The sequence below is a fragment of the Pseudarthrobacter sp. TE9888 genome (assembly GCF_056279345.1).
Genome location: NZ_JBWBRD010000002.1, coordinates 1,800,413 through 2,250,079, shown reverse-complemented (window position 1 = coordinate 2,250,079; position 449,667 = coordinate 1,800,413). Strand labels below are relative to the sequence as shown.

Genomic DNA, 449,667 nt, shown 5'->3' with positions numbered 1-449,667 from the left:
CAGCGTGCGGCACTTCATGTTCCGCCTGGTGTGCCCGGTGGTGGGCGGCGTGGGGCTGTTCGTCGTCTTCGTCCAGACCGCCATGGACAGCCTGGCACCTGAGTTTGGCAGCGGTTCAGAGGTGTTTGGCATAGGCCTGGTATTCATCCTGGGCGTCGGCATCCTGGCCCTGGGCGCCGTCGTCATGCTGGTCATGTCCCGTACGCACCCGGGCTTCTTCCGCGGCGAAACCCTCAAGCAGGACACCCCCGCACTGGTGGTTCCGGAATAACTTCCAACCCAAAAGGTGCCGCGCCCCACCGGGGCCCGGCACCTTTTTTGGTGTGACGACGACGGCTGGTCACCAGTAGTGCGCCACGTCGATGACCAGGCGCGAACCGGCGCCCGGACCGTCAAGGGTGAACACCCGGAACGGGAGGCGGGCACGGACGCCCAGGCCGATGGTGGTCTGGCCCTCGAAGCTTCCGGCCCAGACAACCTGGCGGAAGGTCTGGTATCCCGAAACGTTGGAAAGCCCGGCCTTGTCGGCGGGGGTGTAGGTGGGCTGGCCGTTGTCGTCGTAGGCCGGCGCTTTGACGACCACCTGCAACCGGGCGCCGCCCCGGGTGGGCACGATTGCGCCCGAGCCGTCCTGGATAATTTGCGGGACGTAGCGCACGGTGTAGCCGGGAGCCGGCACGCCGCCCAGGTCAACCACCAGCCGGTCAAAGCAATAGTGCTGGCCGGTCCGGACGTTCGTCACGGGCACGCGGCCCATGTCGCCGCCCGACTTCATCAGCGAACCCCAGGTGAGTCCGCAGTAGGGCGCCGCGGCGGCGGGGCCCTCCGCAACGATTCCCAGCCCGACAGCCAGCAGGATGGCCGCGAGCCAGATGGAGAACTTTTTCATTGTGGTGCCATCCAAAATAAGGGCTGTTGGATGCTTCCAGCGTAGGAGGGTTGGCGGGCTGAAACGAGGTCCATTTTGATAACGACGGCGTGCGGGGACAAAGCAGCGCCGGCCACCTCAGGGAGGTGGCCGGCGCCGGGAAAGACAGGAAAACTCTAGCCTTCGCACTCGCGGCAGTACTTCAGGCCATCCTTTTCACGGGCGACCTGCGACCGGTGGCGGACCAGGAAGCACGATGAGCAGGTGAACTCGTCAGACTGCTCGGGAACCACGATGACCGTCAGTTCCTCATTGGACAGATCGGCGCCGGGCAGGTCGATACCTTCAGCGGTGTCGTTCTCGTCGACATCGATAACCGCGGTCTGCGCGTTGCCGCTCCGTGATGCCTGAAGGGCCTCGAGGGAGTCGGCCGGCGACTCTTCTTCCTGCTTGCGTGGAGCATCGTAATCGGTAGCCATAGCATGTTCACTTTCGTTGCTGCGCAGCGCCATTTCAGGCACCTCAGTGAAGCAGTTTAGGGCATGATCCCGCTACCGGCGCAATAGTGTGCTCAACCAGACATTCCACCGGTTTCGGGCACCGTTCCCGCATGCCCGGCCCTGGCGTGGGCCGCCCCGATGGACACCCCGCTCAATGCCGGCAGCCATCCCCACCGGGTGGCATCGGCCATGGCGCCGGCGGCACTCGATGCGGAGTCGAACGTGACGGAATCCAGCAGCCAGTTGCGGAGCCGTGTGAGCAAGGTAGCGGTCATGCCTGAAAACTACGCAGTTATTGTTGTGGCCACGTTTCGCGCGGGTCTCCCGCTGATTAATTCGGCGCCCGCCACGTCACGGGACAGGCGGCGCCGTACTGCTGCGCACGATGAGCTCGGGCTCCACCACCAGGGTCCGCGGCCCGTCCCGACCGTCGAACGCGGTGAGCATCATGTCCATGCACCGCCGGCCCAGTTCTTCAAAGTCCTGCCGGACCACCGTCAATGGCGGACTGAAGTAGCCCGCCTCCGGCTGGTCGTCGAAACCCACCACCGAGAGGTCCTGCGGCACCCTGACGCCCGCCTCGTTCAGGGCACGCAGGACGCCAAGGGCCATCTGGTCGTTGCCGACGAAAAGGGCCGTGGCCCGGCGGCCGGCAGCCAGCCGCCGGCCGATCCCGTAGCCGCTGTTCGCGCTCCAGTCACCCTCGGTGATCAGGTCCGCCTCGAGCCCGGCGGATTCCAGGGCATGCCGCCAACCCTCGGCGCGGGCTACGGCGTCGATCCAGTCCTGCGGACCCGCAACGTGTCCAATCCGTACGTGCCCCTGGCTGATGAGATGTTCCACCGCCAGTTCGGCGCCGCGCCGCTGGTCCACCTTGACGCCGCCCACGCTGTCGTTCCCCTCCGGTCCCACGGCCACCACCGGCACTCCGATCGGCAGTTCCGCCAAGGCAGCCAGCGTTTCCAGGTGCGGAACGATTACCACGATCCCGTCCACCGACTGGTCCAGGAAGTGCCGGACGGCGTCCAGGATCGCGTCCCGGGTGACCTCGCGCAGCGCCGCGACGCTGACGAAGTAGCCCGCATCCCGCGCAGCCCGTTCCACGCCCAGCAGGGTGTTGGCCGGGCCGTATTGCGAAAGCTCGCTGCCCAGGACGCCGATGATCTGCGAGCGCCGGGTGACCAGGCTCCGGGCGGCAGAGTTGCGGCGGTAGCCGAGGTCGGCAATCGCCGCTTCCACCTTCCGCCGGGTGCCGGGACTTACGTTGGGGTGGTTGTTGACCACCCGTGAAACGGTCTGGTGCGATACCCCGGCACGTTCCGCCACGTCCTCAAGCCTGGGCAGCCGCGGCGGGACGCTGGCCGTCACGGGGTTCCCGTCCCTGGCCGCCGCCGGGACCTTTGCCACCTGATCAGATCCCGCCGGCGAGTTTGTAGTAGGCGGCGTTCCAGTTCAGGTCCTTTTTGAACTGGCGGATAGTGGTGTCCTGGTCGATGGTGAGCAGTTCGGTCTTGGCTATTTCGGCGAAGTCCTCGAAGACGTCCATGCCCACCTGGGTGGAGAGCACGGTGTGGTGGGCTGCCCCGGCGGTGAGCCACGCCGCGGCCGAGGTGGCGAAGTCCGGCTGGGGCTCCCAGAGTGCGCGGGCCACGGGGAGGTTGGGCAGCGGCTGGTCGAGCGGGACCACGTTGACGGCGTTGGCCACCAGGCGGAACCGGTCCCGCATGTCGGACAGGGCGACGACGACGCCCGGGGACGCGTCGGCGTCGAACACCAGCCGGACGGGGTCTTCCTTGCCGCCGATGCCCAGCGGGTGGATTTCCAGCCGCGGCTTTGCTGCCGTCAGGGAAGGGCAGACTTCGAGCATGTGGGCGCCGAGGATCTTTTCGGACCCGGGTTCCAGGTGGTAGGTGTAGTCCTCCATGAGGGAGGCGCCGCCGGGCAGGCCGGCGCCCATCACCTTGGCGGCCCGGACCAGGATGGCGGTCTTCCAGTCGCCTTCGGCGCCGAACCCGTAACCGGCGGCCATGAGCCGCTGCACGGCGAGTCCGGGCAGCTGGCGGAGGGCGCCGAGGTCCTCGAAGGACGTGGTGAACGCCGCGGAGCCGTTGCCTTCAAGGAAGGACCGCAGGCCCAGTTCGATCCGGGCGCCGTAGCGCAGCGAGTCGTGCCGGGCCGCGCCTGCGCGGAGCTCCGGCACGACGTCGTAAAGGTCCTCGTACTCGGCCACCAGGGCGTCGACGTCGGACTCTGCAGCGCCACGGACGGCGTCGGCGAGCTCGTTGACGGACCAGGTGTTGACCGCGACGCCGAAGCGCAGCTCGGCCTCGGTCTTGTCGCCTTCAGTGACGGCGACGTTGCGCATGTTGTCGCCAAAGCGGGTGAGCCTCAGGGTGCGGACGGCTGCCCAGCCCGCGGCAGCACGCTGCCACGATCCCACCTGGCGGGCCACTTCGGGGTTGGAGACGTGGCCGACGACGGTCTTCCGGGCGATGCCCAGGCGGGACTGGATGTAGCCGAACTCGCGGTCGCCGTGGGCGGCCTGGTTCAGGTTCATGAAGTCGAAGTCGATGTCCGCCCAGGGCAGGTCCCGGTTGGCTTGGGTGTGCAGGTGCAGCAGGGGCTTCCGCAGCAGGTCCAGGCCCTGGATCCACATCTTGGCCGGGCTGAAGGTGTGCATCCAGGCCGTCACGCCGATGACCGAGTCATCCGAGTTAGCCTCCAGTGCGGTGCGGCGGATGGCATCGGAATCGGTCAGGACCGGCTTCCACACGATGCGCACGGGCACCGCGGAGGAGGCATTGAGCTGGTTGGCGATCTCCTGCGACTGGGCCGCCACCTGCTTGAGGACCTCCTCGCCGTAGAGGTGCTGGCTGCCGGTCAGGAACCAGACTTCGTAGCCGTCGAGGGAAGTGGTCGCAGCGGTGCTCATGAATTCTCCTGGAAAGATTTTCTGGCCGGTTGGTGGCCGGTGCTTGTTATTGGCCGTAGACGTTCTGGTAGCGGGCGTAGAGGGAGTCGATGTGGGCCTGGTCAATGGGCAGCGGCTCGCCCAGTTGCCGGGAAATGTGCACGGTGCGCGCCACTTCCTCGCACATGACGGCGGCCTTGACGGCGGAGCGGGCATCCTTGCCGATGGTGAACGGGCCGTGATTCTGCATCAGGACCGCCGGGGACGTGGAATTCTTCAGCGTCTCCACGATTCCGTGCCCAATCGAGTCGTCGCCGATCAGCGCGAACGGGCCCACCGGGATCGAGCCGCCGAACTCGTCCCCCATCATGGTGAGCACGCAGGGGATGGCCTCGCCCCGGGCAGCCCAGGCGGTGGCGTACGTGGAATGCGTGTGCACCACCCCGCCCACCTCCGGCATGTGCCGGTACACGTAGGCGTGCGCGGCGGTGTCCGACGACGGCGACAGCGCGGGATTGCCCCAGTCCACCGTGCCGCTGCCGCCCACGTTGGTGCCCCTGACCGGGGTGCCGTACAAGTCGGTCACGATCATCTGCTCCGGGGTGAGCTCCTGGTACGAGACACCGGACGGCTTGATCACCATGAGGTCGGTGCCCGGCACCCGCGCCGAAACGTTGCCCGCCGTCCACACCACCAGGCCGTACCGGGTCAGCTCGGCGTGCAGGGCGCACACCTCCGCCCGGATCCGGGCGATGGTTTCCAGAAGGCCGGTTCCGGCACCTGTCCCGGCGGTCATGCGGACACCCCCACGGGTGATTCGGATACGGAGCCTGTTGCAGGCTGGGCCGCCTGGGCGGCTTTGCGCTGGATGGCCTTGAGCCGGTGCATGACGTCGTTGCCGCCCCTGCCGAAGTAGTCGTGGAGGGCCTTGTATTCCTGGAACAGTTGTTCGTAGGCGGCCGCGTTTTCCGGGATTGGGGTGTAGACCTCGCCGGGCTCGGCGCCCATGGCCGCGGCGGCTTCACGGATGTCCGCGTATTCTCCCGCTGCGACGGCGGCATGGATGGCTGAGCCCAGTGCCGGTCCCTGTTCCGAGCCGATGGTGGACAGCTGGAGCCCGGTGGCATCAGCGTAGATCTGCATCAGGAGCCGGTTCTTCAACAGGCCACCGGCCACGATGAATTCCTTGACCGGGACTCCAGCGTCACGGAAGGCGTCCACGATAGTGCGGGTTCCAAAGGCTGTGGCTTCCAGGAGGGCGCGGTAGGTGTCCTCGGGCCTGGTGGCCAGGGTTTGGCCCACCACCATGCCCGAAAGCTCGTGGTCAACCAGGACCGAGCGGTTGCCCGAATGCCAGTCGAGTGCGATCAGTCCGTGCTCCCCGATGGCCTGGCGGGAGGCCAGTTCGGTCAGGTACTCGTGGATCCCCAGTCCGGAGTCCTTGGCAGCCTGGTGGTATTCGGGCGGGACGCCGTACTTGGTGAACCAGCCGAAAATGTCGCCGACGCCTGACTGTCCGGCCTCGTAGCCCCACAGGCCCGGCACGATTCCACCATCAACGGCACCGCACATACCCGGCACCTCGCGCAGCTCACTGCCGTTCATGACGTGGCAGGTGGAGGTGCCCATGATCGCCACCAGCTGGCCGGGTTCGACGGCCTTCGCGGCCGGGGCGGTGACGTGCGCGTCAACGTTTCCCACTGCCACCGCGATGCCCTCCGGCAGCCCGGTCCAGGCAGCGGCCTCCGCCGTCAGGGTGCCGGCGGCATCGCCCAGCCGGCCGATAGTGTGCTCCAGCTTGGAGCTGACAAAGTCTTTGAAGTCGGGGTTCAGGGCAGCAAGGAAGTCCTCGGACGGATACCGGCCATCCTGGTAAATCCCCTTGTAGCCGGCCGTGCAGGCATTGCGGACGTAGCGGCCGCAAAGCTGCCAGACGATCCAGTCGGCCGCCTCCACCCAGTGGTCCATGGCGGCGTAGGCTTCCGGATCCTCTTCCAGCAGCTGCAGTCCCTTCGCGAACTCCCATTCGGAGGAGATCAGCCCCCCGTAGCGGGGAAGCCAGTCTTCGCCACGTTCGGCGGCAAGCCGGTTGATCCGGTCGGCCTGGCCTTGCGCCGCATGGTGCCGCCAGAGCTTTACGTAGGCGTGCGGGCGGTTGGCGAAGGCGGGCAGTTCGTTCAGGGGGGTTCCGTCGGCCTTGACCGGCACCATGGTGCAGGCGGTGAAGTCGGTGGCAATGCCGACGACGGCGGCAGGGTCGATCCCCGCGTCGGCCACGGCGGCAGGGACAGCGGTACGCAGGACGTCCCGGTAGTCGTTGGGCACCTGGAGTGCCCATTCCCCGGGAAGCCGGGCGCCGTCGTCGCCCGCTGTATCCCGGGGCAGCACATCCGTGACCACGGCGTGGGGATACTCGTGGACGGCGCTGCCCAGCTCCTTGCCGTCGCGGACGCGCACCACCACGGCGCGGCCTGAAAGGGTTCCGTAATCCACGCCGATGACGCAGTGGTCATGGAGGGACTCGGAGCTGGGAGTGGTCAGCGCATCTGGCATGGGGGTTGCCTCCGTCCGGGAGGCATGGGCCTCATTACCGGGTTTGTAGGGGTCAGGGTACAGCTAAGTGCTGCAGTCAGTGTGAACGCTAACAACCGAGAAGTCAATGAAGCCGAAAACTTTTCGCAATTCCCGCCTGGACCTCTTGTTAGCGTTCACAAATCAGTCTATATTGAACCGACACATCAACAATGTGGCCAGGACCAGGGAGCACGGGTGCTGCCCGGTCCAACAACACTTCGTGGCAGTGCTGCCGCGGAAGGAGAAAATGGTGAGAATCAAAAAACTGATGGGCGCGGTGGCGCTTGTCCTCGCCCTGACGGTGGGTGCCACCGGTTGCGGCGCCCGCGGCGGAGCCAGCGAACCCAGCGGCGCGGCTGCAAAGCCCAGTGATTCACTGGTAGGCATCTCGATGCCCACTCAGACGTCCGAACGGTGGATCGCCGATGGCGCCAACGTTGAAAAGTCCCTGAAGGACCTCGGCTACAAGACGGACCTCCAGTTCGCCAATGACGACATCCCCACCCAGGTGTCGCAGATCGAAAACATGCTGACCAAGGGCGCCAAGGCCCTGATCATCGCCGCCATTGACGGCACCACCCTGACCGACGTCCTGGCCAAGGCCAAGGAGCAGAACGTCAAGGTCATCGCGTACGACCGCCTCATCAACGGCACGCCCAACGTCGACTACTACACCACGTTCGACAACTACACGGTGGGCGTCCAGCAGGCCACCTCGCTGTTGACCGGCCTGGGCCTCGTTGATGCCAGCGGCAAGAAGGTGGACGGCAAAGGCCCCTTCAACATCGAGCTTTTCGCGGGCAGCCCCGACGACAACAACGCCAACTTCTTCTGGACCGGCGCCATGGACACCCTCAAGCCGTACATGGATGCCGGCACCTTGAAGGTCCCCAGCGGACAGACCAAGTTTGAGCAGGCAGCGATCCTCCGCTGGCAGGCACCCGTGGCCCAGAAGCGCATGGAGGACATCCTCACCTCCGCGTACAGCTCCGGCACCAAGCTGAACGGCGTCCTGTCCCCGTATGACGGCCTGTCCATCGGCATCATCTCGGCCCTCACCAGCACCGGCGGCTACGCCAAGGGAAGCCTCCCCGTGGTGACCGGCCAGGACGCCGAAAAGGGTTCCGTGAAGTCCATCGTCGCCGGCGAGCAGTACTCCACCATCTTCAAGGACACCCGCCAGCTCGGCGCGCAGGCCGTGAAGATGGTGGACGCCGTCCTCAAGGGCCAGGAACCGGAAACCAATGACACCAAGACCTACAACAACAAGGTCAAGGTGGTCCCGGCCTTCCTGCTGAAGTCCGTCATTATCACCAAGGACAACTACAAGAAGGAACTGATCGACTCGGGTTACTACAAGGACTCCGACGTCAAGTAGTCAGCGCCAGGGGGCTGTGGCCGGACCCCCATCCGGCCACAGCGCCGTCCGCAGCCTCCTGCAGCAGCAGGAAGGCCCAGCTTTCGACCAGTCAGTGGGAATTGACGATGAACATACCCATTCTTCAAATGCGAGGAATCACCAAGACGTTCCCGGGCGTAAAAGCGCTGCAGGACGTCACCCTGGATGTGAACCGTGGCGAGGTCCACGCCATCTGCGGTGAAAACGGGGCCGGCAAATCAACGCTCATGAAAGTGTTGTCCGGCGTCTATGCACACAACACCTTCGACGGGGAGATCCTCTTCGAGAACGAACCCTGCAACTTCTCCAGCATCTCGGACAGCGAAAAGCGGGGAATTGTCATCATCCACCAGGAACTGGCCCTGAGCCCGTTCCTCTCCATCGCCGAGAACATCTACCTGGGCAATGAACAGGCCACCAATGGATGGGTGGACTGGCGCAAGACCAACCTCGAGGCAGCCAAGCTGCTGGCCCGCGTTGGCTTGGACGAGAATCCGGTCACCCCCGTGCAGCACATCAGTGTCGGAAAGCAGCAACTGGTGGAAATCGCCAAGGCCCTCTCCAAGGAGGTGAAGCTGCTGATCCTTGACGAACCCACGGCCGCCCTCAACGACGAGGATTCCGGCCATCTGCTGGACCTGATCCTCCACCTGAAGGGACAGGGCGTCACCAGCATCATCATCAGCCACAAACTTAATGAAATCCGGAAGGTGGCGGACGCCGTCACCATCATCCGGGACGGCAGGACCATCGAGACCCTGCGTCTCGACGAAGGCCAGATCACGCAGGAACGGATTATCCGCGGCATGGTGGGCCGTGACCTGGAGAGCCTGTATCCGGAACGCGAGCCCAACATCGGCGAGGAGGTCCTGCGGATTGAGGACTGGTCCGTACGCCACCCCCAGGACCACAGCCGCATGGTGGTCAATAACGCCAACCTGCACGTCAGGAAGGGTGAGGTGGTAGGCCTGGCTGGCCTCATGGGCGCCGGGCGCACCGAACTTGCCATGAGCGTCTTTGGCCGCACCTACGGCACCGCCACCTCGGGCAAGGTGTACAAATACGGCGAAGAAATCAACACCGCCACGGTGTCCGACGCTATCCGTCACGGCATCGCCTACGCCACCGAGGACCGGAAGCACTACGGCCTGAACCTCATTGAGGACATCAAGCGGAATATCTCGCTGGCGGCACTGCGCAAGCTCGTCAAGACCGGCTTCGTGGACAAGAACCAGGAGACTGTGGTGGCCAACGGCTACCGCAAGAGCATGAACATCAAGGCACCCTCCGTGGCCGCCATTACCGGCAAGCTGTCGGGTGGAAACCAGCAGAAGGTGGTGCTGAGCAAATGGATGTTCTCCGACCCCGATGTGCTCATCCTCGATGAACCCACCCGCGGGATCGACGTCGGCGCCAAATACGAGATCTACACGATCATCGCCAAACTCGCCGGCGAAGGAAAGGCAGTCATTGTGATTTCCTCGGAACTTCCCGAACTCCTTGGCATCTGCGACCGCATCTACACCCTCGCAGCCGGCCACATCACCGGCGAGGTGCCCATCGCCGAAGCCACCCAGGAAACCCTGATGCACTACATGACCAAAGAGAAGGAATAGCGAAATGTCCGCCCTACGAGAATCGCTCGGATTCCTCACAAGCCGCCTCCGCCAGGTTGGCATCTTCGTTGCCCTGATCCTGATCGTCCTGCTGTTCCAGGGGCTCACCGGCGGGATCCTGCTGGAACCACAGAACGTCACCAACCTGGTGGTCCAGAACAGCTACATCCTCATCCTGGCCATCGGCATGGTGATGGTGATCATCGCCGGGCACATCGACCTGTCCGTCGGCTCGGTGGCCGGGTTCATCGGTGCCGTCGCCGGCGTCATGATCGTGCACTGGGGCTGGCCGTGGTGGGCCGCTATCCCCGCATGCCTCCTGGTCGGTGCCTTAGTCGGTGCCTGGCAGGGCTACTGGATCGCCTACGTGGGAATTCCGGCCTTCATCGTGACGCTCGCCGGCATGCTGATCTTCCGCGGGCTGACGCTCATCACGCTCAAGAACCAGCAGATCACCCCGTTCCCCGCCGAACTGCGGGCCCTGGGCGGCGGCTTCCTTCCGGACATTTCCGGCGGCACTTCCGTGCTGGAATGGCTCACCGTCATCCTGGGCGTCGGCGCCACGGCGGCCCTGCTGATCCAGGCCTTCAAGGAACGCAGGATCCGCCGGAAGTTCGACCTCGAAAGCGAACCCATGGTCTGGTTCGTCATCAAGACCACCTTCACCGCGCTGCTCATGCTGGTCATCACGTTCCTGCTGGCGTCCTACCGGGGCACTCCGATCGTGCTGGTGGTCCTTGCCGGCCTGGTGATCGCGTACACCGCACTCATGAACAACAGCGTCTTCGGCCGCCACACGTACGCCATCGGCGGCAACCTCCACGCGGCTGAACTGTCAGGCATCAAGACCAAGGCCGTTACGTTCCGCCTCTTCGTGAACATGGGCGTGCTGGCAGCACTGGCCGGCCTGGTCTTCACGGCCCGCCTCAACTCGGCACAGCCCGCCGGCGGAACCGGCTTCGAACTCGACTCCATCGCCGCGGCGTTCATTGGCGGCGCCGCCGTCACCGGCGGCATCGGAACGGTGGCCGGAGCCATGATCGGTGGCCTCATCATGGGCGTCCTCAACAACGGCATGTCCATCCTGGGACTGGGCACCGACTACCAGCAGCTCATCAAGGGCCTGGTGCTCCTTATCGCCGTTGGCTTCGACATCTTCAACAAGAACCGCAGCGGTGGCGGCGGCACCATTGGAAAGCGCTTCAAGCTCAAGACCAGCCCCCCGCCGGCCCAGGAAAAGCCGGCGCCGGCCGCCAGCGAAACGGTGGATGCAGGAATAAAGTAAGACGCCCCACCTGCACAAACGAAGGCCCTCGTCGACCTGGACCACAGCCAGGGCAACGGGGGCCTTCCCTGTGTGCCTCCCGCGGCACTTTCCCGGCAACTGCTCAGGGCGCAGCCAGGCCGGTGGCAACATCAGCCGGCGAGCGCCGTCGCCGGCTCAACACAATGAAGGGTGCCGCCAGCAGCTGCACCGCACCGCCCAGGGCAAGGGACGCCGGGTAGCCGTAAAGGTCCGCGGTCCTGCCCAGCACAGGCTGCACCACCACTCCCCCGCTGGAACCCATGAGCGAAGCGAAGCTCAGGACCGTGGCCCGCTGCTTAGAGGCAATCATGTCGTTCAGGTACGCCTGGCGGACAGGGGTGCCGGCGGAGGCAACCACGGCCCACAGCGACAGCAGGACCAGGGCCAGCCAGAAGGAGTGGGTGGCCAGGAGCACCACCAGGACCACTGAGCTGGCGATCGTGGAGCCGATCAAAACCGTGGTGCGGCGGCCCACCAGTTTCCGGACCAGCGGCGCCAGCCAACCGCCAACGATGTCCGCGCCGGCAACGATCGCAGCTGCCAGTCCTGCGATGGCATAGGCCTTGGGGTCCCCGAACAGCTGCAGCAGGTACGGCTGGAGGGCGTAGAAGACGTAGAACCCCACGCCCTCGGTGAACGGGGCCGCCAGCATCATGAACCGCACCGGAGGGTTCTTCAGTCCGCCCTCCAACGAGGCCCGCAGGACCGCGCGCGTGGCCTGCACCGGGTGGGCCGACCGCTCAGGGGTGAACCCCACGTCGTGCATGAGGAGGAACGCAACGGCGAACATCGCCACCAGCACTCCCACCCGCAGCAGGAAAGGGACTCCAAGGTTCGTGGCCTGGGCAATGACACCGCCTGCCACGGATCCGGCCAGCATGGCAACGCCGGACACCATCTGGCCCCGCCCCAGGACAGCTTCCAGGCCGCCGTCGTAGCCGGAGAAGTGGAGCGCATCCACCAGCCAGGCTTCCACGGCTCCGGAGAAGAACGTGAAGCCAAGGCCAAGCAGCGCTGACACGGCCGCCCACCACCAGAACGGGGCAGAGAGCTGCCAGAGCAGGTAGTACAGGTACGTGGACGCCGCGAGGGTCACGGTGCCCAGCAGGAAGGATGCGCGGCGTCCCCAGCTGTCCGCCACCACCCCGGTGGGCACCTCGAAGAGAACCATCCCTGCGGTGAAGAAGGCATTCGCGGCGAAGGCTTCGAGGTTGGTGAGCCCGGCGTCCAGCAGGAAGAGCGTGTTGATTCCCCAGATGAAGGACGCCGCAAGGGTGTTTCCCAATGTCAGCGTCAGGTAGACGTTCTGGATCTTTCGTGCTGCGGCATTCATGGCGGCCGTTCCTTCGGGCTGTGCCGGGCCGGATCAGGACGGGCTGAAATTTGGGGGGACGGGATCGTGGCGCAGGTACTGCCGCCGGAACCGGCCGGTGCCTGCCGTCAGGGCCCGCAGTTCCACCGCGTAGCGCAGGAGTTCCTGGTCGGGGACCTCAGCGCTGATCTCCGTCAGTCCTTCGCCTGATGAGGTGGTGCCCGTGAGGCGGCCCCGCCGGCCGGACAAGTCGCTCATCACGGTGCCCACGTGTTCGTCGGCAACGGTGATGGTCACGGAGGACACCGGTTCGAGCAGCTGGACCTTCCCGGCGGCTGCGGCTTCGCGCAGCGCCAGGGCCCCTGCCGCCTGGAACGCCGCATCGGAGGAGTCCACGCTGTGGGCTTTGCCGCCGGTCAGGGTCACGCGCAGGTCCACCACGGGAAAACCTGCAGACACCCCCCGCTCCATCTGCGCCCGGACCCCTTTTTCGATAGACGGAATGAACGTTCCCGGGATGACGCCACCCACGGTCTTGTCCACGAACTCAAACCCGCCACCGCGTTCCAGCGGTTCCACGTCGATGTCGCACACGGCGTACTGGCCATGGCCGCCGGACTGCTTGACGTGGCGTCCGTGGCCGGAGGTGGGGGCAGCGAAGGTTTCCCGCAGCGGTGTCACCACCTCAACGGTATGCAGTTTCACCCCCTGCTCGCGGAGCCGGTCCAGGACCACCTCGGCGTGCGCCTCCCCCATGCACCACAGCACCAGCTGGTGGGTCTCCGCGTTCCGGTCAACCCGCAGGGTGGGATCCCCGGCGGCGATCCGGCCCAGGCTGCGGGCCAGCGCATCCTCGTCGCTGCGGGAATCCGCTTCCACGGCCACCGGCAGCAGCGGTTCGGGCATCTCCCAGGTGGCCAGCAGCAGCGGGCTTTCCCGGGCAGAAATGGTGTCCCCGGTTTCAGCGCTGCCCAGCTTCGCCAGGGCGCACATGTCACCTGCCACGGAGAAGGGAACAGGCCGCAGGCTGGCACCCAGCGGGGAGTAGATGTGGGTGACCCGTTCATCGGTGTCGTGGTCCTGGTGCCCGCGGTCAGCCAGGCCGTGTCCGCCCACGTGGACAGGAGTGTCTTCCCGCAGCGTCCCGGAGAAAACCCGCACCAGGCAGATGCGGCCCAGGAAGGGATCGTTTGAGGTCCGCACTACTTCAGCGGCGAGCGGCCCATCGGGATCGCAGGACAGTCTTCCACCCGGTTCCCCCGCGAGGTCGGTCGTGTCCGGCAGTTTGCCTTCCAATGGTGCCGGGAAGGCGCGCACCAGGACGTCGAGCAGTTCCGCCGTGCCGAGTCCTGTGACGGCGGACGTTGGCAGGACGGGAAAGAAGGAGCCTCGGGCGACGGCGGTTTCCAGGTCGTCCGCCAGCACCCCTGTATCGATGTCCTCCCCTTCCAGGTAGCGGTCCATCAGCGTTTCGTCTTCGCTCTCGGCGATGATGCCCTCGATCAGGGCGCCCCTTGCGGTCCCGGCGGCGGCGAGTTCCTCCGGGGCGGCTGGACGGACCTCCGGTGCGGGATCTCCGGAGGAGTAGTCAGTCACCTCCTGGGACAGCAGGCCGAGGAGCCCGGCTGCCCCGCCTTCGGCCGGCACCGGGACGTACAGCGGGAGCACGCCGTCGCCGAACGCTTTCTGGCAGGCGGCAAGGGCGCCGTCGTAATCCGCCCGCGGGTGGTCCACCCTGGTGATGACGACGGCGCGTGGCAGGCCCATGTGCGCGCACTCGCCCCACAGCGCCGTGGTGGTGGCATCAATGCCGTCCACGGCCGAGACCACGAACAGGGCGGCGTCCGAAGCCCTCAGTCCTGCCCGGAGTTCCCCGATGAAATCGGGGTAGCCGGGGGTGTCCAGGAGGTTCACTTTGACGTCGCCAACCAGCAACGGAACCAAAGACAGCGTGACCGAGCGTTGCTGGTGCACTGCGGCCGGATCCGAGTCGCTGACCGTGGAGCCGTCAGCGATGGAGCCCTTGCGGGTAATCACCCCGTTGGCTGCGAGCAGCGCCTCGATCAGCAAGGTCTTCCCGGCGCCGGAGTGCCCCACCAGGGCCACGTTCCGGATCCGGGCCGGGTCCTCCGCCGCGATCCCGGTGGCCTGGTCGGCCCGCTTTGCATCCGGCCCGTTCCTGCCGCCTGCACCCCGCGCCGACTCCTTGGTGCTCTTCACCGACATTGGAACCTCCTGGCATCGTTGCCGGCCGGACCGGACGTGTCATCTGATTCGACACCTTGGGACGGCGGGACGGCAAGAGCCCAGGCTATTTGCTGCGGGCTTTGCGGGTGGCTGCGTCGTTGGCCTTCTGGAGGGCGTGGACCAGTTGGTCCTTGTCCATCTTCGAGCGGCCCTTGACGTCCATTTCCCTGGCCAGCTTGTAGAGGTGTTCCTTGGACGCATTGGCGTCGACGCCGCCGGCAGTGGGCTCGGAGGACCGGATACCCTGCTCCGCGTGCTTGTCAGACGGGCCGCGCTTCTCCTTGGGCTCCCAATGGTCGCCCACCTTCTCGTAGCTGTGCTTCAGTGAGGCGTAGGCTGCGCGGGCGGCACGCTCTTCGTCGTTGTCGTAGGACTCAAGCGCAGAGTCATAGGTCTTCGCGAACGTGTCCTGGGCTTTTTGCCCGGAGCGCCGCAGCGTCGACGGCAGTTCGTCCTTGCGGGCATGGTCATTCTTGCCGGTCTTGGGCATGGCACCCATCCTCCTTTAGTCAGCAGGCTGATTATTCGGATGGATCCAGCTTAGACCCGGAGGTGGCGTGGAGCCCCCTGTCGGATTCGAACCGACGACCCCCGCTTTACAAGAGCGGTGCTCTGGCCAACTGAGCTAAGGAGGCGTGCCCCGGAAGGGCGTGCGCCCGCAGGCGCTAGATAAGGTTAGCCCAACTCCCGCCGGGGGTAAAAACGCCCGCGGAACCGGCGGCGGACGCGCAAGGGCCCGCCCCGGAGCAGATCCGGAGCGGGCCCTTGCCCGGGCTGTTTCGCGTTAGCCCTTGGCCGTGATGGCTGCCTGCAGGAAGTCCGGGAACGGCGTCTGGGCGCTGTCGCCCTTGCCCCACTGCTTTCCGTCCACGAACACGGTGGGCGTACCGGTCACGCCGATCGCCGCCGCTTCCTTGGTGGTGAACTTCACGAACGGGCGGTACGTCTTGTCATCCACGCAGGAGTCGATGTTCACGCCCAGGTCGGAGGCCATCTTCTTCAGGTCGTTGTCCGACAGGCCTGCGCTGCCCTCCGCAGGCTGCTTGGCAAACAGCGCGTTGAAGAAGTCGGAGTACTTCTCCGGGGACTCGTTGGCCACGCAGGCCGCAGCGTTGGCGGCCCGGGACGAGTAGTTGGTGGTGGACCGGCTGTCCAGGAACCCGAGTGCGCGGTATTCAACGGTGATCTTGCCGTCATTGCGCAGCGAGGTCAGCTGGTCGTTGTACTGGGCCTCGAAGTTCTTGCAGACCGGGCAGATGAAGTCGATGTAGAGGACAACCTTCACCGGCTTGCCGGCCTCAGCTTCGGCGCCCGGGGCCACTACCTCCGCCGGTGGGGTCTTGGGGGCATCCCCCAGGGAGGCCGCGTCGACGGTAGCCGGTTCCGTCTTGGCCACGTCGGTGTTGGCCAGCAGGGTCACGCCGCCGTGGGCGTTGGCGTTGGCGGGGACCGGCCCCTGGTCGGCTACCGGCGCGTTCTGCTTGAGGCTGTTGGTGACCACCAGGGCCACCACCACCAGGATGGCCACAACCGCCGCCACGATGCCCCAGCCAATGAGGAGCTTGTTGCGCTTGTCCTTCTTTACCTGCGCTTCGCGGATCAGGCGCGCCTTTTCCCGCGCCTCCGCGGTTCGCTCAGCCTTGGACTTACGTACTTCGTTTGCGGGGCTCATGAGTTCCTTGGGTCGGTCGACGTAGGGGGACCACTTGGTGGCACCCCTAACATTTTAGGGGAGAAAGCTGAGAGCTTGCGGTTTCAACCATTCTTCCGGGTTGACCAACGGACGAATAGCCCCGATGATTCCGTCCGGCTAGGGTGGCTTAGAGGCACAAGCAACCCCAGGGGGCCGCAATGCAAACACCCGTCCAGGAAAAACCAGCCGGAACAGCTACGGCCGGCAGTTCCGGTTCCGGCCACGCCGGCCATACCAAATACGACTTCATGGTGGTCTCCAACAGGCTGCCCGTGGACCGGGTGGCCCCGGGGGATGACAGCGACGACGGCTCAGGCTGGCGCCGGTCTCCCGGAGGCCTGGTGACCGCCCTCGCCCCGATGATGACCAAGACGGACGGCGCCTGGGTCGGCTGGCACGGAGCCCCCGACGAAACGGTCGAGCCCTTCAGCCACGGCGGCATGGACCTTGTTCCAGTACAGCTCAGCACCGATGACGTGGAGCTGTACTACGAAGGGTTCTCCAACGCCAGCCTTTGGCCGCTGTACCACGACGTCATCGCCCCGCCGGAGTTCCACCGCACCTGGTGGGACGCCTACCGCCGGGTTAACCGCAGGTTCGCCGACGCCGTCGTGCGCCATGCGGACCAGGGCGCCACCGTGTGGGTGCAGGACTACCAGCTCCAGCTGGTGCCGCGGTTGCTCCGTGAAGCACGGCCGGACCTGCGGATCGGCTTCTTCAACCACATCCCGTTCCCGCCGCCGGAGATCTTCGCCCAGCTTCCCTGGCGCCAGGCCATCATCGACGGGTTGCTGGGCGCGGACCTGGTGGGCTTCCAGCGGCCCAGCGACGCGGGAAACTTCATGCGCTCCGCCCGCCGCTTCCTCGGCGCCAGCGTCAAGCAGCAGCAGGTGCACGTCAAGGACCACAACGGCCAGTTGACCCACATCGCCCGGGCCCAGGCCTTCCCCATCTCCATCGACGTCAAGCAGATCACCGAGCTCGCCGCCCGGCCGGACATCATCGAACGCGCCCGCCAGATCCGCCAGGACCTTGGCAACCCCAAGACCATCCTGCTCGGAGTGGACAGGCTGGATTACACCAAGGGCATCCGCCACCGGTTGAAGGCCTTCGAGGAGCTCCTGGCGGACGGCCGGCTCACGGTGGGCGATGCAACCCTCATCCAGGTCGCCTCCCCCAGCCGGGAGCGGGTGGAGCAGTACCGGCTCCTGCGCGAGGAAGTGGAAGGCACCGTTGGACACATCAACGGCACCTACGACACCCTCGAAAACACCGCCGTCCGCTATCTGCACCACAGCTACCCCGTGGAGGAGATGGTGGCGTTGTACCTGGCCGCGGACGTCATGCTGGTCACCGCCCTGCGGGACGGAATGAACCTCGTGGCCAAGGAATATGTCACCGCGCGAAACAACAACGACGGCGCCCTGGTCCTGAGCGAGTTCGCCGGGGCGGCCGACCAGCTGAAGCAGGCACTGCTGATCAACCCGCACGACATCGCCGGCCTCAAGAACACCATCATGGCCGCCGTGGAGCTCACCCCGAGGGAAGCCTCACGCCGCATGCGGGCCATGCGCAAACAAATCCTGGACCACGACGTGGACCACTGGTCAGCAGACTTCCTGCGCGCCCTGAACGAGAAAGTGGTCCGCGATGACTCCTGAGCGTCCCGGCAAGGCGCCTTTGGCGCTCACCCCCGAACTCCGCGAAGCCCTGCGACGGATCGCCGCCACGGAGCACCTGCTCGTGGCCATGGATTTCGACGGCACCATGGCACCCATCGTGGATCGGGCGCAGGACGCACGACCGCTTCCCCGGTCAGCCGCCGCGTTCGCGGGCCTCGCCGTGCTTCCACGGACGACGACGGCCCTCATCTCCGGGCGCGCCCTTGCCAGCCTGCGGAAGGTCGCCTCCCCGCCGGTGGACACCCTGCTGATCGGCAGCCACGGCGCCGAAGCGTGGCTGGGGCCGGGCTCCACCGAGCTGGCCCTGGAGGAAGACCAGAAGGCGCTCCTGGAAGAGATCCGGGCCGAACTGGCCGGCATCGTCGCCGAGGCACCCGGCACCTCCCTGGAGGACAAGCCGGCTGGCGTCGTCCTGCATACCCGGCAGGCGGAGGACGATGTCGCCGAGGACGCCGTGGCGGCAGCACGGTCGGTGCTCCAGGACCGCAAAGGTGTCTTCCTGAAGGAAGGCAAACGCGTCCTGGAGACTTCTGTGGTCCATGCCTCCAAGGGCGAGGGAGTCACCTTCCTGCGGCAGGCCAGCGGCGCCACCGCAGTGCTGTTCGCCGGTGACGACGTCACGGACGAGGACGCCTTTGGCCGGCTTGAGCCAGGAGACGTGGGGGTCAAGGTAGGCCTTGATTTCACGCAGGCCCAGTACCGGGTTGAGGCACCCGTCCACATTGCGGAACTGCTGGAGGCACTCCTCCAGGAGCGGAGCATTGCTGTGGCCGAAGAGGATTCGCAGGCCGCGTCCGGTTAAGGGGTGGCAGGCGGCGGATGTGACGTTTGTAACATTTTCGCCAGGAAGCGCAACGTCTGGCATACTTTGTGTGTGATGTGGCGCACAACCAGCGTGCGGCGTCATTTTGTGCTCCGGGCTTAGGCTCGGAGCACTGTGCAGGAACAAAACTGAATAAACATGAACCATTCACAACGGATCGTCCGGCACGTACCTGCCGGTGAAGGGATTGATAACTGTGGCTACAGTTACTTTTGACAACGCTACGCGCCTGTACCCGGGCACAGATAAGCCCGCCGTCGATAAGCTCAACATCGACATCGCCGATGGCGAATTCCTGGTCCTCGTGGGACCCTCCGGTTGCGGTAAGTCCACCTCCCTGCGCATGCTGGCGGGCCTCGAGGACGTCAACGCCGGCCGGATCCTGATCGGTGACCGCGACGTCACCGACGTTCCGCCGAAGGACCGCGACATCGCGATGGTTTTCCAGAACTACGCGCTGTACCCGCACATGACTGTGGCCGACAACATGGGCTTCGCCCTGAAGATCGCCGGCGTCTCCAAGGAAGAGCGCGCCGAGCGTGTCCGTGAAGCCGCCAAACTGCTTGACCTTGAGCAGTACCTGGACCGCAAGCCGAAGGCACTCTCCGGCGGCCAGCGCCAGCGTGTTGCCATGGGCCGCGCAATCGTCCGTAACCCGCAGGTCTTCCTCATGGATGAGCCGCTGTCCAACCTGGACGCCAAGCTCCGCGTGCAGACCCGTACGCAGATCGCGTCACTGACCCGCCGCCTCGGCGTCACCACCGTCTACGTGACGCACGACCAGGTTGAGGCCATGACCATGGGCGACCGCGTCGCCGTGCTGAAGGACGGCCTGCTGCAGCAGGTTGACACCCCGCGCAACCTCTACGACCGCCCGAAGAACGTCTTCGTGGCCGGCTTCATCGGCTCCCCCGCCATGAACCTGCTCGAGCTTCCCGTGGTCGACGGCGGTGTCCAGTTCGGCGGCACCGTCTACCCCGTGCCGCGCGACGTCCTCGAAGAGGCACACGGCTCCACGGTCACGCTGGGAAGCCGTCCGGAAGACCTGGAAACCGCGCCGCAGGGCGAAGGCCTGAAGGTGGAGGTGGACGTGGTCGAAGAACTCGGCGCCGACGCCTACGTCTACGGCCACACCAACCTTGACGGCAAGGACCACGACATCGTGGCCCGCGTCGACGGCCGCCGTCCTCCGATGAAGGGCGAGGTCATCTACGTCCGTCCGCAGTCGGGCCACGTGCACCTGTTCGACACCAAGACCGGCCTGCGCCTCGGCGACTAACGCCATTGCAGGTTGGGCCGGCCGAAACGCCGGACCCAACCACCCGCATGACCGACGGCGGCCCTCCTCACTGGCGGGCCGCCGTCGGCCTTTAACAACGCCTGCGCGAAATTTAGCCGCCCTGCCCCAAGTACGGAAGAATTGACCCATGACCGAGGAATACAGCGCCCAGTGGCACGACGAACCCACCGACTACGCGCAGATCGGTAAACTGCCGCGGTTCGTGGCGGCCAGTGCCGATGACAACAAAGCGGCCTCGGTAGCGTCGTCCCTGAACATCACCGCCGCGGCAGCGGATCCGGAACTGCTGGACCTGCCCTGGCATATCGCCCTCGAGGAGTGGCCAGCGCAGTACCTGGCGGCCCTCCCCCGCGGCATCTCGCGTCACATTGTGCGCTTTGCCCACCTGGGCGGCTCTGTCATCGCCATCAAGGAAACCTCCGAGCACGTGGCCCGCCACGAGTACCACATGCTCCGCAAGCTGGCCCGTTTCGATGTGCCCTGTGTGGAACCGGTCGCGGTGATCACCGGGCGGACCACCCCCGACGGGCGCCCGCTCAACCCCGTCCTCGTGACCCGGCACCTGAAGTTCTCCATGCCGTACCGCGCGCTGTTCTCCCAGATGCTGCGCAAGGACACCCTGACGCGCCTCATCGATGCCCAGGCGCTGCTGCTGGTGAGGCTGCACTTGATCGGCTTCTACTGGGGTGACGTGTCGCTGTCCAATACCCTCTTCCGCCGCGACGCCGGAGCCTTTGCCGCCTACCTGGTGGACGCCGAAACGGGCGAGCTGTACCCGGACCTGTCCACCGGCCAGCGCGAATACGACCTGGAAATCGCCAGGGTCAACATCGCCGGCGAACTGATGGACCTGCTGGACGGCGGCCTCATCGAGGAGAAGGTGGACCCCGTCGCCACCAGCGAGCTGATCATGGACAGCTACCGGCGGCTGTGGGCTGAACTGACGGAGAAGGAATCCTTTGAGCTGGGCGAACGCTGGCGGGTGGGCGCCCGCATCCGGCGCCTGAACGAACTCGGCTTCGACGTGGAGGAATATGCCATCAAGACCACCCAGAACGGCTCCACCATCCAGCTGCAGCCCAAGGTGGTGGACGCGGGGCACCACCAGCGGCGGCTGCTCCGGCTGACCGGCCTGGATGCGCAGGAGAACCAGGCCCGCCGCCTCCTCAATGACATGGACTCGTTCCGGGCGGACAACAACCCTGAGATGGACGAGGAATACAGCGCGCACCTTTGGGTCAGCCAGATCTTCGAGCCGATCGTGCGTTCCATCCCCCGGGACCTGTCCGGCAAGCTCGAGCACGCCGAGGTGGTCCACGAGGTCCTGGAGCACCGGTGGTACATGTCCGAGAAGCAGGAACGCCACATCCCGCTGGCAGAGGCCGTGCAGTCCTACATCGACTCGATCCTGCGGCACCGGCGCGACGAGGCAGCGATCATGCTCAACCCGGACACCGAATTGCTGAAGATCCTTGAGGTGGAGAACGAGGAGTCGCGCTATGGTGCCGATGAATCCGATGACGAATACCCGGATTCGGACGACTGACTCCTAGATGGCCTTTCCGGGGTTGAGGACTCCGGCAGGATCGAACAGGTCCTTGATCCTGCGCTGGAGTTCCCGGACCGGCTCCGGTTGCTCCTGGCCCAGCCAGCGCAGCTTGTACTGGCCTACGCCGTGCTCTCCCGTGATGGTTCCGCCCATGGCCAGGGCCACGGTGATGGACTCGTCCAGGGCCACCTGGAGCCGCTCCATGGCGCCGGCTTCCACGTCCTGGCCCTGCCTGTCGATCCAGAACGTGGGGTGCAGGTTGCCGTCCCCGGCGTGTGCCACCACCTTAAGGTGCACCTGCTGGGCGGCGGCCATGGCCTCGAGCTCCGCAACGTAGTCCACCAGGCGGGAGCGGGGAACAGCGACGTCCTCGCCCACCCGGTACTCGTCGTCCACCTCCGTGCCGCGACTGTGCCGCCGCAGCTCCACCAGCCGCTCCGCTTCGGCGCTGGCCTCCGTGGTGACCGTGGCCCCGCCGTCGCGCAGGACCTGCCGCACCACCTCCGCTTCGGCGGCAGCCCCAAACCCGTCGGTCTGGACCAGCAGCAGCGATTTCCCGCGGGCAGCGAGGTCGGACCCGTGGATGTCGTCGAGCTGGGCCAGCGTACCGCCGTCGAGCAGCTCCATGATGGCGGGCTGGACGCGGGCCCTTCCCACCGCCAAGACGCCGGCAGCGGCAAGCCTGAAGTCCGGGTAGAAGGCCGCGACGGTGTGCACTTCCCGGGGCAGGTACTTCAGCCGCACCGTGATTCCGACGACGATCCCCAGTGTGCCTTCGGATCCCACGAAGAGTCCGGTGAGGTCGTAGCCGGCCACGCCTTTGAAGGTCTGGTGGCCGGTGTGGATGAGAGAGCCGTCCGCCAGGACGACGTCCAGCGCCAGGACAGAGTCCCTGGTGACCCCGTACTTGGCACACCGCAGGCCGCCGGCATTGGTGGCCACATTGCCGCCGATTGTGGAGCTCCGGAAACTGGCAGGGTCCGGCGCGTACATGAGGCCGTGCTCCACGGCGGCCTCGTTGAGCACGGCGTTCACGACGCCGGGCTCCACCACAGCTGTTTCGTCGTCCGGGTTCAGGGCGAGGATCCGGTCCATCCGCTCCAGGGAGAGGACAATGCAGTTGGCGGTGGCGTGGGCACCGCCGGAGACGCCCGTGCCGGCTCCCCGGGGCACGATCGCCACGCCACTGTCCGCGCAGGCCTTCACTACCGCCTGCACGTCGGCCACCGATTCGGGGAACACCACGGCCAGCGGAAGCTGGAAGTCGATCACTGGCGCCTGGTCCACCGCGTACCGGCGGAGCGGGACCTCGCCCGTGACCACCTGGCCAGGTGCCAGGATGGCTTCCAGCTCGTCAACGATGCTTCCCACAAAGCCTCCATCCGTCGTCGGACATACCTTCCCAGTCTAGGTGCGCAGCAGGCGGAACCCGGGAGTTCTCTTCTCTGTAATCGCTTCCAGTTCCACCCCTGCCGCTGGGCCGCATCCCGGAATTAAGGTTCGGAAACATTTATGGAAGCGTTTTCATTAAATTGGCGCTTCGCCGTTATGCTGGCTTGCATGTCTGTCGAAACTGTGACCCAGGACACTTCCACCTCAGCGGGTCCCCTGACGCTCATCCACCCTGCTGACACCATCCCTGGCTGGTGGCGCTCCGCGGTGATCTACCAGGTGTATCCCCGGTCATTCCGTGACCTTAACGGCGACGGCATTGGCGATCTCGCGGGGATCACCGAAGAACTGCCGCAGCTGGCAGACCTGGGCGTCGACGCCGTGTGGCTGTCTCCCTTTTTCAAGTCCCCGCAGCGGGATGCCGGCTACGACGTCAGCGACTACTGCGACGTGGATCCCATCTTCGGCACGCTCGGCGACTTCGACGTCATGATGGCCGAATCCCACCGCCTGGGCCTGCGGGTGATCGTGGACCTGGTCCCCAACCACTGCTCCGCCCAGCATCCCGCGTTCCAGGCGGCCCTTGCAGCGCCTGCCGGAAGCCCGGAGCGGAACATGTTCATCTTCCGTGACGGGACCGGTTCCGACGGGCAGGAACCGCCGAACAACTGGCAGTCCCACTTCGGCGGACCTGCATGGACGCAGGTGGAAGGGCAGAGTGGCCAGCCTGGTCAGTGGTACCTGCACCTCTTCGACTCCTCGCAGCCGGATTTCAACTGGGACAACCCGGCCGTCCACGCAGAGTTCGAGCGGGTGCTCCGGTTCTGGCTGGACCGCGGCGTTTCCGGCTTCCGGGTGGACGTGGCCCACGCTCTGGTCAAGGCTCCGGGACTGCCGGGCTGGGGCGGACGCGCGGACGGCGGCAGCAGCGACGGCTATCCAGGCCACGAGGCGCCCATGTTCGGCCAACCCGGCGTCCATGACATCTACCGGAAGTGGCGGTTGCTCCTGGACGAATACGGACCCGACCGCATTCTCTGTGCCGAGGCCAGCGTGGACCTCCACCGGCTTGCCCAGTGGGTCCGGCCGGATGAAATGCACCAGGCCTTCAATTTCCCCTATCTCCACGCAGGCCTGGACGTTTACCGGCTCCGCTCGGTCATCTCCGACTCATTGACCGTCCTTGACGGCGTGGGCGCCCCCAGCACCTGGGTACTTTCGAACCATGACGTGGTCCGCCACGCGAGCCGGTTTGGCTACAACGGGCTGGGTCCGCGGGACGGGGACGGCATAGGCCCGGCAGACCACCAGCCGGACCATGACCTTGGCCGCCGCCGCGCGGCCGCTGCCTCGATGTTCATGCTGGGGCTGCCCGGTGCAGCCTATCTTTACCAGGGCGAGGAACTGGGGCTGCCTGACGGAATCGAGATTCCGGACCATCTCCGCCAAGACCCCACGTTCGCCCGCACCGGCGGGCAGCGGCTTGGCCGCGACGGCTGCCGGGTTCCCCTGCCGTGGCGCGGCGAGGACCCGCACCTGGGATTCGGCTCGGGAAGCGATCCCTGGCTGCCCATCCCTGCCTCCTTCAAAGCACTGGCGAGGGACCTGCAGGCGGAATCGCCGGCGTCGCACCTCTCCCTGTACCGCGACGCACTGGCCTGCCGGCGTGGACTGGACCTGGGCCGCGGGTCGTTGTCATGGGCAGAGGACCGGTGCACCGGTTCCTCCCTGGGCTACGTGAACGGCACTACGCTGGTGCTTATGAACCTGAACCACGAGCCGCTGGAAATGCCGGCAGGCAACGTCCTCATTCGCAGCCTGCCCGCGGGCGCGGGCCACGCCCTTGCCTCCGGTGAGACCGCGTGGATTCAGCTTGGACCGGACGCCGCAGCAGCTTTCTGACGATGGCAGGCATCAAAGAAGTTGCCAGCCGGGCAGGCCTGTCCGTTGCCACGGTCTCGCGGGCATTGAGCGGCAAGTCCAACGTCTCTTCCAGGAGCCGCCGGCTGGCCCAGGAAGCCGCCCGGGAGCTCGGATTCGTCCCCTCCTACCATGCGTCGAGCCTCGCGTCCGGGCGGAACCACAACATCGGCCTGGTGGTGCCCAACGTCCAGCGCTGGTACTTCTCATCGGTACTGGAAGGGGTCTCCGAAACCCTGCTCGATGCCGGCTACGACCTGACGCTGTACAACGTGGGCGAGCAGCCGGAGAGGCGCAACAGCATCCTGACGGACTTCCTGCTGCGGAAGCGCCTGGACGCGGTAATCGCCGTGGCACTGGTGCTCAGCGAGGAGGAAATCGGCCAACTGCTGGCCGTGCACCGTCCGATTGTGGGCATCGGTGGTGCCCTGCGCGGAGCATCCACCATCCGGATTGATGACAAGGGCCTGGCCATGATGGCCACCCGCCACCTGATTGGCCTGGGGCATACCCGGGTTGCGCACATCACCGGGGACGCCGGGCTGACCAGGGACTTCAGGCTGCCCCAGCTTCGGCAGGAGGGCTTCACCGCGGCCCTGGCAGGAGCGGGACTGGAATTCCGGCAGGAGTGGCATGCAACTGCCGACTTCACCATCCAGGGCGCCTACGCAGCAGGCCGCCGGCTCCTGGGGACGTCCGCCGAGCGTCCTACTGCCGTTTTTGCAGCGTCCGACGAAATGGCGGTGGGCATCATGCTCGCCGCGCGCGACTTTGGGCTTCGGGTCCCGGAAGATCTCTCCGTAGTGGGCATTGACGGGCACGAGCTGGCCGAAACGTTCGGCCTGACCACCGTCAGCCAGGATCCCCGCGGACAGGGAAGGCTTGCGGCAGCCACGGCCTTGGCGCTGCTGGAAGGGGCCGGCGGGGATTCCGACGGCGGCCCGGCAGCTACGGCAGCCCAGGACCAGGAATACCCCACGGAATTCGTGATCCGCCACAGCACCGCGGTACCGCCGGACCTTGCGGGACGGCAGGCCTAGGGCTGGTCTTCGGGCGCAGCGCCATCTTCTGATGCGGCGGCACCCATGAACCGTGCGAACCTCTCCAGGATCAGCGGCCAGGCGTCCACGTATTCCCCACGGACGGCAGCAGGGTCCTCGGCGCCTTCCCACCCTTCATGGAATACCCGGACCTCCGTTCCCGAGTCGACGGCCCGGAACACCACCAGCAGCTCGGTGGACCACAGCGCCGTGGTCCCGGGGTGCCAGGTGGCGTGGAAGGACAGCGGCGGCTGCCAGTCGTCCAGCGTTCCCCAGATGCTGGTACGGCCATCGTCAGCCGTCTCCAGGATGAGGTTCTCCTCGAATTCAACATAGGAACCTGCCCCGTAGACACCGTGCTTTTCCAGAGGCCACCACAAGTGCGCGTGGTCGGTGAAGCCGGCGAATGCGCGGGCCACAGGACCCGGGACCAGGACGGTGTTCACTACTGGCTCCAAGGGATCCGAAGCCTGCCGGCTCTCGTCTTGGGAGGGGTCCTGGGCGTGGCTGAAGATACTGCTCATGAGGGTCAATCCTACCCGCGGGTGCTTGGCGGTCCTTCGGTGTGGGGGAGGCTTTAAATGTCGAGGGGCCCTGACGTTCCTTGTCAGGGCCCTTCTGTAATGATGTTCCGGCGGTGACCTACTCTCCCACACCCTCCCGGGTGCAGTACCATCGGCGCTGTGGGTCTTAGCTTCCGGGTTCGGAATGGGACCGGGCGTTTCCCCCACGCTATGACCGCCGTAACCCTTGTACCCGAACCCCGCAGGGTTGGGAAATCTTGTGGTTACAACGTCCCTGCCTGTGGGCAGGGGGTGGTGTTGTATTTAGTTGTTGGTTCCTGCCGTGCCCCGTGTGTTGACGGGGTTGTTGGTTGGGAACCACATAGTGGACGCAAGCAGAATGTTTTTCTGTGTGGTGTAAGTTGTTGGCCTATTAGTACCGGTCAGCTTCACGAGTCGTTAGTCCTCGCTTCCACATCCGGCCTATCAACCCAGTGGTCTGGCTGGGGGCCTCTCACACATAAATGTGTATGGAAATCTCATCTTGAAGCGAGCTTCCCGCTTAGATGCTTTCAGCGGTTATCCCATCCGAACGTAGCTAATCAGCGGTGCACTTGGCAGTACAACTGACACACCAGAGGTTCGTCCGTCCCGGTCCTCTCGTACTAAGGACAGCCCTTCTCAAATTTCCTGCGCGCGCAGCGGATAGGGACCGAACTGTCTCACGACGTTCTAAACCCAGCTCGCGTACCGCTTTAATGGGCGAACAGCCCAACCCTTGGGACCTACTCCAGCCCCAGGATGCGACGAGCCGACATCGAGGTGCCAAACCATGCCGTCGATATGGACTCTTGGGCAAGATCAGCCTGTTATCCCCGAGGTACCTTTTATCCGTTGAGCGACGGCCATTCCACAATGTACCGCCGGATCACTAGTCCCGACTTTCGTCCCTGCTCGAGATGTCTCTCTCACAGTCAAGCTCCCTTGTGCACTTACACTCGACACCTGATTGCCAACCAGGCTGAGGGAACCTTTGGGCGCCTCCGTTACTTTTTAGGAGGCAACCGCCCCAGTTAAACTACCCATCAGGCACTGTCCCTGACCCGGATTACGGGCCGAAGTTAGATGTCCAAAGTGACCAGAGTGGTATTTCAACGATGACTCCACCCGAACTGGCGTCCGGGCTTCAACGTCTCCCACCTATCCTACACAAGCCACTCCGAACACCAATACCAAACTATAGTAAAGGTCTCGGGGTCTTTCCGTCCTGCTGCGCGTAACGAGCATCTTTACTCGTACTGCAATTTCGCCGAGTTTATGGTTGAGACAGCGGGGAAGTCGTTACTCCATTCGTGCAGGTCGGAACTTACCCGACAAGGAATTTCGCTACCTTAGGATGGTTATAGTTACCACCGCCGTTTACTGGGGCTTAAATTCTCAGCTTCGCCGTGAGGCTAACCGGTCCTCTTAACCTTCCAGCACCGGGCAGGAGTCAGTCCGTATACATCGTCTTGCGACTTCGCACGGACCTGTGTTTTTAGTAAACAGTCGCTTCCCCCTGGTCTCTGCGGCCCCGATCCCCTCCCGGACGCGTAGTCCGTTCAAGGTTGGGGCCCCCCTTCTCCCGAAGTTACGGGGGCATTTTGCCGAGTTCCTTAACCATAATTCTCTCGATCGCCTTAGTATTCTCTACCTGATCACCTGTGTCGGTTTGGGGTACGGGCGGCTAAAACCTCGCGTCGATGCTTTTCTCGGCAGCATAGGATCACCAAATCCCCCCAAACGGGGGTCCCATCAGATCTCAGGCACCATGAGTGGCGGATTTGCCTACCACTCGCCCTACATCCTTAGACCGGGACAACCATCGCCCGGCTCGGCTACCTTCCTGCGTCACACCTGTTAATACGCTTGCCTCCCAGGATCAGGTCCCGCGCTCCACCAAAACCCTTCACCCACAAGGGGTGTCGGGCAGGTCTCGGGCGGTTAGTATCCCCTGTTCAACATGGACGGTTTTTCGCCGGTACGGGAATATCAACCCGTTGTCCATCGACTACGCCTGTCGGCCTCGCCTTAGGTCCCGACTTACCCAGGGCAGATTAGCTTGACCCTGGAACCCTTGATCATTCGGCGGACGGGTTTCTCACCCGTCTTTCGCTACTCATGCCTGCATTCTCACTCGTGTAGGCTCCACCACTGGTTTACACCGCAGCTTCACTGCCCACACGACGCTCCCCTACCCATCCACACTCCTGAACCACGAAGGCTAGGAACATATGTGAATGCCACAACTTCGGCGGTGTACTTGAGCCCCGCTACATTGTCGGCGCGGAATCACTTGACCAGTGAGCTATTACGCACTCTTTTAAGGGTGGCTGCTTCTAAGCCAACCTCCTGGTTGTCTGGGCAACTCCACATCCTTTCCCACTTAGCACACGCTTAGGGGCCTTAGTTGGTGGTCTGGGCTGTTTCCCTCTCGACTATGAAGCTTATCCCCCACAGTCTCACTGCTGCGCTCTCACTTACCGGCATTCGGAGTTTGGCTGACGTCAGTAACCTTGTAGGGCCCATTAGCCATCCAGTAGCTCTACCTCCAGCAAGAAACACGCAACGCTGCACCTAAATGCATTTCGGGGAGAACCAGCTATCACGAAGTTTGATTGGCCTTTCACCCCTACCCACAGCTCATCCCCTCCATTTTCAACTGAAGTGGGTTCGGTCCTCCACGACGTCTTACCGTCGCTTCAACCTGGCCATGGGTAGATCACTTCGCTTCGGGTCTAGATCACGCCACTCACACGCCCTATTCAGACTCGCTTTCGCTACGGCTGCCCCACACGGGTTAACCTCGCGACGTAACACTAACTCGCAGGCTCATTCTTCAAAAGGCACGCCGTCACCAGAATCAGACTGGCTCCGACGGATTGTAAGCACACGGTTTCAGGTACTGTTTCACTCCCCTCCCGGGGTACTTTTCACCTTTCCCTCACGGTACTGGTCCGCTATCGGTCATTAGGGAGTATTTAGGCTTATCAGGTGGTCCTGACAGATTCGCACGGGATTTCTCGGGCCCCGTACTACTTGGGATACTCTCACAGGCGGTACAAACACATTACGGTTACGGGACTAACACCCTCTCTGGCCGGCCTTTCAAAACCGTTCACCTATGCGCGCACATCACACCCCACCAGCCCGGCAGAACTGGTATGGAAAGTCCCACAACCCCGACCATGCAACGCCCGCCGGCTATCACACATGGAACGGTTTAGCCTGATCCGCGTTCGCTCGCCACTACTAACGGAATCACTATTGTTTTCTCTTCCTGCGGGTACTGAGATGTTTCACTTCCCCGCGTTCCCCCCACGCACCCTATGTGTTCAGGTACGGGTCACCAAGTCACTCGCGCGCTTGGCGGGGTTTCCCCATTCGGACACCCTGGGATCACAGTCCGGTTATCGACTCCCCCAGGCTTATCGCAGATTCCTACGTCCTTCTTCGGCTCCTAATGCCAAGGCATCCACCGTGTGCTCTTAAAAACTTGACCACAAAGATCAAAAACAAAAAACACTCGAGAGAACCACAGAAACTGCCCCGCACACCCAAAAGGCACACGAACCAGATCCAGGTTCATATTCTTGGAAATTGCTTCTTATACAAGATGCTCGCGTCCACTATGTAGTTCTCAAACAACAACCCCACACCACACACCCCACACACAAAACGCGCGCAGACCGTCATGACAGGGAAACCAGAAACAAACAAACCCGGGACCTAAACCCCGGCCCTGTTGCCTCAGGACCCAACAGTGTGCCAAACACTACCCGGAACACCAGACCACACAACGTTCCTGAACCCCCGAAGGAATCCGTACTGATCAATGATCCGTGCCACCAGGCACCTATTTGTTGATATTCCACCCATGAGCACCCGCCGCAGGACAATCGCCTGCGCAACGGGCTTGCTTCCTGACAACACCACCACACAAACCATGCGGCTTGGCGGGGTTGTTGTAGGTGCTCCTTAGAAAGGAGGTGATCCAGCCGCACCTTCCGGTACGGCTACCTTGTTACGACTTAGTCCCAATCGCCAGTCCCACCTTCGACAGCTCCCTCCCACAAGGGGTTAGGCCACCGGCTTCGGGTGTTACCAACTTTCGTGACTTGACGGGCGGTGTGTACAAGGCCCGGGAACGTATTCACCGCAGCGTTGCTGATCTGCGATTACTAGCGACTCCGACTTCATGGGGTCGAGTTGCAGACCCCAATCCGAACTGAGACCGGCTTTTTGGGATTAGCTCCACCTCACAGTATCGCAACCCTTTGTACCGGCCATTGTAGCATGCGTGAAGCCCAAGACATAAGGGGCATGATGATTTGACGTCGTCCCCACCTTCCTCCGAGTTGACCCCGGCAGTCTCCTATGAGTCCCCACCATCACGTGCTGGCAACATAGAACGAGGGTTGCGCTCGTTGCGGGACTTAACCCAACATCTCACGACACGAGCTGACGACAACCATGCACCACCTGTAAACCGACCACAAGTGGGGGACCTGTTTCCAGATCTTTCCGGTTCATGTCAAGCCTTGGTAAGGTTCTTCGCGTTGCATCGAATTAATCCGCATGCTCCGCCGCTTGTGCGGGCCCCCGTCAATTCCTTTGAGTTTTAGCCTTGCGGCCGTACTCCCCAGGCGGGGCACTTAATGCGTTAGCTACGGCGCGGAAAACGTGGAATGTCCCCCACACCTAGTGCCCAACGTTTACGGCATGGACTACCAGGGTATCTAATCCTGTTCGCTCCCCATGCTTTCGCTCCTCAGCGTCAGTTAATGCCCAGAGACCTGCCTTCGCCATCGGTGTTCCTCCTGATATCTGCGCATTTCACCGCTACACCAGGAATTCCAGTCTCCCCTACATCACTCTAGTCTGCCCGTACCCACCGCAGATCCGGAGTTGAGCCCCGGACTTTCACGGCAGACGCGACAAACCGCCTACGAGCTCTTTACGCCCAATAATTCCGGATAACGCTTGCGCCCTACGTATTACCGCGGCTGCTGGCACGTAGTTAGCCGGCGCTTCTTCTGCAGGTACCGTCACCTTGCGGCTTCTTCCCTACTGAAAGAGGTTTACAACCCGAAGGCCGTCATCCCTCACGCGGCGTCGCTGCATCAGGCTTGCGCCCATTGTGCAATATTCCCCACTGCTGCCTCCCGTAGGAGTCTGGGCCGTGTCTCAGTCCCAGTGTGGCCGGTCACCCTCTCAGGCCGGCTACCCGTCGTCGCCTTGGTAGGCCATTACCCCACCAACAAGCTGATAGGCCGCGAGTCCATCCAAAACCACAAAAGCTTTCCACCAACCACCATGCGATGGAAGGTCATATCCGGTATTAGACCCAGTTTCCCAGGCTTATCCCAGAGTCAAGGGCAGGTTACTCACGTGTTACTCACCCGTTCGCCACTAATCCACCCACAAGTGGGCATCATCGTTCGACTTGCATGTGTTAAGCACGCCGCCAGCGTTCATCCTGAGCCAGGATCAAACTCTCCGTTGAAGTAAAACAGACACAACCAAAACCACCGGAAATAACGGCGACAAAGGCTGCACAAAATTTGAAACCAGCTAAAAACACCAAACCACACCACAGGGGCGGCACGATTCGGCACAATCAACCAATTACATACATAATCGGTATCAACAAACTTGGCACACTATTGAGTTCTCAAACAACAGACACACCCGGCACCACCCAAACACTCACGTTCAGGATCGCTCCGGAGCAACTTTTCAAACTTACCCGCTGACGTTCCGCGTGTCAAACCGGCGTCCGCGACCATCCAAAGCGTATGCTTGGGGGATCGGTTTTCCGTCTGACTCCGTGGAGCAGCGCGGAAATAAACTGTACCACCACTCTTCCCGGTTCGCCAGTCGGCCCCACTTGGGGTCGCCACAGGCAGCCGAAAGGCCCGGAATCACACGGATTCCGGGCCTTTCGCAGTTCACCGGCCGGACGGGTCAGCCAGCCGTTGATGTTCCCGGCTTGAAGTACGCCGCACCTAGCGGGGGAAGCGTAACGGTCAGGGTGGCCGGCTGGCCATCCTGTCCGTCATCCGTTGCCTTGAGCTCCCCCTCGTTCAGCACGCCGGATCCGCCATAGGTGCTGTGGTCCGTGTTGAGCACCTCTGTCCAGGCCCCGGCCGTCGGAACCCCGAGGGTGTAGCCGACATGCGGTGCGCCGGAGAAGTTGATGGCACAGACCAGCGGGTTACCGTCGGCGTCCCACCTGATGAAGGACAGGACGTTGCGGTCCGAATCTCCCCCGTTGATCCACTGGAAGCCGGCCGGAACGTTGTCTTGGGTGTACAGGGCGGGGGTGGATGCGTAGAGCTCATTGAGGTCCTTGGTCAGCAGCTGCAGACCCCGGTGGGCCGGGATGTCTGCAAGCCACCAGTCAAGGCCGTGCTGCTCGGACCACTCCGCTTCCTGGCCGAACTCGGTGCCCATGAAGATGAGCTGCTTACCCGGATGCGCCCACTGGTAAGCAAAGAAGGCGCGGAGGTTCGCCAGCTGTTGCCAGCGGTCACCGGGCATCTTGCGGAGCATGGAGCCCTTGCCGTGGACAACCTCGTCATGGCTGATGGGCAGCAGGAAGTTCTCCGTGAACGCGTACACCAGGGAGAACGTCACCGTCCCGTGGTGCCACCTGCGGTTGTAGGGGTCCTCGGAGATGTACTTGAGTGAATCGTGCATCCAGCCCATATTCCACTTCAGGCCGAAGCCCAGGCCGCCGTGGCTGGTCGGGGCGGTGACCCCGGGGAAGGCCGTGGATTCCTCGGCGATCATGACGGCGCCCGGGTGGGTCTTGTAGACCGTGGCGTTGACTTCCTGCAGGAAGGAGATGGCCTCAAGGTTCTCCCTGCCGCCGAAGCGGTTGGGCCGCCACTGGCCCTCCTGGCGTGAGTAGTCGAGGTAGAGCATGGAAGCTACCGCGTCCACGCGCAGGCCGTCGATGTGGAACTCCTCCAGCCAGTAGAGCGCGTTGGCCACCAGGAAGTTGCGGACCTCGGTGCGGCCGAAGTCAAAGATCAAGGTGCCCCAGTCCGGGTGTTCGCCAAGCGCCGGGTCGGAGTGCTCGTAGAGGGCCTCGCCGTCGAACTTTGCCAGCGCCCAGGCGTCCTTCGGGAAGTGCGCGGGAACCCAGTCCAGCAGGACGCCGATCCCGGCCTGGTGGAGGGCGTCCACCAGGTAGCGGAACTCATCGGGGTGTCCGAACCGGGAGGTGGGCGCGAAGTAGGACGTGACCTGGTAACCCCAGGAACCGCCGAACGGGTGCTCTGCGACCGGCATGAACTCCACATGCGTGAAACCGAGCCACTTGACGTACTCCACCAGTTCCTGGGCGAGTTCGCGGTAGCCAAGGCCCAGGCGCCAGGACCCGAGGTGGACCTCGTAGACGCTCATGGCGGAGTTGTGGGGGTCACGCTTGGCCCGTGCCTCCATCCATTCGTCGTCCTTGAAGGCGTAGGACGGTTCCACCACCCTGGAGGCGGTCAGGGGCGGGACCTCGGTGCCGAAGGCGAGCGGATCGGCCTTTTCAACCCAGTAGCCGCCCCGCGTCAGGATTTCGTACTTGTAGCAGGCCCCCGCCGCGACGCCGGGGATGAACACTTCCCAGACGCCGGAGGAACCCAGGGAGCGCATCGAGTGCTCGCGTCCGTCCCAGGCGTTGAAGTCGCCCTTGACGCGGACGGCCTGCGCGTTGGGGGCCCATACGGCGAAGGAGACACCGTTGACATCCCCCAGCCCGGACTTGTAGTGCCGGACATGGGCGCCAAGCACCTGCCACAGTTTTTCGTGCCGGCCTTCGCCGATGAGGTGCAGGTCCACTTCGCCCACCGTGGGCAGGTAGCGGTAGGACTCATCGACGGTCACGGGGTCCTTGCCCGGGTAGGTGACCGAGAGCCGGTAGTCGGGAACATGCCCCTGTTCCAGTGGTTCCAGGACCGCAACCCATACACCGTGGGCCTCGTGTTCCATGGGAATTTCGCCGGCCCGCGTGACCACGGTGACTGCCTCGGCCAGGTGCTTCACGGTCCGGATGGTGACATGCCCAAAGTCGTCCAGGTGCGCGCCCAGGACGGAGTGGGGGGCGTGGTGTTCGCCGTTCGCGATCCTGCCCAGGGTGCCTTCATCCACGGGCAGGGGCACCCCCGGGCGGTCAGTTCGTGCTGAGCCTGTCATTTCGTTACCTTCCGATGCTGCGCCGGCGGAGTCGCCGGCACCGTTACTGCCCAGGATCCGCCTGGAGGCGTTTACTGGAATCGCCACCCAGTCGGGCCTGTTACGCATTTCATAAACAACTTCGTACAGTGCCTTGTCCAGCCACAATGCCACAAACAGCGGTGAGGTCCGGTCCACCGTTCCGGGAATGATGGCGGCGTACCCGGCGAGGAAGGCGTCGGCGCAGTCGTCAACCCAGCTGTCCGGCACCTGTGCACCTTCCTGCTCGCGTTGGGCTGCCCCCGCGGCGTAGTCGAACGACCGCAGCATCCCTACGACGTCGCGCAGCGGCACATCCGGAACGTTGCGCTCGGCGATGGGCCGGAGGGGTTCGCCTTCGAAGTCAAGGATTGCCCAGCGGGACCCGTCCCCCGACTGGCCGGTGACCTGCAGGATCTGGCCCAGGTGGAGGTCGCCGTGGATGCGCTGCAGTGGCCCGGTGGGGGTCTTGTCCAGGTTCGCCAGCAGGGCGTCCAGGGCATCGTCGTAAGGTCCGACGGCGGCACGCGCTTCGGCCCAGGCGGTCCGGACACGCTGTGCAACAGCTGGTCCTGCCCCCTTTCCGGCCCCCGGCCCGGTTGACTGCCCCAGGGCCTCTGCCAGGCGCTTGTGCACGGTGGCCGTTGCCGCGCCAAGGGCCTTGGCCTCCGCGGTGAAATCAGTGCCGGAGCGGGCAGCGTCGACGGCCAGCCGCCAGGCATCACGGCCCCCGGCGAGGAATTCGTGGGCCACCGCGAGCTCGCCCTGGACGTACCGGGTTCCCTGGCCGGTGCCGTTGGAGGCGTGGTTGCCGTTCGCCAGCCACTCCCCCCTGACCCAGCCAAGGGTGGCAGGGACTTCGGAGGTCCCGGCCTTGGTCAGGGCGGCGCCCACTTCGATTTCCGGGTTGGTCCCATCCGAAAGGACCCGGAAGAATTTCACCATCGCCGCCGACTCGCCGTCGTCCACAATGACGGAACTGTTGGACTGCTCGCCGGAGAGAACCTTCACGACGCCCTTCGCCGTGGGCAGGCGGTAGGAACCTTGCACGCGGAAACCGGTCGCGGTGCCGCTGTCCGCTTTCCCTTCCTGCCGGATGAGCTCCAGCCAGGCCCCCACGAAGTCGGGGTCGTGGACGGCGTCGTAGACCCACGGGCGGGTGGGATCCATTCCGGCTGCTTCACCTACCAGTGCCCGCTCCATGCCTCCGGCCGGTGCCGGCCGGAAGCTCAGGGGAACCTGCACCACGGAGGTGCGCTGGCCGCCGTCGGGCGCCTGGGTGGTGACGTTGAGGAGGAACACGGCCAGGGCCGCGTGCCCGCTGGCGTCCGCCAGGCCCAGGCTGCCCGCTTGGGAGATGGCGAAATCGGGGGTTTTGACGGGGAACCAACGCTGCTGCGGCAGCCATTCCTTGAGCAGCGCGGTGAGGGCGGGAGTGAGGATTGGCTGGTTCATCTCAGTTCTCTATCGACAGGATGGGCATGGCCTGGGTGTAGGGCGACGAGGGACTTGACCCCGCCGACCGCATCCGGAGCCAGAAGAAATCGTGGCTTCCGATGGTCAGGGTGAGGGTGCCGTCGTCGCCGATACCGGGAAAGACCTGGCCGCCAAACACATCGCGGAGGCCCCTGCCGGCGTACTCGGGAATCCGCAGCGTGGCAGCGACCGGGTGCTGGGACAGGTTGAAGGCGCACAGGATGGTCTCGGCGTCGGCCCCTGCGGGGTTGTTGTCCGGGAGCTCGCGCAGGTAGGCCAGGACGGCGTCGTGGTCTGCTTCCACGTGCTTGAAGCCGCCCAGCCCGAACGCCGGGTGGTTCTTGCGGACGCTCAGGATCTGCCGGGTCCAGCGCAGCAGGGAGCCGGAGTGCGCCGCCTCAGCCTCCACGTTGGCCATGGCGTAGTTGTACACCAGGGACTGGATGGGCGGGAGGTACAGCTTGCCGGGGTCCGCATGGGAGAAGCCTGCGTTCCGGTCGGGGTTCCACTGCATGGGCGTACGGACTGCGTCGCGGTCCTCGAGCCAGATGTTGTCCCCCATGCCGATCTCGTCGCCGTAGTAGAGGAAAGGGCTGCCCGGCAGCGAGAGCAGGAGCGCGTTGATCAGCTCGATCTCGGCCCGGGAGTTGTCGAGCAGGGGCGCCAGCCGGCGGCGGATGCCGATGTTGGCCCGCATGCGCGGGTCCGGCGCGTACCAGCCCAGCATGGCGGCGCGCTCGTCGGCGGTGACCATCTCCAGGGTCAGTTCATCGTGGTTGCGGAGGAAGGTGCCCCACTGTGCGCCCTCGGGAATGTCCGGGGTGTCGCGCATGGTCTCGATGATGGGTGCGGCCTTTTGGTCGCGCAGCGCGTAGTAGAGGCGGGGCATGATGGGAAAGTGGAACGCCATGTGGCATTCGGGTTCCTCAACGGTGCCGAAGTACTCCACCACTTCAGTGGGCGGCTGGTTCGCTTCGGCGATGATCACACGCCCGGGGTAGCTTTCATCCACCATTTCCCGGAGGCGGCGGAGGAACTCGTGGGTGGCCGGCAGGTTTTCGCAGTTGGTCCCCTCCTCCTCGAAAAGGTACGGGATGGCATCCGCCCGGAAACCGTCGATTCCCTGGTCCAGCCAGAACCGGACCACATCGAAGACGGCGTCGATCACCTTGGGGTTTTCGAAGTTCAGGTCCGGCTGGTGGCTGAAGAACCGGTGCCAGAAGAACTGGCGGCGGATGGGATCGAACGTCCAGTTCGATTCCTCCGTGTCGACGAAGATGATGCGGGCATCCTGGTATTTTTCGTCGGTGTCGCTCCAGACGTAGAAGTCCCCGAACGGTCCATCCGGGTCCTTCCGGGACTCCTGGAACCAGGGGTGCTGGTCGGAGGTGTGGTTCAGTGGAAGGTCGATGATCACCCGGACGCCGCGGGCATGTGCTTCCGCCACCAGCCTTTTGAAGTCGCTGATGGTGCCGAACTCGTCCAGGACCGAGTTGTAGTCGGAGATGTCATAACCGCCGTCACGCAGCGGAGACTGGAAAAACGGGGGCAGCCAGAGGCAGTCAACGCCGAGCCACTGCAGGTAGTCCAGCCGGTCGATGAGTCCGGAGAAATCCCCGGACCCATCGCCGTTGGCATCCGAAAAGGCCCTGACGAGCACTTCATAGAACACTGCCTTGCGGTACCACAGAGGGTCATGCTGGAGGCCAGGCGCATTTAGCTCGAAGGTGCTCTTAGGGGTGAAGTGGCCGGAACCTTGCGGATTGAAGGTCACTGATGCGTTCTCCTCACGCTCAGGATGTGGGCGGGCTCCACGTGCGGATCAAGCCGCACATAGTTGAACTCGCCCCACTCCCAGCTTTGGCCGGAGAGGAGGTCGTCCACGTAGAAGCCGCCGCCGGGCGTGATGTCCTGCGGGTCCAGTTCCAGGGCTGCCAGGTCCAGGGCCACGCTGCATTCCTTGGTCACATGCGGGTCCACGTTGACCACCACGATGATGGTGTCCTTGGATCCGTCGGGAAGGGTCTTGTGCTTGGAGTAGACCACCGTTGAGTCGTCGGTGCTGTCGTGGACCGTCAGGTTCTGCAGGTCCAGCAGCGCGAGGTGGTCCCGCCGGATGTGGTTCAGCCGCGTGATGTACGGCGCCAGCGAGCGTCCGGACTCTGCGGCCGCGTCCCAGTCGCGTGCCTTGTACTCGAACTTCTCGTTGTCGATGTATTCCTCGGCACCGGGCCGGGCCACGTGCTCGTACAGTTCGTAGCCGGCGTACACACCCCAGAGCGGGCTGCCCGTGGAGGCCAGCACCGCCCTGATGCGGAACGCGGCCGGGCCGCCATACTGCAGGTATTCCGTGAGGATGTCCGGGGTGTTGACGAAGAAATTCGGGCGGAAGAACGCCGGGGACTCGTGGCTTACTTCCTCGAAGTAGGTCTCGATTTCCTTCTTGGTGTTCCGCCACGTGAAGTAGGTGTACGACTGCTGGAAGCCTGCCCTGCCCAGCGCGTGCATCATCGCGGGGCGGGTAAAGGCCTCGGCAAGGAACACGACGCCTGGCACCGCTTTGTCCACTTCAGCAATGAGCCATTCCCAGAACCACACTGGCTTGGTGTGCGGGTTGTCGACGCGGAATATCTTGACGCCGTGGCTGACCCACAGCAGCACAATCCGCAGGATTTCGCGGGAAAGGCCTTCGGGATCGTTATCGAAATTGAGCGGGTAAATGTCTTGGTACTTCTTGGGCGGGTTTTCCGCGTAGGCAATGCTGCCGTCGACCCTGGTGGTGAACCATTCCGGGTGGGACTGCACCCAGGGGTGGTCCGGGGCAGCCTGGAGCGCCAGGTCCAGTGCCACTTCCAGTCCCAGCTCGTTGGCACGTGCCACGAAGGCATCGAAGTCCTCGAAGGATCCGAGGTCGGGGTGGATGGCGTCGTGGCCGCCTTCCTTGGCTCCGATGGCCCACGGTGAACCGGGATCGTGGGGGCCGGCAACAAGCGTGTTGTTGGGCCCCTTCCGGAACTGCACGCCGATGGGGTGGATCGGCGGCATGTAGAGGACGTCGAACCCCATGGCGGCGACGGCGTCCAGCCGCTGGGCCGCGGTCCGGAAGTTGCCTGAGGTCCAGGCGCCGGTGTTGTGGTCCTTGACGGCGCCTTCGGACCGGGGGAAGAACTCGTACCAGGCGCCCCGCCCGGCCCGGTCCCGCTCCACCAGCAGGGGGTACTTCTCGGAGACGGTGACGAGTTCCCGGATGGGCTGGCGGGCAACGATGTCAGCGATTTCCTGGCTGAACCCGGCACCAAGCCGTTCCTCCGTGCTGCGGGACTGGTCACCCAGGACCTCCGAGGCGTGCCGCAGGGCAGCCCGGTCCACGTCGTCCCGGAAGTCCTCCGCGGACGCTTCGCCCAGCAGTTTGGCACCTTCGGCGAGCATGAGGTCGACGTCGATTCCGGCGTCGATCTTCACCTCGGCGTTATGGTGCCAGGTGCCGTAGCGGTCGTGCCAGGCTTCGATGGCAAAGGACCAGTTCCCCGCTTCCGACGGCGTGAGCACGCCTTCCCAGCGGTCAGTACCCATGCCCCGTTCCCCACGGGGCGGGGCAAGGCGCACGCGCTGGCGCTCGGCACCGGAAGGGTCAAGGAGCACGGCACTGACGCCGAGCTGGTCATGCCCTTCGCGGAAGCAGGTGGCGCCCACCACGATGGCTTCGCCGGGCAGGGCCTTGGCCGGGAATTTGCCGCCCTCGACGACGGGTTGTACTGCGGTAATCGGAAAACGCCCGAACCGCAGGTCCTCGGTGATACTGCGCTGGGGCATTTTGGTGGATGCTGCACTGGTTCCTGAGTTAGTCGTCACAGGCTCGACGTTAGCGAGAAATGCCCGGGATTGCTAAGCCTGCTCACTAAAAACGGTGTGCCGCGGCCGAATTTCTTCATGCCCCTGTCATTTACCCAAAAGAAACCCAAAGCTGGTTCCAGCCGCGCATGTTGTCGGTTAGTGTGACGCAGGTGAAGGCAATCCGCAGGTTTACGGTCCGTACAGTCCTCCCCGAACCCATTCGGCCCCTGGCCAGGCTGGCCAGCAATTTGCGGTGGTCCTGGCACCGCCCCACCCGGGAACTTTTCGCAGGGCTGAACCCGCGCCTCTGGGAGGAGAGCGGGCAGGACCCCATCGGCTTCCTGGGCATGGTCAGCCGCGAGGAATTCCAGCAGCTCGCCGCAAACCAGTCCGTGGTGGAGAGGGTTCGCGCCGCCGAGCAGGACCTTGACCGGTACCTCCAGGAACCGCGCTGGTACCAGGGCCTGGGCCCGGATGCACCCGCCTCCATCGCCTACTTCTCTCCCGAGTTCGGCATCACCGAGGTCCTCCCCCAATACTCGGGCGGCCTGGGTATCCTCGCCGGCGACCACCTGAAGGCAGCCTCGGACCTCGGCGTCCCCCTAATCGGGGTGGGCCTGCTGTACCAGGCGGGCTACTTCAAGCAGTCACTGTCCCGCGATGCATGGCAGCAGGAAACCTACCCTGTCCTGGATCCGGACGGCCTGCCGCTGACGCTGCTCCGGGAACCGTCTCCCGACGGCAACGGCAAGGCCCTGGAGGTGTCCCTGCCCCTTCCCAACGGGCGCCGGCTCCTGGCACATATCTGGCGGGCCGACGTCGGCCGTGTTCCCCTGCTCCTCCTGGACTCCAACGTTCCGGGCAATGACGACGCCGCCCGCAGCATCACCGACCGGTTGTACGGCGGCGGCGGCGACCACCGGCTGCAGCAGGAGCTCCTGCTGGGAATGGGCGGGGTCAAGGCCCTGCGCGCCTTCCAGAAGCTGACGGGCAGCGCCGCGCCGGAGGTGTTCCACACCAACGAAGGGCACGCGGGGTTCCTGGGGATCGAACGCATCCAGGAACTGATGTCCGGGGAAGAGGCCCTGACTTTCGACGAAGCCCTCGCCGCGGGCCGCGCCTCCACCGTGTTTACCACCCACACCCCGGTCCCGGCCGGCATCGACAGGTTCGAGATCAACCAGATCAGCCATTTCTTCCAGGCCGGACTGGCTCCGGACGTGCCCGTGGACCGCGTCCTGGAATTGGGACGGGAGAACTACGCGGACGGTAACCCTGCCGTCTTCAACATGGCGGTCATGGGCCTGCGCCTGGCCCAGCGCGCCAACGGCGTAGCCAAGCTCCACGGCGAGGTGTCCCGTGGCATGTTCTCCGCCCTCTGGCCGGGATTCGACCACTCCGAGGTGCCCATCACCTCGGTCACCAACGGCGTGCACGTGCCCACCTGGGTGGACAGCCGCATCTCCAAGCTCGCCCGCGACCAGTTTGGCAGCGAGGCCGAAGCGCTGGGCAAGTGGGACCTGGCCTACAACGTCAGCGATGCCGACGTCTGGGCGCTGCGACGCGAGATGCGCGCTGCCCTGGTGGAGGACGTCCGCCGCAGGCTGCGGGCGGCCTGGAAGAAGCGCGGCGCGGCCGACGCAGAGCTGGGCTGGACGGACAACGTCCTGGACCCGGACATCCTCACCATCGGCTTCGCCCGCCGCGTGCCCACCTACAAGCGGCTGACCCTGATGCTGCGCGAACCGGCGCGGTTGAAGGCGCTGCTCCTGCACAAGGACCACCCGATCCAGCTGGTGATCGCCGGCAAGTCGCATCCTGCCGATGACGCCGGGAAGAAAATGATCCAGGACCTGGTGCGGTTCACGGACGACCCCGAGGTCCGACACCGCATCGCGTTCCTGCCCAACTACGACATCGCCATGGCCAGGACCCTGTTTCCGGGCTGCGACGTCTGGCTGAACAACCCGCTGCGTCCGCTGGAGGCCTGCGGCACGTCGGGCATGAAGGCGGCCCTGAACGGCTCGCTGAACCTTTCCGTCCTGGACGGCTGGTGGGATGAGATGTACGACGGCGAGAACGGCTGGGCGATTCCCACGGCCAACAACGACGCTTCCCCCGAGGAGCGGGACGACATCGAAGCGGCGGCGCTGTACGAGCTGCTGGAAACACAGGTGGCACCACGCTTCTACGGCAGCACGGTGTCCGAGGCTGCAGGCGCTGCCGGCCCCTCGACGACACCGAGGGAGAAGGTGCCTACCCACTGGGTGTCCATGATCAAGCACACGCTCTCGCACCTGGGTCCGGCGGTCTCCGCTGAGCGCATGCTCCGCGACTACGTGAACATCCTCTACCGCCCGGCAGCGGAAGCGGGCCGCAGCGCCACCGCCAACTCGTACGCCCAGGCCCGTGCGTTGGCTTCATGGTCGGCCAAGGTGCGCGGCGCCTGGCCGCAGGTCCATGTTGAGCATGTGGATTCGGTCGGCGTCTCCGAGGACCCGCAGATCGGCGACACGCTCCAGGTCAACGCCTACGTGGCCCTGAACGCCCTCACGCCGGAGGACGTCTGCGTCGAGGTGGCCTATGGCCGGGCTGAGGAGAACGACACCCTGGCCGACATCACCATGATGGAGCTCCAGGTGAAGGAGGACCTGGGCAACGGGCGCCACCTGTTCAGCAGCTCCCTGGTGATCGACCGCTCCGGGCCGTTCGGTTACACGGTCCGCGTCCTGCCCCGGCATGACGCCCTGGCCTCGAAGGCCGAACTCGGGCTGATCGTGAACGCTTAGCCCATTGCGGACAAGGACCGGCAGGCCTGCTTCCCGGCAGGCCTGCCGGTCCGTTTAAGCAAGCACCGCAGTCACTTAAAGAAGCACCGCGGTGACGGCCAGGTCCTTGCCCGCGTACCGTTCTGCGTCCTGCAGGATCTCGCAGATGATCCCGAAAGACCGGTCAGCGCGGAACGGCGCCGCCACCTGCCACAGCAGCGTGACGGGAGGGTTGCCGTTCCCGCTGATGCTGTCCGCGAAGTCATGGAGCGAGTCGTTCAGCGCGTCGAGGTTCACGCCGTAATGCTCGGGAAAGTCCAGCACCTCGCCAAAAGTCTCCAGGACGGTGCGTTTACTGTCCGCCGGAGGGACCACCACGCTGCGGCGCCCGGCGTCGGCCACCTGTTCCTGCAGCTCTTCGAGGGTCCAGGTGTCGCCGGAGAAGATTCTCATGGTTTTGCTAGCTGCCTTCCGCTATGTACTTGAACGTTGCGTAGTGGTCCCCGGTGTAATACTTCTCGCCGTCGTTGCCGGCCACGATGCGCCGGGCACCCCGGTCCGGTTCACCGGGCGTGGGAACGGTGTACTCGCGGTAATACCCGCGGTCCCGGGTGGGGAGGACCCGTTCGAAGTTGCCGAACACCTGGTCATCCTGGCCGTACTGGAACGGGCCGCCCGCCCGGATCAGCGCCAGCACCCGGCGGCCCTCCACGGGCAGCGCGGATTCCCGGATCTCCGGCAGGCTCGATGGGTTGGCTCCGCGGTGGGGCCCCGGCTGCTTCGCCGCCGGGGATGTGACCGTCCCGCGCTGGGTGCCCGCAGCGCTGGAGGCGGCACCCGGCGTCGTGCCGTCCGTCTGTTGGCCCAGCAGCCCGGCGCCGCCGAACGCCACCACGGCCAGCACCACCAGGGTGGTAAGGATCAGCGGGAGGATGGAGCGGTTGCGCATGCGGGTCTGCCTGACGGGTGGATGGAGAGTCTACGTGCGGTAGATGCTGATGGAGTTGGCCTCAGCAAGGTCGATCTCCCCCGCTGCCACCTGGATGCCCTGCCGCTCCTTGTGGCGGGGCGAGGTGGTGAGCCGCAGCTCGAACAGGCTCGGAGCCGGCTTCCCGGCATCCGGCAGGGTGACCTCGACGTCATGGGCACCCCCGTTGACCACCACCAGCCCGGCAAGGTCGCCGCCGTCGTCGCGGAGCAGGAGTTGCAGGACGCGGTGCTGCGGATCATTCCAGCGCTCGGCGGACATCGGCTGGCCGTGCTGGTCGAACCAGTAGAGGTATGACTGTTCGTCGCGGACCGGGAAGTCGTGGGGCTGGGCGGCCAGGAACTCCTTGCGCAGCCGGATGTACCGTTTGGTGCTCCGCAGCATCTCGTGTGCCTCCGGCGTCAGCGTCCAGTCGAGCCAGGTAATGGCGTTGTCCTGGCAGTAGGCGTTGTTGTTGCCGTGCTGGGTCCGCGCCAGCTCGTCCCCGGCAGTGATCATCGGGACGCCGAGCGAGACCATCAGCGACACCATCAGGTTGCGCCGCGACTGGGCGCGCTGAGCCAGGATTGCGCTGTTCTCGGTGGGGCCCTCAACGCCGTGGTTGTAGCTGCGGTTGTCCCCGTGGCCGTCCCTGTTTTCTTCGCCGTTGGCCTCGTTGTGCTTCCGGTCGAAGGACACGAGGTCCTTCATGGTGAAGCCGTCATGGGCGGTGACGAAGTTGACCGACGCCAGGCGCGAACGGCCCGAGGCCTGGAAAAGGCCCGCGGAACCGGACAGGGCATCGGCGAGCTTTGCCATCGTGCCGCCGTGCCCGCCGGAATCGATGGCTGCCCGGTCGGCCAGCCAAAACGTCCGGACGGCGTCGCGGAAGTGGTCGTTCCAGTCCACCCACCCGCGCGGGAACCGGCCGGTCTGCCAGCCGCCGTAGCCAATATCCCAGGGCTCGGCGATCAGCTTGACTTCGGCCAGGACGGGATCGGCGGCGACGGCCGTGAGGAAGGGGTGGTGGGGGTCGAATTCGTTGGCGGCGTTGCGGCAGAGCGTCACGGCGAGGTCGAACCGGAAGCCGTCGATGTGGAATTCGTCCACCCAGTAGCGGAGGGAGTCGGTCACCAGCTGGACCACGTGCTGGTCCCCGAAATTGAGCGTGTTGCCGCAGCCGGTGGTGTCGATGTACTTGCCGCTGCCGTCCACGCGGTAGTACGTGTCTTCACCGAGGCCGCGGAAGCTTAGGACAGGGCCGTCCGCCGTACCTTCGGCCGTGTGGTTGTAAACGACATCGAGGATGACTTCCAGCCCGGCGGCGTGAAGTGCCTTCACCATGGCCTTGAACTCGTCCTGGACCGCCTGCGGACCCTCTTCCTGGGCCGCGCGGGTGGCGTAGCCGGGGTGCGGGGCGAAGAAGGCGGCGGTGTTGTACCCCCAGTAGTTGCTGAGGCCCAGGTCCTGCAGGTGTGGCTCATCGATGTGGAAATGGACGGGCAGGAGCTGGACGGACGTAATGCCCAGGCCGGTGAGGTGCTCTATGACGGCGGGGTGGGCCAGGCCCGCATAGGTGCCCCTCAGAGCCTCGGGCACGTCGGGATGGAGCATGCTCTGGCCGCGGACATGCGCCTCATAGACAATGGTGTTGCGCCAGGGAAGGCGCAGCCGTTCGTCAGCTTCCCAGTCGAAGTCGACGGCGGTGCGGACGCTGGTGAGGAAGCCGTCCCCCTGGTCCACTCCCCGGCCGTACGGGTCCAGCAGCAGGGGCTGGCGGGCGGAGCCATTGCTTGCCGGAAGCACCGGGGGCAGAGGCTGGCCGTCCGACGTCGGGCGGAAGCCGTAGCGCGATCCGTACGGCAGGTCTTCCACGATGCCGTGGTGGACTCCCTTGGTCACGTTGGGCAGGGTCTGGGTACGCCACCGGCCGCCGGGAGGGCAGTAGGCGATGTCCACGCTGCCGACGCCGGGGGCGAAGCAGGCAACGTTGGCACGTCCGCCGGTGTGGTGGCGGGTACCGCCGGAGTCAGCGCGCGGGACGCTGACACCGAGGGGAACAGCCGAGGAGGCGTCCATGGTGGAAGCGGTGTCGAAAAGCGGCATGACCATCACCTAAATAATAGCGGCCAGCGGCACTTGACCTGCCCGTACGCCCCTGCGGCGCCGGGAATCCGCACGCAGGTTACGGGCGGCGAAGTTATCCTGCGGAGCGCTGGCGGGAGACCTCGTACAGCGAGATGCCCACGGCCATCGAGGCGTTCAGGGACTCCATGGCGGAATCGATGGGGATGGAGACGATCTGGTCGCAGTTTTCCCGGACCAGCCGGCTCAAACCCTTCCCTTCGGAGCCCACCACGATGCACACCGGTTCGGTGGCCAGTGTGAGGTCAGGCAGCGAAACATCGCCGTCGCCGTCGAGCCCCAGGACATAGATGCCCATGTTCTTGAACTGCTTCAGCGCGTTGTTCAGGTTGGAGGCGCGGGCCACGGGCACACGGACGGCGGCACCGGCGCTGGTCTTCCATGCCGAGGCGGTCACACCCACGGAACGGCGCTCGGGCACGATGACGCCGTGGCCGCTGAAGGCGGAGACGGAGCGGATGATTGCACCCAGGTTCCGGGGGTCGGTAATGCCGTCAAGGGCAACGAAGAGCGGCGCGTTGGAGATGTGCCCCTTCTTCCACTTGTCCACGGTTTCCTCGGCGAGCTCATAGGCGTCCTGGTACTCGTAGGGCGGGATCTGCAGGACCAGGCCCTGGTGGACGGCGTCGTCCGTCATCCGGTCAAGTTCAGGCTTGCCCGTTTCCAGCAGCGGGATGCCGCGTTCGGCGGCGAGCTTCAGGGATTCCTTGACCCGGTCATCCATTTCGATGCGGATGGCAACGTGGAGGGCCTTCGCCGGGATGCCGGCGCGGAGCGCCTCGACCACGGAGTTGCGCCCGGTAACGACTTCCTCGGTGGCGCGACCCTTGGGGCCGGATTTGGCGGCACCGGCGCTGCGGGCACCGGTCCCCCGCTTGGCTGCGGAGCGTTCAGAGAGCTGCTTGGCCTTGTGCGCTTTGTGGTACACACGGTCCTCGGCCTTGGGCGTGGGTCCCTTGCCCTCGAGGGCCTTGCGGCCATGGCCACCGGTTCCGACGGTTGGGCCCTTCTTCGCTTTAACCGATCGGCGACCATTGTTGGCCATGTTGTTCCACCCTTGATTGTGCTGACTGAATCTGCATACCAGTCTACTGACCCGAAAAAAATCGGGGATAGCGGCCTGTTCAGTCCCGCTTGAGGCTCCAGGTGGCACCGTCCGGGCCGTCCTCCACCAGGACGCCTGCCTGGTTGAGGGTGTCCCGGATGGCGTCCGACTTCGCCCAGTCCTTGTCGGCGCGGGCAGCCGCCCGGGCCGAGAGCTGCGCCTCGACCAGGACGTCGAGCGCTTCGGCCTCACGCGTGCTGGCTTTTTCGGAGCCTGCGACGGCGTTGAGCCCCAGGACGCCGGTCATCAGGACCACGGCGTGCATGGCACTCCGGGCGCCGTCGTCGTCCCCGTCGGCGAGGGCCGTGTTACCCGCCCGAACCGTCTCATGCAGTGCCGCCAGAGCGCGCGGGACGTTAAGGTCGTCGTCCATGGCCTCCTGGAATGCCTGGACATTTGCGGATGAGGAACCGTGGCTGCCGTCGATGGGGCCCGCGTCCCCGCCGAAGCGTGCCGCGGCCTTGGCCAGGAATCCGTCGATGCGTTCCACGGCCGCCGCTGCCTCCTGCAGGGACGTGGGACGGTAGTCAAGGATGGACCGGTAGTGCGCCTGGCCGAGGTAGTAGCGGACCACCCGCGGTGGGGCGAGTTCGAGCATTTCGGCCGGGCTGATGGTGTTGCCGATGGACTTGGACATCTTTTCGCCCTGGTACGTCACCATGCCGTTGTGCATCCAGAAGTTGGCGAAGGGATGTCCGGCTGCCTGCGACTGGGCCATCTCGTTTTCGTGATGCGGGAATCGGAGGTCCAGGCCCCCGCCGTGGATGTCGAAGGCTGCACCGAGGTACTTGGTCACCATGGCGGAGCACTCGAGGTGCCAGCCCGGCCGCCCGGCACCCCAGGGCGAGGACCAGCTGGCGGTGGCCGGCTCCCCTTCCTTGGAACCCTTCCACAGCGCAAAGTCGCGGGGGTCCTTCTTGCCGCGGGGATCGGCGTCGGGCGCTGCCTGCATATCATCTGATGTTCTGCCGGGTCAGGGCGCCGTACTTGTCCCAGGAGCGGACGTCGAAGTACACGTCCCCTGAGTCGTCCAGCGCCGGGTAGGCGTGGCCGCGGTCGATGAGCTGCTGGATCAGGGCATGCATTTCGGGGATGTGTCCGGTGGCGCGGGGCTCGTACGTGGGGCGGGAGACGCCCAGGGCGTCATAGGCCTTCAGGAATTCCTGCTCGTAGCGGTAGGCCAGGGCCCACCATTCCTCGCGGGCAACCTCGCCCGGCTCGGGGCTGAAGTCCGGCGCAAAGGAGGCTTCGGACTTGGCGAGAATCTTGTCGTCGATGTCCGTCACGTTGCGGACAACCGTGACGCGCAGGCCCCGGTACTGCAGCCAGCGGGTGAGCTGGTCGAAAGCGATGGCGGAACGGATATGGCCTACGTGCGGCATCCCCTGGACGGTCGCACCGCAGTAGTAGAGGCTGACCTTGCCCTCGACGAGGGGGACGAAATTCCGGACGTCAGCGGAGGCGGTGTCATAGAAGCGCAGGGTCACCGCTCCAGACTAGCTGATGGGTGCAGGGGGCTGCGGGTACACCAAGGCGGTGGCCACGGCGGAGATTCCCTCGCCGCGCCCGGTGAATCCCAGGCCGTCACTGGTGGTTGCCGTGACGCCAACGTGTGCCCCTGCCGCCTCGCTCAGGACCCTTTGCGATTCTTCCCGACGCGGGCCGAATTTGGGCCGGTTGGCAACAAACTGCACGGCGACGTTGCCGATTTCGAATCCGGCGGCCCGGACGATCCGTGCGGCCTCGGCGAGGAGGGTGGCACCGGACGCACCGGCAAATTCGGGGCGGTCCGTCCCGAAGTGGGTGCCAAGGTCGCCGATGCCGGCAGCCGAAAACAGGGCGTCCGCTGCTGCGTGCGCCACAGCGTCGCCGTCCGAATGCCCGGCGAGGCCGCGTTCGCCTGGCCAGAGCAGGCCACCGAGCCACAGCGGGCGCGGAGAATCCTCGGGGGCATAGGCGTGGACGTCGATGCCCACGCCGGTGCGGGGCAGGACGGGGTCCGGGCTCATCCCTCCACCCACCGGGCACCGAGCGGACCCTCAAGGAGCCCTTCGGCGAAGATGAGGTCAAGGGGTGTGGTGATCTTTAGGGACTGCGTTGACCCGCGGACGGCGTGCACCGCGGTGCCCAGCATTTCCACGAGCATGGCGTCGTCAGTGACGGCCGCTGCCTGCTGCTGGTCCAGTTCCTGTGCTGCCTGGTGCGCCCGCAGCAGCGTGCCGAGGGTGAAGCCTTGCGGGGTCTGCACAGCCCGCAGTTCCTCGCGGCGGGCAGTCCCCGTGACAACTTCGGGGGCAACCGCAGCGTCACTGCCGGTGGTAGCCGCCACTGTCTTGACCGTGTCCACGACCGGGAGCACCGGAATAACCGCCGCGGCGCCGGCGACCAGGGAATCGCAGACCCGGTGGAAAACGGATTCGGGCGTCAGGGCACGGGCGGCGTCGTGGACGAGGACGGCCTCGATGCCTTCCATCAGCGCTGCGATTCCGGCGCGGACGGACTCGGCCCTGGTGGATCCGCCGTCAACGACAGTCAGGAGGGGTCCGCCGTCGGCAAGTTCCTCCCGGAAGTCATCGCACAGCCGGCGCAGGCCTTCGTCGCCGGGAGGCAAGGCCACGCATACCTGGCTGGCCACGCCGGAAGCAACAATGCCCCGCAGGGCATGCATCAGGATCGGCTCTCCGCCAAGCGGCACTGCTGCCTTGGGCATGCCGTAGCCAAGGCGTTGCCCGGAACCTGCGGCAACCACGATGACTGCTGTGACCGGGCGCATGGGTGATTCACTCATGCGGACTAGCCTACGACGCCGCACCATCGCTTGGGTGCCCGGGACACCACCGGGGGTGGGCCCAAAAAAAGCCCCGGCGGCACGTGCGTGCAGCCGGGGCTAAATTCTTAGGAAGCCAGGACCTCGTCGAGAACGCTTGCTGCCTTCTCCTCGTCGGTCTTTTCAGCCAGCGCCAATTCTGAAATCAGAATCTGGCGGGCCTTGGCCAGCATTCGCTTCTCGCCTGCGGAAAGGCCCCGGTCGTGATCCCGGCGCCACAGGTCGCGAACAACCTCTGCCACCTTGATGACGTCACCGGAAGCAAGCTTCTCCAGATTTGCCTTGTACCTGCGTGACCAGTTGGTGGGCTCCTCGGTGAACTCGGCACGAAGCACATCGAACACGTGCTCCAGGCCTTCCTTGCCCACTACGTCCCGGACCCCAACAAGGTCAACGTTCTCTGCTGGAACTTCAATGGTCAGATCACCCTGAGCCACCTTGAGCTTGAGATACATCTTCTCTTCGCCCTTGATGGTGCGCATCTTGATTTCTTCAATCTTCGCAGCACCGTGGTGAGGGTAAACTACTGTCTCGCCGACCTCAAATACCATGTGGACATTTCCCCTTTCCCGCAGACCAGTTTATCACGATTCAGGCATATGACCGGCCGGAGAAAGGGCTCCCAACCGCGAAAATACGCGGGAAAAGGGCCCAATCGACCCCCTCCACCCTCTTGACGGATGCGCGGATTAGTGCATGTGGTGAGCGCTCCCACGGGGGATGTGACACCGCCGAATCCTCGTTTGCCCCTCTTTGCGGATAGGCTATGGCTGAAAAAGACTTCAAATTTCTTGAGGAGTACGTGACGTGCGTTCCACTGCGATGAACCGGGCCCAGCGCGGCAAACTGGCACTGACGGCTGCTGCCCTTGGCGCCAGCCTGCTGACCGCAGGCTGCGGCTACATCACGCCCCAGCAGACCAGCCATCAGTACTCAGCCTCGGACGGCATCCGCGCTGACCTCGGTCCGCTGCAGCTTCGGAACATCCTTATCGTTTCCACCGGCGAAGACGAGCCCGGCCGCCTGATCGGTGCCGTTTACAACTCCTCCTCCAAGGATGTGAAGCTCACCGTCAACGGCGCAAAAGGCTCCCAGACCGAGATTCCGGTAAAGGCCAACTCCTCCACCATGCTGACCGACAAAACGGACGCGGCCATCCTGAGCACCACCGGCGGCAAGCCGGGCTCCCTGGTGGACGTCAAGATCAGCGAGAACGGTACCAACGTCACCAGCACGGTCAAGGTTCCCGTCCTGGACGCCACCCTGCAGGAGTACAAGGACTACGTCCCCACTCCCAGCCCTTCGGCGACGTCCACGCCGTCGTCCTCTTCGCCGGCCAGTGCGGGCGCAACCTCCTCCGCCTCCGCGACCTCCAGCGCCACGGCAACGGCGACTGCCACCAGCCGCTAAGGCGGACGCTGGAAGAAACAGACACAAAAAGGGAGGAGCCCGGGGCTCCTCCCTTTTTTGCGGTATTTTCCGGCCTACGGCTCGAACTTGTATCCGAGGCCGCGGACGGTCACCAGGTAGCGCGGTGCGGAAGGATCCGGTTCGATCTTTCCGCGGAGGCGCTTCACGTGGACGTCCAGGGTCTTGGTGTCGCCAACGTAGTCGGAGCCCCACACCCGGTCGATCAACTGGCCACGGGTGAGCACCCGGCCGGAGTTGCGGAGGAGCATCTCGAGCAGTTCGAACTCCTTCAAGGGAAGCAGGACCTGTTCGCCGTCCACGCTCACAACATGCCGTTCGATGTCCATCCGGACAGGCCCGGCCTGGACGGTGGCGGAAATCAGTTCCTCCGGCTCGCCCTGGCGGCGCAGGACGGCCCGGACACGGGCCACCAGCTCCCGGGAGGAGTAAGGCTTGGTGACGTAGTCGTCCGCGCCGAGCTCCAGGCCCACCACTTTGTCGATTTCCGAGTCCTTGGCGGTCAGCATGATCACGGGAACGGTGGAGCGCTGGCGGAGCTGGCGGCACACCTCCGTACCGGAAAGCCCGGGGAGCTGCAGGTCCAGCAGCACCAAGTCGGCGCCGTTGCGGTCGAATTCGGTGATGGCGTCCAGCCCGTTGTCCACCACCTCAACCTCGAATCCTTCTTTGCCCAGCAAATAGGACAAGGGATCGCTGAACGACTCCTCGTCCTCAACAATCAAAATCCTGCTCAAGCGCTAGCTCCTCGTTCTGTTGCGCCGGCGGCGCGTGGTACTTGGGTAAGAGTGGGCTGTTCCGGCGTCCCCTGGGCGGGCGGCAGAGCCGGCTCCACGGAACTGGACGGCCCGGCGTCGCCGTCCTGCCCTTCCATTTCGGGCAGCCGAAGGGTGAAAGTCGACCCCTGGCCTGGCTGTGACCACAGCGTCACTTCGCCGCCGTGGTTCGACGCCACGTGCTTGACGATGCTCAGGCCAAGGCCGGTGCCGCCCGTCTGGCGGGAACGGGCGGCGTCAACCCGGTAGAAGCGCTCGAAGACGCGCTCCTGGTCCTCCGGCGACAACCCGTCCCCCTGGTCTGTGACGGAAATCGATACCAGGCCGTCCCTGGAGCGGACACCGATGCCAACGCGGGTGTTGGGCGGGGAATAGCGGATGGCATTGTCGATGAGGTTCCGCAGCGCCGTGACCAGGAGGTCCTGGTCCCCGAACACCTTCCCCTCTGTCCGGCCGCCCACCACGATGCTGATGTTCTTGCTTTCGGCAGGAAGCTGCGACCGGTCCACGGCCTCTGCGATCACCGCGTTGATGTCAACGGGACCGCCCTGCTGCGTCACGCTGGCGCCCTGGAGCCGGGAAAGTTCAATGATGTCCTGGACCAGTGCGGCCAGGCGGGCGGACTCCTTATGCATGCGCTTGGCGAAGCGGCGCACCGCTTCCTCGTCATCGGCAGAGGATTCCAGCGCTTCCGCCAGCAGGGAGATGGCACCCACCGGGGTCTTCAGTTCGTGCGAGACGTTGGCCACGAAGTCGTTGCGGATCTCTTCGGTCCGCGTGATCTCGGTCCGGTCATCGGCAAGGAGCAGGATGTATTCCTCACCCAGCATGGCTGCCCGCACCTGGACGATGATGGTTCCCTGCCCCAGCGGCCCGCGCGGAAGCTCGAGCTGCTTTTCCAGGATGACGCCGTCCCGCCGGACCCCTGCGGTCATGTCCAGGAGTTCCTTGTGCACCACGGTGTGCCCGCGGACCAGGCCGTACGCGTAGGCCGCGGGGCTGGCGCGGACCACGCCGTCGAGGTCGTCCAGCACCACGAAGGCCCGTCCGACGACGGCGAGCACCTCCGCTGCTCCGGACGGCAGGGCAATCTCCCCGGCGTCGACGTCCAGCAGTTCGCGCTGCTTCTCGCTGACCCGGTAGGCAAGCACGCCGAACGTGCCAAGCGCCAGGCCGATAAGGCCGGCAACCAGGCCAATGAGCATAGGATCCACAGCTCCACTTTATGCTCATGGATGGCGCCTCCCACCGACTCCGGGCACTTAGGGGGAACGGTTCAACTAACGTTCATCTGTGTGGGCATAATCGTTTACCGGGCGATGACAAAGTTAGTGGTTAGAGCGCCCATTGGCGACACGATTCCTGCTGCCCTGGAACGGCCGGCGGGAGTTCCAAGGAAAGGACGCCCACGTGCGTAAGGTTTTTCAGGAAGAGCTCACCCAGGTTGGTGACCAGCTGGTGGAGATCTCCCGCCTGGTCAGCGAAGCGATGGACAAGGCCACTACCTCATTCCAGGTGGCGGACGTGGACCTCGCCCAGGACGTCATCGCTGCAGATGCACGCATTGACTTCCTGCAGAACAGCCTGGATGAGCGGGCCATCGACATCCTGGCGCTGCAGGGTCCTGTCGCCAGCGACCTGCGCATGATCGTAGGTTCCCTCCGGATGAGCGCATCCCTGGAGCGGATGGGTGACCTGGCCCGGCATATCGCACAGCTGGCCCGCCTCCGCTACCCCTCCACGGTGATTCCCGCGTCCATGACGGAGACCTTCAACCGGATGGCCGAACTGGACCAGGAGATCGCCGACAAGCTGACGGTCCTGCTGGAGAGCCGCGACCTCGAGGTGGCCAGGGACATCCTCAAGGCGAACACTGCCATTAACGACCTGCACCTGAGCGTCTTCAAGGCCATCGCTGCTCCCGAGTGGACCGAGTCCCCCGCCACCACGGTGGACGTTGCACTCGCCAGCCGCTACTTCGAACGCTTCGCGGACCACGGCGTCTCCGTAGCCCAGAAAGTCACCTACCTCGTGACCGGAGCGTGGCAGCCGAACGCCACCGAGCACAGCTAGACACTGCTGATAACGACGGCGGGCTGGTCACCTGAGGTGACCAGCCCGCCGTCGTCGTTTCACCTTTGACGCAGCGCGTTCTTCGGCCGGAGTGCGTCTAAGGGAGGAACGACCGAGCACCCGGCGAAGAACCGCGAAGTCTTACTTCTTGCCCTGGTTGGCTACTGCCAGGATGGCCTGCTCGGCCGCCTCGGGGTCGAGGTAGGTGCCGCCGGGCTTGACCGGCTGGAAATCCTCGTCAAGGTCGTACACCAGCGGGATGCCCGTGGGGATGTTCAGGCCGGCAATGGCTTCATCGCTGATGCCGTCCAGGTGCTTGACCAGCGCGCGGAGCGAGTTGCCGTGGGCGGTGACCAGGACGGTCTTGCCGGCCTTGAGGTCTTCCTTGATGTCCGATTCCCAGTAGGGCAGGAGCCGGACCAGGACGTCTTTCAGGCACTCGGTGCGCGGGAGGGCGTCGCCCAGGTCCGCATACCGGGGGTCGTGTGCTTGGCTGAATTCGCTGTCGTCATCCAGGGGCGGCGGCGGGGTGTCGTAGGAGCGGCGCCATTCCATGAACTGCGCTTCGCCGTATTCGGCCAGCGTCTGGGCCTTGTCCTTGCCCTGGAGCGCACCGTAGTGGCGTTCGTTCAGGCGCCAGTCGCGCTTGACCGGAATCCAGCCGCGGTCCGCCTTGTCCAGTGCAATGTTTGCGGTGTTGATGGCCCGCTTCAGCAGGGAGGTGTAGAGAACATCCGGAAGGATGTTGTTTTCCACCAGCAGTTCGCCGCCACGCGCTGCTTCCGCGCGGCCCTGGTCGTTCAGGTCAACGTCCACCCAGCCGGTGAACAGGTTCTTGGCGTTCCATTCGCTGTGGCCGTGGCGCAGCAGGATCAGCTTGTAAGTCATGATTTTCATCCTAGCCGAGCCGTGTTGCCGCCCGCCCAGCGTTACACGCAGCCCGCGGGCCCGGGGATGGGCGGGACACCGGCGCCGGGCGATAGGGTTGGGCGGTGGTTCAAAAGGCTGAGCGGGTGAACGCCCCGCAACTCTCCGGACGGAGGCCCGCCGCCAGGCAGGGCCGGCCGGTGGGCAATGTGACCCGCGGGACCACCAACCCCAACCGGATGCGCCGGGTGGACCGTTGGCTGGCGGGACCGCAGGCCTGGCGCCTCAGGTCCGCGGCGGACCCGCTGGTGGTTGACCTGGGCTACGGCGCAACGCCCGCCACCGCCGTCGAACTCTATGAAAGGCTCGCAGCCGTCAGACCCGACGTGCGGGTCTGCGGGATCGAAATTGAGCCCGAGCGGGTCCGGGCAGCGCTTCCGCTGCAGCGTCCCCGGCTGACCTTCCAGGTGGGCGGCTTTGAACTGCCCGTTCCCGGGCGTCCTGTCCTGGTCCGGGCCTTTAATGTCCTGCGGCAGTACGAGGAAGCCGATGTGCAGGGCATCTGGCGGCTGGTGCAGGACCGGCTGTCACCCGGGGGCTTGTTCGTTGACGGCACGTGCGACGAAATCGGGCGACGGGTCACATGGGTGGCACTCGACCGGCACCGCCCGGTGTCCCTGAGCATCTCGGTGCGTTTCGGCAGTTTAGACCTGCCTTCCGAAGTGGCCGAGCGGCTTCCCAAAGCCCTGATCCACCGGAACGTTCCCGGTGAACCTGTGCATGCCTTCATGCAGGCGATGGACAGGGCATGGCTTGAGAGCGCGCCGCTTGCCTCATTTGGCAACAGGCAGCGCTGGGTGGGCATGTGCCGCAGCCTGCGCGACGCCGGGTGGCCGGTCCACGACGGCCCCGCCAGATGGCGGCTTGGCGAGCTCACGGTGGACTGGGAGGCAGTGGCCCCGCTGGGTTAGGGAATCACCAGGGGCCGTACGGGCCCATGTTGCGGCTGCCGCCGCGGCCTGCATCCTTCACTGCGGGGCGGACATCTGCCAGGTAGACGGAGGCGGCGACCACCGCGGCCAGGCCGAACAGGCCCAGGGTGCTGAAGATGCCTCCGCCGGACCCGAACAACGAAATCACGCCGACCAGGGCCGAGCCGCCCGTCAAGGCCAGCCAAAAGGTCTTGGTCCGTTTGCCGGTGGCTTCGAAGGCGTTGGGCCGGTGCCGGGCACAGTCCACGAACGCCCACAGCTCAAGACCCAAAGCCACCAGACCAAGGATGAAGAACACTGCCTGCTCTACGTAACTGATGATTAGTCGACCGTCCACAGACCCAGCCTAGCCGCCCAGCGAGTCCAGCGCCTGCTCCAGGTCGGCCCAGAGGTCCTCGACGCCCTCCACCCCGACGCTCAGCCGTACCAGGTTCTCCGGGACGCTGGCGGGTTCGGCTGAGTGCCGGCGCCTGCGTTCAATGAGGGACTCGACGCCGCCCAGGGACGTGGCGGGCAACCAGAGGTTCAGGGCCCGCACCAGTTTGTCCGCGGCGTCGGCGCCGCTGAGGCCGGCTGCGGGGGCCACCTGGATGCAGATAATGGACCCAAACCCCTTCATCTGCTCTTTGGCGCGGACGTGGCCTGGATCGGAATCGAGCCCGGGGAACCGGATGGATTCAATGGCCGGATGCGCGGCGAGGCGTTCCGCCAGGACCACCGCGGACTCCTGGGACCGCTCCACCCGAAGGGCGAGGGTCCGCAGGCCGCGCAGTGCAAGCCATGCTTCAAAGGGACCGGCGATGGCGCCGTGGATGATGCGGTGGTGCAGCAGGTCGGACCGGATCTCAGGGTTGGAGGTGACCAGCGCGCCGAGGACGACGTCGGAATGCCCGGCCAGGTACTTGGTCACCGAGTGGAGGACGACGTCGGATCCGAGCAACAGGGGCTGCTGCACCAAGGGCGTGGAGAAGGTGTTGTCCGTGACGACGATGGCGCCGGCGGCATGCGCGGCCTCTGCGACGGCGGCCATGTCCGCTATTCCGAGCATGGGGTTGGTGGGGCTTTCCAACCACAACATGGCGGCGGCCTTGCCCGAGGGGCCTTTGGGCGCGAGTGCGTCCTTGACCGCATCGGTGTCGGCGATGTCCACGGTCCGGAGCTCAATGAAGCCCTTTTGGGCGAGTTCCGAGGCCATCACCAGGGAGCCGGAGTAGCTGTGGTTGGGCATGACCAGCACACCGCCGGCGGGGATAAGGGACAATGCGGAGCTGACCGCTGCCAGTCCCGATGCATAGAGCAGGCCAGGCAGCGTGGATGCCTCAAGCTGGCCAAGCGCTTCCTCGAAGGGATCCCAGGTGGGGTTGGAGTAGCGGCCGTAACCCCGGTCGCCATCACCGAGCGGGCCGGTCCCGAAGTAAGTGGAGGAAAGGGTAATGGGAGGATTGACCGGCTGGTCCCTTTCGCGCGGCGGACGCCCCGCCGCAACCACCACGGTCTGGGGCGAAAGGGATGCGGCCTGGTGTTCGGAAAGACTCATGGGCAAAAGCGTACTGTTCCTGCCATTTGGGCCGGAAAGGGGTGTCGCTTTGTGGACGCTGGTCCTTCCACCCGTCCTGCACAGGGTGTATGTGGAGGCCTAAAATGTCCCCGCGCCTCGGTAGGCTTGAGAAGTGAACAAACAGAGGGCCGGCGTATTCATCGCATTCGAAGGTGGCGATGGTGCCGGCAAGTCCACCCAGGCGGCCCGGCTGGCGGCGGCACTGGAATCCCGGGGCTACACCGTACTGCGTACCCGTGAGCCCGGCGGCACCCCGGTCGGCGAAAAGCTGCGGTCGTTGGTGCTGGACCACGGCAATGGTGAGATCGACGCCCATACAGAGGCCCTGATCTTTGCGGCTTCCCGTGCCGCCCACGCCACCCAGGTGATCCGCCCGGCCCTTGCCCGCGGCGGGATTGTGCTGACCGACCGCTACATCGACTCCTCCGTGGCCTATCAGGGGGCAGGCCGAAACCTGGGCCAGGACGCCGTGCGTACCCTCAACGAGTGGGCCACCTCGGGACTCCAGCCGGACCTGACAGTCCTGCTGGACGTCGACCCGGAACTGGGGCGCCACCGCCGGACTGCGGGCCAGGCAGCCGAGGACCGGCTGGAATCCGAAGCCGACGAGTTCCACACCCGCATCCGGGACGCGTTCCTCGACCTGGCAGCCGTCCGGCCCGCGTCCTACCTGATCCTCCCCGCCCAGCTCCCGGCTGACGAGTTGGCCGGGCGGATCCTCGCCCGGGTCGACACCCTGCTGGATGCAGCAGCGGGGCTGGCGGCGCAGGAGGAAGTACCGGTGCCTGCGCCTGCCCCGGGAGCAGCCTCCGACGGTGGTGGCTTGTGACCGTTTGGGATGACCTCCAGGGCCAGCCCGCCGTCGTCGAACAACTGCGCCAGGCCGCCGGCGGCGAGGGCCTGACCCACGCCTGGCTGTTCACCGGGCCGCCGGGGTCCGGCCGTTCCAACGCCGCCAAGGCGTTCGCTGCCGCGTTGAACTGCGACCAGGAGGACGTGGGCCTTCGAGGATGCGGACAGTGCCAGGCGTGCCACACGATTCTGGGCGAAACCCATTCCGATGTGACCTTTGTGCGCACCGAAAAAGTCACCATCACCATTGACGAGGCCCGTGAGCTCGTGGCGACGGCGGGCAACCGGCCGTCGTCGGGCCGCTGGCGGATCATCGTGGTGGAGGATGCAGACCGCATGGCCGAACGGACCACCAACGTGCTGCTCAAGGCCATCGAGGAGCCGACGCCGCGCACCGTGTGGATGCTGTGCGCACCCTCGCCTGCCGACGTCCTGGTCACTATCCGCTCGCGTTGCCGCAGCGTGGCCCTCCGCTTGCCGCCGGCCTCGGACGTCGCAGCGCTGCTGGTCCGGCGCGACGGCGTAGACCCGGCCCTCGCGGAACAGGCCGCCCGTACGGCGCAAAGCCACGTGGGCATCGCCCGCCGGCTGGCCAGGGATCCGGCCGCAAGGGAACGCCGCCTGGAAACCGTCCGTTTCCCGCTGGGACTGCGCGGGGTAACGGCCGCCGTCATGATGGCGGACAAGCTGGTCAAGATTGCCACGGCAGAGGCGAACAGCTCCAATGAGGAGCGTGACGCCGCGGAGAAGGCCAGCCTCCTTGCTACGCTTGGAGCACCGGAGTCCGGCACCCTGCCGCCGGCAATGCGCAGCCAGGTGAAGCAACTCGAAGACGACCAGAAACGCCGCGCCAAGAGGTCCATCACCGACTCCCTGGACCGGACGCTTACCGATCTGCTGTCCTTCTACCGGGATGTGCTGGTCATCCAGCTGGGGAACGCCGTGGAACTGGTCAACGTTGAGCTGAGGGGTGAGCTGGAGGAGTTCGCAGCCCACACCACCCCGGAAGCCACACTGGCCCGCATGGACGCCATCAACAAAGCCCGCGAACGCATCACCACCACCAATGTGGCCCCGCTGCTGACCATAGAGTCCATGGCGGCCAGCCTGATCCAGCCTTCCAAGGAGACCCGATGACTGCCCGCCCCCTGCCCGCACGCCACAGGTCCCTGGCGGTCGCCGTCCGCGCTGCGGGTGCCATGGCCCTGGCCATGGTCCTGGCCTCGTGCAGCCTCCTCAACGGCGGCGACAGGAACCCGCCGGAGGCGGCCACCGCCAAGGCTGATCCGTCCATCGTGGCGTCCGCGCCCGCCGGGCTCGAGAAGTTCTACTCGCAGGAAGTCGTTTGGCAGCCGTGCGAAGGTGAATTCCAGTGCGCCAAAGTGACCGTGCCCGTGGATTACGCCAATCCTGGCGGCGACACGATCCAGTTGGCCGCTTTGCGGGCGCCGAGCACGGGCAAGAAGACCGGCAGCCTGCTGGTCAACCCGGGCGGCCCGGGCGCGTCCGGCTACGACTTCGTCAAAGACGCCGCCGGAACCCACTTTTCGGCTGCAGTCCGCAACGCCTACGACCTCGTCGGTTTCGATCCGCGCGGCGTGAAGCGCTCCGCCCCGGTCACCTGCATGTCGGACGCCGAACGCGACGCCTCCCGGGCCAAGATCTACGCCTTTGAGACCGATTCCGGACTCCAGGCGGCCCTGGCGGACAACAAGGCCATCGCCGCGCAGTGTGCCGCGCAGACGGGCCCGGTCATGGCCCATATCGACACCGTCAGCGCCGCCAAGGACATGGACGTCCTGCGGGCCATCGTGAACGACACCAAGCTGAACTATCTGGGGTACTCCTACGGCACCTTCCTGGGATCCACCTACGCCTCGCTGTTCCCGGACAATGTGGGCCGCATGGTCCTCGATGGAGCCCTTGACCCCTCCATCAGCAACGAAGACCTCACCAGCGGCCAGGCCAAGGCTTTCGAAAAGGCGCTCCACACCTACGTGGCGAGCTGCCAGAAGCAAGGAAAGTGCCCGCTCAGCGGCGACGCCGACTCCGGCGTGCAGCAGATCCGGGACCTGATCAACTCCATCCAGCAGACACCCCGCACAGCAAAGGACGGGCGGCTGGTCAATGCAACCACCTTTGTCAGCGGCCTGATCACCCCGCTGTACAACGACCAAAGCTGGCCCGCCCTCACCCAGGCCCTTGAGGCGGCCATGTCCGGCGATGTAAGCCTCATGCTCCGGCTTGCCGACCTCGGCGCCGACCGTGCCTCAGACGGTTCGTACACGTCCAATTCCACCTTCGCCTTCAACGCCATCAACTGCCTCGACTACCCCATGGTTTCGGATGCCGCGGGCATGCGCGCGGAAGAGAAGCGCCTCGAACAGGATTCCCCCACCCTGGGCTACTTCTTCGCCTACGGCGGGACCACCTGCGCTGACTGGCCCTACAAGAATGTCCGTACGCCTGCGCCGGTGGAATACAGCGGCGCCTCCCCCATCGTGGTCATCGGAACCACCGGCGATCCCGCCACCCCCGTTGACTGGGCCGCGTCATTGCGCAAGCAGTTGGGGAACGCCTCGCTGCTGACCTGGCGCGGTGAAGGCCACACCGCCTACGGCCGGGCCAACAGCTGCCTTGAGGACTCGGTGGACAACTACCTGGTGGGCGGCAAGCTGCCCGCCGACAACACGGTCTGCTGACTGCTCCCGCAGCTTCCGTCCGCCCCATTTTGACCGGGGCGCGGGGACTCTACTACAGTTGACTCTTGCATGAAGCGCCCGGTTCCGCCGGGGATTTTCATGCGGTGCTTCCTTAGCTCAGTCGGTAGAGCGTTTCACTCGTAATGAAAAGGTCATCAGTTCGATTCTGATAGGAAGCTCGGGATAAACCCCGGACAGCCCCTTGTTTTAGGGGTTTCCGGGGTTTTTCGCTGGTTAAGCGGCAATTTCGGCCGATCAGGTCTTTGCAATCCCGTTGAGTTGCGCGCGGATGAATGCCTGGTCCTCGCGGGACACGGCCGCTTCGCCGTGCGGCCCCGTGGGAAGGCTCTCACCGCTTTGCTTGGCGATCACCGCGGTGATGGTCCGGGGAAGTATCTGGCACCCGGGGTTGTCGATGAGCCACTTCCGCGTGGCGTGGTCCAGGTGGCCCCAACGGTCTTTGAGGTTCATTGCTGACTGCTGCCTCCATACTCGCGTGACAAACTGCCTCTGCCGCGGGCGGTACGCCCACGCCAAACCTCCATTAGACGCCGGCCGTGATGGACGGGGCAGGGGCCAAAGTCCCCCTCCCCGGGCCCATTATGACGGCCGCCGCTCCGACGCCGGGCGGAGTTCAGGAAACAGCAAGCCAGGCAAGGTATCCTCCCGGTATGACCCCCCGCTCCCAGGCTGCTGTTGCGCGCGCCGCGGCCTTCGATGCTGCCATTCCCGCAGGGTGCAGCCAGCACGCACCTGCCACTTCCGCATGTCCAAGCCGGTGGGACCGGACGCGGCCCGCAGGACACTTACGGAACAGGAACTAGCAGTGGAGCCACATGTCCCGCGGCACCTCAGCCAGGACGGAAAGGGTCCCGGCCGCAGGGCCGTTTTGCTGGCCGCGGTGCTGACAATGTCCGCCGCGGTGCCCGACCTGCAGCCGAACCGGAAACAGGACGCGACCTCCTCTGACCTGCCCGCCGCCGACGGCCCCGGGGACGTCAACTCGACGGTCCTGCACTCCGGTCCGGACGGCGACGAACCCGCACCCACCCCGCCGGCCGCGCCCGTGCTGTCACGCAACCAGGTTGTCGACACCTACGGAAAGCACCAGGCCCGGTACTGGGGCCTGGAGGCTCCCGGCGTCCTGACCCGGATGCCTCCAGGACAGGGCATCGCACTGACCTTGGACTTTTGCGGCGGCCCCGGCGGCAGCGGCTGCGACCAGGCCCTTCTTGACACGCTGCGGCAGCGCCACATCCCGGCCACGCTCTTCCTGAACTCGCGGTGGATCGCAGCCAACCCCGCCACCACCCGGCAGCTGGCAGCAGACCCGCTCTTCGAGATCGCCAACCACGGAACGTCCCACAAGCCGCTGTCCACCACTGGCAACACGGCCTACGGCATTCCCGGCACCAGGAACGCGGGGGAAGTCTATGACGAGGTCATGCCGAACGACGAGGCCCTGGCAAACATCACCGGCAAGCGTCCCAAGTACTTCCGCCCCGGCACCGCCTACCTGGACGACGTCGCCACGGACATCCTGGGTGCGTTGGGCGTGAAGCCGGTGGGCTTCAGCATCAATGGCGACGGCGGCGCGACCTTTCCCGCCGCAGTCGTAGCCAAAGAGGTGGCAAGGGCGCGGGCGGGGGACGTAGTCATCTGCCACGGCAACCACCCCAATGGGGGTACAGCGGAAGGCGTCAGGCAGGCCTTGGACAAGCTGCTCTCGGCAGGGATGTCCTTCGCCCACCTGCCGTAGGCCGTACGCCGCGTCGAAGCCGGGAGCAAGCCCCGTTACATTTATTGGGTCCCCGAGGGTCGGGGATTTGGTCGCTGGATCCGGTATGACTTTCTTGCCCTGTCTTTGATGATCCGGGGGGTGTTGTCGCCGGGTTCGGAGGCACGCGTTGACTGCTGATAGGGACACGGCCGGCTCCTTCCGATGGGGCCAGGTCTCTTTGTAACGTGGGTGCCAGCATCGGGTGTCGTGACTGCGGCCATAAGTGGTGCAAAGGAGCGCCGGATGGACGAACGATACGAGATTTTCTGCGGGCTTGATGTGGGCAAATCCGAGCACCACGCCGCGGCATTGAACGCAGCTGGCGAACGGGTCTTCGACAGGCCCCTGCCTCAGGATGAGGCGCGGCTGCGCGAGCTGTTCACCGGGCTACAGCAGCACGGCCGCGTGCTCGTGATCGTCGACCAGCCCAACACCATCGGCGCTCTTCCGATAGCCGTGGCCAGAGACTGCGGCTGCACTGTTGCTTACCTGCCCGGCCTGGCGATGCGTAAAGCCGCTGACCTGTATCCGGGAAAGTCCAAGACGGATGCACGTGATGCGTTCATCATCGCCGAGACTGCACGTGCGATGCCGCACACGCTGCGGGCCGTTGACCGCGACAGCGAGGTGCTCGCGGCCCTAAAGGTGCTCTCCGGATTCGACGCGGACCTGACCCATGAGTGCACCAGGGCGATCAACCGGCTGCGGTCGCTGTTGCTGCAGATTTTCCCCGCCCTGGAGCGAGTCTTCCCGGGGACAGTGCTGACCCGGTCCCTGGTCCTGGAGCTGTTCATCAAATATGCCGGACCGACCGGCCTGCGGGCCGCGGGGCGATCCAACGTGTTGCGCTGGGCCAGGAACCACAGCCGCAAGGACCCGGTGAACCTGGTTGACGCCGTCTTCACGGCACTGGGCGAGCAGACGGTCACCGTGATCGGCACCGAAGCCGTCGAATTGGTCATCCCCCGCGTCGCCGCCCAGATCAAGGAACTCAAACACCAGCGAGCCATCGTGGCCGAAGAAGTCGACAAGCTCCTCGATGACTTCCCTCTTTCCCAGGTCTTGATGTCCATGCCGGGAGTCGGCATCAAGACCGCAGCGACGATACTCCTGACCATCGGCGATGCCGGCACCTTCACCTCTCCCGGGCACCTCGCCGCCTACGCAGGCATCGCCCCTGTCACACGACGCTCCGGCACCTCGATACGCGGTGAATTCCCCGCACGATCAGGGAACAAACAACTCAAGAACGCCCTCTTCAGATCCGCCTGGATCGCCAGCTGCCACCACCCCGCATCGAAGGCCTACTACCAAAAGAAACGGGCACAGGGGAAGAAGCACAACGCCGCCGTCATCTGCCTGGCCCGCCGGCGCTGCGACGTCATCTACGCAATGCTCAAACACGGCACCTTCTACGAGGAAAAACCCGCCCTGGCCGCTTGACCAAAAGCATAGGGACACCCCCCTCTGGCAGTGCTGGCAGCCCACGTGCCGATCGGATACGTTGACAGGGAAGCCCTGCCCAGCCGCACCGGACGCTGCCACACCGGTGCTGAACGTTAGGAAGTCGCCATGCCGGAACACCACGACCTGCCCGCCATCGGATGGGTTCCTGCGTGGGCGGACCTGCAGGAACGCAGTGCAGGCCAGGTTGAAGGAGGGTTCGTCCTGGGGGCGGGCGCCGGGCAGGATCCGCAAGGCCAGGAGTACGTGGCCGGCTGGCCGGGACCCGGCGCCGGGGAGCTTGCAGGCAAGGCCGCGGCCGGGGACGGAGTGCGCCTCACGCTGCTTTCCGCCGACGCCGCTGCTGTAAAGGGCCAGGTTCCAGGGGGCCTTGCCCCTGTGGCCGAACGGGTACTGCTCATGGCGCCGACGGCCGAGTTGAACGGGACGGTGGAGCTGCCTGAGAACTCCCAGGTCGCTTTGGCACCCATGGATACCTTTGACGCCGTCGAAATAACCGTATTCGACCACCCTGTCGCCAAGGGACGCATCCAGGTCCGGGACGATTTCGCGGCGGTGGCCGTCACCGAACTGCCGCAGGGGCCGGAGAAGGAGACCTTCGAACAGGGCCTGTTCGCCGCTATGGCGGAGGAGGCGTTCCTGCACGGCGCCGAGTACCTGCACATGGTGGTGGAGCCGGAGGCAGCCGCCCGTTACGAATCGGCCGGCTGGACCGCCGCGGGCCGGCTGGTCAGTTTCGAAAGGGCCTGACGACGGCGGCAGGCCCTAGTCCGGCCTGCCCACCACCACCTGGGAAGGGCTGTGGGTCACGTACCCGTTGGCCCAGGAAAACAGCGCCCTGACTTTCTGCTGGAAGCCGGGCAACAGGGCCAGGTGCACCGCCAACCACGACACGAAAGCCAGCGGCCCCTGCAACTGCAGCCGCTTGCGGCCCAGCTCGGCCACCGCCGCGCCGCGGCCAACCATGGCCATGTACCCCTTGTCCCAGTAGCGGAAAGGCTCGCGCACGCCGCCGGTAAGGTCCGCGTAGATATTGCGCGCAGCCCACTTGCCCGATTGCTGGGCCACCGACCCCAGCTGCGGCAGCTTGTTCCCGCCGGCGTCGGTGATGTTGGCGGAGTCACCCAGTACGTAAACGCCCTCAGCGCCCGGCGCGGTCAGATCGGGCCGGACGTCAACCCTGCCGCCCCTCCCCTGCTCCAGGCCGGACTCGGTAATGATTTTCCCGGCCTGCAGCCCACCGGCCCAGACCACGATCCGGGCAGGGATGACGGTCCCGCCCTTGAGGGTCACGCCGTCCGGCCGGACTTCGGCCACGGGCTGGCCCATATGCAGCTGCACGCCGAGCTCCGTCAGGCGGTCCCGCGCGTACGCCTGCGACTTCTCCGAAAACGCGGCGAGGACGTTTGGAACCATATCCACGAGGTGGACGTGGCACCGATCTGCCAGCTCCGGCGAGAAGTACTTCGGCACCAGGTACTTGACGTTTTCAGCGAGCGCGCCGGCCGTCTCGACGCCAGTGGGGCCGCCGCCCACCACTATGACGTCAGCACCTGCTCCCGGCTCACGGTCGGCCTGGTCCAGGACGGCGGTGATGGCCGCGCTGAGCCTGGTGGCATCCGCCACGGAGTACAGCGGGTAGGCATGCTCATCCGCGCCGGGGGTGTTGAAGAAGTTCGGCACTGCCCCGGTGGCGATCACCAGGGCCTGGGCCCGGTATGTGGACCCGTCGGCCGTGGTAACGGTCCTGTTCGGCGCGTCGATGGCAGTGACCGTCGCCGTCAGGACCCGGACGCTGTTGATTCCGCGGAACTCGGCCCTCAGCGGCCGCGTCACCGTCGACACGCCGATCTGCGATGCAGCCACCTGGTAGAGGAGCGGCTGGAACTGTTGGTAGCTGTTGGCGTCAAGCAACAGCACGCGGACACCTTTGCGGCCCAACTCCTCAGCCGCAGCCTTCCCGGCAAATCCGCCGCCCACCACGATGACCTGATATAAATCGTCCATTCGTGCAACTTACCCCTCCCGGCGGACGAGTAACAGGGTGCCTTCCCGCAACTGCCGTTGCGCCGCGCCATCCTGCGCCGGATCTGCCGCGGCATTCAGGACACCTAAGATGGCGGCATGGAAGACGAAGCCTTGGCGGACATTGCCAACCGGCTGTACGCGGGACCGCTGGAGGACTTCGTTGCAGCCCGCGCCGCCGCGGCCAAGGAGGCTTCGGGCCTGGACAAGGGCCTGGCGGCAGCCGTCCGGGGCCTGCCGAAACCTTCCGTCGCTGCGTGGGCGCTCAATATGCTTGCCCGCCACCGGCCGGAGGTGCCTGCCCGGCTGGGCGAGCTGGGGGCGCGGATGCGGGCAGCCCAGGACTCGCTGGACGCCGCCGCCCTCCGCGAGCTGGGCCGTGAGCGGCGCACCCTGCTCGCCGACGCCGTCGAAACTGCGCGGTCAACTGCCCGGGAACAGGGCCGCTCCATCAGCGATGCCATGGCATCGGACGTCGAGGAGACCCTCCGGGCGCTGACGGCTGACGCGGGGGCAGCCAACGCCGTGGCCAGCGGGCGCCTGCTCAAAGTCCTCTCCGCGGACGGCGTTAACGACGTGGACCTCGACGGCGCGGTGGCCCTCCCCGGTTTGCTCCCACCCACGCCGCCTGCGCGGTCCACCGGGACTCCCCCGGCCGCACCACGGACACCGGCACCAACGGCCCCGAAGGCCGCCGGGGCCAAGCCACCGGCTCCAAAGACGCGCACGACGGCGTCTGGCGGTTCCCCGCAAGCGCCCGGCAGGCCCCGGCTTGAGGCTGTCCGGCAGGCTCCCCGGCCGGCCTCGCCACCGGCGCTGGAACGGGCCAAGAGCGCCCTCGCGGAGGCGCGGGACGCTGAGCAGGCAGCTGCCCGGCTGGCCGGTGAGCTCCAGGAGCAGGAAGAAACGGCACGCGCGGAAATAGCGGACCTTCAGCAGGAAACGGCTGACCTCAGGCGCCGGCTCAAGGCTGCCGAGGAAAGCCTGGACCGCGCCCGTAAAAACCTTGCGGCCACCGCAGCGGAAGCGAAACAGGCCGCACGGGCCGCAGACAAGGCCAGCCGGACGTCCATGCTGGCGCAGGAACGGGTCCTCCGGCTGGGCAATCGCTGACTGCTTCACAGCCAGCCCTCGCTCCGTCGCCAAGTACTATTTCTGCATGGGGGCCAAACCCAAACGGCCCGGGCTTCGGACCGCCGGGCGGCTGCCGGCGTCCCTGCGCCGAACGTCACTTGTCTTCCAGCAACCCGTGGCCCTCGCACCGACTCTCCCGCCGGCGCCGCACCGACACCTACCGAGAAGAGCAGATCATCACTACCATCACCGTCCTCGTCGCCGGAGCCACCGGTGACCTCGGCCAACGCATCGTACGCGAACTCCTCCGCCGCAACACCGCGGTCCGGGTCCTGACACGCCCCGGGAGCGGAACGGCCCATGGCCTCTACGGCGGGGAGGATCGTGTGGACATCCACGAGGCCGCCTACACGGACCGGGCCGGTCTCGCCTCGGCATTGTCCGGCGTGGATACCGTCATTTCCGCCGTCAGCGGTGCGCGTCCGGTCATCGTCGACGCGCAGCGGGCGCTCCTCGCGGCCGCCGTCGACGCAGGTGTGGCACGGTTCATCCCGTCGGACTACTCCGCGGATTACCGCCGGGTCACCCCCGGCAGCAACCGCAACTTCGAGCTCCGCCGCGAGTTCGCCGCCGAACTCGACGCCGCACCCATACGCGTAACTTCAGTGCTGAACGGGGCCTTTGCCGACATGCTCACCGGGCAAGCGCCCATGATCCTCTTTAAGCGCCGCCGGGTCCTGTTCTGGTCCTCACCGGACCAGGTGCTCGACTTCACCACCAAGGACGACGTCGCACACGTCGTCGCACATGCCGCCCTGGATGAGGACGCGCCCCGCGTGGTCGAGATAGCCGGCGACCGCGTTACGGCGCGCAGCATAGCCCGGACAATGACCGAACTCACAGCGACGCCTTTCTCCCTGCAATGGGCCGGCACCACCGGTATGTTGGCTGCCATGAGCAGGATTGGGCGGCAACTGTCGAAGGACAATGACAAGGCCTTCCCCGCATGGCAGGGCATGCAGTACTTCGTCAGCATGTTCAGCGGCGAGGCGGAACTTCAGCATGTCAACAACGACCGCTATGGCCCGCACGGGTGGACCTCGGTCCGCGATGTCCTCGAAGCGCACCTGAAGGAGACAACCGGCGACGGGAGACAACGGGCGATCGCTCTTGCCGGGCACTGATGGCCAACAGTTCCCGGTTCGTCCGCCTCGCGTCGTTATCAACACGCTGAGTCGGTTCCCTGGAATGTCAGACCCTGGTTGCAGACTGGATTTATGGAAAACCAAGCAGTGCAGGAATTTCACGTTACGTACTTCGACGCCGACTCCGGCCGGGCCCGTTCCGAGGTCTTTGACACCTTGGAAGACGCCGAACGCTTCGCCTGCCGGCACTGCCACGATGAGGACAGCTGGGCAGTGGTGGACGCCGTGGCCGTGGAACGCGTCCGGATCGCCGCCTGACCGGTCCGCGAATGGCTCCATCCGGGCATTGGCCGGGTTAACGGCGTCAGCCCGTGCGGCGCGGCGGTTGCCGGCAGCACGGGCTGACGCTGGGTTGGCGGACGGCCACCGGGACGTCGTGCCGGGAACCGCTGCCTTAGGGACTACGCGAAGTCGGAAACCGCCGGGTCGGCTCCGATTCGGCCTTCGCCGCCTGCGGTCCGGTCCAGGTTGTTGATGGCTTCAATGTCCTCGGCGTCCAAAGAGACCTCCAAAGCTGCGAAGTTCTCCTTGATGCGCGACTCGGTCACGGACTTGGGGATCACCACGTTGCCGATCGCGAGGTGCCAGGCGATGACCACCTGGGCAGGGGTTGCCTGGTGCTTGGCAGCGATGGACGCGATGGCCTGGTCCTTGAGCAGCTCGCCGCCCTGCCCCAGCGGGGACCATGCCTGGGTCAGGATGCCCTTGGAAGCACCAAACTCACGCAGTTCGCGCTGGCTGAAGTACGGGTGCAGCTCAACCTGGTGGATGGCCGGAACCACGCCGGTTTCATCGATAATGCGCTGGAGGCCCTCGACCGTGAAGTTCGAGACGCCGATGGACTTGACCCGTCCGCGCTTCTGCAGCTCGATCAGGGCTTTCCAGGTGTCAACGTACTTGTCCTGCTTGGGCTGCATCCAGTGGATGAGGTAGAGATCCAGCGTTTCCAGGCCAAGCCGGTCCATGGATTCCTCGAAAGCAGCGAGCGTCGACTCGTAGCCCTGGTCCGCGTTCCACAGCTTGGTGGTGATGAAGATTTCTTCCGGAGACAGGCCGGAGCTGGCGATGGCACGGCCCACGCCGGCCTCGTTTCCGTAGATCTTTGCGGTGTCAATGTGGCGGAAGCCGGCTTCGAACGCCTGGCGCACAACCTTTTCAGCCACGTCGTCCTCAACCTGCCACACACCGTAGCCGAGCTGGGGGATCGTGTTGCCGTCGTTGAAAGTCAAGGTAGGTGAAAGAGTCATGGCTTTATCCTGCCAAAACCCGGGAGCCCAACGCTGCGAAATCCGGCTCTGTCAGCCAGACGCTTAACTGGAAAGTAGGCTTCCAAATCGGGAATATTCCTGCGCACCCCGCCCGGGCTATTCTCCGTGAAGCTGCCTCTCGGCGTCGTCCACCTGCTGGAAGACTGCCTCGGCGCGGCGGTGGACGGACGCGGCGCCCACCGGCACCGGCCCCACGGCGAGCCGCAGCATTGCTGCCGCCTCCGCCGTGGTTGCCAGGGAATTTCCTGCCTTTGAAAGGGACCTGTGGACATTGGACAGTGCGGCGGGAATATCCAGGCCGTCGCTGGGAGCACGCCGCTGCGCTTCCATGCAGACTGCCCGGACGCGCGGCAGCAGCGCAGCGAGCTGGTTGGCAATCTCCACCAGCTCGCCGTACAGCTGGTCGTCCTCCACGCCCTCGAGCACTTGGTGGAAGCGGTCCAGTCCCCGGTGGAAGCGGTCGTGCGCGCGGCGCCACAAACCCTTGCCCAGTTCCAGGTCGTCCTTGCGCCCCTGCCTGGCGGCGCTGAAAAAGCCCAAGCGGATCCTAAAGGTACTGGCCCGGGCCGTGGTCCGGGTCCTCGTGCTGGCCGGGCCGCGGCGTCTGTCCGGGCTGCCCCGGCCGGGCGCCGGCCGGGGCTCGCTGGGGCTCGCCGTTTTCCCCGATCACGACGCCGGGCGCAATCATGGTGCCCGGTGGCAGTTGGCGCAACTGCAGCTGTGCGGCTGCGTGTTCCCGGGCCGCGTTCTGGGCGGCGATGGCCGTCTGGATCCCGTGGAACAGGCCCTCCAGCCACCCCACCAGCTGGGCCTGGGCAATCCGGAGCTCCGCGTCGGATGGTGTGGCATCACCGGAGAACGGCAGGTTGATCCTGTCCAGTTCTGCCACCAGCTCGGGCGCGAGGCCGTCTTCCAACTCCTTGATGGAGCGGGCATGAATGGCAGCCAGCCTGCCGCGCGCGGCGTCGTCCAGCGGGGCAGACTTCACCTCTTCAAGCAGCTGACGGATCATGGTGCCGATCCGCATCACCTTGGCAGGCTCGTCCACCAGATCCTGCAAGCTGCTCCCCCTGGGCCTTCCGTCCGTACCGGAGGGAACCTGAACAGGGTCCTCGGTGTCGTCCACGGGAGTACCCTCTACCGGAAGGTCCTCAGCTGCCTGAGTGTCATTAGGATCGCTCATGGGTTCATACTCTCACGGCCCGTCCGCCCACGGTCCACCTGTGAAGGCCTGCGGCGCCCTTGTCCGCTGCGGGCTCAATCAGCAGCACCGACCCTGCGGGTTGCTGTCCTGGCGGTCGGTGCGGTCCCGCCAAAACTCGCGTTCGGTCAGGGGTGGTTCTGCGTGCCCGGCCGCCCGGTGGTGTTCGAGGTACTTGGCGTAGGCATCCGCGCCCATGACGCCGCCCAGGTAGCGGGCAAACCCGCGGAACCCGTTGGCGACCATGGCAATACCGGCGCTCATCAGTGACCGGTCCGTTCGAGCCGGGCCCCGGCGGGCACCTTCTCCCATTCGGCAGCCAGTTCACGTTCGGCAGTTGTTGGTACCAGCCCGGCCGGGGCGAAGACGCGCGACGGAACAGCCGGGTCCTCGTTGTCGGTGATGGCCGCTCCTGCCGACCGGTCCCGGAACGCCTTGGCGGTGGCGATCAGCGCCGTGGCGATCACGATGATGCTGAGCACCACGAAGATCACGGACAGCCAGCCCTGGATCATCGTGTTGCGGACCACCGCTTCCATGGCCGCCGTCGTCTTGGCGGTGCCGAAGGAGGTCTTGCCGTCGGCCAGTGCCTTGCTGAAGGCTGCGTTGTTGGCGAAGTAGCCCACCGCAGGGGTGGAGGAGAAGATCTTCTGGTAGCTCGCGGCGATGGTCACCACGGCGGCGAAGGCCAGCGGCAGGGCCACGATCCACAGGTACTTGAAAGTTCCGCGCTTGGCGACGATGGCCAGGACCACGGCCAGCGCGATGGCGGCGAGCAACTGGTTGGCGATGCCGAACAGCGGGAACAGGGTGTTGATGCCGCCCAGCGGATCGGTGACGCCCATCAGCAGCACCGCGCCCCAGGCGGCCACCATGATGGCGGTGCAGAGCCAGGCACCGGGCCGCCAGGAGGCTTCCTTAAACTTGGGGACAAAGTTGCCGATGGAGTCCTGCAGCATGAAGCGGGCAACGCGGGTGCCGGCGTCGACGGCGGTGAGGATGAAGAGCGCCTCGAACATGATGGCGAAGTGGTACCAGAAGCCCATGAGGGCGGTGCCGCCGACGAACTGGTGCATGATGTGCGCCAGGCCCACGGCCAGCGTGGGGGCGCCGCCGGTCCGGGACACGATGCTTTGCTCGCCCACGTTCCGGGCCGTCTCGGACAGGAGGTCCGGGCTGATGTTCACGCCGGCCAGGCCCAGGCTGTTGACCCAGGTGGCTGCCGTTTCCACGGTTCCGCCGGTGAGGGCTGCGGGGGCGTTCATGGCGAAGTACAAGCCGCGGTCAATCGAGATGGCTGCCACCAGGGCCATGATGGCCACGAAGGATTCCATCAGCATGCCGCCGTAGCCGATGTAGCGGGTCTGCCGTTCCTTCTCCACCAGTTTGGGGGTGGTGCCGGACGAGATGAGGGCGTGGAAGCCGGACAGTGCGCCGCAGGCGATGGTGACGAACAGGAAAGGGAACAGGGCCCCGGAGAACACGGGCCCGTTTTCCCGGCTGGCGAATTCGCTGAACGCGGGAACGGTGACTTCGGGCCGGACCACGATGATGGCCAGGGCCAGCATCACGATCACGCCGATCTTCATGAAGGTGGAGAGGTAGTCGCGCGGGGCGAGCAGCAGCCACACCGGCAGGATGGCGGCGATGAAGCCGTAGACGATCAGGCCCCAGGCGATGGTCACCTTGTCCAGGTGGAACACGGCTGCGCCCCATTCGGTCTGCGCCACCAGGCCGCCGCCGATGATGGCGGCCATCAGCAGGACGAAGCCGATGATGGAGACTTCCATGACCTTGCCGGGCCGCAGGTAGCGGAGGTAGACGCCCATGAAGAGCGCGATTGGGATGGTCATGCCCACGGAGAACACGCCCCACGGGCTTTCACCCAGGGCGTTGACGACGACGAGGGCCAGGATGGCCACGATGATCACCATGATGAGCAAGGTGGCAACGAGGGCTGCCGTGCCGCCAATGACGCCGAGTTCCTCGCGGGCCATCTGGCCCAGGGAGCGGCCGCCGCGGCGCATGGAGAAGAACATCACCAGGTAGTCCTGGACGGCGCCGGCGAGGACCACGCCGACGATGATCCAGATGGTGCCGGGAAGGTAGCCCATCTGGGCGGCGATGACCGGGCCCACCAGCGGGCCGGCCCCTGCGATGGCGGCGAAGTGGTGGCCGAAGAGCACGTTCCGGTCAGTGCGGACATAGTCCTTGCCGTCGGCCTTGTACTCGGCCGGGGTGGCGCGCCGGTCGTCAGGCTTGGTGATGTAGCGTTCGATCACCTTGGAGTAGAAGCGGTACCCGATCAGGTAGGTGCACACGGAGGCAAAGACGAACCAGATGGCGTTGACGGTCTCGCCGCGCACGATGGCCAGCATGAACCAGGCAACGCCGCCCAGCAGGGCAATCGCCGCCCAGAGCGCGATCTTCGCCGGGGTCCATTTCCGGTCCTCGGCTTCGAGCCGTGCCTCGTCGACGGCGGGCGGGGGAAGATTTGGGTCTGTGGCCAGTCCGCCCTCCGCCCGGGATCCGCTGTTCCGTTGGTCAGGCACTCCGGCCATGTCTCCTCCTTGAGAGTTATCCCACTTTTCCTACTGGGCACCCTACCAACGCGGGTGGCCGCTTCAGCGGCCGACGGCGGTGCGGCGCCTGGCTGTGCGGTGAGCGGCGGCGCCGCGGCGACGAACGAGGCGCGACCGCCCCCGGTCAGGCCAGGCTGCGCCGGGACAAGGGCAGGCCGGACGGGGTAAAGGTCCAGGCAAGCACCGCGCCCGTCACCGGTACCGCCATCACGAGGGCCAGCAAGTGCAGCCAGGGAATGTCCACTGCCGTCCGCATGTCCGTCGACAGGACAAGCAGGAGCGCAGGTACCAACCCTGCCAGCACTCCCAGCAGGGCGCCCACGCCACTGGTGAAAAGGGCCTGGGATCCTGCCAGGGCCTTACGCAGCCGCGGTGAGGCTCCCACCCCGGCAAGGGTGGCATGGTCCGTACGGGCATCGACCAGGGAGAGGCCGGTGGTGATGCCCGCTGCGCTGAACGTGATGAGGGCCGCCGCGGCCACAATGGACCATGTCATCCACTGGCTGCCCTGGGAAATGCCCGGCTCGGCCCGGAAGGCCATGCCGGGTTGCCGGTAGACGGCCGCGACGGCAGCGGAGGCTGCATCCGCCTCGGCCTCCGACGGATACTTCGCCAGCTGAATAAGCAGCCCGGCGGGTTCAGCGCGGAGCTCCAGGCGTGCTGCGGTTTCCGGTGAGACAACGCCGAAGCATGGGACCGGGACCACCGGCTCAAGCACCGCTGCGGCGAGGGAAGTGCTCCTCACCGCTGAGGGCACCGTGCCCGGCCCTGACGGCGACGGCCCTTGGGTCCGCACATCCTGCGCCTGCAGCAGGACAGATCCGTCACGGACGAAGACGGGGTTGGTCACCACCATCCCCCCGGCCTCCAGCACCGCCAGGGACTCCGCAGAGGGGTCGCGGCCCAACACTGCCCGGATGTCGTCCGCGCCGCCCACCAGGATGGCCCGGCCGGAGGGCTGTTCATTGACCATGGACCCGCGGCACCGCCAGTCCCCCGGGTCCACTACCCGTCCCAAGGGTGTCGTCGGGCACGTATTGGCCTGCGGCCTGGCAAGCGAAAACAACAGGCAATTCGAGGTGTCCGTCAGCGCCGGCAGGCCAGGATCGGCGGGGCCCTCCGGGCAGTTCCGCAGGCTTGCGGGGGCGGTGATGACCCGGGTTGATTGAACCGTCCCCAGGGCATTATCCACCGCTGCGGAGAGCACGCCGGCGTCAATGTGCACGGGCGGCCGCATGCTGCCATCGGCGGCGAGTGGCTGGTCCACCGTGAGCGGCAGGTACGCCTGGTTTTCCAGGGCGCCCCAGTAATGCGAGTCCCGCAGCCCGGCCTGCTGGCTGGCTGACAGCACCAGGGCAGCGCTTGCCAGGGTGGCGGCGGCGAGTACGGCCGCCACGGCGGGGACGCTCCGGCCACGGTTCCTTGCCGAATCACGCGCCGCCATCCGGAGGGAGAGGGATAGCCAGCGCGTCCGGGACGTCAGCCGGACGATCAGCCATCCGGTCAGCATTACCAGGCCCGCAACTGCGGCCACCGCCCCGGCGATCAGCATGGTGGCCACCACGGGCAGTTGCTCCGCCCGCTGGTCGGGATCGTTCGTGGAATTGCTGAGCAGCCAGCCGCCCACCAGCAGCCCTGAGGCAAGTGCCAGCGCGACGACGCCGGCCACCGTGGTGCGGCGCCCCGTGGGTGCTGGCGCCCGCCCGGATTTGAGCGCACCCAGCACGGCCTGCCGTGACACCTGCCGCGCCGGGACCAATGCGGCCAGCAGGCAGGCGCCCAATCCCATGGCCATGGCCACGGCTGTCAGGAGGAGGTCCGGGTGCAGGCCGGCCAGCCGGGCGGAGCCGGTGGAACGGACCACGTGGACGACGACGGCAGCGGCCCCCAGCCCCACTGCGGCGCCGGCGGCCACGGCCAGGCTGCCAAGCCACAGTCCACCGGCAGTGACGACGGCTCCGACGGTGACAGTGTCCGCTCCGGAGGAGGCCAGCAGTGCCAGCTCACGTACCTGGCGCTTGGCACCGACGGCGAAAGCGGCACCGGCCAGCAGGCCTACCTCGAGCAGTGCGAGCGCACCGACCAGGCCGAAAGTGGCATAGACGGTCACCAGCACAGGTCTGTTGTCGTGCAGCTGGGAGCCGGGAACCGTGCGCTGGCCGGCGGGCGGCGGGTCCAGCACCACACTGCGGGAGAGCACGCCCACGCCTTCGCTGTTGGCCTCCCTGATCTGTTGCCAGGTGACCGGCTCGGGGCCCACCAGGTAATAGGACACGGACTGGCGGGTCGAAGGGCCGGGCGCCAGGTCCGCGGGCGCCTGGCCGGCCTTAAGGTACAGGATGCTGTTGCTGTCCGCGGCGGAAGCGTCGCGGATGGTACCCACCGGGACAAAGGTTCCTGCCGACGTCGTAAATTCCTGGCCGAAGGCGAGGTGGAACCGCGTCATCAGCCCGGGCGAGGCGAGCACCTCCGTCCCGCCGCGCGGTGGGCGGCCGGCCAGCAGGCTGTACTTGCCGTCAAAGGCCGGATTGAGCGCGTCCACCTCGCGGCCCGGCAAGGAAACCAGGGCCGCGCCCACGCCGGCGGTCAGCGTGAGTGTCCGCTGCGGAAGGACCTCGTAGCCCGCAGGGATGGCGTCGGCGGGGTTTGTCCGCTGGAAGTCCGGGTCGTAGCGGCCGGAGCTGGAAGCGACGACACCGTCATTGAGTGGGTCCTGCAGGGAGTCAGCGCTGGGAACCGTCAGGACGCTGAACCTCGCCTGGGTGTTGCCCAGTTCGTACCGGACAATCTCCCCGGGCGTGCGCTGGGAGCTCTGGTAGAGGGTGGCGGCGCCGGTCATGCCCGCCACCGGCAGCATGATCAGCAGGACGATCAGGAGCGAGCGCCCCTTATGGCGGACGATATCGCGGCGGGCCAGGCGCAAGGCGACCCGGCGGCCGCTCCGGCGGCCCTGCGGCGCGGGAGCGAGGTCAAGCGGCATCAGAGTCCGGCCTGCGTCAGGAGCATCGTGGGGTCGTGCATGGCTGCCGCCTGGTCAATGATGCGTCCATCGCGCAGGAAGACCACCCGGTCCGCCCAGGCAGCGTGCCTGGCCTCGTGGGTGACGAGCATGACGGCGGCTCCGGCGTCGGCCCTGGCGCGCAGCACCTCCATGACCCCCTGGCCCGTTGTCGAATCCAGCGCACCGGTGGGTTCGTCGGCCAGGATCAGCCGGCGCTTGCCCACGATGGCGCGGGCGATGGCGACCCGTTGCTGCTGGCCGCCGGACATCTGGTCCATGAACCGGTCCGCAAGCTCCGGGATGCCCACCTGCCGGAGCGCGTCGGCGGCCTGCCGGTGCGCCTTCCGGGCCGATGTTCCGTCCAGTTCCAGGGGCAGCGCCACGTTTTCGGCGGCCGTCAGCGTGGGGACCAGGTTGAAGTCCTGGAACACGTAGCCAACGGCCCGGCGGCGCAGGCGGGCCAGTTCGTTCAGGCCCAGGCCGGCCAGGGGCGTGGATTCAACAAAGACAGCGCCCGACGTCGGCCGGTCCAGTCCGCCGGCAACGGCGAGGAGGGAGGACTTTCCTGAGCCCGACGGACCCATCACTGCGACGAACTCCCCCGCGCAGATGGTGAGGTCAACGCCGCGGAGGGCTGCCACGGCCGTCGCGCCTTCCCCAAAGGTCCGGCCAACCTGGGCAAGTTCCAGGACCTGCTGCGGCCCCTGCACGCTCACCGGCGGCTGTCCGCGCTGAGCGGGGCGTCTTCCGTGACCCCGTTGGACGTTTTCCGGGCTGACCCCGCGGCTGCGGCCTGCGCCTGCTGGACCATCCTTGCCTCACAGAGGTCCAGCCAGCGGACTTCCGCTTCGGTCTGGAAGATCAGCGAGTCCAGGACCAGGAGCCAGGCGGTATCCGTGGCCCGCTGGTTCGCGGCCGTGTCACGCCGGGCTTTGGTGTAGTCCTGCAGGGCCCTGATGGACGCCACGCGCTGGGCCTGGATGATGGCCTGCACATCAACCCCGGGCAGGGTGACGGCGAGCGCCAGCTTGATGGCGAGCTCATTGCGGGGCGGATTGTTCCGTTCCACGGGGGCGGCGAACCAGCTCTGCACCTCCGCTTTGCCGGCGGCGGTGATGCTGTACACCACGTGGCCCTCGCCGTCGTCGCCCTCCTTGGCCACCAGGGCATCGCGTTCCAGCCGGTCCAGGGTGGTGTACACCTGCCCGATGTTCAGGGGCCACGTGGCTCCGGTGCGGTTCTCGAACTCGACCCGAAGCTGGTAGCCGTAACGCGGCTGGTCCTGCAGCAGGGCGAGGAGGCTGTGGCGTATCGACATGGTGCTCCCCGGGCTTAGTCATTGCCGGTATGCACAGGCCCCCAAGACCCGTGCATACCGCGTATGCCAACCCTAATCCGGATTACCCCTGCACGCAATACCGGGTATGTATGCCCTAGAGAACCAGGAGGACCTTGCCCACATGGTCACCGCTGTCGAAGTAGCGGTGGGCGGCAGCCACCTGGTCCAGGGGGAACGTCTTGGCAACCAGCGGGCGGATCCTGCCGTCGGCCACCAGCGGCCACACGGCGTCGCGGACGGCGGTCATGATGGCACCCTTTTCCGCCACTGGCCTGGGTCGAAGCGCGGTGGCCACCACGGCCGCCCGCTTCTTCAACAGCAGGCCCAGGTCCAACTCGCCCTTGGTGCCACCCTGGAGGCCGATCACCACCAGGCGCCCATAGTCGGCCAGGGCATCCACGTTCTGCGGGAGGTATTTGGCTCCCACCACGTCAAGGATGACGTCCGCCCCCTTGCCGCCGTTCTGCCGCCGAAGGCTCTCCGGAAAGTCTTCCTCTTTGTAGTTGATGGCAATGTCCGCACCGAGGAAGGCTTTGGCGGTGCTGACCTTCTCATCGCTTCCGGCCGTGGTGGCCACCCTGGCACCGAACGCCTTGGCCAGCTGGATGGCCATGGTGCCGATCCCGCCCGTGGCCCCGTGGATCAGGACCGTCTCGCCCGGCTGCAGCTGCGCCGTCATGATGAGGTTGGAGTAGACCGTTGCCGCCACCTCCGGCAGCGACGCGGCGGTGACCAGGTCCACGCCTTCGGGGACGCGCAGCACCTGCTCGGCCGGTACTGCCACCTGCTGCGCGTAGCCACCGCCCGCCAGCAGGGCCACTACCTTGTCCCCCAGCGAAAACGGCTTGCTGACGCCCGGCCCGAAGCCGGCAATCCGGCCTGACACTTCCAGTCCCGGAACCTCGGAGGCGCCGGGCGGCGGCGGGTAGAACCCCCGGCGCTGCTGGACATCGGCCCGGTTCAGGCCCGCAGCCACCACGTCGATCAGCACTTCGCCCTGGCCGGGAACCGGGGCATCCACGTCCCGCACTTCCAGCACTTCCGGGCCGCCCGGTTCAGATATATAGACGGCTTTCATGGACCTCTCCCGTTCGTGACTTCAATCCTGGCTGCATCCAGTGTGCACCGGGGGCTTCCCCGGGCCTGTTTTGTTGCAGGCAAGTGCCTATGAAACACTACTAGCTGAGGAAGGTTGTCCGAGCGGCCGAAGGAGCTGGTCTTGAAAACCAGTGTGCGGTAACCCCGTACCAAGAGTTCGAATCTCTTACCTTCCGCAAGGGAACCCCTGGCAGCCGGCACCACCGGCCGCCAGGGGTTTTTTGTTTTAACCAGCCGCCGCCCGACGTGTTGCATGCACGTAAATTCTTTGGATTAAACCCCTGCCGGACCCGGATTCGAAAGCTACCGGCCGGTATCGTCTGTGATTGCCGGCACACGTCCGTGTTCCGGCAGCATCATCACTCCCGTCGACAGCACCTCGGCCCGGGCAGGGAAAGCCCGGCGCCGCCAGTGTGGGCCGCTCCGCTGGGGAACGTCCCGCCGAATGCACGCTGCAGCCACTTTGCGTTCATTCAGTGCTGTTGTCATATGCCTGACACCACTTGACCAGGAGCAGGATCCGGACCCACGCCCGGATCCTGCCCCTGGCGCACTCCACCGGGCCACCCACCCGGGACACCTCAATGAAAGTAAGAGCGGATGCATCTGAATACATGGAAGTTAACGCTGGGCACAGCGTTGTCCGCGGGGCTCATCGCAGCCCCGCTGGCAGCTGTCCCGGCGGCCGCGGAGGTCTCAGCCGCGGCCGGCACCTCCCCCGTTGTGATCAACGAGGCCTACCTGAGCGGCGGCAGCAGCGGGGCCGCCTTCAAGAACAAATTCGTGGAGCTCTACAACACCTCCGACACCCCCGTATCCCTGGACGGCTGGTCCATCCAGTACCGCTCAGCCACCGGCACGGGTGCACCCTCCGGCGTGGCGCCGCTGTCCGGTTCCATCCCGGCCAAGGGCTACTACCTGGTGCAGGGCAGCAGCAACGGAACCAATGGCGCCGACCTCCCCGCGCCTGACCTGGCCACCACCCTGAACCCGAGCGGCACAACGGGAACCATCGTGCTCGCCAAGCAGCCCACCGCCGTCGCACTTCCCACCGGTTCTGCAGTGGAAACCGCCGGCGTGGCGGACCTCCTGGGCTACGGCACGTCCAACACCTTTGAAACCCAGGCTGCCGCGGCACCCGCCGGGAACACCGATGTGAAGAGCCTCAACCGGGCCGCCGGGGCGGACAGCAACAACAACGCCGCAGACTTCACACTCCTTGGCACCGTCACGCCAACAGCGTCGGGCGGCGCAGCTCCGGCTCCCGACCCCACACCATCGCCGGATCCCGTCGCCCGGACCATCGCTGAGATCCAGGGCACCGGGACGGCAAGCCCGCTGGCCGGGGCCACCGTCACCACCAAGGGCAAAGTCACCGCAGCCTTCCCCACCGGCGGCCTCAACGGGTACTACCTCCAGACCCCCGGCACGGGCGGTGACCTGACGGCCACCAACCACGCCGCATCCGACGGCATCTTCGTCTACTCCCCGGCCACTGTCGGGTCGGTGCAGGCCGGCGACTACGTGCAGGTCACCGGCGCCGTGGCCGAGTACTACGGCATGACCCAACTCAACGTCACCGCGGCGGACGGCCTCACCAAGCTCACCGAGGCCGCCCCCGAGGTCAAACCCACCACCTTCACCCTCCCCGCCACGGAAACGTTCCGCGAAGCGCTGGAAGGAATGCTGCTGGCACCCCAGGGCCCCCTGACGGTGAGCGACAACTACAGCCTGAACCAGTACGGTGAGATCGGCCTCGCCGGCGGCACCACTCCGCTGGTCCAGCCCACCGCCGTCGCGCCCTACGGCTCCGCCGAGTACTCCGCCGTCGTGGCTGACAACGCAGCCCGCGGCATCAAGCTCGACGACGGGTCCAGCACCAACTTCCTGAAAGACGCCGCCACCAAGGCCGAGGTCCTGCCGTACCTGACCACCACGGACCCCGTCCGCGTGGGATCCCCGGTCACCTTCAACACCAACGTGGTGCTGGGCTACGCCAACAACTCCTGGAAGCTCCAGCCACTGACCCACCTGACCGGGGCCAACAAGGCCACGGTCCAGCCTGCCGGGTTTGGCGCCACCCGCACAGAGGCTCCGGCAGCCGTGGGCGGCAACGTCAAGATCGCCTCGTTCAACGTCCTGAACTACTTCCCCACCACCGGCGACACCCTCTCCGGATGCGCGTTCTACGAGGACCGGGACGGCAACCCGATCACGGTCCGCGGCGGGTGCGATGCCCGCGGCGCCGCCAACGCCGAGAACTTCAAGCGCCAGCAGGACAAGATCGTCTCCGCCATCACCAAGACCGGCGCCGACGTCGTGACCCTCATGGAAATCGAGAACTCCGCCCAGTTCGGCAAGAACCGCGACGACGCCCTGGCCAGGCTGGTCGAGGCACTGAACATCCCCACACCCGGCGTCTGGGACTACGTCCGCACCCCCGCGAACGCACCCCCGCTGGCCGACGAGGACATGATCCGCACAGCCTTCATCTACAAGAAGGCCGCCGCAGAACCGGTGGGCGAATCCATCATCCACAACGACACCGTCGCCTTCGCCAACGCCCGTAAGCCGCTGGCGCAGGTGTTCAAGCCCGTGGGCGGCTCCGAGGACAAGAAGTTCATCGCCATTGCCAACCACTTCAAATCCAAGGGCTCGGCCGCAACTCCGGACGATACCGACAAGGGCCAGGGCAACTCCAACCTCGCCCGCACCGCGCAGGCAAAGTCCCTCCTGGAGTTCGCCACCTCCCTCCAGCAGGACAAGGGCACCGACAAGGTCTTCCTCATCGGCGACTTCAACTCCTACGGCAAGGAAGACCCCATCAACGTCCTCACCGGCGCGGGGTATGTCAACCAGGACGACAAAGCGAAGAACGCCGACGGCTCCGCGAAGCACTCCTACCTCTATGGCGGCCTGGTGGGCTCCCTTGACCACATCCTGGCCTCCCCCGCCGCCAACGGCGTGGTCACGGGCGCGGACATCTGGAACATCAACTCCGTCGAATCCGTGGCGCTGGAATACAGCCGCTATAACAACAACGTCACCGACTATTACGCCCCCAACCAGTTCCGCGCCAGCGACCACGACCCGGTGGTGGTGGGCCTGGACCTCCCGGCGGCACCAGCCAGCGTTGACCTCAACCTCCTGAACATCAACGATTTCCACGGCAGGATTGATACCAACACCGTCCAGGTGGCCGGCACCATCGAGAAGCTGCGCGCCGCAGCCGCCCCGGGGGCCACGGCATTCCTGTCAGCGGGTGACAACATCGGCGCCTCGCTGTTCGCCTCGGCCGTTGCCAAGGACCAGCCGACCATCGACGTGCTCAACGCGCTGGAACTGAAGGCAGCCGCGGTGGGCAACCACGAGTTCGACGGCGGCTGGGCTGACCTGCGCGACCGCGTCATCGCCGGCGGCACCAATGCGAAGTTCCCCTACCTGGGCGCCAACGTCTACAGGAAGGGCACCACTGAACCCGCACTTCCGGAATACACGGTGCTGGACCTGAACGGCATCAAGGTGGCAGTGATCGGCACCGTCACCCAGGAGGTCCCGTCCCTGGTGACACCGGCAGGCATCGCCGACCTCGACTTCGGGGACCCGGTGGACGCCATTAACCGGGTGGCCGCGAAGATCACCGCGGACAAGGCCGCCGACGTCATCATCGTGGAAGACCACGACGGCGCCGGCTCGGGCGTGGTGGAAGGTGCCACGCTGGAGCAGGAAGTGGCAGCCGGCGGGCCTTTCGCCAGGTTGGTCACCGAGACGTCCGCCGACGTCGATGCCATCTTCACCGGCCACACCCACAAGGAATACGCCTGGGACGCACCCGTTCCCGGCGTGGCAGGCAAGACCCGGCCCATCGTGCAGACCGGCAACTACGGTGAGAACGTGGGCCAGATCCAGCTGACCGTGGACACCACCACCAGGCAGGTGACCGCTTACAAGGCCGGGAACGTCAAGCGCACCACTGACGCCGCCGCCGGCCTGGTGGCCGCCTACCCGCGCGTGGCCGCCGTCGACGCCATCGTCAAGAAAGCCCTGGCGGACGCCGCCGAGGTGGGGAACCAGCCCGTCGGTTCGGTAACCAAGGACATCACCACTGCGTTCACCACGGATGCCACCGGCGGCGCCAAGCGGGATGACCGCGGCAGCGAATCCACCCTTGGCAACCTGGTGGCCGATTCCCTTCTTGATTCGCTGAAGTCCGCCGACCTCGGCGGTGCGGAGATCGGCGTCGTCAACGCTGGCGGCCTGCGCAACGAGCTGTACTACGCCCCGGACGGCACCATCACCTACGCCGAGGCGAATGCGGTGCTGCCGTTCGTGAACAACCTGTGGACCACGTCCCTGACGGGGGCGCAGGTCAAGACCCTGCTGGAGCAGCAGTGGCAGACCAACCCGGACGGCACTGTTCCCAGCCGTGCCTACCTGCAGCTGGGCCTGTCCAAGAACGTGAACTACACCTACGACGCCGCCCGTGCCGCGGGCGACCGGATCACCGCGGTGCGGGTCAACGGTGAACTGCTGGACCCGGCCAAGTCCTACCGGGTGGGCACGTTCAGCTTCCTGGCCACCGGCGGGGACAACTTCCGGGTCTTCACCGAGGGCACCAATACCCGGGATTCCGGGCTGGTGGACCGGGACGCGTGGATTGGGTACCTGCAGAAGAGCAGTCCGGTGTCGCCCGACTTTGCCCGCCGCTCCGTGGCAGTCGCCAACACCACCGCCGACGGAGTCAAGCCGGGAGAGTCCATCACTTTGACGGTCTCCAAACTTGACCTGACCTCCCTGGGCAGCCCGGTGAACACGGCCATGGCAGCTTCGTTCACCGACGCCGCCGGCACGGTCACCACACTGGGCACCGTACCGGTGGCCGCCGGGACGGCCTCTGTGGACCTGGCCGTCCCGGCCGGTGCGGCCGAGGGCGCGGCAACACTGGTGCTCACCGCCGTCGAGTCCGGCACCGTGGTGAAGGTGGCCGTCCTGGTGGGAGCCGATACGCCGGCACAGCCGGCCTGTGTTCCGCCGGTCAAGCCCAGCCGTCCCGCTGACGTCAGGGGCCAGGCGAACTACGGCCAGGCCATGGCAGCGTACCGGGCCTGCCTGCGGGGCTAAAACCCCGGATGCGCCATCACCTGTGGTCCCTGTTCCGCCGGTTCAGCGACCATAAGTGATGGCGCATCGCCATTTAAGGCCTGGGGTTACGCCCTGCGGAGGATGGCGGCGGCAATCTCGTCCGCGTCGCGGAGCGTGCGCTGGCCGCTGCGGTACGCTGGCCCGCCGGGCTGGACAGCCTCTGCGGCGATGGCGGTGCCCCACTGGGCCGAGGACAACTGCAGCCCCAGCACGAAGAGGCCGTCGGTGACCGACCCGTTGGCCGCCACCGGGCGGTACGGATGCGGCTCCACGTCCAGGCCGGTGGACTCGATGGGGGCACCCTCGGCAGTCATCATGAGCTTGGGCCGCACCAGCCCGTCGGCCAGCAGCTGGGCCAGGAGCGGTGAATCGTTGGCCGAGACCCGGTTGCCGGGGGCCAGCGCTTCCACCATGGTCCGGGCCGTGGCCGGCGCCCCCGCCACCCACGGCGAAGAAGCGGTGAACAGCGCCGATTTCCGGTCCACGCCGAATTTCGGGTCCGGCCCCACGAAGCTGACCACCCCGGACCGTGCCAGGGCCGCGAGCTGCTCGGACCGCAGTGCGGGCGGTCCGCTCGCCAGGCCCTCCACAAACGATTCAAACCAACCCCGCAGGCCGGCGACCCACGACGCATCGGTGATGCCGCCGTCGGCCACCGCCGTCTTGAGGACGGCGCGCCCGTGGTGCAGCGCGCCGATGGCCATCTTGACCGGATCGTCCTCGCCCAGGGCGGACCGGCGCGCATCGTCAAGCAGGAACTCCACGACGGCGGCGTCATGCGCGCTGCGGGACTCGAAGGAACGCCCTGCCAGCGGAGCGGCGAGCCCCGGCAGGTCGAGGCGGTGGCGGGGACCTACGTGGACCGCCAGGACGCTCTCAACACTGTCCTCCCAGTTCGCGGCGCTGTGCGCGTGCGGCTGCAGCGCTTCCTCCAGGGCCGCGAGGAAGGCGGGCGGATCGGGCACCGCGCCGGGCTGCGAGCGCACCAGCGTTGAGTAGTAGGCCCACAGGGCGTCCCGGTGCAGGAGCGGCCACAGGTCATGGTCGAACGACGGGCGGATCCCGGCCTTCTCCAGCCGCCCGATGGCGGCCTCGGTGAGGTACCGGAGCGTGATGGAGGAGGCGTAGTAGCCGTCCAGCGCCGCCTTGGCACGGTACGGGGTTCCGCGCCGCGAGGCCGCAATGATCCGGGGTTCCTGGCCGGACGGTTCATACACCAGGCCGGTGCCGTTGGGCACGAACTTGCCGCCGCGTCCCTCGGTGAGCTGGCCCATGGTGTCGAAGAAGTTCAGGCCCATGCCGCGGACCAGGACCGGTTCCCCGGCAGGGATCCGGGACCAGTCCACGTCCGCGGGAACGGCCGGGGGAAAGTACTGCAGGCCCAGTTGCCCGGCGGCGGCCTGGAGCTCGCGCTGTTCCGGGTTCAGCCGGGAGGGGATGTGCCCCAGTGCCAGCACCACGGAATTGGCGCGGATGGCGGCACCGTTGGCGAGGCCGACGTCGAACGTTCCGTCCCCCGCGGGACGCACCGATGTTGCCGCCGTTTCGTGGAATTCCACCGTGACGCCGTCGGATGCCTTGCCGAGCAGCTCTTCCACGGTGCAGCGCAGGTAGCGGCCGTAGATGGCACGGCTGGGAAAATCATTCGATCCCAGCACTGCCAGCTCCGCCCGTTCCTCAGCGGTAAGGGACGGCAGGGGGGCCAGCTGCTGGATGGCCCGCCACTGGTCGAAGGTGGTGCCGGCAACAGGGGCGGGAAGGGCGGGATCCTCGGGGACCAAGGTGGGATAGAACGACTGGGTATTCATGAGGAACAGCCGCGATTGACCCGGCTGCCACACATGTCCCGGGCCCGCCGGGTAGGGATCCACGACGTCGATGTGCAGGTGCGCTTTCGGGTTGCCTGCGGTGGCGGTGTGGGCGAGCAGCCGCTCCAGCACGCTGGTGCCGCGGGGGCCGCCACCGATGATGACGGCCCGGTTGCTCTGCGATATTTCCACGCCATCCAGCGTACGGGCTGGAAGCGGAGCGTGCGCCGGACGCTTGACTTGCCAGCCATGGGGGATGTTGTTTGGATGGGGCGCATGACCACCACAGCAGCTGATCAAGCGTCCGTTCCCGGCCCCGGCCGGGACACCACCGGCACCAACTCCCTCGAAACCGCGCCGGAACCCGTCGACGAGAATGTGTGGCTGGAGGACATCTACGGCGAGGAGCAGCTGGCCTGGGTCAAGGAGCAAAACTCCCGAACCGAGGACCTGCTGGAGGGCGACGGCTACCCGGAACTGGAGGCCGGCATCCTGGAGGTCCTGGACTCCACGGACCGGATCGCCATGGTGGGCAAGCGCGGAGACTGGTACTACAACTTCTGGCGCGACCAGGAGAACCCCAAAGGCCTGTGGCGGCGGACCACCTGGGAGAGCTACTGCACCGACTCCCCGGAGTGGGATGTCCTGCTGGATGTTGACGAGCTGTCCCGTGCCGAAGGCGAAGAGTGGGTGTTCCACGGCGCCACGTTCCTGCGGCCCGCGGCCGGGGAGCCCTACCGCCTGGCGCTGCTTGCCCTCTCCCCCGATGGTGGCGACGCCAACCGGTACCGCGAGTTCGACGTCGAGGCGCGCGGCTTCGTGGACCCCGCCCGTGGCGGATTTGACCTCCCGACGGCGAAAGGCAACGTGTCCTGGCTCGACGCCGGCACCCTGCTGGTTGCCTCCACCGCTGACGGGCTGCCCAAGACAGCATCCTCCTACGCCCGGACGGCAGTGACGCTCAAGCGCGGGGAGTCCCTGGCAGCGGCCCCACGCCTCTTCGAGGTGCCCGAAGACCACATGATGGCCATGGCCGCCCATGACTCCACGCCCGGCTTCGAGCGGACCTTCGCCGTGGACTACATCGACTTCTTCAACCGCACCAACTTCGTGCAGCGGGACGGAAGCTGGGTGCAGATCGACGTGCCCACCGACGTCAACGTCAGCGCCCACCGGGACTGGCTGCTCTTCCGCCCGCAGCAGGACTGGGCCATGGACGGCACCACCTACCCTTCCGGCGCGCTGCTCGCCGCCAACTTCGAGGACTACCTCGCCGGCCGCCGGGACCTCACCGTCCTGTTCACCCCCGATGCCCACACCTCCCTGCAGTCCTGGAGCTGGACCGGGAACTTCCTCCTGCTCAACCTGCTCAAGGACGTCTCCTCCGAAATCCGGGTGCTGGACCCGTCCAGGCCCTCCGGGAACCGGGACGGCGGGTGGGCGGCCACCCTCCTGGACGCCTGCCCGCCGCTGCATGACGTTAACGCCTACGCCGTGGACGACGAGGACGAGGCACCAGCCGACGGCGGGGCCGGTGATGACTTCTGGCTCATCGCTACCGGCTTCACCACTCCCACCACCCTGATGCGCGGCACCCTGGAGCGCGGCAACGCGGAATCCGGGAGCGCCGGGACGTCCGGCGTGGTGAGCCGGCACGCTGTGGTCAAGACCTCGCCGTCGTTCTTTGCCGACGGTGACTATGAGGTGGAGCAGCATTTCGCCGTGTCCGACGACGGCACCCGCGTTCCGTACTTCCAGGTGGCGCCGCGCGGGCTGGCTTTGGACGGGCAGAACCCCACCCAGTTGTCCGGCTACGGCGGGTTTGAGGTTTCGCGGACGCCCGCCTACAGCGGCACCGTGGGCAGGGCATGGCTGGAGCGGCGCACCACGCTCTCGGACGGAGGCGACGGGAAGGCCCCCCACTCGCGGGGCGGAGTGTACGTGGTGGCGAACATCCGCGGCGGCGGCGAGTACGGCCCGGCCTGGCACCGGGCCGCGCTGAAGGAAAACCGGCACCGCGCCTACGAGGACTTCGCAGCCGTGGCCCGCGACCTGATCTCGCGCGGGGTCACCTCGCCGCGGCGGCTGGGCTGCGTGGGCGGCTCCAACGGCGGCCTCCTGGTGGGGAACATGCTCACCCGGTACCCGGAACTGTTCCGGGCCGTCTCCTGCGGGGTGCCCCTGCTGGACATGCGCCGCTACACCAAGCTCTCCGCCGGGCACTCGTGGATTGCCGAGTACGGGGACCCGGACGTTCCCGAACAGTGGGAGTACATCAGGACCTTCTCGCCCTACCACCTGCTCAGGGACGCGGTGGAGTATCCGGAGACGTTCATCTGGACGGCAACCTCGGATGACCGGGTCGGCCCCGTCCAGGCGAGGAAGATGGCAGCCCGGATGCTGGCCATGGGCATCCCCAACGTGTGGTTCCACGAAGCCCTGGAAGGTGGCCACGCCGGCGCCTCCGACAACCGGCAGGCCGCTGCACTGCAGGCGCGCAGCCAGCACTTCCTGTGGAAAGCGCTGGCGGGCTGACCGCCATGGCACCCGGGTTGGCCGTGCGGCGGGCCGCTGCCGCGGACATCGAGCAACTGGCCCGGGTGCACGTCCGCTGCTGGCAGGAGACCTACCGGGGCATGCTGTCCGATGCCTTCATCGCTGCCGTGGACCCGGCCGGCCGGCAGCGGCTCTGGCAGCATTTGCTGGACCGCCCGGACCCGGCCGAGGCGTGGGTGGCGTGCGACGGAGGCACGGTGGTGGGGTTTGCCGGTTCCCGACGGCTGCCTGCCCCCGGTTCCCCGGAAGGGCACCCGCCGCCGGCCTCCGGAGACCTGGAGCTGTGGGGGCTGTACCTGCTGGCCTCGCACCAGGGCCGCGGGCTGGGCGCCCTTTTGCTGGAGGCGGCCATCGGTTCCCGGGCGGCGAGCCTCTGGGTCGCGGCCGGCAACAGCCGGGCCATCGGGTTCTACCGCCATTTCGGCTTCGAACCCGACGGTGCCAGGGACGTCCTGACGGACTGGGAGGACCTGCCCGAGATCCGGATGGTCCGCCCGTCACAGCACTGACCGCCGCCCGGCCCCTTCCCTCTTCCCCGGGCTGGAGCCCGTCGCGGCACCGTTTTGCACTGCATGGCCGGATCTGCGTATCCTTGGTGGGCTAGTAATAGCAACTGGAGACGTGCCAGAGCGGCCGAATGGACTTCACTGCTAATGAAGGGTCGGGGTTAAACTCGACCGGGGGTTCAAATCCCCCCGTCTCCGCGTTTGGCCCCGGTCCTTGGACCGGGGCCTTTTGCGTTGCCGGTGGCTTCTGGAACGCGCTGTCCGGCCAACGGACACCGCAGGCGCCCAGCGCCGCCGCGGTGGGAGGATTGGCCCATGGCGGCACCCAGCAACCCAGACCACCAGGACGGCGCCCGGACGGGATGGAATCCGCGCCTCGCCCTCCTGGTAGCGGCAGCGTTCTTCATGGAATTCCTGGACGGCACGGTGCTCACCACTGCCATTCCCAGTATTTCAGCTGACTTTGCCGTCCCCGCCGCCGACGTCAACATCACCATGACCGCCTACCTGCTGACGGTGGCCATCGGCATTCCCCTCAGCGGCTGGCTCGCGGAACGCTTTGGGGCCCGGCGGATCTTCTGTACAGCCATCGCGGTGTTCACGCTCTCGTCCCTGGCCTGTGCACTCAGCCAGGACCTGGCCACACTGACCCTGAGCCGCATTGCCCAGGGTGCCGGGGGCGCCATGATGGTCCCGGTTGGAACGCTGGTGGTGCTGCGTGGCACACCGAAGTCGGAGCTGCTGCGCGCCACCGCTTTCCTGGTTTGGCCCGGGCTCCTGGCTCCGGTCCTCGCGCCGCTGGTGGGCGGCGCGCTCACCACCTACCTGTCGTGGCACTGGATTTTCCTGGTGAACCTGCCGCTTGGCATGGCCGCCTTCGCGGCATCGCTTCGGCTGGTTCCGACGGCGCCGGGCGATCCGGGCCGGCGGCTGGACTGGCCGGGAATGCTCCTGACAACGATTGGCGTCGGTGCCCTGGTGACCGGCCTGGAGCTCGCCAGCAGCCACCCGGGACTTCCTTGGGCCGGAATCAGTGCCGCGGCTGGAGCCGCGGCACTGATTGGGGCCGTCCTGTGGATGCGCAGGGCTCCCCATCCGCTCTTCAACCTGCAGGTCTTCCGCACCCGGACGTTCCGGGCGATGGCCACGGGAGGCTTCGTCTACCGGGTCACCATCAGCTCGGTGCCGTTCCTGCTGCCGCTGATGTTCCAGGCCGGCTTCGGCTGGTCGCCGCTGCACGCCGGCGCCCTCGTCGCAGCGGTCTTCGTCGGGAATATCGGGATCAAGCCGGCCACCACTCCGTTGATCCGGAAGTTCGGCTTCAAGGCGATGCTGGTGTTCGCCTCCTTGGCCTCAGCCGTGACCTTCGCCCTCTGCGCCCTGATGACGCCGGAGACGCCCGTGGCTTTGATGGCCGCCCTGCTGGTGTGCAGCGGCGCCTTCCGCTCCATCGGGTTTTCGGCCTACGCCTCGGTCCAGTACGCGGACATTCCCCCGGCCCAGCTGACTTCCGCCAACACCGTTTCCGCCACGCTGGTGCAGCTTGGCACGGGTTCCGGCATTGCGATCGCAGCCCTGCTGATCCGGACCTTTGACGGACTGGGCGCCGCGGCCCAGGATCCGGCCGGCCCTTTCCGCGGCGCGTTCCTGGCGATGGCAGTCCTGATGCTGGCAAGCACCGTGGACAGCATCCTGCTCCCCCGGCACGCCGGGGCAGCGGTCAGCCGGCCTGGGCCAGGACCAGGGGCAGCACCGCTCCCGCCCCGGCCAGCCGAAGGGCGCGCCCCGCGACGGTTAGGGTCCACCGGCTGTCCGTGAGGTCGTCGATCAGCATTACCGGCTGGCCTTGGACGGCCTGCAGGGCGGCTTCGAGTTCGGGGCCCACCACCAACCGGTCCCATACGCCGGCCAGCCGGTAGGCGCTGTTGCCGCCGCGGCCGCCGGTGGGACCGCCGTGCGCCAGCTGCAGCTCGCCGAGGTAGGGGATGCGCCCGATCTCGGAGATGCCCCGTGCCAGCGAGCCCACGAGCTGCGGCTTGCCGCGGGATGGGACGTTCACAATCGCGGCCGGCCTGCCCACCCCGCTCCATCCGGGGTTCCGGCCATCGCCGGTCCCCCACTCGCGCAGTACCTGTACGCAGGCCTGGAGCATGCCCGGGTCCACCGGCCGGTCCTCCGCGCCGGCGGCGAACAGCTCCCGCAGTGCCCCGCCCCAGCCGAGGTCCGTCAGGCGGGCCAGGACGCGCCCCTCCGTGAGGCCCTCGCCCGGTTTGAGTTTCCCCTTCACGGGTACCCCAAGACGGTCCATGCCGCTTGGCCACTGAAGACGAGGCTCCAGGACACCGCCCGCCCTGGTCAGTGTCTGGCTGGCTGCCGCTGTGGCGTCGGCGGCCACATCCGCGGGGAACCACTGGCCGGCGCAGTTGTCACACCGGCCGCAGGGGCGGGCTGTCTCGTCATCCAGGACGGACGTGATGTACTCCATCCGGCACCCGGCGGTGTCCTGGTAGATAACCATGGAGTCCTGTTCGTCCACCCGTGCCTCCGCAATCCGGCTGTAGCGCTCGGCGTCATAGACCCAGGGCTGGCCCGTGGAGCGCCAGCCGCCGCCGACCCGTTCCACCGCCCCGTCCACGGACAGGACCTTCAGCAGCAGCTCAAGCGGAGTGCGGCGAAGGTCCACCCTGGCCTCCAGGGCAACCGTTGACAGCGCGGCCCCTGCCTCGGCCAGGGCGGTCAGCACGGCCGCTGCCTTCTCCTCCGACGGCATGGACGCGGTGGCGAAGTACTGCCAGATTTCCCGGTCCTCGGAGCCGGGCAGCAGCAGGACGTCGGCGTTCGCCGCGCCGCGGCCGGCGCGGCCCACCTGCTGGTAGTACGCCACCGGCGACGACGGCGCGCCGAGGTGGACGACGAAGCCAAGATCGGGCTTGTCGAAGCCCATTCCGAGCGCGGAGGTGGCCACCAGCGCCTTGACCTGGTTGTCCTTCAGGAGCTGCTCTGCCCGCTCCCGGTCCGCCGGATCGGTCCGCCCGGTATAGGCCAGCACGTTGTGTCCCGCCTCGGACAGGAGCCGGGCGGTGTCCTCGGCCGCGGAAACGGTCAGGGTGTAGATGATGCCGCTGCCGGGAAGGTTTGCCAGGTGGGTCAGCAGCCATCCCAGCCGCTCCTTGGAATTGGGCAGCGACAGGACGCCCAGCCGCAGCGAGTCCCTGCCGAGGGAGCCTCGGATGGTCAGCACGCCCGCACCGAGTTGCTCCTCGATGTCATGCACCACCCGTGAGTTGGCCGTGGCCGTGGTGGCCAGGACCGGAACCGTGTCCGGGAGGCGGTTGATGAGGTCGGCGATCCGGCGGTAGTCGGGGCGGAAATCGTGGCCCCAGTCGGAAATGCAGTGGGCTTCGTCGATGACCAGCAGCCCGGTCCGGCGGAGGAGTTCGGGCAGCTGGGTCTCCCTGAACGCGGGGTTGGTAAGCCGCTCCGGCGAAACCAGGAGGACATCCACTTCGTCGGCAGCGAGCTGACCGCGCACAGCGTCCCACTCCAGCTGGTTGGCGGAGTTGATGGCGACGGCGCGGACCCCGGCACGGGCTGCGGCCGCCACCTGGTCGCGCATCAGGGCCAGCAGGGGCGAGACGATGAGCGTGGGCCCGGCTCCCCGGCGGCGCAGCAGCAGCGAGGCCACGAAGTACACGGCAGACTTCCCCCAGCCGGTGCGCTGGACCACCAGGGCCCGCCGCCCGCCGTCGACCAAGGCCTCGATGGCTTCGAACTGCCCGTCGTGGAAGACCGCGTCCGGGTGCCCGACCAGACCGCGGAGGACCTCCAGCGCTTCGGCGTGCGTGGCGGTCCCCGGCGTACCGGGGCCGGCCGTATCTTCAACTGCGGTAGCGGAAACTGGGGAAGCGAACTGGTTATTGGCCATTGATTCAGTATCCCAGCACCCTCCGACAGCCCCCTAAACCCTCCCGCCGCTATGTGGAAAGCGCCACAACGCACATTGAAAGGCCGGCCCTGTGACGCAAGTTCTCCCGGAACCCGCCGGCCCCCTGCGCCGCACACGTAAGATAAAGCCCGTGACTAGCGAACAGACAACGACATTTGATCTCTCGGCATCCTTCAAGGCCTACGACGTCCGTGGGATCGTCGGCGAGTCGATCACCGCCGAAATCGTCGAAGCCGTGGGGGCCGCGTTCGTGGATGTCCTGCAGCTGGAGGGCCAGACCATCGTGGTGGGCGGGGACATGCGCCCGTCGTCCCCGGAGTTCACCAAGGCGTTCGCCAACGGAGCGGCTGCCCGCGGCGCCAACGTGGAGCTGCTGGACCTGATCTCCACCGATGAGCTGTACTTCGCCTGCGGTTTCCTTGACCGCGCCGGCGCCACCTTCACCGCCAGCCACAACCCCGCCGAATACAACGGCATCAAGATGGCCAAGGCAGGCGCCGTGCCCATCTCCTCCGAGACCGGGCTGAAGGACATCCAGGCCCTGGCGGAGCAGTACCTCAACTCCAGGTCCATTCCCGCTGCCGGCACCAAGGGCCTGATCAGCGTCCGCGACGTCCTGAAGGACTACTCCGAGTACCTCCGCAAGCTCGTTGACCTCTCGGGTTCGCGCCCGCTTAAGGTGGTGGTGGACGCCGGCAACGGCATGGCCGGCCTGACCACCCCTGCCGTGCTGGGTGACGCGCTGCTGCCCAAACTGCCGTTCGACATCGTTCCGCTGTACTTCGAACTGGACGGTTCGTTCCCCAACCACCCGGCAAACCCGCTGGAGCCGGAAAACCTCCGCGACCTGCAGGCCGCAGTGATCGAGCACGGCGCGGACATCGGGCTGGCCTTCGACGGCGATGCCGACCGCTGCTTCGTCATCGACGAAAAGGGCGAGGCCGTGTCGCCGTCGGCCATTACCGGGATGGTGGCGCGCCGCGAGATTGCGCGCGCCAAGGCCCAGGGCGAGGAAAAGCCCACCATCATCCACAACCTGCTCACCTCCCGCGCCGTCGCCGAACTGGTGGAGCACGACGGCGGCCGCGCTGTCCGCACGCGCGTGGGCCACTCCTTCATCAAGGCAGTCATGGCCAAGGAAGGCGCCGTGTTCGGCGGCGAACACTCCGCGCACTTCTACTTCCGCGACTTCTGGAACGCTGACACCGGCATGCTGGCCGCCATGCACGTCCTGGCGGCCCTGGGTGAACAGGACGGCCCGCTCTCCGACCTGGCCCGCGAATACGAGCCCTATGTCAGCTCGGGCGAGATCAACTCGGAGGTGGCGGACAAGCCCGCAGCCGTGGAGCGCGTGCGGCAGGCGTTCGCGGACGAGGACCTCACCATCGACAACCTGGACGGCAGCACCTTCACGGCCAATGACGGCAGCTACTGGTTCAACCTTCGCCCGTCCAACACCGAACCGTTCCTGCGGCTCAACGCCGAGGCCACGGACCGGGCCACCATGGAACGCGTCCGCGACCGCGTCCTGGCCCTGGTGCGGGCCTAGCGCCGGATGACGCACCAAACCGGGCCGGCAGCGGAGGGGCACAGCGGGCAGGAGAGCTGGCGTGATTCCGTCTCCGAAGCCACGGCAACAGACCTCGAGAACCTCCTGGGCACGGGCGTCAGCGCGGCCCAGGAGCAGCTCCAGCGCAACGGCGGTTTCCTGCCCTTCGCACTGACCGTCCAGAACGACGGCGAGGTGCGGCTGGTTGCCGTGTCCCCGGCGGATGGAGGAGAGGACAGTGACGGGGAGTTCGACGCCGACGCCATGATCCGCGACCTGCAGGCCCTCCTCCGCCAGAACCGCGACGATTTCCGCGCCGCCGCGGTGGTCTGCGACATCATGCTGGTGGAGGAGGACACGGACGCCATCCACGTGGCCGCCGAGCACCGGGACGGTTCCCTCTTCGCAGCCGTGCTGCCCTACGCCGCCAACGCAACCACCCAGACCTGGGAATTCAGCGAGCTCGGCGCGGATGCCAGCGAGCCCACGATCTGGGTGGACTAGACCGGACCCGCAGCAATGAAGATCAATGCCTTCGCCGACGTCAGCCTGCGCGCCCTCATGGTGCTCGCAGCCGTTCCCGACGGCACGCTGCTCACCACCCAGAGCATCGCCGACTCGGTGGGGACGCCCTACAACCACGTCAGCAAGGCCATGGCCAGGCTGCGGAGCATGGGCCTGATCGAAGTGGTCCGGGGCCGGTCCGGCGGATCACGGCTCAGCCATGCCGGCCGCATCGCCACCGTGGGGCAGATCCTGCGGCAGCTTGATACCCGCACCGATCCCGCGGACTGCGTGTCCCCGGGCGGGAACTGCCCCCTGATCAATGAATGCAGGCTTCGCGGCGCCCTGGCCCGTGCCCGGGAAGCTTTTTACGCCGAGCTTGATTCGGTGGTGATCGGGGAACTCCCCCAGGCCCGGCAAATGGCTCCGGTTTTCCAGATGATTGGCCTCCGGCCCGGGCTTTAGGCAGCGCCTATCCGGACGCCGGCTATCAGTTTGATTTCAAACTTCTACAAGGTGTAGAACTGAGGCAGAAATACTCGCATTTCAAATATGAGTTTTCATCCGGCCGGACGAAGGCCCCGGCCATAACCTCAGGAGTACAGATGCTCTCGGACAAGTCCCGCCCCGTCATTGAGGCCACCCTGCCGCTGGTCGGCTCCCGGATCGGATCCATCACCCCCAACTTCTATGCCCGACTTTTCGCGGCGCACCCCGAACTGATGGATGGCTTGTTCAGCCGCTCCAACCAGCGCTCCGGCAACCAGCAGCAGGCCCTCGCCGGCAGCATCGCCGCCTTCGCCACCCACCTGGTGAACAACCCCGGCACCCTGCCGGAAACCGTCCTCTCCCGCATCGCCCACCGGCACGCTTCCCTCGGCATCACCGAGCCGCAGTACAAAGTGGTCTACGAACACCTCTTCGCGGCCATCGCCGAGGACCTCGCCGAGGTCATCACCCCTGAGATCGCCGAAGCCTGGACCGAGGTGTACTGGCTCATGGCAGACGCCCTGATCAAGCTTGAGAAGGGGCTCTACGCCGCCCAGGCCAATGACAAAATGTGGACGCCCTGGCGGGTTGCGGCCAAGACGCCGGCGGGAACCGGGTCCATGACCTTCACCCTGGAGCCCGCGGACGACACCCCCGTCACCCCTGCCCTTCCGGGCCAGTACGTCAGCGTCAAGGTGGCCGTTGCGGACGGCCTGCGCCAGGTGCGCCAGTACTCCCTCTCCGGCGACGCGGGCACCAGCCGTACCTTTACCACCAAGCTGGACGACGGCGGCGAGGTCTCCCCCGTGCTGCACAACACCGTGCAGGTGGGCGACGTCGTCGAAATTTCCAACCCTTACGGCGAGATCACCCTCAAGGAGGGCGATGGCCCCGTGGTGCTCGCGTCCGCAGGCATCGGTTGCACCCCCACCGCCTCCATCCTGCGCTCCCTTGCCGAGTCCGGCTCCGACCGCCAGGTCCTGGTGCTCCATGCCGAAAGCACCCTGGACAGCTGGGCCCTGCGCAGCCAGATGACGGACGACGTCGAACGCCTGGACGGCGCCGAACTGCAGCTCTGGCTGGAGAAGCCGGTCAGCGGCGCCAAGGAAGGCTTCATGTCCCTGCGCGAGGTGGACCTCCCCGCCGATGCTTCGCTGTACCTCTGCGGCCCGCTGCCGTTCATGAAGAACATCCGGAACGAGGCTATCAACGCCGGCATCCCCGCGACCCGGATCCACTACGAGGTCTTCGGACCGGACATCTGGCTCGCCAGCTGATTTCCGGCGCCCTTCGGGAACGACGACGGCCCCGCACCTTTCGGAAAAGGTGCGGGGCCGTCGTCGTATGGAAGGTGGGGCGGCTGCTAGTGCTTGGCCATCCGGGCCTTCAGGGAATCGAGCTCGGCGCGCAGGGCATCCGGCAGGGAGTCGCCGAACTTGGCGTACCACTCCTCGATGGAGGCGAGCTCCGCATCCCACTCTTCGCGGTCGACGCGGACAGCGTCTTCAACGTGGGCGTGGGTCAGGTCCAGGCCGGTGACATCCAGTGCGTGCCCGGCGGGGACGTATCCGATGGGGGTCTCGACGGCGTCGGCCTTGCCCTCGATGCGCTCGATGGCCCACTTGAGGACGCGGGCGTTGTCGCCGAAGCCGGGCCAGGCGAAGCCGCCGTCAGCGGTGCGGCGGAACCAGTTCACCAGGAAGATGTGGGGCAGGCGTTCCGGGTTGGCCTTGCCGGAGACGCTGATCCAGTGCTTCAGGTAGTCGCCGGCGTCGTAGCCGATGAACGGCAGCATGGCCATGGGATCGCGGCGGAGCACGCCCACCTGGCCGGCGGCCGCGGCCGTGGTCTCGGAGGAAAGGGTGGAGCCCATGAAGATGCCGTTGGTCCAGCTGCGGGCCTGGGTGACCAGCGGAACGGTGGTCTTGCGGCGTCCGCCGAAGAGGATGGCTGAGAGCTCCACGCCTTCGGGGCTGTAGTACTCCTCAGCCAGCATGTCCACCTGCGAGATCGGGGTGCAGAACCGGGAGTTCGGGTGCGCAGCGGGCTTGTCCGAGTCCGGCGTCCAGGAGTTGCCTTCCCAGTCGGTCAGGTGCGCCGGAACCTCGTCCGTCATGCCCTCCCACCAGACGCCGCCGTCGTCGGTCAATGCCACGTTGGTGAAGATGCTGTGGCCCTTGGCGATGGCGCGCATGGCGTTGGGGTTGGTGCCCCAGCCAGTGCCGGGGGCGACGCCGAAGAGGCCTGCTTCCGGGTTGGTGGCGCGGAGTTCGCCTTCCTTGCCGATCCGCATCCAGGTGATGTCATCGCCCAGGGTCTCCACTTTCCAGCCTTCGATGGTGGGATCCAGCAGCGCAAGGTTGGTCTTGCCGCAGGCGGAGGGGAAGGCGGCGGAAACGTAGTAGTTCTTCTTTTCCGGCGAGGTCAGCTTGAGGATGAGCATGTGCTCGGCCAGCCAGCCCTCGTCGCGGGCCATCACCGAGGCGATGCGCAGCGCGTAGCACTTCTTGCCCAGCAGGGCGTTGCCGCCGTAGCCGGAGCCGAAGGACCAGATGGAGCGCTCTTCGGGGAAGTGGACGATCCACTTGTCCGGGTTGCAGGGCCACGGGACGTCGTCCTGGCCGGGCTCCAGGGGGGCGCCGAGTGAGTGCAGCGCAGGCACGAAGAAGGCGTTGGTCTCGGTGATCTTGTCCAGCACCGCGGTACCGATGTTGGCCATGATGCGCATGGAGGCAACAACGTAGGCGCTGTCGGTGATTTCGACGCCGAACTTGGGGTCCTCGGCGTCGAGGTGGCCCATGACGAACGGGATGACGTACATGGTGCGTCCGCGCATGGAGCCGGCGAACAGGCCGCGCAGCTTGTCCTTCATCTCCCGCGGTTCCATCCAGTTGTTGGTGAAGCCGGCGTCGCGCTTGTTCTCGGAGCAGATGAAGGTCTGCTCCTCGACGCGGGCAACATCAGCGGGATCCGAGAACGCCGCGAAGGAGTTCGGGAACAGGTCTGGGTTGAGCCTGGTCAGGGTGCCGGCAGCAACGAGCTCGTCCGTGAGGCGGGTGTTTTCCTCTTCGGAGCCGTCGACCCAGTAGATGCGGTCCGGCTGCGTAAGCTCAGCAACCTCTTCGACCCATGCCAGCAGGCCGGCATGTGTGGTGGGTGCTTTCTCAAGCAGCGGCTTCTGCGCCAGATCGCCCATTGCAGTTCCCTTCCTCGGGTTCATCGGTGTGTCCTAAATGCTATGGTCCGGACCAGTGGAGTTTTTGGGGAGCTTGACTGACATCTCCGGTCACCAAATCTGAATTCCGCGGGAAATCAAGGAATTATTGCCGCAGAAACGCCAATTAAGTGATGAAGGTCACCTAGACCGGTCTAGTCGCACAGATTACAGGCGCTTCGATTTGGCATCGGGCTTCGCCTCGCGTAAAGTAATTCGAGGTTCGGGGAGAGCGGTTCTCCTCCCGGGACACGGAATGCGCCCATAGCTCAGCTGGATAGAGCGTCTGTCTACGGAACAGAAGGTCAGGGGTTCGAATCCCTTTGGGCGCACCAACAAGGTCCGCACCGGTTCGCCGGTGCGGACTTTTTTTGTGCTGCCAGGACACCTGTCCCCGGCTAGGCTTTGGTCATGGATCCCGAGGCCGCTGGGCGCGAATTTGATGTTGTTGTTATCGGCGCTGGCGCCGTAGGGGAAAACGTGGCCGACCGCGTGGTCCGGGGCGGCCTGACGGCCGTGCTCGTCGAGGCGGAACTGGTGGGCGGGGAATGCTCTTACTGGGCGTGCATGCCATCGAAGGCACTCCTTCGGCCCGGTACAGCGCTCCATGGGGCGCAGACCACCCCCGGGGCCAAGGAGGCGGTCACCCGCACCCTGGACGCCGCCGCCGTCCTGGAGCGCCGCAACTACTTCACCTCCAACTGGCAGGATGACAGCCAGGTTTCCTGGGTTAAGGACACGGGCATCGAATTGGTGCGCGGCCATGCCTGGCTGACCGGGCCCAAGGCCGTCGAGGTGGCCGGCCTGGACGGCACGCAGCACTTGCTGCGTGCGCGGCATGCCGTGGTTCTTGCCACGGGCTCCACTCCCAATACGCCGCCCATCGAGGGCCTGGAGGACGTCCAGGTATGGGGAACGCGTGAAGCAACGTCGGCCAGCGAGGTCCCGGAGCGGCTGACGGTATTGGGCGGCGGAGTTGCCGGCGCCGAACTGGCCCAGGCTTTCGCCCGCCTTGGTTCAAGCGTCACCCTGGTGGCCCGCAGCGGATTGCTGGGCACTTTCCCGGACGAAGCCTCGGCGCTGGTCGCTGCGGGACTGAGGGCGGACGGCGTCGAACTCCGGCTGCACACCGCCACGGACCGGATCAGCGCCAACGACGACGGCACCCTCACCGTAAACCTTGGGGACGGAACCACTGTCACCTCGGAGAAGGTCCTGGTCTCCACCGGCCGCCACCCGGCACTGGAGGGCCTGGGCCTGGAAAGCGTCGGTTTCGAGGCTGATGAATCCGGCCACCTGTCCCTGTCCACCGATGCCTCGGGCCTGGTCCGGGAGACGCCCGGGAATGAACAGTGGCTCTACGCAGTGGGGGACGCCGCCGGCAAGAACCTCTTCACCCACCAGGGCAAGTACGAGGCGCGCGCCACCGGCGACGCCATTGCCGCGCGGGCAAAGGGCGCGCTGGACGGAACGCCCGGCGACTGGACGCGCTACGCCCAGACGGCCAACCAGCACGCGGTGCCCAGCGTCGTCTTCACGGACCCCGAGCTGGCCAGCGTGGGACGCACGCTGAAGGCGGCCAGGAAGGACGGATACAACGCCTCGTCCGTGGAGCTGCCCATTGAGGTTGCCGGCTCCTCCCTGCACTCGGAGAACTACGAAGGGTGGGCACAGCTGGTGGTCGACGAGGACCGCAAGGTCCTGCTTGGCGCAACGTTCGCCGGCCCCGACGTAGCCGAGCTGCTGCACGCGGCAACCGTCGCCGTGGTGGGCGAGGTGCCGCTGGACCGGCTCTGGCATGCAGTCCCCTCCTACCCCACCATCAGCGAGGTATGGCTCCGACTTTTGGAGAAGTACGGCCTCTAAGTTCTATTTGAACTGACCAGTCAGTTCGGTTAGCCTTGATACAGACTTCTTCTGCGAAAGGCGATCGTTGCTCTCTGCACATCAGCTCCAGGCCAAAGGGCGCCGGGATCCGCTGCTTCCCCCCACATCGGTGACGGTGGCGCGTGGCGAACTGCTGCTCGTCGCCGGGGACCGGCAGGACCAGCGCACGGCGTTGTCCCTCCTGCTCAGCGGCCGGATGAAGGCAACGGACGGGCAGCTCAGCTGGGACGGCAATGCCCGGACCAAGCACCTCCGGCTGTCCGCGGCCCTGGTGGACTCCCCCGGCGTCAACGAACCCGAGGAACACCTCAGCGTGCGGGACCTGGTGACCGAGGACCTCGCCCTGGTGCCCCGCCGGTACCGCGGTGCGTTGCTCAGCGGGCCGTGGCTCAAGGTCAACCGCTTCGAGGACATCGCCGGCCTGTGGACGGAGCAGCTGGACCCGGAGCGCCGGCTTGAACTGCTCAGCGCACTGGCCCTGGCCAACCCCCGCACGGACCTGCTGGTGGTTGACTCACCGGACCGTCACAGCGCCGACGACCTCACGTGGCTGCCACGCCTCCGGGAGCTGGCGTACGACGCCGGCCGGCCACTCGCCGTCGTAGCGGCAGTCAGTGCCGTCCCCTCCTCATGGGATGGACCGGTGGCCGCCATCGGCAACGCGGCCCCCGAACCCGAACCGGGGACCGCCGCCGGCAAGCACTCCGCCGAGGCCGGGGCCGGGGCCGCCGCCGAAGACCAGGAAACCGAACCCGAAACCGAGGTTGCCAAGTGACTGTCCTGCGGCTGGCCCGCTCCGAACTGAAGCGCATGACCGGCGGGCTGCTGCCCAAGCTGACCATCCTGGCGCTGACCATGGTCCCGCTGCTCTACGGCGCGGTCTACCTGTACGCGAACTGGGACCCCTACGGCCACCTGAACAACCTGGATGCCGCCCTGGTGGTGGAGGACTCCGGCGCCACCAATGCCGACGGCACGCGGCTCGAAGCCGGGACCAAGGTGGCGGACAGCCTGGTGGAGGGCAACGTCTTCCACTGGGTCCCGGTGGAAAGCTCCGCGGAAGCCGATGCCGGCGTCAGCAGCGGCCAGTACGCGTTCGCGCTGAAGATCCCCAAGGACTTCTCCGCCAACCTGGTCTCCCCCGGCAGCTTCGACTCGGCCAGCCAGGCCATGCTGAACGTGACCACGAACGATGCCAACAACTACCTCCTGAGCACCATCGTGGACAAGCTGACCACTGCCGTGCACACCACGGTGGCCAAGGAAGTGGGCGAGGAAACCGCCAACCAGCTGCTCACCGGCTTCGGCACCATCCACTCCAAGATGGTCCAGGCGGCGGACGGGGCGTCAAAGCTCGCCGACGGCGTGGCTACGCTCAGGGACGGTACGGTCACCCTCCACGAGGGGACCTCAGCCCTGAGCAGCGGCGCGGACCAGCTGTACACCGGCCAGCTGAAGCTGCGCGACGGCGCCAACCAGCTGACCGACGGCGCCGGGCGGCTCAGCAGCGGCCTGTCGGTCCTCAAGGACAAGACCGCCACGCTGCCCACCGATACCCAGACCCTCGCTTCCGGAGCCGCCCAGGTTGCCGCCGGAAACGCCCAGCTCAACGCCAAGGTCCAGGACATGGCCGCCCAGCTGGAGGCGGCGGACCAGGGCCTGCGCAACCGCGTAGTCGAATCCAACGGCAGGCTGGTCGCGTCGGGCGTCCTGACCCAGGAGCAGGCGGACAAAGTTCTGGCGGATTTCGACGCCGCCAGCACCTCCAGCCCGGTGGCGGCCGCCAAGGGCAAGGTCCAGGCCGATGCGGCCCAGGTCCAGCAGCTGGCCGACGGCTCCGCAGCGGTCAGCGTCGGCGCCGCCCAGCTGGCGGCCGGGATGCCGGCACTCAAGGACGCCATCTCGCAGGCCTCGGCAGGGGCTGACCAGCTGCACACGGGTGCCGCAGCGCTGGCAGCCGGTGAGCAGTCCGCCGTCGACGGGACTGCCGGCCTTGCCGACGGAGCCCGGAAGGTCGACGCCGGGGCCGCCCAGCTGGCGGACGGCGCCGGCCAGGCCGCCACCGGTTCCCGTACCCTTTCCGACGAGATCGGCAAGGGGGCAGGGCAGGTCCCCAACCCTGACGACGCGCAGAAGAGCAACCTGTCCCAGGTGATGTCAGATCCTGTGGCCGTCAGCAACGTCTCGCAGGCCAAGGCCGGATCCTACGGAGCCGGGCTGGCGCCGTTCTTCCTCACGCTGGCCATGTGGATCGGAATCTTCATGCTGGTCCAGGCCATGCGCCCCATCACGCAGCGGGCGCTGGCATCGAATGCGCCGTCGTGGAAGATCGCCCTGGGCGGCTGGCTGCCCTTCTTCGTGGTCTCGGTGGTGCAGGCATCGCTGTTGACCCTGGTGGCGGACGTCGCGCTGGGGCTCAATCCCTCCCATCCGGTCCTGATGTGGCTGCTGATGCTGGCCGCTGCCATGGCATTCAGCGCGCTCATCCAGGGCATCGTGGCGCTGCTGGGCTCCCCCGGCAAGCTGGTGGTGCTCATCCTGCTGGTCCTGCAGCTGGTGTCTTCCGGCGGCACGTTCCCGTGGCAGACCACGCCGGAGCCGCTGCATGTGGTGCACCAGGTGCTGCCCATGGGGTATGTGGTGACCGGAATGCGGCATTTGATCTACGGCGGGGACCTGTCCATGATTGCTCCCACTTTCGTGGGACTGCTGGGCTACACTTTGCTGGGCGCGGCCTTGTCCACCCTTGCGGTGCGGAAGAACAAGTACTGGACGCTCAAGACCCTGAAGCCGGAGATCGCGGTATGACCACTGAACTGACGCCCGCCGGCAAGGGGCTGCGGCCCGCCCGGACCAACGCCACCCGCCAGAAGCTCTTCGACGCCTCCATGGAACTGATCGGCGAGCGCGGGGCGGCCAGCGTCACCGTGGATGAAATCGCGGCAGCGGCCGGGGTTTCCAAGGGCACCGTCTACTACAACTTCGGCAGCAAGTCAGAACTGATCGCGCAGCTCCTGCGGCACGGCGTGGACATCCTCAAGGCGCGGCTGCTTGAGGCCGCCGACGCCGGAACCACGGGGCGGGACCCGCTGCTGGCCATGGAGGCGATGATCGGCCAGGCCATGGACTTCATGGCGGAGTACCCCTCCTTCGCGCGCCTCTGGGTCAGCGAAAACTGGCGGATACCCAGCGAATGGCAGGGCACGTTCTCCGTGCTGCGCGGAGAGCTCCTGGACGTCATCGGCCAGGCTGTGGAAAAGGTGGCCGAGGCGTACCCCGTGGACGATTCCGTGTCCAGGGGCAGCCTGGAAACGGCCATCTTTGGCGCATGCTTCGTGGTGGGCCTTGACCGGCAGACGTACAACCCCGAGCGCACCCGTGACCAAAGCGTTGCAGCAATCATGGCGATCATGCGCGGCTACGTCCTGAAGGGGCCAGCTCCTCGGGGATGATGGAGCACATGCGCCATACGGGGAAGAGCGGAAAGTTCGCGGTGATCTGCGGCATCGTTGCTGCGGGGCTGCTGGTGCTCACGGCGATGACCCTCGCCGAGCCGGTGTTCGTTGCGTTCGCGGGTGTCCTGGGGCTGGCGTACCTGGCAGCAGTCGCCGAGGTCCTGGTCCGGCGGCGGCACGCGGCGCTGCTGGCCGCCGGCGCCGGTACCGCCCTGGCCCTCGGCTTTTCCCTGGCGTTCCTCAGCACCTGGGAGCTGGCGTTCGACGGCCAGCCCTCCTTTTTGGGCACCCCGCTGCCCACGGATGATCCCGACAACTACTTCTTTGGGGCCGCCTGCGCCTTGGTGGCCACCTTCGGAGTCCTCTTCCTGGGCGCATTGTGGCCGGGAAGGCGGCGTACGGCGACGGTCCGCAGGCCGGCATCACGACCGGCTGCACAGCGTCCTTCCTCCCGGCGCGGCCCCTCACAGCGGACCGGCGTGACGACGGCGCGCAGCCCCCGGGCTGCAGCATCCCGGACGGGCGGCCCAGGAGCCGGCGCCCAGGGATCACCCGCTCAGCGGACGTCAGCACCCCGGTCCCCCGCCCGCGGGGTGTCCACTCCGGCCAAGCGTCCGCCGTCGTCCGCTCCCCCCGCGGTGAGGCCGGCGCCCAGGTCCGGCAGCGGCTCCGTCCCCCGCCGCTGACGCTGCCTGGCTGGACCGGTGAGCACCGCCGTCGCCACGCCGCCCAGGAGGAGCATTCCGCCTGCCAGTTCCGTCGGCGAGGGAACCTCCGCGAGGACCAGCCACGCAGCGCTCATGCCCACCACCGGGACGAGCAGGGTGAACGGAACAACCGCCGACGATGGGTGGGCGGCCAGGAGCCGGTTCCAGATTCCATAGCCCACCAGCGAGGCGAAAACAGCGGTGTACAGGGCACTGAGCATGGTGGGCGCCTGAAGGTTGGCCAGAGACTGCCAGACGGTGCCGGGGCCGTCCACCAGCACTGAAAGCGCTGCCAGCGGAAGCGGCACCACGGCGCCTGACCACACCACCAGCCCAAGGCCTGAGGCTGCTTTGGCTTTCCGGGCGATGACGTTCCCGGCCGCCCAGGAGAGCGCGGCCGCCAGGACAATGACCAGCGGGAGCAGCGGTGCCACGGCACTGCGTCCCGCGGCCACGACGGCGAGCCCGGCCACGCCGAGCGCCACCCCCGCCAACTGGCGCCCGCTGGGCAGCTCTCCCAGGAAGGCCGCAGCGAGCAGGACGGTCAGCAGCACCTGCGCCTGCAGGACCAGCGATGCCAGGCCCGCGGGCATGCCCAGCGCCATGGCAAGGTAGAGAAGGCCGAACTGGCCCGCGCTCATGAAAAGCCCGACCCCGATGATGGCTTTCCAGGAGACCTCCGGCTTCCGTACAAAGAAGATCCACGGGACAACCACCAGGACGAAGCGCAGGGCCACGAACAGCAGCGGCGGGAACTCCTGGCCACCCGCGTGCAGCCCGATGTCGATGGCCACGAAGTTCAGGCCCCACAGCAGGGCAACGACGACGGCAAGGAGGGAATCGCGCAGGTTCACCCTCCCACTCTGGCAGAGGCCCGGATGAAGCACCAGCGCCTGATTCAGCACGTAATCATGTACCTTTGCTTCATGATCGACATCGGGTCCCTGCGCGCCCTCGCCGCCATCGAGCAGCACGGCACCGTTATTGCCGCCGCGGAGGCGATGGGCTTCAGCCCGTCGGCCGTATCCCAGCAGGTGAAGAAACTGGAGAAGGAGGGCGGGTTCGCCGTCCTGGAACGCCGCGGCCGCGGGGTCCTGCTGACTGAGCGCGGGCTGGCCCTGGCCGCCTATGGCCGGCGCATCCTGGCCGAGCTCGAGGAACTTGAGTCAACACTGCTGGCGGATCCGGCCAGGCCCAGCGGCAGCCTCCGCGTCGTTTCCTTTTCCACTGCCGTCAGGGGGCTGGTGGGCCCGCTGCTGGCGCGGACCGGGCAGTCGGAGGCTGGGCTCGAGATTTCCGTGCTGGCGGAGGATCCGCGCGAAGCCGTGGCGCGGGTTGCCAACGGCGAGGCGGACCTGGGCCTGGTGCACAACTGGAACTCGGTACCGCTGGTGATCCCGGAGCACCTGGCGCTTGAATGGCTCTGCGAGGACGTGGCGGATGTCCTGGTGCACCGCAGCCACCCGCTCGCGAAACAATCCGTGGTGGAACCTGCGGAGCTGGTGGACGAGCGCTGGATCAGCACACCGGACGGGGCCATCTGCAATGAGGCCCTCCTGCGGATCTTTGCCGACCTGGGGCGTGTCCCGGACATTGGGATCTACGACCCCGATTTCGCCACGCATATCGCTTTGGTGGAGCAGGGAGTGGCTGTTGCCCTGGTACCCCGCCTTGGCCGGCCGGCGCTCCCCCCGGATGTGGTGGCTGTCCAGGTGGTGAACCCGGTCCAGGCCCGCCAGGTGGGGCTTGTCCACCGCAGGACCATGACGGCCAGCCCGGGCATCAGGCACGTCGCGGCACTGCTGCGCGAGATTGCCGGCAGCGGAGTTGCCGCTAATGGGCCCGGGGAACCTTGAACCTGGTAATCCGGGCGTCCTGGCCATCCAGTTCCGCCCAGGGCTTCTCTGTCTCCAGGACGGTGAGCGCATTGGTGGGGAACCGGGTGGCGGCGTCCATGTAGGCATCATGGTCGGAATCCCGTGAGGCCAGGTGCATGGCCAGGTCCTGCACACCGGGCAGGTGCGCAATGAGCATCAGCGTGGTCACGGTGTCCGGAACATGGTTGACCACCGCCAGCATCCGCAGGGCCGATGCCGCGTACAGGCCGTCTTCGAGTTTTGGCGTGGGCGCCTTGTCGCCGAGTTCGGCGCAGACCCAGGTGCACGTTTGCCGGGTACGCAGGGCACTCGAGCACAAAATGAAGTCCGGCACGATGTTGTGCTTGAGCAGCCAGCGCCCGGCCAGCGGCGCCTCCCGGTGTCCGCGCTCCTCCAAAGGCCGCTCGTGGTCGGCCACTCCGCCGGGCCAGTCAGCCTTGGCATGGCGCATGATCACAAGGCGTCGAACATGGTGCGAACTCATGGCCCAAGCCTAGCGCCAGCCAAAAGCACGCGAAGCAGGACCCGGCAGCGAAAACACCGTCACGGAGAGCACGCTTTCAGCCTCGCCCGGGAACATCCATGGCCGGGGCTTAGGCTTCACCACTCAAGCAGAGCTCAAAAGCATGCCCACAGTGACGCCCGGACCAAGCAGCCGCGGAGGCACGAGCGCAGGCGCCGAGGGATATGCCGCCTTTAGGGCGAAGGTGAAGAGTTAGATCGAGTACTCCGGAGCGGCCCAGACAACAACCTCCGGGTGCTCGTAGAACCGGTAGCCCTGGCCGCGGACGGTGCGGACCGTGTTGGCAAGGCGGCCAAGCTTGGAGCGGAGGCGGCGGATGTGGACGTCGATGGTGCGCTCGTTGGGCACTTCTTCGGCGTTGCGCCACAGCCCCTCGAGGAGCTCGTCCCGGCCCACGGTGCGGGTGCCGTTTTCGACGAGGTAGTTGAGGAGCTCAAACTCCTTGAACGTCAGGTTCAGGGATTCGCCGTCCAGGTGCACTTCGCGGCGGGCGAGGTCGATAAGCACGCCGGAGGGACGCGGTTCCTGCGCCTGGGCGGGGCGGGGGGTTTCGGTGCGCTGGCGGGAGTTGACCGTCGGGTCGCCAAAGGTTGAACGGACGACGTCGAGCGCGGAACCGGGGGTGCCGGCGGGGGCCACCGCCACGGCTGCGTAGCTCTCAGCGCCGGAGACCAGGGACTGGGCGTAGGCGCGGATTTCCTGGGCAAGCTTGGCGATGGAGGTGCCGGCTGCTGCCGCGGTTTCCTCGTCGATACCCATGTACAGGACGAACCCGCGGGCCACGTTGTCGTTGGCTACCGGACGGACCTGGTTTGCGCCGGGCACCACAGGGGTGGGGGCGGTAATGGGAGCGGACTCGGCCGGGTGCACAGCGCGGAGCTGGCCGTAGGAGTTCGGGTTGTATCCCTGCGGGGCGAAGCCCTGGGCCGGGAAGCTGCTTCCGGAAGTGGATGGAGCAAGCGAGGGGCGCGGGCCGAAGCCGGGACGGAGGCCGGCGGCCTGGCCTGCCTTGGCGGCGTTACGGACAGAGATGTGGACGTATCCGGATGCAACTGACATGAATGCTTACCTCAATGTGAAATGGCCGTCTCCGCGGCTCGAATGCTGGCTTCCCCGTCACGCGGACCGGGGAGGGGCGCCCGACGCTGGGCTTGGGGGCGAATGCCTAAGAACTTCGGTGGGTGGGAAGGTCAGGCGTGCATTCGACAACAGCGCATGTCGGCAGCAGCGGATGTGCTGGGCCAATATTCTGCGGCTGCAGGTGCTGTTGAGTTCTTGTTCACATTGGAAGTGTGCCGCGTAACAATGCCAACTTGCAAGTAACAATGGACCGGATAGTCCGCATTGTGAGACGAAACGCGAAATTGTGCTGCATGTCACTATTTCGGAAGGGGGGAGGAATTTGAACGGTTATCCCGGCAACACCCACCCTTCCCAGTTTTTCCAGAATAAAATTCGGCTAACTTTAGTTTTACCGAATACGTCCGAAATTCAACCGTTTGACGTGGAATCGCCTTAAGCATGTCCAGCCAGCGTCCCGCCTTCGTCCGGTTTTCTGCCCGCGAACGGGTGCGCGGCTCCGAAGGCAGGACGGTACGCCGGTGTTTAATGCCGCCGTCAGTTGCTGCTCGTTCCGGAATTGGGGGTCGCAGCGGTGGTGGACGTGACCAGCTGGATGGTCTCTGCCGTGTACGTGTCCGACTCCTTGAGGGCCGTCACGCGCACGCTGGCCCCTGCGGTCACACTGGAGAGGCCGAGCGTACTGCCGGTGGAACTGCCACCCCGCTGCCGCATTCCCTGGGTCACCTGGACGTCGGAGCCCACGGTGTAGGTACGGGAAAACCCGTCCTCGCTCTTCACGGTCATGGACGTTCCCGAAATCTCGGTCACTGTGCCGGCCTGGCCAGCCATGGTGACGTAGCTGGAGCCTTCAAGGACGACATATTCGGAATGGACGGCCGCGTTGAGCCCGGCGGATCCCATGCCCAGCCCGCCCGGTCCACCGTCCATTCCCATGCCACCGGCCATGCCGCTGCCGCCAACGCCGGTTTGCCCATTCGGACCTGTCATGCCGCCCTGGCTGCCCGGACCGAACTGCCCCGCGGCGCCCATTCCCTGGGCGTTGTTCGCCGCAGCCGTTCCGTTCCCGGCAGCATAGGCGCCGGCACCGGCTGCGGCGGCCACAACCACGGCGATGCCGCCCACGAGGGCACCCTTCTTCGCAGTCCAGTTCCCCTTGCCGGCCCGGCCCGGCGTTCCGGGTGCGTACTGCTGCGGTGCGCCCCACCCCGTGCCGGGGCCGGGCACCTGGCCCGCTGCCGCCGTCGTACCCCAGCCGGGCGAAGCCGCACCTGGGGCGGGGGCGCCCCAACCGTGGGCAGGCTGGCCCTGCGGGGCCCTGTCCCACTGCGACTGGTCCCTGTCCGCCGGTTCCTGCGCGGCATATTGGCCCGGGGTTGCCCATTCACGGGCCCCGCCCCCGCGGCCGGCGCCATCCGCCGAGCCTTCCCACACGGGCGCCGGCTTGTCCTTCTGCTCCCGGCCGTCACCGGCGGGGCGGCCCTGGCCGTTTCCGCCAGTTGCACCCGGGTAGGCGTTGTCCTGCTGATCCATGGCTTCCTCCAGGAGCTCGTAGCTGTTGGTGATGCTGTTGTCCCAACAGGCTCTGCCGCTTAGCTGTGCGGGGGCTGTGCTGCGAGCCACGCCTGCCTGTGACCTGGCCGGGCCGCGCGGGAAGGCGCCACCCCACCCGGGCCACAGGTGGCTAGGCTGGAGCTCACAGCCGGAACACAGCATTGGCAAAGCATCGGCAAACCGACAGATCGGAGAGTTGTCCCATGGCATCCCCGCACCCCATGACCAACAACCTTCCCCAGCTCACCCATCCGGACGGTTCCCCCATCCGCGCCCTGGTGGTCGATGACGAGCCCAGCCTGTCGGAACTGATGAGCATGGGCCTGCGCATGGCCGGCTGGTCGGTGGCCGTGGCCGGTGACGGACCCACGGCCGTCAAGCTAGCCAAGGACTTCCACCCGGACGTGCTGGTGCTTGATGTGATGCTGCCGGGGTTCGACGGCGTGGAGCTGCTGGGCAGGATCCGCGCCTTCGCGCCGGAGGTGCCGGCGCTGTTCCTGACGGCCAAGGACGATGTCCAGGACCGCATCGTGGGGCTGGCCGCCGGCGGGGACGACTACGTCACCAAACCCTTCAGCATGGAAGAGGTCCTGCTCCGCCTGCACCGGCTGGTACAGCGTTCCGGGGTGGCCGCGATGGACACCGCCGAGCTGGTGGTGGGCGATCTTGTCCTCAACGTGGACACCCGGGAAGTAACCCGCGCCGGGGACGATATCCAGTTGACGGCAACCCAGTTCGAGCTCCTCCGCTACCTGATGGAAAACCCGAAGCGCGTGGTCAGCAAAGCCCAGATCCTGGACCATGTGTGGGATTACGATTTCGGCGGCCAGGCCAACATTGTGGAACTGTACATCTCCTACCTGCGCAAGAAGATCGAAGCGAGCCACCCGCCGATGATCCACACCGTGCGCGGCGCGGGCTATGTCATCAAGCCCGCAGACTAGCCGAAGGAAACGCGTGTCTCTTTCCGGTGTCCCCCGGCCCGCCGGCCGGTCCTGGTTCAATCCCGCCACCTGGCACCTCCGTACCCGGCTGATCCTGCTGTCCATGGCCCTCCTGGTGGCCATCTCCGGCGCCATCGGGGTGGTCAGCTACGCCTCGATGGATGTCGTCCTCACCAACCAGCTCGATGCGCAGCTGATGCTGGCCTCCCGCGGGCGTCCACCGGAAGGCAACCCTTCCGGCCGCCCCGACCCCCTGGACGCGCGCGGGCAGAGCGTAGGCACGCTCAACGCCCGGGTGGTGAACGGGCAGATCAGCCGGGAAGCGGGCTTCCTCTCCTCGGATGCCACCCGCACCGCGCTGAACTCCCGTGACGTGGCCACACTGCAGGCCCTCCCCCACAACGGCGTGCCGGTCAACCGCGAGCTCTCCAACGGCGACTACCGTCTCATGGCCACCGCAACCCCTTACGGCGATGTAGTGATCACCGGCCTGCCGCTGGCAACGAAACAGAGCACCGAGGCGTCACTGGTCCTGACAATGGTGCTGGTTTCGCTCGGCGGCCTGGTCCTGATCGGCCTGGCCGGCACGGCGTTGATCCGGCGGACCATGCGGCCGCTGGAGCAGCTCTCCGACGTCGCCACCAAGGTTTCCAAGCTGCCGCTCGACGCCGGTGAGGTAGCCCTGGCGGTGCGCGTGCCGGCCTCCGCGGCGCACCCCACCACCGAGGTGGGCAGCGTGGGCCATGCCCTTAACCTGATGCTGGACAACGTCTCCAGTGCGCTGGAAGCCCGGCAGCGCAGCGAGATGAAGGTGCGCCAGTTCGTGGCCGACGCCTCCCACGAACTTCGCACTCCGCTGACTGCCATCCGCGGCTACACCGAACTGATGCGCATGACCGAGCCCCTGACCGAGGACGGCCAGAAGTCGCTGGGACGGGTGCAAAGCCAGTCGGAGCGCATGACCGCGCTGGTGGAGGACCTGCTGCTGCTGGCCCGGCTGGATGAGGGCAAGGCCACCGAAGCCACGGACGTGGACCTGACCCAGCTGGTGGTCGAAACCGTCAGCGACGAAAAGGTCATGGCCCCGGACCACACCTGGAAGCTGCAGTTGCCCGACGAACCCGTCACTGTCCGCGGGGACACCACGCAGCTCCACCAGGTGCTGGCGAACCTGCTCTCCAACGCCCGGAAGCACACGCCGGCCGGGACCACCGTGACCACCGGCGTGATGCGCTCGGCCGACGGAAGCGTGGTGGTCACGGTCACCGATGACGGGCCCGGCATACCGGCCGAGTTCCAGGGCAGCATCTTCTCGCGCTTCACCCGTGCGGACGCCGCCCGGTCCGGCTCCGAAGGTTCCTCCGGCCTGGGCCTGTCCATTGTCGAATCCATCGTCATGGCCCACGGCGGCACCGTGGAACTGGTATCCCGGCCGGGCAGGACCGAGTTCGCGGTCCGCCTTCCGGCCACCGGCTCCGCCGCATCCTGACCGGCTTCCGCCCTGCCCTGACTTACACAGGCACGTCACAGGTTGCGCCTAAAGCCCACAAATACGGCGGAGCCACTGTTGATGCATGACGCTCACCGACTCCGCTTCAGGAACCCTGCAGGACGCCGCGGTGGCGCCGCCGGGCCTTCCTTCCCGGGGACGTGCCGTACGGCGCGCCCCCGTGGACACGCGCACCGCCGTCCCCGTCCTTGATGTAACCGTCCCCGTCTTCAACGAGGAGCGCGACCTCGAGGAATGCCTCCGCCGGCTCCACGGGCACCTGCTGGATACCTTCCCGCATACTTTCCGGATCACCGTGGCGGACAACGCCAGCACGGACGGGACCCTGAAGATCGCCGAACGGCTGGCCCGTGAGTTCCCGGAGGTGGCGGTGGTCCACCTTGATGAGAAGGGCCGCGGGAATGCGCTGCGGAAAGTGTGGCTGGCTTCCCCGTCTCCGGTCCTGGCCTACATGGACGTGGACCTTTCCACCGACCTGGCGGCGCTGCCCCCGTTGCTGGCACCCCTGATTTCCGGGCACTCGGATTTGGCAATCGGCACCCGCCTGACCCGCAACTCCCGGGTTGTCCGCGGACCCAAGCGTGAGTTCATTTCGCGCAGCTACAACCTGATGCTCCATTCCCTGATGGCCGCCCGGTTCAGTGATGCCCAGTGCGGGTTCAAGGCCATCCGGGCCGATGTCGCCCAGCAGATCCTCCCCTACACGGTGGACAACTCCTGGTTCTTCGACACCGAGCTGCTGGTCCTGGCCGAACGCTGCGGCCTCCGCGTCCATGAAGTCCCCGTGGACTGGATCGACGATCCCGATTCCAGCGTTGACGTGGTCCGCACGGCGCTGGCCGACGTCCGTGGGATGGCACGGCTCACCCGCGACCTGGTCTACGGCCGGATCCCGATCCCGGAACTGCGCGCAGCCCTGGCGCGGGGGCCGCTCCCTGCGTCGTCGCGGGCCGACGAACAGACCCGCCGCGGCAGCCTCTTCGGCCAGCTGGTCCGGTTCGCAGCCATCGGCGCCGCCTCAACGCTTGCCTACCTGCTGATCTTCCTGTTTTGCCGCGGCTTCATGGATCCGCAGCTGGCAAACTTCCTGGCCCTGCTGGTCACCGCCGTGGCCAACACCGGAGCCAACCGGCGCTTCACGTTCGGCATCCAGGGCGGCAACCCGGTCCGGCACCATTTCGAGGGGCTGATCGTGTTCGGCATCGGCCTGGTGCTGACCTCGGGGGCACTTGCCCTGGTGCACCGGACGACGACGCCTGACCGGTGGGCGGAAGTCCTCACCGTCGTGGCGGCGAACCTTGCGGCCACGGCAGTGCGGTTCCTGCTGTTCCGGCTCTGGGTGTTCCGGGAACGGACTCCGCGGGCGAAAACGGGCGACCCGGGCGGTACCACCGTTCCGGCACAAGAGCCCGGCGAAAACACCGAAGCCGGCACCGAAGCCACCCCCTCCACAGAAACGGCAGCATCATGACCTCCACCATTTCTCCTGCCGGCCAGGCTGCCGGCATGCAAGCACCTTCTGCCGGCCCGGACCTGCAGCCGGCAGCCGGCGGGACCGCGCCCCGCTGGAAGTGCTACGCGTTCGGAAACCAACCGCGCTGGGTACGGCCTTCCGCCGCAGGGCTCCTGCTGGCCACCGCCGTCCTGTACTTGTGGAACCTGGCAGCAACCGGCTACGGCAACTCGTTTTACGCCGCAGCCATCCAGGCCGGCACCAAGGACTGGACCGCCTTCCTCTTCGGCTCGCTCGACGCCGGCAATGCCATCACCGTTGACAAACCACCCGCAGCGCTGTGGATCCCGGCGCTGGCAGGCCGGATCTTCGGCTTCTCCTCCCTGAGCATGCTGGTGCCCGAAGCGCTCATGGGCGTGGCCGCCGTCGGCTTCCTCTACCTGGCGGTCAAGAGGGTTTCCGGGCCGGCGGCAGGCCTGCTGGCAGGTGGTGCCCTGGCCCTGACGCCCGTTGCTGCGCTGATGTTCAAATTCAACAACCCGGACGCCATGCTCACCCTGTGCCTGGTGCTCGCGGCGTACTTCACCACCCGCGCCATCGAGCGCTCGGGCTGGAAGTGGCTGGTGGCGGCGGGCGCCGTGATTGGCCTGGCGTTCCTCACCAAAATGCTGCAGGGGTTCCTGGTGGTACCGGCGCTGGCGCTGGCCTACCTGTGGGCGGCGCCGGCCCCGGTGGGACGCCGGGTGGTGCACCTGCTGGGCGCACTCGGCGGCATCGTTGTGGTGGCTGGCAGCTACGTTGCCTTGTTCCAGCTGACGCCCGCCTCTGCCCGGCCTTACATGGCCGGCTCCACCACCAACAGCTTCCTGGAACTGACCTTCGGCTACAACGGGCTGGCCCGCATCACTGGTTCGGGTGAAGGGATGCCCGGCGGCGGCGCAGGAGGAGCGGCCGGCGGACCAGGGGGCTTCGGCGGAGCGAACGGCGGATTCGGCGGAGCCGCCGGCCTGCTCCGGATGTTCGGGACCAGCTTTGGCGGCGAAGTGTCGTGGCTGTTGCCCGCGGCCCTGGTCCTGCTGGTGGCCGGCCTGTGGTTCACGCGGCGTGAAGCGCGCACCTCTCGTAGCCGGGCAGCACTGATCATGTGGGGCGGCTGGCTGCTGGTCACCGCCGGAGTCTTCAGCTTCATGAGCGGCATCGTCCACCCCTACTACTCCGTGGCGCTCGCCCCGGCGATCGCCGCCCTGGTTGGCATAGGTGCCGTGGAACTTTGGCGGGGCCGCGCCTACTGGCCGGCCCGGACGGTGCTGGCCGTGACGGTCCTGGGCACGTCCCTCTGGTCCGCCGTACTCCTGGGCCGGGACGCCGCGTGGCTCCCCTGGCTGCGCATCGCCGTGATCGTCCTCGGTGTCCTGGCAGCTGCCGGGATCCTGCTCCGCCTCGACGCACTGGGGGCCGGCGGACGGTTCCGGCGTGCAGGGGCGGCCGCCGTCGTCGCCGTATCCCTGCTCGCCGGCGGCCTCGGCACAACTGCCTGGACCCTGGCCACCGCGGCTTCCGCACACTCGGGCTCCATTCCGACGTCGGGGCCCGCAGGTTCGTCGGCAGGCAGCTTTGGGAACCGGGCCGCGGGCTTCCGCGGCGACCGCACCGACCGCACGGACGCGAACGCCGGAACTGACGGGGCCGCCTCCGGCGGTGACGGGTTCGACCCGGCGAACGGCTTTGACCCCGCGGATGGAATTGGTGGTTCAGCCGGTGGCCCCGGCGGTGAAGGTACCGCCGACGCCGCCGTGACCACGCTGCTCTCCTCCACCACCACGAAATGGTCCGCCATCGTCTCGGGCGCCAGCCAGGCAGCCGGCCTGGAATTGGCAACGAACACCAACGTCATCGCGCTGGGCGGCTGGAACGGCGGGGATCCGTACCCCACGCTCGCCGAGTTCCAGGACATGGTGTCCAAGGGCGAGATCGGATACTACATCCAGGGCGGCGGCATGGGCGGAGGCGGCATGGGCGGCCGCGGGGGCAACTCCGAGGTGGCCGCCTGGGTAGAGGCGAACTTCCAGGCACAGACCGTGGGCAACTCCACTGTCTACCGCCTGGCGGAGTAGCACGCCATGGCCAGCCACTACGGGACCCCGCCGTACCCACGAACCGCGGCCGGCGTTGAGCGGCCCTCCGGGGCACGCGCAGCCGAAGACCGCGCAACCGAAGCACGCGCAGCCGAAGACCGGAAGGCCGGAGCCCGGACTTCCGGGGACGGCGGAACACAGTCCGGCCGGCTTCCACGGGATCCCTTGGCCCTCCGCCGGCACCTGGAACTGGCGGCGGTACTGGCAGGAACGGCCGTGCTGTACCTCTGGAACCTCGGCGCATCAGGCTGGGCCAACGCGTTCTATTCCGCCGCGGCCCAGGCGGGATCGCAGGACTGGACCGCGTGGTTCTTCGGTTCCTCGGACGCCGCCAACTCAATCACGGTGGACAAGCCGCCGGCCTCGTTGTGGATCATGGGGCTGTCCGTCCGGATCTTCGGTTTAAGCCCGTGGAGCATCCTGGTCCCGCAAGCGCTGATGGGGGTCGGGGCCGCCTGGCTGCTCCACCTTGCTGTGCGCCGGGCAGCGGCGCACGCCACGGGTAACGCCGCCCTCGCCCACAGGGCCGGGTTGCTGGGCGCTGCCGTCCTCGCCCTCACGCCGGTTGCCACGCTGATGTTCCGGTTCAACAACCCGGACGCCCTGCTGGTGCTGCTCATGACTGCCGCCGCGTACGGGGTCCTCCGTGCAATCCAGGAGGGCCGGTTGCGCTGGCTCCTGCTGGCCGGCGTGTTCCTGGGCTTCGGCTTCCTGGCCAAGCAACTGCAGGTCCTGCTGGTGGTTCCCGGGTTCGCCGTGGCCTACCTGGTCGCGGCGCCGGGCAGGCTGGGCCGGCGCCTCCTGGGGCTGGCGGCGGCGGGGGCAGCGATGGTGGTTTCCGCGGGCTGGTGGCTCGCGGCCGTGGAGCTGACGCCTGCCGGCATGCGGCCCTACATTGGCGGGTCGCAGGACAACTCCATCCTGGAGCTCACCCTTGGCTACAACGGGCTGGGGCGGCTGACGGGCGACGAGACGGGCAGTGTGGGCGGCGGCAACGGGTGGGGCGTCCCCGGCCTGTTCCGGATGTTCAACAGCGAGTTCGGGGGCCAGATAGCGTGGCTGCTTCCCTCCGCCCTGATCCTTGCGGCGGGCCTGCTGTGGGTGTGCCGGCGGGCACCGCGGACGGATCCGGTGCGTGCGTCGGTGGTGGCCTGGGGCTCGTGGGTCCTGGTGACGGGCCTGGTGTTCAGCTTCATGGCCGGCATCATCCACCCCTACTACGCGGTGGCGCTGGCGCCGGGAATTGCGGGGCTTACCGGCCTGGGCGCTGTCCTCCTGTGGCAGCACAGGCAGCAGCCGGCTGCTGCAATCCTGCTCGCGGCGGCGGTGGCAGCGGCCGCCCTGACGGCGTTTTCGCTGCTGGGCACCACATCGGCCTACGGTCCGTGGCTGCGCTGGCTGGTGCTGGCAGCAGGCCTGGCCGCGGCGGCCGGAGTGGGCCTCAACCGGTTCCTGGGCCGCCGCTCCCTGCTGCGGACGACGGCGGCGCTGGCCGTTGCTGCGTCGCTCGCCGGGCCGCTGGCCTACTCCGTCTCCACGGCGTCGGCGGCGCACAGCGGGGCAATCGTCAGCGCAGGACCCACGACAGGGTTCGGTGCGGGGCCGGGCGGCGCACCCGGTGGCGCCGGGGGCAACCGGAACGGATTCGGCCCCAGTGGCACCGGGAGCACGGGCAACGCGGCCCAAGGCACACCGGGACAAGGCACTCGAGGACAAGGCTTCCGGCAGCAAGGCACCCAAGGCGGCACGGGGTTTGCCGGGAACCGCAGCGGAGGCATGGGCGGGCTCCTGGGTGCCCCCACGCCGTCGGCCGACCTGGTCACCGCGCTCCAGGCCGGGGCGTCAAGCTACACCTGGGCCGCGGCCGTGGTGGGTTCCAACAACGCCGCCGGTTACCAACTGGCGACCGAACTTCCGGTCATGGCGGTGGGCGGCTTCAACGGCACCGACCCCTCCCCCACGCTGGCGCAGTTCCAGGAGCTGGTGTCCCAGGGAAGGATCCATTTCTTCATCGCGGGCGGAACCATGCGTTCCTCCAGCGGCTCGGATGAGGCAACCCGGATTACTGAGTGGGTGGCAGCCAATTTCCAGGCGCAGAGCATCGGCGGCACCACGGTGTACGCCCTGTCTGGCCAGTAGCGAAGCAGTCCGGCCCGGGCCGGAAGTCCCTGCGGGCCGGACTGCCTCAGGCCATCACTCCTCCGTTCGCGCTGCCGCAAACCGACGCGCTGGATCCGTGACTTCCGTTACCTAAACGTGACTTCCGCTTAATCTTCCTGTACCGTCGATTGGGTGCGGTCCCCGTTCGGACCGCATATCCCGGGTTGACGCCAAGCTCTGCCGCTTCCCCGGATTCCGATTGAGCAACGGCAGAGGCGGGGGACCCACCGTCCCGGGCAATAACTGCCCTTGGGGTTAAGCCAGTACGTGATTTTCATTCCGTACGGCCGGATGCCCTCATCCGAACCCGACAGCTAACTCCGCAGGTGTGAGAGGCGATCAATCATGTCCAAAAACACGGCAGAATCATGCCTGCACGCTAAACACAGGGCCAAGCAGCAGGCCAAGAAGACCACCCTCGGCCAGCGCGCCGCAGTTCTTGCGGCATCGTGCGCGGTGCTGGTGGGGGTAGGCGCGGCCGGACAGGCCACCAGCAGCATGGCCCCGGCGTCGTCCACCCAGTCAAACACGGCAGCAGCTGACGCCCAAATGAGCATCGAGAAGAGCGAAATCCGCTCCAACCCGGTGGAGAGCCCCGCTCCCGCAGCCATCAGCGTAGCGCCGCAGGCGGCTGAACCGGCTCCGGCAGCAGCGCCAGCGGCTCCCGCACCGGCAGCCCCTGCGCCTGCTCCCGCACCGGCGCCCGCCCCTGCCCCCGCACCTGAGCCTGCACCTGCCGTCGCGGTCAACGATCCTGCTGGCGCCCAGGCCTACGCGGCCGGCCAACTGGCCACATTCGGCTGGGGACCGGACCAGATGCAGTGCCTGCAGACCCTGTGGACCAAGGAATCCGACTGGACCACCACGGCCACCAATCCCAGCAGCGGGGCGTACGGAATCGTCCAGTCCCTTCCGGCCGAGAAGATGGCCAGCTCGGGCGCGGACTACCTCACCAACTACCGCACCCAGATCAACTGGGGCCTGGATTACATCAAGAAGAGCTACCAGTCCCCCTGCGGCGCACTGAGCTTCCACCTGGCGCACAACTGGTACTAGGCACCACTCCCCTGCCGCAACGCGACGAAGCGGCACCTTCAGCTGAGCCTTTCCAGCCTTGACGGCCGCCCGACGACGCGTCCCGGCCCCCGCCGTCGTACGCCTTGGAGTGGGGCCCGGCAGGGAATACCGCCTAGACTGCGGGCCGCATCCCGAGGGATGCGGCCCGCAGTGGTTTAAGGTGCAGGGCTCTGCGCCGTGCCTGCCCCGGGGTTACGCCACGGGACGTACTGGACAGACCACCTGTTGCCGTCCGGATCGGCGAAATACACGAAGTGGCCCCAGTCCTGGACGTCCACGTCACTGACATCCACGCCGTTGTTCTTCAGAAAGTCGTGAGCCGCGGTGATGTCGCTGACCACCAGCTGCAGGTTTGCTCCGGTGCCGGGAGGTGCGTCCGTCAATCCCTCGCCAATGCAGATGGAGCAGGCCGAACCGGGCGGCGTCAGCTGCACGAAGCGGATGTCGTCCGAGGGCCGCTCGTCGTAGTCGGCGTTGAAGCCCACCTTGTTGACGTAGAAATCCTTGGCGCGGTCAACGTCGGAGACGGGGACAAAGGCAAGTTCAAGTTTCCAGTCCATCCGCACAGGCTAGCGGCGGCACACCGGCCCGGAAAGGCCCAGCGCAAATGGGGCCGTCGAAAATGGCCCTTATCCCGACAGGTCGCGTCCTGAAAGGCGGGAGGCTACCCGGCGATGCCGTAGAGGCGGTCGCCGGCGTCGCCCAGTCCGGGAACGATGTAGGACTTCTCGTTGAGCTTCTCATCGATGGAGGCCAGGACGATGTGCACGTTGGCTTCGCCGAGTTCCTCCTCCAGCTTGGCCAGGCCCTCCGGAGCCGCGAGCAGGCAGATGCAAGTGACGTCCGAAGCGCCCCGCTTGAACAGGAACTTGATGGCCTCGCGCAGCGTGCCACCGGTGGCCAGCATGGGGTCCAGGACAAACACCTGCCGGCCGGTCAGGTCCTCGGGGAGGCGCTCGGCGTAGGTGATGATGTCCAGCGTTTCCTCATCCCGGGCCATGCCCAGGAAGCCCACCTCGGCGGTGGGGACCAGCTTGGTCATGCCCTCCAGCATGCCAAGGCCTGCCCGGAGGATGGGGACCACCAGCGGGGTGGGCTTGGTGAACGCCGTGCCGATGGTGGTGCTGACGGGTGTCTCGATGGTGACGGGCTCGGTGCGGACCTCCCGCGTGGCTTCGTAGGCCAGCAGGGTCACCAGCTCTTCCGTCAGCTGGCGGAAGACCGGCGACGGCGTGTTCTTGTCCCGCAGGACGGTGAGCTTGTGGGCGACCAAGGGGTGGTCAACAACGAGAGTACGCATCCCCCAAAACTATCATCCGGCGGTGTCCTTGTTATGGCCGCCGTGGGCGTGCTCACTGCCGCCGTCGCCCCTATGGTGCACTTCCTCGGCCACCACGTCGCGGACGATTGGACGGTCGAACGACGGCGCCGCACCGGCATGCTCCCGCCTGCGGACCAAGTGGAACAACCTGTGCGCCAGAATGACCACGCCCACCCAGGTCAGGCCGAGCAGCCACCCGGCCATGACATCGGTCAGCCAGTGGTGGCCGAGGAAGACGCGGCTCAGCCCCATGGCGATGATGAAAAGCGTGCCGGCCGTGATGGCCGAGACGCGGACCACCATGGCCTGGAACTGGAGGCAGATCAGGTACACCACCAGGCTGATCACCACGGTGGTGTTCAGGGTGTGGCCACTGGGGAAAGACGGTGAATCCTCGTAAGGGGGTACCGCATCCGCGTGGTCCGGGCGCGTGCGGCCCACCAGCTTCTTGCCGAACGTCGTGGCCATGATGGAGACGGCCGCTGCTCCGCCAATCAGGATGAGGGGCCGCCAGTTCCGGCTGAGGAAGGTCAGCCAGGCGGTGAGGATGCTGGCGAGGATGGGCATTCCGATTCCGCCGCCGATATTGGTGAAGCCGGTAACGAAAGCGTCGAGTCCGGGGCTGCGCAGGCTCTCTGAGAGGGCCAGGGCTGGCTTGTCCAGGTTGGCCAGGCCAGCGGAATCCACCACGTTGTCGTACACCTCGGCGCCCAGCAAGGCCAGGGATACGATGATCGCACCGCCCACGAGGAAGGTGAGGACCAGAGCCGCATACGGCTTGAACCAGAGACCTAGGCGATCCCGAAGAGTGTCCATGGTGCCTCCCGGCGTCGGTCAGTAACCTGAGTATCCTCGAAACTATCATTGAGCCATGCCGTTGCCCGATAAAGAACATCATGCCTGGATGGGCCTTGCGTTGACGGAAGCGCGCCGGGCACTCGCCACGGAGGATGTTCCCATTGGCGCCGTGGTGCTGGGGCCCGACGGCGGGGTGCTGGGTTCGGGCCGGAACCAGCGGGAGGAACTGGGCGACCCCACGGCCCACGCCGAGGTGGTGGCCATCCGGGAAGCCGCGGCCCGGCTGCAGGAACGGGCACGGCTCGGCGGCAGCAGCGGCGACGGCTGGCGGTTGTCCGATTGCACGCTGGTGGTCACGCTGGAACCCTGCGCCATGTGCGCCGGCGCGATCGTCCTGGCCCGGATCCCGCGGGTGGTGTTCGGGGCCTGGGACGAAAAAGCCGGCGCTGCCGGTTCGGTGTTCGACATCCTCCGCGAACGCCGGCTCAACCACTGGGTTGAGGTGTACCCGGGAGTGCGCGAGGAAGAGTGCGCCTTATTGTTGCGGGAGTTTTTCGCGGGACACCGTAGCAACAGCGAACAGCACTAGTCCCGAAATCGGCTAGGTCTCCAGACCCGCTGTCAGTCGCGACCCGCCAGCAGGACCAGCACCTCCCTGGCGGTACTGCTCCAGCCCGGAAGCCTCGTCCGCGCTTCCAGCGCTGTTGCGCGCCAGCTTTCGCTCTTGTCCGGGTCCTGAAGCCAGTGGCGCAGGACTTCGGCCAGCAGGCCCGGGCTCTCGTGCCCGCCTTCCGGGAGTGGCAGCACTGCCCCGGGAAGGCGGGGGCCGCCGTCGGCCGCTGATAATCCTGCCAGCCCCAGCGCCTCCACTGCCCCTGTCCCTTCCCGGACAATCACGGGGATGCCGTGGGCCAAGGACTCGGTGACCACCATTCCGAATGCCTCCGCCCGGGACAGCAAGAGGGTGAGGTCGGTCTGCGCCCATTCAGCTTCCAGCGTTTCACCGGCCAGCTCGCCGGTGAGCCGGACCCGTTCCTGCAGCCCGTTCTCCGTGATGGCAGCCCGGACTTCGCGTGCATAGTTGGGGTCTGCCTGGTCCGAGCCCACCAGGGAGGCAGTCCAGGGCAGATCCTGGATTTGGGCGAGTGCTTGCACGGCCAGCAGCTGGTCCTTGTTGGGCAGCAAGGCGGCCACCACCGCCAAGTGCGGGGGCGTGGAACCGCCGGCCTGGGCTGCGGGGTCCACTCCGGGCAGTGCAACATGCCCCTGCCCGTACCCTCTCTGCGCAAGTACAGTTGCCGCCCAGGTGCTGGTGCAGATCACCCCCGTTGCTGCCAGGAGAGCCCTGGCTTCATGGTCCAGCGCCAAGGCACCGGAACCTTCCGGTACCGGCATATGCACCAGGACCCATGTGTCCTGCCCTGCCCGGGCCGCGGCTTCCAGTTCAGCGGGCGCACCAACGGCCACCAGCCCGTCGACGAGCACCACTGCAGGACGGACGTTTTCCCCGAGAAGGTCCCCGAGCCGGCGTCGCTCGGTTGTGCCGGCAAGCGGCCAGTCCCCCTCAACGCTGATGACGTCCACCGACGCGCCGCGCCCCCGCAACCCAGCAACCAGGTGTGCGTTATAGACGTTGCCGCCCGAGCTGTGGCGGATATTGCCGGGCACGAGCAGGCGGATGTGGCGCATTGTCAGGCAGTGAGGTCCAGGGAATAGGAGGCCCACGCATCCGGGTTCTCGCGCAGGGTGACATCGAGGCCGGCAAGCTCGCGGCCGTCGTCGCTGTCCTTGATCCGGGTGGCAACTTTTTTTGCGATGTACTCGGCCAGCGCCTCCGTGGTGCTGAGCTGGCCTTCGAAGTCCGGATGCTCGTCCAGGTTTTTGTAGTTCAGGCCGGCAAGCACTTCCTCGATGATGGTTCCGGCGGCGCCGATATCGAGGACGATTGCGTCATCGTTCAGTGCGCGGCGGCGGAAGGTCACCTCGGCAACGAAGGTTGCCCCGTGGAGTCCCTGGGCAGGTCCGAAGGCTTTTCGGGGGAGGCTGTGGGCGATCATGAAATGGCGGCGGACAGTAAGGCTGAACATGGGTTACCTCAAGTTTTCGGAATCGTGGGCGGCGGGGCTGGGTGCTTGCTTTGGGGCCGGGTATTCGACGACGTGGCACAGGGCTTCCAGGGTGCCGTCCGCCAGGCTTTGGACGACGCCGGGCAGGTCTTCGAACCGGGAGGAACCGGTCAGGAAGGCGTCGAAGACGGGGTCTTTGAGCAGCGAAACTGCCAGGTCCAGGCGGTCGGCATTGGTGCGGCGGTGGCGCCGGGCCCGGGCCACGGTACCAACCTGGCTGGCCCGGATGGACAGTCGCCGGGCATGGAAGTCCTCCCCCAGCGGCACAGTGACTTCCCGGTTGGCGTACCAGGACATTTCGATCACGTCGCCCTCATCGCCGGCCAACTGCAGGCTGCGTTCCAGGCCCTCCTGGGAGGCCGAGCAGTGGAACACGATGTCGGAGTCGGCCAGGGCGTCGTCGGGGTGTGCGAAGTCCACCCCCAGGGCGTCCGCGAGCTGCTTCCTTCCCGCGTCCAGGTCCACAAGCTGCAGCCGTTGCAGCGGGAAGGTGCGCAGGAGCGTGGCGACCATGCCGCCCACCAGCCCGGCACCGACGACGGCGATCCTGTCCCCCAGCCTTGGCCCGGCTTCCCACAGGGCATTGACCGCCGTTTCCACTGTCCCGGTGAGGACCGCGCGCCGGGAGGGAACGTCGTCGGGAATCCTGGTCAGGGATTCCACCGGGACCACGTAGAGGTCCTGGTGCGGGTTGAGGCAGAACACGCGCTGGCCCTTCCACCCCTCTGGCCCTTCCTCCACGATTCCGACCGACAAGTAACCGAATTTCACTGGCCCGGGAAACTGGCCTTCCTGGTGCGGGGCCCGCATTTCCTCCGCTACCCGCGGTGGCACCGCCCCGGCATGGACCACCATTTCGGTGCCCTTGCTGATGCCGGAGTAGAGGGTACGGACCAGCGCTTCACCGGGTCCCGGGGCGGGTACGTCCTCGCCCCTGAGCTCGCCATGTTCCTTCGCGGTGGTCCAGTATGCGGTTGCGTGGATCGGAGTCTGTGAATTTGTCATCTTGCTGACGAATCTAACCGGACGCGCGGCGACAGGAAAGTCCGACGGCGCGTGGCGGGGTCTACCGCTTCACGAGACAAGGTGTTGGAGGAGCACTTCCTCGAGGAGGCTGCGCTGTTTGGCAAGGCTCAGTTCTTTAGGACCATCTCTTTGCTTGGCATGATTTGCCCACCCGGCAGGAACCTTTCATCTTGCAGAAATCCGTCCGGCCAGCGTGGTGGTTCCCAGTCCTGGTGTTCGCTCGGGTAGTGGCGGCCCGATGGTGAGGTCCAGCCTGGTGGCTCGTTCTTGGTGGCCGGGGTGGGTTTCCAGCCGGTGGTGTGGCGGAGTTTGTGGTGTTTGGGGCAGGGCTGTCCCAGGTTGCTGATCCCGGTGGTGCCACCCTTGGCCCAGGCGAGGATGTGGTCCGCATCGTTATCCAGGGAGTTATTGCTGCACCCAGGGAACGGACACTTCCCATCCCGCATCCTCAACCAGGACCGCATCGCCCCCGTCACCCGGTAACTCGTCCGGCCGATCTCCAACGGCGCCCCGTCCCGAGGATCCACCAGCACCCGGTAGAACGACCCCGCCCCCTTTGCGACCAGCTCCCTGGCCATCGACGGCGGGACAGGCCCATACCCATCCAGTAACGCCGGCTCATCGGTCAGGCCCAGCAAGGCGAACACCGGCACCGTCACCAACACCTGCGCACGGATCGACGGTGGCAAACCCCTGTGGCCCAAACCGTCGCCACCGGCAGCTTCGGAAGCACTGCCCGAGACCGCGGTGTCACCGCCAGCCATGCCGCTGCCAAGGATCGCACCGGCGAAGGTGTCGGCCCGGAGCTGGGTCAGGGTCCTGCCCTCGCCGGGTCCCTGCATGCCCCTGGCGGCCACGGTGAGCCGGTTCCACCCGGCCAACGCCTGGTCCGCGGGAAGGTACGCGGACAGCCACGCCATCCCGTCCTGGTCCGGCCGGAACTCCACCCGCCGATCAGCCACCCCCTTGGCATGGCGTTTCTCGATGAACCCGGCCTGGTGGCGTTCCCGCCACGTCCTGGCCTTGACCCTGAACCGGTGCGCCGGCAACTGCCCGACCGGACACCCCCGCGCCCGGTCCGGGGCCTCCGGATCCAAAAAATGGGCCTCCAACGATGCCACCCCATCAACATCAAGACACGCCGTCTCGTCCGCCATCACCACCGCGTGCTGCCAAGAGATCACCCCGGCCTGCAAAGCCTCCAACGTCCGCGGCAACGTCGCCGTGACCGCGTGCGAGGTGACCAGGAACGATGAGGCCGCCCGAGGACCCAAGGCCAGCACACACCCGATCTCCGCCGCGACCGCCATCTCCTGCGCACGCACCGGCACACCCGACCCCGCAACAGCAGCGGCGCTCTCCGCGTATTTGACCGCCGCCCTCGCCTTCACCGCAGCGATCCCGGCCTCGGCCTCCCGGGACCCGGCCAGAATCTCCAGGCAACCATCCGCCAACCCAGCCAACGGATCAGCCGCAGAAAAAGCCTCCGCACCGGCACCGTCCACCTCAGCATCCAGCACGGCAAGGGCAGCACGGATCTCCCCGAACGCCTTCACCACCGCTGCCATCCCCATAACCCCATCTTGGCAAAGGGGTACGACAATCAACCCCGGCAGCACCAGCACGGCCTTGGTGGCGCCGTTTTGGGGATGCAGCCCTTGCTCCGGTACCCTATTGAGGTTGGTGACGTGTCCGAGCGGCCGAAGGTGCAACACTCGAAATGTTGTTTGGTGTAAAAGCCAACGTGGGTTCAAATCCCACCGTCACCGCCAGATAGAAAGGCCCCGCTTCCCTTGCAAGGGAAGCGGGGCCTTTCTTCATTTCAGTGAAAAGTTGCTCAGGGTGACCCCACGAAGAGCGCTACCGCCCGGTCCGGGCCGGATGAGTCAGCGGGTCGGATCGATCATCGTCATGCCCGCAAGGTTGGCAGTATCCAGCCGGGGCAGCGTTTCGGCAGCCTCCTCCAGCCCGATGACGCGTTCGATCAACTTCTGCGGTTCAAGTGCCCCAGACTCGATGAGCGCGAGCATGCCGGGGTAGTCCGCTGCGGCCATTCCGTGGCTTCCAAAGACGTCCAGTTCCCAGGCGATCACGCGGGCCATGGGCACGCGGGGGTGGCCTTCCACCGGCGGCAGGAGCCCGATTTGGACGTGCCGGCCCCGGCGGCGCAGGCTCAGGAGCGCATCCGCGCAGGTCTGCTCACTGCCGACGGCGTCGATGGCGACATGGCTTCCTCCGGTCAGCGCGTGCACCTGCGCCGGAATGTCTGACCCGTCAGCAGCCACAACGTGGTCCGCGCCGAGGGACGCCGCAACCTCGAGGGCAGCCTGGTTCCGGTCGACGGCAATGACCTTGGCTCCGAGCGCCTTGGCGATCATGACGGTGCTGAGCCCGACGCCGCCTGCCCCAATGACGGTGACCCATTCATCGGCATTGAGGGCGGCCCGTCCGGTCAGAGCCCGGTAAGCGGTGGCAAACCGGCAGCCCAGGCTGGCGGCCGCTTCGAAGCTGACGCCGTCGGGAACGGCCACGAGGTTGGTGTCAGCAGCGTGGATTACTACCTGCTCGGCGAAGGAACCCCAGTGCGTGAAGCCGGGCTGTTGCTGCTGAGGGCAAACCTGGGCATTGCCGGCCAGGCACCACTCGCAGGCGCCACATCCTTCCACGAAGGGGGCGGTGACGCGGTCGCCGGCCCTCCACTTCGTAACGCCCGGACCGACACTGACCACTACACCGGCGAACTCGTGGCCCGGGACGTGCGGCAGCGCTATATCGTCGTGACCGGCCCAGGCATGCCAGTCGCTGCGGCACAGTCCGGTGGCGACCACACGGATGACAACGCCGCCCGCCGGCACCTGCGGCTCCCCAACCTCACGGACGGCCAGCGGCCCTGCTATTTGGTCCAAGACAATTGCGCGCACATGGCCTCCACTCATCGACGTCGCCCGTTCACATCCGTTCGCGGGTCTGGCCGACATCTTCGCACGTGGCGTCGCCGCGATAAAAAGCCGCCCAGGTGCTGCCCAGCGGACGGGCGGAGCCTGAGGTCAGAGATTTCGTGGCAGTCAGAGAAGCCGCTGGTACATGCGGTGGTCCTGCCACCGGCCAGCTATCCGCAGGTATGCGCGCGCCGTACCGTAGGCCTCAAAGCCGTTCTTTTCCAGCACCCGTTGCGAGGCAGCGTTGTGCACCAGAGTGGCTGCTTCGAGTCGGTGGAGCCCGAGGCCATTTTTCGCAATGTCCACGGCCGAGGCCACTGCCGCCGTCATGAGTCCCCTGCCCTGGAAAGCCTGGGAGATCCAATAGCCGACGTGGGCGTTCTGGAAGGCACCCCGGACGATCGAGCTCAGCGTCAGGAGGCCCTGGATGCCTTCATCACTGCACAACACCATGGACAGTGCCGCCCCTGCTTCCAGATCGGCTTGCCTTCTCCTGATCACCTCGCGCTGGCCTTCTACCGTGTAGAACTCCTCCGCCCTGACCGGCTCCCAGGGTGCAAGGTGGGACCGGTTCGCTTGGAAGGCGGCAGCGAGCGGGCCCGCGTCCCCAACCCGGACGGGACGAAGGAGGATGCCATCAGCGAGTTCGAGGGAAAAGTCCACTGGTCAAAACTACACAGCAGCGATGCGGACAGCACCCACGTCAGGTATCACCGCCGGTGGACCGATTGTCACAGCCATCAGGCAGAATAAGGCTCAACTAGTCAGGTGTCTGGAAAGCAAGCGCTAAACGAGAATCCAGGACGGGAATGAACGAATACTTTGCTGCCTCTTGCGATAGGGGCGTGCTGCAGTTGGAGTGGAACCCCGACGTCCATATAACGTACGACCTTGCGGTGCGGGCTGCCCGGGTCCTGGAAGGGATCAGCGCCGGCCTGATGCTGCCCCTTCTGGTGGATCTCGCGGGAGTTGCCGGGCTGACGCCGGAGGCCAGGGCCGGCATGAACGCCTACCGCGGGTTTTCCGCCGTCGCCCTGGTCGGGGACGGACCCATGGGCAAAGTGGTGGCCGCATTTTCCCAGCGGTCGTTGACTCCCACGGCGTACTTCACGGACCGGAGCGAGGCCATGCATTGGCTGTCGGAGCAGGCCGCCCCAACCGGGATGCCGGGTAGGGCCGCCCAAGCGGAGCATTGAGGGCCGCTGCGGTCAGAGCAGTGCCGACGGCGGCGGCTTCCTTCGCGCGTGGCCTTCGGCGCGCTTCTTAATACCAAGCAGCATGGCGCGGTCCATGACAAGGTAGCCAGGCCGAAGCAGGAAATCCGTCACGCGAAGACTGAGTGGCCGTCCAGGTCCCGTCAGCGTCCGGAGCAGCAGCCTGGTCCCCGCGTCGCCGGCATCGCGGAGCACGAACTGCCACGTCCCCGTGACAGTCCCGGGTGGCGCGCCGGGGCTTGAATCGAGAACCAGGTGGCTCCCGCTTTGAATCTCCACTACACGCGGCCCGCGCTGGCCGCCCGGGTAACCAACAGGTGTGAAGGCGATGATGTCGTCCACCTTCAGGTCCTGCCACTCTGGATGCACTCGGTCCGCATTGCTGACGTTCAGGCGGAGCAACCCGTTTTCCACCCAGGTGTAGGAGTAGAGGCCCGCACGGTCCACCCCCATCTGCACCAGCCATGGCCAGACTTCGTCCGGACGGGCGGAGACAGTTACCGCCATGGTCTGCACCTCATCCGGACGGGGTATCAGCTCGTCGCCTGGAAGGGCCATGGAACGCTCCGGCTCCGTTGTCCCCCATGACCCCAGTGCACGGGGCAGGAGACCATGGGTGAACGCACCGGTGGCGGCGGCTGCTAGGACGCCGCCAAACCGGCGGAACTTGCGCCTCGACGGATGCCCGGAGCCAGGACCAGCCAGTGCAACGAAATGCGACGTCGCGCGGTCCATGGCACTCCTCCTGCTGGCTCTGGGGATGCCTCGAGGCTACGAACAAACGCCCCGAGGCCCAGAGTCCAAAGCCCCCTACAGCCGGGTATCGAACGACCCGCAGAACACGTTCTCGTTGAACGTGCCCTGGAACTCGGACTTCCCCTGGATCTTTTCCACGGCAGCCCGGATCGCTTCCCGGGTGCCCGCGTGGGCGTGGATGGCTGTTTTGACCATGGGCACGTCGATCAAATGGTTCGGCTGGTTGAGGGACACGAACACGGTGGGCACTTCCGTGACGTACCAGGGAATTTCCGCTGCCATGGGCGATGACCACTTGATCCGGATGGCAGCCTCCTGCGCGAAACCCTTCACGTTGGCGAAGACAAACGCAGCGTCGTACTTCTCCGCGTAGTCCCCCGTGGCTTCCTCCGAAATGATGGACATGAAGTTCACGCCCGCCTCCCCGGCAGCCTCACGCTGTTCAGCGGTGCGGAAAAGGTGCACCTCGAATCCGGCAGCTTCGAGTTCCTCCTTGACCACCTCAAGGTAGGCCAGCGGGTCGGCGCGGGTGAAGTCGGCGCCGCCGGAAATTCCGTACAGGCGGATCCGGGGATGGGCCTGCGGAGTGATGGGCAGGTTGCCGGCCGTGTCCTTGACCAGCGTCACCGTCTTCTCCGCAATCTCGGCGGCCACCGAACGGTGCGCAGCAGATCCAATGACGGCAAGCGCCTCGGCGGGGGGCACCAACTGGTCCGCGGCCTTAAGGTGCAGGCCCAGCGACGCCTTCAGCCCGAGGATCCGCCGCAGCGCATCGTGGAGCCGCTGCTCGGTGATGATCCCGGACTTGTACCCGTCCAGCATGTACTGGAAGTCCTCTGCCGGGTTCCGGAAGAACAGGAACATGTCGCATCCGGCTGCGATGGTGGCCGGCACAAGGTCCTTGCGTTTCTTCGCCTGCGTCAGGCCCACCATCTGGGAGGCGTCCGTCAGCACCAGTCCGTTGAAGCCGAGTTCCCCGCGCAGCAGGTCCTGCAGCAGCTCAGGCGACAGTGTGGCCGGGAGGATCTCCGCGTCGGCCAGTTCCGGCCGGAAATGCCGGGAAACCTCCGGCGCCCCGATGTGGCCCACCATGATGGACTGAACGCCGTGGGCAATCATTTCCCTGTATACGTGCCCGTAGGTCCGGTCCCATTCCTCATAGGGGAGGGTGTTGTAGGAGGTGACCACATGCTGGTCGCGCTCGTCGATACCGTCGCCCGGGAAGTGCTTCATGGCGCAGGCCGTGGGCGATTCGCTGATGCCGTCGAAGTATTCCTTGGCGCGTTCCACCACGATTTCCGGGGTGTTGCCGAAAGAACGCGTGGAGATGACGGTGTTCCGCCAGTTGTAGTGGATATCCACGATCGGTGCGAAGGCCCAGTTGCAGCCCAACGCCGCAGTTTCCACCCCGGCCACCTGCCCCATTTGCCGGGCTATGTTCTTGTCCGGGTGCGAGCCGGCCTGGAGGTGCGTGGACACGAACGTGCCGTCGTCACAGCTGCCCGCGCCGCCCATTTCAGGGTTGGACGCGATCAGCAGCGGAATCCGGGTCCTGGACTGCGCGTAGCGGATGTGTTCCTGCACGGCCGCTGAAGGGCCCGGGCGGTACCGCATGCCACCCACGTGGTAGGTGTCCAGTACGCCGTCGAGGTACTCAGGTGAGTAATCGTTGTTGTGGTTGATGAACAGCTGCCCGATCTTTTCCTCAAGCGTCATGGCACCCAGGGTGCCCTCCACCCAGGCGACAGCGTCGGCGTCGAGATTGAACGGAGCGGCGGCAAGGTCGACGTCGAACTGCCGGGGAGCAGCGCCCTGCGCTGCCTTGGGTGAAGGTACGACGGCGGCGATCCCCTTGAGTGCGTGGGCCACCACCTCCGGGACGGGCGCGGCGATGTCCACTACGACCCCGCGTTCATCATCTTGCAGCGGTTCCAGAGTGGCCAGCTGTGAGTCCAGCAGTGTTCCGGGCATGAAGTGCCCCGACCTTCCCTCGAGACGCTGGGCCAGGACCTCCTTGCTGCCGTTCAAGTGCAGGAAGATGGTGTCCGGGGCCTGTTCCCTGATGGCGTCGCGGTAGCTGCGGCGAAGGGCGGAGCAGGCCAGGACCAGTCCACCGTCGCCTGCCTTGGCCAGCTCGGCGCCCACGGTTGCTAGCCAGGGCCAGCGGTCCTCGTCGGTCAGCGGGGTTCCGGCCGCCATCTTGGCGACGTTTTCCACGGGGTGGAGTGAATCGCCGTCGAGGAACGGGACGCCCAGAGCGCGGGCCACGAGGTCACCAATGGTGGTCTTCCCGCAGCCGGAGACGCCCATGACGATGATGCGGTGCTTTGTCATTACTTATTCCTTACCGGTTTTCCAGTCGTGGCTTGTTCTACCAGTCGTGGACGGTGCCGTCGACGAGGCGGTTGTAGGGCAGGTAGGCCTGCTGGTAGGGGTAGGCTGCGGCGGCTTCTTCGTTAAATTCGACGCCGATGCCGGGCTTGTCGCCGGGGTGCAGGTAGCCATCCACGAAGGTCATGGACTGCTCGAAGACCTCGTTGGTCTTGTCCGAGTGCTGCATGTATTCCTGGATCCCGTAGTTGTGGATCGCCAGGCCCACGTGCAGCTGCGCCGCGAACCCGACCGGGGAAATGTCCGTGGGCCCGTGGAAGCCGGACTTGATCTGGTACTGCGCGGCGAAGTCCATGACCTTCTTCAGCGGCGATATTCCGCCGAAGTGGGTGGAGGCGGCCCGGACGTAGTCGATGAGCTGTTCCTTGATCAGGGTCTGGTAGTCCCAAACGGTATTGAAGATTTCCCCGATTGCCAGCGGCGTGGTGGTGTGCTGCCGGACCAGGCGCAGGCCCTCCTGGTTCTCGGCCGGGGTGCAGTCCTCGAGCCAGAACAGATCATACGGTTCCAGCGCCTTGCCCAGCTTCGCGGCCTGGATCGGGGTCATCCGGTGGTGCCCGTCGTGCAGCAGCGGCAGCTCCGGGCCGAACTCGTTCCGCACGGCTTCGAAGACGGTGGGCAGGTGCCGCAGGTAGGCGCGGGTGTCCCAGTCCTCTTCCTGCGGGAACGCACCGCGGCCGGCCGGTTCGTAGTCATACCGCTCCCCCGACGCCTGCGCCTGCGCGGCAACACCATAAACGGCCTTGATTCCGGGGATAGCGGTCTGGATGCGGATCGACTTGTAGCCCAGCTCCAGGTGTTCCCGGACCGAGTCGAACAGCGACTCGATATCGGACCCCGAGGCGTGCCCGTACGCCCGGAGCCCGTTCCGGGACGCACCACCGAGGAGCTGGTAGACCGGCATCCCGGCGAGCTTGCCCTTGATATCCCACAACGCCATGTCCACCGCAGCGATGGCAGCCATGGTCACGGGGCCGCGCCGCCAGTACGAAGACCGGTACAGGAACTGCCAGGTGTCCTCGATCCGGTGCGGGTCCTTGCCGATCAGCAGCTGTGCGACGTGCTCCTTCAGATACGCGGCGACCGCGAGCTCGCGGCCGTTCAGCGTGGCATCGCCAATACCTGTCACCCCATCCTCGGTGGTGATCCGGAGGGTCACAAAGTTCCGGGAAGGGCTGGTAACGAACACATCGGCGGCAATGATTTTCACGGCTGGTCCTTTCGAAGACGGGCGGGTCGCGGGGGTGTGGAGGTAGCGGGTAAGGGGTGGTGCTTAGCAGGACTCGGTACGGACGGTCTCGGTGCTGCCGGCAGAGGCTGCAACAGCCCGGCGGGCCTTGATCTCCGCAACGATTTCCGCGTGTGCCGTATCGGTGAGCTTGTAGAAGCGCATGATGGCCATGCCCAGGACGCAGAGAACCAGCGGCACCAGTCCGGCCGCAAGCTGCAGCCCCTGGATGGTTGCCTCACTCTGTCCTGTATCGGAGCGGACGTATCCTGCGCTGGCGATGGCGTACGCCATCACTGCACCGCCCAGCGCCTGTCCCATCTTGCGGGTGAATGAAAAGAGGGAGTAGATGATGCCTTCGGTCCGGACACCGGTGCGTGCTTCGCCGTATTCCACGGTGTCCGCTTCCAGGGCCCACACCACGATGTTCATCATTTGCACGCCCAGGAGGCTGACGACGAGGCCGGTGAAGGCCAGGTAGGTCAGTGAATGGGGGGTGAGCATGATGACCAGGGAGCCGACGACCACCAGGCAGCCGGCTGCCAGGTACAGGGCCTTCTTGCCCCAGCGGCGGACCATGGCCGGCGTGAGGACGATGACAATGACGGCAAGGACCACGTTGATGATGGCCATGGGCTGGGCGAGGCTGACATTCTGCAGTACATCACGCAGGTAGTAAACCTGGATGGTGGACAGGCCCGTGCTGGCGGTGAGCATCAGGAGTGAGGACATGCAGAGCATCAGCAGCGGGCGGTTCCCCTTGAGGGTGGCCAGGGACTGCTTGAAGGTCACCTTGGGGACGTCGCGGTGGACCACTTCCTTGGTGGTGAACACCGTCATCAGGTAGAGCGCCATGCCGGCCACCACGAAACTGATGGTCAGTGTAGTGAACAGTGGCTGCAACTGGGCAGCACCCTGCTTGGTGAGGGGCGTGATGAAGAAGAGAAGGCCCGAACCGACAATGAGCGAACCGCAGGAGCGGGCAGCACCCAGCTTGGCGCGCTCGGCCGGCTGCTGCGTCATGGCACCAGCCAGGGAGCCGTAAGGGATGTTGACCATGGAATAGGCCAGGCCCAGGCCTGCGTAGGTGAGGTACGCGTAGGCAAGCTTTCCGTCATGGCTCCAGTCAGCGGGCACCGAGAAGGTCAGGGCACTCATGATCAGCAGGGGAAGGCCGCCGAAGAGGATGAAGGGGCGGAACTTGCCCAGCTTTTTGTGGAACGTGCGGTCTACGATCCGGCCGGCGAAGATGTCCGCAAAGGCATCGAAGAAACGCACCAGGAGGAAGAGTGTCCCGGCCGCAGCGGCTGAAATACCTGCCACGTCCGTGTAGTAAAGCAGGAGGTACGTGGTGGAAAGGGTGAACGCAAGATTGTTTGCCAGATCCCCGGCGCCATAGCCAAGGATGCTGAGTTTGGACAGCTTGTTCATTCTGGGCTCCTTTACCCGAAGCCGGCGCACAAAGGCCGGCAGAACTTCAGTAAGTCTGGTTGTAATCCTAATCACTTGGCAATGTTTTGGCAAGCGGTTGCCAAAATTCTGCAAGACAGAAAAATGTGTTCAAAGCCTTAAATGGAAACTGCCCGGCCAACATTGCTGTCTGGTCCGGGCAGTGCGGGCGGCCAGGCCGCCGGCGAGAGCCGCAGCTAAGCGTCCGCCGTGGCAAAACGTCCGGTAAGGCCCGCAATAAGCTCCACCACTTGGTCGTCGTTGGCGGCCTGGCCACCCAACAGCGCCAGCACGGCACGCACACGTTCCCTGCCGCCCAGGGTGTCCGCGGCAGCAATGTCCGCAGCCAACGGGTCCTGCAGCGTGCCGCCGTCGCGCACCACCTTGCGGCTGAAGTCCATCCAGGCCGCGATCATGAGTGCCGACGCTTCGCCGGAGCGGCCCTGCTGCCGTTCGGCGAGCAGCACCGGGACCGCGCGCATCCGCAGCTTGGTACTGCCGTCCATGGCAATTTGGGCGAGATGGTGTGCAATGCGCGCATTCCGGAACCGGTCCAGCAACTGCTCCCGGTAGGCAGGAATTTGCAGGTCGGCTCCGCGCGCGGCCGGTCCGGTGAGGTTGGCTTCGGCCTCGTCCCAGAAACGTTCGACGGCGGCCAGGCACACCGGGTCGGCCAGCGCCCCGGCAACCGTCGAGTGGCCCCGCAACTGGCCGGCGTAGGCCAGCAGGGAATGGGCGCCGTTCAGAAGCCAAAGTTTCCGGTTCTCATACGGTTCGATGTCGTCCACGAAGACGGCGCCGGCATCCTCCCAGCGCGGGCGTCCGGCCGGGAAGCCTCCGCTGAGGACCCAGTTGCGGAAGGGCTCCGCCACCACCGGGGAGTTGTCGACGTAGCCGCAGGCATTCCGCACTTCGGCAATGTCGGCCTCGGTGGTCCGCGGCGTAATGCGGTCCACCGACGTGCTGACAAAGCTGATGGTGCCGGCCACCCACGCCGCGAGCCCGGGATCCCAGGCCTCCGCCATACCCACCACCGCGTTGCGCGCCACCGTGCCGTTGTTGGAAAGGTTGTCACAGCAGACGACGGCAAGCGGACCGGCACCGGCGGCACGGCGGGCCTCCAGGGCCCGGACCAGGCGCCCCACCGGGGTGGCCGGCCTTCCGGCGGCACCCGTCCGGAGTTCCTCGAGGTCGGCGACCACGTAAGGGGCCGACTGGTCAAGGGTGCCGTCCGGCCCGAGCCCGTAAGCTGCCTCGGTGATAGTCAGCGTGACGACGGCCGTGGTGGTGGCGGCCACCAGCGCATCCAGGCGTTCGAGGTCGGCGCCGTCCACGGCTTCGACGATGCTGCCAACCACCTCGAAGCTGTCGCCGGAGTCTCCGCGCTCCACGACTGTGTATAGGCCGTCCTGTGCGGAGAGTGCCGTGGCAGCGTCTGGACGCCGCCCGGTAAAGGCCGCAATCCCCCAATCGGCCGCATCATCGGCGTGCTGGGTGTACCAGGCCTGGTGCGAGCGGTGGAAGGCACCGAGCCCCAGGTGGACGATCCGCACGGGCGGCTTCGGCGCCGGGTGCAGGGTGCGCGTCAGCTGCGGGAGGGCTCCGGCCGCACTGCCAGCCGATGAAGTGCCGGCGTCAGTTTGTATGGTCACAGCTTGAAGACCCTCCTGGGTGAAGCGTCGACAAGGTCGACAATGAGCTCGTGGGCACGGTCCTCGCTGACCCGGTGCTCGGCGACCAGACGTGCCAGGAAGGAGGCCTCGATCCGGCGGGAAGCATCGTGCCGGGCAGGGATGGAGCAGAACGCGCGGGTGTCGTCAATAAAGCCTGACGAGCGGGAGAATCCGGCCGTCTCGGTGACGGCGGAGCGGAAGCGCAGCATGGCGTCGGGCGCGTCGAGGAACCACCACGGGGCACCGAGGTAGACGGACGGATAGAACCCGGCCAGCGGTGCGAGTTCACGCGAAAAGACTGTCTCGTCCATGGTGAACAGGACCAGGTGGAAGTCCTTGGCCGTGCCGAAGTCCTGCAGCAGCGGGCGGATGCCTTCGGTGTAGTCCACCGCGAAGGGGATGTCGTGCCCGCTGTCCGCACCGTAGGTGTTGAACGTGCCTTCGTGGTGGTTCCGGAAGGATCCTGGATGGATGGTCATCACCAACCCGTCCTCCACGGACATCCGGGCCATCTGGTACATCATGTGGGCTTCGAAGTCTTCACGGTCCTGCGCCGTGGCGTTGCCTGCACGGGCGACGTCAAACAGCCGGGCGGCCTCGGAATCGCTGAGTTTGAGGGTTCGCGGTGTCCGGACGCCGTGGTCGGCGGAAACGGCACCGTTCTCCACGAAGTAGCGGCGGCGGTTCTCCAATGCGGTGATGTACCCGGCGTAGCCGGAGCCGCCGTCGCCCGCTGCGGCGATGAGGCGCTCCACATTGTCCCGCCACTGCGGGTGGGCGATGTTCAAGTACTGGTCCGGCCGGAACGTGGGCAGGACACGGCCATGGAAGGTCGGATCGGCGGCGATTGCCTGGTGGCTCGAAAGGCTGTCCAGCGGATCATCGGTGGTGGCCAGGACCTCAATGTTGAAATCCTTGAAGAGCTCGCGCGGCCGGAAGCCAGGTTCCTGCAGTCGGGCGGAGATGGCGTCGTAGCTGGCATCGGGATTGTCCGCGCTCGGCTCCTCCTGCAGGCCGAACACGCTCTGGAACTGAGTGCGGAGCCAGTAGCCGGAGGCAGTGCCCTCGAACAGCGGCCATGCCTTGCAGAATTCACGCCAGACGGTGCGGGCATCCGGGACTGCGGCCGGGTCGCCCTGCGCGCCCGTCTGCGGCCGCAGCAGGTCGTGGTCCACCCCGCTGGCGTGGATCAGGCGGGTGACGTAATGGTCGGGGCTGACCAGCAGCGCTGCCGGGTCAGGAAAGGCGGTGTTGTGCTCGATGACGGCGGCGTCAACGTGGCCATGGGGGGAAATGATTGGTAGGTCCTGCACCCGCGCCAGCAGGTCGCGGGCGATGCTCCGCGTTCCGGGGTCAGCGGGCAGGAGCCGGTCGGGGTGGGAGGCAATCGACTGTGACATAGATCAATCGTCCTTGCTCCACAGTAATTTTGTCAACCGGTTGCCAAAAATTGCCAACCGGGTTTCCGGCGGACGTCAGCCGGCCAGGAGCCTGCCGCTGGACCCCCGGAGGACAAGCTCCGTTTCCACCTGCAGTGCAGGGGCAACCTCCTCAGCGCCGTGCAGCGCATCGAGGAGCAGCGTTGCCGCTTCTGCCCCGCAGTCCGCCATGGGGGAACGGATGGTGGTGAGGGCAGGAGTGGTGAAGTCCGCGCCGAAGATGTCGTCGAACCCCACGATGCTGATCTGGTCCGGAACCTGCATTCCGGCAGCCTGGAGTTCCTGCATCAGGCCGATGGCCAAGAGGTCGTTATAGGTCATCACCGCCGTGGCACCGCTGGCCACGACGTCGCGCGCAACCTGCCTGCCGCCGTCGACCGTTGGTTTGGAGGACGGGAGCTGGACGCACTCCAGGTGGGACCATTCGCTGGCAGCCTTGACGCCCTCCCAGCGGCGCGTGGTCATCCAGGACTGGGGCGGCCCGGCAACGTAGGCGAGCTTGCGGTGACCATTGGCCGCGAGGTTCCGCACGGCCTCGCCAATGCCCTTGTTCACGTCCGGGACCACGGACGGCACGCCGTCCACCTGACGGTTGATGACCACCACCGGCTTTTCTTTCGCGAGTTCACGGATGCGCGCGTCTTCCATGCGCGGGCTCGCCAGGATAAGCCCGTCCACGGTGGCCAGCATACGCTTGGCCGCCTTCAGTTCCGTATCCGGGGACTCCGCGGATTCCGCGAGCATCAGTGTGTAGTCACGCGCCGTGGCCGTGGACTCGGCGCCACGGATGATTCCAAAGAACGTGGGGTTGGTGATGTCCGCGACGATCACCGCAAGGGTATTGGTCCGCCCGGTGGGAAGCGCACGCGCAAAGGGATTGACCCGGTACTCGAGCTGGGCGGCGGCGTCCTCGATCAGTTTTTGGGTCTTGGCGCTGACGCGGCCGGGTTTGCTGAGTGCCCGGGAGACCGTGGAAGGATTCACGCCGGCGAGTTTGGCAATGTCGTAGATAGTGGCGCTGGGCTTTCCGCCGCGGACCGCCTTCCGGGCACCGGAGGATGGATCTGCTGGGTCCTGCGTCCTGGGTTCGCTCACTGCCCCATCCTAGCGAGGGAAGGACCGGATGCGGCCAGCGGTTGCCATGGTGTTTGACGCCCGGCAACCCCTGGCCGTTGAGGCCGGTCAGCTCCGCTCGGGGAACTGTCCTTCGGCGGCAATCCGCTTGTTCAGCTCCGCGAGGAACATGTCCTCGTCGAAGTCCAGGCCCACTTCGGTGCCGGTCCAGCTGGAGAGGTGGATGGCATTGGCCAGGCGGACCCCGTTGATGCCGTCCGAACCCGGCGCGAGGAGCGGGGTGCCGTCCAGGATGTTGGCGGCAAAGTTCTCCAGGACGCCTGCGTGCTGGCCGCCCCAGACCGACTCGAACTCGATGACCTCAGTGGTGTAGTACTCCTCGGGGTTCAGCTGGCCCATGAAGAGCTTGCGGACATCGTCCATGCCCATGCCGTCGCTGAGCTCACGTTCGGGCTTGGCCAACCGGGTGACGGTGGCTGTCTTGGAGCCTTCGACCACGATTTTGCCCTGGTCGCCCAGGATCTCGAAGCGGTCGGTGCCGGTGAGGTCGTGGGTGGCTGTGACGAAGACACCCGTGGCGCCGTCGCCGTAGTCCACCACGGCGGTGACTTCATCCTCGACGGCGATGTCCCGGCGGAAGCCGTACGCCACCTTCGCGTAGACGGACTTGGGCACGCCGCAGATCCACTGCCAGAGGTCCAGCTGGTGGGGCGCCTGGTTGACCAGGACACCGCCGCCTTCCCCGCCCCACGTGGCGCGCCATTCACTGGAGTTGTAGTAGCCCTGCGGACGCCACCAGGTGGTGATAATCCAGTTGGTGCGGCGGATGGCGCCGATCTCGCCGTTGTCCACAATTTCCTTGATCCTGCGGTACAGCGGGTTGTTGCGCTGGTTGAACATAATGGCGAAGGAAAGTTCCGGCTTGGACGCCGCGAACCCGTTCAGTTCCTTGACCTGCTTGGTGTAGACGCCTGCCGGCTTTTCCACCAGGGCGTGCACGTTCCGTTGGAGGGCAGCGATGCCCATTTCGGGGTGCAGGTAGTGCGGGACGCACGTGACGACGGCGTCCACGTCGCCGCTTTCCAATAGGGCGATGTAGTCGTCGTGGAAGGGGACGTGCGGGTAGGTTGCCGCGGCGAGTTCCTTCTTGGCGGGGTCGGTGTCGCAGATGGCCCCGATCTCCATGTTCGGCACCAGTCCGTCGGTGATGAACTTGGCGTAGGCACCGCCCTGCTGGCCCAGGCCGATGATGCCCAGGCGTACTTTCTTACTCACTGTGTTTTCCTTCTTCTTTGGTTGAGCTTCTCTGTCCGGTGGTGGAGCTTGCCGAAACCTAGAAAAGGTCCGAGTGTCCCATGGCGACGAGGTTGTCGTAGGAGGTCTGCAGCGCATCCCACACGGTGCGTCCGTAGAGCTCGTCCTGTTCCACCAGAAGGTACTGGGCACCGGCAGCCTGGGCGGCGGGAACGATGGATGGGAAGTCCAGGTTGCCTTCGCCCACTTCGGCGAACTGGACCACGTTCCTGAACTCGGCCATGAAGCCTTGGATGTCGCCGCTTTCGAGCAGCCCGAAGGAGGATTCCGGCATTGCTCCGATGCGGTAGTCCTTCAGGTGCACCATGGCGGTGCGGCCGGCGTACTTTTCCAGCGTCCGTACGGGGTCCAGCCCACCGCGCTGCACCCAGTGGACGTCGATTTCCATACCCATGGCCGGGGAGTTGTCCGCGATGATGTCCAGCATGTACTTGCCGTCGAACTTCGCGAACTCCACGTGGTGGTTGTGGTAGTACAGGCTGATTCCGTGCTCCTGAAGGCGTTCGGCGTAGCCGTTGGCTTCCTTGGCGAATTCGACCACGGCGTCGAGTGATTTCATGGCCGGGAACGGCAGCATGCCGATCCGCAGCAGGGACGAGTCCAGCCGCTTGGCGTCGTCCACTATCTTGTCGAAGTCATCGCGCAGGGAGTCCCCGGGCCGCCCCTTCGGCTTTTCAACCATGACGGACAAGGCGGCGATATCCATGCCCAGTTCGCTGCGTGACCTGTCCAGTTCGGCCACGTTGTCAGGTGTCATGGGGATCTGCGAGATTTCCACCGCGTTGTATCCGATCGCGCTGACCTTGCGCAGGGTCTCAAATGCTCCGGTGTCAGCGAAGCTGTCCTTGAGCATCATGGCTTGTACGCCGATTTTGGCCACGTCATTCCTCCGTTTTTCGTTTGGTAAGCCTGCAACCCCTCCCGCCTAGGCGAGGGCGGCCGCCTGTTCGTTCTGCTGCCGCTGCTGTCCGAGCAGGCGGTGGCGGTCTGCGCGCCGCTTCTCCTGTCGGTCGGGGTCCGGCACGGGCGAGGCAAGGAGCAGCCGCTGGGTGTAAGGGTGCTCGGGATTACGGGTGACCACGCCGGCCGGGCCCTGTTCGACAATTTCCCCCCTGTACATGACCGCCACGCGGTGGCTGATGTGCCGGACCACGTCCAGGTCATGCGAGACGAAGAGGTAAGAGACCCCGGTATCGCGCTGTATCTGCAGGAAAAGGTCGAGCACCACGGCCTGCGTGGACAGGTCAAGGGCGCTGACGGGTTCATCGCAGACGATCAGTTTGGGCGAGAGGGCCAGGGCGCGGGCGATGGCCACGCGCTGCCGCTGGCCGCCGCTGAACTCGCGCGGCAGCCGGCTGATGGCGTCCGCCGGAAGCCCCACCTGGTCCAGCAGTTCCCGGACCCTCGTCCTGGCGTCCGCGGCGGACTTTCCCTGGACGGTCAGGGGCTCGGCGAGGATGTCGCCGATCTCCAGTGCCGGGTTCAGTGACGTGTAGGGATCCTGGAAAACCACCTGGAGGTCGCGGCTGAGCTTCCGACGCCCGGAGCGGGTGGCGTGGCGGATGTCATTTCCCTCGAACAGGATCTTGCCTGCCGTGACGGGGGCCAGGCCCAGGATGGCGCGGCCCAGCGTGGTCTTGCCTGAACCGGATTCCCCCACCAGGCCAAGGGTCTCACCCTGGCCAATGCTGATATTGATGTCCGTCAGGGCGCGGAAGGTCCGGGCCCGGAAGCCCTTGCCCCGGTATTCCACGTTGAGGTTTTCCACCCGCAACAGGTCGTTGAAATCGGTGCCGGTCATTTGACGGCCTCCTTGGCGTGCGAGGGCACGAGCATGGTCATGGGTTCCTTGCCTTCGAGCATGGAGGAGAGCAGCATCCGGGTGTAAGGATCCTTGGGTTCGCGAAGGATGGTGCGGACCGCCCCTTCCTCCACGAGCCGGCCGTTCTGCATGACCACCACGCGGTCGCAAAGGTCGGCGACGACGCCGAAGTTGTGGGTCACCAGGATGACGCCGACGTTGAGCCTGCGCTGCAGGTCGCGGATCAGGTCCAGGACATCGGCCTGCACGGTGACGTCCAGGGCGGTGGTGGGCTCGTCCGCGATGATCAGGTCCGGTTCGCAGCTGATGGCGCCGGCGATGAGGACGCGCTGGGCCATGCCGCCGGAAACTTCGTGGGGGTAGGCCCGGAACGTGCGGTCCGGGTTGGCGATGCCCACGTCGGAGAGCAGCTTCATGGCGCGTCTGGTCGCGTCCGCCTTGGAGATGCCCAGCACCCGCACCATTGGGGTCACCAACTGGTAGCCGATGGTGAACGCCGGGTCCAGGTTGGACATGGGCTCCTGCGGAATGTAGGAGATGCGCTTTCCGCGCAGCTTGCCGAGCCGTTCCTGGCTGACCTTTTCGTCGCCTGGGGCCACCGTGTAGTTGCCGTCAAACTGGATGGAACCGGCCACGATCCGTGCCGTGGCCGGCAGCAGTCCCAGGATGGAGAAGGCGGTTTGCGATTTGCCCGAGCCGGACTCTCCCACGATGCCCAGGATTTCGCCGCGGTCCACGTGGAAGGAGACGTCGTCCACTACTTTCTTGATGGATCCATCGGCCTGCGGGTAGCCAACGCCAAGGTTGGTGACCTTGACCAGGTGGTGTTCGGTTCCGCTTTCGACGGCGGCCACGGCGTTCCGTGGCTGGCGCACCTTGGCGGGGGCCGGCGTCGTGCCCGCGGGCGTGGACGCCGCGGCCGCACGTTTGCGTTGACGGATCTTGTCGCCGTCTTCAAGGGCATCACGGATGGCGTTGCCGAGCAGGACCAGCGCGCCCACGGCCAGGCCGATGGCGAGTGCCGGCCAGAGCAGGAGCGTGGGGGTCAGGTAGACGTTCTTGAATCCTTCGCTGAGCATGACGCCCCAGGTGGCCACCGTCGGATCGCCGAGGCCCAGGAACTCCAGGCCGGACTGGACGCCGATGGCCACGCCGCACACCATTGCGGTCTGGATGATGATCGGCGCCCGAACCACGGAGAAGATGTGGCGGCTGATGATGCTGCCATCGCTGAGGCCCGCCACCCGGGCGGCATCCACGTAAAGCTCGTTGCGGACGGACTGCACGGACGTCCGGGTCAGGCGGAAGTAGCCGGGGCTGAGGAGGATGCCAAAGGCCACCATGGAGATCCACACGGATGGACCGAAGGCGGCCCGGACCGTCAGGAGGACGATTATGCCGGGAAGGCTCATGAGGATGTTGACGAACCACCCTGCGACTCCGTCGAACTTCCCGCCGTAATATCCGGCGATCAGGCCGCTGGGAAGGCCGATGCCGATGGCGACGGCGGCGCACAGAAGCGCCGAAAGCAGAGTGGTCCGTGCCCCGAACAGGAGCCTGCTCCACACATCGCGGCCCACGCTGTCCGTGCCCAGCAGGTGGTGGCCGTCCGGCGCAGCCAGAGTGGCGGCGATGTCTGCGAAGTTTTCGTCGAACGGCGCCACGATGTCCGCCAGGACTGCCATGGCAACCAGGACGGCCAGGATGACCAGGGCTGCCAGGCCCATCGGGTTCCGCAGGACCTTGTGCACCGCATGGGAACGGACAACGACGCCGGTCTGGCCGGTGAGCTCGACAGGCTGGCTCATGAAACACGCACCTTGGGGTTCAGCCAGCCGTTGATGAGGTCCACCAGCAGGTTGACGATGATGACGATGATGACGGTGTAGAGGACCACGCCCATGACTAGGGGGATATCACCCATGGTGGTCGACTGCACGGCGAGGTTGCCCATGCCGGGCAGCGCGAAGATCTGTTCGATGATGACTACGCCGCCAAGCATGCCGATGAACTGCAGGCTCAGGACAGTCAGCCCCGTGGGGGCGGCGCTGCGCAGGACGTGTTTGAAGAGGATCTCGCGTTCTGGGATGCCCCTGCTGCGGAGGGTGCGGACGTAGTCCTTCTCAAGCTGTTTGATGACGGCACTGCGGACCTGCTGCGCCCCGCCTGTGACGCCGTTGATGACCAATGCCACCGCCGGAAGGGTCAGGGATGCGGCCCACGCCGATGCGCCGGCGTCCGGGGCGATGCTGGAGGTGGCAGGGAAGAACTTGAGCTGGATCGCGAACAAGGTCACCAGGATGATCGCCAGGACGAAGCCGGGGATGGCGTCGCCCACGATGGCCGCAGTCTGGACGGCCCGGTCAATCCATCCGCGCTTGACGGCCGCGGCCATGCCCAGCACGGTCGCCAGAGCCGCGATGACGAGGATCGCCACCACCACAAGGGTCAGGGTGATGGGGAGCCTGTTGGCGATTGCGGTGGCAACGGGTTCGCCCGTGAACCAAGACCGCCCAAAGTCACGGGAAATGGCGTGACCGCCCCAGCCGAAAAAGCGTACAAGCAGCGGCTGGTCCAGGCCAAGCTCCGCTTCCTTGGCGGCCACTTGTTCCTGGCTGGCGTACTCCCCCAGGATGTTGCGGGCGATATTACTGCTGGAAAAATACAGCAGTAAGTAGGTCAGGAAGGAAATGGCGCACAGGACCGCAAGGCCGGCGCCGATCTTCCGGATGATGAACTGAACCATGAAGCGCTCCGTTGGGCGTTGGTTGTGTAGAGGCAGGATGGCGTGCGGGGCCGGGAGTGCCGGCCCCGCACCGTTGGACTACTTCGCCGGAGCGTAGTTGTAGATGGACGGGACAGCCTGCTGCAGCTGCGGCTGAACCGCGATCTTCTTGTTGGAGTAGTACATCTGGTTCAGGCGGAACATCGGTGCGAACCAGGCGTTTTCGGTGACGTAGGTGTTGACCTTCTTGGCCAGCTCAGAGCTGTTCTTGCCACCCAGGTGCACTTCCTCCACCAGCGCCGCGATCTCCGGGTTGGTGGTCTTGAACGGGTTGTACAGCGCTGAGGTGGAGATCATCTGGTTGATGGCCACCCATGGCTCCCCCTGGTACAGCTGGAAGGTGGCTGCGGCGTATTTGCCTGCCGCCATGTCGCCTACGTAGTTAGCCTGCGGGATCGACTCGAGCTGGAGCTTGATGCCCACGTCGGCGAGCTGCTGGGAGTAGACGGCGTTGAGCGCCTCGAAACCTGCCATGGTGGGGATCTTTATGGTGAAGCCATTCGGGTAGCCGGCCTCCGCCAGGAGCTGCTTAGCCTTGGCCGGGTCGTAGGAGTACCTGTTGTCCAGGTCCTGCACGAAAGCTCCGCTGTCAGGACCGAAGACCTGGCTGGTGGGTGTTCCCTGGCCCAGGAACTGCTGGTCCAGGATGGTCTTCTTGTCGAAGGCGTAGTTGATGGCCTGGCGGACCTTGACGTTGGCGAGCTCCGGGTTGATCTTGCCGTCGCGGTCGTACAGGAGGATGCCGTGCCAGTCCACCTCGCTCTTGGTCAGCACCAAGCCGGCGCCTTCGGCCTGCTTGCCGGTCTTGGGGTCGAGCAGGGCAGCATCGATCTGGCCGGATACCAGGGCGTTGGTGCGGGCAGTGATGTCCGGGAGGTTCTTGATGGTGATCTTTTCGAACTTCTGCAGGTCCTTGTTCCAGTAGTCAGGGTTCTTCTTGTAGACGTACTGGGAACCTTTAACGCTGCTGGCGGAGTCAAGGATGTAGGGGCCGCTGCCCACCGGGTCCGTCTTGATGCCAGGCGTTCCAATGGCTTTGGGGCTGGCGATGAAGCCGGCAGCCTGGGTGAGGTAGTACTCGAAGGCGGGATCAGGGGTGCTGAGTGTGATGGCCACAGTACTGGGGTCCACCACGGCCACGGAAGCCATGGACGCCACCTGGTAGGCGTCCCGGCCCTTCGCCTGCTGGAAGTGGTCCAGGTTCGCCTTGACGGCGGCGGCGTCAACCGGGGTACCGTCGGTGAATTTCGCGTCGGTGCGGAGCTTCAGCGTCAGGACGGTGTTGTCTGCGTTCCACGACGTGCTGGCGGCAAGCATTGGGCTGACCTTGCCATCCGGTTCGCGGACCAGCAGCGTGTCATACACGGCCTGGTAGTAGGGCATGGTGTGGCCGATGTGCGCGTCCACCGGGTCGAATGAGGGCAGGTCCCCGAGTTCGGCGATGGTCAGCGACGTGGCGGCAGCGCCACCGTTTCCGGAGGCGGCGGAACCGCCGCCACCGCAGCCGGACAGCGCCAGTGATGCGCTGAGGATAATGGCGGCTCCTGCCGCCTTGGGACCGAACTTCATCGTTGGCTCCTTGAATGAGGGGAGTGGTGCTGTGGGATGGAACCTGTGGCGTGGGCCACATTGGCTTGTGGCACCCAGCGTACGCAGGGTTGCCAAAGTTGGCAACCGGTTGTCAGAAATGTTGCAATTTGGTCAGTCTTTTGCCGTCAGCCCACGGCTTTGACAGCCTGGGGATAGCTCTGCCGGTAGATTTCCTTGATGATGCCGAGCGACTTGGCGGCCTCGGCAGGGCTGATCCAGAAGGGTTCGGCCTCGTCCAGCCGGCCATAGAAATCAGCAATCAACAATTCGTGGGAGACGCCCCAGTAGTCGCGGCCCCCGGAGGCGCTCCGCCGCTCGGGGACCATTTCCACGGTCCCGTCGGCGTAAGTGACCGTCAGGTCACCCCTAAGGCTCAGGACCGCCTTTTCCGTGACCACCTCGAGGGTCACCGGGGCGTTGTAGGCATTGGCCAAGGTGGCGTAGAACGTGCTGCGGGCGCCAGTGGCGTGCTCCGCCACGAACTCGGCAGTGTCCTCCACCTCGATGGTCCCACCCAGGAAGCGCGTGGACGCATTCCCGCTGACCGCGGTGACCTCCCCCACCAGCCACTGCAGGAGGTCAACGGTGTGGATTGCCTGGTTCATCAGGAGCCCCCCGCCACCGCCTTCCCAGGTGCCGCGCCATGGCCTGCTCCGGTAGTAGTCTGCGGTGCGCTGCCACATGACGGTTGCCGAGGCACCCGTGACCGCCCCCAGCTCCCCCGATGCGAGGAGCTTATGCATTGCCTGCGAGGTGGCGTTGTAGCGGTTCTGGAAACAGACGGCGATCTTTGCCGTGCCGGCTTCCGCGGCGGCAACCAGCCTGCGCCCTTCGGCAAGGGTGCGGGCCAGCGGCTTCTCCACGATGACGTTGACGCCGCGCTCCAGGCAATCCGACGCTATGGATGCATGCTCGCTGTGCGGCGTGCAGATGTGGACCACGTCCGGCCGGACTTCTTCGATCAGGCTGAGGTGGTCTGCGAACCCCGGGACACCAAAGGTGCCCACGGCCGCCGCAAGCCGCTGGGGGTCCGCGTCGCACACTCCGGCCAGCGCAGCGCCGTCGAGCTTTGCGATCGCCTCGAAATGGACGGAGGACACGTCGCCACAGCCGATGACAGCTGCCTTCAGCGTCACGGGAAGACCACTCCGTGCTTTGCTGCCAATGCGGCGAACGCACGGGCCGCGATGCCAAATGCGACGGGCCCGGAGAAACCGCCCAGCTCGTGGGCGCTGGCGAGGTGCGGTTCGAGGGATGCGAATCCCTTGAACCCGTCCGCCTTCAGCGCTGCAACGGTTGCGTCCAGTTCGCCATCGCCATGGCCGGAAGGGACCACTTCACCAGTGCTGGACAAGGCGTCCTTGACCTGGAAGTACTCGAGGTAGGGCCGCAGCATGGCATAGCCCTCCGTGAACGGCTTGACCCCCACCTGCACGAAGTTTGCGTTGTCCCAGGCCACGCGCAGCGCCGGGGAGTCCACAGTCTGCACGAGGTCCAGGACGCGCTCGGGAGTGTCGCCGTAGATGCCCTTTTCGTTTTCATGGAGGAGGACGACGCCGGCGGCCTCGGCTTCGGCGGCAAGCGCGGCCATGCGGGCCATGACGTCGTCGCGTATATCGTCGGCCGTTTGGCCGTCGGCACGGTAGAAGGAGAAGATGCGGACATATTTGGTGTCCAGGCCCTTGGCCACGGAGATGATTTGCCGCAGCCGTTCCACCTCATGGCCCACCGGCAGGCTGATGTCCACCTTGCCGATGGGGCTGGCTACAGCCGATACCTTCAGGCCCTTGCTGTCCAGGATGCCTTTGAGGTCCCGCACCTGGTCTTCGGAAAGCTCCGAGACGTTGACTCCCCAGGCGCTCCGCACCTCGATATGGCTGGCGCCCAAGGCAAGCAGCACGGCCGCCTGCACGGCCGGATCGGGATCTATTTCGTCACCGAATCCGGACAGGGTCCAGGTTGCTGGTTCACTCACGGTTCTCCTCCAATGCTGGGCATGCCTGGTCCATCCCTGCTGGGGGCTGGGCATGCAGTGGCTGGTGTCACATGTCCCTGAGCCACACTAGCGGCGCTGCAACCATCTGACAACCGGTTGCCATTTGGGGCTTTCCATGACATCCTTGGGCTTTCAGCGCCGCGTGTCCGGAGTCACATCCGACCATGCCAGTACGTTCAGAGAGGAACGCCATGGCACTGCCGCCAGCCTCTGTGGGCCGCCCGGCCACAATCCACGACATTGCTGCCCTGTGCGGCGTGGCCCCCTCAACCGTCTCCAGGGCCCTGTCCACACCGGACCGGGTGAATATCCGCACCCGCGAGCGGATCCAGAGCGCCGCCGCCGAGCTCAACTACGTCCCCAACAGCCAAGCCAAGGCGCTGAGCTCGGGCCGGACAGCGGCGGTGGGCGTCCTTGTTCCGGACATCACCAATCCGTTCTACTTCGACCTCATCCGCGGAACGCAGCTCCAGCTCAAGGCCGCGGGTTACACCCAGCTCCTGGTGGACACGGAGGAATCCGACGAAGTGGAAGCCAGCGCCATCCAGCAGTTGCGGAAGAGCGCAGACGGGCTGATCGTGGGAGCCTCCCGCCTTGGGGACGATGCACTCCTGGCGACTTCCGCGGCCATGCCGGTGGTGGCGATAAACCGCGACATGCCGGGGGTGCCCGCCGTGATTATCGATACTCCCGGCGCAATGGGTCAGGCGTTGGACCATCTGGTCTCGCTGGGCCACACAAGGGTTGCCTATGTCTCCGGGCCGGTCTCCTCGCAGTCGAATGCCCGCCGGTGGGACGCACTGTCCGTGGCCGGGAAAGACCGTGGCGTCCAGGTGGTGAAGCTGGGCCCATTTGCGCCCAAGACCCAGTCCGGTGCCGCCGCCGCGGATACGGCCGTGCACAGCGGGGCCACGGCCTGCATTGTGTTCAACGACCTGATTGCCATCGGGATGCTGCAGCGGCTCCGGGAGCGCGGGGTCCGGGTACCGGAGGACATGAGCATCGTGGGCTGCGATGACATCTTCGGCGCCGACTTCTGCAATCCTCCCCTGACCACCATGTCTTCCCCCATTGAGCAGGCCGGACGGACCGCCGTCACCATGCTCCTGGCCCAACTGGATCCGTTGCGTGCTGCCGGCACCCGAAGCCGGTCCGTGATGCCTACCCACTTGACGGTCCGCAGCTCCACCGCCCAAGCCCCGGCTTCATCGGTTGCTCCGTAGCTGTCGTTTTCCGGCGGCAAAAGGACAAGTACGGAGCAGTCGACGGGGCTGCCAAGATTGGGCTCCTACAGGTGTACGGCCGGAGCGTCGGAGGTGGCTGCGCCGCTGAAGGCCTTCCTGCTGATGCTGATGAGCAGGAGGGCAATTGGCGTGATCAGCACTGCCACACCCGCAGCCCACCAGAACACAGCAGCGTAGCCGACGGACAGGGCCTCCAGCGACAGGCCACCCGCGGCGGTGGACGCTGCAGCCGCAACCGTGCTGAACAAGGCGATCCCGAGGGAGCCGCCAACCTGCTGTGATGCGTTGACCAGGGCACTGGCCACCCCGGCGTCGTCCTTGGCCACGCCGAGGAGCGCGAGGTTCTGCATGGGCACGAAGACCATGCCCAGCCCGATGCCCAGCAGGATCAATGCCGGCAGCATATTCACCACATAGTTGCCGTCCGCCCGCACCTGGGTTAGCCACAGCATCGCCGCGGCCATGAAAAGCGGTCCGACGGCGGTGGGGACTTTTGCACCCAAGACCGGAAGGTTCCGGGCTACAATGGCCGCCGTGGCAATCAGCACCACGGTCATGGGCAGCGACGCAACCCCGGCGATGAACGGTGCGAAGCCAAGCACGATCTGGATGTAGAAGTTAACGAAAAGGATGCCGCCGATCAGCACGGCTCCGGCCAGGAAGGACGCCAGGAAGGCTGCTGCACGGTTGCGGTCCGTCGCAACGCGAAGGGGAAGCAGGGGGTGCTTGACGCGCCCTTCGACGACGACGAACATCACCATCAGCACGGCGCCTGCCAGGATGAATCCCCAAGCCTCAGGGGCCGCCCAGCCATGCTCGGCGTTGGTGAAGCCGTAGACCAGTGAGCCGAGCCCGAGTGCCGCCAGGGCAACTCCCGGCCAGTCGTACTTCGTGGACCCTCCGGCCTTGCTTTCCTGTACCCGCTTCCACACCCCCGCCAGGGCGATAGCTGCGATGGGAACGTTGACGAAGAAGCACCAGCGCCAGGAGACGTAATCAGTCAGGAACCCGCCCAGCAGGACACCGGCGGCAGCGCCCACGCCGCTGATGGAGCCGAAGATCGCGAATGCCGTGCCGCGCTCCTTGCCGCCCGGGAATGACACCGTGAGCAGGGCAAGCGCCGCGGGTGCCAGGAGGGCCGCGAAAAGCCCTTGGAGCGCGCGGGCGCCGATGAGTTCCCATGGCGCCTGGGCGAGCCCGCCGGCGAGCGAGGCAAGGGCAAACCCCGTGGAGGCCGTCATGAAGGCACGCTTCCCGCCCCAGAAATCGGCAATCCGGCCTCCCAGCAGCAGGAAGGCGCCAAGTGCCAGCGCGTAGGCGGTCACAACCCAGGCGCGGGTGAAGTCGCTGATTCCCAGCTCGGCCTGCAGGCGTGGAAGGGCCAGGTTCACGATGGTGCCGTCCAGGACCACCATGAACTGCGCCAAGGCCAGGAAGATCAGCGCCCACCACTTAGCTCCTGCGTTGATTGCCCTCATGGAAGGCGGTTTCGCCAATTGTGTTGTCACGCGGAATCTCCAAGTCAGTAGTTTTACTTATATAAGTATAACTATATTGCCTGCAAGTGATTGCAGAGAATGGGTTACTCCGGCTGGGCCAGGACGGACGCCAGCCGCTGCAGGGCCGGCAGCGCGGCAGCCAACTGCTCCCGCTCTCCCGGTTGCAGCAGGCTCCCGGCCGCAGCCAGGGTATCCGCCCACGCCGCCTCCAGCAGGGTCTTGATGCGGACCGACTCAGGGGTGGGATGCAGGGCCACATACCGCTTGTCGGATGCGTCGCGCGCCCTCGTAACCAGGCCCAGGGCCACGAGTTCGCGCAACTGGGCGCTGACGTTGCTCAGCTGCCGCCCCAGCCTGGCCGCCACTTCCGCCACCGTGATGCCGGGATGCCGCTCAATCACCCGGATGACGTCCAACACCCCGCTGGACAAGGGCAGGACACCCGTCCCCTCATGCGACTTCCGCCGAACTTCAAAGGAGATGTCCAGGACTGCCACCGCCAGGTCCCGGGCATCCAACGTTGACTCTTCCTGGCGGCGGGGCTTCGAGCGGTCCATCCCACCAGCATAGGAGAGCCGCAGAGCAACCAACTGTTTACCGTTCAGCTGGCCTGGTGAACGGCAGGACCAGGCGGGACTGGTGGTGCGCGTCGCGGTAGACCTTGTGCGTGACCGGCCTGCCCACCGGGAGGTGGAAGGCATCCGGCGGCAGCAGCGAGTTGTGTTCGTCCGCGAGTGGCTCGCCGTTGGACAGCTCCACTACCAGCCGGTGCCCGGGGTTGAAGGTGTTGGCGAACGGGTAGAGGCGGACCACGTATTCCTCGACCCTCCCGGGCTCCACCGGAACGGCGCGGGTATGCGGATGGTAGGGGTTGCCCTCCGTGGTGCGGTCATCGAGTTCGCGGTGCGAGGCCTTCAGGTAGCCAGTGGTGATGAGCTGTCGCTTCCCGTTCGGCGCGGCATCCCACAGGCGCAGGATGAAGTTGGTGTCCGGCTGGTCGATCTCCGCGAAGATGTGCGCCGCCCCGGTACCAATCATCTCGGTGGGTTCTTCGAACGTTTCGGTGCTCCAGCTGATGATCTGCACCTTGTCGGTGACCGTCAGCGGCGCCTGGTAAAAACCGTCTGGGGCCGCATGTTCGGTGCCCATCAGCTCCGGCTCCGGGGAGAGCTTGTGCCGGGGGCGCAGGTAGAGGGCCCGGTAGTCAACGTCCTTGGGCGGCCACGCTTCGGCGGTAACCACGTCCCGGGAGCCTTCCACGAAGACGGACACGGCGGGTTCGTCCATCACGCCGTTGTCGATGCCCTTGATCCAGTAGTCATACCACCGGAACATCTTGTCGTGCTCTTCGATGAAGGGCCGGGACTGCATGGGCGGGTACGGACCGATGTCCAGTTTCTTCGGCCCCTGGAGCGCGTTGAACAGCTCGATGGTGCCATCCAGCGTCCAGCCGCGGCCCTGGTCCAGCTGCAGCCACACGGGGATGTCGATGTTCGGGGCCAGGGTGATGGGATTGCGCTCTTCGTACCAGTCGCCGTCGAGCTCGTTCATGACGATGTCGAACCACGCCTCGTGGTTCGTGGGGTAATTCAGGACATGGACCAGGTTGGGCCACGCCGCTACGTCCGGGTCCTGCAGCCGCTTGGCCACGAGCTCCTTGAGTTCCTCCGGGGAGTACTTCTCCACCATCCGGGACTTCACCCGGTCCGTGAAGGCCCAGCCCGAGTCCCCTCCCCTGCCCTCGCGGGCGGCGCGGGGCATGAACCACATGACGCCGCCGTGGTACGTGGTCTCGTAGAAGTCGTAGTGTCCGCCGGAAACGAAGATGGCCTTCAGATGTGGCGGCCGCTCGGCGGCGGCGAGGACCTGCATGGACCCGAAGTAGGAGATGCCCACCATGCCCACGTTGCCGTCGCACCACGGCTGCGCCGCCACCCACTCGATGAAGTCGTACGCGTCCTGGCCCAGGGACACTCCCCCGGCGTTGTAGTTGCCGATGTGCTCGCCGCCGGAGTGTCCGGAACCGCGCAGGTCGCCGATGACGTGGACGTAGTCCTCCTTGACGATCCGGGCGATGTCACCGGCTTCGATACAGCCGTCCCACATGGGGCTGGGGCGGCGCTGCGGCGGGGTGGTCAGGGCCAGGGCCTGCAGCTCCTTGCCGTACGGGCTCAATGCCACCAGCGCGGGCCGCGGCTTCTCGTCGGTGCCCTGGTAGGCGTCGGCGGCAAGTTCAACCCCGTCCCGCATCGGGACGCGCAGGTCTTTGCGGACGGCAATTTTCTGCCCGCCGGCGTCGATCGTCTGGTATTCAGCCATGGTTGCGGACGCTCCTCTGGAAAGACGTGGTGGTGGACTGGGTGCGGTAGCCGTTCATCGTGGTGAAGAACGGTGACGGCTCAAGAGTGGGATCGCCGTCGTAACCAAGCTCCCGGGCAACCGGGGCGAACGGCGAGTACGGGGACTGCGTTTCCTGGAGGCCGGCAGCCAGGCAGCCGCAGGCGGCCCCGCCGACGCGCGCCTCGATGGCCAGGCTTTCCGTAAGGGCCTCGCGTGCCTGGTCTTCACCCAGTTCCACACCGTAGGGTGTACCGTCCGAACGGCGGTACGGGTGCCCCAGGTACAGGTGCCGCGGGCGTACCTCGTCCCGCAGGTACTCCAGGCTGGAACGGTAGCCGGACGGGTCCACGTAGCCGGGGAATCCGTTGGCCGCACCGTGGACCTGCACGGCGTCTCCGACGAAGACGTCATCCTGCCCGTCGATGACGTAGGCCACCGACCCGGGTGTGTGGCCGGGAATCGAATGCACCGACACCGTGACGTCACCGCCCAGGGAGAGGGTTTCACCGCCGCGCACCAGCATGGACGGTTCCATCTCCCCCGAGATGACGGCGTTGGCGGCGCCAATCTGCTTCGCTTCGCCGTCGGGGTCCTGCAGATACTGTCCCCGGCCGGATAGATACTCGTCCACATGGGCCCGGCGTGAGCGGAGCATTGGGGCATCGGCCTCGTGGATGACCACCTTGGCCCGCCGGCCGGTGAGCTCCCAGAGCGCGTGCGCGCCGCCGATGTGGTCGATATGCCCGTGGGTGAGCAGGATCCAGCGGACGTCCTCGATCCGGCGGCCGATGGCCTCCAGCGCCGGCGCCATGCCCTCCACGGGAGAGGACGCGATTCCGGTATCCACGATGGCCGGCTCCGGAGCATCAATGAAGAAGCTGTACAGGCCGAAGCGGCCCCACGGTGAAACCAGCGGATGGACAGCGACAGGTGTGGTCATCGCGCGGCCTCCGTTTTTACTGGTGAGCCGTTCAGGAACGCCGCCGTCTCTTCGAAGGCCCGGTGGTATTCCGGGAGCCAGGAGAAGTGCTGGACGAAGCCATGTCCGGCCCCGGCATACCGGCTGACGGTGACGGGCACGCCGGCCTCTTCCAGCCGCGTGCCGTACAGTTCGCCTTCATCCCGCAGGGGGTCGTGCTCCGCGGTGATGATAAGCGCCGCCGGAAGCCCGGTGAGGTCCCCGCGTTTGATGGGCGAGACCAGGGGATCGGCCGGATCCGCGCCGTTCTCGAGGTAGAAGGAGTTGAAAGGCTTCAAACCCGCAGTTTCGAGTCCGTACCCAACGGCGTTCTCCCGCATCGAGGGGTACCGGTCTTCGTCAAAGTCCAGGTCAAGGGACGGGTAGAACAGGACCTGGTGGGTGATCCGGTCGAACCCGGCGTCGTGGGCTTTGGCAGCGACGGCGGCTACGAAGGTTCCGCCCGAGCTGTCGCCAGCAATGGCGAGGTTCTTTCCGTCCCAGTCCAGGGTGTCGCCGTGTCCGGCGGCCCAGCGGACAACGCCGTAGCAGTCCTCAAGGCCCGCCGGAAAGGCGGACTCGGGGGCAAGCCGGTAGCCAACAGAGATGACCTTGTGGCCGGTTTCCTTGGCCAGGGCCCGCGCGACGTGGTCGTGGGTGTCCAGGCTGCCCAGGAAGAACGCGCCGCCGTGGAAGTAGACCAGCAGGCCGTAGGCGTCGGCGTCGACTGGTGTGTAGATCCGAACGGGCACGTCGCCGTCCGGAGTCACGGCAGTGGCGTCTTCGACGGCGTGCAGCGGCAGCCGGTTCTCCAGCGGCGGAACCTGCGCTGCTTCGCCGGTACGCATGGCCTCAGGGTTCAAGGGACCTGGTGGCGGCGGCGGGAGGGTGCCGAGGATCCTGGCAATTTCGGGATGCAGCGACATCGGCTCAGGCCTGTGCCACGGCGGCGGGCTGCTGGGACTTTGGCTTCTGGCCCGGGAAGACGTCGTTGACCTCTTCTTCGCTCCAGCCCTGGCGGGAGATGCGCTGCAGCTCGTCGGTGACGGGCTTGCGGGTAGCCTGGAACAAGGCCAACGCCTCCTTGACCGAGCCGGCCAGGGCCAGTGCGTCGGCCAGCGCCCCGGCGTCTTCAATGGCTGAGTTGGCGCCCTGGCCCTGGTGGTGGAGCATCGAATGGGCGGCGTCGCCCATCAGCACCACCGAGTCGGTGTGCCAGGTGTCCACGGGGTCGATGTCGTAGACGGCGCGGATGTTCACACTGTCCATGTCCAGGCCGCGGGCAATGCCGACGATGCGCTCGTCGAAGCCTTCCACCGTCTTCAGGAGGTCTTCCTTGGTGATGCTGGGCGCCCAGGTGCCGTCCGGGTTAAGGGCGGTGATGTCGAACGACATCTGGTTGCGGTGGCGGAGCGGCAGCAGATAGACCTTAGTGCCCTTGCCGATGTACATGCGCAGGTTGTCGTCAGTCACCATGCCGTGGGCGTCGTCGGCCGAGATCACCACGCGGTAGGCATGCTCGCCGGAGAACACCGGGCCTTTGTCGCCGAAAAGCTGCTCGCGCACCGAGGACTTAATGCCGTCGGCGCCGACCACCAGGTCAGCCTCGGCGGTCTCGCCGTTGGCAAAGGTCAGGACGGAGCTTCCGCCCTTGTCCTCAATGCTCTCCAGCCTGTGGCCCAACTGCACCATGCCCTCGGGGAGGACACCGAGAAGGGCATCGATGAAGTCGCGGCGGTGGATGAGGTACGTGTGCTTCTCTTCGCCGAATTCCGGCCAGGTATCCTTCATGATCGGATCACCGGTGGCTGACAGGATTTCGAAGTAGTCGCTTGCCGTACTTACCTTGGCGATCGCGTCGAAGATGCCCCACTGGCGGAACCGGGCCATGGTGGCCGGGCGCAGGCCGATGCCGGCGCCGACCTCTCCCATCTGGGGAGCCTGCTCATAAACCGTGACATCTGCGCCAAGCAGGCTCAGTGCCTTGGCCGCGGCAGCGCCGCCGAAGCCTGCGCCGATGATGGCGATCTTGAGGTTCTTGAGGTCTTCAGCCTTCATTGGATAAGTCTCTTTCGTGTGCCAGGCAGGGCCTGGGGAATTGGGAGGAAGTGGTGGCCTGTGCGGTCAGGCCTGGAGGGACAGGAAGTCGGCCGGGTTGTCCCGGAGCAGGAGTTTGAGGGTGGCGTCGTTGATGCCGGCGGCGCGCATGTCCGGGATCATGTCCTCGAAGATGTAGTTGATGGTGTGGCCCTTCACGCCGGGCCAGCCCAGGGGGCTGCAGTTTGCGTCGGCCGAGACGAGGAGCTTGTCCGCGTAGCCCTTGTTGACCAGCTTGACGAAGTGCTCCATGCGCTCGGCACGTTTACGGCCCCAGAAGGGCGGGTCGGGAAGTTCGAGGTCGTACCCGAAGGTGTCGAAGCCGATCCGGCCGCCCTGTTCGTAGATCCAGTCGTGCGGCGTGATGGGCGCGTTCAGGCCGTCGTCGGCGTGGCCGAACAGCACCCGGTCCAGCGGCAGGCCCTCTTCCTTGAAGATGGCCACGGCCGGTTCCGGGTCGATGGCCAGGTGGGTAAGGATCGGGGCTCCGGTGACGACGGCGGCACGGGCCGCGGCCCGGTAAATCCGCTTGTCCAGGTCCGTCATGCGTCCGCCGCGGCTGACACCCACCTTGATGACGCCGGCCTTGGCGCCGGTGTCGCCGATGCCGACGGTGATTTCGTGGATGAAGACCTTGGCCAGGTAGTCAACCGTGGCGCGGGAAAAGTGGGGCAGCGCGGTGTCGCCGCCCACGAAGCCCGTGCAGGCCACGATGTTGACGCCGGTCTTCCGGGACAGGGACTTGTAGTAATCGATGTCGCGGCCGTTGCAGATGCCGGTGGCGTCTACCATGGTGCCGCCGCCGTATTCACGGAACTTCCGGAGTTTGGGCACGGTTTCCTCGTAGGCCTGTTCCGGCGTCTTCCACCATTTGGTGTCCAGCTCGGATCCGGGCATGCCGTAGCCGATGTGTTCGTGGACGGCCACGATTTCAAGTTCTTCGGCCGGAATGGTTCCCAGCACTGTGTTGACCTTGGTCATTGTTCTACCTCGGGTTTGGAAAGCTGATGGAAGCGTGGTCAGCGGACGGCCAGTAGGGTGCGGGGGTTGTCCACGAGGATGCGCCGGGCGTCGTCGTCCGCCAGGCCGCGGGCCTTAAGGAACGGAACGAACGTGGCCAGGACGTGGCTGTAGGGAAGGTTGTATTCGGGCAGCCCCTTCGCCACTCCGATGGAATTCCCGGAGAGGAGGATCCTGTCCCCGTGGCCGGCAGCGACCAGTTCAAGGACCAGTTCGGCCCGGCCGTGATCGGTCAGGTAGTCGGGGTGGTCGTTGAGGCCCACGTGGTCGATGCCCACGAAGGCGCCGCGCTCGGCCACCTTGCCTGCCGCACCGGCGGCGTCAATGCGGTCAAGGCCGCCAACCAGCACGCGGTCCGCTGGAAGCTGCTCGTCCAGGACGATGTCCAGGTCATGGAGGGCGTCGGCGCCGAAGCGGATGGACACGGGCACGCCGGTCTCCCGGGCAGCCCGCGCGGATCCGCGGAAGAGGCTTTCCTCGGTGGGGGTCATGCCGGCCCGGTCAGCGGTTGTGGCGATCATTCCGGCAGCCGCGCGGCGTTCAACCCTGGGGACCACAATCCCGTCGGTGACTTCCTTGCCAAAGAGATCGCTGAACTTTTCGGCCGGCCACGGGGTGGGCGGGTTGGTCTGCGGCGTCAGGAAGTAGCCACCGAGCTCCTCCTCGGGCCCAAGGCCGGTGGAGGCGATGATGTGCACGCCGGTGGAGCGGGACAGTGCCTCGTACAGCTTGAGGTCCCTGCCGTGGAACATGCCGGTGCTGTCGACGATCGCCTGGCCGCCGTGCCGGCGGAAGTCGCTGAGCTTTTCGGCGAGCGCCGCAAAGATTTCCGCCCGGTCCATTGAAATATCGGGGGCATACTGGGCTCCCGGAAGGACTGACAGCAGCGCTTCATGAACGGCGACCACGCCCAGTTCAGAAGCGGGAACCGGTCCCAGGACCGTGTTGACCGTGCCTTGTTCCTGGGTGGGGACGGGGGCGCCATAAGAATTGGCGGCCGGATGGATGCTCACGAAGTTCTCCCTTGAATCCGGGTGCTTGAGTAGGGGTCCCGCCGAGCCCTCGCTCCGTTGCGGTGTAGCCAGCATCACACATTGCTTTACATAGTGTCAAGGAAACTTTTATTGCGAATTTTCCTTGACACTGTGTAATAGATCACTACAGACTGTTGGGAACAACACTTAAATTCACAATGGAACAAGGGAGTTTCATCGATGAGCCTGACCCCCACCGTTTCGAGCCGCGGCTCGGTACGTGCCACCTTTATCGCGGCCTACAGCGCCGTGGCCCTGGCGCAAATCACCAATGCCCTCCCCGGCGCACTCAACGGAACCTTCGCCGTCGAATTCCGGACCTCCGGCGCCGGGCTGACCTGGATCGCCGGCATGTTCATGATGGGCATCGTTGTGTTCGAGCTCAGCTGGGGCCTGCTGGGTGACCTGTTCGGCCGCCGCAAGCTGCTGTACGCCGGCGCGGCCGTGAGCATCGCGGGATCCGTCCTGGCGGCACTGGCAGTCAACACGGAAATGATGATCGCGGCCCAGGCCGTGGGCGGCATCGGCGCCGGCATCCTGTTTCCCATTTCGCTCTCCATGATCGCGGCCATCACCCCGGACCACCGGGCGCGGGCCAAGGTCATCGCCACCTGGGCCGGCTTCCTGTCGCTGGGCGCGGTCATCTCGCCCATGCTGGCGGGCCTGACGTCCCAGGCGTTCACCGTCCCGGGGCCCGCGGCAGGCGCACCCAACGCCTTTAGTGGCTGGCGGGTGGCCTATTACATCGCCGCCGCGATCGCGGTCGCCGTGCTGGTCATGGCCACCCGGGCGAAGGACTCCGCTGCGGCTGAGGGGCGGAAGCTCGACGTGCCCGGCCAGGCCACCCTGGCGCTGGGCCTGATTGCGGTGCTCTTTGCCACCGTGCAGGCGGTCGACGCCGGATTCGGCAGCGCCGAGGTCATCGCCAGCTATGTTGTGGGTGCTGCCCTCCTGGTTGCCTTCGTCGTGATCGAGTCACGGACACACCAGCCCCTGGTCCACCTGTCCCTGTTCCGGAACAGCGCCTACTCCATCACCGGAATCGTGGCCGTAACCGGCATGTTCGCCTTCCTGGCCGTCTGCTACAGCACCAGCGTCGCCGTGGGCGGCCTTGCCCTGGCTGAGCCCTGGAAGGTGGGCGTGCTGTTCGTCTTTATCCAGGGCCCGGCGTTCGCATTCATTCCGGTGGTGGGCTGGCTGATCCACCATGTGGCACCACGCTGGGTGCTCACGGCCGGTTTCGCCTTCATGGCAGCCTCCGCCTTCTGGCTGTCCACCATCCCGCTGGGTACTCCGGAAGCGTTCGGCGGGACACCGTGGACCGCGTTCATCCCACCCCTGCTCCTGCTGGGCATCGGTTTCGCGCTCACGGTGGGCTCCATCACCGCAGTGGCCATCAACACCGTACCGCCGCAGCACATCGGCATGGCGTCGGCCACCACCAACCTGCTGCGCGATCTGGGCTTTGCCCTGGGCCCGGTGATCGGATCAGCCATCGCGTTCGGCGTCGGTGCCACTGCCTTCGCAGGCCCCCTGGCCGGAATCCTGGGCGGAGCGGGCCTTCCCGCCGAGGCCGTGGCCGGACTCTCGCACGTACCGCCGCTGGGTTACCTGTCCGGCTGGGACGGCGTCCTTGCACAGTTCTCCGGCCAGGCCGCTGCGGGCGGCGCCCCCGCCCAGGCGGTGGACGGCATGGCGAAGGCCTTGGCCTCGGTCCAGCCCCAGATCCAAGGGGTAGCGGGAACGTCCCTGGGCCAGGGCTTCCAGGCGGTCTACCTCGCGGCGGGCATCGCCGCCATCCTGTCGGCCGTCCTCACCCTTTTCATCAGCTCCCGCTCATCGGCCCCCACGGCCGATGCCATCGCCGAAACCACAGAAGCCAACGCCGAGGCCGTCCAGGCATGAACGGTCCAGGCCCAGAAACCCCACTATCCGCAAGGAGACAGCTGTGAACCCCATCGAATCCGATATCGACATCTGGGATGACGACATCACGGTGGACCCCTACCCCACCTACGCTGCGCTGCGTGAGCTGGGCGGCGTGGTCCACCTGCCAAAGAACAACCTGTACGCCGTCACCCGGTACAACCTCATCCGGGACGTCCTGGCGGACCCGGAGTCCTTCTCCTCCACCTCGCTTGGTTTCAACCCGATGGTGAACGAGGCACTGCAGGGCACGTCGCTGGCCTCGGATCCGCCCATGCACACCCAACTGCGGGCGGCTCTGTCCGCAAACCTCACACCCCGGGCCCTCCGCGGTCTCAAGGTAACCATTGACGAGAAGGCGGACAAGCTGGTGGCCGAACTGGTATCCACCGGCTCGTTTGAGGCCATCGATTCCCTGGCCCGCGCTTTCCCGCTGGACATCGTGGCGGACCTGATCGGCTTCGGCGGTCACGTCAAGGAAAACATGCTGCGCTGGGGGCAGGCCGCCATGCAAGTGATCGGCCCGCTGAACCACCGCACCAAGGAGAGCTTCCCCGTCGCCGGCGAACTCTACGGCTGGTGCTCGTCGGTCACCGCGGAGGACCTGGCTCCCGGCTCCATCGGCCGCGGCATCTTCGACGCCGAAGCCCGCGGGGAGATCCCCGAGGGCTCGGCAGGCCACATCATCCACCAATACCTGGGTGCCGGCGTCGACACCACCATCGCCTCCATCGGCAACATCGTCGCCCTGTTTGGCCGGCACCCGGAGCAGCTTGAGCTGGTCCGCAACAACCCCGAACTGGTTCCCGCGGCTTTCGCCGAGGTGCTCCGCTACTGGACCCCACTGCACATCTGGGGCCGCACAACCACGCGCGAGGTGGAGCTCGACGGCGTGACCGTTCCGGCAGGCGCCCAGCTCGGCATCCTCCTGGGTGCCGGCAACAGGGACCACCGGCACTACGACAACCCGGACACCTTCGACGTCACGCGGAACCCAGTGGACCACCTGTCCTTCGGCTACGGTCCGCACGGCTGCGCCGGCCAGGGACTGGCACGCCTGGAAGGGCACGCCATCGTTGAAGCCCTGGCCCGGCGGGTGAAATCACTGTCCCTGGGCGAGGGGTACCGGGTTCCGAGCAATATCACCAGGAGCTTCGAACAGCTCCAGGTACTGGAGGTGGAAGCAGCATGAGGATCGAACTGGACCGGCCGCGCTGTGAGGGCCACGGCCTCTGCGAGGAAGCAGCGCCGGCGCTGATGCACCTGGACGACGACGGCGAACTGGTCATCGACGTCCCGGACGTGGAGGGGGACCAGGCCGAAGCGGCAGCGAAGACCGCGGTCCGCGTTTGCCCCGTGGCAGCCCTGAAACTGGTGGCGGCGTGACGGCACGCCGGATCGTCGTCGTCGGCAACGGCATCGCCGGCCTGACTGCCTGCGACTCGCTGCGGGCAGCCGGCTTCGACGGCGAGCTGACCGTGGTGGGCGCCGAGCGCCACTCCCCTTACAGCCGGCCCGCCCTGTCCAAGGCGCTGCTCCACGGCGGCGACGGGCTGGCGGCGCACGAGCTGCCGGCGCCGACGCACGGCGCGGACGAATTGCTGGGGGTCAGCGCCACAGGTCTCGATGCCGGGGCACGCGTGGTGAAGCTCGACGGCGGCGGGAGCCTGCCGTACGACAAGTTGGTGATCGCTTCGGGTTCCCGCGCCAGGCGGCTGGCCGGGACTGCGGATCAGCACAGCACCGAGGTAGGCGACGGCGGCGAGCTGACCCTGCGCACCGTGGAGGACGCCGTCCGGCTGAAGGAACTGGTGGCCGGCCGTCCGTCGGTAATCGTCGTGGGCGGTGGCCCGCTCGGCATGGAAGTGGCCTCCGGCTGCCTGCACAGCGGCTGCGACGTCACCCTGGTCACCGACGGCGAACCGCTGGTGCGGCAGCTGGGCACCTACCTGTCCGGCATTTTCACTGCGGCGGCCCGCGCGAACGGGCTGCGGATCGTCCAGGGCTCCAAGGCCCGGATCTTCCGGTCAGGGAGCACCCCGCAGGTGGCGTTGGCCGACGGAACGGTCCTGGAAGCGGACCTGCTGGTCAGCGCGGTCGGCGACGAGCCGAACGTCGAATGGCTGGCAGGCTCCGGCCTGCTCACCGGCGGGGTCCTGCGGGCCGATTCCCGGGGCCGGGTGCGTCCCGATGTCGTTGCGGCCGGCGACGTGGCGTTCTTCCCCACCCAGCGGGGACTCAGCCGGGTACCGCTGTGGACCAGTGCCATCGACCAGGCCAAGGCAGCCGCCGTCGGCCTTCTCCTGGGGGACGACGCTCCGCCGCTGGAATTCCAGCCCTACTTCTGGACGGAAGCCTTTGGATTGTCACTCAAGGCGGTGGGATTCACGCCCGTGGAAGGAGCGCCGGACTTCCGGGAACAGGGCGCCGGGAACGATTCGGCACTGCTGCGGTGGGAGCACGGAGATGGTTCCGGAACGGCCGCGGCCATCAACTACCGCATCCCCATCCCCAAGCTGCGGCGGCTGGCCAACACGGGGCAGCAGGTGGCCCGGGCCACCGAACCCGTGACGGCCTGAGGCCGCCGCCCCCGGTTCCGGCGCCCGGACTCCACGTTAGGATTGACGCTATGCCATCGCTGCGCGAAGCCCAGAAGCAGCTCACGCGGGACACCATCGTGGAACGGGCGCTGGAACTTTTCACCAAAAAGGGCTACGCCTCCACCACCATTGATGAAATCGCCGCGTCAGCCGGAACCACCCGTGTGACCTTTTACGCGTACTACCCCACGCGCGCAGACCTGATGCGGGATTTCATGGCCCGGGTGAACGCCGTCCTGGAGCGCGCAGACGGCCCCGACAGTGGAACTACCGCCCCGGACCTGGTGCAGGTGGTGCGGGACGGCAAGCTGGCCGGCATCCTGTCCTGGCTCGAATCCCGGGCAGCCCTGTGGCCGGTCTTCCGCCCCTACCTCGATGTCCTGGACGAGGCGGCAGCGGTGGACCCGGAGGTGCGCACCATGGTGGAGCGCTGGCATGAGGAAGTCATCACGGACATGGTCCGCGGCATGCAGTCCGCCGGGCGCTTCGCCGGGGAAACCCGCCACATCCGCGGCACCCTGGCCTTCACGCAGCTCGACTACGTGGCCACGCTGTGGACCCGCCGCAAGATGGAGCCAAACCGTGAGCACGCCTTGGAAGTACTGGCGGACAGCTGGTACCACCTGCTCTGCGACGAGGGCTGAGGGCAGCGGAAGCTAGGCCCGTTCGGAGATCCACGCACCAAGCTCGGCGGCGGTTTCCGCGGTGAGGGAGTGTCCGCCCGGGTCCTTGCGGGCTTGGGTGTCCGCCCCGGAGGCCCCCAGGAGGTAGTCCCAGGTGCGGCCCAGCAGGTCAGCCGGGATGACAGTGTCCGTTTCGCCGTGCGCCAGGAACACCGGAGCGCCGGCAAGCCGGTCCGGCGACGTAGGTACGCCAGCCTCGAACGGCAGCGTCCCGTAAAGGACGGCGGTCCCCGCAACACGCTGCGGGTCCGCCAACAGCAGGCCGCCCGCGAATGCCGCACCGCCACTGAAGCCCACCAGGATCACCGGCCGTCCTTCCGGGGCGATCGGGTCCAGCCAGGTCCGGAACCAATCCATAGTTTGGGCCAGCGACTCGGCGACGGGCCGCCCTGTCCCCCGGTTCGCGAACCAGGCGAACCCGCCCCCTGCCGGGATCGGCGCCCGGACCGCTGCGTAGGAGGGGCCAGCGGGAAGGTGGTTGGCCAGTCCGATGATTCCCGATTCATCCGATCCGCGGCCGTGCAGCAGCACCACGAGCGGACGGTGGGGATCGTCGGGACTCTGCCAGGCGACGGTGGGTTCGGCGAACGGTGCGTGCATATCGTGTCCTCGGTGTTGGTGGTGGAAATGGCTTGGGTCAGGCAGGGGCAGGAGCCCCGATTTCCCGGTTGACGGCGGGCATGATCTCGGTGGCGAGCAACTCGATGGAACGCGCCGTTTCGGCGAACGGCAGCCCGCCCAGTCCGATCTGGGCCATGTACCGGCTGGTGCCCAAGGCCTCATGGATGGCCAGGATCTTCTCCACCACCTGCTGCGGGCTCCCCACCAGCAGGCCGCCGCCGGGTTCGGACCAGTCATCGAAGGTTGAGCGCGGGAAATGGTCCACGGGCCGGGGCATGTTCTGTTCGAAATATGCCCGGTAATAGGGATAGAAGGTATCGCGTGCCTGCTGGGAGGTGGGCGCCACGTAGAAGTGGCCGCCGGCACCCACCGGCAGGGCGGCGGCGTCATGCCCGGCCTCGGCAGCGGTGTGCCGGTACAGCTCCACCAGGCGGCGGAACCTTTCGGGTCCGGACAGCAGCGCGACAAACAAGGGCAGGCCCAGGCGACCGGCGCGGGCAAAACTCGCGGGCGTGCCACCGACCCCCACCCAGACGGGAAGCTGTTCCTGCAGCGGCCGCGGGGCAATGTCCATGCCGGGGATTGTCTGGGTCAATGTGCCCTGCCACGTCAGGGTGGCGTTGTCCCGAAGCTCCAGCAGCATGCGCAGCTTTTCGTCGAAGAGGGCGTCGTAATCGGCGGTGTCGTAGCCGAACAGTGGGTAGGACTCGATGAACGCGCCGCGCCCGGCGATGATCTCGGCGCGGCCGCCGGATATGAGGTCCAGGGTGGCGAACTGTTCGAAGAGCCGCACCGGGTCCTGGGTGGAGAGCACGCTAACGGCGGTGCCCAGCCTCAGGTTGGTGGTCTCGCGGGCAACCGCGGCCAGCACCATTTCGGGGGCGGACAAGGCGAAGTCGCTGCGGTGGTGCTCGCCCAGGCCCAGGAAGCTGATGCCCGCCTGGTCGGCCAGCTTGGCCAGCCCAATGATCTCTTCCAGCCGCTGGTGCGGCGACTGGGCCAGCCCGGTTTGTCCGTTGCGCGACAGTTCGCCAAAAGTAAAAATGCCAAAGTCCATATTGGTTGAACATTCAACTTTGTAGATCTATTCCTGCACCTTCCCTTGCATCCAAAAAGGCGGGCGCACGACGCCGGGAGCCACCCGCCGTCGTACGCCCGCCTTGGCTCGCGGTGCTTAGGCTTCCACCAGCTTGGCGCCGGCAGGAACATCGGCCGGGGCACCGGGCTCGTTGCGGCCGTACAGCCAGTCGTTGTACTGGAAGTTGTTGTCGCCACGGCTCTTGAACAGCATGTTCCGCAGGACGCGTGCCACGCCGTCCACATGCCAGGACTCGCCCCAGATCCGGGCGGTGCGCTGGACGCGGGCGGTGCGCGCCGCCCGTGTTTCGTTGAACTCGCGGAAGGCATCCTCCCATGCACCGGCGTCGATGCCTTCGGCCGTGAAGACGCGGTTGCTGGCGGCGTCCTGCAGCACGGCAGCATCCTCGAGTGCCTGGCAGGCGCCCTGGGCCAGGTACTGCAGCATCGGGTGCGCGGCGTCGCCGATCAGCGCCATGCGGCCGGATACCCAGTTCTCGATCGGGTTGCGGTCATACATGGGCCAGCGGATGCCGGTGGCCAGGTTCTTCAGGGCTTCCTGCACGGCAGGGACGCAGTCCTTGTAGGCCGCCTGGAGTTCGTCCACGCCGCCGTACTGCTCTTCGCCGCGCTCAAACGACGGGGACTTGAACACTGCCACGGTGTTGAGCAGCTGGCCCTTGCGGAGCGGGTACTGGACCAGGTGGCAGTTCGGGCCGAGGTAGACGATGACGTCCTCCAGGTCCGCGGCGGGGGTTTCCTCGGTGATGGGCACGGTGCCGCGGTACGCCACGTAGGCGGAGTTGACGGGGCCGTCGTTGGCAACGGTGGCGCGGAGGGTGGACTTCAGCCCGTCCGCTGCCAGGATGGCGTCAGCCTCGAACACGTCACCCTTGGCGGTGTAGGCGCGGGCGCGGTCGCCGTCGGTCTCCACCTTCTGCACCAGGACGTCGTTCACCAAAGTGACGCCGGCTTCCTGGCAAGCTTCGAGCAGGATCCGGTGCAGGTCGCTGCGGTGGATCACCACGTAGGGGGCGCCGTAGCGTTCCTCGAATTCGCCGCCCAGGGTCTGGCGGGTGAGTTCCTCTCCGGTGATGGCGTCGCGGAACACGAGGTGCTTGGGCTGGACGCCGATTTCCAGCGCCTTCTCCAGCAGGCCCCAGCGCTTGAGGACGCGGGAGGCGTTGGGGGCCATTTGCAGGCCGGCGCCGACTTCGCCGAAGGCGGGTGCCACTTCAACCAGGGTGACTTCGGCGCCGTTTTCGCGAAGCGCCAGCGCTCCGGCAAGTCCGGCCATGCCGCCGCCCACTACCAGGACGTCGGTGGACCCTTTGAGGTTAGACATTGGAAACTCCTACTGCTGTTGATTTCTTGATTTTGGTACCGACGGCTGCGAGCAGGACTGCTGCTGCTGCGGCTGCTCCGGCAAATGCCAGGAAGTTTGAGTTGACGCCCAGGCCTGCTGCGAGCAGGAGCCCGCCGGCCTGGGGCGCTGCCACGGCCCCGATCCGGCCCACGCCGAGCGCCCAGCCAAGGGCGGTGCCGCGCAGGTGCGCCGGGTAGTGGCTTGCCACGGCGGCGATGATGAGGCACTGGGTGCCGTGCGTGCCCACGCCGGCAAGCACCAGCATGAGGTAGACGACGGCGACGGGCGGCCCGGTGACCAGGACCAGCAATCCGACGGCGGCCACGGCCGCTGCCGCGATGGCGGTGGGAATGGGGCCGAACCGGGTCCCGGCCCAGGCGGTGAGCACCGAACCGGCCACCGCACCAAGGTTGAGGGCCAGGGCGAACGTCAGGGAGGAGCCGAGGTTGTAGCCTGCCAGCTGCATGAGGTTGGGCAGCCAGGTGCCCAGCCCGTACCAGGCAAAGAGGGTCACCAGGGTGCCGATGGCGAACAACAGGCTGGTGCCGAGGTAGGGCGCGCGGAGCAGGGACCCGAACCCGACGGCTTCCTTGGCGGCCTGGCCCTGGGCTGCGCCCTTGTGGCCCGGCGCCAGCGTCTCCGGCAGGTAGCGGATGCCCAGCGGGATGACAACCAACAGGGCGACGACGGCCACCAGGAACATGACGGGCCAGCCGAAGGCCGGGATCAGCGGGATGCCGACGAGGGCGGCGATGGAACCGCCGATGGGGACGCCGGACATCATCAGGGTGGCGATGGTGGACCGCCACTTTTCGGGGACCAGCTCTGCCACCAGGGCGTTGGCCGAGGGAACCAGGCCGCCCAGGCCAATGCCTGCCAGGAGCCGCAGGCCGCCGAAGACCGGGGCGTTGGGCGCGAAGGCGCAGAGGATGGTGAAGAGGGAGAAGACGACGGCGCAGCCGATGATGGTGCGCCGGCGGCCCCAGGTATCGGACATGCGGCCGGCGAAGACCGCCCCGATCATCATGCCGATGAAGGCCATCGAGCCGATGGTGCCCGCGGTAGCCTTCGTCAGGCCCCAGCCGGTGTCGCTGATGAGCGAGCCCTGTACGGTGCCATAGACAATCAGGTCATAGCCGTCGAAAACGACCAGCAGCCAGCACACCAGGACGGCGAGCACGGAACGCCGGGGAAACCCGGAACGGCCTGCGCCCGGGGCGGGGGCGGCCATGCGCTGCGGCGCTGCAGCGGAAGTTGTGTGATTCATCCCACCACTGTGCTGGCAGTCATACCGCCACGCACATAAGATTCTGTCATGCAGAATCTTCCGGCCCGGCGGAAGCCCACCTACTCCATCGAGGCGGTGGACAACGCCCTGCAGCTCCTGCAGCTCCTGCGGGACGTGGGCAGCCTGCGGCTCAAGGACGCCGCGGCGGAACTCGGCGTGGCCCCGTCCACGGCGCACCGCCTGCTGGCCATGCTGGTGTACCGCGGGTTTGCCGTCCAGGATGAGACGCGCCGTTACGTGCCGGGCCCGGCCATGGGCGCCGGCCCTGCCGGGTTCAGCTGGACCAGGCAGCTGCGCGACATCTCGCGGCCCCACATGGAAGTGCTGTGCGCGCGAACCAACGAGACCGTCAACCTGATGATCCGGGTGGGTACCAAGGTCCGCTTCCTGGACACCGTGGAAAGCTCGAACATCCTGCGGGTGGGTGACCGGCAGGGAACATTGCTTCCCGCCCACAAGGCATCCGGCGGGAAGGCCATCCTGGCCGAACTGGATCCCGCGGTGGTGGAGCAGCTGTTCCGTGGGCCCAACGCGGAGCTCGCCGGAGACTACATCTCCGACGCCGAGTACCCGGCGTTCCTGCGTGAGCTTGAGTCCGTGCGGAGCAACGGATTCGCCGCCAACTTCGAGGGCACCGAGGAGGGCATCAGCGCTTTTGGGATGGCCCTGCACAACGGCAGGGGCATGGTGGTGGGCGCGTTGAGCGTGGCGACTCCGGTGGCCAGGTTCCGGCCGCTGTTCGACGCCGGGCTGGTGGGCGTCATGATGGAAACCCGCCGCCAGCTGGAGCTGGACATCGCAGCCAATCCCGTGGACGGGGCGGGAAGCGGCTGAGACTCCCGGCAGAGGGTCTGGGGGCGTAATTCTGGCAGACAGAATATGTTGGAGATCACAGCCAGCCTTACCTAGGGTCGAATCCACGTCGCACTCAGTCCGCACGCAAGGAGAAGGCCAGTGTCCATCAGCGCTGAAAACCAAACGCACGAATCCGTGGCGCAGGAACACCATGTTCCCGAGCCCACCCCGGAGGAGGCTGCCCAGCTGGAGCAGCTCTACAAGGATTTCGACAAGGAAAACCTGATTCCGCTGTGGACGGAGATCGCGGACCTGATGCCCATGGTTCCGTCCCCCAAGGCAGTTCCGCACGTGTGGCGGTGGGATGACCTGTACCCGCTGGCCGCCCGCGCCGGGGACCTGGTGCCTGTGGGCCGCGGCGGGGAGCGCCGGGCGATCGCGCTGGCCAATCCCGGCCTGGCCGGGACCCCGTACGCGACCCCCACCCTGTGGGCAGCGATCCAGTACCTGGGCGGCCGCGAAACCGCCCCCGAGCACCGCCACTCCCAGAACGCCTTCCGTTTCGTCGTCGAAGGCGAGGGCGTGTGGACCGTGGTGAACGGTGATCCCGTCCGGATGTCCCGCGGCGACTTCCTGCTCACCCCGGGCTGGAACTTCCACGGCCACCACAACGACACCGATGAGCCCATGGCCTGGATCGATGGCTTGGACATCCCGTTCGTCCACTACGCCGATGCCGGGTTCTTCGAGTTCGGTACTGAGCGCGTCACCGACGAGGCCACCCCGGACATCTCCCGCTCCGAGCGGCTCTGGGCCCACCCCGGCCTGCGCCCGCTCTCCGGCCTGGACCAGACCACCAACTCCCCCATCGCCGCGTACCGGTGGAAGTACACCGACGCCGCGCTCCGCGAGCAGCTGCTCCTCGAAGACGAGGGCCACCCCGCCACCGTGTCCCAGGGCCACGCCGCGGTCCGCTACACCAACCCCACCACCGGCGGGGATGTCATGCCCACCATCCGCGCCGAGTTCCACCGCCTGCGCGCCGGAGCCTGGACCGAGACCGTCCGCGAGGTGGGCTCCAGTGTCTGGCAGGTCTTCGACGGCACCGGCACGGTGACCCTCAATGGCGAAACCAGGGTCCTGGCCAAGGGCGACCTGTTCGTGGTCCCCTCCTGGGCCGCCTGGTCCCTGCAGGCCGAATCCGAATTTGATTTGTTCCGGTTCAGCGACGCACCCATCTTTGAGCGCCTGAACTTCAACCGCACCTACATCGAAGGACGCACCAAGTAATGAAACTCCTCACCCTCCGCACCGCTGACGGCACCAGGGCGGTCCGCCAGGACGGCGACACCCTCACCGAGATCCCGGGCTTCTCCGACGTCGGGGCCCTGCTGAAGGACCCCGCCTGGGAAACCACCGCGAAGGCGGCCAACGGCGCCACCCACGCCCTGGACGGCGCCGACCTCGCCGCCGTCGTGCCCGCCCCCGGCAAGATCATCTGCGTGGGCCACAACTACCGCAACCACATCAAGGAAATGGGCCGGGAAGTCCCCGAGCACCCCACCCTGTTCGCCAAGTACGCCGAATCCCTGATCGGCCCCAACGATGACCTGGCCCTGCCGCAGGAATCGGACACCGTGGACTGGGAAGCCGAACTCGCCGTCGTCATCGGCAAGGCAGGCCGCCGCATCCCCGAAGCCGAAGCCGCAGACCACATCGCCGGGTACTCCGTACTCAACGATGTCTCCATGCGCGACTACCAGTTCCGCACCATCCAGTGGCTGCAGGGCAAGACCTGGGAGAAGTCCACCCCGTTCGGCCCGGCCCTGGTCACCAAGGACGAGTTCACCGCCGGCCCGCTGATGACCTCCGCCGTGGACGGCGAAGTCCAGCAGTCCACCCCCACCTCGGACCTGGTGTTCACCCCGGAGTTCCTGGTCTCCTACATCTCCACCATCATCACCCTGAACCCGGGCGACGTGATCGCCACCGGCACCCCCGGCGGCGTGGGCCACGCACAGGACCCCAAGCGCTACCTGCAGGAGGGCCAGGTCCTGGTCACCACCATCGAGGGCCTGGGCCAGCTGACCAACCGCGTGGTCAAGGAAGCCTGATGGTCGCCCGGCACGACCAGACCACCGATCCCGTCCTGCTCGACGGGCTCCTGCAGGCCCGGCGCGGCACCGCGTTCTTCGCCCGCAAGCTCAACGAGCTCACGGACGCGGAACTGGACGGGGACTCGCTCCTGCCGGGCTGGACCCGCCGGCACGTTGTGGCCCACGTGGGCTACAACGCGCGGGCCGTGGCACGGCTGGTCGAATGGGCAGCCACCGGCGTGGAGACCCCCATGTACCCCTCGGTGGAGATCCGCAACCACGAGATCGACTTCGGCGCCACGCTCAGTCCCATCGCGCTGCGGAACCTGTTCGACCACTCCGCCGTGCACCTGAACGTCGAATGGCGCGACCTGCCCGCCGACAACTGGCACCACAAGGTCAAAACCGTCCAGGGCAGGACCGTCCCGGCCGAAGAAACCGTCTGGATGCGCACCAGGGAAGTGTGGGTGCACGCCGTGGACCTCGCCAACGGAGCCACGTTCAAGGACATCCCCGCACCCGTCCTGGAACGGCTCCTCACGGACATCACCGGCGCCTGGCACACCCGCGGCACCGATAAGGACCTCGTGGTCAAGGTCACCGGGCAACCCTCCGCGCTGGTCTTCGGTGACACGGCCGCCGCCTCCCCCACCATGGTGTCCGGCTCCCTGGCCGCCATCACCCAGTGGGCCACCGGCCGCGGCACCGACGGCACCACGGCACAGCACGACGGCGGATCGGTCACCCCAGCGCCCCCGGCCCCAGCCTGGATCTAGCTGCAGATCGAGTGCCCGGGCAAGCCATCTGCCACACCGCACCCAAGGCGGGCCAGCATCCGCTGGCCCGCCTTTTGCCGTTGCTGCCCGGGATCCTCCCGCGCAGCGGGCCGACGCCTCGGGCTGGAAACCAAAAATCCGTCCCCGCGTTTGGGGCCGGGCCCATAATCAGGACGGCGGCCGCTGGATAGCATGAGGTGACCGGACAGAGCCGTCCGGCGGGATCGACGCAAAAGGAAAACCCATGGCCGCGGTTACGGTGGATGACATCCTCTCGGATCTTCCCCTTGGCTTCGCCAGCCTCATCCTCCGTCCAGCCCCCTCGGCGCCGGCCATTGAACGGTTCCTTATTGTCGACGCCGACGACGAGTCGGTCGAGGCTGCCGGCGCGTTTGTCCTGCTCATCGGTGTCCGCGGCCGTTCGGCCCTGCCGGCCCTCCGGCGGCTCCTGAAGGAGCCGCCCCCGGTGGTAGCCGTCAAGGGCAACCGCGAAGACCTCGCCGAAGCGGAAGAACTCCTGCAGGCAGCGGGCTCGGGCCTCCTCCTGGTTGATCCCGCCGCCGACTGGGACCGGCTGCTCTCCATCGCAAAGGACCGGATCCAGCCGCGCAGCTACGAGAGCGAAGTCCTCACCCTGCTCGAGGAAGACCTGTTCGCCATCGCCCAGACCACGGCCAGGCTCACCTCCAGCCACGTGCTGATCGAGGACGCGGCCAACAAGGTCCTGGCGTACTCCACGGTCACCAACGACATCGACGAACTCCGCAAAGCGTCCATCCTGTCCCGCCGCGGCCCGCGGAAGTACGAGCTGCTGCTCAAGGACCTGGGTGCCTACCGCGAACTCCACCGCACCCGGCAGCCGGTCCGCGTGCCTGCCCGGCCCCAGGACGGGCTGCGCGAACGGGTGGCCATCGCGCTTTTCGCCGGGGAGCGGATCATGGGCTACATCTGGCTCCAGGAGACCGGAGAAGGCTTCGGCGCGGACGTCGAGTACGTCCTCACAGGATCCGCAGCAAGGGTTTCCGCCGAACTGATCCGTTACCGCAACCAGCAGTCGGTCCACATGCGGGAGGATCGGGTGGCACGGATCCTGTCTGGGGCCGCCGAGGCCGCCGCCAGCGCCCACAGCGGAAAGATCCCCTCGGAGCGTCCCGCAGCGCTCCTCCTGATCGGCATGTCCGACGCCGATTCCCGGGCCGACGACGCCGCGCTCAAGCACGGCGAACTGGCCAACCTGGCCTCCATCCACGCCGCTGCGTACAAAGCGTCCGCCGTCGTGGGCCAGTTCAACGGTGACACCGCCATCATCGTGCCGGACCTCCAATCCGGCACGGCGGAGGCAGGGCTGAGGTCCCTTGCCGAAGCGGTGGTCAAGGATGCCCGCAAACACCTGGGCATCACTCCCTTCGCCGCCGTCGGACCGCTGGCGCCGGACCTGCTGTCCATCCACCGGGTCACCGGCATCACGGAGGCACTGCTGGCCTGCGTACGGAACGCCACACCGGGTACGGTGGCCACCGTTGACGATTTCGAGGCGGAAATCCTCTACCGCGAGGCCGTGCGGAACTTCCACGGCTCACCCTTCCGGCACCGCAGCATGGCGGCGCTGCTCCAGGAGGATGCCGAGCTGGCAGCAACCCTGCAGGCCTACTTCGACGCATGCTTCGACGTCGCCGAATGCGCCAAACGCCTGAATCTGCACAAAAACACCGTCTACTACCGCGTTGCCAAGGCGGCCAGGGTCACCGGCCTGGAATTCGGCAACCCCCGCGATTCACTGGTGGCCCTGCTCCATCTCCAGGAGTGGGCCGCCTCCACCGACAATCCAGGCAGGAAATGAGCACCACACTCAGCGCACCGCCCCTGGGCCTCCTCCTTGAGGACATCGTCCGGCGCCACCGGCCCAGGCAGAACGCGGGCAGCGTTCCCGGCAACATCCCTTTCCTGGCTACGGTCCCGTTCGACCGCTTCGGCATCGCTGTCGCCACCACCTCCGGCGAGGTCTTCAGCTCCGGGGACGCCGGCGTTCCCTTTTCCGTCCAGAGCATTTCCAAGGTGTTCACCCTGGCCATGGCCCTGCAGGGCGGCAGGTCCGCCGGCCTTTGGTCGCGGGTGCTGCGCGAACCCTCCGGAACGTCCTTCAACTCGCTGGTCCAGCTGGAAGCCGAAAAAGGCATTCCCCGCAATCCCTTCATCAATGCCGGCGCCCTGGTGGTCACCGACCACCTCCTGGAAGAGACGCCCGACGCCGCTAACCAGCTCCTGCGGTTCCTCACCGAACAAGCGGGGAGCCATGAGGCGGAGCCAGGCTCCCACGCACCGTTCATCGATGAAGCCGCTGCTGCCGGTGAGCTGGCCGGCAGCAGCCGCAACCTTGCCCTGGCGCACTTCCTCAAGGATTTTTCCAACCTCACCCAGCCCGCCGCCGTCGTGGTCGAGAACTACGTCCGCCAGTGCTCCATCATGATGACCTGCGTCCAGCTGGCCCGGGCCGGCCTGTTCCTCGCCAACGACGGCCAGGGAACAACCGGCAGGGTGCTCTCCCCCAGCGAGGCCAAGCGGATCGGCTCCATCATGCTGACCTGCGGCATGTATGACGCCGCCGGCGAATTCGCGTACCGGGTGGGCCTTCCCGGCAAGAGCGGAGTAGGCGGCGGGATCCTGGTGATCGTCCCGGGCCAGTGCGCCATCTGCGTCTGGAGCCCCCGGCTGGATGCCAAGGGCAATTCCCTTGCCGGCACCGCCGCCCTGGCCGACCTCTCCGACCGCACCGGCTGGTCAGTCTTCTAAGTTTCCCAATCCAGCAAGATCTTCTCCGGATCGAAAGGAATACCCATGCCCAACAACCCCAATGAAGAGGTTGAGTTCGACCACGTTATTGATGGTGGTCATGCGCATGCGTCCGAGACCTCCCTGCACGCGGAGGACAAGGGCTACCACAAGAACCTCAAACCGCGGCAGATCCAGATGATCGCGATCGGCGGTGCGATCGGTACCGGCCTGTTCCTGGGCGCCGGCGGCCGGCTCAACGCGGCCGGCCCCTCCCTGGTCATCGCGTACGCGGTGTGCGGGTTCTTCGCGTTCCTGATCCTGCGCGCCCTGGGCGAACTGGTCCTGCACCGGCCCTCCTCGGGCTCGTTCGTCTCCTACGCCCGTGAATTCTTCGGCGAAAAAGCCGCGTTCGTCTCCGGCTGGTTCTACTGGATCAACTGGGCCACCACCACCATCGTGGACATCACCGCCGCCGCCCTCTACATGCACTTCTTCGGCAACTACGTCCCCTGGATGGCCGAGGTCCCGCAGTGGGCCTGGGCACTGACCGCCCTCATCGTGGTCCTGGCCCTGAACCTGGTCTCCGTGAAAGTCTTCGGCGAAATGGAATTCTGGTTCGCCCTGATCAAGGTCGCCGCCCTCGTCGCCTTCCTGCTCATCGGCACCTACTTCGTCATCTTCGGCACCCCCGTCGCCGGCCAGCCGGTCGGCATCAGCCTCCTGTCCGATAACGGCGGGATCTTCCCCAACGGCCTGCTGCCCATGATCATCCTCATGCAGGGCGTCCTGTTCGCCTACGCCTCCATCGAACTCGTCGGCACCGCCGCCGGCGAAACCGAAAACCCCGAAAAAATCATGCCCAAGGCCATCAACTCCGTAGTCTTCCGCATCGCCGTGTTCTACGTCGGCTCCGTGATCCTCCTGGCCCTGCTGCTGCCCTTCACCTCCTACCAAAAAGGCGTCAGCCCCTTCGTGACGTTCTTCGGCTCCATCGGCGTCCAGGGCGTAGACGTCATCATGAACCTCGTCGTCCTCACCGCCGCCCTGTCCTCCCTGAACGCCGGACTCTACTCCACCGGCCGGATCCTGCGCTCCATGTCCGTCAACGGCTCCGCCCCCAAATTCGCCTCCCGCATGAACAAAGCAGGCGTCCCCTACGGCGGCATCGCCATCACCGCCGTCGTCTCCCTCCTCGGCGTCCCGCTGAACTACCTCGTCCCCGCCGAAGCCTTCGAAATCGTCCTGAACATCGCCTCCGTCGGCATCATCATGACCTGGGCCACCATCGTCCTGTGCCAAATCCAACTCAAACGCTGGGCCGACAAAGGCTGGGTCCAACGCCCCTCCTTCCGCATGTTCGGCGCCCCCTACACCGGCTACCTCTCCCTGCTCTTCCTCATCGGCGTCCTCATCATGGTCTTCATCGACTCACCCCTGACCATGCTCGTCACCGCCATCGCCTCCATCCTCATGGTCCTCGGCTGGTACGCCTGCCGCCACCGCATCCGCCAAATCGCCGAAACCCGCGACGGCTACACCGGAACATCCCCCGTGATCGCCAACCGGACGCCCATTTCCTGACCACAACGCCTGCAACCCTCCGAGCTGAAGAAAGACCATGACACCAGAGCCGCAGCCCACCCTGACCACCTCCCCTCCCCAGCCCGCCGCCGTCGTCCACCATAAGGACCGTGTGGCGCCCGCCCTCAAATCCGCCGGGCACGTCATCGTCGATTCGCTGGTGGCCCACGGCGTGGAACGCACCTACGTGGTTCCCGGCGAGAGCTTCCTCGACGTGCTGGACGGCCTGCACCAGTCCAGCATCGAAACCATCGTCTGCCGGCATGAGGGCGGGGCCGCCTACATGGCCGAGGCGGACGGCAAGATGAACCAGCGTCCGGGGGTGGCGATGGTCACCCGGGGGCCGGGCGCCGCCAACGCCCACGTGGGGCTGCACACCGCCTGGCAGGATTCCACCCCCATGCTGCTCTTCGTGGGGCTCATCCCGTTCGCCCACCGGGACCGGGAGGCGTTCCAGGAATTCGACATCAAGTCCTGGTTCGATACCGGCGCCAAACGGGTCATGGTCCTGGACCACCCCGAACGCGCCTCCGAAATCGTGGCCGAAGCCATGTTCGCCGCGATGAGCGGACGCCCGGGCCCCGTGGTGGTCGGCCTGCCGGAGGATGTCATCCGGCAACAGGTCAGCCCGGTCCTGCATCCTGCGATTCCGGTGGCAGCCGGCGGCATGGCCAGCACGGACGCCGCAGCGCTTGAAGCGGCCCTGGCCAGGTCCAGCAAGCCACTGTTCGTCACCGGCGGCAACGACTGGACCCAGGAAGCCGCCAGCCAGCTCACCGGCTGGCTGGAACGGCACCACATCCCGGCCGCCGCCGAGTGGCGGACCCAGGGAACGGTTCCGTTCGATTCACCGTCCTACGTTGGCCCTATCGGGTACGGCCGTCCGCGGCCCACTTACGACCTGATGGAGGAGACCGACCTCCTGGTCTTTGTGGGCACGGTTCCTGGCGATGTCATCACGGACGGCTTCGTGTGTCGGCAGGACTGGACCAAGGAGAACTTCCTGGTCACGGTGGATCCGTCGCTGCGCGGACGGTCCGGCCCGGTGTCACGGCAGATCCTGGCCAAACCGGAGGCGTTCGTCCGCGACCTGGCGGGCATTGACCTGCCGGTCAAGGAGGAGTGGAAGGACTGGACGGCGAGGATGCGGGGAGAGCAGGAAAGCTTCGCGGCGCTCCCTTCTGCGGTGCCGGCTCCGGGCCAGGCGAGGATGGACACCCTGATGGCCAACCTGGTGCCCCGTCTTCCCGGGGACGCCGTGGTGACGTTCGGGGCCGGGGAACACACCAACTGGGCCCACCGGTATTTCCCCACCCGCCGCTACGCGTCCATGATCAGCGCCCGCAACGGCTCCATGGGGTACTCGGTGCCGTCGGCGATCGCTGCTTCCCTGACTGAGCCCGGACGGCGGGTGGTGACCATCGCGGGGGACGGCGAGTTCCTCATGAACGGGCAGGAGCTTGCCACCGCCGCCCAGTATGGTGCGACGCCCTTGGTGGTGGTCATGGACAACCAGGAATATGGCACCATCCGCACGCACCAGGAACGTCACTACCCGCAGCGCGTCTCCGGAACGCAGTTGAAGAACCCGGACTTCGCGCTGATGGCCAGGGCTTTCGGCGGCTTCGGCATCACCGTCACCGAGGACAGGGACGTGCCGGCCGCCCTGGATGCCGCGCTGGCGGCCATCGACGATGACGGGGTGTTCGCCCTTATCCACCTCATCGTGGAGCAGCGCGTCAAGGCGTATTAGGGTAACGGGCGGCTGCTGCCGCCGGTCCCCTCCGGTGACCCGGACGACGGCGGGACCTCCCGCCGTCGTCCGTTTGGGTTTAATGCCGGTCAGCGGAATAGAACGGCACCTACTGTAGTTGAAGCTTCAAGTAAGGGCATTTCAACGAAGGACTTCAGTGAATTTCCTATCCCGCCTCCTTGGAAAGAAGAACATCATGACTGACATCACCATCATTGGCACCGGCAACATGGCCCGCGGACTTGCAGCCCGCGCCGTCGCCGGAGGCAACAGTGTCCAGATCCTGGCCCACGGGGACAAGGCCACGGCCGACGCCCTGGCCGCGGAATTCACAGGCCAGGTGAGCACCGGCGTGCTGGGCGACGCCATCACCGGTTCCATCGTCATCCCGGCTGTGTACTTCGACGCCGCCAAGGACATCGTGGCCCGCTACGGCGACAGCCTCGACGGCAAGGTCTACGTGGACATCACCAACCCGGTGGACTTCTCCACCTTTGAAGGCCTCTCCGTTCCCGCCGGCAGCTCCGCCGCGGAAGAACTGCAGAAGACCACCGGAGCCAAAGTGGTCAAGGCGTTCAACACCACCTTCGCCGCCGCATTGGGTGCGGGCAAGGTGGCCGGCCAGCCGCTGGACGTCCTGGTTGCCGGCGACGATGACGACGCTGTCGCCGCCGTGGCCGCCTTCGCTTCTGCCGCCGGCCTGACCCCCATCATGGTGGGACCGCTCCGCCGCGCACGGCAGCTGGAACAGACCGGTTTCCTGAACATCCTGCTCTCAGCCAATGACCAGCTGCCGCAGTTCCAGTGGAACTCGGCCCTGAGGTTCGTTCCCGCGGCGTAGCCCGCGAAGCACGCACCAGGACAAACAGACGGGAAGGCCGGCACGTTGGTGCCGGCCTTCCGCTTTCAGGGGCGGCTAGAGCCGGTCAGTCCGGTCCTCGCCACCCTTATGGCCCGCACCCCGGAGGTTCTCCTGGACCTTCCCGAACAGGTCCTTGATGGTCGATTCCGCGTTCGAAATGACATCCACCGGCACGTAGACCTCATGCGTCACGGGCAGGTCGTATTCGTCCTTCAGGTGCGTGCCGTTTCCCACTCCCGCCAGGGACAGGTAGACCATGGCCTCAGTCCGCGCGATGCCGGCGAGCTTCCCGAAGACGACGGTGAACTCGTCCGGCTGGAAGCTGATGGTCTGCCCAATGTGGCTGCGGCCCAGTTCACCGGCCTGGACGACCTTCTCCGACTGGCTTCCGGTGTAGTCCATGAACTTCTCCTTCGATCGCCAACACGTACGCTGGCAGTCTAGCGCTGCCCCTCCACGCCGTCACAGGGCCCGGCACAGCCGGTATTCCCGGTAGAATCTGAATGGCCGGAACCTTCGTTCCGGACCAGCAAGCGGAACCGGCCCTGCACCCGAAGCGCCGACTCACAGCAGGAGGAGCAGCCGTGCGTGGTTCCCTCCCGCGGGCACCCTTCCACCTCCTGCGCGCCTCTGCTTTGGCGGCAGGCACCCTTGCCCTCGCCGCCGCCGCCCACGTCGCGGCCGGCGGCCAATTGCCGCCGACCGGAATACTCCTTGCCGTCCTGGCGCTGACCGGGCTGGCCAGCACTGTTGCCACCCGGCTCCGGCTCTCGTTCCCCGCCATGACCGCACTCCTGGCCGGCGGCCAGCTTGCGCTGCACGAGCTCCTCACCGCCTTCTCCACCCCGCTCCCAGGGGCGGCAGCGGGGGCAGCGGCAACCCACCTGCACAGCGACAGCCTGCTCGCCTTGAACGGCTTTGCTCCACTCGCGGAACACCTGAGCCCGGCAGACCCCGGGCGGGCACCCCTCATGCTCGCGGCCCACGCGGCAGCGACCCTGGTTTGCGCGCTGCTCCTGGCCAAGGGCGAAGCTGCCCTGTGGGCACTCGCCGCCTGGCTCCGGCCTTTCGCGGGCCTTCCCCGCGCCGTTGCACCATTGCCCGCCGTCCGCCTGGACGGACTCTTCCGGCACGCCCCCGTGTGCCGCTCCCCCTGGCGCAACCTGCGCCAGGACAGCCGGCGCGGCCCGCCTTCCGCCGTCGTACTTCCGCTTTAAAGCCCGGCACCGGCCTCCCGGCGCCGGAGACCAGACTTTTGCACCCCTCGCCCAGAGGCGTGCGCCCGAAAGGCAACCCATGACAACCCCAATCCTTCGCCGTGCCCTGACCACGTCCGCAGCCGCCGCAGGCGCAGCTGCCCTGCTGCTCGCGGGCGCGGCCGGTGCTTCCGCCCACGTTGGCGTGACGCCGGACAAGACGGACGCCGGCGCCAATGCGCTGCTGACGTTCGGAATCCCCCATGGCTGCGATACGTCACCCACCACCAAGGTGGCCATCACGCTGCCCCAGGAACTGAACGATGCCCAGCCCACGGTCAACCCGAACTGGACTGCGGAAAAGGTGACCGAGCAGTTCGCCGAACCCCGGAAGCTTCCCGACGGTTCCAGCATCACCAAGCGCACCAGCCAGATTGTGTACACCGCCAAAGCGCCGCTGAGCCCTGAACTCCGCGACGTCCTGGTCCTGTCCGTGCACCTTCCGGACAGTGCCGGCGCAACCCTGCACTTCCCCACGCTGCAGACCTGCGAAAGCGGCCAGACGGACTGGTCCCAGATCGCCGCCGATGGGCAGGACCCGCACGGGCTCAAGGCACCCGCACCGTCGATCACCCTTACCGCCGGGGCAGGCGGAGATAGCCACGGGACAGCGCACGCCACCGCGCAGGCAGCGCCTGTGACCGGTACCGGCGCCGAGGCCCGGAGCTGGGCGGGGCTTGCTGCCGGGGTGGGCGGACTGGCCCTGGGCGGTGCCGCCCTGTTCCGGAGCCGGGGCGGACGCCGCACACCGGCAGCGGACACAGCCGGCCACGCGCCCACCGGCGGTAAGTAGGGACGCATTTGATGCCCGGATCATCACGATCCGGGCATCAAATTGCTGTTACCGCATGTGGCATCGTTGACGCGGGCAACGGCTACCGCGAAGGTGGTGCCATGAGGTCTCAGAAAATTTCCCAGGGGTTTGCCTTGACGACGGCGGCCGCTGCTGCGGCGCTGCTGCTCACCGCGTGCGGGCCAAGCCAGCCACAGTCCCAGACGACGACCACGCCCGCCACCGGGCCGGCCAGCCAGTCCGCCACGGCATCGGCGTCCACGCCGCCTCCATCCTCCCCGGCACCGGCAACGTCGACGCCCGCTTCACCCGCCCCAGCCACCTCCGCTGCGGGCGGTCCGGGGCTGTGCAAGGCGGCCGGGCTCACCGCCGCAACTGACGCATCCGGCGGCGGCGCGGCCGGCAGTGTCTACATGAAGCTCAACCTCACCAACAAGGGCTCCGAACCCTGCATCCTTCGCGGCTACCCCGGCGTCTCCCTCGTAGCGGACGCCACCGGCGCCCCCATCGGCGCCCCCGCGGCCCGGGACGACTCCGCCGGCGTCGTTGACGTCCTCCTGGCCCCCGGCCAGACCGGCACCGCAGTCCTCCGGTACACGCAGGCCCGCAACTACCAGGGCTGCGCAGCCGTGGACGCCGCCGGGTACAGGATCTATCCACCGGAGGACACCGACTCCCTGTTCATCCCGGAGCCCACCACGGCGTGCAGCAACGCGGACATTGCCCTGCTGAGCATTGGAGCATTCCAGCCCGCCTGACCGCTTGGCTTCGCGCCTCGTGGCAAGCTCCCGAATGACGCAAAGGCGGCCCGGCTCAGAAGCCGGGCCGCCTTTCGTTTCCTGTTGGGACGCCGTCGAACCAAAGCCCAATTAATAAGTACACTTAGCAAAAGGCTGCCGACGGCGGGTACTTGACGAAACCGCCGTGTGAAGGCTGCCTACGAAGGCAGGGTGGAGATGACGTGTGGCGGAAGAACCTGCGGCTGTCCGCGGCCTGCACCCCTGCCGGCAACGACCTGCCGCGGGCTGGAACTGCGTGAGTGGATGGGCCCAGGGTGGGGCGCCGCCAAGCAGCAACGCGGGCTGGGTCGCGAAGTGTGCTGCCGAGGTCAGGGCCTGCAGCTGCCTCGGAGTTGGGTGTCGGTGCCGTGGGGCATGATGGAGGCATGAACCAGGAACAGCGTCCGGGCGGCGGCGGTGCCTCCGGCACGGCTACGCCCATGGGCCAGTTCAGCCGGCCCACCCGGGACTGGTTTCTGGGCGCATTTTCGGAGCCGACGCCGGCACAGGCCGGCGCCTGGAACGCCATCTCCTCCGGCTCGCATGCCCTGGTGGTGGCTCCCACCGGCTCCGGAAAGACGCTCGCCGCCTTCCTTTGGGCATTGGACCGGCTCCTGGTCTCGTCGTCGCACGCCCCCGGGCCTGCCCCGGAGGAACCGCCGGCCAAAGGCAAGCGCACGCGGGCCCCCAAGCGCAAGACCCGCGTCCTCTACATATCGCCGCTGAAGGCGTTGGGCGTGGACGTGGAACGGAACCTCCGCTCCCCACTGATCGGCATCACCCAGACCGCAAAGCGGTTGGGGCTTCCCGCGCCGCTGATCACCGTGGGGGTCCGGTCCGGGGATACCCCCGCAGCCGAGCGCCGCGGGCTCCTCAGCAACCCGCCGGACATCCTCATCACCACCCCCGAGTCCCTGTTCCTCATGCTCACGTCAAAGGCCCGGGAGACCCTGGCCGAGGTGGACACCATCATCATTGACGAGGTCCACGCAGTTGCCGGCACCAAGCGGGGAGCACACCTTGCCGTGTCGCTGGAGCGGCTGGATGCGCTGGTGCCCAAGCCCGCGCAGCGCATCGGGCTCTCCGCCACGGTGGAGCCCCGGGAACTCGTGGCCCAGTTCCTTGCTGGTTCCGCCCCGGTGGAGATCGTCGCTCCGCCGGCCCGGAAGAACTGGGACCTGACCGTTTCCGTGCCGGTGGAGGACATGTCGGACCTGCAGGGCGCGGCCGGGGCGTTCGATTCCGGTCCGGCGTCCGGGCTGCAGCCGCAGGCGTCCATCTGGCCGCATGTGGAGGAAAAGATCGTGGACCTGGTGCTGGCCAACCAGTCCACCATCGTCTTCGCCAATTCCCGGCGCCTCGCCGAGCGCCTCACCGCCCGCCTCAACGAGATCTACGCCGAACGCCAACTGGTGGCCGTGGGCGGCGGCTGGGACGGGGCCGGACCGGAAGGGCTGGAAGCCGAACCCGGCACTACGGGGGGACCGGCGTCGGGCATTCCCGCGTCAACCGCCACGCCCGCACACATGATGGCCCAGGCCGGCAGCTCCGCCGGCGCAGACCCGGTCCTGGCCCGCGCCCACCATGGTTCGGTTTCAAAGGACCAGCGTGCGCTCATCGAGGACGACCTCAAATCCGGGCGGCTCCGCTGCGTGGTGGCCACGTCATCCCTGGAACTGGGCATTGACATGGGTGCCGTGGACCTCGTGGTCCAGGTGGAGTCGCCGCCCTCGGTGGCCAGCGGCCTGCAGCGGGTGGGCCGCGCCGGGCACCAGGTGGGCGAAATCTCGCAGGGCGTCCTCTTCCCCAAGCACCGCGCGGACCTGGTCCACACCGCCATCACGGTGGAGCGCATGCTGGACGGCAAGATCGAGCGGCTCAGCATCCCGGCCAACCCGCTGGACATCCTGGCCCAGCAGACCGTGGCGGCGACGGCGCTGGGAAGCATCGACGTGGAGGAATGGTTCAGCACCGTCCGGCGCTCCGCCCCTTTCGCGTCCCTCCCCCGGTCGGCCTTCGAGGCCACCCTGGACCTGCTGGCCGGTCGATACCCATCGGATGAATTCGCCGAGCTCCGACCCCGGATCATCTGGGACCGCAACGCCGGCACCATCGAGGGCCGGCCGGGAGCCCAGCGCCTGGCTGTAACGTCCGGCGGCACCATCCCGGACCGCGGCCTGTTCGGCGTCTACATCATCGGCACCGAACAGGAAGGCTCGGCCTCCCCCTCCGAGGACGGCAAACCGGCCCGCGCACCCAAGGGCGGCCGCCGTGTGGGCGAGCTCGACGAAGAAATGGTCTACGAGTCCCGGGTGGGTGACGTCTTTGCCCTGGGCGCCACCAGCTGGAAGATCGAGGACATCACGCACGACCGCGTCCTGGTCTCCCCCGCGTTCGGGCAGCCCGGCAAGCTGCCGTTCTGGAAGGGTGATTCGCTGGGCCGGCCGGTGGACCTTGGCCGCGCCCTGGGCGCGTTTGTGCGCGAGCTGTCAGCGTCCGACGCCGGCCCGGCCACCGAACGCTGCAAGGCCAGCGGGCTGGACGACTTCGCCGCCAACAACCTCATCCAGTACCTCACCGAGCAGAAGCTGGCCACCGAAGTGGTCCCCAGCGACACCACGCTGGTGGTGGAGCGCTTCCACGACGAACTGGGCGACTGGCGGGTCATCCTGCACAGCCCGTTCGGCATGCCGGTGCACGCACCGTGGGCCCTGGCCGTGGGGCAGCGGCTGCACCAGCGTTACGGGCTGGACGGCTCGGCCATGGCGGCCGACGACGGCATCGTACTCCGGGTGCCCATGATGGAGGACGAACCGCCCGGCGCGGAACTGTTCCTCTTCGATCCCGAGGAACTGGAGCAGATCGTCACCGCCGAGGTGGGCGGCAGCGCCCTCTTCGCCTCCCGGTTCCGGGAATGCGCCGCACGGGCGCTCCTGCTGCCGAGGCAGACCCCCGGCAAGCGCCAGCCCCTGTGGCAGCAGCGCCAGCGGTCAGCCCAGCTGCTGGATGTGGCCAGGAAATACCCCACCTTCCCGATCGTGCTGGAGACCGTGCGCGAGTGCCTGCAGGACGTCTACGACCTGCCGGCGCTGAAGGACATCGCTGCATCCGTGGAACGGCGGGAACTGCGGATCGTGCAGACCACCACGCAGCAGCCCTCGCCGTTCGCCAAGTCCCTTCTGTTTGGCTACGTCGCCCAGTTCCTGTACGAAGGCGATTCCCCGCTCGCGGAGCGGCGCGCCGCCGCGCTGGCACTGGACTCCACGCTGCTCAATGAGCTGCTGGGCAGGGTGGAACTGCGCGAACTCCTGGACGCGAAGGTCATCGACGCCACCGAACGCGAGCTGCAACGCCTTGCCCCGGACCGCCGTGCCCGCGGAATGGAAGGCATGGCGGACCTGCTGCGGCTATTGGGGCCCCTGGATCCGGAAGAGGCCGCTGTGCGGCTGGAACCTGCCGAAACCCCGGTGGTTGAGGCCGCCGAAACCGCGGCCAATGAGTCCGCCGAACCGGTGGCTAAGCCCGTGGAGACGGCACGCGCCGAAACCCCCTCCGCCACTGTAGCGGAAGCCACCGCCCACCTCCTGGCGCTGCAGCGGGCCAACCGTGCCATCAAGGTCAACATCGGCGGCGTGGAACGCTTCGCTGCGGTGGAGGACGCTGCCCGCCTCCGCGATGCCATCGGCGTGCCGCTGCCCATGGGTGTTCCGCTGGCCTTCATTGAGCCGGTTGCCGATCCCCTCGGCGACCTCGTCTCCCGGTATGCCCGCACCCACGGCCCCTTCACCGCGGCGGAAGCTGCGGCCCGGCTGGGCCTGGGCGTGGCCGTGGTGGGCACCGCGCTGAAACGCCTGGCCGCGGACGGCCGCGTGGTGGAAGGCGAATTCCGGCCGCACGTGACCCCGCCCGGGGCCGCGCAGGCGGCGCCCCCACCGCAGGACGAACCGAAGGATGGGACCGCACAGGCATCCGCCCTGGAGTCCGCGCAGGAATCCGGCATTGAGGCCGGAACACAGCCAGCGGATGAACTGCCGGCCCCTGTGGCGGGCTCCCCCGCCGGCACGACACATACCATCGCCAGCGAGTGGTGCGACGCCGAAGTGCTGCGCAAGCTCCGCCGTCGTTCCCTGGCTGCCCTGCGCGCGGAAGTGGAACCGGTGGATGCCGCCGCCTACGGCCGCTTCCTGCCGGCATGGCAACATGTCAGGACCCCTGGCGGCGGCCGCGGACAGCCCTCGCTGCGCGGACTGGACGGCATCATCACTGCCATCGACCAGCTCTCGGGAGTACCCGTTCCCGCCTCGGCGTGGGAACCCCTGGTACTGTCCACCCGCGTGTCCAACTACCAGCCGGCCATGCTGGATGAGCTGATGGCTGCCGGTGAGGTCTTGTGGTCCGGGGCGGGGGCGCTGCCCGGGAACGACGGCTGGATCAGCCTCCACCTGGCGGACTCGGTGGAGCTGACGCTGAACCTGTCCCCCGAGTTCGAACCAGGGGACGCCGGCCAACGGCTCCTGGACCACCTGCGGAACAACGGTGGCGGCTATTTCTTCCGGCAACTGTCCGAGGTGGCCGGGGGCATGGACGCCGTCCTCAGCGACCAGGAGGTGGTGGCTGCGCTCTGGGACCTGGCCTGGGCCGGCCGGATCACCGGAGACACCTTCGCCCCGGTGCGGGCCCTGATTGCCGGAGGCCACACCGCCCACCGCCAGGTGGCCCGCGCACCGCGGGCCAGGGCACCACGGCTGAGCCGGTTGGGCCGTTCCCATGGCACCGGCCTGATGGGGTCCCCCGGACTGTCCGGCGGCCGGTACGGATCGCAGGGGGCGGCCACCCCGCCCACTGCCGCGGGCCGGTGGTCTGCCCTGCCCGAGCCTGAACTCGATGCCACCATCCACGCCCGTGCCACCGCGGAACTGTTGCTGGACCGCTACGGCGTAGTCACCAGGGGCTCGGTCATGGCTGAGCAGATCCTGGGCGGTTTCGGCCTCATGTACAAGGTGCTGGCCCGGCTGGAGGAAGCCGGCCGCTGCCGCCGCGGCTACTTTATCGAGCACCTCGGCGCCGCCCAGTTCGCAGTGCCGGCCACCGTGGACCGGCTTCGCTCCTACTCGGAGGACACCGGGCTGGCCAAGGCCGAACCCGTGGCCCTGGCCCTCGCTGCCACGGATCCAGCCAACCCCTACGGTGCCGCACTCCCCTGGCCCGCTCCGCAGGACGACGCCGGCACCGGGCACCGCCCCGGCCGCAAAGCCGGGGCGCTGGTGGTGCTGGTGGACGGGGCGCTGGTTCTCTACGTGGAGCGCGGCGGAAAGACGCTGCTGGCCTTCAGCGACGACGACGCCGTCCTCGCGGCGGCAGGGGCAGCGCTGGTGGGAGTAGTGACCCGTGGGGCGGTGGACAAGCTGATCATGGAGAAGGTGAACGGCCACGGCATCCTCGAAACCCCTGTTGCCGCTGCCCTCAGCGCCGCCGGAGCCTACTCCACCCCGAAAGGACTGAGGATCCGTGCCTGAGGGGGATTCTGTCTGGCGGGCCGCTCACCAGCTGCATGAGGCCCTGGCGGGCCAGACACTGATTGCCTCTGACTTCCGCGTCCCCCGGTTCGCCACCCTGGACCTTTCAGGCTGGACCGTGGAGGAAGTGGTCCCCAGGGGAAAGCACCTGCTGATGCGTGTGGTCAGCCCCGAGGACAAAAGGCTGACCATCCACTCGCACCTGAAGATGGAAGGCGCCTGGCAGGTTTATCCGCCCGGCGGGAGGTGGCGGAAGCCGGGTTACACGGCCCGGTGCGTCCTGCGCACGGCCGTGGCGGACGCCGTCGGCTTCTCACTGGGCATCGTGGAAGTTGTGGCCACCGCCAATGAGGATTCGATTGTGGGCTTCCTCGGCCCGGACCTCCTGGGCCCGGACTGGGACCTGGATGAGGCCGAACGGCGCGTCAGGTCCCGCCCCGAGGTTCCCATCGGCGTCGCGCTGCTGGACCAGCGGAACCTTGCCGGGATCGGAAACATCTACCGCTGCGAGGCGTGCTTCCTGTCGGGAGTGCATCCCGCCACCCCGGTTGCCGACGTTGCGGACGTGCGGACCATGATGACCGACGCCAAGCAGCTTTTGGAGGTCAACCTGGGTGCGGGGCGCCGCGTCACGATCCTCAATAACCGGGGCATGCCGGTGGGCAGGATGGCGGGCAGGCCGGGCTACTGGGTCTACGGCGGAGAGCGGCGGCCGTGCCTGAAGTGCGGCACGCCCATCCAGCGCGGGCTCCTCGGCAAGCCGAACGGCGAAGAGGAGCGGGACATCTACTTCTGTCCGAGGTGCCAGCCCCCGCCTGCCTGACGTGCTGCCCGCCGCTTTAGCAGTTCGCCGTGGTGGGTTCCTTGGCGGCACTGGCCTTGCCGGTGCCAACCACGAAGCGCGGCAGCAGGAGGTGGACCAGGGGACCAATCGCCAGCGCATAGACCACAGTGCCCACACCCACCGATCCGCCCAGCAGCCAGCCGGCCGCCAGCACCGTCACCTCAATCAGTGTCCGGGAAAACCTGACCGTCCATCCAGTGCGCCGGGCAAGACCGGTCATGAGGCCATCGCGGGCACCTGGCCCGAAACCGGCACCGATGTAGCACGCAGAGGCCACCGCATTGACCAGCACGGCGCCCGCGAGGAGGCCGATCTGGCCGGCCAGGTGGCTCACCGTCGGGATCAGTGCCAGCCCGATGTCCGCGAAGACGCCCACCAGGATGGCATTGCAGAGCGTGCCGAAGCCGGGCATCTGCCGCAGCGGAATCCACAGCAGCAGCACCAGGAAGCTCACGGCGATCACCACCACTCCGATGCTCAGCCCGGTCCGGTTGGCCAGCCCCTGATGGAACACGTCCCACGGATCCAGGCCCAGGCCGGCGCGGATAAACATGGCCAGGGAGATGCCGTATATGGCGAGGCCGGTGAAGAGCTGGACAAGTCTGCGGGTCATCATGGAACCATGATCACAGCCAACTGGCATTGAATTACATAGCCAGTCTGAAATACTGGCTACATGGCTGCTGCCCTTACCGCCCTCGCGCTGTCGCGCCTCCTCGGCCCGTGGAACACCGGTACGGGGCCGGCATACCGCGAACTCGCCGACGTCGTCCGGCTGCTCGTCCTGGACGGCAGGATCCCGCTGGATACGGCGCTGCCCAGCGAGCGCGCGCTGTGCGCGGCACTGGATGTCAGCAGGACGACGGTAACCGCGGCGTATTCAAGCCTTCGGGAGCAGGGATTCCTCAGCAGCGGCCAGGGCAGCCGCGGCCGCACCCGCATTCCGGAATTGACCCCTTTTGGTTCAGCCCTCTTCGGTCCGCAGCCTCCTTCCACCGGCGCGCTGGCGGCACCCGGGCTCACCGCACCCGGACTCACGGCGCCGGGCGGGCTGGTGGACCTGGCCTATTCGGCGCTGCCCGCCAGCGGGGAGGTGGTGCACCGGGCCTTCGCCGCAGCGCTGACGGAGCTCCCGGCACTGCTGCCCGGGTTTGGCTACGACGCCCTGGGACTGCTGCCGCTGCGGCAGGCGGTCGCGGACCGCTACAGCGCCGCCGGAGTGCCAACCCAGCCGGGCCAGATCATGGTGACCTCCGGAGCCCAGCACGCACTGACCATCATCATCCGCACCCTGGCTGACCGGCAGGACCGGGTCCTGGTGGAACACCCCAGCTATCCCCACGCGCTGGATGCCATCCGCTCCGCGAAGTGCCGCCCCGTCCCGGTCGCCTTTGCCGGGTCCGGCTGGGACCTGCCGGCCATGGAAACCGCCATGGTGCAGCAAAAGCCAAAACTTGCCTACCTGGTCCCGGACTTCCACAACCCCACGGGCCTGATCATGCCTGATGCCCAGCGCCGCCAATTGGCCCGCGCGGCGGCGGCGGCCGGAACCGTTTTGGTGGCGGACGAAACGCTCCGGGACCTCAACCTCGACGGGACCGCCACCACGCCGCTTGCCGGTTTCGGCAGCACTGTGGTGTCCATTGGGTCCTTGAGCAAGTCCCACTGGGGCGGCCTGCGAACCGGCTGGATCCGTGCCTCGGAGTCCATGATCCAGCGGTTCGCCGCCGCCCGGACCACCCTGGACCTGGGCGGCCCCGTCATGGAGCAGCTCGCGGCAGCCCACCTGGTGCGGGCGCTGGAAGAACCGCTGCCTGCCCTGCTGCAGACGCTGCGCCGCAACCGGTCAGCCCTCCTGGATCTCCTGGCGGAGCACCTTCCCACCTGGCAGGTGGCACCGCCCGCCGGCGGCCTCTCCGTGTGGTGCCGGCTCCCGGCCCCCATCAGCACGGCGCTGACAGTCCTGGCCCCCGACTACGGCATCAGGCTGGCCGCCGGACCCCGATTCGGAATCGGCGGCGCCTTCGAACGCAACCTGCGGCTGCCCTTCACGCTTCCGCCGGACAAACTGGAGGTTGCCGTCCTGGCCCTCCGGGCAGCACAGGACCGGCTGGACGCCGCACCCCAGCTGCGTCGCTCACTCACCCAGGCTCCCGCCGTCGCCATCGCCTAAGCGCCGCTACCGGAATCGCCCGCCTCTCCGCTACCGGACTCGCCGGAATCGCCGGAACGGTGCGTAACCGCCGGAAAGAAACGGCGACCCCGCATCGTTCCGGCGATCTGGGCGCGAAACGGGAAGCGGTAGCTACCCGTACACGCGCCCCAGGAAGCCGCCCCAGGCCTTGGCGGTGGCCTCCGTGTCGCCGGCGCCGCTGAAATCGTGCACCGTCATGCCCACGGGGGCACCCCATGCGTTGCGGCCGAAGAACCGGTACAGCGCGTCCGGCGTGCGGATGCCCAGGAAGTGCTCATTCGAGAAATCCACGTCGCCCCTAAGCCGCCCCACGCCGTCGAGCTCCATATCAACCGTGGCGCCCTGCTCGGCCGATCCTGCACCCAGCGCCTCACGGAGCCGGGTGAAGCCGTCCGAGACCCGGGATGCGTCGGGCGCCTGGATGTCGGTGAACACCACGGGGCGGCCGTCGAAGTACTCGAGGTACTGGCCCAGCGTGTGCAGGTAGAACTCGGTGTGGCGGCTGGCGCCGTCGTACTGCTGGTCCCAGTTGTCCGCGAAGATGCCGCTGTGGACGTAGTGGAGCCGGGCCCGGCCGCCGTCCAGGGGCTCCAGCACGTGCTCCAGTTGGTTGAACCAGCCGTCCGGCCCCTCCATCCGGGAGACCAGGTGGTGGGGATACTCGTCTACTGTCCGGACCGCCGGCCACTGGTCCGTGGGGAACATCCACGCCGGCGTTCCGCTGGTGACGGCTTCCCACACCCGCTCGGGGGTGCCGGGCAGTTCGGTGTCCTGGACGATCTCGAAGTCCCGCTTGTCGCTCATTTATCCTGCTCCTTGCCTGCTGTTTCGTTGGTTGCCGTGGAGGCATTGGTTTCTTTGAGTGCCGGGTGCAGCGCCACCACCAGCCGGTGCCGACGCCCGCGCGGTGACCCGCCGGCGTCGTGGTACTTATCCACCAGCCGGGTCACCTCAACGCCGAGCTCCTCGGCGAACGCGGCCCTGTCCGCGGCTGTGCGGAAGGTGATGTCGCCGTCGATCGCGAAGGTGGCCAGCTTCTGCCGGGCCGCGGCGGCACCGGTGATGAGCTTTCCCACTTCCTGCACCATCCGGCCGGCGAGCGCCAGCAGCCAGAAAGCCGAGAAGCGGTCGGCGAACCGGCCCGGATCCGGGGACACGGCGGCAAGGGCAGACGGCGAGATCAGGTAGGAGGCCGCCGCCGCCTGCAGGACCCGCTCGGTCACATTTCCCTTGCGCCGCTCCTCCACGAGTTCCACCAGTCCATGCCGCTCCAGCGCCTTGAGGTGGTAGTTCACCTTCTGCCGGGGCAGGCCGACGCGCACCGCCAGCTGCGTGGCTGACGCCGGCTGCACCAGCTCCCGCAGGATGCGGGCGCGGATGGGGTCCAGGGATGCTTCGGCGGCTGCCGGGTCCTCGATGACTGCAATGTCCTGCATGCCACCAGTGTGCCCACCGACAACTTTTTTTGTCAAGAACTTTTTTATCGTCGGTCTCGCCGGTGTCCATGGTTATCACCGAGATCGACGGAACGCTGCCGGGTCGCCGAAAACTCGGTATATATCAAGCTGTCTGTGACAGCGGGGTGGTTTTGTGGTTGATGCCGGCCTGAGAGGGCACAGCTGGTGCGGTGGGTTTGTTGCGGTATCTCTGCGGATGGCGTGCATAGATCGCGTCGAGGGTGGCTTGCCGTTGTAGGCGTGCTTGGTTCCCGCGCCCTTTGTGGACGAGGTCCGGGGTGTAGTAGTTCAAACCGCTGTGGCGGTGGTTGGCGTTGTAGTTGGCGAAGAAAGCCGCCATGTAGTCCCGGGCGTGCTGGATGTCGCGGAAGCGGCGCGGAAAGTCCAGGTCGTATTTCACGGTCTTGAACAGTGATTCGGAGTAGGGATTGTCGTCCGAGACCCTTGGCCGGGAGTAGGACAGAGTGATGCCCAGGGACTGGGCCAGCTGAAGGGTACTGCCGGCCCTCATGGGTGCCCCGTTATCGGCATGAAGCACCTCTGGGCGCTGCCGGTTCACGGTGACCGCGTCGTTGATCAGTGCCGCGGCCAGGGACGCGGTTTCGGTGTGTTCGACCCGGTGCCCAACGACCTTGCGGGAGAACACGTCCAACATCGTGTAGAGCCGGTAAGTGTGTTTCCCCGGGCCGTGGAGCATCGTGATGTCCCAGCTCCACAGCTGATTCGGGGCGGTGGCGTGCACGACCGGTTTGGCTCGTTTGGGACCGGTTGCCGTGCGTTGTTCGCGGCGGTCGCCGTTCTGTCCGTGCCGGGCCACGATGCGATGGGCGGCGGCGATGGAGAAGAAGCAGTGCCCGGCATCGAGCATCCGGTAGTAGGCCTGGGTGACGGAAAGGTTGGCGTATTCCCGGGAGTTCAACAGCTCCATGAACGCCTCGGCTTCGGCGTCGCTGATCCGGTTCGGGTAGGCCCGGTGGACATGGGGCACCAGGATCCCGGGCGGTGTGGGCGGGCTCAAGTGCCGGTACCAGGCCGTGCGGTGAAGGCCCACCAGGGCGCAGGCCTTCACCGCTGACCAGCCGGCCGTGATCAGTTTCCCGGCAAAGGTCAGGGCGATGTCTTTCCAGATTTTGGCGTCAGCCACTCGGGCCGCTGCGGCTCCGGTTCTTCCAGTTTCGGATCCGTCGCTGCCGCGCTCTTGGCCATCGCGTCCAAGAGCGCGGAAGCTTTTCCCAGAATGTCCACGGCAGCCTCGGACCGTGCCAGTTTGGCCTTGAGGATTTCGTTTTCTTTCAAGACCCGTTTGAGCAACTGCTTATCGCCTGCGTTCAATCGCTGGTCCTCCTTTACCGTGTCGGATCTGGACCTCAGCTGACCGGCTTCCCTCTGCCGGCACCAGGTGTTGATGGTGCCTTCGGTGATGCCGGCCGCCCGGATGAATGCGGCCTTAGAGCCCCACTCCAGGCATTTGTCGTACTCATCCAGAATCGCGTGCTTCTGGTCGGTCGTGAAGTGCTTCCGATTCGTGACACGGACAGGCATAACGAAATCCATGATGGACCTTCCCCGTCCTGAGCGCCGGCCGCAGCGACAGCGAAACTGTCACACAACAGCCTGACACACAGGGAACTTCCGGCGAGCTCGCAGGCCTCCGGCGAACCCGGCGGTTCGGCGGCCGGCAGCGGCCGGCAGCGGGCCGGACCGGCCGCAGCAGCGCCGGTAGAATGGAACGGTGATGCAATCCCCCCTCCCCGTCCGCGACGGCGTCAATGCCACGCGCCTGCGCCTTCCGGAGGAGGGCCCGTGGGAGACAGCGATGGACTACATGATGCACCGCTGGGGCCACATCGACCCGCAGGGCATCGAGGACAGGTTCGACGCCGGCGAGATCGTGGGCGAGGGCGGCGTACCACTGACCCGGCACACCAGGCTCGAGGACCACACCTTCATCTGGTACTACCGGACGTTGCCGCCCGAGACGCGGCTGCCGGTGGAGATCAGCATCCTGCACCGGGACGAGCACCTGCTCGTGGTGGACAAACCGCACTTCCTGCCCACCACGCCGGGCGGCACCTACATCCAGGAATCAGCCCTGGTGCGCCTCCGCAACCAGCTGGAGCTGCCGGACCTGATCCCCATGCACCGGCTGGACCGCATGACCGCCGGCGTGCTGCTGTTCTCCACCAACCCGCTGACCCGGGGGAAGTACCAGGTGCTGTTCGAAAAGCGGCAGGTGCAGAAGGAGTACGAGTGCGTCTCCGTCGCCGAGCCCGCGCCGGGGCACCCCGCCGTCGACTTCCCCGTGGTGGTCCGCAACCGGATGACCAAGTCCCGCAGCTACCTGCTGGCGGAGGTCATCGACGGCGAACCGAACGCGGAAACCAGGATTGAGCGGCTGGAAACGTTCGACGGCGGCGCACCGGCAAGTGCCGGCGGCACCGATACAGGCGCCATGGGTACAGCTCAGCGCCTGGCCAGGTACCGCCTGGAACCGCACACCGGCAAGACCCACCAGCTGCGGGTCCACATGGCCTCGCTGGGGCTGGGGATCGTGAATGACGCCTTCTATCCGGACCTGCTGGACAAGGCCCCGGACGACTACGCCAGGCCGCTCCAGCTCCTGGCCCGCGGCATCCGGTTCGTTGACCCGGTCTCGGGAAAGCCCGTGGAATACCGCAGCAGCCTGGAACTCAGCGAAGCGGTCCGGGGACGGGCCTAGGCCCCGAGGACCTCCCTGAACACCGCCTCCACCTCCGCGGTGCGCAGCACGAACTCCACCAGCTCCACCCCGCCGGCCGGATGGGCGGCCCGGAAACCGGCCAGCGCTTCCAGCGCCGCCGCGGCAACGGCCCCGGCGCTCCACCCGTAGGCCCCGGCTCCCACCGCCGGGAAGGCAAGCGTGCCGGCCTCCAACGTGGCGGCCAGCCGCAGGCTTTCGCTGAAGCAGGACACCAGGAGGGCGCGGTTGGTCTGTCCCGCGTGGCGGTTTGGTCCCACCGTGTGGATCACCCAGCGTGCCGGCAGCCGGAAAGCCGGTGTTGCCACAGCGGCCCCGGTCTGGAGGCCATGCGGGAGCTGGGTGGCACGCAGTTCCCGGCATACAGCCAGCAGTTCCGGCCCGGCAGCCCGGTGCAGCGCCCCGTCCACTCCCCTGCCGCCAAGCAGCGACGGGTTCGCGGCGTTCACCACCACGTCCACCCGCCGCTGCGTAATGTCACCCTGCAGAACCGAGATCCGCATGCCGCCAGTTTCCCAAGTGCGGTACCTTGTGGCAATGGACTTCGGCAGCGTTGACAGCTGGGGGACGGCCCTTTATTTCTGGGTCATCCCGGTGGTGATCGGCGACGCAATTTTTCCGCCCATCCCGTCGGAGATGCTGGTGATTACCGGCGGGGCACTGTCCGCGGACGGCCGGGCCAACGTGTTCCTGGTGCTGGTCCTCGCCGCCGTCGCCTCCTGGCTGGGAGACATGGTGGTGTTCCACCTTTTCCGCCGGCGGCTGAGCCATGTGCTGGACCGCTGGAAATGGGGTCGCCGCGTCCACGCCGGCATCCATTCCGCGCTGGCCAAGGCCGGCCGGTCGTCCACCTACGGGACCATCATCGGCGCCCGGTTCATCCCCGGCGGCCGGCTTGCCACATCCGCAGCGTCCGGCATCGCCAACGTCTCCGTCCGCGGCTTCAGTCTGTGCGCCGGGCTGGGGGCAGTCCTGTGGGCGTGCTGGCTGGTGGGACTGGGCTACTTCACCGGTTCTGCCACCAAGCTCCCGTTCTGGGCCAGCTCCCTCATCGGCGTGGCCGTTGGCCTGGTGATCGGCGCCGTCGTGGGCATCATCGTCACCCGGCGCCGCGGCGACCGGTCACCCGTGGAGGACGAGCCCGTCCCCGACGCAGGCTAAACGGGCAGCCACTTGCCGCGGCTGCGCCGCAGCACGCTGAGTGCACCCGTCAGCGCAACACGTTCGACGGCGTCGCGCATCATCACTGCCGACTCCACCGCCTGGCGGTTCTCGCCGCTGTACTCGGTCGCCTCAACCAGGAAGCGCAGGTTCAGCTGCGGCACGCCGCCGGCGATCTGGAGCTGGTGCGCCTCCACGTGGTGCCGGGTGCCCAGCGCCTCCACGGCCGCGTCCATCACCGCCTCGGGCGGATTGCCGGGCCGCAGCCCGGTGATCTTGAGGCGGGTCTGGAAGGAAGGCATGCCTCCAACCCTATCCAAACCCCCGCTCACATCCTGCGCTTGAATCCGAAACGCCCGCTCACCTCCAGGGCTGGTGGTGAGCGGGCGTTCCATCAAAAACGGCCAAAAATGAGCGGGCGTCTAGCTGTATTGACCTGAGAGGTTGGTGACGCGGCTGGCCGGTGGCTGACCTTTGAGTGAGGTGTGACCTCGATGATGATTGTAGTGATGGAGCCAGCCAGCGAAAGCGGCAACACGCTCGGCCTCTGATCTGTAAGGACGGGCGTAGGCCCATTCGTCGAGCAGGGTGCGGTTGTAGCGCTCGACTTTGCCGTTGGTCTGAGGCCTGTAGGGACGGGTGCGTTTGTGCTTGATGTCCGGGCCCAAGGCGTCTTTGAACGCGTAGGAGCGGTAGCAGGAACCGTTATCGGTCAGGACCCGTTTGACCGTGATCCCGTGGGACTCGAAGTAGGCGTTGGCACGTTCCCAGAATCCGGCCGCGGTGTCCTTTTTCTCATCGGTCAGGATCTCCGTGTAGGCGAGCCGGGAGTGGTCATCGACGGCGTTGTGCAAGAAAGCGTGGCCCGGTCTCCTGTTCGCCGCGGTGCCGGTCTTGTTCCGGTTTCCGGCGGCCCTGCCGACACTGCGGTGGCCCCCGCCGTCGGGGATCCGTCCAAGTTTCTTAATGTCGACGTGGACCAGGTCCCCGGGTCTGTGGTGCTCGTAGCGGCGGATCACCCGGCCCGTGGCCCGGTCCAGCCACGACAGCCTCGCCAGCCCGAATCGGGACAGGACCCGGTGCACCGTGGAGGGGTGGATGCCCAGCAGATAGCCGATCCGTGCCGGGCCCCAGCGGCGGTTGACCCTGATCGCGACGATCCGCCGCTCCCGCCGCATGGAGGTCCGTCGCGGGGAGTTGATGGGCCGGCTGGAACGATCACCCATCCCGTGCTCACCGTGCTCCCGGTAACGGGCCGCCCACCGCGCTGCGGTCGTCACCGACACCTGGAACCGCTCAGCAGCACGGCGCAGCGGCCACCCGTCATCGACGATGCACCGGGCCAGCCGGAGCCGTCCCTTCGGCGTCAGAAGCGCGTTAGCATGGGACATTGAAGACCTCCTTGTGGATCGGACTCTTAGACAAGCCCCACTCCACTTGGAGGTCTTCTTTTTGTCACCTAACCACGCCGCATGTTCCTAACCTCCGTGGTCAATACATCTAGCCGGTGTTGCGGAGGCCTGCCGCCACGCCGTTGACGGTGATCAGCATGGCCCGCTGGAGGCGCTCGTCGATCTCGGCTCCGCTGATTTCCGCCTCGGTCCGGATGCGGCGCATCAGTTCAACCTGCAGGTAGCTGATGGGATCCAGGTACTGGTCCCGGATCTCCAGGGAACGCTTCAGCGTGGGCTGGGCGTCCAGCAGGATGTTCTCGCCGGTGAGCTTGCGGACCTCGGCCACCGTGAGCTCGTACTCCTCCCGGATAGTGCGGAACAGGTGGTGCAGTTCCTCCGGGACCAGGGTGGACACGTAGTAGCCGGCGATGTCCATGTCCGTCTTGGCAAGGGTCATCTCCACGTTGGACAACACGGACCGGAAGAAGTTCCAGTGATCCATCATCTCCACCAGCTGGGCGGAGTGTCCGGCTTCCCGGGCAGCCTTCAGGCCGGAGCCCACACCGAACCAGCCGGGCACGATCTGCCGTGACTGCGTCCAGCCGAACACCCACGGGATGGCGCGCAGGCCGCCCAGTCCGGCACCGGAATCCGGCCGCTTGGACGGGCGGGAGCCGATGTTGAGCGAACCGAGCTGCTCCACCGGGGTTGAAGCCATGAAGTAGGCGGGCAGATCCGGGTGGTCGATCAGTTTCCGGTACCGGTCAAACGCGGCATCCGAGATGGCTTCCATGACGTGTCCGTACCGCTCCCGCTGGTCCTCGGAGGTCCGCGGGTTGCGATGCAGGGCCGAACCCTGCAGCACCGCAGCCAGCGACAGCTCCAGGTTTTCCCGGGCAAGCTCCGGCAGGGAGTACTTGTCGGAGATGACCTCGCCCTGTTCGGTGAACTTGATTTCGCCTTCCAGGACACCGTTGGGCTGGGCCAGGATGGCGTCGTAGGTGGGGCCGCCGCCACGGCCCACGGAACCGCCGCGGCCGTGGAACAGGCGGACGCGGACGCCGTGCTTGGCGGCGACGTCGCGCAGTTTGCGCTGGGTCTTGTGGATTTCCCACTGGCTGGTCATCACGCCGGACTCCTTGTTGGAGTCCGAGTAGCCCAGCATCACTTCCTGGATGTCGCCGCGCAGCCGCACCAGCTCCCGGTAGGAGGGATCGGACAGCAGCTGGTCGATGATCTCTGCCGAGGCACGCAGCTCCTCCACCGTCTCCAGCAGCGGCGCGAAGCCGAGCTTGGCGTACGGCTTGTCGCCGAAGAGGTTAACCAGGCCGGCCTCACGGGCCAGGACGGCGGCGGCCAGGACGTCGTCGGCGCCGCGGGTCATGGAGATGATGTAGGTCTCGATGACGTCCGGGCCGTACATGCGCAGGGCCCGGCGGATCTCGCGGAAGACGTCGTAGGTACCGTCGGCGGCGCCGTCGAGCTTGATGGGGTGGCCTGACAGGGGACGCCTGGAGGCGAGCTCTGAGCCCAGCACCTCGAAGCGTTCCCTGCGGCTCAGCTCGGCGTAGCGCAGGCCGGGGCCGCCGATCCGGTCCATCAGTTGGCCCACGGCGTCGTGGTGGTGGTCCGCGTGTTCGCGGATGTCCAGGGTGGCAAGGTGCAGGCCGAAGGAGGCGATGGCGCGGCGGACGCGGGCCAGGGCGCCGTCCGCGGCCAGGGCCGCAGAGTGGTTCCGGAGCGAGAGCTCAAGCAAATGCAGGTCCGCCAGGAGTTCCTCGGTTCCGCTGTAGTCCCGGCCGTGCTCGTGGTTGGTGTTCGCAGCCACCCGCTTGCCCGTATTGATGAGCTTGGCCTTGATGCAGGTGAGCTTCAGCCGGTACGGCTCCTGGGCGTTCAGCTCCAGGACGCGCTTGTCCAGGCCGGGCAGCTTCTTCAGGTCCTCATCAATGGACTCAAGGAGGGATTGGTCCGCGCCTGCCAGCGCCGTGGAGTTGGACAGGATGGAAATCAGCTCATCGATCATGCCGATGCTGATCCGGATGGCGCTCTGGTTCTGGATCTGCAGGATTTCGCGGGTTACGGCGGCGGTGACGTTCGGGTTGCCGTCGCGGTCACCGCCGATCCAGGAGCCGAACCGGATAGGGGCGTCCTTGGAGGCGAGGGTGACGCCGTGCTCGCCCAGCAGCTCGGAGAGTTCGGACAGCATTTCCGGCATGGCGTCGGTGAGGATGCCACCCAGGTAGTAGATGGCGTTCCTGGCTTCATCCACGGGGGTGGGCCGGACCTGGCGGAGTTCGTCGGTCTGCCACATCTGGTCGATGATTTCAGCCAGCTGCCGGTCCTGCCGGCGCCGGGCAGTGGACCCTTCGGCAGTGGACTGGGACAGGACGTCGGAGAGCTTGCGGATCTTGTCCAGGACGGAGCGGCGGGATGCCTCGGTGGGGTGGGCGGTGAAGATGGGCCGTACGTCCAGCCCGTTGACCACTTCCTGCAGCACGTCCGGGCCGGCCTGCGCGGCAATGTCCGCCACGGTCTTGGCCAGCCAGCCGTCCTTTTCGGCACGGGTCCGCAGGCCGCGGACCCGGTGCACCTGCTCGGCGGCGTTGGCCAGGTGGAAGTAGAACGCAAAGGCACGCACCAGGTCGGTTGCCTGCTCGATAGGCAGGGAGCCGAGCATTTCGCGGACCTGGGCAACGACGTCGTGCGCGCTCCAGGGCCCCGTGGCGTGCGCACCGCCACGCGCTGCTTCCTTGGATTCCTTGGTCAGGAGCCTGACCTGCTCCACGAGGTCCAGGAGCTCCGGTCCGTGCTGGCGGACCAGCGATTCGCCCAGCAGCGTGGAGACACGCCGGACGTCCGCGCGCAGTTCGGAGGCAAGATCGGTCTCGGGAGGTGTTGCAGTGTGAGCCATTGAAACAATCTTTCGACGGATTTGGACTTGGCCCGTACACTGCGCTGGATACTGTGAGCCACGTTACTAGCTAAAGATGCTACCCCCGGACCGGCGGCTCAGTGGAATCCGTCTCACAAGATGTCGCGGTACCCCACGTGGCGTTTCACGGCGTCCAGCTCCGCCCGGAGCTTTTCCACCTCGCCCTGCCAGCCGGCAGCCTCGGTCTTCCGACGGCGGGCCCTCCCGCCCTGCACAACGGCGGCTGCCAGCGCCACCGGCACCGAAACGGCCAGTGCCCAGCCGGCCGCGGCGAAGAAGTCCAGCGCCACGGGCAGCGCGGCACGGAAGTCGATAAAGTCATTGACCCCGCCGGCCATGCCCGTCATGGCTGTGTCGAGGGGCTCCAGGAACTGGCCCACCACGGGAGCGCCGGACAGCGTGGGCGGTGCGAGCTTGGCCTGCGCGTCCCCGCCCCAGCGCCCGTCGGCCAGGTGGTTCAGGACGTAGATGCCCGCGCCGACGTTTGCTGCCATGAAGACGACGACGGCGGTGAGCGCGGCGAGGTCTGCACGCCGGCGGCGCCAGAGCAGCACACTCGCGCCGGCGAGCACCGCCGCCAGCCAGGTGAGGGCTGCCAGCCACTCCCGATTCACTCCGCTAAGGATGTCCACCCACCCATTCAACCCCGGCGTGATGTCCGTCTGGCGGAATGAACGGGCCTGGCCGGCGGTTGTAGCGGGGGCAACGCAACCGGAAGGAACCATGGCCACCACCGCAGCCGCTACTGCCCCAGCCGCCAAAGTCGAGCGCTGGCAGCGCTTCCGCGCCAACCGTGACAAGGCCCTGGCAACGCCTCACGGCTGGCTCACCCTCACCTCCTTCCAGTGGCTCGAGGACTCCCGCGCCGCCGTCGACCTGGTCCCTGGCCTATGGTCCACGGACGGCACGGGCACGACGGCGTTCCTCACCGCCGTCCCGGCGGACGGGCTCACCCTGGTGGAGACCGGGGAAACGGTGGACGGCACCATCTCCGCCGTCCTGGCGGACGAGGAGTCGCTGATGTGGGTGCAGTTCGGCAGCCCGGACGGGGACCAGGTGGTGGTGGAACTGGCCATGCGCGGCGGGCGGTACGCCATCCGCACCCGGGACTCGTCGTCGCCGGTTTTCACAGACTTCGACGGCGTGCCCACCTATCCCTACAACCCCGATTGGGAGGTGACGGGCCGCTTCGAGCCCTACCCGGAACCGGTGGACGTACCGATCGGCACCGCGAACCCGCTGGTGGACGGCGTCCACCGCAGTGTCGGTGACGTGGTGTTCAGCCTCCCGGGCAGCAGCCACGAGTTCCGGCTCCAGGCGGAGGAGGAGAAGCTGGGCGCCCTGACCGTCACCTTCCACGACGAGACCAACGGCGACACCACCGATGACTGGCGGAAGCTCTCCCTCCCCAGGCCCCGCCCGGACGGCTCGGTGATACTGGATTTCAACCGGGCCATCAACTATCCCAGCGCCTTCACCCCCTACGGCACCTGCCCCATGCCGGTGAAGAACAACAGCCTGGACATCCGGGTGGAGGCGGGCGAGAAAGAACCCTATCCCGCCTAAGAAATGGCTGAAATTCCGGTGATGGCCCGGCCCACGATCAGGGTGTTGACCTCGAACGAGCCCTCGTAGGTGTAAATGGCTTCGGCGTCGGCGAAGATCTTGGCCATCCGGTAATCGGTGACGATCCCGTTCCCGCCCAGGATGGACCGGCCCAGCGCCACGGTCTCACGCATGCGGGCACTGATGTAGGACTTTGCCAGCGCCACCTGTGGCATGCCGGCGGCACCCTGGTCCTGCAGCCTGGCGATCCCAACCATCATGGCCATGCTTGCCACCGCGTTGCCCAGCATGGTCACCAGCTGCTGCTGGATCAGCTGGAAGTGGGCCAGCGGGCGGCCGAACTGGTGGCGTTCCACGGCGTACTGCCGGGCAACGTCGAACGCCGCCAGCTGCTGGCCCACCGCCTGCCAGGCCACCATGATCCGTGAGCTGCGGAGCAGTTCCTTGGTGTCCTCGAAGCTGCTGATCCCGCCGAAGCGGTCGGCCTCGGCAACCCTGACATCCTTGAACACGATGTCCGCGTTCTGGACGGTGCGCAGGGCGATCTTGTTCTCGATCCTGGTCCGGCTGACCCCCGGCAGCGTGGCGTCCACGATGAAGCCCCGCACCGAACCGTCCGCCTCGTCCCTGGCCCACACCAGCATGTAGTCGCAGAACGTCCCGTTCCCGATCCACCGCTTGGCACCGTTGAGCACCCAGGTGTCGCCGTCGTCGTCCGCTTCTCCTGTGCGGGACGAAATGCGCCGGGCCCGCGTCTCCATCCCGCCCGCTACGTCGGATCCGTGCAGGGGTTCGGTGAGGGCGAATGCGCCGGTGGTGCGCAGCTCCGAGGCGTCGGCCAGCAGCCGCTGCTTCTGGTCCTCCGTGCCGAAGGTGTGCAGGGATTCGACGAAGAGGTCGTGATGGACCAGGAAGAACGTGGCCAGGGAAGTATCCACGCGGGTGATCTCCGCGATGACCAGCCCGGCGAAGAGGTGGCTGTAGCCGCGGTGGACCGGCGTGCTCAGCTCCAGCGTGGCCAGCTTGGGGAGCATATGGGCAGGAAACTCGGCCTTGTTCCACCACTCCCCTGCGTACGGCGCCACCTCGGCGGCCAGGAAGTCACGCAACTCGGCGAGCTTTTTCCGTTCAGCCTCGTCCAGCATCGCTTCGACGGCGAAGAAGTCCGCCGCCGGCAGCTGCGGGGAGTCCGGCGCGCTCATTTCGGTGCCATCCGGATAGCGCCGTCCAGGCGGATGGTTTCGCCGTTCAGCATGGCGTTGTCCACGATGTGCGCCACCAGGTTGGCATATTCCGCGGGCTTGCCCAGCCGGGACGGGTGCGGAACCTGGGCGCCCAGCGAGTCCTGCGCCTCCTGCGAAAGGCCGGCCATCATGGGGGTCTCGAAAATGCCCGGGGCGATGGTGACCACCCGGACCAGCGAGCGCGCCAGCTCCCTGGCGATCGGCAGCGTCATGGCGGCCACGGCGCCCTTGGAGGCCGAGTATGCGGGCTGGCCGATCTGCCCGTCGAAGGCCGCCACGGAGGCAGTGTTGATAATGACGCCGCGTTCCGGGCCGCCCAGCGGGGTGTCGGCGGGCTCGGTGGCCACCATTGCCTCGGCGGCCAGGCGCAGGACGTTGAAGGTCCCGACCAGGTTGACCTGGATGACCTTGCTGAAGGATTCCAGGGGCAGCACTCCGTCCCGTCCCAGGACCTTGCCGGGGGTGGCGATCCCAGCGCAGTTAACCACGATCCGGAGCGGGCCCAGCCCCGCGGCGGTCCCGACGGCGGCCCGGACATCGGCCTCGCTGGTCACGTCAGCGGGGGCAAAGACGGCGGACTGGCCGGCTGCGGCGCGGCCGTTCAGATCGTCCGCCCTTGCCTGGCCGCCTGAGGACGGCAGGTCAACGAGCACGACGGATGCGCCGGCGTCGAACAATCTCTGCGCGGTGGCTGCTCCCAGCCCGGACGCCCCGCCTGTCACCAGTGCGACGCTGCCTTTGATGTCCATCCATCCTCCTTGATGTGTGTCCCATGCCGCGGCGCGGCCCCGAGCAACAGTTAATGAATGTTAACTGAAATCCGGCGCCGCCGCACTCACCCCCACACGATGCAGACCCTGGTACCCGCGGCGCGGTTAGGGTGGACGGCATGACGTCCAGCAGCACCTCCCCCACCACCTGGCAGGACCGGGCGAACCACGCAGCCCGTTCCGTGACCGCCCTGTTCGGCCGGAAACTGCTATTCCTGCCCGGAACCCACCTGGGCGCCGTGCTGTGGCAGGGCCGGCATGCGGCCGGTCAGCCCACCCCCTCAACGCCGGAGCAGGAGCCCGGCACCCAGCCAGGGCCGCGGTGGCGTGCCGTGCTCCGCCGGATGCGGCCCGCCGCATCGTTGGCCCTCCCCTGGCACTACTGGTGGCAGGCGCACTACGTTGACTGCCTGGTGGACGCCGGGCGGCGGGAACTTGGCGGCGGAGCCACCCCGGCGGCCCGGTTCGACGGCCCGAGCCGGCCCAGCGCGGGGCACCTGGCCTCGCGGCTGGTCACCGGGATCAGGCTCCGCAACGCCCTGACCTTCGTGAACAGCTACTACGACGACATGGCGTGGCTCGCGCTGGCAACGCTCCGACTGGACAGGCTGGCCGAGGAAACCCGGCGCCCGGGCCGCCGCCGCAACGCCGTGGTCCGGGCGTCGCTGGCGCTGCAGTTCGACGCCGCCTGCACCGAGGACCTGGGCGGTGGGACATTCTGGAGCAAGAAACGGGACTTCAAGAACACCCCCGCAACGGCGCCGGTGGCCCTGTTCTATGCCCGCACCGGCCAGCACGCCAAGGCCCAGGCGCTCCTGGACTGGCTCGATGCCACGCTCTTTGACGCGGACCAGGCCCTCTACCTCGACGGCGCACGCCTGAATCCTACCGGGGAGGTGGTGCTGGAGCGGGCGGTGTACACCTACAACCAAGGCCCGGTGCTGGGTGCGCTCCTGGAGCTGGGCGGCGAGGCGAACCTGGCCCGCGCCGCGGTCCTGGTGGACGCCGTGCAGCGGCTGCTGACCGTTCCGGGCAGCAACGGCCCCGGTCCCGGCTCCAGTGATGCGGTGCTGCGCTGCGAAGGAACGGGCGACGGCGGCCTCTTCACCGGGATCCTCTGCCGTTACCTGGCACTCGCCGCCGCAGACCAACGGCTTCCCCGCCCCACCCGCGCCACGGCTGCGCGGCTGGTGACCGGCACGGCCGAAGCATTCTGGTCCGGCCGTCGCCCCGTCGGCTCCGGCGAGGCAAAAGCCCGTCGCGAAGGCACGAGCATCTTCTCGGTGCACGCATCCCAACCGGCGGCTGCGACGTATCCGCCGGGCGCCGCCGTCGAGCTCTCCACCCAGCTTCAGGCCTGGATGGCGCTGGAGGCCGCGGCAGCCGTCACCGCCGCAGCCGGCGCTTAGCGGATGCCGGCCAGCGGCGTGACGGTTCCGCCGTTGAGCGATACCGGCCCGTCAGCAACCAGCCGGGCTTCCTTTTTGCCTGCCGGCGGAAACGCCAGGGACGTCAGGGTCCGCCCCGCCACAAAGACCTCGATGGAGGACCGGTCCACGTAGACGGTGAGGCGGATGGTGTCCCCGGCCGGCCAGGCGTCGACCGAGCGTTCCTGCCGATATTCGCCACTGGAGTCCGCCCCGGCGGCCGCCGCATCGCCACCGCGGTCCACGAACGCCCGGCCGGCCGCGAAATCGTAGCCCACCGTGGCATAGGTGGTGCCGCCGCTTTGCAGCAGCAGCCGCGCCCGTCCGGTGCCGTCCGCGGGCCGGGCCAGCTCGACGTCGGCCTTGAAGGCGCCACCGTCCGGAACCGGGAGTGCCAGGCCGTCACCTATGCTCCCGCCTGGCACCTGCACCGGCGCCCCCTCCAGTGACTGGAGCGCGGCCGTGGGCGAGGACACCAGGGACGGCCGGCCGCCGTCGGACGCCAGCCGGAGATCCCGCACCAGGGAGGCGGCCCCGTACCAGGTGTCGGTGGGAAGTTTCCGGGCGTACGCCCAGTTGTTCATCCAGCCGATGGCGCGCCGGGACGCCTTCCGCTGCGCGTCGTCCAGCCGCGGGTCATCCCAGGTGACGGCCGCGTAGAAGTCCGGGCCGCCGTCGAGCCACTGGTGGCCGCCCTCCGGAGCGAAGGCCTTTCCGTCGAAGCTTCCGGTCCAGTAGGCCAGGCCGGTGGTGCGGCCCTCCGCTGATCCGTTGGCGCTCGCTGCCAGGACCCAGGTGCGCTTGGCGGGGTCGCCGTCGAGGTCCAGCTGGAAGAAGTCCGGGCACTCCAGGATTCCCAGCCCCTCCTGGCCAAACCCCGAAACGTAGGTCCACTGCTTGAGGTCCTTTGACGTGTAGAAGCCGATCTTGTGGCCCTCCGCGAGGAGCATCAGCCACTGGTTGTTGGCGTCGTCCCGGACGATCCGCGGGTCCCGCCAGTGCTCGATGCCGGGGTTCTCCATCACCGGGTTCTGCCCATAGGCCTGGAAGCTGTAGCCCTTGTCGGTGGAGTAGAACAGGGACTGGCGCTGGACACCGTCGTGCTGCTGGGTGAGGACGGCGATCACGGCCCCCTTGCCAAACCCGGCGGTCCCTTCGGTGTCCACCACCGCGGAGCCGGTCTCGACGTCGCCCAGGCCGTTGCGGAATTTGGGAATGGCCACGCCCTGGTTCTTCCAGTGCACCAAGTCCGTGCTGGTGGCGTGGAACCACTCGGTACCGTTCCCTTCCGGGTAGTCGGCGTTGTAGAGGTAGTAGTAATGCCACAGCCCATCAAGGAAAAAAGGCCGCTGCGGATCGTTCATCCAGTGCCCGTCCGGACTGAGGTGGTACGCCGGACGGAAACCGGCATCTCCCCCAGTCGCGGCTTCCATTGGAGGCGCGGCGGTTGGTTGGCCGGTTCCCGGCGGGCTGCTTTCCTGCGGCCCGTTGTCCTGTTGGTTGGGGCCCCGCTGGCCGGTGCCCGCCAGCAGCAGCGAAACGGCCAGCGCCAGCACGGCGACGGCGGCCAGGACCCACAGAACGGGGGGACGCCGAAGGGCGGCACGAATGGACGCGGGACGTGGGGAGGGCATGGGTGGTGTCGATCCGTCGCTGAACGCACAAGTGCCGTCCCCCGGGACAGGGGAACGGCACCAGCGCAAGTGAACCGTCAATTTTACCGGCCAGGTTCACGGGAACCCAATCCCGGGACGTCATACACCAGCCGTCAGTCCCGTGCCGGTGGCCGCTTCTTCTGCGGATAGGGTGTCTCTCCCCGTGCCAGCATGTCCACGAACCCGGCGATCCTGCGTTCCCGGGTGGCCGCCTGTTTCGCCGAATTGGTCCTGAACACCAGGGCGAACAGGTTGGTTTTCGTCAGGACCTCGAAGGTGGCCTGCGCCGCCGGGTTGGCTGCAATGGCGGCCGCGAGGTCTTCCGGCACCTCGAGGTCGGCCTGCCCGCCGTAGGCCGCTTCCCAGCGGCCGTCAGCCTTGGCCGCCGCCACAGCGGCCCGTCCGGCCCCGGTCATCTTCCCGGCCTCCTCAAGCCGCGCAATGTGCCCCACGTTCCGCGCCGACCAGATGCTCCGGGGGCGCCGCGGCGTCATCCGCTGGAACACGCTTTCGCTGTCCCGGCGCCGGCCCTGGCCATCGATCCAGCCAAAACACAGGGCCTCGTCCAGGGCCGCCGCGTAGTCAAGGCCCGTCACCGTCCCGCCCTTCTTGTGCAGCACCAGCCACACCCCCGGGCTGGTGCCGTGGTTCTCTTCCAGCCAGGCGCGCCATGCGGCAGCGTCGGGCAGCAGCAGTTCCTCAAGGTCATTGGCCATGGCCTAATTCTGCCTGTGGAATCCTGCACCACAAGGCCCGTGTGCCGGACAGCCACACGTGGCATCATGGCCCTACCGGCCCATCCGCTACCCCGAGGACAACGCCATGCTCCGAGTCCGCCCCGTCCATTTCACCTCGCACACCGAGTCCTGGAAGCAGCTCCTCACCGCCCTGGGGATGGTGCACACAGAGGACGACGGCGGGTGGCAGGTCTTTGATTCGGCGTCGGGCCGCGTGGCGCTCCACTCCGCGGAGGCGGGTTCGGGCCAGGACGGCCGGACGGTGCTGGCGGTGGAAGTGGGAGACGTGGCCGAATTTGCCAGGCGCACCAACCTCTCAGCCCAGGAGGAGTCCCCACAGGAAGGGGCGGCGGAAGGCGCCGGACCGGCCGAACTCGTCACCGCTGACCACGGTGACGCCTGCCGGATCAGCGCGCCGGACGGGTTCAGCTTCCTCGCGGACAAGGCCGCCCACTTTGCCCAGTGCGCCGACGCCGATCCCGCACTGGCCGTCGCCGCTGTCTGGTACACCGCGGACCCCGAAGGTGCCGTCCGCACGCTGCTGCACATCGGCGCCCGCCCCCGGCCCGTGCCGGACAACGACGAAACCGCGGACTTCACGGCCAAGAATGGCGGGGTACTCCTGGTGCGGCCGGCAGCCGGAGCGTCCCGCTCGGGCCTTGGCTTTGAATACGACGGCGGCCTGGAGCCGCTGCGGGAGCGCCTCACCGCGGCCGGCTTCGCCGCCAGCCTGACGGAGGAGGCGTTTGGCAGCACCCTCCACGTGGCCAATCCCGACGCGGGCTCCCCCAACGCGCCCGCCACGGTGTGGGTCTCCCAGCACCGCCCCATGGGGTAGAACTTAAGCATGAACGTGCGCACACCTGACCCGAATCCCGGCTGGCTCTCCGAAGAAGACCTCTTTGAGGCGCGCGGGCGGCTGCCCATGGTGTACGTGGAGGCAGTACCGGTCAGGCTGGACCCGCTGGGATACGTCAACGAGGTGGGCACGCTGCTGCAGGCGGATGCGGACGGGACCATGGTGCGCTCCCTGGTCTCCGGCCGTGTGATCTACCGCGAAACCATCCGCGCCGCCCTGCTCCGGCACATGGAAAAGGACCTGGGCCCCCTGGCGTTCCCGCAGCTGCCGCTGAGCCCCGTGCCGTTTACCGTGGCTGAATACTTCCCCGCGCCGTCCCAGACCGGCTTCACGGACGAGCGGCAACACGCCGTGTCGCTGGCCTACGTGATCCCGGTGACGGGCGAATGCGAGCCGCGCCAGGACGCCCTGGAACTGACATGGATGACCCCGGAGGAAGTCCTCAGCCCCGGCGTCCAGATGGAGTTCTCCGGCGGCCGCGGCGGCCTGATCCGGCAGGCCCTGGCGTTTGCAGGCGTGGGCTTCTGACCACCCCGCCGGGACGTGGGGGTCCCCGGTTTTGAGTGCCTGCCTTTGTAGACTGTAGGGCGGACCGCAAGAGAACTTAAGGACTCCCATGACCGAATCACCAGCCGCCAGGCACCACCGTGAACAGCAGGCTGGATCTCTGACCACCGGCAGCCACATCCTCCTCCCCGACGGCCGGCGCACAGCCGAAATCGACCAGGTGGAGCTCGAGCACGACGACTTCGGCTCCCCTGCACTGGTCCTGGCCAGCCTCTCCGGCGGCGGCACCCTGCGGGTGGCCATCGGCACCATGGTCACCGTGGTGGACGGCGCGCACGACGACGTCACCCAGCTTCCGCTGCCGGCGGACCTTCCCGAGGCCGTACCGCCGGCGGAAACCCCGACGCCCCGGCACGGCGCGCAGGAGCAGCCCGGCGCCGGGACCGGTCCCCTCAACGTGGCGCCCGCCGTCGTCGTCCCGCCCCTTCCCCCGGCACCGCCTGCGGTGACCGGGCCCGGCGAGGAGGAACTGGCGCTCATCCCGGCCCCGGACGGCACCCCCGAATCCGTGGTGGAAGCAGCCGCGGAGGCCCACCCCGATGCCGAGGGCGTCCTGCTCCTGGCGGACCGGCTCTCGAAGGGGGTCAACTTCAAGTCCGGCAGCTGCCTGAAGGACCTCAGCGACCTGGCGCACGAACTGTTCATCACGCTCAAGGACGCGGACGGCGCACTGTCGGTGGCGGACCTGATCACCGTGCTCCCCTACGACGGAAACCCGGGCCGGTGGACCTCGGTGGAGGCAGCCCTCGCGCTGGCCAGCTATATCTGCCGGCAGGATGGCCAGGACGAACGCGCCGAGGTCTACGAGAAATTGATCCGCACTCCCGAAAACCAGGAGACGGACGCCTTCAAGGCACGGATGGCGGCCAAGGTGCGGCAGCGCTCGCTCAATGAGCCCAACCTGTACGACAAGGAAATCTTCCGCTCGATCGACAACTCCAACCACGACGCCGAGCGCGAATGGCGGCTGCTGCGGCTCGAATCCCTGCTGTTCCTGCGGGCCCACGGCGGATCGGAAACCATCGGCATGTCCGAACTTGAACGGCGCATCAGCAACGAGCTGGAGGCCGTACGCTCCTGACCCCGGGGCCGCGTTGCCGGCATCTTCCGGCAAGGGAAATTAGCCCTACCCCGGGCGTAGCCGGAGTTGTACATTCGGGGCTATGACGAACAATCTCAGCGTAGTGATCAACGCCGATGCCCCGCAGGTCTGGACCATGCTGCGGGAACCGTCCAGGGTGGCCCAGTGGCATGGCTGGCAGGCCGAGGACCTGGAGTCCGAGATCAAGGAGATCTACTTCTCCGATGTGCAGGAATCCGCGGACCACACCAGCCTGACCGTGCACGGCGGGGACACGTTCGAGCTCCACCCGGTCGCGGACGGTACCCGGGTCAGCGTCAACCGCGGCGCGGTGGACCACAACTCCGAATGGGCGGCCTGGGACGAGGACATCACGCAGGGCTGGCTGACCTTCCTGCAGCAGCTCCGGTTCGCCCTGGAACGCCACCCGCACGGCAAGCGGCACACCCTGTTCCTGCACCTGAGCGAAGGCAACGGCTCCGCGATCGACAAGCTGGGGCTCTCGGACCTCCCTGCACCGGGTGAGCCGTACCAGCTGACGCTCGGCACCGGCGAGGAGATCAGCGGCAAGGTCTGGTACCGGACCAGCCACCAGGTGGGGCTCACGGTGCACAGCTACGCGGAGCACGGCGAGGGGCTGCTGGTGGTGGCAGACCATCCCGCCATCAAGGACGTCCGCGAGGAGGGTGACGGCTCGTTCGTCATCGCCTCCACCTACGATCTTGGCGCCGGCGCCTTCGACGCCATCCGGCAATCCTGGGATTCCTGGCGCGCCTCGAACTATCCGGCCTCGGAACCGGCCAGCTGAGCGTACCGGCACACGGCTTCAGGGGCCCGCGTTTACGGGCCGCGGGCGGATTGCTGGCACACTGGTACGGTGCCAGCCAACCCCGCCTTTGCCCTGCCGGAAATCCGATCACAGTTCTCCTTCAAGGTCGGCACGCGCCTTGCGGAGTCCTGCCCGCCATCGGCTGCGCAGGAAGCTGGAAACGGCGGGGAATTCCTGGGCCGCACCGGGACCGTCACCACCCCGCACGGTGAGATCCAGACGCCGGCGTTCATCGCCGTCGGGACCAAAGCCACGGTGAAGGCCGTGCTGCCGGAATCCATGGCGGACCTGGGAGCGCAGGCGCTCCTGGCCAATGCCTACCACCTGTACCTGCAGCCGGGCCCGGACATCCTGGACGAGGCCGGCGGCCTGGGTGCCTTCATGAACTGGCCGGGCCCCACCTTCACTGATTCCGGCGGCTTCCAGGTAATGAGCCTCGGTTCGGGGTTCAAGAAAGTCATCGACATGAAGTCCGTGGATACTTCCGGGCCCGATGACGCCGTGGCCCCGGGCAAGGAGCGGCTGGCGCACATCGACGACGACGGTGTCTGGTTCAAGTCCCACCTGAACGGCGACCGGCACCGGTTCTCCCCCGAGATCTCCATGCAGGTCCAGCACCAGATCGGCGCGGACATCATGTTCGCGTTCGATGAGCTCACCACCCTGCAGAACTCCCGGCGGTACCAGGAGGAATCGCTGGAGCGCACCCGGCTGTGGGCGGAGCGGTGCATCTCGGAACACTTCCGCCTTACGGAGGACCGCGCGGACAAGCCGTACCAGGCCCTGTTCGGCGTGATCCAGGGCGCCCAGTACGAGGACCTGCGCCGGAAGGCATGCCGCGACCTTGGCGCCATGCCGTTCGACGGGTTCGGGATCGGCGGGGCGCTGGAGAAGGAAAACCTGGGCACGATCGTCCGCTGGTGCAACGAGGAACTGCCGGAGGACAAGCCGCGGCACCTGCTGGGCATTTCCGAACCGGATGACATCTTCACGGCCATCGAGAACGGCGCCGACACTTTCGACTGCGTCTCCCCCACCCGGGTGGCCCGGAACTCCGCCTTCTACACCCCGGAAGGCCGGTTCAACCTCTCCGGCGCCAAGTACAAGCGCGACTTTGGGCCGCTGCAGGAGGGCTGCGACTGCTATGCCTGCACCAACTACTCGCGGGCGTACATCCACCACCTGTTCAAGGCCAAGGAAATGGTGTCCGCCACCCTGATCTCCATCCACAATGAGCGGTTCGTGGTGAAGATGGTGGACGACGCCCGGCTGGCCATCGAGTCGGGAACGTTCTTCGACTTCAAGGCAGAGACCCTGGGCCGGTACTACTCCTGAGCATGCCTCCCGGGAGCCTCCGCTATCCTGACCAGATGCTCATCGAGATCCAGGCCCCTGCAGGCCGCGCCGAAGCCATCGTTGCCCGCCCGTCCACCGGAACCGGCCCGTTCCCGGGGGTCATCTTCTACATGGATGCGTTCGGCCTGCGCCCGCGCATCCAGGAGATGGCACAGCGCATTGCCGACTGGGGCTACGTGGTGCTGGCGCCCAACGTTTTCTACCGTGAAGGAACAGTCGCCGAGCTCGCACCCGAGGGCGACATGTCCACCCAGGAGGGCCGGGAAGCCGCCGGCAAAGCTGCCTTCCCGCGGGTAGGCCGCCTGACCCCGGACAAGGCCCTGCCGGACATCGATGCGTGGGTTTCCGCGCTGGCAGCCCTCGACGGCGTGGCGCCGGGGCCCATCGGCACCACCGGCTACTGCATGGGCGCCCGGCTCGCGGTCCGGACCGCCACCTCGCACCCCGAAGTGGTGGCAGCGTGCGGCGGCTTCCACGGCGGCGGGCTGGCAACGGAGGATCCGGACAGCCCGCACCTGGGGCTTGGCAGCGCCCGTGCCCGGTTCGTCTTCGGGCACGCGGACCACGACCGGAGCATGGCCCCCGACGCCGTCGCGCGCCTGGGCGAAGCGCTCAATGCCGCGGGGCTGCAGGCATCCAACGAGATCTACCAGGGCGCGCCACACGGATACTCCATGGCGGACACCTCGGCGTTCCACCCGGAAGCCACGGAGCGGCACTTCGAGGAACTGCGCGCCCTGCTGGACGGGACGCTGAAGGCCTAAGCCGTCCGCCCGCCGTCGAACCCGCCGGAAAGCTGCCGGCCCGCCGGAACGTTGCGGCGAGCCGGACGGGTTCCAGCGAGTTGGGGACGCAGGACGTTGTCCACATGACGACGGCGGCGCTTTCAGTGAGTGCCGCAGCGGCGGGATCCTGTTGGGATGACACCGCAGCAACCAACCCCTCTCCCGGCTCTGCCAAACACCGGCAACCTGTGGCGGACCGGGCAACTGCACGGGAACGGCCTCAATTCCCGGGCCATCAAGGCCTTGGTCCTCCACGGGAAGCTGGTCCGCCTCCGCCACGGTTGCTACATCCGCGCCGAGCTGTGGGAAAAACAGTCACGTCCCGTCCGCAGCATGCAGCTGATTCACGCCCATGCACTCGGGACGCTGACCACTTCGGCCGGCGGCTACGTGTACAGCCACACCTCCGCGGCCCGGCTGCACGGGTTGTATCTCTGGGACGTGGATGACCTGGTCCACCTTTTGATGCCGGGAAACCCTTCCAGTGAGCGGCTCGGCAAGGATGTCCGCGGCCATACCAGGCCCTGGACTGCGTTGGAGGTGGTGACCCTCGGGGGCCTCAAGGTGACCTCGCTGGAGCGGACGGCAGTGGATTGTGCCATGATGCTGGGCTATCGGCAGTCGCTGGTGCTGATGGACCACGCCCTCCGGCTCGGCGCGGACAGGGCCCTGATGGAAAGCATGGCTGACGGCCTGCAGGGACGGCGCGGGATCCGGACCCTCCGGCTGGCGCTCGCGCACGCAGATCCGCGCTCGGAGTCCGCCGGAGAGACACTCACGCGCGAACTCCTCATGCGGCTGAAACTTCCCTTGCCGGAGCCCCAAGTCTCGGTGGATACGCGTGCCGGCCGGTACCGGCTGGATTTCGCCTGGAAGGAAAAGAAGGTTGCCCTCGAATTCGACGGGAAGACGAAGTACTTCGACTACAAACCGACTGGTGAGGTGCTGTTCCAGGAACGACAGCGGGAGAATGCCCTCACCGAGAACGGCTGGACGTTTGTGCGCGTGAAGTGGGCCGACCTCTTCCGCGAACACGAGTTCAAAGCCCGCGTGCTTGCCGCACTCCGACCGTAGCCACGCCGGTGGAGCGCCCAAATCGCCGGAAAGGTGCCGGATCGCCGGTTCTTTCCGGCTATCCGGTACCTTTCCGGCGATCCTACGCGATTAGCAACCTGATGGCACGGAGGCGCCGTAACTGGGCTCGCGCCGCTTAACCCAGTTGATGGCCAGCGAAGTCACGGGGACGAAGAGGAACTCCACCAGGGTCTTGTAGACGAAACCCACCAGCACGTAGTTCACGAAGCTGCCGAGATCGGCGATGCCGATGACGGGCGCGGCGATGCTGCAGAAGATCAGCGTGTCCACAAACTCCCCGGCTCCCGAGGAACCCATGAGCCGTGCCCACAGGGACTTCTCGCCGGTGCGGGCCTTCATCCGGACCAGGATCCAGGAGTTGATGGTCTGCCCTGCCAGGAATGCCAGCAGGGAGGCCAGGACGATCTGTGGCACGGGGCCAAGTGCCCCTTCCAGGGCGGATTGTTTCGCGGCGCCGTACTCGTCGTCGAACCCGGGCAGCGCAATAACCACCCAGTAGCAGAGGGAAGCGAAGACGGAGAGCGCAAATGTGGTGAGAATGGCTTTGCGGGCCACCTTGAAGCCGTAGACCTCACTGATCACGTCGCCAAGGATGTAGGCGAGCGGGAAGAGGAAGAAGCCGCCGTCGGTGACGATGGGGCCGAATGCCACCCCCTTGGACGCTCCGATGTTGGACAGGATCAGCACCACTGCCATGGCCGCCAGCATGATCCCGAAGTAGGGCGAACCGATGTCCGCGAATCTGGCGTTGGGACCTGCGGCAGTCGGTTGGACGGTTTGGGGCACGGTGCCGTGGCCGGGGGCAGGGGTCATCAAGGGATCCGTTCAAGAGTGGTTGGCCGGCCTGCCGTACTGGGCGGCCGGTTGTATTAGCACTCGTGCCATTCTCGCACCGCATCGTCCGCCGAAGCTCCCCAAGGAGAAAGGCCGGCCGGCACGAACTATTTTTTGAACATGTTCAACTCTTGTGGCACACTGATTTTTGAACACGTTCAAAGAATGGAGTGCAGTGGCGGCGAAGAGCGAACAGACCAGGCAGCTGGTGGCGGACACCGCGCTGAGCATGTTCCGTGAGATCGGGTTCGAGAAGACCACCATGCGCGCCATCGCCGCCGAGGCAGGCGTCTCGGTCGGCAACGCCTACTACTACTTCGCATCCAAGGATGACCTGGTCCACGAGCTGTACATCCAGGTGCAGGCAGAGCACGCGGCGCGGGCATCGGAAGCGCTGGACGGGACAGCTTCCCTGGCTGACCGCCTCAAGGCAACACTGCATGCCGGCCTCGACGTCATGGCCCCGTACCACCGGTTCGGCGCGGACTTCGTGGCCACCGCGATCCGGCCAACATCACCGGTGAACCCCTTTTCAGCAGGGTCCACGCCGGCCCGGGAGGCATCCCTGGACATCTTCAGGCGCACCGTGGAGGGGGCCAGGCCCGCCGTGCCGAAGAAGCTGCGGGCCGACCTGCCGGAGCTGCTGTGGCTTTGCTACATGGGCATCACCCTCTTTTGGGTCTATGACACCTCGGAGGGCCAGCGGCGGACCAGGAGGCTGGTGGACGGCGCGGCCCCCCTCATTGCCCGCGGCCTCGCACTGGCCCGCATCCCGGGAGCCAGCAAGGTTTTGGACGACGTCCTGGACCTGAGCCGCAGCATCCGCGATTAGGGCAGAAACATTGGGGGAAAAGATGGGCAGCACAAAGACCGTTGTGGTGGCAGGGGCTTCCGGCTTCATCGGCACGTACCTTCGCCGGCGTTTCCAGGAAGACGGGTGGACCGTGCGCACCATTGGACGCAAGGGAACGGGCGGCGCCGCGGCGGCATGGGATGACGACGCCGGCATGGTCCGGGTGCTCAACGGCGCCGGGCTGGTGGTGAACCTCGCCGGACGGTCCGTCTCCTGCCGCTACAACCGGCGGAACAAGGCGATCATCTTGGACTCCCGCGTGGCCACCACCCAGGCGCTGGGGCGGGCCATCGCGCAGTGCCCCGAGCCGCCGTCGACCTGGCTGAATGCCAGCACCGGCACCATCTACCGCGACGCCAGGGACCGCCCCCAGTCCGAAGTAGACGGCGAGCTTGGCTCCGGCTTCTCCGTGGACGTGGCCAAAGCGTGGGAGGCCGCCCTCGCAGCGGCCACGACGCCGGCCACCCGGAAGGTCCCGCTGCGGATCGCCATCGTGCTGGGCCGCGGCGGCGGCGCGCTGGCGCCGTTCGCCAACCTGGCACGGCTGGGGCTGGGCGGCCACATGGGCGACGGCGCACAGAAGTTCAGCTGGATCCACGTGGAGGACCTGTACCGCAGCATCCGCTTCCTGTACGCGCGGACTGATATCACCGGACCGGTCAACGTGGCATCGCCGGACGTGGTGAGCAACAGGGAAATGATGCGCCTGCTGCGGCGGGCCTACGGCGCCCGCTTCGGACTCCCCACCCCTGCGTGGCTCCTCCGGGCAGGTGCCGTGCTGATCCGCACGGAGACCGAGCTGGTGCTCAAAAGCCGGTGGGTCCAGCCGCGGAAACTGCTGGACGCGGGCTTCGTCTACAGCCAGCCGGAGCTGGGGCGGGCACTGCTGCAGATCGCCAAGGGCCGGTGATGAGCCGCCCGCTGCGCGTCACCTTCGGTCCCGGCGCGTTCCTTGCAGGCGCGTTCCTCACAGTCCTTGTCTTCGGGTTCCCCTGGGTTTCCCCGGCTATCTCTACGGGACGCTCTCCGCCCTGCTTCTGGGCATGCCCCTGGCGCTGGCTACCGGAGTTTGCATGCGGCCGGTCCGCAACCAGGGCCTGCACATCCTGGCCGTCGGCGTGGCCGGCCTGGCCACCGGGATGCTGACGCTCATGTTCATCACGGGGAGCCACTGGACTGCTATGTGGGGCACGGTCCTGTGGACAGGATTCTGCGCGGCGCTGGGGCGGGCGGCCGTGTCCGGCCTCGTCACGATCCATGACGCAGCGGGGCACCAACCCGGAGCACCCGCACCGGCACCGCTGGAACCCTGACCACACGGCGTCCCGGAGCCCTGTCCGGTGACACATGGAAAGCGTCCGACGGCGGGTGGCAGGATGGGTGCATGACTTCCGCTACCCCTGAAGCAACGCTGCCCGCCGCAAGTCCCGCCGTCGTCCTCACCATCGCCGGCTCCGAAGCCACCGGAGGCGCCGGCGCGCAGGCCGACCTGAAGACCTTCCAGGAACTCGGCGTCTTCGGCATCGCCAACCTCACCTGCATCGTGTCCTTCGACCCGAAGGACAGCTGGAACCACCGCTTCGTGCCGGTGGACCAGCAGGTAATCGCGGACCAGCTGGAGGCGACGACGGCGGCCTACGGTCCGGCGTCGGGCGCACCTTCGGCATTGGACACGGTGAAGATCGGCATGCTGGGCAGCCCGGCCACCATCAACACCGTGGCCGGTGCCCTGCAGGAGAACAGCTTCGCCAACGTTGTCCTGGACCCGGTGCTGATCTGCAAGGGCCAGGAACCGGGGCACGCGCTGGACACGGACCAGGCCCTGAAGGCGCAGATCCTGCCGCTGGCCACGTTCGTCACCCCCAACCACTTCGAGGCGGAGTCCTTGTCCGGCCTGGACATCACGGACGTGGAGTCACTGAAAGCCGCTGCGGTCCGCATCCACGAGCTCAGCGGCGCAGCAGTCCTGGCCAAGGGTGGGGTCCGGCTGGAAGGCCCGGACGCCGTCGACGTCTTCTATGACGGCGAGACGCTCGAAGTCCTGAGTGCTCCCAAGGTGGGCGAGGTGGCAGTTTCCGGTGCGGGCTGCTCGCTGGCCGCCGCCGTAACGGCAGAACTGGCCAAGGGCGCCAGCCCGCTGGAGGCTGCCCGGACCGCCAAGGACTTCGTCACCGCCGGCATCCGCAACCGCGTTGCCTCCGGCGCCCCGTTCGATGCCCTGTGGCAGGGCGGCGCCCGCTGACCAAACGCCCCATCACTTTCGGGCCCCACACACCAAACGCCCCATCACTTTTCGCCGTAAAATCCGGAACGCGTCTGCACTTATGCAGACGCGTTCCGGATTTATGGGCAGGATTTGATGGCGGGTTTGGACCCCGGTCAGCGCCGGGGGATGTTGCGCAGGTTGCTGCGCGCCATGCTCACGGCCTCGCCGGCCCCGCGGTTCAGGACCACCTTGGACATGGCGGTGGCGAACCCGATCACCTGCGAACCGGAGATCTTCGGCGGGATGGACAGCGCCTTGGGGTCGGTGATGAGCTCCACCAGCGACGGGCCGGGGTGGGCGAACGCCTCCCGGTACGCCGATTCGATCTGCGCCGGATCCGTGACCCGGACGGCATGGAAGCCCAGCGCCTGCGCCACGGCCGCGTAGTTGGCGTCCGGCACGTCCACGCCGAAATCGGGCAGGCCGTCCACCAGCATCTCGAGTTTGACCATGCCCAGGGTGGAGTTGTTGAACACCACCACGTTGACCGGCAGCTTGTAGGCGGCGGCCGTGATGAGCTCACCCAGCAGCATGGACAGCCCGCCGTCGCCGGAAACGGAGATGACCTGCCGGCCGGGGTACGCCAACTGGGCGCCATTGGCGTGCGGCAAGGCGTTGGCCATGGAGCCGTGCAGGAAGGACCCGATCAGCCGGCGGGTGCCCAGCGGATTGATGTACCGCGCGGTCCAGACGTTGCACATGCCCGTGTCCGCGGTGAAGATGGCGTCCTCAGCGGCCACCTGGTCCAGCAGGGACGCCGCGTACTCCGGGTGGATGGGCTGCTTCTTCTCCACCTTCCGGGTGTAGGCGCCCACGGCCTTGTTCATCAGCCGGTCGTGCTTCTTGAGCATCTGGTCCAGGAACCTGCGGCTCTTCTTCGCTTTCACCAGCGGCAGCAGTGCGCGCAGGGTGGGAAGCACGTCGCCGTGGACGGCGATGTCGACGTCGGTCCGGCGTCCCAGCCGGTGGGCCACCCGGTCCACCTGCGCGGTGCGGGTGTCCGGCAGGAACTGGTCGTACGGGAAGTCGGTGCCCAGGAGGATCAGCAGGTCGGCGTCCTCGATGCCTTCCGCCGCGGCCCCGTAGCCCAGCAGCCCGGTCATGCCGATATCGAACGGGTTGTCGTACTGGACGAAGTCCTTGCCGCGCAGGGAGTGGCCCACCGGCGCCTTGGCCAGTTCGGCGAGCGCCATCAGCTCGCTGTGCGCCCCCTCCACGCCGGCGCCGGCGAAGATGGCCACCTTGCCGGCGTCGTTGATGGCGTCCGCGAGTGCCTCGACGCTGGCCGGGTCCGGGACCAGGCTGGCCGGCCGGAAGGTGGCCGGGAGTGGCGTGGGGCCTGCGGCTTCCAGCCCGGCGATGTCCCCCGGCAGGGTCACAACGGCAACTCCCCCAAGGCCCAGCGCATGCTGGATGGCGCTGTGCATGACGCGGGGAGCCTGCTCAGCGGTGCTGACCAGCTCCGAGTACACCGAGCACTCGTTGAACAGCCGGTCCGGGTGGGTTTCCTGGAAGAAGCTGCTGCCGATCTGCTTGCTGGGGATGTGCGAGGCGATGGCCAGCACGGGCGCGCCGGAGCGGTTGGCGTCGTAGAGTCCGTTGATCAGGTGCAGGTTTCCGGGGCCGCAGGACCCTGCGCACACGGCAAGCTTGCCGGTGAGCTGGGCTTCGGCTGCGGCGGCAAAGGCTGCGGCTTCCTCATGGCGGACGTGGATCCAGTCAATGCCGCCCTTCGCGGAGCCTCCGGTCTGGCGGACGGCGTCCACGATCGGGTTGAGGCTGTCGCCCACAATCCCGTAGATCCGCTGCACGCCGGCAGCCTGGAGTTGTTCGATGAGCTGGGTGGCGAGTTCCTTGGCCATGGGTGCAGACTCCCGCGATGGTGGTGGTGTGCTGACATGGCCCAATATAGTCCGCCCACCTGTCCGGCAGGCCTTTCAGCCGGCCTGGTCCAGGGCAGCTTCGGGTGCCGGCCGCACCCCGGCGGCGAGGGCTTCGGCGAGGAGGATCGCGGTCCGGACAATGAACGCACGACGACGGGTGGTCCGGTCCGGGCTGCTGCCCGCCAGGAGCGTGTCGATCTGGGGCAGGACGGGCCAGCCGTCGCAGAGGGTGATGACGGTGATCAGCAGGTCCGCTGCGTCAGTCCGGTCGATCCCGGGAAGGACGTCCAGGACCTGGCCCACCTTGATGGCGCAGTGGTCGGAGCGGGTGGCGCGGCTGACGGTGTCCCCGCCCCGCTCCAGGCCTTCCCAGAACAGGAGCCTGGGCAGGACGCCGTCGGTGGTGTGTCGGTCGAAGAGGCGGCCGGCGTATTCCCCGAACGCGTCCGGTCCGCTGCCGGTGATGGGAACCTCGGTCATCACCCGGACCATTTCGGCTGCCAGGACGGCGTCGAACAGCTCATCCTTCTTGCCGAAGTACTGGTAGATGCGCTCCTTGTTCACGCCGGCGGCAGCTGCAATGCGGTCCACCCGGGCGCCCGCGAGCCCCTTGGCGCTGAATTCCTCCGTGGCAGCGGCCAGCAGCAGCTCTTTGGTGCGCTCTGTGTTCCATGCCATGACATAAGTCTACGCAATTCCAACCAGGTAGTTGCAATTGCTCCGCGAACCCCGCTAGGGTCTACCAAAAGCAATTGCAACTACCTAGTTGGAGATTCTGATGGACACCATCCCCAGCCCCGCTTTTCCAGCCGTGACAGCACCCGAGGAGCAGGTCATTCCGCCGGCACCGCCGTCCATCCATGTCCGCGCGGCCATCACTTGGCTGGCAATTTTTCCGCTGGTGGCCATCGGCATGATGGCTGCCGCTCCCCTGATGGAAAGCTGGCACCCCATCTTCCGGGCGATGGCCCTGACCATGGTGGTGGTTCCCACTGCTGTCTACCTCGTGCTGCCCCGCCTCTTCGCCGTCCACGGCCGGCTGGCGCGGCGGCGCAGCACCCGCACCGGAAGCTAGCGTCCGGCACCCACCCGCTCGTCGCCGTCGGCCGCGTTGGCCACCCAGGCGTGGCCCTGTTCGTCATCGAGGTGCGTGGCCTTCTTGTTCTTCAGCGCGAAGATGTAGACCAGCAGCGAGATGGCGATGGCCACGGTGACGTAGGTGAAGAACAGCTCTTCCTGGCCGGCCTTCTGCAGTGCCGCACCGATCAGCGGCACGGTGCCGCCGAACAGCGAGTTGGCGATCGCGTAGCCCAGGCCCACGCCAAGCGCGCGGATGGAGGCGGGGAACAGTTCGGCCTTCACCAGGGCGTTGATGGAGGTGTAGCCGCCAACGATCAGCAGGCCGCCCATCATCAGCAGGAACGCGGTGAACGGGTCCTTGGTGCCGGCCAGGGTGGAGAGCAGCGGCCAGGTGAAGAGTACGCCGGTGATGCCGAACCAGAGCAGCAGCGGCTTGCGGCCCACCTTGTCCGAGATGATGCCGTACACGGGCTGGAGCAGCATGAAGATGAACAGCGCCCAGAAGTTGATCACGGAGGTGTCGGTCTTGGCGATGCCGGACGTATCGTTCATGAACTTCAGGATGAAGTTGGTGTAAGTGTAGAACGCCACGGTGCCGCCAAGGGTGATGCCGATGCAGACCAGCAGCGGCTTCCAGTAGCTCGTGAACAGCAGCTTCATGGTGCCCGGCTGGGCCTGTCCGGCCACCGCGGGAGTCTTGGCCGCCTCGATCTGCTCGGCGGAAACGGTCTCCTCCATGGAGCGGCGGAGCCACAGCACCACCAGGGCAGCCACGCCGCCGATCGCGAACGGGATGCGCCAGCCCCACTCGCTCAGGTCGCCCTTGGGCATGACGTTCTGCAGGACCACCAGGACCAGCAGGGCCAGCATCTGGCCGCCGATCAGGGTGACGTACTGGAAGCTGGAGAAGAAGCCGCGGCGCTTGCTGGTGGCCGCCTCGGACATGTAGGTGGCGCTGGTGCCGTACTCTCCGCCCACGGAGAAGCCCTGGATCACGCGGACCAGCACCAGCAGGATCATGGCCCACAGCCCGATGACGTCCTGGGTGGGCAGCACGGCGATGGCGAAGGAGCCGGCGGACATCATGGTCACGGAGAGCGTGAGGGCGGCCTTGCGGCCCCTGCGGTCCGCGTACCGGCCGAAGAACCAGGCGCCGATGGGACGCATCAGGAACGACGTCGAGAAGACGGCCATCGCTTCCAGGCCCGCCTGGAGCTCATCCTTGGAATTGAAGAAGTGGGCCTGGAAGTAGGCGGCGAAGACGGTGTAGACGTAGAGGTCGTACCACTCCACAAGGTTGCCGGCGGAACCTTTCAGGATGTTGCCCACGGCCCGCCGGGTCTGGGCGGCCTCCGATCGGGGCGCAGTTTTCTGGGTGCTCATCGGTGAGTTCCTCCTTGTGGTGACGTGCGTCCTCCAACGCCGGAGGGCCTCATCCACGGTATGGGTGATCCACCGCACAACCAACGCCGCGGGGCATTTCCTAACACTTCCTTAGGTATCTGCGGTGGCTCCGGCGGCGCCGCCTGGCGGCCGCGGCCGGGCAAGACCTTTCCGCAGGCGGTAGTCTCCAGTAGCGGGGATGATCCGGGCAACCGCACAACGGCAAGGAAGATGGCAATGGACGTGCTGATCGTCGAGGATGACGACGCCATGGCAGGTGCCCTGACCGCCGCCGTCGAAAGCGCCGGGCACCACGCCCGGCGGCTGGCGCGGGGCGCTGACGCGCTGCTCTCCCACCGGAACTTCCAGGTGATCCTCCTCGACCTGGGACTGCCGGACATGGACGGACTGGAGGTGCTGCGCAAGCTCCGCCAGGTCACCGACGTCCCCATCCTGATCCTCACCGCCAGGGACGACGAACGCAGCGTGGTGCTCGGACTCCGTTCCGGCGCGGACGACTACCTGGTCAAGCCGGTCAAGCTGGTGGAACTGCTGGCCCGGATCGAAGCGGTGACGCGGCGGGCGGCCCGGGCCGGCGGCGTCCAGCAGGAAGACGTCATTGTGCTGGGCGACCTCGCGATCGACCTGAACCGGCACACCGCTGCGAAAGCCGGGCTGCCGCTGGCCCTGACCGCCACCGAGTTCGAGCTCCTGGCGCTGCTGGCACGCCATGCCGGCTCGGTGGTTACCCGCGAACAGATCCTGGACGCACTGTGGGGCGACGCCTTCCTGGCCTCCTCCCGGTCCCTGGACGTCCACCTCACCGGGCTGCGGGCCAAGCTGCAGAAACCCGGCTTCATCATCAACGTCCGCGGAGTGGGCTACCGGGTGGAAGCGGCTTCCGGATGAGGCTGCGGGTGCTGGGCGTCCTCAGCGTGCTCTGCCTGGTGGTGGTGTTCCTGATCTCGGGCACCATCCTCACGTCCGCGTCCCGCGAGCTGACCCAGGAACTCCAGATCAACCGGGCGGCGTCGCTGAACCGGTTGGCCCAGGTGGCCTTCGACGCCGCGGGCGACGGGGACACGGCGCGGCTGCAGCGGGAGATGGACACGTATTCCGGGTTGTACGGCGAGGGGATCGTGGTGCGCGTTCAGGAGCAGACCCTGGCCTCCGGTGGTTTGGACGCGAGACGGCCCGACGTGCAGAACGCCTTGTCCCTGGCCCGGCTGAACGTCAGCAACACCACCCTTGAACCACTGGAACCCCTTGGCTCCGGTTCGCAGCTCATCTTCCGGCCGTTCGGCAGCGCCAGCCAGGTCCTCGGCGCCGTACTGCTGGACGTCCACGCCGACGCTGCGCGGCAGAAACTCCGCGAGCGCTGGCTGGGGGTGGGGATTGCCGCGCTTGCCCTGGCGGCCGTGCTGCTGGTGGGGGCTGCCCGGGTCACCGGCTGGGTCCTGCGTCCGGTCCTGCGCCTGGATTCGGCCCTGCACGAGCTGGAGCGGACTGGACGCACCGGGCGCCTCCCGGAGGACGGGCCCCCGGAGCTGCGGGAACTGAGCCGGTCCTTCACGGCGATGGCGCGGACTGTCAGTGCCAGCATGGCAGCCCAGCGCCAACTGATTGCGGACACCTCGCACCAGCTGCGCAACCCGGTGGGGGCCCTCCGGCTGCGGCTGGACCTGCTGCAGCTCGAGTTGAAGACGGCCCGCGAACACGATGCCGCCGAGCGGGCCATGGCGGAGCTGGAACGCGTGGAAGAGATCCTGGACGGGGTACTGAAGCTTGCCGCCGCAGAGCACCGCGCCTCCGAGGGGTATCTGCGGGCTGCCGGCAGCCTCGATGAGCTTCCCGCGCCGGACCCGGTGGACCCGTTCCCTGTGCTCCAGGGCGAGATCGAACGGGCAGCCCCGCTCGCCGAACAGGCCGGCTGCCGGCTGGTCCTCACTCCGCCGCCGCAGCCGCCTGCACTGGTTTCCTGCCACCCGGCGGAGCTGGCCCAGATGGCCGCCGAGCTGCTCAATAACGCCATCAAATATGCCCGGGGTGCCACCATCACGGCAGCGGTCCGGCCGGAACCGGGCATGGTGGCAGTGGAAATTTCCGACGACGGTCCAGGGCTCAGCGCCGTTGAGCGCGCCTCGGCAGCCACCAGGTTCTGGCGGTCCCCTCAGCACGCGTCGGTTCCGGGCACCGGGCTGGGCATGACCATTGTGGGCGAGCTCGCCGCGGCCAACGGCGCGCGCCTGGTGCTGGCCGACGCCGTCCCCCACGGGTTGTCCGCCCGCCTCGAGTTCCCCGTCAACCCTGCGGACCATGCGCTCCCGCGTTCCAGCCGGGGTAGCGCCCGTGCGTGATCCCGTCGCCCCGGGAGGTCCTTTGCCGCAACTGCCGCGGCGGTCCGTGCTCAGGTCAGCCATCGCCGTCGGACTCGCGGCCTGCCTGCCGCCTGCCCTCAGTGCGTGCACCGGCGCCGACCGCCCTGAGGACCTGGTGGTGGCGGGCGGGGAACCGGGCGGCTTCTACCTCGAGTTCTCAACGCTGCTGGCCGCGGCACTTGAACGCCACGGTGTCGCCGGCCACGCCCGGGCCGTGGCCACCGGCGGAAGCCTGGACAACATCGCCGAACTGCGGGCGGGGCGTGCCTCCTTTGCCGTGGCCCTGGCCGATGCCGCCGGGGACCAGGCCGGCGGGGATGCGGCAGAGATCGCTGCGATCGGCAAGGTGTATGAGAACTACGTCCACTGCGTGGTGCGGAAGGACAGCGGCATCCGGGACATTTCCGGGCTTGCCGGGCGGCGCGTGGCCGTGGGGCAACCCGGATCGGGGACTTCCCTTACCACTCCACGGTTGCTCGAAGCAGCGGGCCTGGGCACCTCAACGGATGCCGCGCCGCCCTCCGCCGGGACTGCCGGCGTCGAACATCTTGGCCTGAATGACGGCATCGCAGCGCTCAAGGCGGGGACCGTGGATGCACTGTTCTGGTCCGGCGGCGTGCCCACCGCGGCCATCGCTGCCGCGCAGCAGGACGTGGCGTTGGGACTGCTGGATTTGTCCGCCCTGCTGCCGGAGCTGCGCCGGAGGTACGGCGGAATGTACGACCGGGTCCTGATTCCAGAGGGCAGCTATCCCGGCATACCGGCGGTGTGGACGGTGGGCGCTCCCAACCTGCTGCTCTGCCGGCGGGACCTGGACAGCGCCACCGTGGAGCGCACAGTCCAGTTGCTGGTGCACAACGCCGGCGAACTCATCCCCCAGTCCACCCTGGGCGTGCAGTTCCTCAGCGCGGAGAGCCTCATCAACACCGCCGGGATCCCGCTGCATCCCGCCGCCGCTGAGGCCTACCGCAAGCTCCACGGCTGACCCAACGCCCCATCACTTTTGGCACTTAATCCAGCAACGCGCCATCACTTCTGGCGGCGTAAACCCAAACGCCTCATCACTTTCGTCAGGAAAGTGATGGGGCGTCCGGAGGAAACCGGCGGGATCTGATGGGGCGTCCGGAGGAAACCGGTGGGATCTGATGGGGCGTCCAGAGGAAACCGGCGGGATGTGATGGGGCGTTGGGAAGAAAGGGGCAGTATGTGATGGGGCGTTCCTATGAGCCGGAGTGCGCCTGCAGGAAGCTGTACACCTCGGTCTCATCCACCCCCGGGAAAGCTCCGGGAGGCATCGCGGCCAGCAGGTGCGAATGGGCGCGCGCGGACGGCCAGGCGTTCCCGGCCCACTGGCTGGTCAGTTCGGCAGGCGGCCGCTTGCAGCAGTTGGGATCCGGGCAGTTGGACCTGGCCCGGGCGGTGGTCTCCCGCCCGCGGAACCATTTCACATGCTGGTACGGCACGCCGATGCTGAGTGAGAACTCGCCGCTGGCGGACCGCTCGGTGCGGGCGGTGCACCAGTACGTGCCCGACGGCGTGTCGGTGTACTGGCTGTAGGCACTGAACTTGTCCGGCACGTCGAACACGGCACGGGAGGTCCAGGCCTTGCACGACGGCTGGCCCTCGATGGCGCCGGTGTGGTCCTGGGGGAAGTTCACGCCGTCGTTCTCGTAGGCCTTGTAGATGATGCCGCTCTGGTGCGTCTTCTGGAAGTGCGTGGTGATGCCCAGGTGCTTCGTGGCCAGGTTGGTGAAGCGGTGCGCCGCGGTCTCATAGGACACGGCGAACGCGTCCCGGATGTCCTCGACCGCGATTTCCTTGGCCGCTTTGGCTTTTTGCAGAAATTCGACGGTTGCCTGCTCGGGCAGGAGCAGGGCGGCGGCGAAATAGTTGGTGGCTACCCGCTGGGCGAGGAAGTCTCCGTAGTTCTTGGGCGTTTCATGGCCCAGGACGTAGTGGCCCAGGGCCTGCAGCAGCACCGAGCGGGGGTCGTGGTCCTGCCGCTGGCTCTGCGTCAGGTAAATTTTGCGGTTCTTCAAATCCGTCACGGAGCGGGTGGAATGGGGCAAATCCCCCACGTGGTGCAGGGTGAACCCGAGGTGCTCGGCGATGTCCGCGATGACGTGCTGGCTCAGCGGGCCGGTGGTGTAACCCACCTCCTTGAGGACCTTCTGCGCCTCGGCCTCGTACTCCGGGAAGTAGTTGCCGCGTTCCCGCATCATGGCCCGCAGTTCGCCGTTGGCGCGGCGGGCTTCCTCCGGGGTGGCCACCTGCTCGTTCATCTTCCGTTCCAGCTCGTGCAGCAGCCCCACCTGGGCCTCCAGAACATCCAGCGGAAGCCGCGAACTGATGCGGATTTTGGGCAGGTCCAGCGACTCGTACAGCGGCCCGCGCTGGTAGCGCTCCAGCTCAATTTCGAGGGCGGCGCGGCGGCTGGGCGGTTCGGCCCCGAGCAGCTGGTCGATGCTGACGTTCAGCGCCGCTGCCAGGTGCTGAAGCAGCGTCAGTTTGGGCTCGCGCTTGCCGTTTTCAATCAGGCTCAGCTGGCTGGGAGCGGTACCGACGGCGGCGCTCAGGTCATCGAGCGTGAGCCCGGCTTGTTTGCGGAGATGGCGGACGCGGCGGCCCAGTGCGATGACGTCCAGTTCCGCTGCGGCGGCTGACGGTGGCTGGGAAACGTCCCTGTTCCAGCTTGAAGGCGACATTTCTGAAGAATACGTGAAGAAGTGCATTTCTTTCCATACTTTTTATCTAGAAAGGGGGTTGAAAGTGCTGAAAAGTAGTTGTCACGGAAAGAAACACCGCACCGGATAAAGCCGGTGGGAACCTCAACGACGCGGTTCCCACCTATCCCGTCCGGAGCTCAATCAAGGAGATCAACGATGACTGCAGCATTTGAGCCCACCCAGCAGACGCCCGAAGAGCAGGCCGCCGCCCTGGAGCTCGAGTGGGCCGCCAACCCCCGCTGGGAAGGTGTGACCCGTGACTACTCAGCCTCCGACGTCGTCCGCCTCCGCGGCCGCGTCACCGAAGAGCAGACCCTGGCCCGCCGCGGCTCCGAAAAGCTGTGGAAGCAGCTCACCGAGGAGCACAAGACCGGCGGCTACACCAACGCACTGGGCGCCCTCACCGGAAACCAGGCCGTCCAGCAGGTCAAGGCGGGCCTGCGCGCCATCTACCTCTCCGGCTGGCAGGTAGCTGCCGACGCCAACAACTCCGGCCACACCTACCCGGACCAGTCGCTTTACCCGGCCAACTCCGTCCCCACCGTGGTCCGCCGCATCAACAACGCCCTGCTCCGGGCGGACCAGATCGAGTTCTCCGAAGGCATCCAGACCGTCGAGGACTGGCTGGTCCCGATCGTTGCCGATGCCGAAGCCGGCTTCGGCGGCCCGCTGAACGCCTACGAACTCATGAAATCCATGATCCAGGCCGGTGCAGCAGGTGTTCACTGGGAGGACCAGCTCGCATCGGAAAAGAAGTGCGGCCACCTCGGCGGCAAGGTGCTGATCCCCACGCAGCAGCACGTCCGGACCCTGAACGCCGCACGGCTCGCGGCTGACGTCGCCGGCACCCCCACCGTCGTCATCGCCCGCACCGACGCCGAGGCTGCCACCCTGATCACCTCCGACGTCGACGAGCGCGACCAGGAATTCATCACCGGCGAGCGCACGGCGGAAGGCTTCTACAAGGTCCGCAACGGCATCGAACCCTGCATCGCCCGCGCCAAGGCCTACGCCCCGTATTCCGACCTCATCTGGATGGAAACGGGCACCCCGGACCTGGAGCTGGCCCGCAAGTTCGCCGAGTCCGTCAAGGCCGAGTTCCCGGACCAGATGCTCTCCTACAACTGCTCCCCGTCCTTCAACTGGCGCAAGCACCTGGACGACGCCACCATCGCCAAGTTCCAGCGCGAACTCGGCGCCATGGGCTTCACCTTCCAGTTCATCACCCTGGCCGGCTTCCACGCCCTGAACTACTCGATGTTCGACCTCGCCCACGGCTACGCCCGTGAAGGCATGAGCGCCTACGTCGAACTGCAGGAAAAGGAATTCGCCTCCGAGTCCCGCGGCTACACCGCAACCAAGCACCAGCGCGAAGTCGGCACCGGCTACTTCGACACCATCTCCACGGCGCTCAACCCGAACGCGTCCACCCTCGCATTGGTCGGATCGACCGAAGAGGGACAGTTCCACTAATCCCCAGCCGCCCAAGGTGAGCCGTTCGCTTCGCTCACCGAAGAGGCACGACGGCGGCACTCGCCCAAGCGTGGCCGTCGCGGGCCGGGAGGGGGAATCCGGAAGCGTGCGTAAAGGGGCCCTGTCCCCGGCGTCGACCGAGCTTTGCGAGGTCTTTCGCCGGGGATGGGGATAGCACGCGGAGGATTTCCCTTCCCGGCCCCACCCAGGCAAGTCCCGCCGTCGAACTTCCCTTCCGTCCTTAAGGAGACTGAGATGAACAGCTTCACCGATAGCTTCACCATCAACGGCATCACCATGACCGCGCAGCCCATCTGCCGGCAGGACGAGGTACTGACCCCGGATGCCCTCTCATTCATTGCGAAGCTGCACCGGGCTACTGCGGAGCGGCGGCGGGAGCTGCTGCAGGCGCGGCGCACCCGGCGGGCTGACATCGCTGCCGGAGCGGACCCGCGGTTCCTGCGGGAAACCGAGCACATCCGCAATGACTCCTCGTGGCGGGTCGCTCCCCCGGCACCGGGACTGGAAGACCGCCGCGTCGAAATCACGGGCCCGGTGGACAAGAAGATGACCATCAACGCCCTGAACTCCGGTGCCAAGGTATGGCTGGCGGACATGGAAGACTCCTCCACCCCCACGTGGCGGAACGTCATCAAAGGCCAGCTGAACCTCACCGACGCCCTGGAGCGCCGGATCGACTTCACCACCGAAGAAGGCAAGGAATACAAGCTCCGCCCGGTCGGCGACCTGCCCACCATCGTGGTCCGCCCCCGCGGCTGGCACCTGCCGGAGAAGCACATGCTCATCGACGGCCAGCCCATCGCCGGCGGCATCGTGGACTTCGGCCTGTTCTTCTTCCACAACGCCCGCCGCCTGCTCGCCCAGGGCAAGGGCCCGTACTTCTACCTGCCCAAGATCGAGAACCACCTCGAAGCACGGCTGTGGAACGACATCTTCATCCTGGCCCAGGACCTGCTCGGCATCCCGCAGGGCACCATCCGCGCCACGGTGCTGATCGAGACCATCACCGCGGCGTTCGAAATGGAGGAGATCCTCTACGAACTGCGCGACCACGCGGCAGGGCTGAACGCCGGCCGCTGGGACTACATCTTCTCCCTGATCAAGAACTTCCGCACCCGCGGCCCCCGCTTCGTCCTGCCGGACCGCGGCCAGGTGACCATGACCCAGCCGTTCATGCGGGCCTACACCGAACAGCTGGTCCGCGCCTGCCACAAGCGCGGCGCCATGGCCATCGGCGGCATGGCGGCAGCCGTTCCCAACCGCAAGGATCCGGAAGCCAACGCCAACGCCCTCGAAAAGGTCCGCGCCGACAAGACCCGCGAGGCCAACGACGGCTTCGACGGCTCCTGGGTGGCGCACCCGGACCTGGTGCCTGTGTGCCGCGAGGTATTCTACGGCGTCCTGGGCACCAGTCCGAACCAGCTGGACCGGCTCCGCGAGGACGTCACGCCGGATGACCGTGCCCTGATCGACGTGGCCGCCACCACCGGCACCATCACCGAACAGGGCATCCGGAACAACATCGAAGTCGGCATCCGCTACATCGAATCCTGGCTCCGCGGCAACGGCGCCGTGGCCATCCACAACCTCATGGAGGACGCCGCCACCGCGGAGATCTCACGCTCCCAGCTGTGGCAGTGGATCTACGCCCGGGCCATCACCGACCAGGGCGAGATCATCAGCCACGAATGGGTCGAGGAGCTGCTGGACGAGGAGTTCACGCGGCTGGAACGCTTCGACGGCGACCGGTTCGAGGACGCCCGGGACATCTTCGAGGAAGTCACGCTCAGCCGTGAGTTCCCTTCGTTCCTCACCCTCCCCGCCTACGCCCGCTACCTGACCGAGGCCCGCGAAAAGGCCACCGTCGAGGAGCTCGCCGCGGCGTAACAAACCTCCGTTTGCCGGGCCGGCACGCCCTTCGCAACAGGTCCCCCGAAATCCGGGGCGCCGGCCCGGCGGCGGAACAACCCATACGCCCGCCCACTTTCGCCAGGAAAGTGGGCGGGCGTTGCCGGTTTAGGGCGTTACCTGGACGGGCTTTCCGGGAAGAATGGTCGACGGCGTCAGGTCGCCTCAGCGGCCCTTCGGCACCTTCCGCACCGACAGGGTGGTTCCGACGAAGAAGGCCAGCACCGACCCCAGGATGACCAGCAGGGCCGGCGTCCAGGATCCTGAGCTGTCGTGGACGAAGCCCACCAGCGGCGGGGCCACCGCCGCGAGGCAGTAACCGAGCCCCTGGACGGTGGCGGACATCCGGCCCGCAGCGGCCTGGTCCCGGGCCAGCTTGATGACGACGATGAAGATCAGCGTGATGCCGCCGCCCTGCGCGATGCCGCCGGAGGTGGACCACAGCCACCACAGCTGCGGCAGGAAAAGCAGCCCCACCGGGACGGCAAGCCACAAGGCACTCAGGGTGACCGCCACCGCCGTCGTACTCATGTATTTGGCCGCAAAAGGCACACCGAGGCCGCCCACGATGGCCAGGATCTGGAAGATCGAGGACGCGGCGCCGGCCTGCGCGGCATTCATGCCCAGTTCGTCGTGCAGGTAGCTGGGCAGCCATGCCGTGACGCCATAGTAGGAGAAGGCCTGGCCCCCGAAGCCCGCGGTGAGCCCCACAGTGACCCAGCCGGAACGGCTCACCGGGGCCCGCGGCGCGTCCACGCCATCCTCGCCTGACACCATGAACGCGGTGCGGGGACCCACGGCCAGCACCCACACCACCACCGCGGCCACGGCCAGCACAGCCACCGCGGCCAGGGCCAGCCGCCACCCCGTCACGGCCGCCAGCGGGGCCATGGCCACCGAGGTCAGGAAGGACCCGATGTTCAGGGCCGCGGTATAGATCCCCATCGCGGTCCCTTGCCGCCGCGGGGCAAAATCCCGGCGGATGATCAGCGGCACCGCAATGTTGCCCACGGTAATGGCCACGCCAATGACCACCGTCCCCGCCACCACCAGCGCCGGCCCTCCAGCGGAACGGAGCAGCACGCCGGCCAGCACGCCCACGATGGTCAGCGTCACCGCGAACTCCGCACCGAACTTCCGCGCCGCCAGGGACGCCAGCGGAGCGGCGAGCGAAAAGCACAGCACCGGGATGCTGGTCAGCAGCCCCAGCATGACCGGCGAAAAGTGCAGTTCCGCCTGCATGAGGTCCACCAGGGGGGCCACGGAGACGATGGGGCCGCGAAGGTTCAGGGCCAGCAGGCCGATGCAGGCCAGCAGGACCCAGCTTTTCGGGATGCGGGACAGGGCGGGGCCGCTCACAGGGCCAAAATCGGGAATGGGCATGGATTCATCACTCCCATTGCTATCACGCTCCTGCGGTGCCGGGGCTTCACGCGCCCTGGTGACCGTCTCCTGCCATACGATAAGCGTGACCCCAGGACGTAGGACACTGCGAAGGACACCCGATGACGCACCGCCTTGCCATCCTCGATGACTACCAGGACGCGGCCCACGGCTTCGCCGATTTCACGGCTTTGGAGACGGCGGGTGTCACCGTGACGACCTACCGTGAACCTTTCACGTCCCGGGATGCCCTGGTTGCGGCGTTGGCGGACACCACCATGGTGATCGCCATGCGCGAGCGGACCGCGTTCCCCCGGGAAGTCTTCGAGAAGCTGCCGGCACTGGAGCTGCTGGTCACCACCGGAATGGCGAACGCCGCGATCGACGTCGAAGCTGCCGCCGAACACGGGGTGACGGTGTGCGGCACGCCCGGCTCACCCACGGCAGCACCCGAACTGACCTGGGCCCTCCTGCTGGCCATTGCCCGGCACCTTCCCGCCGAGGAGAGCTCGCTGCGGGCAGGTACCTGGCAGTCAACGGTAGGCCTCGAACTGGCCGGGAAGACCCTGGGCATCGTGGGCCTGGGCAAGATCGGCCGGCGGATTGCCGCCTACGGGCAGGCGTTCGGCATGGACGTGGTGGCCTGGAGCCAGAACCTCACCGCGGAGTCCGCAGCGGAAGCCGGCGCCCGGCTGGTGTCCAAGGAGGAACTCTTCACAGTGGCCGACGTCGCAACGCTCCACCTGCGGCTCTCCCCGAGGTCGGAGAACACCGTGGGCGAGGCGGAGCTGAGGCTGCTGGGCCCCGAAGGCCTCCTGGTCAACACCGCCCGCGGACCCCTGGTGGACCAGGAGGCGCTCATCAAGGCATTGAACGAGGGGTGGATCCGCGGCGCCGCCCTGGACGTCTTCGACCAGGAACCACTGCAGGCCGGGCACCCGCTCCTGGCCGCGCCGAACACGGTGCTTTCCCCGCACCTGGGCTACGTCACCCAGGAAAGCTACGGGCAGTTCTACGGGGGCGCCCTGGAGGACATCACCGCCTGGCTTGCCGGCTCCCCCGTCCGAACCATCACCCCCTGACCTGGAGGGACACCGCATGACGCACACCATCCGCAGGGCAACAGGGGACGACGCCGGCCCGCTCGCCGACCTGGCTGCCGTCACCTTTCCGCTGGCCTGCCCGCCGTCGTCGTCACCTGCCGACATTGCCGCCCACCTGGCCAACACGCTCAGCGAGGAACACTTCACGGGCTATCTTGCGGACCCGGACGTCACCATCCTGGTCATCGACGCCGACGGGCGGCTCACCGGCTACAGCCTCCTGGTGGACAGGCCGGCCGCGGACCCGGACGTGGCCTCCGCCCTGGCACTGCTGCCCTCCGTTGAAATCAGCAAGTGCTACGTCCACCCCGACTATCACGGCCTGGGCGCGGCTGCCGAACTGATGCACGCCAGCCTCCAGGCCGCGGCCTCCACCGGGGGCGCCGGGGCCTGGCTGGGTGTGAACAGCCAGAACGCCCGCGCCATCCGCTTCTACGAAAAGTCCGGCTTTCACAAGGTGGGCACCAAGTCCTTCCGGCTGGGCAGCACCGTGGAGCACGACTTCGTACTGGAACGCGCCCTGCCCTGAGCCGTGCCGGGTCGCCTTACGTTTTGGGTTGGGCCATCCCCTGGCGTCCAGGGCTGCCGGCAAATCCATTGGGCGGGTAGGCCAGCGGCGGCCGGGGCTCCGCCAGGAACCTGAGTCCGGGCGGCAGGCCCTCGATGCTGCCCTTGGTGCCCGTGGCGGTGATGGTGACGCGGCTGGTGTCCAGCAGCACGTTCTCTGCCCGGAATGTCCCCACGACTTCGGGCAGGATCGGGGCCAGGTGCACCACTCCGCGGGTGAAGACGGGATCGAACCGCAGGAGGATCCGTGCCAGCTGGACCGGTGCCGCGGCAGCCCACGCCTGCGGCGAGCAGGCCGTGGGGTAGGGCACCGGGCTGGCGAACTCGCCCCGGTCAAAACCGCAGAACAGTTCCGGGAGCCGGCCGTTGAAGTGGGCGGCAGCGTCGAAGATTCCCAGGGCCACCCGCTTGGCTTCGTCCACGAATCCGTAGCGCATTAGGCCGGTGGCCACCAGCGCCGTATCGTGCGGCCAGACGGAGCCGTTGTGGTAGCTCACCGGGTTGTAGGCTCCCATGTCGGAAGCCAGCGTGCGGATGCCCCATCCTGTGAACATCTGCGGCGACATCAGGTGTTCCATCACGGATGCGGCTTTGTCCTCATCCACGATGCCGGTCCACAGGCAGTGGCCGATGTTGGAGGTCAGGGCGTCGACAGGCCGCTTGTCCTTGTCCAGCGCCACGGCGAAGTACCCTTTGTCCGGCAGCCAGAACTTCTTGTTGAATTCCTCCTTGAATGCCGCGGCCTTGTCCGCCCAGTGCATCTCCAGGGCTGTGTCACCGCTCCAGTGCGCCAGCAGGGACCTGCCCAGGTAGGCCGAATAGACGTAGGCCTGGACCTCGCACAGGGCGATCGGGGCTTCGGCGATGGTACCGTCGGCGAAATTGATCCCGTCCCAGGAGTCCTTCCAGCCCTGGTTGACCAGGCCATGATCATTGGCGCGGAGGTATTCGACAAACCCGTCGCCGTCCCGGTCGCCGTACTTTTCGATCCATTCCAGGGCACGGTCGGCGTGCGCCAGGAGCGGCTGGATCTTCTCCCGGGAAAGTCCCCAGCGGCTCAGCTCGCCCAGGACTGCAACGAAGAGCGGTGTGGCGTCCGCCGTGCCGTAGTAGGCGCTTCCGCCCAGGGAAAGCCCCGCCGTCACGCCCAGCCGTACCTCGTGCGGGATCCGGCCCGGTTCCTCCTCCGAGTCCGGGTCCACCTTCTTTCCCTGGATTCCGGCCAGGGTCTGCAGCGTTCCCAGCGCCAGGTTGGGGTTGACCATCATGCTCATGTAGGAGGTCAGCAGCGAGTCCCGCCCGAACAGGGCCATGAACCATGGTGCGCCCGCGGCCACGGCTGCCCGTTCGGGGTGGTGGGCGTCGAAGATCCGCAGGGCGCCCAGGTCGCTCTGGCTCCGGTTCAGCAGGTCCTGGAGGCTGGCGTCCTGGATGCTGATCCGGGGAACGCCTTCCTCCCAGGCCAGGTGCCGCTGTACACCTTCCCGGTGGTGCGGCAGTTGCCCCTCCTTGAAGGGCTTCTCGGGTGCCTCGCCGTTCACCAGCGGCACCACGATCACGCTGGCGGCCCATTTGCCCCGGGCCGGAACGGTGACACGGAAACGCAGGCCTTCGGTGGTGACTTCCGCGCCCCGGGCCCCGATGGCGGAGCCCCGCTGCTGGCCATGGCGCTCCGCTTCGATAATCAGCCGGCCTTCGGACACTGTCCTGGTGGTGTCATCTGATCCCGTGGTGCGTCCGCCTTTGACGTCGAACAGGTCTGCCTGGTCCGCGTCGACCAGCAGTTCGATCTCGCATTCGACCGGTTCGGAGGCAAAGTTTTCCAGCGATATGTCGTCCTGCAGGCCCGGACCGATGTGCCGGACCTGGCGGACCACCAGGGGGCTGTCGAACCTGCCGCCGGGCCACTTTGCCCGGCCCACGAAGGTGGCTTCGAACGGCTGCGGCCGCTGCGCGGACAGTGGTTCGCGCGGCGATCCGTTGATCCTCAGCGCCCAGCGGGAAACGATCCGCGTGTCCTGGTAGAAGACTCCGTTCGTGCCTGCCTCGGGGTTGATGTCCCCGGTGGCGGAGGAGATGCAGAACGAGGAGCCCTCCAGTACGGTGACCGACCCCGACTCTGAGCCGGCTGCCTCTATGTCTTCGTTCCAGGCGGTCATGGAAAAGACTCCTTCTGTCGCGGAAGCTGCCCCGGGGGATCGGGGAAGCATTTCTGCCCCTATCGATTCTGGTGCAACCGGGTACCGTGCGGAACCCCCGGGGGCGTCCTCCCTTCAATGAGGTCACTGTAGAGTTCCAGGTGCTCGGCGACCATCCGGTCGGCACTGAACCCGTCCACCACCGCCCGGCGGCATTCGGCCCTGTCCAGGCCCGCTGCTGCCGGAACCAGGCCGGCCAGTTCAGCGGTCTTTCCCAGGAACCCCGTGCGCCCGTGCTTGACGATCTCCGGGGCTGATCCGATCCGGGTGCCGATGACCGGGGTGCCGGTGGCCAGGGCCTCGATCATCACCAGCCCAAACGGCTCGGACCACTGGATGGGGTTCAGGAAGGCCAACGCCTCCCCCATCAGCCGGTATTTCGCGGCGTCGTCCACTTCGCCCACGAAGTCCTCGTTCGGACCGAGCATGGGTTCCACGACGTCCCGGAAGTAGTGCACCTCCTCCGGATCCCGCATCTTGACCGCGATCTTCAGGTGCAGTCCGGCCTCCCGCGCGATGGCTATCGCCTCCAGCAGCCCCTTGTCCGGCGAGGACCGGCCCACGAAGCACAGGTAGCCGCCGGCCCCGGACCCCACCGGCACTGCCGACAGGTCCATGCCGTGGTGGATCACGCGGGTCACCGGGACGTCGGGGGCGTGTGAGGCCTGGTCCCTGGAAATGGCAATGACGGCACCTTTCCGGGCCACAGCCCGGTAGATGTCCGCCGCCTGGGCGTGGATGGGACCGTGAATGGTGGTGGCCACCGGCACACCGGCCGGCCGGTGCAGGTACAGGGGGCCGGCAAGGGTGTGGTCGTGGATGATGTCCACGTCCTGGAGCCCCTCGTAGGCCCTGGCCACGTGGCTGAGCTCGGAGAGGGTGGTTCCAAGGCCGCCGTAATCGGTGGGCCGCATTCCGGGGACGAGCTGGACGGGGCAGGTGCTGTCCGCGGGTGCGGCCAGCAGCACCTCGTGGCCGGCTGCGGCGAAGCCCCTGGCCAGCGTGTCCACCACGCGTTCGGTTCCACCGTATGTTGCCGGCGGGACCGGAATCCACGGCCCGGTGACAAGTCCAATCCGCATTCCTGGCCTCCCAGGTTTGACAGGCCGGGCTCCCCAGCTGGCCGGGCGCTCTTCCACCGATTTCCGTCGGTGTTTTGAGCTTCGAAGGGCCCACTGCTTGACCTCTGCTCCGACTATTCCGCTTTATGGGTCCGGCCACAAGACCCGCTGTGTGGGGCATCTCATAGCGGTCCCCGGAATGGCGGCCAGGGGCTGCAGGTTGTGCAGATCATGAAGATTGAGATCTGGTCAGATGTTGCCTGCCCGTGGTGTTTTATCGGCAAGCGCCGGTTTGAGGCTGCGCTGGCGGCGTTCCCCCACCGCGACTCTGTGGACGTGGTGTGGCGCAGCTACCAGCTTGATCCCACCCTGCCGGAGCACTATGACGGCACCGAGCTGGAGTACCTCAGCAGCCGGAAGGGCATGCCCTTCCGGCAGGTGTCGCAGATGTTCGAGCATGTGGCCCAGCAGGCGAAGGGTGAGGGCCTTGACTACCGGTTCGACCAGGTGGTGGTGGCCAACAGCTTCACCGCCCACCGCCTGATCCACCTGGCGGCACCCCATGGCAGCCAGGACGCGGCCAAGGAGCGCCTCCTCAGCGACCACTTCGAGCACGGCAAGGACATCGGGAGCCGGGAGTACCTGACGTCGCTGGGCAACGATCTCGGCCTGCCGGCAGGCGAGGTGGAGGAACTTTTCACCACGGACAAGTACTCGGACGAGGTCCGGTTCGACTTCCAGGAGGCCCGGGGCCTGGGCATCAGCGGGGTCCCGTTCTTCGTGATCGACCGCAAATTCGGGTTGTCCGGCGCCCAGCCCACTAAGACGTTCACGGCTGCCCTCACCCAGGCCTGGCAGGACGCCAACCCCCTGGTCCTCGTCAATTCCTCCGACGCCGAAGCCTGCGGACCCGACGGGTGCGCCATTTAGCTCCTTTTACTGACACATGGCGGTAAAGTGTCTGTATGCCCAGGATTTCAGCGGCGAGCAACGCCGAACAGCGCGCGGACACCCAGCGACGTATCCTCACCGCTTTTGGCGAGCTTCTCTTCACCCATGGCCTTCCGGGGCTGACCATGACGGACGTGGCGCGGCACGCAGGCGTGGGCCGCACCGCTGTCTATAACTACTACGCCGATATCGAAGAACTCCTGATCTCCTATGCCCTGGACGAGACCGAGAAGTTCCTCACCGAACTGCGCGAATCGCTGAACCGGATTGGTAACCCGGTGGAACGGTTGGCCCTGTACGTCCGCGCCCAGGTGGTCGACCTCAGCCGACGCCACCTCCCGCCGGGCCCCGCCATGGGGGCGGTGCTGTCGCCGTCGTCCTTTGCCAAGCTCTCCGACCATGTGGGCGAGCTCAGCGTCCTGCTGCAGGGCATCCTGCGCGACGGCATGGAGCAGGGGTACCTGCCGGTGGCGGACGTGGGCCAGCAATCCCAGCTGATCCTGGGCACGTTGTCGTCCAGCGCGGCGCGGGGCAGCGACGAGCCGGCTGAGCTGGAGGCGCGGGTTGCCCGGACCGTCCGGTTCATCCAGCTGGGTGCCGGTGCACGGTTCGACGACGACGGGCAGCCGGTGAAGGTGGCCAAGCTTCCGGCGGTGGCCGGCTGAACCCGGCTGGCCCCGGTCAGGGCGTCGGAGCGGCGGCAGGAATGACGGGCAGCTTGTCCGTGTCCGCGGTGCGCCGGTTTTCCCTCGGGCAGCTGAGCTTGCCGGGCGTCTGGTCCACCAGGTCTGCCGGGGCGAGCGCCTTGTAGTCCTGTGCCAGGATCACGTCCACGCTGGCATCGGTCCTTCCGTCCTGGAAGTAGTCCGAGCCGGGCACATGGCGTTGCACCGTGAACGCCGATGCCTGCCCTGCGGCACCCGACACCACGGCGGCCACGCCCCGGTAGCCGGCGTTGATGTTCGACACGTTCCCCACGATGAACTTGCGTGCAAGGAATTCGTCCGCCACGGACCGGGCAATGCCTGGCCGGCTGGTGGAGTTGTAGACGTTGAGGTTGACCTTGTCCGGCGGCACGTAGTCGTACATCGAAGCCGGGCAGGATGACACCGGGGCAGGAGCGGGCTCCGCGGAGGGCAGCTTCAGCCGGCCATTGATGATGGCCGTGGCAACGATGATGCCGGCGGCGATCAGGCCGATCAGCATGACCAGCACCACCCCGTGCAGCACACGGCGCCGTACCCGGGCGGTTTCGTCGGCGTCCCTGGCCGCCTCCATGGCGGCGCGCAGTTCAGGGCCGGTAACAACGTGGTGGCCGTGCAGGACACTGGGGTCCTTTGGCCGTTTGCTAGCCATCGAGCACCAGGACCCGGGCATGGATCGCGGTGCGCTGGTGCAGGGCGGTCCGCACCGCCCGGTGGAGGCCGTCCTCCAGGTAAAGGGTCCCTTTGTACTGCACGACGTGCGGGAACAGGTCGCCGAAAAATGTTGAGTCTTCCGCCAGCAGCGCTTCCAGGTCCAGGGTGCGCTTGGTGGTCACCAGTTCATCCAGCCGGACCGGCCGCGGCGGCAGCGACGCCCACTGCTTGGGGGTGCTGTAACCATGGTCGGGGTAAGGGCGGCCCTCGCCCACAGCTTTGAATATCACCATGCAACAGTAGGCACCGCCGTGCCCCAGCGAAAGTGGCAGGGCTGGCGCGCGGCAGGTTGTAGCCAAACAGTGACCATCCGATCCACGGGCGTGCCGCCGGTGGGCGCGGAGCGGCGCCGGTCCTGCTGACAGAATGGATCCATGACAGTCTCCGAGTCCCCTGCCGTGTCCGCGCCCGGAACCAGCCAGCCGGCGGAGCCGCCTCTGGCCCTCCTGCTGGACGTGGACGGGCCGGTGGCCAGTCCGGTGACACGTGACGTCAAGCCCGGCATCATCCTTGACCTGGTGGCCCTCGCCGCTGCGGGCATCCCGGTCATCTTCAATACCGGACGTTCCGACGCCTTTATCCGCGAACAGGTCATGGAACCCATGATCGCGGCGGGCATCCCGGCGGGAACTGTCATCCACGCCGTCTGCGAAAAGGGCGCGGTCTGGTTCAGCTGCACCTCGGCCGGCCCGGGCCCCATCCACGTGGACCGGGAGCTTGCCGTGCCGGCAGCCTACGGCGACGACATCCGCCGGCTGGTGGCGGAGGACTACGCCGCCCATATGTTCTTTGACGAAACCAAGCGCGCCATGGTGTCCGTGGAGCAGCACATCAACGTGCCCAGCGCCGACTACCTGGCCGAGCAGAAACTGTTCGATGCGGAGGCCATGGAACTTATGGCACGGCACGGGCTGGGTGTGGTCCGGCTGGACCACCATGCACCAAATTCCGACGACGAGGTGGACTACCGGGTGGATCCCACCATCATTTCCACCGACATTGAGTCGGTGCGGCTGGGGAAGGACCTGGGCGCCAGCCGCGCGGTGGAGCTCCTGGCAGCGCAGGGCATCACGCCCCAGGCGTGGCGGACGGTGGGCGATTCCCGCACCGATTACGCCATGGCGGACTGGCTGCACCACAACGACCATCCGGTGAAGCACGTCGATGTGCGCCCGGCGGACGGTATTCCCAGCAAGCCGTATCCGGTGCTGACGGCAGCGGACCTGGGGCTGGAGGACACAGTGATCCACGACGACGCCGGCGGAGCCTTCCTGCACGCGTGGCGGGACGCGCTGGGCGCCTGAGCCGCTGCCGGGCGGACAGTCGACTCACCCGCCGCCGCTGTGCCACGAAACCTTCCGTTACCCGGGCAGGACTATCATGCAGGTAAGAATGCCCACTACCACCAGCACGGAGACAACCATTACAGAAGCACCGGTCCAGGACGAGGTTTACTACGGCGCCCAACCGTCCGTGGAAGAACAATTTCACGCCGAAATCACATCGGCAGCGGCTGAGCAACGCCTCAAGCACCGCCCCGACGTCATCCGGCACAAGGGCCGCCACGCCCTGATCAACGACACCCGGACCCCCTACCAGGCCATGGTGGAAGACCTGCTGTTCCTGCGCAACGTCCTGGCCAACGCCGGCCTTTCGTACCTCCTTGTCCGCGGCAACAACGACCGGCCGGTGGTGGCCCTGGACTGGAAGGACCGGAAGAAACTCCGGGCCGCCCTGGTGGATGCCTGCCGGGACGAACCCTTCTATTCCATGACCGTGGACGCCAAGAAGAAGACTTCCGTCCTGGTGGCGGACGGCGAGCTCTCGCCCAACCGGCAGGGACGCATCTTCCGCCTCTACCGGCCGCGGGTGGAACCCGTGGGCGGCTTTGAGTTTGGCGCCTCCGCCGGTGTCCAGATCGAGTTGTGGGCCTTTGAAGGCGAGCAGCTGATCCTCCCCATCGAGAACTCGCTGACCCGCCGGACGCTGTTGCGCCAGGATGCGGTCCGCGGCACCGTGGAACGGTATGGCCACACCTGGCCCACCATCGAGAACATGTTCGCCGATCACGCCAGCGATATCAGCTTCGATGTCGACATCGTGTTCTCCTGGGTGGACGGCAGCTCCCCCGAATACATCGCGGCCCGCCGCGCCCAGCAAAAGGGACATGTCCTGGGCGAAGGCGACGACCACGAGGCCCGGTTCCGGCAGATCAACGAACTCAAGTACGCGCTGCGGTCCGTGTACATGTTTGCGCCGTGGATTCGGCGCATCTTCATCGCCACTGACTCCCCCGCGCCTGCGTGGCTGGCGGACCACCCGTCCGTCACGATCGTCCGCAGCGAGGAGTTCTTCTCAGATCCCTCGGTGCTGCCAACCCACAACTCGCAGGCCGTGGAGTGCCAGCTGCACAACATCGAGGGGTTGTCCGAACACTTCCTCTACTCCAACGACGACATGTTCTTCGGCCGGCCGGTGGGCCCGGACATGTTCTTCACCCCCGGGGGCATCACCAAGTTCATCGAGGCTGAAACCAGGATCGGCCTGGGCGAAAACGACGCCGAACGCAGCGGGTTCGAAAACGCGGCCCGGGTGAACCGCAAGCTCCTCTGGAACCGGTTTGGCCGGATCACCACCCGCCACCTGGAGCACACCGCCGCGCCGCTGCGGCGGAGCGTCGTGGACCAGATGGAAGAGGAGTTCCCGGAAGAGTTCCGGAAGACCGCTGCCAGCCGCTTCCGGGCAGCGGACAACATCTCCGTGACCAACTCTTTCTACCATTACTACGCCCTGCTGACGGGCCGGGCCGTCACGCAGACGGCGGCCAAGGTGCGTTACGTGGACACCACGATGCGCTCGGGCCTGAAGTACCTGCCCAAGCTGCTGGCCAAGCGGAACATGGATTTCTTCTGCCTTAACGACGGCAGTTTTCCTGAGGTCAGCGCCGATGAGCGGGCCGAAGTGGTGACGGACTTCCTGGAACGGTACTTCCCCATCAAGGCACCCTGGGAAAAGTAGTCCGCACGCGTTGCCCGGGCCGGTCCGGCAGCCGGGCCGGCCGGAGCAACGATCCTAGCTCCGGCTGGGTGCGCCGAGCTTGGTGCTGCCGCGCTGTTTGGTGGTCTCCGGAATCCGGACGCCGGCAGCCTGCAGCCGCCGGGCCGTCTCTTCCGGGGAGACATATTCGCCCACGGTGGGCGCACTGCCCATGGGCACCACGGAGTGCACGATGGTGTGTTCGTACACGTGCACCAGGTTGAAGGCCTGGCCCCCGTCCTGGCCACGTGTTCCACCCACGGGTACGTTCAGGTCCTGGGTGTAGCAGGAAGCCGAAGCGACCGAGACGGGCACGCCCGCAAAGCTCGCCGTGGTGGAGTAGTGCAGGTGGCCGGCCAGGATGGTGCGGACGTCCGAATTGCGCACCACCGCTGCCAGCGAAGCCTGGTCGCGCAGTTCCACGAGTACCGAAAGGTCCAGCACCGACGGAACCGGGGGGTGGTGCATCGCAAGGATGGTGCCGTCCGGTGCAGGGGTTTCCAGCTGGCGGGCCAGCCACTCCAGCTGCGCCGGGCTCAGTTCGCCGTGGTGGAACCCGGGCACAGTGGTGTCCAGGGTAATGACACGAAGGCCATTGATGAAGTAACTATGGTCCACGGGCTCGTCACTGCCGGGCTGGTCCAGCAGGCCCCGGCGGAAGTTGGCGCGGTCGTCATGGTTTCCCATGGCCCAGATGACCTGGGCTCCGAGTTCCTTGCAGGCCGGCTCGACGATGGCCCGCAGCTTTACGTAAGCCTGGGCGTCACCCTTGTCGGCGAGGTCACCGGTGAAGATAACGGCCTCAGGCCGGGCCCCTGACGCTTTGACTTCGTCGAACAGCTGGGCAAGCCTGGCTTCGCTGTCGACGATTCCGTAGAGGGGTTCCGGACCTCCCAACAGGTGGGGATCGCTCAGGTGGAGTAGGAAGTGGCGTGGCCGGGGGTGTTCGGCCTCGATGTGCTCCATTGCTACCTCTATGGTTGGTGGGAAGCCGTTCTTCCCTTGTACCCTTCAGTAATATTTATCCAATCAGACATTTGGCAAACATGGGGTAAATCGCCGTGGCTGATGTGGAAAAAGTTAAAAGAACTGTGCTTTTGCAGGCCGGATTCGGCCCACTGCCCGTTTATCCCAGCGTCTGTTCGATGGCGTCTGTCACCTCTTCCGAGTCAGGTTCCACGGTGGGGGCGAACCGGGCCACCACGTCCCCCTCGCGGTTGACCAGGAACTTCTCGAAATTCCACTTCACCAGCCCCGGCAGCAGCCCTGTCTTGAACCTGGTGAGTTCGGAATAGAGCAGGTGCTGGTTCCGGCCGCGGACGTCGGCCTTGGCTGTCAGGGTGAATGTGACGCCGAAGTTCCGTTCGCAGAAGTCCGCGATGTCGCTGTCGCTTCCAGGTTCCTGCCCAGCGAACTGGTTGCACGGGACGCCCAGGACCTCGAACCCGCGGTCATGGAACTTCCCGTAGAGCGCCTCCAGTGCGGCGTACTGTCGCGTGAAGCCGCAGTTTGAGGCCACGTTGACCACCAAAACCACCTTCCCTTTGAACTGGCCGAAATGTGTCCTGGTGCCGTCGTTCAGGATCAGCGGGATCGGATAGAGGGGTCGCGGGCGGCGCGACAGCAGGAAATTGCTCATGCAGGGTATTCGGTGCCGGCGGCGGGCCGTACGGGTCCGGCGCAAAAAATTTCCTAGGGCGGGGGTGCCGTTGGGGATGGCTCGGTCACGGCGGGAGTTGGCGAAGGGGCGGGTTCCGCGGGTGGAACAGTGGGGTCGGGTTCCGGCGTGGCAGTGATGGGTGCCGGGACGGGCACGGGGTCAACAGGCGCCGGCACGGGTTCAACGGGCACTGGCGCAGGAACGGGCTCAGCAGTGACGGGCACGGGAGCAGGGGCCGGGTCGACAGGTGCCGCCTCCACGGGGGCGGGTTCGGGCTCGACGGGCGTGGGAGTAGGCGCGGGTTCGGTCGGCGACGGCGACAGGCTTGCCGGGTCAGTAGGCGCAGGTTCCGTCGGTGCAGGTTCCGTCGGTGACGTGGGCGACGGGCTTGCCGGGTCAGTAGGCGCAGGTTCCGTCGGTGCAGGTTCTGTCGGTGACGTGGGCGACGGCGAGGGCGTCACAGGTTCCGTCGGTGACGTGGGCGACGGCGACGGGCTTACAGGATCAGTCAGAGCCGGTTCCGTGGGGGACGGCGTTGGGCCTACAGGATCAGTCGGTGCAGGATCCGTCGACGCAGCAGGCGACGGCGATGGGCTTGCCGGGTCCGACGGCGGCGGCGCGGCACTGTCCGACCGTGCAGCACTTGGCGGGGTCGTCGTCGTCAATTGCACGTCGGGTGGCGGCAGCACAATGCCCGTCGGTTGGGACGGTGAGGGCGCCGGCCCCGGGACCGGGAGCGGCGGGAAGGGCGAAGCCTGCAGGCCGGCCGCAGGGAGTCCGTCACCCGGATCGATCTGCAGGGGAATGGTCCAGCTGATCCGGCCGCCGGACAACCCTGTGCCCGGCGCATAGGAAACCATGTCAGCCGGGAAGGACTGGCTTATCGCCCGCAGCTGGAGGAAGGTCCACCTCAGGGGGTTCGTGTAGCGGCCGTTCAGGACGGCTTCAAAGTGCAGGTGGCAGCCCGTGGACCATCCGGTGGTGCCCACACGGGCGATGACCTGCCCCACCCGCACCTGGTCACCGGTGTGCACACCGATCGATTCCAGGTGGTTATAGGTAGTGATGAGCCCGTCGCCGTGGTCAATCTCTATCCGGTTTCCACCTCCCCAGGGGTGCCAGCCGGCTGCCCGCACAACACCGGAATCAGCTGCATAAACCGGCGTCCCGCACGGCGCTGCGTAATCCTGCCCCAGGTGGAAGTCCCCCGCCGACCCACTGATCGGACTCACCCGGAAACCGAACGGCGAACTCGGACTCAGGAGCTGCAGGGGTGCCATCAGGAATCCAGCCAAGGGCCTGCCCGCGCCGGCAGGGCCAACAGTCAGGGCTGCCGCTGTGCCAGGGTCCGCGCCGCCGATCGCGGTGTGCGGGAAGGCCAACGTGGCCTGGGGACTGGAAAGTATGGTGGGCGGAGGGGGCGCGGCACCCAGGTGGCCTGCCGCGGACGAAGCTGGTCCGCTATCCGGTTCCAGGCCGTTGACCGTTCTGGAAATTCCGTCCATGGCAGCAGCGCCGGGGGTGGCCCCTGTTTCGGAAACCGACCGGGCAAACTGCGGCGGCTCAGCGGAGCCTGCGGACAGGTTCACGGCATAAACAGATGCCGCCAGGACACCGGCGGCGGCGACGGCACGGGCGACAGGGGGAAGGGTGTGCTGGGCCGGCTTCCGGTTGCCGGGCACTGAATTCTTGCCCAATTCACTGACTCCAGGACGTGTCCTGCCGCGCGTTGTCTCGACGGTATGTCCCATGGGACCACAGGACCGCAGGGGTGGAAACCCCAAAGCTGGAGTATGCGGGTTTTTTGTGGGCCGTTAGGGGGTGGGAGGCCGCGCTTCCCCACCGGAGCGGCCGTGCCGGCGGAAATGGGCAACAATGTCTCATGCGCAATGTCCTTCGTACCTGGCAGGACGAGATCAAGAAGACGTTCTCCGGCAGGGCCGACGCCCCGCCGGACTGGACGCTGAAGCTGGCCGAAGGGGACGACCCCGGCTACCACCTGCCCGGCTCCGCGGTTTGGGCGGTGCACGGCTCCATGACGCCCATTGTGGGTGGTATCCGCACGCTGCTGATGCAGTCGCTGCATCCGGGCGCGCTGGCGGGGGTCCACGAGCACTCCAACTTCCGCGATGATCCCCTGCGGCGGCTGGCCAACACCATCCGCTGGATCTTCACGGTGACCTATGGGTCCACGGCGGCCGCGGAGGAGGCAACCCGGCGTGTCCGCCACCTGCATGAGCCCGTTCAAGGCACCTACCAGGACAACGACGGCGGGGTACGCCCCTACAGTGCCAACGATCCCGGACTGGCCAACTGGATCCATCTGGCCTTCACCGATGGCTTCCTCGCAGCCCACAAGATCTGGGGCAAGCCCATCCCTGGCGGCACCGACGCGTACGTCCGGGAATGGGCCCAGGCCGGGATGCTGATGGGAGTGGAAGACCCGCCGCTGACGGAAGCACAGCTTCACGGCCAGCTGGAACGGTGGTACGAAGGGGGCGAACTGCGTACGGACGCGCGGGTCAAGGAAACTGTGGAGTTCATCCGCAATGCGCCGCTGCATCCCCTGCTGAAGCCTGGATACCGGATCCTGTTTGCTGGTGCCGTGTACAGCCTGGAACCCCGGTACCGGCACATGCTGGGACTTTCCGTTCCACGCCTTGGCCCGTTTCCACTGCCGGTCCGGCTGGCAACCAAGGCGGTGCTCGTCGTCGTCCATTTTGCCCTTGGCGGCCCGCTGAGGCGGATGGGTCCCAGCGAAACGGCAGCGAGGAAGCGCCTAAGGCGGCTTGGGGAACCGTTGGCAGACGCGGCCTGATCCCCAGTTTCGGGGCCTGTAGGCTCCGCATATAGCAAGAACCCGGCCCCGGGTTACCGGGGCCGGGTTCTTGACCGGCGGAGAATGGGGGATTTGAACCCCCGAGGGCGTTAACCCAACACGCGTTCCAGGCGTGCGCCATAGGCCGCTAGGCGAATTCTCCAACTGCTTCTGAATCAAAAGCAGGTACTAGATTACCTGAAGTTTTCCGCATCGCCCAATTGGCTCCTCCGGCGCGCGTTTTGGACGGCACCCGCACTCCCCGGCGAGCGGGTGCCGGGGGTGTCTTTTAATCTGGAAATGGACGCCCCCAATGCGCCCATTCCCTGGTGCACCGTTGAACTGCCGGGTCCGTTCCGTTACGCCAGGCCACGCAGCTCACAACCTTGAGATTGCCCCAATCGGTGTACATACCCATGATCGCGGGTGGGGCAGAGATGCGCAATGGAAATCCATGCCTGCACTGCGCTTCTTCGGCCACGTACCGGCCGTGCGTTCGCTCCGGCTGCGGCGGCAGGCGCCGATTCGAGTCGGACAGCATGTTCGGGTAAAGTATCTGACGGCCCCTCATGTGGCGTCATCCTGTTGAACTCCCCCAGGACCGGAAGGTAGCAAGGGTAGACGGGCTCTGGCGGGTGCATGGGGGGTCTTTACTATTCCCCCACAGGGCGGCATGATGTCAGCCCGGATTGGTAGGGTTTTCTTCGTGACAGTTACTACCGCCCTGTACCGCAGATACCGTCCCGACTCGTTCGCAGACGTTATCGGGCAGGAGCACGTCACCGAGCCCCTGATGACGGCTTTGCGAAAAAACCGCGTCAACCACGCCTACCTCTTCTCCGGCCCCAGGGGTTGCGGCAAGACCACGTCCGCCCGCATCCTGGCCCGCTGCCTCAACTGCGCCCAGGGGCCAACGGACACCCCCTGTGGAACCTGCCCCAGCTGTGTGGAGCTGGCCCGCGGCGGCTCAGGCTCCCTTGACGTCATCGAAATCGACGCCGCGAGCCATGGCGGTGTTGACGACGCGCGGGACCTCCGCGAGCGGGCCACTTACGCTCCGGTTCGGGACCGCTACAAGATTTTCATCATCGACGAAGCCCACATGGTTACCTCGGCCGGGTTCAACGCCCTGCTGAAGATCGTGGAAGAGCCGCCGGAACACATCAAGTTCATCTTCGCCACCACGGAGCCGGACAAGGTCATCGGGACCATCCGTTCCCGGACCCACCATTACCCGTTCCGGCTGGTACCGCCTGAGCCCCTGATGGCATACCTTGAGCTCCTGTGCCGCCAGGAAAACGTCCCCGTGGCCCCTGGCGTCCTGTCTCTGGTGATCCGCGCCGGAGGCGGTTCCGTCCGTGACTCCCTCTCCGTCCTGGACCAGCTCATGGCAGGTGCGGGACCCAACGGGCTGGATTACGAGCTCGCCGTGGCCCTGCTCGGCTATACGCATGCCTCGCTCCTGGACGACGTCGTGGAGGCCGTGGCCGCTTCCGACGCGGCCACCGTGTTCCGCGCCGTGGACCGGGTCATCCAGACTGGCCACGATCCCCGAAGGTTCGTCGAGGACCTGCTGGAGCGCTTCCGCGACCTGATCATCGTGCAGGCCATGCCCGAAAGCGCCCACGCCATCCTGCGCGGGATGCCCGCAGACCAGATCGCCCGCCTGCAGAACCAGTCCCACAACCTTGGCGCCGCCGAACTTTCACGGGCTGCCGATGTCACCAACACGGCCCTGACCGAAATGACCGGCGCCACCTCACCCCGGCTGCACCTGGAGTTGCTGTGCGCCCGGATCCTGCTCCCCAGCTCCGAGCAGAACGAACGGGGCATGGCCGCACGGATCGACCGCGTGGAGAGGCGGCTGAACTACGCAGGGACCGACGTCGGTGCCCCCGCAATGGCCACGCCCGCCCAGCCCGCGGCACCAGCAGCGCTCCAGGCGGCTCCAGCCGCCGCCCGCGCGGACGCCCCCTCGGACTCCCAGCGTCCGCAGGAGCCGGCCGCCCAGGGCTCTCCGGCGGAGGGCTCTTCGGCGCAGTCCGCGCCGTCCCGGTCCATGACGACGCAGTCGGTGCCAACCCCGGCCATCCCCGAAGAATCCGCAGCGGGGCAGCCTGCGCCTGCCGGTCATGCACCTTCGCAGGCCGGAAACGGTTCATCTGCCGCAGACCAACCCGCCCAGGGAAGGCACGAAAATCCCGTTCCGGCCGGTCCGGGAGCTCCGTCGACGCCCGGTTCAGTTCAGCGGCAGGACAATCCTGCCGCTGACGGCCCCCGCAGCCCGCTGACGCCGCCGCGCGTCAGCACCAGCGACTGGCCCGTTGAGGAACCGGCCCGCGGCCGGGCGCCTCAGGACCCTGCCGCTCCAGGCACCCCCACGGCCGCGCACCAACCGCCCGCAGCGGCGCCAGCCAACCCAGCGCCGCGGCCCGAGACTGCACCGCAGGCACCTGCCCGCCAGGTCCCGCCCGCGGACCAGCACGCACCCGGCTCGCCCGTTCCGTCTGCTCCCCCGGCCATGGGCGACGTGGAGGTCCTACGCCGGGCCTGGCCGGACGTCCTGCAGACACTGTCCAAAATAAAGCGCAGCACCTGGGCCCTCGTTGAGCCCAATGCGCAGGTCCAGGGGTTCGACGGCAGTGTCCTGACGCTGTCCTTCACCACGTCCGGGCTTGCCGGCGCCTTCGGCAGGGCGGACCACTCGGACAACCTGCGCCAGGCCATCCACAAGACTGTCGGTATTGACTGCCAGATCCAGGCGGTTGCCGGCGGCGCCAGCCAGGCGAGCTCTGAGCCAAACCCAAAAGTACCCGCCAGCCCGGTGGTTCCGGCCACTTCAGCTGACGTTGCCTGGGGGCTGGCTCCTGCGCCTGTCGGGGCAGCACCCACTGCGCAGGCTCCTGCAAGTGCGGCTGTCTCCGGGGCGCCGCTTGGCGGGAATGCGGGGAACCCAGCCGGCGCCGGAGGCTCCAGCGCCAGGAGCACCACCCCTGCCGCCCGCTCGGGCAGCTCCGCCGTTGCCGCCGGCCCGGCCGCGGCACCCGCCGTCGTTCCCTCTGCTGCCGCCCCGGCCGGGGGCAGCAGCACGGAAGTGGCCTCCGCTCCCGCCATCCAGGGGCCAGTGTCAGGGCGCGAGTCTGTCAACGGCGGGAACGCTGCTGCCCGGCCGTCCGCCACGGACGCCGCGCAGGCCGCCTACCCCTCGGCAGGGGGTGACTACTCCTATTCCGATGACGACTGGGGCCCACCCCGGGATGAGGATGCTCCCCCGCTGGATGAGGAGCCTCCCATGGACTGGGAGCCTTCGGCGCGGCCGGGCGGCCGGACGGCATCACCGTCCCCCGCCACTGGTGTCCCGCATTCGGCAGCCGGCGCCCGCCCGGGAGCTGCCCCGCCCACCCAGGAGGCTCCCTCCGGCGCCCCGGGCTCGAGTACCGCTTCCCGCTCCGAATCCCCGCAGGCCGACGCCGCCCACGATCCCTGGACCAGGGCCGTGGAGCAGGCACCCGGCGTATGGGTGGTGGGCGACAAGAGCAACGTGGGTGCCGCTCCTGCTTCGGGCTCGGTGAATGACAACATCGGGGCATCGGCCGACGTCCCCCATTACGAACCCGCAACCGCCCAGGTGCCGCCCTCCATACCCGTGGCCCCTGCCGCGGCGGCAGCCGTCACGGCGCCGTCCTGGGCTCCGGGTCCGGGTTCCGGCTCCGACCACGGTGATCCGGCTTCGGGAACCTACCAGGCGCCGTCCCCTGACCGCGCTCCGGTTCCCGAATTCGCCATGGCGGCTGCTGCCCCCTCCCCTGTTGCTCAGGCCGAAACTGCCAGGGCCGCCGTCGCCCCGGCTTCGGTGGCACCGCCCGCGGCGGCGCCCACCCGTCCCCAGCCAGCGGCTGCCGCGCCGGTTGCTGCCCCTGCCGCCGGTCCGACCCAAACGCGGCAAAGCCTCTACCAGCGGCTTTCCAACAGCCCTGAAGCGGAGGCTGGACGCGCCAAGGCACCGGCCAGGGCCGCTGCCGCACCAAGCGCGTACGTTCAGGACATCCCTAGCGCCGACGATGAAACCATCGAGGAATCGGGCGTATTCGGGCGGGCCGCCGTCGAACGCATTTTGGGCGGAAAACTGATCGAGGAGCGGTCCCTGGACGGAAGCCCTGTGACGCCACGCTATTGACGGCTGTGGTGCCTGCCCCGCAGGGCCAACTGACTGATCCATCCGCTATCCACACGAAGCTAAAGAGGAAAAAGTGTACGAAGGTGCCGTCCAGGAGCTGATCGATGAGCTCGGACGCCTTCCGGGCGTGGGCCCCAAATCCGCGCAGCGGCTGGCTTTCCACATCCTTGAAGCCGATCCCCAGGACATGAAGCGGCTGGTCGAGGCAATTACCACCGTCAAGGAACGGGTGAAGTTCTGCACCGTCTGCGGCAACGTCACGGAACAGGAGCTGTGCAACATCTGCCGCGACCCGCGACGCGACCCCGCGGTCATTTGCGTCGTGGAGGAGTCAAAGGACGTCCTGGCCGTGGAGCGCACCCGTTCGTTCCGCGGCCGGTACCACGTCCTGGGCGGGGCCATCAATCCCATCGCCGGCGTGGGGCCGGAACAACTGCGGATCCGTGAACTGCTCACCCGGCTCAACGACGGCGAAATCCAGGAAGTGATCATCGCCACCGACCCCAACCTGGAAGGTGAGGCGACGGCGACCTATCTTGCCCGCATGCTGAAGACAATCGGTATCGCAGTCACGCGCCTGGCCTCCGGCCTTCCCGTGGGTGGTGACCTGGAGTACGCCGACGAGGTCACCCTTGGCCGCGCCTTCGAGGGGCGCCGCAACGCCCTGGGCTGAGGCTGGCCGGCCCGCTGCCCGATCACGCGCTTCCGGCTTGTCCCGACGGAACCCGGCGCCCCCTCGACATCATCTGAGCCCCAACGACAAGCAATCCCGCTAGGCCGCCCTGAATCAACAGGCCGGCTGCACCCAACGGCATGCGGGCCGCATCGCTGTTCAAGGGCTCTCCGTTTACGCAAGCTACCTGGGTCCCGTCGGCCGGTTCCTGCAGCCGGGTCGAAACCCAGCCAAGGAGCTCGTTGCCGGCGTCCTGCTCCGCGGCCAGCATAACGAACACCACGATGGGGCTTGAGGCGGCCAGCCACATGATGCGGTCCGTGCGCTAAACCTCCGCCGTTCCTGCCGGAACGCTGGAGCATTCATAAGCCATGACGATGCCGTTCTGCCCACGTTGCACATTCATCGCCACGGTTACCGGTTCCTCCGATCTGACAGTGGGGAGCAGCAGGACGCAAGTTCCGATGCCGCCGGCCACCAGGAAGATTGCCACGAACCACCCTGCGGCCACAGCCCAGGTGTGGCTCCGCACCATGGATGCCACCGCAGCCCCCATGCCGCTCCAGCCATCGGCGCGCGCAGTTCCGCGGTGTCCGGCAAACGCCCACCATGGCCGGAATGTGGTCACAATTCAACGTCCCTCCGGGCACGGCGATAAACTGTCCCAAGGATTGCCGCGCCCACCCGGCGCCGGGACGCCTGGCCTCCAAACTCCAATTGACCCAATGAAGGTATGCGCATGAGTACGCCCACCACCGAAGTGCACAACGCAACACAGCCGCAGACGGCATCCGCTGCCGGCGCGGTGACCAAGCAGCTCATTGTGCAGAAATTCGGCGGCTCCTCCGTTGCCGACGCTGCCGGAATCAAGCGCGTGGCCGCGCGGGTGGTCGCTGCCCAACAGGCCGGCAACGAGGTGGTGGTTGTCGTCTCGGCGATGGGCGACACCACGGACGAACTCCTGGACCTCGCCGCGGAGGTCACCGATTCAGCTCCCGCCCGCGAAATGGACATGCTCCTGTCCGCTGGTGAACGCATCTCCATGGCACTGCTGGCCATGGCCATCAACAAGCTTGGCGCCTCGGCCCAGTCCTTTACCGGGTCACAGGCAGGCATGATCACCGACGGAATCCATGGCAAAGCCCGGATCATCGACGTCGACCCGCACCGGATCCGCACCGCCCTGGACAAGGGCAACATCGCCATCGTTGCCGGCTTCCAGGGCATGAGCCGTGCCACCCATGAGATCACCACCCTTGGCCGCGGTGGCTCCGACACCACCGCAGTTGCACTGGCGGCGGCCCTGGAGGCGGACGTCTGCGAGATCTACACGGATGTGGACGGCATCTTCACCGCCGATCCGCGGGTTGTCCCGTCAGCCCAGAAGATCGACACCATCTCCAGCGAAGAGATGCTGGAACTTGCTGCCTCGGGCGCCAAGATCCTGCACCTGCGCTGCGTCGAGTACGCCCGCCGGTTCGGCGTACCGCTGCACGTCCGTTCCTCATTCAGCCAGCATGAAGGCACCTGGGTCATCCCCAGCGCCGACGACAAGATCACCACTCAAGAGGGAGTTGCCTTGGAGCAGCCAATCATCTCCGGCGTTGCGCACGACCGTTCCGAAGCGAAGGTCACCGTGGTCGGCGTCCCCGATATTCCCGGCAAGGCCGCCGCGATCTTCCAGGTCATCGCCGACGCCCACTCGAACATCGACATGATCGTCCAGAACGTGTCCACCCACGGCACCGGCAAGACGGATATCTCCTTCACCCTGCCCATCATTGAAGGCGCCGACGCCCTGGCCGCGCTCCACGCCGCCCAGGACCAGATTGGCTTCGAAGCCATCGAATACAACGAGAAGATCGGCAAGCTGTCGCTGATCGGCGCCGGCATGCGGTCCCACCCGGGCGTCTCCGCCACGTTCTTCAAGGCCCTGTCAGACGCCGGCATCAACATCAACATGATCTCCACCTCGGAGATCCGCATCTCGGTGGTGACGCACGCCGACCTGCTGGATGAGGCCGTGCGCGTCATCCACAAGGCGTTCGGGCTCGACACCGAAAGCGAAGTGACAGTTTACGGCGGCACCGGCCGCTAGGTACCACCGGAAAAGCCGGGCCGTCCCTCCCCGTGAAAGGAGAAGGACAGCCCGGCTTTTCCGTGCCCGGGAGCGACCGGGAAAAATTAGGTTTCGCGTTCCAAATCTTCGCGGCGCACCGCGTAGTGGTGGCCGGTCGAATCGGTCTCCACCACGAAATGAGACAGGTCCTCTTCGGAGGCCTGTTCAAATTCGTCATGTTTGTGCACCACGGGCGCATCGGCGTCCAGTCGGGTGGCGGGACCAAAAACGAAGCGGAGCCGCTCGGTCAGGCCCATGAAACTGGTAAGGACATGTGCCACTGTTTTCCACCCCCTTCCCGAATATCGGGCGAAAGTGCCGCCGGTCTCCGTCAGGAGCCAATGCCCCCATTTTATGCCCGGCACAGCAAAAAGGCTCCGGCGGAGGGGCGGCGGAATTGCTACCGAAGGGAGCGGTCCTCGGGGTTCTTCGGCACCACATAGGTGCTGCCGTCCGGCCTGGTGATGGTCTCCCACTGCTGGGTTTCCGCCTGGCGCTGGGCCAACAGGCGGCGGTTCTCTTCAGTCATGTCGTGTGCCAGGGCGCTCCGGTTGGCAGGCCCGAAAACGGCCCGCAACTTACCGGTGGCGCGCATGAAGCGCTGGGAGGCGTTGCCCTTGTCCGCGGTCCTGTCCTTGCCCATGAAGAGGTTCCTTCCACTCACTGCCGGCTACAACAAATGTACACTAATGATTAGTGCACTAACAATTGGAGGGCAAATGACTGCAACGACGGCAACGGACGCGGAAGCAACAAACCCGGCACCCGACGAAGACCTGCTGCTTGAACATCAGCTGTGCTTTGCACTGACGGTGGCCGCCCGCAGTGTTGTAGGTGCCTACAAACCCGTACTCGAGAAGCTCAACCTCACGCATCCGCAGTACCTGGTGATGCTCTGCCTTTGGGAGGAGAGCCCGCGCACCCTCCGGAACATCAGTACGGCCCTGGCCCAGGAGCCGGCCACCATCTCTCCGCTCCTGCGCCGGCTGGAAGCAGCGGAGCTGATCACGCGGCGCCGTGTGGACGGCAACGAGCGTGCCCTGGCCGTGGAGCTGACTCCCAAAGGCGCCGCCCTGCGGGAGCAGGCGCTCCAGGTACCGGGAACCATGATGGAACGGCTGGGGTTGACCCGGGACCAGGTCACCGAACTGCACGCATCCATGATGGGGCTGATCGCCGCCACCTCCCAGTGACTGCCCGCGGCAGGGCGACGGCCTGCCAGCCCCATGCCAAGCGACTAGAATTACTGGACGAAGGGGAGGTGGCCTGATGCCGAAATTCCGGATGCTCGCAGCATTCCTGGCCGTTGCCGCCGGCCTGGTCTCGGGCTGCAGCGGCACCCCCGACAATGGCACGTCCGCGTCGACAGCGCCCTCCACGACATCGGAGGCCTCCCCGGCCGGCCCTGCCGCCCCCTCTCCGGACACAGAAACCTCGGTACCGGCGCCAGCCCCCGCCACGTCGCGGCCGGCCGAGGGCCCGGGACAGGGAAATGCCGAGCTCGCCATCACCGTGATTCCCTCACCGGGCGCCCCCGAGGTCGACTACACCCTGGTTTGTTCCGCGGGCACTCCAGCCGCCGAAAGCAGCCATCCGAACGGCGTTGCCGCCTGCGCCGCCCTGAAAGCGAATCCAGGCATCCTGGCCCCGCTCCCGGCAGGGACGTCGCGGCCCTGCACCCAGCAGTACGGCGGCCCCCAAACAGCCACCGTCACGGGCATGGTGGACGGCGTCGCCGTAGATTCGACGTTTGCGCGGACCAACGGATGCGAGATCAGCGCGTGGGACGCTGCCAAGGACGTATTGGGCGCAACCGGTGGAGCCTCTTAAGGTCCTTGCGGCCGACACTGCGCGGGCAAGGCAAGAAGCCCACCTGCAGCGCGTCAGCCGCTACGCCGATCCTTACCTGGCCCGCCGGTCTGCAGGACAAAAGCACCCGGTGGAGGATTTCCTTTTCACCTACTACACGCAGAAACCAGGGCAGCTGAAGCGCTGGCACCCCGGCGCCGGCGCGGTCCTCACCGGCGCCCAGGCTGCCGAACGGCTTGGCTGGAAGCATTACAGGAAGCTCGACGACGGCGAGCTAGGCTCCCTGGGCCTGCCTGCGGGAAGTACGGCGGCCACCTTCGACCGGCACGCCTTTTTGGCGGACCGGAGCGACGCGATGGCGTTCGCCGGCATCATCCTCCGAGGCACCTCGGCCCGGCCGGCCCAATTCGGCTGTTTCGGCCTGCATGAGTGGGCCATGGTTTACCGGCAGGACAAGTTTGACCTCCGCCACGAATACCTGCAGCTGCGGCTGGGTGCGACGGGCACGGACAAGGTGGTGGAAGACAACAGGATCCGCTGCACCCATTTCGACGCCTTCCGGTTCTATACCCCGGACGCCATCCCGCTCAACGAGCACTCCCCGAGCAGGGAGACCCAACGGCACTTGGAGCAGCCCGGCTGCCTGCATGCCAACATGGACCTCTACAAGTGGGCTTACAAACTGCTGCCGGCGCTGTCCAGTGAGCTGGTCATGGACTGTTTTGAACTGTCGTGGCGGATCAGGGCCATGGATATGCAGGCGTCCCCGTATGACCTCGCCGACTGGGGCTACCCCGCCATCCCCATTGAGACGCCCAGCGGCAAGGCGGCCTACGTTGAGCACCAGCGCGCCTTCGCAGCCGAAGCGGGGGTCCTGCGCGGCCGGCTGGCAGCGGACCTTGGAGCCATCGCCGGGGGTGCGGGCCGGTGATCGACCTGACCATCAGCATCCGGGACCACCCCGAGGCACCCGAGCACGTATTCCGGCTGGTCTCCAAGGACGGCCATCCGGATGCCGGGACCACGATGCCTGAGCCTGCGGCCGCCCTGGCCGCCGTCGAGCGGTTCGGCGAAAACGTCTTCTTCCCTCAGCCAGGGCCGCCAAGGCTGTGTACGCAGCAGTATGGCGGTCCGCAGATCGCTGTGGTCACCGGAACGTTCCATGGCCGGGACGTCCACTCAACCTTCACCCGTACCGACGGCTGCGAAATAGCGCGGTGGAATGCCATGGGTCCCCTGCTGGGCGGGACTGCCACCTAGCTCTCTCCGCCGGGACCGCGGTGCGGAAACGAAAAAGGTCCCGGGTGGCCTGGCGACCACCCGGGACCTCCCCCCATGTCTTCCCGGTCAGGTGGCGGGGACCTCCTGTGCCAGGCCAAGCTGGGGAGCGCCGGCCGGGGCGGAGGCGGAGCCCGCTCCCACCTGCACGTTCACCCAAGTTTTGATGCCGTTGCTGCCAATGCTCAGCCGGGAGAGGTAGGACCCCTCGGAAAGTCCCGTCCAATTGAGCGTGGCCGAGGTGGCGGTTCCGTTCGGCGCCACGATGGGGTTCGGATTTACCGTCAGGTTGCCGGCGTCACCGGCGAAGGAGACTGCCTGGACCGAAGCGGTGGCAGGCCCGTTGTCCGGGGTGGCGTACAGGTTCGCCACCACATAGTAGGTCCCGGGACGGGGTGATTCGAGGTCCAGGAACTCACTGGCCGATGCCGTTGCCACCTGGGTGGCTGTGAGGCCCCCGGATCCGTTCGGTGCGTAGACCACCATGTCCCAGTCGACGTCGTTCGACTGCGCCTGGATGCCCAGCCGGGCAAACGAGGCGCCGGCCGGCACCTTCACCTGGAGCAGGGCGTTGTGCGCGTCGTTCGTGGGAGCGTACGCTCCCGGGGTTTTGGTGATCGCGGTCTGGCTCAGGGGTGCCAGACCCTCTACTCCGACGGCGATGGGGCTGTCCGAGCCGGATACGAGGTTCATCGATCCGCTCCCGGTGCCCGTGGCCGAGCTGAAGGAGAACGACGGAGCGATCTGGGCGTCAACGGGCCGGATGGCGATCGGTGAGCCAACCGTCCGTGGCCCCTTCCAGGTGAGGCTGCCGGTGCTGAACTTGCCCACAGGGGCGCTAACGTTCCGGATGGTGAGGGTCACCTCACGGGTCTGCCCGGCCTTGGCGAAGTTCAATGCCTTGGGTTCGACGTTGACGTTGAAGCCGGGCATGTTCACTTCGGGACGGTACATGCCCGGGACCAGCGCGGTCAGCTTGCGTTTGACCTGGACTTCACCGACGAGGCTGCCCAGGGCAACCGAGGGAACGTTCAGGTCGCGCGCAGCGATGGTGCCTGCCTGCGGCGCTCCGGTTTCCACGCCCTGTCCGTTGAGGAAGCCGAGCCAGTCCTGGATGCCTGAATCGTAGACCAGCCCGGGATCAAGGACACGGGCGGAGTCGATGTGGCCGGCGCCGCCCTGGAAGGGATCGGTATTGGGCGTGCCATCGGCGTTCACCAGCGGGTACGCGGTGGTCATCATGGCGGACTTCACCATGGCGGGGGTCCACTTGGGCTGCTTGCCCAGCACCAGGGCACCGAACCCGGCGATGTGCGGGGCTGCCATGGAAGTGCCGGACATGAAACCGAACTGATCGCCGTGGTTGCCGATGGTGGAGACGCCGGCCAGGACGTTGACACCCGGGGCCGAAATGTCAGGCTTGAGCAGGTCACCGCCGGACGCAAGCGTGGGCCCGCGGGACGAGAAGCCCGCAATCTGGGGCGCGGCTGCCGGGGGGAGCCCCGTCAGGTCGCCCTTGACCAGGCTGACGGTCAGCGCCGGATTCGCTTCGAGCTTGGACTTCAGTTCCAGGCTCTTGGGCGCGTTGACGTGGACGGTGGGGACAGCGTGGTTGTCAGCATCCTCGGAGCTGCTGGTGAGGTTCACCAGGATCATGCCCACGCCACCCTTGTCCAGGACTTCCTGGCTCTTGGCGGTCCGGTCCACCACACCGCGGTCGCAGACCACAACCTTGCCGGCCACCTTGGCGGCGTCAAGGGTTCCCGGGCCGCAGAGGTTGGGGTTGGCCGCACCGGCAGCGGCGGCAGCAGCAGCCAGGACCACAGGCTTGTCCGCCGGCTCGGACTTCATGATCGAAGCGCCGCGGTACAGCGATCCGTCGGATACCTTGACCGTGCCCACCAGGTCGCTGGGAAAGGTTGCGGCGGCCACCGTGGTCAGCCATGGCGAGGCGTGGTTCACGGTGGAGGCCGTGGGACCGGAATTTCCTGCCGAGGCAGAGACAAAGATGCCGGCGGCGGCGGCGTTCAGGAATGCCAGCGCCACGGGATCGGTGGTGCTGTTGTTGTTTCCGGAGATGGAGTAGTTCAAGACGTCCACTCCGTCCTTGATGGCTGCGTCCACGGCCTCAACCGAAGCGGAGGAGTAGCAGCCGCCGGTGTCCGGGTTGGTGTCCTCCCAGCAGACCTTGTAGACCGAAACCTTGGCGGCCGGCGCCACGCCGGAGCTCCTGCCGAAGCTGGCCCCGTCGATCACCTGCTCGATATTGGCGTTGCCGGCGGCCGTGGTGGCCGTGTGGGTGCCGTGGCTTCCCACGTCCACGGGTGAGATCTGCTCTTCGGGGGCACGGTTTCCGGGTGTTACGTACTGCAGGAAGGAATCCGCGAAGTAACGGGCCCCGATGACTTTGGAATTGCAGAGTGATCCGTCAAAAGATGCCCCCGTTCCCTGGCCTTTCTGGCATTCACCCTCGAATGTGGTGCCGTCCGCTTTGAGCATGGCAATTTTGCCGTCGCCGGTGCGGTAGGGAACGCCAACCTGCGCCTCACCCTGCAGGGGCTTCAACGGTTCCCCTTGAAGGAAGGGGTTGTCCGGGGCATAGCCGGAATCGATAACCCCGACCACCACTCCCTTGCCGGCGTTGGCTTCGCCCCCGAACTGCTTGGCCCACGCCCCATCAGGACCGGTGAGCTTGAGGAAGTCGGTGGTGGTGTAGTCGGGTTTGTTCTCGACGTCCGGCGCCACCACCATGACACGCTTGTCCTTGGACAGGGCTCCCGCCTGCGCCGCGGTCAGTTCCGCCGTAAACCCGTTCAGGGCCGCGGTGTACTGCTTGGCGGGCGTCACTCCCTGCGCAGCTGCAACGTCGCGCTGCTGCTTGCGCAGATGGGCGTCATAGGCCTTGTAGTTGGGACTGCCCGCGTCGAGCTTCCTGCCCTGCTGCGGCTTGGTAGCGCCCAGGCCGGCAGTTCCGCCTTCATAGGCCGCCGCAGCCGGGCCGGCGAGTACCACGATGTACCTGCCGTCCTTGAACTGGCCGTCCTTGGCGCTGGAGGAGGCGTTTCCGGCGGCCTGGAGGTCAGGCGCCGCCGAAGCGGGCCCCACTGCCAGCGAGCTGAGGATCAGGGGCAACCCGACGGCCAGGGCGGCCGCCTTCCGGAGTCCCCCAGCCCGCAAGGGGCTCTTTCCAGTTGATTTCACGTGCAACCCTTTCACGATGTGCCGCCCAGAGTGGTGGGCGCCCCGAATGACTGGCACTGCAGAGGAAATTACAGGTTTTGTAATTAGCTGAGACCAGACTGTTCACAGGGTACAGACTGAGAGCGCGATATGACATAGAGCACATTCAGGATATTTTTGCCTGTCATACGGCGGCCAAAAGCCCAGGCACGCAAAAAGGGCGCCCCGAAGGACGCCCTGCGACGAGGGGAGTTTGTTTGCCGGCTAATGACGGGGAGTGCGCACCACGTCACTGATCCATTGCCTGGTCTTCTCGTCCACCGGGCCGGCCACCCGCGTCTCACGGGCCAGGCGGTCGGCCTTCACCTTCTGGAACACCATGCGGCCCAGGCCGGCGAACACGGCAGCGGCGACCATCGGCAACAACACGGACTTCGAATTCTCAGCCATCCAGCAATCCTAGTGAAGGCCCTGCGGCAACTCCAGAACCCGCCGAAGAACGCTTTACGGGAACCGCGGATTTCCGGGGCCCTGCTGCACGGAACCCCTGGATGCAAAGGGATGCGCTCGGGCCGGTAGAATGATAGGGCAAGCTCGCGGAGCGCCCGTCCACCATGTCCCCCGACACCCCGGTACGGCGTGAGACGGCACCACTCCGCTGCGCCCTTACCCAAGCTCACGCACAGGAGTTGCCGGATGCCCCGGATCGTTGTTGACGTCATGCCCAAGCCCGAGATTCTGGACCCGCAGGGGAAGGCAATCGTTGGCGCTCTCCCCCGGCTGGGCTTCACCAGCTTCAGCTCTGTCCGCCAGGGCAAGCGTTTCGAACTGACGGTCGACGGCGAGGTGACGGAGGAGATCCTGGCCCAGGCCCGCGACGCCGCCGAAACCCTCCTGTCCAACCCCGTGATCGAGGACGTCGTCAACGTCGAGGTCGTCGAGGCCTGACATGACTGAACTTCCCCTGATTGGCGAGGCTGTCGCCGTCGCGGCGGAGCCGCGCCTCGCCGGCGCCCGCATCGGCGTCGTGACCTTCCCCGGTACCCTTGATGACCGGGACGCTGCCCGCGCCGTGCGCCTCGCCGGTGCCACCGCCGTCGAGCTCTGGCACGGCGACACCGAACTCGGTGATGTGGACGCCGTCGTGATTCCCGGCGGCTTCTCCTACGGCGACTACCTCCGCGCCGGCGCCATTGCCCGCTTCGCGCCGCTGATGTCCAGGATCATCGACGCCGCCAACTCCGACGCCAAGCTGCCCGTCCTGGGCATTTGCAACGGCTTCCAAATCCTCACCGAGTCGCACCTGCTGCCCGGCTCGATGATCAAGAACGACCACCTGAAGTTCCTCTGCCGCGACCAGGTGCTGCGCGTGGAGAACACCAACACCGCGTGGACGCTGGACTACCAGGCCGGCCAGGAAATCACCATCCCGCTGAAGAACCAGGACGGCCAGTACATCGCCGACGAAAAAACCCTGGACGCCCTTGAGGCCGAGGGCCGAGTCGTCTTCCGTTACGTGGGCTTCAACCCGAACGGTTCCCGCCGGGACATCGCCGGCATCTCCAATGCCGCCGGCAACGTGGTGGGCCTCATGCCGCACCCGGAGCACGCCGTGGAACCGGGCTTCGGCCCCGAGTCGCTGGACGGCATCGGCGGGTCCGATACCGACGGCCTCGGCTTCTTCACCTCCGTACTGAACAAGATTGTGGGAGGCGACAAGTGACCACCGAAACCACCAAGAAGTTCAACATCGACACCGTCGAGAACGCAGCCAAGACTCCGGACACCGAGCTGCCCTGGGCCGAGCTCGGCCTGAAGCAGAACGAGTTCGACGAGATCGTCAAGGTCCTGGGCCGCCGCCCCACCGGCGCCGAACTGGCCATGTACTCCGTTATGTGGAGCGAGCACTGCTCCTACAAGTCCTCCAAGAACCACCTGCGCCAGTTCGGCCAGAAGGTCACCGAGGAAATGAAGAAGGACATGCTGGTGGGCATCGGCGAAAACGCCGGCGTGACCAACCTGGGGGACGGCTGGGCCGTGACCTTCAAGATCGAATCGCACAACTCGCCGTCGTTTGTTGAGCCTTACCAGGGCGCCGCGACCGGCATCGGCGGCATTGTCCGCGACATCATCTCCATGGGCGCCCGCCCGGTTGCTGTCATGGATCCGCTGCGGTTCGGCGCCATCGACCACCCGGACACCGCCCGCGTCATGCACGGCGCCGTGGCCGGCATCGGCGGCTACGGCAACTCCCTGGGCCTGCCCAACATCGGTGGAGAGATGGTCTTCGACTCCGTCTACCAGGGCAACCCGTTGGTCAACGCCCTGGCTGTCGGCGTCATGCGCCACGAGGATATCCGCCTGGCCAACGCCTCCGGCAAGGGCAACAAGGTGGTCCTGTTCGGTGCCCGCACCGGCGGCGACGGCATCGGCGGCGCCTCCGTGCTGGCCTCCGAGTCCTTTGACGACACCAAGCCCTCCAAGCGCCCCGCCGTCCAGGTGGGCGATCCCTTCGCCGAGAAGGTCCTCATCGAGTGCTGCCTGGAGCTCTTCAAGGGCTCCCTGGTGGAAGGCATCCAGGACCTCGGCGCTGCGGGCATCTCCTGCGCCACGTCGGAGCTTGCCTCCAATGGCGACGGCGGCATGCAGGTTGAGCTGACCTCCGTCCTGCTGCGCGACCCCACGCTGACCCCGGGCGAGATCCTGATGTCCGAGTCGCAGGAACGGATGATGGCCGTGGTCACGCCGGAGAACGTGGAAGCGTTCGAGGCCGTCATGGACAAGTGGGCGGTGGAGTACTCCTGGCTGGGCGAGGTGACCGATACCGGCCGCCTGATCATCACCTGGGAAGGCGACGTGATTGTCGACGTCGATCCCCGCACCGTGGCGCACGACGGACCGGTCTACGACCGCCCGTTCGCCCGTCCCGAGTGGCAGGATTCCGTCCAGGCCGATACGTTCACCGGCTCCGTGCAGGACGCCGGCCGCCCGGCCGCCCCGGCCGAGCTCGCTGCGGCCGTGACCGAACTCGTGGCCTCACCGAACATGTGCTCCAAGGCCTGGATCACCAACCAGTACGACCGGTACGTCGGCGGCAACACCTCCATGGCGTTCCCCGACGACGCCGGCGTGGTCCGCGTTGACGAGGAGTCCGGCCTGGGCGTCGCCCCTGGCCACGGATGCCAACGGCCGTTACACCTACCTGGACCCGTACCACGGCGCGCAGCTGGCACTGGCCGAGGCCTACCGCAACGTGGCCACCGCGGGTGCGATCCCCATGGCCGTCAGCGACTGCCTGAACTTCGGCTCCCCCGAGGACCCCCCCCCCCCCCCCCCCCCCCCCCCCCCCCCCCCCCCCCCCCCCCCCCCCCCCCCCCCCCCCCCCCCCCCCCCCCCCCCCCCCCCCCCCCCCCCCCCCCCCCCCCCCCCCCCCCCCCCCCCCCCCCCCCCCCCCCCCCCCCCCCCCCCCCCCCCCCCCCCCCCCCCCCCCCCCCCCCCCCCCCCCCCCCCCCCCCCCCCCCCCCCCCCCCCCCCCCCCCCCCCCCCCCCCCCCCCCCCCCCCCCCCCCCCCCCCCCCCCCCCCCCCCCCCCCCCCCCCCCCCCCCCCCCCCCCCCCCCCCCCCCCCCCCCACCCCCCCCCCCCCCCCCCCACCCCCCCCCCCCCCCCCCCCCCCCCCCCCCCCCCCCCCCCCCCCCCCCCCCCCCCACCCCCCCCCCCCCCCCCCCCCCCCCCCCCCCCCCCCCCCCACCCCCCCCCCCCCCCCCCCCCCCCCCCCCCCCACCCCCCCCCCCCCCCCCCCCCCCCCCCCCCCCCCCCCCCCCCCCCCCCCCCCCCCCCCCCCCCCCACCCCCCCCCCACCCCCCCCCCCCCCCCCCCCACCCCACCCCCCCCCCCCCCCCCCCCCCCCCCCCCCCCCCCCCCCCCCCCCCCCCCCCCCCCCCCCCCCCCCCCCACCCCCCCCCCCCCCCCCCCCCCCCCCCCCCCCCCCACCCCCCCCCCCCCCCCCCCCCACCCCCCCCCCCCCCCCCCCCCCCCCCCCCCCCCCCCCCCCCCCCCCCCCCCCCCCCCCCCCCCCCCCCCCCCCCCCCCCCCCCCCCCCCCCCCCCCCCCCCCCCCCCCCCCCCCCCACCCCACCCCCCCCCCCCCCCCCCCCCCCCCCACCCCCCCCCCCACCCCCCCCCCCCCCCCCCCCCCCCCCCCCCCCCCCCCCCCCCCCCCCCCCCCCCCCCCCCCCCCCCCCCCCCCCCCCCCCCCCCCCCCCCCCCCCCCCCCCCCCCCCCCCCCCCCCCCCCCCCCCCCCCCCCCCCCCCCCCCCCCCCCCCCCCCCCCCCCCCCCCCCCCCCCCCCCCCCCCCCCCCCCCCCCCCCCCCCCCCCCCCCCCCCCCCCCCCCCCCCCCCCCCCCCCCCCCCCCCCCCCCCCCCCCCCCCCCCCCCCCCCCCCCCCCCCCCCCCCCCCCCCCCCCCCCCCCCCCCCCCCCCCCCCCCCCCCCCCCCCCCCCCCCCCCCCCCCCCCCCCCCCCCCCCCCCCCCCCCCCCCCCCCCCCCCCCCCCCCCCCCCCCCCCCCCCCCCCCCCCCCCCCCCCCCCCCCCCCCCCCCCCCCGGACGTCATGTGGCAGCTGGCCGAGGCAATCCGCGGCCTGTCCGACGCCTGCATGGTGCTGGGCATTCCGGTCACCGGCGGCAACGTCTCGCTGTACAACCAGACGGGCACCACGCCCATCCACCCCTCCCCCGTGGTGGCAGTGCTGGGCAAGCTCGACGACGTCGCCCGCCGCACGCCGTCGGGCTGGCGCGAGGACGGCCAGGCCATCTACCTGCTGGGCACCACCGCTGCCGAGCTGGACGGTTCCGAATGGGCCAACATGCGCGGCCACCTGGGCGGCCAGCCGCCCAAGGTCGACCTCGAGGCGGAACGCGCCCTCGGCGAGATCCTGATCAACGCTTCCCGCGACGGCATGATCGACGCCGCACACGACCTCTCCGAGGGCGGCCTCGCGGCTGCGCTGGTCGAGTCCTCGCTGCGCTACGGCGTGGGTGCCCGGATTGCGCTTCAGGATGTTGTTGACCGGGATGGCGTGGACCTGTTCACCGCGCTCTTCTCCGAGTCCCAGGGCCGCGCCATCGTGGGCGTCCCGCGGTCGGAGGAAATCCGGTTCACGGACATGTGCACCGCCCGCGGCTTCGCGCACACCCGCATCGGCGTGGTGGACGCGGCCAGCGGCAAGCTGGAGATCAACGGCGTGGAGGGCCTGTCCCTGGACGCCCTCCGCGACGCCCACGAGGGGACCCTGCCGAAGTACTTCGGCTAATCTCCACCGGCACCACCCGTCGACTGCTCCGTAACTGCCCTTTTGAGCCCTCAAAACGGCGGTTACGGAGCAATCGTTTTAAGGGTTCCTCCGCCGGCCGGCCTGTGCCAGGGCAACCAGCACCTTGGCGGCGGCGGGCTTGGCATCGTTGACCATGTGGCGCTTGGAGATCCTGACCTCGGTCCATCCCAGGGCGGCGTACCGTTCGGAGCGGGCTATGTCCCTGGCGATCTGGCTTGCGTCGCCGTGGTGTTCGCCCTCGTACTCGATGCCGATCCGGTATTTGCGGTAGGACAGGTCCGGTTCGTGATGCCTGGCGCCGTCTTCAGTGATGATCGGGACGTTCAACTCGGGTTCGGGCAGCCCCGCGCGCACAATCGCGAGCCGAAGCATGGTTTCCTGGGCCGAATCCGCTCCGACCCGGATGAGTTCCAGGGCCTCCTTTGCCTTCCGGAGCCCCCGCTTCCCCCGGTGCCTGTCAATCGTCCGCTGCAGATCCCACATACTGCACAGCGGCATGCTTCGGCCCTCGAATTCGAGGCGCGGAACGCGGACGCAGGCATCCCCCATGGCCACCAGCTCGTCGACTGACAGCAGCTCGGCCATGTCGAGCCACGTCCGCTCCGGCGTTGTCACCGGAATCCCGTCAATTGCCATGACTTCGTCCTCGTACAGCTTCATGCGGTGCACGATGACGTGGGGCCGGTCCAGATGGGCTGCGCCTTCGGGACGGATGAGGTGGAAAACGTCAAAGGGCCCGTCCTGGCGCCGCTGCGGCAGTGAATGAAGCTCAGCCGCCGTCAAGTGCGACGCAGCGCACCGCTCGTTGACTTCGATGAACGGCCGGACCCTGGCGCCCAAGGGGAGCGCCGCCGTCGGGCCGTCTGCCCTGATGCCCTTACCAAGCCTGCTGAGGGAACGATGCCTCAGGCGCTTGGCTGAGACCCCCTCCCTTACCGCCTCAGCCGCAGTGAACGGCCGGCCCTCAAGTACTTCAGGAAGCGGATGTGCAGTCTTCATCGCTACATCAGAGCAGAAGGAGTCGCAGGTCCGCAGAAGTTATCCACATCCTCCATCGACTGCTCCGTAAACGCCCTTTTGAGGCGCCAAAAGGGCGTTTACGGAGCAATCGACGGGTGGGCCCACGCCGCCAGGGCTCCCTGGCCGAGCTTGCGAGGCGAGGGTGGCGGTGGGGTTAGTCCTCGCTGTGGAGCTCGCGCTGGCGGGCGCTGAGCAGCTCGATCTCCGGCCGGCCTGCCACGAAGCGTTCGACGGCGGCAAGCACCTCCACGAGGTGCGCCCGGTCCGCCGCCACCAGCCCGACTCCGAGCTGCGTGCGCCGGTACTGGCCGTGGTCCCCCACCTCCGCCACGGAGACCTCGAAGCGGCGCTTGAGTTCGGCCAGGAGCGGCCGGACCACGGAACGTTTCTCCTTGAGGCTGTGTACGTCGCCAAGGAGGACATCGAACTCGGTCCAGCCGATCCACATGGAAGTTCCTAGCTGATGGTGAGCTCGCCCATGAGGTCCCAGCCATCACCGTCGAGCTGCCGGCTGATGATCTTCGGCGTCTCTACGAGGGCCTGCGGCATGTCAGCCATGGCTTTCTGGAAGTGGTCGCTGTTCACGTGGTCGCCGGCGGCATCATCCTGGAAGGCTTCCACCAGGATGTATTCGTTGGGGTCATCCAGGCTGCGTGACCAGTCGAACCAGAGGTTGCCCGGTTCCTTGCGGGTGGCTTCGGTAAAGTCCGCCACGAGCTCCGGCCAGCGCTCGGACCACTCGGGCTTGACCTTGAACTTGACGACGATAAAGATCACTGGAATTTTCCTTCCGCGGCGAGACTGCGTGCCCCTTCAATGTACCGGGAAGTAACGTAGCGCTGCGCCGCGCGGGTCACCAGTCCGCCGGCGGCGTAGAACCAGTTGGCGGGCCTGCTGAACGCCCGGATCCGCAACCACACCTCGCCTTGGCTGTTGATCTCCACCTCAAAGGATTCCTCCCCGCGGGCAGGGTGGCCGGGCAAAGTGCCGTAGCCAAAACCGGCCGACTGCGGAATTTCACCCGGCACCGGCTCATGGACCCACACCACCCGGCAGGGTGCCGGCAGGCGGAAAGGCCCGACGCCGAATCCGCTCACCACGTGTGCCCCCGGCACGGCCCGCGGTGAGCCGGTGCGGACCCGAAGCCCGGCCCGCCGCTGCAGTTCCCAGGCGAGGATGCCGTCCGCCACGCGCCGGTAAGTGTCCAGCCCAGTGCCAAGGCGAACCTCTTCCAGGACACGGTCATACCCCTCGGGGGCGCTCCCCTGTTCGGTGCTTCCCACTCCCGGGTATTCGAGCCGGGCAGTTGCCTTGTCAGTCACCGTTGCCTGCCTTCCCGAGGCGTGCCCACCCCAGTTGTTCCTGCTGCTTCCGGCTCAAGCCTGCCACCACGAGGTCGTAGGAGTCCTCCACCATGTCCCGGACCATCCCGTCCGGCAGCGATCCGTCAAGGCGGACACCGTTCCAATGGGTCTTGTTCATGTGCCATGCGCCGGTAATCGCCGCATGTACTGCCCGCAGCTGCACGGCAAGGGCCGGTTCACACTTCAGGTTTACGTAGAAGTCGTCCTCGTCCATGGATGACAGGGCAAACAGCTTCGCCTCGTGGCGGGCGCCCCCGGCGATCTGGGACCGGACTTTGAAGACCGACGTTTCCGGTCCAAACGGAAAATCCTCGTAGGCACCGGGAAACGAAAGGCAGAGTGTCCGCAGCGCGTTGGGGTCCATGGAGGAAGCCTATAAAGCACGCGTGTACGGTGCTAGTCTGCGAGGATGTCACGCGACCAGGGAGCCATTCCTGTTCTGGATCTGAGTTCCGCACGGCAGCCCTACGGAACCTTCAGCCCGGAATTCATCGAACAGCTGCGGCATGCCACCCATGACGTGGGCTTCTTCCAGATCACCGGCTACGGCGGCCGACCCGGCCAGGCTGAAGAGTTGCTGGACCTTGTCCGGCAGTTCTTCAACCTTCCCCTTGCCGAGCGGATGAAACTGGACAACCGCCTCTCGCCGCACTTCCGCGGCTACACCCGCATGGGCACCGAAGTGACCCAGGGCCGGGCGGACGCGCGGGAGCAGATCGACTACTCCCCCGAGCGCGGACCGGTGGCGGACTACCCGGAGGACCAGCCCTACTGGCTGCTGCAGGGGCCCAACCTCTGGCCCGACGAAGCGTTTCCCGGGCTCAAGCCCGCCGCCATGGAATGGGCCGACCTCATGTCAGAGGTTGGTATGGAACTGTTGCGGGCCATCGCGGTTTCGCTCCAGTTGCCGGAGGACTACTTCGATGAACCCTTCCGGGACACTCCGGCGTGGATGGGCAAGCTGGTGCACTACGTGGGCGGTGTGGTGGAGGAAGCCGGCGACCAGGGCGTCGGATCCCACGCCGATTACGGGTTCGTGACGCTCCTGCTGCAGGACGGCGTAGGCGGCCTTGAAGTCCTGCCGCCCGGTACCAGCGAATGGCTGCAGGTGGAGCCCCTCCCGGGCGCGCTGGTGGTGAACCTCGGGGAGATGCTGGAAGTGGCCACCGAGGGTTACCTGGCGGCCACCATCCACCGCGTCCAGGCCCCGCCGCCGGGCGTGGACCGCTACTCGGTGCCGTTCTTCTGGTCGCCACGGCTCGACGCTGTCATCGAGCCCGTCCCCCTGGCGCCTGAGCTGAAAGCGGCGGCCCGCGGCATCACGGACGATCCCGCCAACCCGCTGCTGGCATCCTTCGGCCTGAACATGCTTAAGGGGCGCATGCGCGCGCACCCGGACGTCACCGAACGGCATTATCCGGAATTGCTGAAGCGCCGGGGTTAGGGGAGCCCTAAAGCCCGTACTTCCAGGCAACCTGAGCAGGGCAGGCGTTCATCACCACATCGAGGCCGGCCGCCTTGGCGCGCTCCGCCGCCGCCTCGTCAATGACGCCCAGCTGCATCCACACGGCCTTGGCGCCCACGGCAATGGCCTGGTCAACCACGCTGCCCACCTTCTGCGAATTCACAAAGCAATCCACGACGTCGATGGGCTGCTTTTCCGCCGGAATGTCGGCCAGGGTGCGGTACCCCGGTTCGCCGTGGACAGCATCGCCGGGCAGGTTGACGGGGATGATTTCCATGCCCAGCCGGTCGCGGATCAACAGCGAAACATCATAGGCTGAGCGCCACTCATTGGTGGTCAGGCCCACGATGGCCCACCGGCCCTTGGTTCGCATAAGCCGTTCAATGACTGCAGGATCGTTCGTGTGGCCCATGGGATCAGCCTACGCTCCATACCTGGAGTCACGTCCGGTCGAATAAAAGAATGATCGGGGGCGCCAATGGACGCTGTGAATGAATATTACGCGGCAGACGCGAGAGTTTGCTCTCGCCGATTCATTGCTGTGTAGTGGTCTTTGACCATCCCGAGCGGCCGAGAGACCTGGATCGATGACGCCGCAGCAACCCTGGTCGCCGGACGCGCCCCAACGCCCCGGCGATAGCAAGGACCGCAGCAACGGATATCCGGAACTGGCTTTTCCGGAACGCTGCCTCCGTCGGGTGCTACCGCCAGGACCGATGGAGTGAAACGATGGGCTTGAGCGCCTCTGAAACGATGGACCTGAACGCGGGGGTGCACCCGGACAACGTCGCCTTCTGGGAGCAGCAGGCGCTGCGCCTGGATTGGGACACCCCGTGGCACACTGCGCACCGCTGGAATCCGGCGGACCCGGAAGCCGGCCGCGGACCGGGCATCACCTGGTTTGAAGGCGGACGGCTCAATGTGGCGGCCAACTGCGTGGACCGCCACGTCGCGGCCGGCCGCGGCGCCAAGGTGGCCCTCCACTTCGAAGGCGAGCCGGGCGACCGCAGGTCCATCACGTACGCCGAGCTCCAGCGCGAGGTGGCCAAAGCCGCCAATGCGCTCCTGGCCCTGGGCATCACCAAGGGCGACCGCGTGGTCATCTACCTCCCGGTCATCCCCGAAACAGTCATCATCACGCTTGCCGTGGCCCGGATCGGCGCCATCCACTCCCTGGTGTTCGGCGGTTTCTCGGCCGAAGCGCTGAAGTTCCGGGTGGAGGACACCGGCGCCAAGCTCCTGGTCACCACCGACGGCCAGTTCCGCCGCGGCGTGGCTGTTCCTGTGAAGGACAACGCGGACGCCGCGGTCGCCGGGGACAATGCCATCGAGCACGTCCTGGTGGTCAACCGCACCACCCCTGCCGGCGACCTGGCTGCCGTCCCCATGACCGCAGGCCGCGACGTGTGGTGGCATGACGTCGTCGGAAACGCCCCGGACGTCCACGAGCCGGAGGCTTTCGACGCCGAGACGCCGCTGTTCATCATGTACACCTCCGGGACCACCGGTAAGCCCAAGGGCCTGGTGCACACCTCCGGCGGCTACCTGACGCAGGCCTCGTGGAGCTTCGAGCACCTCTTCAGCAACCCGGACCCGGCCCTCCGCGACCAGGACGTGCACTGGTGCACGGCCGATCTCGCGTGGGTTACGGCGCACACCTACGAAATCTACGGGCCGCTGTCCAACGGCGCCACGCAGGTCATCTTCGAGGGCACGCCCAACACCCCCCATCCGGGCCGGCATTTCGAAATCATCGAACGGTACGGCGTAACCCAGTACTACACCGCGCCCACGCTGGTCAGGTCCCTCATGGGCTGGTTCCCGGACGGCGTTCCGGACACCTACGACCTGTCCTCCATCCGATTGCTGGGCACCGTCGGGGAAGCGGTCAACCCGGAGGCCTGGCGCTGGCTGCGCGAGAATGTGGGTGCCGGCACCGCACCGGTGGTGGACACATGGTGGCAGTCCGAAACCGGCGCCACCATCCTCTCCCCCGCACCCACGGACACCAGCTTCAAGCCAGGCTGCGCGGCACGCCCGCTGCCGGGGGTCAGCACCAGGATCGTGGACGACGGCGGCGATACCGTGGCGCCGGGCGTCCAGGGAAACATCGTGGTTGACTCCCCCGGGCCCGCCATCGCGCGCACCGTCTGGGGCAACCCCCGGCGCTACTTCGATTCGTACTGGAGCAAGTACGCGGACCGGGGCTGGTTCCTGGCAGGCGACGGCGCCAAGTACGACGCCGACGGCGATATCTGGATCCTGGGCCGCGTGGATGACACCCTGAACGTCTCCGGCCACCTGCTCTCCACCATCGAGATCGAGTCCGCCCTGGTGTCGCACCCGGACGTGGTGGAGGCCGGGGTCTGCCCGGTGGCGGATCCGAAGACCGGGCACGCGGTGGTGGCCTTCGTCGTGCTGAAGACCGGGGCCCCGGCAGACTGTATCGAGGACCTCCGGAACCACGTCGCCAAGGAGATCGGCCCCATCGCCAAGCCGCGCGACGTCGTCGTGGTTCCCGATGTTCCCAAAACGCGCAGCGGCAAAATCATGCGCCGGCTGCTCACCCAGCTGTTCGAAGGCACAGTCCTGGGCGACACCACCTCACTCCAGAACGAACCGGCCATCGCCGGTATCCAAGACGTCCTGCGCCAGCGGGCCCTAACGAAGGAAGAATCATGACAGACATCAGCAACGTCGCCCGTCTCTCCGAGCCCCTCAAGTTCGCCTACTGGGTGCCCAACGTCTCCGGCGGCCTGGTGGTATCCACCATCGAGCAGCGCACCGGCTGGGACTTCGACTACAACAGGAAGCTGGCGCGCATCGCCGAGGAATCCGGCTTCGAGTACGCCCTGACCCAGACCCGGTACGCCGCCTCCTACGGCGCGGACAAGCAGCACGAGGCGACCTCGTTCAGCCTGGCCCTGCTGGCCGCCACGGAGCGCCTGAAGGTCATCGCCGCAGTGCACCCCGGAATGTGGCACCCCGGCGTGCTGGCGAAGTACATCATCACTGCCGACCACATCTCCAACGGGCGTGCCGCCGTGAACATCGTCTCGGGCTGGCTGAAGAGCGAGTTCACCAACTTCGGCCTGGAGTGGCTGGAGCACGACGAGCGCTACGTCCGCACCGAGGAATTCATCAACGTCCTGCGCGGCTTGTGGACCGAGAAGGACTACAGCCAGTCCGGCAAGTACTACAACATCACCGACTTCACCCTGAACCCGGCTCCCGTTGACGTACCAGGCCGGGCGCACCCGGAGATCTTCTTCGGCGGAAACTCGACGGCGGCCCAGGCCACCGCCGGCCGCGTGGCGGACTGGTACTTCTCCAACGGCAAGGACCTTGAGGGCTTCAAGGAGAACATCGCCGGGGTGGTGGCCGCTGCCGGCGAAACGAGCCGCGGCACCGAGGGGCGGCTGGCCGCTCCCCGGTTCGGCCTCAACGGGTTCGTCATCGCCCGCGACTCCGAAAAGGAGGCCCGGGACACCCTGCGCGAGATCGTGGAGAAGGCCCACAAGCCAGCAGTGCAGGGCTTCCGCGACGCGGTGCAGGAAGCAGGCGCCTCCACCAAGGACGGCAAGGGCATGTGGGCCGACTCCACGTTCGAGGACCTGGTCCAGTACAACGACGGCTTCAAGACCCAGCTCATCGGCACCCCGGAACAGATCGCCGAGCGCATCGTGGAGTACAAGAAGATCGGCGTAAACCTGTTCCTCACCGGCTACCTGCACTTCCAGGAGGAGGTGGCGGCGTTCGGCCGCGACATCCTGCCGATCGTCCGGGAGCTGGAGGCGGACCTGGCCCGCAGGAACGGCACCGAACTGGACCTGTCCGGAACCCCGGTTGCCGCCGAAGCCGTGGCTGTCTGATGGCTGAACGCACCTTCGGGTTCCGCACCCGCGCCCTGCACGCCGGCGGCACCCCCGACGCCGAGCACGGCGCCCGCGCCGTACCCATCTACCAGACCACGTCCTTCGTCTTCAAGGACACCAACGACGCCGCCAACCTGTTCGCGCTGCAGAAGTACGGCAACATCTACTCCCGCATCGGCAACCCCACCGTCGCGGCGTTCGAGGAGCGCATCGCGTCCCTCGAAGGCGGCATCGGAGCGGTCGCTACGGCGTCGGGCATGGCAGCGGAGTTCATCACCTTTGCCGCCCTGACCCAGGCGGGTGACCACATCGTGGCAGCCTCCCAGCTGTACGGCGGCACCGTGACCCAGCTCGATGTCACCCTGCGCCGGTTCGGCGTGGACACCACCTTTGTTGCCGGAACCGACCCCGCCGACTATGCCGCGGCAGTGCGGGAGAACACCAAGGCGATCTTCGTGGAGGTGGTGGCCAACCCGTCGTCGGAGGTCCAGGACCTGGCGGGGCTGGCCAAAGTGGCACACGACGCCGGGATCCCCCTGGTGGTCGACGCCACCTTGAGCACGCCGTACCTCGTGCGGCCGATCGAGCACGGTGCCGACATCGTGATCCACTCCGCTACGAAGTTCCTGGGCGGCCACGGCACCACACTGGGCGGCGTGGTGGTGGAAAGCGGCCGGTTCAACTGGGGCAACGGCAAGTTCCCCACCATGACCGAACCCGTGGCTTCCTACGGCAACGTCTCCTGGTGGGGCAACTTCGGCGAATACGGCTTCCTCACCAAACTGCGCAGCGAGCAGCTGCGCGACATCGGCCCGGCGCTGTCGCCGCAGTCGGCGTTCCAGCTGCTCCAGGGCGTCGAGACGCTGCCGCAGCGGCTCGACGAGCACCTGAAGAACGCGCGGGCCGTGGCCGAGTGGCTCGAAAACGATGACCGGGTGGCCTACGTCAACTACTCCGGGTTGCCCTCCCACCCGCACTACGACAGGGCACGGAAGTACCTGCCGCTGGGCCCGGGATCGGTCTTCTCGTTCGGGGTGAAGGGCGGGCGCGCCGCGGGGCAGAAGTTCATCGAGTCCCTGCAGCTGGCTTCCCACCTGGCCAACGTGGGTGACTCCCGGACCCTGGTGATCCACCCCGGCTCCACCACCCACCAGCAGCTCAATGCGGCACAGCTGGAATCCGCGGGCGTGCCGGAGGACCTGGTCCGCATCTCAGTGGGCCTCGAGGACATCGAGGACATCCTGTGGGACCTGGACCAGGCACTGACCGAGGCGTCCAGCACGCTGGTTGAGCCTGTCGAAACCCAGGCTTTGACCGGTTCAGCCAAGGATTCCTGCACGATCGGAGCAAACGCATGAGCACCGCCGAACGTACCTGGTCCGGCCCATCGGCACCTGAGCGGCTGGCCCTGCTCCGGCAGGCGAAATCCATAGCCATTGTTGGAGCCTCTGACAAGCCGTCGCGGGCCAGCTACTTCGTGGCCACCTACCTGCTCTCCTCCACCCGCTACAAGGTGTACTTCGTGAACCCGGTGGTCAAGGAGATCCTGGGGCAGCCCACGTACGCCTCCCTCGCGGACCTGCCGGAGAGCCCGGACATCGTTGACGTGTTCCGCAAGCACGACGACCTTCCGGGCGTCCTTGACGAGGCCGTGGCCGCCGGCGCCAAAACACTCTGGCTGCAGCTGGGGTCCTGGCACGAAGGCGTCGCGGCAGGCGCGGAAGCCGCAGGGCTGAACGTGGTGATGGACCGCTGCGTGAAGATCGAGCATGCACGCTTCCACGGGGGCCTGCACCTGGCCGGTTTCGATACCGGCGTGATTTCCTCCAAGCGCCAGGTCATGGCCTGACCAGCTGCTGAAGATGACAACAGCGGGTCCGTTCAACGGGCCCGCTGTTGCTGTTTCGACTATTTCGCCGGAGATGTGGGCTTCGGAACGTTTCCCTGCCCCGCGCCCTGGGGACCTGCCTGGCCCTGGACCACTCCGGCGGCGGGTTTTGCCGGCCCGTTGGCCGCACCTGCCGCTGCGGCCGCAGTCTCTGAAGCCGGGGTGCCCGCCTTCCCCTGGTTTGCGGCGGCTGGTCCTGCCGGCACTTCTTCCGCCGCAGCTCCCTGGCCGTCCCTGCCGCGGCCGGCTCCGTTGCCCTGCGGGACAGCCCCTGCCCCGGCAGGCGTACACATCCCGCCGGCTGCTTCGTGGTTGACCGGGCCGGCACAGTGCGGCGTGCCTGTGTGCACATGCCCCGTGTGCCGGGGAGCTCCGTCGTGGTCCGGCAGGAGGCGGGAGGCAAGGTTGGCGGCGTCGCTGGCCCCACCGGCCGCAGCCTCCGGGCCTGCGGCAAGTTCCCCGTCGGAAGCCAGCCTGGGAGCACGGTAGCCGTAGCCCGCGGCCGACGGACCGCTCACCGAATTGCTCCAGGGCGACAAATCCTCCAGCAGTTGCTCCACGGGGCTGCTCCCGTGAGGTGTGGAGCTGGCGGCTACCCCGCCAACTCCCAGCCCCATTCCGGCCACCAGCACAAGCCCCAGCGTGGTGGGACGGTGCCTGCGGCGGCGGCGGGCCAGTTCATCGGCGGGAGGCTCATCGTCCTGCCCAACTTCACGTTCTCCGGCTGCGGCATCGGGCGCGCCGCCGGGTACGGGGCCCTCCCCGAGGATGGGCCCGGCTGCCGTGAGCAGTGCAGCGAGCTCCCCGGTGGGCTCGGGCGTGGGCACGGACGCCAGGGCGCCCAGCGAATGGAGGGCCCCGCGAAGGTCCGCATCCAGTTCGAAGCCGACGTCCTGCAGCATGTCGTCGACAAGGGCGGCAAGGTTATCCTGGGCAGGCGTCATGGCGCGAGGTACTCCTTCACTGCGGCAAGTTCCCGGAGTTTCAGCAATGCGCGCCGCTGCAGCTGCTTCACCGAACCAGCGCTCTTTTCCATGGTCTCCGCCGTCTGTTCCACCGTGAGGCCGGCCACCAGGCGCAGGGACAGAACGTCCCGCTGGTCCTGGGGCAGCCCGTCCAGCAGCCTGAGGACTTCCCGGGGTTCGATGCGCTGCAGGGCTTCCTTCTCCGCCGACGTGTCCTGGCGCTGGTCGAGCTCGGGCTCGAAGGACAGCTTGACCGGAGTCCGGCTCTGGCGGCGGTGGTCATCCACCATCCGGGCGTGGGCAACAGAGAAGATAAAGGTCCGCAGCCCCGACTCCCCTCCCCGCACGGTACCGAGACGTGGCAGCACGGACAGGAACACTTCCTGCATGGCGGCCTCCGGATCCTCGACTCCCCGGGCCGTGAGATAGCCCAGAACCTGTGATGCGTACGTCTTATAAACCAGGCTGAAGGCAGCGGTCCCGGAAACTGGCTGGCCCGGGGCCTCGTCTGTCTGTGCATCGGTCACTGACGTGGTGCTTTCCGTCAAGAAGGGTGGTGGCAGGGCAGCGTTCAGTACATCCGGAACGCTGCCCTCACTTTACCCGCCAGTAACCGCACAGCCCGAAGCGCCACGGCCGGGGCCAGTGACGGGCGAAGCCTGGGCGGCCACCCTTGCGGAAAGATAAAAGAGCCGGCCTGGAACGTGATGGGGGACAGGTTCCAGGCCGGCGCTTCATAGAGGTAATCGCTCCGGCTGCCCGGGGGGTTACGCCTTTTCAAAAAAAGTTCGAAATCTTTTTCAGCGGGTTGCTGTCCTGGTCCAACGGGGCACACTGGCGTGCCTGCGGGGTGCCCCTGCCAGCACGAAGGCGTGCACCAGGGCGGGCGTGCGCTCCTCGCCGCATACGGGTACGACGGCGGCGGGAAGCTCCGCCGGCAAAGCGGCAGCAGCTGCTGCGGGTACGGGCGCGGGACGGGAGACGGCCCCGGCGGGACAGAGGTCGGTCACCAGGCCGGTTCCGGCACATTCGCGAACCGCGGCTATCCCCGCCACCACGGCGGCTTTGTCCTCAAAAGGGCCGGAGACGGCGATCACGGCCCCGTCCGGAGCCAGGAGCCGGAACCGGAAAAACGAATCAGCGTCGACGAATGCTTCAAATTTTCCGGCCATGACGATCCTTCCTTGGGCACCAGGTGGTACAGACGAGTCTGGCGGCGGCACCGGAAGCCTCACAAGACCGCGCGCGTTAAGCCTGTGTAAATTCGTTTTCCGCCGCCAAAACAAGCGGCAGGCCACCTGCAATAGGTGGCCTGCCGCCGTCGTAATCCCCCCGTTTCGGGAGGAGTCGTCAGTCGTTGATGAGGTCGTTCACCACGATGGTCTGGTCCCGGTCCGGGCCAACGCCGATGGCGGAGAACCGGGTTCCGGAAAGCTTCTCCAGCGCCAGGACGTAATTGCGCGCGTTCTCCGGCAGGTCCGCCAGCGTCCGGGCTCCGGTGATGTCTTCGGTCCACCCGTCGAAGTACTCGAAGATGGGCTTCGCGTGGTGGAACTCGGTCTGCGTCATGGGCATCTCGTCATGCCGCACGCCGTCGACGTCGTAGGCGACACATACCGGGATCTGCTCGATGCCGGTGAGGACGTCCAGCTTGGTGACGAAGTAGTCCGTGAAGCCGTTGACGCGGGAGGCGTGGCGGGCCAGGACCGCGTCGTACCAGCCACAGCGGCGGGGACGGCCGGTGTTGACGCCGAATTCGCCGCCGGTCTTCTGCAGGTAGACGCCCATCTCATCGAAGAGCTCCGTGGGGAACGGGCCGGCACCAACGCGGGTGGTGTAGGCCTTGATGATGCCGATGGAGCGGGAGATCCGCGTGGGGCCGATGCCGGAGCCCACCGAGGCGCCGCCGGCGGTGGGGTTGGAGGAGGTCACGAACGGGTAGGTGCCGTGGTCCACGTCCAGGAATGTTGCCTGGCCGCCCTCCATCAGGACAACCTTGCCCTCGTCCAGCGCGGAGTTCAGGACCAGGGTGCTGTCGATGACCAGCGGGCGGAGCCGCTCGGCGAAGGACAGGAAGTACTCCACGATCTCGTCCACCACCACACCGCGGCGGTTGTAGACCTTGACCAGGAGTTCGTTCTTCTGCCGCAGCGAGCCTTCCACCTTCTGGCGGAGAATCGATTCGTCGAAGACATCCTGGACGCGGATGCCCAGCCGGGCCACCTTGTCCATGTAGGCGGGACCGATGCCGCGGCCGGTGGTGCCAATGGCCCGGCTTCCCAGGAAGCGTTCGGTCACCTTGTCCAGCACCTGGTGGTAGGGCGCCACCAGGTGGGCGTTGGCGGAGACCCGCAGCTTTGAGGTGTCGGCGCCGCGCGCCTGGAGTCCGTCGATTTCCTGGAAGAGGGCCTCCAGGTTCACCACGCAGCCGTTGCCGATGACGGGAACGGCGTTGGGGCTGAGAATGCCTGCCGGCAGAAGTTTGAGTTCGTACTTTTCACCGCCTACGACGACGGTGTGCCCGGCGTTGTTGCCGCCGTTGGGCTTGACGACGTAGTCAACACGGCCGCCCAGCAGGTCGGTGGCCTTGCCTTTTCCTTCGTCGCCCCACTGGGCTCCTACGATCACAATTGCTGGCATGGGATCCTCCCCCATTCGTTCGGGCCGCCCGGGCCCGGCCACCAGGTGGCAGGCCCATGCAGCGCCGTTCATGAGAATGCCCCGAACAGACCGGCCTTCGCACAGCCGCAGCACGGCGCAGCGAAGCAAGAGTTCCGGGGCTCTTACCACCCAAGTTTAGCCGATAGGGCACTTTGTCCACTGTTGTGGCCCGCCACAAAACAGGCGCGACACAAAGCGGCGCAGACTTGCCCCAAGGCGGGTCTCTCCATTTATCTGAGAGTGAACCATCCGGAGCGGCCGAGAGACCTGGCTCGATGACGCCGCAGCAACCACGGTCCAGCAGGATTCCTGCGGGCCGAAGGTGCTACTGCCAGGACCGATGGAAAGGAAGATTCCAGCATGCCCCTGAACACCGACCACATCCGCGTCACCCACGCCGGATCGTTGCCCCGCACCCCTGAACTCATCGCCGCCAATGCCGCCAAGGAAACCGATGGCATCACCCCGGAATTCCTGGACCTCCTTGAAACCTCCGTGGTGGATGTGGTCCAGCGCCAGAAGGACCTCGGCATCGACATTCCCAACGACGGCGAATACGGGCACACGATGGCCAACTCCGTGGACTACGGTGCCTGGTGGAACTACTCCTTCGCACGGCTGGGCGGCCTGGAGCCAACCAACGTGGACCGCTGGGCCGATGCCCAGGTGCACCGCTCCTCCCCCGGCAACATTGTCCTGACTTCCTTCCCCGACCGGCGCGACCGGCAGGCGTTCAACGAGGCCTACAACGACCCCTCCTCGGGCATCCTGTCCCACCGCAAGAGCGTGACCCAGCCCAAGATCGCCGGACCCCTGACCTACACGGGCCAGGACCTGGTGGCATCGGACATCAAGAACCTGAAGACCGGCCTCGCCGCCGCCGGGTTGTCCGACGGCTTCGTAGCATCCCTCTCTCCCGGCTCCTGCGCCCGCGTGGCCAACGAGTACTACAAGTCGGATGAGGAACTTGTCTACGCCTGCGCCGATGCCATGCGGGAGGAATACAAGGCCATCGTCGACGCCGGCCTCACGGTGCAGCTCGACGATCCGTCCCTCGCCGAGAGCTGGGACCAGATCAATCCCGAGCCCAGCCTGGAGGACTACCTGAAGTTCATCCAGCTGCGCGTGGAGGCCACCAACTGGGCCCTCCGCGACCTGCCGCAGGAACAGATCCGGCTGCACGTCTGCTGGGGTTCCTGGCACGGCCCGCACACCACGGACATCCCGTTCGCCGACATCATCGGCTCGGTGCTGCAGGTCAACGCCGGCGCTTACTCCTTCGAGGCAGCCAACGTCCGCCACGAACACGAATGGCGCGTATGGGAGGACACCAAGCTCCCCGAGGGCAAAATCATCATCCCGGGCGTCGTGTCCCATGCCACCAACGTGGTGGAACACCCTGACCTCGTTGCCGACCGCATCGTCCGTTTTGCCGACGTCGTGGGCCGCGAAAACGTCATCGCCTCCACCGACTGCGGCCTGGGCGGCAGGGTGCACCCCCAGATCGCCTTCGCCAAGCTGGAGGCCCTCGGCGAGGGCGCCCGCCGCGCCACCAGCCGCCTCTGGTAGCTGCAAGAGGCGAAGCGGGAACCCGCCGGTTCCGTGCCCTGGCTGAGTCAGGTGCACGAGACCGGCGTTTCGTTTCCCGGGGCTTGCTAAACTGGGTAAGGCCGACCAGGAATCGGCCCACCCCAATCAACCGCCGCTGATGTGTCGCGCCCCCGCGTGCCCATTTCCGTGGCGGCAGCAACGCCAATCCCCGCAGGAGACCCAGCACTTCATGACAGCCCTGGCCCCAGAAACATTCCACGAACAGCTCATGAGCCGCCGCTACGAACCCAGCGTTGCAGCCGTCAACGAACTGTGTGATTCCCTGCAGGAGGCCAAGCCCGGAACCGTGGTGCCCTATGTGGACCCGATGCATGACGTCGACGAATGCCGCATCATCAGCTTGTTCTCCAACATCGGCGAGGCAGACCCGTCCGGATTCATCACGGCCGGTGACCAGGACGCGGCTACCCGCATGCTGGGGCTCCAGTGGAAGCTGGGCCTGCGCCCCGAGTTCGTGATGCCGTGGAACGTCCACCCCTGGCACGTCACCGGCGAAGCCAACGGCAAGTTCACCCCGGACCAGATCCAGGCGGGCCTGAAGCCGCTGCTGAAGTTCCTGGCCCTGGTGCCCCGTGCCTCGGTCATCGTGGCGCATGGAACCGAAGCCAACCGGTTGGCCAATGCTCTCCTGAAGACCGAAGTTCCGCTGCTGTGGCGCCGCGGCCTGAAGACCTACAAGGTGCGTTCCCTCAGCGGCCGTGCTTTCGCCGGTTCCCCCGCGCGCCAGGAGGAGTACCTCGAGGACATGCGCGCGGCCTATGCCGACGCCATGGCCCGCACAGGTATCGCCCGTAAAGCCTAGGGTTTCGGCAGGCTCAACCTACGACGACGGCAGGTCACCTTCCTTGGGAAGGTGACCTGCCGTCGTATTATTCGAATCTAGCCCTCGATGGCCGCTTTCGCGGTGGGATCCGAGTCGTTGAGGAACTTTTCGATCCGCTCCGGCTCGTCGGCCTCGCCGATGGCCGATGACGCCCGGCCCAGGGAGTAGAGCGCGCGCAGGAAACCGCGGTTCGGCTCGTGCTCCCACGGGATGGGACCAACGCCGCGCCAGCCGTTGCGGCGCAGCGCGTCCAGGCCCCGGTGGTAGCCAACCCGGGCGTAGGCGTAGGAGTCGATGGTGCGTCCTTCTGTCCACGCCTCCTCAGCCAGCACGGCCCAGAGCAGCGAGGACGTGGGGTGCTTTTCCACCAGGTCCAGGGCCTCGTGCCCGGCCTCCAACTGCGCGTTGACCTCAGTCTCGGCGGGCAGGAGCGTGGGCTCCGGCCCCATCAGGTTCTTGCGGAACTCATCCGACATCTAGAAGGTCTTTCCGGCCGAACCGAGCTGCTTGGTGGCTTCCACCACGCGGGCTGCCAGGCCGGCTTCGGCGGAGGCGCCCCAGACACGGGGGTCGTAGGTCTTCTTGTTGCCCACTTCGCCGTCAACCTTCAGGACGCCGTCGTAGTTCTTGAACATGTGGTCCGCCACCGGACGGGTGTAGGCATACTGGGTGTCGGTGTCGATGTTCATCTTGATCACGCCATAGGAAACGGCGTCGGCGATTTCCTGGTCGGAGGAGCCGGAGCCGCCGTGGAACACGAGGTCGAACGGGTTGTCCTTGCCGATCTTGGCACCCACCTGGGCCTGAATGTCCTTGAGGATCTCCGGACGCAGCTTGACCCCGCCGGGCTTGTAGACGCCGTGCACGTTGCCGAAGGTCAGGGCGGTGATGTAGCGGCCGTTCTCGCCGGAGCCGAGGGCGTCGATGGTCGCCAGGGCGTCTTCCACCGTGGTGTAGAGCTTGTCATTGATGGCGTTCTCGACGCCGTCTTCCTCGCCACCGACGGTGCCGATCTCCACCTCGAGGATCATCTTGGCGGCGGCGGTGCGGGCCAGCAGGTCGCGGGCGATCTTCAGGTTCTCCTGCAGGGTCTCTGCGGAGCCGTCCCACATGTGGGAGTTGAACAGCGGGTTGCGGCCGGCCTTCACCTCAGCCTCGGAGGCTGCCAGCAGGGGCAGGACAAAACCGTCCAGCTTGTCCTTGGGGCAGTGGTCCGTGTGCAGGGCGATGTTGACACCGTAGTTCTTGGCCACTTCGCGGGCGAACGCCGCGAAGCCCAGGGAACCGGCAACCATGTCCTTGGTGGAGGCGCCGGACCAGTAGGCGGCACCGCCGGTGGAAACCTGCACAATGCCGTCGGACTCTGCCTCGGCGAAGCCACGGAGCGCGGCGTTCAGCGTCTGCGAGGACGTGACGTTGACGGCGGGGAAGGCGAATCCGCCGGCCTTCGCGCGGTCGATCATCTCGGCGTAGATCTCTGGGGTTGCAATGGGCATGCTGGCTCCTCTGCTGAGTTTCGTCTGTGGGTGGATGACCCTCAAGTAGACCGCTTACGGCTTGGCACCATCCTAGTCATTCCCGGGCTGGGAGTGCTCTGGGTTACGCCCCCGGGTGCTGGTTGAAGACGTGCCGGCGGATCCAGGCGTGCATGGCGATGGCCGCGGCGGACGCGGCGTTGATGGAGCGGGTGGAGCCGAACTGCTCGATGGACAGGGTGGCGGCGGCGGCCTGGTGGACTTCCGGGGTCAGGCCCGGGCCCTCCTGCCCGAACACCAGTACGCAGTCGCGCGGCAGCTCGTAGGTCTCCAGGGGCACCGAGTCGGGGAAGATGTCGATCCCGATGATCGCGAGTCCCTCCCCCTGCGCCCACTGCACGAAGTCCTCAACGGTGGGGTGGTGCCGGACGTGCTGGTAGCGGTCGGTGACCATGGCGCCGCGACGGTTCCACCGGCGTCGGCCGATGATGTGGACTTCCTTGGCGAGGAAGGCGTTGGCGGTGCGCACCACGGTGCCGATGTTCAGGTCGTGCTGCCAGTTTTCGATGGCCACGTGGAAGTTATGCCGGCGGGAGTCCAGCTCCGCGACGATCGCCTCATGCTTCCAGTAGCGGTATTTGTCCAGCACATTGCGCCGGTCGCCGTCGGCCAGGAGGTCAGGGTCCCAGTGGTCGCCTTCCGGCAGTTCCCCTTCCCAGGGCCCGACGCCGACCTCCGCCTTTGCGGGTGCGGCCTCCCCGGGCTGGTGGTCGGGTTCGTCTGTCATGCCGGGCGTTTGGTTCACCCTTCAACACTAGACTGGACTCTTCGGGCAACCATCACAGGCGGAGGCAGGCATGGCAGACGAGGACCAGGTAACAGGCAACCCCGCGGTATACCGCAGCGGCCAGGAGATCGAGTGCTGGCTGACGGACATGGATGGCGTCCTGGTGCACGAAAACCAGCCCATTCCCGGCGCGGCCGAGCTGATCCAGCGCTGGGTGGATACGTCCAAGCGGTTCCTGGTGCTGACCAACAACTCCATCTTCACGCCCCGCGACCTCGCAGCCCGCCTGCGTGCCTCCGGCCTCGAGATCCCGGAGGAGAACATCTGGACGTCAGCCCTGGCCACGGCCCAGTTCCTGAAGGACCAGGTCTCCGCCGGCGGGGCGGAGTCCGGAAACCGTGCCTACACCATCGGCGAGGCAGGGCTGACGACGGCGCTGCACGAGGCAGGCTTCATCCTCACCGACCAGAACCCGGACTTCGTGGTGCTCGGCGAGACGCGCACGTATTCCTTCGAGGCAATCACGATGGCCATCCGCCTGATCCTCGCCGGCGCCCGGTTCATCGCCACCAACCCGGACGCAACCGGCCCTTCCAAGGACGGCCCCATGCCGGCCACTGGTGCCATCGCGGCCCTGATTACCAAGGCCACCGGCCGCGAACCGTACATCGTGGGCAAGCCGAACCCCATGATGTTCCGGTCTGCGATGAACCAGATCGACGCACACTCGGAAACCACGGCCATGATCGGTGACCGGATGGACACGGACATCATCGCCGGCATGGAGGCCGGCCTGCACACGGTCCTGGTCCTCAGCGGCATCACGCACAAGGACGACATCGCCGCGTACCCGTTCCGGCCCAACCAGGTGCTCAACTCCGTAGCGGACCTGAAGAACCAGATCTAGAAGATACTGACCCGGGTTCCGCCCCGGGGCAGCGGGAAGTACTCGTCCAGCAGTCCCGTGACCATGGGCCGGTAGATCTGCGGATTCCAGCCCGGGCTGGCATGGGCGGGTACTGCCCCGGTGGTCTGAAGGCTGCTTGAAACCATGTTGTCCTTGTAGACCACGGCCCAGGTTTCGGATGCGGTCTCGTAGTCCACGGTGGCGTCCTTCGGGTTGCCCAGGTAGGCCATCCTGGCCGTGCCGAGCTGCCCGGCGAACTGCCGTCCCTCGAAGTGGTAGATGTAGGCGGACTCCGTCTGGACCAGGACATTGGACGGGGCAATGGGTGAGAGCTGCTCCAGTGTCTGGTTGAGGATCTGCCGCCAGCTCCGTTCGTCCTTGTGGATGATCCGCTCCCCCAGTTCATACCCGCCGCGGAGGGTGGATGGAAACCTGACGCCGCTCTCGTAGAGGAACACAACGCCGTCGAACCAGCTTTGGTCCAGGACGTCGTGGGCGCTGTACGGGCTGGAGTCAAGGAGGATGAACTGCACCTGGAGGCCCTGCAGGGCCAGGAGCCGGGCCGCCACCTGGGTGGCAAGCATCCCGCCGAAGCTGTGCCCGTAAAAAAAGAGTTTGGTGATCTTCTCAGCGGCAACGTAGTCGGCGATCGCGGCGACCACCTCGGAGACGTTCAGCCCCAGGTTGGAATATCCGACGGCGGCGAGCCGGGCACGCTTGTTCAGGGAACCCCGGAGCGTGTTCAGGATCCACTGCGCCTCTTCCCAGCTGGTTTTGTACCCGGGGAACAGGAACCAGCTGGCGTCCGGGTAGTAGGCGTCGGCGAAGTCATCGGCAACGGACAGGATCCGGGTGGTCCGGCGCTGCGACTGCACTTCACGGGTCACCAGCATGTCGGCGGCCAGCAGTCCGGACGCGCCGGCTCCGGCCAGGAATGAACGCCGTGAGAAGCGTTTAAGGGCAGCGGCTTCCGCCAGCAGCCGGGCGTCGGAGACCCCGCGCCGGCCCTGCGGATGGACCTCCCCCTCATACGGCACAGTCCTACCGTAAGCCCAGCCAAACGCGGCACCGCAATGAACGTGTGTAACCGTTCGGTGACGCCGGGATCAGCTGGCGGCCTGTCCTTCGGTGGCCGGGAAGGGTGCCTGCGGTTCCTGTTGGCGGCGGAGGATTTCCAGTCCGATGTCGTTGTAGCGGCCCAGCAGGTCGGCGCCGTCGGGTGCCTCCGGGTTGTCCAGCAAGGCAAAGGCGGAGTCGCTGGCGAGCAGGAGTTCCTGGTCGGTGTATTCGGTCAGCGGACGTCCGTACAGCTCTTCGATCCACATGACCGGCAGCTGCGGGAATTCGCCTGCGAAGTCGCCGCCCGGAAAGAGCTCCCTGACGTCGTCGTCCATCAGGAGCGGCCGGCGGCTGGAAGCTTCGCCTGCCGCCCAGTCGTGGGCCGCAGGCGTGAGCTGGAGGGAGACCCCCGCGGCCGGAACGCCCAGCAAGGACTTGGTGTCCATGGCGTTGAGGTCGCTGCGCAGTCCGGCCAGGGCGGAGGATTCGACAAGTTCAGCCCGCGAGAGGTCGACGCAGATGCGGCAGCGGATGCCCATCCTCCGGACGCGGCGGATGATGTGGACCAATTCAGCACGGGATTCGTGGTGAAGGGCTCCCCGGACTTCAATCCGGACGATGTCGGCAGGGACATCAAGGTTAACGAGTGCGTCTAGCGCGCGGTCCATAGGTACTCCAAAAGAGGTTCTATGGCCGACGGCTCAACCTCCGCAAGCGTAACTCCCGCCGGGCCGCCGCACAACCTGCCGTTCAGGCGCGCGGACCGGGGCTGACCTTTCCAGGCTCCTGGTAGTGGGTGCGCGCACCGGCGCCGCCCACCGAATCCACCAGCGACTTGGCGATGTCCCGCAGTTTGGTGTTGCTGTTGCTGGAGGCCTCCGTGAGGATTTCGACGGCGGCTTCCTGGCTGCACCGGTTCTGCGCCATGACAATGCCGATGGCGATGTCGATGATGGTCCGCGATTCCAGCGTGGCCCGAAGGTTGGATGCACTGTCTGCGTGCAGCGAGAACCTGACAGCGAGCCGCAGCGCTTCGGAGATCTCGCGGGTAAAGTCCCGTGCCCTGTCCGCGGCCCGCCCATCAAACTTGTGCGGGGCGTCGGAGTAGAGATTCAGCGCAGCTTTGGCCTCGCCCTGCAGGTTGAACGGCAGGGAAAGCACCGAACGCAGGCCGTGGGAGGCAACCGCGGACGCGTAATCCGGTCCCCACCGGTCCTCCTGCAGGAGGTCCGGGACGTAGACTTCGCGTTCGTCCTGAGCCGCGGAAAGGCAGGGACCCTGGGCCAGGGAGTACTGGATTTCATCGACTTCCCGGGCCGTCTCGCTGCTCCAGCCAATGGTGGCAGCCTTGCGGTCGCGGAGCAGCGTGATGCCGCACAGGGCGTCGTCGCCGTCGCCTGCCATCTGGTGCGCGGAGAAGCGCGCCAATTCGTTGAGGAAGTCCTCGAAGTCGGCGCTTTCCAGGATGAGGTTCTGGACCTGGTCGGTTGCGCTCAAAGGCTGTTGTGGGGGGAGCAAAATGCAGGATCTCCAAGCAACTGAAAAGTGTTAACGCATATGATATTGCAGTCTTCAGCGGCGAGCCAACAACCAGACCCAAATGCGTCGACGGAGCCGGCCGCGGGGGCCGGCTCCGCCAGGCTAAGAGAGACCCAGTTCGTCCTTGCCGAAGGCGAACAGGTAGGGAACGCCGGTTTCGGCTTCGATCTTTTCCTTGGCGCCGGTATCCCGGTCCACGATCACGGCCACCGCGACGACGTTGCCGCCGGCCTTCCGGACGCCTTCCACTGCGGTCAGCGCGGAGCCGCCCGTGGTGGACGTGTCCTCCAGGACCAGCACCTTGCGGCCCTCAACAGAGGGGCCCTCCACCTGCCGGCCCATGCCGTAGGACTTCTGGGCCTTGCGGACCACGAACGCGTCAACCGTGCGGCCGGCGTCGACGGCCGCGTGCATGACGGCAGTGCCCACGGGGTCGGCACCCATGGTGAGGCCTCCGGCGCACTCAAAGTCGATGCCGGCGTCGTCCGCCAGTGCCAGCATGACCTGGCCCACCAGCTTGGACGCCTCATGGTGCAGGGTGATGCGGCGCAGGTCGATGTAGTAGTCCGCCTCTGCTCCGCTGGAGAGGGTCACCTTGCCGCGGACCACGGCGAGTTCCTTGATCAATTCGAGCAGTCGGGCGCGGGCAGCCGCGGTGTCTACCGCAGTGTCAGTGGACGAAGTCATGGCCCCCAGTTTAGTGGGTGGCGGGGCGGTAAGCGGGCGGGCGAAGCCGGGGGCGTGCTCCGGGCGGGGACCGATGGCAACCACCCGCGGCAGGACGCGCTTCACCACGGGGTTGTGGCGCAGGATGAAGAAGAGGATGCGCTGGATGGGAAACGGGGTACGGGCATCCCTGCCTGCCAGCATGTCCCCGGACAAGGTTCCGGCGAAGAGTGGTACGAACACCACCCGGTGCATGATCCGCTGCATGGCCTGGACCACCACCGTGGGCATGCGGCGCCGGCGTTGGATGGAAGCAAGGGTCCGGGTCCGAACGTGCCCCTGGCGCAGGTCGGGGGCCAGGCGTTCCGCGGCCGCCACTGCGTCCTGGATGGCCAGGTTGATGCCCACCCCGCCCGCGGGTGACATCGCGTGCGCAGCATCGCCAATGCACAGGAACCCGTCGATGTACCAGCGCTGCAGCCGGTTCAGCCTGACGTCCAGCCAATGCAGGTCTGCCACGCTGCGGATCGAATCAACCCGGTCGGCGAGGTCGGGACGCAGTGCTGCCACCCTTTCGCGGAACCGTTCCACGCCGCCTTCCCGGATCCTGGCGTCCGAGCCTTTGGGCGCGAGGTAGCCCATTTGGTAGTAGTCGGTGCGGTTAAGCGCAATCATGGCGTCCCGGGTTCCCAGCGAGGGCACCACACCCGCCACGTCGCCCTGCTCCGAGGGGTGGCGGGGAATCTTGAACCACCATGTATCGAACGGCACCGGATACTCCCGGGCCCGCAGTCCGGCTGCCTGCCTCAACACCGAATGCCGGCCGTCGGCGGCCACCACAACGTCGGCATGCAGCACGCGTTCACCGTCATCGGCGGTATCTCCGGTGGAGCGGTATCGCACCCCGGTGACGTGGCCGCTGTCGAACTCCAGGCCGGTGGCCTCAGTTTCCATGAGCAGCGTAAACGTGGGCTCCGCGGCGGCTGCCGAGGCGAGGAAATTCAGGAAGTCCCATTGGGGCATCATGGCCACGTAGTTGTACGGGGGCTTCAGGGAGTCGAAGGCCGCCAGCGTGACGAGCCCGGCACCGGGAACCGGAACAGCGACGTTGTCCAGGCGGCTTTGCGGCAGGGCCCGGAATCCGTCGCCCAGGCCCAGTTCGTCCATCAGCCGGATGGTGGACGCGTGCACCGTGTCGCCGCGGAAGTCGCGCAGGAAGTCGCGGTGCTTTTCCAGGACTGCCACGCGCACGCCGGCCCGTGCCAGCAGCAGGCCAAGCATCATTCCTGCCGGGCCACCGCCCACCACGGCACATCCCGTCCGCTCCATGCCATAAAGCTACGCCGCGCAGGGGCCGCCCGGAACAGTTGAGGGTTGTTGACAGCGCTGGCTAGGCTGGACAGCATGCGCGAACTCCAGGCCAAGATCATTGAAGAAATGGGCGTTCAGCCCCGGATCGATCCCGCAGGGGAGGTGCGCAAACGCGTCACTTTCCTCAAGGAATATTTGAAGGCCACCCACACCAAGGGCTTTGTCCTGGGCATCTCCGGCGGCCTGGATTCCTCGCTCGCCGGAAGGCTTGCCCAGCTGGCGGTTGATGAGCTTGGGGCTGAGGGCGTAGAGGCCAACTTCGTTGCGGTCCGCCTCCCGTACGGCGTCCAGCACGATGAGGAGGACGCCCAGGCAGCCCTGGACTTCATCAAGGCCAAGACGGAGTGGACGTTCAACATCTCGGCAGCGGTGGACGGCTTCGAGGACGAGTTCGAGAAGACCGTGGGCGCGGAAATCTCCGACTTCCACAAGGGAAACACCAAGGCCCGCACCCGGATGATCGCCCAGTATGCGCTGGCCGGCGAGTTCAACTACCTGGTGATCGGCACCGACCACGGCGCGGAGTCCGTCACGGGCTTCTTCACCAAGTACGGCGACGGCGGCGCCGACATCCTGCCCTTGTTCGGCCTGAACAAGCGGCAGAACCGGGCCCTCCTGGCTGAACTGGGTGCGCCGGCCCGTGTGTGGGAGAAGGTGCCCACCGCGGACCTGCTGGATGACCGGCCGGGCCGCACGGATGAGGACGAGCTGGGCATCAGCTACGACCAGATTGACGACTACCTTGAAGGCCGCGAGGTCCCGGATGCGGTGGCCGAATCCATCGAGCAGAAGTACCTCCGGACCCGCCACAAGCGCACCGTGCCGGTGACCATCTTTGACACGTGGTGGAAGGGCGAAGGTCCCGTGGAGCCCCGCGCCGGGCTATAGGCCGCCCCCTCTGCTGATTTTCCCCACCTTCGGGGAGTACGACGGCGGGCCGCGCCTGAAAGGCGTGGCCCGCCGTCGTCGTTCACGGGCAAAGCCGGGGAGGCTCAGCGGGTGCGCCGTCCGCCGTCCGCTCCCCCGCCCAGCTGCTGCGTTATCCGGTGGGCCTCCGCCATCAGCAGGCCGCCCAGTTCCTCCTGCCGTTCGGGCTTGAACCGCGGTTCAATGCCCGTCAGTGACAACGCCCAGGCGGGCCGCCCGGACCTGTCGAACACCGCGGCACCCATCCCCCAGCTTCCTTCCAGGACCAGCCCCGGGTTCACCGAATAGCCGGCCAGCCTGGTCCGGGCCAGGTTCTTTCGGACGAGGTCGACCGTGTGGTTCGCGGCGAAGGCGCCGGCGTGCTCCGGCCACCGGCCCAGCAGCTCCTCCTGCTCATCCGTGGGCAGGAAGGCCAGGATGGCGGTCCCGGCCGACGCGACGCCCAGCGGGAAACGGACTCCCTCGTGCAGGACAAAGGACCTGACGGGGAACGTGCCCTCCTCACGCAGCAGGCACACCGTCTCATTGCCGCGGCGGATGGAGAAGAAGGCGCTCTCCCCTGTGGCCTGTGCAAGCCTGCGCAGGCTGGGCCGGGCGATGTCCTCCATCGGGAACCGGGCTGACGCCACCGAGCCCATCAGCAGGATTTCCGGGCCCAGGACCCAGCTGCCCGTGACGGAATCATGGTCCAGCAGGCCTTCCGCGGCGAGCGAGGTCAGGAGCCGGTGGACCGTTGGCCGGGTAAGGCCTGATTCCCGGACCAGGACCGCGAGCGGCATTCCCTCGGCGCTGCGGCCCACCAGCCGGAGCAGTCCCGCAATCCGCGCCACCACCTGGGCGCCTTGCACCGGTGTCGATGCCATCACTTCCCCTTTGTCCACAATATGGATGCTTTTCGGCCTACTGTCCATACTGTAAGGCATTTATCAGTGATTCTTGACACGTTCTTCCCAACGGCCGTAGTCTCCAAACTCAGATCCCAAGCGTCCACAAAGTGGACTACTGCGCTCAACGAGGAGACGTCATGAAGAAACTCCAGGCTTCTGCCGCCACCGCCCTGGAGGGGGCACTGCAGGACGGCATCACCCTCGCCGTCGGCGGGTTTGGCTTGAGCGGCATCCCGGCCGACCTGATCGAGGCCGTCCGCGATTCCGGCGTCCGTGACCTCACGGTGGTGTCGAACAACATGGGCGTGGACGGCAAAGGGCTCGGCATCCTTATCGAAGCAGGCCAGGTCCGCAAAGTGATCGCGTCCTACGTTGGCGAAAACAAGCTGTTCGCCGAGCAGTACCTCGCCGGCAAGCTGGAGGTCGAATTCACGCCGCAGGGCACCCTGGCCGAACGCCTTCGCGCCGGGGGCGCCGGAATCCCTGCCTTCTATACCAAGACGGGTGTTGGCACCCTGGTGGCCGAGGGCAAGCCGCACGAGGTGTTCGACGGCGAAACGTACGTCCGCGAGCGCGCCATCGTGGCCGACGTCGCCCTGGTCCACGCCCACACCGCGGACACGGACGGCAATTTGGTCTACCGCTTCACGGCCCGGAACTTCAACCCGGTGGTGGCCACGGCCGGGATCCTGACCGTCGCCGAGGCCGAAGTGATCGTGGCGCCCGGCGACCTGGACCCGAACCACATCGCCACGCCCGGCGTCTTTGTCCAGCGGCTGGTGCAGGCCACGGACCGGGTCAAAGACATCGAGCAGCGCACAGCCCGGCCGCGGACCGGCCTGGTCTCCGCCTGACCGGGCCCACGCCTGCCCTGATCCACAGCACTCAACGGAGAGAAAACCCTCATGACCACCACGCAAACCGACCACCCGGACGTCCGCCAGAAGGGTCTGGCCCGGATGGCTGAAACGCTGGCCGGCTGGACGCAGAAGTGGTTCCCTGACGCGTACATCTTTGCCCTCGCCGGCGTCGTGCTGGTGGCCATCGCGGCGCTGGCCATCGGCGCTTCACCCAAGGCAGTGGTGGACTCCTTCGGCAACGGGTTTTGGGACCTCACGGCGTTCACCCTCCAGATGGCCATGGTGGTATTGACCGGTTATGTGGTGGCAACGTCGCCGCCCGTGGCCAGGCTGATTGACCGGCTGGCACAGGTACCCAACTCCGCACGCACCGCCGTCAGCTTCGTGGCTGTCCTTTCCATGTCCGTGTCATTCGTGAACTGGGGCCTGAGCCTGATCTTCGGCGGCCTCCTGGCGCGGGCGGTGGCCCGGCGGGCAGACCTGCACGTGGACTACCGGGCACTGGGCGCCGCAGCCTTCATGGGCCTGGGTGCCGTCTGGGCCCTGGGCATGTCCTCCTCCGCCGCACAGCTGCAGGCCACCAAGGCCTCCATTCCGCCGGCGCTGCTGAAGGTCACCGGCGTTCTGGACTTCGGCACCACCATCTTCACCTGGCAGTCCCTGCTGACCCTGCTCATCCTCATGGTCCTCACCACCGTCATCGCGCACTTCTCCGCGCCGACGGGGAGCGCCGTGAAAACGGCGGCCGATCTCGGCGTCGACCTCGACGACCAGCCCGAACCGCCGGCCGAAAAGTCCCGGCCCGGCGAATGGCTCGAATACAGCAGGGTCCTGCCCATCCTGGCCGGCGTGCTCACCCTCGGCTGGCTGGTGTCCCAGCTGCTGACCCTGCCCATCCTCAGCGTGGTCAGCTCACTCAACGGCTACCTCCTGGTTTTCCTGATGCTGGGGCTGGTCCTGCACGGGACTCCGCGCAAATTCCTGCAGTCCGTCACCAAGGCGGTCCCGGCTACGGCGGGCATCCTGGTGCAGTTTCCGCTGTATGCCGCCATGGCCGCCATCCTGACCAAGGCCACCGGCGCCGGCGGCCTGTCGGTATCCGAACACCTGGCTCACTTCTTCACCAGCATCGGCGGCAACGGAGCGTTCGCCGTCATCATCGCCATCTACACGGCCATCCTGGGCATGTTCGTCCCGTCCGGCGGCGGAAAGTGGCTGGTGGAGGCGCCCTACGTCATGCAGTCCGCCACGGACGTGAACATGAACCTTGGCTGGACCGTGCAGATCTACAACATGGCCGAGGCCCTGCCCAACCTGGTCAACCCGTTCTTCATGCTCCCTCTGCTGGCGGTGCTGGGCCTGCGCGCCCGGGACCTGGTGGGCTTCACGTTCCAGCAGTTCCTGTTCCACCTGCCGGTGGTGCTGCTGCTCGCGTGGCTGCTGGGCATGACGTTCGAGTTCGTGCCGCCGGTAATACCCAACTAATCCAACGAGAACAGCTAGAAGACCAAGGAGAAACCCCATGGGATGGACCAGGGATGAAATGGCTGCCATCGCGGCAGAGGAACTGAACGACGGCGACTACGTGAACCTGGGGATCGGCATTCCCACGCTGGTGGCCAACAACCTGCCCGAGGGCGTGCGGGTGGTCCTGCAGAGCGAGAACGGCCTGCTGGGCATGGGGCCGTTCCCCTACGAGGGCGAGGAGGACGCAGACCTGATCAATGCCGGCAAGCAGACCGTCACGGTGTTGCCGGGCGGCAGCATCTTCGACTCGGCTACCTCGTTCGGCATGATCCGCGGCGGGCACGTGAAAGTGGCCATCCTTGGCGCCATGCAGGTCTCCGGCAATGGCGACCTGGCCAACTGGACCATCCCGGGCAAGATGGTCAAGGGCATGGGCGGCGCCATGGACCTGGTGGCCGGAACTCCGCGCGTCGTGGTCCTCACCGAGCACAACGCCAAGGACGGCACCGCGAAAATCGTCCGCGAGTGCACGCTGCCGCTGACCGGGCTCAGCTGCGTGGACCGGATCATCAGCGACCTTGCCGTGTTCGACCTGTTCAAGACGGCCGACGGCGGCCGGCAGCTGACGCTGACCCGGCTGGCCCCGGGCGTCGCGGTCGAGGAAATCCGGGAAAAGACCGACGCCGGCTTTGAGGTCCGGCTCGACAACGAGGAAGTGGCAGCATGAGCCTGAAGGAACAGTTTGGCAAGGACGTCCTGCTCACCGGCTGGGGCCACAGCCGGTTCGGCAAGCTGACGGAGGAGACCCTTGAGTCCCTGATCGTCCAGGTGGCCACCGAAGCGATCGGCAACGCCGGAATCGAACCCGGCCAGATCGACGAGATCTACATCGGTCAGTTCAACTCCGGCATGATGCCGCTGGCGTTCCCATCCTCGCTGGCCCTGCAGGTCTCCCCGGCCCTGGCCAACGTACCCTCCACCCGGGTGGAAAACGCCTGCGCCTCCGGATCGGCCGCCTTCCAGCAGGGCACCAAGTCGCTGCTGGCCGGCACCGCCCGGACCGTCCTGGTGATCGGCGCTGAAAAGATGACCCATGCCGGTGCGGACGTGGTGGGAGCGGCCCTGCTCGGCGCCGACTATGACATGGCCGGCAAGCCCTCCACCACCGGCTTCACCGGGCTTTTCGCCGAGGTCGCGAAGCACTACGAGAAGCGGTACGGGCCGGTCTCCGACGTCCTGGGCAGCATCGCGGCGAAGAACCACCGCAATGGCGTGGACAACCCCTACGCCCAGCTCCGGAAGGATCTGGGCGAGGACTTCTGCCGCACCGTCTCGGACAAGAACCCCATGGTGGCGGACCCGCTGCGCCGCACCGACTGTTCGCCCGTCTCCGACGGTGCCGCCGCCGTCGTGCTGTCCGTCTCCCCCACCGGTGGCGCCACCGCCCCGGTCCGGCTCGCGGGCTTCGGCCAGGCCAACGACTTTTTCCCCGCCGAGCGCCGGGACCCCACCGCGTTCGCCGCAACCCGCACCTCATGGCAGCGGGCCATGGCGATGGCCGGCGTGGGCCTGGCGGACCTGGACTTCGCCGAAGTGCACGACTGCTTCACCATCGCGGAACTGCTCATGTACGAGGCCATCGGCCTGGCAGAGCCGGGTCAGGGCGCCCGTGCCATCGAGGAAGGCTGGGTCTTCAAGGACGGGAAGCTTCCCATCAACGTCTCCGGCGGCCTCAAGGCCAAGGGCCACCCCGTGGGGGCCACAGGGGTCTCCCAGCACGTCATCGCCGCCATGCAGCTCACCGGTACAGCCGGGGACATGCAGCTCGCGGGGCCCCGCCGGGCGGCTGTGCAGAACATGGGCGGAGTGGGCATCGCCAACTACGTCAGCGTCCTGGAAGCCGTCTGAGCCAAGGGCCCGCTGAATCCCCCGGCTTCCAAGCCCGACGGCGGCGCGTCGCACCAAAAGTGCGGCGCGCCGTCGTCGTTATCCGGCAAAGGTGGGGAAACCCGGCGGTCCGGCACGCCCACGGGCTAACCCCGGCCGCGGATCACGGCGGCTATCTCCGAATAACCGAGCCGCTCAGCGTTCTGCAGCGCCGTCCGGCCTTCCGGGTCGCGGATTCCGGGGTCTGCGCCGGCCGCCAGCAGCAAGCGCACCACCTCCTGCTGGCGCGGCCCGCCGTCGTTGAGCAGGATGGCCTCCTGCATGGCGGTCCAGCCAAGGTTGTTGACATGGTTGACGGGGACCCCCGCCGCAATGAGGACCTTCACCGTTTCCACATGTCCGTGCTCGCTGGCCGGAATCAACGCCGTCCCGCCGTAGCGGTTGATGCTGGTGACGTCTGCGCCGGCGGCCAGCGTCAGCTGCAGGACCTCGTTGAGCCCCTCAGCTCCGGCGAACAGGAACGCAGAGTCCTGGATCGGGTCCTTGGCGTTGACGTTGCCACCCCGGCCGATGAGTTCGGCCACCAACGGGGCGTTGTTGGCTTTGGCGGCTGCGATAAGGTCCTGGTCCAGCCGGGCCTGGTCGGCGGGAGACGGCGCCGGTGGGGAGGCAGGGGAAGGCGGCGCGGGCGTCCCGGCACCTGCGCCGGGGCTTGGGCTGACCGAGGCAGCGGGTGGCGGGGTATCCACTCCCTGCGGCTGGCCGGGACTGGCCTGGCACGCGGCCAGGAGCAACCCCAGCGCGGCCACGGCCATGAGTGCTGCGGTGCTGCCAGGCCTCATGCGTCCAGCCTATTTCGCGGCGCCGGCGATGGCCTCTGCACCGGCCGCCGCGCAGGCTTCGTCGAGGGCGCCGTCAGGGGCACCACCGACGCCGATGCCGGCCACGGAAACACCGTTGACCTTCAGTGGGACACCGCCTGCGAGGAACAGGGTGCCCGGCAGGTCAGCGATCGAGGGGACCGTTGCCGTTGACGCGCCTGGCCAACTCGCTGGTGGGGGCCCCGAACGCGGCTGCCGTATAGGCCTTCTGCTTTGCCGCTTCGATGGTGTGGGCGGCGGCGTTGTCACCCCGGAGCAAAGCCTGGACGGTACCAAAGCGGTCAACGAGGGCCACCGTGACGAACGGCAGCTTATCGGCCTGGCACTTTGCGAGCGCAGCAGTGACGGCCTGGGCGGAGGCACCGGCGGCAATGCGGTTTTGCTGCACCACGGTTTCCGGAGCCGGCTGGACATCAACGGCAGGTACGACGACGGGTGCTTCCACAGTGCCCGCGGTACCGGCGTTGGCGGCAGCCGTTGCTCCGGCAGTGATCAGGAGGGCTCCGGCAGCGGCGGCGGCGAGGGCTTTGGTGGACTTCTTCAAGGTGTTTCCTTAGGTCAGAAAGGGATCGTGTTGCCGGTTTCCATATTTCCGGGAAGAACGGGCCCTTCCATCGGGCCTTCGTCTGGTCCCGGCTCCGACGAAAAGCCAGCCGTATCAGCCAAAAGGATGAGGCACCGGACAACCGGTGAGCCCTAGCATGGAAGGCAGCACTTCCCGCCACCAGATCCGGATCCAGCATGCCCGCCTGAGCCACCCCCCAACGCACCGGGCCAGCCCAGGCCGCCGCCGGTCAGGGCGCCGGATCCCGCCGTCCGCTGCTTCGCAATGCCAAAGGCCGGCTGGGCAACATCGAGGCAGCCGTCCACCTGGGCTTCGCCGTCCTCCTGGTGGCCTCGGTGGTCCGGTACGTCATGCGGCATACCCCGGCCGACAATCTCTTGGTCCTGGGGCTCGCGATTGCCGCTTGCCTGCTCTACGCCGTCGTGGCCCTGCTCTCGGTACAGGACCGCCGCGGAACCCCGTGGATGGTTGCCCTGGTGGCGGTCTGGGCGGTCCTGGTTGTGGCTGCACCGAGTTTCGCGTGGTGTTCCTTTGCTCTTTTCTTCCTCTGCAGGAGCGCCCTGCGCGGTGCCGCGTCCTATATCCTGGCCGGCGCCATCACACTCGCCACCGCCGCCGGCCTGTTCCGGCTGGGCAACGGTACCGACCTGGCCATGCTTCTGGGGCCCGTGGCCGTGGGCGTCATGCTGACACTGATTTACGACCGGATCCAGCACGACGCCGAGGAGCAGCGCCGCCTGCATGCGGACATTTCCCTGGCCCAGGGCCAACTGGCCGCCAGCGAGCGACGGGCGGGCACCATTGCCGAACGGGAGCGGGTGTCGCGGGAAATCCATGACACTGTCACCCAGGGCCTCGCCAGCAGCCTGCTCCTGCTTGAGGCCGCCAGCCGCGGATGGCCCAGCGCGGCAGCCCGTGAGGGCCTTCTCCAGGCCACCAGCCTGCTCCGCGCGAACCTGGCGGAGACCCGGAGCCTGGTCCATGAGCTGGCCTCGCCCGGTTTGGAATCGGTTCCATTGCCGGAGGCGCTGCTGGCCACCGCCCGCCAGTACGTTCCCGGGACCAGGCTGCTGGTGACCGGTGAACTGCGGCCGGTCTCCGCTGACATTCGCCACGCCCTGCTGCGCGTGGTGCAAAGCGCGGCGTCGAACATCCTGCTCCACGCTGCGGCGTCGGCGGCCACGGTAACGCTGGGCTTCCTGCCGGACGCCGTGACTTTGGACATTTACGACGACGGCGCCGGCTTCGATCCGGCGGCGGCAGCTCCGCCGTCGCACGCAGGAGGCTATGGGCTGCGGGCCATGCGGCAGCGGGTGGAGCAGCTGGGCGGAACATTCTCCGTGCAAAGCGCCCCCGGCGACGGAACAATCGTGGCGGCGCAGCTGCCGATGGAGCCGGGCGCATGAACAGCATCACCGTCCTGCTGGTGGACGACCACCTGGTGGTCAGGAGCGGACTGCGCGCACTGCTCAGCACGGAACCGGACATCGAGGTGGTGGCCGAGGCCGGCTCCGGGGAGGATGCCGTGCGACTCGCCCAGGCGATCTCCCCCTCGGTGGTGGTGATGGACCTTGCCATGGGGCCGGGCATGGATGGGCTCGAAGCGATCAGGCGGATCAGGGACCTCAACGGCCGGCAGGCCATCCTGGTTTTCACCACCTACGACTCCGACGCCGACATCGTCCGCGCCGTGGATGCCGGCGCCATGGGCTACCTGTTGAAGGATGCTGCCCCGGAGGAGATTTTCGCCGCCATCAGGGGGGCGGCCGTGGGCAGGAGCGTGATGAGCCCGCCGGTGGCATCCCGGCTGTTCCAGCAGCTCCGCAATCCCGACGAAGTCCTGACCCCACGGGAGGCCGAGCTGCTGGGCCTCCTCACCGAAGGCCTCAGCAACCGCGAACTCGGCCGGCGGCTTTTCATCTCCGAGGCCACGGTCAAAACCCATTTGGCGCACATCTACGCCAAGCTCGGGGTGGACACCAGGGCGGCCGCCATCGCCACCGCGATCCGGCGCGAGGGCATGCGTTGACGGCACTTTATGGCGCATACCCTTGCACCCGGAGCCTGCGCCCCGTACGTTGGGGTTTGTGGGGGACTAACTCCCGCACACTCCGGGACGATCCCCGGGGAGAGAATCAGAGTCACATGAAGGAATGCAGCCATGGCAACAGGCACAGTTAAATGGTTCAACGCCGAAAAGGGTTTTGGCTTCATTGCCCCCGATGACGGGTCCGCTGACGTATTCGCCCACTACTCGGCAATCGCCACCAGCGGCTACCGCTCACTGGACGAGAACCAGAAGGTCGAATTCGATGTGACCCAGGGCCCCAAGGGTCCGCAGGCAGAGAACATCCGCCCGCTCTAAGTCTTCGGCGGCCTCCGGCACTGGCCGGGACCCCATCCAGCGGCTCCTCCAACGTCAGTTGGGGGAGCCGCTTTTTTGTGCCGCAGCCCTTCGGCTTCCCGTATTTGGGATAATCGATTCATGACGCGACAGGACCAGGACAGGGACCCGTGGGAGGAGTTCGACTCCCTCGGTCCAGCAGCGCCGGACCTCATCCCCGGGCAGCCCGGCGGGGAGCCGCACGGCTTCGGGTTCCGGACCGGGGTCCGCAGCGCCCGTGTGGCCGTTGGCTTCGCCATCTATGCGCTCGCCCTGGGAACCGTCCTGGCCCTGACCGGATGCATCGTGTTCTTCAGCCGCCAGCAGTGGCTGCTGCTGGGCCTCATGGTGCTCATTGAGGCCATCTTTGTTTTCGCGTTCACCCGACTTGTGGCGCAGGCCAGGCACCGGGCCCCACGAGACCGCCGGGCCGGCTGAAGACCCGGCGCCGTTGGCCTTGACGTTGACGCAGCGTCAAGCCCTAGGCTCGCAGCATGCAGGATTTTTTCCAACACCGGCGGCAGGGACTGGTCCATCCAGGACGTTGCCAGGCTCGCCGGCACCACCAGCCGCACGCTCCGTCACTATGACGACATCGGCCTGCTGAAGCCCAGCCGGGTAGGCCACAACGGCTACCGCTATTACGACGGCGCAGCCCTCCTCCAGTTGCAGCGCATCCTGTTGCTGCGCGAACTGGGCCTGGGTTTGCCCGCGATCGCGGAAGTCTTCCACCGCGAGGTTGATCCAGCGGCAGCGCTGAGCCGGCATTTGGAGTGGCTGGGCCAGGAGCAGCAGCGGCTGGCCCGGCAGGCTGAGTCCGTGCGGCAAACCATCGAAACAGTAAAGGCAGGAGGCCATCTGATGGCGGAGGACATGTTCAAGGGCTTCGACCACACGCAGTACAAGGATGAAGTTGAAGAACGGTGGGGCAAGGACGCCTATGCGGCATCCGATTCGTGGTGGCGCGGCATGGGGGCCGTGGAGAAACGGGAGTGGAAGTCCCAGGCGGAGGAGCTTGGCCGGGACTGGACAGCTGCCGCGGCTGCGGGCGTACCTGCGGACGGGCCGGAAGCCCGCGAACTGGCAGGGCGGCATGTGGCGTGGCTGAAGTCCATCCCGGGAACACCTGCCGCTGAAAGCGGCGGCGATATCCGGGGATACGTCACCGGGTTGGCCGAAATGTACGTGGCGGACCCCCGTTTCGCCGCGAATTACGGCGGTGTCGAGGGAGCACGCTTCGTCCGGGAGGCCCTCCACAGCTTCGCGGCACGGAACCTCTAGGTGTATTGACCACGGAGGTTAGGAACATGCGGCGTGGTTAGGTGACAAAAAGAAGACCTCCAAGTGGAGTGGGGCTTGTCTAAGAGTCCGATCCACAAGGAGGTCTTCAATGTCCCATGCTAACGCGCTTCTGACGCCGAAGGGACGGCTCCGGCTGGCCCGGTGCATCGTCGATGACGGGTGGCCGCTGCGCCGTGCTGCTGAGCGGTTCCAGGTGTCGGTGACGACCGCAGCGCGGTGGGCGGCCCGTTACCGGGAGCACGGTGAGCACGGGATGGGTGATCGTTCCAGCCGGCCCATCAACTCCCCGCGACGGACCTCCATGCGGCGGGAGCGGCGGATCGTCGCGATCAGGGTCAACCGCCGCTGGGGCCCGGCACGGATCGGCTATCTGCTGGGCATCCACCCCTCCACGGTGCACCGGGTCCTGTCCCGATTCGGGCTGGCGAGGCTGTCGTGGCTGGACCGGGCCACGGGCCGGGTGATCCGCCGCTACGAGCACCACAGACCCGGGGACCTGGTCCACGTCGACATTAAGAAACTTGGACGGATCCCCGACGGCGGGGGCCACCGCAGTGTCGGCAGGGCCGCCGGAAACCGGAACAAGACCGGCACCGCGGCGAACAGGAGACCGGGCCACGCTTTCTTGCACAACGCCGTCGATGACCACTCCCGGCTCGCCTACACGGAGATCCTGACCGATGAGAAAAAGGACACCGCGGCCGGATTCTGGGAACGTGCCAACGCCTACTTCGAGTCCCACGGGATCACGGTCAAACGGGTCCTGACCGATAACGGTTCCTGCTACCGCTCCTACGCGTTCAAAGACGCCTTGGGCCCGGACATCAAGCACAAACGCACCCGTCCCTACAGGCCTCAGACCAACGGCAAAGTCGAGCGCTACAACCGCACCCTGCTCGACGAATGGGCCTACGCCCGTCCTTACAGATCAGAGGCCGAGCGTGTTGCCGCTTTCGCTGGCTGGCTCCATCACTACAATCATCATCGAGGTCACACCTCACTCAAAGGTCAGCCACCGGCCAGCCGCGTCACCAACCTCTCAGGTCAATACATCTAGGCGGCCAGGAGGCCGCAGTCAGCGCCTGAAATCTTCCCGCGTCGCCGTGGTCCGCTTGGTCCGCCGGATGACCAGCAGCACCACGGCGACGGCCAAGGCCGCATAGACGGCATAGTTCAGGAACCGGGAGTACTTCTCAATGAGCTGGTACTGGGTGCCCAGGAGGTAGCCCAGCCCAATGAGGGCACCGTTCCACAGCCCGCTGCCGGCAAGGGTGAAAGCGGTGAATGTAACCAGCGGCATGGCCGCAGCGCCTGCCGGCAGTGAGATCAGGCTCCGGACCCCGGGCAGCAGACGGCCGAAAAAGATGGAGGACCTGCCATGCCGGCGGAACCAGCCAGCGGCACGCTCGAAGTCTTCGCTGCCTACCAGCGGCAGCCTGGACAGCCAGCGGATGGACCGTTCCAGGCCCAGCTTTGCCCCCAGCAGGTAGAGCAACAGAGCCCCGAGGTAGGCGCCCAGGGTGCTGGTGGCAAAGACGAGGAGGAGATTCAGGGACCCCTGCCTGGCGAGATACCCCGCCAGCGGAAGAATCACCTCGCTGGGGATGGGAGGCACTACGGTCTCCGCCAAGGTAAAGGCCCCCACGCCCCACTCGCCCAGCATGTCGATGGCCCTGGCAGCGAAGCCCACAATTCCCGTGAATCCTTCAGCGGTGCCGGCTGCGGCCACGGTTCTCCACGTCATCTGGCCGGGTCTACCGGTGCTTGAATTCCGGCTGGCGTTTCTCGGTGAACGCAGCCATGCCTTCCTTCTGGTCCTCTGTGGCGAACAGGGAGTGGAAGAGCCGCCGTTCGAACACCACTCCCTGGGCCAGCCCGGTTTCGAAAGCAGCGTTCACGGCTTCCTTGGCCGCCATTGCCGCGGGCTTTGACTTTTCGGCGATGACGCCGGCCACCTTGAGTGCTTCGGACACCACCTCTGCCGCCGGAACCACCCGGGACACCAGCCCGCACCGGTCCGCTTCCTCCGCGTCGATGAACCGTCCGGTGAGGATCATGTCCATGGCCTTGGCCTTGCCCACCGCCCTGGTCAGGCGCTGCGAGCCGCCCATGCCGGGGAGGACGGCAAGGTTGATTTCCGGCTGGCCGAACTTTGCGTTGTCCCCGGCGATGATCAGGTCGCACATCATGGCCAGTTCGCAGCCGCCGCCCAGGGCGAAGCCGGACACCGCCGCGATGGTGGGGATCCGCAGGCGGGTGAGCTCCTCCCACCCCCGGAACCAGTCCGCGACGTACATGTCCATGTAGCCCTGGTCCGCCATCTCCTTGATGTCGGCTCCCGCGGCGAAGGCCTTTCCGGAGCCCGTGATCACCACCGCGCCTACTCCGGGGTCGGAATCCATGGCCGTCACGGCGGCCACCACTTCCTCCATCGTGGCCTTGTTCAGCGCATTCAATGCCGCGGGCCTGTTCAGTGTCACCAGCCCGACCCTGCCCTGCTGCTCCACCAGGATGTTGGCGTACTCCGTCATTCGGGACTCCCGTCGTCGTGTGCTGTCGTGGCCGGACGCCGGCCCGGCACCTCCGTGCCACCGGCCCCTGCGGGGCCATCCCCGGCCTGCCGCTCCGATGCGCCGCGGATGTCCGTGATGATGGCAGAGAAGTCGCGGCCCGCTCCGCCCTCCGCGGCAAACCTATCGTAGATCCGGGCCGCGAGGGCTCCCATCTGCCCTGCCACCCCGGTACTGTCGAGCGCGTTGACGGCAAGGTTAAGGTCCTTGGCCATGAGGGTCGAGGCAAAACCGGGCTGGTAGTCCCTGTTGGCCGGGCTGGTGGGCACCGGTCCAGGCACGGGGCAATTGGTGGTCAGCGCCCAGCACTGCCCCGACGCGGCAGAAGCGACGTCGAACAGCGCCTGGTGCGTCAGCCCCAGCTTTTCCCCCAGCACGAACGCTTCGCTGACCGCGATCATCGAGACGCCCAGGATCATGTTGTTGCAGATTTTGGCGGCCTGCCCGGCTCCGTGGGCGCCGCAGTGCACCACCCGCCTGCCCATGACCTCCAGGAGCGGCAGCACTTCCTCGAAGCCTGCCGCTTCGCCGCCGGCCATGAAGGTCAGCGTGCCCGCCTCCGCTCCCACCACGCCGCCGGAAACGGGGGCATCAACAGCACGGTGGCCGGCTTCAATGGCCAGCCGGGCAGCTTCCCGTGCCTCGTCGACGTTGATGGTGGAGCAGTCAAGGAACATGGTTCCCGGTGGCGCGGCGGCCAGCAGTCCGGGCCCGCCCGGTTCTCCGACATGTCCGGCGGTGCCCCGGTAGGCGTCCAGGACGTGCCGGCCGCTGGGGAACATGGTCAGCACCACGTCGGCGCCGGCAAGTGCTTCGACGGCGCTGGCCGCCACCGGAACACCCTGCGCCCGGGCTGCTTCCATGGCTGCGGGCACCACGTCGAACCCGGTCACCCGGTAACCGGCGCGGACGAGGTTCAGGGCCATGGGACCGCCCATGTGGCCAAGTCTCAGGAATGCCACGCTGCCGTTTTCAGGCATGGTCCGCCTCCGTTATTTCCAGATCCGTCACTTCCAGGTCCGGCCCAGGCTGCAGGTCCAGCTCCGGGCCGTCCAGCGGCTGGAAGAACCTGTCCACCTGGCCCGGCAGCACCTCGGCCAGCGTGGCCGGCTTCCACTGCGGGTTCCTGTCCTTGTCCACCACCTGGGCGCGGATGCCCTCGCGGAAATCAGGCCCGGCCAGGAGGCGGATTCCTACCCGGTATTCCTGGGCCAAGGCCTCATCAAGGGTTAGGTTTGCGGCCCGGCGCAGGGACGCCAGGGTGACCTTGACCGAGGTGGGTGACTTGGCTTCGATGGTGTCCGCCGCTTCCGTGGCATCTTCCCGGCCCGGCCCGGTCCAGGCGCGGAGCCGGGCGACAATGTCCCCGGCGTCGTCGCTGGCGTAGCAGGCATCGATCCAGTCCCGTTGCCCGGACAGTGCCGAGGCCGGAGGCTGTTCAGCGCAGCGGGCGACGGCGGCTTCCGGGCTTTCGTCCTCAAGCGCCGCCACCAGCCGGGGCAGCGCGTGCGAGGGGACGTAATGGTCGGCCAGGCCCAGGAACAAGGCATCCCCCGCATCCAGGTGTGCCCCGGTTAGGGCCGCATGGGTTCCCGTTTGGCCCGGCGCGCGGGACAGCAGGAAGGTGCCGCCGACGTCGGGCGCGAACCCGATGGTGGTCTCCGGCATCCCCATCCGGGTCCGTTCGGTGACCACGCGGACGTTCCCGTGCGCCGAGATCCCCACCCCGCCGCCAAGGACCAGTCCGTCCATGAGGGCGACGTACGGCTTGGGGTACCGGGCGATGAGCGAGTTCACGCGGTACTCGGTCTGCCAGAAGTCAGCAGTCTGGGTTCCGCCGTGCAGCATGTCCCGGTAGATGGCCACGATGTCTCCGCCCGCGCACAGGCCCCGCTCCCCGGCGCCCTGCACCAGGACGGCGGCCACGTCGTCGTCCGGGGCCCAAGCGGTGAGCTGGCGCAGGAGCAGGTTCACCATTCCCGCGGTGAGCGCATTGACGGCCCGGGGCCGGTTGAGGGTGATCACACCGAGCCGGCCGCGGTGGCCAAAAAGCACCTCCGCGTCGCCGTCTCCTGCGCTGCTGTCCGTTGTGGTGCCCGTGGCTGCGGTCATCGGCTGGTGCTCCTTCGCATGGTGGCCGGGCGTGTGATCCAGGCCATTCTGGTGCGAATATACCCGCCGCCTGCTGCCCGGGACCAACCATGGCCGGACGGCGGGACCCGGGCGCGCGGGGGCTTTACCCGGCGCGCGGCCGCCAAGGTAAGTTAGGAACCGTGAAGATAGCTACCTGGAATGTGAACTCGCTCCGTGCCCGCGCCGACCGCGTTGAAGCCTGGCTCCAGCGCAGCGACTGCGACGTCCTGGCCATCCAGGAGACCAAATGCAAGGACGACAACTTTCCGTGGGAACTCTTTGAACGGATGGGCTACGAGGTGGCCCACTTCGGGGTGAACCAGTGGAACGGCGTGGCCATCGCCTCCCGGGTGGGCCTCGAGGACGTGGAACGGACCTTCCTGGACCAGCCCTCGTTCGGCAAGGCCGGGAAGGATCCAGTGCAGGAAGCCCGCGCCATGGCTGCCACCTGCGGCGGCGTGCGCGTCTGGAGCCTCTACGTCCCCAACGGCCGCTCCCTGGACGACGAACACATGCCGTACAAGCTCAAGTGGCTCGAAAGCCTCAAGACGCACGCCCAGGCTCTGGTCACGGAGAACCCCCAGGCGCAGGTGGCCTTGATGGGCGACTGGAACATCGCGCCGTTCGACGATGACGTCTGGGACATCGACCTGTTCATCGCCAACCGGGCAACGCACGTCAGCCCGCCGGAACGGGAGGCCTTCCACGCCTTCGAGTCGGCCGGCTACACCGACGTGGTGCGCCCCTACACCCCCGGCCCCGGCGTCTACACCTACTGGGACTACACCCAGCTACGGTTCCCCAAGAAGGAAGGCATGCGGATCGACTTCATCCTGGCCTCCCCCGCCCTGGCCGCCCGCGTCACCGGCGCCTCGATCGACCGCGAGGAACGCAAGGGCAAGGGCGCCTCTGACCACGCCCCCGTGCTGGTGGAATTGGCTGACTGATGACCGCGCCCGGCACCCATGCAAGGAGACCGTCGTGACGGGGAACCTCTACCGGGGCCAGGCCGGCCTGCCTTTCTCCTCCACGCTGCGCGTCTACGAGCCCTTGGAGGCCTTCCCGGAAGAACAGCGTCCGGCCATCGCGGCGGCTGGCGCGCAGGCTGTGTCCCGCGCCGCCGTCGAAAACGCTGAACTGCTCGCCTCGCTGGGCCGGATCACACGCTCCGGCGGGGACCCCTTCCCCACCGGACGCACCGACTTGGTGCGTGTCACCACCGCGCCGGGGCCGGACGGTGGAACGGCCGACGACGATGCTGACGCCGGCGTTGAGAAAGTCCTCCTGTATTGCCCCAGCCAGCTGGTCCTCCGCGCCGGGCTGGCCGCGAACGCCCTGATGGAGGGAATCCACGGCCCACTGGCTGAGCTGCTGATCCCGGAGGAGCAGCGGGACCGGCACCAGGAGCGGATCGACCTGGTGAAGGCCCGTGACGGTTCCGTCCGCGTCCATACCCGGGCCTCAACCTGGGGCATTCCGTTCAGCTGGTTCTCGTTGTTCATGGAGTCCGACCGCAAGGACGTGGTGGAAGCCGCCGGGCGCATCCTCACCGTCCGCGTCTGGACGCCCATCACCGATGCCCTGGAGCGGGCCCGCTACGCGGTGGCCAACCTGGCCCTCGCCGCCCCGGACCTGGACATGCTCGATGACCTGGCGCAGCTGACGGAGTGGCTGGAACTGTTCCAGGTGAATTCCATGGTTGAACTGGACTACGGGGCCGTGGCGGACAAGGTGTACCCGGACGAGTCCCCCATGGACATCAGGCTGGGCATCGAATGCCTGGCCGAGGGGGACATGACCGGCGCCGCCGCGGCCTACCGGCGGCTGGCCTCACGCTGGATCCCCATCCGGCAGCTGGCCCGCGCTTCGTAGCGGACGCCAGGTTCCTGGTTGTTCAGGGCGGCTGTTTCACATCCGATCTGTCAGCGTGGAATCTTTACGGGCGGGATATGTCAGGTTTGGGGAGGCGCCGTGGTGCGCCGGATGATGAGCTCATGGGGCGCCACCGCGGAGCGCACGGCCCCGTCCTGGCCGTCCAGTTCATCCAGCAGCATCTTGGTAGCCAGTTCGGCTTGTTCGTCCGGGCGCTGCCCTACGGTGGTCAAACCCATGGCAGCGGCGAAATCGTGGTTGTCGATGCCCACCACGGACAGGTCGCCAGGGACGCTGACGCCGATGCGGTTGGCTTCGAAAATGACGCCCATGGCCATTTCGTCCGAGGCGCAAAAGATGGCCGTCGGCTTCTGTCCCGGACCCGACCACAGCCGGCGGAAGGCCTCCTGGCCACTGCGCACGGTGAAGTCGCCCCATTCGTCCCACTCCGGCCGGGTGGGCAGCCCGGCGGCGGCCATGACGTCCTTGAATGCCAGGATGCGGACCCGGGGAACGTCGAAGTTCAGGTCTGTCTCGTCGTCGCCATGCAGCAGGGCGATGTCGCGGTGGCCTAAATCGATCAGGTGCCGGACCGCTGTGGACGCTGCAGCGTAGTCGTCGATGCCAATGTAGGGGCACTCCTCGACGTGCCCCCCGACCACCACCAGGGGGATGTCGATCTTCTGGAGGTGTTCGATTTCATCGTGGCTGAGGGCCATGCAGAGCACCAGCAGGGCGTCGATCTGCTTGTAGACCATGGTCTTGCTGAAGAGCCGCTCGCGGTTGCTCCCGTGGCCGCCAAGGTTGAAGAGGGAGAGGTTGTAGTGCCTGGCGTGCAGTTCGCGGTCTGCGCCCTCGATGGCCTTGGAAAAGAACCACCGGCTGACGAACGGGGCCAGGACGCCGATGGTTTTGGTGCGCCCCGTGGCCAGTCCGGAGGCGGAGGACGAGGCCACGTAGCCCAGGTTCCCGGCCACTTCCAGGATCTTCTCCCTGGTGGCTGGAGAAACCCTGGGCAGTCCGCGGACCGCACGGGAGACGGTGGCTGTTGAGACTCCGGCGGCGGCCGCCACGTCCTCGATGCTGACGCCGTTATGGCCGCCGCGCTGGGACCTTTCCGTTGTCCGTGCCACCGTGTCCCCCTTTTAACTCCTTTTCGGCGTAGGGCCGGCTGGCCCTGCGTTTACCCCCGGCCTTGTATTTTTCCATTCCGGAGACGGGCAGTGATAACCGGCCCGGCGGCTGCGTCCCAGGTCACAGCCACCGGTAACCGGCCTAGACATCCCTATCGTCGGGCCGGAAGTTTCCGGCGCAGCCGAACCATGCCATACAGGGCCAGCAGGGTGGCCAGGAGGCCCAGCGCCCATCCAAGGGCAGGCTGGGCTGTGACTTCCATCCACACAGTGATCACCAGGAGAACCAGCGCCCAGAATGCGAGGAAGCCGATGATGATGTCGAAGTCCTCACCCGAGCGGACCAAACGGCTGCGGTTTCCCGCCCCCGGGGTCCGGGGGCGGGAACCGGCGTCCGTCACTTGACCGCACCTGCCGTGAGGCCGGCTACGATCTTGCGCTGGAAGACCAGCACCAGGATCACCAGCGGGATGGTGACGATGGTGCCCGCGGCCATAATGGCCGTGTACGGGATCTGGTTGGGCTGTGCACCGGCGAAGTTGGCGATGGCCACCGTCACCGGCTGGGTTGCGTCGCTGGACAGCTGGCTGGCAATCAGGAACTCATTCCACGAGGAGATGAAGGCCAGGATTGCGGTGGTGAAGATTGCCGGAGCAGCCAGCGGCATGATGACCTTGCGGAACGCCTGGCCCTGGGTGCAGCCGTCCACGCGGGCTGATTCCTCGAGCTCCCACGGCATTTCCCGGAAGAACGAGGTCATGGTGTAGACCGTCAACGGGAGCACGAAGGAGATGTTGGGAATAATCAGCGCCTGGTACGTACCCATCCAGCCGATGTTGGTGAACAGCTGGAACAGCGGGGTGATCAGGGCAACGCCGGGGAACATGGATGCACCCAGGATGAAGCCGAGGACCAGGAACTTGCCCTTGAAGTTCAAGCGGGCAAGGGCGTACGCGGCGAACACGCCAATCAGCAGGGACACCACCGTTACGACGCCACCGATGAACACGCTGTTCAGCAGCGCCTGCCCAAACCTGTTGCCAAAGGACGTGTCAAAGGCTGTCTTGAAGTTGTCCAGGGTGACGTGGCTGGGCAGGATCGAGGTGTCGTAGGTGAAGCCGACCTCGCGGAACGCCGTCACCACCATCCAGTAGGCCGGGGCCAGGCACCAAAGCAGGATCACCAAGGCACTGATGTACGTGCGCCCTTGGGCCCACTTTTCCCGGTTCTGGGCTGCCTTCCGGCCTCTGTCCTGCTGGGCCCGCAGCGCCGAGGCGTCTGCTGTTGCCGTGGTCATTTCTTCCCCTTTCCTGTGGCGCCGCTCTGCTCAACAACGTTGGCCCCGAGGAAGCGGACAAAGATGAAGGCGACGAGGAAGATGATGATGAACGTGATGGTGGACAGGGCAGCCGCCGCATTGAATCCTTGCCTGATCTGGTTGATCACCAGGATGGACAAGGTGGTGGTGTTGTTGGCCCCGCCGGTGAGGATGTACGGCAGGTCGAACATGCGCAGCGCATCCAGGGTACGGAACAGGATGGCCACCATCAGTGCGGGCTTGACCAAAGGAAGCGTGATCAGGCGGAACCGCTGCCAGGCAGTGGCGCCATCAACTTTGGCGGCTTCGTAGACTTCCGCCGGGATCATCTGCAGGCCCGCCAGGATCAGCAGCGCCATGAACGGCGTGGTCTTCCAGACGTCGGCTATGACCACGGCCCACTTGGCCGGCCATTCGCTGCCCGTCCACAGGATTGTGGTGTTGAACAGCTTGTTGGCAATGCCCTCGAAGGCGAAGATGAAGAACCAGAGCTTGGCCGTTACCGCCGTGGGGATGGCCCACGGCACCAGGACAGCTGCGCGGACCAGGCTGCGTCCGCGGAACTCCCGGGCCATGATCATGGCCATCCAGAAGCCCAGGACAGTTTCCAGCGACACCGTGACGATGGTGAAGAAGAAGGTTGTAGCGGTGGCGGACCAGAATTGGCCTCCCAGCGTGCCTGGCGGGCAGGCGACTGTTCCGCCTGCCGGGGCTGAACACTGCTGAGCGAGCCAGTTCACGTAGTTCTGGATGCCTGCCGGGCCGCCTGCGGTGAACAGGCCGGTGGCTGGATCAAGGCCGGCGTCCTTCTGGAAGGACATCACGATGGCGCTGATGATGGGGTAAACGATCACGGTGCCCAAGGCAATGATGGTGGGGGCGAGCAGCCAGGATGCCCAGCGGCCCTGGCTGGCGATCCTGTTGTCCTCCCCTACGCCCTTGGGCCCGCGGTGGACGGGGGTCCCGCCCGACGCCGGTGCCTTGACCGGCGTCGGGCCTAGTTCGGTTGCCATGGCAGAACTACGATCCCGCACCGGCGGATTCGATGGACTTCTGCATGTCAGAAAGTGCTGTTTCCACTGACTTTTCTCCCTTGATTGCGGAGTAGGCATTGTCTTGGATTGCCTTGGTGACAGCCGGGTAGAACGGCGTCACGGGACGCGGAACGGCGTTGTCGATCGACGTCTTCAGGACCGGCAGGTAAGGCAGCTTGGAAACCAGTTCCTGGTCCGAGTACAGCGATCCGAGGACCGGAGCGAGGGAGCCCTGGGTTGCGTAGAACTTCTCACTCTCGGCGGACGTCAGGAACTTTACGAAGTCCAGGGCGGTGGCCTTGTGCTTGGAGTACACGCTGATCGCGGTGTTGTGGCCGCCCAGCGAGGAGGCACCCGGGCCGTCCTTGCCGGGGAGAGCTGCCATGCCGAACTTGTCCTTGACCGCGGAAGACCCTTCAGTGCTCATCAGGCTGTAGACATATGGCCAGTTGCGCAGGAACAGGAGCTTGCCGCTCTGGAAGGCCTGCCGGCTGTCCTCTTCCTTGTAGGTGATGGCTTCCTTCGGGATATTGCCGTCGGCGTACGCCTTGGCCAGGTTCCCCAAACCAGCCTTTGCCTCGGGAGTGTTCAGGCTCGGCTTGCCGTCCTTGTCCAGGACCGAGCCGCCGGCGGAGTTAATGGCCTCGGAGGCATTGACGGTGAGGCCCTCGTACTTGCTGAACTGTCCGGCGTAGCAACCAATGTTGTTCTGCTGGGCAATGGAGCACATGCCCATCATCTCGTCCCAGGTCTTGGGCGGGTTGGGGACCAGGTCCTTGCGGTAGAAGAGGATACCGCCATCTGAAGTGCGGGGAGCGGCATACAGGGTGCCCTTGTACGTGGCACTGTTCACCGTTGCCGGAAGCATGGCACTCGTGTCGACAGCCATCTTGTCCTTCAACGGCTGCAGCCAGCCCTTGGCCGCAAACTCAGCGGTCCAGACGACGTCCACGTCCGTCACATCGTAGTCCGACTGCTTGGCCTGGAAGTGCTGCACCAGGTCGTCATGCTGCTGGTCTGCCTGGTCGGTCTGCTCCTTGAAAGTGACCTGCTCATCCTTGTGGGCTGCATTCCACTTATCGATGAGCGGGCGGATCACATTGTTGTTGTCCTTGCCCTGCACGAAAGTGATCGGGCCGCGGGAATCGAGGTTGGCGTCAGCGTCGCTGCCACCGCCTGTGGTACCGCCTCCACCTCCGCCGCCGCAGGCGGACAACGTCAGGGCCAGAATGCCGGCTGTGGCAGCCGGAAGCAGGAATCTCGGGGTTTTCATTAGCTTGAAGCTCCTCGCTGAGTGACAAGTAAGTCGACAGTGCGCTTGCTAGGTGAGGTTGATGTGGTGACAGTCACACTAGTAAGGTTGCTGTCTGCAATGCAAGCGTTTACATCAAAAAGTTATCAGAGGGGAACCAAATGACCGATCCAGCCGTTCCGGTGCCGGACCCAGCCCCCTCTGCGTGGTGGGCGGACGCCGTGGTGTACCAGATTTATCCCCGGTCGTTTGCGGACGGTAACGGTGATGGCATGGGCGATCTCCGCGGCGTCACGGGCCGGCTTCCCTACTTGGAGGCCCTTGGAGTGGATGCCATCTGGCTCTCCCCGTTCTACAAGTCGCCGCAGGCAGACGGCGGGTACGACGTCGCCGACTACCGCCAGGTCGACCCGCTTTTCGGCTCCCTGGAAGACTTCGACGCCATGTTGCAGGAAGCTCACCGACGCGGGCTGAAAGTCATCGTGGACCTGGTTCCCAACCACACCTCTGACGAGCACGCCTGGTTCCGGGAGGCGTTGGCGGCACCCCCGGGGAGCCCTGCGCGGCACAGGTATATGTTCAGGGACGGCAAGGATGAGGTGCCGGGATCGGGAGACGGCGGCCGGGCTCCCAACAACTGGAAATCCGTGTTCGGCGGGCCGGCCTGGAGCCGCGTGCAGGAGGCGGACGGGTCGCCGGGCCAGTGGTACCTCCATCTTTTCGACACCAAGCAACCGGACCTGAATTGGGACAACCCGGAGGTCCAGGAGGAAATGCGTGCGGTACTGCGCTTCTGGCTGGACCGCGGGGCCGACGGCTTCCGCGTGGATGTTGCCCACGGCCTGGTAAAGGAAGCGGGACTTCCGGACTGGGACGGCGTTGCCGCCATGGTGGAGGGAACCTCCGCTCCCCCTCTGGAGAGCCATCTGCCCGGGGATGCACCCCATGCCCACACCGACGCAGAAGAACCCCACAGGGCCGTTTCCCCCATGTATCCGCCGTCTCCGTTCTTCGACCAGGACGGCGTCCACGCCATCTACCGGGACTGGAACCGCGTCCTGGCGGAGTACGGCGGAGACCGCATGATGGTGGCTGAGGCCTGGGTGGAACCGGCCGAGCGCCTGGCCCGCTATGTCCGGCCGGATGAAATGCAGCAGGCCTTCAACTTCGACTTCCTCCTGGCAGGCTGGGATGCCGAACGCATGGCTGACGCCATCGACGCCTCCCTGGCGGCGGCAGCATCCGTGGGGGCTCCGTCCACCTGGGTGCTCAGCAACCACGACACCGTGCGGCACACCACGCGGTTCGGGCTCAAGGATCCCACCACGTTCCCCAAGGGCATCGGGGCGGCCGACGAACAGCCCGACCCTGCCCTGGGCCTGGCGCGGGCCCGCGCCGCGACGCTGGTTGCGCTGGCTTTGCCTGGCTCCGCCTACCTTTACCAGGGCGAGGAACTGGGCCTGCCTGAGCACACTTCACTTCCTGACCAGGCCCGGCAGGACCCCACATTCTTCCGAACCCATGGTGCCGAAATCGGCCGCGACGGCTGCCGGGTCCCGCTGCCATGGACTGCGGACCAACCCGGGTACGGGTTCTCGGGTGAGTTGTCCGGGCAGGCGCCAGGGCCGTGGCTCCCCCAGCCGGAAAGCTTCGGGCCCCTGGCCGCCGACCTGCAGGACGGCGAGGACGGCTCAACCCTTGAGCTGTACCGGGCAGCCCTGGCCCTTCGGGCGGCACAACAGCTGGGCAGCGGCAGCGTGGAGTGGACGGATGAACACGCTCCGGACAGCGGCCTTCTGGCGTTCCGGAATGGAGCCGTGACGGTCCTGTCCAACATGGGCTTTGCTTCCGCCCCCGTGCCCGAGGGGTTGGCCGTGGTGCTCTCCAGCGGCCCCGAACCCTCCGACGAATGGACCGGCATGCGGGAGGTTCCCGTGGACACCACCGTGTACCTCATGGGCGGCAGGTAGAATCCTTGCGCCCGGACGCCCTCCGGCGGCATGTCAACGGACGCGCTCAGCCCTGCCGAAGCGTGTCCGTGCCCCGGCGCCGATGTGGATAAGGACGGGAATCTCCTTGCCCACCACGGCCTCCAGGGCGTCCACGAGTCCGGCGACCTCGGCGGCCAGCAGGTGCGGGGCCACGCCCTGGCGCGGCAGGAGCCGGACCTTCAAGGCGGGCGCTCCCTTGACCTCGTAGGTGGTGACGGTGGCACCGGCGAGGTCCGGGCGCCCTTCGAGGGCATGCCGGAGAGCCTGTTCTGCCACCCCGCCACCGATCCGCACGTCGCCGGCGGTCTCACCGGGATCGTATTCGGCGGCCAGCAGGCTTGACTTGCCTTTGCCCTGCTGGGCCATCCAGGCCACCATGAGCCCCATCAGTGCCAGCAGGGCCAAGGCCACTACGATCCATAACCAGCTTTCCGGCCGCCCAGGGAAACGGGTGGAATCAAACACCCGGTTGATGCCACCCCAGGCCCCGGAAGACCACGAATGCCACCAGGCGCCCACGGGGGGAACGGTGGCCAGCAGCACCAGGAGGAGCCCGGCCCCCAGCAGGAGCAGGCCCAGCGCGGTGAGCAGGATGCGGTTGAGCAGTACCGGGGTGCTGTTCATGCCCCGATCACCCCCGAGGGCGCCACATTGACGCGCGGAACGGGTGCCGGTTCCAGCAACATCTGGTCCAGCTCATCCCGTACGGCCTCAAGTACCCTTTCCGGGTTTACCGGGACGCCGGAGGTAGGGCGGACATTCACCAGCACCTGCCGCTGGGAGAGAACCACCATGACCTGGTCCGGCGTGACATTGGCGGCGAGGCGTGCGCGGCGGGCCAGGGAGGACGCGATGACCTCGTCGTCCACCACCACGGCGGGGAGTCCTTCGCCGGACGCGCCGGCCAGCACATGGCGCGCGCGCTTCCCCGGGAGGATCCCATTAAGCAGGAAAATCAATCCCAGCATGGCGAGCACGGCGCCGATTGCCGCCAGCAGCAGCGGGGGTATCCCGGCGGGAAGGTCCACGATGCGCTGGGCCGCCACCTGCGGCTCCACCAGCCACGCCGGCTGCCCCACCGCGTGCACACCGGATTCAAGGACTCCGTAACCGGCAAACACCAGGACCAGGACGGCGGCCACAACCGACACAACGGCCCTGCCGGAATGTGTCTCGCGGTAGACCACCCTGCGCATGTCCGGGCCGTTGCCCCTCCGGGATCCGCTGCCGGCCCGGCGGCTTCCCACGCTGCTGCTCACCGTACCCGCCCTTCTGTACTGATCCTTGCCCCACTGATGCGGATATCCACCCGGCTTACCTGTGAACCGCTCAGTTCCGACACTTTTGCCAGGATGCTCTCCTTGGCTTTCACGGTGCGGTCCCAGATGGATCCTCCAACGGCGCCAATTCTGGCCCGGTCCGCTGCCACGGCCTGTAACGGCGGGATGCTGATGGGGGCCACGAGGGACAAAGCCAGCAGGCCGTCGTCGTCCGTCCAGTCCGCACGGATGTCCTGGGCGTCGACGCCCAGCGCCTGCGCAGCCGCCGCTTTGGCGAGGCTGGTCAAAGCCTGGGTACTGATCCGGTTATGGCCGCTGAGCGCCTGCGCACGCACAACGGGCGCGGGCGAGCTCATGAGGACGAGCGCCGGCCGATGATGGCATCGAAAATGCCGCGCAGGTCCAGCTTTCCTTCGGCGGCACGGCCCAGGAGGGCTCCAACGGCCATGAAGAGAAGGGAAGCCAGGAAGCCCCAAAGGCCGAACTGCAGCGACATGAACGCCACGAATGCGCCCATGGCCGTGCCTGCCACGGTGAGGTTCACAGCAGCGCCTCCCGTTCGGCAGCGGCCGGAGTAGCCGTCTTTACCGGCGGTGGGACGTAGACGTCGGTGATTTCGACGTTCACCTCGATCACCTGCAGACCTACCAGCTCTTCGACCGCGCGGTAAACGGCGGCACGGACGTCGTTGGCCAGCGCGTGCAGGGGCGTTCCGTAGCTGGCCACCAGGGTGATATCGACGGCTACCTGTGTTTCGCCGACTTCCGCGTGGACGCCGGCGGCGTGGTCGGAGCTGCCGACGGCGTCGCGAATGGCGCCCAAGGCACGGGACGGGCCCGACCCCAGGGAGTAGACGCCGGGAACCGCGCGGGCGGCGATCCCCGCGACCTTTGCCACGGCGGTCTCGGAAATGACTGTCCGGCCCGGGCCGGGAGCCGGGCTGGCGGCAGGACGGTTGGGCACCACGGGTTGTGGGTTCTGGTATTCCATCAGGCACTCCCCCTTCTGTTGGTTCCACCCTATCCCCAGGCTGCGACAGATGGGCTGGAAACCCGTCGGCGCCGTTGCACGCGACCCGGGTCAAGGAGTGGTTGACTGAAAGCGGTTAAAGGAACCAGGCGGGGAGCCGTGGGGCTCCCCGCCTGGGTCACGTTCTGCTTGGTACTGCCGCGGCGCCTCGGCCTACTTGTAGAGGCCCTCGCCGCCGACCCTAACGTTGGTGGGCAGGTAGCCGAACGGACCCAGTCCGTTCCGGCCGAACGTCCTGTCCACCTGGGACACGCCGTCGCGGAAGTTGATCTTTACCGTCGGCGAAAGGGAACCGCCACGGACTCCATTGACGTTGTCGATGAAGGACTGCACCAGGCCGCCGGGCTGCACGTAGTGCGAATATGCCTGGAACTGCCGGCCGTTCTGGTTCGGTGTGGGTGCCTCCGGAGACTCGGACGGAAGGTTCAGGTCCGTGGGCGAGCCCAGGGCCAGGCCGCTGTTGTTCATGGGCTGGTAGTCCGAACGGATCCCGTTGCCCACGAACCCGTAGACGCCGTCGGGACCCCGCATGCCTGCCGCGTAGGTGAACTGGTGGCTGATGGTGAAGAGGTAGTACTTGTTCTTGCCGTTTTCATTCTGGATGAAGATCTGCGGGCGTTCGGTCTGGTCGTTCACGCAGTTCCCGGAAAGGATGGGAGGGAGGAAGGACCACTTGGTCAAGTCCTTGTTGTCCGCGACCGCCAGCCCAACGTTGGCCGTCTGGTAGAAGGCGTCGCTGTTCTGGACGTCCGTGACGCTTTCTGCGTGCGGGTCCCCGGGGCGGTAGCCCAGGTCCTCGGCCTTGCATTGGTAGTCGCCGCGGTTTTCTGCGGTGTTGCCTTCGAAGACCATGTAGGTCTTGCCGGGGTGGGCCGGGTCCTGGAAGGTGTACGGGTCGCGGAACGCAAAGCCTGCGTTCTGCGCCTTGGTCTGGTACATCTTTCCGTCCGGTTCAAGCAGCTTGGTGTGCTGGAAGCCGTCGAAGGTAACGCCGTTCTGGTCGGCGTGGATGTTTCCCAACGCCTTGGCGATGACCGCGTCGGGGGCGATTCCGCCGCCCCCGGCGTTCCGCTCGGCCACATCGTAGAAGGTGGTGGCGGTGTAGAAGACGTTCACGTGGTTGCCCTGCATCAGGCGGGTGGAACCGGACCACTCGGTGTTTCCGATGGACGTGTTGTCCAGGAACAGGTGCCCGCCGTAGTTCCACTTGTCCTTGGCCGGATCAGCGTTGGTCTTGCGGAAGAAGTACCCGATCCGGGCGTTCCAGTGGCGCTGGTCGAAACCGTATCCGGCGTGCCGGTCAGCGACCAGGGAGAAGATGACGTCCCAGCCCTTGTAGCTGACCTGGTTCGCGTTTTCGTCCGTCAGGGACCAGGTGTCCCACACCCAGACGTCGTCATTCATGGTGGGGAAGTCCTGCGGGATCTCCGGCATGGTGACGTCCGGGCTCATGGAGTTTGTGCCCGGCTGGACGGTGGAGTCGCTCTGCGCCATGATCTGCTTGGCGTCCGCACGGGTCCACTTGGAGGTGAAGTCCGACGCCGGGTCGAAGGCCTGCTGCGTGTGCTGCGTCGGCAGGGGGAAGCCTGGCGTGGGGGCAGGCATCTGCTGGACTGCAGGAGGGTCGGAGGGCTCATTGGCCTGTGCCGCGGGGACGGCCAGGAAGGCCGAGGCGGCCAGGGTCGCCGCCAGCGCTGCGGCGGCGGTGCGCCACCGCAGCAGCCGGGGTTGGGGGTGCTTGTGCATTCTTGCTCTTCTCGCGGAGTTATGACTTTTCGTGGAAGGCGGGCGTGTGCCCATGCTCCCGAAACACACCGCGGCCCCGGCAACACCTCAGGCGTCATCGGGGACGCCGTTGTGCTGCGGGAGAGACAGGCCTGGGTAGGGCCTGGCCGGCCGTTGGAAAGCATGCTGTCCTCCGGCCGCGCTCCACCGTAGACGGGGTGGAACGGGCAGTTCAAACCCTGTTTCATAAGCCAAATCCGGTTACCGGCGAGTAGAGTGCAAGCGCTTACACAACCCAAGGCGCGCGCGTGCCATATTCCTTCAGCAGAGGTCAAATGTTTCGCCGGGTGCCAGAGATTTCTTTAGGCGGTGGCTGCGATGTTGCGTTCACCACAGGACTGCAACCCATGCGTGACGGCAGGTCGAGACGCGGCAGCCCGGAAACCGGGTCGGTGGTTGCCAAGGCCGGTGTTAAAGCAGAAAAGCACCAGTTCCGAAGAACTGATGCTTCCCAGTGGTGGCTCCGACCGGCGTCGATCCGGTGACCTTTCGATTTTCAGTCGAACGCTCTACCAACTGAGCTACAGAGCCTAGGTGACTAGTCACCATGACAGCCGGAATCTCTTCCAACAATCAGAGCGACCCTGACGGGACTTGAACCCGCGACCTCCGCCGTGACAGGGCGGCGCGCTAACCAACTGCGCTACAGGGCCTTGCGTTTCTTGCTTTTGCAGTATCTCTACCGCTTTTTTCAAGGCTTCCAGCCTACCAGACTTTTTTAGCCTGCTTGACCAGTTCCTTGCGTACCCCCAACGGGATTCGAACCCGTGCCGCCGCCGTGAAAGGGCGGTGTCCTAGGCCGCTAGACGATGGGGGCCAGAACCCGTTCGGAACAAAATAAAAGGCGTCAAGCGGGGCTTTCCGTCTTTGTCCTCTGCGTTTCTCCGAACTGGACTCTAAAACTATAGGGGCTAACCCGGAATATTCCAAAATCGGCGAAAAACCCCGCCGTTTGGCCCCGGGACGGGTCAAGATGGACGGATGGATGCCGTCGATGCGCTCAACGAGATCGCTTTCTGGCTGGAGCGCGGACGTGCGGCCACGTTCAAGGTCCAGGCCTTCCGAAAGGCAGCCGCCGCCATCGGCGCGCTCGGCCCGGCGGAAGTGGACGTGCGTGCCCGGAACGGGCGGCTCAAATCGATGAAGGGGATCGGGGACCGGACCTTCACGGTGATCCGGCAGGCGGTGGATGGCCAGGTCCCCGAGTACCTGGCGGACCTTCGGGAGAAGGGCGCCGAGCCGCTTGCAGCCGGCGGCGCAGAGATCGGCGGGGCCCTGCGCGGAGACCTCCACAGCCACAGTGAATGGTCCGACGGCGGCTCCCCCATTGAGCTGATGGTGGCGGCCGCAGAGGTGCTGGGCAGGGAGTACCTGGCCCTGACCGACCATTCGCCCAACCTCACCATCGCCAACGGACTATCCCCTGAACGCCTGCGGGACCAGCTGGACGTGGTGGCAGGCATCAACAGCAATGGCGGCCGCACACGGCTCCTGGCCGGGATCGAAGTGGACATCCTGGAATCGGGCGAGCTGGACCAGGAACCGGAACTGCTGGACCGCCTCGACATCGTGGTGGCCAGCGTCCACTCAAAACTCCGGGCAGACCGGAAGACCATGACCACCAGGATGCTTGGGGGCATCACGGCCCCGCGGACCAACGTCCTGGGCCACTGCACCGGACGGCTGGTCGAAGGCTCGCGCGGAACGCGGCCGCCGTCGGACTTCGATGCCAAGGAAGTCTTCGCAGCGTGCGCGGAGCACAACGTCGCCGTGGAGATCAATTCACGCCCGGAGCGGCAGGACCCGCCCGATGCCCTGATCCAGCTGGCCTTGGAAGCCGGGTGCCTGTTCTCGATTGACAGCGATGCCCACGCCCCCGGGCAGCTGGATTTCCTGCAGTACGGCGCCGAACGCGCAGCCCGCAACAACGTTCCGGCAGACCGGATCATCACCACGTGGCCGGTGGACAAGCTCCTCGCCTGGGCTTCGCAGGGCTAGGCTGCGCCTGGAACCGTCAGCGGGGCTGAACGCCGCTACTTCACGGCGTCTGCCAGCTTCTGGTGGAAGTCCGCCTTGGTGGACAGCGTGAGCTTCTCGCCGTTGAGGAAGAACGTGGGTGTGCCGTTGACACCGAGGGCATTGCCGTCCGCGATGTCGGCCAGGACGCGTTCCTCGGTGTCCTGGTCCGCCACGACCGCATCGAACTGCGCCAGGTCCAGGCCCAGCTGCCCAGCGTAGGTGCGGAACAGCGGCGCCTGGGACTGCTGGCTGCCGGCCCACTGGGACTGGCTTTCGAAAAGCTTGGCGGACATCTGCTGGTACTGGCCCTGTTGCGCGGCCGCTTCCGCTGCCAGGGCTGCCGGGCCGGAATTGGGGTGTGCAGAGAGCGGAAAATACCTGTTGACGAAGGTAATCCTGTCCCCGAACTCCGCCTTGAGCTCCTCCACGAAAGGATGGACCGCAGCGCAGGACGGGCACTCGAAATCCAGGAACTCCACCAATTGGGCCTTCTCCTCGGCAGGCGTAGTGAGGCGGCGGCTGTCGGCACGAACAAATTGCCCAGCATCCGCGGCCGGAGGCGCCGCCTGCTGGGGCTTCGTCCCGGCAAAGACCGCGTACCAGGCAACGCCGCCCAGGACGATGAGGGCCAGTGCGATCCAGATGATCTTCCTGACAAGGCGCGGGGTGTCACGGCCGGGAACCGAAGGAGAGGACTTGGTCCGCATCCTAGCCCGGGGGCACCCACATGGCCGATTTCCGCCAGTTCGGTGCCTGCAGCAGCCGTACATTTGACTCATGCCTTCCACCAGCCCCGCCCGCCAGCCCCTGGCTTCACCCGCTGCAGCACCCACGCCCGCGAAGGCCCTTGGCGTGGCGGCCATGGGGGTTACCGTGGTGCTGTGGGCCTCTGCGTTCGTCGGCATCCGCGCCATCGGGCCGCACTTCTCCCCCGGATCCCTGACGCTCGGCAGGCTGGCGGTTGCCGCCGTCGTCCTCGCTTTCCTGGTGGTGCCGCAACTGCTCAGGAGCCGGATACTGCCCGAGGGACGCGAATGGCTGCCCATCCTCGCCTATGGCGTGATGTGGTTCGGCGGCTACAACGTTGCCCTGAACGCCGCCGAACACATCCTTGATGCCGGCACCAGCGCCCTGCTGATCAACGTCAACCCCATTTTGGTGGCCATCATGGCCGGCATTTTCCTCAAAGAGGGCTTTCCCCGCTGGCTGCTCATCGGCAGCACGGTGGCGTTCGCGGGGGTTGCATTGATCGCCCTGGGTTCCGGACAGCCGCGCTGCCCCGGGGAAAGTCCGACGGCGGACCTGGCAGGCGTGGCGCTTTGCCTCCTCGCGGCGGTGCTCGCCGCAGTCAGCGTCATCATCCAGAAGCCGGTGGTGCGGAAGTTCCCGGCGGCGCAGGCAACCTGGTTCGGCATCGTCGTGGGCGCAGTGTGCTGCCTGCCGTTCGCCGGGCAGCTGGCGTCCGAAGTCCAGGCCGCCCCTCCGGAGGCCACCTGGGCGCTGGTGTACCTGGGTGTGTTTCCCACTGCAATCGCCTTCACAACCTGGGCATACGCGCTCTCGCTGGTGGACGCCGGGAAGCTGGCTGCCACCACCTACCTGGTGCCCGGGACCACAGTGCTCATCTCCTGGTTGCTGCTCGGGGAGATCCCCACAGCCTGGGGGCTGGTGGGCGGGCTGGTCTGCCTGGTGGGAGTGGGACTGATCCGGCGCAGGACGCGCCCCTCCCACAACGGGCCGGCCCGGCCGGCCAGCTAGAGTCGGGGTATGCCAGCCAGCCTTCCGCCGGGACTGCCCATCATTCCTGACGGGCCGCATGAACCGTCGGGTTTCACCATGTCAGCCGACGAATTCGAGGCCGCCGTCCAGGATGCCTTGGACGGCATCCCGGACCGGCTGGCCCGCGCCATGGACAACGTGGCAGTCTTCATCGACGACGATTACGTGCCCGGGCCAGGGGAAGACCCGGACACCGTGCTGCTGGGGCTGTACGAAGGCGTCCCCCTGACCGAACGCGATTCATGGTGGGACGCCGGCTCGCTCCCGGACCGGATCACCATCTTCCGCGAACCCATCCTGGAAATCTGCGCCTCCCGGGACGAGGTGGTCCACGAAGTGGCCGTCACCGTGGTCCATGAGATCGCCCACCACTTCGGGATTTCCGACGACCGGCTGCACGAGCTGGGCTGGGGCTAGCCTTGTAGGCATGGGACACGACCACAACCACGGCCACGGAATCACTGCCACCGGGCGGCACCGGAAACGGCTGGTGGCGGTCCTGGGGATCACGCTCGGCGTTGTGGTCATCCAGATCGTCGGCGCGGTACTGTCCGGGTCTTTGTCCCTGCTGGCGGACGCGGGGCATATGCTCTCCGACGCGGCCGGTGTCACCATCGCCCTGCTTGCCGCCTGGATCGCCGGCCGCCCGGCGAGTGACCAGCGGACCTACGGCTACCAGCGGGCAGAGGTGCTCGCGGCGTTGGCGAATGCGCTGATCCTGATCGTGATCTCCGTGGTGATTTTCACGGAGGCCATCCGCCGCTTTGGCGCACCCCCCGAGGTACAGACGGACATCATGCTGTTCGCCGCAATCCTCGGCGCCGTGGCGAACCTGGTATCGCTGCTGATCCTGCGTGGGGCGCAGGAGGAGAGCCTGAACATCCGCGGCGCCTACCTGGAGGTGCTGGGCGACCTCCTGGGCTCGGTGGCCGTCATCATCGCAGCCGTGGTCATCATGGCCACCGGTTTCCAGGCAGCCGACACCATCGCCTCCGTCCTCATTGCGCTGATGATCCTCCCCCGCGCCTGGAGCCTGCTGCGCGACGTGGTGGACGTCCTGCTGGAGGCCAGCCCGAAAGGAGTGGAAGTCCAGATGATCCGCGAGCACATCCTGTCGGTAGCCGGCGTGACCGACGTCCACGACATCCACATCTGGACCATCACGTCAGGTGTTCCCGTCTTCTCGGCCCACGTGGTGGTGGAGGATGGGGTGCTCAACGCCCGGGGCGCCGACCAGTTGCTGGACAAGCTCATCACCTGCCTGGGTTCCCATTTCGATACGGACCACTGCACCTTCCAGCTGGAGCCTGCCAGCCATTCAGAACACGAGGAACACCAGCACGCCTGACCCCGACACACCCCCATGAAATTCCGCGAGGAATGACATGATTGTGGTTTATGTTATTGATGTGACTGCTGTTGCCAATGTGCATATCGTCACGTAACCTCGGACTGCTGGCGAGCAGCTGAGGGGCACCGTCGTGCCGCATCCAGAACCTCACTCCCAGCCCTACCGTTGCGAGGTCTCTGCAGATGGCTTTACCCGGATCCGGCCGCAGGACTGCTGCGCTGTGCGCCGCCGTCGTACTCTTTGCCTCTGTGGCCCCGCCCGCACTGGCGGTGCCGGCACCATCCGCACCCGTGGCCCTTCCCGCATCACCCGAGATCCCGTCCCCGGACGACATCGCCGCCGCAAAGGCAAGTGAGTCCGCCACGGCGGATCAGGTCACCGCGATCGAGCGGATTCTGGCGGATGCGTCCACTGCCCAGCAGGCGGCGTTCGCGGTGGCCATGCAGGCTAACAATTCCTACAGTGAAGCACTCGTGGAACTGCAGCAGCGGACTGAAGCGGCTTCCGTTGCCGCCGCCAAAGCAGCGTCGGCCCGCGACCAGCAGGACAGGACCCGGAAGCAGGTAGGGCAGCTCGCCGGTGATCTGTACCGCAACGGCGGCTTGAACCCCACCCTCGGAACCCTGGCCAGCGGCACCGACAGCCTCCAGCAGGCCGCCACCCTTGAGGCCCTTTCCGCCAGCCGCAGCCGCGCGTTCGAAGCTGCGGACGCCGCGGCCACCGCCTACCGCTCCCTGACCGCAGCGGCGGAGGACGCCACCAAGGCTGCCGATGACGCAGCGAAGACCGCCGAGCAACGGAAATCCCAGGCGGAGGAGGCCAACGCCGCGCAGGCCAAGGCGGTCGCCGATGCAAAGGCGCAGCGGACCGTCCTGGTGGATCAACTGGCGCAGCTCCGCAACACCACCGTGGCGCTCGAATCCGCCCGGGTGGATGCCCTTGACCGGCAACGCGAAGAGGCACGCCTTGCTGCTTTGTCCGCGGCCGCCGACAAAGCAGCTGCCGATAAAGCAGCGCAGGACAAGGCAGCCAAGGACCAGGCCGCGAGCCAGAACAGTGCGGGACAGAACGGCGGCGGCCAGGTGGCTGCCCCCGCGGCTCCCGCTCCCGCCGCGCCGGCCCCGGCAGCCCCCGCCCCTGCCGCACCGGTGGCTGCCGCGCCGCCCGCTGCACCCGCGCCGGCACCCGTTGCCGCGGCACCTGCCCCCGCCGCACCGGCACCCGCTCCTGCTCTGGTTGCCCCGGCACCTGCACCCGCCCCTGCGCCTGCACCTGCACCTTCACCTGCACCTCCTGCAAGCTCAGGCACGTATGAGGCAGCCATCTCCGTCGCCTTGGGCAAGGTGGGCGCACCGTACTTCTACCAATGGGGTGGCACAGGGCCGTATGGTTTCGACTGCTCGGGCCTGGTGCAGAATGCCTTCGCCGCGGCCGGTACGTACCTTCCGCGCACCGCATCCCAGCAGTACGCGGCAGCCCCGGTCCACGTTCCGATTTCGCAGGCCCGGCGAGGCGACCTGCTGGTCTGGGGTTCCGCCCCGAACTTCTACCACGTGGCCATCTACCTGGGGAACGGCCAGGTGGTCCAGGCGCTGAACCCGCAGGAGGGCATCACCGTTTCCACCATCAGTTCAATGGTGGGCATGGACCTGTACCCGTACGCAGCCCGCTACTGAGCTGCGACCTTGGGGCTGCGGCCTTGGGGCTGCAGGTTATGAAGGCTCCCGCCGCCGTCGTCAGCTCAAAATGTCCTTGGTGACGAACCGGCCATACGCGAGCGCCCCGAACACCGCCACGTAGCCGGCCTGGAGCAGGGCGTTGCTGCCGAACGAGTCCCACACCAGTGGCTGGCGCAGCATGTCGGCGAAACCAAGCCAGTAATGGCTGAAGAGCCACGGGTGCAGCCACTCCAGCTGCGGAAGCTGGTCCAGGACCTCGGAAAGCACAGACACCACCACCGTGGCGGCCATCGCCCCAACCGGAACGACGGTCAGCGTGGACAGGAACAGCCCGATGGCCGAGAGTCCGGCGAGGGACAGGGCCAGGTAGGCGGCGATCAGCACTATGCGCAGGAAGGCTTCGCCGGGCTGGACCACACCTCCGGAGAGCAGGGTCACCGGGCCCACGGGGAACAGTGCAGCCCCAATGGCCGCACCTGCCAGGCCCACGGTCAACGGAGCGACGATGCAGAAGGCCAGTGCCCCCGCGTACTTCACCAGGAGAAGCCGCACCCGCCCGGCCGGCGCCACCAGCAGGTACCGGAGGGTACCCAGGCTGGCCTCTCCGGCGATCGTATCGCCAGCCACCACCCCGACCGCGAGCGGCATGAACAACGGGACGGACACCAGCATGGCGGTGAAAGCCACAAACAGGCCATTCTGGGTGATTCGGTCGAGGAATGCAGGGCCCCGCCCCGGCGGGACCGCGGAGGAAACCTTTACGGCCACTGCGATGAGCATGGGGATGGCGGCGAGCGCCAGCAGCAGCGCCCAGGTCCGCCGCCGCCCGAACAGCACTTTGAGTTCCGACCCCAGGAGGGACAGACCTGAGCTGCGCGGCGTTGAGGCGGCCGGGGCAGTCTTGGCGGTTTCCGGAATGTCGGCGGGAACGCTACTGGGCAACGTCGAATCCTTCCCCGGTCAGGGCAACAAAGCGGTCCTCGAGGCTTTCACGTTCGACGGCGAAGCCCCGGACGCGGACCCCCGCCTGGACCAGGCGCGCCACGACGTCCTCCGGCAGCACCGCGGGCTGCCCGGTTGCATCCAGCGCGGCCACGATGGTCTCCCCGTCCGGCTGGGGCCGCCGTGGTTCCGGCAGCCCCTGCTGGCCTGGGCGGCCCGGACGTTCAGCCTGCGCTTCGGCCTCCCCCTGCCCGGGTACCAGCCCCAGCCCCGCCAGGACCTGCCGCGCCGCACCGCCGTCGGGTGTTACCAGCCGCAGGCGCGTAGTTCCAGCCTGGCGCAGCTCGGCCAGCGGGCCCTGTGCCACGAGCTTGCCGGCACTCATGACCGCGGCGTGGGTGCACATCTGGTCCACCTCGGCCAGCAGGTGGCTGGAAACAAAAACGGTGGTGCCCTGGTGCGCCAGCGAGCGCACCAGGTTGCGGACTTCGCGGGTGCCCTGCGGATCCAGGCCGTTGGTGGGCTCGTCCAGGACCAGGAGGTCCCGGGGCGAAAGCAGTGCGTTGGCGATGCCCAGCCGCTGCTTCATTCCCAGGGAGTACGCGTGCACGCGCTTCCCCGCCGCGTGTTCCAGGCCTACACGCTCCAGGGCCTGCTGCACGCGGGCCTTGCGCGTGGCAGGCACAGTGTGCGGGCTGGCGGAATCGAGCCGGTGGAGGTTGGCGGCGCCGGACAGGAACGGATAGAACGCGGGGCCCTCCACCAGGGCGCCGACGCGCGGCAACACCTCGTGGAGTTTGTCCGGCATCTCCTGGCCCAGCAGCGTCACGGTACCGGCGGACGCGGCAGCCAGTCCCAGCAGCATGCGGATGGTGGTGGTCTTCCCGGACCCGTTGGGCCCCAGGAATCCGAAGACCGTCCCGTGCGGGACGGCCAGGTCCACCTGGTCGACGGCGGCCTGCTGGCCAAAGTGCTTGCTGAGGCCCCGGGTCTCAATCGCCAGCTCCGCGGTCACCTGGCGTGCTCCGGCCCGGCCGCCACTCCCCCGTCCGTCCAATGCCTACCGCGCTGCTGCTGCGGCCTGCAGCCCCTCAGGCGGCACCATTCCAGCGAAGATCCGGCCGTCGTCGGTCACCAGGATATTCAGCAGGGCCGTGGAAAGCAGCCGGCCGCCGGGTACGGCGATGGCGGCCTGGGACAGCAGCGGGTCCTGGAGCAGTGGTTCGGCCGCCGCAGCGGATCCAGCCGCCGTGCCCACCACCGTCTCCCAGCCGGTGCCGGTGACGGCCACATTCCCCTTGGCATCACCGTGCATGGCGCCCGGGCCATGGGCATCGGCGGGATCATGGGAGTTGGCGGGATCGTGGGATTTGTCCGGGACCGGGAGCTCCTTCACCGTGCTGCCCGGGGGCGGGCTGAAGCCGAAGACTGACGGGTCCGGCGCGTCCAGCGAGAAGCTGGTGAACCCGGAGGCGAGGGCAGGCTTATCCGCGCCGCGTGCCGTCACCGTGACGGACAATGGCATCCCGCTCTCACCGTCGACGGCGATGGCCACCTTGCCCACCAACGTCCCGTCCGTGCGGGGCTCAAGCAGCAGGTTGTAGGCGGCACGCCCCGCAACGGATACATCCGGGCCCACGGAAACGGCGGTACCCGGGTCCACCTTTGACAGGAACTGTTGGGCCAGTTCAGCGGGAGTGTGCATCCCGGGTGTGCCGTGCGGGTCGTTCGGAAGCGCGGGATCCGCTGTGTGGGCAGGGTCCCCGGTGCGTTGGGGCACGGCCAGGTGGGCTGCGGAGTTGTCCTTTGAGGAGTAGAACCAGACGTCGTTTCCGTGGCGTACCACGTCCCGTTCGGCCAGTTGGTCCATCACCTGTACGCGGGCGTTGTCCTTGCCGTCCACGTAGATGCGCGCGGTGTGCTTGCCCGTCAGGAGCTCAATTACCGAAGCCACGCTGCCGGCGGACGCAGGACCGGACGCGGACCCGGATGGTTTCCCGGCGGCCGGAAGTTCCGGCAAGCCCAGGTCAGCTGACTGTTCCACCGTGCCCGAGAATGTGCGCACCTGGTGGCTGGCGGCCAACTCCAGGACCTGGGCCGGCGTCTTGGCTGGGAGCGGGTTGCTGGCGCCGGCCGGGAGGGACCCGACCAGGGCTGCTGAGGCGATGACCGCCGGAGCCACGACGGCCGGAAGCCATCGCAGCCACGCCTTGCGGCTTTTGGTGCTGCTTCGCTGCACGTGGATGTTTTGAGACTGTCCGCCGGAATCCAGCCTGTTGGAGCCCATAGTCCAAGACTACGCCCGCTCAGGGGGGTCCGTGCCCTTGGGAACGGGTCCATTCCGGGGGTTACCGGGGCGTTCCGGCACGACGGTTCCCGCACCGCCGTCGACCGTTATTGTTTGGCCGGTGCTGATCAGGCCGGTGGCATCCGGTACCCCGACCACCGCGGGAATACCGTATTCCCTGGCCACGACGGCGCCATGGGAGTTGGCCCCGCCCATCTCCATCACCAGTCCTCCTGCCGTCAGGAACAGCGGCGTCCAGCCCGGGTCCGTGGACGGGGCAACCAGGATCTCGCCGGGTTCCAGGCGCGCTCCAACCGGGTCCAGGATGACCCGTGCCGCAGCGGTCACCCTCCCGGCCGAGGCCGGGCTGCCGGCCAGGGTTCCGTTGGCCAGGGTTCCACTGGGCAGGTTTCCGTTCCCTGCGATTCCGACGGCGGTACGCACCGCTTCGGGTTCCGTGCCGTCCGAGAGCAATACCCTGGGGATGTGCCGGCGCCTGAGCTCCACGGCATAGTCTTGGCGCCGCGCCGCCACGAGGGTCCGCAGGTCCCGGACGGCAGCCCCGCTGTTCCCGTCTGTTCCGGCCAGGGCCTGCCGGGCCTCGGCGAAGTCCAGGAAAAATACGTCGTCGGGCCGTTCCACCGTTCCCGCCTGCGCCAGTTCGTTGCCCACCAGGAGCAGTTGGCGCCGGACTTCCCCGAGGGCCACCACCAGCTGGTACTTCGGCAGCTCGCGCAGTCCGGCGAACAGCCGTGCCCTGCGGAGCGCGGCACGCACCAGCCAGCCCCGGATCTTGCCGCGGGCGGATGCCCTGGCCACAAGCCGGCCCACCTGCGCCTCCGCGTCCTCGGCAGCCTTGCCGAATTGGGCGTCCGGTGCCAGTGCTGGATTGTCCAGCCGCAGGTAGTTGGCAAGGATCCCCAGGATGTGGGCCGGCTCCTCCGACCACCGCGGGAGTCCGACGTCGATTTCGCCCACTGCCCGGTGGCCGTACCTATCCAGGAACCTTGCCACGCCCGTGTCCAGGCGCGCCGGCAGCCGGCCCGCCTGGAAGGCGGCAGCCAGGGCGGCCGGGTCGCCCTCCATCAGGGCGGTGCGTGATTCGGCGTCCTCCTGGATTGCCTGCGCCAAGTGCCACAGTTCAAGGTCCATTTCCGTGGTGACGTTGTTGGGCAGGCCCCGGATCACGGGCTGCAGCTCATCCCAGGCATCCCCGCCCAGCAGCTTTCCGGCAACACCCAGCATGACGAACCCAAGGGCGGGAAGCGGAAGGATCGCCGGAACGATCGGGAACAGGCGCGAGCCCACCAGCGCCTCGGCATGGTCCAGGCGTGCCAGTGCGGTGGCACCGTCACCGGGAGCCAGGGACGCGTCGAACTCCCCGATGAAACGGTCCAGCCTGCGAAAGGCCGCCCCGGGCCGGAACAACGCACGGAGGAAGTTGGCGGGCACCTCTGCACGGACCGCCGCGGGCACAACGTGCCGCAGCAGCCCGAAAGGCGTCCTGGTGGTCACCGAGAAGGCGGGGTCCGAGAACAGTTGCCGCATGACCGTTGCCGTCCGGGCTTCCATGATGTCAAAGACGCGCGGAACGAGGCGGCGGCCCACGCTGCTGCGGATGGGCGTGGTGAAGTCGATGTAGATCCGCTGCCCCGCCTCGGCGTACGGGGACGGTCCTCCCCGGGGGGCGGGAACGGGAAAACCGGCAGCGGTGGCCACCGATGAGGCGATAAGCCGGACAGCCGCGAGGCCCATCGGTGTAAGCGGCCGGGTGAGGCCCTGTGCGAGGCTGAAACAGAGGTAAGCCCGGGTCCCGCCGGCGGTGGAACCTGGGCGAATCCGGCCGGCGGCACCGTTGCTCCTGGGGACCGGATAGAGCGTGGTGATGGGCCTCGATTGAGTCAGCCACAAGGCGCCATCGCCGTCCACCGCCCATTCGGTGTCCTGCGCGGCACCAAAATGTTCCCCGGCCCGCAACCCCAGCCGCACCAGGCCGGCCACTTGCCGGTCCGTGAGGCAGGCGGCACCCTGGCGGCCCGGCATCTCCCGAAGCTCAGTCCCGCCTCCGGCGGCCGGCCGTATCTCCACGGTTTTGTCGCCAGGCGTGCTTTCCAGCACCCTTCCGGTCAGTGCATCCACCACGAAGTGGTCCGGGTTGACCGCGCCGGAGACTACGGCCTCGCCCAGGCCCGGGCTGGCGTCGATCACCACCTGCCGGCGGCTGCCGGTGACGGGATTCGCGGTGAACATCACGCCCGCAGTCTCCGCGGCCACCATCCGCTGGACCACCACCGCGAGCGCCACGGCGGCCGGGTCGATTCCGAGGGTTGCCCGGTACGCGGTTGCGCGGTCGGTCCACAGCGATGCCCAACACCGCCGGACGGCATCCAGCACCGCGGCGGTGCCCACCACGTTCAGGTAGGTGTCCTGCTGGCCGGCAAAGCTGGCGAAAGGCAGGTCTTCCGCGGTGGCCGAAGACCTTACTGCCACCGGGACGTCGGACCCCATGGCCTTGTAAGCGTGCTCCACCGCCTGGGCAACTTCCGCGGGAATGGGAGCGGCAAGGATGGCGGCGCGGGCGGTGCCGGCGAGTCCTGCCACGTTGGGTGACGCCCCGCCGAGCCCCGGTTCATCCCCCAGGGCCGCGTATACACCGGCCAGTGCGGGGAGAAGTTCATCCGGGGCACCGGTAGCCTGCCGGTACGCGGCGGTGGTGAGGCAAAACCCCTCCGGAACCGGCAGCCCGGCCGACAACAGCTCTCCAAGGTTGGCAGCCTTGCCGCCCACCAGCGCGAGCATTCCGGCGTTGAGCTGGGTGAGGTCCAGCACCAACCCGCCGGATCCGTCATCGGTTGGGGTGCGCTGCATCATGTCCGCGGTCTTCCGCCGGCTGCCCGGGAAATGCGCGGTCTACGCGGCGTCGCCCAGGATGGGACCGAACCGTCCACGGTCCACCAGACGGGGGTCCTCCCGGTCCGGGACAGCCATGACAGGGCCCTTTGCGTGGTGGAGAACGCCGTCGGACGTCGATCCGAGCAGCATTCCGGTGAAGCCTCCGTGGCCGCGGGTACCCACCACCACCAGCTCAACGTGCCGGCTTTCCTCGACGAGCACGTCCACCGGCGAGCCGTCCTTCAATTCGTACTCTGCCTGCAGCCTGGGGTAATGGCTGCGGAGCCATGCCATGCCGGCTTCCAGGGTGACGCGGATATCGTCGAACAGGGCTTTGCGGTCCATGGGTGCGGGAACCCAGGCCAGGGAGCCGCTGTACTGGGGAACGGCGCAGACCACGCGGAGGGAGGCACCGAGCCGCTCGGCCTGGTCGGCTGCTTCAAGGACGGCGACGCGGGCCTGCTCGGAGCCGTCCACACCGACCACCACCACGTTCTCCACCGGCCGGTGGCCGGACTTGGCCTGTTCAGCCTTGACGCGGCGGTCCTCCGTGGCCTCGCCCAGCCGGTCCGAGCAGAACAAGGGGACCGTCACGGTAGGGCACTTGGCGTGGGCGGGCAGGGCGCTGCTGACGGAACCAAGGAGCCGTCCCACGAAGCCGCCGCGGCCGCGGGTTCCCACCACCAGGAGTTCAGCGGTTTCGGAGATCTCCAGCAGGACTCCTGCGGCGTCGCCGTTCTCCACCGCGGAAGTGACGTCGACGTCGTACGCTGCGACCTTTTCCAGTGCCTGCCGGAGAATGGCCTCGGCACCTTCGCGGATCACGGAGTCGTCCACGGTGGCGTAACCCCCGTCCAGGCCGGACGCGGCGAAGATCGGTACGGAGTAGGCGGTGACGATATGGAGGGGACGCCCGCGGCGCTGGGCTTCGCGCGCGGCCCACACCAGCGCGCACTGGCCATGGTCCGAACCATCCACGCCGACCACGATGCCCTGCGGAGCGGAACGTCTGCCGCCACCGTCCTGGGCCGGGTCCGGATGCAACTCTCGTGAGCCCATGGGGGCCGCCTCCTCGCGATACGCCTGATGTTGCGGCTATTCTGCCAGAAAACGGGCCGCTTCCTACGCACCCGGCACACCACCGGCGCCGGCAGGAACAGGACCGCTCCTGCTCCCCACTATTCTCCGTCCCCTGATGCTTAGCAAGCCTGTTCAGGGGCAGGTGGGCGAAGTTATCCACAGGCTTTCGGACCGTTTCCGGAAAGCGCCTTCACGGGACGGAATTGTTTTCTCCATTGGGCTATCCACGGCCGCGTTTGTTCTGTAGTCTTCAGGACATTGTTGGTCCGGGACGCCAACCGCATCTTCCTGCCAGGACGGTCCCGAGCCATGCGCTGCGGCCGTACTTGGGGGTAACGGAACGCGAGCCGGCGATGACGCCGGCACCTGCCGAAGCTCCAAAGGAGGGAAACTGTAGTGTCAAGCACGCCTGGGAATGCCGGGACCGAACAGACCACCACTGTGGTCATTGGCACTGGCCTGTCCGGGCTGGCCGTGGCCGCTGAACTGCGCCGCCATGGGGTGGACTCCATCGTGGTGGACGGCCTCGATATCCTCGGCCAGGCGCAGCCGGCGAACACTACTTCACTGCAGCGCTGCGACGCGGCGGACAGCGATACCCTCCGGGAGCGCAACGAGATCCTGCGCCACCTGCGCAACTACGCCGCCAGCCACAGCGTGGATGTCCGGAATACCACCCGGGCCGTCCAGCTGACCATGCTTGAAACGCCGGACCAGGCGGCACCGCAGTGGCAGGTACACACTCCCACCGGCATCCTGGTGGCAGACCACATTGTGCTCACCCGCTGCGCCCACAGCCAGTTGCGGCGCATGCTCAATGATTTCGGCATTGCCGTGGGCCGGAACGTGGCAGCCGCCATGCGGGCCATCGGGATCTACCTGGTAGGCGTGGGCGAACTCATCACGCCATCACCCAAGGAAGTTCTGCGCCAGGCCAAGACCGTGGGCCAGGCCATCTCCGCCAAGGTCAACCCGGCCAGCGGACAGGCGTCCAACGGCCAGCTCTCCGGCGGCGCTTTCCCGGCCGCGGGCGGCTTTGCGGTACTCACCTGCTGAGCGTCCGCCGGCTAGGCGCCCGGCAGGACCTAACCGCCCCGGCGGGCGGGACTACTCCCCGTCCTCCCCGGCGTCGCCATCACCGGTGAGCCTGCGCCTGGCAATGACGCCGAGCGCTACCAGCAGTCCGACGGCGACCACCGCAAAAATCACAATGCTCCACTGGAACGGCTCGCCGGCGCCCGCGGGCTCCGACGGCTCTTCCGTGGTTCCCGGCTGTGCGGTGCCCATGCCCGGGACCGCCCCGGCCGCCGTCGAACTTCCCCCGGAGGGCGTCCCTGACGCTGCGGCGCCGGACGCCGCCGAAAAGGTGAAGGTTCCCTCGATGGGGTGTGAGTCCGAGCTGACCACGCGCCACGCCACCGTGTACGTTCCCGCCGGGCCGCCCGGCCGCAGCTTTTGGATGGCCACATTGTCCACGATCTGCACGGAGCCGTCAGCCCATTCGGTTCCACCGGCGTCCTTGACGGAGAAGGACGACCCGATGCCCAGCGGCTTGTTGCTGAACGTCACCGAAACCTCGGCGGGCGGAGCAGCCAGTGCAGCCCCCTGCGCCGGGCTGGTTGATTCAGCGGCATCATGGGCGGAGGCCGGGGCGGCCAGGCCCAGTGCAGCGCCTGCAAGGACAAACATACCGAGCACCAGGCTCAGCAACTGGCGGGGGACTTGGCGCATTGCGGGCTGCTCCTCGTGTTGGCTTCCTTACAGACTAGGCGAAATTGCCTGCCCACTCCCCGCTGCTCCCTTAGGATGCAGGTATCCCCACACACTTCCCCGGAGGACTAATGCTTAAGCAAGGCTCTGCCCTGGACCGGTATTTCAGGGTCACGGAGCGCGGCTCCAACCTTTCCCGCGAGATCCGCGGCGGGTTCGCCACGTTCTTCGCCATGAGCTACATCGTGGTGCTGAACCCCCTCATCCTGTCCGGCGCGGACTCCAACGGCACCACGCTGGGCTTCACCGCCGTCGCCGCCGTGACCGCGCTGGTGGCCGGCGTCCTCACCATCCTCATGGGGGCCTGGGGACGGCATCCCTTCGCCCTGGCCACCGGCCTTGGCGTCAACGCCTTCGTGGCCGTCACCGTCGCCACCAACCCCGGACTGACGTGGCCGGACATGATGGGCCTGGTGGTCCTGTCCGGTGTCACCATGCTGATCCTGGTCCTGACCGGCTTCCGCACCGCCGTTTTCAAAGCCGTTCCGGACGGGCTCAAGACGGCCATCGTGGTGGGCATCGGCCTGTTCATCGCCCTGATCGGCCTGGTCAACGCCGGGTTCGTGCGGCGCATCCCGGACGTCGCGGGAACCACCGTGCCGGTTGGCCTGGGCTTCGAAGGCAAGCTCCTGGGCTGGCCCACCGCGGTGTTCGTGTTCGGCCTGATCCTGACCATCGCCCTGGTGGTGCGCAAGGTCAAAGGCGCCATCCTGATCGGCATCATCACCTCCACCGTGCTGTCCGTCATCCTCGAGACGACCCTGCACATCGGCCCCAGCTTCGACGGCAAGAACTTCAACCCGCAGGGCTGGTCCCTGGTGGCCCCGGCGTTCTCCGGCTGGGCTGCCCCGGACCTCTCCCTGATCGGCAAGGCCAACCCGTTCGGTGCCTTCGAGCACCTGGGCTTCGTGGCCGCCACCCTGCTGGCCTTCGTCATCCTGCTCAGCATCTTCTTCGACGCCATGGGCACCATGGTGGGCCTGGCCAACGAAGCCGGCACGGTGGACGAGAACGGCAACATTCCCGACGTCGACCGCGTACTCCAGGTGGACGCCCTCGGCGCCATCATCGGCGGCGGCGCCTCCGTCTCCTCCAACCAGATCTACGTTGAAGCCGGCGCCGGCATCGGCGAGGGCGCCCGCACGGGCGTGGCGTCCATCGTCACCGGCCTGCTGTTCCTGGTGGCCATGTTCTTCACTCCGCTGATCAACCTGGTCCCGTTTGAGGCCGTGGCCCCCGCGCTGGTGGTGGTGGGCTTCATGATGGTCTCCCAGGTGGGCAAGATCGACTGGCAGGACTGGGGCATCGCCATCCCCGCGTTCCTCACCTTCACCCTGATGCCCTTCACCTACTCCATCGCCAACGGCCTGGGCGCAGGCTTCATTGCCTACGTTTTGATCCGCACCGTCCAGGGCAGGATCAAGGACATCCACCCGCTGATGTGGGCCGTGGCCGCAGCGTTCGCGCTGTTCTTCGCCATCGGCCCCATCGAGGCGGCCCTGGGTATGAAGTAACCCCCGTCCAAGGAAGAGGGCTGGTGCGGCGTCCGCCGTACCAGCCCTTTCGCTTTGCCCGGGGCTTTGCCGGCCGGGCGCCTACACCGGGGTGTTGGGGGCGAGCCCCTCGTCACCGGAGACGGCCAGCGCCTTCCGCTGCCGCAAACGGTCCAGCCGGTTCATCAGGGGCGAGGTGGTGGCTCCGTGGATCACGATGGACAGGGCCACCACCAGCCCGACAAAGGACCAGAGCCAGCGTGCCTGGTCGGTGAAGTGGCCTTCCCCCAACGCAAAGGCCAGGTAGTACAGGGACCCGATTCCGCGGATGCCGAAGAAGGACAGTGCCACGCGTTCCCGTGGACCGGTCTTGCCTCCCAGCAGGCCCAGCCAGCCGGCCAGCGGCCTGACCACCAGGAGGAAGGCAAGAGCCACCAGCAGTTCCGGCAGCCCGATCCCTGCCAGCAGCCCGCGGGCGATGGCCCCGCCGAGCAGGACCAGGATCACCACGGTCAGGAGCCGCTCCAGCTGCTCCACATAGGAGTGCAGCACCCGGTGGTAACCATGGGTGCGTTCTGCGGCGCGGATGGTCACGGCACACACGAACACCGCAATGAACCCGTAGCCCTCCACCATCTGGGTCAGTCCGTAGGCCAGGAATGTCGCCGCCAGGGCCACAAAGCCCTCCGAGTGGTTGGAGAGCCGAAGGCTGTCGGCACGGGCCGAGAAGAACAGCCTGGCCAGCAGCTTTCCGGTGAGGAACCCCACGACGAGCCCGACGGCCAGCCGCCACACCACGTCCAGTCCGAACCACTCACCGAACCAGGCTGCGGGGTCCGCTCCGGCAACGCTGATGGCAATGGCAAGGTAGACGAACGGAAACGCCAGCCCGTCATTGAGCCCGGCCTCCGATGTCAGGCCGAACCGGACCTCGTCCTCCTTGTCGGTGTGGTCGTCCTGGTCGGCAGGCTCACCCACCTGCACTTCCGACGCCAGGACGGGGTCCGTGGGGGCCAGGCTTGCGGCCACCAGCAGAGCCGCACCGAGCCCCAGGCCCAGGAGCCACATCCCCAACAACGTCAGCCCCACGATGCACAGCGGCATGGCAATACCCAGGAGGCGCCACGTTGTGGACCACCGGCGGAGTCCAACGGGGCGGTCCAGGGCAAGCCCGGCGCCCATCAGGGAGATGATCACGCACACCTCGGCAAGATGCATGACAAAGTCGCTGTGCTCCACCGGGTTGGGACTTGGCAGGGAGGGGATCAGCGCGAAGGCTGCCATCCCGGCGCCCAGGAAGACCATGGGCATGGACAGCGGAATGTCGCGCAGCAGCTTGGGCAGGACCGCCGCGATGAAGACGGCCAGGCCGGCTGCGGCAAAAAGGATGTCGGGGGCTTCAAACATGGGCTCTCCAGCCTGGAATTGTTTCGTTGCCGGCCCGCAGCCATTGCCTGCGCCTGCGGAGCGGCCCGGTCCCACCCTATCCCCCGCACCCACCGGCGGGCCGTTCCCCCGCGAATGCCCGGCGCCTCCGGATTCTTGGATTCCGGACAGGACGACGGCGGCCGCGCTGGTTTTCGCCCCCGTCATGCGGTGAGCTTGGAGCATGTCCCTCCAGCTTCCCGCCGTCGACGTCCCGCCCCAGCCCTGGACAGGCAGGTTCGACGGCGATGGGCCCGGCCACCGCCGCTGGTGGCAGGCGGTGAACCACGAGGGTCCGTCGTTGGCCGGCAGGGCTGCAGCGGAACAGGCTCAAGGACCGCTGGCGGAACCATCCCGCCGGCAGCCGGTGACCCTGCTGGGCTTTTCCAGCGATGAAGGGGTTCGCCGCAACAAGGGCAGGACAGGCGCGGCGGCCGCGCCCGCGGCGCTCCGGAAAGCCTTGGGTCCGCTGGCTTTCCACCTGGACCGGACCGTGGCCGACGCAGGCGATGTGGTGGTGTCCGGGAAAGACCTCGAGTCCGGCCAGAAACGGCTTGGCCAGGTTCTGGTGGAACTGCTGGATGCCGGCCACCAAACCGTGGTGCTGGGCGGCGGCCACGAAACCGCCTATGCCAGCTACCTTGGTGTCAGCGCATCGTCGGCTGTCCAAAGCGGGCAGCGCCTCGGAGTCCTGAACCTTGATGCGCACTTCGACCTCCGGGACGAGGCGGTGCCCAGTTCCGGCACGCCATTCCTGCAGATGGCCCGCGCGGAGGCGGACGCCGGACGCGAATTCCGGTACGCCGTCGCCGGCATCTCGGAGCCGAACAACACGCGGGTCCTGTTCGACACCGCGGACAAACTGGGGGTCCGCCACCTGCTGGACGAAGACTGCGACGCGGACCGGACCCGGGACTTCGTGGCGGGGTTCCTGGCGGACATCGACTTGCTGTACCTGACCATCGACCTTGACGTCCTGCCCGCCGCGGTGGCCCCCGGCGTCAGTGCGCCCGCAGCCTACGGGGTCCCGCTGCCCGTCATCTCGGCTGTCTGCCGGCAGGTGGCCCGGAGCGGGAAGCTGCTGCACCTGGACGTGGCAGAGCTGAATCCGGCGTTCGACATTGACGGCCGGACCGCCAGGACTGCCGCCCGGCTGATTGACACGCTGCTGCGCTAAGAGCTGGTCCCAGGCGGCGGGGCCTGCGGAACGCGCCCACGGCGATGGTCCCGTCAGGCCTTCAGCACGTACCGCCGTTCGGGCCGTCCCACCCCGTACTTGAGCCGCACGTCCAGTGTTCCTTCATCGTGCAGGTACTCAAGGTAGCGGCGGGCGCTGACACGGGAGGTTCCAAGTTCCTCGGCCACTTCCGCCGCCGACACGTCTCCGGTGGCGGCGTTCAACGCTGCCTCCACCAGCTTCAGCGTCTCGATGCTGCAGCCTTTGGGCAACGGCCGTTCGGCGCGGTCCAGGCCGAACACCCGGTTCACGTCGGACTGTTCGGCCACGTCCTTGGACGCATCGAGGCCCTGGTACGCGTTCCGGTAGTGCTCCAGCCGCTCCTGCAGGTCCGTCTGCGAAAAGGGTTTGATCAGGTAATGGACAATGCCGCCGCGGAGCGCCTTACGGACGGTCTCGACCTCGCGCGCGGCACTGATGACCAGCACGTCCAGCTCCGGAGCCACAGCGCGCAGGCGTTGCATCAGGTCCAGGCCGTTGATGTCCGGCAGGTGGATGTCCAGCAGCACCAGGTCCGGCTGGAGCCGCCCGGTTTCCGCGACGGCCTGCGCCCCGGTATGGGCGGCCCCCACCACGGTGAAGCCGGGCGTGCGCTGGATAAAGCCGGCGTGCACCTTGGCTACCATAAAATCGTCATCGACGATCAGAACCTTGATCACGGCCGGGTACTCCCTCGTTTCAGCACAGCGGTAAAGACTGCACCATTATCGTTCGCCACCGTCAGGTTCCCGCCGCTGCGGCGGCACACTGCCCGGGACAACGCCAGTCCGAAGCCGCGGCTGCCTGCCGGACCGGGGTCCTTGGTGGTGAAGCCCTGGCGGAAGATCCGGTCGGTGGCACCCCCGGGAACGCCGGGACCATTGTCCCGCACCGTCACCACAACGTCTCCCGCCCCTTTGCCCTCCACCAGCACCCTGACCGCTGCCTGCGGAAGCCCGGTGACGGCGTCGAACGCGTTGTCCACCAAGTTCCCCACCACGGTGGTGAGGTCCCGGGACAGCCCGTCATCCACGCTGTCCAGCACGGAGTCCGGGTCAAGTTGCAGGGCCGCGCCCCGTTCGGCGGCGAGGCTCGACTTCGCGATCAGCAGGGCGGCGAGCGCGGGATCCTTGATGCGGGCCGACACTTCGTCGTTGAGCCGGGTCCGGTCCACGGTGGCACCGTTGACGAACTGGACCACGGAATCGTACTCGCCGATCTGGATCAGGCCCGAAATGACGTGGAGCTGGTTGGCGAACTCGTGCGCCTGGGCCCGGAGGGTGTCCGTGGCGGTGCGGGTGGTACCGAGCTCATGCTCCAGTTCCGACAGCTCGGTCCGGTCGCGCAGGGTTGTCACCGAGCCGATCACCCGGCCGCGGGACTGGAACGGTACCCGGTTCATCACCACCAACCGGTCCCCCACCAGCACCAACTGGTCGGGCCCGGGCTGCTCGCGGGTCAGGACTTCCTTGAGGGCGGGTTCGACGGCGAGCGCCGCCACCCGCTTGCCCACGCAGTCAGGCGGGAGGCCCAGCAGGGCACGCGCGCTGTGGTTGGCCACCGTGATCCGCTCATGCAGGTCCAGCGCCACAACGCCCTCCTTGAGGCCGTGCAGCATGGCCTCGCGGTTTTCCACCAGGCTGGTGATCTCGCTGGGCTCCATGCCAAGGGTTTGCCGCTTGACCCGGCGCGACAGCAAAAAGGACCCGGCGATGCCCAGGACGCTCGCCACGCCCAGGTAAGTGAGGAGGTTGGGCACGGCGTCGCCCAAGCGTTCGAGCACCGTTGGATAGTTCCGGCTGATGGAGGCAATCCCGATCATGCGCCCGGTGTCATCCAGGACGGGGACGTGCGCGGACAGCAACGGCGCAGGGGTCCCGCCTACCACGCCCGTCCAGGCACGGCCCTCCATGACCCTGCTGGCGCCCAGTTCCAGCGGCAGGCCCAGCAGGCTCGGATCCGAGGACGCCACCACCGTGCGGTCGATGCGTGCCAGCGCCACCCGGGATGAGCCGGAGACGATCCGGACGGACTCCGCCACCGCGGGCAGGACTGCCCCGCCGCGCGGTTCCGTCTCCGGCAGGAGCTCACGCACCACGGGGTTGCCGCCCAGGGCTTCGGCTGCGGACAGGGCGCGCCGGCCCTCAATCCGTTCAAACGCCGCCGCTGACTGCGCCAGGGAGATGGCCACCACGCCCACCAGCACGGCCAGGACAATGAGCAACTGCAGCAGCAGGTACTGCCCCGCAAGGGACATTCCTCGTCGTCGAGTCACAATGGTCTTCCTGGTATTTGCGGGGCAGGGCAACGGAGGTCCGGCGCTTATGGAGGCCGCGGTGCGCGCAGGATATGGGCGCAGGGCCTGGGGTGGTGTACCGGGAACTATATCCCAAAGCCCGGAGCAGGGCCGCCGTGGGATGCCGGAAACGTGAACGCAATGAACACAACTTTCTCTGCGTACACAAGAGTGATCGGCGTCACGGCCGCCCCTAGCATCGGAACCACAAGGCATCGGAACCACGAGTCAGCCGATGCTGGCCAGATTTTTATGCGAGAAGTTTGAGAGAAGAGGAACACATGCGCCAGATCCGCGCATTGCGAGTTGCCGCCGTCGCTGCCGGCATCGCCCTGATGGCCACCGGCTGCGGTGCCACCAGCAAGAGCTCCACGGGCCCGGAAAGCTCCGGCGCCGCCGCCGGACCGATCACCGGCCTGCAGATCATGGTCCCCAACACCCCCGGCGGCGGCTATGACACCACCGCCCGCGCCGCTGCGAAGGTCCTCGATGACGAGAAGATCTCCACCAACACCGAGGTGTTCAACCTCGCCGGTGCCGGCGGCACCGTGGGCCTCGCCCGCATTGTCAACGAGAAGGGCAACGGCGACCTCGCGATGCTCATGGGCCTGGGCGTTGTGGGTGCCAGCTACACCAACAAGTCCGAGTCCAAGCTGACAGACACCACCCCCCTGGCCCGCCTCATCGAAGAGCCCGGCGCCATCATGGTCAGCAAGGATTCGCCTTACAAGACCATAGATGACCTGGTGAAGGCCTGGAAGGCCGATCCCGGCTCCATCGCTGTAGGCGGCGGCTCCTCCCCCGGCGGACCGGACCACCTGCTGCCCATGCAGCTGGCGGGCGCCGTGGGCATCGACGCCACCAAGGTCAACTTCGTCTCCTACGACGGCGGCGGCGACCTTCTCCCGGCGATCCTTGGCAACAAGCTCGGCTTCGCCGCCTCCGGCGCCGGCGAGTACCTGAAGCAGATCGAATCCGGCGAGGTCCGTGTCCTGGCCACCAGTGGCGAGAAGCGCCTTGACGGCGTGGACGCACCCACGCTTAAGGAATCCAACATCGACCTGGTGTTCACCAACTGGCGCGGCGTGGTGGCCCCTCCGGGAATCAGTGACAAGGACAAGGCGGCACTGATCGCAGCCCTGGAGAAGATGCACGGCACCGCGGGCTGGAAGGAAGCGCTGAAGACCCACAGCTGGACCGACGCCTTCATCACCGGCGACCAGTTCAAGACCTTCCTCTCCGAGCAGGACAAGCGGGTGGCGGACGTCCTGACCAAGCTTGGGTTGGCGTGACGTCCCTGACCACAGGTCTGAAAGGCCGCTCCGAGCTGGGGGTTGCACTCCTGCTCGGGGCGGCCGGCGTCGTCGTCTTCCTCGACGCCAACGGCCTGGTAACCCCGTATTCGAAGTCTGACCCGGTCGGGCCCAAAACGGTTCCGTTCATCGTTGCAGGCATGCTGGTGGTCTGCGCCGTCCTGCTGGCCATCAACGTCCTGCGCGGCGGCAAAGGTGAGGCCGAGGGCGGCGAGGACGTCGACCTGGCGCACCCAGCCGACTGGAAAACCGTCCTGCCGCTGGCCGGAGCCTTCATCCTGAACATCCTGCTCATCGACTGGGCCGGCTGGGTGGTCTCCGGAACGGTCCTGTTCTGGGGCAGCGTCCTGGCCCTGGGCAGCCGCCACTATGTCCGGGACGGGCTGATCTCCGTGGCCCTGTCCCTGTTGACCTTCTACGGCTTCTACCTCGGCCTGGGCATCGCACTACCGGCCGGCCTCCTGGAAGGAATCCTCTAAATGGACGTCTGGTCTTCCCTGATGGACGGTTTCGCCACCGCCCTCACCCCCATGAATTTCCTGTACGCCGTCATCGGCGTCATCCTTGGTACCGCCGTCGGCGTCCTCCCGGGCCTGGGCCCGGCCATGACCGTGGCCCTGCTGCTCCCCGTCACCTACGCTCTGGAACCCACCAGCGCCTTCATCATGTTCGCCGGCATCTACTACGGCGGCATGTACGGCGGCTCCACCACCTCGATCCTGCTCAACACCCCCGGCGAATCGTCCTCGGTGGTCACCGCCATCGAAGGCAACAAGATGGCCAAGGCGGGCCGGGCGGCGCAGGCGCTGGCGACGGCGGCCATCGGCTCGTTCGTCGCCGGCACCATCGGCACGGCCCTGCTGGCCGTCTGCGCACCGATTGTCGTCAAGTTCGCCGTCAGCCTGGGTGCCCCCAGCTACTTCGCCATCATGATCCTGGCCCTGCTGGCCGTTACGGCCGTGCTCGGCTCGTCGCGGCTGCGCGGATTCGCCTCCCTGGGCCTTGGCCTGGCCATCGGCCTGGTGGGGATGGATTCCGTCACCGGCCAGCGCCGCCTGACGTTCGGCCAGCCGCTCCTGGCGGACGGCCTGGACATCGTGGTGGTGGCCGTGGCCATCTTCGCCGTGGGCGAGGCCCTCTGGGTGGCGGCACACCTGCGCCGCACTCCGCTGCACGCCATCCCGGTGGGCCAGCCCTGGATGGGCAAGTCCGACTGGAAGCGCTCCTGGAAGCCGTGGCTGCGGGGTACCGCCTTCGGTTTCCCGTTCGGCGCGCTGCCGGCCGGTGGCGCCGAGATCCCCACGTTCCTGTCCTACGTGACGGAAAAGCGCCTCAGCAAGCACCCCGAAGAGTTCGGCAAGGGTGCCATCGAAGGCGTGGCCGGTCCGGAAGCAGCCAACAACGCTGCGGCCGCCGGTACCCTGACCCCCATGCTGGCGCTGGGCCTGCCCACGAATGCCACCGCGGCCGTGATGCTGGCCGCCTTCACCAGCTACGGCATCCAGCCGGGTCCACAGCTCTTCGAGAGCCAGGGACCCCTGGTGTGGGCCCTCATCGCCAGCCTGTTCATCGGCAACCTGCTGCTCCTGATCATCAACCTCCCGCTGGCACCACTGTGGGCCAAGCTGCTGCAGCTGCCCCGCCCGTACCTGTACGCGGGCATCCTGTTCTTCGCCACGCTGGGCGCCTACTCGGTGAACCTGCAGGCGTTCGACCTGGTGATCCTGCTGGTCCTGGGCGCACTCGGGTTCATGATGCGGCGCTTCGGGCTTCCCGTGCTGCCGCTGATCCTGGGCGTGATCCTTGGCCCGCGGATCGAGGGGCAGCTCCGCAAGACCCTCCAGCTGAGCGCCGGCGACCCGGCAGGGCTCCTGGGTGAGCCGATCGCCGTCGGCATCTATGTCATTATTGGCCTCATCCTGCTCTGGCCCTTTGCCTACAAGGTGTACCGCCGCAACCGTCCGGAGCGCAGGCCGCTGCTCCCGGCCAACTCGGGTGCAGCGGATTACAGTGACTAAGCAGCCGCACCAAAGCCATCCACGCACATCGAGCAGAAGCAAGGAGACACCATGACGGTCGTTGTGGGATACGTCCCGACACCCGAGGGCGAAGCTGCCCTGACCCAGGCCATCACCGAAGCCCGGAAGAGCAACAGCACCCTGGTGCTGATCAACTCCTCCAAGGGCGAGACCACGGTGGACACCCGCTTCGCCCAGGAACGGGACATCCAGGACATCGAGCAGCGGCTGGCCAACCAGGGCATCCAGTACCTGGTCAAGCGGCCCGTCCGCGGCCACGACGCGGCAGCTGAAGTGCTGGACGCCGCCGAGGAGCACAACGCCGACCTGATTGTGATCGGCCTGCGCCGCCGCACCCCGGTGGGCAAGCTGATCATGGGCAGCACGTCCCAGCGCATCCTGCTGGAAGCGGACTGCCCGGTCCTGGCCGTAAAAGCGGGCTAAGCCGTAGGGGCCGCCCGCGTCCGGAACAGCTCCTGGCGCTGGCGGCCCAGGCCTGCCACCTCCACCTCCACCACGTCGCCGGGCTGGAGGTAGGGGAAACGGCCGCTCAGGGCCACCCCCTGCGGGGTTCCGGTGAGGATCACGTCGCCAGGTTCCAGCCGCATGTACTGGCTGCAGTGGTGGATCAGGGTGGGCGCATCGAAAATGAGCTCCGCCGACGTTGAGTCCTGCCGCGGCTCACCGTTCACCCAGCTGCGCAGCCGCAGGTTGCCGCCGTCGATCTGGTCCGCCGGAACCAGCCACGGACCCAGGGGCGTGGATCCGGGGAGCGATTTGCCCTTGGTCCACTGGCCGGCAGCCCCCGGCAGCTGGTACTCGCGTTCGGAAAAGTCATTGGCAGTGACGTAGCCGGCTATGCAGCCGGCAGCCTCGTCCGGAGAGCCGAGGTAGGTTGCCTCCTTGCCGATCACGATTCCCAGTTCCACCTCCCAGTCGTATTGCGTGGAGCGGGGCGGAAGCGGGGCCGGGTCGAACGGGCCCGTGACTGTGTTGCTCGGCTTAAGGAAGACCACGGGAATGGTGGGCGGCTCCGCTCCCGACTCCGCGGCGTGGGCGGCGTAGTTCATCCCGATGCCAACCACTGAGCCGGGCCGGGCCACCGGGGAACCAACCCGCAGCGCCGCAGCGCCTTCCAGGACCGGCAGCTCCCCTGCCTCGAGCGCCTTCCGGGCCTTTTCCAGGCCGCCGTCGGCAAGGAAGGCGCCGTCCAAGTCGGCGGTGAGGGGCAGCAGGCTGAAATACCGGTCGGAGCCCTCCGGGGAGGTGACCAGCACGGCCGGCTGCTCGTGGCCGCTTTCGCCCAGGCGCATGATCTTCATACCGTGTTCTCCTCAGCTGTATCGACGGGATTTCCGGGCCCTCCGGGCACCCACTTCCATGGTCCTCGATAAGGCCGCGGCGCCCGGAACGGAACGCTTTGTGACCGCTTCAGGAGCCGGCCAAAGAGCAGTCATCTGACATATAACGTCATCAGTCGGTAGAATGTTGGAGCCATACTGGCACGAAACACAGAAAGTTCAGTACATGACTACAGCCACCTTGGAGCGCGTTCCCGCCGCCCAGACCGCCGAAGGACCTGCCTCCCGGTCCATCAGCCTGGAGTTTTCCAGCGCCAGCCAGGTCCACGCCGGACTGGAAGAGGCGGTGGCAGAACTGATCGAAGTTGCAGCCAAGGACGCTGCCTGCGGAATCCTGGTCACCAGGCTGCACCCGGGCCGCTACATGGTGGCCCTGGACGAATCAGTCCCCTTCGGCGAAACCTACGAGTCCATCGCCGCCTGACCAAGACCACAAAAATCCCCGCCCTCCCATGGGAGTGCGGGGATTTCTTGTTGCTCCTGGGTACTGCCTGGCCGGACCGTCAGCCGCGGCGGACCTGCACGCCGTCGGACTTCAGGAAAAGCTGCTTTTCCGCCGGACCTGACGGGCCCGCCGGCACCAGCCAGAGGACGTTGCCGCTCTGCGACACCTCTTCCACCTCCCCCGCTGCCACCACATGCGCATGCTTGACGATCTCGACACGATCCCCGGCCTGGAGGGCCCTCCAGTTGGAAACCGCGGCGGAATGGGCATTGCGCCTCGACAGGACTGCCCCACGTGCTTTCATTTGAACTTCTACCCCTTTGTATCGTTCTGCCGCCACAGCCTCTTTGATGTGACTTTCACTACATCTTCAGTTCTACTACACTCCCGGCGCCACGGCGTGCCGTGGCGCCGGATATTCCGCACTGCGGACGCAGGCGCCGCAGGCCCTGAAGATCCTTCGGTGTCAGGCAAGCGGCCCGACGGCGGATTCGGCCGCCGCGCGGACGTCCCCTGAGGCGACCAACCGGTCAGCCGCTTCCAGTTCCGGGGACAGGAAACGGTCCGTCCCCGGCCCTTCCACCACGCCGCGGAGCGCTGCCACCACTGCGGTGCCCGCAGGTCCGGGAGTGAGGGCTCCGCCGGAGAGCTGGGTGCGGATGTCCAATGCCCGGGCCGAGGTCACCAGTTCGATGGCCAGGACGCGGCGGAGGTTCTCCACGGCTTTGCGCAGCTTCCGCGCCGCGTGCCAGCCCATGGACACGTGGTCCTCCTGCATGGCGGAGCTCGGAATGGAGTCCACGGATGCCGGAACGGCCAGCCGCTTGTTGTCCGATACCAGGCCGGCCTGGGTGTACTGGGCGATCATCAGGCCTGAGTCCACGCCGGGATCCGCTGCCAGGAACGCCGGGAGGCCGTGCGAACGGGCCGGATCAAGCATCCGGTCGGTGCGGCGTTCGGCGATCGAGCTGAGGTCCGCGACGGCGATGGCCAGGTAGTCCAGGACGTACGCCACGGGTGCGCCGTGGAAGTTGCCGTTGGAGCTGACGCGGCCGTCCGGGAGCACCACCGGGTTGTCGATGGCTGCCGCCAGTTCCCGGGTAGCCACCAGTTCGGCATGGTCCACCGTGTCGCGGACGGCGCCGGCCACCTGCGGGGCGCAGCGGAGGGAGTAGGCGTCCTGGACCCTCGAGTCGCCCACTTTGTGGGAGGCCACAATGGGCGAATCCGAGAGCACCCGCAGCATGTTGTCCGCGCTGGCCGCCTGGCCGGGGTGCGGCCGCAGCGCGGCGTGCAGCTCGGGCAGGAACACCTGGTCGGTGCCCAGCAGTGCCTCGACGCTCAGCGCGGCGGTGATGTCCGCCGTCGCCAGCAACTGCCGGAGGTCAGCGATGGCCATGAGGAGCATGCCCAGCATGCCCTCGGTGCCGTTCACCAGCGCCAGCCCTTCCTTCTCAGCCAAGGTGACCGGTTCGATGCCGTGCTCTGCCAGCAGCTCGACGACGGGCCGCTCGCCGCGCCCGCCGTACGTGACGCCGTCGGGCCCTGCCGCTTCACCCTCACCCATCAGGACCAGGGCGCAGTGTGACAACGGCGCCAGGTCACCTGAGCAGCCCAGCGAACCGAACTCGCGGACCACCGGGGTGATCCCGGCATTGAGGACGTCCACCATGGTCTGCAGGACCACGGGGCGGACGCCGGTACGGCCGGACGCGAGTGTCTTGGCCCGCAGGAACATGATGCCGCGCACCACCTCCCGCTCCACTGCCGGGCCCATGCCTGCCGCGTGGCTGCGGATCAGCGATTTCTGCAGCTGGGTTCGCAGCTCGTTGGGGATGTGGCGGTTGGCCAGGGCGCCGAAGCCGGTGGAGATGCCGTAGGCAGGGGTGTCACTGGAGGCCAGGCTGTCGATATGGGCCCGGACCTTGGCCACGGTTTCCAAGGCGTCAGGAGCGATGGTGACCTTGGCATCGTGCCGCGCGACGGCGAGCACATCCTGGGGCGTGACGCCGACGGACCCGAGGGTGACAGTGAGCGGTTCGTGGGTTGTGAGGGTCATGGTTTCCTACTTTTTCTCGTCGATTGCTCCGTAAGGGCCCTTTTGAGGGGTCATAACGGCACTTACGGAGCAATCGATGTGGAATTGGGGCTCGGTTAGCGGGATTCCTGCATGGGGATGCGGACGCCGCGTTCCTTGGCGACGTCGAGGGCCCGCTCGTAGCCGGCGTCGGCGTGGCGGATGACGCCCATGCCGGGATCGTTGGTGAGGAGGCGTTCGAGCTTTTCGGCTGCGAGGTCGGTACCGTCCGCGACGGAAACCTGGCCGGCGTGGATGGAGCGGCCGATGCCGACGCCGCCGCCGTGGTGCAGGGACACCCAGGTGGCACCGGAGGCGGTGTTGAGGAGGGCGTTCAGCATGGGCCAGTCGGCGATGGCGTCCGAACCGTCTGCCATGGCTTCGGTTTCACGGTAGGGCGATGCGACAGAGCCGGAGTCCAGGTGGTCGCGGCCGATCACGATGGGGGCCTTGACCTTGCCTTCCTTGACGAGCTGGTTGAACAGCAGGCCGGCCTTGGCGCGTTCGCCGTACCCAAGCCAGCAGATGCGGGCAGGCAGGCCCTCGAATTCCACCCGCTCCTGGGCTGCGTCGATCCAGCGGTGCAGGTGCTTGTTCTCGGGGAAGAGCTCCTTGATGGCCTCGTCCGTGACCCGGATGTCCTCGGGATCGCCGGAGAGGGCCACCCAGCGGAACGGGCCCAGGCCTTCGCAGAACAGCGGCCGGATGTACGCGGGAACGAAACCGGGGAACTCGAAGGCGCGGGTGTAGCCACCCTTGCGTGCCTCATCGCGGATCGAGTTGCCGTAGTCGAAGACCTCGGCGCCGGCGTCCTGGAATTCCACCATGGCCTGCACGTGCCGCGCCATGGAGGCCTGGGCCTTCTTGGTGAAGCCCTCCGGATCCGCCTCAGCCTCGCGGTGCCACTCGTCCACCGTGATGCCCTCGGGCAGGTAGGACAGCGGATCGTGTGCCGAGGTCTGGTCGGTGACGATGTCCACGGTGAGCTCGCCGGCCTTGTGGCGGCGCAGGATTTCGGGGAAGACCTCGGCGGCGTTGCCGACGTAGCCGACGGACCAGCCGCGACGCTCTTCCTTGGCCGCCAGCACCTTGGCGATGGCGGCGTCGAGGTCGGTTTCCACCTCATCCAGGTAGCGCTTGCCGGCGCGGCGGCGCAGGCGGGACTCGTCGACGTCGACGATCAGGCAGGCGCCGTCGTTGAGGGTGACGGCGAGCGGCTGGGCGCCGCCCATGCCGCCGCAGCCGCCCGTGAGGGTCAGGGTGCCGGCGAGGGTGCCGTTTTCGTCGCCGGTGAGCTTGCGGGCGATCGCGGCGAAGGTCTCGAAGGTGCCCTGCAGGATGCCCTGGGTGCCGATGTAGATCCAGGACCCGGCGGTCATCTGGCCGTACATCATCAGGCCCTCGGCCTCGAGCCGGCGGAATTCGGGCCAGGTGGCCCAGTCGCCGACGAGGTTGGAGTTGGCCAGGAGCACGCGCGGGGCCCATTCGTTGGTGCGGAAGACGCCGACCGGTTTGCCGGACTGGACCAGCAGGGTCTCGTCCTTCTCCATGGTTTCCAGGGTGCGGGTGATGGCGTCGAACGCGGCCCAGGAACGGACCGCGCGGCCGGTGCCGCCGTAGACCACGAGGTCGTCCGGGCGCTCTGCCACTTCGGGGTCCAGGTTGTTCATCAGCATGCGCAGGGGCGCTTCGGTCTGCCAGGACTTGGCGGTGAGCTCGGTGCCGCGGGCTGCTTTGACCGGGCGGGCACCGGTGGTGAAATCGGCGGGTGCCATGGTGGGCTCCTTCTTGTGGTGTCTGTTGGAGGAAAGAAGTTCTGTATCCACTAAAGCCCCTTGGAAACCCTCTTCACAGGGCTTTTGCGTGGGTACTGTCCGGGATGCCAGACGCGCCCCGGACCTGCTGGCCGGGACCTGGACCGCGGCTTTACTTAGTGGGGCGTCCGTGGATCCGGACCGAAAGTTCATCCGCCGCCTTCTGGACCCGGGCTGCCAGCGCCGGCCATTCCTCCGGGGCCAGCTTGACTTCCAGGAAGGTGACCGCGACAGCGGCGGTGGGCCAGCCTGTGTGGTCAGTGACGGCGGCGGCGATGGATCCGAAACCCGGAGTGACCTCGCCGTGTTCAGTGGCGTATCCGCGCTGCCGCACCTGGTCCAGGTGCGAGGAGAGCGACGAGTACTTCATGATGGCGCCCTCCACCTCGTGCCGGGCGCTGAAGGCTGCGGCGTTCGGGTAGAGCGCGCGGACCTGCGACTTTGGCAGTGCCGCAAGGATGGCCCTCCCGCTGGCCGTGAGATGGCTGGGAAGCCGGACGCCGACGTCGGTCACCAGCGAGGGGCGGTTCTTGGCCCGCTCCTCCACGATGTACAACACGTCCCTTCCATGGAGCACGGCAAGGTGCGCGCTTTCGCCGATCGCGTCCACCAGGCTCGCGAGCAAGGGCCGGCCCAGCCGAGACAGCGGTTCCTGCCGGGAGTAGGCGGAACTGAGTTCGAAGGCGCTGATGCCAAGGCCATAGCGCTGCTCCTCGTGGAGGTGAAGGACGAAGCCATTCGCCTCCATCACCCCCAGCAGGTGGTACACGCTGGAGCGGGGCAGGTCCAGGCTGGAGGCAATCTGCGACGCCGCCATCGGTCCGCGCCTGGACGCCAGCAGTTTGAGGATGCGCAAGGTGTTTTCGGCGGCGGGAACTTTTGACGAGGCTCTCGCCGCGGCACGGGGGGTCCGGGTTTCGGTGGCTCGGGCTTCGGCGGCCCGCGGTTCGGTGGCTCGCGGTTCGGTACCCAGCGGTTCAGTGCCGGGCCTTTTGGTGGCTCCTGATTCAGTGCCGGGTGGTTTGGTGTTGCGTGATGCGGCGCTTAGTGCGGTGCTCATGGGCGAAAAGGGTCTTTCTGCGTAGCTCTGTCCGGTATCCCGTACTTAAGCTTGCGCCCTCGACCCTGACCATTTCGACTCCTGGCAAGGGTGCATTGTCTGGAATACCAGACAATGCACCCTTGATCCTCTTCATGAACCGGCACCGTTGGCCGCGTCTCCTGCACGGCGCGTTGGCCTGAGTGTCCCACGCGGAGCCTATTGAGCCATCACCTGCAGTTCGTCGAAGTCCAAAAACAAGTTCCACTCCGGGAAAGGGTCGGCAGGAAGCTGACCTTCCACGGGGCCGGGGTCGTCGGGGACACCGGGCTCCCCGACACCAGGCTCCCCGACAAAGCCGAAGTCTTCAGGCACGTACACGTCGGCCAGCTCCGTTGCTCCTATTAACGCTTCCCGTTCCGCGGCGCCACTGAACAACGCGGGGCATCGTTGGGGCCAGTGGGTTGGTTCTGCTTCCCGGAGTTCGGGGTTGTAGTGCCTGCCTGTTGGTGAGGTCCAGCCGGGTGGTTGATTCTTGGTGGCCGGGTCGGGTGTCCATTGGCTGTGGTGTTTGAGTCGGTGGTGTTTAGGGCAGAGCTGTGCGAGATTGCTGGTTCCGGTGGTGCCGCCGTGTTCCCACGCTCGTAGGTGGTCTGTTTCGTTGTCGGGGGTTTTGTTGGTGCAGCCGGGGAAGGTGCATTTGGCGTCCCGCAGCCGGATCCAGTGTTTGATGGCCCCGGTGAGCCGGTAGTTTTTGCGGCCGATTTCCAGTGGTGCCCCGTCGCGGGGGTCGATGAGGACCCGGTAGAACGATTCCGCCCCGTCGGCGACAAGTTTGCGTGCCATGGACGCCGGGATCGGCCCGAAACCATCCAGTACGCCGGGTTCATCGGTCTGGCCGAGCAGGGAGAATACGGGCACCATCACCAGGACGTCGGCCCGCGCCGCAGGGACCTTCCCGATCCCGGTGACACCCTGCTTGCCCTGAACGCCGGGGCCGGGACCGTCTTCCCCGGCGTGGGCGGGGGTGTCCCCGGCTCCGGGCTTCACGCCAGCCCCCAGCAGCAGGGAGGCGGCGATGTCGGGGCGGAGCTGGGTGAGGGTGCGGGGTTCGTCGGGCCCCTGCAGTCCGCGGGCCGTGGCGGTGGTCCGGTTCCAGATCGCACACGCGGTATCGCCGGGGAGGTAGAGCGAGACCCAGGCCATGCCGTCCTTGTCAGGGGTGTATTCCATCCGCCGGTCAGCCACCCCCTTTGCATGGCGTTTCTCGATCGATGCCGGATGGTGGCGTTCCCGCCAGCCCCGCATCTTGGCCCGGAACCGGGACGAAATGAGCTCACCCGGAGCGGCACCCCGTGAAGCATTGGGTGCGTCGGGGTCGAAGAAGTGTGCCACCAGAGACGCCGCACCAGTCCCATCGAGGCTCTCGGTTTCGTCCGCGACAATCCGGGCGTGCTGCCACGACATCGCGCCCGCAGCCAGGGCCTCGAATACCAGCGGCAGGAAACAAATCCGGCGGGACTGCTCCACCAACGCCCCCGCTGCCGCGGAGCTGATGGTCAGGACACCCGCGATCTCCTCCACCACGGACATCTGCGCATAGGTGCGGTCCTGCACCGAGGGATCCGGCGGAGTCATCGCCTCCTGGAACCCAACGGCGTCGGCAGCGTCCCGTGCCTTCACCGCGGCGAGCTGCGCCTCCAACCGCGCCGCAACCTCCAACCGCTCCAGCCGGATCTCATACCGCCGCTGCAACACATCCACACCGGCACCCGCGGCGGCCATTGCAGCATCGTCAAGGTTCTGGTCCTCAAGAGTGAGCGCATCCAGGGCAGCAACAGAGGCACGAACACCCTCCAACACCACCCCAACACCACCGCCGATTCGCATGGAAACATCATCCATCGACCCACTGACATTCAATCCGGGGTCTGCCGGCCGCCCGGCCCTCTGCGGCGCATGGTGCCTCGACCCAAAAACCCGCCTGCCGCCGTCGAACGCATCTCGCTGCCCACAGTCTGGAACCGAAGACACCAAGCCTCCGTGAGCCTCATCACGAAGGGGCCGGAAATGGTCTGCTGGATAGCGGCTCCCCTCCCAAAGACGAGAAGGTAACTCTATGCAACCCACCCCACCCCGGACCCAAAGTCCGGTGGAAACGCACAAGCCGGCAGCCGTCGTCGGACAAGTCCTCAACCGGGGCCTCAATGTCCGGCACATCCGCTTCATGGCCCTGGGCTCGGCCATCGGCACAGGCCTCTTCTACGGCTCCGCCTCGGCGATCCAAAAGGCAGGGCCGGCCGTCCTGCTGGCCTACATCATCGGCGGCGCCGCGGTGTTCATGGTGATGCGGGCCCTGGGCGAGATGGCGGTGCGGCACCCGGTGTCGGGCTCCTTCAGCCAGTATGCGAGCCGCTACCTTGGGCCCCTGGCCGGCTTCGTAACCGGTTGGACGTATGTTTTCGAGATGGCGATCGTCGCCATCGCCGACGTCACAGCGTTCAGCATCTATATGGGCTTCTGGTTCCCGCAGGTGGACCGCTGGATCTGGATCCTGGCCGTCATCTGCTTCCTCGCGGCCTTGAACCTGCTCAGCGTCAAGGTCTTCGGCGAACTGGAGTTCTGGTTCTCGCTGATCAAGGTGGCGGCCATCATTGCCATGATTGCCGGCGGTGCCGCCATCATCGTGTTCGGCTTCCAGGCCGCGGACTCCACCGTGGCGCCCGGCCTTGGCAACCTCGTTGAGCACGGCGGGCTGTTCCCCAACGGCTTCGAAGGCCTCCTGGCATCCTTCGCCGTCGTGATGTTCGCCTTCGGCGGTATCGAGACCCTGGGCATCACGGCCGGCGAGGCAGCCGACCCCAAAAAGGTCATCCCCAAGGCCGTCAATACCGTCCCCGTGCGCGTGCTGCTGTTCTACGTCCTCACCCTGGGCGTCCTGATGAGCCTCTTCCCGTGGGACCAGGTGGGTACCAGCGGCAGCCCCTTCGTGCAGATCTTCAGCAGCCTGGGCATCCCCGCAGCACCGCACATCCTCAACGCAGTGGTCATCACCGCGGCGTTGTCGGCCATCAACAGCGACATCTTCGGTGCCGGCCGCATCCTCTTCGGACTGTCCAACCAGGGCCACGCTCCCGCCGCCTTCGGGAAGGTCTCGCGGCACGGCGTCCCCTGGATGACCGTGGTCATGATGGCCGGGATCCTGCTGATCGGTGTGGTCCTGAACGCCGTCATCCCGGAGGACGTGTTCCTCGTTATTGCCTCCATCGCCACCTTCGCAACCGTCTGGGTGTGGGTGATGATCCTGGCGTCCCATGTGGCCATGAAGCGGGAAATCGCGCGGAAGGGTCTGCCGGCGTCGGAATTCCCCTCGCCGTGGTGGCCGGCCGCGTCTATCCTGACCATCGCATTCATGGCTCTGGTGATCGCCGTGCTGGGTGCGTTCGAGGACACCCGGATTGCACTGTACGTGGGCGCCGTGTGGCTGGGGCTGCTGGTCCTGGCCTACCGCTTGTGGATCAAGGGTGACGGACGACGACGGGCCTACCTTGAGGACGAGACCTCGCCGCTGCCGGTGGTCGGCGGGAGCAGCCGGGGCTAGGAAAAGAGACGCCGATAGCCGCCGTTCGGGAGTTCGGTGCGGAGTGTTCCCCAGCGCCTACGCGGCCTTGGGGAACACTCCCGCCCCGGCCAGCCCCGAGCGCGGGGCCGTCTCCACCTTGGCGCAGATCCAGCGGCCCAGCTCGGTGGCAGCCAGCGGATCAATCGAGGTGGAAAACCCTGCCCGCTCCAGCATCCATGACAGGTCCTCCGTGGAAACATTGCCGGCCGCGCCGGGGGCGAAGGGGCAACCGCCCAGGCCTCCCACGGCACTGTCGAAGACCTTGACCCCGGCCGCCATGGCGGCATAGGTATTCGCCAACGCAGTGTGGCGCGTCTCGTGCAGGTGGGCCCGCAGCGGCACATCCGTTTCAGACGCCAGGGCGGCAAAGACCCCGTTGACCTGCCAGGGGACGGCGCAGCCGATGGTGTCCGCCAAGGCAACCTCGGCCAGCTGGCCTCGTTGCAGTGCGCTGCGGACGACCGAAAGAGCTTGTTCCCCGGGCACGTCGCCCTGGTACGGGCAGCCAAAAGCGACGGCGGCCGTGACCGTGACAGGGATGCCGGCAGAGGTAGCGACGCCGGACACTTCTTCCAGGGCGTCGAGGGCGGCGGCGACCGTTGTGTTCTGGTTGGCCGCGGCGAAGGCATCGGTCACGGGCAGGACATAGTTGATCTCGTCCACCCCCGCGTCCACGGCCCTGTGCGCGCCGCGGGTGTTCAGCACCAGGCCGATGTAGCTGGCACCGGCGTCCCGGGGAACCCCGGCCATGACGGCATCGGCGTCGGCCATTTGCGGAACCTTTTTGGGGTTTACGAAGCTCACCGCCTCAATCCGCCTGGCGCCCAGGGCAATCAGATCGTTGATAAGGCGCAGCTTGTCCTGGGTGCTGACCGGAACTTTTTCATTCTGCAGCCCGTCCCGGGGACTGACGTCCACGATTGAGACTGCCCCTCCGGGAGTACCGGTTCCCGCGATTCCATTCATCAGATGGCACCTTCATCCTTGGCATGCTGCAGTTCTTCGACATTCATGTTGAGCAGACCCCCATAGACGTCGCTGTTGTGGGAGCCGGGCGACAGCGGCCCGTTCCATGCAATGCCGCCGCTGGTCCGGGACAGCTTGGGGATGACGCCCGGCTGGACCACAGTTCCCAGCTGTTCGTCGGCAACTTCCACCAGCATCCCGCGCGCCCGAAGCTGGGGGTCTTCGAAGATGTCCTCGATGGTACTCACAGTGCTGTTGGGAACAGCGTGCCGGTCAAGGCACGCCACCAGTTCCGTGTGGTCGAAGCCTGCGGCCCATTCGGCAATCAGTTGCTCCAACGCCTCCTGGTTGACACCCCGGGAAGCGTGGTTGCTGTAGAGGGGGTCGGAGGCCAGCTCCGGGCTGCCCATTGCGGCAGCCAACCGCACGAACACCGAGTCCTGGTTGGCAGCGATCACCACCCATTTTCCGTCGCTGGAGCGGAAAATATTCGACGGCGCTATCCCCTTCAGCCCGGAACCGCTGGGGCCCGGCACAACGCCCGCAGCCGCGTAATCGGGTACGGCACTTTCCAAAAGGGAGAAGCAAGCCTCCACAAGGGACACGTCCACAACCTGCCCCGTCCCTCCCTTGGCATCCCGCCAGTACAAGGCCAGCAGGATTCCCTGCAGCGCGTAGAGCGACGCCAGGCTGTCCCCCAGCGAGATGCCCGTCCGTGGGGGTGCCTGGTCCGGATAACCATTGAGGTGGCGCAGGCCGCCGCGGGCCTCGGCCACGGAAGCGTAGCCGGGCTTGTTCGCATCCGGTCCGGTCTGGCCATAGCCGGAGACCCTGGCGATGACCAGGCCCGGGTTGCTTTGCCACAGCACCTCGGGGGCGAGCCCGAGTTTCTCGAGAGTTCCAGGGCGGAAATTCTCCAGGATGACGTCGGCTTCCCTGCAGAGTTCCAGGAACAGCTCACGCCCGCGAGGAGACTTGAGGTCCAGCGTCACGCATTTCTTCCCCCTGGACTGGACCGACCACCACAGCGTGTGGCCGTCGATCGCGGCCCGCCCCCATTCACGCATGGGATCGGGACGGTCGGGAGACTCGATCTTGATGACCTCCGCACCGAAGTCTGCGAGCTGCCGTCCTGCAAACGGGCCCGCGATCAATGAGCCGAGCTCCAGGACCCGCACGCCGGCGAGCGGCCCGCCGGCCGTTCCCACGGCACCAAGGGCAGGGACAGCGCCGGGGCCGGCCAACTCCCGGGCGGCACGTGCGGAGTCTGCGTCCTGCCCGGCGCGCACGCCGCCAGCGGGCGCGGTCTGTGAAGTTTCCACCATGTTTGGGACTCCTGTTCTGCCGGCAGCCGGTGCCGGGTGGCCTTGCCCGGCCTGCCGTGGATCGCGAGGCATCGTTGGCACGACAATTCATATTGTGGACCCAAATTCACAATGTGGATAGAGGGATCCGACAACCGGTCCTACTGGGGGATGGTGCCGCCGATTACCCGGGTGCCCTCCTCGGCGGCCGCCAGTACCTGTTCCACCCAGGACGCACAGACGTCAAAGGGCATCCTCAGCGCGGGACCCATCACCGTCAGGGCCCCGAAGAGTTCACCCTGCGGCCCGAAAATCGGAGCTGAGATTCCGCTGGCGCCGGACACGCGTTCACCGGTGGTGATGGCGAAACCATCTGCCCGGACTTTCGCAACCGATTCCTCCAGGCTCGCGGCATCGGTAATGGTCTGGTCGGTCAGGGACGCCAGGCCCGACCGGTACACCTCATCCGCAACTTCCGGGTTCCAGGCCAGCAGGACCCGGCCCGCCGCACCCACGTGCAGCGGCATGATTTCACCCACGCTCACCGCCCGCCGGAGCATGCGGCGGGTCTCGGCCAGGGCAATGCAGACGCGCTTCCCCTGGGATTCGCGGAAGATGCAGGCCGTCTCCCCCAGGTCGTCACGAAGCCTCCGCAGCACGGGGGTCAGCAGTTCCAGGAAATCCAGGCCCTGGGTTGCCGGCGCCGCCCAGTGGGCCATCCGCATCCCCACCCGGTAGCGGTCCCCGTGCCGGTCCAGGATCCCTTCCTGCACCATGTTCGCCACCAGGCGCTGCACCGTGGAGTGCGGCACCCCCGTACTGGAACGGATCTCAGCCAGCGACAACTCGGGCCGGACGAGGGAAAAAGCATCGAGGATGGCAGTGATCTTTCGCAGGACCAAGAGTGGCGTGGCCGACGTTTCGCTGGAGCTCATGGGGAAAGTGTATGAGCCGTGGGGGCGTTGAGTGTGACCGAAGTAACTGTTAGCATCGGGTCCACATCATGATGGAGAACCCACAATGTGGCAGGTAAGACCTGCTGACGAGTAACACCACCAGAGGCCACACGCAGGTCTCCGGACGCGGACCGATGCACCACTTTCGTTCCGACAGCGTGGACCAACAGGGGGAAACAAGCGGCCGGAGTTGGCCGGGAAGAGGCAAAGATGCCAGCTGCACAGCCAGCCACGTCCGGATATGCCGTGGAGCTCACCGGGTGCACCAAACAATTTCCAACATCCGGGGGTGAGACCTACTTCGCAGTCCGCGACATTGACCTGAAGGTTGAACCCGGCCGCTTCGTCTCGATCGTTGGCCCAACGGGATCAGGCAAGTCCACCATCCTGAACATGGCAGCAGGGCTTCTAACTCCCAGCTTCGGAGAGGTCAAGAGCTTCGGAGAGCCGGTGACGGGAGTGAACCGCCGGGCGTCCTACATGTTCCAGCAGGACGCCCTGCTGCCGTGGAAGACCGTCATCGACAACGTCAGCCTGGGCCTGACCATGGCCGGCGTCTCCAAGGCCGAGGCCCACTCGGAATCGCGGCGTTGGCTCGAAAAGGTAGGCCTCAAGAACTTTGCGGACCGCTATCCGCACCAACTCAGCGGCGGCATGCGCAAGCGCACGGCCATCGCACAGGCCTGGATCGTGAACCCGGACATCCTCCTCATGGACGAGCCGTTTTCAGCCCTCGACGTCCAGACGCGCCAGATCATGGAAAACGAACTCCTGCAGCTATGGCAGGAATCCGGCAAGGCAGTGGTCTTCATTACCCACGACCTCGACGAAGCGATCGCACTGTCCGATGAAGTGGTCATTCTGGGAGCGGGCCCCGGGAGCACGGTGGTGGGAAGTTACCAAATCGACATTCCCCGCCCGCGCGACCTGCTGGATATCCGTGACGACCCGCGGTTTGTGGCGCTGCACCGCGAAATCTGGGGCCGCCTGAAAGTCGAAGTCTCAAAGACCTACGAAAGCGCCATGGCGGAGGAAGGTGAGGCAGCGTGACCATCCTCGGTTCACGGAGGCCGGGTTCCCGCGGGAACGGCTCTCCCGGCGGCACCCAGGACCGCAGCCCCGTCAGCCGGTCGGGCCGCCGGGGAGAAATGTCACCCTTGGCCATGCGGAGCATCCAGCTCCTCCTCACTTTTCTGGTCCTGGGAGCGTGGGAGGTCCTGGGACGGGCCGGGGTGATCGACGAATTCTTCTTCCCCCTTCCCTCGGACATCTTCCAGACCGTATGGCTCTGGGTGTCCTCAGGGTTCGTGTTCCCCCACCTTTGGGTGACCATGCAGGAAGCCATCCTCGCCTTCCTGGTGGGAGCCGCCGTCGGACTTCTCCTGGGCTTTATCCTTGCCCGCGTCCGCTTCCTTGAGCGGCTGCTGGACCCTTTCCTCCAAATGTTCAATGCGCTCCCGCGCGTGGTCCTGGCCCCGATCTTCCTGCTGTGGTTCGGCCTTGGCATCTGGTCCAAGGTCGCCTTCGGCTTCACCCTGGTGTTCTTCATCGTCTTCTTCAACACACTGGAAGGCGTCAAGAGCGTGGACCGGGTCCTGGTGGACAACGCCAGGATGCTGGGGGCCAGCGAAAAGCAGCTCCTGCGCCACGTCTTCATCCCCAGCGCCCTGACCTGGATCTTCTCCAGCCTGCATATCAGCGTCGGCTTCGCCATCACCGGCGCAGTGGTGGGTGAGTACCTGGGCGCTTCGGGCGGAGTTGGATATGCCATCGCCCAAGCCCAGGGCGTGTTCGATACCAAGGGCGTGTTTGCGGGGATGTTCATTCTCATGATCGTCGTCCTGATCATCGACCTCCTCGTCAACCGCCTGGAGCGGCACCTGCTCAGGTGGCGCCCGGTCCGGTCTTCCTGACCACGCCCGGCCAAGAGCTGCTTTACCGGCGCAGAAACTCAACAACCCGCCTGAAAGGGACACTCATGACACAGAAAGCAACCCGGCGCCGTGGCCGGGTCCTCCTCCGGCCACTGACCCTGATTGCGTCGGTTGCCCTGGCGCTCTCCGCCTGTGGCGCACCCGCGGCAACACCTCCCGGCCAAAGCGGGTCGGCCGCTGCCGGCGGCGGGGGCGGCAAGGTGGTCATTGGCGTCGGCGGACAGACCCTCCTGACATATCTCCCGACCACCCTGGCCCAGCAACTTGGGTACTACAAGGATGAGGGCGTGGACGTTGAGCTTCAGGACCTCCAAGGCGGCTCCAAGGCCCTGACCGCCATGATCGGCGGCAGCACCAACGTGACCAGCGGGTATTACGAGCACACCATCCAGATGCAGGCCAAGAACCAGCAGATCAAGGCTTTCGTGGACATGGGCCAGTCATCCGGCCTGGCACTGCTGGTGTCCCCGAAGAATGAAGGCCAGATCAAATCCATTGCGGACCTGAAGGGCAAGAACGTGGGCGTCACAGCTCCGGGTTCTTCCACCGACATGTTCGTGAAGTTCCTGCTGGCGAAGAACAACATGCAGCAGTCTGATGCAGCCGTTTCCGCCATCGGTGCCGGATCGTCCGCTGTTGCGGCTGTTGAGCAGGGCCAGGTTGACGCCGCCGTGATGCTTGAGCCGGACGTCTCGGTGCTCACCAAGCGCATCGGCCACACCCCCGTGATCCTGGAGGATGTCCGCAGCTCCGAGGGCCTGAAGGAAGTGTTCGCCACCGATTCCTGGCCTTCCGCCTGCCTCTACGCCAAGACTGACTGGCTCAACCAGAACAAGGACACCGCCGCCAAGCTGGCCAAGGCCATCAAGCGCACCCTGGAGTACATCAACGGCCACTCCGGTGCCGAAATTGCGGCCAAAATGCCGGAAAACTTCGCCGGCGGCGACAAGGATCTCTACGCCAAAGTGATCGATGACCTCAAGAAGACTTTGAGCAAGGATGGCACCTTCACCGACGACGGCGTCCAGGCTGTCCTGAAGACCCAGCAGGTTGCCAACCCGGACGTCGGAAACAAGGACATCAAGCTTGCCGATACGTACACCAACGACCTCGTGAAGTGATGCCACGCTGCTATGTCCTGCCCGCGGGCGGCGCCTAGCCAGCGAATAACGCCGCGCTCCGGCAAGCACAACAAAAAAGGTGCCCGGCCCCCTCATGGGGGCGGGCACCTTTTTGCGTTCCGCCGTCTTAAGCCGCAGCAGCGGCGGCCCGTACTGCCTGGCCGAGGGACGTCGTCGGGCGGCCGATCAGCCGCTGCAGGTCGCCCGTGCTGACCAGGAGATCACCGCGCGCAATGCCCAGGTCGGAGTCCGCCAGGATCTCCGCAAAGGCTTCCGGCACTCCCACGGACGCGAGCAGCCCCGCGTAATCCCCCGCGGGCAGGTCGTTGTAGCTGATGGCCTTGCCGGTGGCCGCGCTGATTTCCGCAGCGAGGTCCGCCATGCTGAAGGCTTCGTCGCCGCCCAGTTCGTAAACCTTGCCGGCCTGGCCGTCGGCCACCAGGACCGCGGCAGCCGCGTGGGCATAGTCGGCCCGGGCCGCGCCGCTGACCTTGCCGTCACCGGCGCTTCCTGCAACAGCGCCCTGCGCGAGGGCTCCGGGCAGCTGCTCCGTGTAATTTTCCAGATACCAGCCGTTGCGCAGCAGCACGAACGGAACCCCGGACTCACGCAGCAGCGCCTCGGTGGCCTTGTGCTCGTCGGCCAGCTTCATGCCCGTTGTGTCCGCGTTGGCGATGCTGGTGTAGGCCAGCAGCTCCACGCCCTCGGCCTTGGCCGCCTCAATGACGGTGCGGTGCTGGTCAACCCGCTGCCCCACTTCGCTGCCGGAAATCAGGAGCACCCGGGTAGCACCCTTCAGGGCAGCGGCCACCGATCCGGCGTCGGCATAGTCCATCGGCTGTACGCGGACCCCGCGCTCCGCGAAGTCGGCTAGCTTCTCCACGGACCTGCCGGCCGCGACGATATCCCCGGCCGCTACCCCGCGCTCCAGGAGTGCTTCAAGAACGTGGCGGCCCAACTGTCCGGTGGCGCCTGTAACAACGATGCTCACGATGATTCCTTTCGGGATTCTGCTCTGTCGAAGGGAACAACCAGCCCGTCGGCGGATAACTTCCCAAAAGGGAGTACGCACTTCAAAGTAAGGTACTGACCCAGGGGTAAGCTGGTGGCATGGAAGCCGCTCCCCTGCCCATGGCCTTTGCCGACGGCGTGTTCCCGGCCGGGTGCCCCAGCCGGACACTGCTGGACCACGTCACCAGCAAATGGGGTGTCCTGCTCATCATTGCCCTGTCGGAAGGCGAACAACGGTGGAGCGACCTGCGGCGGCGGGCGGAAGGCATCAGCGAGAAGATGCTGGCACAGACACTGAAGACCCTGGAGCGCGACGGCCTGGTCAGCAGGAAAGCGCAGCCTGTCATTCCGCCCCGGGTGGACTACAGCCTCACCGACCGGGGCTACGAACTCAGTGCGCTGCTGGTGCCGCTGGCAGCCTGGGCTTTTGACCACGCCGAAGAGATCATCAACGGGGCAGTCCCGGCCAAGTAGTCACGGCACCGGAAGATGAGTACCTGTTACTGGTGTGACTGGTGTGAATAGCGCTTAGCGTAGCCATACGGTGGCGGCCGGAATGGGAGGACCCTCCTCCGCTGGGAGCATTCCGCCAACCAGCACCGTTAGCAGGCGGCAGGCTGCCGCTTGAAGGAGTTGGTCACATGGCCAGGGACTACGCACAGGATCTTTCCGGCATGGGCCGGCCCGTCAGCCTGGGGTCCGCCCTTTCCGGGGCATGGGGCCGGACGTTGACGGTCTTCAGCCCCCGCTGCCCTTACCGGGTAGGGGACACAGTCATAGGCGACGACCCCTTCAGCGGCAGGCGCGAAGGGGTCGTCGTTTGGCAGGACCGCCGGTCAGTGGGAGTGAAGACCCCGTACGGCGTCTTCTTCTTTGACCACCGGCTGGTCAAGCCCCTGGACTGAAGGACTAACGGGCCGACCAGCCACCGTCCATGGTGTAGCTGGCGCCGGTGACCATGCCGGCGTCCGGGGACGCGAGCCAGGCCACCAGGGACGCCACCTCGTCGGGTTCCACCAGGCGCTTGATGGCGGCTTCGGTGAGCATCACCTTCGCCAGCACCTCGGACTCCGGGATGCCGTGCATCTTGGCCTGGTCCGCGAGCTGCTTCTCCACCAAAGGGGTGCGCACGTATCCGGGGTTCACGCAGTTCGACGTAACACCGTGCGGGCCCCCTTCAAGCGCTGTCACCTTGCTGAGCCCCTCCAGGCCGTGCTTGGCGGAGACATACGCGCTCTTGAACGGAGAGGCGCGCAGTCCATGCACCGAGGAAAGGTTGATGACGCGGCCGAACTTGTTGGCGTACATGTGCGGCAGGGCGGCCCGGATGAGCAGGAACGGGGCCTCCAGCATCAGGCTGATAATCCGGCGGAAGTCTGCCGGATCGAACTCCTCGATGGGGTTGATGCGCTGGATGCCGGCGTTGTTGACCAGGATGTCGCAGTCGAGGCTCAGCGCGGCCAGGGCGTCGACGTCCAGCAGGTCCACTTCCCAGGCGCTGCCGCCCACCTCATCGGCGAGGGACGCTGCGGCGGCGGCATCGACGTCGGCCACCACCACTTTCGCTCCGCGCGCCGCCAGTGCGCGCACGCAGGCGGCCCCGATTCCGCTGGCACCGCCGGTGACCAGCGCCTTGCGTCCATTCAACGTGTTGTCCATTGCAGTTCTCCTTGTGTACAGCCCACGGCTTGCGCGCCCAAACGGTCCGGCGGCTGGGTCAACCCAGCAGCCAGGTCAGCGGCGTTCAGCCGCCAGCAGCCCCTCGCGGGCCGCATCTTCCTGGTCCACGTCTTCCAGGGCAATGCCCTTGGTCTCCTTCAGGCTTAGCACGGCCACGGTGGTGATGGCACAGGCCACCACCAGGTAGACGGCGGTGGGGAGCCACGAACCGGTGTCCTTCAGCCACTGGGTGGCCAGCAGCGGCGCCAGCGAACCGGCGAAGATGGACGTCACCTGCGAGCCGAGGGATGCGCCGGAGTACCGCATGCGGGTGGGGAACATCTCGGCCATAATGGCCGGCTGGCCAGCGTACATCAGGCCGTGCAGGCAGAGACCGATGGTCACGGCCAGGACGATGACGACCGCGTTCCGGGTATCGAACATCGGGAAGGCGAAGAACGGCCAGGTGGCACCGAGGATGGCGCCGGCCAGGTACACGGGCTTGCGGCCAATCCGGTCCGCGAGGCGGCCGTACTGCGGAATGATGGCGAAGTGGATGACGTGTGCGATCAGCAGCGCCAGCAGGAGCGATGAGGTGTCGTACTTATGCACGCTCTTGAGGTACACAATCGCGAAGCTGACCACCAGGTAGTACATGATGTTTTCCGCGAACCGCAGGCCCATGGCCTGGAAGATGCCTTTGGGGTACTTGCGCAGGACCTCGAAGACGCCGTAGCTGACGGCCTGTTCCTTCTCCACCTGTTCCTTGGCTTCGAGGAAGATGGGCGACTCGCTGACGTTGGTGCGGATGTAGTAGCCCACGAAGACGATTACGGCGGAGAGCCAGAACGCCACCCGCCAGCCCCAGCCGAGGAACGCCTCACTGCTGAGGGTGGTGGACATGATGTACAGCACCAGGGTGGCCAGGAGGTTGCCCACCGGGACGGCGGCCTGGGGCCAGCTGGACCAGAAGGCGCGCGTCTTGTTGGGGCTGTGTTCGGCCACCAGGAGCACGGCGCCGCCCCATTCGCCGCCCAGCGCGAAGCCCTGGATGAACCGCAGGGCCACCAGCAGGGCCGGCGCCAGGTATCCGATGTCCGCGAAGCCGGGCAGGCAGCCCATCAGGAACGTGGAAATGCCGATGATGATGATGGTCAGCTGCAGCGTGGGCTTGCGGCCCAGCTTGTCGCCGATCTGGCCAAAGACGATGCCGCCCAGCGGGCGGGCGATGAAGCCCACGGCATAGGTCAGGAAGGCCTGGATGATCCCGTCCAGGTCGTTGCCTGTGGCGGGGAAGAAGTACTTGCCGAAGACCAGGGTGGCCGCGGTGGCGTACAGGAAGAATTCGTACCATTCCACCACCGTGCCCACCATGGAGGCGGCAACAATCTTCTTCAGGCCCGATCCCTTGGGTGCATGCCTGGCGTCGTTCGCCAGGCCTTGCTCAATGCTCATGGTTCTCCTCAGTGTCCACATTGACACGTGCTGTGATCTCCAGCACAAGTGACTCAGATGAGTATTGCTGCACAAATCCGGGTCTTCAATGACCAAAGAGGCAGTCGACGTGTGCACAATTGCAGATATGAATGCGAACCCCGATGACCTGCTGGTGCTCCTCGCGGTGTCCCGCTCCGCAAGGTTTACGACGGCGGCCCAAGCCTTGGGACTGAACCACACCACCGTCTCGCGCAGGATCGCCGCGCTTGAGAAGTCCCTGGGCGGCCGGGTCCTGTCCCGCGCCGCGGGCGGCTGGGAACTCACGGAGCTCGGCGAACGGGCCGTGCGGGCGGCCGAACAGGTGGAGGCGGTGCTGGGCACGCTGGGACCGGCCGGCCAGGCACCCGACCCGATTGCCGGCGTCGTGCGCATGACCGCGACGGATGGCTTCAGTGCCTACATTGCCGCTCCGGCCGTGGCGCGGCTGCGGCGGGACCATCCGGGCCTGAGCGTGGAAGTGGTCACCATGACCCGCCGGGCGCTGCAGCAGCGGTCCGGGCTGGACATCGAAGTGGTGGTGGGCGAGCCGCAGGTGCACCGCGCGGAGGCCATCCGCCTGGGCGACTACCGGCTGGGCATGTATGCCTCCCGCGCCTACCTTGCGGAGCATGGGACACCCGCCACCGTGGCTGAACTCAACGGGCACCCGCTGGTCTACTTCGTGGACTCAATGCTCCAGGTGGACGACCTCGATGCGCCGCGGCGGCTCGTTCCCGCCATGAAGGACGGCCTGACCTCCACCAACGTGTTCGTCCATGTCGAGGCCACCCGGGCCGGCGCCGGCGTCGGCTTCCTGCCGTGCTTCATGGCTGACCTCCACGACGACCTGGTCCGCCTGCTGCCCGAAAAGATCGGCGAACTGCTCCCCTACTGGATGGTCCTGCGCCCGGACTCACTCCGCCGCCCCGCGGTGGCCGCCGTCGTGCAGGCCCTCAGGGAACGGATGGCCGAACACCGCGGCGCGCTTTTGGGCAAGGGTTAAGCCCGTCGATTGCTGAGTAACTGCCGTTTTGACCGCTGAAAACGGCAGTTACCCAGCAATCGATGGCGGTGCGGGAGGGTCGTGGCGGACCGGCGCCCCCGCCGCGAATGCCCGCACCTGGGCGTCATCCCACAGGTGCGCCGGGACGGCCCCGCCGAGGAGGCGGCGCCGCAGCTGCGGATCGTCCCCGAAGGGAACGTCGCTGCCGGCCATCACCATGTTGCCGTACCGCCGGCCTTTCAGCATGGCGGGATCGGCGATGATCACGGTGTGCTTGAAGGCGGCCGCGATGGTGGCCGCGTCCTCACGGGCGTTCTTCAGGTCCGGGGCGTCCCCGGAATTGGCAACATACAGGCCGCCCGGCGCCAGGATCCGCTTGGCGTGCTGGTTGAATTCGGCGGTGGTGAGGGGCCGGGGGGTGAAGGCTCCGGCGAAGACGTCGCGGATGATGAAGTCCCGGGTCTGGGCAGTGAGGGTCTCCGTCACCGAGCGGGCCTCCCCCACGCGGATCCGCAGCAGGGGCGCCTTGGGAAGGTCGAACCAGCCGCGCACGTATTCGGCAAGCTTCCCGTCCAGCTCCACCACCACCTGCCGCGCATCCGGGTAGGCAGCGGAGAAGTAGCGGGCCAGGGAGCAGGCACCGCCGCCCAGGTGCAGCCCGCGCAGCTTTGCCGACGAAACGTCCGACGGCGGCCAGCGCGACTCAATGAGCGCCGCCATCCACCGCATGTACTCGAAGTCCAGGAACAGCGGGTCGGCCAGGTCAATGTGCGAGCTCATGACGCCGTTGATCTTCAGGAGCCAGCCGGTGGAATTGTCCTGGTCGGCGATGAGCTCGCAGTCGCCCGTGTCGATGTAGTAAACGCCCTCAGCCGGGCCGTTCACCACAGCTCCCTTGGGAACCTCAACGACACCGGCTGCCGGGCTTCCGGCCCGGTTCGCCGACCGTCCGCGTTTCGCCATTGCCCGTTGCCCCGCTTCAGTCCGTGTGAGTTGTACAGGGTCAACCCTAGTTGCTGGCCGCCATCGGAGCTGAAGCCGGGCACCGTCCCGAAGCCCGCACCGCCTGGAGGAAGGCTGGTGGTCTGCGGCGGCGGGGTCAACAATGACAGGATGGAATACACAGCGAGGGTGGCTTCATCCGTCCAGTTCGTCTCGGAACTGGACAGGTCCGTGACCTTCTACCGGGACCTGTTCAAGTGCGTGGAGACCATACGCTCGGACGACGCCGCCCTCCTCCTGGCGCCCGGGGGTTTCGAGCTCTACCTCATTGAACGCGGCCCCCGTGAGGAGCACTATTCCGGTGGCCTGGGGCAGCACCTGTTGATGTGGGCGACCGACACCGCTGAGGGTCTGGCCTACTTTGAGCGGGCGCTGAAGGACATGGGGCGCTACACCGAAACCCGTGCAAAGGGCGGCGTTACCATCGTCGAAGGCCGGGATCCCGACGGAATCCGCGTCATCGTCGCCCACCCGGATCCGGCAGAGAAGCCCCGGTCGGTCCTGGACAGCCACCTGTACAGCTGACGCGGGTGTCAGGCGGGGCAGGAGGTCAGTTGCCGAAAGCGGGGGGCGCGACGACGTCGGGCCGCGCCTCGGCTTCGTCCCTGGGCTGCCTGGCCGGCACCGTGACGATGATCGCGGCGATGGCCACCAGGACCATCAGCACGTTGAACAGCAGCCCGACCGCACCGCCGAAGCGCAGGGCCACGTTGTCCTGGCGGCCAATGAAGAGGCCCCAGGACTGGATGGTCCTTGGATCAACCGCCTGGGCGGCCACATAGAGGGCCGCGGAAATCGCCACCCCGATCGCGTTGCCCAGGGATGAGGCCATCTTGTAGATGCCGGAAGCGGCACCCACCTGCGCGTCGGGCACGTTGGACAGGGCCGCGTCCGTGGACGGGGTTGCGTAAAAGCCGAGACCGACGCCGAACAGCGTGAAGCCGACGACGGTGAGCACGATGTATTCGCCGATGAGCAGGAAAGTCATGGAGCACATCAGGACCCCGGCGCCGGTGATGATGCTGCCCCACAGCATCGGCTTTTTGGGGCCGAACCGCTGCAGCAGCTTTTCTCCGACCCGGATGGTGGCAAGGATGGCCACCAGGTAGCCCAGGGTCAGCAGCCCGGACTGCAGGGAACTCATGCCCGCGGCCACCTGGACCAGGCCCAGCGACACGATGAGGGTTCCGGCGGCACCATTCAGCAGGAAGTTGGACAAGGTGGCGCCGGTGAAGGTCCCGTTGCTGAACAGCTTCAGGTCCACGAAGGGGCGGCCGGCGCCGGTCTCGATCTGCAGGAAGACCAGGCTGAACACCACGAAGAGGGCCAGGAGGACGATCCCGGTCCAGCTCAGCCAGCCGATGTTCGGACCCTGGGAAATGTAGACGTTGATGGACACCAGCATGATGATGAAGCAGGTCAGCCCTGCCCAGTCGAAGCGGCGCCCGGCATCCCCGGCGTCTGCGGCGGCCCGGGACTCCGGCGTCCCCCTGATCAGGAACAGCGCCAGGACTGACAGCACGATGGAGATCCAGAAGATGGACCTCCAGCCCAGGAAGGATGAGGCCATCAGCCCGCCGAAGAGCGAACAGAAACCGGACCCGCCCCAGGACCCGATGGACCAGAAGGAAAGCGCCCGCTGACGGTCTTTGCCCTCGTAGAAGCTTTTGACCAGGGCCATGGAGGACGGCATGACGCAGGCCGCCGAAAGCCCCTGGATGATGCGGCCGCCGAGCAGCACCGCCGATGTCAGCGCGCCCGCGTGTTCCGGTGTCAGGGCGATCAGCAGCGAGCCCAGGATGCTGAGGTAGATACCGGCATAAAGGATTTTGACCCGGCCGATACGGTCCGCGAGTCCGCCCGCGACCACGATGAAGATGCCCGAGAACAGGGACGTGACCGACACGGCCAGGTTGGCCAGCGTCCGCTCAACGCCCAGTTGTCCCTGGATTCCGGGAATGACGTTCAACAGGGTCTGGGCGAAGAGCCAGAAATTGATGACGGCCAGGACAATCCCCAGCAGCCAGGTGTCGTTTGCCTTCCACTCTTCCTTGGTGGCCTCCTGCGCCGCTGTGGCCATGTCGCCGTCTCCTCACGTGGACCACGGGGAGACCATCCATGCCGCCCCGCTCGAAAACCCCACATTTATGGATCCATAGTGCTCCTGCGATGGCCCCGTGTCGATGCTGCGTGGACCGGTCCCGGCTACGGTGCGGTGGCAGCCCCCTGGCCGTCCCGGATCCGGTTCACCACGGCTGTGGTGGACCTTTCCGCCACGTAGTCCAGGATGGCCACGCGGCCGCCGTATTCCTCCACCGCGGGCGTCTCCGCCAGCATTTCGGGCGTGTAGTCCCCGCCCTTGGCGTACACCTCGGGCCGGAGCAGGCTGATCAGCGGGGCGGCCGTGGGGGTGTCGAATACTGTCACGTAGTCCACGCAGCTCAGCGCCGCCACCACCGCTGCCCGGTCCGCCATATTGTTGATGGGCCGGCCGGATCCCTTGAGCCGGCGGACGGAATCGTCGCTGTTCAGCGCCACCACCAGGATGTCGCCCAGCTGCTTGGCCTGGTTGAGGTACCGGGTGTGGCCACTGTGCAGGACGTCGAAGCAGCCGTTGGTCAGCACAATCCGCTGCCCCTGGGCGCGGTGCACCTCCAGTTGCCGCTCCAGTTCCTCCTCGCTCAGGGCAGTATCGGCGAAGGCCTCCAGGTACCGGCTGAGCTGGGCGGTGCTGCACACCGAAGTTCCCGGCTGGTGGACCACTACGTCGGCGGCCGACTGCGCCAGGTCCAGGCTGGCCGTCAGCGGGAGGCCTGCGGCCCGGCCCAGGGTCAGGGCCGCCACGAACGTGTCGCCTGCCCCGGACGCCTGCTTCTCGGCGGCCGGCCGTGCCCATGTCCGGTGCCGCACGCCGTCGGGCGTCAGCAGGACGGTCCCGTCCCGGTCCAGGGTGACCACCACGGCCCGCGCGCCGGTGCTGGCCAGCAGGTCTGCAGCGGCGCCGCCGACGGCGTCCACCCGGTCCTGCCCCTCCGGCAGCCTGCGGTCGAGCAGCCGTGCGGTTTCCTGGGCATTCGGCGTCACCAGGTCCGGCTGCAGGGCCGCCCACGGCCGCGGGTCATGGGCGTCAACCACCACCAGCGGCCGGTCTTCCCCGGCCCAGTTCCCCAGGACTTCCGCCAGCGCGGCGCGGACGGGGCCTGCCACCACTCCTGTCCCGTAGTCGCAAACCAGGACGGCGTCCCGGCGTTCGACGGCGGCCCGCACCGAGGCGGCGAGCGCTTCGAGGGCGTCGGCCGGGACGGTCGTGGCCGAGTCATCGAGGCGCAGCATCACCTGGCCCCCACTGCTGATCCGGATCTTGGTGGTGGTGACCATCTCCGGGTGGGACCTCAGGTGGCGGACGTCGATGCCGGCTCCGGCAAGCTGCCCGCGCAGGTCCTCCCCGGCGTCGTCAGTGCCGATGACGCCGGCCACCGATACCTGTGCCCCCAGGGATGCGAGGTTCATGGCGGTGTTGGCTGCCCCGCCGGGGACCGACTCGCGGGACTGGAGCTCCACCACGGGTGCGGGAGCTTCCCGGCACAGCCGTTCGATGGTGCCGCTCCACCAGCCATCGAGCATCACGTCGCCGATTACCAGGATGGCCGGGTTTTCGGCCGCGAGCCTGCCCGGCAGCCAGTCGGACAGCGCCCGCTGGGTGGAGAGGTCGATGGAGTCCGGGGCCGCGTTCATGGCTGGTCCACTCCCTCGCTGCCGGCAACTGCGTAAGCCGGCGGAGCTTCGATGTGCACCACTTTGACCTGCGTAAATTCGTCCAGCAGTTCGGGACCGTAGCCGAACCCGGCGCCGCTCCCGCCGCGGGGCTGGGCCGCACCGCCCGGGGCGCCGCCAAAAACTGCGTTGACCTTCACGGTTCCCACCGGCAAAGACGCCACTGCCCGCTGGATGTGGGCAATGTTGCTGCTCAGGACCGTGGCCGCGAGGCCGTACCTGCCGCTGCTGGCCAGTCGCAGGCCGTCGTCGAACGTGTCCACCACCTGGACCGGGGCCACCGGGCCAAACGTTTCCTCCGCCATGACCTGCATGCCCTCGGTGCAGCCGAGCAAGACGGTAGCGGGGTAGAAGGAACCGGGCCCGTCCGGCAAGGCACCGCCTTCGACGGCGCGGGCGCCGCGGTCCAGGGCCTCCGCGACGTGCCCGTGGACGGCGTCGCGCATCCGGAGGTCCACCAGAGGCGCCACGGATCCGTTGCTGTTCCGGAGTGCGGCCTCGGCTTCGAGTGCACTGCAGAAAGCCTCGGCGATGTCCTTGTGGACATAGATGCGTTCAACGGAAGTGCAAATTTGGCCGCTGTTGCTGAAGGCGCCGATTGCGGCCTGTTCCGCAGCCCACGCCGGGTCCACGTCGCGGTCCACCAGCAGGGGATCGTTGCCGCCGTTTTCGCGGATGACATGGGCGCCGGTGCGGGCTCCCGCCGCTGCGATCCGGGCTCCCGAGGCGCTGGACCCAACATGGGCGATCACGTCCACCTCCGCTTCTGCCAGCGCTGCCCCCACGCCTGCGCCGCCGGAGATGGTCAGGAAGACGCCGGCGGGGAAGGCCGGTGCCAGGACTTCGCCCAGCGCCTCGCCCAGCCGGGGGCAGCGCTCGCTGGGTTTGTGGATGACCGCGTTGCCTGTCACCAGGGCGGCACCGATCAGGCCGCAGGCGACTGCGACGGGGTCGTTCCAGGGGGTCAGCAGGACGGCTACGCCGCGGGGTTCGGCGATGGTGTAGTCCGAGGCGAGCCGGTTGCCGCGGAGGCTGTGGCCGCGGTGCACCGGGCCCAGCTCCGCGTACTGTTCCAGGGTGGAGACGGCGGCGCCAATTCCGGCCAGCGCTTCTTCTTCGGGCCGTCCCGTTTCGCTGGCGTTCAGGCCGGCGAGTTCCCGGGCGGCGGCATCGAGCGCCTTGGCGGCGGCCCGTAGGGCGGCCCCCCGTTCGGCCGGAGCGGTTGCCGCCCAGCCGGGCGCAGCCCTGCGGGCCACGTCCAAGGCATCATTTACTGCGTCCGGGCCGGCTTCAGGCACCGTCCAGAGCACTTCACCGGTTCGCGGGTCCTGGATGGTGATGCCGGTGCCCCGGGCTGCGTCGTTGCCTGCGGTTGTTTCAGTGGCTGTGGTGGGCATGGTGTTCCTCCCGCCTTTCGGTGCTGGTTTGGTGGGTTCGGTGGTGGTGCTGCGTGCCACCGCAGTGGCCGGCTTCCGGCTTAGGGCCAGGAACCTTCTTCTTCGTGGCAGATCAGCATTTCCCTGACCTCGCAGCCGGTGGGCTGGTTCAAGGCGAACAGGATGGCCTGGGCGGTGTTGGCGGGATCGTTGAGCCGGGAATCGTCCTGCGGCTTGTATTGCTCTGTCCGGTCGTCGAAGAACCGGGTCTTCATGCCGCCCGGGATCATGGTGGTCACGCCGATTTCGCCTCCGGTTTCCGCGGCCAGCGCGTGGCTGAACCCCACCACGCCGAACTTGGAGGCGCAGTAGGCGGTGGCGTCGGCCACGGCGCGTTTCCCCAGGGTGGAGGCCACGGTGACCACGCGCCCGTGGCTTTCCTTCAGGTAGGGCAGGGCGGCGCGCACGGTGGAAACAGTGCCCATCAGGTTGACGCCGATGACCTTTTCCCATTCGGTGGCTTCGACGTCGGCGAGCTTGCCGCAGCGGTCGATCCCTGCCGCGGTGACCACCGCGTCGAGGCCGCCCAGGGTTTCGGCGGCTTCCCGGACGGCGTGCTCCACGGCCGCGCGGTCCGCGACGTCCACTTCGAACGCCTTGACCCCGGATACGGTGCTGATGTCGCGGTCCAGGACCACCGGCGTGCCGCCTGAGCGGAGGACGGCGTCGACGACGGCGGCCCCCAGTCCGGAGGCACCTCCGGTGATGAGGACGCGTCCGGGCGTGGTGGCGGCAGTTGCGGTTGGTTCTGCGGTCATGGTGTTCCTTTCAATGGGAAAACGAGGCAAAGGGGAAGTGGTTCAGCTGACCTTGGCGAGCGCGTCCGCCAGGCCGGTTGTGGAGCGGGCGGGGTGGAAGGGAACGGTGAGGCAGCGGCCGCCCCACCTTTCCACAAGGTCTGCCTCGGGCAGGCGGGCTCCCTTGTAGTCACCGCCCTTGACCCAGAGATCGGGGCGGAGCCGGTCCAGGGCGGCTTCCGGGGTGTCCTCATCGAAGACCATCACCGCGTCCACGCATTCCATCGCGAGGAGCAGTTCGGCCCTGTCGTGCTGCCCGATGATGGGACGCTGCGGGCCTTTGAGCCGCCGCACCGAGTCATCCGAGTTCAGGCAGACGATGAGGCAGTCGCCCAGCTCCCGGGCCGCTGCGAGGGACCTGATGTGCCCGGCATGGATCAGGTCGAAGCAGCCGCCTGTGGCCACCACAGTCCCGCCGCTTTCGCGCACGGCACGCGCCAGGAGCAATGGTTCGGTGGTGCGCCGGCCCGGTTCCGGCCCGGCCTTTCCCGGTGCAGCAGCCGTCCCGTCGGGATCGGGCAGCGCCGAAACGCCGCCCGCGGCCAGGAAGTCGGCGGCGTCGTGCACTGCCAGGGCGGCCGCTTCCGGGAGGTCCCGGCCGGCCAGGAGGTGCACGGCCAGGCTGGCGGCCAGGCGGTCGCCAGCCCCGCAGGGGTCGCCGGCTTCCACCCTGGGCGCGGGAACGGCACGGGAAGCGGCTTCGCCCTCCTGCAGCAGGACGGCCCCGTCCCCGCCCCTGGTCACCAGGACGGCACGGCTGCGCCAGCGCTCCAGCAGGACCTGCGCCACACCCTCCACGGAGGAAGGACCGTTTCCGGCCGCGGCCTGGACGGCTTTGGTCGCCTCGGAGATGTTCGGCGTCACCACGGCAACTCCGGGGACCGGCTCCGGTCCTGACGGGTGCGGGTCCCACACGATGGGAACCTCACCCGCCAGCCGGCCCAGCAGCGCGCGGAGCCGGGGGTTGGCCGCCAGCCCCCTGCCGTAGTCGGCGACGATGACCACGCCGGCCTGTTCCACCGCGCGCAGCATGGCCGGGCTGACGTCCGGGACCGGTGTCTTTTCGCAGCCCTGGTCGAAGCGGACCACTGGATGCGAACCCGCCCGTACCCTGGTTTTGACGGGTGAAGGGTAGCCGCTGGTCCCCGCCACGAGCTGCACCCCGGTGAGGTGCGCGCGCAGTTGGGTCCCGGCGTCGTCATCCCCCAGGACTGTCACCAGGGTGACGGGCCAGCCGTCCCGGGCCAGCATGCGGGCCACCAGGCCTGCCCCGCCGGCGCGGCGGCGGACCCGTGAGACGTCCACCACCGGGACGGGGGCGTCGGGGCTGAGGCGGGTGGCCTCACCGGAGAGGTCGACGTCGAGCATGACGTCACCCACCACGACGATCCTCATGGCCTGCTCCCTGTGGCCCTGACGGGAACCTGGGCGGGCGTGTGCCGGGCGACTTCAAGGTCGAACGCCCGGCAGATGGCGTGCAGGGCGATCAGGTGCCCTTCCTGGGCGTTGGCGTTCAGGGCGTCGATCATGACGGCCTCTTGGCACGCGTCCGCCAGCGGGTTGGGGCCGGCGCCGGTCAGTGCCCAGGTGGTCACGTTGAGCCGGGCCGCCACCTCGGCCGCCCGCAGCAGGTTGGGGCTCTTGCCGCTGGTGGACAGGAGTATCAGCACGTCGCCGGAGCGGCCATGCGCGCGCACCTGCCGGGCAAAAACGTCGTCGTAGCCGTAGTCGTTGGCGATGGCAGTCAGGGCGGAGGATTCGGCGTGCAGCGAGATGGCGGAGAACGGGACGCGCTCGCTGTCGAAACGGCCCACCAATTCTGCGGTCAGATGTTGGGCCTCCGCCGCGGACCCGCCGTTGCCGGCGGCCAGGAGCCGCTGGCCGCGGAGCAGCCGCTGTGCCAGCTCCACGCCCCAGGCGGCGAGCCGTCCGGACTGGCTGCGCAGCGAGTCCAGCGCCGGAAGCACGTTGTCCAGGTGGGTGCGGACGGCGTCGGCGCTGGCGGGATCAACAAAGGTGGCGCCGGGAAGCAGTGCAGGCAGCGCCGGTGGCGCGGTCAGGGTGCCCAGGCCTGCTTCGCGCAGGGACGGATTTGCAGTCACAGTGCGGCTCCTTCCATCGGGATGACGCCGGCCGGCGCACCGGCCACGGCCAACTGGTAGGCCTTTTCCGTTTCCGCGGCTACCCGGTCCCAGGAGTACCGGGTGCGGGCGCGCTTTTCGCCGGCGCGGCCGAGGTCTTCCCGGAGGGCAGGGTTTTCCAGCAGCAGGGACAGGGCCGACGCGATGGCTTCCGGATCCCGGGGCGGGACGTGCAGCCCGGTGGCGTGGTCCACCACCGTGTCCCGCAGGCCGCCCACCGCCGCGGCCACCACGGGGACGCCGCACGCCATGGCCTCGAGCGGCACGATGCCAAAGGGCTCATACCAGGGGGCGCAGACCACGGCGTCGGCACTGCGGAAGATGCCGGGCATGTCCGCCCGCGGCACCTGCCCCTGCAGCGTCACGTTTCCGGAAACGCCCAGTTCCGCGGCAAGGGCCAGCAGGCGGCGGATTTCCGGATCTGCCTGCATCACCGACGTGTCACCGCCACCGCCCACGATCAGGAGTTCGACGTCGTCGAAACCTGCCGCTTTGAGGTACGGGAGCGCACGGATCACCAGGTCCACGCCCTTGCGCGGAACCAGCCGCCCCACCGACAGGATGCGGTAGCGGCGTGTCCTGCCGGCCGCCGGCCCCTCCGGGGAAAAGAAGTTGAGGTCCACACCGCAGGGCGCGATTGAGATCTTTCCGGTGGCGATGCCCATGGCCTTGAGTTCGAAGACCTCATCCGAACAGGTGGCGATGATCCGGTCCGCGGAGCGTCCCACACCCGGCTCCAGCCACCGGCGTTCCTCCGGGCTGGTGTCTTCGGCACCCTGGTGCCTCCGTTTGACCGTGCCCAGGGCGTGGAACGTCTGGAGCATCGGCACTCGGTACCCGGCGTCAGGCCGCCTGGCGGCGTCCAGGGCGGCAAGGCCGGACATCCAGAAGTGTCCGTGAACCACATCCGGCGGGCGCTGCCCCCAGTCCCTGGCCACTCCGTCCGCGAGGTCACCCATGTAGGGCAGCAGTTCGTCCTTGGGCACATGCCGGGCCGGCCCGGCATCCACGTGGACCACTTCCAGGCCGCGTCCCACCCGGACCCGTTCGGGGAGCTCCGTTGCATCCCTGCGGGTGTAGACGGTGACGTGGTGGCCGCGCCTGGCAAGGGCCGCGGACAGCGCAGCAACGTGGACGTTCTGGCCGCCGGCGTCCACCCCGCCCAGTGCCGCCAATGGACTGGCGTGTTCGGAAATCATCGCGATTTTCATGGGGTCTTCCTCTCCCGTGCCGGAACGAGGATCCGCTCGTCCGGGCGATCGTTGACGGAGTGCAGGGGCCGGCTGCGCAGGTCCGCCAGGAGCCCGTCCCAGCGGTCCTGGAACTTGCCCAGGCCGTATCGTTCCAGCGCCGCCTCCCGGGCAGCGAGTCCCCGCCGTCGTGCTTCATCCGGATTGGCCACCAGGCGTTCCGCGCAACGGAGCAGCTCATTCATGTCTGCCGAAACCATCCCGGCTTCCTGGGGCACAGCCCGGGCGGCTTCCGTGGCGGCAAGGACCACCACCGGCATCCCAAGGTGCATGGCCTCCAGGAGGGAGAGCCCCAGCGACGTCCAGCGCATCGGATGGACATAGACGCGGCAGCGGGCAAGTTCCCTGTGCAGTTCAAGGGTTTTGAGGTCGCCCCGGGACGTCAGGCGGGCGTCGCAGATTCCGGTGGCCGCGGCGAGGCTTTCGGTCTTCATGCCGAAGACCTGCAGCGGTGCAACGGAGGCGAAGGCGGGCAGGAGGTCGGTCCCCGTTACCCGGCCGCGCCGGACGGGTTCGTTGACCACCACGCCAAGCTCGGGCAGTTCACCTGTGTAAAGCAGCCCGGGGTCCGGGATCCCGTGCTCGATCACGGTGGTGGGCGCGGCGCCGTTGTCCCAGGCCAGCCGGTTGAAGTGGGTCACGTGCACAACCGGGATGCGGTCCTGGCCAGCGAGCGGGTGGCTGGTGTTCGGGAAATTGCCCTTGGGTGTGTTGTGCTCCACGAACACGGCCGGCAGGTCGACGCCGGGCATCCGGCCCAGGGTCCGCGCCACTTCGTCGATTTCTTCGGGGCGTTGGAGGACGACGGCGTCCACGGCCTCAGCGTCGAGCGTCGCCAGGTCCACCTCCCGCACTGATTCCGGCCAGTCCCTGCCCGCGCGGCCCAACCCCCAGCCCCCACCTCCGGGCAGGACGGGAAGCAGGTACTCGTGCCGGCCGCGGACAAACGCGTCCGTCCAGGAACCGTGGACGTGCCAGAGCAGGATTCTCATCTGTTGCGGGCCTTTCTACGGGTGCTGACGTGCGTGCTGAAGGAACTCACACCACTGATCAGTCGCTCCACCGCTGCCACCACTTCCTCCGGCGACACCGAATCGAGGCAGGGGTGGCCCGGCACCGGGCAAATCCGGGCCCGGGTCATGCGGCAGGGCGCATTCTGGTCCCCCAGAAGTTCCAGCGGAACACCGTAGGGTGCCCACCGGATCGCAGGGACCACGGGGGAAAACAGGCACGCGACAGGCGTGCCCACCGCGGCCGCGAGGTGGGCCGGGCCGGTGTTGCCGCTGATGACCGCATCAGCCCCGGCCATGACGCCCGCCATGGTGGCAAGGTCGGTGCGGCCGCCGAGGTCGAGGGCCGAGGGGCCGGCCACGGTGGCCGTGAGCGACGTCTCGCCGGGACCGCCCGTCACCACCACGCGGTACCCGGCCCCCTGGAGGAGTTCGACGGCGGCAGCATGGTGCAGGGGTGGCCACGCCCTTGCCGGGACGGCCGCCCCCGGGTGGACCACGACGTAGGGTTCGGTGCCCACGAGGGCAGCCACTTCGGCCACGGAGTCTATGCGCAGCTTTCCGTCGTCGCCTGCCGGGAGCCGGAAGCCGGCGGCCTCGGCGATGCCCAGCGCCCGTTCCGCTTCGGGCTGGTCCTCGGGGAAGTCCTCCCCCGGTTTCAGGCGGACGTCAAGCAGCGAACCAGCGTAATCCGTGGAGGCGCCGGTGATGCGCTCCACACCTGCCAGGCGCAGCAGGAGCGCCAGCGGCAGGGGTGACTGGTGGAAGGAGGTGAGGATGACGGCTTCGGTGATGCGGGAATTGCGCACGTATTCGATCAGCCGGTCCGCATGCGCGCCGGTCATCCGCGGCGCCGGATTCATGATCCACGGGCTGTCCCAGCTGTAGACGTCGTCGACCCCCGGGAGCATGGCTGCGGCAGCTTCACCCTGCCGGCCGCACAGCATCACCACGTGGTTGGTGCTGCCGCCGTGCTGGGCGCGGCCGTGGGCCACCGCGCGGACGGCCGGGCCGGAGAGGAGCACATCGCCCATGCTGTCCAGCCGGGCCACCAGGACGCGCCCCATCAGGGCCTCTCCTGCAGCAGGCTCACGGCCGAGGCCAGGTCGGAGGCCACCAGCCGCGCCGCCGCCACCTCCTCGGCTCGGGTCACGGGCGTGGGGACCAGGACTCCGGTGGCACCGGCAGCTTCGGCAGCCCCCACGTCGGCGCCAATGTCCCCAATGAGGGCGGCTTCCGATTCGTGGATCCCAAGTTTGCGGCAGGCGCTGTGCACCATGCCGGGAGCCGGCTTGCGGCAGGAACAGCCGTCCTGGTCCGCGTGGGGGCAGACTTCCCACACATCGAACGGCCCCAGGAGTTCTTCCACCCGGGCGTTGACCTTTGCCACGTCGTCGGCCGAAATCAGGCCGCGGGCTATACCCGATTGGTTGCTGACGACGCCGGTGGCAATTCCGACCGCCCGCAGGCCGTCGAGTACCTCTTTCGCGCCGGCTATCGGCTGTACCTGGCCGGGATCCCCGTTGTAGGGCACATCGACCACCAGGGTTCCGTCCCTGTCGAACAGGACAGCCCGGAGGCTGGACATTTCAGAGCTTCCCATGACCAACCACTTCCCTCCTGCTGTTGCTCCTAAACAAGGCCGCATGCCTTTCGGCCGGCCCCGCGGCGTAGTGGTACCTGTGTTGAACAGGCAAGATAAGGGTCTGAGCCGTGCAGGCGCCGGGACGGATACTTCGTCCCGGCGGTGGAGATCTGCGCAGCTCCGGCCGCTTCGGCTGCCAACCGGTCATGGCAGCCGGGACCGCGGGGCGGGCAGTGTGACTGCTACCGGGTCCGCGTGCCGCCGTGGCGCCGGTCCGCCTGCTGCGCGGCACTACCGGGGTGTCCTGCCCTTAAGGGCCGGTGGAAAGGCGCAACAGTGTTGGCGGGGTGGGCCTGCCGGACTGTGCGGCCCGGCGCTGCATTGTCCGCGGCGCCGTCCATGTCTTCGGCACGGGCGCCTTCCTCCAGCCGGCGCTGCAGTTCCACCAGCACCTTGGCCAGGCGGCGGGAAACCTGCATCTGGGACATACCCAGCCGCTTCCCGAGCTGCACCTGGGTTTCCTCGCAGAAGTAGCGCCGGTACAGGAGCTCACGGTCCGAATCGTTCAGGTCCTGCATGGCGTCGCGAAGGCAGGACAGTTCTTCAAGGCGCTCCAGCGGTGTCTCGGGGCAGGCCAGTACCTCGCCGATGGACGGTGCATCCGAGTTGGGGTTGACCGCGTCCAGGGAATCGGGGTGCATGCTGCTGGACGCCGACATGGCCTCCTGCACCTCGGCCGGATCGCTTCCCAGTTCGCTGGCCAGCTCCGTCACGCTGGGATTCCTTCCCAGCGACTGGGTCAACTCCGGCTCGGCCCGGAACAGCCGGGTCCTCAGGTCCTGGATATGGCGCGGCGGGCGCACGACCCAGGTCCGGTCGCGGAGGTACCGTTTGAGTTCCCCGGTGATGGTGGGCGCGGCGTAGGCGGGGAAACTTTCACCCTTGGCCTGGTCGAAGCCACGGGCTGCCTTGACCAGGCCCAGATAGGCCACCTGGTTCAGGTCTGCCCGCTCCCTGCCGCGGGCTTCAAAGCGTGCAGCAAGGGCTTCTGCAAGGTCCAGGTATTTGAGGACCAGGTCGTTTTCGAACGTCTCCCGAAGCCGCCCGGAGGGGGCAGGAGGCGTGTGGTTTTGTGCTGGTACCGGCTGATGGTGGTGGACGGGCGCAGCGTCCACGGCAAGTGCGGCGAAGGATTCGGGCATGAGTGTTGGGTTCCCTCGGTCTGGTTCCGAAAGCCTGCGGCAAGACTTAGAAGTAGGAAATCATAAGCTTGCTTATAAAACAATGCTCCTCCGCTATAAGCTCGGAAAGTAGGGGGAACCGGATCGAGCCGCCAAGGAGTCTTAGTCATGCGCATCGCCATTACCGGAGCCAGCGGAAACGCGGGGACAGCGCTGCTGCGCAACCTGCAGGGCCGGCTGGCCAGGAAGCCCGGCAGCCTGCAACTGGTGGGAATCAGCCGCAGGCTTCCCGATACGTCCAGAGACGCCTACCGTGGCGTGCAGTGGCACACCCTCGATGTAGGACTGGAGCGGGACATGCCCCTGCTGGAAGCGGCACTAGCCGGGGTTGACGCGGTGGTCCACTTGGCGTGGCAGATCCAGCCCAACCGCGATCTTGACCTGTTGCACCGGACCAATGTCACGGGGACCAGGAACGTCCTGGAGGCTGCGGCACGCGCGGGAGTCAAGCAGGTTGTCTGCGCCTCCTCGGTGGGCGCCTACAGCGCGTCCGGCAAGGACCAGAGGCGGGACGAGTCATGGCCGGCGGGTGGAATGGCCGGCTCACATTACAGCCGGCACAAGGCCGAGCAGGAGAAGCTCCTGGATGCATTCATGGCCGCCCACCCGGACATCGCCGTCGCAAGGCTGCGGCCTGCGCTGATCTTCCAAGGGCAGGCGGGCGCTGAAATTGGCAGGTACTTCCTTGGCCGTGCCCTGTCCCGGCTGGTGCCGCGCAGGCCATGGCTGCCCATACTGCCGGTTCCGGACAACCTGGTTTTCCAGGCAGTCCATGCGGACGATGTCGCAGAGGCCTATTGGCGGGCAGTTGACCAGCGCGCCAGTGGAGCCTTCAATATTGCGGCCGAGCCGGTCCTGACGCCCCAGGAACTGGGGCGCATCCTTGGGGCGAAGCGAATCCTGCCCATCCCCATGCGGCTGCTCCACGCAGTAGTGGACCTCACCTGGCGGGCCGGGCTTCAGCCTACCGATGCCGGATGGGTGGAGATGGCGGCCGGCGCCCCCATCATGGACACCAGCCGCGCGGAACGCATCCTGGACTGGGAGCCGAAGGTGTCATCGATCGATGCCGTCAGGGAACTGCTCGCGGGCATGGGAACGGGGGAAGGAGTCAGTCCTTCCCCCGTCCTCAAACCCCGGCAGTAATTCACGATTCGATTAGATGCCGGCGCCCTGGTCGCCGTCACGGTCATCCCGTACGCCATGCCCCGCGGCGGCATCCCTGGCCTCCGCTTGGCGCCGCCGCCCCGGCTCTGCCTCCGGAGTCCCGTCGGCTGCACCAGCGGCGGGGATGTCATGGTGCCCGCCAAGGCCACGTCCAGCGTCTGCGCGCCCATCGTCAGCAAAGACCGGCTCACCGCGTGAACCGGTTCCAATATCCGCGGCAGGACCCGCCCCGGACGCACTGGGCTCAGCGTGGCCCATCCCCGCGTTCGCATCACGCCGGGCGCCATAGGCCTCGGTGCGGTCCTGCCGGGCGTCGTGTATTACGCGGCGATCCTGTCCGGCGTCGGGCGCTTCGGAACGGTCCGCCGCGGCGCCATACCCCTGGTGCCGGTCCTGTCCGGCGTCGTGCATGTCGCGCCCGCCCATCCCGGCGTCCTGAACATCTTGTCCGCCCATCCCGGCGTCGCGCATTTCCCGGCGACCCGCCCCGGCGTCCTGGACATCGTGACGATCATGCCCGGCATCCATTCCGTCGCGGCGTTCTTCCCGGGCGTCTTGCACCACGCGGGCGTCCTGCCGGGTGCCGTCAGGACCGACGTCGGGATCAAGCTCGTCCGCCTTCCGGGTATGGCTGGCAACGTCACCCCGCAAGGACTGGGCTTCCTGGCTGCGCTGTTCAGCTTCTTTTTGCAGCCGCGCCGCGTCGACTTTGGCCTGCTCGGCGTCCGCCCGGGCCCGGATGGCTTTCGCTTCACGCTCGCGGGCATCGATTTCCATGTTCTCGGCTTCGCGCCGGATCTCGGCGGCCTTCTCCCGGTGTTCCTGGTCCCGCTTTTCCTGCATTGCCTTCCGGCGCCTGCCTCCGGCCAGGAGCAGCAGCACGATCAGCGCCACCACAACAACGGCAACTACAACCCATACCCATGGAGCTGTGTCCACGTTTCCCACCACTTTCCACTTCGTTGTGACCGGGCAGGCCCTCGCCTTCCGGCTGACATTTTTGGAACGGTTATAACTCGCTTAGCAAGGGTACTTACCTTTCATTAGTAATCATGCTTATCATTTTACGGCCAGTATTGCTGGTTCTTGATCAACAACCGGCCTTCTTGGAAAGAGAGCGAAGATGACAGAGAACCAATGGCCCCAGGATCCCGCCTACACGGCTCCGCCGGCCAATACAGGAATCCCCGGCGAGCGGGAGCCCGCCACCTTCCCCTCGACGGCTGCTCCCCTGGGGGGCGACAGCCAGGCTGGTGACCCCTACGGCTCCTCCCGCAAGGATGCAGCCAAGGAAGAAGCAGCTGATGTAGCCCGTACCGCAGCGGGGTCCGCGCAGAATGTGGCCCAGACCGCGAAGGGTGAGGCTGCGAACGTTGCGCATGAGGCGAAGGCCAATGCGCAGGACCTGCTGAGCCAGGCGAAGTCAGGCCTGACCAGCCAGGCAGGGACCCAGCAGCAGAAGGCTGCCGAGGGCATCCGCAACATCTCCACCCAGCTGCACAGCATGGCCAGCGCCCCGGACCAGCAGGGCATGGCCGGTGACCTGGTCCGCCAGGCGGCGGAACGCACCTCCTCGATGGCCACGTGGCTGGAAAACCGGGAACCTGGCGACCTCCTCAACGAGGTCCAGCGCTTCGCCCGTAACAAGCCCGGAACCTTCCTGCTCCTCGCCGCCGGCGCCGGCGTCCTGGCCGGCCGCCTCACCCGCGGCCTCACCGCAGGCCCGCCCGAAGCATCGACGTCCACAGCTGCCGGCACCGGTGCCGGCAGCCGGTACTCGGCCAGTACTTACGGCGACCAGTACAACCAGTCGTACCCGGTAGCGGGTGGAACGGTTCCTCCCCCGCCGGTCCAGCTTCCCGGCCCGGCCACCACCACGGCGGGTTACGACGGCGGAGCTCCCGGCAGCAGCTACCCTGAGTCGGCAGGGGCGGCCAGCGGCCTGGACAGCCCGCAACTCGTGGAAGAGCCCTGGTCAGGAAACCAGCTCTCGGACGACCCGCTCCGTGACCGCGCCCTCGCCGACGACCCCATGGCAAACGATCCCCTCACCCAGGACCGCACCCGGGGCGGCCAGACGGGTGGTCTGTGATGAGTAGCCAGATTCCGGAGCCGCCGCCCAGCGCGGCGCATGTGAAAGCGGATAACGCCTCCCTCGGCGACCTGCTCGGTGACGTGACCCGGGACCTGTCCACCCTGATGCGCCAGGAAGTGGAACTGGCCAAAGCCGAACTCAAACAAACCACCACCCGCGCAGGCAAGGGCGCCGGCATGCTCGCCGGCGCCGGGATCGGCGGACACTTCGTCCTGCTCTTCCTCTCCCTGGCCCTGATGTGGGCCCTGGGCGCCATCATGGCCCTGGGCTGGGCCGCGCTGATCGTCGCCGTCATCTGGGCCATCATCGCCGCGGTCCTGGCCTCCACCGGCCGGAAGGAACTCCAGCAGATCAAGGGCCTGCCCCAAACCGGGGAAACCCTCTCAGAAATACCCCCCACCCTCAAACCAGGCGAGGTAAACCGATGAGCGATAACCCCGACGCTATCCGCGCAGACATAGAAGCCACCCGGGCACGCCTGGGCACCAACGTCGACGCCGTGGCCGACAAAGTCACCCCGTCCAACATCGTCCACCGCCAAACCGACAAGGTCCGCGACGCCGTGACCGGGGTGAAGGAGAAAATCATGGGAGCAGCAGACCACGCCACCACAACAGTCCACGACACCGCCACCACCGGGACCGGACACACCACCAACGCCATGCACACCGCCGGCGACAACCTCCACCAGGCCACCGACACCGTCCAGGCCAAACTCTCCGACGCCGGCCAGGCCGTCTCCCACGCCCCGGACCAGGTCAAAGCCAAAACCGCCGGGAACCCCCTGGCCGCCGGGCTCATCGCCTTCGGCGCCGGCATGCTCCTCTCCTCCCTGATCCCGGCCAGCGACAAAGAACGCGAAGCCGCGGACCAACTCAAAACCGCCGCCCAACCCCTGGCAGAACAAGTCACCGACGCCGCCAAAACCATGGCCCAGGACCTCAAGGAACCCGCCCAGGAAGCCATGGACAACGTCAAAACCACCGCCACCGACGCCGCCCACAACGTCAAAACCGAAGGCCAATACGCCGCCACCGACGTCAAAGACCGCGCCACAAACGCCAAAGACAACATCCAAAACACCTGACCAACCCCACGCGGCAAAGTAAGACAACAGATTGATCGGCAGGCCGGCACCGCGATGCGCGGGCCGGCCTGTCCGCTTGGCCCCCTGATTGAGAGGACACCCCATGGCCACTCACGACACATCCGAGACCAGTACCGCCAAGGCGGGCCAGGCCCCGGGCCCCAATGACTCAAGGAAACCTGCCAGCCCCAGGGACCTGGACAAGCCTTCGTGGAAATACATCATGAGGAAGACGCTCCGGGAGTTCAGCAAGGACCAATGCCCTGACCTGGCAGCGGCCCTGACCTACTACGCGGTTCTCTCGCTGTTCCCCGCCCTGCTGGCACTCGTGTCTCTCCTTGGCCTCTTTGGCGATCCGCAAAAGACCACCAACGCCTTGCTGGAAATCGTGCGCGGCTTCGCTCCGGCGGAGACCGTGAATACGATCAGCGGGCCGGTCTCGGAACTGACCAGCGCCCCGGCGGCCGGGTTCACCCTGGTCATCGGCCTGGTCACCGCGCTGTGGTCCGCCTCCGGCTATGTCGGAGCCTTTGGCCGGGCCATGAACAGGGTCTACGAGGTGGATGAGGGCCGCGCTTTCGTGAAGCTCCGTGGAACCATGCTCGGCGTCACGCTCCTGGCCGTGGTGATCGTGGCGCTCCTGGCCGGCATGCTGGTCCTCAGCGGTCCGGTTTCGGAGGCAGTGGGCGGGCTGATCGGCCTCAGCGGGCCCTTCCTCATGGTCTGGAACATCGCCAAGTGGCCGGTAATGATTGCCCTGATCATCGCCATCATTGCCGTGCTTTATTACGCCACCCCCAACGTCAAGCAGCCCAAGTTCCGGTGGATGAGCATGGGTTCCGGCATAGCCCTGGTGGTCTTCCTGATCGCATCCCTGGGGTTCGGCTTCTACGTGGGGAACTTTGGCAACTACAACAAGACCTACGGCGCCCTGGGCAGCGTGATCATCATGCTGCTGTGGCTCTGGATCCTGAACATGTCGCTTCTGTTCGGCGCTGAGTTTGACGCGGAAGTGGAACGCGGCCGCGAACTGCAGGCCGGGATCAAGGCCGAGGAAACCATCCAGTTGCCGCCACGGGACACCAAGAAGAGCGAGAAGCTGCAGAAGCAGATCGAAGAAGACATCAAGCATGGCCGTGAACTCCGGGAAAAGTACGCCTCGGAGAATGGCCCGGAGGGCTCCGGCGAGGACCGGGACGGGCAGCCGGCCGGGAACGGCCAGGACGCCGTCCGGCCCGGTGAGCGGCACCGCGACAGGGTCCGCGACAAGGTGCAGCACCGTGCCGAAAGCGGGGAGTCCGACGACGGAACCCGGCGGGGCGGCAGCGCTTAAGCAGCCAGGCGCAACCGCAGCGCAGAGGGACTAGGCAGGACCTTCGGGATGGAGGAAAATTCATCCTAGAGGTCCTGTTTGGTTTCCCGGGAAGCAACACCCGGGGCAAAGCGGGGTCGGCGGTGAGATGGCCTCTTCTGAGACCGAGGCCAGTCCCCCCAGTCGCCGTCGGCCCCCTCAGGCCCGCCCCCTAAACACTTCGCGGCACGGACGACGCGCCACTATACACGGCCCCACGCCACAAGATGCAACCGGGCCGGAACCGACTGGACAAGCACGCGGAACTGCAATATTTTCTTGAATACCTCGCCGGGATTCCCTGGAAGACCGGCAAGGCCGCTGAAGCAGTCGGCGGGATTACTGTCAACCATTTATGAGCGGACATGCCTGCTACCCATTTTGAACAGTTTCTTGCCGAAGCCGTCGTCGCGGACAGGGAGCCCGGACTGGGCCTCCGACGCGACGAGCTATACGGTCTCTACACAAGCTGGTGCCTCCTGCAGAAAGCGGAGCTCCAGCCACCGGCGGCGCTTTGGGACGCCCTCCATGACGCCGGCATCAACCCGGACAGCAATAACCTGTCCATGACCGGACCGGCCGCCGCTGACTATATCGTTGCCAGCGCCCCGGACCTGGTCTGACAGGGACCGCAGGCCCACACGTTAGGAACGGCCTCACGGTTGGTCCGTCACGGGAAAGGGTTGTTGCCGCAGGGCAGCAGCCCTTTTCCGCACCCCGCCGTCAGAATGCTGCCGCTAAGGCCTGGCCAGCGCCAGGAGATAGGCGGCGAACCCCTGCGGTGCCCGCCCCGCAGTCCGTCCCGACGTGAGGACCCGGGTGGTATCGGTTGCAACGATGCGTGCGCCGCTGCGCCGAAGCCGGTCCACCAGGGCCTGGTCTTCATCGAAATCAACGCCGGGAAAGCCGCCCGCCGCAAGGTAGGAGGATGCCCGGACCCCGAGGTTCGCACCGTAGACATGGGGGTGGTTCTCGGTGCTGCTGTGCCGGGCGTGCCAGCGGGCCAGCAGCTCGTGGTGCATGCCGTGGGGGTCCGGCTGAACGGTGCCCAGGACAACATCGGAGCCGCCGGCGGCCAGTTCCAGTTGCCGCAGCAGCCAATGCCCGGGAACACAGGAATCCGCATCCGTGTTGGCCAGCCAGATTCCCCGCATTTGATCTGCCGGCGCGCCGGCCTGCGCGGGTCCGGCCGCGTTCTCCAACGCCGCCCGGACACCGGCCTGCCGGCTCTTGCCCACGCTCCCGAACGCCACGGGAAGCAGCACGCACCGCGGGTCACCGGCAGCTGCATGGGCGGCCACCGCTGGGGACCCGTCCGTGCAACTGTCCAGGACGACGACCACCTTCACGGCAACGTCCGGCACTTCCGACTCGACCCGCTCCGCCGCACGCCTGACCGCGGTGAGGGCCCGTTCCAGATGCTGCTCCTCGTTGTGGGCTGGAATGACCACGGCCACCTGCCGGATGCCGCGGTTTCCCGAGTCAACCGGCGGCAACGGATCGGCGTTGCCCCGAGCAGTCCTGGTCATCCCGCTTTCCCGCCCGGAGCAACCAGGACTTCCAGCACAAAATCGCGTTCCTGGTAGAGCCCGGCAGTCCGCCACCGGAACCGCTGCCGGGCCAGGGCATGGACGGTGTCCCCGTCGAGCTCCCAGCCTTCGATGGGGTGCCGCCAGTGGCACAGAAGCAGGGTTCCGCCAGGTTCCAGGGCCGCCGCCAACCTGTCCCACAGTTGCGCCAGCTCAGCAGGGGCCAGGTAGTAACCCACCTCCGAGACCACCACCAGGTCGAACGTTCCTTCCGGCCAGGATCCGGGCAGCACACGCTGCTCGACCCGGACCCCGGGCGTGCCCGCCAGCAGGTCTCCAGCGCGGCGCACGGCGGTTCCGCTGGCGTCCAGCCCCAAGAGGTTGCGGCACCGCGGGGCCAACTCGGCCGTCAGGGTGCCGATGGAACAACCCACTTCCAGCCCGCGTTCATAGGATTCCTCCGGCAGCGCTGCCAGGGTGAGGGCGCGCTTGCGGCGCTCGTACCAACTTTTGCCGTAGTTCCAGGGGTCCTCGGAGTCGTCGTGGACGCCATCGAAAACCTCTTCTGCGTCCAGGCTGGAATGCAACTGGCCGGATGAACCGGGCGCCGGCGTCCAGGCGAAGACCTCATAGCCCCGCGCGAAGTGCTCCAGGAACTGCGCGCTGAGCAGGGTTTCGTCCCCTGGAAGAGGTGAAAGCGGCTGCACCTGGGTTGCATGCTCCGCCATGGCGCGCTTCTTGGCCCAGCCGGCGGGTTCATCCAGATGGAAACGGACCCACTGGCGCCGGTCCAGGTCGCCTGGCGTCGCCCAGTGCCAGAACCAGATGGGATATTCCAGGAGCGCGTGGCCGTCGCGGCCGGCGATGCCTGCCGCTGCCGCCCCCAGCGCATCGTGGTCACCATGGCCGTCGGCCCGGTACGGCGCCACGAGTGCCAGGCGGTCCGGGTTGCCGGGGAGCCGCCGCGCAGCATCCCTCACCGCGCCGGCAATCGCGTCCGCATGGCTGGCCAATCCCCGGTCCGGCAGCCCGAGGAACGTCCAGCGGTCAGCCAGACCCAGGGCGTCCAGGGCCGCTGAAAATTCGGTGAGCCGGACGGCCGCCAGCTGTTCCGGGGTGGTGCTGGGCGACTCCGGATGCGAACCCTCCCCCGCGGTGCAGAGCACCACTTCCACCTCGGCTCCCAGGGCCACCAACGAGGCCATCAGCCCGCCGGCACCAAGAGTTTCATCGTCCGGATGGGCAGCCAGGACAACGAACCGCATGCCCGCCAGTTCGGCCGGATCGAGCGGCAGCTCAGGCGCCACAGCCAGCCTGCTCCGGGCCCAGGCTGCTTCGGTGGTGCCCTCGTCCGCGTGCGAAAAGGTCACCACTGGCAGTCACCCTTGAGGACGAGCCGGCCAAGCTGGGCATCATCCCGCGCGCCGTGATGCTGCCGCACGTAGAGGGCCAGGTCCGCCATCCTTTTGGCGTACTTTTCGTCAAAGGCGAGCGGCCCGGGTCCGCGGTTGGAGCCCACCAGGTAAAGGACGCGTTCGACGACGGCGGCAACAGTTCCCCGGATGCGCTGGGCCTCGCCCCAGGCACTTCCGTTCCCGTCGGGTCCGAGCGATCCGTCGTCAATGCGCGCTGCGGTGCGGGCAAGGTATTGAAGGGCGGCTGCGATGGTCCGGTCCACCTCGCCCAAGGCCGCGAGGGCCAGCTGGTCCGGTTCCCGTCCCGCGTCGGCGCCGGCCAGCAGGCCGTCCCGGAAGTCCCGCGCAACTCCTATGGCGCCGCCCAGCCAGCAGGCTGCGACGCCGATCCCGCCCCAGGCGAATCCGGGCCGGCTGTGGTACCAACCGGCCCCTCCCACAGGTGTTGCCGGGACCTGGTCGAAGTGCACGCTTCCGCTGGGTATCTCCCGGAGCCCGCGTGCGATCCATGCCGGCTCCTCGCATTCCACCCCTGCGTGGCGAAGGCTGACCGCGAAAGCCGCCCTGCCGCCGTCGTCCGTGTGGGCAGTGATGATGGCACGGTCCAGCCGCCCGGCAAGTGAACACCAGGGCTTGGTCCCGTTGAGGACCACCCCGGCGCCTGCGGCGCGCGCCTCAAGCCTGGCGTTGGGTGCCTCTGCGGCGAAGACGCCCCACGATGCGCCGGCGGCGCCTGCTGGCAAAGGTTGGTCCGCCGGAGACGCGGTGGCGGCCTGGGCGAGGATGGCGACGGCGTCCAGATGCGGTTCAAACACCCTGGCGGCCGCCACATCGATAGCGGCCACGGAGGCCAGGAGCTCCCACAACACCACGGTGCGCCCCTCCCCAGGCCGCGGCCACATGTGTCCCGCATCCACGGCAAGGGCCAGGAGGGCGGGCACGTCGCCGGCGGCACCGCCGACTGAGTCAAGGATCGGAAACCACGGGGAGAGCCCGGCCGGAGCGGAGCCCAGGAGCACAGGAGTAGCTGTCGCTGGCAAGTACGTCCTCCATGAACGGTGTCCGGTGGCACCGGACGCATCTCAACAGCTTACTTACTATTTTTCGGCAGGATGCGCGCCAAGGCGAAGCCGTCCCAGCCCTTGGAGCCGACCGTCTGGATTACCGTGGCGTCCAGCCGCGGGTGCTCACCCAGCAGCTTGAGGGCTTCGATGATGCCCGGCGCGTTGACGGGATCGATGTCCGGGTCCAGGACGGCGCCTTCCCAGATGGTGTTGTCCAGGACCACTGCGGCTCCGGGCCTGCCTAGCCGGACAGCCCAGTCCAGGTAGCGGCTGTTGTTTTCCTTGTCGGCGTCAATGAAGATGAAGTCGAACGGCTCCCGCTCCTCTTCCTCGAGGGCGGCCAGGGTTTCCAGCGCAGGGCCCAGCCGGATTTCCACCCGTTCCCCCAGTCCGGCGGCATCAATATTGGCCCAGGCCACCTCCGCATGCTGGGGCAGGTATTCGCACGTAACCAGCGTGCCGTTGTGCGGAAGTCCCCGGCCCATCCAGATGGTGCTGTACCCGGCGAGCGTCCCAATCTCCAGGACGCGCCGCGCGCCGGAGAGCTGGACCAGGAGCTTGAGGAGCTTTCCCGCGTTCGGCGCCACCTCGATGGGAGGCATCCCGGCCTCGGCGGCGGCGCGGATGGCCTGCTGGACGCCACGGTCCGGATGCACCACGGCGTCGGACAGGAACTCCTCGGTGGCAACCCATTCCGGCCGGGGTTTGTGCTCGAACATTGCCACATTTTGGCACGCGGCGTCCCGGCGGTCCAGACAATCCGGCCCCTCGAAAGCCGGTTAGGGCTCCTGCACCAGCGCCTTCTCCAGGCGGTCAACCTTCGCCGTCAGCTCGCCGCTGTAGCCCGGCCTGATATCCGCCTTGATCACCAGTGAAACGCGGCTGCCGTAACGCCCTACGGCTTCGGTGGCGCGCTTGACGACGTCGAACACTTCGTCCCACTCGCCTTCAATTGTGGTGAACATGGAATCCGTTTTATTGGGCAGCCCGGACTCGCGGACGATCTTCACTGCGGCCGCAACGGCGTCGTGCACTGACGCGTCGTTGGGCCTGGAACCCTCGGTGGGAACGCCTGACGGGGCAACTGAAAATGCAAGCAACATGCTCCCCAGTCTCCCATGCAGCCGCCGAAAGCCCCATCGCCGGGGTGCCGGCCAGCTGCGTCACATAAGGGGCTACCCCGAAGTAACCATGGTGGCAGGAGGCTCCGTTGCTACCCTTTTGGGCATGAGCCTCGCAGTCGCCCGAAAGCCCCTCCGCGCAGACGCAGCGCGGAACGTGGACAAAATCATTACTGCGGCGCGCCAGTGCTTCCGCGAGTTCGGCCCGGAGGTACCGCTCCAGACCATCGCAACCACCGCCGGCGTTGGCCCGGCAACCCTGTTCCGAAACTTCGCTGACAAGGAAGAACTGGTGCTGGCAGCGCTCAACCGGCAGCTCCGGCTCACGGTGGACCCCGTCTTGGACGGTGCCCTCGGCGATATAGATGCTGCCGCAGGCATGTTGCGCGTCCTCGAAGCCCTGATGGCCGCAGCGAGCGACGACGCCAACCTGCTGTGTGCGGTGGCGGGCCGGCGAGAGCTCCTGACCGGGATCACGGGCTCGCTGATGGAATCCATGGGCGTGCTGCTGGTCCGCGGGCAGGGCCAGGGGAGCCTGCGCCCGGACATTTCCATGACGGACATGTTCCGGCTGCTGGCCATGCTGATCGGCGTGGTGGACACCATGGAGCCGGGTTCCGATGCCTGGCGCAGGCCGCTTGCGCTCGTGGAAGATGCAATCCGCACGGTACGGCCATCACGCCCGCTTCCGGTGCTCGTACCTGTCCCCGCCGCGCTTGGGTCCAGCACGTAGGCCCAGCCCGGCGCTCGGGCTGAATAGCCTGGCAGGGTATTGCCGCTGCCAGGCTTTTCCGCTGAGGGAGCCCATTTAACGGCCCGTTCCATTGTTACCAGCAGGTACGTGCAATAAACTCTGAGGTGGGGTTAGGCAGCCAGCCTCGGCACTTCCACGTTGGAGCGACCCCATGCACTTCGCGCCTGACCCCCACACAACGGCCGCACTGCAATGAACCACTCGAAGCTTCTCCACTACCTGACGGACCCCCGCGGGCCGGAGGAAGTCCTGCCCGAGTTGGCCGCCGGCGAGCTGGTCGAACTGCTTGACGCCCTGTTCCAGAACCTCGATACCCCCGAACCCGAGTTTGGCGCGCAGGTCTGGTACGAGATGGGCGTGGAGGAATGCGGCCGCCGGTCCGTCTCCCCTGACGGCGCAGCCCACGGAGTAGCCTAGCTACCCGTTCCGATTCCCCACATTGGCTCAGGGCTTCTCCGCGCCCTTTTCGCCAGCGGCGCTGTCCCCGTCGCGGGGTTCGCTGCCGTGCCCAGCGTCCGAGTGCCCGTGTTCGGCGTGCCCGTGCCCTTGGTAGCCGCGGCCGGGGTGCTCATGGAACTCGTTGGGAACGTGGTCCTTTGCTTCCATCAGGTGCTGCTGGAGCTTCTCCTCCGCATCCCGCCGGCGCCTGGCGGTGTCCCGCAGCTCGCGCGTTGATTCCGAGCCGCGGGGGTCCAGATAGGTGGCCCGCGGCTTGGCGGACTGTTCTGGCGGCACCCCGGCGCCATGTTCTTCCCTGGCGTTCCTGCCGGTATCCTCGGCGCCCTGGCCGCCGTGCGGCCCAACAGGCCGTGACTGTTCGTCCATCTCGGATCCTCCTTCGGTGGCCGCCTGGGTGTGGGCTGCCTCTCATCCAGTGCATCACAGATGGCGGCCGGAATGTTGGGCCACTAGGCCCGGGCTGCGTCTGCCCGCCTGCGCATTTCCTCCCGCAGCAGGGCTTGAAGGGCAGGAACGGACGACGACGGATCCAGGTCGAGTGCCTCCCGGAGCCGCTGTGAGAGGATCTCCAGTTCCGCTTCCGGCACGTCCGAAAGTCCGGAAAAACGCCTGAAGAACCGTTTGGCGGGAAGGCCCGCCCGCCGTCGGGCGTTCTTTTGGCGGATCCTGCCCGCCAACCCGCCGGGTGAGTGCAGCTGATTTTCCATGGTTGCCGTTCAATAAGGAATTCCATGGCCAACTGCATAAGCCGATCCCATAGTACAACTGGCACCCGTCCAGGAAAGTGACCCACGTCACTGCATCCCGGCGTGGATTCACGGGATCAGCTCCAGCCCAGCATCCTCAGCAGCGCCGCCGTGCCGGCTCCGGCGATCACCACCACAAGGAACGGAGCCCGCAGTACCAGGGCGATCGCGGCCGCGGCCAGCGCTCCCAGCCTGGCATCTGCGGCAAGTCCCTGCCCTGACACCACAGCATTCACCACCGTCAGCGAGGCCAGCAGGCCGATCGTCATGGTTCCCGCGACGCGTGAGGTGCGCGGATCTTCAAGGAATTTGGCGGGGACGAAGTAGCCCACCAGTTTCCAGGCATAGGCGAGCACGCAGGCGATGAGCAGCCAGATCCACAAGGTCATGCCCCCGCCTCCGGGTCCGCAGCTTCCCGCCGCTCCGCTCCACTGCGCTCGGCTCCTCCCTGGCCATCCCGGCCCTGCAGGTGGGCGCCCCTGTGACGGCCGCCGCCGGGGTGATTGCCGTGGTGGCCGCCGTAGGGTTCGACGTCGGGCTCAAGGCCTTCGTCGCGGCGGCCGTGGCTGAACCAACCCACCACCGCGGCAACGACCGCGGCCACCAGGATGGGCACGCCCGCCGGTACGAAGGGGACGGCAACCACCGTAGCCACGGCGCAAACCACCGCGATGGCGATCGGCTCGCGCCCTTTGAGCCGGGGCCAGAGCAAGGCCAGGAAAGCGGCGACGGCGGCCCCGTCAAGGCCCCACTGCTTGGGGTCGCCCAACCCGCTGCCGGCCAGTGCGCCCACGGCCGTGAAGAGGTTCCAAAGCACGTAGACCCCCACGCCCGCCGTCCAGAAGCCGCGGCGCTGTTCGGCCGGATCCGTCTGGCCGGTGCTGGTGGCCGTGGATTCGTCGATGGTCAACTGTGCCCCAACGTACTTGCGCCAGCCGGTGGGCCGGAGCAGCGCGTTCAGCTGCATGCCGTAGATGCCGTTGCGCATGCCCAGGAGGGTGGCCGCGCTCATTGCCGCAACGCCGGAACCGCCGCCTGCCACCACCCCGATGAACGCGAACTGGGAGCCGCCACTGAAGAGGAGCAGGCTCAACGCCATGGCCTGCCAAAAGTTGAGCCCGGACGTTACCGCCAGCGCGCCGAACGATATGCCGTAAAGACCGGTGGCAATACTGATGGAGATGCCCACTTTCACCGCCGGCGAAGCCAGCAGCTTCACCCCCGGCCTCCCGGGTTGCCCGCGGCCTTTCGCAGGCTCCACGCCCACAGGATCAGCGGAGCCTGGAGGGGAAGCCGCAGGGTATGGATCTTCCGGCGGCTCGGCGTGCCCTGCGGCCCATACGCCCTCAGGAGGGCATCAACATGCCCGGCCAGGAATGCCGTGAACATGGCGGTGAGGGCCGTTGCTGTGGGCTTTCGGGTCGGCGGGAGCAGGATTCCGACGGCGGCGGCGAGCTCCAGCAGGCCGCTCAGGGCGATCCATTCGTCCCTGGACAGGACGGCCCAGGGATGCTGGGGTGTGCTGCTGCGGGGTTCGCCGGGCGCCGGGTCCTGCCGGCACAAGTACTCGGGAACGACGTCACGGTAAAAACCTGGGTCCCGGAAATGCTTGCCGGCGCTGGCCAGGAGAAGGGCTCCCATGGCCGCTGCGGACACGTGCCGCAGGGCCGGGCCTTGGATGGAGTGGGAAGGAGCGGACAAGCCCTTAGCAGCGGTGCCGGACCTGGGAAAAGACATGGAACCACTCAACCACAGCCGAAGCGCCGCCCAGAAACCGGCGCCTGCAGCATCGCGGCGACGGGGCACAGCGGCGATAGGGGCACCCGGCAACGGCGCCACCGCTGCGCTGCCGGTCTTCACAGCCAGGCGGCCCGCGAGCTCCCATACGGTGGCGGCGGCGACTGAAAATCCAGGGGATGTCCCGCGTCAAGCAGGGGCGGCCCAACGTAGCGCAGCTCCCCATAACTGCTGGCCACGGACCGATATTCGGGGGCGTGGAGTTCAGCAGGGCTTTCGGTGCTGGCTGGACCATTCAGGCTGGAAGGGTTTTCCCCCTTGGTCAGGGAAAACAGCTCCTCAGCGGTGCGGGCCAGCGACAGGTGCGCGGCACCGCCCAAATCGGTCCGACGGCGCGCGGCCAGGAGGCGGACTGCGGCCGCGGCCACCCCATAGCCGGTGGCGTGGTCCAGCGCCTGGACCGGCAGCGCACCCGGGCGCCACCCGCCGTCGCCCTCCATGCCGTAGGTATGGGCGATTCCGCAGGCGGCCTGGACAATACTGTCGAAGCCGCGCAAGCCGCTCCAGGGCCCCGCGCTTCCCCAGCTGTCCAAGGTGACCACCACCAGCTCCGGACGGGCTGCCAGCAACTCCCGCGGGTTCAGGCCAAAGCGGTCCAGGGCCCCGTGCCGGTAGCCGGTGACCACGGCATCCGCGCCGGCCAGGAGTTGCTGGAGGTCCTGCTGGTTTACTGCCGGCCCCAGGTCGAGTACTGCACTGCGCTTGCCGAACGCCGTGTCCACGAACTGGTCCTGGATCTCGGGAAAGGCGGGCGGGTCGATCCGGAGGACGTCTGCCCCGAGCGCGGCCAGCAGCCTGGTAGCGACTGGACCGGCGATGACCCGCGTCAGGTCCAGGACCCGCAGCCCGGCCAGCGGCAGGTCCCCGGCGCCGTGAGCCGTGCCGGCAGCGGCGCCTGTTGCCGCGGCAGCTTCCCGCAGTCCGAAGCCACCGGTTGTGCCGTCCGGATACTCCACCGTGACCCAGGGTCCCGAACCGGCCGCCCGGCCCATGTCCGTCGCGAGCCATTCACTGCGGGTTCGGACGGCCGCGGCGATCCCTCCCAGTTCCTGGATGGCGGCCTCGGCGTCCAGCGCGGCCATGGAGCGGAGTTTCCTGTCCACATCCTCCGCGGTAGTGGCAGCCAGCGCGTGCAGGAGCCGCTGCTCATGGTGGGGGTAGTTGGCGTGCAGCCGGATCCAGCCGTCGGCGGTCTTCTTGAATCCGGACAGGGGCGCGAAGCCCTGCGGCTTGCGCCCCGCAATGCGGAGATGGCCGAAGGAATCGAAAGCGGGGGCGGTTAGTTCGGGTGTGGTGCTGAAGCGGCCGGGCGTCCCCGAGTACAGGTTCAGCGCCTGGGCCGCGGCTTCCACCGACTGCAGCGCCAGCCCTTCGACGTCGAGCTTCCCCGCCCACCAGCGGGGCGCGGACGGTGTGCCGGGGGCGGTCATGTCTGCGCTACTTTCCCTGCGGTGCGGCCACGTGGAGCTGTTCCAGGACGCGCGCCGGTACGTTGGAGGTGATCTCCTGGATGCCCAATTCCCGGCAGAGGGACACGTCCTCTGGGGAGTCCACGGTCCACACCCTGAAGCGGCGGCCGGAGTCCAGCCAGCGGCGGACTGTTTCGGGGCGTTCCCGGACATATTCGATGCCGGGACCGGCCATCCCCACCTCCCGGTCGTCCAGGATCCGTTCGCCCTCCAGCTGGGTGGCCTTCATCAGGTTTGCGATGGCGCCGCCGGTAATCGGCCCAACCCCCAGTCCGCCACGGATTTCATGGATGGTGAGATCGTCCACCAGTTGGCAAATGTACTGCGGCGGTACCGAGAGGAGCAGGTGCCGGACTGAATCCGGGCTGAAGCTCATGAAGGTCACGGCCACGTTGTCCACGGTTGAACTCTGCGGTTCCCACCCTTCGCTGCGCAGCACCTCCAGGACCCGGTCCTCCAGCTTGAGCTGGTACGGGCTGGGATGCTTGAGCTCGATGGCGAGTTTCACGGGCCGGCCCGCTCCGCGAAGGATGTCCAGCAGTTCCGGAAGGGTCAGGAGCTGTTCGGAGCGTGCCCCGAACGTTTCGGGAATGCGGACGCCCTTCCAGGACGAGAAGTCCAGCTGGCGCAACTCCTCCAGTGTCCGGTCGGCCACAGGGCCCGTCCCGTCCGAGGTGCGGTCCAGGTTGGCATCATGGAGCAGGACCAGGTGCTGGTCGCGCGTGAGGTGGACGTCGCACTCCACTCCGTCTGCGCCGTCGGCCAGGGCCTGGAGGTAGGCGGCGCGGGTGTGTTCGGCATACGTGCCGCTGGAACCGCGGTGGGCAAAGACCAGCGGCCGCTGCGGCACTGACTCGTCAATTGTCATGGACACACGGTAGCCGACCGGCCCCCACCTTCAGGGCTAGGCTTGGCACATGCAGGTGAACTCTGAGGCAACTACTGGGCCAACCACGCAGGAAGCACCCACCGAACCAGCGCGGGAGCCGCAGCCGGGCACTACGGCGGCAGGCGCCGTCGTAAACCGCCAGCTTGGTGCCGGTGACGCCGAAAAGGCGGCAGCGCTGCGGAAGATGAAGTTGCTCGCGCTGAGCCTGCTGATCGCCATGGCCGTGATCTTTGTCTTCGCGTTCGCTCTTCAGAAAGAGTATCCGTGGCTGCAGTACGTGCGTGCGGCGGCTGAAGGCGGCATGGTGGGCGCACTGGCCGACTGGTTCGCCGTGACCGCCCTGTTCAAGTACCCCATGGGAATCAAGATTCCGCACACCGCCATCATCCCGCGCCGCAAGGACCAGATCGGCGCCTCCCTGGGTGAATTCGTGGAGACTAACTTCCTCTCCGAGCAGGTGGTGCAGGACAAGCTGGCCAGCGTCAACATTGCCCGCCGGGCCGGTGAATGGCTTTCCGCGCCGAGCGGGGCAGACCGGGTGGCCAAGGAAGGTGCCGCGGTGATCCGTGGCGCCTTCAAGGTCTTGAATGACGACGACGTCCAGGCCGTTATCGAGGGCATGGTCCGCAAGCACCTCCTCGCTCCGCCGTGGGGACCGCCGGTTGGCCGGCTCGCCGAGCGGGTATTCCACGACGGGCACCACCACACGCTGGTGGACCTGCTGGTGGACCGCGCCGCGGACTGGGTGGATGACAACCACGAGACCGTCACCCGCCTGGTGTCCGACCGCTCCCCCACGTGGGTTCCGCAGTTCGTTGACGGCCTGGTGGGCGACAAGGTCTACCTCGAGATCCTCAAGTTCGTGCGCGCCGTCCAGGCCGACCCCCGCCACCAGGTGCGCCAGTCCATCGACAAGTACCTGAACGACCTCGCGCAGGACCTGCAGCATGACCCGGCGATGATTGCCCGGGCAGAGGACATCAAGGCGCAGGTGCTGGGTGATCCCGAGGTGCGCGAGCTCGCGTCCCGGACCTGGGGCACGGTCAAGAACGCGCTGCTGGGTGCCGTTGACGATCCGGACAGTGAGCTCACCATCAAGTTCAAGGCAGCGGTGCGCGATTTTGGGTCGCGCCTGGTGCAGGACCTGGAACTTGCCGGCAAGGTCAACGCCTGGATCGGCGACGCCGCGGGATACCTGGTCCGGACCTACCGCTCAGACATCGCCGGGGTCATCACGGATACGGTTGCGCGCTGGGACGCCGAGGAAACCTCACAGAAGATTGAGCTCCAGGTGGGCAAGGACCTGCAGTTCATCCGCATCAACGGCACCGTGGTGGGGTCCTTGGCCGGGCTGGCGATTTTCACGGTGGCGCAGCTCATTTTTGGATGACGCTCTCGCGGCCGTTGTTCGTTCCGGATTTGCGCGGCGGTAATGACTACGACGGCGGCACGCGCTTTTTAGGGTCCAGGCACCTTTAGCAGCGGTTGGCCCGGCTTGCCAGGCGGTTAGGCGGGGGCGGCTTCAAATGTCAGTGCCTCGACGGATGATGTCGGTATGGGAATCGGCGGTGGTACTGGGGCAGCTTTGGAGGGGGTTCGTGCCTCTGTGGCTGCTCTGGATGCGCTGGTTCGTGAGGACCGGAACCTCGAACATTCAGCGCTGAAAGCTGCGGCTGGAGATATTGACGTGTTCCAGCGCCGGTATGAGCTGTGCCTGGAAGGGTTGGAGCTGGTGGCCCGGCTGGAAGCTCAACTCGCGGCGCTAAAGTCCCGGCAGGCCGCCCGGGCCGTTGAACTGCAGCAGGCGATGACGCCGCCGGACGCTTCGGTGCAGGACCGCACTTACGCGGACATGTCGGTGGTCGAGGAGATCGCCGGGGTGCTGACCATCAATTCCGCGGCAGCGGGGGCGTTGGTGGAGCAGTCCCGCCGGATCTGTTCCCTGCCGCTGGTGATCGATGCACTGTCCGCCGGGGACATGTCGTGGCAGCATGCCCGGATTGTCGCCGACGAGGCTGAAGGCCTTACCCCCGAGGGCGCGGCGTCTCTGGTGTCGCATTTCTTCGACCCCGACGCATCCCATGCTTCACGGGGTGCCGCGCCGGGGGAGCTCGTTCCGTCACGGTTCCGGGCCAAGGTCCGGGCGTGGCGGGAACGCCACCACCCGGACTCCATCGAGAAACGCCATGCAAAGGGCGTTGCCGACCGGCGGATGGAATACACCCCAGACAAGGACGGCATGGCCTGGCTCTCCCTCTACCTCCCCGGCGACACCGCCTGCGCCATCTGGAACCGCACCACCGCCACCGCCCGCGGCCTCCAAGGCCCCGACGAACCCCGCACCCTCACCCAGCTCCGCCCCGACATCGCCGCCTCCCTGCTGCTGGGGGCTGGCGTGAAGCCCGGAGCCGGGGACACCCCCGCCCACGCCGGGGAAGACGGTCCCGGCCCCGGCGTTCAGGGCAAGCAGGGTGTCACCGGGATCGGGAAGGTCCCTGCCCCGCGGGCCGATGTCCTGGTCACCGTGCCCGTTTTCGCCCTCCTCGGAGCCACCGACGAACCAGCAGTGCTGGATGGCTACGGGCCCATTCCGGCGTCCATGGCACGCAAACTTGTCGCCGACGGGGCGAACTCGTTCTACCGGGTGTTGGTCGACCCGTCGGACGGGGCACCCTTGGAGATCGGCCGGAAAAACTACCGGCTCACCGGGGCCATCAAACACTGGATCCGCCTGCGGGACGCCAAATGCACCTTCCCCGGCTGCACCAACAAAACCCCCGACAACGAAACAGACCACCTCACCGCCTGGCAACACGGCGGCACCACCAAGGTCAGCAACCTGGCACAGCTCTGCCCCAAACACCATCGACTCAAACACCACAGCCAATGGACACCCGACCCGGCCAACAAGAATGAACCACCCGGCTGGACCTCACCGACAGGCAGGCACTACAACCCCGAACTCCGGGAAGCAGAACCAACCCACTGGCCACCGGGAATCCAGCCGCCGTGGCTTCAACGGGACGTCGCTTCCCTCTGCCCTTGTCTGGAGGCCAGCCTCGAAAACCTCCCGCAGTGGGAACCAGACGACGACAGATACGTGGACCTCAACGACCTGCCGGCTGACGATCCGCTCTGGGCAGAGCTCCTCGCGACGCCATTAGTGCCGTCGGGATGACGAGCCGTGGACAGTCCAACGCCCGTAGTGGATGGGTGTAGTCCCTGGGTCCACAGCCCCTGGGTCGGTAATCCTTGAGTCCGTCGCCGAAGTCCGGAGCACGCCGCCTTCTACGCGAAAGCCTCCATCTCCACGCCTGCAGCCTCAAGACCTGCCCGGATACGGGCCGCCGCCTCTACGGCTGCGGGGCTGCCGCCGGGCAGGCGCAGGGAGTCCGGCTGGACCCTGACCACCGAACCGTCAACGGCCACCACTTCGCCTTTTGTTGCCAGCCGCACGGCCCGCTCAACGATCGTGTCGACGTCGTCCAGCATGGAGTCTTCCCTGGACAGCGGCACCAAGGTGCCGTCGGCGAAGTAGGCACGGTCGGCATAGGCTTCGGTGAATACAGGGTGGCCGGCCTCCTTGGCCTGCTTCAACAGCTCCGAACCAGGGAATCCCAGGATCGGCAGACCGGGATCGTAGGCGTTCACGGCCGCCACGAGCGCGGAAGCCTGCTCGGCGTCGTGGATCAGAGTGTCGTACAGCGCACCGTGCGGTTTCACGTAGTCCACCGAGGCACCCACGGCATGCGCGACGCCGTCCAGCGCGCCCAGCTGGTACAGCACGTCGCCGAAAAGCTCATCAAAGCTCATGTCCAGCGACCGCCGGCCGAACCCGGCCAAATCGCGGTAGCCCAGGTGCGCGCCCACGGTGACGTCCAGGTCGTAGGCGGCCCGGCAGGTATCCAGCATGGTGACGGGATCGCCGGCGTGCAGGCCGCAGGCTACGTTGGCGCTCGTGGCCAGCTGGAACATCGCCGGATCGCCTCCCGCGGTCCAGGAACCGAATGATTGGCCTACGTCAGCGTTGAGATCCAAGGATGTTGCCTTCCAGGGTCAAGTTGTCCGGCCCGGCAGCCGCGGTCAGCTCACCGGGGATGGTGTCCGGCATGGGTCCGAACGCCTCCCGGGCGTTCTTGGCCACTGCACGGCCCATCACGAGGTTACCGGCTCCGCCCACAACCGCCCCTATGCCGAAGGGGAGCGCCCGTCCGAACAGCGCGGTGCCCTGCCGCTTGAGCAGGTTCTTGAGGAAGGCGTTCTGGATCCGCTTCCGGACGCTGCCGAACCCCGGGATAGAGGACCTGGACAGCACATTTCCCCAGACGTCGGCGGGCTTTGCTCCACCGGCCGCCTGTCCGCTCAGCGTTCCGAGGAGGGCGGTTCCTTCCTCGCCCAGCATGATGGCCATGACCATGGTGCCGGCCTTCTCCGGGTTGGTGAGGCGAATGCCGTGGAGCTCCGCCAGCGACGTCGCATAGAGGGCTGTCGCCTCCAGGAAGCCAACCGTCGCGGCCGCGGAAAGTCCCAGCGACGCGACGGTGCCCACACCCGGGACGACGGCGGTGGCGCCCACCAGGGCACCTCCGCCGGCCACCGCCCGCAGGTAGTCCCGCTCCGCGATGTCCGCCAGCTGTGCTGCGGTGGCCCGCGGATGCTTCTTCTGGAGCCGGCGGATATAGCCCACCACCAAGGGCCGCTGGACCTGCACTGCCTTCAGGAGCATATTGTGGACGCCGGGCTTGGGTTTGCCGTCGGCATCGAACATTGCGTTATGGGCGGTTTCCTGTGCGATTCGTACTGCGGGATTGCTGCGCCTGGCCATGGTCACCTTCATTCAAATCGACCTGCAGCGGGTGGGCTGCCGTGCTTATCCATCCTATGTGGACAAACACTAAGCATGCTGAACTTTGCGGGCGGCACATTGTTCTTCCCTGCCGCTTGTCCCTAGCTGCCGGCGCCCGCGAGGTTGTTGAACGTGTACAGGTGCACACCCTCCACAGCCCCGCCGCCCTCCAGCTCCGCCATGATCGCCTGCGGTGAGTAGAGGCCGTCCTTGAGCAGGCGGCGGCCGAGCGGGCCCCTGCGATTCAGGAATTTGAGGGACGGTCCCACACCGATTTTCAGTGCGGCGCGGATGAGCTGCGCCCGGGGAACGGCGCCGGGAACTCCGGCCCAGACAGGGAGCCTCACCCCTTCCCGGCGCAGCGTTTCGGCGTACCACTGGATGCGTTGGGCTGAGAAGCACAGCTGCGTCACCACGGACGAGGCCAGGTGCTGCTTTTCCAGCAGGGCATCAAGCATGTGCAGTTCGCTGTGGCCGGGATGGGCTTCCGGGTAGCCCGCCACGCCGGCCCGGATGGTGCCGCCGGACAGCTCGGCGAGGTCCGCCAGCAGCGGAAGGCTGCTGTCGTAGGGTCCGGCCGGTTCCCCAGCGTCACCGCCGACGGCGAACACTTCGGTAATGCCGGCATCGTGGCAGTTCCGGACCACACCGGCCAGCTGGCCACGGCTTTCGATACTCCGTGCGGCCAGATGCGGGACAACCTCGAAGCCGAGGTAGGCAAGCTCGATGGCTGTCCGGATGGTGGGGCCCACACCCTGGCGCGGCAGGCAGGTCACCGTCAGGGCCGTGCCGGCTGGTACGTGTGCCTGGACAAGGGCGGCAAGGTCCTCGGTGGGTCTGACCTGCATGCGGATTGGCAGCGCAGCCCCGGAACCGGAGGCCTGTCCTTCCACGGGAATCGGTGCTGCGGCTGATGCCATGAAGGATTGAATCGTCATGAGGAACTCCAGGTTTGGCCGGCCACGGGTGGCTCGGCATGGGGTACATGGGCCTAAGAGATTCCTGGGGAGGATTTGCTCCTACGGCGCCTGCCCGGTGATGGCCGGGAGAACTCTCCCGCCACAGCTCGAAAGGCTTATTCAGATGTGGTGCCACGACTGCCGGCGCCTGCCCCTCCGATTGGAGGGAGTGCGGGCGCCGGCAGCGTGGACGGGCCTGCAGCTAGCGGAGGATGACCGTCCGGTTGCCGGAGAGGACTATCCGCCCCTCAGCGTGCCAGCGGACGGCATTCGTGAGCGCCTTGCATTCGGCGTCGCGGCCAACCGCAACCAGGTCCGAAGCGGAATACGTGTGGTCCACTTCGATGACCTGCTGCGAAATGATCGGCCCTTCGTCCAGTTCCGAGTTGACGTAATGGGCAGTGGCACCCACCGTCTTGACACCCCGTTCGTAGGCCTGGTGGTACGGCTTTGCCCCCTTGAAGCTGGGCAGGAACGAATGGTGGATGTTGATGGCCTTGCCGCTAAGGCGCGTAGTGGCTTCATCGCTGAGCACCTGCATGTAGCGGGCCAGCACCACCAGTTCAACGGCGTACTGGTCCACCAGCTCCAGCAGGCGATCCTCGGCTTCCGCCTTGGTGTCCGGCGTGACCGGGATGTGGTGGAACGGAACACCATGCCAGGCGGCCAGGGGTTCCAGGTCCGGGTGGTTGGACACCACGGCGGCAATCCGGACGGGCAACTCACCGCTGCGGGCGCGGAACAGGAGGTCGTTGAGGCAGTGGTCGTACTTGGACACCATCACCAGGATGGGCTGCTTGCGGCCATGGCGTTCCAGGCGCCAGTCCATCTGCCATTCCTGGGCCACCTGTTCAAAACCGGCCCGGAGGCGGTCGAGTTCCACCTCTACCTGTGAGGTGACGTGGACGCGCATGAAGAACCGACCGCTTGCCCTGTCGCCGAACTGTTTGATGTCCACGATGTAGCATTCCTGCTCCAGGAGGTACGCCGCCACCGCCTGGACAATGCCAAGGGCATCCGGGCAATGGAACGTCAGCACGAATTCGTTGCCCGTTTCCGGCACCAGGGACTGGAGCTGCCCGGCCGCAGCCGTGCCGGCCTGCGACGTGCGGGCTTCCGTGCCGATCACCGCTTGACCCGCTCTTCCCCCGCTTCTGCGGCGGCACCCGGACGGACAGCCTTGCCGGATGCGGCGTCGGTGAAGTCCTGGTCTGCCTGCAGTTCAGCCTGGAACGTGGCAAAACGGGCCTGGTGTGCGGGCCGGCGGCGGAGGACGAACCACGCAGCGCCCAGCAGGATGAACCAGACCGGGGTGACCAGCAGGGCCACCAGGGTGTCCGGCTGGGTGGTGAGGGTCCAGATCACGAAGCCGAAGAAGGCGAAGACCACCCAGACCATGGCAACACCGCCGGGCATCTTGAACTTCGATGCTTCATGCAGGTGCGGCCGGCGGCGGCGGAAGGCGATGTAGCTGGCCAGGATGATCGACCAGACAAAAACAAAGCAGACGGCGGAGACGGTGGTCACCATGTCGAAGGCCTTGCCCACGTCCTGGCCCGCATACATGAGGACGACGCCGGAGAGCAGCAGCACGCAGGAGAGGAACAGTGCGTTCTGGGGCACCTTCCGGCGGGACAGTTTGCCAAAGACGTCCGGAGCGTCGCCTTCCTGGGCAAGGCCAAAGACCATACGCGAGGTGGAGTAGATGCCGGAGTTCGCGGAGGACATTGCGGAGCTCAGCACCACGAGGTTGACCACGGTGGCCGCGGCACCCAGGCCCGCCAGCGAGAACATGGCGATGAACGGGCTGTGGCCTGCCCTGAACTCGGTCCAGGGGGTGACCGCCATCAGGATGATGAGGGCACCTACGTAGAAGAGCAGCACGCGGATGGGGATGGAGTTGATGGCCTTGGGCAGGTTCCGCTCAGGGTTCTTGGCCTCGGCGGCGGTCGTGCCCACCAGTTCGATGCCCACGAAGGCGAAGACGGCGATCTGGAAGCCGGCCACGAAGCCCATGAACTCGTTCGGGAAGAATCCGCCGTGGCTCCACAGGTTGGTGAAGGTGGCAGGTCCGGCGTCGGACTGGAAACCGGAGAAGATCATGAACAGGCCAACGATGATCAGGGCGGCAATGGCAACGATCTTGATCAACGCGAACCAGAACTCCGTCTCGCCAAAGGCCTTGACGGTGGTGAGGTTCAGCAGGAGCAGGATGGCGACGGTGGCCAGGCCGGGAATCCACAGGGGCACCCCGGGCCACAGTTCACGGGAGTAGCCTGCAATGGCAATGACATCGGCGATGCCGGTGATGACCCAGCAGAACCAGTAGGTCCAGCCCGTGAAGAAGCCGGCCCAGGGGCCCAGCAGGTCGGCGGCGAAATCGCTGAAGGACTTGTAGTTGAGGTTGCTGAGCAGCAGTTCTCCCATGGCACGCATGACGAAGAACAGCATGAAGCCGATGATCATGTACACGAAGATCACCGAGGGGCCGGCTGCCGAAATGGTCTTTCCGGAACCCATGAACAGGCCGGTGCCGATTGCGCCGCCGATGGCGATCAGTTGGATGTGGCGGTTGCTGAGCTGCCGCTCCAGGTGCGGTGCTCCGCCGCCGGGGGACGTCGGGGAATGGGTCGTCATTGAGGAACTCCATCGTTCGAGCGGCACCCGGGGTGTCGCAAAGATTGGATTTCCTCCCCGCTCTGTCTGGGACCTGAGAGTTTCCACGCGCCGGATGGCGTGCTTGCACCGTCGGTGAGCCAGGACAGGGCCTGGCTGCTTTCCAGAGTTGCCTCACCGCGGCGGTACGTGGGCCTGAGAGTTTCCTGGGGAGGGTTTGCTCCTACGGCGCCTGCTGAACGTACCGGCAGGGCTCTCCCGCCGCAGGTCAAAAGCGTTGATTGGTAAATCAGTGTTCAGTTATCGGAGTGCATCCGCTGTGGACTTCAAGCCGCACGGCGCATTTTTGGGCCTCCGGCAATCACAGCCGGCGACGGAGCGCCCAGCGTTCTTTGGGCCAGTTCCGCTGCCCGGCCGGATCACGGGGTTCAGTGTGGCGTCGGTCACGAACAAAAGTCAAGCCCGCCATGACAGCACCTGCGTAACGGTCCCGCCGGCGTGCTTCATGACGGACCGATTTGCTCCCCGGGACCGCCATCCTGTAACTTGTGAGCCGAATCACCCACATTTCAATAAGCCTTTCGAGCTGTGGCGGGAGAGTTCTCCCGGCCATCACCGGGCAGGCGCCGTAGGAGCAAATCCTCCCCAGGAATCTCTCAGGCCCATGTACCGTCACGGCGAGGCGACTCTGGAAAGCAGTGCTGCTCCGGCGGCACTCACCGACGGTGCAAGCAGGCCTTTGCTGGGTTTGCGGAATCTCTCAGGTCCAATACAGAGCGGGGAGGGACCCGATCCATGCCGAGCCACCCGTGGCCGGCCAAACCTGGAGTTCCTCATGACGATTCAATCCCAACCGTCTGTCTTCGCGGACCGGCACATTGGTGCGCGCCGCCAGGCTGACGTCGACACCATGCTCAAGGCCGTTGGCTACGACAGCGTTGACGGTTTGGTGGACATCGCTGTCCCCACTTCGATCCGCCAGTCCAAGCCGCTCGCGCTCAAGGGCGCCCTGAGCGAGGTTGAGGTGCTTGCGGAACTGCGCAGGCTCGCCGCCAAGAACAAGACCGCTGTCCAGATGATCGGGCAGGGCTACTACGACACCGTCACACCGGCCGTGATCCGCCGGAACGTGCTGGAAGCCCCGGCCTGGTACACCGCCTACACGCCGTACCAGCCCGAGATTTCCCAGGGCCGGCTCGAGGCGCTGCTGAACTTCCAGACCATGGTCCAGGATCTCGTGGGCCTGCCCATCGCCAACGCCTCGCTGCTGGATGAAGCCACCGCCGTGGCCGAGGCCGTGCTGATGATGCGCCGCGCCAACAAGAACAAGGACGCCCGCGACGGCAAGACCGTCCTGGACGCCGACGTGCTGCCGCAGACCATCGCCATCGTCAAGGGCCGCGCCGAGGCGCTCGGCTTCGAGGTTGAGGTCGCCGACCTGTCCAAGGGCCTCCCTGAAGGCGCGATCAACGGGATCGTGCTCCAGCAGCCCGGCGTCTCCGGCCGCGTCTTCAACCACGCAGGCGTCATCGCCGAGGCCAAGGAACGCGGCGCGCTGGTCACCGTGGCCGCTGACCTGCTGGCCCTGACCCTGATCACCCCTCCCGGTGAGCAGGGCGCCGACATCGCCGTCGGCTCCACCCAGCGTTTCGGCGTACCGCTGTTCTTCGGTGGCCCGCACGCCGCCTACATGGCCGTCGCCAAGGGCCTGGAGCGTTCCATGCCCGGCCGCCTGGTGGGTGTGTCCAAGGACGACGCCGGCCTGCCCGCCTACCGCCTGGCACTCCAGACCCGCGAGCAGCACATCCGCCGCGAGAAGGCCACATCCAACATCTGCACCGCCCAGGCCCTGCTGGCCATCGTGTCCTCCTTCTACGCCGTCTACCACGGCCCGGACGGACTGAAGGCCATCGCCGAGCGCGTCCACAACAACGCCCGCGCCCTCGCCACCACCCTCAAGGTCGCCGGACGGGAACTGGCCACCGAGACCTTCTTCGATACGGTCACGGTCTCCGTTCCCGGCAAGGCCGCCAAGGTCATCACCGCGGCTGAAGCACGCGGCATCAACCTGCGCTACATCGACGCGGACACCATCGGTGTCTCCACGGATGAAACCACGACGCCGGAAATCCTGTCCGCGATCGCCGTCGCCTTCGGTGCCGGACCGGTGGTGGACGCCGAGGGCTTCGAGCTGCCAGCAGAGGTGCTCCGCACCTCCGAGTACATGCAGCACCCGGTGTTCAACACCCACCGTTCCGAAACCCAGCTGCTGCGCTACATCCGCAGGCTGTCCGACCGGGACCTCGCGCTGGACCGCACCATGATCCCGCTGGGCTCGTGCACCATGAAGCTGAACGCCACCGCCGAGATGGAAGCCATCTCCTGGCCGGAATTCGCCTCCATCCACCCCTTCGCCCCGGACTCCCAGACCGAAGGCTGGCGTGAACTGATCAGCGGCCTGGAAGCCGACCTTGCGGAAATCACCGGCTACGACCAGGTGTCCCTCCAGCCCAACGCCGGATCCCAGGGCGAGCTCGCCGGCCTGCTGGCCATCCGCGGCTACCACCGTGCCAACGGCGACACCCAGCGCAACGTCTGCCTGATCCCCGCCTCCGCCCACGGCACCAACGCCGCCTCCGCCGTCCTGGCCGGCATGAAGGTCGTCGTCGTCGCCACCGCCGCGGACGGTACGATCGACCACGAGGACCTGTACGCGAAGATCGAGGCGAACAAGGACGTCCTCTCGGCGATCATGATCACCTACCCGTCCACCCACGGCGTCTACGACGCGGACGTGACCGAGATCTGCGAGGCTGTCCATGCTGCCGGCGGCCAGGTCTACGTTGACGGCGCCAACCTGAACGCCCTGGTGGGCCTAGCCCAGCCCGGCAAGTTCGGCGGCGACGTCTCCCACCTGAACCTGCACAAGACCTTCTGCATCCCGCACGGCGGCGGCGGACCCGGCGTCGGCCCGGTGGCAGCCAAGGCTCACCTGGCACCGTTCATGCCCGGCGACGCCAACAAGGCAGCGCACCAGGAAGGCCACGGCGTGGCCATCAGCGCCTCGAACTTTGGCTCCGCCGGCGTCCTGCCGATTTCCTGGGCGTACGTGAAGCTCATGGGCGGCGAAGGCCTGACCGAGGCCACCAAGGCAGCCCTGCTCGCGGCGAACTACGTGGCCGTGCGCCTGAACGAGTACTTCCCGGTCCTCTACACCGGTGAAGGCGGGCTCGTGGCGCACGAGTGCATCCTGGACCTGCGCGACCTCACTGCCAAGACGGGCGTCACCGCAGAGGACGTGGCCAAGCGCCTCATCGACTTCGGTTTCCACGCCCCCACCCTGGCGTTCCCGGTCGCCGGCACGCTGATGGTGGAGCCCACCGAGTCCGAGGACCTGGCCGAGATCGACCGCTTCATCGAGGCCATGATCACCATCCGCAAGGAAATCGACCAGGTAGCCAACGGCGACTTCACTGTCCAGGACTCACCGCTGCGCAACGCACCCCACACCGCGTCCGCCGTCGTGAACTCCGAATGGACCCGCCAGTACAGCCGTGAGCAGGCTGTCTTCCCCGTCCACCACCTCAAGCAGGACAAGTACTTCCCGCCGGTGGGCCGCATCGACGGAGCCGGTGGAGACCGGAACCTCATCTGCTCCTGCCCGCCGCTGTCCGAGTTCGAGGCTTCGGCTGGCTCAACCACCGGATTGGAAGACTGACATGACTGAGAACTACACGGCTCTCTACGAAGAGCACAAGAAACTGGGCGCCTCCTTCACCGACTTCGGTGGCTGGCAGATGCCATTGAAGTACAGCTCCGAACTGGCCGAGCACCACGCCGTCCGCAAAGCCGCGGGCCTGTTCGACCTCTCCCACATGGGCGAAGTCTGGGTCACGGGTCCGCAGGCCGGCGCCTTCCTGGACTACGCCCTGGTGGGCAAGCTGTCCGCCATCGCGGACGGCAAGGCCAAGTACTCGCTTATCTGCAACGCCGACGGCGGCATCATCGATGACCTGATCGTCTACCGTTTCGGTGACGGGAAGTACCTCGTGGTCCCCAACGCAGGCAACGCACCCACCGTCGCCGCCGCCCTGGCGGAGCGCGCTGCGGGCTTCGACGTGAAGGTGGAGGACGCCTCCGCGGCAACCTCGCTGATCGCCGTCCAGGGTCCCAATGCCGAGGCCATCCTGCTGAAGCTGACGGACGAGGCCCAGCACGCACTGGTCAGCGACCTGAAGTACTACGCGTTCAACGAGCTGACCATCGCAGGCCGGGACGTCATCCTGGCCCGCACCGGTTACACCGGCGAAGACGGCTTCGAACTGTTCATCGCGAACGAGGACGCCGCTGACCTGTGGGCCAAGGTGGCCGAGGCCGGCGAAGAATTCGGCATCATTCCGTGCGGCCTCGCTTCCCGCGACTCGCTGCGTCTGGAGGCCGGCATGCCGCTCTACGGCAACGAGCTCTCGCTCGAGCGTTCACCGTTCGACGCCGGCCTGGGCCCCGTTGTGGCGCTCAAGTCCAAGGAAGGCGACTTCGTGGGCCGCTCCGCCCTCGAAGCTGCCAAGGAAGCCGGTTCCAAGCGCAAGCTCGTGGGCCTGAAGGGCCTCGGACGCCGCGCCGGCCGTGGCGGCTACCCGGTCCTCAAGGACGGCAACGTCGTGGGCGAAGTGACCTCCGGCCAGCCCAGCCCCACCCTCGGCTACCCGGTTGCACTGGCTTACGTCGATGTCGAGCACGCCGAACTCGGCACCGCCCTCGACGTCGACCTGCGCGGCAAGGCAGAGCCGTTCGAGGTCATCGCCCTGCCGTTCTATAAGCGCCAAAAGTAGCCTCGGCGCTTCCCCACTCTTGAACACCAAACTTAAGGAAAAACACCATGGCTAAAGTTGCCGCTGAACTGAAATACTCCGCCGAGCACGAATGGATCGCCGCTGACGGCTCCGGCCCGTCCGTGGTGGGCGTGTCCGCTGTTGCCGCCGAAGCGCTGGGCGACATTGTCTACGTGGACCTGCCCGAGGTTGGCTCCACGGTGACCGCAGGCGAGACCTGTGGCGAGATCGAGTCCACCAAGTCCGTCTCGGACCTCTACTCCCCCGTCACGGGCGAGGTCACGGAAGTCAACGACGACGTCGTCAGCGACCCTGCCGTGATCAACAATGACCCGTACGGCGCCGGCTGGCTCTTCAAGGTCACCGTCACCGAAGAGGGCCCGCTGCTGTCCGCAGAGGAATACGCCGAAGCAAACGGCGGCGAACTGTGAGTGCCCCCGCTGACACCGCAGTGTTCGAGCAGGTAGTCTCCCCGAGCCTCAACGCCGACCTGTCCGCGTTGGACCCCGAAATCGCCGTCAAGATCGACGACGAACTGGGCCGCCAGCGTGAGGGCCTGGAAATGATCGCTTCCGAGAACCACACTGCCGTGGCGGTCATGCAGGCGCAGGGCTCCGTCCTGACCAACAAGTACGCCGAAGGCTACCCGGGCAAGCGCTACTACGGTGGCTGCGAGCACGTGGACGTCACCGAGCAGCTCGCGATCGACCGGGTCAAGGCGCTCTTCGGTGCCGGGTTCGCCAACGTGCAGCCGCACTCCGGCGCCCAGGCCAACGCCTCGGTGATGCACGCGCTGATCAAGCCGGGCGATACCATCATGGGCCTGAACCTGGCCCACGGCGGCCACCTGACCCACGGCATGAAGATCAACTTCTCCGGCAAGCTCTACAACGTGGTCCCCTACCAGGTCCGCGAAGACACCCACACCATTGACATGGCAGAGGTGGAACGGCTGGCGCTGGAAACGAAGCCGCAGCTCATCGTTGCCGGCTGGTCGGCCTACGCGCGCCAGCTGGACTTCGCGGAGTTCCGCCGCATCGCCGACCTCGTGGGCGCCTACCTCATGGTGGACATGGCGCACTTCGCCGGACTGGTGGCAGCCGGGTTGCACCCCAGCCCGGTCCCGTACGCCCACGTGGTCACTTCCACCACGCACAAGACCCTCGCCGGTCCGCGCGGCGGCATCATCCTCTCCAACGACGCCGACATTGCCAAGAAGATCAACTCGGCCGTGTTCCCCGGGCAGCAGGGCGGCCCCCTTGAGCACGTCATTGCCGGCAAGGCCGTCGCGTTCAAGATCGCGGCGTCCCCCGAGTTCAAGGAAAGGCAGGAACGCGTCCTGCTCGGCGCATCCATCCTCGCCGAGCGCCTGGTCCAGCCGGACGTCACCGCAAAGGGCATCAGCGTGGTGTCCGGCGGCACGGACGTGCACCTGGTCCTGGTGGACCTGCGCAACTGCGAACTGGACGGCCAGCAGGCAGAAGACCGCCTGGCCGCGATCGACATCACGGTCAACCGCAACGCGGTCCCGTTCGATCCGCGTCCGCCGATGGTGACCTCGGGCCTGCGCATCGGAACCCCCGCCCTGGCCACCCGTGGCTTCGGTGAGGCTGCCTTCCGCGAGGTCGCCGACATCATCGCCGAGGCATTGATTGCCGACGCCGACGCCGACCTTTCCGGGCTCCGTCACCGCGTCGAAGCACTCGCCGCAGCCCACCCGCTGTACCCGGGGCTCTAGTCCCCCCATGGGTTTCGACGGGTTCAACCACCGGTGGTTGAACCCGTCGAAACCTACTTATTAGCACTTAGTTAGGAACCGTCATGGCTGTTGGTGTCTTTGATCTTTTTTCGATCGGGATTGGCCCGTCGTCTTCGCATACGGTGGGGCCGATGCGGGCTGCTGCTGTGTTCGCTGAGGAGCTTAAGGCCTCCGGCAGGCTCGCTGAGGTCGTGTCGCTGCGGGTTGACTTGTATGGGTCGTTGGCCGCGACGGGGCATGGGCATGGGACGATGACGGCGGTCCTGTTGGGGTTGGAGGGGTTCCATCCGGAGTTGATCCTGCCCGATGAGGTCGAGGAGCGGTTGGCCTCGATCGCGGAGACCGGGGTCCTGAACCTGGCCGGGTCGGTGTCGCTGCCGTATGGCGTCAAGGACATGGTGTTGCGGCCGTTGACGGTGCTGCCGCGGCATACGAACGGGATGACGTTCACGGTCAGCGACGCTGCCGGGGATGTGGTGCATGCGGCGACGTTTTTCTCGGTCGGTGGCGGGTTCATCGTCCGGGAGGGGGAAGAGGACGCGGCGCAGCAGGAACTGGACGCGTCCAAGGAGGTGTTGCCGCTGCCGTTCCGGACCGCGGCGGAGTTGCTGGAGCACTGCGCGGTGACCGGGCTGGGGATCGCCGATGTGATGTTCAGGAATGAGTTGGCCTCCCGCTCGGAGGAGGAGATCCGTGCCGGGCTGCTGCATATCTGGTCCGTGATGGAGAACTGCGTGCAGACCTCGCTTAAACGCGAGGGGGTGCTGCCGGGCGGGTTGAAGGTCCGCCGCCGCGCCCCGGACTGGTATGAGCGGTTGAAGAAGGAAACCGCCCGTCCCGAAGACGCCGGCCATGACGGGCAGGACCATCACGACCCACGGTATTGGCAGGAGTGGGTTAACTTGGTGGCGTTGGCCGTGAACGAGGAGAACGCCTCCGGTGGCCGGGTGGTCACCGCGCCGACGAACGGGGCGGCCGGGATCATCCCGGCGGTGCTGTTCTATGCCCTGCATTTCGCCCCGGGCATGGACCAGGCAACCCAGGCCGACCGGGACGGTGTGGTGGTGCGGTTCCTGCTCGCCGCCGGCGCGGTCGGGGTGCTCTACAAGGAACAGGCCTCGATTTCCGGGGCCGAGGTCGGTTGCCAGGGCGAGGTCGGCTCCGCGTCCTCGATGGCCGCCGCGGGCCTGGCCGAGGTCATGGGCGGCACGCCCGCGCAGGTGGAGAACGCCGCGGAAATCGCGATGGAACACAACCTGGGCCTGACCTGTGACCCGATCGGCGGGCTGGTCCAGGTCCCCTGCATCGAGCGGAACGCGATCGCCGCCGCGAAAGCGATCAACGCCGCGAAAATGGCGCTCTGGGGCGACGGCACCCACCGCGTCTCCCTCGACGAAGTCATCATCACCATGCGCGAAACCGGCAAAGACATGTCCGACAAATACAAAGAAACCGCCATGGGCGGCCTCGCCGTCAACGTCGTCGAATGCTGACCCAGGTCCCGCGCCCCACCGGCAAGACCCGAACAAAGGAAATACGATCATGACGCTGGCACCTGAAGGCCGGAAGATGCTGCGGATCGAGCAGCGCAACGCTGCGGTCCCGGTGGAGCGCAAGCCGGAATGGATCAAGGCCAAGGTCCAGATGGGCCCGGAGTTCGTCGGGCTGAAGAACCTGGTCAAAAAAGAAGGCCTGCACACCGTCTGCGAAGAAGCCGGCTGCCCCAACATCTTCGAATGCTGGGAAGACAAGGAAGCGACCTTCCTGATCGGCGGCTCCGAATGCACCCGCCGCTGCGACTTCTGCCAGATCGACACCGGCAAACCCTCCCCCGTGGACAGGTTCGAACCCACCAAGGTGGCCCGCTCCGTCCAATCCATGCAGCTGCGCTACGCCACCGTCACCGGCGTGGCCCGCGACGACCTCGAAGACGAAGGCGTCTGGCTCTACGCCGAAACCGTCCGCAAAATCCACGAACTGAACCCCGGCACCGGCGTCGAACTGCTCATCCCCGACTTCTCCGGCAACCCCGACCACATCAAGGCGATCTGCGACTCCGCCCCCGAAGTCTTCGCCCACAACGTCGAAACCGTCCCCCGGATCTTCAAAAGGATCCGCCCCGCGTTCCGCTACGAACGCTCCCTGGACGTCATCACCCAGGGCCGGAACCTGGGCATGGTCACCAAATCCAACCTCATCCTGGGCATGGGCGAAACCCGCGAAGAAATCAGCGAAGCCCTCCGCGACCTCCACGCCGCCGGCTGCGACCTGATCACCATCACCCAGTACCTCCGCCCCTCCGAACGGCACCTGCCCGTGAACCGCTGGGTCAAACCCCAGGAATTCGTGGACCTCCAGCACGAAGCCGAAGACATCGGCTTCCTCGGCGTCATGTCCGGACCCCTGGTCCGCTCCTCCTACCGCGCCGGCCGCCTCTGGGCCACCGCCATGCGCAAAAAAGGCCGCGACATCCCCGCCGAACTCGCCCACATCGCAGAAGGCATCCAAGACTCCGGCACCACCCGCCAGGAAGCCGCCACCCTCCTCGCAGGCTAGGCCACTGCCTTCCGGCCTGGTGTTGTTTGGGGGGCACCAGGCCGGAAGGCGGCAGGAAAGTTGGTGCGGCCCAGCGAGGCTGCCGGGGCGCTGCAGGACAATTCGCTCAGCTGTTGCCGCGCACCACGGGGATGCTCGCCGTCGGCAGCCCGCTGGGGAACACCGTGGGTTCCGGTTCCACCACGGGCTCCAACGGCAGCTGCACGGGCGTGTTGTCCACCGTCACCCGCCGGCCGCGGACATCCACCTCCAGCGGCCCGCCGTCCTGGACCGTCAAGGTGATGGATCCGGCGCCGAGCTGGACCAACAGCAGGCGGTTCCGGATCTTCAGGTGGAAGGCCAGGCCTTCCCACTCCGCAGGCAGGCGGGGATCGAAGTACGGAACCGGGCCCTGGTCCCGCATACCCGCGAACCCGCAGACCAGCGAGCTCCACACTCCCCCGGCAGAGGCGATGTGCACGCCGTCGATCGAATTGCCGTGCGTGTCGTCGAGGTCGATGAACGCGGCATTCGTGAAGTGCTCCAGCGCCTCCCTCGAATAGCCCACCTCGGCGGCCATGATCCCCTGGACGCAGGCGGAGAGCGTTGAGTCGCCGGTGGTGATGGGGTCGTAGAAGTCGAAGGCCCGCTGCTTTTCCCCGGCGGTGAAGTCCTGCCACTGCAGGAACATGGCCAGGACCGTGTCCGCCTGTTTCAGGACCTGGTGCCGGTAGATCACCAGCGGGTGGAAGTGCAGGAGCAGCGGGTACTTCGACCGGGGCGTGGTCCAGTCCCAGGCTTCCAGGGTCATGAAGTCGTTGTCCTGCGAGTGCACCTGCATCCGGTCATCGAACGGCAGCTGCATGCGGCTGGCGGCGGCTTCCCACAACTGGCGCTCCTCCTGGGTGATGCCGGAGTGCTCGAGCGCCGCGGCAGCGCGCAGGTTGAAGCGGGCCATGACGTTGGTGTAGAGGTTGTCGTTCACCACGGCCGTGTACTCGTCAGGGCCGGTGACGCCGTGGATATGGAAGAGGCCGTCCTTGCCAAAGAAGCCCAGGGAGATCCACATCCGGGCCGTCTCGATCAGCAGTTCCGCACCCATGCCGTCCCGGAACGCGGCATCCCCGGTGGCCCAGAGGTACCTGTTGGTGGCGAAGGCGATGGCGGCGGCGATGTGGAACTGGGCGGTCCCGGCGGCGTAGTAGGCGCTGGCCTCGAGCCCGTTGATGGTGCGCCACGGGAAAAGGGCGCCGTCCACGCTCAGTTCCTTGGCGCGGATCCTGGCCTCGGGAAGCATGCCGTGGCGGAACTCGAGGACCTGCCGGGCGCCGTCCGGGTTGGTGTAGGTGAGGTACGGCAGCAGGTACACCTCCTGGTCCCAGAAGTAGTGCCCCTCATAGCCCGAGCCTGTTACGCCCTTGGCCGGGATGCCGGCAACATCCGCGCGCGCCGTCCCCTGGGCCAGCTGGAACAGGTTCCAGCGGATGGCCTGCTGCAGCCCGGGCCGGCCGCCCTCCACCACGATGTCGGAGGTGGCCCAGTAGCCGCGGTAGTGGGCCATGCTTTCGGCAAAGATGCTGTCCACCGGGCTGAGGGCTTCCTCAGCCACTGCAGCCGCGTCCACGTCCGGGTCCTGGATGCTGCGCCCGGCCGCGTAGCTGACGCTTTTCTCGAGCCGGAACGGCTCGCCGGCATCAACCGCCAGGACGTAGCGGACGGTGCTGTGGTCCTGGTCCACCACGGTTTCAAAGGGCTGGTGCCCGGCGGAGGTCCAGTGGTCCACTGCGAGGCCTACGCGCTGCTTGGATTCGGCCGCTTCCCAGGACAACCGCAGTGACCCGTCTCCGCCGTCGAGCCGCACAGGGAGCAGCACCCTGCCGGCGTGGCGTCCGGCGCGGCGGGGATCGTGCACGGAGTGGTCTTCCACGGGCTGGTCCTGGCGGTTGATCACGGCGGAGGTGACGTCCAGGGAGATTTGCCGGTCCGCGGCCACCTCCAGCGAGATGCCCAGGCTGCCGCGGGACTCATAGCCAACGGCGCGGCGTTCGGTGGTGGTCACTGTGGCGCCGGACCGGCACTGCCACGTGATGCGGCACTCGTAGATCCCGGTGGAGAAGTCGACGCTGCGCCGGTATTCCTGCACCTCGGATTCGGCGAGGGTCAGGTTTTCGCCGTCCACCACCACCGCGAAGTTGTTGGCGTCCGGGATGTAAAGGATGCGCTGGCCCGTCCGGGCAAAGCCAAAGGCATTTTCGGCGTGCTTGATGTCCCAGATCTCGTGCAGGCCATTGATGAAGCTGCCCGGCAGTTCGGCATCGGCCACTGCCCAGTGGGCGCCCCGGATGCCCAGGTGCCCGTTGCCCAGGGCAAACAGGGTCTCAAGGGTGCCCGCCGCGTCGGTTTCGTAGCGCGTTTCGACGAGCTGCCAGGGAGTGTCGGGGAACCGGTCGCGGTCCGCGGAAATAAGTGCCATGGTGGGGGTCCTTTTGGCCTTGCTGTGGTGCCGGGCTGGCCGGCACGGAGTATTTGGGGGAAGGGCGGTACTCGGATGGGCGCTGCCGGGGAAGCAGCGGTGTTGCCCCGGGGAAGGCAACGGGGGTCCTGCGGAGTTTAGGGAATGAGTTCCTGGAGGTCGCTGACCACCACGGTGGCGCCGGCGTCGAGGAGCGTTTGGCGGCCCGCGCCCCGGTCCACGCCGATGACGGAGTGGAAGGAGCCCGCGCGTCCGGCCTGGACCCCTGACACTGCGTCCTCGACCACCACGCACTCCGGGCTGGAGAGGTCCAGCAGTTTGGCTGCGTAGTCGTACGTGGCCGGGCTTGGCTTGCCGGGCAGGCCCTGCTCCGCGGCCACCACGCCGTCCACCACTACCGGGAAGTGGCGGCTGAGGCCGGCGGCTTCCAGGACTGCGGGGGCGTTGCGGGAGGAAGAGACGACGGCGACCTTGAGTCCGCGGGCAAGCGCGGCTTCGAGGAAGCGCACCGAGCCTTCGAACGGTTCGACGCCGGCACTCACGATGTCACTGAAGATGGCGTTCTTGCGGTTGCCCAGGCCATGGACGGTTTTGTTGGCCGGATCGTCGTCAAGGGGGCCTTCCGGCAGCGTGATTCCCCGGGAAGCCAGGAAGTCCCGGACTCCGTCGAAGCGGGGCTTGCCGTCGATATGGTCGAAGTAGTCGCTTTCCCGGTATCCGGGGACATCGGGGTGCGAGGCAAGGTAGCCGTCGAACAATTCCTGCCAGGCACGCTCGTGGACGGTGGCAGTGGGGGTCAGGACCCCGTCCAGGTCAAACAGGATTGCCGCGGCGCCGGTCCAGTCGGCGGGCTTGGCTGCAGTTTCCAGTGTCATCGGCAGTGCGGTGTCCTTTCGGTTGATGGACAGCCGGCCCTGCCGGGCAGCCTGAAGGATGGTTCGGCTGCGCCTCATGCGTGCAGCATCACTTCCTTGTCCGCCCACTGCAGGACCGATCATGGCCGTAGACGAGTGTAAGCGCTTGCAAATTTCGCTGGCAACTGTTCTTTCCTACCATTTTTGGGCCGGTTGACGGTCAGCGCAGGACGTAGTGGCGCAGGAACGCGCTGACGTCCACCATTTCGGCCTTGGACATTGCGTGCCCCATCCCCGGGTAGGTCCGCGCCGTCAGCTGCGTGTTCTTAGCCAGCCACTCCGCGGTGTAAGCCACCGCCTCCTCGTTGATCACCAGGTCCGCCTTGTCGCGGCCCCAGAAAAAGGGCGGCTTGTCATCGAAGGCATCCGTCATCGAAAGGAGTTCGTTATTGAGGACAAATCCGGACAGTCCCACAACGGCCCTGTAGTCATCGGGATGCAGCCGCAAGAGCGTGTTGGCCATGGCCATGCCCTGCGAATACCCCATCAGGGTGACGCTGCTGTGCTGGTCCCTCACTCCATTGATCCAGGTCCGGACCGCAGTGGCGGCAGAGATGACATCAGCGAAATCGTTCGCCAGGAAGTAGTCGAGCAGGAACCAGCCCCAGTGGTCACCGATGGGCATCGGGGCCCGCAGCGCGGCGAAGGTGAACTCCTGCGGCAGGTACTCGAACAGGCGCACCATCCGCGACTCATCCGTGCCGTAACCATGCATCATCACCAGCAAGGGAGTGCCGGCTCGCTGGTCTTCCGGCCGGGACCACACAACTGTTTCCACTGGTCAAGCCTAACCACGCGGAAGCACGCCGTCCCGGCACGGTGATTGAAACGGGAATCACCGGGAGGTAGCGTGACGCTTGACAGACAGCAGGCTTAGCTTTTGGCAGTGTACGTACCACCCTCCCGTATCGCCCTACCAGCGCCGTGCAGGCCGCGGCCATAAGGAGCAAGTCATGAGAATCGGCTCATCCATCTTCCTCATCGCCCTCGGCGCCATCCTTGCCTGGGCGGTAGCCCCCGGCCTGATCCCCTTCGTGGACCAGCAACTGGTGGGGTACATCCTGATGGCCGTGGGCGTGATCGGGTTGATCGCGTCACTGGTCCTCGCTTCCCCCGGCCGCAGCCGCCGGGTCAGCGAATCGCGTTCCGTCATCGATCCCAACACCGGCGAACGCATCACGCGGCACGAAAGCCGGGACGGCGGCATCTAGCCTGGCGCAGGCAGGGACGGGGATCCCGGGGCGTCACCAATGAACCGGAGAGCCGGGCCGGACCTTCAAGGGTCCGGCCCGGCTTTTTCGCGCCCCCGAAAAGATTTCAGGCTCGATCTTGTTTCATGTTGGTTTCCATTGACAAACCAACAGAAGCAAAGATAAAGTCAAGTAACTCAACATCAATGTGATGCCAGTCACGCCGAAGCCGGGAACGGAACAGGCGGGCACCCAGCAGGACCTACGCAACGGAGGGTACGTGTTCGCCGAAGAGCGCCAGCAGCAGATTGCCGAGCTTGTCGCCGGCAGCGGCCGGGTCAGTGTGACCCTGTTGGCTGAGCGCTTCCGCATCACCACCGAAACGGTGCGCAGGGACCTCGCCGCCCTGGAAAACGCCGGCACGGTCCGCCGCGTCCATGGCGGTGCCGTGGCCGCAGACCGCTTCAGCACTACGGAAGAAAGCGTCACCGAACGGGCCATCCAGCGGCCGGACCAGAAGGTCCGCATCGCCGAGGCAGCACTCGCCCTCATACCCCGGAACTCCTCCGCCAGCGTCCTGATGGACGGCGGAACCACCACCGAGGTCCTTGCCGACCTGCTGGGCCGCCGGGCCGCCGTCGAGCCCTCCGACGGAACCGGCCCCCGGCACGAACTGGTGGTCATCACCCACGCTGTACCCATTGCCGGCAAGCTCTCCAACGTTCCCGGTATTGCCCTGCAGATCCTGGGCGGCCGGGTCCGCGGCCTCACCCAGGTGGCCGTGGGGCAGGCAACGGTCAACGCTGCCGCCAGTATCCGCCCTGATATCGCATTCATCGGGACCAACGGCATCCACGCCACCTTCGGCGTCAGCACTCCCGATCCTGAAGAAGCCGCCGTCAAGGCAGCCTTCGTCCAGTCGGCACGCCGCATTGTGGTGCTGGCCGACTCCTCCAAGCTGGACACGGAAACCCTGGTCCAGTTCGCCTCCCTGAAAGATCTGGACACCTTGATAACAGACAGTGAACCCGGACCTGAACTCGCAGCAGCCCTGGAAGAGGCCGGCGTTGATGTGGTGGTCGCATGATCGTCACCTTCACCGCCAACCCCAGCCTTGACCGCACCGTAGCCCTCCCGGGCCCGCTGGAACGCGGCGAGGTCCAGCGCGCCGTCTCCGTCCGGCAGGAGTCCGGCGGCAAGGGCGTCAACGTCTCCCGCGCCCTGGTGGCCTCCGGGCTGGACTCCCTCGCCGTCCTCCCCGGCGCGGACAGCGATCCCGTCCTGGCCGGCCTGCGCGAAAGCGCGGTGCCGTTCGTGTCACTTCCCATCGACGAGCCGCTGCGCACCAACGTGGCGCTCACCGAGCCCGGCGGCGTAACCACCAAGATCAACGAGCCCGGCCCCGCGCTGGATGAGAACCAGCAGGAAGCCCTCATCAAGCTCCTGGTGGAAAGCTCCCGCGGTGCCGGCTGGGTGGTCCTGGCAGGTTCGCTGCCGCCCGGATTCCCTGCAGACTTCTACGCGACGGTTGCCCACCGCCTGCGTTCCTCCGCCGACGGCGCCGCCCCGCGCATCGCCGTCGACTCGTCCGGATTGCCCCTCGCCGCCGCCCTCACCGGTGGCGCGGAAGGCATGCCGGACCTCCTGAAGCCCAACGCCGAGGAACTGGCTGAGCTGGCCGCAGCTGCCGGCTTCCCCCCGGCATCCGGTGACGAACTGGAAGCGGACCCAACGGCTGCCGCAGCCGCCGCAGCCGCCGTCGTACGTTCCGGTGTGGGTGCTGTGCTGGCAACTCTCGGTTCCAAGGGAGCTGTCCTCGTCACGGCCGACGGCGCGTGGTTGGCCACGCACCCGCCGGTCGCCGCAGTCAGCACGGTGGGCGCGGGCGACTCCGCGCTTGCCGGCTACCTGCTTGCCCACGGCCGGGGCGCCGCCCCCGCCGACTGCCTTCGCCAGGCGGTGGCCCACGGTGCCGCCGCTGCCTCGCTGCCGGGTTCCACTGTGCCGGCAGTAAACCAAACCACCCCGGATGCCGTAACCATCACGGCCCTTCGAAAGGATTGACAGTGACCCAGCTCATCACCACGGACCTGGTCGAGCTCGACCAGAACCTGGGCAACGCCCCCGAGACGGTGATCCGGCATCTGGCAAGCAAGGTAGCTGCCACCGGACGCGCATCAGAAGTCGAAGGCCTCTTCGCCGATGCGTTCGCCCGCGAGCAGAAGACCGCCACGGGCATCCCCGGCGGCATCGCCATCCCGCACTGCCGCTCTGCCGCCGTCACCGTACCCACCCTGGCCATGGCCCGCCTGAATCCGAAGGTGGACTTCGGCGCCAAGGACGGCCCCGCTGACCTGGTGTTCTTCATCGCCGCTCCGGACGGGGCGGACCAGGAGCACCTGAAGCTGCTCTCCAAGCTGGCCCGGTCCCTCATCAAGAAGGACTTCACCGCGGCCCTCCGCAACGCCTCCTCCGAAGCGGAGATTGTGGAGCTCGTGGACGGTGCACTGGCGGACAAGCCTGCCGCGCACGCCGCAACTGCCCCGGCTGACGCGGTGCCCGTGGGCGCCGGCGCAACTGCCGGAGCCGCAGGTGCCGCCGCTGCCGGCGCCCATTCAGGTGCCCCGGCTGCTTCCGCAGGCCGTGGACCCAAGCGCCTCGTAGCGGTGACCGCATGCCCCACCGGCATCGCCCACACCTACATGGCGGCCGACTCCCTGGTGGCAGCCGCCAAGGAAGTAGGCGTAGACCTGCAGGTGGAAACCCAGGGTTCCTCCGGCGCCAAGGCACTGGACCCCGCGGTCATCGCGGCCGCGGACGCCGTGATCTTCGCCGTGGACGTTGACGTGCGCGGCAAGGAACGCTTTGCCGGCAAGCCCGTCATCAACGCCCCGGTCAAGCGCGGCATCGACGAGCCGGAGAAGATGGTCCAGGAAGCACTCGCAGCCGCCGACAACCCCCACGCCCGCCGCGTCCCGCACTTCGGCGCGGAGGAGCAGGCCGAGCACGAGGCTGAGGAAAAGGGTGAGCACATCGGCCAGAAGCTCAAGAAGGCCCTGCTCACCGGCGTCAGCTACATGATTCCGTTCGTGGCCGGCGGTGGCCTGCTGATCGCGCTCGGCTTCCTGATGGGCGGCTACCTGATCACCAAGTACGCGGACACCATCGTTGTCCAGAACAGCCTGTTCAACCTGCCCACCCAGTTCCCGGACAACGCCTGGGGCCCGCTGGGCGCCTACCTCGGCGCCGTCCTGTTCAAGATCGGCGCCTTGTCCCTCGGATTCCTGGTCCCGGCACTTGCCGGCTATATCGCCTACGCCATCGCTGACCGCCCGGGCATCGCCCCCGGCTTCGTCGCCGGTGCCGTAGCCGGGTTCATGGGTGCCGGCTTCCTGGGCGGCATCGTCGGCGGCCTGCTGGCCGGCTACATCGCCCACGTCGTTGGCCGCCTGCAGGTGGCACGCTGGCTCCGCGGCCTGATGCCCGTGGTGATCATCCCGCTGCTGGCTTCCCTGGTGGCATCCGGCCTGATGTTCCTGATCTTGGGCGGCCCCATCGTCGCCATCACCAACGGCCTGAACTCCTGGCTCTCCGGACTCACCGGTGCAGGGGCCATCGCCCTCGGCGTGATCCTCGGCCTGATGATGTGCTTCGACCTCGGTGGCCCGGTCAACAAGGTCGCATACTCCTTCGCCGTCGCCGGCCTCGGTGCCGCAACCATCGACAACCAGGCACCGTGGCAGATCATGGCCGCCGTCATGGCTTCGGGCATGGTTCCGCCGCTTGCCATGGCGCTGGCTTCCACCGTCCTGAACAAGAAGCTCTTCAGCCTGGCGGAGCAGGAAAACGGCAAGGCAGCCTGGCTGCTGGGCGCGTCCTTCATCTCCGAAGGCGCCATCCCGTTCGCCGCCGCCGACCCGCTGCGCGTCATCCCCGCCAGCATGCTGGGCGGCGCGGTGACCGGCGCCATCTCCATGGCTGCCGGCGTCGGATCCAAGGCACCGCACGGCGGCCTGTTCGTCTTCTTCGCCATCGACAACTTCCTGATGTTCGTCGTATCGATCGCCGTCGGTACGGTGATCACCGCCCTCTCGGTCATCGCCCTGAAGCGCTGGGCAGTCAAGAAGACGGTTGATACGGTTGAACCGGTTCCCGTAACCGTCTGATCCGGTTTAGCCACATACCTTCCCGGCGCTGAACCATCAGCACGCCGAAAGACTAAAGGAGCAAAAATGCCAGAACGCACCGCAACCGTTGCCAGCCGCGTGGGCCTGCACGCCCGCCCGGCCGCCATCTTTGCCGAGGCAGCCGGAGAGTTCGACCTGGACATCACCATTGCCCGTGAAGGCGAGCCGGCCGATGAGGCGATGGATGCCGCCAGCATCCTGTCCCTCATGAGCCTGGGCGCCTCGCACGGCGACGTGGTGGTCCTCCGCGCCGAAGGTGCGGGCGCGGACGACGCGCTGGACCGCCTGGTGCAAATCCTGGAAACGGACCACGACGCCGAGTAGCAGCCACGCTGCCTCCAGCAGTGCAACGCCGGCGGCCGCCGTCGGGCTTTCCTCCGAAAGGGAAACGTCCGACGACGGCCGCTTGGCTTTAAGCCTTCCGCCCGGCCGGGCAGGCAGCAGTCAGCCGCGCTCGGCGAGCGCCTTTACGTCCGCCACGAGCTTGTCCCACATGCCCTTGGAGTGCGCGGCAGCTTCCTCGCTGGGGTTGTTGTCCTGCGACAGCGAAAGCTTCGTGGCACCGCCCTGGTCCTCCAGCGTCCATTCGAGCGTGTGGTAGTTCTCCGGCTGGTCCGCCTGGCCGGACAAGGGACTGAAGTGGGTGTACACCAGTTTCCGGCCCGGTTCCACCGCCACGATCCGGCCCTTGTCCTGGAAGGGCTTCCCCTCCCACTCACCCTGCCAGGTGATGGGGCTGCCGACCTTCCAGTCGGTCTGCAGGGTGGCCCCGAACATGAACTCCTTCACGGCGGCGGGGTTGGTAATCACCTCCCACACACGGTCCGGCGCGGCGTCGATGCTGGTGACGGACGTTGCCACATGGTTTTCGGTCATGCTGCAGCCTTTCTTGCCGTGAAGAGCAGGTACTCCCACTCCATCTGGAACGGGGAATCGCCGTGCGCGTCACCGAAGGAATCCGCAAGGTCGGTCAGGGCCTTGTCCAGGGCCTTGACCTTTTCCTGGTCCTCGGCGAGCGACTTGTACACGGAGATGATGGGCCCGTAGTGCGACTTGAAGTACCTGACGAAGTCCCCGGGCTGGTGGAAGCTCCTGACAGCCAGGTTCTGCTTGCGGGTGTGGACGTCCGTGATCCTGGCGCCCAGCAGTTCACGGACATGCTCTTCGCTCCCCCACAGCGGGGCCGGCTGCGCGCCCGGCGGGGGCGGCGGGGCGAAAGGCTTCAGGGCGGCCAACATCTGCCCGACGAAACCCTCCGGCGTCCAGCACAGCAGGCCAATGGAACCGCCGGGTTTGCAGACCCGGAGCAATTCGTCGGCGGCGGCCTGGTGATGGGGGGCAAACATCACGCCGATGCAGGACATCACCGCGTCGAACTCCGCATCGCCGAACGGCAGGGCTTCGGCGTCCCCTTCCTGCCACTCCAGGCTGACGCCCCGGTTTGCAGCTTCCCGGCGCCCCGCCTCGAAAAGCTCCGGGGTGAGGTCGCTGGCCACCACTTCGGCGCCCATCATGGCTGCCGGAATAGCCGCGTTCCCGGTTCCCGCGGCAACATCCAGCACCCGCTGGCGCGACCTGATGCCGCAGGCCTCCACCAGGACGGCTCCGAGTTCCAGGAGCATCTCATCCGCCAGGGCGGGGTAGTCCCCCGACGCCCACATGGCCCGGTGCTTCTTCTTAAGCTCCCGGTCCGCCTCCGCTGCATCGGTCTGCTGGCTCATGTCCGTGCCCCTCTACGTGTCCGGTTCATCGGTGACAGCACGCTGTTGGCACAGCGGAGGCCGTGATGCGACTCATTGTGGACGCGATGAAGGCTGCTGTAAAGGCGCTGTTGCCGGCCGGCAGGCGCCCCCGTCCAGCCCAGCCGGTCAGGCCGGCTTGCGGGCCCGGGAGGTCTTGGCGGCGGGTTTGGCTGCGGTGGACTTGGCTGCGGTGGATTTGGCGGCCGTAGATTTGGCCGGAGTGGATTTGGCCGCTGCTGATTTGGACGCCGTGGATTTCGCGGCAGGTTTCGCGTCGTCCGTTCCGGTCTTCGCAGCCGGGGCCTTCGTTGTGGACGATCGGGCACCGGCTGTTTTCGAGCCGGATGTCTTCGCAGCTGAGGATTTGCGGGCAGGTTTGGCAGCCGCAGCTTCATCGTCGCCGGTGTCCGCTTCATCGTCGGACGCGCCGCCGGTGGAGGCACCTTCCCCGCCGCCGCGCTTCCGGTCCAGGCTCCGTTTGAGGGCCTCCATGAGGTCGATGACCTCGCCCTTGCCGCCTTCCCCGGCTTCGACGCCGAAGGTCTCCTCGGTGTCCAGCGATTCACCCTGTTCCAGCTTGGCCTCGATCAGTTGGCGGAGCTGCACCTGGTACTCATCGGTGAAGGACTCCGGCTCGAAGTCGGCAGCCATGGACTCCACCAGGGCCGCTGACATGTCACGTTCCTGTGCGGAGATCCTGATGTCCGCTTCCAGGGACGGGAAGCTTGCCTCCCGCACCTCGTCGGGCCAGAGTAGGGACTGCAGCACCAGGACGTCGTCCTTGATCCGCAGGGCACCCAGCCGCGTCTTCTCCCGCAGCGCGAACTGGACAACGGCCACCCGGTCCGTGTCTTCCAGCGCCCGGCGCAGCAGGACGTAGGCCTTGGGCGACTTGGAATCGGGCTCCAGGTAGTAGCTCTTCTCGAACATCATGGGTTCGAGCTGCTCGGACGGAACGAACTGCACCACTTCGATTTCGTGGCTGTTCTCGGCGGGAATCGACTTGAGCTCGTCCTTCGACAGCACCACCGTGCGGCCGTCCTCCTCGAACGCCTTCTCGATATCCGAGTAGTCCACCACCTCACCGCAGACCTCGCACCGGCGCTGGTAGCGGATCCGGCCGCCGTCGGCGTTGTGGACCTGGTGCAGACTGATGTCATGATCCTCAGTGGCGCTGTAGACCTTCACGGGCACGTTGACCAGCCCGAACGCGATGGCACCTTTCCAGATGGCTCTCATTCCTACAGTCAACATCAGTGCGGGCCGGAGGTGAAGACCCGTGGCAGGTAGCAGGGAACGTGTCCGGGTGGCGGGACGTGAACTCACGCTCACCAACCTGGACAAAATCATCTATCCGGACACCGGCACCACCAAGGCCGACGTGCTGGCGTACTACGCCGCGGTGGCCCACGTCCTGATCCCGGCGGCGGCGAACCGCCCGGCAACCCGCAAGCGGTGGGTCAACGGCGTGGGCACCGCGGACAAACCGGGCGAGGTGTTCTTCCAGAAGGACCTGGAGGATTCGGCGCCCGGCTGGCTGCCGCGGGCAGCGATCACCCACAAGGACCGGACCATCCATTACCCGCTGGTCAATGACACCGCCACGCTGACGTGGTTCGGCCAGATCAATTCGCTCGAAATCCATGTGCCGCAGTGGCGGGTGGATTCGCACGGCAACCAGCTCAACCCGGACCGGCTGGTGCTGGACCTGGACCCGGGCGAGGGCGCCGGACTGCCGGAATGCCGCGAGGTGGCCCTCCTGGCCCGGGCCATCCTGCAGGATGTGGGCCTGGACCCGGTGCCGGTCACCAGCGGCAGCAAGGGCATCCACCTCTACGCGGCACTGGACGGGACCCAGACCTCGGAACAAATCTCCGCCTTCGCCCGGGAACTGGCGCGCGCCCTTGAAGCGGACCACCCGGACCTTGCCGTCAGTGACATGAAGAAGACGTTGCGACAGGGAAAGGTGCTGGTGGACTGGAGCCAGAACAATGCCGCGAAAACCACCGTGGTCCCCTACTCGCTGCGCGGCAGGCCCACGCCCATGGTGGCCGCCCCTCGGACGTGGCGCGAAATCCAGTCACCGAAGCTCAAGCACCTGGACTACCAGGAGGTGCTGCGCCGGGTGCGCGACGGAAAGGACCCGTTCGCCGCCGTCGTCAACGCCGCGGCAGGTGCCGCCGGCCAGGAGGACACGCACGACGGCGACCCGCGCCTGGGCAGGTACCGCTCCATGCGGGACCCGCGGGAAACACCGGAACCATTTGCGGGGATCCCCTCCGGCGGCAACAGCTTTGTCATCCAGGAGCACCATGCCAGCCGGCTGCACTGGGACCTGCGGCTGGAACACGAAGGCGTCCTGGCGTCGTGGGCCCTCCCCAAGGGCATTCCCGCGGCCGGGGACAAGAACCACCTGGCGGTCCAGACCGAGGACCATCCCATGGACTACCTCACGTTCCACGGGACCATTCCCAAGGGCCAGTACGGGGCGGGTGAAATGACCATCTGGGACACCGGCACGTATGAGCTGCACAAGTGGATCAACGGCAAGGAAGTCATCGTCACGCTGGCCGGATCCGAAGGCGGAGGCCTGGGCGGCAGCAGGAAAGTGGCGCTCATCCACACCGGACGCGGCCAGGGCACGGACGACGGCGGCCAGTGGCTCATCCACCTGATGGACCAGGACCAGCGGGGCGGACGACGGCGGCATGCGGCTCCGGCGGCGGCACAGGAACCGTCCCGGGACGCCGGCGGCAAGGAGCCTGCCGCGGCCCCGGCACCAGCCACCAGTGCGTCCGCCAATCCCCTGGACTACGCACCCATGATGGCCACCGCCGGGGGTGCGGCAGACCTGCAGGGCAGTTCGTGGCAGTACGAGCTCAAGTGGGACGGGGTCCGGGCCCTCCTGGTGGCGGACAGCGAGAAGGTCCGCATCTTCTCCCGCAACGGCAATGATGTCACCAAGACCTATCCCGAGTTCACGGACCGGGCCTCCTGGCCGGAGCAGCCGTTCGTGGCTGATGGTGAGATTATCGCCGTCGGGCCAGGCGGAAGGCCCGACTTTGGCCTGCTGCAGGGACGGATGAAACTCACCCGGGCGGCCGACGTCGCCAAAGCCCGCACCGCCATCCCGGTCCAGCTGATGCTGTTCGACCTCCTTTTCGACGACGGCAAGGACCTTCGGCGGCTGCCCCTCAGCACACGGAGGCAGCGGCTGGAGGAATTTTTTGTGCCCTCCGGCTGCCCGGTGGACCTGTCCACGGTGCTCGAAGAATCCGTGGACCTCCTCCTCGAAAGCGCCCGGGAGCTTGGCCTTGAAGGGGTGATGGCCAAGCGGACGGACAGCCGGTACGTGAGCGGGCAGCGGACCCGGACCTGGATCAAACTCAAGACGGAGCAGACCCAGGAGGTGGTGGTGGGTGGCTGGCGGCCGGGAAAGGGCGGCCGCCAGGACACCGTGGGGTCGCTGCTGGTGGGCATTCCCGACGGCGGCAAGCTGCAGTACGTGGGCCGCGTGGGGTCCGGTTTCAGCAGCCGGGAGCTCACGGAACTGCGGCAGACGGTGGAACGCCTTGGCCGGAAAACCTCACCCTTCCACGACGTCCCCCGCCCGGATTCCGCTGATGCGCACTGGGTGTCACCGGAGCTGGTCGGCGAGGTGACCTACAGCGAGTGGACGGGGCCGGGCAGGCTCCGGCATCCCCGCTGGCGGGGCTGGCGCGTGGACAAGGATCCGTCGGACGTGGTCCGGGAAAGCTGACTCCGGCGCCCGGCAGCCGTTTTTCGACGCGCAAGCTGGTCCACGACGCACAAATGACCTGGCGCCCCCGTCTTTTCGGGGGCGCCAGGTCATTCAGGTGTCGACATGCAGGGAGCCCATCGCAGGGTGCTGCAGGTGCGCCCGCCGCACGCTACGACGAGTGCGGCATCTGCGGCCGGCCGGTCCGGTGGACCGCCACCACGGCGGCCTCGTGGCCCATCCGCCCATGGCCCGCGTTGCGGTCCTTCGGGTGCCGCCGGTTCCCGTAGCCGTCCGGCCAACCGCCCTGCCCGGCCAGGGGCGCGGCCCCGGGCGCGGCCGGGCCGGGCGTCAACGGTGCGTCCATGGCTGCGGCAAGGTGGTCCGCGACCTCAGGCTTGATGTGGAACTGGCTGGATTCTTCCATGGTCTGTTTTCCTTCTCTCCCTCGTTCTTCCTCGAAACGAAACGCCAACCAAAAGCGCCCGGGCGCGCGTGGACTACCGCCCGGAAAGAAGTGTGTTCATCGCTCTACCATAGGCACGTCAAAGGCTCCTGTGAACCCCCTTCACGGACGGTGGCCGCGGTCACTTTTGGTGCGCCAACGCAGCCCAAAACAGCCCGGAAACCGGCTGCAAACGAAAAAGTTCGGTAACAATCCGCATCGTCAGCCTGCTTCCCAATGATTACGCGGGAAAACCGCCGGAAAAAATCTTCGGATCACACCCCTTCCGGGGGTTCAAACGGGCGTATCCTAGGCCATCCGGCGAGCCCACGATACTGATTTCCCGTAAAATTGAAGGCCTGCCCGGAGCGGGGCAGCTACAAGTCGCAAGCAAATGACCTCCACAGGAGTTGCCCAAATGCCCACAGACCGAAGCAGTAACCACTCTCCAGCTGGCGCCAGGAACGCCCGCGGAACCGACCCGGCAGCCCCCGCGGCTGCCAAGAAGCCCAGGCTGCTGCCGCGCCGCCGGCTCAAGGAATCCGATGTCAACGTAGTTGACCAGCCGATGCTGAAGAAGGCACTCGGCGGAACCATCGTTGGCAACACCATGGAATGGTACGACGTAGGCGTTTTCGGCTACCTCATCACCACCATGGGCCCGGTCTTCCTCCCCGAATCCGATCCCACCACCCAGACGCTGTTCCTGCTGGGAACCTTTGCCGCCACCTTCATCGCCCGTCCGCTGGGCGGCGTGATCTTCGGCTGGCTGGGCGACAAGATCGGCCGGCAGAAGATCCTGGCCACCACGCTGATGATCATGGCGGCCAGCACGTTCGCCGTCGGCCTGCTGCCCGGCTACGCCCAGATCGGACTGTGGGCGGCCGCCCTGCTGGTGCTCCTCAAGGTCATCCAGGGGTTCTCCACCGGCGGCGAGTACGCCGGTGCCACCACGTTCGTCAGCGAATACGCCGCTGACAAGCGCCGCGGCTTCTTTGCCAGCTTCCTGGACCTTGGCAGCTACCTTGGCTTCGCGATCGGCGCCGCACTGGTGTCTGTCCTGCAGCTGACCCTGGGCCAGGGCACCATGGAGGACTGGGGATGGCGCATCCCGTTCCTCGTGGCCGGCCCGCTGGGCCTGATCGCCGTGTACTTCCGGAGCAAGATCGAGGAATCGCCGCAGTTCCAGGCCACCCTTGATGCCCAGGAAGAAAACGCCAAGAACGCCTCCGCCGGGGACACCGCAACGGCCAAGGGACCCGTGGGGATTGTCAAGGCCTACTGGCGCCCCATCATTGTGGCCATGGTTGTTGTGGCCGCTGCCAACACTGCCGGCTACGCGCTGACGTCCTACATGCCCACGTACCTGACCGAGTCCAAGGGTTACGACGAGGTGCACGGCACGCTGCTGACGATTCCCGTCCTGGTGGTCATGAGCCTCTGCATCCCGCTGACCGGCAAGCTCTCCGACCGGATTGGCCGCCGCCCCGTGCTCTGGATCGGCGCTGTCAGTACTATCGTCCTTGCCATCCCGGCCTTCATGCTGATTGGCGTTGGGCAGATCTGGTCCACCCTCGCCGGCCTGGCGCTGATCGCTTTCCCTGTGACCTTCTACGTGGCCAACCTGGCATCGGCACTGCCGGCCCAGTTCCCCACCTCCAGCCGTTACGGAGCGATGGGCATTGCCTACAACTTCGCCGTAGCCATCTTCGGCGGAACCACTCCGTTCATCGTGGCCGCGCTGATCGGGGCCACCGGCAACGACATGATGCCGGCGTACTACCTGATGGCCACCTCCCTGGTAGGCGCCGTGGCCATCTACTTCCTGAAGGAATCCGCCAACCGGCCGCTCCCGGGATCGATGCCCAGCGTTGACACCCAGGCAGAGGCCAAGGAACTGGTGGCGACCCAGGACGAGAACCCGCTGATCAACCTGGACGAACTGCCGTTCGACACCCAGGACGGCACCGACCCCCACGCACACCGCGGGGTCCCGGCCGGGGCATAGGCCCAGCCTCCCGGGCATTCTTGTAGCCCACGCTCACAGGCCCGTCCCGCGTGCTTCCTTGGGGGAAGCACGCTGGGCGGGCCTTTGCGTGCCCGCCTGATGTCCCCTTATGACTGACAGCAGATGACGGTGCCCGCGGCGCGATGATACGTTCACAAGGGCCCGCGGGCTGCAGTACACCACCAAAAACAGGACAGGTCGACCATGAAGCGCGTAAAGGAGCAGGTGCGCGCACTCCACCGGCTCGAACCCGCCAACGGAGACCACCTTGCCGCCCTCCGCGTGGCCATCAGCGTGGCTGTCCCCTCGTTGCTCCTGCTGGCCGCGGGCCGCACGGACCTCATCGTCTACGCAGTCTTCGGCGCGCTGACCGGCATGTACGGCCGGCAGGAACCGCACCAGCTGCGGCTCCGCCACCAGGGCCAGGGTGCCCTGGTCCTGCTCACCGGCGTGGCCGTGGGAGTAACCCTGTCCATCAACCACATCCATTCCTGGTGGCTGGTGGCCGTGGAAGCCACACTGGCCGGCGTCGGCTCGGTCTACGCGGACAGGGTGCGGCTGAAACCGAACGGGCCGTTCTTCGGGATCCTCGCCCTGGGCGCCTGTGCGTCGGTGCCCACCGCAGTCCCCTGGTACGCCGCCCTGCTGATCGCAGTGGGATCGTCCGTGTTCTCCATCCTGATTGGATTCAGCGGCTGGGTGCGGCGCCGGTCCTGGGAACCAGGGGCCACCCGGAGCGTCCCGCGCCGTTCGGCGGCGGGGCGCCGGGAATTGTCAGTGCACGCCGCCCGGTACGTCCTGGCGGTGGGCGCTGCCGGGACGGTGGGCGTCATCAGCGGCACAGGCCACCCGCATTGGGCCATGGCTGCGGCCGCCGTCCCCCTGGCCGGGGCAGACCTGCCCAGCAGCGTCCGGCGGGGTGTCCACCGCATCGTGGGGACGTTCCTTGGGCTGGGGGTCACCGCCGTCGTCCTCATTCCGGGGCCGTGGACCCTGTCCGCCCTGTACCCGGCGCTGCAGGAGCCGGTGCACCGGGCAGTGGTGCTGGCCCTGCTGGTGATCCTCTTCCAATTCGCCACTGAACTGTTCATGACCCGGCACTATGGCCTGGCCATGGTCTGGTTCACCCCCGTCATCCTGCTGATGACCCAGCTGGCCTCCCCCATCGAACCGAGGGTCCTGATCCTCGAGCGGGCCGTGGAGACGTTGGTGGGCGCGCTGCTGGGGATCCTGGTGGTGGTGGCCGTCCGCAGGTCCGGTTCGAGGCCGCAGAAGGGCACTCCCCGCCCTACGGACAGGAACTCCGGCCTACTTCGGCTTCCGCGCCGGCCCGGCCATTAGCCGCGCCGGAGCCACCTTGGCCACCGCTGCCACCACCTTGTAGCGCTTGGACGGGACGGACACCGCCTTGCCGCGTTCGTTGTCCGCCAGGCCTTCCCTGACCACCCGCTCCGCGCGCAGCCACGTCCAGGACGGGGCCACCGATTTGTCCATTCCCATCCGGTCGTGGAATTCGGTATGGGTGAACCCAGGGCAGACAGCCGTGACCTTGACGCCGCGCTTGCGGTAGGCCAGGTTGGCCCACCGGCTGAAACTCACCAGCCATGCCTTCGCAGCCGAGTAGGTGCCGCGCGGCAGGAACGCGGCCACGCTGGCCACATTGATGATCCTGCCGTCGCCGCGTTCCAGCATGCCCTTGAGGGCAGCGTGGGTGAGCACCATGGACGTTTCCGCGTGCAGCTTCAGGTGGCTCGCCTCCTCCGCCGGGTGGTTGTCCTCGAAGTTGTGCAGCAGGCCGATCCCGGCGTTGTTCACCAGGATCCCCACCGGCCGTGCCGCGTCTTTGAGGCGTTCGACGACGGCGGCGACGTCGTCATCGTTCGTCAGGTCCGCGGGGAGCACCTCAGCCGAGATGCCATAGCGGCCCCGGAATTCCTCCGCCGTTGCCGCGAGCCGGGAGGCATTGCGGGCCACCAGCACCAGGTCATGCCCCTGGGCGGCGAGTTGCTTTGCGAATTCGTGGCCCAGGCCGGCGCTGGCGCCGGTGACGAGTGCTGTGGTTCGGGTGCTGGTTGGCGTCATGCTGCAAGCCTAGCCAGCGGGAGTATTTTGCGGGCCGCTAGGCTGGTACCGCCGGCAGCCGGCCGGGCTGCCGCCGTGGAGGGGGAAACATGGAACAGCAAAAATCCGGGACGCTTGGATTCCGTGAAGTGGACAGGCACGGACAGCCGGTGGCGCCTGAGGCAGACGGGGCTGGGCCGGAAGTGGTTGCACAGAGACTGCGGGCGCCCAACCCGTTCATCGTGGTGCTGTGGCTGGTGTGCGCTGCCATGATTGCGGCGGGCCTGGGCACCCTGTTGCGGGGCCCGGTGTCCATAGGGCCCATGGGCAACGGCTTGTCCCTCGACTTCGTGCTGTTCACGTTCGCGCCACATCTGGTCTTGATGGGCTTCGCGGCCCTGGTCGTACTGCTTTTCTGGCACGCCTGGGAGTGGCAGCGCAGGCGTGGCTGAGCAACAATTTCCCACCGGCAACTTGTGCAACATTTAGTAAGCATGCTTTGCTTGTGGTGATAGATGAACCTCCGCAAGCAGTTCGCGGCGGGGCTGCCACCGCCGGCGGTTCCGTGAAGAAGCCCAAGGAAGAACATAATGACCACCGCAATGGAACACCAGCTGACGGCGTCTGGGGAACGCACCGAGGCAGCTGGGCAGCTCTTGTCCGCCACCGTACCCGTGGACGCCGGGTTGCTGATGACCTTGAACTCGCGCATGCACTGCCGTACGCCTATGCAGCGCGTCGATCCGGACGAACTTCCGGTCCGGCAGCCCGTCTACGTGGACGGCAACACCGTGGTGGCCCTGCGTCCCGGCTCCGTCCCCGAGAGCATCGTCACCTACCGTTGCGCGTGCGGCTTCACCATTGACGATCCAGGTGCCGCGGCTGCGGTCAGCGACCAGGCCCTGGCCAGCTGACCCGCAGCCGGCACTAATGCCGGCGGCCCGGGATCATCCTTCCGGCCAATCGACGAACTGCTCGTAGCCTTCGTGTTTGCGGAGGTAGCTGGAAATGAACGGGCAATGCGGGATGATCCGCTTGCCCGTGGCCACCACGTCGTCCAAGGCGAAGTGAGCCAGGACCTTTCCCAGCCCCTGTCCCTCAAAATCCCGGCCGGTTTCGGTGTGGGTGAAGTCGATGTGCCCGGGAAGGTCGTGGAAGAAGGCCTGCACCGCGAGCCGTCCGTCCACCAGGAGCTCGTACCAATGCTGCTCGTCGTTGCGCCTCAGCGAGACATTGGCGGTGAACTTGTCCTCCGCGGACGTGGTGTTCTCGGTCATGGTTCGACACTGGCACTACTTCAGTCCGCTGGCAATGGTCCTTCGGCCATGGCGGCGCCGGAAGGGCTGCCGTCGGCCCAGCGGTGAACCGCGCAGCAACAGGAGGGCCGCCGAGAAACACACCGTTCCGGCTGCCAGCAGTCCCAGCGACAGTCCGCTGAGTGCGGCGTCGGCCACGGGAATGAAGGCCACTACGACGGCGGCCCCAGCCATGGCGGGCCGGCAGCGGAGGGTGGAAGGCGGTGTCGTCCGATCCTCCAGGCGGCCGAACGCTGCGGCCACCGGCAGGAGCAGGATGACCAGGGCCAGCACCACCAGGGGCCGCGACCACCACCATTCGGCGCTGCCGGATTCCGGCATGGGGACGGGTGCGAGGAGCAGGAGCCCGGACATGCCCACCAGCAATGGCAGGTGCCAGAAGTACACCGTCAGGGACCTGCTGCCGGCCAGCACCAGCAGCCGCCCGATCCAGCGCACCTCCGCCAGCGGCACCAGGACCGGACCTGCCAGTTCCATCGCGGCCAATTGCGGAACCGCCAGGATCACCAGGGTCAGGTTGGGCGGATTGAGGTTCACCAGCATGTTTCCGCGGTACAGCCCCAGCCCGGTCACGAGTCCCAGCAGCAGGTGGGCCGCCACAGCCAGGCCCAGCAGACCGGACCGGGAAATGCGGGAGAAGTAGCCGTCGGCGGCCAGGAATCCCAACTGCTGTACCGCGCACCAGACGAACACCAGGTTGGCATTGGCAAGGTCCGGCAGGACGCCGCGCAGGCAGTCCACCGCCACCACCAGCCCGGCCAGCAGGCAGAAGGACAGCCAAGGGGCGCGGGCGTGCAGTGCAGCCAGCACCGGAATATTCAGCTGCGCCGCAAGGTAGGCGGCCAGGAACCACAGGGGCATGGCCGCCCCTGCCGCCATCAGCTGGACCACCTGGCGGTCGACGCCGAGGGCGGCCGCCAGGGACAACCCCGCCACCATGGTTGCCAGCAGCGGGGTGGCCGGGCGGAGCAGGCGCAGGAGCCGGGCGCGGATAAACTGGGCCGCGGTGCCGCCGCTTGCCTTCAGCCGGCGCCAGGACTGCAGCCCGGTCACGCCGCCGGTGACGAAGAACAGCGGCATCACCATGAAGATCCAGATGATGGGCTCGAACCAGCGCTGCTCGGCCAGGGTATTCTGGGTGGTGACCGTCCCGTCGGGGTGCAGGACCGGGCTGACCATCATGGTGTGGCCCACCACCACCAGCGCCAGGCAGATGAAACGGACAAGGTCGATGGCCGGATCACGGCCCGCCGTGTCCGCCCCGGTTCCTGTCCCCCGCCCTACGGTGCTGTGCATGGGACCTACAACGATTCGACGCTGCCCACGGCTCTATTGTGCCCCCGTTGCCTGCCCGGTTTGAGGACTTCCGTCCCTTCTGCTGCTATTGCAGCACTGCCAGCAGTCCGAGGACGACGGCGAGCAGCGGCGTGGTGCCCTGGGTTGCGGCCGCGCGGAGGTACTTGCGTCCGGTGAGCGCCAGGACGGCGGCCGCCAGCAGCATGGAGCCGCAGCAGCTGAAAATGAGGGTCCAGCCTGCCACGGCCTGCGCCGATCCGGCACCCCCGAAAGCCACAAGGCCCACGCCGATAAATGCGCCTATGGCCAGGAACAGGTTGTAGAAGCCCTGGTTGTACGCCAGGGATTTGGTGGTTTCGGCGTCCGGCTGGGAGGCGACACCGAACCGCTTCCAGGTGGCGGGCCGGGTCCAGGTGAGGGACTCCATGGTGAAGATGAAGACGTGCAGCGCGGCGGCGAGGAAGGCAAAAAGAAGGGAGGCCAGGATCATTGCTCGATCCTAGCCTCCCCCTTCACGGGACGGTCCTACCGCGCCAGCGTGGCCAGCGTGGTACCGGCAAACACCTTCGCCGATTGGTTCCACAGCGCCAGCAGGCCCCGCAGGTTTTCACCGTCGGCGCGGTGGGCGGGAAGCTGCTCCTGGAGGGTGGCCAGCACGCCGGTCCGCAGTTCGGTGTTGAAGTTGACCTTGCCAACGTTCATGGCCGCGGCTTTGACCAGTTCTTCGGCCGGGATGCCGGAGGCACCGTGGAGTACCAGCGGGATGTGGATCCGCGCCGCGATGTCCTGCAGCACGTCCCAGCGCAGCCTGGGCTCACCCTTGTACTTGCCGTGGACGTTGCCCACGGCGACGGCCAGCAGTTCCGCGCCGGTGCGGGACACGAAGTCCTCCACCTGTGCGGAGTCGGTCAGGCCCGCCACCTCGACGCCGGACTGGCCGGCCTCGAAAGCACGGTCCTCATCCCCTGCCAGGCCGCCCAGCTCCGCCTCAAGCACCACGTCGGCGCCCAGCAGGGCACGGGCCGCCCGGACCAGCGCGATGTTGTCCTCGTAAGGGAGGGACGAACCGTCGGCGAGGACGGAATCCGCCCCTGCCGCGACGGCGTCGGCCATGACCTTAAGGTCTGCAGCGTGGTCAAGCTGCACGGCGACCGGCACCGCGGCGGCGTCCGCCAGTCCACGGAGGGCAGCAATGAGACGGAGCCCGTTGGGGGTGGCGGCGGTCTTGGGGGCCACCAGCAGGATCACTCCCCGGCCGGCGTCCTCGGCGGCGGCCACCACTGCCAGCGCGGTGGTGAAGTCGTAGCAGGTGAAGGCCGGGACGGCGGAGCCCTGCTGGAGGGCGGAGGTGACCAGGTGGTCCAGTCGGGTATGCATCAGGCGCCCAGGCCTCCCACCAGGATCCAGGCTACGAAGGTCAGCGCGAAGCCGGCCAGGCCCAGGATGGTGGTCAGGACGGTCCAGGTCTTGAGTCCGTCGGAGACGGTGAGGCCGTAGTACCGGACCACCACCCAGAAGCCGGCGTCCGTCACGTGGGACAGGCCAAGGGCACCGAAGCCGATGGCGATGACGATCACGGCGATCTGTGCAGGGCTGTAGCCGCCACCACTGACCGCGGCGGACAGCAGGCCGGTGGTGGTCACGATGGCCACGGTGGCTGAACCCTGGGCGGCGCGAAGGGCCAGCGAGATGATGAAGCCCAGGAGCAGCAGCGGCACGCCGAGGGTGTCCAGCGTCTTGGAGAGAGCGCCGCCGATGCCCGAAACCTGCAGCACGTTGCCGAACACGCCGCCGGCTGCCACCACCATCAGGATGGAGGCGATGGGCGGGAGGGAGCCCTCGAAGATCTCGCCGGTTTCCTTGAAGGACCAGCCGCGGCGGACCGCCAGCAGGAAGAAGGACAGCGCCACGGCCACCAGCAGGGCCAGGAAGGGGTTGCCGATGAAGGACGCGAGGCCGTACAGGGGATCGGACTTGGGGATGACGAGCGTGCCGACAGTGCCGAGCAGGATCTGCACGATGGGCGCTGCGATCAGGAAGATGATCAGGCCCGGGCGCGGGGGTGCGATGGCGGCGGCACCGGGACCGTCGTGGCCCACCTTGACCAGTGACTTGGAACCGAACTCTTCAACCTGGGTCTTCACCGCGGGCAGCAGCTCGTAGTCCTTGCGGTTCATGATGGAAGCCACCCAGTAGGACAGGAAGCCCAGCGGCACGCAGATCAGGAGCGAGATCAGGGCGATCAGTCCGATGTCAGCCCCGAGGACGCCTGCGCCGGCAACGATTCCCGGGTGCGGCGGGACAGCCACGTGGATGGAGAGCATGATGCCGGCCATGGGCAGTCCGAACTTGACCGGGTGCACCTTGGCGATCTTGGCGAACGCGTACACGATGGGCACCAGCACGATGATGCCCACCTCGAAGAAGACGGGGATGGCAACCAGGAAGCCGACAGCGGTCAGCGCCACGGCCACGCGGCGCGCGCCGAGCTTGCGGGTGAAGTGGTCCGCGAGGGACTGGACGCCGCCGGACACCTCGATCATGCGGCCCAGCACGGCGCCGAGCGCGATCAGGATGGCAACCTTGCCCATGGTGCTGCCCACACCGCTGGAGACCACAGTGAAGATGTCCTGCAGCGGAATGGTCGCGGCGACGGCCACCAGGATGCTGACCGTCAGCAGGGCCACGAAGGCCTGGATCTTGAAGCGGATGATCATCACCAGCAGGATGGCGATGCCCACCGCTGCGATGGTGAGCAGTACCGGGGTGCCCAGCTCGACGGCGGGCTTAATGGCCGGGGCATCGGCCGCCCGCTGCAGCAGCGGGTTAATTAGGTGGTTCACAGGGGGATGTCTCCTTGGACGTGCCGGTCCCGGGGCAGGGGGGCATCAGGGAATGGTGGGGTGGGGATTAACGCTGCGGGACTGCGCCGGCAGCGCTGGGAGGTACGACGACGGTGGAGGGGGGACCGCCGTCGTCGCACCTTTGTGCCGCAAGGGCAGGAGGGTGGCTTATAAGGTGCGCAGGGCTTCGTGGGGTGCTGGGCTACCTGGTGCGCTTGGCGGGGGCAACCACCTTGATGACGGCGGAGTCATCGGCGGCGGCGAGGCCCTGGGCCTGCCCCAGCAGGTAGAGCTGTTCGGCGGCGGCGGCAACGGGGGCTGCCAGGCCGGCGGCGCGGGTGGCCTTGCCCACGATGCCCATGTCCTTGACGAAGATGTCGAGACGGGACAGGACCTCGGCGCCTTCCTCGTTGTAGGCCTCGAGGATGCGCGGGCCGCGGTTGGAGAGCATGAAGGAACCGGCGGCGCCTGCTTCCAGGGCGGCGAGGGTCTTGGCCTGGTCCAGCCCCAGGGCGTCGGCCAGGGCGAGGGCCTCGGCGGCGGCGGCAATGTGGACGCCGCACAGGAGCTGGTTGACAGTCTTCAGTGCCTGGCCGTCGCCGGGGTTGTCGCCCACCACGGTGAGGGTGGAGGCGAGCAGGTCCAGGGCGGGAGCGGCCTTTTCGCGGGCCTCGGGGGAAGCGCCGACGACGATCAACAGGTCGCCTTCGCCGGCGCGCTTGGGGCCGCCGGACAGCGGGGCGTCCACCAGGTCCACGCCGTATTCGGCCAGCTTGGCCACGGTGGCGGGGATGGCGTCGGTGCCGACGGTGCTGCCAAGGATGACCACGGCGCCGGGCTCCAGGACGGAGGCCACGCCGTTCTCGCCGAAGAGGACGTCGTTGAGCTGTTCGCCGTTGCGGACGGCCAGGAGGACGGCGTCGGCACCCTTGGCCGCTTCGCGGGCCGTGGTGAAGGTGGCGATCCCGGCTTCCCGGGCCAGCTCCAGGCGGGGCTCGGCGATGTCGAAGCCGTGGACGGTCAGCTGGGAAGCCAGGCGGGTGGCCATGGGCAGGCCCATGGCGCCAAGGCCCAGGACGGTGACGGTGTAGTTGCTGGTCATGGTGTTCTCCGTTGAATTGAATAGGGGCCACGCTCGCCGGGTTCCCTGGCCGAGCTTGCGAGGTTAGGGGGCGAGTGGGGATGTGTTGCTGAGCTTGCGGGTGACCTGGGCCAGGGAGTCGTCGTCGCCCACGTTCCCGGCGAAGACGATGTACGGGATGCCCTTGGCGGGGCCGTCCACCGGTTCCCAGAGGGAGACGATGCCGGGCAGCATGGGGCCGCGGACGATCGCGTGGCGGATTTCCAGGCCATGGGCTGCCACGTCGGATGACGTGATGCCGCCCTTGGCGATGACGAAACGGGGCGGGAAAGTCTTCAGGGTCCGGTTGACCACGTCCACGACGGCGGCGGAGACGGTCCGCGCGATCCGCAGGCTTTCGGCGGGGTCGTCGGTCTTGATGAGCAGGCGGCTGGTATGGACGATGACATCCCCGGCGTGGAGGGCCTCGACGACGGCGTCCACGGTCTGGTCCAGGTGGGCTTTGGCGTCCGGCTCGGCACCGAGGAGCTTCTCGACGTCGATCTCAATGATGCGCGCGGAGCCGTGTTCCGCGGTGAGGACGTTGAGCTGGCGGGTGGTGACGCCAACGTGCGAGCCCACCACGATCAGGCCGCCGGCCTCGGACGGGGTGTTGCCCGCGTAGGCCTCTTCGGCGGTGAGTGCGGTGCGTACTTCCTGGCCAATGCGGCCGCGGACGAACGGCGGGCCAACGCGGTACAGGAGCTTCTTGCCGCGGCGCTCGGCTTCTTCCAGGCCCAGGGCCAGCGCGCGAAAGTCGTTTTCGGTGACGATGTCCGCGACGATGGGGGTGGAATCGGTGGCCGGCTCGATGGCATCGGCGATCGCCTTGGCGGAGATGGCCGGGTCCTGCGCGGAGGCACCTGCACGGATGATGTCCAGGTCCAGGACGATCACTGAATCTGCCGGGAACCGGCCCTGTGACTTCTCTGCGATGTAGTCTGCCATGACGGACGTGCTGAAACCGAAGGAGGCGTCCTTGGCGAACTCGGTCTCGGAGACGGGGACCAGGGTTCCCGTGGCGTCACCGGTGCCGCGCATGTAATGGACGCCGCCAATGGTGAGCCGGCCGGCGTCGGGGAAGGCAGGGACCAGGACGACGCCGTCGGTCTTTTCGCCGCTGACGTCCGCAACGGTGGCTGCGATGACGTCCGGCTCCAGGGGGAAGTGGCCGCGAAGGGTGGAATCGCTCCGGCTGACGAAGCCCAGCCGAAGACTGGATCCGGCGGGCTCCGTCGATCCTGCCGCTGCCAGGGCGTTGCGGACCACTTCCTCATTGCGGGCTGCGGCTTCTGCCGGGTCCAGGCTGCGGGTGTTGGTCAGGACGTATACGGCAGGTTTGCCCTGCCCGAAGGCCCAGGTGAAGTCTTCCACTTCCCAGCGGGTGAGCACCGGCAGGTCCGCCACGGACTGCGTGCCGGTGGGGTCGTCGTCGAGGACTACCAGGACGCGGGGAACGTCGGCGTTGGAAGCGGCCAGCGTGGCAGCAACCAACGCAGCGGGAATCTCGAGGTCTGCCGGATAGGCGGCCAGAACGTCTGCTTCATGCGTCACAGTGCACTCCGTTGTGTAGCGATCCGGGCTCGCGGATCCTGATGTAAAGGTAACTGTAAGATGTCAGACATCTTGCATTCGAAAATTAGTGTGGCACACGGCATACGGACGCGCAAGTACACTTGTCTGACATATCCGCCAGGCGTCGGCCGGAAAGAGTGATCGGGGGGAACATGGCAAGGAAGTCACTGGTGGGCGTGGTGGCCGATGAGCTGCTGGACCGCATCATCGAAGGCGAGTTTCCGCCCGGCTCGGTCGTTCCCGGCGAGCATGAGCTGAGCGCGCGCCACGAAGTAAGCCGCATGACCGTGCGCGAGGCGATGAAGACACTGCAGGCCCAGCGCATCCTCAGCGTAGAGCGCGGCAGGGGGACCTTCGTCAATCCCTTGAGCCGCTGGGCCTCGCTGGAAGCCGTGCTCCGGGCCGCGTCCGAGGGCAAGAACGACGCCGATGCCTCCATCCAGCTCATCGAGCTGCGCAGGATGCTCGAAACGGGTGCCTGCGAATTGGCGGCCGGACGGATTGTCGAGGAAGACATCACTTCCCTCTTCAACTACATTTCGGCGATGAAAGCCGCGCACAGCATCAACGACGTCGCAGCCTTCGTGGAAGCAGACCTCGCCTTCCACGACGTCATCCTGCGCGCCTCCGGCAATGTGTTCGTCTCTGTCCTCTTCGAGCCGCTGCATCGCGTACTGGAAAAGCGCAGGGCCGAGACCTCCGCCGTTCCGGCAATCCAGGAGCACGCAATTGGCCACCACCAGAACATCGCCGAAGCACTGGAGTCCCGCGACGCCGCCCGCTCACGCCAGGCCATGGATGCGCACATGCAGCAGACGCTCGATGACCTGAAGCAGCTGGTCCTGGACGCCAAGTAGGCCTGCGTCCGCTGTTCCCGTTGCCGTGGAACCCTGTTCAACGCTCCCGCAGGCCCACTAGGCTTCAAGGACGGCCCGCAACCGGGAGCAACGATGATCACGAGGAGCGAAGTTGTCCAACCACACGTACAGCATTTCTGAAATTGTCGGCACCTCCACCCAGGGAGTGGACGACGCCGTCCGCAACGGAATTGCCCAGGCTTCCAAGACCCTGCGCAACCTCGACTGGTTCGAGGTCAAGGAGGTCCGCGGACACCTTGAAGACGGAAAGATCGCGGACTGGCAGGTGACCATCAAGATCGGTTTCCGGCTGGAAGAACACTAGGCCAAGCAAACTGACCCGCAGCCGGCGCGTTTCCAGCGCCGGCTGCGGGTCGGTCGTGTTTAAGGCGGCTCTTAGTTTGCGGTGCCCGGGCTGCGCCGCCGCCACACGGTGGGTACGCCGTCGAACGCCGGGAAGACATGGCCTTCAAAGAAGGACAGGACGGTGTGCGGGTCCAGGTCCGGGCTCCACAGACCCGAAGCCGGGCAGTGCGAACCGGTAGCGGTGGACGCGGCGCCGGCGGATGCCTGGCGTTCCTTCAGCAGGGCGATGCGTTTCATCGTTGAGACCATCCTGGGTGTTGAAAATGGGCGTGGGTAAGCATGTACTCCCACCCTAGGAAACGCCCGTCCACAGCCCAATGGGCGGCTGGCCAGAATCACCCGACTTCGCTGGACGAATGTACAGTTGCTCACACCCGGGTCCCGCCGGGCGGACCGGTCAGCCTGCGGCTTCGGCCTGGGTTGGGGCAGCGGCGTCGCGTTCCGGGTCCACGTCCGGCACGGCCCCGAGGCTTCCCAGCAGCGCCAGGGCGTCCGACGACGGCGACCCCGGGCGGGCGGAATACACCCTCAGCGTCTGGTCGGGATCCTCCGGCAGGACCAGGTTTTCAAAGTTCAGTTCCAGGTCCCCCACGGACGGATGATGCAACCGGACGGTACCGGCGGCCCGCGTGGCCACCCGGTGCCCCGCCCACCATTGGCGGAAGTGTTCGCTGTGGACCGCCAGCTCGCCCACCAGATGGCTGGCCTGGGGATCATTGGGGTGCCGGCCCACGTCCAGCCTCAGGGATCCCGCCGCTTCGGCGGCAACCGTCTTCCAGTCCCTGAACAGCTCCCGCGCCGCGGGGTCCAGGATGGTCCAACGGGTCAGGTTGCGCTCCGCGGGGGGCAACGAAGGGAAATCGGTGAACAGGAGGAAGGCCATCCTGTTGCCGGCCAGGACATCGTTTCGGCGGCCCAGCACCATGGCGGGCACCTCCCCCACCGCGTCCAGGAGCTGGCGCAGCGCCGGGCGGACACCCTGGGCGGCGTTGGCGCCGGGCTCGCGGGGAGCTCCTGCGCAGTTCTCCAGGAGGTCCAGCATGTGCGCGTGCTCGCTGCTGTCCAGCCGGAGGGCCCGGGCCACGGCGTCCAGGACGGTGCGGGACGGGTGGATGTTACGGCCCTGCTCCAGCCGGACGTAGTAGTCGGTGCTCACACCGGCGAGCCGCGCCACTTCCTCGCGCCGCAGGCCGGGAACCCTGCGTGCCCCCGTGCTGGGTCCCGTCCCGGCAACATCCGGGCTCAACCGGGACCGCATGGCTTTGAGGAATTTTCCGAACTCGGCGCTTTGACCCATGCAGACCATTGTGCCCGTGCGGGACGGCCTGCTCCACCACGAAGGTAGGACTGGCAGTCCTAGGAAAAACAGGAACAGCCTTGCCTGCTGACTTGATGGACCGAAGTGCATAGGCTCAGGAGTGAGCCGATGGAAACCGCTTTCTCTTCTGCGGGGCAGCCGGCAGCAAACTCCAGCACGCATCTTCCAGCACCACCTTCCAGAAGGAGCACTCCCATGTCAGAGCTGACACTCAACAACGGCGTCACCATCCCCCAGCTTGGCTTCGGTGTTTTCCAGGTCCCGCCGGAAGACACCCAGCGGACCGTGGAAGACGCCCTGGAAGCGGGCTACCGCCACATCGACACCGCGGCCGCCTACCGGAACGAGGCCGGAGTCGGGGCAGCCCTCGCCGCCAGCGGCATCGCACGCGAGGACATCTTCGTCACCACCAAGCTGCGCAACGGCGAGCAGGGCAGGGCGCAGGAGGCATTCCAGAACAGCCGCAAGGCGCTGGGCCTGGACTTCATCGACCTTTACCTCATCCACTGGCCGGTTCCGTCGCAGGGCCTCTTCGTTCAGGCGTGGAAGGAGATGGAACGGCTTTACGAGAACAAGGAAATCCGCGCCATCGGCGTCTCCAACTTCCTTTCCGACCACCTGGACACCCTGCTGGAGTCCACGGAAACCGTGCCGGCCGTCAACCAGATCGAACTGCACCCCAGCTACCAGCAGGCAGACCTGGCCGCCAAGTGCCGCAACCTGGGAATCGCCGTCGAGGCGTACAGCCCCCTGGGGCAGGGCGGGGACCTCAATGGGAACGCCGTCACCTCGATCGCCGCCGCCCACGATGCCACCACCGCCCAGGTGGTGCTCGCCTGGCACCTGGCCAACGGAACCATCGTCATCCCGAAGTCCGCGAACCCTGGCCGGATCAGGGAAAACTTCGCGGCCTCGTCCCTGGCGCTGTCCGGCGACGAACTGGCCGCCATCACCGCGCTGGAGTCCGGTGCGCGCATTGGCTCCGACCCCGCCGTCGCCGCCTTCACCCAGATGTAGGTTTCGACAGGCTCAACCACCGGCAGCAAAGGTCAACCACCGGCCGGGCAGCCCAACCACCGGCAGCCACGGCCAACCACGCAGGCCTCCTGAAAGGATTTTCCATGCAGTACACGCATCTCGGCCGCTCCGGCCTGAAAGTCTCCCGCCTCTGCCTGGGCACCATGAACTTCGGACCGCAGACAGAGGAAGCGGACGCCCACAGCATCATGGACTCGGCCCATGAAGCCGGCATCAACTTCTTCGACACCGCCAACGTCTACGGCGGAGCCGACCACCGCGGCTGGACCGAAGAAATCATCGGGCGGTGGTTTGCGAAGGGCGGCGAGCGCCGGGAGCACACCGTCCTGGCCACCAAGCTCTACGGCACCATGACGGACCGGCCCAACGAGTCCAAGCTCTCGGCCTTGAACATCCGCCGTGCGCTGGACGCCAGCCTCAAGCGCCTGCAGACGGACTACATCGACGTCTACCAGTTCCACCACGTCGACCGCGACACCCCGTGGGACGAGATCTGGCAGGCCATCGAAGTCGCGGTGCAGCAGGGCAAGATCCTGTACTCAGGCAGCAGCAACTTCGCCGGCTGGCACATCGCCCAGGCGCAGGAAGCAGCACGCCGAAGGAACTACACCGGCCTGGTCAGCGAGCAGTCCATCTACAACCTGTTCATGCGCCAGGTGGAACTGGAAGTCATCCCGGCCGCGCAGCAGTACGGGCTGGGCCTCATTCCCTGGTCGCCGCTGCAGGGCGGGCTGCTGGGCGGGGTGCTGAAGAAGGAACGCCAGGGCGTCCGCCGCACCGAAGGACGCGCCGCCGAAACGCTGAAGAAGCATGAGGACCAGATCCGGCAGTACGAGGACTTCGCCGACGAACTGGGCCACGAACCCGGCGACGTGGCCCTGGCCTGGCTCCTGCACCAACCCGCGGTGACGGCGCCGATCGTGGGCCCGCGCACGCAGGAACAGCTGGACGCCGCCATCCGCGCACTGGATGTCACCCTTGACGACGACGCCCTCAAGCGGCTGGACGACATCTTCCCCGGACACCGCACGGCACCGGAAGACTACGCGTGGTGAGCCCAACCGCAACGGAGACGGTGGCGCCGAGGAGCATCCTCTTCATTGGCGGCACCGGGGTCATCAGCGCGGCGGCGGCAGAACGCGCCGCCGCGCTGGGCCACCGGCTGACCATCCTGAACCGGGGGCAGTCCGGCAGGCCCGTCCCCGACGGCACCGAAGTGCTGCACGCCGACGTCCGTGACGCACCGGCCGTGCGGGAGGTGCTGGGCGGGAGGGAGTTCGACGCCGTGGCGGACTTCATCTCCTACACTCCGGACCAGGCCCAAGCAAGCATGGAGTTGTTCCGGGAGCGGACCGGGCAGTACGTGTACATCAGTTCGGCCTCCGCGTACCAGAAGCCGCCCACCAGGCTGCCCATCCGCGAGTCCACGCCGTTGAAGAACCCTTTCTGGCAATACTCCCGGGACAAGATCGCGTGCGAGGAGCTGCTGTTCAAGGCCTACCGGGAGGACGACTTTCCACTGACGGTGGTGCGTCCATCGCACACCTACGACCGCACCAAGATCGCCATGGTGGGCGGCTGGACTGACATCCACCGCATGCGCGCCGGGCTGCCGGTCATGGTCCACGGCGACGGTACGTCCCTGTGGACGCTGACCCACAGCAGGGACTTCGCCAAGGCGTTCGTGGGCCTGCTCGGCCGGCCGCAGGCAGTCGGCGAAAGCTACACCATCACCTCCGACGAATACCTGCCCTGGAACCAGATCTACCGGCTCTTCGCCCGGGCAGCCGGCGTCAAGGAACCCGAACTGGTCCACGTGGCGTCCGAAACCATCGCCGCCCACGACTCCGAACTGGGTTCCAACCTCCTGGGCGACCGGTCCCATTCGGTGGTCTTCGACAACGCCAAGATCAAGTCCCTGGTCCCGGACTACACGGCCACCATCCCGTTCGCCGACGGTGCACGGGAGATCGTTGAGTGGTACGACAGCCATCCGGAGCTGCAGCAGGTCAACGAGGCCTACATGCAGCTTTCCGGCAAGCTCACCGGCTGGGCACGGCAGGGCGCCTGAAGCGGGCCGAATGACACTCACGGTGCCTTCCTGCCGCCCCGCCGCAACAAGAAGGCACCGGGAGTTGCTGTGCTACATTTCGGCGCATGACTTCGCCCCCTTCCAGCCGCCCCGTCGATGGGCACCCTTCCGATGGGCCCGTCGCGGCAGCCATCAGCCTCCTGGCGGAGCAGGGTTTCGATGCAACCTCCGTCGAGGAGCTCGCGGAAGCCTCGGGCATGAGCCGCAGCACCTTCTTCCGCAGGTTCGGGTCCAAGGAGGACGTTGTCTTCGCCGACCACGAGCGGATCCTGCACCAGGTCAATGACCGGCTCGCTGAATCCAGGCTCGAGCCGCTGGCCGCTGTGGCGGACGCAGCGCTACTGGTCTTCGACCACCACCTGCGGAACCCGGAAACCTCCCGCGCCCGGTATGGGCTTTTGCAGGCCGTTCCGGCCCTCCGGGACCGGGAGCTCGTGACCTCGCACCGGTACGAGCGGGCCTTCCTGCACTACCTGAATGACAAGCTGCCCGCCAACGGCCGGCGCGAATACAAGGCCGTTGCCTTCGCCGCCGCGGTGGTGGCCGTGCACAACGCCTTCCTCCGGGAGTGGCTGCGGGCCGCACCCGGTGCCGGGGACACTGCTGCGGGAGACCGGGAAAGGGCCACGGCCCTGGCCACCGAACTCCAGGCCCTGGCGGAAACCTTCCGGCCTGCACTCCTCGGCAGCCCTGCGGCCACCGCCGCCCACGCCCAGCCCGCGCCGACCGTCGTGGTCACCGTCCTTCCCGGCCACGCCGACAAGGAGGCCGTCGCCCAGGCAGTCCGGGACGCACTCCCCTAACCCCCGTGGCCCGCGCCCACCAAACTTGGGACTCAGTTTCTTGACGTGGAACCGCGTTTCATTGCATCCTTGAACCGTGTGGTGCACGCCACATGGCACAGGCCCCCACGCCGCCGCTGATCCAAAGGATGCAGATACATGACGACCTCGTCGCCCAGCCTCGCGCCCACCCGCACCGGAGACCCTGCCAGCTTCCCCTCCGGAACAGTTGAGCCGGAATATGTCCTGACCGAGGCCCTCGGGACGGACCCGGCGTCCATCCTGGCCGGCGTCAGCGACGAGGACCGCGTGTACTGGGACCGTGCCCGCAGCTTCGTCCAGGATGAGGTCCTCCCTGTCATTGACGGCTACTGGGAACACGGGGAGTACCCGCGGCATCTCCTCCGCCGCCTGGGCGAACTGGACCTGCTCCGCGATGGCATCACTGTGGAGGGCTTCGCGCCTATGAGCAGCATGGCCGCCGGCCTGGTGAACATGGAAATCAGCCGGGGCGACGGTTCAGTGGCCACGATGATTGCGGTCCAGGGCGGCCTGGCACTTCGGTCGGTTGCCGAGTGTGGATCCACGGCGCAAAAGGAGCGCTGGCTTCCTGCGATCGCCAACGGCACGGAATACGCGGCGTTCGCCCTCACGGAACCAACCCATGGTTCCGACTCGGTGGCCCTGGAAACCACGGCCACCCGCACGGAGGGCGGCTTCCTGCTCAACGGCGAAAAGAAATGGATCGGCAACGGCTCCGTAGGTGGCGTCAGCGTTGTCTGGGCCCGGGGCGACGACGGCCAGGTCCACGGCTACCTGGTTCCACAGGACTCCCCCGGCTACACCGCCAGGAAAATCGAAGGCAAACTTGCCCTCCGCGCCATCTGGCAGGCCCACATCCGCCTTGAGGACGTCTTCGTTCCGGAAGAAAACGTCCTGCCGGGCGCACGGACGTTCAAGGACACAGCCCGGGTGCTGCTGGCGACCCGCCTGGGCGTGGCCTGGTCCGCCGTCGGCCACGCCACGGCCTGCTACGAAACGGCCGTCCAGTACGCCAAGCAGCGCAAGCAGTTTGGCCGGCCGCTGGCCGCCTCCCAGATCGTCCAGGAACGGCTGGCCCGGATGCTCAGTGAACTGGCCACCATGCAGCTGATGGTGGTGCAGATGACCCGGCTCGATGAAGCCGAAACCCTCACGCCCGAGCAGGCCTCGCTGGTGAAGTACACCTGCACCCGGACCGCGCGCGGCATCGCCAGCAACGCCCGTGACCTGCTGGGCGGCAACGGCATCCTGCTGGAAAACCGGGTCGCCCGGCACCTTGCCGACATTGAAGCCATCCACACCTACGAAGGCACCGAAACCATGCAGGCTCCTCATCATCGGCCGCGGCATCACCGGCACCTCCGCCTTCGCCTAAGCCCTGCCACCCGGCTCCGCCACCCGCCATCCCCTTGAAAGGACTGTTCTTGAACCAGAACGCCAACATCCCCGTCATCCTGGGCGGCGCCCGCACCCCCTTCGGCAGGTTCCGCGGCGGCCTCACGCCCTTTTCCGCCAGCGAACTGGGTGCCCACGCCATCCATGCCGCGCTGGAACGCACGGGCGTGGCGCCGGAGCAGATCGGTGCCGTCATTGTCGGCCAGGTGATCCAGGCCGGAGCCGGCCAGGGCCCCGCACGCCAGGCCAGCCTGGCCGCCGGAATCGGCTGGGACGTCCCCACCATCACCATCAACAAGCTCTGCCTGTCCGGGCTCACCGCCGTCATCGACGCCGCCCGGATGATCCGCACGGGGGAAGCCGACTTCATCGTGGCCGCAGGCCAGGAATCGATGACCAACGCACCGCACCTGGTCCCCGGGCTGCGCGCCGGCGTCGTCATCGGCGACGCCCCCATGCTGGACTCTTTGAACCACGACGGACTGCAGGACCCGGTGAGCGGGAAGCTCATGGGTGAGGCCACCGATTCCGGCAACGCGGAACGGGGCATCACGCGCGAAGAGCAGGACGCTGTCGCGGCCCGGTCCCACCAGCGTGCCGAAGCCGCCCGTGCGGCCGGGATGATGGCGGAGGAGATCGCACCCATCGACATACCGCAGCGCAAGGGACCCGCCGTGACGCTTGAACACGACGAGGGCATCCGGCCGGACACCACAGCGGAATCCCTGGCCCAGCTCCGCCCGGCATTCTCCAAGGCGGAGACCGCCACCATCACGGCAGGGTCGTCGTCGCCCCTTTCCGACGGCGCCGCAGCGCTGGTCATTGCCAGCAAGGCAGCAGCGGAAGCAGCAGGCCTGGAGTGGATCGCCGAGATCGGTGCCCACGGCCAGACCGCGGGCCCCGACGGATCCCTGCACTCCCAGCCGGCCCGGGCCATCGAACGCGCGCTCAAGGACCAGGGGCTGACGGCGCAGGACCTGGACCTGGTGGAAATCAACGAGGCCTTCGCCTCGGTCCTCATCCAGTCCGCCAACGATCTGGGCATCGACACCGAAACTGTCAACGCCGAAGGCGGCGCCATCGCGCTGGGCCACCCCGTGGGCGCCTCGGGCGCGCGCCTGGTGCTGCACCAGGCGCTGGCGTTGAAACGCCGCGGCGGAGGCACCGGCGTCGTCGCCCTCTGCGGGGGCGGCGGCCAGGGCGACGCCCTCATCCTCACCGCGTAACCAACCCACCAGCGTGACCCTCCCACCGAAGAAGCAGGCCATGACCAACACCAACTCCGCCGACGGCTTCGCCACCATCTCCGTCGCAGCGATCCTCGCCGAATCAGCCACGAGGACTCCCGACAGCATCGCCCTCGTCGTCGGTGAAGACCAGGTCAGCTACGGCGACCTTTGGCGGCAGACCCGCGCCTACGCCGGTGCGCTGCGCGCCCGCGGCGTTGGTCCAGGTGACGC

397 protein-coding genes, 10 tRNA genes, 3 rRNA genes, 1 other RNA gene, 7 pseudogenes and 5 riboswitches (2 of these 423 only partly in view) are annotated in these 449,667 nt (G+C 66.9%); of the genes and pseudogenes, 189 read left to right on the top strand and 229 right to left on the bottom strand.

Translation table 11 applies throughout. From position 1 onward, the window contains the following. Positions 1-271, top strand: partial view of an APC family permease gene (locus tag ACZ9J7_RS11125; RefSeq protein ID WP_476209367.1) — the 3' end only. 1,286 nt of this gene lie to the left of the window's left edge; the window shows 271 of its 1,557 coding nt (coding positions 1,287-1,557); its start codon lies off the left edge, out of view; it ends in the stop codon at positions 269-271. Between the two features lie 69 nt (positions 272-340). Here ACZ9J7_RS11125 and ACZ9J7_RS11120 read toward each other — a convergent pair whose 3' ends face one another. The 7 genes from ACZ9J7_RS11120 to araB all read right to left on the bottom strand — a co-directional run bounded on the left by ACZ9J7_RS11120 (position 341) and on the right by araB (position 6,832). Then, on the bottom strand, positions 341-889 hold the full coding sequence (locus ACZ9J7_RS11120) for an AMIN-like domain-containing (lipo)protein (protein ID WP_476209366.1): 549 nt from the start codon (positions 887-889) through the stop codon (positions 341-343). Between the two features lie 155 nt (positions 890-1,044). Next, positions 1,045-1,347: a DUF4193 domain-containing protein gene (locus ACZ9J7_RS11115; RefSeq protein WP_387566998.1), complete on the bottom strand. Its 303-nt coding sequence runs from the start codon at positions 1,345-1,347 to the stop codon at positions 1,045-1,047. 92 nt (positions 1,348-1,439) lie between these two features. Next, on the bottom strand, positions 1,440-1,643 hold the full coding sequence (locus ACZ9J7_RS11110; protein WP_476209363.1) for a hypothetical protein: 204 nt from the start codon (positions 1,641-1,643) through the stop codon (positions 1,440-1,442). Between the two features lie 76 nt (positions 1,644-1,719). Then, on the bottom strand, positions 1,720-2,712 hold the full coding sequence (locus ACZ9J7_RS11105) for a LacI family DNA-binding transcriptional regulator (protein WP_476211839.1): 993 nt from the start codon (positions 2,710-2,712) through the stop codon (positions 1,720-1,722). Positions 2,713-2,779: 67 nt separating this feature from the next. Then, positions 2,780-4,300, bottom strand: a complete 1,521-nt coding sequence (gene araA / locus ACZ9J7_RS11100; RefSeq protein WP_476209361.1) for an L-arabinose isomerase — start codon at positions 4,298-4,300, stop codon at positions 2,780-2,782. Between the two features lie 46 nt (positions 4,301-4,346). Next, positions 4,347-5,075: an L-ribulose-5-phosphate 4-epimerase gene (locus tag ACZ9J7_RS11095; RefSeq protein WP_476209359.1), complete on the bottom strand. Its 729-nt coding sequence runs from the start codon at positions 5,073-5,075 to the stop codon at positions 4,347-4,349. After that, positions 5,072-6,832, bottom strand: coding sequence for a ribulokinase (gene araB, locus ACZ9J7_RS11090; RefSeq protein ID WP_476209358.1), 1,761 nt, complete (start codon positions 6,830-6,832; stop codon positions 5,072-5,074). Before araB ends, ACZ9J7_RS11095 begins: the two co-directional genes overlap by 4 nt. 268 nt (positions 6,833-7,100) lie before the next feature. On the opposite strand from araB, the gene chvE reads away from it, so the two are divergent. The 3 genes from chvE to mmsB (ACZ9J7_RS11075) all read left to right on the top strand — a co-directional run bounded on the left by chvE (position 7,101) and on the right by mmsB (ACZ9J7_RS11075) (position 11,153). Then, positions 7,101-8,231, top strand: a complete 1,131-nt coding sequence (gene chvE / locus ACZ9J7_RS11085; protein ID WP_476209356.1) for a multiple monosaccharide ABC transporter substrate-binding protein — start codon at positions 7,101-7,103, stop codon at positions 8,229-8,231. 107 nt (positions 8,232-8,338) lie between these two features. After that, the gene (gene mmsA / locus ACZ9J7_RS11080; protein WP_476209354.1) at positions 8,339-9,868 is read left to right on the top strand and encodes a multiple monosaccharide ABC transporter ATP-binding protein; all 1,530 of its coding nucleotides are present in this window, start codon (positions 8,339-8,341) and stop codon (positions 9,866-9,868) included. A 4-nt stretch (positions 9,869-9,872) separates the two neighbouring features. Next, positions 9,873-11,153 (top strand): multiple monosaccharide ABC transporter permease, encoded by a 1,281-nt coding sequence (gene mmsB / locus ACZ9J7_RS11075; protein ID WP_476209352.1) that lies wholly within the window; start codon positions 9,873-9,875, stop codon positions 11,151-11,153. A gap of 103 nt (positions 11,154-11,256) precedes the next feature. Here the strand turns inward: mmsB (ACZ9J7_RS11075) and ACZ9J7_RS11070 are convergent, their stop codons facing one another. The 5 genes from ACZ9J7_RS11070 to ACZ9J7_RS11050 all read right to left on the bottom strand — a co-directional run bounded on the left by ACZ9J7_RS11070 (position 11,257) and on the right by ACZ9J7_RS11050 (position 16,405). Then, entirely contained in the window at positions 11,257-12,507 is a 1,251-nt protein-coding gene (locus ACZ9J7_RS11070) for an MFS transporter (protein WP_476209350.1), read from the bottom strand. 33 nt (positions 12,508-12,540) lie between these two features. Further along, positions 12,541-14,712: an elongation factor G-like protein EF-G2 gene (locus tag ACZ9J7_RS11065; RefSeq protein WP_476209349.1), complete on the bottom strand. Its 2,172-nt coding sequence runs from the start codon at positions 14,710-14,712 to the stop codon at positions 12,541-12,543. 85 nt (positions 14,713-14,797) lie between these two features. After that, positions 14,798-15,223, bottom strand: a complete 426-nt coding sequence (locus ACZ9J7_RS11060; protein WP_476209347.1) for a ChaB family protein — start codon at positions 15,221-15,223, stop codon at positions 14,798-14,800. 68 nt (positions 15,224-15,291) lie between these two features. After that, positions 15,292-15,368: transfer RNA gene (locus ACZ9J7_RS11055), tRNA-Thr, on the bottom strand. Positions 15,369-15,517: 149 nt separating this feature from the next. Next, entirely contained in the window at positions 15,518-16,405 is an 888-nt protein-coding gene (locus ACZ9J7_RS11050) for a DsbA family protein (RefSeq protein ID WP_476209345.1), read from the bottom strand. A 179-nt stretch (positions 16,406-16,584) separates the two neighbouring features. On the opposite strand from ACZ9J7_RS11050, the gene ACZ9J7_RS11045 reads away from it, so the two are divergent. The 4 genes from ACZ9J7_RS11045 (at position 16,585) to ACZ9J7_RS11030 (ending at position 21,777) form a co-directional block, all read left to right on the top strand. Further along, positions 16,585-18,087 (top strand): alpha,alpha-trehalose-phosphate synthase (UDP-forming), encoded by a 1,503-nt coding sequence (locus ACZ9J7_RS11045; protein ID WP_141158075.1) that lies wholly within the window; start codon positions 16,585-16,587, stop codon positions 18,085-18,087. Further along, a complete protein-coding gene (gene otsB, locus ACZ9J7_RS11040; RefSeq protein ID WP_476209343.1) occupies positions 18,077-18,910 on the top strand; it encodes a trehalose-phosphatase in 834 nt (277 codons plus the stop codon). Before ACZ9J7_RS11045 ends, otsB begins: the two co-directional genes overlap by 11 nt. Before the next feature lie 217 nt (positions 18,911-19,127). Beyond that, on the top strand, positions 19,128-20,210 hold the full coding sequence (locus ACZ9J7_RS11035; RefSeq protein ID WP_159632896.1) for an ABC transporter ATP-binding protein: 1,083 nt from the start codon (positions 19,128-19,130) through the stop codon (positions 20,208-20,210). A 148-nt stretch (positions 20,211-20,358) separates the two neighbouring features. Continuing rightward, entirely contained in the window at positions 20,359-21,777 is a 1,419-nt protein-coding gene (locus tag ACZ9J7_RS11030) for a DUF4032 domain-containing protein (protein ID WP_141158077.1), read from the top strand. A gap of 3 nt (positions 21,778-21,780) precedes the next feature. On the opposite strand, the gene ACZ9J7_RS11025 is transcribed toward ACZ9J7_RS11030, so the two are convergent. Next, the gene (locus tag ACZ9J7_RS11025) at positions 21,781-23,151 is read right to left on the bottom strand and encodes an FAD-binding oxidoreductase (RefSeq protein ID WP_476209341.1); all 1,371 of its coding nucleotides are present in this window, start codon (positions 23,149-23,151) and stop codon (positions 21,781-21,783) included. Positions 23,152-23,340: 189 nt separating this feature from the next. Between ACZ9J7_RS11025 and ACZ9J7_RS11020 the strand changes: the two genes are divergently transcribed. Next, positions 23,341-25,074, top strand: a complete 1,734-nt coding sequence (locus tag ACZ9J7_RS11020) for a glycoside hydrolase family 13 protein (RefSeq protein ID WP_476209339.1) — start codon at positions 23,341-23,343, stop codon at positions 25,072-25,074. 2 nt (positions 25,075-25,076) lie between these two features. Beyond that, positions 25,077-26,132, top strand: coding sequence for a LacI family DNA-binding transcriptional regulator (locus ACZ9J7_RS11015; protein WP_476209337.1), 1,056 nt, complete (start codon positions 25,077-25,079; stop codon positions 26,130-26,132). On the opposite strand, the gene ACZ9J7_RS11010 is transcribed toward ACZ9J7_RS11015, so the two are convergent. The 7 genes from ACZ9J7_RS11010 to ACZ9J7_RS10980 form a co-directional block, all read right to left on the bottom strand. Continuing rightward, entirely contained in the window at positions 26,129-26,656 is a 528-nt protein-coding gene (locus ACZ9J7_RS11010; protein WP_476209335.1) for an SRPBCC family protein, read from the bottom strand. The genes ACZ9J7_RS11015 and ACZ9J7_RS11010 overlap by 4 nt on opposite strands. 105 nt (positions 26,657-26,761) lie before the next feature. Next, positions 26,762-26,878 (bottom strand): 5S ribosomal RNA (rrf, locus tag ACZ9J7_RS11005). A 169-nt stretch (positions 26,879-27,047) separates the two neighbouring features. Continuing rightward, a 23S ribosomal RNA gene (locus tag ACZ9J7_RS11000) occupies positions 27,048-30,176 on the bottom strand. Between the two features lie 480 nt (positions 30,177-30,656). Further along, positions 30,657-32,180, bottom strand: a 16S ribosomal RNA gene (locus ACZ9J7_RS10995). The 16S, 23S and 5S rRNA genes sit together here, the layout of an rRNA operon. 461 nt (positions 32,181-32,641) lie before the next feature. Further along, positions 32,642-36,340: a 1,4-alpha-glucan branching enzyme gene (locus ACZ9J7_RS10990; protein ID WP_476209334.1), complete on the bottom strand. Its 3,699-nt coding sequence runs from the start codon at positions 36,338-36,340 to the stop codon at positions 32,642-32,644. 1 nt (position 36,341) lies between these two features. Next, the gene (treS, locus tag ACZ9J7_RS10985) at positions 36,342-38,135 is read right to left on the bottom strand and encodes a maltose alpha-D-glucosyltransferase (RefSeq protein ID WP_476209332.1); all 1,794 of its coding nucleotides are present in this window, start codon (positions 38,133-38,135) and stop codon (positions 36,342-36,344) included. Beyond that, on the bottom strand, positions 38,132-40,174 hold the full coding sequence (locus tag ACZ9J7_RS10980; protein WP_476209331.1) for an alpha-1,4-glucan--maltose-1-phosphate maltosyltransferase: 2,043 nt from the start codon (positions 40,172-40,174) through the stop codon (positions 38,132-38,134). The genes treS and ACZ9J7_RS10980 overlap by 4 nt, the downstream gene beginning before the upstream one ends. Before the next feature lie 191 nt (positions 40,175-40,365). On the opposite strand from ACZ9J7_RS10980, the gene glgP reads away from it, so the two are divergent. Next, the gene (gene glgP, locus ACZ9J7_RS10975; protein WP_476209329.1) at positions 40,366-42,984 is read left to right on the top strand and encodes an alpha-glucan family phosphorylase; all 2,619 of its coding nucleotides are present in this window, start codon (positions 40,366-40,368) and stop codon (positions 42,982-42,984) included. 75 nt (positions 42,985-43,059) lie between these two features. On the opposite strand, the gene ACZ9J7_RS10970 is transcribed toward glgP, so the two are convergent. From ACZ9J7_RS10970 to ACZ9J7_RS10935, 8 genes and pseudogenes are all read right to left on the bottom strand, one after another. Next, positions 43,060-43,416: a barstar family protein gene (locus ACZ9J7_RS10970; protein ID WP_141158085.1), complete on the bottom strand. Its 357-nt coding sequence runs from the start codon at positions 43,414-43,416 to the stop codon at positions 43,060-43,062. Between the two features lie 7 nt (positions 43,417-43,423). Next, on the bottom strand, positions 43,424-43,912 hold the full coding sequence (locus ACZ9J7_RS10965) for a guanyl-specific ribonuclease (RefSeq protein WP_476209328.1): 489 nt from the start codon (positions 43,910-43,912) through the stop codon (positions 43,424-43,426). Positions 43,913-43,942: 30 nt separating this feature from the next. Continuing rightward, positions 43,943-46,042 (bottom strand): glycogen debranching protein GlgX, encoded by a 2,100-nt coding sequence (gene glgX / locus ACZ9J7_RS10960; RefSeq protein ID WP_476209327.1) that lies wholly within the window; start codon positions 46,040-46,042, stop codon positions 43,943-43,945. Positions 46,043-46,130: 88 nt separating this feature from the next. After that, positions 46,131-47,120 carry a 23S rRNA (guanosine(2251)-2'-O)-methyltransferase RlmB gene (rlmB, locus tag ACZ9J7_RS10955; protein WP_476209325.1) on the bottom strand — a complete coding sequence of 330 codons (990 nt, stop codon included), beginning with the start codon at positions 47,118-47,120 and terminating at the stop codon, positions 46,131-46,133. A 79-nt stretch (positions 47,121-47,199) separates the two neighbouring features. Further along, positions 47,200-48,667: pseudogene (gene cysS, locus ACZ9J7_RS10950) on the bottom strand (cysteine--tRNA ligase). Between the two features lie 9 nt (positions 48,668-48,676). Beyond that, positions 48,677-49,189 carry a 2-C-methyl-D-erythritol 2,4-cyclodiphosphate synthase gene (ispF, locus tag ACZ9J7_RS10945; RefSeq protein WP_476209323.1) on the bottom strand — a complete coding sequence of 171 codons (513 nt, stop codon included), beginning with the start codon at positions 49,187-49,189 and terminating at the stop codon, positions 48,677-48,679. After that, positions 49,186-49,968: a 2-C-methyl-D-erythritol 4-phosphate cytidylyltransferase gene (gene ispD, locus ACZ9J7_RS10940; RefSeq protein WP_476209322.1), complete on the bottom strand. Its 783-nt coding sequence runs from the start codon at positions 49,966-49,968 to the stop codon at positions 49,186-49,188. The genes ispF and ispD overlap by 4 nt, the downstream gene beginning before the upstream one ends. Before the next feature lie 107 nt (positions 49,969-50,075). Next, the gene (locus tag ACZ9J7_RS10935) at positions 50,076-50,558 is read right to left on the bottom strand and encodes a CarD family transcriptional regulator (RefSeq protein ID WP_011690592.1); all 483 of its coding nucleotides are present in this window, start codon (positions 50,556-50,558) and stop codon (positions 50,076-50,078) included. 271 nt (positions 50,559-50,829) lie between these two features. Between ACZ9J7_RS10935 and ACZ9J7_RS10930 the strand changes: the two genes are divergently transcribed. Further along, the gene (locus ACZ9J7_RS10930) at positions 50,830-51,417 is read left to right on the top strand and encodes a hypothetical protein (RefSeq protein ID WP_476211838.1); all 588 of its coding nucleotides are present in this window, start codon (positions 50,830-50,832) and stop codon (positions 51,415-51,417) included. Positions 51,418-51,491: 74 nt separating this feature from the next. Here the strand turns inward: ACZ9J7_RS10930 and ACZ9J7_RS10925 are convergent, their stop codons facing one another. Together ACZ9J7_RS10925 and ACZ9J7_RS10920 are read right to left on the bottom strand one after the other, a co-directional pair. After that, positions 51,492-52,172: a response regulator transcription factor gene (locus ACZ9J7_RS10925; protein WP_141180782.1), complete on the bottom strand. Its 681-nt coding sequence runs from the start codon at positions 52,170-52,172 to the stop codon at positions 51,492-51,494. Next, on the bottom strand, positions 52,169-53,416 hold the full coding sequence (locus tag ACZ9J7_RS10920; RefSeq protein WP_476211837.1) for a sensor histidine kinase: 1,248 nt from the start codon (positions 53,414-53,416) through the stop codon (positions 52,169-52,171). Before ACZ9J7_RS10920 ends, ACZ9J7_RS10925 begins: the two co-directional genes overlap by 4 nt. A gap of 205 nt (positions 53,417-53,621) precedes the next feature. On the opposite strand from ACZ9J7_RS10920, the gene phoU reads away from it, so the two are divergent. After that, positions 53,622-54,284 carry a phosphate signaling complex protein PhoU gene (phoU, locus tag ACZ9J7_RS10915; protein ID WP_476209320.1) on the top strand — a complete coding sequence of 221 codons (663 nt, stop codon included), beginning with the start codon at positions 53,622-53,624 and terminating at the stop codon, positions 54,282-54,284. Positions 54,285-54,425: 141 nt separating this feature from the next. On the opposite strand, the gene ACZ9J7_RS10910 is transcribed toward phoU, so the two are convergent. Beyond that, a complete protein-coding gene (locus tag ACZ9J7_RS10910; protein ID WP_476209319.1) occupies positions 54,426-55,172 on the bottom strand; it encodes a phosphoglyceromutase in 747 nt (248 codons plus the stop codon). Between the two features lie 104 nt (positions 55,173-55,276). Between ACZ9J7_RS10910 and ACZ9J7_RS10905 the strand changes: the two genes are divergently transcribed. Next, on the top strand, positions 55,277-56,122 hold the full coding sequence (locus ACZ9J7_RS10905) for a class I SAM-dependent methyltransferase (protein ID WP_476209317.1): 846 nt from the start codon (positions 55,277-55,279) through the stop codon (positions 56,120-56,122). Positions 56,123-56,126: 4 nt separating this feature from the next. On the opposite strand, the gene ACZ9J7_RS10900 is transcribed toward ACZ9J7_RS10905, so the two are convergent. Then, complete coding sequence (locus ACZ9J7_RS10900) at positions 56,127-56,480, bottom strand: DUF2516 family protein (RefSeq protein WP_476209315.1); 354 nt, start codon at positions 56,478-56,480, stop codon at positions 56,127-56,129. A 9-nt stretch (positions 56,481-56,489) separates the two neighbouring features. Continuing rightward, positions 56,490-57,680, bottom strand: coding sequence for a trans-sulfuration enzyme family protein (locus tag ACZ9J7_RS10895; protein WP_476209313.1), 1,191 nt, complete (start codon positions 57,678-57,680; stop codon positions 56,490-56,492). Positions 57,681-57,813: 133 nt separating this feature from the next. On the opposite strand from ACZ9J7_RS10895, the gene tmk reads away from it, so the two are divergent. The 4 genes from tmk (at position 57,814) to ACZ9J7_RS10875 (ending at position 61,434) form a co-directional block, all read left to right on the top strand. Next, on the top strand, positions 57,814-58,530 hold the full coding sequence (gene tmk, locus ACZ9J7_RS10890) for a dTMP kinase (RefSeq protein WP_476209311.1): 717 nt from the start codon (positions 57,814-57,816) through the stop codon (positions 58,528-58,530). Further along, positions 58,527-59,690: a DNA polymerase III subunit delta' gene (locus ACZ9J7_RS10885; protein WP_141158098.1), complete on the top strand. Its 1,164-nt coding sequence runs from the start codon at positions 58,527-58,529 to the stop codon at positions 59,688-59,690. Before tmk ends, ACZ9J7_RS10885 begins: the two co-directional genes overlap by 4 nt. Then, complete coding sequence (locus ACZ9J7_RS10880) at positions 59,687-61,255, top strand: alpha/beta hydrolase (protein ID WP_476209308.1); 1,569 nt, start codon at positions 59,687-59,689, stop codon at positions 61,253-61,255. Before ACZ9J7_RS10885 ends, ACZ9J7_RS10880 begins: the two co-directional genes overlap by 4 nt. A gap of 106 nt (positions 61,256-61,361) precedes the next feature. Next, positions 61,362-61,434, top strand: a tRNA-Thr gene (locus tag ACZ9J7_RS10875). Between the two features lie 76 nt (positions 61,435-61,510). On the opposite strand, the gene ACZ9J7_RS10870 is transcribed toward ACZ9J7_RS10875, so the two are convergent. Continuing rightward, the gene (locus ACZ9J7_RS10870; protein ID WP_476209306.1) at positions 61,511-61,726 is read right to left on the bottom strand and encodes a hypothetical protein; all 216 of its coding nucleotides are present in this window, start codon (positions 61,724-61,726) and stop codon (positions 61,511-61,513) included. Positions 61,727-62,081: 355 nt separating this feature from the next. Here ACZ9J7_RS10870 and ACZ9J7_RS10865 point away from each other — a divergent pair, with 355 nt between their 5' ends. From ACZ9J7_RS10865 to ACZ9J7_RS10855, 3 genes are all read left to right on the top strand, one after another. Next, positions 62,082-63,014, top strand: coding sequence for a polysaccharide deacetylase family protein (locus ACZ9J7_RS10865; RefSeq protein WP_476209304.1), 933 nt, complete (start codon positions 62,082-62,084; stop codon positions 63,012-63,014). Between the two features lie 264 nt (positions 63,015-63,278). Further along, positions 63,279-64,478, top strand: a complete 1,200-nt coding sequence (locus ACZ9J7_RS10860) for an IS110 family RNA-guided transposase (protein WP_476206826.1) — start codon at positions 63,279-63,281, stop codon at positions 64,476-64,478. A gap of 129 nt (positions 64,479-64,607) precedes the next feature. Further along, complete coding sequence (locus tag ACZ9J7_RS10855) at positions 64,608-65,249, top strand: hypothetical protein (protein WP_476209302.1); 642 nt, start codon at positions 64,608-64,610, stop codon at positions 65,247-65,249. Between the two features lie 15 nt (positions 65,250-65,264). Here ACZ9J7_RS10855 and ACZ9J7_RS10850 read toward each other — a convergent pair whose 3' ends face one another. Then, positions 65,265-66,506 (bottom strand): NAD(P)/FAD-dependent oxidoreductase, encoded by a 1,242-nt coding sequence (locus ACZ9J7_RS10850; RefSeq protein ID WP_476209300.1) that lies wholly within the window; start codon positions 66,504-66,506, stop codon positions 65,265-65,267. Between the two features lie 117 nt (positions 66,507-66,623). On the opposite strand from ACZ9J7_RS10850, the gene ACZ9J7_RS10845 reads away from it, so the two are divergent. The 3 genes from ACZ9J7_RS10845 to ACZ9J7_RS10835 all read left to right on the top strand — a co-directional run bounded on the left by ACZ9J7_RS10845 (position 66,624) and on the right by ACZ9J7_RS10835 (position 69,061). After that, the gene (locus tag ACZ9J7_RS10845; RefSeq protein WP_476209299.1) at positions 66,624-67,637 is read left to right on the top strand and encodes a hypothetical protein; all 1,014 of its coding nucleotides are present in this window, start codon (positions 66,624-66,626) and stop codon (positions 67,635-67,637) included. Between the two features lie 194 nt (positions 67,638-67,831). Next, positions 67,832-68,782: an NmrA family NAD(P)-binding protein gene (locus ACZ9J7_RS10840; RefSeq protein WP_476211836.1), complete on the top strand. Its 951-nt coding sequence runs from the start codon at positions 67,832-67,834 to the stop codon at positions 68,780-68,782. Between the two features lie 93 nt (positions 68,783-68,875). After that, positions 68,876-69,061 carry a hypothetical protein gene (locus tag ACZ9J7_RS10835; RefSeq protein WP_476209297.1) on the top strand — a complete coding sequence of 62 codons (186 nt, stop codon included), beginning with the start codon at positions 68,876-68,878 and terminating at the stop codon, positions 69,059-69,061. Positions 69,062-69,204: 143 nt separating this feature from the next. Here the strand turns inward: ACZ9J7_RS10835 and ACZ9J7_RS10830 are convergent, their stop codons facing one another. The 9 genes from ACZ9J7_RS10830 to ACZ9J7_RS10790 all read right to left on the bottom strand — a co-directional run bounded on the left by ACZ9J7_RS10830 (position 69,205) and on the right by ACZ9J7_RS10790 (position 79,272). After that, positions 69,205-70,050 (bottom strand): aldo/keto reductase, encoded by an 846-nt coding sequence (locus ACZ9J7_RS10830; protein WP_476209295.1) that lies wholly within the window; start codon positions 70,048-70,050, stop codon positions 69,205-69,207. Positions 70,051-70,167: 117 nt separating this feature from the next. After that, positions 70,168-70,611, bottom strand: a complete 444-nt coding sequence (locus ACZ9J7_RS10825) for a hypothetical protein (RefSeq protein ID WP_476209293.1) — start codon at positions 70,609-70,611, stop codon at positions 70,168-70,170. Between the two features lie 7 nt (positions 70,612-70,618). Continuing rightward, positions 70,619-71,254 carry a bacterial proteasome activator family protein gene (locus tag ACZ9J7_RS10820; protein WP_476209291.1) on the bottom strand — a complete coding sequence of 212 codons (636 nt, stop codon included), beginning with the start codon at positions 71,252-71,254 and terminating at the stop codon, positions 70,619-70,621. A 78-nt stretch (positions 71,255-71,332) separates the two neighbouring features. Then, positions 71,333-71,536, bottom strand: coding sequence for a YbdD/YjiX family protein (locus ACZ9J7_RS10815; RefSeq protein ID WP_476209290.1), 204 nt, complete (start codon positions 71,534-71,536; stop codon positions 71,333-71,335). Then, positions 71,536-73,833, bottom strand: a complete 2,298-nt coding sequence (locus ACZ9J7_RS10810; protein WP_476209288.1) for a carbon starvation CstA family protein — start codon at positions 73,831-73,833, stop codon at positions 71,536-71,538. Before ACZ9J7_RS10810 ends, ACZ9J7_RS10815 begins: the two co-directional genes overlap by 1 nt. Before the next feature lie 145 nt (positions 73,834-73,978). Further along, a complete protein-coding gene (locus ACZ9J7_RS10805; protein ID WP_476209286.1) occupies positions 73,979-76,834 on the bottom strand; it encodes a hypothetical protein in 2,856 nt (951 codons plus the stop codon). Next, positions 76,834-77,571 (bottom strand): ABC transporter ATP-binding protein, encoded by a 738-nt coding sequence (locus ACZ9J7_RS10800; RefSeq protein ID WP_476209284.1) that lies wholly within the window; start codon positions 77,569-77,571, stop codon positions 76,834-76,836. The genes ACZ9J7_RS10805 and ACZ9J7_RS10800 overlap by 1 nt, the downstream gene beginning before the upstream one ends. Then, the gene (locus ACZ9J7_RS10795) at positions 77,568-78,173 is read right to left on the bottom strand and encodes a PadR family transcriptional regulator (protein WP_476209282.1); all 606 of its coding nucleotides are present in this window, start codon (positions 78,171-78,173) and stop codon (positions 77,568-77,570) included. Before ACZ9J7_RS10795 ends, ACZ9J7_RS10800 begins: the two co-directional genes overlap by 4 nt. Positions 78,174-78,288: 115 nt before the next feature. Further along, positions 78,289-79,272, bottom strand: a complete 984-nt coding sequence (locus tag ACZ9J7_RS10790; RefSeq protein WP_476209280.1) for an NAD(P)H-quinone oxidoreductase — start codon at positions 79,270-79,272, stop codon at positions 78,289-78,291. Positions 79,273-79,380: 108 nt separating this feature from the next. On the opposite strand from ACZ9J7_RS10790, the gene ACZ9J7_RS10785 reads away from it, so the two are divergent. Continuing rightward, positions 79,381-79,468, top strand: a tRNA-Ser gene (locus ACZ9J7_RS10785). Between the two features lie 424 nt (positions 79,469-79,892). Continuing rightward, positions 79,893-84,413, top strand: coding sequence for an ExeM/NucH family extracellular endonuclease (locus tag ACZ9J7_RS10780; protein ID WP_476209279.1), 4,521 nt, complete (start codon positions 79,893-79,895; stop codon positions 84,411-84,413). 86 nt (positions 84,414-84,499) lie between these two features. On the opposite strand, the gene ACZ9J7_RS10775 is transcribed toward ACZ9J7_RS10780, so the two are convergent. Then, positions 84,500-86,434: an FAD/NAD(P)-binding protein gene (locus ACZ9J7_RS10775; RefSeq protein WP_476209277.1), complete on the bottom strand. Its 1,935-nt coding sequence runs from the start codon at positions 86,432-86,434 to the stop codon at positions 84,500-84,502. An 84-nt stretch (positions 86,435-86,518) separates the two neighbouring features. Between ACZ9J7_RS10775 and ACZ9J7_RS10770 the strand changes: the two genes are divergently transcribed. The 4 genes from ACZ9J7_RS10770 to ACZ9J7_RS10755 all read left to right on the top strand — a co-directional run bounded on the left by ACZ9J7_RS10770 (position 86,519) and on the right by ACZ9J7_RS10755 (position 91,122). Next, entirely contained in the window at positions 86,519-88,777 is a 2,259-nt protein-coding gene (locus tag ACZ9J7_RS10770; RefSeq protein WP_476209276.1) for a prolyl oligopeptidase family serine peptidase, read from the top strand. Next, the gene (locus ACZ9J7_RS10765; protein ID WP_476209275.1) at positions 88,756-89,307 is read left to right on the top strand and encodes an N-acetyltransferase family protein; all 552 of its coding nucleotides are present in this window, start codon (positions 88,756-88,758) and stop codon (positions 89,305-89,307) included. Before ACZ9J7_RS10770 ends, ACZ9J7_RS10765 begins: the two co-directional genes overlap by 22 nt. A 106-nt stretch (positions 89,308-89,413) precedes the next feature. Then, positions 89,414-89,502 (top strand) — tRNA-Ser (locus tag ACZ9J7_RS10760). Positions 89,503-89,619: 117 nt separating this feature from the next. Beyond that, complete coding sequence (locus tag ACZ9J7_RS10755) at positions 89,620-91,122, top strand: MFS transporter (RefSeq protein ID WP_476209273.1); 1,503 nt, start codon at positions 89,620-89,622, stop codon at positions 91,120-91,122. Here ACZ9J7_RS10755 and ACZ9J7_RS10750 read toward each other — a convergent pair. After that, positions 91,025-93,229 (bottom strand): RecQ family ATP-dependent DNA helicase, encoded by a 2,205-nt coding sequence (locus tag ACZ9J7_RS10750; protein WP_476209271.1) that lies wholly within the window; start codon positions 93,227-93,229, stop codon positions 91,025-91,027. The genes ACZ9J7_RS10755 and ACZ9J7_RS10750 overlap by 98 nt on opposite strands. A gap of 151 nt (positions 93,230-93,380) precedes the next feature. On the opposite strand from ACZ9J7_RS10750, the gene ACZ9J7_RS10745 reads away from it, so the two are divergent. The 4 genes from ACZ9J7_RS10745 (at position 93,381) to ACZ9J7_RS10730 (ending at position 97,069) form a co-directional block, all read left to right on the top strand. Next, complete coding sequence (locus ACZ9J7_RS10745; protein ID WP_476209269.1) at positions 93,381-94,799, top strand: phosphomannomutase/phosphoglucomutase; 1,419 nt, start codon at positions 93,381-93,383, stop codon at positions 94,797-94,799. A 6-nt stretch (positions 94,800-94,805) separates the two neighbouring features. Next, positions 94,806-95,303 carry a hypothetical protein gene (locus tag ACZ9J7_RS10740; RefSeq protein WP_476209267.1) on the top strand — a complete coding sequence of 166 codons (498 nt, stop codon included), beginning with the start codon at positions 94,806-94,808 and terminating at the stop codon, positions 95,301-95,303. A gap of 15 nt (positions 95,304-95,318) precedes the next feature. Beyond that, positions 95,319-95,768 (top strand): RrF2 family transcriptional regulator, encoded by a 450-nt coding sequence (locus ACZ9J7_RS10735; protein WP_476209266.1) that lies wholly within the window; start codon positions 95,319-95,321, stop codon positions 95,766-95,768. Positions 95,769-95,908: 140 nt separating this feature from the next. After that, the gene (locus ACZ9J7_RS10730) at positions 95,909-97,069 is read left to right on the top strand and encodes a globin domain-containing protein (protein WP_110545019.1); all 1,161 of its coding nucleotides are present in this window, start codon (positions 95,909-95,911) and stop codon (positions 97,067-97,069) included. Between the two features lie 86 nt (positions 97,070-97,155). Here the strand turns inward: ACZ9J7_RS10730 and ACZ9J7_RS10725 are convergent, their stop codons facing one another. Further along, positions 97,156-98,988 carry a phosphoenolpyruvate carboxykinase (GTP) gene (locus ACZ9J7_RS10725; RefSeq protein WP_476209264.1) on the bottom strand — a complete coding sequence of 611 codons (1,833 nt, stop codon included), beginning with the start codon at positions 98,986-98,988 and terminating at the stop codon, positions 97,156-97,158. Positions 98,989-99,264: 276 nt separating this feature from the next. Here ACZ9J7_RS10725 and ACZ9J7_RS10720 point away from each other — a divergent pair. The 5 genes from ACZ9J7_RS10720 to ACZ9J7_RS10700 all read left to right on the top strand — a co-directional run bounded on the left by ACZ9J7_RS10720 (position 99,265) and on the right by ACZ9J7_RS10700 (position 104,345). Next, positions 99,265-99,341: transfer RNA gene (locus tag ACZ9J7_RS10720), tRNA-Arg, on the top strand. Positions 99,342-99,417: 76 nt separating this feature from the next. After that, positions 99,418-100,872: a dihydrolipoyl dehydrogenase family protein gene (locus ACZ9J7_RS10715; protein WP_476209262.1), complete on the top strand. Its 1,455-nt coding sequence runs from the start codon at positions 99,418-99,420 to the stop codon at positions 100,870-100,872. A gap of 67 nt (positions 100,873-100,939) precedes the next feature. Then, positions 100,940-101,668, top strand: a complete 729-nt coding sequence (locus ACZ9J7_RS10710; RefSeq protein ID WP_476209260.1) for an ABC transporter ATP-binding protein — start codon at positions 100,940-100,942, stop codon at positions 101,666-101,668. Further along, on the top strand, positions 101,665-103,701 hold the full coding sequence (locus ACZ9J7_RS10705; RefSeq protein WP_476209258.1) for a YhgE/Pip family protein: 2,037 nt from the start codon (positions 101,665-101,667) through the stop codon (positions 103,699-103,701). The genes ACZ9J7_RS10710 and ACZ9J7_RS10705 overlap by 4 nt, the downstream gene beginning before the upstream one ends. Then, the gene (locus tag ACZ9J7_RS10700) at positions 103,698-104,345 is read left to right on the top strand and encodes a TetR/AcrR family transcriptional regulator (RefSeq protein WP_476209257.1); all 648 of its coding nucleotides are present in this window, start codon (positions 103,698-103,700) and stop codon (positions 104,343-104,345) included. The genes ACZ9J7_RS10705 and ACZ9J7_RS10700 overlap by 4 nt, the downstream gene beginning before the upstream one ends. A 559-nt stretch (positions 104,346-104,904) precedes the next feature. Here the strand turns inward: ACZ9J7_RS10700 and ACZ9J7_RS10695 are convergent. Beyond that, on the bottom strand, positions 104,905-105,909 hold the full coding sequence (locus ACZ9J7_RS10695) for an EamA family transporter (protein ID WP_476209256.1): 1,005 nt from the start codon (positions 105,907-105,909) through the stop codon (positions 104,905-104,907). Positions 105,910-105,981: 72 nt separating this feature from the next. On the opposite strand from ACZ9J7_RS10695, the gene ACZ9J7_RS10690 reads away from it, so the two are divergent. Next, entirely contained in the window at positions 105,982-106,911 is a 930-nt protein-coding gene (locus tag ACZ9J7_RS10690) for a LysR family transcriptional regulator (protein WP_476209254.1), read from the top strand. On the opposite strand, the gene ACZ9J7_RS10685 is transcribed toward ACZ9J7_RS10690, so the two are convergent. From ACZ9J7_RS10685 to ACZ9J7_RS10675, 3 genes are all read right to left on the bottom strand, one after another. Further along, a complete protein-coding gene (locus tag ACZ9J7_RS10685; RefSeq protein ID WP_457948233.1) occupies positions 106,889-107,416 on the bottom strand; it encodes a SixA phosphatase family protein in 528 nt (175 codons plus the stop codon). The two genes, ACZ9J7_RS10690 and ACZ9J7_RS10685, sit on opposite strands and share 23 nt — an antisense overlap. Before the next feature lie 231 nt (positions 107,417-107,647). Next, complete coding sequence (locus tag ACZ9J7_RS10680; protein WP_476209252.1) at positions 107,648-108,514, bottom strand: winged helix-turn-helix domain-containing protein; 867 nt, start codon at positions 108,512-108,514, stop codon at positions 107,648-107,650. A 558-nt stretch (positions 108,515-109,072) separates the two neighbouring features. Further along, complete coding sequence (locus ACZ9J7_RS10675) at positions 109,073-110,158, bottom strand: hypothetical protein (RefSeq protein WP_476209251.1); 1,086 nt, start codon at positions 110,156-110,158, stop codon at positions 109,073-109,075. Between the two features lie 134 nt (positions 110,159-110,292). Here ACZ9J7_RS10675 and ACZ9J7_RS10670 point away from each other — a divergent pair, with 134 nt between their 5' ends. The 6 genes from ACZ9J7_RS10670 (at position 110,293) to ACZ9J7_RS10645 (ending at position 119,347) form a co-directional block, all read left to right on the top strand. Next, positions 110,293-111,033, top strand: a complete 741-nt coding sequence (locus ACZ9J7_RS10670) for a response regulator transcription factor (RefSeq protein ID WP_476209250.1) — start codon at positions 110,293-110,295, stop codon at positions 111,031-111,033. Next, positions 111,011-112,522 carry a sensor histidine kinase gene (locus ACZ9J7_RS10665; RefSeq protein ID WP_476209248.1) on the top strand — a complete coding sequence of 504 codons (1,512 nt, stop codon included), beginning with the start codon at positions 111,011-111,013 and terminating at the stop codon, positions 112,520-112,522. Before ACZ9J7_RS10670 ends, ACZ9J7_RS10665 begins: the two co-directional genes overlap by 23 nt. Positions 112,523-112,607: 85 nt before the next feature. Next, complete coding sequence (locus ACZ9J7_RS10660) at positions 112,608-114,014, top strand: bifunctional glycosyltransferase family 2/GtrA family protein (protein ID WP_476209247.1); 1,407 nt, start codon at positions 112,608-112,610, stop codon at positions 114,012-114,014. After that, positions 114,011-116,110 (top strand): glycosyltransferase family 39 protein, encoded by a 2,100-nt coding sequence (locus ACZ9J7_RS10655; RefSeq protein WP_476209245.1) that lies wholly within the window; start codon positions 114,011-114,013, stop codon positions 116,108-116,110. Before ACZ9J7_RS10660 ends, ACZ9J7_RS10655 begins: the two co-directional genes overlap by 4 nt. Positions 116,111-116,116: 6 nt before the next feature. Next, a complete protein-coding gene (locus tag ACZ9J7_RS10650) occupies positions 116,117-118,270 on the top strand; it encodes an ArnT family glycosyltransferase (protein WP_476209244.1) in 2,154 nt (717 codons plus the stop codon). A 197-nt stretch (positions 118,271-118,467) separates the two neighbouring features. Then, positions 118,468-118,631: riboswitch (cyclic di-AMP (ydaO/yuaA leader) on the top strand. A gap of 5 nt (positions 118,632-118,636) precedes the next feature. After that, positions 118,637-119,347, top strand: coding sequence for an aggregation-promoting factor C-terminal-like domain-containing protein (locus ACZ9J7_RS10645; RefSeq protein WP_476209242.1), 711 nt, complete (start codon positions 118,637-118,639; stop codon positions 119,345-119,347). Positions 119,348-119,523: 176 nt separating this feature from the next. Here ACZ9J7_RS10645 and ACZ9J7_RS10640 read toward each other — a convergent pair whose 3' ends face one another. The 3 genes from ACZ9J7_RS10640 to ACZ9J7_RS10630 form a co-directional block, all read right to left on the bottom strand. Next, positions 119,524-119,928 carry a VOC family protein gene (locus tag ACZ9J7_RS10640; RefSeq protein WP_476209240.1) on the bottom strand — a complete coding sequence of 135 codons (405 nt, stop codon included), beginning with the start codon at positions 119,926-119,928 and terminating at the stop codon, positions 119,524-119,526. Between the two features lie 104 nt (positions 119,929-120,032). Beyond that, on the bottom strand, positions 120,033-120,668 hold the full coding sequence (gene upp / locus ACZ9J7_RS10635; protein ID WP_476209238.1) for a uracil phosphoribosyltransferase: 636 nt from the start codon (positions 120,666-120,668) through the stop codon (positions 120,033-120,035). Between the two features lie 12 nt (positions 120,669-120,680). After that, a complete protein-coding gene (locus tag ACZ9J7_RS10630) occupies positions 120,681-121,505 on the bottom strand; it encodes a phosphatase PAP2 family protein (RefSeq protein WP_476209236.1) in 825 nt (274 codons plus the stop codon). Positions 121,506-121,560: 55 nt separating this feature from the next. On the opposite strand from ACZ9J7_RS10630, the gene ACZ9J7_RS10625 reads away from it, so the two are divergent. After that, positions 121,561-122,076, top strand: coding sequence for a nucleoside deaminase (locus ACZ9J7_RS10625; RefSeq protein WP_476209234.1), 516 nt, complete (start codon positions 121,561-121,563; stop codon positions 122,074-122,076). Positions 122,077-122,108: 32 nt separating this feature from the next. Here the strand turns inward: ACZ9J7_RS10625 and ACZ9J7_RS10620 are convergent, their stop codons facing one another. From ACZ9J7_RS10620 to ACZ9J7_RS10605, 4 genes are all read right to left on the bottom strand, one after another. Beyond that, on the bottom strand, positions 122,109-123,176 hold the full coding sequence (locus ACZ9J7_RS10620) for a glycosyltransferase family 4 protein (protein ID WP_476209232.1): 1,068 nt from the start codon (positions 123,174-123,176) through the stop codon (positions 122,109-122,111). A gap of 2 nt (positions 123,177-123,178) precedes the next feature. Beyond that, a complete protein-coding gene (locus ACZ9J7_RS10615) occupies positions 123,179-123,574 on the bottom strand; it encodes a 6-pyruvoyl trahydropterin synthase family protein (RefSeq protein WP_476209230.1) in 396 nt (131 codons plus the stop codon). Positions 123,575-123,577: 3 nt separating this feature from the next. Continuing rightward, positions 123,578-124,618, bottom strand: a complete 1,041-nt coding sequence (locus tag ACZ9J7_RS10610; RefSeq protein ID WP_476209228.1) for a zinc-dependent alcohol dehydrogenase — start codon at positions 124,616-124,618, stop codon at positions 123,578-123,580. Between the two features lie 128 nt (positions 124,619-124,746). Continuing rightward, entirely contained in the window at positions 124,747-126,213 is a 1,467-nt protein-coding gene (locus ACZ9J7_RS10605; protein ID WP_476209226.1) for an HNH endonuclease signature motif containing protein, read from the bottom strand. 108 nt (positions 126,214-126,321) lie between these two features. On the opposite strand from ACZ9J7_RS10605, the gene ACZ9J7_RS10600 reads away from it, so the two are divergent. Continuing rightward, positions 126,322-126,411: transfer RNA gene (locus ACZ9J7_RS10600), tRNA-Ser, on the top strand. Between the two features lie 114 nt (positions 126,412-126,525). On the opposite strand, the gene ACZ9J7_RS10595 is transcribed toward ACZ9J7_RS10600, so the two are convergent. Beyond that, positions 126,526-127,560 carry a zinc-binding dehydrogenase gene (locus ACZ9J7_RS10595; protein ID WP_476209224.1) on the bottom strand — a complete coding sequence of 345 codons (1,035 nt, stop codon included), beginning with the start codon at positions 127,558-127,560 and terminating at the stop codon, positions 126,526-126,528. A 144-nt stretch (positions 127,561-127,704) separates the two neighbouring features. Continuing rightward, on the bottom strand, positions 127,705-128,241 hold the full coding sequence (locus tag ACZ9J7_RS10590) for a GNAT family N-acetyltransferase (protein WP_476209222.1): 537 nt from the start codon (positions 128,239-128,241) through the stop codon (positions 127,705-127,707). A 146-nt stretch (positions 128,242-128,387) separates the two neighbouring features. Here ACZ9J7_RS10590 and ACZ9J7_RS10585 point away from each other — a divergent pair, with 146 nt between their 5' ends. Beyond that, positions 128,388-128,774 carry a DUF7793 family protein gene (locus ACZ9J7_RS10585; RefSeq protein ID WP_476209221.1) on the top strand — a complete coding sequence of 129 codons (387 nt, stop codon included), beginning with the start codon at positions 128,388-128,390 and terminating at the stop codon, positions 128,772-128,774. Positions 128,775-128,786: 12 nt separating this feature from the next. On the opposite strand, the gene ACZ9J7_RS10580 is transcribed toward ACZ9J7_RS10585, so the two are convergent. The 15 genes from ACZ9J7_RS10580 to ACZ9J7_RS10510 all read right to left on the bottom strand — a co-directional run bounded on the left by ACZ9J7_RS10580 (position 128,787) and on the right by ACZ9J7_RS10510 (position 148,288). Further along, entirely contained in the window at positions 128,787-129,527 is a 741-nt protein-coding gene (locus tag ACZ9J7_RS10580) for an SRPBCC family protein (RefSeq protein WP_476209219.1), read from the bottom strand. A gap of 75 nt (positions 129,528-129,602) precedes the next feature. Then, positions 129,603-131,882, bottom strand: coding sequence for a gluconokinase, GntK/IdnK-type (locus ACZ9J7_RS10575; protein WP_476209218.1), 2,280 nt, complete (start codon positions 131,880-131,882; stop codon positions 129,603-129,605). A gap of 37 nt (positions 131,883-131,919) precedes the next feature. Further along, positions 131,920-133,149 (bottom strand): D-mannonate dehydratase ManD, encoded by a 1,230-nt coding sequence (gene manD, locus ACZ9J7_RS10570; protein ID WP_476209216.1) that lies wholly within the window; start codon positions 133,147-133,149, stop codon positions 131,920-131,922. A 63-nt stretch (positions 133,150-133,212) separates the two neighbouring features. Further along, a complete protein-coding gene (gene uidB, locus ACZ9J7_RS10565) occupies positions 133,213-134,598 on the bottom strand; it encodes a glucuronide transporter (protein ID WP_476209214.1) in 1,386 nt (461 codons plus the stop codon). A gap of 215 nt (positions 134,599-134,813) precedes the next feature. Then, positions 134,814-136,268, bottom strand: coding sequence for a mannitol dehydrogenase family protein (locus tag ACZ9J7_RS10560; RefSeq protein ID WP_476209213.1), 1,455 nt, complete (start codon positions 136,266-136,268; stop codon positions 134,814-134,816). Beyond that, positions 136,265-137,689 carry a glucuronate isomerase gene (uxaC, locus tag ACZ9J7_RS10555; RefSeq protein ID WP_476209211.1) on the bottom strand — a complete coding sequence of 475 codons (1,425 nt, stop codon included), beginning with the start codon at positions 137,687-137,689 and terminating at the stop codon, positions 136,265-136,267. The genes ACZ9J7_RS10560 and uxaC overlap by 4 nt, the downstream gene beginning before the upstream one ends. Before the next feature lie 75 nt (positions 137,690-137,764). Beyond that, the gene (locus ACZ9J7_RS10550; protein WP_476209209.1) at positions 137,765-138,823 is read right to left on the bottom strand and encodes a LacI family DNA-binding transcriptional regulator; all 1,059 of its coding nucleotides are present in this window, start codon (positions 138,821-138,823) and stop codon (positions 137,765-137,767) included. A gap of 87 nt (positions 138,824-138,910) precedes the next feature. Next, the gene (locus ACZ9J7_RS10545) at positions 138,911-140,077 is read right to left on the bottom strand and encodes a Gfo/Idh/MocA family protein (protein WP_476209207.1); all 1,167 of its coding nucleotides are present in this window, start codon (positions 140,075-140,077) and stop codon (positions 138,911-138,913) included. 58 nt (positions 140,078-140,135) lie between these two features. After that, positions 140,136-140,996, bottom strand: a complete 861-nt coding sequence (locus ACZ9J7_RS10540) for a sugar phosphate isomerase/epimerase family protein (RefSeq protein WP_476209205.1) — start codon at positions 140,994-140,996, stop codon at positions 140,136-140,138. A gap of 45 nt (positions 140,997-141,041) precedes the next feature. Then, positions 141,042-141,917, bottom strand: coding sequence for an ATP-binding cassette domain-containing protein (locus ACZ9J7_RS10535; RefSeq protein ID WP_476209203.1), 876 nt, complete (start codon positions 141,915-141,917; stop codon positions 141,042-141,044). Continuing rightward, entirely contained in the window at positions 141,914-143,746 is a 1,833-nt protein-coding gene (locus tag ACZ9J7_RS10530; RefSeq protein ID WP_476209201.1) for a dipeptide/oligopeptide/nickel ABC transporter permease/ATP-binding protein, read from the bottom strand. The genes ACZ9J7_RS10535 and ACZ9J7_RS10530 overlap by 4 nt, the downstream gene beginning before the upstream one ends. Further along, positions 143,743-144,684, bottom strand: a complete 942-nt coding sequence (locus ACZ9J7_RS10525; RefSeq protein WP_476209199.1) for an ABC transporter permease — start codon at positions 144,682-144,684, stop codon at positions 143,743-143,745. Before ACZ9J7_RS10525 ends, ACZ9J7_RS10530 begins: the two co-directional genes overlap by 4 nt. Positions 144,685-144,762: 78 nt before the next feature. Next, the gene (locus ACZ9J7_RS10520; RefSeq protein ID WP_476209198.1) at positions 144,763-146,292 is read right to left on the bottom strand and encodes an ABC transporter substrate-binding protein; all 1,530 of its coding nucleotides are present in this window, start codon (positions 146,290-146,292) and stop codon (positions 144,763-144,765) included. A 146-nt stretch (positions 146,293-146,438) separates the two neighbouring features. Further along, positions 146,439-147,449, bottom strand: coding sequence for a Gfo/Idh/MocA family protein (locus ACZ9J7_RS10515; RefSeq protein ID WP_476209197.1), 1,011 nt, complete (start codon positions 147,447-147,449; stop codon positions 146,439-146,441). Beyond that, positions 147,446-148,288: a sugar phosphate isomerase/epimerase family protein gene (locus ACZ9J7_RS10510; protein WP_476209196.1), complete on the bottom strand. Its 843-nt coding sequence runs from the start codon at positions 148,286-148,288 to the stop codon at positions 147,446-147,448. The genes ACZ9J7_RS10515 and ACZ9J7_RS10510 overlap by 4 nt, the downstream gene beginning before the upstream one ends. A gap of 212 nt (positions 148,289-148,500) precedes the next feature. Between ACZ9J7_RS10510 and ACZ9J7_RS10505 the strand changes: the two genes are divergently transcribed. Then, entirely contained in the window at positions 148,501-149,532 is a 1,032-nt protein-coding gene (locus ACZ9J7_RS10505; protein WP_476209195.1) for a LacI family DNA-binding transcriptional regulator, read from the top strand. Between the two features lie 65 nt (positions 149,533-149,597). Here the strand turns inward: ACZ9J7_RS10505 and ACZ9J7_RS10500 are convergent, their stop codons facing one another. The 8 genes from ACZ9J7_RS10500 to ACZ9J7_RS10465 form a co-directional block, all read right to left on the bottom strand. Beyond that, positions 149,598-151,031 carry an MFS transporter gene (locus tag ACZ9J7_RS10500; RefSeq protein ID WP_476209193.1) on the bottom strand — a complete coding sequence of 478 codons (1,434 nt, stop codon included), beginning with the start codon at positions 151,029-151,031 and terminating at the stop codon, positions 149,598-149,600. 104 nt (positions 151,032-151,135) lie between these two features. Continuing rightward, complete coding sequence (locus ACZ9J7_RS10495) at positions 151,136-151,609, bottom strand: MarR family winged helix-turn-helix transcriptional regulator (RefSeq protein ID WP_476209192.1); 474 nt, start codon at positions 151,607-151,609, stop codon at positions 151,136-151,138. A gap of 37 nt (positions 151,610-151,646) precedes the next feature. Further along, on the bottom strand, positions 151,647-153,371 hold the full coding sequence (locus ACZ9J7_RS10490) for a CocE/NonD family hydrolase (RefSeq protein ID WP_476209191.1): 1,725 nt from the start codon (positions 153,369-153,371) through the stop codon (positions 151,647-151,649). Then, complete coding sequence (locus tag ACZ9J7_RS10485; protein ID WP_476209189.1) at positions 153,364-154,332, bottom strand: MBL fold metallo-hydrolase; 969 nt, start codon at positions 154,330-154,332, stop codon at positions 153,364-153,366. Before ACZ9J7_RS10485 ends, ACZ9J7_RS10490 begins: the two co-directional genes overlap by 8 nt. Then, positions 154,329-155,198 (bottom strand): alpha/beta hydrolase, encoded by an 870-nt coding sequence (locus tag ACZ9J7_RS10480; protein ID WP_476209187.1) that lies wholly within the window; start codon positions 155,196-155,198, stop codon positions 154,329-154,331. The genes ACZ9J7_RS10485 and ACZ9J7_RS10480 overlap by 4 nt, the downstream gene beginning before the upstream one ends. An 82-nt stretch (positions 155,199-155,280) precedes the next feature. Next, positions 155,281-156,408, bottom strand: coding sequence for an FAD-dependent oxidoreductase (locus ACZ9J7_RS10475; protein WP_476209185.1), 1,128 nt, complete (start codon positions 156,406-156,408; stop codon positions 155,281-155,283). 66 nt (positions 156,409-156,474) lie between these two features. Beyond that, positions 156,475-157,428, bottom strand: coding sequence for a phosphotriesterase family protein (locus tag ACZ9J7_RS10470; RefSeq protein WP_476209184.1), 954 nt, complete (start codon positions 157,426-157,428; stop codon positions 156,475-156,477). Between the two features lie 38 nt (positions 157,429-157,466). Next, a complete protein-coding gene (locus ACZ9J7_RS10465; RefSeq protein WP_476209182.1) occupies positions 157,467-158,480 on the bottom strand; it encodes a phosphotriesterase family protein in 1,014 nt (337 codons plus the stop codon). Between the two features lie 201 nt (positions 158,481-158,681). Between ACZ9J7_RS10465 and ACZ9J7_RS10460 the strand changes: the two genes are divergently transcribed. From ACZ9J7_RS10460 to ACZ9J7_RS10440, 5 genes are read left to right on the top strand one after another with little or no spacing between them, the layout of a single operon-like run. After that, positions 158,682-160,406 carry an MFS transporter gene (locus ACZ9J7_RS10460; RefSeq protein WP_476209180.1) on the top strand — a complete coding sequence of 575 codons (1,725 nt, stop codon included), beginning with the start codon at positions 158,682-158,684 and terminating at the stop codon, positions 160,404-160,406. Between the two features lie 43 nt (positions 160,407-160,449). Next, the gene (locus ACZ9J7_RS10455) at positions 160,450-161,619 is read left to right on the top strand and encodes a cytochrome P450 (protein ID WP_476209179.1); all 1,170 of its coding nucleotides are present in this window, start codon (positions 160,450-160,452) and stop codon (positions 161,617-161,619) included. Beyond that, positions 161,616-161,813 carry a ferredoxin gene (locus tag ACZ9J7_RS10450; protein ID WP_476209177.1) on the top strand — a complete coding sequence of 66 codons (198 nt, stop codon included), beginning with the start codon at positions 161,616-161,618 and terminating at the stop codon, positions 161,811-161,813. The genes ACZ9J7_RS10455 and ACZ9J7_RS10450 overlap by 4 nt, the downstream gene beginning before the upstream one ends. Further along, entirely contained in the window at positions 161,810-163,006 is a 1,197-nt protein-coding gene (locus ACZ9J7_RS10445) for an NAD(P)/FAD-dependent oxidoreductase (RefSeq protein WP_476209176.1), read from the top strand. Before ACZ9J7_RS10450 ends, ACZ9J7_RS10445 begins: the two co-directional genes overlap by 4 nt. A gap of 50 nt (positions 163,007-163,056) precedes the next feature. Beyond that, positions 163,057-163,671 carry a TetR/AcrR family transcriptional regulator gene (locus ACZ9J7_RS10440; RefSeq protein ID WP_476209175.1) on the top strand — a complete coding sequence of 205 codons (615 nt, stop codon included), beginning with the start codon at positions 163,057-163,059 and terminating at the stop codon, positions 163,669-163,671. 12 nt (positions 163,672-163,683) lie between these two features. On the opposite strand, the gene ACZ9J7_RS10435 is transcribed toward ACZ9J7_RS10440, so the two are convergent. The 4 genes from ACZ9J7_RS10435 to ACZ9J7_RS10420 form a co-directional block, all read right to left on the bottom strand. Next, positions 163,684-164,310, bottom strand: coding sequence for an alpha/beta hydrolase (locus ACZ9J7_RS10435; protein ID WP_476209174.1), 627 nt, complete (start codon positions 164,308-164,310; stop codon positions 163,684-163,686). A 37-nt stretch (positions 164,311-164,347) separates the two neighbouring features. Next, positions 164,348-165,388, bottom strand: a complete 1,041-nt coding sequence (locus ACZ9J7_RS10430; RefSeq protein WP_476209172.1) for an LLM class flavin-dependent oxidoreductase — start codon at positions 165,386-165,388, stop codon at positions 164,348-164,350. A 117-nt stretch (positions 165,389-165,505) separates the two neighbouring features. Further along, the gene (locus ACZ9J7_RS10425; RefSeq protein WP_476209170.1) at positions 165,506-166,753 is read right to left on the bottom strand and encodes an FAD-dependent oxidoreductase; all 1,248 of its coding nucleotides are present in this window, start codon (positions 166,751-166,753) and stop codon (positions 165,506-165,508) included. Then, the gene (locus ACZ9J7_RS10420) at positions 166,746-168,041 is read right to left on the bottom strand and encodes an MFS transporter (protein WP_476209168.1); all 1,296 of its coding nucleotides are present in this window, start codon (positions 168,039-168,041) and stop codon (positions 166,746-166,748) included. The genes ACZ9J7_RS10425 and ACZ9J7_RS10420 overlap by 8 nt, the downstream gene beginning before the upstream one ends. 48 nt (positions 168,042-168,089) lie before the next feature. Here ACZ9J7_RS10420 and ACZ9J7_RS10415 point away from each other — a divergent pair, with 48 nt between their 5' ends. The 9 genes from ACZ9J7_RS10415 (at position 168,090) to ACZ9J7_RS10375 (ending at position 178,676) form a co-directional block, all read left to right on the top strand. Further along, the gene (locus ACZ9J7_RS10415; RefSeq protein WP_476209166.1) at positions 168,090-168,896 is read left to right on the top strand and encodes an IclR family transcriptional regulator; all 807 of its coding nucleotides are present in this window, start codon (positions 168,090-168,092) and stop codon (positions 168,894-168,896) included. Between the two features lie 120 nt (positions 168,897-169,016). Beyond that, positions 169,017-170,147 (top strand): cupin domain-containing protein, encoded by a 1,131-nt coding sequence (locus ACZ9J7_RS10410; RefSeq protein ID WP_476209164.1) that lies wholly within the window; start codon positions 169,017-169,019, stop codon positions 170,145-170,147. Beyond that, positions 170,147-170,971 carry a fumarylacetoacetate hydrolase family protein gene (locus tag ACZ9J7_RS10405; RefSeq protein ID WP_476209162.1) on the top strand — a complete coding sequence of 275 codons (825 nt, stop codon included), beginning with the start codon at positions 170,147-170,149 and terminating at the stop codon, positions 170,969-170,971. The genes ACZ9J7_RS10410 and ACZ9J7_RS10405 overlap by 1 nt, the downstream gene beginning before the upstream one ends. Continuing rightward, positions 170,971-171,729, top strand: coding sequence for a maleylpyruvate isomerase family mycothiol-dependent enzyme (locus ACZ9J7_RS10400; RefSeq protein ID WP_476209160.1), 759 nt, complete (start codon positions 170,971-170,973; stop codon positions 171,727-171,729). Before ACZ9J7_RS10405 ends, ACZ9J7_RS10400 begins: the two co-directional genes overlap by 1 nt. A gap of 244 nt (positions 171,730-171,973) precedes the next feature. Then, entirely contained in the window at positions 171,974-173,569 is a 1,596-nt protein-coding gene (locus ACZ9J7_RS10395) for a PucR family transcriptional regulator (protein WP_476209158.1), read from the top strand. After that, positions 173,566-174,519 (top strand): glutaminase, encoded by a 954-nt coding sequence (locus tag ACZ9J7_RS10390; protein ID WP_476209156.1) that lies wholly within the window; start codon positions 173,566-173,568, stop codon positions 174,517-174,519. Before ACZ9J7_RS10395 ends, ACZ9J7_RS10390 begins: the two co-directional genes overlap by 4 nt. A gap of 45 nt (positions 174,520-174,564) precedes the next feature. Further along, complete coding sequence (locus tag ACZ9J7_RS10385; RefSeq protein WP_476209154.1) at positions 174,565-176,082, top strand: amino acid permease; 1,518 nt, start codon at positions 174,565-174,567, stop codon at positions 176,080-176,082. Positions 176,083-176,119: 37 nt separating this feature from the next. After that, the gene (locus ACZ9J7_RS10380; protein ID WP_476209153.1) at positions 176,120-177,835 is read left to right on the top strand and encodes a thiamine pyrophosphate-dependent enzyme; all 1,716 of its coding nucleotides are present in this window, start codon (positions 176,120-176,122) and stop codon (positions 177,833-177,835) included. 196 nt (positions 177,836-178,031) lie between these two features. Beyond that, positions 178,032-178,676 (top strand): NADPH-dependent F420 reductase, encoded by a 645-nt coding sequence (locus ACZ9J7_RS10375; RefSeq protein WP_476209152.1) that lies wholly within the window; start codon positions 178,032-178,034, stop codon positions 178,674-178,676. Between the two features lie 75 nt (positions 178,677-178,751). On the opposite strand, the gene ACZ9J7_RS10370 is transcribed toward ACZ9J7_RS10375, so the two are convergent. Continuing rightward, positions 178,752-179,099 (bottom strand): hypothetical protein, encoded by a 348-nt coding sequence (locus ACZ9J7_RS10370; RefSeq protein WP_476209151.1) that lies wholly within the window; start codon positions 179,097-179,099, stop codon positions 178,752-178,754. 182 nt (positions 179,100-179,281) lie between these two features. Here ACZ9J7_RS10370 and ACZ9J7_RS10365 point away from each other — a divergent pair, with 182 nt between their 5' ends. From ACZ9J7_RS10365 to ACZ9J7_RS10345, 5 genes are all read left to right on the top strand, one after another. Next, complete coding sequence (locus tag ACZ9J7_RS10365; protein WP_476209150.1) at positions 179,282-179,914, top strand: hypothetical protein; 633 nt, start codon at positions 179,282-179,284, stop codon at positions 179,912-179,914. 79 nt (positions 179,915-179,993) lie between these two features. Further along, positions 179,994-180,746, top strand: a complete 753-nt coding sequence (locus tag ACZ9J7_RS10360) for a YcnI family copper-binding membrane protein (RefSeq protein WP_476209149.1) — start codon at positions 179,994-179,996, stop codon at positions 180,744-180,746. A gap of 101 nt (positions 180,747-180,847) precedes the next feature. After that, on the top strand, positions 180,848-181,504 hold the full coding sequence (locus ACZ9J7_RS10355) for a DUF4232 domain-containing protein (RefSeq protein ID WP_476209148.1): 657 nt from the start codon (positions 180,848-180,850) through the stop codon (positions 181,502-181,504). Positions 181,505-181,911: 407 nt separating this feature from the next. Continuing rightward, positions 181,912-187,041, top strand: a complete 5,130-nt coding sequence (locus ACZ9J7_RS10350; protein ID WP_476209147.1) for an Lhr family helicase — start codon at positions 181,912-181,914, stop codon at positions 187,039-187,041. Then, on the top strand, positions 187,034-187,864 hold the full coding sequence (locus tag ACZ9J7_RS10345; RefSeq protein WP_476209146.1) for an Fpg/Nei family DNA glycosylase: 831 nt from the start codon (positions 187,034-187,036) through the stop codon (positions 187,862-187,864). The genes ACZ9J7_RS10350 and ACZ9J7_RS10345 overlap by 8 nt, the downstream gene beginning before the upstream one ends. 16 nt (positions 187,865-187,880) lie before the next feature. On the opposite strand, the gene yczE is transcribed toward ACZ9J7_RS10345, so the two are convergent. After that, positions 187,881-188,501: a membrane protein YczE gene (gene yczE, locus ACZ9J7_RS10340; protein ID WP_476209145.1), complete on the bottom strand. Its 621-nt coding sequence runs from the start codon at positions 188,499-188,501 to the stop codon at positions 187,881-187,883. 60 nt (positions 188,502-188,561) lie between these two features. On the opposite strand from yczE, the gene yczR reads away from it, so the two are divergent. Next, positions 188,562-190,058, top strand: a complete 1,497-nt coding sequence (gene yczR / locus ACZ9J7_RS10335; RefSeq protein WP_476209143.1) for a MocR-like transcription factor YczR — start codon at positions 188,562-188,564, stop codon at positions 190,056-190,058. A gap of 132 nt (positions 190,059-190,190) precedes the next feature. On the opposite strand, the gene ACZ9J7_RS10330 is transcribed toward yczR, so the two are convergent. From ACZ9J7_RS10330 to ACZ9J7_RS10315, 4 genes are all read right to left on the bottom strand, one after another. Then, positions 190,191-190,883, bottom strand: coding sequence for an SRPBCC family protein (locus ACZ9J7_RS10330; protein WP_476209142.1), 693 nt, complete (start codon positions 190,881-190,883; stop codon positions 190,191-190,193). Then, complete coding sequence (locus ACZ9J7_RS10325) at positions 190,880-191,515, bottom strand: helix-turn-helix domain-containing protein (RefSeq protein ID WP_476209141.1); 636 nt, start codon at positions 191,513-191,515, stop codon at positions 190,880-190,882. Before ACZ9J7_RS10325 ends, ACZ9J7_RS10330 begins: the two co-directional genes overlap by 4 nt. A 124-nt stretch (positions 191,516-191,639) precedes the next feature. Next, positions 191,640-192,680, bottom strand: a complete 1,041-nt coding sequence (locus ACZ9J7_RS10320; RefSeq protein WP_476209140.1) for an IS3 family transposase — start codon at positions 192,678-192,680, stop codon at positions 191,640-191,642. Continuing rightward, positions 192,644-193,090: a transposase gene (locus ACZ9J7_RS10315; protein WP_476206620.1), complete on the bottom strand. Its 447-nt coding sequence runs from the start codon at positions 193,088-193,090 to the stop codon at positions 192,644-192,646. The genes ACZ9J7_RS10320 and ACZ9J7_RS10315 overlap by 37 nt, the downstream gene beginning before the upstream one ends. A 181-nt stretch (positions 193,091-193,271) precedes the next feature. On the opposite strand from ACZ9J7_RS10315, the gene ACZ9J7_RS10310 reads away from it, so the two are divergent. Next, complete coding sequence (locus ACZ9J7_RS10310) at positions 193,272-194,255, top strand: RluA family pseudouridine synthase (protein WP_476211835.1); 984 nt, start codon at positions 193,272-193,274, stop codon at positions 194,253-194,255. Here the strand turns inward: ACZ9J7_RS10310 and ACZ9J7_RS10305 are convergent. Beyond that, positions 194,252-194,776, bottom strand: a complete 525-nt coding sequence (locus tag ACZ9J7_RS10305) for an O-acetyl-ADP-ribose deacetylase (protein ID WP_476209138.1) — start codon at positions 194,774-194,776, stop codon at positions 194,252-194,254. The genes ACZ9J7_RS10310 and ACZ9J7_RS10305 overlap by 4 nt on opposite strands. A gap of 34 nt (positions 194,777-194,810) precedes the next feature. Between ACZ9J7_RS10305 and ACZ9J7_RS10300 the strand changes: the two genes are divergently transcribed. Beyond that, on the top strand, positions 194,811-195,434 hold the full coding sequence (locus ACZ9J7_RS10300) for a DedA family protein (protein WP_457948137.1): 624 nt from the start codon (positions 194,811-194,813) through the stop codon (positions 195,432-195,434). Here the strand turns inward: ACZ9J7_RS10300 and ACZ9J7_RS10295 are convergent. The 4 genes from ACZ9J7_RS10295 to ACZ9J7_RS10280 form a co-directional block, all read right to left on the bottom strand. Beyond that, the gene (locus ACZ9J7_RS10295; protein ID WP_457948136.1) at positions 195,431-195,736 is read right to left on the bottom strand and encodes a hypothetical protein; all 306 of its coding nucleotides are present in this window, start codon (positions 195,734-195,736) and stop codon (positions 195,431-195,433) included. The genes ACZ9J7_RS10300 and ACZ9J7_RS10295 overlap by 4 nt on opposite strands. A 120-nt stretch (positions 195,737-195,856) precedes the next feature. Beyond that, positions 195,857-196,825 (bottom strand): IS481 family transposase, encoded by a 969-nt coding sequence (locus ACZ9J7_RS10290; RefSeq protein WP_476209137.1) that lies wholly within the window; start codon positions 196,823-196,825, stop codon positions 195,857-195,859. 109 nt (positions 196,826-196,934) lie between these two features. Continuing rightward, positions 196,935-199,742: a phosphoenolpyruvate carboxylase gene (ppc, locus tag ACZ9J7_RS10285; protein WP_476209135.1), complete on the bottom strand. Its 2,808-nt coding sequence runs from the start codon at positions 199,740-199,742 to the stop codon at positions 196,935-196,937. 113 nt (positions 199,743-199,855) lie between these two features. Next, positions 199,856-200,395 (bottom strand): hypothetical protein, encoded by a 540-nt coding sequence (locus ACZ9J7_RS10280; protein WP_476209133.1) that lies wholly within the window; start codon positions 200,393-200,395, stop codon positions 199,856-199,858. A 91-nt stretch (positions 200,396-200,486) separates the two neighbouring features. On the opposite strand from ACZ9J7_RS10280, the gene ACZ9J7_RS10275 reads away from it, so the two are divergent. After that, positions 200,487-201,329, top strand: coding sequence for a DUF1684 domain-containing protein (locus ACZ9J7_RS10275; RefSeq protein WP_476209131.1), 843 nt, complete (start codon positions 200,487-200,489; stop codon positions 201,327-201,329). Here ACZ9J7_RS10275 and ACZ9J7_RS10270 read toward each other — a convergent pair. Next, positions 201,326-202,531: an acyl-CoA dehydrogenase family protein gene (locus ACZ9J7_RS10270; RefSeq protein ID WP_476209130.1), complete on the bottom strand. Its 1,206-nt coding sequence runs from the start codon at positions 202,529-202,531 to the stop codon at positions 201,326-201,328. The two genes, ACZ9J7_RS10275 and ACZ9J7_RS10270, sit on opposite strands and share 4 nt — an antisense overlap. Continuing rightward, positions 202,528-203,322, bottom strand: a complete 795-nt coding sequence (locus ACZ9J7_RS10265) for a 3-hydroxyacyl-CoA dehydrogenase (RefSeq protein ID WP_476209129.1) — start codon at positions 203,320-203,322, stop codon at positions 202,528-202,530. Before ACZ9J7_RS10265 ends, ACZ9J7_RS10270 begins: the two co-directional genes overlap by 4 nt. A gap of 140 nt (positions 203,323-203,462) precedes the next feature. Between ACZ9J7_RS10265 and ACZ9J7_RS10260 the strand changes: the two genes are divergently transcribed. Further along, positions 203,463-204,752, top strand: a complete 1,290-nt coding sequence (locus ACZ9J7_RS10260) for a glycoside hydrolase family 76 protein (RefSeq protein WP_476209128.1) — start codon at positions 203,463-203,465, stop codon at positions 204,750-204,752. On the opposite strand, the gene ACZ9J7_RS10255 is transcribed toward ACZ9J7_RS10260, so the two are convergent. Further along, a complete protein-coding gene (locus tag ACZ9J7_RS10255) occupies positions 204,749-206,404 on the bottom strand; it encodes a glycoside hydrolase family 32 protein (RefSeq protein WP_476209127.1) in 1,656 nt (551 codons plus the stop codon). The genes ACZ9J7_RS10260 and ACZ9J7_RS10255 overlap by 4 nt on opposite strands. A 134-nt stretch (positions 206,405-206,538) precedes the next feature. Beyond that, complete coding sequence (locus ACZ9J7_RS10250) at positions 206,539-207,141, bottom strand: YdeI/OmpD-associated family protein (RefSeq protein WP_476209126.1); 603 nt, start codon at positions 207,139-207,141, stop codon at positions 206,539-206,541. Between the two features lie 106 nt (positions 207,142-207,247). Between ACZ9J7_RS10250 and ACZ9J7_RS10245 the strand changes: the two genes are divergently transcribed. The 7 genes from ACZ9J7_RS10245 (at position 207,248) to ACZ9J7_RS10215 (ending at position 213,713) form a co-directional block, all read left to right on the top strand. Then, positions 207,248-208,000 carry a VOC family protein gene (locus ACZ9J7_RS10245; RefSeq protein ID WP_476211834.1) on the top strand — a complete coding sequence of 251 codons (753 nt, stop codon included), beginning with the start codon at positions 207,248-207,250 and terminating at the stop codon, positions 207,998-208,000. A 9-nt stretch (positions 208,001-208,009) separates the two neighbouring features. Continuing rightward, positions 208,010-208,549: an NUDIX hydrolase family protein gene (locus ACZ9J7_RS10240; protein WP_141158190.1), complete on the top strand. Its 540-nt coding sequence runs from the start codon at positions 208,010-208,012 to the stop codon at positions 208,547-208,549. 88 nt (positions 208,550-208,637) lie between these two features. Then, positions 208,638-209,669: a DUF6707 family protein gene (locus ACZ9J7_RS10235; RefSeq protein WP_476209124.1), complete on the top strand. Its 1,032-nt coding sequence runs from the start codon at positions 208,638-208,640 to the stop codon at positions 209,667-209,669. Between the two features lie 82 nt (positions 209,670-209,751). Continuing rightward, positions 209,752-210,477, top strand: a complete 726-nt coding sequence (locus ACZ9J7_RS10230) for an SRPBCC family protein (protein ID WP_476209123.1) — start codon at positions 209,752-209,754, stop codon at positions 210,475-210,477. Positions 210,478-210,546: 69 nt separating this feature from the next. Beyond that, the gene (gene tgt / locus ACZ9J7_RS10225; RefSeq protein WP_476209121.1) at positions 210,547-211,833 is read left to right on the top strand and encodes a tRNA guanosine(34) transglycosylase Tgt; all 1,287 of its coding nucleotides are present in this window, start codon (positions 210,547-210,549) and stop codon (positions 211,831-211,833) included. A 35-nt stretch (positions 211,834-211,868) separates the two neighbouring features. Next, complete coding sequence (locus ACZ9J7_RS10220) at positions 211,869-212,618, top strand: dienelactone hydrolase family protein (protein WP_476209119.1); 750 nt, start codon at positions 211,869-211,871, stop codon at positions 212,616-212,618. 156 nt (positions 212,619-212,774) lie between these two features. After that, the gene (locus tag ACZ9J7_RS10215; RefSeq protein ID WP_476209117.1) at positions 212,775-213,713 is read left to right on the top strand and encodes a type IV toxin-antitoxin system AbiEi family antitoxin domain-containing protein; all 939 of its coding nucleotides are present in this window, start codon (positions 212,775-212,777) and stop codon (positions 213,711-213,713) included. 90 nt (positions 213,714-213,803) lie between these two features. On the opposite strand, the gene ACZ9J7_RS10210 is transcribed toward ACZ9J7_RS10215, so the two are convergent. Then, positions 213,804-214,547, bottom strand: a complete 744-nt coding sequence (locus ACZ9J7_RS10210) for a queuosine precursor transporter (protein WP_476209116.1) — start codon at positions 214,545-214,547, stop codon at positions 213,804-213,806. 196 nt (positions 214,548-214,743) lie between these two features. On the opposite strand from ACZ9J7_RS10210, the gene ACZ9J7_RS10205 reads away from it, so the two are divergent. The 4 genes from ACZ9J7_RS10205 to ACZ9J7_RS10190 all read left to right on the top strand — a co-directional run bounded on the left by ACZ9J7_RS10205 (position 214,744) and on the right by ACZ9J7_RS10190 (position 217,663). After that, a complete protein-coding gene (locus ACZ9J7_RS10205; RefSeq protein ID WP_476211833.1) occupies positions 214,744-215,400 on the top strand; it encodes a TetR/AcrR family transcriptional regulator in 657 nt (218 codons plus the stop codon). Between the two features lie 22 nt (positions 215,401-215,422). Then, on the top strand, positions 215,423-216,331 hold the full coding sequence (locus ACZ9J7_RS10200; protein WP_476209115.1) for a TIGR01777 family oxidoreductase: 909 nt from the start codon (positions 215,423-215,425) through the stop codon (positions 216,329-216,331). A gap of 163 nt (positions 216,332-216,494) precedes the next feature. After that, entirely contained in the window at positions 216,495-216,734 is a 240-nt protein-coding gene (locus ACZ9J7_RS10195) for a hypothetical protein (RefSeq protein WP_476209114.1), read from the top strand. A 71-nt stretch (positions 216,735-216,805) separates the two neighbouring features. Then, positions 216,806-217,663 carry a hydroxymethylpyrimidine/phosphomethylpyrimidine kinase gene (locus ACZ9J7_RS10190; protein WP_476209113.1) on the top strand — a complete coding sequence of 286 codons (858 nt, stop codon included), beginning with the start codon at positions 216,806-216,808 and terminating at the stop codon, positions 217,661-217,663. 137 nt (positions 217,664-217,800) lie between these two features. Here ACZ9J7_RS10190 and ACZ9J7_RS10185 read toward each other — a convergent pair whose 3' ends face one another. Together ACZ9J7_RS10185 and ACZ9J7_RS10180 are read right to left on the bottom strand one after the other, a co-directional pair. Then, the gene (locus ACZ9J7_RS10185; RefSeq protein ID WP_476209112.1) at positions 217,801-219,549 is read right to left on the bottom strand and encodes a pyruvate dehydrogenase; all 1,749 of its coding nucleotides are present in this window, start codon (positions 219,547-219,549) and stop codon (positions 217,801-217,803) included. 75 nt (positions 219,550-219,624) lie between these two features. Continuing rightward, on the bottom strand, positions 219,625-220,248 hold the full coding sequence (locus ACZ9J7_RS10180) for a TetR/AcrR family transcriptional regulator (protein ID WP_476209111.1): 624 nt from the start codon (positions 220,246-220,248) through the stop codon (positions 219,625-219,627). Positions 220,249-220,348: 100 nt separating this feature from the next. On the opposite strand from ACZ9J7_RS10180, the gene ACZ9J7_RS10175 reads away from it, so the two are divergent. Next, a complete protein-coding gene (locus ACZ9J7_RS10175) occupies positions 220,349-220,645 on the top strand; it encodes a hypothetical protein (RefSeq protein WP_476209109.1) in 297 nt (98 codons plus the stop codon). On the opposite strand, the gene ACZ9J7_RS10170 is transcribed toward ACZ9J7_RS10175, so the two are convergent. Continuing rightward, positions 220,642-222,090, bottom strand: a complete 1,449-nt coding sequence (locus ACZ9J7_RS10170) for an MFS transporter (protein WP_476209107.1) — start codon at positions 222,088-222,090, stop codon at positions 220,642-220,644. The two genes, ACZ9J7_RS10175 and ACZ9J7_RS10170, sit on opposite strands and share 4 nt — an antisense overlap. 180 nt (positions 222,091-222,270) lie before the next feature. Between ACZ9J7_RS10170 and ACZ9J7_RS10165 the strand changes: the two genes are divergently transcribed. The 3 genes from ACZ9J7_RS10165 to ACZ9J7_RS10155 are packed head-to-tail and all read left to right on the top strand — an operon-like array spanning position 222,271 to position 225,396. Further along, on the top strand, positions 222,271-222,942 hold the full coding sequence (locus ACZ9J7_RS10165; protein ID WP_476209105.1) for a response regulator transcription factor: 672 nt from the start codon (positions 222,271-222,273) through the stop codon (positions 222,940-222,942). Then, positions 222,939-224,390 carry a sensor histidine kinase gene (locus tag ACZ9J7_RS10160; RefSeq protein WP_476209103.1) on the top strand — a complete coding sequence of 484 codons (1,452 nt, stop codon included), beginning with the start codon at positions 222,939-222,941 and terminating at the stop codon, positions 224,388-224,390. The genes ACZ9J7_RS10165 and ACZ9J7_RS10160 overlap by 4 nt, the downstream gene beginning before the upstream one ends. Then, entirely contained in the window at positions 224,350-225,396 is a 1,047-nt protein-coding gene (locus ACZ9J7_RS10155; RefSeq protein ID WP_476209101.1) for a TAXI family TRAP transporter solute-binding subunit, read from the top strand. The genes ACZ9J7_RS10160 and ACZ9J7_RS10155 overlap by 41 nt, the downstream gene beginning before the upstream one ends. Before the next feature lie 235 nt (positions 225,397-225,631). Here the strand turns inward: ACZ9J7_RS10155 and ACZ9J7_RS10150 are convergent, their stop codons facing one another. After that, positions 225,632-227,143 carry a helix-turn-helix domain-containing protein gene (locus ACZ9J7_RS10150; protein WP_476209099.1) on the bottom strand — a complete coding sequence of 504 codons (1,512 nt, stop codon included), beginning with the start codon at positions 227,141-227,143 and terminating at the stop codon, positions 225,632-225,634. Between the two features lie 150 nt (positions 227,144-227,293). Here ACZ9J7_RS10150 and aceA point away from each other — a divergent pair, with 150 nt between their 5' ends. Together aceA and aceB are read left to right on the top strand one after the other, a co-directional pair. Then, positions 227,294-228,610, top strand: coding sequence for an isocitrate lyase (gene aceA / locus ACZ9J7_RS10145; RefSeq protein WP_141158209.1), 1,317 nt, complete (start codon positions 227,294-227,296; stop codon positions 228,608-228,610). A gap of 255 nt (positions 228,611-228,865) precedes the next feature. Continuing rightward, positions 228,866-230,518, top strand: a complete 1,653-nt coding sequence (gene aceB / locus ACZ9J7_RS10140) for a malate synthase A (RefSeq protein WP_476209096.1) — start codon at positions 228,866-228,868, stop codon at positions 230,516-230,518. Between the two features lie 186 nt (positions 230,519-230,704). On the opposite strand, the gene ACZ9J7_RS10135 is transcribed toward aceB, so the two are convergent. Then, positions 230,705-231,922 (bottom strand): MFS transporter, encoded by a 1,218-nt coding sequence (locus ACZ9J7_RS10135; RefSeq protein WP_476209095.1) that lies wholly within the window; start codon positions 231,920-231,922, stop codon positions 230,705-230,707. 122 nt (positions 231,923-232,044) lie between these two features. Here ACZ9J7_RS10135 and ACZ9J7_RS10130 point away from each other — a divergent pair, with 122 nt between their 5' ends. Together ACZ9J7_RS10130 and ACZ9J7_RS10125 are read left to right on the top strand one after the other, a co-directional pair. Continuing rightward, positions 232,045-233,004, top strand: a complete 960-nt coding sequence (locus ACZ9J7_RS10130) for a D-2-hydroxyacid dehydrogenase family protein (RefSeq protein ID WP_476209094.1) — start codon at positions 232,045-232,047, stop codon at positions 233,002-233,004. Between the two features lie 16 nt (positions 233,005-233,020). Next, positions 233,021-233,554 (top strand): GNAT family N-acetyltransferase, encoded by a 534-nt coding sequence (locus ACZ9J7_RS10125; RefSeq protein ID WP_476209092.1) that lies wholly within the window; start codon positions 233,021-233,023, stop codon positions 233,552-233,554. Between the two features lie 16 nt (positions 233,555-233,570). On the opposite strand, the gene ACZ9J7_RS10120 is transcribed toward ACZ9J7_RS10125, so the two are convergent. Beyond that, positions 233,571-235,751, bottom strand: a complete 2,181-nt coding sequence (locus ACZ9J7_RS10120; protein ID WP_476209090.1) for an amylo-alpha-1,6-glucosidase — start codon at positions 235,749-235,751, stop codon at positions 233,571-233,573. A 59-nt stretch (positions 235,752-235,810) separates the two neighbouring features. Next, positions 235,811-236,872 (bottom strand): glycosyltransferase family 4 protein, encoded by a 1,062-nt coding sequence (locus tag ACZ9J7_RS10115; RefSeq protein ID WP_476209089.1) that lies wholly within the window; start codon positions 236,870-236,872, stop codon positions 235,811-235,813. 210 nt (positions 236,873-237,082) lie between these two features. Between ACZ9J7_RS10115 and ACZ9J7_RS10110 the strand changes: the two genes are divergently transcribed. Continuing rightward, positions 237,083-237,781, top strand: a complete 699-nt coding sequence (locus ACZ9J7_RS10110; RefSeq protein WP_476209087.1) for a DsbA family oxidoreductase — start codon at positions 237,083-237,085, stop codon at positions 237,779-237,781. A gap of 35 nt (positions 237,782-237,816) precedes the next feature. After that, positions 237,817-238,467 (top strand): TetR/AcrR family transcriptional regulator, encoded by a 651-nt coding sequence (locus tag ACZ9J7_RS10105; protein WP_476209086.1) that lies wholly within the window; start codon positions 237,817-237,819, stop codon positions 238,465-238,467. A gap of 16 nt (positions 238,468-238,483) precedes the next feature. On the opposite strand, the gene ACZ9J7_RS10100 is transcribed toward ACZ9J7_RS10105, so the two are convergent. Further along, positions 238,484-239,158: a LytR C-terminal domain-containing protein gene (locus tag ACZ9J7_RS10100; protein ID WP_476209084.1), complete on the bottom strand. Its 675-nt coding sequence runs from the start codon at positions 239,156-239,158 to the stop codon at positions 238,484-238,486. Then, positions 239,151-239,450, bottom strand: coding sequence for a type II toxin-antitoxin system VapB family antitoxin (locus ACZ9J7_RS10095; protein ID WP_026266165.1), 300 nt, complete (start codon positions 239,448-239,450; stop codon positions 239,151-239,153). Before ACZ9J7_RS10095 ends, ACZ9J7_RS10100 begins: the two co-directional genes overlap by 8 nt. A gap of 144 nt (positions 239,451-239,594) precedes the next feature. Here ACZ9J7_RS10095 and ACZ9J7_RS10090 point away from each other — a divergent pair, with 144 nt between their 5' ends. Further along, entirely contained in the window at positions 239,595-240,524 is a 930-nt protein-coding gene (locus ACZ9J7_RS10090; RefSeq protein ID WP_476209082.1) for a hypothetical protein, read from the top strand. Between the two features lie 76 nt (positions 240,525-240,600). Then, positions 240,601-242,238: a stealth family protein gene (locus tag ACZ9J7_RS10085; RefSeq protein WP_476209080.1), complete on the top strand. Its 1,638-nt coding sequence runs from the start codon at positions 240,601-240,603 to the stop codon at positions 242,236-242,238. Positions 242,239-242,292: 54 nt separating this feature from the next. Here ACZ9J7_RS10085 and ACZ9J7_RS10080 read toward each other — a convergent pair whose 3' ends face one another. Then, a complete protein-coding gene (locus ACZ9J7_RS10080) occupies positions 242,293-243,222 on the bottom strand; it encodes a phosphodiesterase (RefSeq protein ID WP_476209079.1) in 930 nt (309 codons plus the stop codon). A gap of 160 nt (positions 243,223-243,382) precedes the next feature. Further along, positions 243,383-243,895 (bottom strand): glutathione peroxidase, encoded by a 513-nt coding sequence (locus tag ACZ9J7_RS10075; protein ID WP_476209077.1) that lies wholly within the window; start codon positions 243,893-243,895, stop codon positions 243,383-243,385. Positions 243,896-244,129: 234 nt separating this feature from the next. Here ACZ9J7_RS10075 and ACZ9J7_RS10070 point away from each other — a divergent pair, with 234 nt between their 5' ends. Continuing rightward, the gene (locus ACZ9J7_RS10070) at positions 244,130-244,768 is read left to right on the top strand and encodes a hypothetical protein (protein ID WP_476211915.1); all 639 of its coding nucleotides are present in this window, start codon (positions 244,130-244,132) and stop codon (positions 244,766-244,768) included. 74 nt (positions 244,769-244,842) lie between these two features. Here the strand turns inward: ACZ9J7_RS10070 and ACZ9J7_RS10065 are convergent. Beyond that, positions 244,843-245,196, bottom strand: a pseudogene (locus ACZ9J7_RS10065) (M23 family metallopeptidase); the annotation flags it as partial. A 602-nt stretch (positions 245,197-245,798) separates the two neighbouring features. On the opposite strand from ACZ9J7_RS10065, the gene ACZ9J7_RS10060 reads away from it, so the two are divergent. Continuing rightward, complete coding sequence (locus ACZ9J7_RS10060; protein ID WP_476209076.1) at positions 245,799-246,734, top strand: oxygenase MpaB family protein; 936 nt, start codon at positions 245,799-245,801, stop codon at positions 246,732-246,734. Positions 246,735-246,812: 78 nt separating this feature from the next. Here ACZ9J7_RS10060 and ACZ9J7_RS10055 read toward each other — a convergent pair. After that, positions 246,813-246,897: transfer RNA gene (locus ACZ9J7_RS10055), tRNA-Ser, on the bottom strand. A gap of 395 nt (positions 246,898-247,292) precedes the next feature. Here ACZ9J7_RS10055 and ffs point away from each other — a divergent pair. From ffs to recR, 3 genes are all read left to right on the top strand, one after another. After that, an RNA gene (gene ffs, locus ACZ9J7_RS10050) (signal recognition particle sRNA small type) lies at positions 247,293-247,389 on the top strand. A gap of 21 nt (positions 247,390-247,410) precedes the next feature. Beyond that, positions 247,411-250,911 (top strand): DNA polymerase III subunit gamma and tau, encoded by a 3,501-nt coding sequence (locus ACZ9J7_RS10045; RefSeq protein ID WP_476209075.1) that lies wholly within the window; start codon positions 247,411-247,413, stop codon positions 250,909-250,911. A gap of 73 nt (positions 250,912-250,984) precedes the next feature. Further along, entirely contained in the window at positions 250,985-251,584 is a 600-nt protein-coding gene (gene recR, locus ACZ9J7_RS10040; RefSeq protein ID WP_141158226.1) for a recombination mediator RecR, read from the top strand. 325 nt (positions 251,585-251,909) lie between these two features. Here recR and ACZ9J7_RS10035 read toward each other — a convergent pair whose 3' ends face one another. Next, positions 251,910-252,212, bottom strand: coding sequence for a hypothetical protein (locus ACZ9J7_RS10035; RefSeq protein WP_476209074.1), 303 nt, complete (start codon positions 252,210-252,212; stop codon positions 251,910-251,912). A 111-nt stretch (positions 252,213-252,323) separates the two neighbouring features. On the opposite strand from ACZ9J7_RS10035, the gene ACZ9J7_RS10030 reads away from it, so the two are divergent. After that, the gene (locus ACZ9J7_RS10030) at positions 252,324-253,682 is read left to right on the top strand and encodes an aspartate kinase (RefSeq protein WP_476209072.1); all 1,359 of its coding nucleotides are present in this window, start codon (positions 252,324-252,326) and stop codon (positions 253,680-253,682) included. An 86-nt stretch (positions 253,683-253,768) separates the two neighbouring features. On the opposite strand, the gene ACZ9J7_RS10025 is transcribed toward ACZ9J7_RS10030, so the two are convergent. Then, positions 253,769-253,984 (bottom strand): hypothetical protein, encoded by a 216-nt coding sequence (locus ACZ9J7_RS10025; protein ID WP_141158228.1) that lies wholly within the window; start codon positions 253,982-253,984, stop codon positions 253,769-253,771. 119 nt (positions 253,985-254,103) lie between these two features. Further along, on the bottom strand, positions 254,104-254,346 hold the full coding sequence (locus tag ACZ9J7_RS10020) for a hypothetical protein (protein ID WP_476209070.1): 243 nt from the start codon (positions 254,344-254,346) through the stop codon (positions 254,104-254,106). A 76-nt stretch (positions 254,347-254,422) separates the two neighbouring features. Between ACZ9J7_RS10020 and ACZ9J7_RS10015 the strand changes: the two genes are divergently transcribed. The 4 genes from ACZ9J7_RS10015 (at position 254,423) to ACZ9J7_RS10000 (ending at position 256,772) form a co-directional block, all read left to right on the top strand. Continuing rightward, positions 254,423-254,896, top strand: coding sequence for a MarR family winged helix-turn-helix transcriptional regulator (locus ACZ9J7_RS10015; RefSeq protein WP_476209068.1), 474 nt, complete (start codon positions 254,423-254,425; stop codon positions 254,894-254,896). 76 nt (positions 254,897-254,972) lie between these two features. Next, positions 254,973-255,533: an SSI family serine proteinase inhibitor gene (locus tag ACZ9J7_RS10010; protein WP_476209067.1), complete on the top strand. Its 561-nt coding sequence runs from the start codon at positions 254,973-254,975 to the stop codon at positions 255,531-255,533. Beyond that, a complete protein-coding gene (locus ACZ9J7_RS10005; RefSeq protein ID WP_476209066.1) occupies positions 255,520-256,443 on the top strand; it encodes a 3-methyladenine DNA glycosylase in 924 nt (307 codons plus the stop codon). Before ACZ9J7_RS10010 ends, ACZ9J7_RS10005 begins: the two co-directional genes overlap by 14 nt. Next, positions 256,440-256,772: a serine protease inhibitor gene (locus ACZ9J7_RS10000; protein WP_476209065.1), complete on the top strand. Its 333-nt coding sequence runs from the start codon at positions 256,440-256,442 to the stop codon at positions 256,770-256,772. Before ACZ9J7_RS10005 ends, ACZ9J7_RS10000 begins: the two co-directional genes overlap by 4 nt. An 87-nt stretch (positions 256,773-256,859) precedes the next feature. On the opposite strand, the gene ACZ9J7_RS09995 is transcribed toward ACZ9J7_RS10000, so the two are convergent. Both ACZ9J7_RS09995 and ACZ9J7_RS09990 read right to left on the bottom strand, forming a co-directional pair. Continuing rightward, positions 256,860-259,967 (bottom strand): S8 family serine peptidase, encoded by a 3,108-nt coding sequence (locus tag ACZ9J7_RS09995; RefSeq protein WP_476211832.1) that lies wholly within the window; start codon positions 259,965-259,967, stop codon positions 256,860-256,862. Between the two features lie 267 nt (positions 259,968-260,234). Continuing rightward, on the bottom strand, positions 260,235-260,420 hold the full coding sequence (locus tag ACZ9J7_RS09990) for a hypothetical protein (RefSeq protein WP_141158233.1): 186 nt from the start codon (positions 260,418-260,420) through the stop codon (positions 260,235-260,237). A 246-nt stretch (positions 260,421-260,666) separates the two neighbouring features. Between ACZ9J7_RS09990 and purS the strand changes: the two genes are divergently transcribed. The 4 genes and pseudogenes from purS to ACZ9J7_RS09970 form a co-directional block, all read left to right on the top strand. Then, the gene (gene purS / locus ACZ9J7_RS09985; RefSeq protein WP_015935902.1) at positions 260,667-260,918 is read left to right on the top strand and encodes a phosphoribosylformylglycinamidine synthase subunit PurS; all 252 of its coding nucleotides are present in this window, start codon (positions 260,667-260,669) and stop codon (positions 260,916-260,918) included. 1 nt (position 260,919) lies between these two features. Further along, a complete protein-coding gene (purQ, locus tag ACZ9J7_RS09980) occupies positions 260,920-261,693 on the top strand; it encodes a phosphoribosylformylglycinamidine synthase subunit PurQ (RefSeq protein ID WP_141158234.1) in 774 nt (257 codons plus the stop codon). Beyond that, positions 261,690-263,292, top strand: a pseudogene (gene purL / locus ACZ9J7_RS09975) (phosphoribosylformylglycinamidine synthase subunit PurL); the annotation flags it as partial. The gene purQ and the pseudogene purL, both read left to right, overlap by 4 nt. A gap of 1,269 nt (positions 263,293-264,561) precedes the next feature. Continuing rightward, positions 264,562-265,281: pseudogene (locus tag ACZ9J7_RS09970) on the top strand (AIR synthase-related protein); the annotation flags it as partial. A 78-nt stretch (positions 265,282-265,359) separates the two neighbouring features. Here ACZ9J7_RS09970 and ACZ9J7_RS09965 read toward each other — a convergent pair. The 5 genes from ACZ9J7_RS09965 to ACZ9J7_RS09945 form a co-directional block, all read right to left on the bottom strand. Further along, entirely contained in the window at positions 265,360-266,301 is a 942-nt protein-coding gene (locus tag ACZ9J7_RS09965) for a hypothetical protein (protein WP_476209059.1), read from the bottom strand. A gap of 175 nt (positions 266,302-266,476) precedes the next feature. After that, positions 266,477-266,770, bottom strand: coding sequence for a DUF503 domain-containing protein (locus ACZ9J7_RS09960; protein WP_175319074.1), 294 nt, complete (start codon positions 266,768-266,770; stop codon positions 266,477-266,479). Positions 266,771-266,778: 8 nt separating this feature from the next. After that, positions 266,779-267,099: a putative quinol monooxygenase gene (locus tag ACZ9J7_RS09955; protein ID WP_476209057.1), complete on the bottom strand. Its 321-nt coding sequence runs from the start codon at positions 267,097-267,099 to the stop codon at positions 266,779-266,781. Continuing rightward, positions 267,096-267,644: a DUF1990 family protein gene (locus ACZ9J7_RS09950; protein ID WP_476209056.1), complete on the bottom strand. Its 549-nt coding sequence runs from the start codon at positions 267,642-267,644 to the stop codon at positions 267,096-267,098. The genes ACZ9J7_RS09955 and ACZ9J7_RS09950 overlap by 4 nt, the downstream gene beginning before the upstream one ends. Beyond that, positions 267,637-268,050, bottom strand: coding sequence for an MmcQ/YjbR family DNA-binding protein (locus ACZ9J7_RS09945; protein WP_476209054.1), 414 nt, complete (start codon positions 268,048-268,050; stop codon positions 267,637-267,639). The genes ACZ9J7_RS09950 and ACZ9J7_RS09945 overlap by 8 nt, the downstream gene beginning before the upstream one ends. Positions 268,051-268,095: 45 nt before the next feature. Here ACZ9J7_RS09945 and ACZ9J7_RS09940 point away from each other — a divergent pair, with 45 nt between their 5' ends. Beyond that, positions 268,096-269,130 (top strand): isopenicillin N synthase family dioxygenase, encoded by a 1,035-nt coding sequence (locus ACZ9J7_RS09940; protein WP_476209052.1) that lies wholly within the window; start codon positions 268,096-268,098, stop codon positions 269,128-269,130. A gap of 7 nt (positions 269,131-269,137) precedes the next feature. Here the strand turns inward: ACZ9J7_RS09940 and ACZ9J7_RS09935 are convergent, their stop codons facing one another. Beyond that, the gene (locus ACZ9J7_RS09935; protein ID WP_476209051.1) at positions 269,138-269,563 is read right to left on the bottom strand and encodes a CoA-binding protein; all 426 of its coding nucleotides are present in this window, start codon (positions 269,561-269,563) and stop codon (positions 269,138-269,140) included. A 248-nt stretch (positions 269,564-269,811) separates the two neighbouring features. Between ACZ9J7_RS09935 and acs the strand changes: the two genes are divergently transcribed. From acs to ACZ9J7_RS09915, 4 genes are read left to right on the top strand one after another with little or no spacing between them, the layout of a single operon-like run. After that, positions 269,812-271,833: an acetate--CoA ligase gene (gene acs, locus ACZ9J7_RS09930; RefSeq protein WP_476211831.1), complete on the top strand. Its 2,022-nt coding sequence runs from the start codon at positions 269,812-269,814 to the stop codon at positions 271,831-271,833. After that, complete coding sequence (gene sfnG / locus ACZ9J7_RS09925) at positions 271,830-273,023, top strand: dimethylsulfone monooxygenase SfnG (RefSeq protein ID WP_476209049.1); 1,194 nt, start codon at positions 271,830-271,832, stop codon at positions 273,021-273,023. Before acs ends, sfnG begins: the two co-directional genes overlap by 4 nt. Then, positions 273,023-274,384: an O-acetylhomoserine aminocarboxypropyltransferase/cysteine synthase family protein gene (locus ACZ9J7_RS09920; RefSeq protein ID WP_476209047.1), complete on the top strand. Its 1,362-nt coding sequence runs from the start codon at positions 273,023-273,025 to the stop codon at positions 274,382-274,384. Before sfnG ends, ACZ9J7_RS09920 begins: the two co-directional genes overlap by 1 nt. Then, a complete protein-coding gene (locus ACZ9J7_RS09915; RefSeq protein WP_214944045.1) occupies positions 274,381-274,875 on the top strand; it encodes a CoA-binding protein in 495 nt (164 codons plus the stop codon). The genes ACZ9J7_RS09920 and ACZ9J7_RS09915 overlap by 4 nt, the downstream gene beginning before the upstream one ends. Positions 274,876-274,934: 59 nt before the next feature. Here ACZ9J7_RS09915 and ACZ9J7_RS09910 read toward each other — a convergent pair whose 3' ends face one another. From ACZ9J7_RS09910 to ACZ9J7_RS09895, 4 genes are all read right to left on the bottom strand, one after another. After that, on the bottom strand, positions 274,935-275,858 hold the full coding sequence (locus ACZ9J7_RS09910; protein WP_476209045.1) for a hypothetical protein: 924 nt from the start codon (positions 275,856-275,858) through the stop codon (positions 274,935-274,937). Continuing rightward, the gene (locus tag ACZ9J7_RS09905) at positions 275,855-276,406 is read right to left on the bottom strand and encodes an RNA polymerase sigma factor (protein ID WP_476209043.1); all 552 of its coding nucleotides are present in this window, start codon (positions 276,404-276,406) and stop codon (positions 275,855-275,857) included. The genes ACZ9J7_RS09910 and ACZ9J7_RS09905 overlap by 4 nt, the downstream gene beginning before the upstream one ends. Before the next feature lie 273 nt (positions 276,407-276,679). Then, a complete protein-coding gene (locus tag ACZ9J7_RS09900; RefSeq protein WP_476209041.1) occupies positions 276,680-277,051 on the bottom strand; it encodes a YegP family protein in 372 nt (123 codons plus the stop codon). Positions 277,052-277,229: 178 nt separating this feature from the next. Beyond that, complete coding sequence (locus tag ACZ9J7_RS09895; protein WP_476209039.1) at positions 277,230-278,519, bottom strand: adenylosuccinate synthase; 1,290 nt, start codon at positions 278,517-278,519, stop codon at positions 277,230-277,232. 263 nt (positions 278,520-278,782) lie between these two features. Then, a riboswitch (SAM riboswitch) is annotated at positions 278,783-278,887 on the top strand. A gap of 13 nt (positions 278,888-278,900) precedes the next feature. Here ACZ9J7_RS09895 and ACZ9J7_RS09890 point away from each other — a divergent pair. Together ACZ9J7_RS09890 and ACZ9J7_RS09885 are read left to right on the top strand one after the other, a co-directional pair. Then, positions 278,901-280,109, top strand: coding sequence for a cobalamin-independent methionine synthase II family protein (locus ACZ9J7_RS09890; protein ID WP_476209037.1), 1,209 nt, complete (start codon positions 278,901-278,903; stop codon positions 280,107-280,109). Positions 280,110-280,320: 211 nt separating this feature from the next. After that, the gene (locus tag ACZ9J7_RS09885; protein WP_476209035.1) at positions 280,321-280,953 is read left to right on the top strand and encodes a uracil-DNA glycosylase family protein; all 633 of its coding nucleotides are present in this window, start codon (positions 280,321-280,323) and stop codon (positions 280,951-280,953) included. Positions 280,954-281,030: 77 nt separating this feature from the next. Here ACZ9J7_RS09885 and ACZ9J7_RS09880 read toward each other — a convergent pair whose 3' ends face one another. From ACZ9J7_RS09880 to ACZ9J7_RS09870, 3 genes are all read right to left on the bottom strand, one after another. Beyond that, positions 281,031-281,450, bottom strand: a complete 420-nt coding sequence (locus ACZ9J7_RS09880) for a DUF3151 domain-containing protein (RefSeq protein ID WP_476209033.1) — start codon at positions 281,448-281,450, stop codon at positions 281,031-281,033. Next, the gene (gene fbaA, locus ACZ9J7_RS09875) at positions 281,451-282,470 is read right to left on the bottom strand and encodes a class II fructose-bisphosphate aldolase (protein WP_324644005.1); all 1,020 of its coding nucleotides are present in this window, start codon (positions 282,468-282,470) and stop codon (positions 281,451-281,453) included. Positions 282,471-282,573: 103 nt separating this feature from the next. Further along, on the bottom strand, positions 282,574-283,236 hold the full coding sequence (locus tag ACZ9J7_RS09870) for a TrmH family RNA methyltransferase (RefSeq protein WP_476209031.1): 663 nt from the start codon (positions 283,234-283,236) through the stop codon (positions 282,574-282,576). A gap of 70 nt (positions 283,237-283,306) precedes the next feature. Here ACZ9J7_RS09870 and ACZ9J7_RS09865 point away from each other — a divergent pair, with 70 nt between their 5' ends. Then, complete coding sequence (locus ACZ9J7_RS09865; protein WP_476209030.1) at positions 283,307-284,143, top strand: HAD-IIA family hydrolase; 837 nt, start codon at positions 283,307-283,309, stop codon at positions 284,141-284,143. Here ACZ9J7_RS09865 and ACZ9J7_RS09860 read toward each other — a convergent pair. The 5 genes and pseudogenes from ACZ9J7_RS09860 to ACZ9J7_RS09840 all read right to left on the bottom strand — a co-directional run. Beyond that, complete coding sequence (locus ACZ9J7_RS09860) at positions 284,140-285,180, bottom strand: thioesterase domain-containing protein (protein WP_476209029.1); 1,041 nt, start codon at positions 285,178-285,180, stop codon at positions 284,140-284,142. The two genes, ACZ9J7_RS09865 and ACZ9J7_RS09860, sit on opposite strands and share 4 nt — an antisense overlap. A gap of 69 nt (positions 285,181-285,249) precedes the next feature. Beyond that, entirely contained in the window at positions 285,250-285,870 is a 621-nt protein-coding gene (locus ACZ9J7_RS09855) for a hypothetical protein (RefSeq protein WP_476209027.1), read from the bottom strand. A gap of 82 nt (positions 285,871-285,952) precedes the next feature. Beyond that, a complete protein-coding gene (locus tag ACZ9J7_RS09850) occupies positions 285,953-286,699 on the bottom strand; it encodes a GAF and ANTAR domain-containing protein (RefSeq protein WP_476209025.1) in 747 nt (248 codons plus the stop codon). Between the two features lie 144 nt (positions 286,700-286,843). Further along, on the bottom strand, positions 286,844-287,428 hold the full coding sequence (gene pyrE, locus ACZ9J7_RS09845; protein ID WP_476211830.1) for an orotate phosphoribosyltransferase: 585 nt from the start codon (positions 287,426-287,428) through the stop codon (positions 286,844-286,846). A gap of 48 nt (positions 287,429-287,476) precedes the next feature. Beyond that, positions 287,477-288,736 (bottom strand): annotated as a pseudogene (locus ACZ9J7_RS09840) (FAD-dependent oxidoreductase); the annotation flags it as partial. A 75-nt stretch (positions 288,737-288,811) separates the two neighbouring features. On the opposite strand from ACZ9J7_RS09840, the gene nadE reads away from it, so the two are divergent. After that, on the top strand, positions 288,812-289,666 hold the full coding sequence (nadE, locus tag ACZ9J7_RS09835; protein ID WP_476209024.1) for an ammonia-dependent NAD(+) synthetase: 855 nt from the start codon (positions 288,812-288,814) through the stop codon (positions 289,664-289,666). Between the two features lie 104 nt (positions 289,667-289,770). Here the strand turns inward: nadE and ACZ9J7_RS09830 are convergent, their stop codons facing one another. Next, positions 289,771-290,568, bottom strand: coding sequence for an IclR family transcriptional regulator (locus ACZ9J7_RS09830; RefSeq protein WP_476209022.1), 798 nt, complete (start codon positions 290,566-290,568; stop codon positions 289,771-289,773). Positions 290,569-290,729: 161 nt separating this feature from the next. Between ACZ9J7_RS09830 and ACZ9J7_RS09825 the strand changes: the two genes are divergently transcribed. The 4 genes from ACZ9J7_RS09825 to ACZ9J7_RS09810 are packed head-to-tail and all read left to right on the top strand — an operon-like array spanning position 290,730 to position 294,827. Beyond that, complete coding sequence (locus ACZ9J7_RS09825) at positions 290,730-291,446, top strand: CoA transferase subunit A (RefSeq protein ID WP_476209021.1); 717 nt, start codon at positions 290,730-290,732, stop codon at positions 291,444-291,446. 51 nt (positions 291,447-291,497) lie between these two features. After that, entirely contained in the window at positions 291,498-292,937 is a 1,440-nt protein-coding gene (locus ACZ9J7_RS09820; protein WP_347885757.1) for a short-chain fatty acid transporter, read from the top strand. 37 nt (positions 292,938-292,974) lie between these two features. Then, positions 292,975-293,646 (top strand): CoA transferase subunit B, encoded by a 672-nt coding sequence (locus ACZ9J7_RS09815; RefSeq protein WP_476209019.1) that lies wholly within the window; start codon positions 292,975-292,977, stop codon positions 293,644-293,646. Beyond that, on the top strand, positions 293,643-294,827 hold the full coding sequence (locus tag ACZ9J7_RS09810) for an acetyl-CoA acetyltransferase (RefSeq protein WP_476209017.1): 1,185 nt from the start codon (positions 293,643-293,645) through the stop codon (positions 294,825-294,827). Before ACZ9J7_RS09815 ends, ACZ9J7_RS09810 begins: the two co-directional genes overlap by 4 nt. 125 nt (positions 294,828-294,952) lie before the next feature. Here ACZ9J7_RS09810 and ACZ9J7_RS09805 read toward each other — a convergent pair whose 3' ends face one another. Next, entirely contained in the window at positions 294,953-295,648 is a 696-nt protein-coding gene (locus ACZ9J7_RS09805; RefSeq protein ID WP_476209016.1) for an ankyrin repeat domain-containing protein, read from the bottom strand. 9 nt (positions 295,649-295,657) lie between these two features. Further along, a pseudogene (locus ACZ9J7_RS09800) lies at positions 295,658-296,231 on the bottom strand (GlcG/HbpS family heme-binding protein). Positions 296,232-296,602: 371 nt separating this feature from the next. Between ACZ9J7_RS09800 and ACZ9J7_RS09795 the strand changes: the two are divergent. The 6 genes from ACZ9J7_RS09795 (at position 296,603) to ACZ9J7_RS09770 (ending at position 300,994) form a co-directional block, all read left to right on the top strand. Then, positions 296,603-297,658, top strand: a complete 1,056-nt coding sequence (locus ACZ9J7_RS09795) for a sensor histidine kinase (protein WP_476209014.1) — start codon at positions 296,603-296,605, stop codon at positions 297,656-297,658. Beyond that, on the top strand, positions 297,655-298,281 hold the full coding sequence (locus ACZ9J7_RS09790; RefSeq protein ID WP_476209013.1) for a response regulator: 627 nt from the start codon (positions 297,655-297,657) through the stop codon (positions 298,279-298,281). Before ACZ9J7_RS09795 ends, ACZ9J7_RS09790 begins: the two co-directional genes overlap by 4 nt. A gap of 132 nt (positions 298,282-298,413) precedes the next feature. Continuing rightward, positions 298,414-298,617, top strand: a complete 204-nt coding sequence (locus ACZ9J7_RS09785) for a cold-shock protein (RefSeq protein ID WP_009357211.1) — start codon at positions 298,414-298,416, stop codon at positions 298,615-298,617. Between the two features lie 120 nt (positions 298,618-298,737). Next, positions 298,738-299,073 (top strand): hypothetical protein, encoded by a 336-nt coding sequence (locus tag ACZ9J7_RS09780; protein ID WP_476209001.1) that lies wholly within the window; start codon positions 298,738-298,740, stop codon positions 299,071-299,073. A gap of 63 nt (positions 299,074-299,136) precedes the next feature. Further along, complete coding sequence (locus tag ACZ9J7_RS09775; protein WP_476211829.1) at positions 299,137-299,916, top strand: MerR family transcriptional regulator; 780 nt, start codon at positions 299,137-299,139, stop codon at positions 299,914-299,916. A gap of 109 nt (positions 299,917-300,025) precedes the next feature. Next, positions 300,026-300,994, top strand: coding sequence for an IS481 family transposase (locus ACZ9J7_RS09770; RefSeq protein ID WP_476208999.1), 969 nt, complete (start codon positions 300,026-300,028; stop codon positions 300,992-300,994). A gap of 18 nt (positions 300,995-301,012) precedes the next feature. Here the strand turns inward: ACZ9J7_RS09770 and ACZ9J7_RS09765 are convergent, their stop codons facing one another. Genes ACZ9J7_RS09765 through ACZ9J7_RS09750 form a run of 4 tightly spaced genes read right to left on the bottom strand, consistent with a single transcriptional unit; the run spans position 301,013 to position 304,619 of the window. Beyond that, positions 301,013-301,681 carry a DedA family protein gene (locus ACZ9J7_RS09765; RefSeq protein ID WP_476208997.1) on the bottom strand — a complete coding sequence of 223 codons (669 nt, stop codon included), beginning with the start codon at positions 301,679-301,681 and terminating at the stop codon, positions 301,013-301,015. A gap of 10 nt (positions 301,682-301,691) precedes the next feature. Next, positions 301,692-302,468: an enoyl-CoA hydratase gene (locus ACZ9J7_RS09760; RefSeq protein WP_141158325.1), complete on the bottom strand. Its 777-nt coding sequence runs from the start codon at positions 302,466-302,468 to the stop codon at positions 301,692-301,694. Beyond that, entirely contained in the window at positions 302,465-303,487 is a 1,023-nt protein-coding gene (gene mmsB, locus ACZ9J7_RS09755) for a 3-hydroxyisobutyrate dehydrogenase (protein ID WP_476208995.1), read from the bottom strand. The genes ACZ9J7_RS09760 and mmsB (ACZ9J7_RS09755) overlap by 4 nt, the downstream gene beginning before the upstream one ends. Further along, positions 303,480-304,619, bottom strand: coding sequence for an enoyl-CoA hydratase/isomerase family protein (locus ACZ9J7_RS09750; protein ID WP_476208993.1), 1,140 nt, complete (start codon positions 304,617-304,619; stop codon positions 303,480-303,482). Before ACZ9J7_RS09750 ends, mmsB (ACZ9J7_RS09755) begins: the two co-directional genes overlap by 8 nt. A 161-nt stretch (positions 304,620-304,780) precedes the next feature. On the opposite strand from ACZ9J7_RS09750, the gene ACZ9J7_RS09745 reads away from it, so the two are divergent. Continuing rightward, positions 304,781-305,587 (top strand): exodeoxyribonuclease III, encoded by an 807-nt coding sequence (locus tag ACZ9J7_RS09745; protein ID WP_476208991.1) that lies wholly within the window; start codon positions 304,781-304,783, stop codon positions 305,585-305,587. Positions 305,588-305,621: 34 nt separating this feature from the next. Then, positions 305,622-306,512, top strand: coding sequence for a DUF8083 family protein (locus ACZ9J7_RS09740; protein ID WP_476208989.1), 891 nt, complete (start codon positions 305,622-305,624; stop codon positions 306,510-306,512). Positions 306,513-306,592: 80 nt separating this feature from the next. Here the strand turns inward: ACZ9J7_RS09740 and ACZ9J7_RS09735 are convergent, their stop codons facing one another. The 5 genes from ACZ9J7_RS09735 to ACZ9J7_RS09715 all read right to left on the bottom strand — a co-directional run bounded on the left by ACZ9J7_RS09735 (position 306,593) and on the right by ACZ9J7_RS09715 (position 311,270). Further along, entirely contained in the window at positions 306,593-307,645 is a 1,053-nt protein-coding gene (locus tag ACZ9J7_RS09735; protein ID WP_476208987.1) for a LacI family DNA-binding transcriptional regulator, read from the bottom strand. A gap of 152 nt (positions 307,646-307,797) precedes the next feature. Continuing rightward, on the bottom strand, positions 307,798-308,046 hold the full coding sequence (locus ACZ9J7_RS09730) for a hypothetical protein (RefSeq protein ID WP_476208985.1): 249 nt from the start codon (positions 308,044-308,046) through the stop codon (positions 307,798-307,800). Continuing rightward, positions 308,043-308,942, bottom strand: a complete 900-nt coding sequence (locus tag ACZ9J7_RS09725; protein WP_476208983.1) for a carbohydrate ABC transporter permease — start codon at positions 308,940-308,942, stop codon at positions 308,043-308,045. Before ACZ9J7_RS09725 ends, ACZ9J7_RS09730 begins: the two co-directional genes overlap by 4 nt. Continuing rightward, the gene (locus ACZ9J7_RS09720) at positions 308,939-309,976 is read right to left on the bottom strand and encodes a carbohydrate ABC transporter permease (protein WP_476208981.1); all 1,038 of its coding nucleotides are present in this window, start codon (positions 309,974-309,976) and stop codon (positions 308,939-308,941) included. Before ACZ9J7_RS09720 ends, ACZ9J7_RS09725 begins: the two co-directional genes overlap by 4 nt. 7 nt (positions 309,977-309,983) lie before the next feature. After that, a complete protein-coding gene (locus ACZ9J7_RS09715; protein ID WP_476208979.1) occupies positions 309,984-311,270 on the bottom strand; it encodes an ABC transporter substrate-binding protein in 1,287 nt (428 codons plus the stop codon). A gap of 140 nt (positions 311,271-311,410) precedes the next feature. On the opposite strand from ACZ9J7_RS09715, the gene ACZ9J7_RS09710 reads away from it, so the two are divergent. Beyond that, complete coding sequence (locus ACZ9J7_RS09710) at positions 311,411-313,219, top strand: glycoside hydrolase family 13 protein (RefSeq protein ID WP_476208977.1); 1,809 nt, start codon at positions 311,411-311,413, stop codon at positions 313,217-313,219. Between the two features lie 33 nt (positions 313,220-313,252). Here the strand turns inward: ACZ9J7_RS09710 and ACZ9J7_RS09705 are convergent, their stop codons facing one another. From ACZ9J7_RS09705 to ACZ9J7_RS09665, 9 genes are all read right to left on the bottom strand, one after another. Then, positions 313,253-313,864, bottom strand: a complete 612-nt coding sequence (locus ACZ9J7_RS09705) for a hypothetical protein (protein ID WP_476208975.1) — start codon at positions 313,862-313,864, stop codon at positions 313,253-313,255. Next, entirely contained in the window at positions 313,861-314,499 is a 639-nt protein-coding gene (locus tag ACZ9J7_RS09700) for an Asp23/Gls24 family envelope stress response protein (protein WP_476208973.1), read from the bottom strand. Before ACZ9J7_RS09700 ends, ACZ9J7_RS09705 begins: the two co-directional genes overlap by 4 nt. Continuing rightward, positions 314,496-314,876: a hypothetical protein gene (locus ACZ9J7_RS09695; protein WP_476208971.1), complete on the bottom strand. Its 381-nt coding sequence runs from the start codon at positions 314,874-314,876 to the stop codon at positions 314,496-314,498. The genes ACZ9J7_RS09700 and ACZ9J7_RS09695 overlap by 4 nt, the downstream gene beginning before the upstream one ends. Then, a complete protein-coding gene (locus ACZ9J7_RS09690; RefSeq protein ID WP_476208969.1) occupies positions 314,873-315,064 on the bottom strand; it encodes a hypothetical protein in 192 nt (63 codons plus the stop codon). The genes ACZ9J7_RS09695 and ACZ9J7_RS09690 overlap by 4 nt, the downstream gene beginning before the upstream one ends. After that, positions 315,061-315,510 (bottom strand): Asp23/Gls24 family envelope stress response protein, encoded by a 450-nt coding sequence (locus ACZ9J7_RS09685; RefSeq protein ID WP_476208968.1) that lies wholly within the window; start codon positions 315,508-315,510, stop codon positions 315,061-315,063. The genes ACZ9J7_RS09690 and ACZ9J7_RS09685 overlap by 4 nt, the downstream gene beginning before the upstream one ends. A 192-nt stretch (positions 315,511-315,702) precedes the next feature. Beyond that, positions 315,703-317,295 (bottom strand): glycoside hydrolase family 68 protein, encoded by a 1,593-nt coding sequence (locus tag ACZ9J7_RS09680; RefSeq protein WP_476208966.1) that lies wholly within the window; start codon positions 317,293-317,295, stop codon positions 315,703-315,705. A gap of 494 nt (positions 317,296-317,789) precedes the next feature. After that, positions 317,790-317,865, bottom strand: a tRNA-Phe gene (locus ACZ9J7_RS09675). 48 nt (positions 317,866-317,913) lie between these two features. Further along, a tRNA-Asp gene (locus tag ACZ9J7_RS09670) sits at positions 317,914-317,987 on the bottom strand. Between the two features lie 91 nt (positions 317,988-318,078). Beyond that, positions 318,079-318,151 (bottom strand) — tRNA-Glu (locus ACZ9J7_RS09665). A gap of 164 nt (positions 318,152-318,315) precedes the next feature. Here ACZ9J7_RS09665 and ACZ9J7_RS09660 point away from each other — a divergent pair. Continuing rightward, a complete protein-coding gene (locus ACZ9J7_RS09660; protein ID WP_476208964.1) occupies positions 318,316-319,332 on the top strand; it encodes a PHP domain-containing protein in 1,017 nt (338 codons plus the stop codon). A 35-nt stretch (positions 319,333-319,367) separates the two neighbouring features. Here the strand turns inward: ACZ9J7_RS09660 and ACZ9J7_RS09655 are convergent, their stop codons facing one another. Next, entirely contained in the window at positions 319,368-320,060 is a 693-nt protein-coding gene (locus tag ACZ9J7_RS09655; RefSeq protein ID WP_476208962.1) for a DsbA family protein, read from the bottom strand. 70 nt (positions 320,061-320,130) lie between these two features. Here ACZ9J7_RS09655 and ACZ9J7_RS09650 point away from each other — a divergent pair, with 70 nt between their 5' ends. From ACZ9J7_RS09650 to ACZ9J7_RS09635, 4 genes are all read left to right on the top strand, one after another. Beyond that, positions 320,131-321,111: a DMT family transporter gene (locus tag ACZ9J7_RS09650; RefSeq protein WP_476208960.1), complete on the top strand. Its 981-nt coding sequence runs from the start codon at positions 320,131-320,133 to the stop codon at positions 321,109-321,111. A gap of 9 nt (positions 321,112-321,120) precedes the next feature. After that, the gene (locus tag ACZ9J7_RS09645; RefSeq protein ID WP_476208959.1) at positions 321,121-321,549 is read left to right on the top strand and encodes a metallopeptidase family protein; all 429 of its coding nucleotides are present in this window, start codon (positions 321,121-321,123) and stop codon (positions 321,547-321,549) included. Between the two features lie 10 nt (positions 321,550-321,559). Further along, entirely contained in the window at positions 321,560-322,480 is a 921-nt protein-coding gene (locus tag ACZ9J7_RS09640) for a cation diffusion facilitator family transporter (protein WP_476208958.1), read from the top strand. Between the two features lie 185 nt (positions 322,481-322,665). Beyond that, positions 322,666-324,159 carry a C40 family peptidase gene (locus ACZ9J7_RS09635; protein ID WP_476208956.1) on the top strand — a complete coding sequence of 498 codons (1,494 nt, stop codon included), beginning with the start codon at positions 322,666-322,668 and terminating at the stop codon, positions 324,157-324,159. A 60-nt stretch (positions 324,160-324,219) separates the two neighbouring features. On the opposite strand, the gene ACZ9J7_RS09630 is transcribed toward ACZ9J7_RS09635, so the two are convergent. The 5 genes from ACZ9J7_RS09630 to ACZ9J7_RS09610 are packed head-to-tail and all read right to left on the bottom strand — an operon-like array spanning position 324,220 to position 331,342. Beyond that, a complete protein-coding gene (locus tag ACZ9J7_RS09630) occupies positions 324,220-325,104 on the bottom strand; it encodes an ABC transporter permease (RefSeq protein ID WP_476208955.1) in 885 nt (294 codons plus the stop codon). Continuing rightward, positions 325,094-326,119: an ABC transporter ATP-binding protein gene (locus ACZ9J7_RS09625; RefSeq protein ID WP_476208953.1), complete on the bottom strand. Its 1,026-nt coding sequence runs from the start codon at positions 326,117-326,119 to the stop codon at positions 325,094-325,096. Before ACZ9J7_RS09625 ends, ACZ9J7_RS09630 begins: the two co-directional genes overlap by 11 nt. 45 nt (positions 326,120-326,164) lie before the next feature. Further along, positions 326,165-327,391 carry a LolA-like protein gene (locus ACZ9J7_RS09620; RefSeq protein ID WP_476208952.1) on the bottom strand — a complete coding sequence of 409 codons (1,227 nt, stop codon included), beginning with the start codon at positions 327,389-327,391 and terminating at the stop codon, positions 326,165-326,167. A 9-nt stretch (positions 327,392-327,400) separates the two neighbouring features. Beyond that, a complete protein-coding gene (locus ACZ9J7_RS09615; protein ID WP_476208950.1) occupies positions 327,401-330,262 on the bottom strand; it encodes a PEP/pyruvate-binding domain-containing protein in 2,862 nt (953 codons plus the stop codon). A gap of 39 nt (positions 330,263-330,301) precedes the next feature. Then, positions 330,302-331,342 (bottom strand): universal stress protein, encoded by a 1,041-nt coding sequence (locus ACZ9J7_RS09610; protein ID WP_476208948.1) that lies wholly within the window; start codon positions 331,340-331,342, stop codon positions 330,302-330,304. 417 nt (positions 331,343-331,759) lie between these two features. Here ACZ9J7_RS09610 and ACZ9J7_RS09605 point away from each other — a divergent pair, with 417 nt between their 5' ends. Then, complete coding sequence (locus tag ACZ9J7_RS09605) at positions 331,760-332,419, top strand: NAD(P)-binding protein (RefSeq protein WP_476208946.1); 660 nt, start codon at positions 331,760-331,762, stop codon at positions 332,417-332,419. A 51-nt stretch (positions 332,420-332,470) separates the two neighbouring features. On the opposite strand, the gene ACZ9J7_RS09600 is transcribed toward ACZ9J7_RS09605, so the two are convergent. Then, a complete protein-coding gene (locus ACZ9J7_RS09600) occupies positions 332,471-333,094 on the bottom strand; it encodes a copper resistance CopC family protein (protein WP_476208944.1) in 624 nt (207 codons plus the stop codon). Positions 333,095-333,204: 110 nt separating this feature from the next. Between ACZ9J7_RS09600 and ACZ9J7_RS09595 the strand changes: the two genes are divergently transcribed. Further along, positions 333,205-334,647, top strand: coding sequence for an NCS2 family permease (locus tag ACZ9J7_RS09595; RefSeq protein ID WP_476208942.1), 1,443 nt, complete (start codon positions 333,205-333,207; stop codon positions 334,645-334,647). An 81-nt stretch (positions 334,648-334,728) separates the two neighbouring features. On the opposite strand, the gene ACZ9J7_RS09590 is transcribed toward ACZ9J7_RS09595, so the two are convergent. After that, positions 334,729-336,033, bottom strand: coding sequence for a cation:proton antiporter (locus tag ACZ9J7_RS09590; protein WP_476208941.1), 1,305 nt, complete (start codon positions 336,031-336,033; stop codon positions 334,729-334,731). 202 nt (positions 336,034-336,235) lie between these two features. Here ACZ9J7_RS09590 and hutG point away from each other — a divergent pair, with 202 nt between their 5' ends. Further along, complete coding sequence (hutG, locus tag ACZ9J7_RS09585) at positions 336,236-337,228, top strand: formimidoylglutamase (protein ID WP_476208939.1); 993 nt, start codon at positions 336,236-336,238, stop codon at positions 337,226-337,228. A gap of 53 nt (positions 337,229-337,281) precedes the next feature. On the opposite strand, the gene ACZ9J7_RS09580 is transcribed toward hutG, so the two are convergent. Together ACZ9J7_RS09580 and ACZ9J7_RS09575 are read right to left on the bottom strand one after the other, a co-directional pair. Beyond that, positions 337,282-337,947, bottom strand: coding sequence for a response regulator (locus ACZ9J7_RS09580; RefSeq protein WP_141158352.1), 666 nt, complete (start codon positions 337,945-337,947; stop codon positions 337,282-337,284). After that, positions 337,944-339,524 carry a sensor histidine kinase gene (locus ACZ9J7_RS09575; RefSeq protein ID WP_476211828.1) on the bottom strand — a complete coding sequence of 527 codons (1,581 nt, stop codon included), beginning with the start codon at positions 339,522-339,524 and terminating at the stop codon, positions 337,944-337,946. Before ACZ9J7_RS09575 ends, ACZ9J7_RS09580 begins: the two co-directional genes overlap by 4 nt. A 320-nt stretch (positions 339,525-339,844) precedes the next feature. Here ACZ9J7_RS09575 and ACZ9J7_RS09570 point away from each other — a divergent pair, with 320 nt between their 5' ends. From ACZ9J7_RS09570 to ACZ9J7_RS09555, 4 genes are read left to right on the top strand one after another with little or no spacing between them, the layout of a single operon-like run. Then, on the top strand, positions 339,845-340,855 hold the full coding sequence (locus ACZ9J7_RS09570; RefSeq protein WP_476208936.1) for a Bug family tripartite tricarboxylate transporter substrate binding protein: 1,011 nt from the start codon (positions 339,845-339,847) through the stop codon (positions 340,853-340,855). Then, entirely contained in the window at positions 340,852-341,355 is a 504-nt protein-coding gene (locus tag ACZ9J7_RS09565) for a tripartite tricarboxylate transporter TctB family protein (RefSeq protein WP_476208934.1), read from the top strand. The genes ACZ9J7_RS09570 and ACZ9J7_RS09565 overlap by 4 nt, the downstream gene beginning before the upstream one ends. Next, entirely contained in the window at positions 341,356-342,894 is a 1,539-nt protein-coding gene (locus ACZ9J7_RS09560) for a tripartite tricarboxylate transporter permease (protein ID WP_476208933.1), read from the top strand. A 51-nt stretch (positions 342,895-342,945) separates the two neighbouring features. Beyond that, positions 342,946-343,338, top strand: a complete 393-nt coding sequence (locus ACZ9J7_RS09555) for a universal stress protein (protein WP_476208932.1) — start codon at positions 342,946-342,948, stop codon at positions 343,336-343,338. Here ACZ9J7_RS09555 and ACZ9J7_RS09550 read toward each other — a convergent pair. Further along, positions 343,335-344,216 carry a fumarylacetoacetate hydrolase family protein gene (locus ACZ9J7_RS09550; protein WP_476208930.1) on the bottom strand — a complete coding sequence of 294 codons (882 nt, stop codon included), beginning with the start codon at positions 344,214-344,216 and terminating at the stop codon, positions 343,335-343,337. The genes ACZ9J7_RS09555 and ACZ9J7_RS09550 overlap by 4 nt on opposite strands. A gap of 205 nt (positions 344,217-344,421) precedes the next feature. On the opposite strand from ACZ9J7_RS09550, the gene ACZ9J7_RS09545 reads away from it, so the two are divergent. Continuing rightward, positions 344,422-344,679 carry a hypothetical protein gene (locus ACZ9J7_RS09545; RefSeq protein ID WP_476208928.1) on the top strand — a complete coding sequence of 86 codons (258 nt, stop codon included), beginning with the start codon at positions 344,422-344,424 and terminating at the stop codon, positions 344,677-344,679. Positions 344,680-344,758: 79 nt separating this feature from the next. Here ACZ9J7_RS09545 and ACZ9J7_RS09540 read toward each other — a convergent pair whose 3' ends face one another. From ACZ9J7_RS09540 to ACZ9J7_RS09520, 5 genes are all read right to left on the bottom strand, one after another. Further along, the gene (locus ACZ9J7_RS09540) at positions 344,759-345,004 is read right to left on the bottom strand and encodes a hypothetical protein (protein WP_476208926.1); all 246 of its coding nucleotides are present in this window, start codon (positions 345,002-345,004) and stop codon (positions 344,759-344,761) included. Positions 345,005-345,166: 162 nt separating this feature from the next. Next, positions 345,167-346,759, bottom strand: a complete 1,593-nt coding sequence (hutH, locus tag ACZ9J7_RS09535; RefSeq protein ID WP_476208924.1) for a histidine ammonia-lyase — start codon at positions 346,757-346,759, stop codon at positions 345,167-345,169. Positions 346,760-346,854: 95 nt separating this feature from the next. Next, positions 346,855-348,552 (bottom strand): urocanate hydratase, encoded by a 1,698-nt coding sequence (gene hutU, locus ACZ9J7_RS09530; protein ID WP_476208922.1) that lies wholly within the window; start codon positions 348,550-348,552, stop codon positions 346,855-346,857. A 151-nt stretch (positions 348,553-348,703) separates the two neighbouring features. After that, a complete protein-coding gene (locus ACZ9J7_RS09525) occupies positions 348,704-349,651 on the bottom strand; it encodes an IclR family transcriptional regulator (RefSeq protein ID WP_476208921.1) in 948 nt (315 codons plus the stop codon). A gap of 198 nt (positions 349,652-349,849) precedes the next feature. Continuing rightward, positions 349,850-351,520, bottom strand: coding sequence for an HNH endonuclease signature motif containing protein (locus ACZ9J7_RS09520; protein ID WP_476208919.1), 1,671 nt, complete (start codon positions 351,518-351,520; stop codon positions 349,850-349,852). A gap of 229 nt (positions 351,521-351,749) precedes the next feature. Here ACZ9J7_RS09520 and ACZ9J7_RS09515 point away from each other — a divergent pair, with 229 nt between their 5' ends. Continuing rightward, the gene (locus ACZ9J7_RS09515) at positions 351,750-353,231 is read left to right on the top strand and encodes an amino acid permease (protein WP_476208917.1); all 1,482 of its coding nucleotides are present in this window, start codon (positions 351,750-351,752) and stop codon (positions 353,229-353,231) included. A gap of 57 nt (positions 353,232-353,288) precedes the next feature. Here the strand turns inward: ACZ9J7_RS09515 and ACZ9J7_RS09510 are convergent, their stop codons facing one another. From ACZ9J7_RS09510 to ACZ9J7_RS09500, 3 genes are all read right to left on the bottom strand, one after another. After that, positions 353,289-354,218 (bottom strand): hydroxymethylglutaryl-CoA lyase, encoded by a 930-nt coding sequence (locus tag ACZ9J7_RS09510; protein ID WP_476208916.1) that lies wholly within the window; start codon positions 354,216-354,218, stop codon positions 353,289-353,291. Next, positions 354,218-355,543 carry a CaiB/BaiF CoA transferase family protein gene (locus ACZ9J7_RS09505; protein WP_476208914.1) on the bottom strand — a complete coding sequence of 442 codons (1,326 nt, stop codon included), beginning with the start codon at positions 355,541-355,543 and terminating at the stop codon, positions 354,218-354,220. Before ACZ9J7_RS09505 ends, ACZ9J7_RS09510 begins: the two co-directional genes overlap by 1 nt. 140 nt (positions 355,544-355,683) lie before the next feature. Beyond that, complete coding sequence (locus ACZ9J7_RS09500; RefSeq protein ID WP_476208912.1) at positions 355,684-356,457, bottom strand: IclR family transcriptional regulator; 774 nt, start codon at positions 356,455-356,457, stop codon at positions 355,684-355,686. Between the two features lie 231 nt (positions 356,458-356,688). On the opposite strand from ACZ9J7_RS09500, the gene ACZ9J7_RS09495 reads away from it, so the two are divergent. The 3 genes from ACZ9J7_RS09495 (at position 356,689) to ACZ9J7_RS09485 (ending at position 359,533) form a co-directional block, all read left to right on the top strand. Further along, positions 356,689-357,528, top strand: coding sequence for an ABC transporter ATP-binding protein (locus tag ACZ9J7_RS09495; protein ID WP_476208910.1), 840 nt, complete (start codon positions 356,689-356,691; stop codon positions 357,526-357,528). Then, entirely contained in the window at positions 357,525-358,391 is an 867-nt protein-coding gene (locus ACZ9J7_RS09490; protein WP_476208908.1) for an ABC transporter permease, read from the top strand. Before ACZ9J7_RS09495 ends, ACZ9J7_RS09490 begins: the two co-directional genes overlap by 4 nt. A gap of 65 nt (positions 358,392-358,456) precedes the next feature. Next, the gene (locus tag ACZ9J7_RS09485) at positions 358,457-359,533 is read left to right on the top strand and encodes an ABC transporter substrate-binding protein (protein WP_476208907.1); all 1,077 of its coding nucleotides are present in this window, start codon (positions 358,457-358,459) and stop codon (positions 359,531-359,533) included. Positions 359,534-359,660: 127 nt separating this feature from the next. Here the strand turns inward: ACZ9J7_RS09485 and ACZ9J7_RS09480 are convergent, their stop codons facing one another. After that, positions 359,661-360,524, bottom strand: coding sequence for an SDR family oxidoreductase (locus ACZ9J7_RS09480; protein WP_476208906.1), 864 nt, complete (start codon positions 360,522-360,524; stop codon positions 359,661-359,663). Positions 360,525-360,643: 119 nt separating this feature from the next. Between ACZ9J7_RS09480 and ACZ9J7_RS09475 the strand changes: the two genes are divergently transcribed. Beyond that, positions 360,644-361,018 carry a winged helix-turn-helix transcriptional regulator gene (locus ACZ9J7_RS09475; RefSeq protein ID WP_476208904.1) on the top strand — a complete coding sequence of 125 codons (375 nt, stop codon included), beginning with the start codon at positions 360,644-360,646 and terminating at the stop codon, positions 361,016-361,018. Positions 361,019-361,185: 167 nt separating this feature from the next. After that, positions 361,186-361,449 carry a hypothetical protein gene (locus tag ACZ9J7_RS09470; RefSeq protein ID WP_476208902.1) on the top strand — a complete coding sequence of 88 codons (264 nt, stop codon included), beginning with the start codon at positions 361,186-361,188 and terminating at the stop codon, positions 361,447-361,449. A gap of 4 nt (positions 361,450-361,453) precedes the next feature. Here the strand turns inward: ACZ9J7_RS09470 and ACZ9J7_RS09465 are convergent, their stop codons facing one another. Then, complete coding sequence (locus tag ACZ9J7_RS09465; RefSeq protein WP_476208900.1) at positions 361,454-362,203, bottom strand: 3-hydroxybutyrate dehydrogenase; 750 nt, start codon at positions 362,201-362,203, stop codon at positions 361,454-361,456. Between the two features lie 75 nt (positions 362,204-362,278). Beyond that, a complete protein-coding gene (locus ACZ9J7_RS09460) occupies positions 362,279-363,658 on the bottom strand; it encodes an MFS transporter (RefSeq protein ID WP_476208898.1) in 1,380 nt (459 codons plus the stop codon). A 127-nt stretch (positions 363,659-363,785) separates the two neighbouring features. Between ACZ9J7_RS09460 and ACZ9J7_RS09455 the strand changes: the two genes are divergently transcribed. Beyond that, positions 363,786-364,682, top strand: coding sequence for a LysR family transcriptional regulator (locus ACZ9J7_RS09455; protein WP_476208897.1), 897 nt, complete (start codon positions 363,786-363,788; stop codon positions 364,680-364,682). A gap of 48 nt (positions 364,683-364,730) precedes the next feature. On the opposite strand, the gene ACZ9J7_RS09450 is transcribed toward ACZ9J7_RS09455, so the two are convergent. Further along, positions 364,731-365,645, bottom strand: a complete 915-nt coding sequence (locus ACZ9J7_RS09450) for a spermidine synthase (RefSeq protein WP_476208895.1) — start codon at positions 365,643-365,645, stop codon at positions 364,731-364,733. A 150-nt stretch (positions 365,646-365,795) separates the two neighbouring features. Between ACZ9J7_RS09450 and ACZ9J7_RS09445 the strand changes: the two genes are divergently transcribed. Then, entirely contained in the window at positions 365,796-366,209 is a 414-nt protein-coding gene (locus ACZ9J7_RS09445; RefSeq protein WP_476208894.1) for a VOC family protein, read from the top strand. A 25-nt stretch (positions 366,210-366,234) separates the two neighbouring features. Here the strand turns inward: ACZ9J7_RS09445 and ACZ9J7_RS09440 are convergent, their stop codons facing one another. From ACZ9J7_RS09440 to ACZ9J7_RS09390, 11 genes are all read right to left on the bottom strand, one after another. After that, positions 366,235-367,764 (bottom strand): MFS transporter, encoded by a 1,530-nt coding sequence (locus ACZ9J7_RS09440; protein ID WP_476208893.1) that lies wholly within the window; start codon positions 367,762-367,764, stop codon positions 366,235-366,237. 125 nt (positions 367,765-367,889) lie between these two features. Next, positions 367,890-369,419 (bottom strand): D-glycero-beta-D-manno-heptose 1-phosphate adenylyltransferase, encoded by a 1,530-nt coding sequence (gene rfaE2 / locus ACZ9J7_RS09435; protein WP_476208891.1) that lies wholly within the window; start codon positions 369,417-369,419, stop codon positions 367,890-367,892. Then, positions 369,416-370,855 carry an aldehyde dehydrogenase family protein gene (locus ACZ9J7_RS09430; RefSeq protein WP_476208889.1) on the bottom strand — a complete coding sequence of 480 codons (1,440 nt, stop codon included), beginning with the start codon at positions 370,853-370,855 and terminating at the stop codon, positions 369,416-369,418. The genes rfaE2 and ACZ9J7_RS09430 overlap by 4 nt, the downstream gene beginning before the upstream one ends. Positions 370,856-370,935: 80 nt before the next feature. Beyond that, on the bottom strand, positions 370,936-371,652 hold the full coding sequence (locus tag ACZ9J7_RS09425) for an SDR family oxidoreductase (RefSeq protein ID WP_476208887.1): 717 nt from the start codon (positions 371,650-371,652) through the stop codon (positions 370,936-370,938). A 42-nt stretch (positions 371,653-371,694) separates the two neighbouring features. Beyond that, on the bottom strand, positions 371,695-373,086 hold the full coding sequence (locus ACZ9J7_RS09420) for a PfkB family carbohydrate kinase (protein WP_476208885.1): 1,392 nt from the start codon (positions 373,084-373,086) through the stop codon (positions 371,695-371,697). Then, positions 373,083-373,793 (bottom strand): D-sedoheptulose-7-phosphate isomerase, encoded by a 711-nt coding sequence (locus ACZ9J7_RS09415; protein ID WP_476208883.1) that lies wholly within the window; start codon positions 373,791-373,793, stop codon positions 373,083-373,085. Before ACZ9J7_RS09415 ends, ACZ9J7_RS09420 begins: the two co-directional genes overlap by 4 nt. Then, positions 373,790-375,043 carry a glycosyltransferase gene (locus tag ACZ9J7_RS09410; RefSeq protein ID WP_476208881.1) on the bottom strand — a complete coding sequence of 418 codons (1,254 nt, stop codon included), beginning with the start codon at positions 375,041-375,043 and terminating at the stop codon, positions 373,790-373,792. The genes ACZ9J7_RS09415 and ACZ9J7_RS09410 overlap by 4 nt, the downstream gene beginning before the upstream one ends. Next, entirely contained in the window at positions 375,040-376,074 is a 1,035-nt protein-coding gene (locus tag ACZ9J7_RS09405) for a glycosyltransferase (RefSeq protein ID WP_476208880.1), read from the bottom strand. The genes ACZ9J7_RS09410 and ACZ9J7_RS09405 overlap by 4 nt, the downstream gene beginning before the upstream one ends. Next, entirely contained in the window at positions 376,071-377,159 is a 1,089-nt protein-coding gene (locus ACZ9J7_RS09400; protein ID WP_476208878.1) for a glycosyltransferase family 9 protein, read from the bottom strand. Before ACZ9J7_RS09400 ends, ACZ9J7_RS09405 begins: the two co-directional genes overlap by 4 nt. Next, positions 377,159-377,695, bottom strand: coding sequence for a D-glycero-alpha-D-manno-heptose-1,7-bisphosphate 7-phosphatase (locus tag ACZ9J7_RS09395; protein ID WP_476208877.1), 537 nt, complete (start codon positions 377,693-377,695; stop codon positions 377,159-377,161). The genes ACZ9J7_RS09400 and ACZ9J7_RS09395 overlap by 1 nt, the downstream gene beginning before the upstream one ends. A gap of 224 nt (positions 377,696-377,919) precedes the next feature. Next, positions 377,920-378,879 carry a sigma-70 family RNA polymerase sigma factor gene (locus tag ACZ9J7_RS09390; RefSeq protein WP_476208875.1) on the bottom strand — a complete coding sequence of 320 codons (960 nt, stop codon included), beginning with the start codon at positions 378,877-378,879 and terminating at the stop codon, positions 377,920-377,922. A 147-nt stretch (positions 378,880-379,026) separates the two neighbouring features. Here ACZ9J7_RS09390 and ACZ9J7_RS09385 point away from each other — a divergent pair, with 147 nt between their 5' ends. Beyond that, positions 379,027-380,064, top strand: a complete 1,038-nt coding sequence (locus ACZ9J7_RS09385) for an NAD-dependent epimerase/dehydratase family protein (protein WP_476208873.1) — start codon at positions 379,027-379,029, stop codon at positions 380,062-380,064. Between the two features lie 12 nt (positions 380,065-380,076). Here ACZ9J7_RS09385 and ccmD read toward each other — a convergent pair whose 3' ends face one another. Then, positions 380,077-381,024 (bottom strand): heme exporter protein CcmD, encoded by a 948-nt coding sequence (gene ccmD, locus ACZ9J7_RS09380; protein ID WP_476208871.1) that lies wholly within the window; start codon positions 381,022-381,024, stop codon positions 380,077-380,079. Between the two features lie 184 nt (positions 381,025-381,208). On the opposite strand from ccmD, the gene ACZ9J7_RS09375 reads away from it, so the two are divergent. The 5 genes from ACZ9J7_RS09375 (at position 381,209) to ACZ9J7_RS09355 (ending at position 385,241) form a co-directional block, all read left to right on the top strand. Then, on the top strand, positions 381,209-382,177 hold the full coding sequence (locus tag ACZ9J7_RS09375) for a hypothetical protein (RefSeq protein ID WP_476208870.1): 969 nt from the start codon (positions 381,209-381,211) through the stop codon (positions 382,175-382,177). Next, positions 382,177-382,608, top strand: a complete 432-nt coding sequence (locus ACZ9J7_RS09370) for a phage holin family protein (protein ID WP_476208869.1) — start codon at positions 382,177-382,179, stop codon at positions 382,606-382,608. The genes ACZ9J7_RS09375 and ACZ9J7_RS09370 overlap by 1 nt, the downstream gene beginning before the upstream one ends. Next, positions 382,605-383,267 carry a DUF3618 domain-containing protein gene (locus tag ACZ9J7_RS09365; protein WP_476208868.1) on the top strand — a complete coding sequence of 221 codons (663 nt, stop codon included), beginning with the start codon at positions 382,605-382,607 and terminating at the stop codon, positions 383,265-383,267. The genes ACZ9J7_RS09370 and ACZ9J7_RS09365 overlap by 4 nt, the downstream gene beginning before the upstream one ends. 103 nt (positions 383,268-383,370) lie before the next feature. Then, positions 383,371-384,600 carry a YihY/virulence factor BrkB family protein gene (locus ACZ9J7_RS09360; RefSeq protein ID WP_476208866.1) on the top strand — a complete coding sequence of 410 codons (1,230 nt, stop codon included), beginning with the start codon at positions 383,371-383,373 and terminating at the stop codon, positions 384,598-384,600. Between the two features lie 383 nt (positions 384,601-384,983). Further along, positions 384,984-385,241: a hypothetical protein gene (locus ACZ9J7_RS09355; RefSeq protein WP_476208865.1), complete on the top strand. Its 258-nt coding sequence runs from the start codon at positions 384,984-384,986 to the stop codon at positions 385,239-385,241. Between the two features lie 114 nt (positions 385,242-385,355). On the opposite strand, the gene ACZ9J7_RS09350 is transcribed toward ACZ9J7_RS09355, so the two are convergent. Genes ACZ9J7_RS09350 through ACZ9J7_RS09330 form a run of 5 tightly spaced genes read right to left on the bottom strand, consistent with a single transcriptional unit; the run spans position 385,356 to position 389,729 of the window. Continuing rightward, positions 385,356-386,147: a glycosyltransferase family 2 protein gene (locus ACZ9J7_RS09350; protein WP_476208864.1), complete on the bottom strand. Its 792-nt coding sequence runs from the start codon at positions 386,145-386,147 to the stop codon at positions 385,356-385,358. Beyond that, on the bottom strand, positions 386,144-387,520 hold the full coding sequence (locus ACZ9J7_RS09345; protein ID WP_476208863.1) for a PIG-L family deacetylase: 1,377 nt from the start codon (positions 387,518-387,520) through the stop codon (positions 386,144-386,146). Before ACZ9J7_RS09345 ends, ACZ9J7_RS09350 begins: the two co-directional genes overlap by 4 nt. Continuing rightward, the gene (locus ACZ9J7_RS09340; RefSeq protein WP_476208862.1) at positions 387,514-388,602 is read right to left on the bottom strand and encodes a hypothetical protein; all 1,089 of its coding nucleotides are present in this window, start codon (positions 388,600-388,602) and stop codon (positions 387,514-387,516) included. The genes ACZ9J7_RS09345 and ACZ9J7_RS09340 overlap by 7 nt, the downstream gene beginning before the upstream one ends. 50 nt (positions 388,603-388,652) lie before the next feature. Then, a complete protein-coding gene (locus ACZ9J7_RS09335; protein WP_476208861.1) occupies positions 388,653-389,345 on the bottom strand; it encodes an O-methyltransferase in 693 nt (230 codons plus the stop codon). A 60-nt stretch (positions 389,346-389,405) separates the two neighbouring features. After that, positions 389,406-389,729 (bottom strand): thiamine-binding protein, encoded by a 324-nt coding sequence (locus ACZ9J7_RS09330; RefSeq protein WP_476208859.1) that lies wholly within the window; start codon positions 389,727-389,729, stop codon positions 389,406-389,408. Between the two features lie 124 nt (positions 389,730-389,853). On the opposite strand from ACZ9J7_RS09330, the gene ACZ9J7_RS09325 reads away from it, so the two are divergent. Beyond that, positions 389,854-390,480 (top strand): TetR/AcrR family transcriptional regulator, encoded by a 627-nt coding sequence (locus tag ACZ9J7_RS09325; RefSeq protein WP_476208857.1) that lies wholly within the window; start codon positions 389,854-389,856, stop codon positions 390,478-390,480. A gap of 213 nt (positions 390,481-390,693) precedes the next feature. Further along, a complete protein-coding gene (locus ACZ9J7_RS09320) occupies positions 390,694-390,918 on the top strand; it encodes a hypothetical protein (RefSeq protein ID WP_476208855.1) in 225 nt (74 codons plus the stop codon). Between the two features lie 27 nt (positions 390,919-390,945). On the opposite strand, the gene ACZ9J7_RS09315 is transcribed toward ACZ9J7_RS09320, so the two are convergent. The 7 genes from ACZ9J7_RS09315 to ACZ9J7_RS09285 form a co-directional block, all read right to left on the bottom strand. Then, entirely contained in the window at positions 390,946-391,326 is a 381-nt protein-coding gene (locus ACZ9J7_RS09315) for a hypothetical protein (protein WP_476208854.1), read from the bottom strand. A gap of 83 nt (positions 391,327-391,409) precedes the next feature. Continuing rightward, positions 391,410-391,667, bottom strand: coding sequence for a hypothetical protein (locus ACZ9J7_RS09310; protein WP_476208853.1), 258 nt, complete (start codon positions 391,665-391,667; stop codon positions 391,410-391,412). A 116-nt stretch (positions 391,668-391,783) separates the two neighbouring features. After that, on the bottom strand, positions 391,784-392,095 hold the full coding sequence (locus ACZ9J7_RS09305; RefSeq protein ID WP_476208852.1) for an AzlD domain-containing protein: 312 nt from the start codon (positions 392,093-392,095) through the stop codon (positions 391,784-391,786). Further along, positions 392,092-392,925 (bottom strand): AzlC family ABC transporter permease, encoded by an 834-nt coding sequence (locus ACZ9J7_RS09300; protein ID WP_476208851.1) that lies wholly within the window; start codon positions 392,923-392,925, stop codon positions 392,092-392,094. The genes ACZ9J7_RS09305 and ACZ9J7_RS09300 overlap by 4 nt, the downstream gene beginning before the upstream one ends. Beyond that, entirely contained in the window at positions 392,922-393,347 is a 426-nt protein-coding gene (locus ACZ9J7_RS09295) for a DoxX family protein (protein ID WP_476211827.1), read from the bottom strand. The genes ACZ9J7_RS09300 and ACZ9J7_RS09295 overlap by 4 nt, the downstream gene beginning before the upstream one ends. A gap of 215 nt (positions 393,348-393,562) precedes the next feature. After that, a complete protein-coding gene (locus tag ACZ9J7_RS09290) occupies positions 393,563-394,933 on the bottom strand; it encodes a CoA transferase (RefSeq protein WP_476208849.1) in 1,371 nt (456 codons plus the stop codon). 7 nt (positions 394,934-394,940) lie between these two features. Next, positions 394,941-395,840, bottom strand: coding sequence for a glycerophosphodiester phosphodiesterase (locus ACZ9J7_RS09285; protein WP_476208847.1), 900 nt, complete (start codon positions 395,838-395,840; stop codon positions 394,941-394,943). Positions 395,841-395,889: 49 nt separating this feature from the next. On the opposite strand from ACZ9J7_RS09285, the gene ACZ9J7_RS09280 reads away from it, so the two are divergent. Both ACZ9J7_RS09280 and ACZ9J7_RS09275 read left to right on the top strand, forming a co-directional pair. Beyond that, positions 395,890-397,251 carry a DUF445 domain-containing protein gene (locus ACZ9J7_RS09280; protein ID WP_476208845.1) on the top strand — a complete coding sequence of 454 codons (1,362 nt, stop codon included), beginning with the start codon at positions 395,890-395,892 and terminating at the stop codon, positions 397,249-397,251. 165 nt (positions 397,252-397,416) lie between these two features. After that, positions 397,417-399,039 (top strand): HNH endonuclease signature motif containing protein, encoded by a 1,623-nt coding sequence (locus ACZ9J7_RS09275; protein ID WP_476208843.1) that lies wholly within the window; start codon positions 397,417-397,419, stop codon positions 399,037-399,039. 110 nt (positions 399,040-399,149) lie between these two features. On the opposite strand, the gene ACZ9J7_RS09270 is transcribed toward ACZ9J7_RS09275, so the two are convergent. From ACZ9J7_RS09270 to cycA, 5 genes are all read right to left on the bottom strand, one after another. Then, entirely contained in the window at positions 399,150-399,899 is a 750-nt protein-coding gene (locus tag ACZ9J7_RS09270) for a LamB/YcsF family protein (RefSeq protein ID WP_476208842.1), read from the bottom strand. Next, a complete protein-coding gene (locus ACZ9J7_RS09265) occupies positions 399,883-400,686 on the bottom strand; it encodes a hypothetical protein (RefSeq protein ID WP_476211826.1) in 804 nt (267 codons plus the stop codon). Before ACZ9J7_RS09265 ends, ACZ9J7_RS09270 begins: the two co-directional genes overlap by 17 nt. Positions 400,687-400,808: 122 nt before the next feature. Next, positions 400,809-401,645 carry a methylenetetrahydrofolate reductase gene (locus ACZ9J7_RS09260; RefSeq protein WP_476208840.1) on the bottom strand — a complete coding sequence of 279 codons (837 nt, stop codon included), beginning with the start codon at positions 401,643-401,645 and terminating at the stop codon, positions 400,809-400,811. Between the two features lie 32 nt (positions 401,646-401,677). Continuing rightward, positions 401,678-401,776: riboswitch (glycine riboswitch) on the bottom strand. A gap of 92 nt (positions 401,777-401,868) precedes the next feature. Next, positions 401,869-402,795, bottom strand: a complete 927-nt coding sequence (gene purU, locus ACZ9J7_RS09255) for a formyltetrahydrofolate deformylase (protein ID WP_476208838.1) — start codon at positions 402,793-402,795, stop codon at positions 401,869-401,871. Next, a complete protein-coding gene (gene cycA / locus ACZ9J7_RS09250) occupies positions 402,792-404,303 on the bottom strand; it encodes a D-serine/D-alanine/glycine transporter (RefSeq protein WP_476208836.1) in 1,512 nt (503 codons plus the stop codon). Before cycA ends, purU begins: the two co-directional genes overlap by 4 nt. A gap of 152 nt (positions 404,304-404,455) precedes the next feature. Continuing rightward, positions 404,456-404,553, bottom strand: a riboswitch (glycine riboswitch). Between the two features lie 311 nt (positions 404,554-404,864). Continuing rightward, positions 404,865-404,964: riboswitch (glycine riboswitch) on the top strand. A 153-nt stretch (positions 404,965-405,117) separates the two neighbouring features. On the opposite strand from cycA, the gene gcvP reads away from it, so the two are divergent. The 6 genes from gcvP (at position 405,118) to lipA (ending at position 413,429) form a co-directional block, all read left to right on the top strand. Further along, entirely contained in the window at positions 405,118-408,000 is a 2,883-nt protein-coding gene (gene gcvP, locus ACZ9J7_RS09245; RefSeq protein WP_476208835.1) for an aminomethyl-transferring glycine dehydrogenase, read from the top strand. A 1-nt stretch (position 408,001) separates the two neighbouring features. Continuing rightward, positions 408,002-409,114, top strand: coding sequence for a glycine cleavage system aminomethyltransferase GcvT (gene gcvT / locus ACZ9J7_RS09240; protein WP_476208833.1), 1,113 nt, complete (start codon positions 408,002-408,004; stop codon positions 409,112-409,114). A gap of 47 nt (positions 409,115-409,161) precedes the next feature. Continuing rightward, positions 409,162-409,545, top strand: coding sequence for a glycine cleavage system protein GcvH (gcvH, locus tag ACZ9J7_RS09235; protein WP_141158408.1), 384 nt, complete (start codon positions 409,162-409,164; stop codon positions 409,543-409,545). Then, on the top strand, positions 409,542-410,852 hold the full coding sequence (glyA, locus tag ACZ9J7_RS09230; protein WP_476208831.1) for a serine hydroxymethyltransferase: 1,311 nt from the start codon (positions 409,542-409,544) through the stop codon (positions 410,850-410,852). The genes gcvH and glyA overlap by 4 nt, the downstream gene beginning before the upstream one ends. A gap of 83 nt (positions 410,853-410,935) precedes the next feature. Further along, positions 410,936-412,366 (top strand): L-serine ammonia-lyase, encoded by a 1,431-nt coding sequence (locus ACZ9J7_RS09225; protein ID WP_476208829.1) that lies wholly within the window; start codon positions 410,936-410,938, stop codon positions 412,364-412,366. A gap of 49 nt (positions 412,367-412,415) precedes the next feature. Beyond that, positions 412,416-413,429 (top strand): lipoyl synthase, encoded by a 1,014-nt coding sequence (gene lipA / locus ACZ9J7_RS09220; RefSeq protein ID WP_476208827.1) that lies wholly within the window; start codon positions 412,416-412,418, stop codon positions 413,427-413,429. 106 nt (positions 413,430-413,535) lie between these two features. Here lipA and ACZ9J7_RS09215 read toward each other — a convergent pair whose 3' ends face one another. From ACZ9J7_RS09215 to ACZ9J7_RS09205, 3 genes are all read right to left on the bottom strand, one after another. Next, positions 413,536-415,881 carry a glycoside hydrolase family 65 protein gene (locus tag ACZ9J7_RS09215; RefSeq protein ID WP_476208825.1) on the bottom strand — a complete coding sequence of 782 codons (2,346 nt, stop codon included), beginning with the start codon at positions 415,879-415,881 and terminating at the stop codon, positions 413,536-413,538. A 137-nt stretch (positions 415,882-416,018) separates the two neighbouring features. Beyond that, on the bottom strand, positions 416,019-416,756 hold the full coding sequence (locus tag ACZ9J7_RS09210; RefSeq protein ID WP_476211825.1) for an HAD family hydrolase: 738 nt from the start codon (positions 416,754-416,756) through the stop codon (positions 416,019-416,021). Positions 416,757-416,955: 199 nt separating this feature from the next. Continuing rightward, a complete protein-coding gene (locus ACZ9J7_RS09205) occupies positions 416,956-417,573 on the bottom strand; it encodes an alpha/beta hydrolase (RefSeq protein ID WP_476208823.1) in 618 nt (205 codons plus the stop codon). Between the two features lie 175 nt (positions 417,574-417,748). Here ACZ9J7_RS09205 and ACZ9J7_RS09200 point away from each other — a divergent pair, with 175 nt between their 5' ends. The 5 genes from ACZ9J7_RS09200 to ACZ9J7_RS09180 all read left to right on the top strand — a co-directional run bounded on the left by ACZ9J7_RS09200 (position 417,749) and on the right by ACZ9J7_RS09180 (position 422,496). After that, on the top strand, positions 417,749-418,006 hold the full coding sequence (locus tag ACZ9J7_RS09200; RefSeq protein ID WP_476208821.1) for a DUF6458 family protein: 258 nt from the start codon (positions 417,749-417,751) through the stop codon (positions 418,004-418,006). A 259-nt stretch (positions 418,007-418,265) separates the two neighbouring features. After that, complete coding sequence (locus ACZ9J7_RS09195) at positions 418,266-419,072, top strand: DeoR/GlpR family DNA-binding transcription regulator (RefSeq protein WP_476211824.1); 807 nt, start codon at positions 418,266-418,268, stop codon at positions 419,070-419,072. Beyond that, entirely contained in the window at positions 419,069-420,049 is a 981-nt protein-coding gene (locus ACZ9J7_RS09190) for a 1-phosphofructokinase family hexose kinase (RefSeq protein WP_476208819.1), read from the top strand. Before ACZ9J7_RS09195 ends, ACZ9J7_RS09190 begins: the two co-directional genes overlap by 4 nt. A 2-nt stretch (positions 420,050-420,051) precedes the next feature. Then, positions 420,052-422,151, top strand: a complete 2,100-nt coding sequence (locus tag ACZ9J7_RS09185) for a PTS fructose transporter subunit IIABC (RefSeq protein WP_476208818.1) — start codon at positions 420,052-420,054, stop codon at positions 422,149-422,151. A 66-nt stretch (positions 422,152-422,217) separates the two neighbouring features. Continuing rightward, a complete protein-coding gene (locus ACZ9J7_RS09180; RefSeq protein ID WP_142131405.1) occupies positions 422,218-422,496 on the top strand; it encodes an HPr family phosphocarrier protein in 279 nt (92 codons plus the stop codon). Positions 422,497-422,616: 120 nt separating this feature from the next. Here ACZ9J7_RS09180 and ACZ9J7_RS09175 read toward each other — a convergent pair whose 3' ends face one another. From ACZ9J7_RS09175 to ku, 3 genes are all read right to left on the bottom strand, one after another. Beyond that, entirely contained in the window at positions 422,617-423,048 is a 432-nt protein-coding gene (locus ACZ9J7_RS09175; RefSeq protein WP_476208815.1) for an SRPBCC domain-containing protein, read from the bottom strand. Beyond that, a complete protein-coding gene (locus tag ACZ9J7_RS09170; protein WP_476208813.1) occupies positions 423,045-423,893 on the bottom strand; it encodes a class I SAM-dependent methyltransferase in 849 nt (282 codons plus the stop codon). The genes ACZ9J7_RS09175 and ACZ9J7_RS09170 overlap by 4 nt, the downstream gene beginning before the upstream one ends. Positions 423,894-424,040: 147 nt before the next feature. Continuing rightward, a complete protein-coding gene (ku, locus tag ACZ9J7_RS09165) occupies positions 424,041-425,153 on the bottom strand; it encodes a non-homologous end joining protein Ku (protein WP_476208811.1) in 1,113 nt (370 codons plus the stop codon). Positions 425,154-425,193: 40 nt separating this feature from the next. Here ku and ACZ9J7_RS09160 point away from each other — a divergent pair, with 40 nt between their 5' ends. Next, a complete protein-coding gene (locus tag ACZ9J7_RS09160; protein WP_476208810.1) occupies positions 425,194-427,674 on the top strand; it encodes an ATP-dependent DNA ligase in 2,481 nt (826 codons plus the stop codon). A gap of 151 nt (positions 427,675-427,825) precedes the next feature. Here the strand turns inward: ACZ9J7_RS09160 and ACZ9J7_RS09155 are convergent, their stop codons facing one another. After that, on the bottom strand, positions 427,826-428,080 hold the full coding sequence (locus ACZ9J7_RS09155; RefSeq protein WP_476208809.1) for a hypothetical protein: 255 nt from the start codon (positions 428,078-428,080) through the stop codon (positions 427,826-427,828). Between the two features lie 436 nt (positions 428,081-428,516). On the opposite strand from ACZ9J7_RS09155, the gene ACZ9J7_RS09150 reads away from it, so the two are divergent. Then, a complete protein-coding gene (locus ACZ9J7_RS09150; RefSeq protein ID WP_476208808.1) occupies positions 428,517-430,106 on the top strand; it encodes an MFS transporter in 1,590 nt (529 codons plus the stop codon). Between the two features lie 204 nt (positions 430,107-430,310). Continuing rightward, positions 430,311-431,447: an FUSC family protein gene (locus ACZ9J7_RS09145; protein WP_476208806.1), complete on the top strand. Its 1,137-nt coding sequence runs from the start codon at positions 430,311-430,313 to the stop codon at positions 431,445-431,447. On the opposite strand, the gene ACZ9J7_RS09140 is transcribed toward ACZ9J7_RS09145, so the two are convergent. Then, positions 431,415-432,188 carry an SDR family NAD(P)-dependent oxidoreductase gene (locus tag ACZ9J7_RS09140; protein WP_476208804.1) on the bottom strand — a complete coding sequence of 258 codons (774 nt, stop codon included), beginning with the start codon at positions 432,186-432,188 and terminating at the stop codon, positions 431,415-431,417. The genes ACZ9J7_RS09145 and ACZ9J7_RS09140 overlap by 33 nt on opposite strands. A gap of 89 nt (positions 432,189-432,277) precedes the next feature. On the opposite strand from ACZ9J7_RS09140, the gene ACZ9J7_RS09135 reads away from it, so the two are divergent. Further along, a complete protein-coding gene (locus tag ACZ9J7_RS09135; protein WP_476208802.1) occupies positions 432,278-432,619 on the top strand; it encodes a hypothetical protein in 342 nt (113 codons plus the stop codon). Between the two features lie 138 nt (positions 432,620-432,757). After that, positions 432,758-433,081 carry a hypothetical protein gene (locus tag ACZ9J7_RS09130; RefSeq protein WP_476208800.1) on the top strand — a complete coding sequence of 108 codons (324 nt, stop codon included), beginning with the start codon at positions 432,758-432,760 and terminating at the stop codon, positions 433,079-433,081. Between the two features lie 33 nt (positions 433,082-433,114). Here ACZ9J7_RS09130 and ACZ9J7_RS09125 read toward each other — a convergent pair whose 3' ends face one another. From ACZ9J7_RS09125 to ACZ9J7_RS09095, 7 genes are all read right to left on the bottom strand, one after another. Further along, positions 433,115-433,444, bottom strand: coding sequence for a GNAT family N-acetyltransferase (locus ACZ9J7_RS09125; protein ID WP_476208799.1), 330 nt, complete (start codon positions 433,442-433,444; stop codon positions 433,115-433,117). A gap of 15 nt (positions 433,445-433,459) precedes the next feature. Next, the gene (locus tag ACZ9J7_RS09120) at positions 433,460-434,779 is read right to left on the bottom strand and encodes an acyltransferase family protein (RefSeq protein ID WP_476208797.1); all 1,320 of its coding nucleotides are present in this window, start codon (positions 434,777-434,779) and stop codon (positions 433,460-433,462) included. Positions 434,780-434,864: 85 nt separating this feature from the next. After that, positions 434,865-435,269 (bottom strand): DUF1304 domain-containing protein, encoded by a 405-nt coding sequence (locus ACZ9J7_RS09115; RefSeq protein ID WP_476208796.1) that lies wholly within the window; start codon positions 435,267-435,269, stop codon positions 434,865-434,867. A gap of 35 nt (positions 435,270-435,304) precedes the next feature. Continuing rightward, positions 435,305-436,156: a class II fructose-bisphosphate aldolase gene (locus tag ACZ9J7_RS09110; protein ID WP_476208794.1), complete on the bottom strand. Its 852-nt coding sequence runs from the start codon at positions 436,154-436,156 to the stop codon at positions 435,305-435,307. Next, positions 436,156-437,622 carry a GntP family transporter gene (locus ACZ9J7_RS09105; RefSeq protein WP_476208792.1) on the bottom strand — a complete coding sequence of 489 codons (1,467 nt, stop codon included), beginning with the start codon at positions 437,620-437,622 and terminating at the stop codon, positions 436,156-436,158. The genes ACZ9J7_RS09110 and ACZ9J7_RS09105 overlap by 1 nt, the downstream gene beginning before the upstream one ends. 202 nt (positions 437,623-437,824) lie before the next feature. After that, complete coding sequence (locus ACZ9J7_RS09100) at positions 437,825-438,724, bottom strand: NAD(P)-dependent oxidoreductase (RefSeq protein WP_476208790.1); 900 nt, start codon at positions 438,722-438,724, stop codon at positions 437,825-437,827. 63 nt (positions 438,725-438,787) lie between these two features. Next, the gene (locus ACZ9J7_RS09095) at positions 438,788-440,296 is read right to left on the bottom strand and encodes a four-carbon acid sugar kinase family protein (protein ID WP_476208789.1); all 1,509 of its coding nucleotides are present in this window, start codon (positions 440,294-440,296) and stop codon (positions 438,788-438,790) included. A 173-nt stretch (positions 440,297-440,469) separates the two neighbouring features. On the opposite strand from ACZ9J7_RS09095, the gene ACZ9J7_RS09090 reads away from it, so the two are divergent. Both ACZ9J7_RS09090 and ACZ9J7_RS09085 read left to right on the top strand, forming a co-directional pair. Then, positions 440,470-441,174 carry a FadR/GntR family transcriptional regulator gene (locus ACZ9J7_RS09090; protein ID WP_476208787.1) on the top strand — a complete coding sequence of 235 codons (705 nt, stop codon included), beginning with the start codon at positions 440,470-440,472 and terminating at the stop codon, positions 441,172-441,174. Positions 441,175-441,286: 112 nt separating this feature from the next. After that, complete coding sequence (locus ACZ9J7_RS09085; RefSeq protein ID WP_141158437.1) at positions 441,287-441,499, top strand: dodecin; 213 nt, start codon at positions 441,287-441,289, stop codon at positions 441,497-441,499. A 71-nt stretch (positions 441,500-441,570) separates the two neighbouring features. Here the strand turns inward: ACZ9J7_RS09085 and ACZ9J7_RS09080 are convergent, their stop codons facing one another. Together ACZ9J7_RS09080 and ACZ9J7_RS09075 are read right to left on the bottom strand one after the other, a co-directional pair. Further along, a complete protein-coding gene (locus tag ACZ9J7_RS09080; protein ID WP_056331347.1) occupies positions 441,571-441,777 on the bottom strand; it encodes a hypothetical protein in 207 nt (68 codons plus the stop codon). 160 nt (positions 441,778-441,937) lie between these two features. Then, a complete protein-coding gene (locus ACZ9J7_RS09075) occupies positions 441,938-442,837 on the bottom strand; it encodes a helix-turn-helix transcriptional regulator (protein ID WP_476208784.1) in 900 nt (299 codons plus the stop codon). Between the two features lie 216 nt (positions 442,838-443,053). Here ACZ9J7_RS09075 and ACZ9J7_RS09070 point away from each other — a divergent pair, with 216 nt between their 5' ends. From ACZ9J7_RS09070 to ACZ9J7_RS09040, 7 genes and pseudogenes are all read left to right on the top strand, one after another. Continuing rightward, complete coding sequence (locus ACZ9J7_RS09070; protein WP_476208782.1) at positions 443,054-443,875, top strand: aldo/keto reductase; 822 nt, start codon at positions 443,054-443,056, stop codon at positions 443,873-443,875. 104 nt (positions 443,876-443,979) lie between these two features. Then, a complete protein-coding gene (locus tag ACZ9J7_RS09065) occupies positions 443,980-444,951 on the top strand; it encodes an aldo/keto reductase (protein WP_476208780.1) in 972 nt (323 codons plus the stop codon). Then, a complete protein-coding gene (locus ACZ9J7_RS09060; RefSeq protein WP_476208779.1) occupies positions 444,945-445,967 on the top strand; it encodes an NAD-dependent epimerase/dehydratase family protein in 1,023 nt (340 codons plus the stop codon). The genes ACZ9J7_RS09065 and ACZ9J7_RS09060 overlap by 7 nt, the downstream gene beginning before the upstream one ends. An 86-nt stretch (positions 445,968-446,053) precedes the next feature. After that, a complete protein-coding gene (locus ACZ9J7_RS09055) occupies positions 446,054-446,791 on the top strand; it encodes a TetR/AcrR family transcriptional regulator (protein WP_476208777.1) in 738 nt (245 codons plus the stop codon). Positions 446,792-446,929: 138 nt separating this feature from the next. Beyond that, a pseudogene (locus ACZ9J7_RS09050) lies at positions 446,930-448,187 on the top strand (acyl-CoA dehydrogenase family protein). Positions 448,188-448,236: 49 nt separating this feature from the next. Then, a complete protein-coding gene (locus ACZ9J7_RS09045; protein WP_476208775.1) occupies positions 448,237-449,433 on the top strand; it encodes an acetyl-CoA C-acetyltransferase in 1,197 nt (398 codons plus the stop codon). 40 nt (positions 449,434-449,473) lie between these two features. Then, a protein-coding gene (locus ACZ9J7_RS09040; RefSeq protein ID WP_476208773.1) for a long-chain-fatty-acid--CoA ligase crosses the window boundary here: on the top strand, positions 449,474-449,667 show its start. It continues 1,363 nt past the right edge of the window; the window shows 194 of its 1,557 coding nt (coding positions 1-194); it begins with the start codon at positions 449,474-449,476; its stop codon lies beyond the right edge, outside the window.

What these genes read in the sequence shown, in the direction of transcription:
- ACZ9J7_RS11120 (WP_476209366.1), bottom strand. Translation starts at nt 889, where the DNA reads ATGAAAAAGTTCTCCATCTGGCTCGCGGCCATCCTGCTGGCTGTCGGG.
- ACZ9J7_RS11115 (WP_387566998.1), bottom strand. Translation starts at nt 1,347, where the DNA reads ATGGCTACCGATTACGATGCTCCACGCAAGCAGGAAGAAGAGTCGCCG.
- ACZ9J7_RS11110 (WP_476209363.1), bottom strand. Translation starts at nt 1,643, where the DNA reads ATGACCGCTACCTTGCTCACACGGCTCCGCAACTGGCTGCTGGATTCC.
- araA (WP_476209361.1), bottom strand. Translation starts at nt 4,300, where the DNA reads ATGAGCACCGCTGCGACCACTTCCCTCGACGGCTACGAAGTCTGGTTC.
- ACZ9J7_RS11095 (WP_476209359.1), bottom strand. Translation starts at nt 5,075, where the DNA reads ATGACCGCCGGGACAGGTGCCGGAACCGGCCTTCTGGAAACCATCGCC.
- araB (WP_476209358.1), bottom strand. Translation starts at nt 6,832, where the DNA reads ATGCCAGATGCGCTGACCACTCCCAGCTCCGAGTCCCTCCATGACCAC.
- chvE (WP_476209356.1), top strand. Translation starts at nt 7,101, where the DNA reads ATGGTGAGAATCAAAAAACTGATGGGCGCGGTGGCGCTTGTCCTCGCC.
- mmsA (WP_476209354.1), top strand. Translation starts at nt 8,339, where the DNA reads ATGAACATACCCATTCTTCAAATGCGAGGAATCACCAAGACGTTCCCG.
- mmsB (WP_476209352.1), top strand. Translation starts at nt 9,873, where the DNA reads ATGTCCGCCCTACGAGAATCGCTCGGATTCCTCACAAGCCGCCTCCGC.
- ACZ9J7_RS11070 (WP_476209350.1), bottom strand. Translation starts at nt 12,507, where the DNA reads ATGAATGCCGCAGCACGAAAGATCCAGAACGTCTACCTGACGCTGACA.
- ACZ9J7_RS11065 (WP_476209349.1), bottom strand. Translation starts at nt 14,712, where the DNA reads ATGTCGGTGAAGAGCACCAAGGAGTCGGCGCGGGGTGCAGGCGGCAGG.
- ACZ9J7_RS11060 (WP_476209347.1), bottom strand. Translation starts at nt 15,223, where the DNA reads ATGCCCAAGACCGGCAAGAATGACCATGCCCGCAAGGACGAACTGCCG.
- ACZ9J7_RS11050 (WP_476209345.1), bottom strand. Translation starts at nt 16,405, where the DNA reads ATGAGCCCCGCAAACGAAGTACGTAAGTCCAAGGCTGAGCGAACCGCG.
- ACZ9J7_RS11045 (WP_141158075.1), top strand. Translation starts at nt 16,585, where the DNA reads ATGCAAACACCCGTCCAGGAAAAACCAGCCGGAACAGCTACGGCCGGC.
- otsB (WP_476209343.1), top strand. Translation starts at nt 18,077, where the DNA reads ATGACTCCTGAGCGTCCCGGCAAGGCGCCTTTGGCGCTCACCCCCGAA.
- ACZ9J7_RS11030 (WP_141158077.1), top strand. Translation starts at nt 20,359, where the DNA reads ATGACCGAGGAATACAGCGCCCAGTGGCACGACGAACCCACCGACTAC.
- ACZ9J7_RS11020 (WP_476209339.1), top strand. Translation starts at nt 23,341, where the DNA reads ATGTCTGTCGAAACTGTGACCCAGGACACTTCCACCTCAGCGGGTCCC.
- ACZ9J7_RS11015 (WP_476209337.1), top strand. Translation starts at nt 25,077, where the DNA reads ATGGCAGGCATCAAAGAAGTTGCCAGCCGGGCAGGCCTGTCCGTTGCC.
- ACZ9J7_RS11010 (WP_476209335.1), bottom strand. Translation starts at nt 26,656, where the DNA reads ATGAGCAGTATCTTCAGCCACGCCCAGGACCCCTCCCAAGACGAGAGC.
- ACZ9J7_RS10990 (WP_476209334.1), bottom strand. Translation starts at nt 36,340, where the DNA reads ATGAACCAGCCAATCCTCACTCCCGCCCTCACCGCGCTGCTCAAGGAA.
- ACZ9J7_RS10980 (WP_476209331.1), bottom strand. Translation starts at nt 40,174, where the DNA reads ATGCCCCAGCGCAGTATCACCGAGGACCTGCGGTTCGGGCGTTTTCCG.
- ACZ9J7_RS10970 (WP_141158085.1), bottom strand. Translation starts at nt 43,416, where the DNA reads ATGAGAATCTTCTCCGGCGACACCTGGACCCTCGAAGAGCTGCAGGAA.
- ACZ9J7_RS10965 (WP_476209328.1), bottom strand. Translation starts at nt 43,912, where the DNA reads ATGCGCAACCGCTCCATCCTCCCGCTGATCCTTACCACCCTGGTGGTG.
- glgX (WP_476209327.1), bottom strand. Translation starts at nt 46,042, where the DNA reads ATGGTCATGCCGCTTTTCGACACCGCTTCCACCATGGACGCCTCCTCG.
- rlmB (WP_476209325.1), bottom strand. Translation starts at nt 47,120, where the DNA reads ATGGCCAACAATGGTCGCCGATCGGTTAAAGCGAAGAAGGGCCCAACC.
- ispF (WP_476209323.1), bottom strand. Translation starts at nt 49,189, where the DNA reads ATGAGCCCGGACCCCGTCCTGCCCCGCACCGGCGTGGGCATCGACGTC.
- ispD (WP_476209322.1), bottom strand. Translation starts at nt 49,968, where the DNA reads ATGAGTGAATCACCCATGCGCCCGGTCACAGCAGTCATCGTGGTTGCC.
- ACZ9J7_RS10935 (WP_011690592.1), bottom strand. Translation starts at nt 50,558, where the DNA reads ATGGTATTTGAGGTCGGCGAGACAGTAGTTTACCCTCACCACGGTGCT.
- ACZ9J7_RS10930 (WP_476211838.1), top strand. Translation starts at nt 50,830, where the DNA reads ATGAACCGGGCCCAGCGCGGCAAACTGGCACTGACGGCTGCTGCCCTT.
- ACZ9J7_RS10920 (WP_476211837.1), bottom strand. Translation starts at nt 53,416, where the DNA reads ATGCTCATTGGCCTGGTTGCCGGCCTTATCGGCCTGGCGCTTGGCACG.
- ACZ9J7_RS10910 (WP_476209319.1), bottom strand. Translation starts at nt 55,172, where the DNA reads ATGACTTACAAGCTGATCCTGCTGCGCCACGGCCACAGCGAATGGAAC.
- ACZ9J7_RS10895 (WP_476209313.1), bottom strand. Translation starts at nt 57,680, where the DNA reads ATGAGTCTTTCCGAACACCAGGCCGCATCCCTTTCGCCCCAGACCGTG.
- ACZ9J7_RS10880 (WP_476209308.1), top strand. Translation starts at nt 59,687, where the DNA reads ATGACTGCCCGCCCCCTGCCCGCACGCCACAGGTCCCTGGCGGTCGCC.
- ACZ9J7_RS10870 (WP_476209306.1), bottom strand. Translation starts at nt 61,726, where the DNA reads ATGAACCTCAAAGACCGTTGGGGCCACCTGGACCACGCCACGCGGAAG.
- ACZ9J7_RS10860 (WP_476206826.1), top strand. Translation starts at nt 63,279, where the DNA reads ATGGACGAACGATACGAGATTTTCTGCGGGCTTGATGTGGGCAAATCC.
- ACZ9J7_RS10855 (WP_476209302.1), top strand. Translation starts at nt 64,608, where the DNA reads ATGCCGGAACACCACGACCTGCCCGCCATCGGATGGGTTCCTGCGTGG.
- ACZ9J7_RS10850 (WP_476209300.1), bottom strand. Translation starts at nt 66,506, where the DNA reads ATGGACGATTTATATCAGGTCATCGTGGTGGGCGGCGGATTTGCCGGG.
- ACZ9J7_RS10845 (WP_476209299.1), top strand. Translation starts at nt 66,624, where the DNA reads ATGGAAGACGAAGCCTTGGCGGACATTGCCAACCGGCTGTACGCGGGA.
- ACZ9J7_RS10835 (WP_476209297.1), top strand. Translation starts at nt 68,876, where the DNA reads ATGGAAAACCAAGCAGTGCAGGAATTTCACGTTACGTACTTCGACGCC.
- ACZ9J7_RS10830 (WP_476209295.1), bottom strand. Translation starts at nt 70,050, where the DNA reads ATGACTCTTTCACCTACCTTGACTTTCAACGACGGCAACACGATCCCC.
- ACZ9J7_RS10820 (WP_476209291.1), bottom strand. Translation starts at nt 71,254, where the DNA reads ATGAGCGATCCTAATGACACTCAGGCAGCTGAGGACCTTCCGGTAGAG.
- ACZ9J7_RS10815 (WP_476209290.1), bottom strand. Translation starts at nt 71,536, where the DNA reads ATGAGCGCCGGTATTGCCATGGTCGCCAACGGGTTCCGCGGGTTTGCC.
- ACZ9J7_RS10810 (WP_476209288.1), bottom strand. Translation starts at nt 73,833, where the DNA reads ATGGCCGGAGTGCCTGACCAACGGAACAGCGGATCCCGGGCGGAGGGC.
- ACZ9J7_RS10805 (WP_476209286.1), bottom strand. Translation starts at nt 76,834, where the DNA reads ATGCCGCTTGACCTCGCTCCCGCGCCGCAGGGCCGCCGGAGCGGCCGC.
- ACZ9J7_RS10795 (WP_476209282.1), bottom strand. Translation starts at nt 78,173, where the DNA reads ATGTCGATACGCCACAGCCTCCTCGCCCTGCTGCAGGACCAGCCGCGT.
- ACZ9J7_RS10790 (WP_476209280.1), bottom strand. Translation starts at nt 79,272, where the DNA reads ATGAAAGCCGTCTATATATCTGAACCGGGCGGCCCGGAAGTGCTGGAA.
- ACZ9J7_RS10780 (WP_476209279.1), top strand. Translation starts at nt 79,893, where the DNA reads ATGCATCTGAATACATGGAAGTTAACGCTGGGCACAGCGTTGTCCGCG.
- ACZ9J7_RS10770 (WP_476209276.1), top strand. Translation starts at nt 86,519, where the DNA reads ATGACCACCACAGCAGCTGATCAAGCGTCCGTTCCCGGCCCCGGCCGG.
- ACZ9J7_RS10755 (WP_476209273.1), top strand. Translation starts at nt 89,620, where the DNA reads ATGGCGGCACCCAGCAACCCAGACCACCAGGACGGCGCCCGGACGGGA.
- ACZ9J7_RS10750 (WP_476209271.1), bottom strand. Translation starts at nt 93,229, where the DNA reads ATGGCCAATAACCAGTTCGCTTCCCCAGTTTCCGCTACCGCAGTTGAA.
- ACZ9J7_RS10740 (WP_476209267.1), top strand. Translation starts at nt 94,806, where the DNA reads ATGACGCACCAAACCGGGCCGGCAGCGGAGGGGCACAGCGGGCAGGAG.
- ACZ9J7_RS10735 (WP_476209266.1), top strand. Translation starts at nt 95,319, where the DNA reads ATGAAGATCAATGCCTTCGCCGACGTCAGCCTGCGCGCCCTCATGGTG.
- ACZ9J7_RS10730 (WP_110545019.1), top strand. Translation starts at nt 95,909, where the DNA reads ATGCTCTCGGACAAGTCCCGCCCCGTCATTGAGGCCACCCTGCCGCTG.
- ACZ9J7_RS10725 (WP_476209264.1), bottom strand. Translation starts at nt 98,988, where the DNA reads ATGGGCGATCTGGCGCAGAAGCCGCTGCTTGAGAAAGCACCCACCACA.
- ACZ9J7_RS10715 (WP_476209262.1), top strand. Translation starts at nt 99,418, where the DNA reads ATGGATCCCGAGGCCGCTGGGCGCGAATTTGATGTTGTTGTTATCGGC.
- ACZ9J7_RS10700 (WP_476209257.1), top strand. Translation starts at nt 103,698, where the DNA reads ATGACCACTGAACTGACGCCCGCCGGCAAGGGGCTGCGGCCCGCCCGG.
- ACZ9J7_RS10690 (WP_476209254.1), top strand. Translation starts at nt 105,982, where the DNA reads ATGATCGACATCGGGTCCCTGCGCGCCCTCGCCGCCATCGAGCAGCAC.
- ACZ9J7_RS10685 (WP_457948233.1), bottom strand. Translation starts at nt 107,416, where the DNA reads ATGAGTTCGCACCATGTTCGACGCCTTGTGATCATGCGCCATGCCAAG.
- ACZ9J7_RS10680 (WP_476209252.1), bottom strand. Translation starts at nt 108,514, where the DNA reads ATGTCAGTTGCATCCGGATACGTCCACATCTCTGTCCGTAACGCCGCC.
- ACZ9J7_RS10670 (WP_476209250.1), top strand. Translation starts at nt 110,293, where the DNA reads ATGGCATCCCCGCACCCCATGACCAACAACCTTCCCCAGCTCACCCAT.
- ACZ9J7_RS10665 (WP_476209248.1), top strand. Translation starts at nt 111,011, where the DNA reads ATGTCATCAAGCCCGCAGACTAGCCGAAGGAAACGCGTGTCTCTTTCC.
- ACZ9J7_RS10660 (WP_476209247.1), top strand. Translation starts at nt 112,608, where the DNA reads ATGACGCTCACCGACTCCGCTTCAGGAACCCTGCAGGACGCCGCGGTG.
- ACZ9J7_RS10655 (WP_476209245.1), top strand. Translation starts at nt 114,011, where the DNA reads ATGACCTCCACCATTTCTCCTGCCGGCCAGGCTGCCGGCATGCAAGCA.
- ACZ9J7_RS10650 (WP_476209244.1), top strand. Translation starts at nt 116,117, where the DNA reads ATGGCCAGCCACTACGGGACCCCGCCGTACCCACGAACCGCGGCCGGC.
- ACZ9J7_RS10645 (WP_476209242.1), top strand. Translation starts at nt 118,637, where the DNA reads ATGTCCAAAAACACGGCAGAATCATGCCTGCACGCTAAACACAGGGCC.
- ACZ9J7_RS10640 (WP_476209240.1), bottom strand. Translation starts at nt 119,928, where the DNA reads ATGGACTGGAAACTTGAACTTGCCTTTGTCCCCGTCTCCGACGTTGAC.
- upp (WP_476209238.1), bottom strand. Translation starts at nt 120,668, where the DNA reads ATGCGTACTCTCGTTGTTGACCACCCCTTGGTCGCCCACAAGCTCACC.
- ACZ9J7_RS10630 (WP_476209236.1), bottom strand. Translation starts at nt 121,505, where the DNA reads ATGGACACTCTTCGGGATCGCCTAGGTCTCTGGTTCAAGCCGTATGCG.
- ACZ9J7_RS10625 (WP_476209234.1), top strand. Translation starts at nt 121,561, where the DNA reads ATGCCGTTGCCCGATAAAGAACATCATGCCTGGATGGGCCTTGCGTTG.
- ACZ9J7_RS10620 (WP_476209232.1), bottom strand. Translation starts at nt 123,176, where the DNA reads ATGCGCCACATCCGCCTGCTCGTGCCCGGCAATATCCGCCACAGCTCG.
- ACZ9J7_RS10615 (WP_476209230.1), bottom strand. Translation starts at nt 123,574, where the DNA reads ATGTTCAGCCTTACTGTCCGCCGCCATTTCATGATCGCCCACAGCCTC.
- ACZ9J7_RS10610 (WP_476209228.1), bottom strand. Translation starts at nt 124,618, where the DNA reads ATGACAAATTCACAGACTCCGATCCACGCAACCGCATACTGGACCACC.
- ACZ9J7_RS10605 (WP_476209226.1), bottom strand. Translation starts at nt 126,213, where the DNA reads ATGGGGATGGCAGCGGTGGTGAAGGCGTTCGGGGAGATCCGTGCTGCC.
- ACZ9J7_RS10585 (WP_476209221.1), top strand. Translation starts at nt 128,388, where the DNA reads ATGAACGAATACTTTGCTGCCTCTTGCGATAGGGGCGTGCTGCAGTTG.
- ACZ9J7_RS10580 (WP_476209219.1), bottom strand. Translation starts at nt 129,527, where the DNA reads ATGGACCGCGCGACGTCGCATTTCGTTGCACTGGCTGGTCCTGGCTCC.
- ACZ9J7_RS10575 (WP_476209218.1), bottom strand. Translation starts at nt 131,882, where the DNA reads ATGACAAAGCACCGCATCATCGTCATGGGCGTCTCCGGCTGCGGGAAG.
- uidB (WP_476209214.1), bottom strand. Translation starts at nt 134,598, where the DNA reads ATGAACAAGCTGTCCAAACTCAGCATCCTTGGCTATGGCGCCGGGGAT.
- uxaC (WP_476209211.1), bottom strand. Translation starts at nt 137,689, where the DNA reads ATGTCACAGTCGATTGCCTCCCACCCCGACCGGCTCCTGCCCGCTGAC.
- ACZ9J7_RS10535 (WP_476209203.1), bottom strand. Translation starts at nt 141,917, where the DNA reads ATGACCGGCACCGATTTCAACGACCTGTTGCGGGTGGAAAACCTCAAC.
- ACZ9J7_RS10530 (WP_476209201.1), bottom strand. Translation starts at nt 143,746, where the DNA reads ATGAGCCAGCCTGTCGAGCTCACCGGCCAGACCGGCGTCGTTGTCCGT.
- ACZ9J7_RS10525 (WP_476209199.1), bottom strand. Translation starts at nt 144,684, where the DNA reads ATGGTTCAGTTCATCATCCGGAAGATCGGCGCCGGCCTTGCGGTCCTG.
- ACZ9J7_RS10520 (WP_476209198.1), bottom strand. Translation starts at nt 146,292, where the DNA reads ATGAAGTTCGGTCCCAAGGCGGCAGGAGCCGCCATTATCCTCAGCGCA.
- ACZ9J7_RS10505 (WP_476209195.1), top strand. Translation starts at nt 148,501, where the DNA reads ATGGCACTGCCGCCAGCCTCTGTGGGCCGCCCGGCCACAATCCACGAC.
- ACZ9J7_RS10500 (WP_476209193.1), bottom strand. Translation starts at nt 151,031, where the DNA reads ATGAGGGCAATCAACGCAGGAGCTAAGTGGTGGGCGCTGATCTTCCTG.
- ACZ9J7_RS10495 (WP_476209192.1), bottom strand. Translation starts at nt 151,609, where the DNA reads ATGGACCGCTCGAAGCCCCGCCGCCAGGAAGAGTCAACGTTGGATGCC.
- ACZ9J7_RS10490 (WP_476209191.1), bottom strand. Translation starts at nt 153,371, where the DNA reads ATGGCTGAATACCAGACGATCGACGCCGGCGGGCAGAAAATTGCCGTC.
- ACZ9J7_RS10485 (WP_476209189.1), bottom strand. Translation starts at nt 154,332, where the DNA reads ATGACCACACCTGTCGCTGTCCATCCGCTGGTTTCACCGTGGGGCCGC.
- ACZ9J7_RS10480 (WP_476209187.1), bottom strand. Translation starts at nt 155,198, where the DNA reads ATGCGTACCGGCGAAGCAGCGCAGGTTCCGCCGCTGGAGAACCGGCTG.
- ACZ9J7_RS10475 (WP_476209185.1), bottom strand. Translation starts at nt 156,408, where the DNA reads ATGAAGGCTGAAGACCTCAAGAACCTCAAGATCGCCATCATCGGCGCA.
- ACZ9J7_RS10470 (WP_476209184.1), bottom strand. Translation starts at nt 157,428, where the DNA reads ATGACCAAGGTCAACACAGTGCTGGGAACCATTCCGGCCGAAGAACTT.
- ACZ9J7_RS10460 (WP_476209180.1), top strand. Translation starts at nt 158,682, where the DNA reads ATGAGCCTGACCCCCACCGTTTCGAGCCGCGGCTCGGTACGTGCCACC.
- ACZ9J7_RS10450 (WP_476209177.1), top strand. Translation starts at nt 161,616, where the DNA reads ATGAGGATCGAACTGGACCGGCCGCGCTGTGAGGGCCACGGCCTCTGC.
- ACZ9J7_RS10440 (WP_476209175.1), top strand. Translation starts at nt 163,057, where the DNA reads ATGCCATCGCTGCGCGAAGCCCAGAAGCAGCTCACGCGGGACACCATC.
- ACZ9J7_RS10435 (WP_476209174.1), bottom strand. Translation starts at nt 164,310, where the DNA reads ATGCACGCACCGTTCGCCGAACCCACCGTCGCCTGGCAGAGTCCCGAC.
- ACZ9J7_RS10430 (WP_476209172.1), bottom strand. Translation starts at nt 165,388, where the DNA reads ATGGACTTTGGCATTTTTACTTTTGGCGAACTGTCGCGCAACGGACAA.
- ACZ9J7_RS10425 (WP_476209170.1), bottom strand. Translation starts at nt 166,753, where the DNA reads ATGTCTAACCTCAAAGGGTCCACCGACGTCCTGGTAGTGGGCGGCGGC.
- ACZ9J7_RS10420 (WP_476209168.1), bottom strand. Translation starts at nt 168,041, where the DNA reads ATGAATCACACAACTTCCGCTGCAGCGCCGCAGCGCATGGCCGCCCCC.
- ACZ9J7_RS10415 (WP_476209166.1), top strand. Translation starts at nt 168,090, where the DNA reads ATGCAGAATCTTCCGGCCCGGCGGAAGCCCACCTACTCCATCGAGGCG.
- ACZ9J7_RS10405 (WP_476209162.1), top strand. Translation starts at nt 170,147, where the DNA reads ATGAAACTCCTCACCCTCCGCACCGCTGACGGCACCAGGGCGGTCCGC.
- ACZ9J7_RS10400 (WP_476209160.1), top strand. Translation starts at nt 170,971, where the DNA reads ATGGTCGCCCGGCACGACCAGACCACCGATCCCGTCCTGCTCGACGGG.
- ACZ9J7_RS10395 (WP_476209158.1), top strand. Translation starts at nt 171,974, where the DNA reads ATGGCCGCGGTTACGGTGGATGACATCCTCTCGGATCTTCCCCTTGGC.
- ACZ9J7_RS10390 (WP_476209156.1), top strand. Translation starts at nt 173,566, where the DNA reads ATGAGCACCACACTCAGCGCACCGCCCCTGGGCCTCCTCCTTGAGGAC.
- ACZ9J7_RS10385 (WP_476209154.1), top strand. Translation starts at nt 174,565, where the DNA reads ATGCCCAACAACCCCAATGAAGAGGTTGAGTTCGACCACGTTATTGAT.
- ACZ9J7_RS10380 (WP_476209153.1), top strand. Translation starts at nt 176,120, where the DNA reads ATGACACCAGAGCCGCAGCCCACCCTGACCACCTCCCCTCCCCAGCCC.
- ACZ9J7_RS10375 (WP_476209152.1), top strand. Translation starts at nt 178,032, where the DNA reads ATGACTGACATCACCATCATTGGCACCGGCAACATGGCCCGCGGACTT.
- ACZ9J7_RS10370 (WP_476209151.1), bottom strand. Translation starts at nt 179,099, where the DNA reads ATGGACTACACCGGAAGCCAGTCGGAGAAGGTCGTCCAGGCCGGTGAA.
- ACZ9J7_RS10360 (WP_476209149.1), top strand. Translation starts at nt 179,994, where the DNA reads ATGACAACCCCAATCCTTCGCCGTGCCCTGACCACGTCCGCAGCCGCC.
- ACZ9J7_RS10355 (WP_476209148.1), top strand. Translation starts at nt 180,848, where the DNA reads ATGAGGTCTCAGAAAATTTCCCAGGGGTTTGCCTTGACGACGGCGGCC.
- ACZ9J7_RS10350 (WP_476209147.1), top strand. Translation starts at nt 181,912, where the DNA reads ATGAACCAGGAACAGCGTCCGGGCGGCGGCGGTGCCTCCGGCACGGCT.
- yczE (WP_476209145.1), bottom strand. Translation starts at nt 188,501, where the DNA reads ATGATGACCCGCAGACTTGTCCAGCTCTTCACCGGCCTCGCCATATAC.
- yczR (WP_476209143.1), top strand. Translation starts at nt 188,562, where the DNA reads ATGGCTGCTGCCCTTACCGCCCTCGCGCTGTCGCGCCTCCTCGGCCCG.
- ACZ9J7_RS10330 (WP_476209142.1), bottom strand. Translation starts at nt 190,883, where the DNA reads ATGAGCGACAAGCGGGACTTCGAGATCGTCCAGGACACCGAACTGCCC.
- ACZ9J7_RS10325 (WP_476209141.1), bottom strand. Translation starts at nt 191,515, where the DNA reads ATGCAGGACATTGCAGTCATCGAGGACCCGGCAGCCGCCGAAGCATCC.
- ACZ9J7_RS10315 (WP_476206620.1), bottom strand. Translation starts at nt 193,090, where the DNA reads ATGGATTTCGTTATGCCTGTCCGTGTCACGAATCGGAAGCACTTCACG.
- ACZ9J7_RS10310 (WP_476211835.1), top strand. Translation starts at nt 193,272, where the DNA reads ATGCAATCCCCCCTCCCCGTCCGCGACGGCGTCAATGCCACGCGCCTG.
- ACZ9J7_RS10305 (WP_476209138.1), bottom strand. Translation starts at nt 194,776, where the DNA reads ATGCGGATCTCGGTTCTGCAGGGTGACATTACGCAGCGGCGGGTGGAC.
- ACZ9J7_RS10300 (WP_457948137.1), top strand. Translation starts at nt 194,811, where the DNA reads ATGGACTTCGGCAGCGTTGACAGCTGGGGGACGGCCCTTTATTTCTGG.
- ACZ9J7_RS10295 (WP_457948136.1), bottom strand. Translation starts at nt 195,736, where the DNA reads ATGCCTTCCTTCCAGACCCGCCTCAAGATCACCGGGCTGCGGCCCGGC.
- ACZ9J7_RS10290 (WP_476209137.1), bottom strand. Translation starts at nt 196,825, where the DNA reads ATGTCCCATGCTAACGCGCTTCTGACGCCGAAGGGACGGCTCCGGCTG.
- ppc (WP_476209135.1), bottom strand. Translation starts at nt 199,742, where the DNA reads ATGGCTCACACTGCAACACCTCCCGAGACCGATCTTGCCTCCGAACTG.
- ACZ9J7_RS10275 (WP_476209131.1), top strand. Translation starts at nt 200,487, where the DNA reads ATGGCCACCACCGCAGCCGCTACTGCCCCAGCCGCCAAAGTCGAGCGC.
- ACZ9J7_RS10270 (WP_476209130.1), bottom strand. Translation starts at nt 202,531, where the DNA reads ATGAGCGCGCCGGACTCCCCGCAGCTGCCGGCGGCGGACTTCTTCGCC.
- ACZ9J7_RS10265 (WP_476209129.1), bottom strand. Translation starts at nt 203,322, where the DNA reads ATGGACATCAAAGGCAGCGTCGCACTGGTGACAGGCGGGGCGTCCGGG.
- ACZ9J7_RS10260 (WP_476209128.1), top strand. Translation starts at nt 203,463, where the DNA reads ATGACGTCCAGCAGCACCTCCCCCACCACCTGGCAGGACCGGGCGAAC.
- ACZ9J7_RS10255 (WP_476209127.1), bottom strand. Translation starts at nt 206,404, where the DNA reads ATGCCCTCCCCACGTCCCGCGTCCATTCGTGCCGCCCTTCGGCGTCCC.
- ACZ9J7_RS10250 (WP_476209126.1), bottom strand. Translation starts at nt 207,141, where the DNA reads ATGGCCAATGACCTTGAGGAACTGCTGCTGCCCGACGCTGCCGCATGG.
- ACZ9J7_RS10245 (WP_476211834.1), top strand. Translation starts at nt 207,248, where the DNA reads ATGCTCCGAGTCCGCCCCGTCCATTTCACCTCGCACACCGAGTCCTGG.
- ACZ9J7_RS10240 (WP_141158190.1), top strand. Translation starts at nt 208,010, where the DNA reads ATGAACGTGCGCACACCTGACCCGAATCCCGGCTGGCTCTCCGAAGAA.
- ACZ9J7_RS10235 (WP_476209124.1), top strand. Translation starts at nt 208,638, where the DNA reads ATGACCGAATCACCAGCCGCCAGGCACCACCGTGAACAGCAGGCTGGA.
- ACZ9J7_RS10230 (WP_476209123.1), top strand. Translation starts at nt 209,752, where the DNA reads ATGACGAACAATCTCAGCGTAGTGATCAACGCCGATGCCCCGCAGGTC.
- ACZ9J7_RS10220 (WP_476209119.1), top strand. Translation starts at nt 211,869, where the DNA reads ATGCTCATCGAGATCCAGGCCCCTGCAGGCCGCGCCGAAGCCATCGTT.
- ACZ9J7_RS10215 (WP_476209117.1), top strand. Translation starts at nt 212,775, where the DNA reads ATGACACCGCAGCAACCAACCCCTCTCCCGGCTCTGCCAAACACCGGC.
- ACZ9J7_RS10210 (WP_476209116.1), bottom strand. Translation starts at nt 214,547, where the DNA reads ATGACCCCTGCCCCCGGCCACGGCACCGTGCCCCAAACCGTCCAACCG.
- ACZ9J7_RS10200 (WP_476209115.1), top strand. Translation starts at nt 215,423, where the DNA reads ATGGGCAGCACAAAGACCGTTGTGGTGGCAGGGGCTTCCGGCTTCATC.
- ACZ9J7_RS10195 (WP_476209114.1), top strand. Translation starts at nt 216,495, where the DNA reads ATGCGGCCGGTCCGCAACCAGGGCCTGCACATCCTGGCCGTCGGCGTG.
- ACZ9J7_RS10190 (WP_476209113.1), top strand. Translation starts at nt 216,806, where the DNA reads ATGACTTCCGCTACCCCTGAAGCAACGCTGCCCGCCGCAAGTCCCGCC.
- ACZ9J7_RS10185 (WP_476209112.1), bottom strand. Translation starts at nt 219,549, where the DNA reads ATGGCCAAGGAACTCGCCACCCAGCTCATCGAACAACTCCAGGCTGCC.
- ACZ9J7_RS10180 (WP_476209111.1), bottom strand. Translation starts at nt 220,248, where the DNA reads ATGGCATGGAACACAGAGCGCACCAAAGAGCTGCTGCTGGCCGCTGCC.
- ACZ9J7_RS10175 (WP_476209109.1), top strand. Translation starts at nt 220,349, where the DNA reads ATGGACACCATCCCCAGCCCCGCTTTTCCAGCCGTGACAGCACCCGAG.
- ACZ9J7_RS10165 (WP_476209105.1), top strand. Translation starts at nt 222,271, where the DNA reads ATGGACGTGCTGATCGTCGAGGATGACGACGCCATGGCAGGTGCCCTG.
- ACZ9J7_RS10160 (WP_476209103.1), top strand. Translation starts at nt 222,939, where the DNA reads ATGAGGCTGCGGGTGCTGGGCGTCCTCAGCGTGCTCTGCCTGGTGGTG.
- ACZ9J7_RS10155 (WP_476209101.1), top strand. Translation starts at nt 224,350, where the DNA reads ATGCGCTCCCGCGTTCCAGCCGGGGTAGCGCCCGTGCGTGATCCCGTC.
- ACZ9J7_RS10150 (WP_476209099.1), bottom strand. Translation starts at nt 227,143, where the DNA reads ATGCACTTCTTCACGTATTCTTCAGAAATGTCGCCTTCAAGCTGGAAC.
- aceA (WP_141158209.1), top strand. Translation starts at nt 227,294, where the DNA reads ATGACTGCAGCATTTGAGCCCACCCAGCAGACGCCCGAAGAGCAGGCC.
- aceB (WP_476209096.1), top strand. Translation starts at nt 228,866, where the DNA reads ATGAACAGCTTCACCGATAGCTTCACCATCAACGGCATCACCATGACC.
- ACZ9J7_RS10135 (WP_476209095.1), bottom strand. Translation starts at nt 231,922, where the DNA reads ATGCCCATTCCCGATTTTGGCCCTGTGAGCGGCCCCGCCCTGTCCCGC.
- ACZ9J7_RS10130 (WP_476209094.1), top strand. Translation starts at nt 232,045, where the DNA reads ATGACGCACCGCCTTGCCATCCTCGATGACTACCAGGACGCGGCCCAC.
- ACZ9J7_RS10125 (WP_476209092.1), top strand. Translation starts at nt 233,021, where the DNA reads ATGACGCACACCATCCGCAGGGCAACAGGGGACGACGCCGGCCCGCTC.
- ACZ9J7_RS10120 (WP_476209090.1), bottom strand. Translation starts at nt 235,751, where the DNA reads ATGACCGCCTGGAACGAAGACATAGAGGCAGCCGGCTCAGAGTCGGGG.
- ACZ9J7_RS10115 (WP_476209089.1), bottom strand. Translation starts at nt 236,872, where the DNA reads ATGCGGATTGGACTTGTCACCGGGCCGTGGATTCCGGTCCCGCCGGCA.
- ACZ9J7_RS10110 (WP_476209087.1), top strand. Translation starts at nt 237,083, where the DNA reads ATGAAGATTGAGATCTGGTCAGATGTTGCCTGCCCGTGGTGTTTTATC.
- ACZ9J7_RS10105 (WP_476209086.1), top strand. Translation starts at nt 237,817, where the DNA reads ATGCCCAGGATTTCAGCGGCGAGCAACGCCGAACAGCGCGCGGACACC.
- ACZ9J7_RS10100 (WP_476209084.1), bottom strand. Translation starts at nt 239,158, where the DNA reads ATGGCTAGCAAACGGCCAAAGGACCCCAGTGTCCTGCACGGCCACCAC.
- ACZ9J7_RS10090 (WP_476209082.1), top strand. Translation starts at nt 239,595, where the DNA reads ATGACAGTCTCCGAGTCCCCTGCCGTGTCCGCGCCCGGAACCAGCCAG.
- ACZ9J7_RS10085 (WP_476209080.1), top strand. Translation starts at nt 240,601, where the DNA reads ATGCAGGTAAGAATGCCCACTACCACCAGCACGGAGACAACCATTACA.
- ACZ9J7_RS10080 (WP_476209079.1), bottom strand. Translation starts at nt 243,222, where the DNA reads ATGGAGCACATCGAGGCCGAACACCCCCGGCCACGCCACTTCCTACTC.
- ACZ9J7_RS10075 (WP_476209077.1), bottom strand. Translation starts at nt 243,895, where the DNA reads ATGAGCAATTTCCTGCTGTCGCGCCGCCCGCGACCCCTCTATCCGATC.
- ACZ9J7_RS10060 (WP_476209076.1), top strand. Translation starts at nt 245,799, where the DNA reads ATGCGCAATGTCCTTCGTACCTGGCAGGACGAGATCAAGAAGACGTTC.
- ACZ9J7_RS10045 (WP_476209075.1), top strand. Translation starts at nt 247,411, where the DNA reads ATGTCAGCCCGGATTGGTAGGGTTTTCTTCGTGACAGTTACTACCGCC.
- ACZ9J7_RS10030 (WP_476209072.1), top strand. Translation starts at nt 252,324, where the DNA reads ATGAGTACGCCCACCACCGAAGTGCACAACGCAACACAGCCGCAGACG.
- ACZ9J7_RS10020 (WP_476209070.1), bottom strand. Translation starts at nt 254,346, where the DNA reads ATGGGCAAGGACAGGACCGCGGACAAGGGCAACGCCTCCCAGCGCTTC.
- ACZ9J7_RS10015 (WP_476209068.1), top strand. Translation starts at nt 254,423, where the DNA reads ATGACTGCAACGACGGCAACGGACGCGGAAGCAACAAACCCGGCACCC.
- ACZ9J7_RS10010 (WP_476209067.1), top strand. Translation starts at nt 254,973, where the DNA reads ATGCCGAAATTCCGGATGCTCGCAGCATTCCTGGCCGTTGCCGCCGGC.
- ACZ9J7_RS09990 (WP_141158233.1), bottom strand. Translation starts at nt 260,420, where the DNA reads ATGGCTGAGAATTCGAAGTCCGTGTTGTTGCCGATGGTCGCCGCTGCC.
- purS (WP_015935902.1), top strand. Translation starts at nt 260,667, where the DNA reads ATGCCCCGGATCGTTGTTGACGTCATGCCCAAGCCCGAGATTCTGGAC.
- purQ (WP_141158234.1), top strand. Translation starts at nt 260,920, where the DNA reads ATGACTGAACTTCCCCTGATTGGCGAGGCTGTCGCCGTCGCGGCGGAG.
- ACZ9J7_RS09965 (WP_476209059.1), bottom strand. Translation starts at nt 266,301, where the DNA reads ATGAAGACTGCACATCCGCTTCCTGAAGTACTTGAGGGCCGGCCGTTC.
- ACZ9J7_RS09960 (WP_175319074.1), bottom strand. Translation starts at nt 266,770, where the DNA reads ATGTGGATCGGCTGGACCGAGTTCGATGTCCTCCTTGGCGACGTACAC.
- ACZ9J7_RS09945 (WP_476209054.1), bottom strand. Translation starts at nt 268,050, where the DNA reads ATGGACCCCAACGCGCTGCGGACACTCTGCCTTTCGTTTCCCGGTGCC.
- ACZ9J7_RS09940 (WP_476209052.1), top strand. Translation starts at nt 268,096, where the DNA reads ATGTCACGCGACCAGGGAGCCATTCCTGTTCTGGATCTGAGTTCCGCA.
- ACZ9J7_RS09935 (WP_476209051.1), bottom strand. Translation starts at nt 269,563, where the DNA reads ATGGGCCACACGAACGATCCTGCAGTCATTGAACGGCTTATGCGAACC.
- sfnG (WP_476209049.1), top strand. Translation starts at nt 271,830, where the DNA reads ATGACAGACATCAGCAACGTCGCCCGTCTCTCCGAGCCCCTCAAGTTC.
- ACZ9J7_RS09920 (WP_476209047.1), top strand. Translation starts at nt 273,023, where the DNA reads ATGGCTGAACGCACCTTCGGGTTCCGCACCCGCGCCCTGCACGCCGGC.
- ACZ9J7_RS09915 (WP_214944045.1), top strand. Translation starts at nt 274,381, where the DNA reads ATGAGCACCGCCGAACGTACCTGGTCCGGCCCATCGGCACCTGAGCGG.
- ACZ9J7_RS09910 (WP_476209045.1), bottom strand. Translation starts at nt 275,858, where the DNA reads ATGACGCCTGCCCAGGATAACCTTGCCGCCCTTGTCGACGACATGCTG.
- ACZ9J7_RS09900 (WP_476209041.1), bottom strand. Translation starts at nt 277,051, where the DNA reads ATGGCCGGAAAATTTGAAGCATTCGTCGACGCTGATTCGTTTTTCCGG.
- ACZ9J7_RS09895 (WP_476209039.1), bottom strand. Translation starts at nt 278,519, where the DNA reads ATGCCAGCAATTGTGATCGTAGGAGCCCAGTGGGGCGACGAAGGAAAA.
- ACZ9J7_RS09890 (WP_476209037.1), top strand. Translation starts at nt 278,901, where the DNA reads ATGCCCCTGAACACCGACCACATCCGCGTCACCCACGCCGGATCGTTG.
- ACZ9J7_RS09885 (WP_476209035.1), top strand. Translation starts at nt 280,321, where the DNA reads ATGACAGCCCTGGCCCCAGAAACATTCCACGAACAGCTCATGAGCCGC.
- ACZ9J7_RS09880 (WP_476209033.1), bottom strand. Translation starts at nt 281,450, where the DNA reads ATGTCGGATGAGTTCCGCAAGAACCTGATGGGGCCGGAGCCCACGCTC.
- fbaA (WP_324644005.1), bottom strand. Translation starts at nt 282,470, where the DNA reads ATGCCCATTGCAACCCCAGAGATCTACGCCGAGATGATCGACCGCGCG.
- ACZ9J7_RS09870 (WP_476209031.1), bottom strand. Translation starts at nt 283,236, where the DNA reads ATGACAGACGAACCCGACCACCAGCCCGGGGAGGCCGCACCCGCAAAG.
- ACZ9J7_RS09865 (WP_476209030.1), top strand. Translation starts at nt 283,307, where the DNA reads ATGGCAGACGAGGACCAGGTAACAGGCAACCCCGCGGTATACCGCAGC.
- ACZ9J7_RS09855 (WP_476209027.1), bottom strand. Translation starts at nt 285,870, where the DNA reads ATGGACCGCGCGCTAGACGCACTCGTTAACCTTGATGTCCCTGCCGAC.
- pyrE (WP_476211830.1), bottom strand. Translation starts at nt 287,428, where the DNA reads ATGACTTCGTCCACTGACACTGCGGTAGACACCGCGGCTGCCCGCGCC.
- nadE (WP_476209024.1), top strand. Translation starts at nt 288,812, where the DNA reads ATGCGCGAACTCCAGGCCAAGATCATTGAAGAAATGGGCGTTCAGCCC.
- ACZ9J7_RS09830 (WP_476209022.1), bottom strand. Translation starts at nt 290,568, where the DNA reads ATGGCATCGACACCGGTGCAAGGCGCCCAGGTGGTGGCGCGGATTGCG.
- ACZ9J7_RS09825 (WP_476209021.1), top strand. Translation starts at nt 290,730, where the DNA reads ATGAAGAAACTCCAGGCTTCTGCCGCCACCGCCCTGGAGGGGGCACTG.
- ACZ9J7_RS09820 (WP_347885757.1), top strand. Translation starts at nt 291,498, where the DNA reads ATGACCACCACGCAAACCGACCACCCGGACGTCCGCCAGAAGGGTCTG.
- ACZ9J7_RS09815 (WP_476209019.1), top strand. Translation starts at nt 292,975, where the DNA reads ATGGGATGGACCAGGGATGAAATGGCTGCCATCGCGGCAGAGGAACTG.
- ACZ9J7_RS09810 (WP_476209017.1), top strand. Translation starts at nt 293,643, where the DNA reads ATGAGCCTGAAGGAACAGTTTGGCAAGGACGTCCTGCTCACCGGCTGG.
- ACZ9J7_RS09805 (WP_476209016.1), bottom strand. Translation starts at nt 295,648, where the DNA reads ATGAGGCCTGGCAGCACCGCAGCACTCATGGCCGTGGCCGCGCTGGGG.
- ACZ9J7_RS09795 (WP_476209014.1), top strand. Translation starts at nt 296,603, where the DNA reads ATGCGGCATACCCCGGCCGACAATCTCTTGGTCCTGGGGCTCGCGATT.
- ACZ9J7_RS09790 (WP_476209013.1), top strand. Translation starts at nt 297,655, where the DNA reads ATGAACAGCATCACCGTCCTGCTGGTGGACGACCACCTGGTGGTCAGG.
- ACZ9J7_RS09785 (WP_009357211.1), top strand. Translation starts at nt 298,414, where the DNA reads ATGGCAACAGGCACAGTTAAATGGTTCAACGCCGAAAAGGGTTTTGGC.
- ACZ9J7_RS09780 (WP_476209001.1), top strand. Translation starts at nt 298,738, where the DNA reads ATGACGCGACAGGACCAGGACAGGGACCCGTGGGAGGAGTTCGACTCC.
- ACZ9J7_RS09770 (WP_476208999.1), top strand. Translation starts at nt 300,026, where the DNA reads ATGTCCCATGCTAACGCGCTTCTGACGCCGAAGGGACGGCTCCGGCTG.
- ACZ9J7_RS09765 (WP_476208997.1), bottom strand. Translation starts at nt 301,681, where the DNA reads ATGACGTGGAGAACCGTGGCCGCAGCCGGCACCGCTGAAGGATTCACG.
- ACZ9J7_RS09760 (WP_141158325.1), bottom strand. Translation starts at nt 302,468, where the DNA reads ATGACGGAGTACGCCAACATCCTGGTGGAGCAGCAGGGCAGGGTCGGG.
- mmsB (WP_476208995.1), bottom strand. Translation starts at nt 303,487, where the DNA reads ATGCCTGAAAACGGCAGCGTGGCATTCCTGAGACTTGGCCACATGGGC.
- ACZ9J7_RS09750 (WP_476208993.1), bottom strand. Translation starts at nt 304,619, where the DNA reads ATGACCGCAGCCACGGGCACCACAACGGACAGCAGCGCAGGAGACGGC.
- ACZ9J7_RS09725 (WP_476208983.1), bottom strand. Translation starts at nt 308,942, where the DNA reads ATGACCACGGCAACAGCAGACGCCTCGGCGCTGCGGGCCCAGCAGGAC.
- ACZ9J7_RS09720 (WP_476208981.1), bottom strand. Translation starts at nt 309,976, where the DNA reads ATGGCAACCGAACTAGGCCCGACGCCGGTCAAGGCACCGGCGTCGGGC.
- ACZ9J7_RS09715 (WP_476208979.1), bottom strand. Translation starts at nt 311,270, where the DNA reads ATGAAAACCCCGAGATTCCTGCTTCCGGCTGCCACAGCCGGCATTCTG.
- ACZ9J7_RS09710 (WP_476208977.1), top strand. Translation starts at nt 311,411, where the DNA reads ATGACCGATCCAGCCGTTCCGGTGCCGGACCCAGCCCCCTCTGCGTGG.
- ACZ9J7_RS09705 (WP_476208975.1), bottom strand. Translation starts at nt 313,864, where the DNA reads ATGAACAGCACCCCGGTACTGCTCAACCGCATCCTGCTCACCGCGCTG.
- ACZ9J7_RS09695 (WP_476208971.1), bottom strand. Translation starts at nt 314,876, where the DNA reads ATGAGCTCGCCCGCGCCCGTTGTGCGTGCGCAGGCGCTCAGCGGCCAT.
- ACZ9J7_RS09685 (WP_476208968.1), bottom strand. Translation starts at nt 315,510, where the DNA reads ATGGAATACCAGAACCCACAACCCGTGGTGCCCAACCGTCCTGCCGCC.
- ACZ9J7_RS09680 (WP_476208966.1), bottom strand. Translation starts at nt 317,295, where the DNA reads ATGCACAAGCACCCCCAACCCCGGCTGCTGCGGTGGCGCACCGCCGCC.
- ACZ9J7_RS09660 (WP_476208964.1), top strand. Translation starts at nt 318,316, where the DNA reads ATGGATGCCGTCGATGCGCTCAACGAGATCGCTTTCTGGCTGGAGCGC.
- ACZ9J7_RS09655 (WP_476208962.1), bottom strand. Translation starts at nt 320,060, where the DNA reads ATGCGGACCAAGTCCTCTCCTTCGGTTCCCGGCCGTGACACCCCGCGC.
- ACZ9J7_RS09650 (WP_476208960.1), top strand. Translation starts at nt 320,131, where the DNA reads ATGCCTTCCACCAGCCCCGCCCGCCAGCCCCTGGCTTCACCCGCTGCA.
- ACZ9J7_RS09645 (WP_476208959.1), top strand. Translation starts at nt 321,121, where the DNA reads ATGCCAGCCAGCCTTCCGCCGGGACTGCCCATCATTCCTGACGGGCCG.
- ACZ9J7_RS09640 (WP_476208958.1), top strand. Translation starts at nt 321,560, where the DNA reads ATGGGACACGACCACAACCACGGCCACGGAATCACTGCCACCGGGCGG.
- ACZ9J7_RS09635 (WP_476208956.1), top strand. Translation starts at nt 322,666, where the DNA reads ATGGCTTTACCCGGATCCGGCCGCAGGACTGCTGCGCTGTGCGCCGCC.
- ACZ9J7_RS09620 (WP_476208952.1), bottom strand. Translation starts at nt 327,391, where the DNA reads ATGGGCTCCAACAGGCTGGATTCCGGCGGACAGTCTCAAAACATCCAC.
- ACZ9J7_RS09615 (WP_476208950.1), bottom strand. Translation starts at nt 330,262, where the DNA reads ATGATGCAGCGCACCCCAACCGATGACGGATCCGGCGGGTTGGTGCTG.
- ACZ9J7_RS09610 (WP_476208948.1), bottom strand. Translation starts at nt 331,342, where the DNA reads ATGGGCTCACGAGAGTTGCATCCGGACCCGGCCCAGGACGGTGGCGGC.
- ACZ9J7_RS09600 (WP_476208944.1), bottom strand. Translation starts at nt 333,094, where the DNA reads ATGCGCCAAGTCCCCCGCCAGTTGCTGAGCCTGGTGCTCGGTATGTTT.
- ACZ9J7_RS09595 (WP_476208942.1), top strand. Translation starts at nt 333,205, where the DNA reads ATGCTTAAGCAAGGCTCTGCCCTGGACCGGTATTTCAGGGTCACGGAG.
- ACZ9J7_RS09590 (WP_476208941.1), bottom strand. Translation starts at nt 336,033, where the DNA reads ATGTTTGAAGCCCCCGACATCCTTTTTGCCGCAGCCGGCCTGGCCGTC.
- hutG (WP_476208939.1), top strand. Translation starts at nt 336,236, where the DNA reads ATGTCCCTCCAGCTTCCCGCCGTCGACGTCCCGCCCCAGCCCTGGACA.
- ACZ9J7_RS09575 (WP_476211828.1), bottom strand. Translation starts at nt 339,524, where the DNA reads ATGTCCCTTGCGGGGCAGTACCTGCTGCTGCAGTTGCTCATTGTCCTG.
- ACZ9J7_RS09570 (WP_476208936.1), top strand. Translation starts at nt 339,845, where the DNA reads ATGCGCCAGATCCGCGCATTGCGAGTTGCCGCCGTCGCTGCCGGCATC.
- ACZ9J7_RS09560 (WP_476208933.1), top strand. Translation starts at nt 341,356, where the DNA reads ATGGACGTCTGGTCTTCCCTGATGGACGGTTTCGCCACCGCCCTCACC.
- ACZ9J7_RS09555 (WP_476208932.1), top strand. Translation starts at nt 342,946, where the DNA reads ATGACGGTCGTTGTGGGATACGTCCCGACACCCGAGGGCGAAGCTGCC.
- ACZ9J7_RS09550 (WP_476208930.1), bottom strand. Translation starts at nt 344,216, where the DNA reads ATGAAGATCATGCGCCTGGGCGAAAGCGGCCACGAGCAGCCGGCCGTG.
- ACZ9J7_RS09545 (WP_476208928.1), top strand. Translation starts at nt 344,422, where the DNA reads ATGACTACAGCCACCTTGGAGCGCGTTCCCGCCGCCCAGACCGCCGAA.
- ACZ9J7_RS09540 (WP_476208926.1), bottom strand. Translation starts at nt 345,004, where the DNA reads ATGAAAGCACGTGGGGCAGTCCTGTCGAGGCGCAATGCCCATTCCGCC.
- hutH (WP_476208924.1), bottom strand. Translation starts at nt 346,759, where the DNA reads ATGACCCTCACAACCCACGAACCGCTCACTGTCACCCTCGGGTCCGTC.
- hutU (WP_476208922.1), bottom strand. Translation starts at nt 348,552, where the DNA reads ATGGCACCCGCCGATTTCACCACCGGTGCCCGCCCGGTCAAAGCAGCC.
- ACZ9J7_RS09525 (WP_476208921.1), bottom strand. Translation starts at nt 349,651, where the DNA reads ATGAGCACCGCACTAAGCGCCGCATCACGCAACACCAAACCACCCGGC.
- ACZ9J7_RS09520 (WP_476208919.1), bottom strand. Translation starts at nt 351,520, where the DNA reads ATGCGAATCGGCGGTGGTGTTGGGGTGGTGTTGGAGGGTGTTCGTGCC.
- ACZ9J7_RS09515 (WP_476208917.1), top strand. Translation starts at nt 351,750, where the DNA reads ATGCAACCCACCCCACCCCGGACCCAAAGTCCGGTGGAAACGCACAAG.
- ACZ9J7_RS09510 (WP_476208916.1), bottom strand. Translation starts at nt 354,218, where the DNA reads ATGAATGGAATCGCGGGAACCGGTACTCCCGGAGGGGCAGTCTCAATC.
- ACZ9J7_RS09505 (WP_476208914.1), bottom strand. Translation starts at nt 355,543, where the DNA reads ATGGTGGAAACTTCACAGACCGCGCCCGCTGGCGGCGTGCGCGCCGGG.
- ACZ9J7_RS09500 (WP_476208912.1), bottom strand. Translation starts at nt 356,457, where the DNA reads ATGAGCTCCAGCGAAACGTCGGCCACGCCACTCTTGGTCCTGCGAAAG.
- ACZ9J7_RS09495 (WP_476208910.1), top strand. Translation starts at nt 356,689, where the DNA reads ATGCCAGCTGCACAGCCAGCCACGTCCGGATATGCCGTGGAGCTCACC.
- ACZ9J7_RS09485 (WP_476208907.1), top strand. Translation starts at nt 358,457, where the DNA reads ATGACACAGAAAGCAACCCGGCGCCGTGGCCGGGTCCTCCTCCGGCCA.
- ACZ9J7_RS09475 (WP_476208904.1), top strand. Translation starts at nt 360,644, where the DNA reads ATGGAAGCCGCTCCCCTGCCCATGGCCTTTGCCGACGGCGTGTTCCCG.
- ACZ9J7_RS09470 (WP_476208902.1), top strand. Translation starts at nt 361,186, where the DNA reads ATGGCCAGGGACTACGCACAGGATCTTTCCGGCATGGGCCGGCCCGTC.
- ACZ9J7_RS09465 (WP_476208900.1), bottom strand. Translation starts at nt 362,203, where the DNA reads ATGGACAACACGTTGAATGGACGCAAGGCGCTGGTCACCGGCGGTGCC.
- ACZ9J7_RS09460 (WP_476208898.1), bottom strand. Translation starts at nt 363,658, where the DNA reads ATGAGCATTGAGCAAGGCCTGGCGAACGACGCCAGGCATGCACCCAAG.
- ACZ9J7_RS09455 (WP_476208897.1), top strand. Translation starts at nt 363,786, where the DNA reads ATGAATGCGAACCCCGATGACCTGCTGGTGCTCCTCGCGGTGTCCCGC.
- ACZ9J7_RS09450 (WP_476208895.1), bottom strand. Translation starts at nt 365,645, where the DNA reads ATGGCGAAACGCGGACGGTCGGCGAACCGGGCCGGAAGCCCGGCAGCC.
- ACZ9J7_RS09445 (WP_476208894.1), top strand. Translation starts at nt 365,796, where the DNA reads ATGGAATACACAGCGAGGGTGGCTTCATCCGTCCAGTTCGTCTCGGAA.
- ACZ9J7_RS09440 (WP_476208893.1), bottom strand. Translation starts at nt 367,764, where the DNA reads ATGGCCACAGCGGCGCAGGAGGCCACCAAGGAAGAGTGGAAGGCAAAC.
- rfaE2 (WP_476208891.1), bottom strand. Translation starts at nt 369,419, where the DNA reads ATGAACGCGGCCCCGGACTCCATCGACCTCTCCACCCAGCGGGCGCTG.
- ACZ9J7_RS09430 (WP_476208889.1), bottom strand. Translation starts at nt 370,855, where the DNA reads ATGCCCACCACAGCCACTGAAACAACCGCAGGCAACGACGCAGCCCGG.
- ACZ9J7_RS09425 (WP_476208887.1), bottom strand. Translation starts at nt 371,652, where the DNA reads ATGACCGCAGAACCAACCGCAACTGCCGCCACCACGCCCGGACGCGTC.
- ACZ9J7_RS09420 (WP_476208885.1), bottom strand. Translation starts at nt 373,086, where the DNA reads ATGAGGATCGTCGTGGTGGGTGACGTCATGCTCGACGTCGACCTCTCC.
- ACZ9J7_RS09410 (WP_476208881.1), bottom strand. Translation starts at nt 375,043, where the DNA reads ATGAAAATCGCGATGATTTCCGAACACGCCAGTCCATTGGCGGCACTG.
- ACZ9J7_RS09405 (WP_476208880.1), bottom strand. Translation starts at nt 376,074, where the DNA reads ATGAGAATCCTGCTCTGGCACGTCCACGGTTCCTGGACGGACGCGTTT.
- ACZ9J7_RS09400 (WP_476208878.1), bottom strand. Translation starts at nt 377,159, where the DNA reads ATGGGGCGCGTCCTGGTGGCCCGGCTGGACAGCATGGGCGATGTGCTC.
- ACZ9J7_RS09395 (WP_476208877.1), bottom strand. Translation starts at nt 377,695, where the DNA reads ATGGGAAGCTCTGAAATGTCCAGCCTCCGGGCTGTCCTGTTCGACAGG.
- ACZ9J7_RS09390 (WP_476208875.1), bottom strand. Translation starts at nt 378,879, where the DNA reads ATGCCCGAATCCTTCGCCGCACTTGCCGTGGACGCTGCGCCCGTCCAC.
- ACZ9J7_RS09385 (WP_476208873.1), top strand. Translation starts at nt 379,027, where the DNA reads ATGCGCATCGCCATTACCGGAGCCAGCGGAAACGCGGGGACAGCGCTG.
- ACZ9J7_RS09375 (WP_476208870.1), top strand. Translation starts at nt 381,209, where the DNA reads ATGACAGAGAACCAATGGCCCCAGGATCCCGCCTACACGGCTCCGCCG.
- ACZ9J7_RS09370 (WP_476208869.1), top strand. Translation starts at nt 382,177, where the DNA reads ATGAGTAGCCAGATTCCGGAGCCGCCGCCCAGCGCGGCGCATGTGAAA.
- ACZ9J7_RS09365 (WP_476208868.1), top strand. Translation starts at nt 382,605, where the DNA reads ATGAGCGATAACCCCGACGCTATCCGCGCAGACATAGAAGCCACCCGG.
- ACZ9J7_RS09360 (WP_476208866.1), top strand. Translation starts at nt 383,371, where the DNA reads ATGGCCACTCACGACACATCCGAGACCAGTACCGCCAAGGCGGGCCAG.
- ACZ9J7_RS09355 (WP_476208865.1), top strand. Translation starts at nt 384,984, where the DNA reads ATGCCTGCTACCCATTTTGAACAGTTTCTTGCCGAAGCCGTCGTCGCG.
- ACZ9J7_RS09350 (WP_476208864.1), bottom strand. Translation starts at nt 386,147, where the DNA reads ATGACCAGGACTGCTCGGGGCAACGCCGATCCGTTGCCGCCGGTTGAC.
- ACZ9J7_RS09335 (WP_476208861.1), bottom strand. Translation starts at nt 389,345, where the DNA reads ATGTTCGAGCACAAACCCCGGCCGGAATGGGTTGCCACCGAGGAGTTC.
- ACZ9J7_RS09330 (WP_476208859.1), bottom strand. Translation starts at nt 389,729, where the DNA reads ATGTTGCTTGCATTTTCAGTTGCCCCGTCAGGCGTTCCCACCGAGGGT.
- ACZ9J7_RS09325 (WP_476208857.1), top strand. Translation starts at nt 389,854, where the DNA reads ATGAGCCTCGCAGTCGCCCGAAAGCCCCTCCGCGCAGACGCAGCGCGG.
- ACZ9J7_RS09320 (WP_476208855.1), top strand. Translation starts at nt 390,694, where the DNA reads ATGAACCACTCGAAGCTTCTCCACTACCTGACGGACCCCCGCGGGCCG.
- ACZ9J7_RS09315 (WP_476208854.1), bottom strand. Translation starts at nt 391,326, where the DNA reads ATGGACGAACAGTCACGGCCTGTTGGGCCGCACGGCGGCCAGGGCGCC.
- ACZ9J7_RS09310 (WP_476208853.1), bottom strand. Translation starts at nt 391,667, where the DNA reads ATGGAAAATCAGCTGCACTCACCCGGCGGGTTGGCGGGCAGGATCCGC.
- ACZ9J7_RS09305 (WP_476208852.1), bottom strand. Translation starts at nt 392,095, where the DNA reads ATGACCTTGTGGATCTGGCTGCTCATCGCCTGCGTGCTCGCCTATGCC.
- ACZ9J7_RS09295 (WP_476211827.1), bottom strand. Translation starts at nt 393,347, where the DNA reads ATGGGAGCCCTTCTCCTGGCCAGCGCCGGCAAGCATTTCCGGGACCCA.
- ACZ9J7_RS09290 (WP_476208849.1), bottom strand. Translation starts at nt 394,933, where the DNA reads ATGACCGCCCCCGGCACACCGTCCGCGCCCCGCTGGTGGGCGGGGAAG.
- ACZ9J7_RS09285 (WP_476208847.1), bottom strand. Translation starts at nt 395,840, where the DNA reads ATGACAATTGACGAGTCAGTGCCGCAGCGGCCGCTGGTCTTTGCCCAC.
- ACZ9J7_RS09280 (WP_476208845.1), top strand. Translation starts at nt 395,890, where the DNA reads ATGCAGGTGAACTCTGAGGCAACTACTGGGCCAACCACGCAGGAAGCA.
- ACZ9J7_RS09275 (WP_476208843.1), top strand. Translation starts at nt 397,417, where the DNA reads ATGGGAATCGGCGGTGGTACTGGGGCAGCTTTGGAGGGGGTTCGTGCC.
- ACZ9J7_RS09265 (WP_476211826.1), bottom strand. Translation starts at nt 400,686, where the DNA reads ATGGCCAGGCGCAGCAATCCCGCAGTACGAATCGCACAGGAAACCGCC.
- ACZ9J7_RS09260 (WP_476208840.1), bottom strand. Translation starts at nt 401,645, where the DNA reads ATGACGATTCAATCCTTCATGGCATCAGCCGCAGCACCGATTCCCGTG.
- cycA (WP_476208836.1), bottom strand. Translation starts at nt 404,303, where the DNA reads ATGACGACCCATTCCCCGACGTCCCCCGGCGGCGGAGCACCGCACCTG.
- gcvP (WP_476208835.1), top strand. Translation starts at nt 405,118, where the DNA reads ATGACGATTCAATCCCAACCGTCTGTCTTCGCGGACCGGCACATTGGT.
- gcvT (WP_476208833.1), top strand. Translation starts at nt 408,002, where the DNA reads ATGACTGAGAACTACACGGCTCTCTACGAAGAGCACAAGAAACTGGGC.
- gcvH (WP_141158408.1), top strand. Translation starts at nt 409,162, where the DNA reads ATGGCTAAAGTTGCCGCTGAACTGAAATACTCCGCCGAGCACGAATGG.
- ACZ9J7_RS09225 (WP_476208829.1), top strand. Translation starts at nt 410,936, where the DNA reads ATGGCTGTTGGTGTCTTTGATCTTTTTTCGATCGGGATTGGCCCGTCG.
- lipA (WP_476208827.1), top strand. Translation starts at nt 412,416, where the DNA reads ATGACGCTGGCACCTGAAGGCCGGAAGATGCTGCGGATCGAGCAGCGC.
- ACZ9J7_RS09215 (WP_476208825.1), bottom strand. Translation starts at nt 415,881, where the DNA reads ATGGCACTTATTTCCGCGGACCGCGACCGGTTCCCCGACACTCCCTGG.
- ACZ9J7_RS09210 (WP_476211825.1), bottom strand. Translation starts at nt 416,756, where the DNA reads ATGACACTGGAAACTGCAGCCAAGCCCGCCGACTGGACCGGCGCCGCG.
- ACZ9J7_RS09200 (WP_476208821.1), top strand. Translation starts at nt 417,749, where the DNA reads ATGAGAATCGGCTCATCCATCTTCCTCATCGCCCTCGGCGCCATCCTT.
- ACZ9J7_RS09190 (WP_476208819.1), top strand. Translation starts at nt 419,069, where the DNA reads ATGATCGTCACCTTCACCGCCAACCCCAGCCTTGACCGCACCGTAGCC.
- ACZ9J7_RS09180 (WP_142131405.1), top strand. Translation starts at nt 422,218, where the DNA reads ATGCCAGAACGCACCGCAACCGTTGCCAGCCGCGTGGGCCTGCACGCC.
- ACZ9J7_RS09175 (WP_476208815.1), bottom strand. Translation starts at nt 423,048, where the DNA reads ATGACCGAAAACCATGTGGCAACGTCCGTCACCAGCATCGACGCCGCG.
- ACZ9J7_RS09170 (WP_476208813.1), bottom strand. Translation starts at nt 423,893, where the DNA reads ATGAGCCAGCAGACCGATGCAGCGGAGGCGGACCGGGAGCTTAAGAAG.
- ku (WP_476208811.1), bottom strand. Translation starts at nt 425,153, where the DNA reads ATGAGAGCCATCTGGAAAGGTGCCATCGCGTTCGGGCTGGTCAACGTG.
- ACZ9J7_RS09155 (WP_476208809.1), bottom strand. Translation starts at nt 428,080, where the DNA reads ATGGAAGAATCCAGCCAGTTCCACATCAAGCCTGAGGTCGCGGACCAC.
- ACZ9J7_RS09150 (WP_476208808.1), top strand. Translation starts at nt 428,517, where the DNA reads ATGCCCACAGACCGAAGCAGTAACCACTCTCCAGCTGGCGCCAGGAAC.
- ACZ9J7_RS09145 (WP_476208806.1), top strand. Translation starts at nt 430,311, where the DNA reads ATGAAGCGCGTAAAGGAGCAGGTGCGCGCACTCCACCGGCTCGAACCC.
- ACZ9J7_RS09140 (WP_476208804.1), bottom strand. Translation starts at nt 432,188, where the DNA reads ATGACGCCAACCAGCACCCGAACCACAGCACTCGTCACCGGCGCCAGC.
- ACZ9J7_RS09135 (WP_476208802.1), top strand. Translation starts at nt 432,278, where the DNA reads ATGGAACAGCAAAAATCCGGGACGCTTGGATTCCGTGAAGTGGACAGG.
- ACZ9J7_RS09130 (WP_476208800.1), top strand. Translation starts at nt 432,758, where the DNA reads ATGACCACCGCAATGGAACACCAGCTGACGGCGTCTGGGGAACGCACC.
- ACZ9J7_RS09125 (WP_476208799.1), bottom strand. Translation starts at nt 433,444, where the DNA reads ATGACCGAGAACACCACGTCCGCGGAGGACAAGTTCACCGCCAATGTC.
- ACZ9J7_RS09120 (WP_476208797.1), bottom strand. Translation starts at nt 434,779, where the DNA reads ATGCACAGCACCGTAGGGCGGGGGACAGGAACCGGGGCGGACACGGCG.
- ACZ9J7_RS09115 (WP_476208796.1), bottom strand. Translation starts at nt 435,269, where the DNA reads ATGATCCTGGCCTCCCTTCTTTTTGCCTTCCTCGCCGCCGCGCTGCAC.
- ACZ9J7_RS09110 (WP_476208794.1), bottom strand. Translation starts at nt 436,156, where the DNA reads ATGCATACCCGACTGGACCACCTGGTCACCTCCGCCCTCCAGCAGGGC.
- ACZ9J7_RS09100 (WP_476208790.1), bottom strand. Translation starts at nt 438,724, where the DNA reads ATGACCAGCAACTACACCGTCACCGTCCTGGGCCTTGGCGCCATGGGC.
- ACZ9J7_RS09090 (WP_476208787.1), top strand. Translation starts at nt 440,470, where the DNA reads ATGGCAAGGAAGTCACTGGTGGGCGTGGTGGCCGATGAGCTGCTGGAC.
- ACZ9J7_RS09080 (WP_056331347.1), bottom strand. Translation starts at nt 441,777, where the DNA reads ATGAAACGCATCGCCCTGCTGAAGGAACGCCAGGCATCCGCCGGCGCC.
- ACZ9J7_RS09075 (WP_476208784.1), bottom strand. Translation starts at nt 442,837, where the DNA reads ATGGGTCAAAGCGCCGAGTTCGGAAAATTCCTCAAAGCCATGCGGTCC.
- ACZ9J7_RS09070 (WP_476208782.1), top strand. Translation starts at nt 443,054, where the DNA reads ATGTCAGAGCTGACACTCAACAACGGCGTCACCATCCCCCAGCTTGGC.
- ACZ9J7_RS09065 (WP_476208780.1), top strand. Translation starts at nt 443,980, where the DNA reads ATGCAGTACACGCATCTCGGCCGCTCCGGCCTGAAAGTCTCCCGCCTC.
- ACZ9J7_RS09055 (WP_476208777.1), top strand. Translation starts at nt 446,054, where the DNA reads ATGACTTCGCCCCCTTCCAGCCGCCCCGTCGATGGGCACCCTTCCGAT.